The following is a 461,373-nucleotide window of genomic DNA, read 5'->3' as shown; positions in this document are numbered from 1 at the left end:
TACCTGGCAATCCCCCAGACGGGCCAAATGACCCGATCGGGCCAGATGTCGATAGGCAAAATGAAAATGGTCCTGGTCTGATTACGGGAAAGGTAATGAAAGCCAACCGACAGGGCGCTTCCAACCTTACCGTACGGGCCTTTGATAAAAACATTGGAAAAGAAGTGCCCCTTGGTAAACAGACACAAACCAGCCGCAGTGGTGAATATAAAATTGATTATGCCTTTGCGGAACTACCTCGTGGTAAGGAACATCCGGATATCAGTATAAAGGTACTGGATGAAAGAGGTAAGGTGATAGGGCAGTCTCCAGTAAAATACAACGCCCCTGCAGAGGTTAAGATTAACATGTTGCTCACTCCTGAGAGTCTTATTGAAGAAGATGAGTATTCGAAAGTAAAAATGGAACTGGAGAGCTACCTGAACGGGGCAAGCTTATCTGATTTAAAAGAGGATGGGGAACAGCAGGACGTCACTTACCTCGCTAATAAATCCGGCTGGGATGCCCGAATTGTTGCCATGGCATCATTGGCCGAGAAGTACCAAAAAGAAACCAACACCCCCGCACCCTTTTATTACGCCCTTTTCCGTGCCGGCTACCCAACAGACAGGAAAAAACTCAGCAAGTTAGGATCCAATGCGTTAGGCACGGTTTGGAAAGAAGCTGGTAAGCTAAACATAATCAATCAGGAATTGGAAACTCAGATCAAAAAGGGGCAGCAGGCCTTTACAAGCGCTGCTGTAACCCACCTGCTCCTACAGCCTTCCGAAAATGGCCTGTCCGGGCTCGATGATATGTTAAATTTGGCTGATCTGAGTCAGGAAGAGAAGGTTACTTTTATCCGACTTTATCTCAATGCCAACGGAGACTCTGAAAACCTATGGAAACAAGTAAGTAATGAAATGGGAGAGGATAGGGCCAAAAGGTTGCAGACCGATGGTAAGCTCGGTTACCTCACCATGGACAATGCCCCCCTAATCGGTGAGTTGCGTAACCGTGCCCTGGTCACTGATAATCCGGTGCAACTGATAGAAAACGGCCTGTACAAATCGGAGGCTTGGCAGGAAATTATCGCCGGGGAAGATATCGATGTGCCCGATACACTGGAAGGCGACTCCGAAAAAGAAAAGAAAATAGCCTATGCCAACCAAATGGCCAATCGCTTGAAAGTGAGTTACCCTACTGCTGTTCTTTCGCACCAGATTCAGCAAAATGAAATGCCCGTTTTGAATGAAGGGATTAAAGGGGAAGTTGTAAAATTTCTCCAGCAAAATCAATTGAATTTCCAGATAGGAGAGACTCCCCTGGCATCCTTTCTAAAAGAAAATGAAATTAGCTTAGATCCGCCGATTGAGCAGGAGCTAAAAAGCCTGGAGCGCGTTTACAAGATAACCCCTTCAGATGAGGCCATGAAAATCATGCTTAGTAGCGGTATCGACTCCGCCATGGCTGCCACCAAATTCGGCCAGGATGCCTATGTTGAGAAATTCAGCCAGGTTATGAGTACGGAATTGGCCGTAAAATCTTACCAGGTTGCCCAACAAGTGCACGCCACTACCCTCAACACTGCCGTGGCCTATCTGGCTTACAAACGAAACCCGGGTATTCGAACCATCGCCTCTGAACCCGTTCCCCCCTCAGACATACTCGCCTATCCAACGCTGGAAGGGCTTTTCGGTGAGATGGACTATTGCGAGTGCAGCCACTGCCGCTCCGTACTGAGCCCGGCTGCCTATATGGTCGATTTGCTTAATTTCATAGATAAAGCGGGCGAAGGTGATAAGAAGAATCCGCTCGACGCCTTGTTGGAACGCCGCCCTGATATAGAGCACCTGCAACTCACATGCGAAAATACCCATACCGTACTACCCTACATTGATTTAGTGAACGAGATACTCGAATTCTTTGCCGTGCATGCCAACCAGCCCGGTGTAGATATTGCTGATGGTGGTTTTAACCCCCTTGAAGGATTTAATGGATATAATATGGATGAGTACAGTGATACCTCTGAGCTTATCGCAAGTCCCACCTACGTACAGCGTGAGGCGTACACCATTCTTAAAGGAGAGGTGCACCCGGCACCATTTAACCAGCCATTGGAAGCCCTCAGGTTATTATTTAAGGAATTGGAAGTACCCCTAGGTCATGCTATTGAAAGCCTGCGTGTAGATAACGAGCTTTCTACCTGGCGGCCAGTTCACCTGGAGCGTTTGGGGCTTTCACCGGAGGAGCATCGGATACTTACAGCAAATGAAAAGACCGTTTCAGAGTTCTATGGTAAAGAGGCAGGGCTCGATCTGAATTCTGTTTTTGAGACTGATGATAAATTTGCCAGACATTTTTGCCAAAGTCTCAATATCAGTTACAAGGAACTTACAGAAATCGTTGAAACGAGGTTTATTAATCCTGCCGCTCAATTGCTTCCCGCCCTTGAACGCCTGTACGTAAGCATGTCAGAAGTAGTAGGTCTGATAGATGGAGAAATTAGTGATGATGAATTCAACAACATGCTACCGGCTGATCTGACCGTAGATCTATATGGTGGAAACGTAGCCTCTTGGATCAAAGAGCGTGGCGATACCATTAAAGGATTAATTCTTCTTACCGATACTGGAGCAGAAAATGAAGCCTGTAATTTTGAGAAGCTGCGACTGCTTTTTGCCAACGGCGATAAAATAACGCAGCTGGAATACCTGAAGTTTTACCGTTTCATAAAAGTATGGAAAAAGCTGGGATGGACTATTGACCAGACTGACAGAACCATGGCGGCTTTATGGCCCGCTTCCGATGAAGTAAGCACTATAGCCGAGCTGAACAGTGGTTTTGAGATCTTACTTACCAAACTGGCGCACCTTATTCAGGTTATGGACTTGCTCCGCCTCAGACCAAAAAAGGAGCTACAGCATGCGCTAGCCTTGTTTGCCAATATAGACACCCATGGGCATGGGGCGCTTTATAGAGACCTCTTCCTGAACAGTGCATTGAGTGAGCAGTCCGAAGTATTCGATTATGACCCCAACGGAAGGGTGCTTACCGATGATACCCAAACGTTGTTAGATCATGAAGAAGCCGTTCTCGGTGCAGTAAACATCACTTCTGAAAAACTTTACCTGTTGTTGGACAGGCTAATAAATGAACTCGCTGGGGTGGATGAAGTGGAGGAAGTGCCTCTGACACTTCCTGTGGTTAGCGAAATTTACCGCTATAATCTTCTTGCCCGTGAGCTGAAAATAAGCCTGGAAGAAGTGCTTATACTTCAAGACCTTAGCCAAACCGATCCGTTTGCTGACCTTACAGCCGTTAAACCGCCCATTATCCGATTTATTGAAGTAGCAAAGCAGCTCAAAGAACAAAAAGTTAAACTCACATCGCTTACCTATTTTCTGAGGCACGAAGACCTTAGTGGAGATGCCTCACCCACCGAGGCTGAAATACTCACCTTCGCACAAAAAATTACCACAGAGCTAAAGCGAATAGAGTCTGAAAACAGTGCTGGCAATGAAGCTTCTGCCGAATTAGCCAGGGAAAAGATGTCACTGCTTTACGACCCAGATACGATAAACCTCTTCTTCAGTATCATCAATCGGGAAATACTGTTTGATACCAACTACGACCATCACCAGGAAGCGCTGGAAACAGAAATATCCGAGGCCAGTGAACTTCTGACCTACAATAACTTCAGCAAAAAACTCTCCTACACGGGCATCATGACCGAAATGCAGCGGGACGAGCTAAAAACTGCGGGTGATGTTATTGCAGATGCCGCGGCAGGAATTGCCTTTAAAAATGCAATCGACATACTGTATGATGCCTCCCAAACAACGGCAACCCTATTTTTTACCGATAACCCTAATCTACAAGGTCCTTACACTGATTTTGTGACCGATGGCGATTACAGCAAACTAATAGGAGAAATATTACTTGCATTTAAAGAAGGTTTAAAACGCCTGGATTTGGTACAGCTCGTAGCCGACGCTCATGGGTCGGAAGCGGGAATAGTCTCTGCACTTTTGGAAGAAAACGTACTTAATTCAGAGACTAATAGTGCCGAACCCTCCATAGCGGACTTTCTTGCCCTTGAAAAAACCGGGATCAATGTTGTTTTCGGGTTGGATGATAGTAGTAGTACCACCACGATATGGCCCACACCCGAAGCTGGTGTCCCAGGTCAGGAGTTGCCAGGAAATGTCGAAAGCCTTTCCTTCTCCTTTTACGTGCTTCCCGGAGAGAGCGACTACTACAATCTTCGATTAGAAACCGATGCTGCAGCCAATGTGCAACTAATAGTAGATGACGAAGAAAAAGCCGGTACCCTCAATGGTTCTACCTGGGATAATGACGACCCTATATATCTGGAAGGTAATCAGTACCACCGTATAGAATTGACCGTAGAGAATTTCAGCAATACTGCCACCTTAAAATGGGCAGCGGAAAATATTACAGGCTCCTATCAGATCATCCCTGCCTCCGCTATATATCCTGCAGAAACACTCGATATTTTTGGTTCAGCCTACCTGCGCTTCCTTAAGTCCCTCGCCATTGTAGATATGCTCGAGCTCACTGCCACCGAGGTAAGTTACTTTGGGGATCACCTCACCATTGATGGGGAAGGGTTTTTGAATTCCGTTCCACTCTCGTTCGATAAGGGCCAGGCAGGTATTCACCGGCAGCTTTTCGAGAAGGTAGAGGTTTTATTGTATTACAAGATGCTAAAAGAAGCCTTTGAGGCCGAAGGCGATGATATGATCAGCATTCTGCTAGACCCGGAATCGGTGTTTACTACCGCCGACGGTGAGGATAGCTACCTGCTAATGAAAGTAACCGGATGGGATGAGGTAGAATTCACAACGCTACTTAACAGATTCGGCCTAAGCTGGCAGGAGCTTTCCGATCCTGTCAACCTCCTTAGAGTACACCAGGCTTATGAGCTCTCCCGTAAGACTGGATTAACTGCCTCAATTCTGATCGCCCTCGCCGGCAATGACCCCGACATGGCAGACGTGACCAGCATGGAAAATGCCATTCGTCTTAAATATGACAATGCCGGCTGGCTGAAGGTTATTCAACCCATTAACGATAAGCTTCGCAATATGCAGCGCGATGCGCTAGTAGCCTATGTGCTGCGTTTGCTTTCAAAAAACCCGAAGACCCAAACAGTAGACACAGCCGATAAGCTATTTGAGTACTTTCTGATAGATGTACAGATGGATGCCTGTATGAAAACCAGCCGAATTAAGCAAGCCCTTAGCTCCATCCAGCTCTTTATAAACCGTTGTTTGCTAAATCTGGAAGCCAATGTTTCACCCGATGCTATCAATAAAAAACAATGGGTGTGGATGAAGCGGTACCGGGTATGGGAGGCTAACCGCAAAGTATTCCTGTATCCGGAAAACTGGCTGGAACCAGAGCTCCGTGATAATAAGTCTCCTTTCTTCAAAGAACTTGAAAGCGAGCTGCTACAGTCCGAGATAAACGCAGACACCGCTCATGTTGCTTTGCTTCATTACCTCGAAAAACTCGACACCGTTGCCAAACTTGAAATTTGTGCGTACTACTTAGATGAAAAAGAAAGCGGAACCGAGGCCGATGACATCCTGCATGTGATCGGACGCAGCTCCGGTGCCAAGCGTGCATACTACTACCGCCGCCTGGAATACGGGTATTGGACCCCATGGGAGAAAATTGATGCTGACATCGAGGATAACCCCGTGTTGCCGGTGGTATGGAACGGCAGGTTATTTCTTTTTTGGCTGATGGTTATAACCCAGGGAGATGAAAATGCAGACGCGCCGTTAAGCTCTGGTAATCTTGATGAAGCAACTATCCAACCCAAAGAAATTAAGTATAACCTGGAAGTTACCTTGTGCTGGAGCGAATATTATCAAAACAAATGGCAACTCAAAAACACTTCTGATATTCAGGATCCGATGGTATTTACCGGGATCAGTAGGGGTTTTAAACGTACAGACTTCTTCAAAATGAGTTGTTCCCAGGGAAGCGATGAAGAACTATATGTAACGGTTAATTACAGGCATTGGAAACTATACAATAAACATAGCAATCCCGAAAAAAACGAATTGGCTGTAGCCGTTGTTCCACAAAAAACAAGAGCCATTGATACCCTAGGTCATCAGATTCAAATAACGTACAACACGCAGGCCAATCTGGACCGTTTTGATGTTCCTTCCTACACAGATAAGGATTCAGCTACATTGGAGGAAATACAAGCCGGAATTCTCGGGCTTCAGCACACCCTATACCGAAACTTTATCAACCCAAAAATTGTCCAACACAGTCAGGCCTTAAGTGAGCTATTCGAGGGGCCTTTTTTCATTCAGAACTACCGGCACGTTTTTTATGTCGTGCCGGAGAAATATTATGTTCCTATTCGGGTTGCCCCCGATTACGGGTGGGACCCCCCAATACTACTCTATCCCGGGCCATTGGAGCCAGAAGAGTTGCCTGAAATCGTTCCCACATTTCCTCCAATTTGGGAAACTAAACCTATACTGGATGATATACCGCTGGATAGGGATCCTGTTTTTGAAGTGGATACAGATCCTCTTACTCAACCGGAAATTTTGCCAGAGGGTTTTAAATTTCAAGAAGGATTCCATACCATCAAAAACGGAGTACTGAGTAAAAATGTCGTCACGTTTGGCAATGCCATTATTCTGCCTACAGGTAATGCGAACCGCATTATATCCACAGAGGAGACCATTAAAAATCTGTAAATTAATCAAGATGTACCGACCATGGCACTAATTGACAAATACAATAAAACATCCTTCCATCAAATGGAGCTGGAAAAGGAACTAAAAGTCCAGAATACATCCGAAATGAGGGTGCGGTATGATGTCTATACGCACTTTCATTCTTTCGTCAATGATTTCCTCAGCCAGCTCAATAAAAAATCACTGGATGGACTTCTTGATCCCAAATTTATTGACGAGCTGGATAAAAGAGCACCGGATCTTTTTTCAAACCTGTACAAGGCGGACGAAGTAGTACGTGAAAAACCAAAAAACGAGGTGGATGTAGATGCTGCGGGTGCTTATTCCGTTTACAATTGGGAGTTGTTCTTTCACGTTCCATTCACTATAGCCGTGCACCTCAGTAAAAGCCAGCGGTTTGAAGATGCACAGAACTGGTTTCACTACATTTTCGACCCCACCAACAATGACAAGACAGTAGCTCCACCGACTCGATTTTGGAATTTTAAGGCCTTCAGGGAAAAGACAGACGTACAGTTAATTGACGACATCCTAACCGCTCTTAGTGGAGAAGGGGACGATGCCTTGAAGGCACAGGTGGAAGCCAGTATCGCTGGGTGGCGAGAAAACCCTTTTCAGCCACATGCCATAGCCCGTACCCGCTTTGTGGCCTATCAGTTTAGCGTCATTATGAAGTATCTGGACAATCTCATCGCCTGGGGTGACAGCCTTTTCCGCCAGGATAGTATCGAGACCATCAACGAAGCCACGCAGCTTTATGTGCTTGCCGCTAATATTTTAGGAGATAAGCCCCAGGAAGTGCCTCGAAGAAGCAAACCAAAGCCCAAGACTTTTGGCGAACTACGTGGTAAAACCGATGCGTTTAGCAATGCCCTTGTCGAGCTCGAAAACCAGTTCCCCTTTAATGCCAACCAGCCATTGGCCAGTGACTCTGCAACTGAGCAGATTGATACCCTATTCGGAATAGGAAAAACCCTTTATTTCTGCATCCCGGAAAACGATAAACTGCTTGGCTATTGGGATACAGTGGCTGACCGCCTGTTCAAAATTAGGCATTGCATGAATATTCAGGGTATCGTGCGCCAGTTGCCGCTCTTCCAGCCGCCGATTGATCCTGGCATGCTGGTAAAAGCTGCAGCCGCCGGAATTGATTTAAGTAGCGTGATCAGTGGGCTCAATCAACCGGTATCGCCTGTTCGCTCCAGCCTCATCCTGCAAAAAGCCCTAGAATTGGCAGGAGAGGTCCGCTCCCTCGGTAACAGCCTGCTTTCAGCACTGGAAAAGCAGAATGGGGAAACCTTGGCCTTACTGCGTCAGAAGCACGAAATTTCAATGATGGAACTAAACCAGGATGTGCGCCTGCTACAATGGAAAGAGGCCGAATCCAATACCGATGCCCTGCTCAAGTCCCGTGAATCTGCCTTCCAAAGATATAGTTATTATCAGATGTTATTGGGTAGAAAGCCAGAGGATTTTTCCAATTGGGAAACCATAGCCCTCCAGCGCCAAAACCTGCTGGAAGGGACAACTATTGAAGAACGGGAATCAGCCTTTAATAGCATTTATCGCGAGATGGTTGGTAACTACAGTAGTAATATTGAAATGGAGGATTTTCCAGCTTCAGGTAGGGTCGGGGAAGGCAGGTTGCACCTGAATACCAATGAAGACGCTGAACTGAACAGTCACTTACCAAGGGCACGTGATTCCAGGCTGGCAGCCTCAGTAGCAGATACCCTAGCTGCAGTACTTACCTTTATTCCTGAATTTAACTTAAACCTGCACTATTGGGGTATTGGTACTCAGGCTGATATTGCAGGTGGTACCAAATTAGCCGATGCCAGTAAGATAGCAAGTAGTATTGCCCGTACCGTCGCAGGATGGGAACAGGATCAGGCGGGTATGGCTTCTAAAACTGCCTCCTACGAGCGTAGAGCAGAAGACTGGTCCCAGCAAAGCAACCAGGCAGCAAAAGAATTGGAGCATATTGGTAAGCAGATTATTTCCTCCCTCATTCGGGAGCAGATTACCAAAAAAGAGTACGAAAACCAAGCCAGGCAGCTTGAGCATAGCAGGGAAACGGATGATTTCATGAAGGGTAAATTCACCAATGAAGACCTTTACAAATGGATGCAGGGTGAACTGTCCCGGATTCATTATGACTGCTACAAGTTTGCCTTCGACACTGCCAAAAAGGCGGAACAGACCATGAAATGGGAACTTATGCGGCCTGAGACCGATGAGCGTACCTTCGTCAAATTCAACTATTGGGACGGTGGACGAAAAGGCTTGCTTGCTGGCGACAGCCTCTACCTCGATCTGAAGCGAATGGAACTGGCTTACCTGGAAAACAACAAGCGTGAATACGAGCTTACGAAGCACATTTCAATTCGCCAGGTAGCCCCCCTTTCCCTGTTGGAGCTAAAAGCTACTGGAGTATGTACCATAGAGCTACCAGAGTGGCTATATGACCTGGATTGCCCCGGCCATTATATGCGCCGGATTAAAAGTGTTGGCCTCTCCATACCTGCAATAGCCGGACCCTACACGAGCGTGAACTGCACGCTCTCCATTCAAAAAAGTAGCATTCGCAAATCCAGTCTGTTACAGGATAATGAATACGCCCGCCAGGAAGAGGACAACCGGTTTGCAGACTACTTCACCACCCTGCAGGCGATTGTCACTAGTAGTGCTCAGAATGACAGCGGACTGTTCGAAGTAAACCTTCGTGACGAGCGTTTTTTGCCTTTTGAAAATGCAGGTGCTATCAGCACATGGGGGCTTCAACTGCCATCTGAGCTGCGCCAATTCGATTACAATACCATTGCTGATGTCATTCTGCACATCCGCTATACAGCCCGCGAAGGTGGCGCACTGCTTGGTGAAGGTGCTACCTCCTACATTAAAGACGAACTGCTGGCTGAAGCAGGGACTCTAACGCAGCTCTTCAGTTTGAAGCACGATTTCCCTAACGACTGGCACCAAGCCGTCACCTCGGTAAATGATTTCACTACCAGTATCAGCCGGGATTATTTCCCATACATTGCACAGACCGGCGACTTGACCCTTTCTGAAGATTCTCCCTTCCACCTTTTCTTCCTGGATAAAGAAAAACAGGAACTGCAGCCGGTGGCTGGTGCGAATGTAACCGTGGGGGATGACGCCCTGAATGATGAAGGCAGAAATTTGACCCTCACCATTTCCGGCCTGGATACGGATGAAGATACTTACTTCCTGCTGGTAAATTATGCGGTGGAGTTTTAGTTTTTTTATCCTGAGCTTTACAATTGCTTTTGTTGTACCCATAAGCAATTGGGTTTAACTTTAGTAAACGAATAAAAAAAGGAGAACCTACCTGTTGGTAATATCCCAGTTTAGGGAATTAATGACAAGCTTATTTTTCCTTAAAGCAAGTACAGGCTAATCTGTTGTGAAACAGTATACGACCATTTACATTTGAACCTATGCCGTTAAACCAAATCGAAACACAAGTCCTACGCAAACACCTGATCGAATCGCTAAGCGGTGAAAAAGCACATATTACCTTTGATAGGGTGGTTGCCGATTTTCCGCTGGAGGCCATCAACAAAAAAGTGCCAGGCATTCCCCATTCTCCCTGGTTCCTGGTAGAGCACATGCGACGGGCGCAGCGCGACATCATTGATTTTATCAGCAGCCCCGACTACCGCGAGATGCGGTGGCCGGAGGATTATTGGCCGGTAGGAGATACGGACAAGTCTACCTGGAATCAATGCATTGATAGTTTTATCACAGACCGCAAGGAATTGATTCGAATAGTTGAAGACAATTCAATCAACCTTTTTGCCCCAATTGCCCATGCCCCCGATTACACGATTTTTCGGGAGATTATCATCATGGCCAATCATCATTCCTACCATACCGGTCAATTACTTTACCTTAAAAGAGTATTTAAAAGTGATCCTACCTAAGGAAAATCAAGCAAATTTCTACAACCGATCGTTACCTGCTTTATGGCTAAAATGGGTAACTTGGTTAGCACTTAACCATCGACTAATGGGGACCATCAAAAAACCAGGAGTACACATCGAAGAAAAAAATGCCTTTCCTTCTTCTGTAATACAAGTATCAAGTGCGGTTCCCGCTTTTATAGGGTATACGGCCAAAAGGCCAACTAACCAAGCCAGGCGAATTACCTCCTTTTCGGAATTCAATCAGTATTTTGGAGGCCCTGCTCCCTACCTGTTTCGGCTTCATGGGAAAGGGGATGATACCAACCTACCGGAACAGGCTCCCTCAGCTAAGGAAACGGTAGCAAATGAAGCGATCGGCGAAATCAATGGCTATAGCCTATCTAGAGTAGGATCGGCATACCGGCTCTACAATGCCATGCTGCTTTTTTACCAAAACGGGGGAGGTACCTGCTATATAGTTTCGGTAGGTGGATATGACGATGGGGAACCGATCCAGGCGGCCAGTCTTATGGCCGGTTTGCAAGCCCTGGAGCAAGAACCGGAACCCAGCCTGGTACTGGTTCCCGATGCCGTATCTCTGGATACAGCCGAGGCATTTTATAGCCTGTGCCGCAAGGTAATCGCCCATTGCGGGCAGATGAGGAGCCGGATGGCCATTTTGGATGTGTACCAGGGCTACAATGCCTTGCAAAATCCTGCGGGCGGGAAATCCGTTGTGGACCGGTTCCGGGAAAAAGTCGGCAGCGAATCACTCAGTTACGCCGCCGCCTATTATCCCTGGCTGGAAACAACGATTGTAAACGAATCGGATCTGTCCTTTCAAAATCTGACAGACGATAGCCTGGAGCTGATGGTAGAAATGATCCGAAACGAACTTTCCCTCGACGACCAACCTGAGACTGAACCTAAATGGGAAGCCAAAAGGAAGAAAATGCTCGCAGCCTTGGTGAAACAGCTTCTAGATTACGCGGCAGCTGCTGTGAAAGACGGGACTGATCATCCGGGAGATACGGAAAAACCTTCCCCTGCGGACATGCACCGCTCGCTTTTGACGGTTAGCCCTGCTTATAAAGACTTGCTCGAATATCTCCGAAAGAGCCTGAATCAATTGCCGCCGGCTGCAGCAATGGCAGGGTTGTATTCTTTGGTGGATTCCACGAGTGGGGTTTGGAAGGCCCCTGCCAATCTTTCAATAATTTCCGTCATTGCTCCATCTGTACCCATTTCCACAGAAGAGCAGGAATACCTGAATGCACCCTTGGATGGAAAAGCGGTCAATGCCATTCGCTCCTTTATTGGAAAAGGCGTGCTGGTGTGGGGCGCGCGCACATTGGATGGAAACAGCAACGAATGGCGATACATTCATGTGCGGCGGACAGTGATGGTGCTCGAACAATCGATGTTGCTGGCGGTCAAAGCCTATACCTTTGAACCCAATCAGAATGCCACCTGGACCACTGTCAAATCCATGCTGATAAATTACCTGACACAGCAGTGGAAAATGGGTGCTTTGGCCGGAGCGAGCCCAGCAGAGGCATTCTCCGTGCGGGTGGGGTTAGGGGAAACGATGACAGCTGAGGATATCCAGAGTGGTATAATGCGGGTAACCGCTTTAGTAGCCGTCAACAGACCGGCTGAATTTATTGAAATTTCTTTTGCGCAGCCCATGCAAAAAATATAAGAAACCGTGTATGATCCTTAAGTTAAGAGTGTAGCGGTTTTATTCCATTAGTGCTAAAAATGGTTCCTAAACAATCGTAAATTGAGAGAGAAAATTGAGAACAGACTGGAAATACCGCCTGATGCTAGCTTTTCAAATGGGAGTGCTATACACCCTTGGAATTTGGGCAATGGACTATTTGTCGGCAGATAACAAGGTGGATTCGCTGAACAGTTTACTGTTCAAGGGGCTGTTTTTCGGTATTACTTTTGGTCTGGTATTTCCTTACCTTTTTAATGCATTGGCCGGAAAAGTATTTACCAAAATGGGTGCAAACATTCATCCGGTGCTGGAGCCAACTGAAATAATTGAAAAGGAGGGACCCGCTACCTTATTTAAAGGGCTTGAAGGTGTGGGGGGAAAGCTGTTTTTGACCAATAAAAGAGTTATTTTTAAGTCTCACCAATTAAATATCCAACGGGGACAAACGGATATAGACTTCTCTTCGATCAGCGGGATCGAAAAGAGAATGGTGAACAAACGGGGAAATGCGCGTATCGTTATCCGTACGAAAACCGGTAAGGAATATCAATTGGTCGTTTATAAGCCAGAGCTGTGGAATACGGAAATAAACGAAAGAATAACCAGGTAGTAAAAAGCAGGTGGTTGGAATTTTAAGCATTTCTTAAGATTCATTTAATGGATACTTAAGCGAGTAATAGGGATATTTGGTAGATGAGAATTTTGATAGTTGAAGACGAGCAGGGAATTGCGGCTTTTCTTAAGCAAGGATTAGAGGAAGAGTCTTTTGCTGTAGATGTGGCCGATGGGGGCAAATCGGGCCTGAGGATGGCTTTGTCGGGAGAGTACGATATCCTTTTGTTGGACTGGATGCTCCCGGGATTAAGCGGTATTGAAATTTGCAGGCAGTTCAGAAAGGAATTCCCAATCACTCCTGTCATTTTTCTAACCGCTAAGGACACGCTTGACGAAACCTTATTTGGTTTGCAGTCTGGGGCAAATGATTACATAAAAAAGCCCTTTCATTTCGAAGAAATCCTGGAGCGAATCAAAGTGCAACTAAGACCAAAGATGGGGGAGCATTCCCTTTTTACCTTGGGGATAATTACGCTTAATACGGAAACCCATCAGGTATTTAAAGGAAACGAAGAAATTCATCTCACCCAGAAGGAATTTGCATTACTGGAATACCTTATCCGCAACAAAGGCAAGGTATGCCGAAGAAGCCGCATTATCGAAAGTGTATGGGATATACAGTTCGAATACAATACGGGTGTTATCGATGTGTATATCAATGCATTGCGAAAGAAACTTTCCTTATCCGATGATGAAAATTACATTCAGACCGTTCGTGGTGTGGGATACATTGCAAAAGAATTATGAGTCTTAGCTTCCAAAATAGAATAGCCTTCCATTATTTGGTGGCAACCGCCATTATCATGGCAGTTGCTTTTGGAACTATTTTCTTGATTGTCAAAGGTACGGTAATACAGAACCTGGACAATGATTTGTCCTATGAAGCCGAAAAGCATTTAAATGAGATAGAATTCGCTGAGGATAGCATTCAATTTATTAACAAGGAAGAATGGCAGGAGCGTGAGCATACAGAGACCCAGGTAAACCCGGTTTTTATTCAATTGAATAACAAACAAGGATTGGTTATGGATAGATCGCCCAACCTGAAGCAAGATTTTTTAATTTTTAAGGGGGCCACGGATGGTGGGCATTATAATGCCGAACTCACAGATAAACCGATAAGGCAAGTTCAATTGCCAATACAAGATAATGACGAAATTAGAGGATATATTATTGCGGCCATTTCCTCCGAATCTGCCTTTTCTGTCATTACAAGATTGAGAAATGTACTACTTGCTTCCTATTTCGTGATTTTGATAGGCTTATATTATGTATCCCGATTTTTGGCTGGGAGAAGTATGAGTCCTATTCAGGAAATGACACGTACCATTACCCATATCACTCAAAACAACCTGAATGAGAGAGTAACATTGCCTAAAAATCAGGATGAAATTTTCTTCCTTTCTTCCAGCTTCAATGATTTACTGAAGCGTATTGAAAAGGCCATTGAAAAGGAAAAGCAATTTACTTCGGATGCATCTCATGAACTCAGGACCCCCCTTGCCACCTTGCGGGGTACCCTGGAGGTGCTGATCAGGAAGCCAAGATCCCAACAGGAATACGAAGAAAAGATACTTTACAGTCTTGAAGAAATAGACCGAATGACGGCCACCTTGGAGCAACTCCTCATGTTGGCCCGCCTAGAAACTTCTGCAGGAAGCAAAAAGGATTCCTTTATCCCTATTTCAACGCTCCTGGAGGAATCAATAGCGCGGTTTAAAAACCTGATTAAAGAGAAAAAATTGAAAATAAATCTACGCATCAATCAATCCGAAAAGGCACTTTTGCCTCATTTCTACAGCAATATCATTGTGGACAATATCCTAAACAATGCCATTAAATATTCGAAAAATGGGGGGACGATAAGTATCGGTGTGGATATTGTCGGCGGACGAATTATCTGTAATGTTAAGGATGAAGGAATCGGAATTAAAGAGGAGGATTTAAACAATATTTACGACAGTTTCTATCGATCTGATGCTTTAAATCACAGGCAAATTCCGGGAAATGGCCTGGGACTGGCTATTGCAAAGAAATGTGCCAACGCCATTCAAGCTGAATTGAATGTCAGCAGCACCTTTGGTCAGGGTACCAATGTAATGATTACTTTTTAGCCAATCCAGAAATAGAAAATCCAATTGAGACCTAAAAGCCTACCTGCTATGTCGCCAAAAAGAGGCATAGTATGAGAAATCCAAGGGACAGTTAATCGGACCATTAAATCATTCATAAAAGTTACGGACATTGGGCTGCTTTTCTGCTTGCTATTGATGTCACCTGATCGACCGAAGGTCTTGGAATCACCGTATCTGCAGCAGAGGAAACCAATAATTTTGGCTTCTTTCCGGGCATATGACTAAAATACCTCCCGATCTTAAGCCAATCTTAAGAAAGTCTTGAGAAAGGCTTTAGGACTGTTCGGCTACATTTGAAGAGTAATACCAAATGCAGCCCATCAATGTTAGAGAAGATCATACAATACAGTATTCACCACAAACTGATCGTGCTTTTATTCTCAGCCGGAGTGATCGCTTTTGGAATTTATTCCCTCACTGAGATTCCCATTGGAGCTGTTCCAGATGTCACCAACAATCAGGTACAAATCATCACCACTTCGCGAAATTTGGCAACTGAAGACGTGGAGAAATTCCTTACCTATCCGGTAGAGTTGGAAATGGCCAACCTGCCTAATGTGAATGAAATAAGGTCCATTTCTAAATTTGGCCTCTCCGTGGTAACGGTAGTTTTTGATGATAAGATTGGTACGTACCTTCCAAGGCAACTTATCGCAGAAAAAATAAAGGCGGCCGAGGAAAAAATCCCTGCTGGATTTGGAAAACCATTCATGGGGCCCATCACCACTGGCCTGGGTGAGATTTATCAGTATGTCATCGAGGTGGATTCGGCAAATCGTGACCGGTATTCATTAGCGGATATGCGTACCATACAAGATTGGGTGGTCAGGCGTCGACTTTCCGGCATACCGGGAGTGGTAGAGGTAAATACCTGGGGCGGTCATCTCAAACAGTACGAAGTGGCGCTCAATCCAGAAAAACTCCGGAGTTTGAATATCTCTATTTCCCAGGCCTTTTCGGCATTGGAAAAAAACAATAGCGTGGCCGGGGGGGGCTACATCGAAAAAACCAACCAAACTTATTTTATCAGAGGGGAAGGCATGGTAGCCTCCCTGGAAGATATAGAAAACATTGTCGTTGAAAACCGAAAAGGCACGCCCGTTTTTATTAAAGATGTCGCTACCGTAGGTTTTGGACATGCCACCCGATTTGGTGCCATAACCGGCAATGGAGAAGGAGAAAAAGTATTGGGGCAAGTGATGATGCTCAAAGGAGCCAACTCAAAAGCTACCATAGAGGCCGTAAAGGAAAGAGTTGCCGAGATATCGGCTGCCCTACCTCAGGGTATCCATATCAATCCATTTTTGGAGCGAAGTGAACTCATCGGTAAAACTACCTTCACTATCGCCGAAAATCTGATTTTAGGATGTTTAATCGTGATTTTTGTCGTAGTGCTGCTGCTTGGCAATATACGATCCGGACTAGTGGTAGCATCTGTCATCCCCATGTGTTTGCTTTTTGCCTTATCCCTCATGTATATCTTCGGAGTGGATGCCAACCTGATGAGTCTGGGTGCCATTGACTTTGGAATTATCATAGATGGTGCGGTGATTATTGTAGAATTTATAGCCTACAAAATAACGGCTGAGAGATCCACATTGATGGCATTGCCCAAAGGAGAAAAACAAAATTACATAGATAAAATCACCCATTATGGTGCCAGCAAAATGATGCATTCTGCTGTATTTGGTCAGCTTATTATCATCATTGTGTTCATTCCCATTCTCTCGTTGGTAGGCGTGGAAGGTAAAATGTTCAGGCCAATGGCCCTGGTGTTTTCATTTGCCTTGATTGGAGCCATGATAATGTGCTTTACATACGTTCCCGTAATGGCTTCTTTGTTTATAAAGCCATCTGACCCTGACAAAAAAACAATTTCCTCCCGCCTCATCACTTTTTTGGAAAACAAGTACAGACCTACCATGGCCTGGGCCCTTCGGGAGAAAAAAATCGTTTTGAGCTTATCAGCCGCCTTGATGATTGTAGTTGGCATTCTCTTTAGTCGCATGGGAGGTGAATTTGTGCCTACACTGGACGAAGGTGATTTTGTTATCCAACCCGTACTTAAAACAGGCACTTCCTTAACCAACACGATAAAAGCCACTACCCGTATGGAAAAGATCCTTTTGCAATTTCCTGAGGTAAAGCAGGTAGTGAGTAGAATTGGAGCTGCAGAAGTACCTACAGACCCCATGTCCATGGAAGAGAGTGATGTCATTATCAAATTGATACCAAAAGGGGATTGGGTTTCAGCCGAAAGCAAGGATCAGTTGGCCAATAAATTCAAGGAAGCACTTTCAGCCAAAATCCCCGGAGTCGACTTTGAGTTTACCCAACCTATCGAAATGCGATTTAATGAATTGATCACCGGAGTGCGTGCCGATTTGGCCATTAAAATTTTTGGTGAGGACCTGGACATTCTTTACAACAAGGCCCTGGAAGTAGAAAAGGCCATTCAACATATAGAAGGAGCAGCCGATATCATCGTGGAGAAAGTGGCGGGTCTCCCACAAATGTCGGTGAATTATAACCGACAAATGATTGCGAAATATGGAATGAATGTGGATGAACTCAACAGCATCATCACCATGGGCTTTGCCGGGAAAGCTGCCGGAACCGTATTTGAAGGAGAAAAGCAATTTGATTTAGTGGTTCGGTTTGATCAGGAACACCACCGGGATTTGGAGGATATTGAAATGGCTACTATTCAACTTCCAAATGGAAATCAAGTACCCCTCAGCGAATTTGCCACCGTTAGCTATACCACCGGGCCGGCCAAAATATCGAGAGACGATACGAAACGAAGAATTGTGGTTGGGGTAAACGTACGGGGCCGGGATTTGGAATCGGTGGTGAAAGACGTGCAGCAGGTCATCAATAGCAAGATTGATTTACCTATTGGTTATACGGTGGAATATGGAGGTCAGTTTGAAAATCTGAGAACGGCCAGAGACCGCTTAATGGTGGCAGTACCCATAGCCCTTATTCTAATATTTATCCTACTCTATTTTGCCTTTAATTCTGTGAAAGAAGCCCTTATTATTTACAGTGCCATTCCCATGTCAGCAGTGGGTGGGGTGATCCTGTTGTACATTAGGGATATGCCATTCAGTATTTCAGCAGGGGTTGGCTTTATCGCCCTCTTTGGTATTGCGGTGCTGAACGGAATCGTCCTGATCGAAGAATTTAAAGAGCTCAAGGCGCACGGCATCAAAGACATTAACAAACGGATTTTGATGGGTACCAGGAACCGGTTACGACCTGTACTACTCACGGCATCGGCCGCAGCATTGGGTTTTTTACCCATGGCCATTTCCACTTCCGCCGGAGCAGAGGTGCAAAGGCCCTTAGCTACGGTCGTTGTGGGAGGACTAATTTCGGCGACGGCACTTACACTTGTGGTATTACCCGTTCTTTACGCACTCTTCGATAGAAAAGGGCATTTTCCAAAAGTTAAGGCATCGGCAAAGGGAGTTTTGCTAATGCTTCTAATTTCTCTTCCTGTTTTGGGATATGGTCAAAATCAAAAAATCTCCGCCAATCAGGCCGTGGAAATTGCTTTGGAAAATAATAAGGGCTTAAAGGCCTCTTTTCAACGAGTGGAGCAAAGCAAGCAATTGTTGGGAAGTGCGGTTGACATTGGTAAAACGGAGATTTATTATAACGAAGATGAGAATAATATCGCCCGCAATGATTTGGCACTCAATGTTTGGGGTATTAGTCAATCGCTAAAATTCCCAACTGTTTATGGTTCACAGCGGAAGGTGATAAAAGGAGAAATCCAATTAGCTACTGACCAATATGCCATGGATAGCTATCTGGTTACCAGGGAGGTACTGAAAGCTTACTATGAAATTGTCTACTGGCAGGAGATGCTTGCCAATTTCAGCTACCTGGATAGTTTGTATAGTTCGTTTGAGTATGCTGCAAACAGGAAGTTTGAGCAGGGCGAGTCCAATTACCTGGAGAAATTAACTGCTGAGACTAAAAGTAAGGAAATTTCTATCCAGCTAAGGCAGATCCAGGAAAGCCAGCAAAAAGCCCGAATAAGGTTAAATAAATGGCTTCAGTCCAACTCGGATTACACGGCAATCAATCAAGCGCTTACCCGATTGGAGTTAATGCCAATGGATACACTTTACCATCCAGCACTTCAATACTATTCAGATGCTTTAGAACTGGCCGATAGAAAAATTAACCTGGAAAAACAGCAACTGCTGCCTGATTTGAAAGCTTCTGTATTTCGGGGTACCAATAATGGAACCGGGATTCAAAGCTATTCAGGCTTTCAGCTAGGTCTTGGGATTCCACTATGGTTCGGAGCTCAAAAGTCAAAAATAAATGCGGCCAAAACCGGGGCTTCCATTTTAACATCTCAATCAGAAAACTATAAAATGCAGTTGACTTCTCAATATCAGTCATTGCGGTCAGACTTGAAAAAATACGAAGAGGGGATTAACTATTACCACATGTCAGGAAGAAAGCTTTCGGAAGAAACCCTTATCCATGCCACAAAGGCCTTTCAAAACGGTGAAATTGACTTTCTCCAGTACATCCAATTGCTGGAAAATGCGAAGACCATCGAAACAAACTATCTCAGCACCCTTTTTCAGTACAACATGACCGTACTGGAAGCAAACTACTTAATGAATTAATATGAACCCCGCATACTTAAAAACCAGAAGTAATTCCTCCATAAAAAGGTACGCCTTTGGCTTCTGGGTCATTGCCGCTACTATTGGACTGTCTTCTTGTTCCTCCGGTTCGGATCCGGATATCACCACGGATATTGCTCAGGAATCATCAGGTGTGGAAACCTATGAAGTGACGAAAACTCAATTTGAGTCTTCCCACATGGCCTTGGGAACCATGCAAATGGTGCCCTTTCATGAAGTGGTTAAGGCCAAAGGCATGATCGATGTACCCCCCGAAAACCGGGCCGCGGTAAGCAGCTACTTTGGCGGAACGGTGAAAGAAATCAATTTATTACCGGGCCAAAGCGTGAAAAAAGGGCAAGTGCTATTCGTTCTCGAAAATCCGGATTATGTACAAATCCAACAGGATTTTCTGGAAGCAAAGGGGCAATTGGCCTATCTCCAATCTGACTATGAGCGACAGAAAAACCTGGTTCAGGACAGTATCAGTTCTCAAAAGAAATTTCTTAAAGCTGAATCGGACTATACGGTCACGAGAGCCAGGGTAGCATCCTTAGGCAAGAAATTGGCGCTTATGAACATCGATCCCAGTACATTCACCATTGAAAACATCCGCACCAGCCTTTCTGTACGATCTCCTATAAGCGGGTATGTGACGGAAGTGGCCATTTCACAAGGCGCGTTCTTAACCCCATCCCAGATGGCGGTTTCCATTGTCAATACAGATCATGTTCATTTGGAATTGAACGTGTTTGAGAAGGACCTGGCAAAAATAAGTGTTGGACAACCCATTCGTTTCAGGATTCAGGAAGATAGTAGTAAAGAATACGAAGCGGCCATTTATTTAATCAGTAAAACCATTGACCCGGAAGAAAGAACGGTGGGGATTCATGGGCATTTAGTGGACGAAAAACTTGCGGAAAGATTTAATCCCGGTATGTATGTCGAAGCAGTTATTTATACTACCTCAGAAGAAAAATGGGCATTGCCCAAAGATGCGTTGGTTGAAATCGAGGGAAACTTTTATGTGTTAACACTTCAAAATAATTTGGAAACAGGCTATACGTTAATAAAAAGGGAAGTCAAAACAGGCCTCTCCAATAATACCCATGTTGAAATCTTAGATTCCCCGGGCCTGGATGAAACCACCAAATTCCTTCTTAACGGAACATTTAATCTTATTAAAGAATAGGGATGTGTAAAGGATATTTTCACTTAGGTAAATGACTATGAAAACCAGGAATTATTTAGTTGTATTGCTAATATTAGCTCGGGTATCAACAGTGAGTGCACAGGAATGGCAATTAGATCTTAAAGATGCCCAAAAATTAGCACTGGAAACTGACCGAAAGATCGTTTTGGTTTTTTCGGGTTCGGACTGGTGTGCACCTTGCATCAAGTTGGATAAGGAAATATGGCAATCGGCCGAATTTCAGACATATGCCAGGGAAAACTATGTCATGTTGCGCGCAGATTTTCCCCGGAAAAAAGCCAATCAATTATCAGAAGCACAGGCAATCAAGAATGGAAAATTAGCCGAAAAGTACAACCCTAATGGCTACTTCCCACTGGTGGTAATTTTGGATAATAAGGCTGAGGTATTGGGGGAAACGGGCTATAAAAAAATGAGTCCACAGGAGTATATCAGCCATTTAAACAGTTTTAATCCCTGAGCAATGGGTCGGTTATGTTTCATAATCATAGTGGTGTTTGGTGTACAGGTAACAAACGCCCAGCAGGTTTTTCATCGCACTACCCTATTAATGGGGAGTCGCTTTGACTTAACTGTAGTAGCAGCTAATGAGCAAGAAGCTGAGGTCTTCCTGGACACTGCTATTGCTGAAATTACCCGAATCGAACGGTTAATATCCTCCTGGGACCCTAAATCACAAACCTCGGCAATCAATGCAAACGCAGGAATTAAACCTATTAAAGTAAACAAAGAATTATTTGATTTAATAACCCGGTCCATTGCCATATCTGAACTCACGGATGGGGCTTTTGACATCAGTTACGCCTCAATGGATCGGGTTTGGAAGTTTGATGGAAGTATGACGCAAATGCCTACCGCCGAAGAGGTGAAAAAATCGGTAGAAATGGTTGGGTATGAAAAAATTATCCTTGATTCCGAAAAGCAAACTGTTTTTCTCAGTCAAAAGGGAATGAAAATAGGCTTTGGTGCTATTGGTAAAGGCTACGCAGCGGATAAAGCCAAACAACTATTGATGGGTAAAGGAGCGATTGCAGGGATTATTAATGCTTCCGGAGACATGAATACCTGGGGTAAACAGCCCGATGGTAGCGATTGGAAGGTAGCCATTACCAATCCGATGAACAAGAACATTGCCTTTGCTGAATTGCCACTCAAGCAGGGGGCAGTAGTCACTAGCGGGGATTACGAAAAGTTTGTGGAGTTTGACCAGGTGCGGTACGCCCATATCATCAATCCCCAAACCGGATATCCGGCCACCGGTATTATCAGTGTGACGGTTTTTGCACCCAGTGCTGAACTGGCAGATGCACTGGCCACTTCTGTTTTCGTCATGGGAAAAGATGTAGGCCTTGACCGGATTAATCAGTTGCCCAACGTAGCCTGCATCATCATAGACGATCAGGGGAATATTCACAAATCGGAACGTATTAGAATCAATGAAGAATAAAATCCTTTTTGTCGCCATGATATTGCTTGGCATGAATGCTTGCGTAGCAATAAAATCATATGAAAAAGTAAATATCAATGATCCGGACATGGAATTGGTTGATCGAAAGTCGAGAAAATTTGAAACCAGTTTTCAGGTTTATCGGGAGGGTGCAGCGGGTGCCAATGGAGGAAAATCTGGAGGTGGTTGTGGTTGTAATTGAACGGTTTTAAATCATGAAAATTGTTAGTTTCCTTCTTCTTTGGGCTCTTCCATTTTTGGTTTTGGCACAAAATAATAAAGACAGCACTTCTGTTTTTAAAAAACGCGTCCTGGAAAATGTAGAAATTGATATTCTTGCCAGCTATTACGAGCAGGATGGAAAAAATGCGGCAGTGACCGGGGGCATTGGTACGGAAGAGCTTAGTGACCTTGCTTCGGATATTTTTATTTCTATACCCCTGAATGATGATGATGTGTTGCGAATAAACGCCACTGTTTCTGCCTACACCTCGGCATCGTCCAGTAACCTGAATCCGTTTTCAGGGGCTTCCAGAGGTGAAGACGATGACGATGATCATGACGACGATGAGGACGATGATTATGAAGATAATGGAAACAATAGCGGTGAAAACACAGGTACCCCCTGGGCAGCTTCATCGGGTGCTTCAAGAAAAGACACCTGGGCAGCATTTAATGCCAGTTACACTCATTCATCGGAGGACAGAAATTCCATTTATTCAGCCAATTTAAATTTCGCTAATGAATACGATTACACCTCATTTGGTGCAGGAATAGGAGTTGTTCGGCTATTCAACCAAAAAAACACCGAATTAAGCCTGAATACCGCAGTTTATTTAGATACCTGGCGACCAGAATATCCAACGGAAATAAAAACATTTGTAAAGGAAAAGGGAGACTTAAATGCTGATTTTTTTGAAGGTGTAAGTATTTTAAGCCAGAATGGGACAGCAATAAATAAAAATGCCGCTGATGCATGGAGGCCTTTTAATACCACTTTGGTAGACAATGATAAACGAAATACCTATAGTTTTTCCTTAGGGTTTTCACAAATTCTGAGTAAGACTACCCAGCTTTCGGTTTTTACAGACATCACCTACCAGACCGGCTGGTTGTCCAATCCTATGCAACGTGTCTATTTTGCAGACAAGGATAATTTTTATATTGGAAACGCCGAGAGTATTCCGTTTTATACCGAGCCTAAAAACAAAGATGTTTTCCAACTGGCAGATGATATCGAGCGGCTTCCTGGCAGTCGTATTAAACTACCAATAGGAGTGAGGCTCAATCAGTATGTGACTGAATACCTGGTATTGCGAAGCTATTACCGCTATTACACGGATGATTGGGGTATTCACTCGCACACCGTTAATATGGAATTGGCCATAAAACTTGGGCAACACTTCACCTTCTACCCAAGTTATCGGTTTTACAACCAGACAGCAGCTACTTACTTTGCACCTTTTGAGGAACTAGTTTCCAGCAGTGCTTACTATACCTCTGATTTTGACCTTTCCACCTACCATGCCGATCAGATTGGGTTCAGTATGAAATACACAGACATTTTTACATCGGCTCATCTGTGGAGATTTGGTTTGAAAGGACTAACGATCGATTATAGTAATTATGCGCGCAATACGGGTTTAAAGGCAGGTATTTTGTCCTTTGGTGCCGGTTTTGTTTTTACCGATTAGGCGTTTACAATGGTTAGTTTGCAAATTTAGAAAAACGACTTTTTAAACTGGCAGCCGTCATGGCTTAAAAAAACATTTGTTGAATCAAAAAACTTTTTAAAAAACGGGTATCCCCTGTCATATAAAACTAACTTTTAGGCACTAATGGGTAAGAATGAAAAAACGGCAACTGGAAAACCTCCTTAAAGAACTTCACCAAGAAGCTTACCACTGGTCAAGACAGTGCTGCTCATTTGATGAGGATTTGGCCAAGGATGTGTTGCAACAGGTTTATTTGAAAATTCTCGAAGGGAAAGCCATCTATAAAGAAAAGTCCCAAATCAAAACCTGGCTGTTTTCTGTAATACGGTTTACTGCTTTGGAATGGAAAAAAAAGGCGAAAAACACCTATTCACTTGAAGCGGAATTTGATGTAGCAGAAACAGAGCAAGAAATCAATGCTGCTTCACATGAAGAATTGATAGAAAAGCTGCCAGAAAGACAAAAGGAGGTTTTACTATTGGTTTTCTATCACAATCTGACCTTGGAGAAAGCCGCCGAGATTATGGAAATCAGAATCGGTTCAGTTAGGACTCATTATGACAGAGGAAAAAGAAACCTCAAAGAGCTTATCTTAAAAAAGACACTGCATGAAAACAATAGATAATTCCGAAGACCAAGACTTTCAGGATTTCTTTAGCGAAATGAAAGCAAAGGATTCGGCAATTGCGGTTCCCCAATTTCCAAGAATCAGGAAATCTAAATCATGGGGTTTGATTCCAATAGGAATTGCGGCTTCCTTGGCTTTATTGGCTTGGTTTTACAGGGGGGATGGGTCCATCCAACCTTTGGATCACGACGTAATCATCATTACCCTGGAAGAAGGACAAAACAATGAGCTCCAATTCAAAATCGAATCCACTACCGAATTGGAATCTTGGGAATCCCCAACTTCTTCCCTATTGACGGATTTTTAACCAAAATTTAATTTACATGAAATCGAGCATGACGACTATGTCACACAGTGGGATGATTATGAAGCATGCGAGATTCTCCCGATTAAAGATCGGGACAGGCTATCTGACCGTTGAAAAAAAATTATAAACAGATGAAAAAGCTATTGATAATTGGGATAATACTATGTTCAGGTGCAGTCAATGCTCAGGATATATTTCAGGAAGCCCTGTATTCGTCCAACCTGGTATTGCAAAACAGTTTTGCCATTTCCCTTACGGACCAACAGTTAGAAAAAATCAAAAAGATACATAACCAAAGTTCCAAAGCATTCTTTAACGGCAAATTGGATCTGGATGTAGCTTCTGCAAAGTTAAAGAAAATGCTCAGCGAGACCAAACCCAACCCTGAGGCAGTTTCCAAGCAACTGGATATTGTATTAAGCTTGGAAAATTCATTGAAGAGAGAGAAGTTATCAACTTTGGTTGCCATTAAAAATGAACTCAACGAAACCCAGCAAAAAGAGCTTTCGGAACTGAAAGGTGTCAGTAATATTAAGGATTATGATTTTTCCAATAAGCCATTGACTATTGGGCCATTGGATATTGTGAATGGTACTGAAAGCAAATCAGCTGGTGATGCCAACAATAATTCAAAGGTAAAAATCAGACTTTCAGCAGATTCTGAAAACAGTCCGTTGGTGTTAATTTCAACAATTGACGGAATGGTTCAGGTTGAAGATATAGATAAAATAAGTTCAGAGGACATTTCAGGCTTGTCGGTCATAAAAGACAAATGGGTTATCGATAAATATGGTGAAAAAGCGAAAAACGGAGTGGTAATTATCACGTTGAAAAAGGACATTCAGGAGTAATTTGAGAAGTAGAACAAAAAAGACCTTTGGGATTTTTAAAATCCTGTAGTCTAAGATAGAAAACATCAGGTATTTCCTCTTTTGTTTTGAGTCAAGAATTGCTAATTTGTCAGCTATTCTATTCTCTAAAATAACCTTTCATGCATCGTACCTTTTGTTGCTGCCTTTCTGCCCTGGCTTTTTATGCCTGTTCGTCAGGCACTACCGATCAATCAGTCCAGGCTGAGAATCCCAAACCGAATATCGTATACATCCTGGCGGATGACCTGGGCTATGGAGATTTGGGATTTACCGGACAGGAGTACATAAAGACTCCTAATCTGGATAAACTGGCAGCGGAAGGAATGTTCTTTACCGCTCATTATTCCGGGTCTACCGTTTGTGCACCCGCTAGAAGCGCGCTGATTTCTGGCTTGCATACCGGTCATGCCCCAGTCCGAGGAAATTACGAAATCCAGCCAGAAGGACAGTATCCCTTACCGGATTCCGTTTTTACCGTTTTCGAATCCCTGAAAGCCAGCGGGTACACCACCGGGGCCTTTGGCAAGTGGGGGCTGGGGTATCCTGGCTCCGAAGGAGATCCAACCAACCAGGGGGTGGATGTTTTTTACGGATACAATTGTCAGCGTATGGGGCATAATTACTACCCTTACCACCTTTGGCACAATCAGGACTCGGTGGTTTTGGAAGAAAATGCCGGTGAAAATCTCAACTTATATGCTCCGAATCTGATCCACGAGCAAACTTTAAAATTTATTGAAGACAATCAGGAGAAACCTTTTTTTCTGTATGTACCCAGCATCATTCCCCATGCGGAACTGATCGCTCCGGAGGAGGAAATGGCGGAGCATATGGGGAGGTTTGAAGAAACACCTTACAAGGGGGTGGACGAAGGTCCTACGTATAAAATAGGAGGATATATGTCGCAGGAAAACCCCAGGGCAGCTTTTGTGGCCATGGTAGAACTGTTGGACAAGCAGGTCGGAGAGATCCTGGCTAAGCTGGACCAGCTAGGTCTGAGAGAAAATACGTTGGTGGTGTTTACTTCAGATAACGGACCGCACCTGGAAGGTGGAGCGGATCCTGACTTTTTCAATAGTAACGGCCCTTACCGGGGTTACAAGCGAGACCTGTACGAAGGCGGAATTCGGGTACCCATGATTGCCAATTGGCCAGGAAAAATCCAGCCCGGAAGGAGCGGTCATCCATCTGCTTTTTGGGATGTGTATGCCACCCTGGCTGAACTGTCTGGTTCGGAAGTACCCGAAAATACGGATGGGATTTCCTTCGTTCCGACCTTAATGGGAAATCTGGAACAGCAAGCCACGCATGAATACCTCTATTGGGAGTTTATCGAGCAGGGAGGCAAGCAAGCGGTTCGAAAGGGTGATTGGAAGGCTATTCGACTCAATTTGAATAAAGATCCAAACCCTCCCATTGAATTGTACAACCTGGCCGTAGATCCAGGAGAGCAAAACAACCTGGCCGATCAGCACCCCGAACGGGTGGCGGAATTAAAGGAATTGATGGAGTCCAGCCACCAACCCAATCCAATATTCAAATTATATGTTGATGAGATCAATAAATAGTCCCATAAGCTCTTAACCCCCAAACCATGGCGAAACCCTATTTTAAAATTCCGGTATATTTGGTTTTTTTCATTTCATTCCTTTTTTCATGCAATGAGGAAGCCCAAAATCCCCCCAACGTGTTGTTTATTCTGGTAGACGATTTGGGCTATGCGGATCTGGGATTTTCGGGATCCCCCTTTCACGAGACGCCTAATATCGACCAATTGGCCAGCCAAAGTTTTCAGTTTACGCATGGCTATTCCGGAAGTAGGGTATGCAGCCCGGCCAGGGCCACCATTATGACAGGACAATTTACGGCCAGTCATGGGATTACCGATTGGATCGGCGCCAAAACCGGTACCGATTGGCGCAGTCACCAGCGCCACGATCCCATGTTGCCTGCTGACTACCAGCACCAACTTTCTGCTGAAGCCACTTCCCTGGCAGAAGCCTTTAAGCAAAACGGGTACCGCACGTTTTTCGCTGGGAAATGGCATTTGGGAGATGAAGGGAGTTATCCGGAAGATCATGGCTTTGATGCGAATGTGGCAGGCTGGGACAAGGGATCCCCTGCAGGTGGTTTTTTTTCACCGTATAATAATCCTAAAATAACGGATGGACCCGATGGGGAAAACCTTACCATAAGGCTCGCCAACGAAGTGGCGGATTTTATGAATTCGAGTAAAGAGGAGCCATTTTTTGCTTTTTTATCTTTTTATGCCGTACACGCACCGGTGCAAACCAGCAAAGAAAGGTGGGAAAAGTACAGGGATAAAGCGGAATCCATGGGGATTCAGGAAACGGGATTTGAAATGGGCGAAAAATTACCCTACCGCACTGTTCAGGATAACCCTAACTACGCCGGCTTGGTAGCCTCTGTGGATGACGCGGTAGGTATTGTGCTGGAGAGACTCAGGACCCTTGGATTGGAAGAAAACACCATCGTGGTATTCACTTCGGATAATGGGGGAGTAGTGGCCGGAGATGCCTTTGCTACTACCAATTTGTTTGTTAAAGGAGGCAAGGGTCATCATTGGGAAGGGGGAATACGCGTTCCATACCTGATAAAAGTTCCGGGCAAAACGAAGGGGCAGTCATTGGATTTTCCGGTAGTAGGAGCCGATTTTTATCCTACTTTACTGGACCTGATTGGAGGTAAAGTGGATCCCACCCAGACCATCGAAGGGATGAGTTTAAAACCGTTGCTGGAGGGGGAAAGCTCACCCGAAAGACCGATTTTCTGGCACTATCCCCATTATGGCAACCAAGGTGGCGTACCCTCCGCAATGGTCAGGTTGGGAGATTGGAAGCTGATTCGTTATTTCGAAGACGGACAGGAGAAATTGTATAACATACCTCAAGATCCCTTTGAAGAGGAGGAGGTATCCGAACAAAATCCGCGTATCCATTCCCGTTTATCTGACTTGCTTACTAATTACCTGAAAGAGAAAGCGGTATCCCTTCCTGTGCCAGATCCGGAATTTGATCAGAAGCTTTATAACGAACGCCTCCAGGAGATGGAGCAGGTGCTGATGCCCCGCCTGGAAAAGCAACGTTTGGAATTCCTTAGCAAAGATTGGCAACCCAATCCGGATTGGTGGGGCAGCATGCCGCAGGATTAAAGTGGCCAAAACAACAGAATAAGCGGCACTCCCACAGCTACTACCAGCAGAGTAAGGGGAAGTCCGGGCTTCCAGTAATCCCCAAATCGGTAGCCTCCAGGCCCCAGCACCAGGGTATTGGACTGATGGCCGATGGGCGTAAGAAATGAGGAGGAGGCACCTATGGCGATGCTCATCAAAAACGGATCCGCCGAAAACTCCATACTTTCCGCAATTTGAAGGCCAATGGGTGCCATGAGGACTACCGTGGCGGCATTATTGATCACTGCAGAAAGTAGCATGGTAGTAAGCATAAGCACAATAAGCATGGTCCATGCAGGAAATGAATCAGAATAGATCAGCATGAGTTCCGTTACGGATGCTGCCGCTCCGCTCGTTTCAAAAGCCGTACCTACCGGGATCATCGCGCCCAGCAAGACGATGACGGGCCAGTCTATACTAGTATAAAAATCCTTTAAAGGAAGAATTTTGGTAAACACCATCAACATGGCTGCCAGCGTAAAAGCGATTTCAACTGGTAACCACCCAGCGACAACCAAAAGAATGGAAGAAATAAAAATGCCCAATGCCAACAGCGAGCGATTGGGTTTTCCGAGTTCCACGCTCCGTTGTGCCAGGGGAAGGCACTTCATTTCATTTAGAATGTCCGATAGCTGACTGCTTCGAAGCTGAAGGAGTAATATATCTCCGGCGCGAAAGACTTCATGGTCGATTCGCTTTATTAAGGTCCGGTCTCCACGGGATAAGGCCAGCAGGTTGACATCATAACGGGAACGCATATGAATGTTTGCGGCCGTTTGGCCCACCAAGGGGGAATTTTCCTGTATAATACCCTCCGTGATGCTGATTTCAGATTCATCCTCCACTGCGTTCGAAAAATCTTCGTGCCCCACCAATTTCAGTTCATGGTTGCTAATAAATTCGTCCAGATTTTCTGTATTGGATTCCAGGATCAGGATGTCGTTTTCTTTTAAAAACAAGTAAGGTCCCGGGGCATGGATTCGCTCCTTATCCCGAACAATGGCCAATACTTTCATTTCTTCCTCGTTTCCCAGGAGCAGCTGCCGGATATTTTTCCCGGTTAGATCTGAGTTGGGTTCAATTTTTACCTCTGTGATGTAATTTTCAATTTCAAACAGGGCTTCGTTTGGATCGTTTGATTTTCTTCTGGGGATCATCCGCCAACCTACCAGAGCCACAAACAGCACACCTACCAGGGCAATACCTGCACCGACCGGCGCAAAATCAAACATACCAAAAGGGGCATTGCCGGTTTGAGAGCGAAAGGTGGCTATGATAATATTGGGCGGTGTCCCGATAAGGGTGGTCAGCCCTCCCAACAGAGAGGCAAAGGCAAGGGGCATCAGTACCAGGGAAGGAGAAAGCTTGTTTTTGCGGGAAATCTGAATGGCCACGGGCATGAATAGGGCTAAAGCGCCTATGTTATTCATAAACCCAGAAGCCAGGGCAACGATCCCTGCCATGGCAGCAATTTGCAGGCTGGTATTTTTTCCCACCTTGTCCATCAGCCGCACGATCACATGAACTATGCCCGAATTTTCCAGGCTTTTACTCACAATTAGTACTGCTGCCACGGTAATTACCGCCGGGTGAGCAAATCCGGAAAATGCTTCATCAAATGGTGTCAGCCCTAAAATAGTGAGGGTAAGTAATGCCATTAAGGCGACCAGATCATACCTGATTTTTCCCCAGATAAAAAAAAGCAGGGATAGCCCCAGTATGGCAAAAACAGTGACTTCTTCCATAAAATAGGCTTACAAGGCGATGGGTGCTGCCAAACAGACATCGGGGATGTTAAATGCGTTTACCAACGGGACCGCATCTTTTCGTATTTCCCAGCACAACTGATTGACCATCTTTCGGATCGCTTTGGTTTTTACGCCTTCCATATACCCCTGCTCCAGGTACCAGCCTTTGTGGGTCTCCAACTGGTACAGGGCGTACAAATCACATAATTTCTTCAGAACGTCCTTGATTTTTGGATCAGAAGTTTGATCGGTTTTTTCTATAAATTTTTCCAAAATTACCCGTTCGATGTAGGCTTGTCCCATATTGACCAGGTGATGCTGGGACACGTTTACCGCATCAAAGGGATCCATTCCTTCATCCATTAGCCGCTTCAAGCGCTTTGCTCCGGAATCCAGAATGCTGTTTTCCCGGTATTCAAAAGCACTCAAATGAAATTCCGAATCCAACAGGTGATCTTCGTCTGTATTTCGAATGATCAGCGGGTTCTTTTCCGTAATGGATGTCTTCGTTTTGGAGGCTACGTAATTAATAATGGTAAACAGGTTCATGTTTTCAAATTGCTCCTTATAGGCACTTAAGCGGCTTTTGGCCACCAGTTGCATGAGTACCGTGTTGTCCCCTTCGAAGGTGGTATAGACATCCGTATCGTTTTTCAGGGCATCGATCCGGTTTTCGGATAAGAATCCCTTTCCCCCACAGGCTTCCCTGCATTCTTGTAAAGTGGCAGTGTTTTGCCAGGTTACATAAGATTTCATTCCAGCCGCCAGAGCTTCGATTTCCTGCATTTCTTCCTCCTGTCGTTGGAGAAAGCGATTGGTAACGTATTCCATAGCAAAATGGCAGGCATAGGTTTTTGCCAGCAAAGGGATCAGTCTCCGCTGGTGCATGCGGTAATTTAATATGGGGATCTCTTCCCCGCCCTCGGGACCAAATTGCCGTCGGCGGTCTCCGTAGCGGATGGCAATGGTCAATCCGGATTTGGATGCAGCAAGAGCCGACCGGGGAATGCCTATTCTTCCTCCCACCAAGGTACCCAGCATGGTAAAAAAGCGCTTGTTATCGCTGGCAATCGGGCTTTGAAATTGACCGTCTTCATCCACGGCGGAAAACCGATCCAACATATTTTCCCGGGGGACGACTACCTGATCGAAAGCGATCAATCCGTTGTCCACCCCGTTTAGACCCATTTTTCTCCCACAGTCGGTAATTTTAACTCCTGGTAAGGTATTTCCTTCCTCATCCCGTAAAGGAACCACAAACGTACTGACCCCATAATCTTTTCCATCAATCAAGAGCTTGGCAAAAACGGTTGCCATTTTACCATGCATGGCGGCGTTTCCGATGTATTCTTTCCGGGCATCCTGATGGGGTGTGTGAATGGTAAAGGTTTGGCTTTGGTGGTCATAGTTGGCGGTGGTTTCAATACCTTTTACATTGGATCCGTGATTGGTTTCGGTCATGGCAAAGCAACCGGGAAGTTCCAGCGTTCCTATGGCTTTTAGGTATTTGTCATGATGCTTTTTCGTACCCAGTGACAGGATGCTCATGCCCCAAAGGCCAAATTGCACTCCAAATTTGATTACCATGCTCAGATCCCGGTAGCTCAGCGTTTCCATGACGGTAAAATACGCCTCCATGTCGTCTTTACCTCCATACTCCTCCGGGTATCCAATGGCTCCGTAGCCCTTATCCGCCAGGAGTCTACACCAGGAGAGAACCTGATTGCGGTAGGTTTCCAGATTATCAGGTTGAATATAATCGAAATTATCGGTAGCCAGGAAGGTCTTGAGTGCATCAATCAGGGGTTTTCTCTGCCCATCGAGGATTTCCGTCAGGGCGCTGACATCAAAGTCTACCTGGGTTTCATAACGCGTCGAAATGTTGCTATGAGAAGATTTGAAGCTGAGTGCGGCAGATTTGCCCACGATTCCTAATTCTTTTTCAAGATCGGATAATTCCTTTTCGGCCTGCTCAATGGGAAAGGTGTAGGCAACTTCCGGAGCCGCTTTTCTCAATAATTCGATACCTAGTGAAGTCAGGTTAGGGTAGGTTTTGCTTTCTTCTATGGCAGAAGTGATGGTTTCCCACCAGAATTCCATTTCCTGCCGTTGAGGAGGAGATTCCGGACTGAGTTTTTCCCTCAAAAATTTCTTATCTTCTTCGCTGAGCCAGTCAGCCTGATTTAAAAACGTTATAAATGCCTGGTTTTCCTGATCCTGGATTAGGGTTTCGGACCATACCATGTAAAGGATTGGTAACAAAACCAGTCCTCCTGGTGTCGGTTGATTCGGGGATTGCTGCATGGCTGAAAATTTGGTTTTCTCTTATCAATTAAAAAGATAAGAAAAATAATCCAACCTATGCCTGCTTGCCTGTGAAACTTGAATTTTATTAGAAAAGCAAATGAATTAAAAAGCGGAAGGGGTTCCTTATTCTATTTTATCCCATTCCTCGGTATTATCTATATTCAAAGTATCCGAATTAAAGGTAGGATCCAAACCTTTTTTTCGTTGCTCCACGTAATCCCGCAAGGCATCCATTGCGGGCTTCCTCAATAGGAAAATGGCGATGATGTTTAACCAGGCCATCATACCCACCCCAATATCTCCCAAGGTCCAGGCCAGAGCTGCAGTTCGGATAGTACCGTAGAAAGTAGCAATCAAAATCAACGCCCTCAGTAAAAACAAGGGCCATTTGCGGTTTTCGTCTCCTTGAAGAAAACTCAAATTGGTCTCTGCAATGTAGTAATAAGCCATAATAGTGGTAAAGGCAAAAAACATCAGGGCAATGGCGACAAATCCCGGACCCATATTGGGAAAATGTTCACTGATAGCAAACTGCGTGAATTCAGGTCCTATGGGTACCCCAGGAAGGTTTTCGACGATAAATCCACCTTCCGGATTGATTACATTGTACTGGCCGGTAAAAAGAATCATAAATGCAGTAGCCGTACATATAAATAAGGTGTCAACATAAACCGAAAAAGCCTGCACCAAACCCTGCTTGACAGGGTGACTTACTTCAGCAGCAGCAGCGGCATGCGGAGCAGTTCCCTGACCGGCCTCGTTGCTGTAAATTCCCCTTTTGATTCCCCAGGAAATAGCCATTCCAAAAATACCTCCGAACGTTGACTCCATATTAAAAGCAGAAGTGACAATTAATTTGATCACCCCTGGAATCTCGCTAATATTTAAAATCATAATGATTACAGCCATTAGAATGTAGGCGGCTGCCATAAAGGGGACTACAATCTGAGCCACCTTACCAATTCTTTTTACGCCACCAAAAATAATCAAAGCCAGAAAAAAGCAAATCACCAAACCGGTAATCCAGGTGGGCACCTGAAAGGCATTTTCTACGCTGAGTGCGATGCTATTGCTTTGCACGCCGGGTAAGAAAAAAGCGGTACTCAGAATGGTAGCAAAAGCGAAAAGTACTGCATACCATCTGATTCCCAGTCCTTTTTGTATATAAAAAGCAGGCCCACCCCGATATTGGCCACCCTTGATCTCCTTAAACATCTGACCTAGCGTGGCTTCGATAAAAGCGGAAGCACTACCCAGGAAGGCGATGATCCACATCCAGAATATTGCTCCAGGTCCACCCATCGCGATGGCGGTAGCTACGCCCGCAATATTTCCGGTTCCCACCCGTCCGGAAATAGCGATGGCAAAAGCCTGAAATGAGGTCACCCCTTTATCAGAGGATTCCCCCCCAAACAGAAGTTTGATCATTTCCCGAAAATAGCGAATTTGAAGAAATCTGGTTGTGATGGAAAAATAAATCCCTGCGCCTAAACAAAGGACAATCAAGGCATTACTCCAAATAATATCATTGATGGCGTAAATAATAGATTCCATAGAACAGAAAAGGTTGGCTGCGGTCGATTGGTGTACTGACCACAAAGAAAACCAAAATATGTTTACATTTGCTTTTGACGTCAAAAATTATATGATTTTACCCAAGAAATCCTGATTTTTCCAAAAAAGTGTAGCATTTGAATCCGAATTTCTCTTAAGCTGGAAATGCGGTTGAAATGTTGACCGGAAACAACGTCGGATCTTCAGCCCTCATCCAGTTCTTGGTAGGTAGGGGAAACGATTGTATTCTGTAAATTCATTACATTTGTGCCAAAATGGACGTCGGGAGCCAAAAGAAACCGAACACCCCATGAAATCGAGCATGATGATTGCCGTCACATAGAAGATGATTATCCTCCATGCGAGATTCCATCTGACCAATAAAAAGAAAATAATAAACAGATGAAAGAATTAGGATTGATCAGTACCCTGAGCATTAATCGGTTTACCGACAACGGAGCCTATTTGCAATTAAGCGATGCAGGTGAAGTGCTGATTCCCAAACGCTACTTGAAAGGGGACGAAAAAGAAGGGGATGTATTGGAGGTTTTTGTGTATACCGATAGCGAGGATCGGCCTGTAGCTGTAACCGATCGCCCCGTAGCCCTGCTGGATGAGTTTGCATTGATGCAAGTAAAAGATGTAACGCCAATCGGAGCTTTTTTAGATTGGGGGCTCGAAAAGGACCTCTTTCTTCCCAATTCAGAAATGCGGCAACAAGTTGACAAGGGAGATAAGGTGTTGACCATCGTTTGTCTGGACCATCGAACCAACCGCTTGATAGGAGTAACTAAATACGAAGATTTTATACTATCTGACACCAGCATATTTCAGGAAGGGCAGGAAGTGCAAGCTTTGGTATTTGACCGGACGGACCTGGGATTTAAAGTATTGATAGCGGGTTTTTATGAAGGACTGGTGTACGAAAATGAAGTCTTTCAGGAATTGGAAATTGGACAAACCGTCACGGCCTTTATAAAAAAGATCCGGGAAGATAACAAAATGGACGTGCAATTGACCCCCATTGGCCGGCAAAAATACGAGGAAGGGGCCGATTTCATTCTTGCAAAAGTTAAAGAAACTGGTTTTTTGCCGCTTTCGGATAAATCCGACCCCGATAGCATCCGGGAACACCTGGGGATGAGTAAAAAGCAATTTAAGCAGTGCATCGGTCAACTCTATAAAAAGAAGAAGATTGTAATCAGGGAAGACGGGATTCATTTGCCCTGAAGGATTGGATGCCTAATTTTCGGCAATCATTCCGTTGATTCACCTATTTTCACAGAAAATCCGTTATTTTTACCCGTTGTCTGTGATATCCCATCTTGGTAAAACAGCATTAGAGTATAAGTTCTTTTTAAAGGATTCAAAATTAACGTTCATTTGAGTAACACATACTATGAATAAGAAAACTGAAAACTTTTTAGGTATAGATGTGGGGGGAACCCATGTAAAAGTTGGACTGGTCAACACGAAAGGTGAGATTCTTCATTTTGCCAAGGAGGCAACGGCTTCGCTTCGGAGTCACGAATCAGGTTTCAGTCTGGCTTTTGTGGAAGTGGTGGGTAATTACCTTCGCCAATTTCCTGAAGTCCGCCACGTAGGCATCGGCCTGCCCGGATTGGTGAGTAAAGATCGGACCACCACCCTGGAAATTCCTGCCATCTCCGAGTTAAATGGGTTTGATTTAAAAAATGCCCTGCTAAAAAAATACCCGGATATCATTTTTCACCTTGAGAATGACGCCAGTGCCGCAGCGGTGGGCGAGTTGCATTTTGGGACAGGCGATACTCCCCCAAACTACCTATTTATTACCCTGGGAACGGGTATAGGGAGTGCATTGATTATGGATGGAGCTGTTTTTAAAGGGGTCAGAGGAAATGCCATGGAAATGGGGCACATGCTATCCAGGGGGAATAGTCGCCTTGAACCACTGATAGGTCGAAATGGTATCCTGAAAATCGCCGCTAGATTTCTGGAAAAATTTCCGGAGGAATCAGGTAAACTGGCAACTCAGGAACTGGGAATGCACGTATTGGTGAGCGCTGCATCGGAAGGAAATCCAATTGCCTTAAAGACCTTTGCCGAAGTAGGAGAAATTCTGGGTGAGGCCATTGTGTCTACCATACGCATCCTGGACGTGAACGAAATATACTTTGGTGGAGGCATTTCTGCAGCCTTGTCCTACATCATGCCCTCTATGGATAAAACCGTTCACCAATACCTAAGTCCCTACTACCTGTCCGATATTAAGATGCAACGGGCCACCCTTGAAAACGACGCGGGGACGCTGGGGGCTGCTGCGCTTTGTTTTATGGATTAAGACGTGAGATGGTTACTTCACTTACCTTACTGATTGCATTAAGTCGAAAAAGAACCTTCAGCGGTTCTTTTTCTTGGTTTACTTCGCAATTATCGGAAGGTTCCAGAAAGTAAATAAAGAAACTCTGACTTTTATCGACCAGTTCCACCCGGTCGGGCCTGCCAAAGGTCTTAATAATTTCCTGGTTGTAACTGGCTAAAAAACTGTTTTTAATCGAACGCAATTCTTCCACATCCTGGAGACGAAGCCCAAGACAGCCGTTCCTGTCCTTTTTCCAATTAGACATATTCATGGTGCCGGTATCGAGTTTTCCGGTACAGGAGAGCATGGAAAACGACAAAAAGATAAAAAAAAGGCCGTTGAGAACTATATTTTTCATGTACAGGAGCGTGGAGAATCATATTTTGGAACCCAAATTTACTGGGAATGTTTGATTTTGCCCTGGGATCTGGGTAATAATTCCAATTCGATAGTTTTACTTGACAGCAACTGGCTGGTAAGGGCTGAGTTGGTAGGTTTTGCCTTGGTAATTCATTTTTACCGCCCGGTCTGATTCTGCATGTTTGATACCACCGTTTTCCAATTGGAACACAAAAAAGCAGTTTTGATCAAAGGAGACCTCTGCCTCACCGTCTCCATCCAAATCCATTGATTGTCCTTCTCCCCCTGCAATTTTTTCTCCAATATAAAAGTTTTCCCCAACCCTTGCAAAGGGAGTTTCAAACCCTCCCGTAGTCCATCGAAATCCTTCCTTTAGCCGATCCGCCTCCATTTCCCCAGCTCTTTTTGGATAAACCAGCAGGTCAACAGTAGCTTCGGGGGTTTCAAATCGGACGGGTTTGAGCCAACCGTAGGTACTTTGGATGGAAGCTGCAGTGGTATCAAGCTCCACTGATTCATTGAGACTGATAAAGTACTGTCGATCTCCCAGCGTACTATATCCGGTATGCGCCCGGTCTTCTGAGATTTGAGTTTGCAGGGACCTGCCATCGTTTTCCAGCAAGGGTACCGTAAGCCCAAAAGGAAGCTCTTGTGCACTTTTCAGCCGGGTTACCAATAAATCCGGTGTGAGTACAAAATCCTGGCTAAAAAAAGGTCCGCCCCTCCCGGTAACGTAGCTGTAATGGATGGTAAATTTTACCAACAAGGGATGGACAAAATGAACCTCAGCCTCTCCCTGGTAGTTGGCTGGCAGATCGGCAATACGCACCCAATGGCCTTTTTCCCTCCATTCAGGTCCAAAGGAGATTCCAGATTGAGGTCTGTAGTTATCTACCTTGTCTCCGCTTCCAGTTACCAGGTCAACGGTTTGCCCCCTTCTTAAATCATGCTCTCCATCAGCAGGGCCGAGGCGGCCATCCCAGCCTTTTTTGATCATCCTTACCGTACCCAACGGCGTCCAGCTCAAGCCATATTTTGGGACGCTAGCACCTCTTAAATTGACCATCACCTGAAAGCCTCCGGCATTGGCAAAAAAGGCACCAAACCGATCGTCCGTCTCAAAGGCATATCCTCCTGTTTCTGCCGGAGCAGGTACTTCAGGGATTTCTGATTGACGGGTGAGGTAGGCCTCGGCCAGGTGTTGTACGATCGCACCCGTATAATTTCCCCATTGGCTGGCGGGTTGGTAACCAATACGGTCGCCGGGTTCAAAATGATTTTTTGTAATGAAAAACGAACCCATCCAAGGAGTATCTGTTCGCTGCCATCTTAAAATGCTTTTAAAGGCCAGGTTAGCCGCCCGCCTGTATTGCCCTGCCAGTTTCTCATTTCCTTGCTTCCACGCATCTTCCGCCAATACCTCAAAAGCCAGTTGGTACAGCACATCATTAAAAATGTGGTTATCTGTCCTTCCATTGGGTGGAGCCTGCCCATCCGGAGCCTGCATGAAAAGACTGGTATGGGTGCCTCTTCTTACTGCAGAAAGCATCTCATCCGAAGACGGACCGTCGTATCCTTCCATAGCCAGGCCAATCAGGTTTCCCCTTCCGACGGCTTCTACTGCCAGGGACTGTGGATCGCTACTCCAATCCTGGTACAAGTTCCATTTGTCATTCACGATGCGAATCCGCTGACTGTATTGATTCCAGGCCTTTTCTATAAATTCGGTAGCATACTTTTTCTCACTCAATCCCTTTTTCGCCCGGCTCCAATCACCTTTCATGGCATAGGTGCGCCAATTGTTAATACGGCCATCAAAGTTCTGCATGACCGCTGCCAGAGGAGTTTCCATTCTCCTTTTCCACTCATCATATAGTTTCTCAGGAATATGATTTTTATAAAGATCCAATGCATGAGTAAGCGGACTGATAAAAAACTCCCCATGCTCATCTGGGATGGATTTTGTGCCTTTTGAAAAGTCCAGGGTGCTGTGCTCCATGGCTTTAATTCCAGCTTCCTTTAGCTCCATTCCCGTTCCTGCATCCAGCAAAACACCAACGGCAAAAGCGAAATAGGGGGTAGCGTACTGATGCTCCCGGTCCAGGTACGGATCAATGATGGCCCCCACTTCATTTTGTTGCCGGGCCATGACCTTGCAGGTACCCGCGATAACCTCCAGCATTTCTGCTTTATCCAGTTGACTTTCTTCCCACCCAGGTGTCGTCAGGTGAAAGGGAAGGTGGTGTGGTTTCGGTTTCTGTGCCAGGCTTTGATTAGTTACCTGAAAGCCAAGGAATGTAATTAAAATGAGCAGGATCCTTTTCTGATCTGGAAAACAGAGCGATGCTTGTAACATGGTTTTTGGGTTATTCTGATAATTCGTATGTAATCGTTTCTTCTTTTCCCTGATGGCTTACCTGAATACTAATCTTGTTTGAACCGATGGTCGGGTTTCCCAGAATTTTTGCATCCACGGCTGGCAATTCTTCCCGATGGGGAATAAGCAGTGTGATAAACCGCTCTCCATCGGATCCTCCGATCAATTCCTTTCTAAAGGAAAAAGCCGGGCGAGGTTCCTTTTTGGTGTAGACAAAGGATACCTGACCTTCCGCTTCTTCCAGTAGTAGCCCCTCCTGAGCCTGGGTTTGAAGGAATAGGTTATAGCCATCGGAGAATTGGGTAGATACCTTCAAATTTCCTTTATCCAGATTTACCGGCCCTGGAGCCAACTGGAAATTTAGGTCCAGTATTCCGCTAAAATCACCAATTGCCTCGTCAATTAGTATAAAAAAGGAATGATCAAAAAAGATCACCGCCCTCCGATGGGCGAGGCCTTCGTAGTTTTGGTTTTCAACAACGAGAAGATCGTGATCTACACCGGGTTGCCATAATAACAAGCGCGGTGCATAAGCGATGTTTTCACCGTTAAGGGTAAGGGTTTGATGCACTTTGCTTTGCCGGAACCAGGCCCTTCCTTCAGGATCACCACTGTAAATAAAGCTACCCGAGTCGGGAGTGAGGTTCCTTCCGCCAGCGTACAATTCAAACGTTCCGTTATCCGGTTGGCTGTGACCGCCGCCATTTGGCCCACATTTTAGTACCAAACAAATGGCTTGTGGGTCCCAGCTGCTGCGCATGGAATAAAGGCCGCTGTGGGGATAGGCAAAAGCGGTAGCAGCCGGTTTTTCTCCCTGTTGCCCTTCTGTGGCCACATACAAAAAGTCAGGCCGGTCAAATAATGCTGCCCATTCCGTTAAGTGCTCGTAATACTGACCGGGTTTGCCCGTCCAGGCATCACCAAATTGCGGAGCTGTACCGTCAGGAAAAGCAAGTTTCATAGACACCTCCGCCATCTTTTCTATCATCTGAAGGTATGAATCTGGGAAAAGGTGGCCTTTTCCATTCATTTCTGCCAGTTCATAGGTCCGCAAAAACCAGCGGATACTGCCCATATGATAGCCAAAGGCGAGTTCGCGCTGATGGCCGTCAGGGTAAACCTGATGGGTTATTTCGTTGCTAAACCTTGAAATAGCTTCCTCCATCCAGGCCTTGGACTCCTTAAATTCCGGAAATGTCATGGCAATGAAGGCCAGCCCTTCTGCTTCCATCAACGCCCAATTGCTGCCTTTACTGTACTTGGTCATGAGGAAATCGGCATGCTCTTGCACAGCGGCCAAAAAGCTCACTAAGGCTTCAGGGGTAAACGAAGGGGAGTCCAGAAAATACTGGAATAGGTTGGTCCATCGGTGGCCCCTGATTCCAGTCTCAATAGACCTCCAGGCATAGTGATGCGCGGCATCTCTTGGGTTTTTTTCTACCCAATCCATCATTTGCCGAACCCAGTCCCTGGCGTATTTTTCCTCACCCGTTTGCCAGTAAGCTTTTGCCATGGCATCCCAGAAAGTCATGCGGTTCAATTGCCATACCCATTCGTTGTCGCTGACGGGTCTGCTACCCCAATCAATGTCTTCCCCTACATAAAAGGGAGGATACGCGGGTTGGCCTACCATGATATGGGCCAGCGCATCATTTGCCATTTCCATTTCTCTTTCACTGGCAGGATTTTCCATTCGCATCAATTCCTGGCGGTCAACTGGGTGCTTTACAGTGGTCCTTTCCCGGTAATGGTGTAACATCTCGCGGGCAGCTACCAATGGATTCCCGGCATTTTGGGTAGATTCGGTTAAAAATCCCGCTTCGAAATCCATTAAGGCAAGCAGGTGTTGGTATTTTTTATGGAAAGCATCCGTGGTTTTTCCATATACAATGTCCTCTTTATTGTCCACGGATAAATTATATCCTATTGTTCCCTGGTTTCCTTCCAGACTACTGCTTCCTTTGCCGCCATTATTTCTAAAAATATTGCTTTTTACGTCAAAATCGTGAACTCCCTCCATCCAGTTATCCAAAAACAAACCATGCAGGTCATTTCCTTCCAGCAGGTTATTTTCCAGCAAGCCGGTTTTAGTTTCAGTGATATGTATTCCATGAAGTTTGTTTCTGGCGGATTCATTTCCAGCCAGGACAACGTTCTCGCCAAATAAAAGGTGTATGCCGCTTCCCCAAGGTGAGTTACTGAACCTTCCATCCGTAACTTTTACATTTGTCACACGCATCAGGTGAAGGTTATGGTGGAGGCCCTTTCCGGGAACCACATTGGATCCATTGTCACTGAAATCGCAATGAATAATCTGTACGTTTTCCGCTCCCCGGATGGAAACTCCATGTTTGGTGAAGTTTCTAACCGTGACATTTTCAAGGGTAATGTGTTTTATTTGACCGTCCTTATCGGCTGAAAATACCAGGCCTTCCCGACGCAAAGCCGATTGTCTTCCTCGTTGCCTCCGACCCTGGTTGGGATCGTTGCCGGGATCCACAGATGTGGCGCCTTCTATCAGCAAATTCCGGATAACCACATGTTGAATTTCCGGTACTTTGTTACCAATGGTAATCCCTGCTTTGTCCGCTCCCAAAATCAAAATGGTGCCTGCTCCCATGCCTTCCAAATGGGTTTCACCGGGTATGAGCAGGGAATGATCCAATCGGTAAATACCTTTCTCCAACATTACTTTTTTACCCGTACCAGCAGCTTTATCCAAAGCCTTCTGAATGGACTCTCCTGGTTTTACGATCAGATCGTCAGATTTAATGCTTCGGTCTGGGTTTTCCGCCACGCCGGTTCGCTGCCTAGCGCTTTCTAATGGAGGATTGGTTGAAACAGGTGTTTCCGACAGGGCAGGGGCCCGTTGGGATATCAGAAAATACCAGGAGGATGAAGGACGGGTTTGCTGGATTGCTTTCTCCGTATAAGGCAACTTGCCATTTTTAACCTGAGTATAATGATGGTATATGGATTCGTAAATATCCCTGAATTCACCTCTTCCTCTGGGAGAAATGGTTCCATAGGCCTGGACTTCTTCTCCCAACATGTACTTAGCGGTATATTCAAAGCCCAGCGCCAGTCTTTTGTCCGCAACCGCATAAAAATCCATACCCTGAGTCCAGGCTACCTGCGCAGCCTTGGCAAATTCACCCAGACCCAACTGAACATGGGGCCAATCTCTTGTGGATTCCTGAATTTGTCCATTGGGATAAATGTATTTGGTTATACCTCCATTGTTGGGCCCCCAGTAGAAACGTTCGGCAGCCCGTTGAAATATATCTGATCTATCGGTGAACACCCCAATGCAAAGCATGGTGTGAATCATGGAGGCGTCCCAATTGCCATTTGCTTCAGTAAAAAAATCACGGATATACGGATAATACACCGTCAACATCATCCTTTCTAAAGCCTTGATTTCATCATCCTCCCAGCCATCGTAGGTATATTTCAGTATTTCAGCAGCATTAAGAAAATGCTGTCCTGTCAATGCGGCGATCAACTTGGCATCATTGTCATCAAAATCCCATAATTTCTCAGACCAGGCGCTAATGATGGAAACGGCTTTTTCCGCATGTTGCCGGTTATCGGTAACATACCAAAGCAATGCCTGCCGGTAGGCCTCCATGGCACTGGCAGACAACTCACGGTGGCCCTGACCCTGCCTTCCGTAGGATCCCCTCACTACATGGGTAAAGGCTTGCGGTTCGAAATCCATGGAAGCCTCCTCCTGAAGCCGCTGGTAGGCAGCCACCCATAGTGAGTCACCTGATTTTATTTTGGCTTTCATGTACTCCAGATCGGCCTGGCTTTGAAGCATGCCCGGGTGGACAAATTGCCGGGGAAAAACCAGTGGGGGCTCCGGAGAGGTGGTCTGAGATACTAATGAATTGGAATAAGATAGCAATAAAAATAAAAGCGCAACGATTTTTATTTTCATTATTAGGATGGGTTTATTTTCTAACCAATTCACCAAATTAAGAAGTACAAACCGAAATTGCTAAAAATCGGTACTGCCTTGCAAGTTTTGGAATTATGAAATTCGGGAAGTGCGGTGGAAAATGAAGAGGCATCACCACATCTCATCGAATCATTTCCCTCAGTCCCCTTTTCCTTGAATTTCTAATATACCTCCAACATCAATTCTGCCTGGCCGACTTTCCCTTTTTCGGAAATGCCTTCTGCGATTACCCTGTATAAGGTGCTTCTGTCAGCCGTAAAAAAGTTGACCTTAGCGATGCCGTTTTCATTGGTCACGACATTTGGGTTCCAATAGATGGTGCTTCTAAAATCAGGGGTTTCCGATCTTGTATTTTCTCCGTATTTTGGAGAATAAAACTGCCTGGTTTTGCTGAAACCACCTACTCGTTGGATGATGATGTGATCGCCAGTTTCTGGGTCTTCCATTTCGGTTGGCCCTCTCTGGGTAAATAATGCGATTACTCCACCACTACCTCTTCCGCCATAAATCCCAACGTTACCGGGACTCTTTAGGATTTCGATTCTGCTAATGTCATATTGATTGATGCTCTGCAGCATGCTTTCATCCACAGGAACACCGTCCAACAAATACAGTGGTGTGCCTTGTCCCCGGATTACAGCACTGAATTGATTTGGTCCGGATCGAAATACCTGAAGACCGGCAACCCTTCCCTGTAATACCTCCAAGATATTCCCTGAAGGAGCTGTAGGAAGTTGATTGGCCTCAATGACCACGTCTGCATTCCGGTGCAGGGTAAACGGTCGGGAGATTTCTGCCCTGCCTTCCACAATTACCTCTTCCAGTAATAGTTCACCTAATTCCAAACTGTTGATATCAGTTTCAATTCCCTGAAACAAGGGCAAGCTTGGAGAAAAATAGTCTCGGTTTATAGCACCCGCACCCGATTTGGTGTACAAATTTTCCGTTTCTTGCAGTTGCGGAAAATACACTTCATCGTCAATACTTACATTTACATTGCCCGTTCTTCCTCGCGCATCGGTTCCCTGGATCAAAACATCAATAGAATCTTTGAAATGAAAGCCTTCAAAAACGAAATCTCCATTTTCATTTGTTTCGGTGGTAATAAATGTTTGGTATTTATCCTTCAAAAACAAAATAGCTTCTCCGTCTTGTATGGGGTCACCGTTGTCTTTTTGTAGGCTCCCTCTGATGCTGATGTCAAATTGAGGCGAATGGTCTATCGCTGGGAAATTATCTTCAAGTAGGTCTTTCCAGGCAAACCTCCTCCATCCCTGGGTCATCATCAGTAAGTCCAAGGCGGCATGCCGGTCTTTGTTTTCAGGGTTGAAATAATATCCTGGAGATTCAATATACCCTTTTAAATCAGAGGTCAATAGCAAGTAGGATTGGATTTGCAAGCCCTCCCTTTCCTTACTGGCCAACTGATCGTCAGTGACTGCCAGTGAAAAGGAGGTAGACACAGGATTACCTTGCTGGTCTCTGGCTTCGATTTCTAGCATGACCTGCTCCCTGCTTAAAAATTGTTGCTGATTGGACTTAATGGTCAGGTTTAATTGGTCTGCATGGTCTACAAATACCAAACGCTCAGCAAGGGGTTCACCCGTTGATTTTGCAAGTGTGAACCTAACGATGCCGGTTGGAAATGCCGATTTGGGAATTTCCGACAGGTATTTCTCATTTGGAATCAGATGAAATTCCTTGCTGTACAATAATTGGTCCCCGGCGATTCCTGTTAGCAATACGTTTTCACCCCCTGGTTGGTTGGTGAAGGTATTAATTTCTATCAATTCTCTCTTAGTTTCAAAACCCATCCCAAACCCTACGGTGGAAACGTCCGGCAGAGGATATTCTTGAGAGTAGCCGTTTTCAAAAGTAACTTTTGCAAAATAGGATCTGGAAGGGTCCGGGGTAATATCAAAATCACCCATTCCCCCGTGGGTTGAAACGATATCAGTCACTTTTAAACCAGTGTCATCGTAGATGCCGCCATTTACTTTAATTCCCCGACCATCAGATCCGGTTGCCTTGAAGGCCACTCTTCCATTAATACCATTTACCATTTCACCTCCTTCCGGGAAAACCTGAAAATCTGGATGGGAGTTGACCGGCGCTTCCGGGTCTTTATTTTTTGATTCCGGAGACCAGATGTAGATGGATTTTTTGAAAAACTGCTCCTCACCAAAATTTCTCATCCAGTTTGTGTAGGCGACCAAGGTGTATTCTCCTTCCTGAAGATCACCTGGAATCGACAAATCTCCATTAGTTCTTCCCTGGTCGGTTTCAAGTTTAAGTTTTTTTACAAGCTCATTTTTATCATTGATCAAGTCTACGTATAGGATTTTACTTTTATCGCTTGGCGTTAAATCGGAAGCATGGACCAGGTAAGCGCTAAGCCATATGACTTCTCCTGTCATGTAATAGGGCTTATCATGGTGAACATAGACCTTTTCAGGCGCATAATTGGTTCTCCAAACTGATAGGTTGGTTTCGATTTTTTCCAGCACAGGGTTTTCAATAAATATTAATGCTGAAAAACCCAAAAAAATTAAAGTGCAGGCAAGTATGGACTTAATATTTTTTGTTGTTATCATCGTTTTGATTTTATTATTATGGTCGTTGGATAATGGTAGCACCAATGTATACTGTAAAATAGGGTAAGGGGTTTTGCCTAAGTGCGTTACCAATTGAGCCCAGGAACACTTTTTATGATAAAATCAATAATAAAGACGAGGGAAGAGAGATTGTCCAGGTTTAATCTGGACAATCTCCTCTTTATTCAAACCAGATCATTCCATAGTATACTGCTGGATCTTCTTGAACATGTCGCCGAATATGCGGTCTCTGTTCAAGTAAGTCGCCACCCTGTATAAGTGCCGGGTATTGTCAAAACTGTAGGTCAACTGATCGGTGAGTAAGGGGCTGCTTCTGATTTCGGTATTGAACCAGCCGGGATTGATGACATAAGCTATCGCGGATATATCCCAAATCACCTTGGACCATCCAAATGGATCGCCTTTATTGTAATCATTGAAAATCTCGACCAAATAGTCGCCGATTTCACCTTTTCCCTTCAGGTAAGTTTCGATTTCAGCCACCGTTGTCGCAAGGTGGGAGGTTACGGGTTGGGTAGGAATTTGGATAAGGGGTACACCAGAATCAAAAAGTATTTGAGAAGCGATGGGATCCTGCATCAGGTTAAATTCTGTTGCTGTCTTCCAATTCAGTCCTTTTCCACCCAACCAAACCACCACAATTTTATGAATGATCTCTGGTTCTAAAAGAATGGCAGAAGCGACGTTGGTTGGAGCTCCCAAGGTAAGAACGTACAAGGGCCCTTCCGAATTCATTGCTTTGCTTATCAGATCTTTGGCAGCAGGGCTTTCAATCGGTTTATCCAGGCTCTCAAGGAATGCATCCGATCCACGGTAAACATAATTTTCCCGTTTCATGGCCAGTTTATCCAACAACCGTTCAATTTCCTCAAAGCTTTTTTCCATGCCATCCTTAGGGCTTACTGAACGATTATTGAGGTAAGGTGCCGCATAAATGGCTTTTACCTCCATTTGATCGGGTGAAAGCAAACCATAAACTACCGCAAATTGATCATCTATTTCGTTATACGTATCCGTATCAATGACTACTTGTACTTTTCCCTGAGGAGGTTCCAACTGGCTTAGTCTGAACTGGTCGGTTAGGCCGGGGTAATTTTGGGAAAACCCATCAAAAACTAAAAAAAATAGCACCAGTCCCAAAACAGCACTACTTTTTCGGATGGTTGGATGAAATGCAAGTCGTGTAAGGTTTTTTTTCATAATAATAATTGGTTTGATGAGACGGGGAATTGGATTCAAGGTAATTTTCTTCAACATGGAAAAGGTATAAACAACGTAACTATTTTCCAACTAATACCTTTATTGGTTAATTTATGTATTGACCGACGATAGTGGCTAAGAATTGTGCGCGCTTCGATAACTGTCGGTTATAGCGTAATATCATTTTATTTTAAATGCATATTTTATTATATTTCATTCCCAAATTACCGATATGATGAATCCTTTTCTTAGCATTTGCTTGTGTTTTATTCTATTACTGGTATCACCTGCTGTTTTCCCCCAATCGGACACCACCATTCTTAAATCCGTTCCCTATCATGCTCCCGCACCACCTCCGGAATGGGCCCTTTTGCAAAGGCAATTAATGGATGCCCTCTATCCGGCAGCGATGGAATTCGTAGAAAAATACACCAATCCCGATGGGACCTTGATATGGAGGGATGAATGGCCAGGAATGGATGGGTCGGATGATGGCTATGAAAGTTTTTACAATTTCCCTTTGTATTATGCGCTGGGAGGGCCTGTGGAAATGGACAAGCTTTCCAGAAAATTATGGGAAGGAGTAACCCGGCAATTCACCGAATATGGTCAGATCGTTGATGAATTTGACGCCGGCTACGATTGGATGCACCATGGAGAAGCCTACACCAACTTTTACTTTTTTGGTTTGGCGGATCCCACGGATAAAAAAATGAGAGAAAGAGCACTGAAGTTTGCCGCCATGTATTTTGATGATGGTACAAAGAACTCCAATTTTGACAGTAACCTGAAAATCATACGTTCACCACTAAATGGAAGCCTGGGTCCCAGAATGGACAATACTGCAGAAGATTGGGTTACCCACAGGCCTATCCTATCCAATTACCCCCTTCCTTATGAAGATATCCCCCATGTTACCTCAGGAAAAGACTGGAACAATGATGAGAAATTCGCTTATATCCTGGAAGCATTAAACGAACGAATGATGAAAGGGGACGTCCCCCTAAACCTGGCGGCTACCAGCTTGATGCTAAATGCCTTCATGTATACAGGAGATGAAAAATACAAAGAGTGGGTACTGGACTATGTCGCATCCTGGATGGAAAGGGTGGATGAAAACGGAGGCATCATTCCCGATAATGTAGGATTGTCCGGCAAGATCGGCGAACACATGAAGGGAAATTGGTGGGGAGGCTATTACGGCTGGAAATGGCCGCATGGGGTCCGGAATAAACTGGAGGCCACTACTATTGGAGCCTCCAATGCGTATCTCGTTTCAGGAGATGACCGCTACCTGGCATTGCCTAATTCTGTAATCGAAGCCATCAGTCGGGAGGCAAAGGTCGAAAATGGGAAGAAACTATTGCCCCATCGATATGACCACCGAGGCTGGTATGATTTCAGGCCACTGCAAGCCATGTACCCGACCCATATCTGGTACATGTCCCGGAAAAAGGAAGACTGGGAAAGGGTACAGGAGCTGTTGGATCCTGAAGAAATGAAGCAGCTCACTTACGTTAAAGGAAAAGGGGAGGACCGGAACACGGCCACCTGGATGGGGTATATAGACGGAAAAGTTCCCACTTATCCGGTAGATATCTTAAAGGCCACTTACCGTGAAATGCAAAATCGCCTTGAAAAAATCAGGAATGACACGTCTATTCCTGATCATCAGGACGTACACCACTGGTTGAATCTCAATCCGGTAATTCTGGAGGGGATCGTTCAAACCATGTTGGGAGCACCCAACCATATTTATCACGGGGGATTGCTGCATACCTCTGTTCGCTATTTTGACCCTGAAAGCGAACGGTCCGGTATTCCTTCTAATATGTCGGCTCTGGTGGAACAGATTACAGAAGCCGGGATTTCCCTTACCCTGGTAAACCTTCACCCTACCGAAACCAGGAAGGTGATCGTGCAGGGCGGCATGTTTGGCGAGCACCAAATCAAACGTGTGAATCAAATTGAAAAATATCCTTACCAGTTCGATACTGTAAACCATAAATTTTTCCAGGCAGAGATAAGCCCAGGATCAGTAGTGAAGCTTGAAATAGAAATGTCCCGCTTCAAAAACCCTCCCAGTTATGCTTTCCCCTGGCATGGTGAGGAGATTCCCATTAACGAAAAAGAATATGAATAATGATTGATCCGGGTTATCGGTTGAGTTTTGGTTTGATTGTAAACCTGTTACTCTTTTCTACTTCATCCGTGTGGTCTCAGGAAACCATTCAGGTGCAATACGCTACTGCCCGGGAAGGGAAGGTTTTTAAAATTTATCAGTTTTCCCCGGAAAACATGCCTCAGATTGATGGCAAAACCCTTGATTGGGAAAGTGTTCCGGCTTCATACACTTACAACACCTCTTACCTAAACGATACAGAAGATGGGCATGGGCAGCTTATTGACACCGCGGATATTGATGTGAAGGTAACTGTGGGATGGGTCAACGGTTTGAACCGGCTTTATTTTTTGTACGAGGCTTATGATGATTTTTGGGATTTCAAGCGGTTTAATCCCAAAGGATATCTAAATGATATTTTCGAGATTGTGGTAGATGGAGACATGTCCGGAGGGCCTTTTATTTATAACCCGCTACTTCCGGAAGCCAGAAAGTGGGGGAATCATCCGGCTCATATCCAAAACCATTTGAAATTCAGTGGGTACCATGCTCAAAATTACCATATTTTCACTCCACCGGTAAACGGAAGCTGGACGCTGATCTGGGGTTCCCAGCCATGGATTGCTTCTTTCCCTTATGCACATCGGGGGTACGATTTTGATTTCAAACAGGGGGAATCCGGTAAATTGACTCTGGAGTTTTGGATCACACCTTTTGACCATGCTCCCTTTGAAGGACCGGAGCTGGCGGTCGAATCGCAGCTATATGAAAACAAGGTGATTGGTTTGTCCTGGTCAGTTTTGGATTTTGACGGGGCGGAACGGGATGGGCATTACAATTTATCCCACGATACCCGAATGGTTGCGGATGCTTCGTATTTATGCGCATTTAGGCTCATGCCACTGGAAAAGGATCAATTGCCCGATCTCAAGGCTGACTGGACCTTTGAGTTGGTGAAAAATAAAGAAAGGACGGTCGCTTTCAAAGATGAATCCATAGGAGATATTGAAGAATGGTACTGGGATTTTGGAAATGGGGATTTTTCCAGGGAGCAACACCCTGTTTACCAATTTCCTGAATCTGGAGTTCATTATAATGTTACTTTGGAAGTATCCGGTGCGGTAGGAAAGGACAAGAAAACCCGTTTTTGGGAAGTGATGGTTCCCTGAAAGTAGCTGGTGCGTTAGATTTGGCAGTTAGAAGAAATCTACTGGGCCCATCGGTGCACACATGTAAAAACTTTTGCCTAAGTTTAACCTCATGAAGAAAATTGAAGGTAAAGAAGTAAAATGGGGTGTACTTGGTGTGGGAGATGTCTGTGAGAAGAAAAGCGCGCCTGCCATGCAAAAGGTTAAGGGCTCGCAACTAATTGCCGTCATGCGAAGAAACGAGGCCAAGGCCCAGGATTATGCCGAAAGGCATGGGGTATCCACCTGGTATGGGGATGCAGATGCCCTGATTCAGGATCCTGAGGTGAACGCTATCTACATCGCTACTCCTCCCAATGCCCATCTGGAGCTTACTAAAAAGGCAGCGGCAGCAGGAAAGCCGGTTTATGTGGAAAAACCCATGGCCAGGGATTACCAGGAATGCAAGGAAATGATCCGGGTATGCCAGGCGGCGGAAGTGCCACTTTTTGTTGCCTACTACAGGCGTACCTTGCCCAATTTTTTGAAGGTAAAAAGTCTGATTGAAACAGGAGAAATCGGTAAGGTTCGTTATGTAAACATTACTATTAACCAACCCAAGCACCCGGACATGAAGGAGGATATTGCGGCCAATTGGCGCATCGATCCGGAAGTAGCTGGTGGAGGGTATTTTTTTGATTTGGGTTCTCATCAGTTGGATTACCTGGATTTTTTGTTTGGGCCCATTGCCGAAGTAAATGCCATAGCTGGTAATCAGGCCGGCGAATATCCGGCAGAAGACATCGTATTGGCTAATTTTAGATTTGAAAGCGGAGTTTTAGGCAGCGGCAACTGGTGTTTTACCACAGGGGAATCGTCCAAAAAGGATGAAATAAAAATTATTGGAACCTCCGGCGAAATTAGTTTCCCTTGTTTTTGGGGTACTTGGGTTACCCTCCGTAAAGACGGTGAAAAAGAGCAGGAATTTACGTTTGACATGCCTGAAAATATTCAGTATTTTTTGATTCAATCAATTGTAGAAGAATTATTGGGAAAGGAAAATGCCAGCCCAAGTACGGGAGAGACTGCCGCGCGAACCAACTGGGTAATGGAAGAAATGACGAAGAATTATTACAAAAAATAAGCGTTAGAACAAGATGACTCATAACAGACCATTAGGATTTGGAATTATTGGCACGGGAGCGATTGCGGGAATGCATGCGGATGCCATTAATGCCTGTGAAGATAGTAAATTGATAGCTGTGTGCAGTTCCACTCCGGAACGTGCCAAAACGGCAGCAGCAAAATTCAATGTTCCGGCCGATGCGGATCGAAAGGCCTTTTTGTCGCGAAAAGATGTGGATGTGGTATGTATCTGTACTCATAGTGGCAATCACCTGGAGCCTGCCGTGGAGGCAGCCAAGGCCGGTAAACATATCTTGCTGGAAAAACCGATAGAAGTGAACCTGGAGCGGGCAGATGCCCTGATAAAAGCCTGCAAGGATTCAGGAGTTAAACTTGGTGTTATCTTTCAGAACCGACTTAAGCCGGGTTACCTTCGCTTAAAAGAGGCGGTCCAATCCGGGAAATTGGGAAAGTTATTGATGGGAACGGCAGCTATTAATTGGTACCGAGATCCTTCATATTACAGCAGCAGCGCCTGGAAAGGCACGAAAGAGGGCGATGGGGGAGCCGCTTTGATAAATCAGGGGGTGCATACTATTGATTTGTTGTTGGATATTATGGGAGATGCTAAAGCTGTATTTGGACAGGTTCGGACCATGGTTCATAATATTGAAGGTGAGGATACCGCAGCAGCCATTGTAAATTTTAAGAATGGGGCTCTTGGAACTATCACCGGGGGAACCTCCCTATATCCGGGTAATCCGGAACGGTTGGAAATTTATGGAGAAAAGGGAACCATTATTCTGGAAGGAGGAAAAATTGTGGTTTACGCTATCAAAGGGGAATCATCAGATGCAACTTCACCTACCGATGTGGGAGGTAGCGGGGCTTCCGACCCCATGGCTATAGACTTTAAATTGCATCAGGGACAGGTAAAAGACATGGTGGAGGCAATAAGAAGTGACCGTCCTCCTATGGTAACCGGAGAAGATGCCCGACGGTCGCTGGCATTAATTTTGGGAATTTACGACTCATCCGCGACAAACAAAAAATTGGAGTTGAAGTAAAAATACCTTTAAAAAGTGTAGCTTTAAAGCATGGGGATCTGAAGAAAAGAAAACCTTTATTAATTTTTTATGGGATCAAAAAAACAGCAACAGGTAGAGGGGGTTTTAGCTGCTTATGGATTATTAAACGGTGAGCCGGAGAAGGATTTTGATGCCATTTCTCAATTAGCTAGTGTATTATTTAGTACGCCCATATCCCTGCTTACCGTTTTAACGGAAAAGAAACAGTATTTCAAGTCCCGAATTGGAACTGACCGCACAGAAACTTCGGTTGAAGAGTCTTTTTGCCGGTTTTCCATGGAAAACCCAGATGAGGTAATGGTAGTAGCCGATACCAGGAAAGACCCCCGATTTAAAGATAATCCAATGGTCACCGGTGATCCAAAAATTGTTTTCTACGCAGGGGTTCCGATTTTCACACCCGAAGGGCATCCTGTAGGGGCACTTTGCGTCATCGATCATAAACCCAGAAGTATAGAGCCTGAAAAATTGGCTGCATTGAAATCACTGGGTACACAGGTCAAGCGAATACTGGAGCTAAGAAAAAGTAATCAAGACCTGGAATTAACCAGGGACAACCTGCAAAAGGAAACCCATCGGCTATCGAATATATTAGAGGCTACCCAAGTAGGAACCTGGGAGTGGAATATGGAGACCGATCAGGTAGTGATTAATGCCTGTTATGCCGAAATGGTGGGTTATTCCAAAGAAGAATTAAGCCCCTTCACCATGGAAACCTGGTATACCCTTGTTCATCCGGAGGATCGAAATGTTTCTGATAAAATTTTAGAGGAGTGTTTCAGCAAAAAGAGGGATTATTATAACATAGAATGCCGCTTGATTCACAAGGAAGGCCATTTGGTCTGGATCAATGATAGGGGGAAGGTGACCAAATGGTCAGAAGACGACAGACCTCTGATGATGTCAGGTACCCATACCGATATTACGGAGAGAAAGAACCGGGAAATTCAATTTCAATCCATCTCTGACAATATACCTGGGGTAGTATACCGCTACCGGAGGTATAGCGATGGTACTGATGCCTTGGAATTGGTCAGCAATGGGGCTTCCCGTTTGTGGGGGATTTCGCCTGAAATGGCGATGAAAGACAACCAGCTAATATGGGACCGTTACCACCGGGAGGATTACAAGGTCCATTTGGAAAAGATATATCAATCAGCTAAACATCTTAGTTTTTGGACGCATGAATGGCGATACCTGCATCCGGATGGCAGTACACGTTGGCATAAAGGCATGGGCAACCCAAGCAATTTAAAAGACGGCAGTATCGTCTGGGATGCAGTGATTCTGGATATTACGAAACAGAAAGAAGCAGAAATAGACCTTAAAAATACCTTTGAATCGCTTAATGAAAGGGTAAAAGAACAGCAATGCCTTTATCGGATTACTCAATTAACCAATTCCGTTTTTGACTGGGATTCACTTCTGGACCAGGCAGTGGAGATAATACCCACAGGCTGGAAGCATTCCGAAAGTGCCATAGCTACCATACATTATGGAAGTAGTGGTTTTTTTAGTTCGGGATTTTCTCCTTTTTCAACTTATTTGACTTCTTCCTACGGCACCATTGACGAAAAAAAACTTACCTTGAGAGTAGGGTATCCGATTGGTTTTCAACGTGATGAAAGGGATCTCTTTTTGAAAGAGGAAGTTAGGTTGTTGGATACGCTGGCAGCTCATTTGGGTGCTGCGATTGACCAATTAATCGCAGAAACAGCGATGAAGCTTTCTAATGAAAGGGTTAACACCTTGGTTCGAAATATTAACGGAATTTTTTGGGAAGCAGATTTCCAAACCAGTTCAATGAAATTTTTAAGTCCCCAGGTTAGTGCCATTCTAGGGTATACGGTAAAAGAATGGATGGAATCGGAAAACTTCTGGGAGGAACATATCCACGAGGACGACAAGGATCGGATTTTTACCCAAGCCAAAGATAAAATTAAGGCAGGAGAGGATTATACCCTTGAATACCGCATGCAAGCCAAAAATGGCAATTGGATATGGTTCAACGATTTGGTGCAAGTAGAAGAAGTCCAGGGTAGGGGAACCTACCTCAGAGGACTGATGGTGGACGTTACTGAGCGAAAAGTAGCCGAGGAGGCCCTGGAGAAAAGTGAAAAGCGGTTTAAGGCATTGGTACAAGCGGGCTCTGATTTAATTGCCATATTATCCAATGATTCGGAATATTTGTACGTAAGTCCTAATTACACGGTACATGTGGGGTACGAGGAAAATGAAATTTTGGGTACCAAAGCCATTGATAAATTTCATCCGGATGATCGGGAAAGGGTAATTGCCGAATTTGCCGGACTGGCTCAAAAAAAGCGGATAAAATGCAGTCCCTACCGGTTCAAAAGAAAAGATGGTTCCTGGTGTTGGCTACAAAGCGTGGCTACCGATCTGTCCGGCGATCCCGCAGTGGGCGGAATCGTGGTAAACAGTGTGGAAATAACGGAATTGATAGAGGCGCAGGAGCGATTAAAGAAAAGCGAAGCCCGATACAGGGGGTTTTACGAATCCCAGACCAATTACGTTCTTCGTACGGACATGGAAGGGAAATACACTTATGTCAATAAGAAATTTATTGAGGATTTTGGTTGGATTTACCCTGATGGCAAAATTATTGGACAAAGCAGCCTTCCTTCTATTTGTGAGTATGATCATCAAAAGGTTATTGAGGTGGTGGAAAAATGCCTTAATAACCCGGAAATTGTTTTCAAAATTGAAATCGATAAGCCTAGGCAGGGAGGTGGTACGGTCACCACACTTTGGGATTTTATTTGCATTGTTGATGGTGGTGGAATACCTCATGAAATTCAGTGCATGGGAATAGATATCAGTGATCGGATCGAATTCGAAAGAGAGCTGAAGAAAAACAATGAGCGGTACGAGTATGTAAATAGGGCAACCAAAGATGCTATTTACGAATGGGATGTAGTGGCTGACGAATTTCTATGGGGAGAGGGGTTTTATCGGATTTTTGGTTTTGATAAGGGGGAGCAAATAAGCAAAATTTCCGATTGGGGGGAATTTATGCACCCTGTGGATGCTGAGAAAAACAAAGATGAATGGGAGCAATTTTTAACTAACCCTGAAAAGAAGCGTTGGCACAAAAATTTTCGCTTCCGCCACAAAAGCGGCACGTATCTATTTACTGAAGAGATTGCCCACCTTATCCGGGACGAATCGGGAGAACCTTTGCGTATGATTGGTGTGTTGCGGGATATTTCCGAAGTAAAAAAAGCTTCTCTATTGCGGGAGTTGGAGCACGAGATTTCCGGGTTTTTTAAAAATGAAGTCAATCTAAACGAAACACTTTTCGGGGTCTTGGAATATTTATCCCATTATGGAGGATATGTGGGGGGCGAAATTTGGATGGTCGGGATCAAAGGCAAACAGCTCAACATGGTTCAGAGCTACTGGCGAAATGGTAAACTGGCTCGAATAGCTGGTAATACAGGTAGTTTCTCTTACGGAAGTGGGCTCCCTGGTAAGGTGTGGCAGGACGGGATCCCCCAGATTTTCGAGAATCTATCGGAATTTCCTTCTTTAAGCCGTAAAAAGCTGCTCACTTCAGGAAATTTAAAGGAAGCTGCTGGAATTCCACTCCTTCAAAAAGAACAGGTGGTGGGTGTGTTGTTACTCTTTGGGGAGAAACAGGGTAACGGAATTTTGACCGATAGTCATGTATTCCAACCCCTGGGGGCGTTTTTGGGGGCTGAGATTAGGCGGAAACAGCAGGAAGAAGAAATGATGTTGTTATTCGAAAGCGCACCGGAAATTCTGGCCATCACGGATCCCGATGGGTATTTCGTAAAGGTTAATCCTGCGTTTTGCCAGTTGTTAGGTTATTCATCCGAAGAGCTGGTTTCCAGGCCCTTTACGGATTTTATTCACACAGAAGACCTGGCAAAAACGAAACAAGAGTTCCCGAATATGTTTACGAGTGACCGGAAAGTTCGCAATTTTGTAAATCGATACCGAACCAAATCCGGAGCTGTTCGATGGATCTCCTGGAATTCTTCGGAAGTTTTTGGAGAAGAAGGACTGGTTTTTTCCTATGGGCATGATATTTCCGAAATGGTGAAGTTACAGGAGTTGTTGGACAACGCTACTCAGCTTTCCAGAGTTGGAAGCTGGGAGATCGATTTGAAGAAAGAGAAATTGTTTCTCTCCACCATCACCAGGGAAATATACGAATTGCCAAATGATCAATTTCCCAACTTAGAAGAAGCAATCAATTTTTATCGTCCGGATGTTCGGGAATTTTTAACAGAGACCATCAATGAAACCATCCAATCGGGCAATCCATGGGATGTCCAACTTCCATTAATTACCCATACTGGAAAAGAAAAATGGGTAAGAAGCATTGGTAAAGCGGAATTTGAAGAGGGTAAGTGCACGCGTTTGTTCGGATCCATTCAGGATATTCATGAGCAAAAAACCAATGAAATCCAACTTACCAAAAACAACCGCTTATTGGAAGTTATTTCCAAGGTGATTGGTAAATTTTTATTGGTGGAGAATTGGAGTCAGGTTTTGAGTGAAGTCTTTGAACTGACAGGAAAGACCATAAGTGTCGATCGGGTGTATTTTTTTCAACGTCACCCGCACCCCAATCATGGAAAGCCTGTAATCAGTCAAACAGCAGAATGGTCCAGGAAAGGAATACCTTCGCAACTTCATAACCCTGATCTTCAAAATATGGAGCTGGATGATTACCCTGAAATATATCAACGTCTCCAAAAGGGAGAACCTTACGCTAAGAATCGGAGGGATTTGCAAGCCGGTAAACTAAAAGATATCCTGGAGGCCCAGGGTATTGTCTCTACATTGGCCATGCCAGTCATAATAGATAATGAGTTTAATGGATTGTTGGGATTTGACGATTGCGAAAAAGATCGGAGTTGGTCTGAAAATGAATTGTCCTTTTTGCAAACCATCGCCGCCAATCTTTCCTCGGCTATTCAGCGAAGAAATAGTCAACTGGCACTTCAGCAGTCCTTTGAAGAAAAAAATGCCATTTTAGAAAGTATTGGGGAAGCTTTTTTTGCTTTAGACAACGATTGGAAAATCCGCTATTGGAACCAGCGGGCAGAACAGCTTATGGGTGTAAACCGATCTCAACTATTGGGACAGGTGTTGTTTGAAGTATTCCCAGACGCGAAAAAATATAAATTTCAGAGGCAATACATTAATGCCTTAGAAACCCAATCCCCCGTTCATTTTGAAGAATATTTTGACCCATTGAACACGTGGCTCGAAGTAAATGCTTATCCGTCAGACGAGGGCTTGAGTGTGTTTATCAAGGACATAACGAAAGAGAAAATAGCTTCTGAAAATGTCCGCCAATCAAACGAACGATTTGAAAAAATCGCCGAAGCTACCAACGATGCCATTTGGGATTTTGACGTAGAAAATAATCGGTTGTTTTGGGGCAGGGGATTTCAAACTTTATTCGGTTATGACCTGGAATCACTTACACCTACCTTGGATCTTTTGGTGAGTTTCATTCACCCGGATGATCGGGAAAAGGTGGCCAGTAAAATCCAGCAATTTTTAGAAAGTGAAACGCTTACCAACTGGTTTGAGGAATATCGGTTTTTGCAACAAAATGGGTTTTATGCTTTTGTGATGGACAGGGCTATATTTATTAGGAATCAGGAAGGCAAGGTAACCCGGGTGGTGGGTGCCATGACGGACATTACCTATAGAAAGGAATACGAAGAATCGTTAGAAGCCCTGAACCAGCAAATGTCCGTACATTCGAAAGAACTGGAGCGATCCAATCTGGAATTGGAACAATTTGCCTATGTGGCTTCTCATGACCTCCAGGAACCCTTGCGGATGGTCAGTAGTTTTATGGGGCTTTTGGAAAGGAAATACGGTCCCGACTTGGATGAAAAGGCACATCAATACATTCGTTTTGCCATTGATGGGGCGAAAAGAATGCGGCAAATCATTTTAGACCTGCTGGAGTTTTCACGAATTGGAAAACATGAGGATAGTTTGAAGCTTATTTCAATCAGCCAAATAGTGGATGAAGTTTGTGTGTTACAAAAAAGAATAATCAGGGAAGGGAATGCGAAAGTAATTTATGGAGAGCTGCCATCGGTGATTTCTTACCGGGCACCGCTGATGCAGGTATTTCAAAACCTGATCGGAAACGCCCTTAAATATAAACGGCCCGATAATCCGCCCCAAATAGAAATTCAAGCGGAAGCTGCAGGAGATTTCTGGAGATTTTTCATCAAGGACAATGGTATCGGGATTGATCCGATCTATCACGAAAAAATATTTATTATTTTCAACAGGCTTCACAACAATGAAGAATATACAGGAACCGGAATGGGGCTGGCAATTGTGAAAAAAATCATAGAAAATTTAGGGGGCACGATAGGCGTGGAGTCCGCTAAAGGGAACGGGAGTACCTTTTATTTTACCCTACCCCGGCCTTCAGGAGCTATTGAGACTAGTAGGCTTGAAAATGAGAAGAGGTGATGAGGAGAGGGATACTTGGGGGAAATCTTAACCGCCCGTTTTTTAATAGTGTCATTGCATTTATAGGCGCCATGTTAATTGTTTTTATTATAAGTTACCGGGTGTATGTGGTTGGGAAAAGCAATGAACTATTTCTGGTCAGGGAACAAACAAGAAATATAAAAGAGAAAATCGAGAACTCTTTAAACTACAGCGTAAGTTCTACGCGATTACTTGCATTTTTAGTTGAAAAAGACCTGGTAGTATCCGATTTTGAATCCCTGGCAGGACGAATTTTATCGGCAAATCAATCAATAGATGCGTTACAGTTAGTAGAAGGGGGGGTAATTGTAAAAACCTATCCGCTGGAAGGTAACGAAGCTGTTATCGGGTTGAGAATAACGGATAACGTTCATCACAGACGGGCCTCCGAAAAAGCAAAAGCCAGAAACAGCTTGTATTTTGAGGGACCTTTTGCGTTGAAACAGGGAGGCATGGGATTAGTGGGGAGATTACCGGTGTATAGGAACGATAAGTTTTGGGGATTTTCAGCAGTGGTAATCAAACTGGATAGCTGGATCGAAAGTTTGCAATTGGGACTGGAGAGTACCCAGGAGTTATACAGTATTCACCTGGCTAAAATAAATGATGACGGCGTTGAAACTTATTTTTCCTTTTCTGGAGACGAAATCCAGACAAATGGACTATATCAAACAGCCTACATCGAGGAAGGGGATTGGAAACTGTACGTGAGGTTGAATAACCCCAGGCACCTACAGGAGGCGGGCCTTTTTTTGGTTTTTGGACTGATTTTTTCAGGGCTTTTGGCGGGCTTTGTTTACCAGAAAACGGCAGAGCCCATTAAACTAAGACGATTGGTATCCAATAAGACGGACGATCTTGAGGTTCTTAATCAAAAACTAAAAAACCGGGCAGCTGACTTAAGCAGGTCCAATCAGGAACTCGAACAATTTGCTTATATAGCTTCTCATGATTTACAGGAACCCTTGCGCATGATTAGTAGTTTTCTCGCCTTACTGGAAAAAAAGTACGGACAGCAATTGGATGACAGGGCACGTAAATACATATTTTATGCCGTTGACGGATCCAACAGAATGCGGCAGATCATTTTGGGACTTTTGGAATTCAGTCGTGTAGGGAAAAATGGCGGTAAACAAGAAAAAGTGGATCTAACTCAAGTGATGGAAGGGGTTTGCCAGGTTTTCCGGAATCGGATTAGGGAACTAGACGCTACCGTTCAGGCTCTGGGCTTGCCAGTTGTGCATGGGTATCACTTCCCATTGATTCAGGTTTTTCAGAATCTCATGAGTAACGCCTTAAAGTACCATTCCGAAGAACGAAGGCCTGAAATTAGGGTAAGCGCTTATGAGGAAGGAGATTTTTGGAAAGTTTCCATACAGGATAACGGAATAGGCATAGCTCCCGAATATTTTGATAGAATATTCGATATTTTTATTAGGGTTCACCGTAAAGAGGAATATGAAGGAACGGGAATTGGACTGGCTACGGTAAAAAAAATAATCGAAAGATGGGGAGGCAGGGTAGGTGTGGAATCTCAGCTTGGGGTTGGTTCCACCTTTTATTTTACCATTCCAAAAAAGCTGGTTAATACGAATTAGGTGCCGAGATATACAGTAACAGGCATAAAAAAACCCTGAAGACCAGCTTCAGGGTTTGGTATAAGTAAGAATTTTATCCGATTTTACACTTGTGGTAATTCGAATCCTTCCCGGTAAGTCTTGGTGACAAATTGGTTAGCGGGTTCGAAATTAGTTACCCTCATGTTTTTCCCATCCCAAAGTAACTTAATACCTCTTCCTGGATAGTTATATCCGTCTCCGTCAGCTTGTGGTTCCCGGTAATCGTAGCTTCGAATAGCAAGATTTCCCATCAGTACGGATTCGGTCAATGGTCCGGCAATGGAAAATGGAGAACTAAGTTCCTTGTACTCCTTACTGCCATGTCCGGCAATGCAAGCATTTACCCATTGGGCGTAATGGCCTCCAATGCCACCTTCTACGCGTGGTAGGGTAGGGGCAACGTTTATGCTTTCGTTGATAGAGGTTGGTAATAATTTAGGATCAATCCCGTAGGTGGAACAAACCATTTTTCCTCGGGTGCCTTCAATGATTACTCCGTTTCCATTATCTCCTAATTGTTCGTTGGCTCCCAATTCCTCAGGTCTGCTGGGCTGAATACCTCCATCCATCCAATGAAATTCAAGATCTTTACCCGTTGGCATTTTAAACCTCAAGGTAATATGGGAAGAAGGAGGGCAACTTTTAGGGAAATAGCCTCGGGTAAATTCACCGGTGTATACCGACCCTACGCTGCATTCTGCCTCGGTGGGGTATCCCAGATCCAAGGTACGGAATGCTGGTTCCATAAGGTGGCAGGCCATGTCTCCTAACGCACCTGTTCCAAACTCCCACCATCCTCTCCAGTTGAAGGGATGCAGGTTTTCAACATATCCCATTTGCTCCGCCGGTCCCAGCCAAAGGTTCCAATCAAGATTTTTAGGCGCTTTTTTTCCAGATTCTCCGGGCCAGGGGACTCCCTGTGGCCAAACAGGCCTGTTTGTCCAAACGTGTACCTTCGAGGCCTCACCAATCAAACCTGCAGCATACCATTCCCTCATTTGCCTAACTCCGTCTCCCGAAGCTCCCTGGTTACCCATTTGTGTAACCAATTTGTACTTTTCGGCCGCTTCTGTAAGCATCCGTGCTTCCTGAATGGTATGAGTAAGCGGTTTTTGCACGTATACGTGCTTGCCCATTTTCATCGCTGTAAGCGCTTGCACGGCGTGGTTATGATCTGGAGTGGAAACGGAAACGGCATCAATAGAATCTCCCTCTTTATCCAACATGACTCTGAAATCATTGTAGAAGTTGGCTTTGGGGTAGGCTTCTATGCTCCTGGAAGCCCTTTCTGGATCCACATCACATAAGGCGACAATGTCTGCATTGCCACTTTCATAAAAACTACGAAGATCCCCGTGCCCTTTACCGCCTGCACCAATTCCGGCTATCCGAAGCTTGTCGCTGGGGGCTTTAAATCCGGGTCCTCCCAGGACATGCCGTGGGACAATATAAAATCCTGCAACCGCAGTGGTAGATGTTTTTAGGAAATTCCTTCGGGAATTACCCTCATTGGGCATATTGTTTTTTTTCATTAGTTATTTTTTGATTAAACGAATGGTCTAAAATAAAAATTATTTATGAAACATTTTAAGATTTGTTTTATTTATCCCCTGCGGAGGTTGATTTGTGGATAAACCGATAAGGGATCGGTATAAAAATGAATCCAAAGTTTTCCAAGGATTCCTATCCCTTTTTCATCTTAATCATGTTTCGGGCAACGTGGATGGTTTTGGCTTAGGTAATTGATAATCCATCTGAATTTCCGGATCATTTTGATAGCATACCGGAGATGCAGGCTCATTTACGGGAGGATTATTATCCGGTTTATCATCTTTTTCTCCGATCTTATTCTTCATTACTCCTCTGTTTTTTTAGCTAAAACGTTCATGATCGTTCGTATATTTTCCGCAATAGAGCCTGGTTTTTTTTCTACCACTGCCATGGCTAGTTCTCCTAAAGTACCGATCAAATCAAAAGCAATCTGGATGCTATTTAGAGAAGTTATCGTGGCCTTGATTTCCTGATTGATTCCTTGCAGCTGTTGCAGTGCTTCCCCAGCTTCTGGTTCCACAATCAAGGTTGAAAGTAATTTCATTTCCCTAGCCGTTTCCATGAGCTGGTTGGCCTTTATGCCCATTTCGACAAAAGTCGTCTGACTGATTAACTGCTGACTGATTTTCTCAAAACGGTAATCATTGAATTTTTTGGCTATTTCCAAAAAATCATCGGCCACCTGGCTCAAAAAAACACTATCCACTCTTTCTTTCATTCGTTTAATTGATCAAATTCATAATGTAAACTTCTCATTTCTTTTGATAATCTCATCACAGCGGATTTAAAACCATCTTGAGATGTATTTTGATAATTCGCAGATAGTTCGCTGTGGTTTACAGCCAATAACTTTAATAAACCAGCTATTGATTGTATTCGTATTCGTATTTTTTCCGAGTCCTCTAATAAGCGGTAGTATTTTTCTACAGCAAATTCTTTTTCTACAGGGCTAAGATTCTCATTTAGCGATAGTGTTTTGTAATGTGCGTACCAGCTTTCCTTTTGAATTTCCAGCAGTCCCAACAGGTTTTCCTTCAAAATGAAGGCCAATTTTTCACTGATCAGGTTCAGGTGGGGATCGGCCTCTTTCATATAATAAACGATTCGTTTCTTCCGGTACTGACCCGTACTCGCATTTACGGCTAACTCGGAAAGTTTTTGAAAGGCAGAAGCCTCTGCTTCACTCATGTCAATCAGCTTAGAGGATTGCAGCCCCTTCACCGGAGACGAGAGATCATACCTGGCCAGTTCGGGTGAAGCCAATGATTCAAGTCCATTCCAATAATTTTCCAATTCCAAAAATAAATCCTTAACCACAGTATCAGCTTCCTGGTAAACTGCACATTTGCATTCCAGATCCCGATCAATGGTGTTCGCTTGAATTTTCTGGAAATAACAATGATCCCTGCAGTGGCTGGCAAAACTGTAATCCAGTTCATGGAAATACTGGAGGCCCCGATTAGCTTCGGTAGATAACTGTTGAACAGGTTTTAAGTTGGTACAGGCCAGTAAAAAACCAGGCACTAGAAATATCACCGTTGGAATTTTTCTAACCATGGGCAAAGATACCAAAAAAACTGAGATTTTTGCAGCTAACAAGTCACACAACCCGAAGAAAAGCCTGTTGGATAAGGCTTTTTTGCTAAAAGAAATGGTTTTACCGGCCAATGGGGTCCTTTGCCGATCCGCTTTGAATGAAGCTGCTTAATAAGTAATGAACCCATGATGCCCTACCGAAACTGAACCTCCCACCCACCTAAGTTTTTGGAAATTGAGATGCTTTGCCGTTTACAATGGTCTGTTTATACAGCGTTTCGAAGGCCTAAAAATCGGGAATGGTTAAGATATGCAGGTAGACACTTCTAGTAAGGAATGATAGTTGTCAATTGATTCTGGAACGGCATGCCAGTTGGGCTTGGGTGTCAATTATAATAAGTTTCAGAAAGGTGAAAATACCAGCATTCTCTAGATTATCGGAGGCTTTTCACAGAGGTAGGTTTTTAGTACTTTGTCCCGGGTCGATACTTCTTGTATATGAAAACCAGCGTTTATCAACATGGTTTGCATTATCCAATCAAAAGTGGAAAATTCTTCCTTAAAATGGATAAGGGTATCTTCACGTAGGAAATTTCCACCCCTTTCCCCCTGCAAATCGATAAAATCCTGAATGGCTTTTTCAGGAAATTCATTTGGTATAACGACGTCGTGTAAGTAGAGTTTGCCAGCAGGTTTGAGTATCAGAAAAATTCGATCCAAAGCCTTTGCTTTCCAGAAATCGGGCAAATGATGCAGGGAAAGAGAGCTGATTACGCCATATATTGAATTATCCGGCAACTTATAATTCAGGTATCCTCCATGGATATAATCAATGTTGTGCAAATTTAGCAAGTTTGATTTGGCACGGGCAAAAGAAAGCATGGGAGGGGAAATATCTAATGCATACACCTTTTGGAAGCTTTTGGCAAAGTGTATCGAAAAATTACCGGTGCCGCAGCCAATATCTAAAATGGAAGCATTGGGATTAGGTAGAATCCAACTTTCAGCATAAGCAATTTCCTGCCGGATGTTCCGAAAGTCATCGTGTGAAGGGTCATAGATTTCTACTTCCTCTTGCGAAGCGTAGTCTTTTCCAGTTTGTTTGAATTCGTTATAAAGCCAGTCCATATTCGAGTATCGCTATTCTAAATTTCTAAAATAACTGGAATAGGATTAGGGCGCAAATAAAATTGCTTGATAAAATGCCGTCAAATGGATCAAAATCTGGTATTCTGTTTGAGAATACCGGTGAAATTAGTGATGTTTTTGAATCTGACTTCAGAAGGGATCCCGGCTAAGCTCTCTAACTTTTTTCCCGGATTCGGGGGTTTAGCTTAACCGGTTCGCTGGCTTTCGTTTTCCGCATCCGCATGTTCACGATTTCAACTGCCAATGAAAAGAATACAGCAAAATAAATGTAGCCTTTAGGGACTTCAAAATGCAATCCTTCTACCATTAACATGAACCCGATTAACATCAGAAAAGACAGGGCTAAAATCTGTAAAGTGGGATGTTTATTGATAAAATGACTGATAGAACCTGCAAAGGCCATCATTATGGCAATGGAAATAACTACGGCGATAATCATGATGATCACTTCGTCCACCAAACCGACGGCCGTAAGAATGCTGTCAAATGAAAAGATGATGTCCAGAAATATGATTTGAAAAATCACGCTTTTCATGCTTGTAGCGGACTTTGGTTTGATTTCCTGAGCATGTCCTTCCATTTTATGATGGATTTCCAGCGTTGATTTAAATAATAAAAAGAGCCCTCCTATTAATAGGATGAGATCCCTTCCACTCAGCTCAAATCCAACGATGGTCACCAAAGGTTGCGTGAATTTAATAATATAACTAATACCCAAAAGCAGTAAAATCCGAAAAACCAAAGCCAAAGCAAGACCTAACTTTCGCGCTTTCGGTTGCTGATGTTCCGGTAATTTGTTGGAGACAATAGAAATAAAAATAATGTTGTCTACTCCCAATACAATTTCAAGAAACGTAAGGGTAAGCAGGGCTATCCAGGTTTCGGTTTGAAGAAATAGCTCCATCTTTTTGGTTAGTTAATTTATGGGCAAATGTCACTAAAAAATTGATTGAAAGTTAGGGATAGGGGATAATTTTTTTTTAACAGGGTATTCTGAGAGATACCATGATATACCTATATTTAGTTAAAGGTAGGTTTGGACATGGAATTCGGTCTATTTTCGTTTCCGGGTAGGGGTGGATTTTATTTCCTAACTTGTATTCCATTAGCAAAATTGAAACAGTGACATGAATTTAGAAAAGAAAGATAAAAGTATTGCTATTCTGGGATTAGGAGGAGTAGGAGGCTTCTTGGGGGCGAAGTTACTTTCCGGAGATCGTCCGGCGGGTGTTGAAATTTCCTTTGTAGCCAGACGTAAAACGTTGGAATTTCTTCAGGAAAAAGGTCTTGAGTTTGAATCAGGCGAACAAAAGATTTCCATTCATCCCGACAGGATTCAGGAAAGTGGTAATACTTCTGTTCCCTTCGATGTGGTGATCCTGGCTACAAAAGCGCCGGGATTAGTGACTGCCGTTCAGGAAAATCAGGGGTTGTTTTCAGATAAAACGTTGGTTATCCCTTTACAGAATATGGTAGATGCAGCTAGCCGAATTCGTTCCTTTGTAAAGGGGGCGGAAGTATTGGACGCTTGTATTTACCTAATTTCAAATGTTGTCCGTCCCGGAAGGGTTAAACATCTGGGAGGCCCAGGAAAAATCGTAGCTGGACTACCTTTGCAGAATGATTACCAGTGGTTTTTTTCTTTACTGGAAGATTCCGGTGTTCCGGTCAAATTGACTCCCGACATTCAGCTTCACTTATGGAGGAAATTTTTGTTTATTTCAAGTTTGGGTTGCCTTAGTGCTGCTTTTGGGGTGAGTTTTGGGCAGGTGAAGTCCTCACCGCAACTGATTGCAGAATGGAGAAAGTTAATGCAGGAATTGGTAGCATTGGCCCGGGCAGACGGGGTAGGACTTACCGATGAAGACTTGGAAGTCACCCTCTCCTTGCTTTCAAATTTTCCTTACGGTTCGAAATCCTCCTTTCAACTCGATGTGGAACAGGGTAATGAGGGTGAAAAAGCAATCCTGTTGGATGAAGTCATTGAAAAATCGTGGCAAGTCGGACTGAGAGCAGTAAACTACCAAAGCGTCGGAGAACTCATTGAGGCAAAGATACAGGAGTACGGTAAATAAGGGAGGATACGATATGCTGTCAGGATCAAGAACCTGGTTGAATATACCGGACAATCGGTGGAAGAGGCAATGGTTTACCTGCAACGCATTAAATGCAAAAAGTCACCTACCTTGAGGTGACTTTTTGTTTTAACATCCAATCAAGGAATGTTTATCAGGGTTTTGAAATTTCAAAATTAACCTGTTTCCCTTTGATGGTGTTTGTATTCATTACTTTGATTACATGCGTCACATCTTTTTTTGGAATATCTACAAAAGAAAAACTATCGTAGATGTCGATTTCGCCGATGCTTCCTCCGGATACTCCGGTTTCTCCAGCAATGGCCCCTACAATGTCGTTGGGACGAATTCGGTCCTTTTTTCCTAGATTCAGGAATAGACGGGCCATATTTGGCTCTCTCTCCTTTTTGCCTTTTCTTCCGCCTCTTTCGCTTCCACGGTGACTTTTGGCTCCTCGGTCACGATCCGAACGATCTCTTCTTGGGCGTTTGTCATCCCTTCCGAAGGCCCGGTCTTTATCCGGAGTAAAATTCATTTCCTTAAACTTATCCAGTGCTTCGCCCAAATGTAATTTTACAAGCCCCATAGCAACCTGTTCCAGGGAAAGACCTTCCGCCAATAAATTACCAATTACTTCTTCAAAAACCTGATCGTCTCCGGTTTTAGCTAGTTGTCGGTGTATATCTTTGATAAGTTTCTCTTTTTTCATTTGGACCAGTTGATCCACTGAAGGAGGAGCCGCTTTATCAATCGAGGTTTTGATAAATCTTTCCAGATCATTTATTTTTCCTGCATCCCTTCTTCCGGAAACAAAACTAATGGCCGTTCCGGATTTTCCGGCCCTTCCAGTACGTCCGATTCGGTGAACGTAATTTTCTTCATCCAAAGGCAGGTCAAAATTAAAAACCGCTTCCACATTCTCCACATCAATACCCCTGGCGGCAACATCTGTGGCAACCAACACGGAACAATGACCTTTTCTGAACTTGTTCATTACTTTGGTACGCTGGGCCTGGGATAGGTCACCGTGCAACGCTTCCGCAGGAACGCCCTTCGCAGTTAGTTCTTCCGTAACTTCGTCAGTAACCCTTTTGGTATTGCAAAAAATAACACTGAGTTTGTATTGGTGAAGGTTTATGAGCCTGCTAATAAGGTCCGTTTTTAAACCTGAGCGCACTTCATAATAAACTTGTGTGATGTTTTCTACGGTTAGCTCTTTCCGGAGTACTTTGATGATTTCCGGGTCTGTCTGGTACTTTCTGGTGAGTTCCAAAATCGGTTTCGGCATGGTAGCTGAGAAAAACACCGTTTGCCTCTCGTTAGGCATGGAACTCAATATAGTTTCTATATCTTCGCGGAATCCCATATCCAGCATTTCATCGGCTTCGTCCAGAACAATCACTTCTACCTGACTTAGGTCTAATGTTCTTCTGTTCATATGATCCATGATTCTGCCAGGGGTACCTACCACAATCTGAACGCCTCTTTTCAGACTTCTGATTTGTCGGTCTATGGCCTCTCCACCGTAAATACAGGTAGAAGAAATATTCTTCTTGTACTTGGTGAGTTTGACGATTTCTCCCTCAACCTGCACTGCCAGTTCCCGGGTAGGGCAGAGGATCAATGCTTGAGGCTTGCTTTTGGTAGTGTCTATTCGGTCAATAATAGGAATACCAAAGGCCGCGGTTTTACCGGTTCCCGTTTGGGCTTGACCGATGACATCGGTACCTTGCAATAATAAGGGAATGGTTTGTGTTTGAATAGGGGAAGGTTGGGTATAGCCCATGTCTTCCACTGCCCTCAGGATTTCTTCCGAAACCCCAAGGTCTGAAAATGTTACTTCGTTTTCCATGAAATGTTCCTTACTTCTCAAAGCCACGGTATTCCTAAATATCCCAGTGTCGATCAACAATAAGGAACCCCACGGCGTAGGAGAAAAATATTAAATTATAATAAGTTGCAAAGGTAAGTAAAAAAAATCACTAAGCAATGAAATAAGGAAGGGATATAAAATAATTAGTAATTTAGCTTGTTTTACGCTAAATTATATTTTGATTAAGACAAAAAAAAGGGCCAAAAAGCCCTTTTTTATTTGGTACGCTATTTTTGATTTACCGGTTCTCCATGGGAACGTAGGCCCGTTCTGTCGAGCCCACATACACCTGTCGGGGCCTCCCGATAGGTTCGTTGTTTTCACGCATCTCTTTCCATTGCGCAACCCATCCAGGAAGGCGTCCCAGTGCAAACATCACTGTAAACATATCTGTGGGGATCCCCAGGGCACGGTAAATAATACCAGAGTAGAAATCCACATTCGGATACAATTTCCGTTCTACAAAATACGGGTCATTCAAAGCAGCGGTTTCCAACTCCTTCGCAATGTCCAGCACTGCGTCGTCGATACCTAATTTGTCAAGGACATCATCGGCGGCTTTTTTGATAATTTTGGCTCGAGGGTCGAAGTTTTTATATACCCGGTGACCGAATCCCATCAGTCGGAAGGGGTCATTTTTATCTTTCGCCTTCTCCAGGTATTTTTTGGAATCTCCTCCGTCATTTTTGATCGCCTCCAGCATTTCTATCACAGATTGGTTGGCACCACCATGCAGAGGGCCCCAAAGGGCATTGATACCGGCTGAAATGGACGCATAGATACTGGCTTGTGAGGACCCCACTATTCGTACGGTTGAGGTGGAGCAGTTTTGCTCATGATCGGCATGAAGGATAAGTAATTTGTCCAGCGCTCTGGAAATAACGGGATCTACCTCGTACTTCTCAGAAGGCAGGGCAAACATCATTTTCATAAAATTGCCACAGTAATCCAGGTTATTGTCCGGATAATTTACCGGATGCCCCATTTTGTTTTTGTAGGCCCATGCAGCGAAAGTAGGCATTTTGGCCATAAGCCGGACAATACTGAGTTGGATCTCCTCGTCCGTGTTATTCGGGTCGAGCGAATTGGGATAAAAAGCAGTGAGCGAGCAAATGAGGGATGAAAGCACTCCCATAGGGTGGGCCACGGAAGGAAACCCATCCAATATTTTCTTTATGTCCTCATGTACCAGCGTATGCTTGGTGATCCTATGAGAAAAAGTTTTGTACTGACTGGTAGTGGGTAATTCTCCGTTGATGAGCAGGTAGGAAACCTCTAAAAAATTAGAGTTTTCTGCCAGATCTTCTATGTTATATCCTCTGTACCTAAGAATTCCTTCTTCCCCATCCAAAAAAGTAATGGCACTTTTCGTGGACCCTGTATTTTTATATCCTGGGTCTATCGTGATCAGACCAGATTGCCCACGGAGTTTGGCAATATCAATGGCCTGTTCGTTTTCAGTACCTTCGGTGACTGGTAGATCATATTCTTTTCCGTTAAAGGATAGTTTAGCAATTTCGGACATATTAATTTAATTAAATGTATTATAAAACTCCAAATTGGATCAATTCAAAATAAAATTTGGGACTAATGTAGTGAAATTTGATCAAATTTCACTTATAATATTATTTGAAAACCACTCCATATAGACAGAATAGATAGATTTTTATTCTGTAAAAAGAAGAAATAACGCACTCCTATTCAGAAAAACAAGATATTGGTTTTTTTTAAATACGGATAAGGCTTCCTAATACCAAATTTAATTAAACTCGCACAATTAGTAGTAACGGATGATAAAAAAAAGCCCTGGAAGGGCTTTTTTATTAACAAAAGTGCTCAAATACCTCGACCAAATGATCACCAATCATCTGGGCAGTTCTTCCTTCAATATGGTGCCGCTCTACGAAATGCACCAATTCACCATCCTTGAACAAAGCCATAGCCGGAGAAGATGGAGGGTAGGGGAGTACTTTTTCCCTGAATTTGGCTACCGCGTCCGAATCATTTCCTGCAAAAACCGTCGCCAAAACCGTTGGCTTTTTTTCCGATTTATCCAAAGCATATCGAACCCCCGGTCTGGCAGCTCCTGCTGCACATCCACAGACGGAATTAACGACTACAAAAGTGGTCCCTGTATGGTCTTTTAGATGGTTTTCCACATCCTCTGAAGATCTGAATTCTTTAAATCCTACATCAGTTAGCTCGGCTCTCATGGGAGCTATCAATTCCTCTGGATACATATTTTTTTCGTTTGTTAAATTATAATTTTATAAAAACCCAAGTTCTAATTTAGCTACTTCCGACATCATGTCCTGGGAATAGGGAGGATCAAAGGTCAATTCCACCTCTACATTATTGACTCCCTCGATTTCCGATACCCTCGACTTTACTTCCGAAGGGATGGATTCTGCTGCCGGACAATTTGGAGAAGTAAGCGTCATCAGGATGTATACGTTGTTGACGGGATAGACCGTTATTTCGTAGATCAATCCCAATTCGTAAACATCTACCGGTATTTCCGGATCATACACCTCTTTGATGGCATTCACCACCCTCCGCTTATTCTCTTCCTGTTCGTCGGTTATTTGTTCTGACTTTTCCATACTTTCTAGGCGTCAATTTTAGATTGGTAGGCAAGGGCAAATAATTTCATTTGCTTGATCATCGCAGCAAGCCCATTGGATCTCTGAGAACCAATTATGTTGCCCATGCCAATTTGTTCAATAAAGTATAAATCTGCGTCCAGAATTTCCTTGGCCTTTCTCCCCGAGAGTACCCGAATCAACAGGCTGATTAAACCTTTTGTAATATCGGTGTTCGAATCTGCGAGAAAATGGACCTGACCATCACGAAGATCGGTAGTCAACCATACTTTCGACTGACAGCCTTTGATGATGTTCTCCTCTGTCTTTTCTTCCTCAGGAAATGGAGGTAACTTGTCACCCAGCTCCATGATGTAGAAAATTGTGGATTCCTTATCTTCCCCTAGGATTTCAAACTCTCCAATTATTTCTTTTTGTACAGCGTCTATCGATGGCATTTAATTTTTTCTTTTCGCTATTCGTGTCAGGCTTTCGTGAAACCTGTCAATTTCTTCAATGGTATTGTAAACAGCAAAAGAAGCCCTAACAGTTCCTTCTATTCCAAACCGATTCATAAGAGGTTGGGTACAGTGATGACCTGTCCTTACTGCAATCCCGGAAGCATCCAACATCATACCCACATCAAAGGCGTGCATGTGATTGATCGTAAAGCTCAACACACTTACTTTATCACTGGCCGTTCCCACGGGTATAAAACCTTTAATTGCTGAACAGGACTCGAATGCATGGTTTAATAATTTGGTTTCCTGTTTTCGAATGGCATCTTTTCCCAACTCATTGATAAAAGACAAGGCCGCATTAAATGCGATAACGTCGGCTATGTTTGGTGTTCCAGCTTCAAATTTGTAGGGGATGTCGTTGTAAGTAGTTTTGGCAAAAGTGACTTCACGGATCATTTCTCCACCTCCCTGATAGGGGGGCATCGATTCCAAAAGTTCGCGTTTTCCGTACAAGACACCTACACCAGTAGGACCATACATTTTATGTGCGGAGAAAGTAAAAAAATCACAATCCAATTCCTGGACATCCACATCCAGGTGGGCGGCACTTTGTGCACCGTCTACCAAAAATCGAGCACCCTGTTCGTGCGCTAGATCAATCATTGTTTTGACGGGATTAATCGTTCCCAAAGCATTGGAAGCATGGACGACAGCCACTAATTTGGTCTTATCCGATAGTAAATTCTTGTAGGCCTGCAGGTCCAGTTCGCCACTATCGGATACAGGTATTATTTTCAAATGGGCATTGTTTTCTTCACAAAGCATCTGCCATGGAACGATGTTGGAATGATGTTCCATGGTGGAAATAATCACCTCATCTCCTGCTTTAATATACTTCTTCCCAAAGGTAGCCGCTACTAAATTAATACTATCGGTAGTACCCTTCGTGAAAATCACCTCCTCCGCTGAAGGGGCATTAATGAAGGATTTCAGTGAATTTCTTGTATTTTCAAAAAGCTCCGTTGCACGGGATGCTAGCGTATGAGCTCCTCTGTGAATATTCGAATTATCATTTTCATAGTAGCTTTTCAGTGCATCGATTACCTGAATGGGCTTTTGGGTGGTAGCAGCATTGTCAAAATAGGCAAGGGGTTTCCCATTGACCAACTGGTCAAGCACAGGAAACTTCTTGCGAATCAGAGATAGATCCAATTTTTTTCCTTTTTGATCAGTAATTCCCACCAAGTCTTGCATGTACTACTTTTTCACAATATTCCTTAAATCCTTCATCTTTTAACTGATCCAGAACTTCTCCGGCAAATGCATGCAAAAGAAATGCTTTGGCAGCATCTTTGCCTATGCCTCTGGCCCTTAAGTAAAACAATGCCTCTTCATCCAACTGCCCAGTGGTGCATCCATGAGAGCATTTAACATCATCCGCCCAGATTTCAAGCTGGGGCTTGGTATTGATCGTTGCATCTTCCGATAAAAGAATGTTGTTGTTTTGCTGGAAGGCATTCGTTTTTTGCGCATCCTGCCGCACGAAAATTTTACCATTGAAAACCCCTCTGGACTGATCAGCTAGAATGCCTTTATACAATTCATTTGATTCTGAATGCGGTTTGGTATGGTCCACGTTGGTGTGATTATCCACATGGGTCTTTCCATTCAGCAGGTACAAACCATACATATTTCCTTCACATTTACTGGCTTTCAAATCCAAACTAAGATTATTCCGTATCATCCCGCCTTCCAAACTCAATACGATGGAGGTAAAGCTGGCATCCTGATGGATTTCCGAGCGGGTATTGCTGACTACCAGGTCGTTTTTGTGGCCGTTTTGAAGTTTGTAGTTTCGGACATGGGCATTTTGACCTACCATCCATTCAGTGACAGAATTAACAAAAACCGGATCTTCTCCAAGATAGATAGTTTGTTCAATCAGCGTGAGCTGAGCGTTTTTACCCACATGAATAAAAACCCTGGGGTGAATGCACGAGCCTTTTTGATCCGGCTTCACGAAATTAACCAACATTAGGGGCTTCTCTATGATTTTGCCCTCTGGAATGTCTATACGAAGCCCGTCAAGGAAAAGTAGGGAATTTAAGGCTGTAAATGGATCGGATTCGTTTTTTTCGACAGCCCCAATTTGCGCCGCTTTTTCTTCCTTAAGTTCTTTCAGCGACTCGACTTGGAAAACCTGTGGATCTATTTTTGAAAGACGCTCGTCAAAAATACCATTGTTGCAAACCAGGGTATATCCCTCCTCTAACTGGAAAAGATTTTCCCGCGCATGTACTTCATGTTGAAGGTCGCTTATCGATGAAGGAGTACCTAAATGCGTAATTTGATCAGAAATCCGCTTACTGATCGCCGTGTATTTGTATTCCTCATTTTTAAGCGTGGGCATACCAGAATCCGCCAGTATATCCTTCGCTGATTTTTTAAGGTTGGAATATAGAGTCAAATCCTGCATCCCTTCTGTTACTGAGAGGAACGCGTCTGCTAATTTATGATCTTTCTTAATTGATACCGTCATTTGTAAATGAAACCGTGCAAATTTCTTTAAACTGTTGTTCCTGAGACCTCTTCTTTGATCCAATCATACCCCTTATCCTCAAGTTCCAGAGCCAGGTCTTTTGAACCGGATTTTACGATTCTGCCGTCAAAGAGAACGTGGACATAATCAGGTACAATGTAATCGAGTAGCCGCTGGTAGTGGGTGACTACTATGGTCCCATTCTCTTTGGTTTTTAGTTGATTTACCCCATTAGCTACCACTTTAAGGGCATCGATATCCAGTCCGGAGTCTGTTTCATCTAGTATGGCCAAGGTGGGTTCAAGCACAGCCATTTGAAAAATTTCATTTTTCTTTTTTTCACCACCAGAAAAACCTTCGTTAAGGGCTCTGCTAAGTAGCTTTTGGTCAATTTCCACCAACTTCATTTTTTCTTTCATTAACGAAAGAAACTTAACAGCATCCAAAGGCTCTTGTCCCCGGTATTCACGGACCTGATTTACGGCAGTCCTTAGAAAGTTGGTTGAACTAACACCTGGAATTTCTACCGGATATTGGAAAGCCAGAAACACGCCTTCCCTTGCCCTGTCTTCAGGACTGAGTTCCAACAGGTTTTTTCCTTTAAAATAAACTTCGCCTTCGGTAACTTCGTACTCTTCCCGTCCTGCCAGTACCGAAGCCAATGTCGATTTCCCGGAACCGTTCGGACCCATGATAGCATGTACCTCTCCTGGTTTAATTTCCAAACTGATTCCCTTTAATATAGGAGTGCCTTCGATTGAGGCATGTAAATTTTTTATTGATAACATGTGTATTAATTTTTATCCTACGCTTCCTTCTAATGTCAACGCCAATAGTTTCTGTGCTTCTACAGCAAATTCCATAGGTAATTGGTTCAAAACTTCCTTGGCATACCCATTGACAATTAGCGCCACGGCATCCTCTGAATTGATGCCCCGCTGATTACAATAGAAAATCTGATCTTCACCGATCTTGGACGTAGTCGCTTCGTGTTCGACCTTAGCACTGGAATTGTGAATGTCTATATATGGAAAGGTGTGGGCACCACATCTATCTCCCATCAACAGCGAATCGCATTGGGAAAAGTTTCTGGCATTGGTCGCCCGCTTCATCACTTGCACCTGGCCCCGATAGGAATTCTGTGATTTCCCCGCGGAGATACCCTTCGACACAATTCTGGAACGGGTGTTTTTTCCAATGTGGATCATTTTAGTCCCGGTATCTGCCTGCTGGTAATTATTAGTTACAGCTACGGAATAAAACTCTCCGACTGAGTTATCCCCTTTTAAAATACAGGAAGGATACTTCCAGGTTACAGCCGATCCGGTCTCTACCTGTGTCCATGATATTTTCGAATGGTTACCGGCACAAATACCTCTTTTGGTTACAAAATTATAGATTCCGCCTTTGCCATTTTTGTCTCCAGGATACCAATTCTGCACAGTAGAATATTTTACCTGGGCGTTTTCTGCCGCATAGATTTCTACTACCGCAGCATGTAATTGATTTTCATCTCGCTGTGGTGCGGTACATCCTTCCAGGTAAGAAACGTACGATTTATCTTCAGCGATGATCAGGGTACGCTCAAATTGTCCAGTATTAGCTGCATTGATTCTGAAATAAGTGGACAGCTCCATGGGGCATCGCACTCCTTTGGGTATGTAACAGAAAGATCCGTCCGAGAAAACAGCCGAATTCAAGGCAGCAAAATAATTATCTGTAGAAGGTACAACAGAACCCAGGTATTTCTTGACCAAATCAGGATGTTCTTTGACTGCTTCACTGAAAGAACAAAAAATCACGCCTAATTTAGATAACGTGTCTTTAAATGTGGTTCCAACAGACACTGAATCCAGTACTGCATCGACGGCAATTCCTTGCAACCTCTTTTGCTCATTTAAAGAAATCCCCAACCGATCGTAAATCTTAAGCAATTCAGGATCTACCTCGTTTATATTACTGGGCTTTGATTTTTGTTTGGGGGCAGAATAGTACCTTAAGGCCTGGTAATCAATTTTGGGATAGCTAACATTGGGCCAGGAGGGTTCCTCCATCGTTTCCCAATGCCTGAAGGCTTTCAACCGCCAATCCAGTAACCATTTTGGTTCTTCTTTTTTGGAAGATATCCACCGAATAGTGTCTTCAGTCAAACCGATAGGAGCCTCGTCAGCTTCATAATCTACCGACCAACCGTGTTCATATTCTTTAGAGGTGAATTCTTCTAAAATCTCATTGTCCTTGCTCATAAAAAGAGTTATTTAGACTAATTATATTTTGATGCACAAATATATAACATTAATCTATTTTTTATTGTTCGAAGGGGATTCTAATTAAGTAAAAAAAATAGTAATTTGTATACTATGTGTATGAAAATCAGAGGGTTAAAAATATAATATTTCTAAACAAAAGAATGTATATCTGTTAAAAAAGCCATATTCGATATTGAAAAACCCTTATAAAAAATTTATTTAGATTTAATCTTAATAATTAACTAATCTATTATTTTTTAGCTTCCAATAATTGGATAGGGCGATTAATACTTTCCTCCAAAACGATTAATGTTTCAGTGCGGTCAATTCCTTCTACCTTCTGGATTTTGTTCAATACATCTCGAAGGTGATTGGTATCTTTACAAATGATTTTCGCAAAGATGCTGTAGTTCCCGGTGGTGTAGTAAGCGTTGATTACTTCAGCAATCTCCTTCAGTCGTTCGATTACATTGTCATACAGAGAGCTTTTTTCCAGGTAAATCCCCAAAAATGCGGAAATGTCATATCCCAATTTAGAAAAATCAATGTTCAGTGTTGCACTTTTCACGATGCCCAGATCTTCCAGTTTCCGCATGCGCACGTGCACAGTTCCGGATGAAACAAAGACTTTTTTTGCTATTTCGGTGTAGGGAGTTTTGGCATCCTCGTTTAATAATGAAATGATTTTTAGGTCGATATTGTCAATATCTAAAATTTTATCCATTTTCGACTTCGTTCATTGTTGATTTTAAAATAAAGATCAGTCTAAATTATTAAATTGTCAAAGATTTTCCCAACTTTTTTGTTTTTTTGCACAATTTTAGAAAAGAGTAGGGGTTACGCTTTTTGCACTTTTTTTTACGTGTAAGAAGACCTTTTGGAGGAGTCCCGGATAATCAGTTCGGATCTAAGGGTTATGGTATTGGTTTTTTGAAGGATTTCCTGCTGCTCGTCTCCCAGGTGATTAATCAGGTTTTTCATAGCGACCTCCCCCATATGGTAGCTTGGGTAATTGATTGTGCTAAGGTTAGGTTCGACCATTCGGGAAATCAGATCATTATTAAACCCTACGATAGCAATGTCTTTTGGAACCTGAATGCCTCTTTTTTTTAGGGCCATCAGGCAGCTTGCAGCACTGGTATCATTAGATACCAGCAACCCGTCCGGTCTGGGGTTTAGTTTTAGTATTTTTTTGACGATGCGCTCTCCTAAATCTTCATCCAGTTCATTACTGATGACATTTTCAGCATTAAAAACAAACCCATGATCCATCAATGCGTATTTGTATCCTTTTAGTCGGTCAGCATATACATTGATTTGAAGGTTCCCCAGGACATGTACAATTCGTTTACATCCTTCTTTGATCAAATGAGCAGTAGCATCGTAAATCGCCTGTGTGTTATTGATTACCACTCCTGTACAATGATTGTTTTCAGGAACCCGATCAAAAAATAAAACGGGGATTTCTTTATTAAAGAAAGACTGAAAATGTTCAATATTATCGGTAGTGCCGGCTTTGGATACCAAAAGGCCATCTACACGGCTGTTGTACATGATATTGGTATTCGAAATCTCCTTTTCCAGCGACTCCATGGATTGACTGATGACCAGGTTGTATCCGGATTGACTGGCAATTTTTTCCATGCCGGCAAGGACCGAAGACTGAAATGGGCTGTTGAGTTTGGGCACAATTACACCAATGCTTTTAGACCGCCGCTTCCTAAGACTTGAGGCAAAAATGTTAGACTGATAACCCAGTAATTTGGCTGCATCCAATATCTTTTTACGGGTGTTTACATGAACCCTCGGGTGGTTGCTCAAGGCTCTGCTGACGGTGGTCGGGGACAAACCCACGTTTGCCGCTATATCGTAGATGGTAATTTCTTTTTTCATTAATTTATCTTACCCCAATTGATTGCTAATAATAAATAAAATTATAGATGGATGCAACCGATTTCAAAGCAATTAATGTTTTGAAATCATTCCATAGCCCTTATTTACTTTTAATAAGTAGAATAATATTGAATGATTTGGTTATTTTAATAATCTATTTCCTGTTTTGGAAGGCGAATTGGCCAGATGACTTTACATTTATTTGGAAAATTGTTGCTATCATCCATTTTTTCATGACTTAAATTGTTTTATCAGACCAGGGGTGACCTCTTCAAATTTATATGAAATCGGTTGTATTGAAATAAATATATTGATATGTTTACGATTATTGGAATATGAAAAGTAGATTAGCAGTAACGCATGATTAAAATTAAACCACTCTTTGTTCTTTTCCTAGGTTTTTCGTTGCCAATTTTCGGGCTGGCCCAAAAATTGGCTACAGTGGAGATAGCCTTGCCGGCAATTTCTAACTATGCCTATCCCGTCTCATTGCATTTGAATTCCATTACCCACCTTCCCGATTCGGCACTTACCTTAATAGAGGTTTCCAACGGAGAGCGCATGGAAATTCCTTTTCAGATGGACCCAATGAAAGAGCGAACGCTGCATTGGCTAGTTACTCCGCAAGGAGAAATGGGTATCAGCCGTACCTACGAACTTCATCACAGGAAAGCAGAAAAAAACACTGGAACTCTCGGATTGCAGCAAACCGAAAAAGCATTGGTCATCCACAAAAACAAACAAGATCTCTGGCAGTACAATTTTGGAGTGGCTTACCCCCCGGAAGGGGTTGATTCCGCTTATGCCAGAAGCGGCTTTGTACACCCCATGTGGTCTCCCGGTGGAAAATCGTTGACGCGCATCCAACCGCCGGATCATTACCATCATTATGGATTATGGAATCCTTGGACAAGAGCGGAATATAAAGGTGAAACCATTGATTTCTGGAACCTGGCAGAAAGACAGGGCACTGTCCGTTTCGCCAATTTTGTTACCAAAAGTGAGGGGCCTGTTTTTGCAGGATACCGCGTTCTTCACGAACACCTCGTTTTGCAAAACCGCGATATCCCGGAAGTGGCGATGACCGAGGTTCAGGGTACACGAATTTACGCCTCAGATGAAGACGAATCCTATTACATTGCAGACATTAGCATATTGCTTAATCCAGCCGGTAAGGATCCGGTGACCTTGAAAGAATACAGGTATGGAAGCCTGGGATGGAGGGCTACCGAAAAATGGAATCGAGATAACAGCGAGGTGATTACCTCCGAAGGATTGAATAGAAAGGCAGCGGATGGAAGCCTGGCCAGATGGTGTATTGTGCAGGGTGAGTTGGATACTGATTATGCATCCGTGGTGATGATGTCTTCGCCCACCAATTACAATCACCCGGAACCATTACGGATTTGGCCGGAGGATATTTCCGATAGGGGAGACATGTATGCCAATTTTGCACCCACCAAAAACATGGATTGGCATCTGGAATCCGGTAAAAGTTATGTCTTAAACTACCGCTTTTTGGTTTCGTCCAAAAAAATATCACCGGAGGCTGCCGAGGCTGCCTGGAAGCAATTTGCAAGCAGTCCAAAAATGACTATAATTAAAGAATGAAGTTATACAGAATGAATTACATTGCTTCGAAAACTTAAAAAAGGGAGGATTCAGAGGCAACCACAACTCCCTGGGATAGCCGTTAATATTTTCCCGATTATGGGCAATATAATACTTGTACAAAAGTAACAGGATAAAAACCAAATAGAATAACCAAAAAAGCATGCTTCCATGAAAAAAGAGAACAAATCAAATCTTTCTAGAAGGAATTTTATGAAATCCAGTACCAAAGGTGCTCTGGCGGCTTCCTTTGCTGTAACCGGATTTCCAACCATCGTACCGGCTTCGGTTTTGGGCAAAAACGCGCCCAGCAATAAGATCAATATCGGACAAGTAGGTTTTGGGCGTATAGCCATGACCCATGATTTGCCGGAAACAATGAAAAACGACATTGCCAGAGTGGTGGCGGTGGCGGATGTGGATCGAGACCGGGCGACTCAGGGAAAAACCTGGATAGAAAAACAGTATGCAGATAAAACCGGCAGCAGCAATTACGTGGATGTACAGGTTTTCGATGATTACAAAGAAATGATCCGTCACAAGGACGTGGATGCGGTGATCATTAGTACACCCGACCACTGGCATGCCCAACCTGCCATGGAAGCAGCATTGGCCGGAAAGGATATTTACCTTCAAAAACCGACCTCCCTTACTATAGAGGAAGGCAGAATGATGAGTGACACCATTCACCGAACAGGAGCTATTTTCCAGATAGGTAGTCAGCAGCGGTCAATGAATCCCTGGCCACAATTTAAAAGGGCCTGTGAACTGGTTCGAAACGGTCGTATTGGCAAGGTAGAGCGGATATTAATTGGGTTGCCGGGTGATCCAGCTGGGGGAAATCCTCAGGAAATGCCGGTTCCTGATAACCTGAATTATGATATGTGGCTGGGATCTACGCCTTGGGTCCCTTATACCCTGGATAGGGTGCATTCACAGTCCGATATCCGGTCAAGACCAGGCTGGCTTCGTTGCGAACAGTTTGGTGCGGGAATGATTACGGGCTGGGGCGCCCATCACCTGGACATTGCACACTGGGCCATGGGTAAAGAATATTCAGGACCTATTGAACTGGAAGCTACCGCCAATTTTCCAACGGAAGGCCTCTGGACGGTTCACGGAGACTTTAAGGTTGAAGCCAAATACGATAACGACGTGATTATGGAAGTCAGCGGTGATTATCCAAACGGAGTAAGGTTTGAAGGTACCGATGGTTGGATTTTCGTAGCTCGGGGCAATGTGGGCGTAACGGACAGTGATCCGGTTCCCGGAAATAAGCCCAGTGAGGCCTTTAAGGCAAGCGATCAGAAAATTCTTACTTCGGTAATCGGACCGGACGAAATTCACCTGTATGAAAGTGAAGAACACCATAAAAACTGGCTGGATTGTATCGTGTCCAGGGAACAAACCATTGCCCCGGTAGAGGTTGCCCACCGGTCTTGCAGTGCCTGTCTGCTTTCCCATATAGCTATGAAGTTGCCAAGGAAACTTTACTGGGATCCCATGAGAGAGCGATTCAAAAATGATGACGAGGCAAATGCCATGCTTTCCCGTCCAAACAGGTTTCCTTATGGAACCCAATACGTTTTGTAACGACGATATACCGAAAGTAATTAAATCACACGTATGTCTTTAATTCAAAGTTGGCGCTGGTTTGGGCCGAATGATCCTGTCACATTGCAGGAAATTCGCCAGGCCGGCGCTTCTGATGTGGTATCGGCTTTGCACCATATTCCGCATGGAGAAGTCTGGCCCCTGGAAGAAATTCTGGAAAGAAAAAGAATAATTGAAGAAGCCGGTCTGGTCTGGACTGTAGTTGAATCCGTTCCCGTACACGAATCTATTAAAACCAAGGCTGAAGACTGTGAACACTACCTGGAGAGCTACCGTAAGACCCTCGGTAATCTCGGAAAAGCAGGAATACACCTGGTTTGTTACAATTTTATGCCGGTCCTGGACTGGACCCGAACCGATCTCGCTTTGGACATGTCCTCGGGAGCTAAAGCCTTGTATTTTGATTGGGCGGATCTAGCTGCTTTTGATCTGCACGAGCTAAAGCGCGAGGGTGCAGCAAAAGCGTACCCCTTCCCAATAGTGGAAAAGGCGAAACAGCGCTGGGCTGGAATGGCTCCGGATAGAAAGCAAGAATTGTCAGATATCATTCTTATGGGGGTGCCTACAGAAAAAAGCATGACGTTAGAAGGGCTATCCAGCAGCATCGCCCGGTACCAATCCATTGGGAAAAACGGTTTACGGGAAAACCTTGTTTACTTTTTACGGAGTATCCAAAAGACCTGTGAAAGCAATGGCATTACCATGACCATTCATCCGGACGATCCTCCATACCCTATTTTGGGATTGCCTCGGATTGTCTCTGGGTTGGAAGACCTTATTTTCATCACGGATGCTGTAAAGGAGTCCTTTAATGGTATTTGTCTTTGTACTGGCTCTTTGGGGGCTGGTAAAGAAAATGATTTACCCAATATTGTCAGTGCCGTAGCCGATCGCATCCAATTTGTTCACCTCCGGAATGTAAAAAAAGACGAATGGGGTAATTTCCATGAGTCCGATCACCTGGAGGGCGATGTGGATATGTTTGAGGTGATGAAACGTTTGGTAACAATCAACAAAGGCAGAGCCATGCCCATTCCCTTTCGTCCCGATCACGGGCATCAAATGCTGGACGACTTACAAAAACAAACCATACCGGGTTACTCTGCCATTGGCCGGCTAAAGGGTCTGGCAGAATTGAGAGGGCTGGAAGTAGCTCTGGAAAAGTACCTCTAGTAGTACCCCATTCCTGATAATACGGAATTGAAATGATTTACAGTGTAAAAATAACGATAATCACAGCTTTTCTTTTTGTGTTAAGCACGGTTCTTCTGGCAGCTCAAGTTATCGTAATGCCCGAAAAAGGCTTTTGCGCCCATCGAGGAGCCATGGCCACCCATCCTGAAAATACCATCCCCGCTTTTTTGGAAGCCATACGAGTGGGTGCCCATATGATAGAGCTGGACGTGCAGTATAGTAAGGACTCCGCAATGGTTCTCATGCACGATGCCACCGTGGACCGCACCACCAACGGATCGGGAGCGGTAGAAGAATTGACGTTATCAGAACTGAGAAATCTGGATGCAGGTAGTTGGAAAGGTAGTCAGTTTGCAGGCACCCAAATTCCTTTATTGGAGGAAGCACTGGAGGTCATGCCCCGGAATATCTGGCTAAACATCCACTTAAGAGGGGGGAAATCTCTGGGAAGTCGTGTCGCGAGGCTACTTAAAGAAAAGGGTAGGGGGCATCAGGCATTCCTTGCGGTGCAGGATGAAGCGCGTCTTGGTGCACAAACAGCATCCGAATCCGTATTGATTTGCAATATGGAACGGCAATCAGGAGGCGCAGACTATGTGGCTGGCACGGTGAATATGGGAGCAGATTTTATTCAACTCCGGGGAGAAGTCCGGCCGGTATTTAGGAAATATGCACGGACCCTACACGAAAAGGGTATCAGGGTAAATTATTTCGGAACCGATGATCCGGCTATTTTGGAAAAACTACTCGACTGGGGTATTGACTTTCCGCTGGTAAATGACATTGCTGCTTCCATGGAATTGGCAAGTAACTATGGTCTCAAACCAATAAAACCAGTCTTTTGAACCTTTGCTGAAGAATTTCGGCGGCGGAGCAATTGTATTACTTCAACCTGCCAAAAATACAGTAGCGTACCGGTAGTCCCCAATATTTTAGTTGTGAGCAATTTCAGACATCGTACTATTTTAAAGAGGGTGGACTGACGTTTTTAATTGAAATTGCTGCTGTGGCGGAATAAACTCAATGCGCCTTCTTTTTTGGAGAGATTTTTGTGTGGATATCTGTTAACAAACAGGTATAATTATGAAAAGACTTACTGGCATTTTGAAATACACGTTGGCTGCACTTTTTTTCTCGATGGTTCAAATTCGTTATGTGTTGGCCCAGGCTGGCGAGGAGTCGGTGGAAGAATATCCCTTAAATCCTTCTCCACTACGAGTGGTTTTATATATCCTCCTTTCCTTTATAGTGATTGCGGTGGTGTTTAAGTTACTTTACAAACCAAAGAAAAAGCCTAATCCTTAATTGGAAATAAACACATTCCGGGAATGAAAGAAGATACCGCAATTGCCTATTAAAAATAAGGCAGGGGTTAAATTTTGTACCTGAAATTTGGTATCCTGGTTTTGTACCAAAACACGGTTTGCTAATTATTATGAGGGAGATGACCCTGCCTTTTATAACGAATCATTCGATTTGGGTGACTAATAGCCGCTTGAAAGTGCTATTGCAGAGGCAGTGTAGGTAGTTAGTGCCCAAGTGCTTAAATCCGTAAAACCCTTGTATTGAAATGACTCTGGATTTTAATGGTAGCACAGAAGAAGAGCTATTTTTTGGGAGTTCATTTTTTGATTGGTAAAAAACTTCTAAATTGGTACACTTTGTAACCAATGACCCAAACCAAAATAACCGATAAATCGCTCTGCGCTGCGCTCTACCGTAAGGATTTGAAAGCGTTTGATACCATTTACGAAAGGTATTGGAAACGACTTTATGTGTATGCTTATAAGATTTTTGAAGACCAGCTGGTTTGTGAAGATTTGGTGCAGGAAGTTTTTGTGGACCTTTGGGGCCGAGCAGCTGAAAAAAGAATTGAGCACTTGGAAGCCTATTTGTTCCGGGCTGTCAAATTTCAGGTTTTGAAGGTGATTCGAAATTTAAAAAAGACCACAGATCTGGAAGCTGTTTTTGCTCATTTGCCCGAACAGTTGATGGCAGATCATTTATTGGAATTTGAAGAGGTAGACCGGATTTTAAAGGAAAGTATTCTGGCTTTACCTGATAAATGTAAGGAAGTGTTCCAGTTGAGTAGGGAAGCCGACATGTCTAACCTGGAAATATCCCGTCAAATGAACATTTCTGTACGTACGGTAGAGGCTCATTTATACAAAGCATTGAAATCGATCAAAAAAAATATTAGCCAAATTTATTTTGGTATACTGGGATTTTTTGTGGATTTCATTTCTATTTTGTTTTGATAAAATAAAGTTTTATAATATAATATTTTTTTGATTCTTTGATCTCCCCTTTTTTTTATTTATTATTATAACCTATTCGGAATTTTTTTTCAGGTTAGGCTAAGTAGTAGGGTTTTTATTAGGTACTGTCTTACAGATACCGACAAAAAATGAATAAACGAGCGTTTTTGCATTTGCTTCAAAAGAAGGATACTGGCCGTTTAACCAGCCGGGAAAAAGCCTTGTTGCTACAGGTTTTGGATCAACTTCAACGCCGGGAGTTGACCTGGGACTTGGAGAAAGAGGAAGCAGAGGAGATCAAGCAGAGCGTCAAAAGAAAAATTGATGACCGGATCCAAGTTCCGGAAAGAGTATCTGCTTTTTCCTTTCCTTTGCGATTGGTAGCTTCGTTAGTGCTGATTCTATGTTTAGGTTTTTTAGTTTATAAAGTTCAGTTAACTCCTAATGAAATGGTGTGGGAGGAGCGAGTCACCAATGAACGCCAAAAGGCAACAATAACACTACCGGACGGTAGCCTTGTATTTTTGAATACCAATACCAGCCTTCGGTTTCCCAAAAAATTTGAGGGTGGAAAGCGAGTAGTTGAGTTGAATGGAGAGGCATTTTTTGACGTGTTAAGAGATAGTTCTTCTGTTTTTGAGGTGCACAGTCATGGAGTCCGAACGAAGGTACTGGGTACCAGTTTCAATGTAAAGGCTCATCGGGAATCCGCTGTTAAGGTGGCTGTAAAACAGGGAAAGGTAGGTGTATATCAGCAGGGGGTGGAAGAAGAAGACTTTGTGGAACTACAGCCTAACCAGATGGCGACCGTTTATCCGGATAGTTTGGGAATCCAAGTGGAGAAGGTTGAGCCGGATGCATATCTGGCTTGGAAGGCTCAATCAGTTTCCTTTGATCTGGACACTTTTGACGAGATTATTCCCCGATTGGCTGCGATTTACAATTATTCGATCGAAATAGAGGGAGAGGGAATGGATGGTTGTCTGATAAAAGCGACCTATTCAAATGGCAACTTATATGCGGTGTTGCACGGATTGAAAAACCTGGCCGATTTCGAAATACAGCAAACGGGGGAACGAAAACTAACCCTGTATTTTAAAAGATGTATTCAATAATTAACGATGCCTATGAAAATGAGCCAACGAAAAAATTTACCCGGAAAATAAAGAATCCGGAACTGCTACAACAGTCCCGGATCTGATTTGGTGGCATGCCACCTATGTTTAACAATAAACGTTTAAAATTATGAAAAATAATTTACTAAGGCTAGTTGTGCTTTATTCCAAACAAACCCTAAAGTACTTTTTGCTTCAATTACTTGTGATACAAGTGATTATGGCAGAGCCTGGATCCGGCCAGAGCATGGAGGATTACCAGGTAAGTTTGCAGGCTAAAAACCAGAACCTGGTAACGGTTCTGGCAGAACTGGAGCGGCAGACCGATTTTGTTTTTGCCTACAACCAGGAGGTAGCCAGGGACAAAACCCGGATTACGCTGGCACTCAGCTCCGATTTAAAAACCGTTCTCAAACGAATCACCGAACAAGTCAATTACGATTTCAAGCGGGTCAACGAACAGATTTACGTGGTAAAGAGTGAGGTTGGACTGGTTTCTACGGAGTCACTCCGAAGGCGGGTTGATAACAGAAAGTGGCTGGATGTAGAAATATCCGGAACGGTAACTGATCAAAATGGCGACCCCATTCCGGGTGCAACGATTTCCATTTTGGGTACATCTGTGGGAACCGTTACCGACCTGGATGGAAATTACAGGTTAAATGTCCCTGATGGAGCTACAGTAGTGTTTTCTTTTATTGGTTACCAATCGAAACGCATTGAAATTGGCGATCAAAGTATACTAAATGTAATTTTGATGCCGGATGTAACCTCGCTCGAGGAAATTGTGGTGGTTGGTTACGGAACCCAGGAGAAAAAGGACATCACCGGGTCGGTTGCCTCGGTGAAAAGCGATGACTTCAACAAAGGTATTATGAACTCCCCTGGACAGCTTTTGCAGGGTAAGGTGGCTGGTGTCGATGTCACTTCTTCAAGCGGCGCCCCCGGCAGTGGGCAGCGGATCGTCATACGCGGACAGGGTAGCATCCGGCAGGGTACCGGCCCCTTGTTTGTGGTTGACGGCTTTCCCCTGGGACTTGCGGGTACCGGCGGTGCAGACAGTCCGCTGAACTTTCTGAACCCTGATGACATCGAGTCAATCGACGTGTTGAAAGACGCTTCTGCAACTGCCATATATGGTGCCCGTGGCGCCAATGGTGTCGTCATTATCACCACCAAGAAAGGCTCGGCAGGTGTCTCAAAAGTTTCGGTGAATAGCAATTTCGGTGTATCCAACATGGCAAGAGAGATACCCGTTTTTTCTGCAGACGAGTTTCGTCAGCAGGTCAATGCTGTGGAAGGTATATTGGAAGATAGGGGTGGCGATACCTACTGGCAGGATGAACTGACCCGGACTGCGTTTACCAACGACCATAACATGGTTTTTCAGGGAGGAAGTGAGAATTTCAATTACAGGGCATCGCTAGGGTATCTCGACCAGCAGGGTATTGTCCTCAATACCGGGTTCAAGAGATATAGCGGAAGGATCGGTGCCACACAAAAATTATGGGACGGTCGGTTAAGTATCGATTTCAATCTTGGTTCAAGCATTGAAAAAGGTGAAAATGCACCTCAAGGTCGCCTGGTTTCTGAAATGCTGGAATTCAACCCCACCTATCCGGCTCGCGACGCCAACGGCGATCCGGTTAGATATCCCGACTTGATGAATCCACTATATACCGCAAAATTGTATACGAACTTCAGAGAAACGAAGCGCACGCTTTTAAGTATTTCACCTTCCCTCGAAATAATGGAAGGGCTGGTATACAAGGTAAATTTAGGATATGACACCCGATCAAGTGCTTCTGATAATCAAAACATGCCGAACATGGACCCCTTTGAAGAAGGGCGTTTGGAGCAGGGGTTCTCAGACGGTGAAAACACACTGATCGAAAATTATTTGACGTACAATTTTGGCATCGGAACCGACCATGGGTTTACCGTTATGGCCGGACATTCCTACCAGAGGATTTACAACAGGTCCAGATTCTGGAGCGTGGATCTTTTCAGTGACAATGGCATAGAACCCCGCTATAATCCAGGTCTTGGGCAGCGGTTGAACCTGGTGGATAACCCGCCAGGTGGATCGGCCAATATCAATGAGCTGCAGTCGTTTTTCGGAAGAGCCAATTACGATTTCCGTGACAAATACATGGTTACGGCAACAATTCGTGCAGATGGGTCCTCCAAATTCGGAGCGAACAATAAGTACGGTACATTCCCTTCATTTGCAGCCGGTTGGCGATTGTCCGAGGAGGCGTTTTTGCAGTCGTCGCCGTTCAGCGAGTTGAAACTCCGGGTAGGTTGGGGTCAGACCGGTAATCAGGAAATTCCCAACAAGATCACGAAGGCGTCCTACACTACGCGGATATCCAACCAGGACAGCTATCCGCTGGGTGGGCAGGAGCCGCCCTACACTGCCGGAACCGCCTTCGTTCGACTGGCAAATCCTGACCTGCAGTGGGAGGTTTCTACGCAAACGAACGTGGGCGTTGATTTTGAGTTGTTCGAGGGCGCACTCTCGGGAACAGTGGATTATTTCAACAAAGTCTCCAACAATATCCTGCTAGAAGTAAAGCCGCCGGACCCCATTCAGCCTGCCACAGACTACTGGACCAATGTCGAGGATATGCGGATAATCAACAAGGGTCTGGAGATTGCATTGAATTATCATAATCGCACTGAGGGTGGATTAACTTACAGCATTGGGGGTAACGCTACGTTCATCAACAATGAGGTGCAGGACTCGCCCTTTACGATTGTAACAACAGGTAGTGCGGAGGGATCGGGACTTACCGGTGCCACGATCAACGGTTTGATCAATGGTCATCCGATCGGTACGTTTTACATGCAAAGGTTTCTTGGTATAGGCTCGGACGGCTTATCGATATTTGAAGATTCTGAAGACGGCGGACGAATGGTTGTAGGCAGCGCCTTGCCGGATATGACGTACAATTTCTTCCTGAATTTCAATTACAAGAATTTTGACCTCGGTATGAATTTCAACGGGGTATCGGGTAATATGATCTACAACAACACAGCGATGAACAAATTCTATAAGGCGAAATTGGCTAACTCTCTGAATACGACCGATAAAGCCGTGGAGTTTCCCGAGGAGAGCACCATCAATTCTTCCTCCGTTTCTACACGGTATCTGGAAAATGGTTCCTTCTTTCGCCTGAACAATATGACGCTGGGGTACAACTTCAATACGGATGCCCTAGGTATCGCAAGTTGGGCGAAAGAATTGCGCTTATCGTTGACTGGACAGAATCTATTCCTCATCACCGAGTACACGGGGTTTGATCCGGAGGTGAACCAGGATCGCTCGGTGGGTGGGATTCAGTCGGCCGGGATCGACCTGAACGGTTATCCACGGGCCAGGACATTTGTTATGTCGCTCAACGTATCTTTTTAATTAACTAAAAGTGAATAGTACCATGAAAAATACTATAAAACTAATCATATTAGCAATTGCGGTGTTAATTGGCAGTTGCACGGACCTTCAGGAACAGATCCTGGATGAATCTCTTAGTGGTGGCGGGCAGGAAAGTGATCTCGTGCGGGGAGTTGTAGCGCCGGCCTATGGTATGTTGCCGGAGTTCTACAGGCACACAAGGTATTTTGCCGTGCAGGAAATAACCACCGATGAAGCGATCCTGCCGTACCGTGGTGGTAGGGACTGGGGCGACAACGGCATCTACCTCGAATTGCACCAGCATACCTGGGGTCCTGTACACAGCAATATACAGCAATGCTGGGATTACCTCACCGTGATGATATCCAGGACGGTTACGGCAATCAACATTCTGACGCCACTGGTGGACTCCGACCCGGAAGCCAGGGTTTTCCTGGCGGAGGTAAGAGGCCTCAGGGCATTTTACAACATGATCGTCCTCGATCTTTGGGGCATCACATTCAAGAAGGATGATGCGGGAGAACTCTCTGAAATTCTCCGTGGAAACGACGCAGTAGAATACATCCGGAATGAATTTGAAGCGGTTTTACCTGACCTGAGAACAGATGTTGGCCCCGGAAGACTCACCAAGGGCGGTGCGTATGGCTTGTTGGCCAGACTACATCTGAATGCTGCGGTGTGGCGCGATCCCTATGCTGCCAGCTTTAATTTCACCGATGCTGATATGAATAAGGTTATTGATTACAGTAACATGGTCATTAACGATGGTCAATACAGCCTGTCCCCAGAGTTCTTCGCCAATTTTAATAATGACAATCATGACAATCCGGAGCTGGTATTTGCTGTTGATCAGCGACCCGACCTGAATGGGCACAACCGGATGTCATATTTCTCTATGTCGGACAATTTTTACGGTAATCCGCTGTTCCCGAGAGGCAATGGTACAGATGGGCCGGGCATCACGCCGGACTGGTACCAGTCCTGGGAGCAGGCCTACGGCGATACGGATCCTGCCGACGCTGATGCCCGGTTCTATTGGGAAAGAATGGTCATCCCGGCTGATTCTGCTATCGCCGCGGAGGATTTTGAGGTCAATCGTGGTATCTATCGGGGATTACAATATGGCTTGCAAAATACAGGAAGAAGGTTGCCGTTCATCCAGACAGCTGATGGTCGGTACAAGATAGGACCGTTGCGAGATTGGCGTCGTGCGGAAGAAAACGCTTTTGTGGATTTTACCGAGGAGATTAACTTCACTGCGGAGGGCAGCGACTACAACACCGGTTTCAGGGTTGAAAAATATCAGTGGAGCAAGTCCTCAGATGACGGCAGGAACAAAGGAGAAGCTGACCTGGTGATCGTAAGGCTGGCCGATTGCTACATGATGCGCGCCGAAGCCAAACTGCGTATGGGTGATACGGGAGGAGCCCTGTCGGATGTTAATCTGGTGCGTGCTTCCAGAACCGCCAGGCCTGCAGTTACGCCGCCACCCCTCGCGTCGATGAACCTGGATCTCCTCTTCCGCGAGCGTGGCTTTGAATTTTACTGGGAGCATCAGCGGCGTACGGATATGATCCGTTTCGGTAAGTACGAAGATACCTGGACCGAGAAAACGGACAGCGACGTACAAAAGCGGATATTCCCGATTCCGCAGTCTGCAATCGACGGTGCTTCAGCGGCTGAAGGATACCTGGTGCAGAACCCAGGCTACTAAGAAGACAACATCCCACGGGATGGACGATTAAAAAGAGGGCAGACGGATTACCGTCTGCCTTTTTGTATTCCTTGTAAGCAAGGATATCCGGCAGCTGGAGAGATCGCTGCGCCGGCTGACCGAAACTCAGGCAATACGAAGCCAAATGCGTTACTGACAAGGGCAGGATATGAAGAAAGGCTTAGTATGTTCCGTGAACATTACGAGAGTGAACCCTTTATGAAAGACTGTCGGGGAAAGTTAGATCCACCAGAGAAATGCTGTCCACAATGCGGAATCATATCTCCCTTGCTGAGCAATTCTTATCTTGGCAGGTTTAACCAATATATAAAGAGATTGAATTGGTCGCAAGTCAGAATACCCCCCGTTTGACAGGTCTGGACAGAGGGATACCGCCTGTACCCACAATTCTGTGAATGGGATAAAGATAGAAAATTAAATTTTATATCTTTATCCGAATCGATTGACTATACCGATTAACTTCGGACAGGCAAAATAAATCAATTATTTCTTGTGATGGTAATTATAGGGATTCTTGCGTAGGAAAGGCAGATATCAAAAATCAAATACCTGGAAAATATGGCAGAAAACAGACGCTCATTTTTGACTAAGATCGGTTGGCTGACAGGCGGTTTGATCACGCCTGTAAATACGATTCGGGCCAGGGCTCCTTTCAAATTGGCAAATGACCTGGTCTATTTCACCAATGGGTTTAAAGTAATGGAAGTTACCAAGAATGAAGCGATCATTTGGACCAGATTATGCGCAAGTGAAAAACCCAATCCCCTCGTCCACCTGAAAAATAAACACAAAACTCAGAATAACGAATACCCCATTGATTTTAATGAACAAATGCCAGTTGAGGAAATGGATGGAGGAGTGACCGGCTCTACGGGATGGGTACGGGCAATGGTGGAAAACCAGAGAGATAAGCATGTATCAGACTGGCAGAGGGCAAGTTCCGATGGGGATTTTACTGTCAGTTTTCCCTTTACAGGTTTGAAATCCGCTACCGAATACAAGGTGCAGTTGGAAGGTAAAACGGAAAAAGGTAAAATCACGGCCCACCAATCCGGATCCTTTAGGACTGCAGGTAGTGAAGAAAGGCCTTCGGAACTTCTGCTCACCACTTCCACCTGCCAGTATTTTTGGAATTACGACGATAAAAACAGGGGCTTTAAAACCTATGATGCCATGCGTCAATTAAAACCCGATTTTTTTATTCATACAGGAGATTATGTGTATTACGACCGTATGGGTCCCATGGTGGATAACCTGGAAAAGGCCCGGCACAAATGGCATGCCATGGATGGCTGGCCTTCGTTGAAGGAATTTTACCAGCAAGTGCCCATTTACATGCTGAAGGATGACCATGATCTTTAAAGGATGATGTTTATCCGGATACCAGTCCATTGGGCGAGTTTACTTTGGAGCAGGGACTGAAAGTATGGCGTGAAAATGTTCCGTTAAAAGATAAACCCTATCGGACGATCAGGTGGGGAAAGGACCTGCAAATTTGGCTGGTGGAAGGACGTGAGTTTCGGAGCCCCAGGGATATGGAGGCCGGCGGAGATAGGACAATTTGGGGGGATGAACAGAAGCAGTGGTTTGTAGATACCGTGGATTCCTCAGATGCTACTTTTAAGATTTTATTTTCTCCTACGCCTGTGGTAGGACCCGACAGGGAAAATAAGAAGGATAACCACGCCAATCAGCTATTTGCTGAGGAAGGTAACTGGTTAAGACAATACCTATCTGAAAAAAAAGGGGTCTTCGTCGTTAATGGAGACCGGCATTGGCAGTACTATTCTGTAGATCAGGAAACTGGTTTAAGGGAGTTCGGTGCGGGTCCGGTGTCAGACGCTCAATCGGGGGGCTGGTCCCAAGATGACAAACGTCCCGAACACCAATTTTTGAGGGTAAATGGAGGTTTCCTCGGCATCAAAGTATTCAGACACAAAGAAATCCCAAAAATTGTATTTAGTCATTACGATGTAGACGGAACAATTATGAACAAGGAGGAATTCAACCTGTAAAGGAGGAGTTATACTTACCTCGGCGAATAGCCCTGAAAAGAAAAAATAGTACATGAAGAAAAAGGTAATAATGTATACCCAACATGACGTAGGAAATGGGTTTCGAAGAGACAAACATCGGTTTAAAATGAAGATTGCATGCTTGCTTACCCTGTTTTTTGGATTTTTAATGCAATGTTTGGCCCAGGATTTTGGTGAACGGGGACATCCGATGAATAAAAACACCGGTAATTTGGAAATTCTTAAATATTGGGGTACCACTCCCGATGCTGACCAGGAGCTTTATGAATCAGCCTATCAAATTTTATCTGCCCATAAGGATGTTTCCTATACTGATTTAATGAAAAACTATTCCTTTAACAACCTTATCGAGCAACAGGAACGTAAAATCATGGCAGGACCCATGTTGGGTCAAATTTCCGCTAGCGGAGCCGTGGTATGGGTTAGGACATTGCGGCCTTCAAAAATTGAGGTAATGATAGAAAAGGGCAATGAAACATCGGTTTATGGTCCAGTTTACTCAAAAAATGAAACGGATTTATCTGCTGTAATAGAAATTAATGATTTAGCCTCATCTTCAAGCTACTCCTACCAGGTTATCGTTAATGACCAAGCTATTCTTCCTAAAACAGAGCAAATTATCCGCACCTTACCGGAATCGGATGAAGCCGAAGAAGTTAAAGTTGCCTTTGGTTCCTGCCCCCACCGCTGGGGTTTGGGAAATCACAGGCTATTGGAACAGATCAGGAAAAGAGGAAATCATGCCATGTTATTGTTGGGTGATATTGCCGTGCAGGATCGAAATGACCATCTGGGTTTGCATAGAGCCGATTACCTGCTCAGGGATTTTTTGCCGGCATGGAAAGATTTTGCCTCAAAAATTCCGGTATATGCCTCTTGGGATGATCATGATTATTTTGATAATGATAAAGCAGGAATACCTGAGGGATATTCTGGCAAAGACCGGGATGGAGTCAGGAACGTATTTATACATGCCTGGGTAAATTCTTTCTATGGAGAGGAATCCAATAGCCGGGGGATATTTACCCGGGAAAGAATTGGTCCTTTTGATATTATCATGACGGATAACCGGTTTTACAGGACAGGTCAAAAAGGATCATTTTTGGGTAAAAGTCAGATGGACTGGTTGAAGGAGCAATTATTGGACTGTAAGGGACCTTTTATCATCTTATCCTGTGGCACCATGTGGAGCGATTATGTGTCCGGAGGTAAAGATTCATGGGGAGTAAACGATCCGGATGGAAGAGAGGAGATTTTTAGTTTTATTGAAGACAATGAAATCAGTGGTGTGCTTCTGATATCCGGCGACCGACACGGCGCCCGCGGATTTACCATTCCCAGAAAATCTGATTTCGGATTTTTTGAATTTGAGGCGGCAAGTTTGGGGGCAAGAGTTGGCCCTCCTGCAAATGATCCTTCCTGGGACACTCAGCTATATGGCATAGATGGGAAATTCGCATTCGGTGAGTTTACGTACCTTCCCTCGGGAGATGACCCAACCGTTATTTTCAGACTAGTAGGGCAGGATGGTAACCACCTTTTTGAAAAAACCATCAAAAAAAGTGAATTGACACCATGATCAGTATATTGTTATTTGAATGAAAATGCTTTAATAATTTGCTTTTTAAGTTAAAATAGGGAACTTCAAGCGAATAAACCCAAATATCATTGCATGCAAATTGTTCCTAAGTTAAATTCACTACCTCAGGAAACCAGTGCTGAAGAACTTTGGCTTGGGCTGAAATCCGGAGATAAGCACGCTTTTGAACAACTGTATAGAAAGTATGTCAAGGTACTTTTTCAACTAGGTACCTCCATAACGGGGGATGCGGAATTCGTGGAGGATTGCATTCAGGAGCTTTTTATTGACCTGTGGAAGTATAAGAATAATATTAAACCTACAGACAATGTAAGGCTGTATCTGTTCAGGTCGCTCTCTAATAGAATAAACAAAGAGAAAAAGAAGGCGTTCAAATGGAATGAAAAACAGAGGCAAGCAGCAGCAAATTTTCCCAGTCGGCTTGAGAGCATAGAAGTAAAAATTGTAAATGCGCAACGGGAAGAGGCGGTGCAAAAGAAGTTGGCAAATAGCCTAAAAGAACTACCCATTCGGCAAAATGAAGTTATTCAGTATTTGTTTTTTGAAAACCTTTCCTACGAGGAGACTGCCAAGTTGATGGGTATCAACCTTCGGTCGGTATACACATTGGCTTGGAAAGCGCTCTCTACACTTAGAAAGGCCATTATATCAGTAGCGGCTTACTTGACCACCCTACCTCTTTGGTGAATTGGACGTTTGAATTATTTTTTCTCATAGGCTGATCCCTGGTTGCCACAAAAAATTAAATCAATCTATTATTCAACAGCTTTAATCTGTTTCAGGTTTGATCTGTATTTTTCGGTTTATTTCCCGATACCCCCCTTTGCAAGGATACAAACTTTTCCTAGGAAGTATCGCATATGGATGGTGTTAAGGATTTCCTTTCAGATTAATTGTAGTTTAACTCAACGGAAAAAAAAAATGAATTTTTATGCTTTTCGAAGGATAACTTTTGGAAGTTTTGGGCTTAAGATAAGTGAAAGGTTTCTTTTATGAGTAAGACCGAATACACAGTTGAAGATTTTATGCTGGACCCAGAATTTAAAAAATGGGTCTTCGCACCCGACGAGGAAACCAAAGCCTACTGGGAAGTTTTTTTGGAAAAACACCCGGAAAAATATGAAAACATGAAGTTGGCCCGGAAGGCCCTTATAAATCTATCTAGAAACGTTGGTGAAATTAGCGAAGCGCGCATAGAGGGCATATGGACCGAAATAGATACGTTCATTAATGATCCAGAGGAAGAGCAGGCGGAAAGAAGGATCGTCTCTATAAGTTCGGAAAGTACCCTTAGGCGTTTTTCAGATAGAAAAACATCTAGAGGCTATCAGTCCAGCCATCAGTTTTATCGGGTGGCCGGCATACTTGTTTTCGCATTTTCACTGGGGATTTTATGCAATTTTCTACTTAAATATCCTGAAGAAGAATATGTTGAAGTCCCACTGGTTTATGAAGAGCATTCAGTCCCCCCGGGAGTTAAGTCAACGCTTAGGTTACAGGATGGCTCCAGGGTGATACTCAATTCGGGAAGTACGTTGCGGTATGTTAGGAACTTTGGTGCTGACAGGCGGGAGCTGTTTTTAAAAGGTGAGGCTTTTTTTGATGTGGCCAAAGATAGCTTGAGACCCTTTATTGTAAAGACGGGAGCAGTTTCTACAAAAGCCATAGGCACCACCTTTAATATCACCGCATATGACGATGAGCCACTAGATGTGGCCTTGCTCACTGGAAAGGTAAACGTGGTGTTGGGTTTTGCGAAACCGCAGGAAATTATCCTAAAGCCAGGAGAGGGATTGAATGTAAGCATAGGTGGGCAGGTGCATAGTAAGCACCGGATAAAGGAGGAAAAGGTACTGGCATGGACAAGAAAGACCATTCTTTTTGAACAGACCCCTATCTGGGAAGCTATCAGGGTGTTGGAAAACTGGTACGGGGTCAAAATAGAAGTACTCAATCGTCCCGAGAGAGGCGTGCTCCTATCAGGAAAATTTGTAGATCAGACACTCGAAGGCGTCCTGGAAGGATTGAGTTATTCTGCCCGGTTTAGATTCAAGTTGGATGAGGACCGGGTCACTTTAAAATTTGACATATCATCTTAAAGTTCAAACTGCCTATGTAAAAAGTCTTTTCCAAATAAAAAGAGCCACGGATGTTGCTGCATCCGTGGCATGATACCCGATCACAGAGAAGGCAATCCCTGAGTCGGAAAATGTTTGCTTAACCAATTGGCATCGCCTAAACAAACCAATCAAAGATATGAAAAAATCCATACTTAAGCATGTTACACACATGACCAAATTATTCTCCATTGCGTTTCTATTCCAGTGCCTTACCATGAGTTTTCTCATGGCATGGAATGGAAATGCCCAAGTCAAAAATATTGAAGAGGTAACAGTGTCCATTCTCCTGGAAGATGTGAAAATTGACCATATTTTTCGGGAACTTGAAAAAAACACTGGATACAATTTTGTGTTTACCAACAAAGAGCTTAGGGATATTCCTAACGTAGGAGTTAGGTCGTACAACAGCTCGCTATATGATGTGTTGTTGAGTTTGGCGAACCAAACCAACCTTACTTTTAAGCAGGTAGACTATAATATTCATGTAAAGAAAACAAAGAAAATTGCGGCTATATCAAAAGAAGTGTATGCAGCTGACATTACTATTTCAGGTACAGTTACAGATAATAATGGTGAGCCACTTCCTGGGGCTAGTATTACTGTCAGGGGGACCAGCACTGGGACTGTAACAGACCTTGACGGTAATTTTTCAATTGATGTTCCGGAAGGGTCCGTACTGGTATTTTCCTACATTGGATATACCTCCCAATCCGTCGAGATTACCACACAAAGCACGATTAATATTTCCCTTGCAGAGGATCAATCTTCTCTAGATGAAGTTGTTGTTTTAGGATATGGTTCCGTTCAAAAAACCGATTTAACAGGTTCTGTTTCTACGGTAGACGCCAAGGAACTTGCTAATTTACCAGCTCCAAGAGTGGATCAATTGCTTCAAGGCAGAGCTGCTGGAGTTAATGTAACATCTGTAAGTGGTAGTCCGGGAGCAAGGGCTTCTATCAGGATCAGGGGAGGAAATTCCGTTCAGGGAGATAATGAGCCACTTTATGTTATTGATGGATTTATTGCCGGGACAGACTTTAATTTGAACAATATAAATGTAAATGATATTGAATCTATTGATATCCTGAAGGATGGGTCAGCGATATCTTTATACGGCACCAGAGGGGCCAATGGAGTAATTCTTATTTCTACTAAAAGTGGTAAAGGGGTTTCTGGAGGGAAGCCTTCGGTATCCCTAAATGCCTATACGGGTTTTCAGAATCTAGCAAGGAAAATTGATTTTTTGGATGGACCCGAACGTGCTGCATATGGTTTTGAATACGCAGAGTTTAGTGGAGAGGCTAACCCTTTTGTAGATGAAAGTTTAATAGGAAATACTGATTGGCAGGAACAGATTACAAGAACCGCTCCTATTAACAACCTGGATTTATCTGTGAGGGGTAGTACGGAACGCGTAAATTACTATATTTCAGGTAATTATATGAATCAACGCGGAATAATAAGGGAGTCCGGAATTGAAAGGTATAGTTTTAGAGCAAACCTTGATTTCAAGCTTACGGAGAACCTTACTTTGGGAACAAGGATTAATACATCTTTCGTGAAAAATGATAACGATTTGGTGAGTCTTTGGGAGGCCAGGAGAGCGTTGACTACTTTTCCGGTTTTCAAGGAAGATGGAACCCTGTGGGACGAAGATTACGTGCAAGGAGGACCGTTCGATAATCCGGAAGCTTTGCTTAGGATGCAGCACAATCAGACCCTTACTAATAATTTACTCGGAAATTTTTACATCGAATACAAGCCTATTGAATCAATCACCATTCGGTCGACCATCGGTCCACAATTAAACTGGCGAAAGCAAAATGTCTTTGAATCGGGCAGTTTACCTTCAAGGGCAGCAGCTCAAAGGGGGGGATTCGGAAGAATTTCTAATAGTTTTAACAATCAGATCCTACAGGAAAATACTATTACATTTGATAAAGAACTTGCTCCCAATCACAAAATCAATGTATTAGGAGGGTTTACCTGGCAAACCTCCCGTACAGAGGGATTTACAGCTCAAACGGATGGATTACCCAATGATGGTGTTTCTTTTGATATTTTACAGCTTGGGAACCCTGAAACCTTCAGGATTTCTTCCAATTTTAATGATCCTTTCCAGATCGTTTCCTGGATAGGAAGAACCAATTATTCCATTTCCGATAAGTATCTTTTCACACTGGCTGGTAGAGTGGACGGCTCATCGAGGTTTTCGGGAGCTAACAATCAATATGCCTTTTTCCCATCAGGGGCCTTTGCGTGGCGCATTGGAGATGAAGAATTTATCAGAAATCTTAATGTTTTCGACGAACTGAAATTACGGACTAGTTTTGGGAAGTCTGGAAGTCAGGCAATTGATTCATACAGTACCCTTGCAGTCTTAAACCCCGGAACAGTGATTTTTAACAACACTCAGGGTATCGGAGTTAGGCGGGACAGACCTGCAAACCCAGACCTAAGGTGGGAAACCACTTCTCAATTCGATATTGGATTGGAGGCTGGTTTTTTTAATAACCGTTTACGGTTAGAGTTAGATTATTATTACAAGAAGACTGTTGATTTACTTTTAAATAGAGAAATTCCCAGACAAACAGGATTTAGCCAAAGACTTGAAAATATCGGGTCATTGCAAAACCAGGGAATTGAATTGATGATCAGGTCTGTTAACATTGACAAAAATGACTTCAAGTGGTCTACTCATCTAACGTTATCTGGAAACAGAAGTCGGGTTTTGGATATAGGAGGTGTGGATGAGATTAATATACATTTTCTTGATCAGGGAGGACAGGCTGCAAAACTGGTGGTGGGAGAACCAGTAGGGGTTTTTACCGGCTTGGAGTACCTGGGTACCTGGCAGAGTCAGGAAGAGCTGGACCAGTTTAGGTACAGTGGCTTGCGGGCCGTGGTTGGTGGACCTCGGTTCAAAGATACAAACGGTGACGGAATGATTAGCTTTAATGATGATTTTGAAATAATAGGCAACCCGGAACCTTTACTCTTCGGCGGAATCAACAACAGCATACAATGGAAGGATTTTACATTAGATATTTTCTTTCAGGGGACTTTTGGAAACGATGTGTACAATGAATTTGCTCAGCGTGGATTTTTTGGTAGAAGTGACCAAAATATTTATGGATTGGCAAGAGATAGGTGGACGGAATCCAATCCACACCCTTACATTCCAAGAGCAGGTGGTACCGTTAGTATTTCCGATATACCATCCAATAGTGAATTGGTAGAAGATGGTTCACATCTTCGGTTAAGAAATGTGATGCTAAATTACAATGTACCGTTGAGGAATAATAAGTTAATCAATAGCCTAAGTGTGTATGCAAGTGGTGCCAATTTATTCCTTATTTCTAATTTCAGAGGTTACGATCCGGAAGCTTCGAGAATTGGTCCTCAATCTGGCAATACTTATGGCAGCGTGGTAAGGGGAGTTATCCGTGCCGAATATCCAAACGCCAGAACCTTAACCTTTGGAATAAATGCAAACTTCTAAAATTCTATCAAACATGAAAATATTCAAATTCAACATAATTGGCATATTCGTTATATTGGGTATTACACTGGGTTGCGAAAGCTACCTGGAGGAGGAAGTTCGTGGTATTATTGACCCAAGTACGTTTTACCAATCTGATGAAGAGGCAGTATTAGCAGTCAACGGCATTTATCTGAATTTAAGACAAAATGGATTCTACGGCAATTGGCAAGGTATCCATACCTTCACTCAGTTAGGAGCAGATGTATTGGAGTCCAGCCGGCAATTTGGGGGTAATGAACCCATGCAGAATTATACCCTGACCCAAAGTAATTATTCAAATGCCCGGCAATTATGGCAGTTGATTTATAGGATGATCGGAGATGCCAATTCAGTAATTACCAATATTGAGAACAGCCCAAATATTAGTGCTGCTGTCAAGGATCAATCCATAGGCGAAGCGTTATATCTAAGAAGTTATGGGTACTATCATCTGAGTAATTTATGGGGTGATGTACCCTATTATGATGAAGAAATTCCCATTGCGGATGCGGCAAGCCTGGGGAGAACCCCGGTCAATGAAATCAGAAGTAACCTCATCAGCGATTTGACAAGAATAGAAACAGAAAATTTGCTACCGGAAACATACGGGGAAAGTGATTTGGGTAGACCTACCGTATGGGCGGCAAAAATCTTGCTTGCGAAGATTTATCTCTGGCAGGAGGATTGGGTAAATGCGAGAGAAGAATGTTTGGAAATAATCAATAATTCACCTCACCAATTACTGCCAAATTACGGAGACGTTTTTGATGTGAATAATCCATTTAACGATGAGATAATATGGGCAATTGATTTTCAAAAAGATGTGCCTGGTAATGCACAGGACCGTACAGATGGTTTTAATCCCCGATTGAGAGATGAACCCAGAAACCCGGCAGATAGGGGGCCTCTTTCCGAAGCTTTGGCAGCTAGAAATGAGGAATTTAATGGTTACGGTTTAACGGTCCCAATATTAAGTTTTATCAACGAATTTCCTGTTAATGACTTAAGGAGACCCCACAACATTTTAGGTGAATATCTGGGCTATGAGTTAACATTTCAATACATGGCAAAATTCACCAATTTTGATTTTGTAAATTCTCCAAGAGGCAATCATGGAGAAGCTACTTTGGTGTTCAGGTTGGCTGATGTTTACCTCATGCTTGCAGAGGCAGAAAATGAATTGAATGGACCCGACAATGCCTATCAATATATCAATGCGGTAAGGGAAAGGGCATATGATCCTGTTCAACCTTACAATGGTTTAAGTCAGGCTGAATTGAGAAGTGCTATTCAGACGGAACGAAAATGGGAACTGGCAGGCGAAGGTCATAGGAGATATGATTTAATTCGTTGGGGGATTTTACTGGAAACCGTAAAAAATGCGGAATTCCGAACTTATGACCCAGGTAGTAATATTCAACCCCATCACATCAGGCTGCCTATCCCGGAAGAGGAAATCGTCCTAAATCCAGCACTTCTGGATTCAGACCCAACCAATAATGGTTATGGCAATTAGGAAAATCCTAACAGCAAGCAAGCATTTGATGTGTAGCTGTCTTATTTTGATAGCTATTCCCATAATAACTTATGGAAAAGAGACAAAGCCCAATATCATCCTAATCAACGTAGATGATCTGGGATGGAAAGACCTGGGATTTATGGGCAGTGCCTACTATGAAACACCAAATTTGGATAAATTGGCAGGACAGGGCATGGTATTTTACCATGCCTATGCCGCTGCTGCCAATTGTGCTCCCAGCCGGGCCTGCATGATGAGTGGTAGGAACACGCCCGGCCATGGCGTCTACACCGTAGACAATTCGGAACGGGGAAATGCGAAGACCCGAAAAATCATCCCAACGCCCAATCGTGATTTTCTGCCCGACTCGATGTATACCCTGGCAAAAATGCTCAAGGACAATGGATATATTAATGGGACTTTCGGCAAGTGGCATATCAACGAAGACCCACTGGAGCAGGGCTTCCACGTAAACGTGGGGGGAAGTCATCGGGGCAACCCCGGGAGTGGAGGATATTTCAGTCCCTACAAGATTGATTTTATCGAAAACGGACCGGAAGGGGAATACCTGACCGACAGATTAACCAATGAAGCCATTGCCTTTGTAAAGGAAAATAAGGAAAACCCCTTTTTCCTTTACCTTCCGTTTTATTCGGTTCATACACCGATAATGGGTAAAGAAGAGTTGATTGAAAAATTTGATAAGAAGTCCGGAGGCCATGGACAAGATCGGGCAGATTACGCTGCAATGGTCGCATCGGTAGATGAAAATGTCGGTAAATTGTTGGACGTACTGGATTCGTTAGAACTAACAGAAAATACGTTTTTGATATTTACTTCCGATAATGGGGGGATCCGTGATATCTCTTACCAAACCCCACTGAGGGCTGGAAAAGGATCCTATTATGAGGGTGGAATTCGAGTGCCTTTGGTTATCCGCTGGCCGGGCAGGATCCACGCTGGAAGTACGACGGATTTTCCGGTTACGAACATGGACTTTTATCCAACTATTAAAAGCATTATTAATGCAGACACACCGGGCGCTGAACAGCTGGAAGGCTTGGACCTTAGTCCCCTTTTTGGTAAAGAATCAATGGAGGAAAGACCTCTCTTCTGGCATTTCCCCGTATACCTTCAGGCCTACAATCCCAAAGAAGATGGTGGTAAAGATCCTTTGTTCCGAACCCGTCCCGGATCCGTGGTTCGAAAAGGAAAATGGAAACTCCATCATTATTTTGAAGAGAATGATTACGAGCTCTATAATCTGGAGGAAGATCCGGGAGAAACAAATAACCTGGCAGAAAATCAAACCGAAATAAGGAATCAACTTATCGAATTACTTTCTAGTTGGAGAGAAGGTGTCAATGCTCCCGTTCCAAGCAGTAAGAATCCTCTTTATGACAGACAATTTGAAATGAACCTGATAAATGAAAAACTTAATGAATAAGCTGTTTTCAATAATGCTGTTGGTAGTTTTTGGCATTTTGATGCCTGAATTTGCCTTTGGAAAAAGGCCTGTAGATAAAAAGCCTAATATTATTTTTATCCTTACCGATGATTTGGGATATGGTGACCTGGGTGTATTGTACCAAAACCAACGCAAAGCCGAAGGGAAACCTTATCACAGTACGCCAAATCTTGATAAAATGGCCAACGAGGGAATGATCCTGACCCGACATTATGTTCCCGCTCCGGTTTGTGCTCCTTCCAGGGCAACTTTGCTCCTGGGCTTGCACCAGGGCCACGCCGAGGTCAGGAACAATCAATTTGATAAAGCGCTACCTGCCAACCATAACCTGGCAACAGTTTTAAAAGAGGCAGGCTATGCTACGGTGTTGATTGGTAAGTACGGCCTTCAGGGCCTGGAAGGCGCCAGCCCTTCGACCTGGGATGCCTATCCCACGAAAAGAGGATTTGATTATTTCTTCGGTTATGTTCGTCATCGGGACGGCCACAACCACTATCCTGCCCATGATGTGGCAAATAGAGGTCCGATGGAATTATACGATGGTGATGACGAGATCTCCGCTAGTTTAGCAGGCAGTTATACCACCGATTTATTTACAGCCAGAGCAAAAAAATACATTCAAGACCATAAAAATGGCAAGCCCGATCAACCTTTTTTTATGTATCTTGCCTACGATACTCCCCACGCGGGACTGGAAATCCCGACCATGCCCTATCCCGCAGGGGGAGGCATTAGCGGCGGTGTGAAGTACATTGGTGAAAAAGGAAATTTTATTAACACCGCTCAGGGAGAGGTGAACAGCTTTATACATCCTGAATATCGTAATGAAGAATGGCCGGAAGTCCAGCAGCGCTTTGCCAGCATGGTTCGGCGAATTGATAACGCAGTGGGTGACCTGATTCATCTGTTGCAGGACTTGGGAATTGATGAGGAGACCCTGATAGTATTTACCTCAGATAATGGCCCACATCACGAGTCTTACGGTTATGGAGAATATGATCCTATTTTTTTTGAAAGTTTTGCAAATCTGGATGGAACCAAACGTGATACCTGGGAGGGAGGTATCCGTGTGCCGACTCTGGTAAGGTGGCCAGGAAAAATAAAGGCAGGAGTAAAAAACGATTCCCCCTCAGGTTTTCATGATTGGTTACCGACATTTGCAGAAATTAGTGGTTTGCCCGCCCCGGCCAACACCGACGGTAGGTCACTTTGGTCCATTCTTTCCGGCAATGCAAATGAACATCAGGGTAGGGTGTACATCGAATACCAGGTCAACAATAACACAAAAAGTTATGACGCTTTTCATGAAGCCAAAAGGGGGAAAAAGAGGGGAGAAATGCAGGTGCTGTATCTGAACGGGTATAAAGGTATCCGGTACAATATTTTATCGCATCAGGATGATTTCAGCATTTTTGATACCAAAAATGACCCGGGAGAAAGTAGGGACCTTGCCGGTACAAATGGGGAATTTGTAAAGCTTCAGCAGGAAATGAAAAACACCGTACTGCGCTGGAGAAGACCCAATACCTCTGCTGAACGCCCCTACGACAACGAATCTGTACCCGCCATCGAACCCGAAAGGAAATTGACAAAAGGCATTAAAGTTTCCAAATACCAAATAGATTCCCCTTGGGTACCCTTTATCAGTACTTCGTTGGATTCTCCTTATGAAACACTGATTGTACCTAAGATTAAAGCACTTCCTGCAGAAAAAGGGTTTCCTGTTTTGGTATATGAGGGATTTATCAAAGCGGAAACAACGGGCGAATATGAAATCAGTTTTAATACCAATAGTGGCTTGGTGATGCACATCCATGAGGCCCTATTAATAGATGATGATAAACCAACTATCGCCAAGGGAAAGGGTACCTCTAAGGTGTTGTTGGAAAAAGGCTTTCACCCTATTAAATTGGTTACCAAAAATTCAGATAACGGTGAAAACCCAAAATTAGAGCTAAAATGGACTGGTCCGGGCTTTCAAAACACAGACTTGGTTGTTTATCACTAAAAGAAAAGGCATCAAAAATAATTTTTTGATAAAAAAATCCTCTAAATTAGTTTTGCTTCTAATATCGAAACATTCTAAAATAACCACCACAGTATGAATATTGCTCCTTGTTTCAGAAACAAAGGTCTACTCTCAATCTCATTAGTTCTCCTTCTTTTTCTCTCGGCTACCTTAACCTTCGGCCAATCAGAAAAGCCCAATATCATCTATATCCTGTCCGATGATCAGTCCTGGACCGATTACGGATTTATGGGGCATCCGCATATCGAGACCCCAAACATCGATCAACTGGCCGAAGATGGTCTGACCTTTACCAGAGGCTATGTAACGGCTCCGCTGTGTAGCCCTTCCCTTGCATCCATCATTACGGGTTTGTACCCCTACCAACATGGAATAACGGGGAATGATCCCGAATTCACCTTCGAAAAACCACGGTACCAGACCGATTGGCAGACGGCACGCTCACGTCTATACAAGGACTACCTGGACGAATTCCAAAAACATCCTACGGTACCACAGCTTTTAAAGAAATTGGGATACGTGTCTTTTCAGTCGGGGAAATGGTGGGGTGGCCACTGGAAAGAAGGGGGATTTACCGATGGTATGACACACGGTGACCCCACACGGGGAGGGAGACATGGAGACGAAGGCCTGAAAATAGGAAGGGAAGGGATGGATCCCATCTTTGACTTTATGGACAAGGCGATTGCCGATAAGGATCCGTTTTTCGTCTGGTATGCACCCTTTCTGCCTCATTCCCCACATACTCCTCCAGATTCGCTTTTGAACAAATACCTTCCGAAAGCTCCTACTAAATCCATTGCAGCCTATTGGGCCATGTGTGAATGGCTGGATATAACCGTAGGTCAACTTCTCGACAAGGTGGAAAAGGAGGGATTGACCGAAAATACCCTGGTGGTGTTCGTTACCGATAATGGCTGGATACAGGATCCGGACCGGCCCAATCGCTATGCTCCCGGCTCCAAACAAGATCCTCAGGATATGGGCATTCGAACGCCCATTATTTATAAATGGCCCGGAAAAATTACTCCCCGAATGGATACGGAGCACCTGACGAGTAGCATTGATATGGCGGTTACAACCTTGGAAGCAGTGGGATTGGAACCCCTTCCGGAAATGCAGGGAATAAATGTGTTGGACAGGAAAGCCCTAGCAAACCGAAAGAAGATCTATAGCATGGATTTCTCCCACGACATGGTGGCGGTGGACCAGCCGGAGAAAACCCTTGAAAGCCGCATGGTGATCAGCGGTTCCTGGAAGCTGATTGCCCCCGGTCCGGCCAACCCCAATAACGAGGAAATGCAGCTTTATGATATTTTGAAAGATCCCATGGAGACAAACAACCTCGCAAATGAATATCCTAAGGTGGTTAAAAAGCTGGTAGCAAGCCTGGATAGCTGGTGGCCTGGGGAGGGGAATTCCAATTAGAAACTACGATTCATAGTTAAAATCAAATAGAAGGCGGGAATTTCTTTCCTGCCTTTTTTACTATTATTGAGGCTTGAATATAGTCCTTGGTTATAGAAACCAAACCCACTATCAACCGAAGTGGTCTAGAAGAAACTTTTTCGGCCAGCTTGCTTTTCGATGTACTGCCTGACAGGTGCTTTTAATAAAGGCTTTATGCATCTATTATTCTTTTATTTACATGAATTAGCCTCCTTTTTAGCCCCCTACGGGTCGAAAAAAAACCTGTTTTATCGTAAATCTCCTATTTTTTTCATGATGAAAAGGGAAAAATGCAGGATGAATTTCATTTTTCTAACTAATAGCGAAGGGATAGAAACCAAATTCTGCCCACTGGTTAGGTATATTCCCCACTAATAGAATAAAATTTCAATTTCATAATAAATTTCGTATTTTAGTAGTAGTAAATATAGAAAAAATCGTTTTTCTATAACATATTACCTAAACCAACATGTTAAAAATTGCACATTTCTCGTTTATTTTTCTACTAATCAGTGGTACTGTTTATTCTCAGACTACGCTTAGGGGAAAAGTGCGGGATAAATCTTCTAAGGAGACCCTTCCCGGCGCATACATTTTTGTCACTACCACAGAAGGGGATACATTGAGTACGACGTTCACCAACGAAAACGGGCGCTTTACAATCGACAAACCATCACAAAGCACGCTGGAAATTAAGATCAGTTTTGTCGGCTATGAGGATCTGAGTGAACTTGTTGAGAATAAAAATCGAAGGAATTTGGGGACTTTTGAATTGGTCGAAGAAGGAAGCTTGCTGGAAACGTATGAGCTGGAAGCTCAGACGATGGCTGGCCAAATGAAAGGAGACACGGTATCCATGAATGCGGCTGCTTATCAGACGAGAGGCCAAGCCAGCGCTGGGGAATTGATTCGGAAAATGCCCGGAGTTGTCATGCAGGGAGGCACCGTACAAGTTCAAGGAGAAACGGTGGGTCGTGTTTTAGTAGATGGGGAGCCCTTTTTCGGGGATGATCCAGCCATGGCCCTGCAAAATTTGCCAGTTGAAGTTATCGACCGGATTGAATTTTTGGACCAACTGAGTGATCAGGCCCAATTGACCGGTTTTGATGATGGTGAGACCATCAAAACCATCAATATCATCACTAAAAAAGAAAAACGAGGGGGGGAATTCGGGCGAATATTTGGCGGATACGGAACGGACGACAATTACCTTGTCGGCGGAAGCGTTAATTTTTTCAGTGAAGCCCAACGCATAACCGCCCTTGGCTTAAGCAACAACATCAACCAGCAGAATTTTTCTGCAGATGACCTTTCCGGTGCCTTTGGCGGAAGTGATAACCGGCGTGGAGGAAGAGGGAGAAGAGGCAATCCGCTTACCCTCAGAGAAAGACCAGGGATTACACATACCAATGCCATCGGACTGAACTTTACCGATAAATTTGATGAGGGAAGGGCAAAAATTACAGGAAGTTATTTTTTCAATGAAAGTAAAAATTTCCTGAACCGTAATTCCTCCCGCGAATACATCCTTCCCAGCGACAGTTTGCAACTTTACGACGAAATCCGAAATAGTGAAAACAATAGCCAAAACCACCGTTTGGATCTTCGGTTGGATTATGATATGTCAGAAAGGCATGCCATCATTTGGAGACCCCGGGTAAGATATGAAAAAGGAACCTCTTTCAATTTGCTATCTGCTCAGAATCTCTTTAATCCCACAACCCCGATAAATGAAACCGAGAATACGACATCCGGAAGCAATGAATCTTCTCGGTTTTTAAGTGATTTTACTTATAGGTATAAATTTAACAAAGAAGGAAGAACGCTTTCCGCCAAATTTGATACCCGTATGGAAGATAGCAATAGTGATTCAAGGTTGGTGTCTGTCAACAGAGATTTTCAAACAGGGCTTAGAGACAGCCTGATTCAAAATTCGTTGGGAAGTTCAAATTCATTTAATTACGAATTTGAGGTCGAATATACAGAACCCATAGCGGATCATTCCCAGATTAGGTTGGAATATGAAGTGGGAAACGATTTGGGCAATACACTGCAGGAAGTTTCTCAGCGTGAAATGGAATCCACACAATTTGTTCTTGATTCAACCTTATCCAATGAGTTTGAGAATACCTACCTGCAACACGAGGTGGGCCTGGGTTATAGATACAACAAAAACAAAATCAGGATATTTTCCTCCTTTGATTACCAGGTTTCGATTTTGGACAGTGACCGTTTGTTCCCGGGGTTTGAAAACACCAACCGTACCTTCCGAAATTTTGTACCAAGGATGGTATTTATTTACGATCCCAACGAAAACACCAATATCCGATTTTATTATCGTGGTGATACCGATGCTCCTTCTGTTCGCCAGCTTCAGGATGTAATCGACAACAGCAATCCTATTCAAATCTCTACCGGTAACCCGGATTTGGATCAGGAATACGAACACCGCATGTCTTTAAGAATTCGAAAATTAAATCCAGAGACCAACAAGTCCTTTTTCATGTACATGGGAGGCCGCGTGACAAGCAATTACCTTGGAAATGCTACCTACATCGCCGGCAGGGACACCTTGCTCCAAGGGGACGTGTTGTTACGCCAAGGAGGCCAGTTGAACCGTCCGGAAAATCTGGATCAGTATTGGGATTTGCGAAGCTATTTTTCTTTCGGTTTTCCACTCAACTTTATGCAAAGTAACCTGGATCTGAGTGCCAGGGCAGGGATAACCAATCGGCCTGGTCTGATTAACGACCAAACCAATTACAACCGAAACATGTATGTGGGGCCCGGTATCGGGATTAGCAGTAATTTGGGAGAACACCTGGATTTTAACCTGTCTACCCGGGGCAATTACAATATTGTACGCAGCAGTTTGCAGGAAAACCTCAATAATAATTACTACACCCAAAGCACCCGCCTGGATTTATACTGGAATTTTGCCGGGGGCTTCTTTGTCAGTACCAATGTAAACAACCAATGGTACCAGGGCCTGGGTGAGGATTTTGACCAGTCGGTTTGGTTAATGAATGCTGATCTGGGATACAGGTTTCCGCCATCAGAAAATTTTGAGTTGAAAATGACCGTATTTGATTTATTGAATCAAAACACAAGCATAGACCGGAATGTGACCGATGTGTATATTGAAGATGAGCGAACACAGGTGGTGCAACAGTTTTTTATGCTTACCCTTACCTACAATATCCGTAGTTTTGGTTCCTCAGGATCAATGCCTCAGGGCATGGGGAACTAAGGAGCGGTAAAAATACAAGTTGTTCTTCGCTGCTTCGGAAAAGGATTTGGTATATTTACCTTATGTAGTTCTTCAGATTGTAATAACAAGATTGTTATCAATAACCAACGAAAATAATTTTCATTAGTAAACCCTTCAAGTTATGAACATTACACTGTCACAAGCCGAAAAAGTAATTGAAGCAGCGAAAAAGAAAGCAGCTGCAATGGATACAAAAATGGATATCTGTGTCGTCGATACGGGTGCAAACCTGACGGCTTTTGCACGAATGGACGGTGCCTGGTTGGGCTCGGTGGATATCAGTATCAAAAAGGCAAAAACAGCCGTATTCTTTACCATGGATACCGATCAGCTCAGCCCATTGGTTCAGCCCGGAGCTCCGCTATACAACATCGAACACTCCAACCAGGGACTGATTACATTTCCGGGTGGCGTGGTTTTGAAAAATGCAGAGGGGACCATAGTTGGTGCAATTGGCGTTTCCGGGAGTACGGTTGAGGATGACCATAAAGTGGCACAGGCTGGAGCCGAAGCGATGTAATTATATGTTACATTGCCCCTTCACAAACGAATCAGAATTACCTTCAGTAGGAAACCGTGTTCAGGTCCTGCTGAAGGTATTTTTTGTTTTGTGTTTAAATTAAATTTTTATACTGATTTTTTTCCATTTTATAGGAATTGTTTGAATTAACCCTTTATTTTTGTTTGATAATAGCCCGTTTCAATTAACTTCTTTAACCTACCTATTCGGGTATTCATCTCCTGGGAAAAGAAGGTATACGGAAGCGGGATTGGAAGAATCATTCCATAAATTCTTTTTTGAATGATTAACGGCTTTCCCCTAAGAATTAGTGAGGAAATCACGGAATAATACAACCTAACTAAATAAATAATGAACCCATGAAATTTAATTCTATCAAAAGCAAGCTGGCAATGGTTGGCCTTTTGGCGGGATCTGTTATGCATTTCGGCTATTCGGCGGGAGAAATATCTGATCCAAAGCTTGCCAATACCAGCCTCGACGCTCCTCCGTCAGTCGTCTTAGTCAAAGATGCTATTTTCATTACTATCACCGGTACTGTCACCGATCAGGATGGGATTCCCATTCCCGGAGCCACAGTGGTTGTGGAGGGGACAACTACTGGAACCGTGACGGACATTCAGGGAACGTTTTCCATTGAGGCTGATCAGGGAGATGTACTCCGGATTTCGTTTATCGGTTATCAGGCCGCAAGGCTAACCGTTGGAAATCAGACGGAGCTTTCTGTTGTGCTTCAGGAAGACCAGACCTCCCTGGACGAAGTGGTGGTCGTAGGATACGGTACACAGCGGAAAAGTGATCTTACAGGTGCAATATCTTCGGTGACCAGTAAAGAATTACAGGAAACGCCCGCTGGGAATTTTCTGGAACAGTCTCAGGGAAGATTGGCAGGTGTAGACATCGTTAGGGCCAATGGCTCTCCCGGAGCTCCTGTGCAGATCCGAATCAGGGGAAATCGTTCCATCAATGCATCCAACGAACCTCTTTACGTGATCGATGGTATACCCACCACTGCCAATATCAGCGATTTTAACCCCAATGACATTGAGTCCATGGAAGTGCTTAAGGATGCCAGTGCAGTAGCTATTTATGGCTCCAGAGGAGCCAACGGTGTCGTTTTGATCACTACCAAAAGAGGCAAGACTGGGAAAGCGGTCATCAGCTACGATGGATATTATGGCGTCAAGCAACCCATACAAGACCTGAACTTGATGAATGGGCAGGAATTTGCAGCCTATTCCAGGATAGCCAGGGGACATGCAGGCGATGACCCCAGCTTTGACAGTAATTTTCTGGCGCCTATAGAGATCGAAAACCTGCAGGCAGGAAGGTTTACCGACTGGCTGGATCTGGCCATTCAATCGGGAAGCCAGCAAGATCATCAGGTATCGGTAAGCGGAGGAACGGAAAAGATCAGTTACTACGTTTCAGGATCATTTTTTAATGAGGAAGGATACATTCCGGGTACCGATTTTGAACGAACGTCGGTCAGGGTTAATTTGGAGTCCCGGTTGACGGATAAACTTCGATTGGGATTGAGCGGTACGGTCAGTGTCAGCGAGAGAAATCAAATGTCAAATGCACCTTATAATGGTTCCCTGGGCTATTCCCCGTTAGTAGGACCAACTGATGAAGAGGGTAATTTTCTGGCTTTTCCCAATCCCAGGGAGGGACTGCTGGCTAATCCTTTGCTGAATTACCAGCCTTATCAATATGTGGACGAGACCCGCCGGCATCGGATATTTGCCAATATTTTTGCTGAATACCAGTTTAATGATCATTTCAAACTGCGGGTAAACTACGGGCCGGACTTTAACATGGCCAGAAGAGGCACTTATACCGGTCTCCTGCAAGGAAATATCAATAGAGGCTCTATTGGAAATGACCTGGATTTTGCCTATACGCAGGAAAATATCCTTTCGTATGACAGGACCTTTGGGAAGCATGCCCTGAATTTGGTAGGGCTCTTTTCCGTCCAAGCCAGTCGATTTGAAGGATCATCCTTATCTGGACAAGATATACCTATCGAGAAATCATTGTATTATGATTTGGGTAGCTCCTCCACCATTACCGGTATAGGTAGTTCATTGGGTGAATGGGGATTGATATCCTATATGGGACGGGCCAATTACCGTTTTGATGACAAATTCCTATTTACCCTTACCGGCCGTGCAGACGGTTCTTCGCGTCTGGCAGAAGGAAATAAATGGGCTTTTTTCCCGGCTTTTTCAGCGGGATATGTGCTTACAGAAGAGGAATTTTTGCAAGGAAGTCGGGTTTCTTTCCTCAAACTCCGCGCTGGATATGGAGAAGTGGGTAATACCGCTATAGCCCCATTTCAGACCTTAGGTGGATTGGAACGAACAACCTATGTTTTTGGATCTAATTCCGGATTTGGGTATGGCAACAACCTTATTCCCAATCCTGATTTGAGATGGGAAATTTCGAAGACAACCAATATCGGTGTGGATTACGGATTTTTTGACGACCGGATTAATGGTTCACTGGAGTACTATGTCACTAATACGAGCGATTTGCTCCTAAATCGTCTTTTGCCCATTACTTCCGGCTACAATTCTGTTCTTCAAAACATTGGAAGCACCCGAAATTCGGGCTGGGAACTTTCCACCAATGCCAATTTGCTCAATCGTCCCTCTGGTTTCAGGTGGGATGTAAGTATGAATGTTTTTTCCAACAGGGAACAAATTATAGAATTGTTTGACGGGCAGAGTGATGATGTGGGCAACCAGTGGTTTATTGGCGAGCCTATAAATGTCTTTTATAGTTTTGATCAGGCTGGCATCTGGCAGTCCGATGAGGCCGATCTGGCAGCTGACTTTGGCCAGCAACCGGGAGATATCCGCATCAATGATGTGAATGGTAGAGATGCGGACGGAGAGTTAACCAAACAACCGGATGGAAATATAAACGCAGATGACCGAAAAGTCCTGGGATCTACCGTGCCCAACTGGTCCGGTGGATTGACCAACAGGATTTCCTTTAAAGGCTTTGATCTTTCAGTGCTGGTCCATGCCAGAATGGGGCAAATGTTGCGAAGTGATTACCACAACCTCGGAGGCAACAACTGGCAGGGTCGGTATAATTCTATCAACTATAATTATTGGACACCCAATAATCCCAGCAATACGATTCCATTGCCAAATGCAGGGGATGCTCCCTTATATTCGGATGCAGTGCGGTATTTTGATGGCTCCTACATTAAGATCCGCAATATTGCGCTCGGATACAATTTCAATCCAAATTGGATCAGCAAATTGGGGATGAGTTCTGCCCGCCTTTACTCTACGGTAAACAATGCGTTTATTTTTTCACCCTACACCACCGTAGATCCGGAAACATCCAATGGCATTGTAGGAGGAGGAAGTCCCCTTACGACGGCTACCTATATTTTTGGTTTGAATCTGAAATTTTAAATTGCTCCTGAGATGAAAAATTTATCAATAATATTTGGACTAACGCTTTTACTTGGTTTAAACGCGTGCGAGGAGATCCTGATCGAGGATCCGGTAAGTCTGGCTACTGCAGATGGATATTATATCACACCTGGAGGCATAGAAGATGGACTGAAAGCTTCCTACACCACCCTGAGGAGTTTTTATGGGCAACAAAATGGCTTTTTTCTGACCGTCACCGGAACGGATATTTTCACCAATGGCTTTGGTGGCATTGCCAATAACCCGCATATCAACAATTACTCACCTAATTTTCTGGGTACCAGTGGGACAGTCACTGACATATGGAATAACCTTTATGTAGGCATAAACCAATGCAATACAGTGGTGAATAAAGTCCAGGAGGTTACCGGGATATCCAGCCAACGGAAGGCGGAAATTGAAGCGGAAGCGCGTTTCCTGAGGGCTCTTTATTATTTCCATCTGGTTCAGCAATGGGGGGATGTGCATTTTTCCCTGGAAGAAACCGCTGGGGTACAAACTGAAGCTAATAGAACGCCGGTTAGTACTATTTACGACACTGGTATTTTACCGGACCTGGAATTTGCTGTGGCTAACCTGCCGGTTACAGCATCCGAACCGGGAAGAGTCTACAAAGCGGCAGCCGAAGGCCTTCTGGCCAGGGTGCAGCTGACCCTGGGCAACTGGGAAGAAGCAGAAAGATTGGCATCCAATGTAATCGATAACTATAATTTTGAGTTGGTAAAGCCCTACATCGACCTTTGGGATATTAACAACGAGGACAATAGTGAATTTGTATGGACCGTCCAGTTTACCGACGACCCCTTGCTCAATGGACCCGGGAATTCCGGGCACCTTTATTTTATTTTTGATTACACCTTTAATCCTGCCATGGTACGGGATACAGAAAACGGAAGGCCATTCCAGCGATTTTTGCCTACTAATTATTTGTTCAGTCTTTATGACCGGGATATGGACGCACGATGGGATGGTTCGTTTAAGACCGTTTGGTATGCGAATATACCCGGGGAAATCAATGGACACCAGGTAAACCCGGGGGACACGGCGATCCATATTGTCATGGAGCCGGTTCCGGACGAGGTAAAACAGGCCGCTCCGTATTGGATCATCGATTACAAGGGCAACTGGATAGGAAATGTGAATGCCTACCAGGAAATAGGTACCAATCAGCGCAGAAATTACCCATCGCTACGCAAATTTCTGGATCCTCTTCGGCCCAGCATTAACGAAACCGCCGGAAGAAGGGATTTTCCGGTAATCCGGTTGGCGGAAATGTACCTGATTGCCGGTGAGGCAGCCTGGCGGCAGAATGACAATGCCGGTGCAGCAGCATATATCAATGTTTTGCGTACACGAGCAGCGATGGAAGGGATGGAAGAAGAGATGCAGGTGTCTCCGGGAGACATTGACCTGGATTTTATTCTGGAAGAAAGGGCCAGGGAATTGATCGGCGAGAAACACCGCTGGTATGATCTGAAGCGTACCGGAACCTTGTTGGAGCGGGTACGGCAACACAACCTGGACGCCGCCCCCAATATCAAGGAAATGCATTTGGTAAGGCCAATCCCTCAGACCCAAATCGACAGGGTAAGTAATCCGGGTGAGTTTCAGCAAAATCCCGGGTATTGATAGTTATTGGTAACTTATTGGCCCTCAGTTAAGAGACTGGGGGCCTTTTTACAATATAGGAGAACGGCTTATTCCAGACTGGCGTAACACCCTGGAGTCAATCTTTCGCCATTATTTTAATGAATGCCATGGTAAGAAATACAGCTTATTTGATCCTTTTCGCGTCCTTTTGTTCCTCAATAAGCTGTCAAACTCAGAATAGCAATGAGGTTGACGAAAGACCCAATATAGTTATAATAATGGCGGATGATTTAGGCTATTCGGATATTGGATGCTATGGTTCCGAAATAGCGACGCCTAACCTGGATCGCTTGGCGAAAAGTGGCTTGATGTTCCAGCGGTTTTACAATGCCGCCAGATGCTGCCCTACCAGAGCCTCCCTGCTGACAGGTCTGTATCCGCATGAGACTGGAATGGGAGGGATGGTCAGTTCGGTGTCAAGTGATCCGGAACCCGGGCCTTATCAGGGATTTCTGAATAAGGAATCCGTTACGATTGCGGAAGTCCTCGGGGAAGCTGGATATGCTACCTATATGTCAGGAAAATGGCATGTTGGTGAGAAAAAGGAGCATTGGCCCCGAAAACGGGGGTTTGACAGGTATTTTGGATTGATCAGTGGCGGCAGCAGCTATTTTGAGCTGGACAAGGGCGCTGAACGTCTGCGCCAAATGGCACTGGACGACGACCCCTGGGAGCCTCCTAAACATGACTTTTACATGACGGATGCCTTTTCAGATCATGCTGTCCAATTTGTTAGGGAGCATGGGGAAAGTAAAGCTGGGAAGCCCTTTCTACTTTATCTCGCCTATACGGCACCCCACTGGCCCCTTCACGCCTTACAGGAAGATATTCGAAAGTACGAAGGCCGTTATGCCATCGGCTGGGATTCTTTACGGGAGGAGCGGTACGAAAGACAACTTCGCCTGGGGTTATTGGACCCTGATTTCCGTCTCACGCCAAGAGAAGAGGGGGTGTCTTCCTGGGAAGCAGCGGCAGATAAAGCCGACTGGGCAAAACGAATGACAGTTCATGCCGCCATGGTAGACCGGATGGACCAGGGAATCGGCAAGCTGGTCCGGGAGTTAAAAGAGAATGGAATGTATGAGAACACGCTAATCGTTTTCCTATCCGATAACGGGGCCTCTCCGGAAAGTATCGCCGGAAGGAACATGCATGACCCTAATTCCGAAATAGGCTACCCTGGTTCATATGTTGCCTTTAAAAAACCCTGGGCAATAGCTTCCAATACTCCTTTCAGAAGATACAAAAGATGGTTGGAAGAAGGGGGGATGGCCACCCCGATGATTGCCCATTGGCCCAATGGGATTACGCAAAAAGGAATCACCAAAGAAACGGGTCATGTGGTGGATATCATGGCCACCTGTTTGGAATTAGCCAATACATCGTATCCTGAACGCTATCAGGGAAACCAACTAAAACCGCTGCGTGGGAAAAGTCTTGTACCTGTTTTTAGAGGGGAGCGAATGGAGCAAAACCGGGAATTGTATTGGGAGCATTTTGGGCATCAGGCCATGCGAAAAGGAAAGTGGAAAATCATTTCCAAAGCTCCCGATTTTGAATGGGAATTATTTGACCTTGAAGAGGACCCCACCGAACTCAGTGAAAAAGGCGCAGAAAACCCAGAAATCGTTGAGGAGATGGTCAATAAATATGTCAAATGGGCAAAACAGGTTGGGGTCAGATAGAAAAAAATGCCGCTATGTGTCTATCCTTTAACCTAAGATAAAAAGTAAAGGGGAAAAGAGGGGTAATTAACAAGTTTAAGAGCTGATTTATTATCCAACAATAATTTAAGGCTGTTATAAAACGAATCCCTAAATGAGCTAAAAAGCATTCTGGTCACAGGATTTTTATTTAAATTTAATCGTCGACATCAGCAAGCCAGGCAAAAGGCCTAATCAGGAGAGATTTGGACTGAATTAAAGGTTCATCGGAGAAAATACCTTAAATCGGTCGGTAATTGGTTAATTTTATGATCCAGTTTGCTCAGGATGTCCAATGCACCCAAATTAAACCAAATGATCCATGCAAAAAGCTAATAGAAGGGGATTTTTTAAGAAAACAGGGATAGGCCTTCTTTCCCTGATGGCCATTCCAAAGATCGTTGCCCATCCCATCAATAAACTGTTGGATCTGGTTTCAAGGTCCAATACCGGAGTTTATTTTACCAATGGATTTAAAATTGCTGAGGTAGGAAAAGAGTCCGCCATGCTCTGGACCCGATTATGTGGGCAGGAATTTCCCCAGCCGGTTCGCCATCGACGGGAGGAAAAAGTATTTCGCCATCCAATCGATTTTGATGAAGAGCAACCGGTATCGGAAATGGACGGAGCGGTTTCCGGAGCGGCTGGCCTGGTTAGAGTGACGATAAACGAGGGAAATGGCCAATCGGTATGGACCTCCGAATGGAAGGAGGCCGTGGCGGAAAATGATTTTACCGTCAAAATTCCGGTGAAAGGCCTCCAGCCTGGTTCGGAATATTCCGTTCATTGGGAGGCGAAACCAGTAGATGGAGGATCGATCCGGAAAGTGGAGGGGGCCTTTGCCACTGCGCCTTCGGAACAGGATCCGGTACCACTGGTGTTGACTACCTCTACCTGCCAGTATTTCTGGAGTTTCGATGATGAGCGTAGGGGCTTTCAGACGTATGACAGCATGCGAAGGCTGCACCCGGATTTTTTCATTCACACCGGCGATTACATCTATTATGATAAACCCGGACCGCTGGCAAAAAACCTGGAAAAAGCCCGGCATAAATGGCATGCCATGGATGGCTGGCTTTCTTTACGGGATTTCTACAAGGAAGTACCCATCTATATGGTCAAGGACGATCACGACCTGCTCAAGGACGACATGTACCGGGGCAAGGGTCCTTATGGAGATTTAACGTTTGACGATGGGTTAAAGCTTTGGTACGAAAACGTTCCCATAAAAGGAAAACCTTATCGAACCGTTCGCTGGGGCAAAGATCTGCAGGTATGGTTGGTCGAAGGAAGGGAGTACCGTTCTGAAAATACCATGGAAGATGGTCCAGGGAAGACCATCTGGGGAGCCGAGCAGAAACAGTGGTTTCAGGAAACGGTAAAAGCTTCGGATGCGACCTTTAAAATACTATTTACCGCTACCCCCGTGGTAGGGCCTGACCGGGAAAGGAAAAGTGACAATCATGCCAATACTAGTTTCCAACATGAGGGAGAATGGTTACGCAACTTTCTGTCGAGTCAACGCAACATGTACGTGGTCAACGGGGACAGGCACTGGCAATACGTTTCTCAGGATAGGGAAACCGGGCTGATGGAATTTGGATCCGGGCCGGTTAGCGACTACCATTCCCAGGGCTGGAAAGAAGGAGATGTACGTCCTGAGCATCGGTTTTTGCGGCTCAAAGGAGGATTTTTAAGCATTGGCGTAGATCGCGATCCCGGAAAACCCCAAATTCTATTTGAGCATCGCGATGTATTGGGTAAGGTAGTGCATGAGGAGCGATTTGAGGGGTAATTACAGGGAATTCTAAAATCCCGGAGGAAGTTTTACCTAAGGCTGGAAAATATGGTAAATTTTTGCTTTATTTAATCTTGTTAGTAATGGTAAGGATTAAGTGAGAAAGCATTCCCAACGTAAAGAATCCGAAATTGTACTCCTGATCCGGCAGGGAGATCAGTCCGCTTTTGAAGAACTGTATCAGAGGTACGTGGATAAAATGTTGGGTTTTGCAGATGCTTTTATGGGCAATCCGGATGAAGCCGAGGAAGCAGTTCAGGTCATATTTGTTAACATTTGGGAGAAAAGGCATCAATTGAATCCGGAAAAGAATATTGCTTCCTACCTTTTTAGGTCAGTAAAGAATCAAATTCTAAATCGCTTGCGTGACAGAAAACGACACTGTGACCTTTCAGAGGTTCCAGCAGAATCTCAAATGGATCAGCAAGATACCTTGCAAAGGATATGCTTTCAGGAAAGTAGGATGCAGGCCATGGACAGGATCGGTGAAATGCCGGAAGTCCAACAGCGGGTGTTCATGCTCAGCAGGGTGGAGGGATTATCCAATAAGGAAATTGCCTTGAAATTAAAACTTTCCATCAGGACCATAGAGCATCATCTTTATTTAGGAAGAAAGTTTTTTAATAGTAAAGATTTGGATAAATCGATTCTTTATATTGTAATAGGTAATATAATTTTGTTTTAATTCCTTGGTAGGTACTTTTTTATTTTGAATGCCGACACTTTTCTGAAATTTCGTTAAGTGTAAATCTAAATACCGGTGTATTCTTATTAAAGGACGATTACATTGGATAAATCTATCATCAGGCGATTCCTAAGCGGGCAGGCAAGTGCTTCCGAAATAGAGCAGGTACAAAACTGGCTGGATAGACCTGGCCCAGACCATCACCTGGAAGAAATACTAAAAGAAGCCTGGAACCAAAAGGGAAATGTCCCGAGAGATAATGAGCGCAATGAGCGGCTCCTGGCTCAAATCAATTCCAGTATTCAAAAAAACACTCAGCGCACCTTTCAGAATGAATCTTTTTTCAACCGGGCCCTGATTCGATCGGCAGCTACCTGGATTTTACTGATTGGGCTGGCATTTTTAGGCTTTCAGGTGATGAATGAAAACCAAAGCAAGCCTGGCGAAGAGAGTAGAACCGTCCGTTGGGTAGAAAGAAGGGTTTTGCCGGGTCAGAAATTGGTGTTGGAGCTTCCTGACGATAGTAAAGTTTGGGTAAATGCACATTCAAAAATCCGCTTTCCGGAAAAATTTGATCGGGCCTCCAGGGAAGTGTTTCTGGAAGGGGAGGCTTTCTTTGAAGTGAGCTATGATGCAAACCGCCCTTTCAGGGTTCATTCAGGTGCATTGACCACTGAAGTTTTGGGTACAAAATTTAATATTAAGTCGGAAGAGAAAAAAACGGATGTAGCCCTTCTGGAAGGTAGGGTCAGGGTTAAAATCAACAAGGAGAAAGAAGAGATGCTGGTATTGGACCCTGGCCAGCTTGCAGCCTACCGCCAGGAAAATCCGGAAAAGCTGCATCTTGCCACATTTGAAAGCCAAGATCCCTTTCTATGGAAGGACGGCCTGATTCATTTCAGGAATGAAAATTTTAAAAACATAATGGAATCTCTTGAAAATTGGTACGGGATATCCATTGAGACCCGGGGTAATCTGGATCTTAACCGGACCGTTTCGGGCACCTTTGCCAATGATAACCTGGAAAACATGCTAATAGGTCTGGGCTTTACCCTGGATTTTACCCACTCACTAGAAAATAATGTTGTCACCATTTATCCCCTGTAGCCTATGAAAAAAAATGCAGGATAAACCTTTCCATCACCAAATGACCTGGTTTACCCTGCTTGCTTTTATGTGTATCAACAATAAAAACATGCAAAACTATGAAAAGAAACATACTTTACCTAATCAAGATGGTATCACGTCAACTCCTTTATGGAATGATGCTTCAGGTGCTTTTTTTGACCACCTTACTGGCCAATGACACCAAAGCTCAAATCAAACCGATTGATGAAACATTCATCAGCCTATCCAAATCGGTTTTGCCCCTTAATGCGATCATCAGTGAATTGGAGGAAAAAACGCAGTTTCACGTGATTTTCGCGGATGATCTCCTGGATGCTTCCCAATCCATAGAATTGGCGCCGGGAATCCAGTCGGTGTATGAAATCCTCTCCAACATCTCCAAAATTACCCGGCTTAAGTTCAAACAGGTGAACAACACCATTTATGTCGGAGCACTCCAAAATAAACCCGCATCTGATAAAGCGGTTGATGAGCTGGAAGATCCGGTTACCGGAGTGGTGCGGGATGAAAGTGGAGAGCCCATTCCTGGTGCTACCGTAGTAATAGAAGGGATGTCTACCGGAACCGTCACCGATATAGACGGGACCTTTCAACTTGATGTACCGGAGGGAGGGGTGATTTTAATCTCTTTTATCGGCTACGAATCGCAGCGGGTGGAACCCGGTAACCAAACCAGTTTAGAAATTACCCTCAGGGAAGATCAGACCTCGCTGGATGAGGTCGTCGTGGTTGGATACGGGGTCCAGGAAAAATTGTCGGTAACCAATTCCCTGGCGGCCGTTTCCGGAGAAGTTTTGGAAAAAAGGCCTGTGGCGGATTTTCAACAGTCGCTACAGGGGTTTGCACCCGGTGTGACCGTGGTGGATCAGGGAGGAAGACCCGGAAACAATGATATCAATATCCGGATCCGAGGTATCACCACACTAGGTAACAATAATCCGCTGATCATAGTAGATGGTATTGAGCAGCGAATTAATGACATCAATCCCAATGATATCGAATCGGTTACGGTCTTGAAAGATGCCTCTTCGGCCGCTATCTATGGCTCTAGGGCGGCTAATGGAGTAATCCTGGTGACCACACGAAGAGGAAAGAAAGGAGAAATCAGTGTAGGATATGACGGCTATTACGCTTTGCAGGACGTAACCAACCGGCCTGAGCACATGGACGTAGAAAGTTATCTTCGACTGGAAAACGTAGCCCATGCCAATGCGGGTCGTTCGATACCGTATACAGAGGAAGCGATTCAGGAATATGTAGCCAATAGTCCAAGTCCGGAATATCCGCTTCCCTATCCTTACTGGAGAAGAGATGAATTGGGCATGCTAAAGGTAGCACCCCAGCAAAATCATACGCTGTCAGTCAGTGGAGGCGGAGAGGCGTTTAGTGGTCGTTTTAGCGTTCGCCACCAAAGCATTGAAGGCGTTGCACCCAATTTTAGCGACCAACTCAACGAATTTAGGATTAACCTGGATCTTAAAGCCTCGGAAAAAATCCGCTTTTCAGGGGATTTGAACTACCGTACCAAGGAATCCTTGCAGCCTGCGGGCTTGTCAGCCTCTGGTGACGGAGAGTCTCGGGTGTTTCAATACATGCTGCACGCCAGTAAATTTTCCTGGCCCAGGTACGAAACCGGAGAGTACGGGTTGGGACCTCAGGTCAATAACCCACTCATTTTTGCCGAACTAACGGGGGATAGCCGTACGATCAATGATTATATTACCGGAAGCGTAAAGTTCGACTACGACATTTTACCGGGGCTTACCTTCTCTACCCAATACGCGATGCGAAATGACCATTCCCAGATAAAAACCTTTTCTAACAGGTACTTTAACCGGGATCCCATCAATGGCAGGGTAGCGCAGCGGCAAGTCAACCGGCTTACGGAATTCAGACGGTATTTGACGGAATATACGTTGAATAGTCTTCTTACTTACAATAAAGAGATTGGGGAGCATGGATTTACCGGACTGCTTGGCTATTCAACCATTGATAATCAATCAAACCAGATGAGTGGCTTTCGGCAGGAATTTTACAACAATGATGTCCAATCCCTTAGTCAGGGCTCAAACGAAAACCGGGATGCCGATGGGTTTGATGCGGAGTGGGGATTGAGATCTTACTTTGCGCGCCTGAATTATAACTATAACGACAGGTATTTTTTGGAGCTCAATGGTCGATATGACGGATCTTCGAGGTTTAGCGAAGACAATCGATACAGTTTCTTTCCTTCCTTTTCCGCTGGTTGGAGGTTGTCGGAAGAAGGCTTTTGGTTGGGCCTTAAGGAGACCATTAATGAGTTTAAATTACGGGGTTCCAGAGGTGCGACAGGAAATCAGGCTGTCGGCTTATATACCTATTTTGAGACGCTAAGTGCGATCAATTACTCTTTTAATGACTCTCCGGTTCAGGGCTTCGCCCAGTCTAACCTGGCCAATCAAGACCTTACTTGGGAAACTACCTATCAGACCAATATCGGTTTTGACATGGGATTATTCGATGACCGGGTTTCATTGACATTTGACTATTACAATAAACTTACAGATGGTATTTTATTGCAACTACCCATTCCGGCCTTGATCGGTTTGGGAGCTCCGGTTCAAAATGCCGGCAAGGTAAAAAATGAAGGGTATGAGATCGGTTTGAATTATCGCGGAGGCCAGAAACTAACCTATGATTTAGGATTTAATTTTAGTGACAATACCAATGAAGTAATCGATTTGGTTAATTCGGGGCCGTATATTTCCGGAGGTACCACCGCTCCCCGTTTTATTATCGAAGAGGGATTGCCGATCAATTCTCATTGGGGGTACCTTACCGACGGCGTGTTCCAGACGCAGGAAGAAGCCGATAATTACCCAAATCTGCGGCCTAATACAGCACCTGGAGATGTGAAATACCTGGACGTGAATGAGGATGGCATCGTCAATGAGGAAGACCACCAATACCTTGGATTGTCCTTTCCCAGATTTGATTTTGGCTTCAATGGAACCTTTACCTACGGGAATTTTGACTTTTTTCTTCAGTTTCAAGGAGCAGCTGGGCATAAGACCCGGTTGGATGGTGCGTTTCAACAGATTGCAACTTATGAAACGTTTACTCATGCCATTTATACGGACAACTATTGGACACCGGAAAATCCGAACGCAGAATTTCCCCGTCCGATTAAAGGAGATCCGAGAAATTTTCAAACATCGGATACCCAGCTAATTGATGCTTCCTATTTGCGACTGAAAAATATCGTCCTGGGGTATAACCTTCCCTCCCAAATTATTGATAAGCTCTCGGTAGAGCGAATCAGGCTATTTTTGGGAGCAACGAATGTATTGACATTTTCCGAGCTGAACCGATGGGATCTGGATCCGGAAATACCCTCTGGAAGAGGGCAATATTACCCGCAGGTAAGCATGTATTCATTAGGTGCTAATGTACGATTTTAAAAGAGGGAAAAAGATGAAAAAGTTACAATATAAAGTTCTATGGGTTGCGCTCTCAATAGTAGGGGTGATGGGCTGTCAGCCTGACTTGTTGGAAACCATTCCCAACGATCGGATTTCGAAAGAAATATTTTGGCAGACCCTTGAAGATGCCGAGTTTGCGGCCAATGCCGTATATCCATCTCTGGACGGTACAAGTATATTCTCCTACGATGGGCTTAGTGACCATTTATTAACCAATCACCCATTTAATGCTAACGTGGAATTGCAGCGTGGTTTTGGAACCATCGCATCGGGCAGGTATTTTAATGAGTGGCAAGACGCCTACCAGACAATAAGAAGAGCCAATGACTTCATGGATAATATAGATCAGGTGGAGGAATCGGATCAGGAGGCTATCAATCGATTAAAAGGCGAGGTAATGACCCTGCGTGCCTATCAGTATATCAAATTAGCCATGCTTTTCGGGGACGTGCCCTTACTTACTTCCGGGATTGATATCGAAGCTGGAAGAACGGTGACCCGAGATCCCGTAAGTGAAATATGGGATTTTATATCGTCTGATTTAAGTCAGGCAGCCGAATGGCTACCCTACCAAAATGGTAGCAGGATAGGTAAAGGTGCAGCGCTGGGGTTAAAAGCCCGGGCCATGTTGTATGCGGGCAGGTTTGCTGAAGCGGCAGCTGCCGCCAAAACCATTATCGATAGCCAGGAATATGCTTTGTATCCGGATTATTTTGAACTATTTCAATATGAGGGAGAAAATAGCCAGGAAGTACTATTGGCACGGGAGTTCGCCGCCGATGTGAATTCACATAATATTTACGCAACGGCTGCGCCTTGGAGTCAGATTCCAGGTAGTACCGGAAGCCTTTACGTTCCTACTCAAGCAGTGATTGACCTTTATCCCATGGCCAATGGTTTACCCATTTCTGATCCCGAAAGTGGCTACGATCAGCTAAACCCGTTCGAAAATCGGGATCCCAGGTTATACCATTCCGTTTTCCTATCGGAGCGAACCCCACTTCCGGATGGTGGCACCTATGGCTCTACACCCGGGACAGATGGATCAGATGCGGTGCAAATCACCGTGTACTCCACTGCCACCGGATACAATATCCGAAAGTATGTGGATGAAGAAGATTACACAAACCCCTCTAATTCGGGTTTAAATATCATTCTGCTCCGGTATGCTGAAGTATTGCTTACCTATGCAGAGGCGAAAATAGAGCTTGGAGAAATTGACCAATCTGTATATGATGCAATGAATCAGGTTCGGCAAAGAGAAAGCGTCGATTTGCCTCCTATCACGCCTGAAATTGCTGATTCAGCAAGCGAGTTAAGAGAACTGGTTCGAACAGAACGTTCTGTGGAACTGGCATTTGAAGGATTTCGCTTGTTTGATATCCGGAGGTGGGAATTGGCAGAGCAGGTGATGCCAGGCGTGCCCATGGGCCGGTATTACGAGGAGGAGGGGGACTGGGTTCAAATCCGGCTAGATGGGTTTGACCGTTCCTTCGATCCGGGTCGCGATTACCTCTGGCCTATTCCCCAGCGGGAGCGGGAATTGAATACCAATTTGACACAAAATGCAGGTTATTGATTTTAAAAATCCCTCCGGATTGTTTCGGGGGGATTTTTTGCGTTTCCTATCACTAAATAATAGATCTATGATTAAAAAGCAGTTACTACTTGGATGGATGTTGATCGGCTGTATTGCCGGCTACGCACAGTCCAGCGAAAAACCCAACATTCTGTTTATCATTTCCGATGACCTGACCACTACCGCCGTTTCTTCTTATGAAAACAGTGCGGGATATACGCCAAATATTGACCGGCTAGCCAGCGAGGGTACTCGCTTTACCCGGGCGTATTGTCAATACCCGGTTTGCGGACCCTCACGCGCCTCTATGATGTCGGGATACTATCCGCATGCGACTGGCACCTTCGGTTACGTCAGCGGACGGGAGAATATAGGTCCGGATAAAAAGATGTGGCCCCAACTCTTTAAAGAAAACGGCTGGCATACCGCCCGGGTAAGCAAGATCTTTCATATGGGAGTTCCCATAGATATCGAGAAGGGATCTAACGGCACCGATGACGAAGCCTCCTGGAACGAGAGGTACAATAGCCAGGGACCGGAATGGACCGCAGAAGGAGAGGCGGAGTTGGTTCAAAACAATCCCTATGGCTTATTACCCAGAAAGGGTGGAAATGTCATGACCATCGTTAAGGCCGACGGAGACGACCTGGTTCATTCAGATGGGAAAACGGCACAAAAAGCCTCCGAGCTGATTCGGGAATTCAAAGACGAGCCCTTTTTTCTGGCAGTAGGTCTGGTGCGTCCACACGTACCCTTCGTAGCACCAAAAAACTATTTTGAACGGTATCCTTACGAACAGACAGTATTGCCGCCCAAAGTGCTGGGAGACTGGGATGATATTCCCGAGAGTGGGATTAATTACGTGACCACCTTGAATGCAAAAATGACTGAGGAGCAACAGAAAAAGGCCATCGCTGCCTATTATGCTTCCGTTACCTATATGGATGCACAAGTAGGGAAAATTTTACAAACGCTGGAGGACGAGGGCCTGGAGGATAATACAATCGTCATCTTTACTTCCGATCATGGATTTCACCTGGGAGAACATGATTTCTGGATGAAAGTCAGTTTAAAAGAAGAGTCTTCCAGGGTTCCTTTGATCGTCAAGGTTCCCGGGAAAGAAGCACAGGTTAGTCATTCCTTTGTCGAACTGATAGACTTGTATCCTACCATAGCCGAACTTGCGGACCTTGAACCCGAGGACCAAATTCAGGGTATCAGTTTCGCACCAACCCTGGATGATCCAACTTATCAGATCAGGGATTTTGCCTTCTCGGTCAATACCTGGAGGGGCACGCATACCTTTCTGATCCGGAACGAAAAATGGGCTTTTATTCAATATGGTGAAGATGGGAAAGAGGGTATGGAACTGTTCGATATGGAACAGGATCCCAAGCAGTACACGAATCTGGCTCAGCTTCCCGCCTACCAGAAAACGGTGGAGCGCATGCAGGATATCCTCCGCCAAAAACTGCTGGAGATCCGGGATAACGACCTGCCTAAAAAAGGTTAAATAGGAAATGAAGTAGGCTTTGTTAAATAGTAGAATACTAGTAATTTATGGTGAGTTCATTCAATAGTATTTTTGTCAGATCATGATCGCTAAAAAACTGCAATGACAAGCCGAAAAAAACCACTACCTAACCTGAATTAAAATGAGATGTTAGGAATTTATAAACCAAAAAAAATGATATTTAGCGTGCTTTTCGGCCTGATGTTACCCTTGGTAATGCTGCCTGGCCGGATAGCATGTGCGTTTCCGGAAAGTTTTGGGGCCACCACTGACCCGCCACCAAACATACTGATCATCACGGTAGACAACGTTGGGTACGGAGATCTCAAACCCTTTAACGATGCTTCTTCCATAATCACCCCAAATCTGAATCTGTTTGCAAGTCAGGGAGCACTTTTGACCAATTTTTACACGGCTTCTCCCACCTGTACAGCTTCACGGGCAGCATTGCTTACCGGAAGAATTCCCCAACGGAACAAGCTATCCGAGCAGTTGGTAGGTCTTGAAGGCAATTACGGTATTGGCCTTTCACACTCGGAAATCATTTTACCTCAACTGGTGAAAAAAAGTCCGCACGGCTATGCAACGGCTGCTTTTGGAAAATGGAACATTGGCTTTGCCCCCGGATCCAGGCCTACTGAACGAGGGTTTGATGAATTTCTGGGCATTGCCTCCGGAAATGCCGATCATTTTACCCATGTGTATGCGGGTCGCAAAGACCTGTACCACAATACTACTGCCATCAACCGGCATGGGGAATACAGCACCGATTTGTTTGCCAATGCTGCTATTGATTTTATAAAGGCAAAAACCTCCAATGAGATTCCATGGATGGTTTACCTGCCTTTTGATGCGCCCCACCATCCCGGAGACCGAAACGTAGCTCCGGGTGAACCGAATAACTGGAAAGCCCCTGACTATGCCTTTGAACCATACGGTCTAAGTCCCGGTGTAAAGGATCCTAAGAAACGATTCAATGCCGTGGTTACGGCCATTGATCTTGCGATAGGAAGGGTGATGGAAACGTTGGATGAACTGGGTATTGCTGATCATACTTTTGTTTTTTTATATTCCGACAATGGCGCATTTTATCCTTACCTGGATATTCAGTCCAACGCTCCTCTTAGAGGTGCTGGGGTTACGCTTTGGGAAGGGGGAATTCGGGTGCCTGCCATCGCAAGATGGCCAGGTAAAATCAAAGCCAATTCCACCATCACCACCCGCCTCTGGTCTCCGGACCTTTTTGTGGGGGTGGCAGAACTTGCAGGAGCGGAACTTCCTCAGGATAGGTTTATTGATGGCAAAAACCCAATTCCGGTACTTACAGGCCAGACCATTCATTCTCCCCATGCTACTTTGTTTTTTAAATACCAATCCCATGCGGCGTTAATTTGGGGGGATTATAAAATTTTAAGGGAGAAGCCCGAAGATCCGTGGATGTTGTTTAACCTCAGAGAAGATCAGGCCGAAACGACGGATTTAGCTGGATCGCATCCTGATTTCGTTCGAAAAATGGAGGAACCCTATCGGCTGACAGAAGCAGAAATTAACCGCTATTTGGAAAGAGAGCAAAAGAAACGTAATTTTCAACGCTAAAAAGGATAAGCATTTGATGAGAAAAATCACCCAAAACCTAAAATACCTATTCCTGACAATTTTCCTCCCCATGGCGATTTCCTGCCAAAAGGAGAGCAGGGAGCAAACCAATACCGCCATGCCCAATGTGGTTTTACTTTTGGGGGACGACCATGGCTGGGATGAAACAGGATATAATGGTCATCCCTATCTACATACTCCTGTGCTGGACGAAATGGCTGCAACAGGCCTTCGAATGGACCGCTTCTATTCCGCCTCACCGGTCTGTTCGCCTACCCGGGGAAGCATTATAACGGGAAGGCATCCCAATCGATACGGAACGTTTACTCCCGGTCACTCCATCCGGCCTGAGGAAATCAGCATTGCTACTCTGATGCGGGATGCTGGCTATGCCACAGCTCATTATGGGAAATGGCATCTTGGTCCGGTAAAATCAGCTTCTCCTACCAATCCCGCAGCCTTTGGTTTTGAAGAATACCTTTCCCACGACAATTTCTTTGAAATGAACCCACCACTATCTCATAACGGTGCGGAACCAGTGATCTTTGAAGGCGAAAGTTCAGAAATTCTGGTACAGGAAGCCAAACAATTTATGAATCAGGCCTTGGAACAAGGCGAGCCCTTTTTTGTGGTCATTTGGTACGGATCTCCACACGAACCTTACAGTGGTTTGCCCGAGGACCTGGCCCTGTACGATGACCTTCCGGAAGATTTTGGAGACCGAATGGTAAAGTTGACCTCCAACGAAACCGGTTCCAGAGTGGAACGTCTGCAGCGGGAAGTCCTACAAGAGCGCTTTGCCGAGATTACCGCCATGGACCGCTCCATCGGTCAGTTGAGGGAGTACCTGGACGAAAAGGGGCAGCGAAACAACACGCTTCTTTGGTATTTTGGGGATAACGGTACCCCGCAGGAGGCCAATGCCACCGTGCCGTTTCGCGGGCAAAAGGGGGACATCTACGAAGGGGGCATTCGTGTACCTGCCGTTCTGGAATGGCCGGACAGAATATCCCGGCCCATGGTCTCCGGTGTTTCCATGGTGTCAAGTGATGTGTTGCCCACCTTGTGCAGTTTGACGGGAATACCGCTCCCGGATCGGCCAATTGATGGGTTGGATATCAGCCCGGTTTTTGATGGCAAAATGGATAAACGACCGGAGCCCATCGCCTTTTGGAATGCAAGGGCTCGTAATGGAGGTGAAGGACTCGAGGAATACATTGACCCCGAATTGCAAAAAGGAACCACTCCTCTGGTCAAACTGATGAACGGTATTGCAACGCGAAATTTCCAGAATTACCGCCATCCCGATATACAGGAGCAGGATTTTGCCGGTGCCAGAGCACTTCTGGACTATCCCTACAAGTTGGTCATCCACGGTGGAACAGGGGAGGAAGCAAAAAGGGAGCTTTTCGACCTTTCATCCGACCCGGCGGAAGAAACGAATTTGTACGAACAGGCAGCGGAACGGGCGGAGCAGATGGAAGCGGAGTTGCGTAGTTGGCAACAATCCGTATTGGAAAGTCTTACCGGAGCGGATTATTGAGTGAAATCCAGGCTTAGCGCTCCTTCTTCTTTGCTCAAAAATACTTCCCTGCTTTCCCCGTCTACGGTGATCTGGTACCGGCCATAAAACGCCGGTAACTTCCACTCCCCATCCGAATTCAAGGAGTGGTCAGCCTCTGTCCACCAGGTATCAAAGATGAGCTCCTGATAGGCCTGTAGGGCAAGTTTGGGTTGCCAGTCTCGCGTGTATAGCGAAGAAGCCGGGATCCAGTTAACGCCTTCCCAGAAGCCCCACATCAAGATGCCTTCCACAGCAGGGTGGGCAAAGCAGATGCGGTAATAATCCACCAGTTCCCGGGCATTCTGTATCTCTTCTTCCGGTGTCATCTTCAGTCTGGTATCATTATAAAACTTGGAACGCTGGCCTGGCATATTAAATTCCGTGATCCGAATGGGCAAGCCAAATTGGGTCAGGGAGTCCAAACTGGCTTTCAATGCCAGCCGGTCGAATGTGCTGCCATGCAGGTGCCCTTGCACTCCGATGCCTGCAAGGGGTACTCCCTGTGACAACAGGCCCCGAATTTGGGCCATATAGTCCTCCAGCCGATTACCAGTCAGGATATCGTAATCGTTCAGGTACAGTTTCGCATTGGGATCGCCTTCCAGTACCCATTTGACCATTTTGGCGGTGATATCGGGTCCTAGTCGCTCTTCGTAATAGTTTCCATGAATCATTTCATTGTTCAGGTCGTATTCCACAAAACGGCCTTTGTAGCGCCGGGCAATGGAAATAGCCCTGTCCCGTATGGTACTTTCCAGTTCGGCATCGCTCAGTTCTTTTACCCAGGGCTGCACAAACTTTTCGATACCCCAGAATAAATTATGACCTCGTAGAGGGATGTTGTTTGCTTCGGTCCATTGCAGGATACCTTCTACGGTTTGGTGGTTTACCTTTCCTTTTTCCGGCTCCATATTCGCCCATTTGAGCGCATTTTCGGTGACGGCGCTGTTAAAGTTTTCCAAAAAATAGGCCTTGTACTTCTCAAGGTCATCCGGCTCCATATTTCCAGATCCCAGTCCGTTTGCAATGGCGGCTCCAAACCAAAACTCATGGGAAAGTTGCTTCACCGAGACTTCGGCTCCCGGACTGCCTTTGATAAGCAATTGGCCTTTTCGGTGTTGTTCAATGGCCTGATCCAGCCCATCGGATTGTGCCAGTGCTTGGTGACCAAGGCAGATGAGGAAAAGCAGTACGAAAGGTATTCGATACATGGTAGGATGGGTTTATAGGTTTGAATTCAAGATGAATCTACGAATTTTATTAAAAAGGTAAAAGGGTATACCTGGCAGGTCTGAAAGGTCTTTCTCCAACCAAACTCGGTCATGTCTCCAGGAATCCCGTCACCAAAGCTTTTAGCGATTTCTTTAACTCTTACACGAAGACTTTTAACAAACGGTTTAATAGGCGAGGTAGTCTTTTAGTAGAACGCTTCAAAAGAACTCCCATTCTTGACGAACAACAATGGCAAGAAGCCTTTCTTTACATCCATTTGAACCCAATCAAACACGGTTTTGTAAACCAGTTTACGTCCTGGAAATGGTCTGGTTGGCATGCTTACCAAAATTCCGAAAAGCCATCTATCCTGAATACAGATTATTACCTAAACTTCTTTGAGGGTGTGGAGCATATGAAAAATATAATGGAAATAAAAAAAGAATGGTTAATGAATAGAGACCTAGAGTAAGAAACTAAACCTGCCAGGTTTCCAAAACCAGGCAGGTTTAGTTGTACTCAATCTGCCAGCGGATCGGGGCGTATTTGAAAATGGTATACTTTACTGGTCGTGCCTTTTCCGCCTTCCATATGGAAAGGAGCGCGGGTGCTGATGGTAGCCCAGATTCCCCTGCCTTTCCAGCCTGCATCGGGATCATCGATTCGCCCATCCATCCATTTGGTATAAAACCCCATGGGATAGGGAACCCGAAGAACGATCCACTCCCCGTCTTTTAATACCAGCAAGCCTTCCGACTCGTTTCCGGTATTTATGGGTATGTTTTCTCCCAGGCCCAAGGTGTTAAATTGATCAACCCAGGTATAGTAGCTGGATTCGGCGCTTCCCGGATAGTCCACACCCTTCATTTGGGGCAGGGGTTCCGGGTAAAAGGTCCAGCCTTCCGGACAATGCTGTCCCGTTGCATCAGGGCCATTCAAGGGGCCTTCGCATTTGCTTCGGTCAAAACTGGCCATATGACCGCTTGCCAGAGCCACCCAGGCTACTCCGTTCCGGTCAATGTCCATTCCACGGGGAGACCAGCCCTCTAACGGTTCTCCCGATTCATCCAGAGGTAATTCATAATATTCGGTCAGAGCAGTCTCGGCAGGATTATCCCCTGGAACAATACGAACCACGGCGCCGGGATAACCTAGCGACGAACCCCATACCGATCCATCTGCAGCAGGTGCTACGGCATACAGTCCGTTGGTGATGCGCTTGTCTTTTTCCGGATTTACCGGTTCATTGGGTTCCACATAGGAATCTCTTTTACCGTTGCCATTGGTGTCAAGTATCAGGGGAGTCCATCCCTGAGAAGCGATTTCATCGCCGGTTTCAAGGTATTTTCTGGTGTCCAGCCAACCCACTACCTGGCCCCCACCACTGGTCCAAAGGGTGTTGTTTTCGTCCTCAGCAAACATCAGGTGATGGGTGCTGAATCCCGTGCTGATATGTTTATATTCCTTGGTTTCTGGATCGTATACGCCAAGATGTCTGCTGGACCTGTTAAGCGGAAAGACGCTGGCAGAAGGATGGTCTGAATTCTCTTTAAACACTTCCGGATTGTCAAACGGACGAACGGCTGCCGTAATCCAGACGCGTCCTTCCTCATCCAACATGGGATTGTGTACATTGGCTTTGCTGTTCCAAATGGCCTCCTCTCCCCAATAAGGAGATGCAACAGGCATTTCCGGACCGGAGGCAACAGGGGTGTTTGGATCCCTCACGGTCAGGGGTACTTTGGATGTGGTATGCTTGACCGGGTCCAGCACCGGAAGGTAATCAGCACTTGCTTCCAATGCTCCATAAATCAGCCCGTTGGCATTTACAGTTGGATTTCTTCGGTCAGTGGAAACCAGGTCGTGCAGGTAGGCTTTGGGGTCTGCCCAATCCCATTGGGTGATGACTACATTTCTTTCTATCCCCTCGGGCCTTTCAGGCATTTCAGGAGTTTCTCCAGCTGCAATTCTGTCTGTCCAGTCGGCAAACATTTTTAAAAAGCCTTCCTTGCCCAATTGGTGAAGCGAAGATGTCATGCTACCACCTGCCTGACCGGATTGCAACCTTCGCTCCCAGGCTGCCTCGGAGCTTTCTATTTCTCTGAATGAAGGGTGAAACTCCCGTGTTCCTTTACTTCCCAACTGATGACAGGCAAGGCAATTGCCATTTTTTATATTTCGAAGGTATTGGGCCTGGTTTTTAATACTGGGTGCTATTCCGTTTCCATCTACACCTGTTCCCGGGAAATGACTTTTATCGGGAACTTCCAATAGGGAAAACCAGTACCCGGCAGGGTAATATTCGGCAGCTTCCTCGGGATTGGCCGCTTCAACAGCCTTTAGGTTCCGATTTTGCCCGGGAGATGCCTTTTCCTTTGGAGAATCCACCAATCCGTATCCCCGTACCCATATATCGTATTCCGCATCGGGTAATTCTGGAATTAAATAACGACCCTCCTCATTAGTGACGACAATTTTGGCATAGCGGGTAGGAAGGTCATGGGTTTCGGCAATGACCCAAACCCCGGCTTCGGGGCCATCGGGTCCGGTAACAGTACCGGAAATCGCATTAGAGGCTACATCTGAGTCCGAAGAACAGGCTGTATTTAACAACAGGAATGGTAATAAAATGGCCGTAATTAATAGAAAAGAAGTGGTCGGTTTACAGGAGGATATCGGTTGCAGAGAAGTCATGGTTAGTTGGGGTTTTAGTAGCGATTTGACTGAATCAATTTAATTAAAAATGGGAAAAATACCAACAATCAACTATTTATCAATCCGTTAAGGACAGGAAATACACCTGTTTCGCCCATTTTTACCGGGCGAAATGTAAGGTGACCTAAGGTATTTAGATGCATGGTATTTGAATAGCTGCCTGTTTTAAAATATCTTGCTGCTGAAACACCAAACCAAGCAAGATATGCCCAATCCGTGGACAGGTAAAGGAAATCCGTACACCCGGCAAGAAGTCAGGGAACGGTTAAAGAAAACAATCGCTGATAGCGAGGCCATAATCGCTGCCGGTGCAGGGACAGGTATTAGCGCCAAATTTATTGAAAAAGGCGGGGCAGATCTGATTATCATTTACAACTCGGGCAGGTTTCGCATGTCCGGTCATGGGTCCACTGCTGGCCTGATGGCCTATGGAGATGCCAATGCGGTAGCCATGGAAATCGGTGAATTTGAGGTCTTGCCCGTGGTGGAAGAGGTGCCGGTAATCTGCGGCGTTCACGGATCGGATCCCCGAAGGAGAATCTGGCATCACTTACTCAAAGTGAAGGACATGGGCTTCTCGGGAATCAATAATTTCCCGACCCATTGTATCGTGGATGGAAATTTCCGTCAGATATTGGAGGAGACCGGAATGAGTTTTGACAAAGAGGTCGAAATGGTGCGTATAGCTGACAAGATGGACCTGTTTTCCATTGTTTACGTGGCCAAACCCGAGGAGGCAATCAAAATGGCCGAGGCCGGAGCGGATGCCATCATTGCTCATGTGGGCACCACCGTTGGGGGTTCCGTAGGGGTTACCGGTGCTTCCTGTACCATGGAGGAAGCGATTGACAAGACCCGTGAAATAATGGATGCCTGCCAATCCATTAATCCGGACCTGTTTGTCCTGACCCATGGTGGCCCGATCAATACACCTGAGGACGTGCGGCAGGTGCTGGATGCCACGGAGGTGCACGGTTTTGTGGGTGCCTCTTCCCTGGAGCGTATGGGCGTGGAACAATCCCTGCTGGATCTTACCCGTTCCTTCAAGCAGTTAACGCTGAAAAAATAGGATCTTTCGTTTTTTAGCTATGACGAAATGGAAAGAGTTGATTCAAGCCGACCTGAGCCAGCTTGGGATAGGTGAGGGGGACCATGTCCTGGTTCATGCCTCTTTGAATTCATTAGGAAGGTTTTCGGACAGGGCCAAAATAGTCGTTTCGGCCCTTTTGGATCAGCTGGGTCCCGGGGGAACCTTGTTGATGCCTGCATTATCCTATCAAACGGTTACTCCGGAAAATCCCATTTTTGATCTGGCGAAAACACCCACCTGTGTCGGTGGCTTACCGGAGTTTTTCCGCACCTTTCCAGGCGTACAAAGAAGCATGCACCCTACGCACTCGGTTTGTGCGATCGGAAAATTAAGCGACTATTTTCTCTCCGAGCATGTGCTGGATGAAACACCCTGCGGCCCGCATTCTCCTTTTGCCAAGCTTCCTAAAGTGCATGGAAAAATCCTGTTCCTGGGCTGCGGGTCCCGGCCCAATACCTCCATGCATGGCGTGGAAGAAGGGATCAAGCCACCTTACCTATTGGGTGCGAGGGTTAATTACACATTAAAAGATCAGACAGGGAGGAAAATGTCGAAATCGTATTTTAGGCATGATTTTACCGGATTTGAACAGCGTTACGAGCGGATGGAAGGGCTGTTGGGATCTGATTTATGCCAAAAAGGCAAGGTGTTGCAGGCAGCATCGGTACTGATGGATGCCCGGGGCCTTTGGGAAAAAGGGACCCTCCAATTGAAGAAGGATCCCTATTTTTTTGTAGACCGAAAGGAGTCTTAGTGCCTTCCAACGCCGCAGCCGCAGCCGCTGTGCATGTACGTTTGGATGCTCTCGTGCCAGGGAAAGGCTTCCTGAAACAGGCGATTTTCCCAGTAAAAGGGCGGCCGCTCCCGGTTACGGTGGCCGATCTCGTTCATGTTTTCCGTTTCATACAAACGTCCGTTGATCATGGTATGGGTAATGCTTTCCGAGTTTCGGATAGCTTCCAGCGGATTTTTTTCCAAAATGATTAAATCGGCCAGTTTACCGGGCTTGAGTGATCCAAGGTCCGCATCCATACCGATATACCGGGCGCCGTTGATGGTGGCCGCTTTTAGGGCTTCGTGGTTGGACATGCCCCCCTGCGCCAGGCTCCACAATTCCCAGTGAGCACCCAGGCCTTGCAGTTGTCCGTGGCCCCCCAGATTTACGGTGACGCCTTTATTCGCCAGATCGGTGACCTGCCGGGAAGTGAGGATGTGGCTGTTTTCGTAGGTTTCCTCTGGGACCATGGTTCGGTGGCGGGACCGCGCATCGATCATTCCCCGGGGACTGAAACGCAGTAATTTTTCGTTTTCCCAAACGTTTGCTTTCTGGTACCAGTAATTCTCTGCGTTGATGCCGCCGTAGTTGACAATCAGCGTAGGGGTGTAGCCTACCTCCGTTTGGCCCCAGAGCTCCAACACGTCTTTGTATACCGGTGCGATGGGGATGTTGTGTTCGATGCCGGTGTGCCCATCCTGAATCATGGAAAGGTTGTGAAAAAAGGTGGATCCACCCTCCGGCACCACGTTTACCCCGAGTTCCCGGGCAGCTTGCAATACCTGCTGCCGCTGGTCCCTTCGGGGCTGGTTATAGGATTTTACAGCCGTGGCACCGAAAGCCTTTGTGCGGTGTACCGAAAATCGGGCATCTTCGAGCTTATTGATGACCGCTTTGAAATCGCCATCCGCCCCATAGAGAATAAAGCCGGTGCTGAAAATCCGGGGCCCTACCAGTGCCCCGCTTTGCACCATTTCGGAAAGTGTAAAGACCGTTTCGGTATTTGCCGAAGGGTCGTGGGCGGTGGTCACGCCATAGGCCAGGTTGGCGTACAATTGCCAGTTTTGCTGCACCGTAAGCCCATCCCGAAAAGCACCGATATGGGCGTGTGCATCCACGATGCCCGGCATAATGGTTTTCCCAGCCATATCGTAAACCAATGCCCCATCGGGGATGGAAACGGAAGCAGAGGCACCTACCGACTTGATGGTGGATCCTTCGACGATGACCGTGCCGTTGTCGATTACTTCATCTCCTTCCATCGTAATCAGGGTGGCACCGGTAAAGGCAATGATTCCTTCCGGCCGATCTACCGCAGCCTCCAATCCGATTTTTAGGGGTTCGTTTTCAGTCTTTTCCTCTTCCGGATCTGATTGGCCCAGAAAATCAAAGTTTTCTTCCAGGCGTTTGCTGTGATAGGCATCTCCCAGCGTCCAAAAGATGGTTTCACTGTCCGGGGACCAGTGCAGGTTCAGGCCAGCATCTTCGGACAGTTGGGCCACGGGCAGGGATTTGGTTTTATCATCCAGATTGACCGTTTGTCCATTGAGTATAAGCGGTGCCAGGTAGGCTTTGTGCAAGTGGATAAAGGCCACCCATTGGTTGTCCGGGCTGGGCACCAGGCGGTTGGCGTATTTGGATTCGATATGCGTGCGCTCGTCCTGTCCGTTAAGGTCTACGGATTTCAGGCTTTTGGTCAGATTTCCGAAGAACTTTCCGCCGGTCTGAAAAAACACCCGATTACCATCTTTGGTAAATACCGGGAAATCCCCATCGTCCACCAGCTTTTTGGTCTCCCGGGATTGCCGATCCATCAGGTAGATGCCGGGATTTTTGGTAAAGGTGCGGCCTTGATCCAGGTTGCCCGATTCCTTCCGGTAAAGGATCCGGGTCCCATCCGGAGAATAAGAGGGGTTTCGATAGATTCCTTTTTCCTGGCTGAGGGTTGAAACCGTATTATTGTTCAAATTCACTTCTTTAATGGCTCCTTTATTCAGGTCATTCCAGGTTACAAAAAGGAGTCTGTCCCCCGTCGGAGAAAAGGCAGGTTCTGCTTCAAAGTCCGTACCCTCCGTAATTCTTGTGGGTTTTCCGTTTGGCAAATCTTTGATCCAGAGGTAACCCAGGGCCCGGAACACCAGCTGTTGACCATCGGGTGAAGTGACCGCATCCCGAATCATACGCGAAGTAAATGTATCCCTGGCAATGGAATGGCTGAAATGAACCCTTTCGGCTACGGGAATATCCACTTCTGCCGTAAAAGGAATGATGCTTTGATCCAGGTTTTCGGTGTCGATTTTCTGGATTTTACCTTTGGCCCAGATAAGTATCTGCCGGTTGTCCGGCATCCAGGCGAATCCGGGGTATACCCCAAAAATAGCCCAGGCGGTTTGTTGATCTTTGTTTAACTGATCGTATACCGGCCACTCTTCTCCGGTTTCCAGGTCGTGAATGTAGAGAACCGATTTGGTTCTGACTCTTTTTACGAAGGCAAGTTTCTTTCCATCGGGTGACACTTGGGGCCTGGCAGCACCTCCCGGTCCACCAGTAATCGTTTCCGTTTCGCCTGTTTCAAAATCGTAGCGTTTGATGACATAAATCTGTCCGTTCGGGTCCCGGTTGTATTCAAAGCCTCCTCCTGGGGCCATGTCTTCGCTAAAATAAAGGTAGCTGCCATCGGGGGATACAGTCGGTTCGTTGACGTCTTGCTGGTCATTTTTCCTTTCGGTCAGCTGAAGGCCTTCTCCTCCCGAAATATGGTATTGCCACATTTCACCAGCACCCAGGGATCGGCCGGAGGTAAAGTGCTTTCTGGCTACCAGGAAATTGCCCGTGGGCATCCATACGGCATTATTGAGCAGGCGGAAGGATTCTTTCGTCACCTGCCGGGCCTCGGTTCCATCTTTGCGCATCACCCAGATATTATCTCCTCCTCCGGCATCGGAAGTAAAGGAAATCCAGTCCCCATCCGGGCTAAATCGGGGTTGTACCTCAAAAGGCAATCCCGATCTCAATACGGTAGCCTCGCCTCCTTCGACTGGCAGGGAATAAATATCTCCCAGCATGTCAAATACGATGGTTTTTCCGTCAGGGCTGACATCCAGGTTCATCCAGGTCCCCTCATCGGTAGTAAAGGTGACGTTTTCAAAATCCCAATCTCCTTCAGGATCAGCTACGTTCCAGTCGGTTTCTTCCTGGGCGAGGATAGGGAAGGAAATGAATAAGAGTATAACTGTTGTTTTGAATAGTCTAGCACTCATGAAATTCCGGATTATTGATTTGGAGGGTAAAGATAAGGAGAATTGCCAGCTTTCAGGTAAATGCCCTATTGAATAAACTGTGGTATATAAGGTACAGTATAGCCAATAAATCAATACTATAACCTCTTCAATAGGAATGCGGCTTTAGCCCATTCCAAAAAATAGCTCCAAAATCCCCGGCTTTAGCCAAAATTGAGGGAATGTAAAGGCATACGATTTTTAATTGGGTTCGGGAATCAAAAATTTTAAATGATTTATTGGATTTGATTTGCCGTGGAAGCAAGTAGTACATCATAGGGTAAAATATTCTGGAAAGTAGGGGGAGTTTTTGGTGAAATCTGGATTTGAGGCATCCAAGGAGAAATGATTTGGCTAAAGCCAATAATGCTGACATACCCCATATTGCCTACAGCTAAAGCAGTAGGCAATTGATAAAAAATTTATATTACAGGAGTATTTATCGGAAACCTTTTTGAGATTCAATTACGAAAAGAAGGCCTATATATTTTTTCCAATAAATAGGCCTTACCTTACAATTTAGATTGTTTTATATTATTGGATAAGTGCCTAATTCAATAAATAATTGACAGAGCAGAAACACTTTTTAAATATCCTGATAAAGGCCGAGTAGAAGATGACGTGATATCTCTTGGGGATGGACACTGGTATCTGCTGGAATATCATCACAAAATTATTTAAAAGGTTGATAGTGAAATTGTTATTGTCACGGATAATTTAACAATTATCGGAAACCTGCCAGGAAACCGAAAAGGAATAAGCATTACCAGGGTAATTTTGAACCCAATGTTAGATCCTGCTGAATTTGTGTATAGGGAATGATCGATGTTTTTTGTTGCAATGACCTCCATTCCTGCTTTCAGTTAAATCCCTTCAGGAGAGCTGTTCTGTCATTCTTTCCGATTTTTTATAGAAAAAAAGCAAGCCTAACTTATTTTTTAAAACTATTGCATGTCTAGTTTAATAATTATTCCTTATATTCTAGATTTAAATAGGTCTGGTGGAGAATTGATCAGTAGGAGAATTTAAAGATAATAGCCTTTCAATTTGAATGACTTTAAATGTATGAGTAGTTGATATGGAAATCACTTTAAAAATGGAAGAAATGCCAAAGGTAAATTAATATAGGATGGAGCTTATTAAAGAGAGTTTACATTATCTGCGTCACTTGACTGGGTTATATGGATTCAGGAATTGGAAGTATTTCGTATTTTTAGTGCCATTTTTTCTCTCCTTTTCTTGTCAGGAAAGGAGTACTGGACAGGGTAGTCAGGTCATTGAGTATTCAGTAGATACAGTTTACATTGATTCAAAAGATCGAATCTTGGATTTGAGAGGAAATTTGATGCATTTAACCTTGGATGATGAAAGAAAGTCGTTTTTTCTTTTGAACCATTTTGATCTTTCTATTGACGAAATAGACCTTGATCGGCATGTGTTGGTCAAGACCTATCCATTGGAGCCTGAAGGACCAAATGGTATAGGTGATTATATTTATAGTCTTCAATCGATGAATGACAGCTTATTTTTCACTAAATCAATTATCGGCTCCTCATTGTTCGATAAAGATGGCCACATAATTGAAAGAATGGTATGGGAAGATCCAAGGGATTCAAACGGTTTGAAATTGACTCAATTCTATAGAGGAAAAGAGCTGGTGTCCGGTACCGATGATTTGAATGTATTTGGGCTAAATTTTGACTCTAAAAATGGAAAAGTATTTTTGGATGTCCTCTCAGTTAGGGAAAACCAAGTAAAACGTTTTGATGTAGATTCTGAAAACTCTTATCATGATTTCATACTCAAGTGGGATGATAATGTAGCACCTCCCGAAGTTCACCTCAGTTCGGACAAGAATTACGTTCGAATAAGCCACGAATTTTCAAATGAAATAATTCTGTTTAATCCGGAAGGAGATTTTGTGAAAATAGTTTAATACGAGCCCCAAAAGACACCTAAACAGGCTAAAACCCCTAAAGGTCCAGAGATCAAGTCCAGGGGTCGCGCAGGAAAAAAAATCAGCGTATTTTGGAGCAAGTCCGGTTTGAATCGCCGGTGTGGGATAGTGTAAAAAAGCGCTATTTGCGTTTGTCTGCCAGAAGAACATTCACAGATACCTACATTGATGATAGTTTTCTCCGGGAAATAAAAGAGGAAATGGTATTTTTGTCAATTTTTGATGCTGAGTTTAATCTGATTTCAGAGATTGAAATTGATGAGTTGAATAATGAACGAGTAAAGTATTTTGCCAAAGACGGAAAGCTTTGGATATGTCAGAATTTTTCGGATGAACTTGGATTTCTTGTCTTTGATCTGTGAGACTGATGGTTCTGAGGATAAAAAATACGCTAAAAAAAACAAAGCAAAAAAAGAATAAGGTTACCCGCGATAATACTATTCCAACTCATCTCTCATTTTTTTCTGAATCGCTAAAGGATCTTCCTTCAAGCTAAGTGTCCCACAATATTTATAGGCATCAAATTTCTTTTTGCGCTTAATTTTAGAAAGTGCTTTTTCAACCTCCTTTTTGTCAGAACCCTTTTTTATGATTGTAACCATATTTTTACTAGTTACAATTAAACGATTTTTTGGTAAATTTTATTCAAAATTTAGTTTTATGAAAAAGGAAAGAAACTGAATATCCAGACAGAGAAATCAAGGTGGTTAAATTTTTTTATCGCGACGATTTAGAATATTTTATTAATTAACCTTTTCCATATGCACGATCAAATGAGGTGAATCGTCAGGTATCCGGAATGATAGCCGTTTGGTGGAATGATGGATGGTTTCTTCCTTAAGTTGAAAACCGGTTGATGGATTGAACCATGAAATTTTCCAACGACCCTCAGGCAATTCCAGGTCCATGGTTGCATTTGCTTTCCCATCCAGCAATTGAATCGCCAGAACATCCAGCCCATTACTGAGTACGTTGGCAGCCATCCCATCGGGTAAGGAGGAAAGGAGCTCGGGATGGGGGGATAATTCCCAAAAGGGCAGGCCGGAAGCAAATTTCCCCAGGCGCAACATGGCCGCATGCTGGTAGTCCACTACGGAAGCCGGGGTTTCGGCTGCCGGCCGGTGAAAGCGGGTGCTGGCGGTCCCATTGATAAATCGACTCCAAATGACGATGTCTCCGCCATTTTCATCCCGAGGAAAATTGACTTAAATCGTACCTGCCGTCAGCTTCCTGTTTCCATGGCTGCAGCACGCGCTTCACGGTACCGTCATGCACGTGGTTCATGGGGTCATAGGGCAGCCAACGGACCAATCCCATGATGAGCGGGCTATTGATTTCATCGATCAAATTGCCCATCCTTTCCAATTGTTGCTCCATCTGGACGGTTCCGGGACGACTGATAGGTGCCCAGCTGTGGAATCCAGCCGCTCCGATTAAAAATACCGGCGTAATTCCCCAGGAAAAGTAATTTGGATTTTTAGCATGGGTCTGAATTTGGTTTTGGGCAGGGAGGGAGGTAAAAGCCATGCCGCATATTCCAAGCAATAAGAAACGTCTCATTTGAGTAGGGAATAAGTTTTCAGAAAGGTAAAATCAATTTTAAAATATATAAATTCCGGCAGCAATAAAATCCATTTATCGCATTACCTTATTTCTTCATCAACAATTTGGATGAACCTCGGTTAGGTAGTCAATGGAAAAAAGGAAAAAAAAGGTGTTGGCCATTGCTGGTGCGACGGGGTATATCGGTCGCTGGTTTATGGAGCGGTTTAAGGACAAGTATCGCATTATTGGTTTGAGCAGGAGGGAAGTGCAGCACAACCCCCATCAGGAAATCGAATGGCGGCAGGTGGAGTTGTATTCGATTAGTTCTACGCAAAAAGCCCTGGAGGGGGTCGACTATGCCCTGTATCTGGTTCATTCCATGAATGCGTCCACCCGATTGAATCAGGGGAGTTTTGAGGATACGGATCTTTTGCTGGCCGATAATTTTGCCCGGGCAGCATCGGCCAATGGGGTTGAACAAGTGGTCTATCTGGGAGGCATTCTGCCAAAAAACGAACCGGAAAATACCTGGTCCCGGCACCTTCGCAGTCGGCTGGAAGTGGAAAAAACACTGGCTTCCGGCACTGCTGCCCTCACGGCCCTCCGGGCGAGCATCATTGTAGGGCCGGGTGGATCATCCTTTCAAATGATCAAAAATCTGGTCAAAAAATTACCGGTAATGATCTGCCCTAAATGGACGGAATCCAAAACCCAACCCATCTCCCTGAAGGATACCCTGACCATCATTGATGGCTACCTGGGAAATCCGAATGTATTTGGAAAGGCCATCGAAATTGGTTCTCCGGAAATCATGTCCTACCAGGAGATGATGCTCAAAACCGCTGCGGTGATGGGCAAAAAGCGGTATATTTTTTCCGTTCCGTTTTTTTCCCCAGGCCTATCCAAGCTTTGGGTGGGCTATTTTGGCGAGAGTCCGGCGCAGTTGGTGTCGCCGCTGGTGGAAAGTCTCAGACACACCATGACCGTTTCGGAACAATTGGCCTTTCGGGAATTCCCCATCGTGTACCATTCGTATGAGGAGTCGGTGAAAATCGCATTGCGTTCCGGAAAGGAACCGCTTTTGCCAACATTTATTCCCCTGGGTCGTCGGAAAAACACCGTTAGAAGCATACAGCGGCTTTCCAATACCTTTGGCAAAAGTGCCTATTGGGCCGCCAATCGTTATAAAGTTTGGCTGCCAACGTTTTTCAAATCGATTATCAAAGCCCGGGAAAACCGGGAAGGAGTGGTCTGTTTTTATCTTTTTTTTATCACCGTTCCCATGTTGCAACTAAGCTGGATCAAAGACCGAAGTGAAAAAAAGCGGCAATTGTTTTACATCAGTGGAGGCTGGTTGGTCGGCCGATCAGACTACGGTTGGTTGGAATTCCGGGAAGTGCTGGGAGGTAAATACATCATCACCGCTATTCATGAATTTGTTCCCAAAATACCCTGGTACCTGTATGTCAATACCCAGGCCCGCCTGCACCTCTGGGTGATGAACCGCTACGGTCTGTACTTACAAAAACTGGGACGGCGTCCCGCCCCTTTACGTTGAAGTGGTTGTCATTTGCTAGCTTGGGCTTTACTCAATCGTTGCATGTGATTTTTTCTGATGCGTTTTCCCCTGATATGATTGGTTGATCTCGTATGAGATCCGATACCAGGAAAGGGAAGCCGAGTTGGTTCCGGTCGTTTTCACATGCTGTCATCAACGACACCAAAAAGCATGTGTAAAAAAAATCCCCGGGATAATTTCCGGGGATGATTGGTGGTTTTTATTCGTTGTAAAAAGGAGGTTATGCTTTCAATTTCGGTTCCCAGCCTTTTTCGTATTCTCTCTTCCAGAGGGCGCTAGCCTTTCTGCTATTTTTGATATGCCCATTGGAAGGATCGCACTCCAGTACTTCTCCGGTACGTGAAGCAATATTTGCGAGGTGGCAGAGCAACACGCTTTTTGCCCCTTCATCTATAGGGCTGTGTTGTTCCTGGTTTCCTCGTATGGCCTCAAAGAAATTGACCACATGAAGGGTGGACATGTCTCCACCGCCTCCAAGGGCCGTACCTGCTTCTTCTCCACCCGATTCATTGGTTTTAACCACTTTACCACTTCTGTCAAATTGCTTGTATCCTCCACGGTCTACATATACCGAGCCATCGGTACCGTAGATGATGGTTCCCCGGCCCGGACCGTAGGTATTGTGCCCATTTCGGCTTTTGCCATCCCATTGAATGGTTCGGTTATCGGAAAATTTGAATACAGCGTCCATGGTATCGTACATTTCCCAACCATCGTTGGGCCAGTGGTACTTTCCGGAATCTACCATGACTTTTTCAGGAAAATCTACATTTAAAGCCCATCGCGCCACATCCAGTTCATGTGTGGCATTGTTTCCGGATTCTGCAGTACCATAATCCCATCCATACCAGTGCCAGTTGTAATTCCAGGTATCATCGGTATAGTCTCTTCTGGGAGCAGGTCCTTGGAAAAGTTCCCAGTCCAACCCTTGAGGAGGTGCTGCTTTTTTCTGGTTAGGCACTTCGCCTCTGGCGGAATTATAGAAGGCCGTCGCTTTGTACACATCACCTATGGCTCCATCATGGATGGCCTTGATAATTTCAATGCTTTCGGGGGCAGAACGTTGCTGGTTTCCCATTTGTACCACCTTTCCATATTCTTTCTGGTAGGCGACCAGCAATTCCCCTTCATAAGGGTTGTGGCTACAGGGTTTTTCCACGTAGACATGCTTGCCAGCCTCCAGGGCCAGCCAGGTTCCAGGAGCATGCCAGTGATCCGGAGTGGCATTGATCAACGCATCCACTTCCTTGTCTTCCAATACCTTCAGAATGCTATTTTCCAGTTTGGGCTGGTAATCAATGTGTTTTTCAAAGTTTTTGGCAGCTCTTTCTCTCTGGGATTGCATGACGTCACAAAGGTACATCAAATTTACATTACTGGATTTTAATCCAATCGGATTGTAAAACGCCCCTAATCTTCGGCCCAATCCGGCGATGGCGATGTTTAATCGATCGTTTGCACCCAGAATTTTCCCATAACTTTTGGCAGAAAATCCTACCGCTCCCAATGCAGAAATGCCCATGGTGGTCATGGCAGATTTTTTCAGAAATTCCCTTCTGCCAGCTTGCTCTTTACTCATAATTATTATCGGGTTAGTTTATGTTATGACTTAATTTTTTTCTGTTTTTTATTTATCAAAAATACTCCTTGCGATTCCTAATTCCAAACCACGGATTTCGGCCAGTCCTTTTAGCCTTCCAATAGCGGAATAACCAGGATTTGTTACTTTGCCCAAATCATCCAACATCTGGTGACCGTGATCGGGCCGCATGGGTAAGGATTTGCCGCGCTTTTGCTGGAGTTCGATAAGTGCTTCTACGACATCAGCCATGGGAACGTCTCCTTCCAGGTGGTTGGCCTCGTGGAAATTTCCCTCCTGATCCCGCTGTGTGCTTCTCAGGTGGATAAAATGAATGTGATCGCCATATGTACGAACCATGGCCGCCAAGTCGTTGTCTGCCCTTACGCCAAGAGAACCCGTGCAAAAGGTGAATCCATTGTATGCACTGTTGTTTCCCTGAAGGATCCGGTCATAATCGCTGGCTGTACTGACGACCCGCGGCAGGCCAAAGATAGGAAAGGGAGGGTCATCCGGATGGATGCACAGGTATACCTTGTTTTCCTCGGCTACCGGAATGATTGCTTCCAAAAACAGGTTTAGATTTTCCCCCAATTTTTCTGCTCCGATCCCTTTATAGGTATCCAGCGCTTGTTGAAAGTCAGCTACTGTGTAACCTCCCTCTGCTCCTGGCAAGCCGGCAATAATGGTGTCGACCAGTTTATCTTTTCCTTCATCCGAAAGGGCATCCACATAAGTCTTGGCCTTTTTCAATATTTCCTGAGGATAATCTTTTTCAGCACCGGGCCGTTTCAGCAGGTACACATCAAAGGCGGCAATGGCTTTCATTTCAAAGCGCAGGGCTTTGGCACCATTGGGAAGGGTATAGGCAAGATTGGTACGGGTCCAGTCCAGGATCGGCATGAAATTGTAACAAACGGTATGTATTCCTTCTGCCCCCAGGTTGCGGATGCTTTCCTGATAATTTTTGATATGTTGCTGGTAATTTCCCGATCTGGTTTTGATGTTTTCGTGTACCGGAACACTTTCTACTACCGACCAGGTAAGTCCGGCTTGTTCGATTAACTTTTTTCGTTCCCGAATGGCTTCCCTGGACCATACTTCTCCATTAGGGATCTGGTGCAGGGCAGTTACAATGCCGGTAGCACCGGCTTGCCGGATGTCGGCAAGGCTTACTGGATCATTGGGACCATACCAGCGCATGGTCTGTTCCATAAGAATAGGGTTATTATTTTTGCTCATACGCCTGAAAATGCACTGAAGCCTCCATCTACCTCAATTATAGTTCCTGTTACAAATTTTGATGCTTCGCTGCTCAGCCATTGGACTGCGCCAAAAAGTTCTTCTGGTTTTCCAAATCTTGCCATGGGTGTATGGTTTACAATTAAATTGCCTCTTTCAGTAAGGCTACCATCCTCCTTCGTCAATAGGCGCTCGTTTTGTGCTGTCAAAAAGAAACCCGGAGCGACTGCATTGACACGGATGCCTTCCCCGTATTTTTTTGCAAATTCTACGGACATCCATTTGGTCATGTTGTCAATAGCCGCTTTGGCGGAAGCATAGCCCATCACCCGGGTCATGGGGCGGCTGGCCGCCATGGAAGAAATATTGATGATGGAAGCTTTTTTGGTTTTTATCAGTAAGGGTAGAAATACCTTGGTGGGCAAGAAGGTACCCATGTAATTCAGGTCCATGATGTTTTTAACCGCCTCCGAGGAAAGGTCCGTAAAAAACTGATCGGGCATTACGGTAGCTCCGGGCATGTTGCCTCCTGCAGCATTGATAAGGCCATCAATCTGGTCAAATGATTCTTCCAACTCTTTCTTGACTGTCGTGATTTCATCTTCCTTGGTTACATCGGCAACGGCCGGGAAAGCAAAACCTCCCTCGTCCTTAATTTCCTGTACCAGGTCTTCTACCTTTTTAGTGTTTCTCCCCAAAATGATCATTTGTGCGCCTTCCTCGGCCAAATGTTTGGCCATGGCTTTCCCCAGTACGCCCGTACCACCACTAATGATAATGACTTTGTTTTTTACTGAAAATAATTGAGACATAAATAAAAACGTTTATTTCGTATTGATTAAAGTGAAACTCCCCTTTTCCAGGGGATAAAATCGTCTTGGTTGAGTATATCAGCTTTGGCTTTGATTTTGCCACTGGCCACCTGGATGATGTGTTCCAATAGTTCGTCCCCCATTTCTTCGATGGTTTTTTCACCGGAAATAATACCGCCAGTATTCACATCAATGATATCAGGCATTTTCTCGGCCAGTTTGTGGTTGGAGGATACTTTAATTACTGGAGTTATCGGGTTGCCGGTAGGAGTGCCCAGACCGGTGGTGAATAGGATGATATTGGCGCCGGAGCCCGCCATGGCGGTGGTACTTTCCACGTCATTTCCCGGGGAACATAATAAACTCAAGCCAGGCTTCGTGGCAAGTTCGGTATAATCCAGGATATCCACAATAGGGGATGTGCCGCCTTTTTTAGCGGCTCCAGCTGATTTAATGGCATCGGTAATCAGCCCATCTTTAATATTTCCGGGGCTTGGGTTCATGTCGAAACCCGAACCCACGGCTTCGGCAGAAGCAGCATAAGCCCGCATAAGCCGAACAAATTTATCTGCATTGGCATCCGTGGTGCAGCGGTTGATTAGCTCTTGTTCCACGCCGCAAAGTTCCGGGAATTCCGACAAAATGGTTTTTCCTCCCAAGGCTGCAAGCATATCGGAAACCTGGCCAAGGCTGGGGTTGGCAGAAATACCTGAAAACCCGTCCGAACCGCCACATTCCAGGCCAATGGTTAACTGGCTCAACGGGGCTGCTTTCCGCTGCTGCTGATCCGCCTCCGTTAGGGCCAAAAAGGTAGCTTGGATAGCCTTATTCAGCATGTTGTTTTCAGTTCCCTCTTCTTGCTGCTCCAGGATGATCACCGGCTTTTTATAGTCGGGGTCGATTTGAGCCAGTTTTTCTCGTAAAATGGCCGGTTGGGCATTTTGACAACCCAGGCTTAAAATGGTAGCTCCGGCTACATTGGGGTTGTTAATGTAGCCAGCAATCAGCGCGCACAGGGCCTCCGAGTCCTGCCGGGTACCTCCGCAACCTCCGTTATGGGTCAAAAATTTGATCCCGTCTATATTTTTAAATAGCTTTTCTTCCCCCGCTTGTTCCAGGGTTTCCACACCCACTTGTTGTAAACTATCCTTGTCTCCCTGCAGGTACCGCTGCTTCAACTCTCTGACAAGGTATTTGTAGGGGTTGGGCTTGGCAAATCCCAATTCCTCCACAAAGGCCTGCTTCATGATATCCACGTTGCGGTTTTCGCAAAATACCAGGGGCACTACCAGCCAGTAATTAGCTGTTCCGACTTGCCCATCCGGTCGGTGAAACCCATCAAACGTCCGGTTTTTCCATCGATCGACTTCCGGAGGATTCCAGGAGAAGGATTTCCTTTTTCCGGTAAAAGGCGCAGTTTGATGAACGATATTCTCCGTAGTGATTACCTCTCCCTTTTTCAGAGACCTCATGGTTTTTCCCACGATGATGCCGTACATATAAATGGTAGCACCTTCCTCCATTGTTTCCATGGTAAATTTATGTTTGGCAGGAACACTACTAAACAAATTGATTTCCAGGCCTTCAAAAAGTACCTTTTCACCCGCTTTGAGATCGGTTAACGCCACCAAAACATTATCCTTAGGATGAATTCGTAAAACTCTATGTAACATTTCAAATATTTGATTATCTTGAGCAATCGATTGCACAATTTAGAAATAAATTGAAAGAAAAGAGCCGAAGGGCTTCTTTTTTTTTAAATCACCATTAATTTTGACGATTTAAGATCCGCTATAAAAAAAACGAATGCGCAAACGAATACTCACATTAGGAGAGGTAATGATGCGGCTTTCCACGCCCGGGCACGAACGGTTTATTCAGGCAGGCAACTATGATGCAGAGGTTGGTGGCTCGGAAGCCAATGTAGGGGTTTCGCTGGCCTACTGGGAACAGGATGTTGCACTTATAAGCGCCTTGCCCTCCAATGATCTGGGTAGAGCCGCCCTCCGTTACCTCAAAACAGGAGGAATAGATACCTCATTTATCCACATCGGAGATGGAAGGATGGGCTTGTATTTTTTGGAGAATGGTGCCATGCAGCGATCTTCAAAAATCATTTACGATCGGTTTGATTCTGTTTTTTCCCATTATGACGGGAATGACCTGGATTGGGAGCAGGTGTTTAAAGGTGTGGATTGGTTTCACTGGTCAGGAATTACCCCAGCCCTATCCGCTTCTGCCGCCTCTCTCTGCCTTCGGATGTTGAAAGAGGCGAAAAGATACGGAGTAACAGTAAGTGGAGATATTAATTACCGAAGAAATTTATGGCGATACGGCAAGCAACCGCTGGATATCCTGCCGGAGTTGATTTCCTACAGCCAGGTTATTATTGCGGGATTATCGGATTTTGCCAATTGCATGGACATTCACGAAAGAGATTTTGTGACGGCCTGTGAAAAAGCAAAAGCACAAAGTCCTTCCATCCAAATGGTATCCACGACGGAGCGGGATTCGGTTTCCGCTTCGCATAACCGGTTGGGCGGGATATTATGGAATGGAGAAAAGCTAATTAGATCCAGGGTATACGACATGCCAGCCATTGTGGACCGCATCGGTGGAGGGGATGCGTTTATGGCCGGATTAATTTATGGATTGTTACATAAAACCGAGCAGGAAGCCCTGGAGTTTGCGGTGGCAGCATCTGTTTTAAAGCATTCTGTACCTGGAGATGCGAATTTTGTTACTGTGGATGAAGTAAATCAGTTGGTTTCCGGAGAAAATATTGGCAGATTGCTTCGGTGATTTGCAAAAGAGAGTATAATTAAATGAGTCAATTACTATTAACCAAAATAATACCACCATACACATGTTGAAAGCTACACGGATTAGACCCCTTAATTTTCTGGGCCTGCTGTTCATAGCGGCTATTTTGATCGGTTGTTCAAAACCCGGAGGTGTCCGCATATTGAAGTTGGGACACGGACTGGATACCAGCCACCCGGTTCATGAAGCCATGCTCTTCCTTGCAGAAAAGGCTGCGGAAAAATCGGGAGGAAAAATGATTGTACAAGTGTACCCCAACCAACAATTGGGTACCGAAAGGGAATTGGTAGAATTGCTGCAGATCGGAAGCCTGGCCATGACTAAAGTATCCACCGCAGCCATGGAGGGTTTTGCACCCAAAATTAAGATTCTAGGCCAGCCTTATCTTTTCAGAGACGACGCCCACCAAGCCAGGGTGTTGGAAGGTCCCATTGGCGAAGAGTTGTTGGCCGCTGGTGAAAAGTATTGGCTGAAGGGCCTTTGCTTTTATGATGCGGGAAAGAGGAGTTTTTATACCATTAATACCCCGGTGGAAGTGCCAAGTGATATTGAAGGGCTCAAGATCCGCGTGATGGAAAGTCCTACAGCCGTAAATATGGTGCAAAGTTTTGGCGGATCCCCTACGCCGGTTTCCTTCGGTGAATTGTACACGGCCCTGCAGCAGGGAATTGTGGATGGAGCAGAAAATAACCCTCCCAGTTTGGTTACCTCGCGGCACTATGAAGTGTGTAAATATTATTCACTGAACGAACATACAGCTATTCCGGATATGATGATTGTGAGTACCAAGGTTTGGGATATTTTATCTGAGGAAGAAAGAACTTGGCTGCAGGAAGCGGCTGACGAGTCTGCGGTTTACCAATTTAAACTTTGGGAAGAATCCGTGGCGGAATCCATGCGTATTTTGGAAGAAGCTGGCGTTCATGTAACGTATCCGGATAAGGAACCTTTTAGAAAAGAGGCAGAAAAAGTGTACGAATTGATGAAAACAGAGGACCCTGAAATGTATTCACTGGTCCAGGAAATCAGAAATTATTAAGTTATGCGCGCTTTAAAATTACGATTGGATAAGGTAATCGGTATCATGCTGATGATCATCATGGCGACCATGGTGCTTAATGTAAGTTGGCAGGTTTTTTCCCGCTACGTACTTCAGGCTCCCAGTTCGTTTACGGATGAGCTCTCCAGATACCTGCTGGTATGGTTGGGCATGTTGGGAGCTGCTTATGTAGCCGGTCAGGACAATCACCTGGCCATAGATATACTACCGGCGAAACTCAGAGGAGAGGCCAAAAGGAGATTACTGGCCGTGATCAGTATTGTCATTGTGCTTTTCGTTGTTCCCGTGATGATTATGGGAGGAATCAATCTGGTTTATATTACCTATACGCTGGAACAAAAGTCAGCTACCTTGCAATTGCCGCTGGCTTATGTCTATCTGATGATCCCCTTTAGCGGTTTTCTGGTACTTTTTTATCAGCTGGTAAATTTGAAATCATTGTTATTCAAACAAGACTCCCAAAATTAAATCGAAATGGAAGAATATTTAAGCATACTCATTCTGGTAAGCAGTTTTATCATTCTGATGGGCATCGGAGTGCCAGTGGCATGGGCCCTGGGGTTTTCCAGTTTTCTGACCCTCACCGTTACCATTGCCACGGTTCCCTCAGCGACCACGATCGCCCAACGAATGGGAGTGGGGCTGGATAGTTTTGCCTTATTAGCCATCCCGTTTTTTATTCTGGCAGGAGAAATTATGAACAAAGGCGGAATTGCCAACAGGCTAATTGATCTGGCAAAAGCCATGACCGGTAGGTTACCGGGAGGCTTGCTTTATGTAAATGTAATTGCAGCCATGCTATTCGGTGCCATAGCGGGTTCAGCAGCCGCTGCCGCTTCAGCTATTGGCGGGATTCTGGGACCTCGCATGGAAAAGGAAGGCTATCCGAGAGAATTGGGGGCTTCTGTCAATATTACATCCTCTACGACGGGATTGATCATTCCTCCCTCCAATGTACTCATTGTCTATTCATTGGCGAGTGGAGGGGTTTCCATAGCCGCGCTTTTTGTGGCCGGATATATCCCCGGTTTGCTGATAGGATTGTTTCTCATGATTACAGCAGCTATTTTTATTAAGAAGCACAACCTCAAGGCAGGAGAGGTGACTACCTTAAAAGAACTTGGCACCAAGTTTTTGGCTGCGTTTCCAAGTTTGATGTTATTGGTGGTGGTTATTGGTGGTATTGTGGTAGGTGTATTTACGGCTACCGAGGCCTCGGCAATCGCAGTAATTTATACCCTTGTATTGTCCTTTATTTACGGAGAAATCAAGGTAAAAGACCTACCCGGAGTTTTGTTGAAATCTTCGGAAACTACTGCCATCGTAATGTTACTAATCGCAACCTCTATGAGCATGTCTTGGGCCATGTCCAGCGAAAACATACCGCAATCTATAAGTTCAACCTTGCTGGCACTTAGCGATAACAAATTCGTTATATTGATTATGATTAACCTGATTCTATTATTTGTGGGAACCTTTATGGACATGACGCCGGCGGTGTTGATTTTTACGCCTATTTTTCTTCCGGCAGTGGTGACCTTGGGTATTGACCCGGTCCATTTTGGAATCATCATGGTGCTGAATTTATGTATCGGAATTTGTACCCCGCCGGTGGGTTCGGTATTGTTTATCGGCGTCGGAGTGGCCAAAACCACCATTGCCAAGGTGTTTTTTCCCTTACTGCCGTTTTTCCTGGCCATGATCCTGGGATTGATCGTAATTACCTTAATTCCGGAGTTGACTCTTTGGCTACCGGGTTTGTTCGGATTATAAATTGACCTCTTTCAACAAAAAACCGCTGTAAATACCCATTTCAGCGGTTTTTTTATTTCCGTAATTTTGTAGCACAAAATAAGTACCTAAATGGCTTTTTTCGTCTGCTTTTTTTTGTAGGAAAGTACACGAAGAAGACCGCCCCATCGCCATCCTGAGTAACCGAATCCGCTACAAATAAAGATAATTCTATGCAACTACTCCTGGTTCTACCTGTGCTTCAATTAATTTTTCAGGAGTTATCGGCAAATGCCGCATGCGCTTGCCGGTAGCATTAAAAATAGCATTTGCTACAGATGCTGCCACACTGGTAATCCCCAATTCCCCAATACCTTTTACGCCCATCTCGTTGGCAATTTTATCTTCTTCTGGAAGGAAAATCACCTCAATGTTAGCCATGTCCAGGTTTACCGGTACGTGGTAATCGGCAAGGGAACGCGTAATAAAGTTACCGAAATTTGGTTCTACTCTTGTCTGCTCGGACAAAACCATTCCTACTCCCATCGTCAATCCGCCAATAATCTGACCATAAGCAGTTTTTGGGTTGAGTATGTTTCCGGCGGAAGCTACATTTACCATTCTTTTAATCCGATACATTCCCGTATGTTTATCCACCCAGACTTCTGAAAAGTTAGCGCCAAATGAAAATACCGAGTGTTTCTTAAATGCTTCTGAGGGGGCCGCGGAGCCCTCAGCTTCATATTTTTTCAATTTATTCTGTTTTAGAAGCTCGGCGACCGGAATATCTTGATCTTTACCAATATTTTTGTTCTGTTTTAATGTATCAATGGCGTTTTGGCAGGCAGCTCTTGCGCCATTGCAATATGAAGCCGCTCCCCACGAACCTCCTGAACCAGGTGTGATGGGAAACCTTGAATCTCCCAATTCCACCGTTACCTGCGCTACCGGAACCCCGAGGTATTCGGAAGCAGTTTGGGCGATTATGGTATAACTTCCTGTTCCAATATCTGTAGCATCCATCTGAACGGTGGCATACACTTTTTCATTCTCTAGCTCCAAAATTACTTTTGATGATGATTCCTGATAGGGTGAATTCCTTGAAGCTGCACTTACACCGTAGCCTATGAGCCAGTTTCCTTCTTGTTTGCTGCGGGGCTGCATCGAGCGGTTTTCCCAGCCGAATTTATCGGCTCCAATGCGCAGGCATTCTATGAGAAGTCTTGATGAAAAGGGCTTATCTGCCCCAAGATCGATTTGCGTATCATTTTTAATTCGAAAATCTACCGGATCCATTTTCAATTTCCAGGCCATTTCGTCCATAGCAGATTCCAATGCAAAGCTTCCCGTTGCTTCTCCCGGTGCCCGCATGGCGAATGGGGTTTGAAAATTCATGGGTATTAAACGGTAGGTAATTTGGTTGTTAGGGACCTGGTATAGCATCTTGGAAATCATTCCGCAAGGTTCCTGGTACTCCTGGTAAGTAGACGTATGAGATAACGTATCGTGGGATAGGGCCGTAAGCGAACCATCCATTTTGGCACCGAGCTGCATTCGCTGTTCGTTTTGTTGCCTCATACCGGTATTGGTGAACATTTGTTGTCTGGTTACGGTCATCTGAACAGGACGTCCCAGCAGTTTTGAAGCCATAATCGCTAAGATAACATGACGTTCTGTATTTAATTTTGAGCCAAAGCCTCCACCGACAAAAGGAGTGATCACTCTTACATCTTTTTTTGGAATTTGAAATGTATCCGCTATGGCTATGGTCGATTCATTAACCATCTGTTGGCTCGAATAGGCGGTTACCTTTCCATTCTCCCAGGATGCAATGATGGCATGTAACTCCATCGGATGATGGTGTTCGATAGGGGTGATATAAGTGGCATCCAGGGTTTCATCGGCTTCGGCTAATCCTGCTTCCATATCTCCCCGTAAATAATCGGAATTCCCTTTGGGTTTATAAGCTTTAGATTTGGATTCATCAAATCGTATCGTTGGATCTGGATCTTCTTTATACTCAAATTTCACCAACCTGGCCGCATATTGTGCCTGCTCAAAGGTTTCAGCAACCACTACACCTACATATTCCCCATAATAATTCACTTTTGCACTCTGCAGTACCGGGGCGATAGTGGTGGTGGCCAGTAGGGGCATCTCCTCCTCCAAATGATTTAATTTTTCAGCATTTTTATAGGTGATTACAGCCAATACACCATCTAAGCCTTCTGCCTCGGAACTATCAATTGCGATAATTTCTCCTTTAGCAATGGTACTATTAATCCCTTGGGCAAACGCTTTGTTTTCGACGGGAAATTCTGTTGCATACTTCGCCATGCCCCTTACTTTCAATCTACCCTCAACCCTGTTAATAGATGCTCCTACTCCGGATGCTTTCAATGTGTTCATCATTTGATTTATTCTTATGAGATTGGCTTATGCTTTTCTTTCGTATGCCTGGGTAAGTGCGCTGATAATGGATTTTTTCCCCATTTCAACCTTATATTTGTTGCCTTCCAAAGGTCTTGCCTCCTTCATTGCAAGCTCGGCTGCAGCTTCAAAATTTGCCTGATCGGGGGTTTTGCCAGACAGGTAATTTTCAACCTGAATCAACTTCCAGGGTTTATGGGAAACTCCGCCCATGGCAAGTCCAGCTTTAGTGATCCTGCCTCCTTGAATTTCCAAACCTGCAGCTACCGAAACCAACGCGAAGGCATAACTGGAACGCTCCCGGACTTTCAAATAATAATAGTGCTTCGAAAATATGGGTTGGGGTAAATGGATGGCAGTGATCAATTCTCCCGGCATCAGGTTGGTATCTTTTTCAGGTCGGTCACCCGGCAAACGGTGAAAATCAATAAATTCAATCATTCTTGGGGAACCATCGGATTGCCGAACTTCTACTGTTGCTCCAATGGCTGCCAATGCCACACACATATCGGAGGGGTGAACGGCCACACAGGCTTCGCTCCACCCAAAAATGGCATGTAAGGCATTCATACCATTTTTGGCTCCGCAGCCTGTGCCCGGAGCTCGTTTGTTACAAGGCATGGAGGTTTCATAGAAATAGGGACAACGGGTGCGCTGAAGCAGGTTTCCACCATTGGTGGCCATATTTCGAAGTTGTCCCGTGGCCGCCGAAAGCATCGCCATGGAAAGCAACGGAAAATGCGTTCGGACTTCACGATGATTGGCTGTTTCAGAATTGCTGAGCATTCCTCCCAGGGTTAATCCCCCTTTTTCATTCGAAGAGACCTTTTTATATCCCAGACTGGCAACGTTTATTAATTCATCGGGACGCTCCACATCCTCTTTCATCAAATCTATTAAATTGGTTCCTCCTCCCAAGTAGTGGGCATTTGCATTGGAACTTGCAGCTTGCAGGGCTTCTTCTGTATTCTTTGCCCCCGTGTATGTGAATGGTCTCATAATAAATAATTAATAATTCCTGACATTTACAGTGGTTTAGGATTAGATTTAAGAATTCTTCGCCTTTTCCATCTGTTCTTTCGTGGCAAATTTCCAGCTAGGCATATCGTCATCACCGGAATGGACCTCTTTAAATGCCTGAACAATGTTATTATAGGCTCCACAGCGACAAATATTACCAGACATTCGCTCCCTGATTTCTTCTTCAGAAAGTTGTAAATTGGTATCTATTTTCCTCAAGTCTTCCGTGACGTAACTGGCCTCACCATTTTTTGCTTCATCCAGAAGCGCTACCGAAGAGCAAATTTGCCCTGAAGTACAATAGCCGCACTGAAAGCCATCGTGTTTCAAAAAAGCTTGCTGCATTGCATGAAGTTCATTACCATCTACCAAACCTTCAACTGTAATGATTTCTTTGTCTTCGCATGTCGCTGCCAGGGTGAGGCAGGAGAGTTTGCGTTTTCCATCTACCAATACCGTACAGGCACCACACTGCCCGTGGTCACAACCTTTTTTAGTTCCGGTAAGCGCCAGGTGTTCACGTAAAGCATCAAGTAGGGTTGTCCGGGAGTCCAGCGTCAATGGTTTGGACATTTCATTTACCCGTAGATTAACATTCACTTCATTTAGCATTATCTTTGGGTGATAGTGAAGGTCTTTTGTAGTATTTGCAAACAATGGCGAAGTAGCATAAGAAGCATATACACTTAAACTGGCAGAAGAAACTTGTTTTAAAAATTTTCTGCGCGAAGCGCTGTTGTCTAAACCGACCTGATCAAAAATTTTCTTTTCATCGTCTGTCAAATTATCTGAATCTGTATTGTTTTTCCATTTTTCCAGCTCATCCATACGTTTTGTTGTTGTGGTTTAAGAAAAATTAATCTTCAAATCTTAATGTTTTAACCAACAACCAAGCCAACACCAATGCAGGATTTAAATGGTTGGGAGCAGAAAGGTTTTCTATTAAATACCGAAAATCCCCTTGCGTATTGAAAAAAAGCAGAAAAATCTACCTGATTTTATTTTGATTCATTCTTATCCCAGTCGATCTTTCTCACTTACTCAGATGTTAGCAAGCAGCCTAGTGAGATAAATGTTACAAAACCAGCAGAAAAAACCACAGTTTTCTGAGGGTTTGATTACTGATCGCATGTAATTCGACCAAGGAGCTCAGGGAAGGTATTGGACCCAGCTATGAGTTAGTGAAAGTTGATTCATTTGCTGTGGTCTACTTGGGAGAAATAAACTCCGCCTTATTTGATCGGGGCCTGGGCCAAAAGTGAAGGAATAAATAAAGGAGAGTATGGAGGAGATATTCGGATAGATCCTGCACCCAGATGGAACCGCAGCAATAATATGATCCTTGTACCAGGTATATCGGCAAATGGGACCCGACAGCTGTTTGTGATCTATGTTAATACTAATGAAGGAAAATAAAATAAAAAAAGCCCGGAAATCATTCCAGGCTTTTTTTATTTTATTTGGGTTAATTTTATTCCTCGGTGCTGCTGTGGTTTCCATCTACGGTAGTAAGTGGCGGCACGTTATTTTCAAAACCTGAATAGCCTTTGTTTTGATTAATGATGCCTTGTGTATTGGTATTAATGGCATCGGCCGGGATAGGCCACAAAACATGGTATGGGCTATAGGTATAGGTGTCACCATGTCGGGTGAAGACCCCCTTGTTGTAGAAGTCCGTAAACTCCATGATACGGTCGTAGAGGAAATTCTCCTCTGAGAAGTTGTCGATGGAATACGTCTTCCCATTGTAGGCCTGTATCCCGGTATTGGCAAAGATATAGGCCATACGGGTCAACTCCGTTTTTCGGGGCTCCTCGTAGTACAGCTCTCTTGCCCTTTCGTCCAGAATAGTCCCAATGTTCATGTCTTCAGGACCGTAAGGAGCCGCTCCGGCACGGGTTCTTACCGCATTTACATCTGCCGCTGCATTGGCCAGGTCACCTTTCCATACGTAGGCCTCAGCTCGAAGAAGGTAGGTTTCCGCAAGACGGAATATGTACCAATCGCTGTGGCCACCTGAAGGCCTGATGTTTTGAGGATCTGGTACATAAAGTTTGTAGTGTGGCCAGGAAAACCAGCTACGGATGGTGTCTACCACCAGCACGGTTCCCTCCTCGTTTCTAAACTGAAGGGGCTCCCCGTAGTACTCATCCGTTCCTTTCAGAGCTGGGTTATTGTAGACCAAGTCGGTCATGTCCATCCAATTTCCGGGAGCATGTCTCAGATCGTTTTCGTCGTCCCAAATCATACTTTGGTGGTACCAGGTGCCTCTCAGACGACCGATACCCCTACCGTACTTGGTGACGTGATCTATTTCTATGCCCGGCTGATCAATTGTGCCACGGTTTCCATTGGGAGTATTGATATTGGTGATCCAGAAGGGTACTGCCTGACGCATGGAAGACATGCCGCCGGAATTTCCTTCAGTATCCACCCGGTCCATTACCATTAGTATTGCTTCGGTGTTTGATCCGAGCGATTTGTTTTCAGCACGGTGTAGGTCCCAAATGATGTTTCGTTCAGGATCATTGGCGACCGAACCGAATCTTTCTGTCATTAACGCATGAGTACCGCCATCTATCAACCTGTTGGCAGAAGCAATGGCGTCATCAAATTCTCCTAATGCCAGGTTGACTTTAGTCAATAAGTGCTGTATGGCTCCCCTTGGTACCTGTCCACGGTCCATCACTTCTGGTACCCAGGGTTCGGCCCACTCCAGGTCTTCTTTCATCTTCCGGAGTATGACTTCCCGGTCTGTGGAATAGAAATTCAACCTTGGCTCTAGTATTTCCTCCAGAATCAACGGCACATCGCCAAATTGATTGGTTAGTCGGTAATACCGCATTGCCCGGTGAAAATAGGCCGTACCCAAAATGTGATTACGTTCTTCCTCGGATTCGTAATCGGTAGGATCATCAATTCGGGAGATCACGGTATTGGCATATTTGATACCCTTAAATCCTTCATACCAGTACCAGCCAATTTTATTGGTATTGGTACTATTCAAGTTGGCATCGGGTGTTATCAACAAGTTCATATCCTGTGCCGGCCCGGATTTATCGGTAGTTCCTTCTATCGCCACTTCTGTGAATATATGCTCCGTAAGAATCGGAGATCCATCACCGGTAAACTCGTGACGCAAGTTTCGTTCGCAGGCAACTAAGGCCCCCCAAAGTCCGCTGGCGGAGTTGAAGGTGTTTTCTGGTGCGTAAAATGAAAGTGGTTTTGGTTCCAGCCAGGCTTCATCACATCCTGTCGTGGTTAGCATCATACCCGTAGCCAGGAGCCCCAGGTAAAACGATGATCTTTTTATATTTATTTTCATGATTATTTCTTTTAAATAGTCAACCATTAAAGCGTCAAATCAAGTCCCAGCGTAAAAATCCGTGGGGTGGGGCCTCCGGACTCTGGGTCCCAGAAGTTCATCTCCGGAGCGTAAAATCCTACATTCCGAACATTCATATACAGCCTTAAATTTTCAATTTTTGCTCTTTCCAGAATGGTTTGGGGAACAGTATAAGCCATGGAAATATTTTCCAGTCTTACGAAAGACCTGCTTTGGTAAACATTGAATCCACCGGCTCCTCCTTCACTGGAATACAACCTCGCCCACTCATTGCTTGGATTTTCCGCTGTCCAATAAGGAAGGATATAGGAATTGGATCGATCTAAAAAGCCTTGCCGGTTCTTTCGTTGGTTGAATGTTCCGATATGTCCCAAATAGGCATACATCATAAAGGACACATCGAAGTTTTTCCAAATCTTGAATTCGTTTCTCATACTCCATCGGGACCGTGGCTCACTGAAACCCAGGAATTGCCGATCCGCATTGGTGTACAGTCCGTCGTCATTGACATCTTCGATTTTAAAATCGCCTGGCTTTACCCCGTAATCCGCGGCCTCATCTGCCTCAGGCGTTTGCCAAATCCCATCTGTTTTATAATTCCATACGGCGTCAATAGCGCGGTCTATAAACCAACGGTTGCCAATATCATCTAATTCTTCACCATTTTCATCCAGGTCACCATACAGACTAACTATACGGTTTCGATTCATTTGAAAGTTAAGATTAGCCCTCCAGGTTACATTCGAGCGGTTGACCAAAAGGCTGTTTAAGCTGACCTCAACACCACGGTTTCTAACTTCACCCAGGTTGTCATACACGAAGTTGAAGCCCAGAATATCCGGAAGGCTTCTTTCCACCAGAAGATCGGTGGTAGACATGTCATATACTTCTATGGTACCATCCAAAATGCTATTAAACAAAGAGAAATCCAGTCCCAGGTTGGTAGAAGTGGTTTTCTCCCAACGCAGGTTGGAGTTTTGCATGGTGTTTACATACAACTGGCTCACAAAATACAACTCTCCGCTGGGTCTTTGGTAGAAATACTTACCGGTTTGCAAATCAGAAAGGGCGGCATAGCGACCGATGTCCCTGTTTCCGTTCACACCCCAGGAAGCCCTCAATTTACCGTAATCCAACCAGGGGATGTTTACGAAGTCTTCATCTGTGAATAACCAACCGAAAGCAGCAGAGGTAAAAGTAGCCCTTGGATTACTTTGACCAAAAGCCGAATAACCGTCTCGGCGAACTGAAAGAGTAGTGATATACTTGTCAGAATAAGAGTAAATAAGTCTTCCCATCAAGGCATCCGCCGTATGGGTCTGGTCGTTGCTTGAAATAATGGGGTTGATCCCTGCGCCAATATTATGATAGCCCAACCGATCATGCGGCTCAAATCCAACGTTTTGCATGCTATTGTCCCAGCTTTGGAATTTTTCTGCATTTGCCAGCAAGGTTACGTCAAAATTATGAACCTCATTGATGTTTTTATTCCAGCTTAGAATGTTATCCACCTGCCAGAAATACACTTTTCGCTGCTGTCGGCTTGCCCTTCCACCCATGTTTTCAAAATCCTGATGGGCAGCCATTTCATGGTTGAACCGTTCGTAAAACTCATACCTTGGCGTGAAATTGGTCCGGAAATTGATTCCGAAAGGAAGCTCAATAGATGCAAAAAGGGTAGAATTGATCGTTGTTTCTCTTTGTAAGCGATCGGTATAATTGGGCGTGTAATAGGGATGGCGACCACCGCTCACTTCCTCATTGGGTCGGAATCTCAGGCTGACACCATCTTCCAGAAACGGTTCTGCCCAGGGAGAGAGGTTGACCATGTTTCCCCAACTTACAGGGATCTGGCTTTCGTCTCTGTCTGCAAATTGAGTGTTCATACCGACTGTCAACCAATCGTTGACTGTGCCTTCGATATTGAACCTGCTACGGACGGTAGTGAATTTGTCGCCAACGACCAGTCCTTCATTGTCCAGGTAGCCCATGGACCAGTAATATTGAAAATCTTCGTTTCTTCCGGACAGGGAAACGGTATGATCTTGCCGAAGGCCATTCTGAAACATCATGTTGTACCAGTTGACGCTTTCATTGGCTTTGTAATTGGCAATCTCCAAAGGTTGCATGTTTAACCGCTGCAACCAAACTGTTTCCGGATCTCCATCTGACCCGTCGTAATTTAGCCATGTTTCCAGGGGAACGTCAGATGGAAGGGTATTTGGATTGGAAAACCGATACGGCTCGAATCCTCCGGCATTGATACTTTCCATCACGTCCTCTCTCCAGGACAAAAAGCCCTGGGGGCCATAAACCGGCTCGTTTTTGGCCATAGTCGCCACACCCCAGTTGGTATTTACTTTAATCTGTGGCTTGCCCAATGCTCCTTTTTTGGTGTTGACCAGCACTACACCGTTGGCCGCTTTCGCGCCAAATACAGCGGCAGAGCTGGCGTCTTTCAGCACATCGATGCTTGCAATATCATTGGGGTTGATATCGGAAAGCTGGCCATAATAGATGGCTCCATCCAAAACGATAAGAGGGCTGGATCCTGCGTTTAGGGACGTTCTTCCCCTTACCTCCAGGCTACCACCACCTTTCGCAGAAGTGTTTAGTCCTACATTCAAGCCGGCGATGTTTCCCCGTAGCACGTCTTGTACGGAATTTGGATTTTCATTTTCCAGCCGGGTAGCGGTTACCGAAGAAACGGCTCCCGTCAAGTCTCTTTTTCTGGCGGTACCATAGCCAATGACCACGACCTCTTCTAAAGATGCGGTGTCCATAAGTAAGGTAACGTTGATTTCGGATCGATTGCCTACCGGTATGGTTTGCGATACAAATCCCACATAAGAAAAGGTCAATTCTGCATCTTCGGGTACCGAAATGGAATAACTTCCATCAATATCAGTTACCGTACCCGTGCCGGTACCGGCAATGAAAACGGTTACACCCGGAATGCTTTCACCAGATTCATCCGTAACTGTACCGGAAACCGTAACGTCTTCAGCTTCTCCGGTTGCCTCCACAATGGACAGGCCTGTGGGATTCAGCATGTTGGGCTTGTCCACCGTTGCGTTTGCAAATCCGGTTGAAACCAACCACAGGCTGATCCAAAAGAAATAGCCCATCCGGCTAGCTCCTTTTAAATCATACGCTAGTAAGATTTTTTTCATTTTATTTGGGTTTTAATTAGTTAATGCATGGAAAGCACATTACTTCCATATACCGGTGGCGAATTAGATTTTCTTATCACCAATACGGCTCTAACATAGGTATATTTAAAATAACATGCAATCGGTTTCATACGTATAAAGATTTAATATTTGGAAAAATTATATTTTTAAAAATTAGTAAATTCATCTATGGCCATATAAAATTTTATTATTTTCATAATAAAATTTTAGGTTTTAACCCGAATGAATCCTTTTTTCATGAAATTCAAAATATGGTATGGATTTTTGTGGTTTTCATTTTTTTAAATAAATAGTATACTATAGCATTAAATCAGTTTTGGAGTTCAAAATAAATTTATTCGTATTTAAAATTGTTCAATAATACCCATATAAATAAAATAAATAATAAAATATAGAAATAATAGTATATTAATAGTCAAATTTTTTACCGTATTGCCCCGGTAATCAGAAACCTTTTCTGTGAGACGTCATTAACTATTTGTACAAATAATTCGCCAGCCATTGAATTTTCTGGATTAATAAGTAAATTGAAAGAAAACATGTGAATTGGTGGAAAATGTAATGAGATCCTATGGCGAGGTTAAAAGGGAGATTTTGGCCTTAAAACTTCTCTTAATTGTTATTTTCGGGGGGCAGGTGCTGTTTTCTTGTGAAACAAAGGAAAGGGCAAGTTTGCCGGATCGGGTTGACTTTAACTACCATATCAAACCCATCCTTGTGCAGAAATGCTATCTCTGCCATGGCCCCGACCCTGGTAGCAGAGAAGCCGGTTTACGATTGGACCTGGCAGACGGTGCAACCAAGCTTCTGGAAAGTGGAGTGACTGCCATCGTGCCAGGGTCGCTATCCAAAAGTGCTTTATACCATCGGATCACGGATTCCGACCCCGAACTAAAAATGCCCCCGCCCGCATCCAACCTTGAATTGAGCGACTTGGAAATTGGCATGATAAAAAAATGGATAAATCAAGGTGCGGAATACCAACCCCACTGGGCATTTTTACCTCCAAAAATTTCCCAAGACAATCTTGAGGCACCCATGGCGACGCAGATAGACGTTTTTCTGCAGGATAGGATGAAGGAAAACGGGCTGGCCCAAGGCAAATTGGCAGATAAGTACCAGTTAATTCGACGATTGTCATATGTACTAACCGGCTTGCCTCCAGGACAAGAAGCAATTAGCAGGTACCTGGCAGACGATCGACCCGAAGCTTATAAATCCCTGGTAGATAATTACCTGAACGACCCGGCTTTTGGAGAAAAATGGGCAAGCCATTGGTTGGATGTTGTGCGGTATGCGGAAACCAAGGGACATGAGTTTGATTATGAAATCCAGGGTGCCTGGCGGTTTAGAGATTACATGATCCGAGCCTTGAATGCGGACATTCCCTACGATCAATTGGTCCGGGAACAGCTTTCAGGAGACCTGTTGACAGCCCCCCGGCTAAACCCGGAAACCGGGCAAAATGAATCCATTCTGGGTACGCTTTTTCTAACCATGACAGAGGGAACCCATAGTCCCGTGGATACCAAAAAAGATGAGGCAGACCGTATTGATAACATGGCCGATGTGATTGGAAAAAGTTTTCAGGGGCTTACCATTGGCTGTGCCAAATGCCACGACCATAAATTTGATCCCATACCTACCTCTGATTACTATGCATTATATGGTGTGTTGGGTAGTACCCGTTTCAGTCCCATCCCCGTAGGGAATTTCAAAGAAAAGCACGCCGCATTGCAGGAGGTGCACCAACTCAAGCAGCAACTCAGGGAAATGGTAGGTTCTACCTGGGAAAAACCAACTTCCGATTCGGTGCCGGTATTACTGGTAAGTCAAACTCAATCGAAAAATACGATCCAGCAGGGTAATTCTGGAAGGGTACTGGGAGATTTCAGGGGACCGAATTTCCAGGGATGGAAAACAGACGGGGAAGCTTTTGGGGTTGGCACAACCTTGGGAGAGCCTATATTGGACCGCCAAACAGGCGAGCTTACCGGCCTCAAAAAGGGTATGGCTTCCAGCAGAATTTTAGGAAAGGGAATTTACGGAGCGCTTAGGTCACCTGATTTTAAGATTGATCATGCGTACCTGGGTGTTCGTGCCCGTGGAAAAGGCGGTAGTATCCGCATAATCATGGACAATTTTCAATTGATCAGTTACCCCATTTATGGAGGTTTGGACCAGAAGGTAAATGACGACGAATGGCAAAATTATGTTTTTGATGTGGGAGACTGGGTGGGGCATAATGTGTATATTGAATTCCTTCCCGGTTCCTTTGTGCGGCATACCTACCGTCAGGAACCGGACGCCTATATTGAAGTAGCCTATGCTACTGCTTTTGACGGCGAGTGGTTTTATCCTGAAGAAGGGTCCCGGTATTCCCCGGTGAGCTCCCTTTCGCAAGCAGTAAACCGCTATAACGAGGGAAACAGTAGCGCTGCCGATGTCGGCTTTCTCAACCAACAACTAAATGCAGGTAAACTTAAACATCATTTTCCGGAAAGTAGGAAAACGCTCCTGGGAATGGATCTGCTAATGGCAACGATCAGGGATACGGTATTTATACAGGGAGTCTCGGAAGGATTTGCGCGGGAAAGCCCGATTTTTATCCGAGGAAATCATATGGAACCGGACCAGCAGCCTGTTCCCAGGGGTTTTATCTCAGAAATCCTGGACTGGCAACCATCCATTCAAGGTCCAGGGAGCGGCAGGAGGGAAGTGGTGGAAGCAATCCTGCATCCGGACAATCCACTGACGACCCGGGTGATGGTCAACCGGCTTTGGTACCATGTTTTTGGAAAAGGTCTGGTAGAAACCGTGGATAATTTTGGGTTGCAAGGAAAACTTCCCAGTCATCCGGAACTGCTGGATTACCTGGCTGTCAAATTCAGGGAGGAAGGCTGGTCACTAAAAACCATGATTAAGGCCATGGTCATGACAGAGGCTTTTCAGAGAAGTACCACTGTCGTCAATGGAAACATAGATCCTGAAAACACCTATTTAACCCACTATCCCATTCGGAGAATGGAAGCAGAAGCCATCCGAGACGCCATGCTGTTTGCTTCCGGGGAATTAGACAATACTCTTTTTGGAGAACCTGTTCCGGTGCATCTGACGGATTTTATGCAAGGTCGGGGAAGGCCCGGGCAGTCAGGACCGCTGGATGGAAATGGAAGGCGGTCCATTTACCTGGAGGTTCGTAGAAATTTTCTGGACCGGATGATGACCACATTTGATCGGCCCACACCCTTTAATACATTCGGTAAACGTGATGTGACAAATGTGCCGGCACAGTCTCTTTTTCTGATGAACGATCCCTTCGTTGCCGAACAGGCAAGCTTAATGGCAAGGCGGATTCTTTCGGATGAGGAGCAAACTACCGAGGACCGGATCAGGGACGCTTACTTTCGGGCTTTTTCAAGACCACCCTCACCTTCTGAAATTACAGACGCGAAAAAATTCCTGGCGTCGGTCCCAACCCGTAAAGGAGCAACCGGTGAATCTGATTCTGATGCCATCACCATCCAGGCATGGAAAGAATATTGCCACGCCTTATTTAACATGAAATCATTTATTTATTTATTGTAGTATCATGCATCATCACAAACCCCTATTGAATCAGCGGCTCAGCCGCCGGGAAATGTTGAATATTACTCGGTGTGGATTTGGTTCCCTTGCCTTTATGGGCATGTTGGGTTCTTCGTGCAAATCCCGGGACAAGCAATCCATGGATTTTCTTTCTCAGTTGGCCACCACGCCTCACTACGTGCCAAAGGCCAAAAATGTCATCTTTTTGTATATGGATGGAGGGGTTTCTCAGGTAGATTCCTTTGACCCCAAGCCCCGGTTGGCCAAAGAAAACGGAATGGATCCCACTTTTAAAATCGATGCTACTCAATTTAATGATAACGGTAAGATCCTGCAGAGCCCCTGGGCTTTCAAGCGGTATGGGGAATCGGGGATGGCTGTAAGTGAGCTTTTTCCGCACATCGCTTCCTGTGTGGATGATTTAGCGCTGATTCGATCTATGGTTTCCAATTTCCCGGAACATACAAATGCTAATTATTTCTTGCACACCGGAAGCGGCCTTCAGGGCAGACCAAGCATGGGGGCCTGGATCAATTATGGATTGGGGACTGAAAACAGCAATTTACCGGGGTACGTGGTTCTGGACGGTGGATTGGTTCCTCCGGGAGGAGTAGATAATTTCAAAAATGGATTTTTACCTGCGGATTACCAGGCTTCCATAATGAAAACAGGGGAAACGCCCGTTGCCAATATTCAACCCGATAGCAGCATGGCTGCTTTCCAAAAGGATAAATTGGAGTTTATCCAAAAAATGGATGAAAAGGACCGGGAAAAATCGGATGAGGTGGAAGCGGCAATCAAGAATTACGAGTTGGCATACCGCATGCAATCCTCTGTACCGGAACTCAGCGAGTTTGCGTCCGAAACCAAAGCCACCCAAAAGCTTTACGGTTTGTTTGACGAAGACCCCAATACCCGGAGTTATGGGGCACAATGTCTGATGGCACGCAGGCTGGTAGAAAGAGGCGTACGATTTGTGGAACTAACCTGTCCGTATCAGAAGGGGATTGACCGCTGGGACCAACATCATGGGCTAAAGGATGGGCATGAGCGGAATGCCCATGCGGTGGACAGGCCCATTGCCGGGCTCTTAAAGGATTTGAAATCCAGGGGATTGCTGGAAGAGACGTTGGTGGTTTGGTCGGGAGAATTTGGCAGAACCCCCTTTGCTCAAGGTAAAGACGGACGGGATCACAATCCATCTGCTTTCAGTATGTGGATGGCTGGCGCTGGCATCAAAGGGGGGGCCATTTATGGCAAAACCGATGAGTATGGATACCGGGTGGAAGAAAATCCGGTCAGTATTCACGATCTACACGCGACCATACTTCATTTATTAGGAGTAGACCACAAGCAACTGACCTATCATTTTGGAGGAAGGGATTTTCGGTTGACCGATGTGCACGGGAATGTGGTTCGGGAAGTGTTGATTTAGAGTACGTGTTTTCTTTAAATTTTCGCTTTAACCAAGCGGTCCTTATTTATACTCCCCGCTATAAAAACAATGAGGATTGAGGCCACGAACATGATCAAGCTGTAAATAACTACCGGTATAGCCATGGCTGAATTTTGCAACAAGGTAGCAGCGATCATGATGCCTAAGGTACCGTTTTGAATGCCGGATTCGATGCTGATGGCCAATTGTTGCGGGGCTGGAAGTGCCAATAGACGAGCCAAAAGTAGGGATAATCCAAAAGTTAGTATATTCAGAAGCAATGCCACCGGTCCTGCCTCGGCAAAGAAGCTCAGAATTTGGTCCTTTTCATTCAATATAGCTCCTCCCACGACCAAAACAAAAAATAAGATGGAAGCGATGCGAACCGGGCGGTCTGCCCTATGGGCCGCCAAAGGAAAGCGATTTTTAAGCCACATGCCCATGGCCACAGGGACCAACGTTACCCCAGTAATGCGAAGTACGGTGGGGACAAAGGGAAGGGAAACACTCCCTTCCTCCCCAAAATAAGCAATGGAAAAATTGACCAATAGGGGAATGGTGAAAATGGTTATTACAGAACTCATAGCGGTCAGGCTAATGGACAAAGCTGTATCTCCTTTACTCAGGTGAGTGATCATGTTGGAGGTGGGTCCGCCGGGGCAGCAAGCTATGATCATGATCCCCACCGCCATCGTTCCTTCCAGACCGAAACTCAAGATCAAAAAAAAACCGAGTGCCGGTAATAGTACCAACTGACAAAACAATCCCAACACCATGGCCTTGGGATATCTAAAAATGTTTTTAAAGTCGCTAAGGTTTAAGCTCAGCCCCATCCCCAGCATGATAAATGCTAGGGCTAAGGGTAAAAAAGCGCTGGTTATCAGATTGCTTTCCATTTGGGTTTATTTAAAAGTATACTCCTTCCCAAGCTAATCAGGCCATGGGAAATAGAAATTGCTGTCTTAAAAAATAGAAGAACGATCCTTTATAAAGGAAGTGGCCCTTGATGAAAATCGACATGACGTGTAATCTGGATTCAATCAAACAACCTCATTTTCTTCCCGCCTTTTTCAGAAAGTTGTAATGAGATTTTAGGGCTGAAGCGAAGCTTTTGTTTTCATGATAGGGCAAACCAAACTCCAAAGAGGTATTTTTTACTATTCCCGAGATTTGAGGGTAATGAATGTGACAAATTTTTGGAAAAAGGTGGTGCTCCACTTGAAGATTCAAACCACCGCATAAAAACGTGGTCAACCGACTTTTTCTCGCAAAATTAGCTGTGGTTTTCATTTGATGCTCTGCCCAGGCTTCTTCTATATTTTCATTTTCTTCAGGATCGGGAAGTGACGTTTGCTCTACCAGATGTGCCAATTGGAAAACCAGTCCTATTACCAAGCCCATGGCAAGATTAAGTGCCAAAAAGCCAATGAGGAATTGCCACCAGGTAATGCTCATTACCAACAATGGAATGATGATGAAGAGGCTGTAATACATCAGTTTGTAAGAAAAAAGCTTGAAGTATTCTATCCGAGGATGGTTGTTTTCATGTTGGCCGATTTTTTTCTGGAAAAACTTTTTATAGTCTTTCTTAAAAAACCAGGACACAGATGCCAGAGAATACAAGAAAAAGGCATAGATGTGTTGATAGCGATGGATGGGGCGATGTGTTTCCCTTGCAGACACCCTTACCACACCAGGAGCAATCTCCAGGTCACCATCATGGCCCACTATATTGGTGTAGGTATGATGGATTTTGTTGTGGGTGATTTTCCAAATATAAACGTTGGCACCGATGACGTTAAAAAGGAAGCCCAGGGTCTTATTGACCCATGGCTTGGATGAATAGGAACCGTGAAGGGCATCATGGCAAATATTGAATCCAATAAATGCCATGTTCATTCCTAAAGCAATGGCTAAAAGAAGGGAAACCCAGGTAGGAAACACTTCCAGTAAAATGGTGAAGTATAAAACGACAAATGAAACCAGATAGGTAATGGTTTTAAGTACCATGGATCTATTGGCACGCTTGGATAGGCCGTTGTTTATGAAGTACTGTTCAACTCGTTCTTTTACGGTAGTAAAAAAACCGGAACGATTTTTATCAACGAATTTAAGTGATGATGACATACTAATGATTTTAGTCCTTTTTAAAGGATTTTAGTTATTATATAATTAAAACAAAATGGTATTCATAATAATTTAAAAAACTGTAATAGATGAAAAAACATCCTTTTTTGATGTAACCTCTAGTTGTCCTAATTTATAGAACAAGTCATTAGTCTTATTAACGAGGAAGAATAGATTCATGAAGGAATAGTGTTTTTTTTGGCTGCCACAAGCATCGCATCGGCAATCTCCCTGCTTTAAAATTGGAGGGAATAGGACTTTGAGGCCATAATTTGCTTTGAGAAGTTATTCCGGCCAGTAGTAAAGGGATTGGATGTGGGAAGTTTGTTTTTCCGCCAGCACATTTAGATCAATATCCAGCAGGCTTTTATTGACTGTAAGCACCTGATTTTTCATGGTATCGGGAAGTTTTTCGTAGCCATAGAAGGCGCCCAGTATCGCTCCGAGTATTGCTGCAGTGGTATCGTTATCCCTTCCATAATTTACCAGGAAGGTCAAACTGTCCTCAAAGTCAAAATCGGAAACCAGCATGGCAGTTAGCACCTGTAGGTGAATTTCTCCGGCGTGAAAGGGCATGTCTTGTAGGTGCTGGTCAAGTAAGGGAAAGGCTAACTTCATGGCGTTCTCCCTGGAAGAAGACCCACCGGAGAAGTCCTTTTCCAAGGATGTGCCGGTATTCACTGCTCCAGCTATGGAGAGTGCCGTTTGCAGGGCCCGGTAACTGCTTCGTCCGACCAGGCGACTTGTAAAAAAAGATTCCGGGTCTACCGAGCGAAGCACATCCAGTAATTTCGTTTTATCTCCTTTTGCGGTCATGGCGGCAGCAGTCATGGCTGCTGAAAGGGCACTGATGTCCTTGGCATACCCGATATCGTACAAACTTAAGCGGTAGGCCTGTTCATAGGCTTTTTCAGGTTGCCCTGGATACCGGAGACCGATGGCCGGGGAATAGAGCAGCCCTGCGCATACCATTTCTCCACCATAAAACTTCCCAAGTGCTTGCTGGTAGGCCATGAGGTCATTTTCCCTTACCGATAAGGAAACCTTGTACCATTCCTGCAACCAAAATACCCGTAGATTGGCGTATTCCAATGCTTCCATTTCTTCGGGTTTCAGGGATTTGAAATCTTCAAAGTACTTTTCGTATTCACGAATAATATGTAGGGAAAATTCCCGCGGATTCAGTTCGAGGTCATCCTGATTTTCAAGATACTCGAATACCAATTTTTTCCATCGGGTATCGTCTGTGGTACCGCCTGCAGGTAAATTCACCTTCCAAATGCCTTCGGGAGACACTTCCCGTACCATGGAATCCAGGTTATCTACCCAGCCGTACTCCATTTGGATTGCCTCCCTGCTCCACATTTCCGTAGGCGCACCCATCGCATCACCAATGGCACTGCCCACCAGCATTCCCTTTACTTTATCTGCCAGTTCTTCCCGGCTAAGGGGCAAGACATCTTTTTCCGACCCCACTTTTTTTTCTTGTGGATCGGATGCACAAGCCTGAATCAACACCATCAAAATTAGACAAAAAGTTCGATTAAAATTGTTCATGAAAGATAAGTTGGATGGCGTGTTTTGCTAATTTTTCTTTTTCTACCAGAGATAAATCCAGTGGCAATTGGGCCAGTCCAAAAAGCCTGCGGAGAATTTCAACGCCGGTGAAGGCGGCCAGTAAAGATTTTTCTAAGGGATATTGTTGGACGATATGATTAATACCGTTTTTGGGTACCCGTGCCATTTTCAGATGTGCCAACATGACTCCAAGATCAAACTCAGGATCCCCTAAATAGGCAAACTCCGTGTCAATGACTTTCAATCCTTTGGGGCTGGAGAGCCAGCTTCCGGGATAAAAATCTCCGTGGATCAGGTGTTTACCAGGAGAAAGGTACCTTTCTCCCAGAGAGCCGATTTTGTCTATTAGGGTCCTGTCCGTTTTTACTATTTGGGATAATTCCTGCAAGCCCGGTTGGACACCATCCAGATCAAATCCATTTTCTTCCTTAAATGGAAGTTCAAAAATATGCTGGTGGTTCAAGATTCGCATGGCCATGTTATCGGGGAAGTCCGGTTTTGGCAAACCGTGCAGCTCCTTTAAATAATGAAGCAATTCTTCAGCCAACTCCTCTGTAAACAGGGTAGAATTCTTATAAAGCCCCAGAAAGTCTGTCCCCTGTTCAATAAACTCCATGGCCAGAATCCAGTGATCCCGGTCAAATCCCAGTACTATTGGAGCGTAATTTGCCAATTTCTGGTTACTGGCCAGGCACTGGTAATACCTGAATTCAATCCCGGTTCGCTCAGGCGGTGCAGGGACCTGGGGGTATTTGGCGACGAAAGGCCTTGATTGTTTCAATATCAGGGTCCGTTTATCGGTCCTTACGGCCAGTGTAACGTTCATGTTTCCTTCACCGGCTTTTCCACTACTAAGTATTGTTTCGTCCGGATGGATCAAACCCTTTTTACGTAAATGGTCAATTTGATATTGGTCTATTGGTTCGCTTAACAGCATGGATGGCGTTCGTAGGTTTCGAATGTTGCTTACTATTTCAAAAATAGGAACCATATTTGATTCGCACCCATTCATTCTGAAATAAAATCCCTGACAGCTATTCATTCCTAGCCTTAACTGTTCTATTTTTGGGCCATGAGTATTACGAAAAAGGATTTTACCCCGCTTTTGAAAGAATTGGCCAGAGAACTGGACGGAGAATTGCATTTTGACAGTTTGATGAGAACCTTATACGCCACGGATGCCTCCGTGTACCGTTCCTTACCCCTGGCAGTTGCTTTGCCCAAAAATACCGATGACCTAAAAAAATTGATTCGCTTTGCTACGGATCAGGGAACTTCTCTGATTCCACGCACGGCAGGTACCTCACTGGCAGGTCAGTGCGTAGGAGAAGGGATCGTAGTAGATGTTTCCAAATACATGAATCAAGCAATCGAATTCAATAAAAATGAGGGTTGGATTCGTGTACAGCCCGGCGTGGTACGGAACGAATTGAATAATTACCTCAAAGAACACGGGTATTTTTTTAGTCCCATTACCAGCACGGCTACCCGGGCCATGATAGGGGGAATGGTGGGAAACAATAGCTGCGGGACTACTTCTATCGTTTATGGAAGCACCCGTGAACACGTACTGGAACTAAAGGTTTTACTCAGTGATGGCAGCGAGGCGGTTTTCAAATCCCTGACGCCTTCAGATTTTGAACTAAAGTGCAAACAGGATAACATGGAGGGGGCCTTGTACCGGCATATTCGTGAGGAACTTGAGAAACCTGAGATCCAGAAAAATATACGGGAGCACTTTCCGAAGGCCAGTATTCATCGTAGAAATACAGGGTATGCAGTGGATTACCTGCTGGAAACCCAGCTTTTTTCGGACTCCCCTAATCCTTTTGATTTTTGTAAGTTGCTTTGCGGCTCCGAGGGTACCCTGGCCATAACCACCGAAATCAAGATCCACCTGGATCGGTTGCCAGAACCGTTTGATATTGTCGTGGCTGCCCATTTTGAAAGCATCCACGAGAGCATGAAAGCCGCACAGGTGGCGATGAAACAAAGCCCAACGGCGGTGGAGTTGATGGACAAAATCATTCTGGACTGTACCAAAGAAAACGTGGAACAAAGCAGAAATCGCGATTTTGTCGAAGGCGACCCCAAAGCCATACTTATGGTGGAATTCAGGGGAAGAGATATCGAAGAAGCCAGGGCAAAAGGACTTGTGTTTGTGGATGCGTTAAAACAAGCAGGTTTGGGATATGCCTTTCCGGTAATAGGTCCGGATCGGACAGACAGTGCCTGGCAACTTAGAAGTGCTGGATTGGGTTTGCTTGCTAATATTCCAGGAGACAAAAAAGCGGTTGCCTGTATCGAAGACACGGCGGTGGCTATCGAAGACCTGGCAGATTACATCGATGAGTTTGCAGAGATCATTAAGGAATTTGGGCAGGAGCCGGTTTATTATGCCCATGCGGGTGCCGGTGAGATTCATCTTCGGCCCATACTCGACCTTAAAAAGGCCAAAGATGTGGAAGAATTTTACCAGATAAGTGAAGCAAGCGCCAAACTGGTAAAAAAATACAGGGGATCCCTGAGCGGTGAACATGGTGACGGAAGGGTTAGGGCTGCATTTATTCCCATGATGGTAGGACAAGAGAATTACGACCTGTTTAAAAGAGTAAAGGCAACCTGGGACCCCAAGGGGATTTTTAATCCTGGAAAGATAGTGGACGCACCGCCCATGAATACTTCCCTGCGCTACGAACCGGAAATGAAAACACCGGACTTCCCTACTAAGTTTGATTTTAGTAACGTGGGAGGTATTTTGCGTATGGCAGAAAAATGCAACGGTTCGGGGGATTGCCGGAAATTACCGAATTCCGGTGGAGGCACCATGTGCCCCAGTTACCAGGCCACCCGGTATGAAAAGGACACCACCCGGGGCCGTGCCAATACCTTACGCGAATTTTTGACCAACAGCCAAAAGGAAAACCCCTTTGATCACCCGGAAATTAAAGAAGTTATGGACCTTTGTCTTTCCTGCAAGGGCTGTACTTCGGAATGTCCTTCAAATGTGGATATGTCCACCTTAAAAGCGGAATTTCAATACCAATACCAAAAAGCAAACGGAGTGCCCTTGCGGTCCAGGGCTTTTGCCTATATCAATAAATTGAATGGCCTGGGAAGCAGCATACCGGGAATTTCAAATTTTTTCCTCACCAACGCCTTTTTCGGAGGAGGATTGAAAAAATTTCTTGGAGTGGCTTCCGAGCGCAACCTGCCTACCATCAGCAAGCAGTCGCTAAGAAATTGGTACAAAATGGAGTACAGCAAGCTATCCGGTAAGCCTATTTTCAAATCGTTGTATTTTTTCTGTGATGAGTTTACCAATCATAACGATACAGCTACCGGAATTAAGGCCATTACCCTATTACGACGATTGGGCTATGAGGTGAAACTGGTAGATCACGCAGAAAGTGGGAGGGGAGCCATTTCCAAAGGCTTGCTGGATTACGCCCAGAAAATGGCCGAGAAGAATGTTTCGCTTTTCTCTGACCTGGTAAATGCCGATAGTCCTCTGATCGGTTTGGAACCTTCAGCTATTTTAAGTTTCCGGGATGAATATCCTCGCTTGGTAACTAAAGGTCTTCGGGAAAAAGCCAAATCTCTTAAATTTCACTGTGAAATGGTGGATGAATTTTTGGCCAAGGAAATCATTGCTGGAAATATTAGTCCGGAAGATTTTACCTCGGAACCTAAATATGTCCACCTGCACGGGCATTGCCATCAAAAGGCACTTTCATCGGTCAATTATTCCAAAAAGATACTAGAACTTCCTACAAATTATAAGGTAAACGTCATCCCGTCCGGCTGTTGCGGCATGGCAGGGTCTTTTGGGTATGAAAAAGAGCATTATAAGCTGAGCATGCAGATAGGCGAAATGGTTTTGTTTCCGGCAGTCCGGGATTCAAACGAAGATACCCTGATCGCTGCCCCGGGTACCAGTTGCCGGCATCAAATTGCAGATGGCACGGGAAGAAAGGCCCTGCATCCGGTGGAAATTTTATTTGAAGCATTGAAGCGATAATTTTCGCTGATTTAAAGGTAGGAACTAATAGGTTTGGTTAATCTATATATACCAATTCCACTGTTTGACTTTTGGAGGGGCGGAATCATTGGTTGAAGTAATATTTCAGAAATTTTTCTTTTTCAGGAAGGGGATTTTATGCGTCATAATTCGACGGGTAATCATCCTAAAGTCGAAAAGCAAGTTCAAATTAAAAGTGATTTTCTTTATTATCTTATTCAAGCACCTGTAAAAAATATTATTTTACGAATATTTTAAAGTCGGATTTTTGTATTATACTTCCTTAAAAAAGCTACTTATTGTCTTGTTGTTTCATATTCACAAATTGAGACATTTCCTTTTTGCTTAGGGATATTTAAATCGACTCATTTGTAAACGAGTGCCCACTTTCATTTTTAGTCTGAGAGCAATCACTTTTTGAAAACGCTATTAATTACAGTCCAAATGAAAAGAATTTTATTGGTATTTTTTCTACTGGCAGCGAATTTACAATTCGTCTTTGCTCAAGTTGGGATTGGTACAGAAAGTCCTCATACCTCTGCCGCTTTGGAAATACAATCTACCGATAAGGGGTTGCTTATTCCGCGGTTAGTCGAAGCTCAACGAAATAAATTACCGAATCCGGCGACAGGTTTATTGATTTTTCAAACGGATAAGGAATCCGGATTCTATTATTTTGATGGGATATCCTGGATATTATTAAAAGCAGGGGAAAATGTAAATCCCGATTGGGAGGCCAGCGCCGGTGCGGCTGCCATTTTAAACAAGCCTGATTTGGCTGCTGTTGCCCTTTCCGGACAATTTGAAGATTTGGAAAATGTTCCGAACTATTTGACTTTGGAAGACACGGCATCCATGTTATTGCCCTACGTAACCCTACCCAAAATAGCATCTCTACTTAATGATAAGGCGGCACTTGATGATTTAACTGAAGAAGCGGCCAGAGCATTTTTGGCGGAGGAAACCCTTTCCACTTCCATTACGGCCGAAACCGAGCGGGCTGAAGCTGCAGAAGCTGGGATTGTCGCCGACCTGGCCACGGAGTCGAGTGAAAGACAAGCCGCAGATACTGCACTGGAAACAGCTATTGCGACAGAAACCTCCCGTGCGGAAGGAGCAGAAGCAATTATTATTGCCGATCTAACCACCGAAACGGCGGCACGAGCATCCGGAGATGCCACCTTGGAATCCGCGCTGACCACCGAAACGACCGAAAGAATGGCAAATGATGCCAGTCTGGAAACCGTCATTGCGACTGAAACCGCCCGTGCTCAGGCTGCCGAAGCAGAAAAAGAGGATCTGTCCAATAAAAGCACCGACATTACCACGGACGGAGAATCAGATATCAAATACACCAGTGCCAAAGCGGTAAAGGATTACGTGGATGCCTCGGCTTCTGGTAACCAGACGGCGCTGAATGAAGAAATTAACCGGGCGACTGCTGCGGAAGGGGTACTGGAGGCAGCCATAGCAACAGAAACAATCCGTGCAGAAGGAGCAGAGAACCAATTGTCTTCTGACCTGGCCAGTGAAAGCAGCGCAAGGCAGGCGGCCGATACCAATTTAGACTTGGCCATTACGGCCGAAACCGACCGGGCTGAAGCTGCAGAAGCCGGGATTGTCGCCGACCTGGCCACGGAGTCGAGCGAAAGACAAGCCGCAGATACTGCACTGGAAACAGCTATTGCGACAGAAACCTCCCGTGCTGAAGGAGCAGAAGCAACTATTATTGCCGATCTGACTACCGAAACAGCGGCACGAGCATCCGGAGATGCCACCTTGGAAACCGCGCTGACCAGCGAAACGACCGAAAGAAAATCCGCAGATATCACGCTTGCAACCGTCCTGGACACGGAAACGGCCGAAAGAATGGCAAATGATGCCAGTCTGGAAACCGCCATTGCCAGCGAAACAGCTCGTGCCCAGGCTGCAGAATCCGAAAAAGAAGACCTCGCCAATAAGTCCACCGACATTACCACGGACGGAGAATCGGATATCAAATACACCAGTGCCAAAGCGGTAAAGGATTACGTGGATGCCGCGGCCTCGGGCAATCAGACGGCGCTGAATGAAGAAATTAACCGGGCGCTGGCTGCGGAAGGCGTACTGGAGGCAGCCATAGCAACAGAAACAATCCGTGCGGAAGGAGTAGAGAACCAATTGTCTTCTGACCTGGCTGCTGAAAGCAGCGCCAACCAGGCGGCCGATACCAATTTAGACCTGGCCATTACGGCCGAAACCGACCGGGCTGAAGCTGCAGAAGCCGGGATTGTCGCCGACCTGGCCACGGAGTCGAGCGAAAGACAAGCCGCAGATACTGCACTGGAAACAGCTATTGCGACAGAAACAAGCCGTGCGGAAGGAGCAGAAGCGACTATTATTGCCGATCTGACCAGCGAAACGGCGGCACGAGCATCCGGAGATGCCACTTTGGAAACCGGTCTGACCAGCGAAACGACCGAAAGAAAATCCGCAGATATCACGCTTGCAACCGCACTGGATACGGAAACAGCCGAAAGAATCGCCAATGACGCTACTTTGGAAACGGCCATTGCCACTGAAACCGCTCGTGCCCAGGCCGTGGAAGCCGAAAAGGAAGACCTTTCCAATAAAAGCACCGACATTACCACGGACGGAGGATCGGATATCAAATATACCAGTGCCAAAGCGGTAAAGGATTACGTGGATGCTTCGGCTTCTGGTAACCAGACCGCGCTGAATGAAGAAATTAACCGGGCGACTGCTGCGGAAGGCGTACTGGAGGCAGCCATAGCAACAGAAACAATCCGTGCAGAAGGAGCAGAGAACCAATTGTCTGCTGACCTCGCTACTGAAAGCAGCGCAAGGCAGGCGGCCGATACCAATTTAGACTTGGCCATTACGGCCGAAACCGACCGGGCTGAAGCTGCGGAAGCTGGGATTGTCGCCAACCTGGCCACGGAGTCAAGCGAAAGACAAGCCGCAGATACTGCACTGGAAACAGCTATTGCGACAGAAACAAGCCGTGCGGAAGGAGCAGAAGCAACTATTATTGCCGATCTGACTACCGAAACGGCCGAAAGAAAATCTGCAGATATCACGCTTGCAACCGTCCTGGATACGGAAACGGCCGAAAGAATGGCAAATGATGCCAGTCTGGAAACCGCCATTGCCAGCGAAACAGCTCGTGCCCAAGCTGCAGAATCCGAAAAAGAAGACCTCGCCAATAAGTCCACCGATATTATCACCGATGGGGAATCGGATATCAAATACACCAGCGCTAAAGCGGTAAAGGATTATGTGGATGCTTCGGCTTCTGGTAACCAGACCGCACTGAATGAAGAAATTAACCGGGCGCTGGCTGCGGAAGGCGTACTGGAGGCAGTCATAGCAACAGAAACAAACCGTGCGGAAGGAGCAGAGAGCCAGTTGACCGCTGACCTGGTCAGTGAAAGCAGCGCAAGGCAGGCGGCTGATACCAATTTAGACCTGGCCATTACCGCCGAAACCGACCGTGCTGAAGCTGCAGAAGCCGGGATTGTCGCCGACCTGGCCACGGAGTCGAGCGAAAGACAAGCCGCAGATACCGCGCTGGAAACCGCTATTTTGACAGAAACAAGCCGTGCAGAAGGAGCAGAAGCAACGATTATTGCCGATCTGACCACCGAAACGGCTGCACGAGCATCCGGAGATGCCACCTTGGAAACCGCGCTGACCACCGAAACGACCGAAAGAAAATCTGCAGATACCACGCTTGCAACCGCACTGGATACGGAAACAGCCGAAAGAATCGCCAATGATGCTACTTTGGAAACGGCCATTGGCACAGAAACCGCCCGTGCTCAGGCTGCCGAAGCAGAAAAAGAAGACCTCGCCAATAAGTCCACCGACATTACCACGGACGGAGAATCAGATATCAAATACACCAGTGCCAAAGCGGTAAAGGATTACGTGGATGCCGCGGCCTCGGGCAATCAGACGGCGCTGAATGAAGAAATTAACCGGGCGCTGGCTGCAGAAGGCGTACTGGATGCAGCCATCGAAACGGAAACAACCCGGGCCAAGGGAGCAGAGAATCAGTTGTCTGCTGACCTCGCTACTGAAAGCAGCGCAAGGCAGGCGGCCGATACCAATTTAGACCTGGCCATTACGGCCGAAACTGACCGGGCTGAAGCTGCAGAAGCAGGGATTGTCGCCGACCTGGCCACGGAGTCAAGCGAAAGACAAGCCGCAGATACTGCACTGGAAACAGCTATTGCGACAGAAACAAGCCGTGCGGAAGGAGCAGAAGCAACTATTATTGCCGCGCTGACCACCGAAACGGCGGCACGAGCATCCGGAGATGCCACTTTGGAAACCGGTCTGACCAGCGAAACGACCGAAAGAAAATCCGCAGATATCACGCTTGCAACCGCACTGGATACGGAAACAGCCGAAAGAATTGCCAATGATGCTACTTTGGAAACGGCCATTGGCACAGAAACCGCCCGTGCTAAGGCTGCCGAAGCAGAAAAAGAAGACCTTTCCAATAAAAGCACCGACATTACCACGGACGGAGAATCGGATATCAAATACACCAGTGCCAAAGCAGTAAAGGATTATGTGGATGCATCGGCTTCTGGTAACCAGACCGCACTGAATGAAGAAATTAACCGGGCGCTGGCTGCAGAAGGCGTACTGGATGCAGCCATCGAAACGGAAACAACCCGGGCCAAGGGAGCAGAGAATCAGTTGTCTGCTGACCTCGCTACTGAAAGCAGCGCAAGGCAGGCGGCCGATACCAATTTAGACCTGGCCATTACGGCCGAAACTGACCGGGCTGAAGCTGCAGAAGCAGGGATTGTCGCCGACCTGGCCACGGAGTCGAGCGAAAGACAAGCCGCAGATACTGCACTGGAAACAGCTATTGCGACAGAAACAATCCGTGCGGAAGGAGCAGAAGCAACTATTATTGCCGATCTGACCACCGAAACGGCGGCACGAGCAACCGGAGATGCCACCTTGGAAACCGCGCTGACCACCGAAACGACCGAAAGAATGGCAAATGATGCCAGTCTGGAAACCGTCATTGCGACTGAAACCGCCCGTGCTCAGGCTGCCGAAGCAGAAAAAGAGGATCTGTCCAATAAAAGTACAGACATTACCACGGACGGAGAATCGGATATCAAATACACCAGTGCCAAAGCAGTAAAGGATTATGTGGATGCATCGGCTTCTGGTAACCAGACCGCACTGAATGAAGAAATTAACCGGGCGCTGGCTGCAGAAGGCGTACTGGATGCAGCCATAGCAACAGAAACAATCCGTGCAGAAGGAGCAGAGAGCCAGTTGACCGCTGACCTGGCCAGTGAAAGCAGCGCAAGGCAGGCGGCCGATACCAATTTAGACCTGGCCATTACCGCCGAAACCGACCGGGCTGAAGCTGCAGAAGCAGGGATTGTCGCCGACCTGGCCACGGAGTCGAGCGAAAGACAAGCCGCAGATACTGCACTGGAAACAGCTATTGCGACAGAAACAAGCCGTGCGGAAGGAGCAGAAGCAACTATTATTGCCGATCTAACCACCGAAACGGCGGCACGAGCATCCGGAGATGCCACTTTGGAAACCGCGCTGACCAGCGAAACGACCGAAAGAAAATTTGCAGATATCACGCTTGCAACCGCACTGGATACGGAAACAGCCGAAAGAATCGCCAATGATGCTACTTTGGAAACGGCCATTGGCACAGAAACCGCCCGTGCTCAGGCTGCCGAAGCAGAAAAAGAAGACCTCGCCAACAAGTCCACCGACATTACCACGGACGGAGAATCGGATATCAAATACACCAGTGCCAAAGCAGTAAAGGATTACGTGGATGCATCGGCTTCTGGTAACCAGACGGCACTGAATGAAGAAATTAACCGGGCGACTGCTGCGGAAGGCGTACTGGAGGCAGCTATAGCAACAGAAACAATCCGTGCAGAAGGAGCAGAGAATCAGTTGTCCGCTGACCTGGCCAGTGAAAGCAGCGCAAGGCAGGCGGCCGATACCAATTTAGACCTGGCCATTACCGCCGAAGCTGACCGGGCTGAAGCTGCAGAAGCAGGGATTGTCGCCGACCTGGCCACGGAGTCGAGCGAAAGACAAGCCGCAGATACTGCACTGGAAACAGCTATTGCGACAGAAACAAGCCGTGCGGAAGGAGCAGAAGCAACTATTATTGCCGATCTGACCAGCGAAACGACCGAAAGAACCGCCAATGATGCTACTTTGGAAACGGCCATTGGCACAGAAACCGCCCGTGCTCAGGCTGCCGAAGCCGAAAAGGAAAACCTCGCCAATAAGTCCACTGACATTACAACGGACGGAGAATCAGATATCAAATACACCAGTGCCAAAGCGGTAAAGGATTATGTCAATTTGCAACTGAATCCAGTTCTTATTAAAACAGCAGCCATCATAGGAGGAGCAGGATTAAATGCAGATGGCAGTTATTCAGCAAGTAGTAGTGCCAACTATATTGCAGGTGTTTCCTCGCTTTCACAGGCCGATCAAGTGTTGGATGTCATCATTAAAGAGAATAAGGATCTTATAAATTTAAAAGCACCTTTGGCCTCACCTGCGCTGTCGGGTACGCCTACTGCTCCAACCGCAGAAGCAGGGACAAACACTACTCAAATAGCAACAACAGAGTTTGTTACTGCGGCAAATGCAATTAATGCAAGTGGTATTTCTGGTTTAGAGACAGTGATATATGATGGTATAGCGGCTCAGACGCTATCTATAGGTGATTTTGTTGAGGGTGGTGTTGTGTTTTGGGTAGACCCATCAGATAATACGAAGGGCCTGGTATGTGCCGTTGAAGATCAAAGTACTGGTATACAATGGTATAATGGAAGTAATATAACCACAGGAGCAACTGGAACAGAAATAGGAACGGGAGCGGGTAACACCATTGCGATTATAGCTGCTCAAGGGGCCACAGAAATAAATTATGCGGCAGGTTTGGCAAGAGCATATAATGGAGGAGGCTTTACTGACTGGTTTCTTCCCTCAAAAGAGGAAATATTCGAGATGGTTCAAAATAGGGGAATTATTAATGCTACAGCAGGGGCAAATGGAGGTAGCAATTTTAGTGATGGCTCTACCTCCTATTGGAGTTCTACGGAGAGTGGTTCAAACGCTTGGGCAGTGTTTTTCGGCAATGCCCATCAGTCGGTTTTTGGTAAGGCTGATGCGAGAAGGGTTCGTGCTGTGCGTGCTATCAGCAAATCTGCCACAAGTTCTTTGACTGCAATTACGGCGGAACAAGCAGCACAAAATACAGCAATCGATTTAAAAGCAAACATTGCTTCCCCAACCTTCACAGGAACACCAACCTTGCCAACAGGAACCATTGCTGTAACACAAACAGCTGGAAATAATACGACAGCAGTTGCCACAACCGAGTTTGTCACAACCGCAATTACACGTGTTGACGCAGCAGGTTTAGTGAGCATCACAGAAGGCGAAAACACAGGCTATCGAAGAGCAGATGCCGATGCCGCTAATTATGGGGATATTGGTTTGGGTGCCGTGGATTTGAGTCTTTCTGATGGTCCACATTCAGAATATGGAGCTACTGGATATGCTTCCGTAGCAATGGGAGAATATACAATCTCATCAGAATACGGTTCCACCGCAATGGGAGCAAGTACAACCGCATCAGCATTCGGTTCCACCGCAATGGGTCGTGATACAAACGCATCAGGATATACTTCCACAGCGATGGGTCGTAGTACAATTGCATCAGGATATTCTTCCACCGCGATGGGAGTAAGTACAACCGCATCAGCACCTGTTTCCGTAGCGATGGGTTATTTTACAACCGCTTCTGATTATGGTTCTTTAGTTTTAGGGCAGTATAACAATACAGGAAGTGTTGCAACAAGTGCTACTGCTTTTTCTACTTCTGCCCCTGCCCTTGTTATTGGTAATGGTACAAGTTCAACTGATAAAAACGATGCCTTTGTAGTCGATTTTTCTGGGAATGTAACCGCTAGCGGAACCCTAACTGCAGGAGATGTGACCTATACCGGTACAGATGGCACAACCGGGCAAATATTAACAACTGATGGTTCTGGAAATACTTCATGGGTTGCCCCTGCAGCAGCCATAAGAGAAGTCGCTGATGAGTTTAGTGCAACAACATCCCAAACAAGTTTCACCTTAACACAAGCTCCTTCTGTTAACAGTAAAGTCAAAATGTATGTGAATGGTATTCGAATCAGCAATACTGCTTATTCAATTTCGGGGTCTACATTAACTTATATGGCGGCAAATAATGGGAATTATGCGCTGACAACAGGAGATAGGATACAATGTGATTATTATTATTAATTACGGCTCGCATGAAAAAAATAGTCCTTTTGTTTTCGATTTTCAGCTTGATTTCCGGGGCGGGGGCACAAACCCTCAACCCCGAATTTGGTGATTTCAATCCCCTTATAAAGAATACTTTTGAGGATAGTTTTGAAATTACTCCTCCAACAAGTGATAGCGAAGGAGGATTTTCCTTTACCAGCAGTAATGCTTTGGTAGCCACTGTTTCCGGTTCAACTGTCCAAATCGTAAATCCGGGAGAAACCACGATCACTGCCACACAAGCTGCTGCCGGTGATTTTTTCAGTTCATCTATCAGTACCACCTTGACAGTAGCTCATATTTTGGTTACAAATTCCTTTGGAGCGATTATTGATTCAGGAAACAGCTATGTCAATGCCAATGGCAGGAAAGGGGGCTCCGGAGGTTTGACGTTTTTCGGAGAGAAAAAGCGGATTCGGTTTAATGACGGGTTAAGCATGGAAACGGCTTCTACCAGCGCCTACCAAATAAAACAGGATTATCCGGAATCGGAAGACGGTTATTATTGGATCGCTCATCCTACTATAAATGCCGGGGAGCCTTTTCGGATTTATGCGGACATGACCACCGATGGCGGAGGCTGGACACTAATCATGTGCAATGTTAGTAATTCAGGCTGGACCTTTAGTAATGCGATTCTACGCAATCAAAATTCACCGTCCTTGTCCGCCAATTATTCCATAGTTGCCTGGGCAGATGCCATAAAAAAGAGTGCCGGTGGATTTCAGTTTATGATGGAAGCCAGAGCCAGAAACAGGTGGGGTGGTATTTTTACGGCCAATCAGGAATATACCTTTGTAAAAACAAATAATTCCCAAACTGATATTACCAGGGACATCTCCTTTGATACTTACCCCTATAATTTAGGCAACTCAGATTCAGTACAACCGAGGATGCCCTGGAGGTCTGCCTATAGTAATGCATTCCTGACAACTGATAATGGTTCAGGGAATTGGTGGGGGACATTGATTACAAGCCATTCAGGATGGGGCCCATCACCCTGGATCAGTTCACTACATCCCAATCCAGGCCCAATTTATTATTGGGTAAGGTAAACTTTAAAAAATGGTTATGGATATTTTAGTAACTCGAAGGATACAATGAAAAATTTTTTAGTGTTGATATTGATTCTTTCTTTCTTTAGGGCCAAGGCACAGGAATTGACCCTGGCTGGAAATGCAATTCTGAGTATCAAAGAGGCTGGAATGACAGTAAGTACTCCAAGTATACAGCTCAGAGACAAAAGCCGGTTAATCCATCCGGCAGGTATCCAGCTAAGGGGTTCAACTTATATCCAATTATCAAGTCCTGAGGCAAGAATAATTACCAATGAGTTATCTCCCGGAAGTGCTTATGAAATGGAGGTAGGGATTAACAGCAAGACCATTGTCCACTTGACGGCCCATCAGGAAGGTTCGGCTTATGCCCTCGGGATGCAATCCCTGCCTTCAGGCTCATCCTTACCCTTTACCTGGTCCATTGATCCGATTTTTGTAGGTAAAAAACCCGAAACCAATCTTTTTTTTGGTTGGGAAGAGGCCATTGAACCAAAGCCATTTGTATTGAAAGCTTTAATGAGTAAATCGGAAGGGGATTGGCAAATGCTGCCTGTACCTGTTACTGGTACCAGTGTAGTTTACGAAAAGTATAGTGAATGGTCGGAAAGCAATCAATTCACCATTAAAACGAATACTAAAGACAGTGATTTCGATGAGGTTCCCGATGTGCAGGAACTGTTAGAAATCACTAATTGGAACAATACCGGGAATTATTTAGACTCCGACGGAGACGGGGTACCGGACTATATTGAAATGCTTGATCAAACAAATCCCCATGATGAAATCGATTTTGTGGATAGTAATAGTGATGGCATTTCGGATTACATTTACAACCGATCCCTTATTTCAATACTGGAAAATCTGGAAAAAACTGTTTCATGGGGAGATACCAGCTGGTCACTTGATTTACCAGATAGTGTTTTGGCGATGACAGGAAATGGTAGACTGGAGCAGATTCCAGTCCATTGGAAGCTTCAAATGGTTGATATTTTTAGGAATGGATCTTATAAGGTTAATGGACAAATTGATTTAGCAAATGGTATTTTCAATCCCTTTGAGATTGTTCCTGAGTTGTCGGTAGAAGTGCTTCCCAAAGCAGGCCCGGAAGATATACTTTTGAGTAGTATGGAATTCACTGTTGTTAAAGATTCATATAGTTTTGAAGTGGGGGATTTTTCTGTTGTAGACGGTTTTGATGATATGCATTGGATAAAATTGCTGGATGAGGGCTATGATAATCTTTTGTTTGAAATCAAAGGAAGCACATTGTTTTGGAAAAGCGATTCAAGGGCGGAGGGGAGAACAAAATTTACCATTATCGTCAGGGTTAAGGATAGAGATGGGAATGTGCTGGATAAATTTTTCGAAATTACCAGGCACCGGCCTGATATAAATGATATTCTGGTAAATAATACGTTTAGCCCTAACGGGGATGGGATCAACGATACCTGGGGTGTACCAGAGTTAAGGTTCTTTTCGGGGGTAAGGATTCAGGTTTTTGAACGAAGTGGTAGAAGGGTGTTTTATACCGAAAATCCTGATGAAAGATGGGATGGAACCTGGAATGGAAAAACCCTTTCTGTTGGTACCTATTTCTGGACCATCGAAATCCGAGAATTTGACACCATTCGAAGCGGGATTCTAAACCTATTGAAAGACTAAAAGCCCAAGGATTTAATCTTTTTATATTTTTTTACAATAATAAGATACCGGTCTCGACCAGAAATCGGGAGGCGTCCGCATGCTTACCCCCCCCAACAGCTTTCTGGGCATACCACAGGTTGATGGTTTTGTTATTACTGACTGCCAAAGGCAGGCTCGATTTCATGTTGATTCATAAAAAAAATATCTCTGGACAACCCATAAAATGGCCGTTGAGAGCCGCATCAGTTGCCATTTTAATGGATTTACACAAAACTGCTCCAACGATTTTTATTTTTATTGGAATTCTAGTTAAGGTATTGTCAATTCTCTGTATAATTGACAAAATCTTTGTTTTTTTCTGGGTACGAATGGAAATCGGGCTTCTTTTTATAATTATTTTACTGTCAGTAGGGGTATTCAATAGTTTACTTTTAATGGTCAAGGACATTTCCGTGCGATCGAACGATCGGTTTTTGGACAGTTCTTTATTTCTTTACAATTTTTTTCTGATGGTCTATTTTTTATGGATAGAAGCCGGATACATTTTGGACATGCCCTCCATGCTGAGGGTAATGAGCCCTTTATTGTATTTGTGTGCCCCCTTGTTTTATGTTTATGTCCGAAATTCCCTGGAAAAAACCCGTGATTGGAGGAGAAGTGATTGGTTGCATTTTATTCCGGTAGTGATCCATTATCTGGACTTGATTCCCTATTTTTTGGAGCCCTCAACGTTCAAACTTGAAAATGCCGCATTGGCTGTTGCGGACCCCCTTCAAATAGATAGTATAGCCAGCGGGTGGATACCCATTCGCTTCCATTATGTCTTTCGAATTTTACTTCAGACGGGTTATTACAGTTACCTCCTGTATTGGATTTACAGCTTAAAACCCCGATTTTTTCAAGATGCATTTAAGCCGAACTCCGTAAATTGGCTGGCAGTGGTAATGGTCTGTATGGGTTGGGTGGTGATTTTTCAGTTTTCCTTTTTGGTGGTGGAGCTATTGAGTGTTTTCCGATTAGCCACTTCTGAAGGTTTTGATTCCCTTTTGCGAAAACTCTCATTAGTAGGCCTTTTTTTCTTAAACGTTTACATTAATTTCAAGCCCAACCATCAATTTAATTCCATTAAAATGGGCAAAATCCCGGCGTACAGGCAAGTCGATTCCCTTTTGGTACCAGTGGATGGAGCTGTTATTGGAGAAAAAGTGGACATTTCCTCAAATGGAAATCAAGTCTCTCCCATAAAAAAGCAAATTATCAATTTATTGGAGAATGAAAAGGTGTATTTGGAGGGTGGGCTAGATCTGGCTCAATTTTCTAAACTTTTAGGAATTCAAAAAAATCAGGTGTCCCATGTAATCAATGGTGAATTTGGGAAAAGGTTCAACGAATTACTTAACCAATACCGGATCAATCACGCCATCCACCTCATTCAACAGGGCTACCTGGATAATTATACCTTGGCCGCTTTGGCCGAACAATCGGGATTTAATTCACGGATTACCTTTTTTAATGCTTTCAAAAAGGAAATGGGCACAAGTCCCAGCGAATTTTGGAAAGGGTTTCAGGAGAATATACACTAAATAGATAGAATTTATCCAATTCCGGTATAAAAAATGATAATGACCTGTGAACTTGGAATTCATACAACTTTAATATATAAAAAAGGCCTGCCAATATTACCGGCCGGCCTTTTTTATGGTTATTTCTTACTTTAAGCCTTCAAAGTAAACGCAGGCAATTTCATGATTTCACCGCCTTTCATGGCGGATTCATGGGCTAAAATTCCCACACAAGTGATATTTGCTGATTGGCGCGCATCTGGATAAGGTGCCCTTCCTTCATTTAAAGCGGTAAGAAACTCATGAACCAAATGGGGATGGGAGCCTCCATGACCTGCACCCTGAATAAAGGAAAGATGCTGGTTTTCATCCGAATCATACACCCCTTGCTGGGTAAATCCGGCAATTTCCTCAGGTAAAAGATGGCCATAGTCCGGTATTTTTACCCTGGAAGGCTCTTCACCGGTGTGCACCACACTGTCTTCATGTTCGATCAGGGTCCATTCAAAAGATTTTTCAGAACCGTAGGCATCAAAACTTTCCCGGTATTGCCGGGCAGTATTGAAAAGGGAGCGGGTTACCTCTGCCGATAAATCCGAGTCTTTCAGCTTAATATGGCAGGTTTCGATGGCAAAAGGAGAACCATATTTTTCAATCAGGTTTTCGTCTATCCTTCCGGAGCCAAAACAGGAAACATATTCCGCTTGTCCTTTCGGCAATGCCAGTACCGGACCTACGCAGTGGGTGGCATAGTGCATGGGAGGCAACCCTTCCCAATACCCCGGCCAGCCAGCCATTTCCTGTTGATGGCTGGCACGAAGAAATTGCAGTTTGCCCATTTCTCCTTTTTCATACATGTCTTTGACAAAGAGAAATTCCCGGCTGTAAATCACCGTCTCCATCATCATGTAGGTAAGTCCGGACTTCTCGGTCTCTTCCACAATTTGACGGCATTCATCAACTGTGGTAGCCATGGGAACGGTACAGGCTACGTGCTTGCCGGCACGCAATGCCTTGAGGGACTGTTCGGCATGAGCCTGAATTGGAGTGTTGATATGGACCGCGTCTATATCCGGGTCTTTTAGCAGTTCATCGTAGTCGGTATAGCGCTTTTCGATGGCAAACGCATCTCCGATTTCGTTGAGTTTTTCTTTGTTTCTCTGACAGATGGCATACATATTTGCCATGGGGTGCTTTTGGTAGATGGGAATAAATTCCGCCCCAAACCCCAGACCGATGATGGCAATGTTCAGTTTTTTGTTAGACATAGTAAGGGTAATTTTTTATGATGCAATTGGTTAAATTCAGGTACTGGCCCAGTCCGTTAGAAAGCGGAAACCATCGGATGCCAGGGCATCCTGACTGGCTGCCAGGGGTTTCCAGATACAGACGGCACCGGCCAATTCCTTGATTTCCGGAGTGAAGCTTTCGATCGTGATGGTGCCTTTATAATTGACTTTTTCCAATCCCCGTTTATAGTCTTCCCAGCGCGTTTGTCCGGTACCGGGGGTTCCCCGGTAATTTTCGGAAACCTGAACGTGAATCAGTTTATCTCCTGCCTGCAAAATGGCCTTTTCTATATTAGGTTCCTCAATGTTCATATGAAATCCATCCAGAAGTACCTTGGCTGCCGGGTGGTTGATATCGGAAATCAGGCGCATGAGTTCTTCCGTGGTATTAATCAGGTCGGTCTCAAAGCGATTTAAAGCCTCCAGTGCAATTTCCTGCCCGGATTTTTCAGCCATTTTACACACTTTATGAAGGTTGGTGACGGCCCGGTCCCATTCTATTTTTTTTTGTTCGGCTGATACCAATCGGGCTTTACCCACTGCGGAATACATGGGGCCTGCGACAAACTTGGCCCCCAGTTCCACGCTGATATCCAGGCATTTCTGGATGTAACCAAAACTTGTCTGGTGATAGGAAGGATCCTCATGGGTCAAATCTCTGCTGGGGCCAAATGCTCCGCAAATGATCGGGCTTAAACCATGATCTTCCAGTGCTTTTTTGACTGTTTTACTGTCAATTAAGTTCGGGTCTTCTACCGGTATTTCTACCGCATCGTACCCCATTTTTTTGATTTTTGGAAAAAGAGAAATCGTTTCCGTGCTGAATGGAGAGGTCCACAGCCAGGTAGTGACTCCCAATTTTATATCTAACGCCATTATTTAATATTTAATGAAAAAACTATTCGACGATCATGATTCCATTCATGATTCTCCAGTGCCCCGGTACCGTACATAGGTAGGGATATTCTCCAGGTTCACTTGGAGCAGTGAAGACCAGACTTTCACTGGTTTCCGGATTGACTAAAGGTGTGGAAGCCAAAACTTCGGGAATTTGTGGAACAAAATTCATGGTAACTCCATTTGGATCTCGAGCCAGTTCATCCGCGGCTTTGCCGATGGTTTCCAGACTGCCTGCTTTACCAATCAGCATGTTGTGCTGCATGAAATCGTCATTGGTAAAATCAATAGTGACCTGTTGCCCTGCTTTAACGGTGAAAGTGGGTTTGTCAAATTTCATCTCATGCTGGATCACCCCCATTTTTATAGTCACGGCACCGTCCGAGGTCTGATTTTGGTTTTCAACCGTATTTTCGGGAGTACTTTCATTAGTACTGTAGGTCGGCGCTTTTAGGTTGAGGTGAGAGCTACGGCTATTCATCCTTCCTCTGAAGTAAAATCGATCCGGGTAGGGACCCACTTGATTGGAGCCCATATTGTCGTGACCAATACGAACCCTATTTGGATCTAACTCCTGAGTAAACAATCCCGGAGCCTTGGCTGTACCGACCTGTCGGTCATCGATACTTAAAACCATGCTTCCATCTGCTGACAGACTTGCTTTCAGTACAAACTGTTCAGAAGGAAGGCCGGTTCCGGAGGAGGCCTGATAGGTCTCACCATTCTGGCGTACCAGCCAGTTTATTCGGTTATTCTGAATATACAAACTGTAGCCGTTGTTGCTGTTTCCCTGAGCTACGATAATTCCCTCCAGCGGTTCGTCCGCTTTACTCAGGGTAGCCTGAAGTTGTATTTCCTTTCCTGATACCTCTGGAGGGTAGGGAATACCTGCCCTGCGATCCAGGTTGTATTGTTCGGATACCAGACTTTTAGATACACGTTCCCGCAGAGACAACAGGGAATCCGGCTTATTTAGGTCCAGCATGCTGTCCGAAAGCTTTACAAAAGATTGCGGATGGGAAAGAACCGAAGCGAATATCGCCTGCGGCAGGTAAGGATCTTCGCTATTATCATCGGCATCAGTGGACGCTACCAATAAATTAGATGCCTCTTCGGAACTTGGCATATCGGCCAGTGTCAAAAAGGCCGTTTTACGCGTGTTCAAATCTTTATCTTCCAGCACATTGGTAGCCAATATTGCTTCCAGACTGACCACATTTCGCGGCAGTACCTGCAAGGCATTTTTCCTAACCCCTGCAGCAGGGTGATTCAAAGCCCTGGCGACAACCTGGTTGACCGATTGGTTGGAACCATCCAATGCCCCAAGTCCGTGAAGGGCCCACAGTGCATGAACTGCCGGACTATTGAGTCCTATTTCATCTACAGACTGGTTGTCTACCAGTTTTAAAAGCTCGGGAATCAGGTCTGTATTTTGATTTTCTACAATCAGGCGTTGGGCGGTCAGGCGCCAGAACATATTGTCGCTTTTCAATCCGTCAATCAGATCACTATTGCTGTCTGGATCGATGTCCATGACCGTGTAATCATCTGAACCCTTGTAGACCATACGGTAAATTCTACCGTGTTTGGCATCCCTCAGCGGATTAATATAGGCATTGCCTTCGCCATTTTCGAAACCCTTGGGTGTAGGATTGTGCTGGATGATAAAATTATACCAATCAGCTATCCACAGGGCACCATCAGGACCTACTTCTGCATGAACCGGTGAAAACCACTCGTCCGAACTGGCCAGAATATTAAAGCCATTTTTTTCGCTGAATCCGGAACCGTCTTTTTCGATGATGGCATTGTGCAATACCCTTCCGGTAGGTTCCGCGACAAAAGCTACCCGGTTCCAGTATGATTTAGGGAAATTCCGGGCCGTATAAAAATGGTGACCGGCAGCTGCTGTATAACCGCCATGCCAGTCGACCTGCCGGAGGAAAGGAGTGAGGTGCGGCATGTCGTAATGACTGTCTATTCCGTGGACGGCATTTACGGAACCCCCATTTACAGGTCTTCTGACATACTCCCTGGGCATCGCCAGGTAAGCACTGTGTTGCCCGTTGGCAGTAGAAATAAAAACATTGAATTCTTCGCTGAAGCCAAGGCCCCAGGTGTTGTTACTCGTATTTCCAAGAAACTCAAAATCCGTTCCGTCGGGGTCAAAATGGTATACTCCCTGACTAAACGAAAAAGGCTTGTTATCAATTTTGCCTTGGAAGCCAGAATAACCCAAGACACCCCAAATTTTATTGTCAAACCCGTACCTCAGGTTTGAGGGGCCGGCATGGGTGTCGCTTTTTCCCCAACCGGTAATGACGGTTTCTTTCAAATCCGCCTTTCCGTCTCCATCCGTATCTTTCAGAAAAACAAAATCTGGTGCCATGGAAATCATTATTCCACCATTTACGGCAACCAGACTTGTAGGGATGTTTAAGCCATCTGCAAAAACAGTGACCTTGTCTGCGCGACCATCTCCGTCGGTATCCTCCAGCATCTTGATTTTATCATTGCCACCATCTTTCCGCACTTCATTCGGGTAATCGGTGGTCTCAATGACAAAAAGCCTGCCTTTTTCGTCCCAGCACATGGCCATGGGATTGATAATATCGGGTTCGGAAGCAAAAAGTTGTAATTCGAACCCGACCGGAACCTGTACCAATTTCATGGATTCCTCGGGGGAAAGCGGGAGCTGGTACCTGGGTGCAGGGTCTCTGTTTTCGTAGTTGGGAATTTCCGCATCTTCAAATACGGGCTGAGGTATGTCGTATTCCGCAACCTGAGCGGCCACTTCGTCGCCTATAGCCCAAAGTACGCCATTGGCTACCAATTCCTGAAATTCCGGTTGATCCCAGGTTCTTTCATCGTGACCATAGGCCGTGTAAAATATGCGGCCCTCTCCTTGCGATCGTACCCAGGTATAGGGTTCACGGTGCTCGCCATCTACCCGTTCCATAAGCACTGTCATGTCCTCGTTAAGGTTGGAATGAACGTAGGTTTCATCCCAGGTTTCAAATTCTTCAATTCCGCTCATTACCGGATGCGAAGCATCTACTATCGAGGCAGTAAAATCTCCGGTACCGTGGGAGGAAAATTGTCCGCCTACGGTTTGTACAAACCAATCCGAATTGCGAAAACAAAAAGAAGCACTATGGATTGGTATAAGGGCTTTTCCACCTTCTACATAGTCTTTGAGCGCTTTTTCCTGATCAGAAGTAATCTCATCATGATTTGCATAAATCATCAAGCCGTCGTATAGCCGGAGTTTTTCCGGATTCAGGTCATTGGGGTCTGCAGTATAGGTGAGGTTTATCCCCTTCTGAAATAAATGCCTGGCTAAAGTGGGCATCAGCTTCTCAGAATTGTGATGGGTGCTTTCGTGTCCCAAAAATAGGATTTCGGCTCGTCTGGGGCCATCAGAAAGGCTAATTTCTGTTGATTGATTTCCACAGCCCATCCAAAAGAGTGCAGCAATGGCGATTAACCCGTAGTATTTCATTTTGATTTTCGTTTGGGTACTATTGTCTTGTGTTTTCAATATACTAATTTGGGGTATTTATAAGTGTATTTCTTACTGTTTTTTACCCAATACCTACTGTTTTTTGTCATTTTTTTATAAATTTAGCCTTATTAATAGCATAAAGTTGTTACTCGGTGAAAAAACCCTTTCAAAAATCCCGTATTCCGGAGCAAAATGCTTTTGTGGTCAAAGAACTTGTGGCTCCATTTTTTGACAAAAACTGGCATTTCCATCCGGAATACCAACTGTTTTGGGTTAAGAAGGGCAGGGGTACTCGTTTTGTGGGTGACGACATGAGGGCATTTAAAGAAAACGACCTGGTGTTTACCGGACCCAATTTACCTCATCTATGGCGAAATGACCTGGAATATTTTGAAAAGGGCAGCTCCTTGGAGACACAGGGAATTGTGGTCTACTTTCCGGAAAATTTTATTGGGGAAGAACTATTGGCAAAAGAGGAATTTGAGGAATTGAAAATCCTTTTAGAAAAAGCTGCCATGGGCATGGAAATAGGGGGAAAGACCAACGAGGTAATCAGACCCTTACTCGAAGGCCTGGTTAAAAAAAGAGGCCTGGAGCGCATTATTGGCCTGTTGGAAATATTGCAACGATTGGCGCGGTCCACGGAAATTTCCCCAATAGTAAAATCTGGGTATATGAATACAAATAAGGAATCAGAAAAAGACCGGATGAGTAAAGTCTATGCTTTTGTAATGGATCATTTTCAGCGGCCCGTTAAGCTGGAAGAGGTAGCGGACCTCATCAATATGAGCAGCAGTTCCTTATCAAGGTACTTCAAATCAAGAATGAATAAGTCGTTTTCGGATTTCTTATCCGAAGTGAGAATTGGCCATGCCTGCAAATTATTGCAAAGGGAAAATATGAACATCAGTGAAATTAGTTACGAGTGTGGTTTTCACACCTTATCTAATTTCAACAAGCAATTCAAAGAAAAAATGAAGATGACTCCGCTGGCTTACAAAAAGGATTTTATCCATCGTTTTGATTAAAACTTTAAGACCCGCATTGCCATCCCCAACGCATTTTTCTGGTTTTTTTATTTAGGCATCGAAAAAGTATTAAATTTAGGATCAGGTATACCAAAACCAGATAACCATGATGCTGATTTCAACTGTTTTGCACGCTTTTATTTTCCTACAGGTAGGTGCCATCTACCCTGATTTTGGAACCCTGTTGCATCCTAAAGCACTAAAATCATTAGCTTCCAGTGAAGTACCTGTATCCGTCCGGGAAGAATTGCAGGCAGCAGTTGCGGACATTAGGGAAGACGAACCTGATCCGCTCGTTGAAATACATTACGAAGGATTACTCGACAATAACCCTTCCCGTATTGAAACGGTTCGCCATTTGGAAGACATGGATAAGCTGGCCCTTTTTTATTGGCACCATGCCTTCTTTAAAGATGCCCATAGCCTGAAAAAGATGATGGATTTTAGCCAGGGCTGGGCAGCCATGTTCCAACCTACCGGCAACCCGATTAACGAGAATAAATTGCTTCCTGTAGTTTATGCCTATTCCTATTTGAAACCCTATATGGAAAGCCGGCAGCAATTCATTATGGAAGACTGGTTGAGAAAAATCGCTACAGCTGAAATCGGGAATGACCGGGTTCCTTTAAATAACTGGGAAACCAAGCGCATCAATCTGGTGGGGACTATAGGTTTGTTGTTGGAAGATGACAAGCTTGTTTCCTGGGCAGAGGAAAAAGCGGCCTACTATGTGGAGCATGCCCTTTTTTCAGACGGTAGCAGTGCAGATATACGCCAGCGGGATGCCCTCAGTTATCATGTTAGCGGGTTAAAACCCCTTCTCCAATTTTTAATTACCTTAGAGCAGGAAGCTGGTCGTGGAAAGGACTTTTTCTACAAGGAAACAGCTGATGGTGCCTCTGTGGCGCGTTCGCTGGATTATGTGCTGCCTTATGCCAGGGGGGAGAAAGTTTACCGGCAATGGGAAAATTCAAAAGTAAAACTGGATCAGGAAAGGGCCGCGGCAGGATTGGAAAAATACCAACCCGGTGTGGCTTATGAACCTGAAAAGGCATACGAAACCATGACACTGGCAGGTTATTTTGACGATAAATACCGTATGGAACAATGTAGTTTGCCCTTGTGTCAAATAGCTGCTGTATTGGATCAAGACTTGTGAAAACCGGATTTATTGTCACTGCTGGAAATATGTCGTTATCAAAAGTAGAAATCATCTGGCCAGTACATCATACAACAATGCAGTGGGGTGCAATCTTGGTAACCTCTGGTAACCCGAGGCAGGAGTCGCGACCCGGGGTGTAAATGAGTTGGTTTTCATCCGGCATCAGGGGATTGGGAAGCATGAGTAACCTGAGTTTGATTCTTTATGTCGTTAATTTCACCAGGCAGTACACGGAAGATGAGATTTGTTTTGATTCATATTCGCCTTGCGTTAACAGCGAATTGCCAATTTGCTTTGGAAAGGAATAGCATCCGTAATTCGTACAATTTTGTAATCCAATAGGTTAGATGGGGATTTATCCTATATCAAAGAAGCAGCAAGGAAAGGTACAATTCCGCTGCCATCCCGCTAAGCAATACTGCCAGGTAAAGGCCCCCGAGTATCCAGAATTTGATCAGGGTTTTGAACCAGTGGTGCCGGTATATTTTCAGAAAGGAGAGATAGGCGTAGGTTGTTACCAATACAAATGCTCCGAGGATTAACCAGCTGCTTTGGATTCCTCCAAAAAAAGTCAAAAGAATTACTATGCCGTAAATGGCATATGCAAAAGCATGCAGGTGAAAGCCAAGAATCAGGTTTTCAATGTAAAAGACCGATCTGTTTGCATACAAGAGATGTATAAAAAAAGCAAAAACAGGAAGTAAAAAGAGCATCATCAGGGGCAGATTTTTTGCCACCTGGATCAGGAATAAATTGGAATGGGCTACCAGATCCCGCTTTTTTTGTACCGGTAGTCCAATATCAAATGCATAAGAGCTGCTGTCCAAAGCCCGTCCAAACTCTTCTGCGCTTATTTCCGGGTCAATGGATAAAAAACGGAGTGCTTTCCAGGAATGATTTGGCGTGTTGGTGCCGCGGTTTGCAGGAGATACATTTGAAAAATTTTCCGACTGGATTTCATCTACTTTTCTCAGGGCTTTTTTGATAGCGGCGCTGTCAACCGGCACTGGTTCACCGCTTTCCTTATCGATTATTTCCTGGTATGTGGCCATATTGGTAGGTTGTCCTGCATTCAATATCCTGTCAAAAAAGTCTTTTGGGATTAGAAAGCCCATCATGAAAAAATAAAACAGGGAAAATACCAGGTAAAGCCTTATTGGGTGGGTATATTTCTTGCGCTGGCCTTCATTAAAGGATTGTGTCAGTTTGCCAGGTTTGAAAAAAAAGGCAGTCAGGGTCTGCAAGAACCTACCGTCAAAGCTAAAAAGACTGGTGAGCAATTCCTCTATAAAAACGCCAACCGGAACTTTTTGATCTTTGTTTTCCTGCCCGCAATTGGGACAAAAATTTTCCAATTCTGGCAAACTTCTGCCACAATTTAAGCAATGGTCTAGTTTCCGCTCTTTTTTCACTGGGTTTTCAGATGGGTAATAAAAACTAGAAACAAAAATACTTCAGATTCGCTGACTTTTAGCTATCCAGATTTAATTTTTATTTAGTCGTAATGGGCCGGGTGAGCCTTCCAAAGAGCGCTAAACGCTGTCCGGAAATGTTGCCAGGTCCACATTCATCCAGTGAGGAAAGCAGGGCAGGATGCCGGTAGTAATTGTAGGCCAGGTAAAGGGCGTTGATCCGATTGGGTGTAAAGCAATGGGATTTTACGGGATTATCGATCAGAAATAGGTAGGCTTGAAGGAGCGAACCGGAACCATCCTTAGCGACGTGATCGTACAAACTATTGTCTCCAAGTCTCCTAAGAAATTCTGCGTGTGCAGTAAGGTGTTCGATAAAGGTCATGGTGTAATGGGTGCCGCTTCCGTCGGTCGGCAGGTGATCGCCATCAATCGGGTCATCTCCCCGACGGATTTCTTCAGGAATGGCTCCCTGGGGTAAAATACCCCAAAGATCTACTTTTCCATCCATTTTCCATTCATCTGTAGTAAGTAATCGGCCGATCTGGTACTGGTTATGCGAGTCAAAAGCTTCTTTAGGGCTTAATGTTTGCTTCTTTGGGCTTAATTCCTCCAGCTTCCAGTCGGGATGGTCCATCAGGTACCAGGCGATAAGCGCTGAAGAAAAAGAACCGGCCACCCCCCAATTATTCTTTCTCCAACGACTTGCCCAAGCCACTTTGGGATACATGATATCCCGTAACCAAACCTGGTAGCTGAGCTTGTCTTTTTGCGACCATCCTGACCAGGACTCCAGCAGGTCTGCTGCATAAATGTACGGAGTGCCGCCGCGTGCTAAATTTAAAATACCCTGGGCGCCCCAGTGAAAGGCGCGTTTGGCATCATTTCGGTACCCATAGGTATCCGTAAGGTCCAGAATCAGTGAGCGTGATTTTTGGGCATATTTTTCTTTTCCAGTAAGGTGGAAAGCAAGGGCTGTTCCGTAGACGAGTTTGGCCCCGGTCGAACTTAGTTGAATAGGACTCGTGGAACTTCGATCGTACACGATTACTTCTTTCGAGAGCTCTTTCCATTCTGAAGAAACTGCCATCAAGCTGTCTATAAAGTGCAGGAATTCCTGGTAATTTTTTTTGTAGGGTTCTGCCCCTTGAAGGGCTTTGGTTTTGATTTCGGCCAGTTCCGCTGCAGAAACAAGTACTCCCATTGTCTGGTCTACTCCAGTCTGTGAATTGGCTTTTTCAGTGAGGAGAAATACCAAAAGGAGTCCAAGAAACAATTGAGCCGTGAGGAATTTCATAGGTTTATAATTTTCTTTTTTACCGGCCAGATGTCTGCTTGTCGACAGACAGGGAATCTCGCATGCCTAATAATCATCCCACAATTTCACTTTCTCGTCATTCTCGTTTTTACGGGTTGAAAATGCATTTCGTTGATCGATTTTTTTTCACTGGGTTAACTTAAACCTTAACGAAGGTTTTGTTTACATACATGTACCAAAGTAAGGAGTAAAGTATTGCAAACCCCCCGATAATGGTCCACATCGGATACCAGCTTTCGCTGTATTGTTCCAGACCAAAAACCAAATCATCTGCAATGGCAGGAAAATCGATGACATGGGAAAGTACATAGGCCGTGATGGCATTCATACCAATTACTTTTAAGGGAAAGGTCCAGGCCGTTTTGCCTTTGACATCAATAATCCAATAAAACGCAGCTAGCAGCAGGTAGCATACTCCGGACGAAGCGAGGACAAAGGAACTACTCCAGATTTTTTTCACGATGGGATGCCAAATACCCCAAATTAGCCCCAGGCTGAGGGCGATCAAACCCGCAGCTACCAGATAGAGGACCACTTTCTTACGCGGCATGTCGGATTTGATCCACTCCCCAGCAAACAAGCCGGATAGGGTGGTAGCCGTAAATCCCAAACCGGAAAGCAACCAGGTATATTGCAGTCCATCGTCAAAAGGGCCAAATACCAGCCGGTCCACATAAAGGGCAAAGTTTTGGTCGGGCATGAGTGTGCTTCTTCCTACTCCCGGGACCTGGGGAAGCGTGAGCAGCAGGGCATAGGAAAGCAAGCAAAAAACGAATAAAAGGTATCGGCCATTGCGACTCAAATGAATAAATGCCAGGCAAGAAAAGACGTAGCCGACGGCGATAGCCTGTAGGGTATTGCTAAAGACCTTGAACTGACCGGCATCAAGTGCCAGTAAGTTTCCTTGTACAATCCAGCCCAATATAAAAAGAATAATGAATCGTTTGATCAGTTTTCCATAGAGTTGCCCTTTGCTATTTTGCTCCTGCATGCGCTGGGAAAGGGAAAAAGGAATCACCGCCCCGACCACAAAAAGGAATAACGGCATGATGATATCGTAAAAGGTGGAGCCAAACCATTCCGGGTGCTCAAATTGCCTAGCCAGAAATCCCGTAAATGCAGTATCTGCTCCCTGATGAAGGGATGCAAAAAAGCGATCGGCAAAAATAATCAGTAACATGTCAAATCCTCTTAAGGCATCAATCGAGAGGATACGGGGGGGGCGCTGGGGGATATCATTCATTTAAAGGTTGGATTATTCGGTTAATTTTTCAACTGCTAATTCTGGTAAAAATAGAATAAATAGTTTAACCCCGCCATTCATTATCGTTGTTTTTCGTAAAACCCAATTCTTTTGCCCGGTGTAATTAGAGGGTTTAAAAAAAAAGGATAGTCTGTATTTATTAATATGGCCCTGAATTTTTCTTTTAGATAAGGAAATAGTCAATGTTTAGCAAAGCAACTTCAATCGGAAATCACCTCCACGCACTCCACCCAGTGTTTTGCCTTCTTACCTGTAAAATGAGCAATCTGGTGACGGCAGCTAAATCCGGAGGCCACCAGTTCGCTGTCCGCAGGAGCTTTCCTGATTTCTGGAAACAACACTTCTTCACCGATTTTTTCGGATAGGGCATAGTGCTCTTTCTCGTAGCCAAAGGAACCCGCCATCCCGCAGCAACCCGAAGGAATTTCCGTGCAGGAATGGGGATCTTTCAGGGTGTTTTTCATGGCTTGGGTCCCATACAGGGCTTTTTGATGGCAATGCCCATGGAGTCGAAGATTCGCGCCCTTGCTGCGTAATTTTACGTTCAGGTTTCCCTTTTCCATTTCCCGGGCGAGAAAAACATCAATCATCAGCACGTTTTCTTTCAATTTTGCTGCTACTTCTTTTTCATCCAGTAAATCGGGAAAATCATCGTTTAAGGCTGAGGCACAACTGGGTTCGCAGACAAGCACTGGAAGGCCCTGGTTGATATAGGAAAGCAACTTCTCCACGGTAGAAAGCCCTTCTTTTTTTGCCTCTCTCAGAAAACCATGCGAAATTTTGGGTCGTTGACAACAGCCTACATTCGCAAGAACCACTTCGTATCCGCATTCGTTGAGCAATTTCAATGCTGCCTTGCCAATGGACGGTTCGTGGTAGTTTAGGTAGGTATCGGCAAACAGAGCTACTTTTTTACCGGTTTTTGGTTGATTCTTTCCGTTTTTTCCAAACCATTTGTAAAAAGGTTGAGTCGCATAGGAAGGAAGCGTGCGTCGGCTATCAAATCCCGCCATTTTTTCCAGGCTTTTCCGGAACAAGGGGGAAGATTGGAGTAAATTAACCGGTTTGGCGAGGATCCCCGAAAATTGTTTGGCCATCATGGCTGCATCCCGGATCATTTTATCTCGTAGGCCGGCTCCATTGGCATCGTAATACCATTGCATCACATCGCTTTTCATTTTGGCCATGTCCACGTTACTGGGACATTCGGATTTGCAGGCCTTGCAACTGAGGCACAGGCTCAGGGTTTCCTGTAGTCGTTCACTGCTTAGTCCTTTATCGTCCAGTTGACCCGACATGGCCATGCGTAGGGCATTGGCCCGGCCACGGGTGCTATGCTCTTCGTCCCGGGTAGCTTTGAAACTGGGACACATGGTACCTCCTAGTAATTTACGACATTCCCCCACACCAGTGCACATGTGGACGGATTCCTGAAAGCTCTGTTCGGATCGGTAGTGAAAGACCGAATCCAGGTCCTGGTCTTTGTAATGGCTACCATAACGCAAGTTTTTGGACATGGATTCCGCCTCGACGATCTTACCAGGGTTCATGCGATTTTCAGGATCAAAAAGTCGCTTGACTTGGATCATGGCCTGGTATAATTCCTTACCGAAAAAACGCTCGTTAAACGGACTGCGTACCAAGCCGTCTCCATGCTCTCCACTCCAGGATCCTCCGTATTCCATTACCAGATTGAAGGTGTCTTCTGCAATGGCTTCCAACCGCTCAATATCCGTTTGCTGCCGCAGGTCCAGGATCGGCCGGACATGGATGACTCCCACACTTACGTGGGCGTACATAGCCACCTCGGTTTGGTGTTTTTTACAAATTTGCAGGGTTCGGTCAATGTATTCTCGCAGGTATTGGGTAGGAATTCCGGCATCTTCTATGAAAGGCAGAGGCTTTTTCTTACCCTTGATACCTAGCATCAGACCAAGTCCTTTTTTTCGCACCACCCATACATCCTCGTACTCCGGGCCCTGCGGGAATAAGGGAAAGGCATAACCCATGCCCTTTTCCTGCAATTCCTTGATCATTTGTGTCGGCCTGTCCATCACATCTGCCAGACTTTCCCCGTAAAATTCTACGATCAGAATGGCGGCGGGGTCTCCCTGAATAAAATGACAATGCCTTTTGGTGGTGAGGTTTTCACGGCTTAGATCCACCACAATTTTATCCAGGATTTCGACTGCAGAAGGGCTGTAGGGAAGGATGCTCGTAACCGCCCCAACAGCATCCAATAATTCATCAAAATGCAGCACGCAAACGGACTTAAACTGAGGTAAAGGTTCGAGATTCAGTTTTAATTCCAGGGTAGTGGCTAAGGTACCTTCGCTTCCGGTGATCAGTTTTGCCAGGTTCCAATCGGAAGTATGGATGAATTCGTCCAGGTTGTAGCCCCCCACACGGCGCATGACTTTGGGGAATTTCTGTTCGATCCGTTCCCGGTTTTTGTTGATAACTTCTTTAAAGTTTCGGTAAATTTTTCCCTCCCTGGAATCCTGATTGGCGATCTCCTGGTATGTTTTTGGGTCGGTATTTTTCAAATGCAAACGCGTTCCGTCCGCCAGCAGCACGGTGGCTTCCAATACATGGTCCACCGTCTTGCCGTATAGGATACTTTTGGTTCCGGAGGAATTGTTGCCTACCATCCCTCCGACATTCGCCCGGCTGGAAGTGGCTGGATCTACGGCAAAATGAAGACCCAAGGGGGCGAGTTCCTCGTTCAAAACATCCCGCACCTTTCCAGGCTGAACACGAACCCATCTTTCTTTGGTGTTGACTTCCAGCGTTTGGTCCATGTATTTGGAGAAGTCCAGAACGATCGATTTTCCGACCGTTTGCCCGGCCAGACTGGTGCCTCCCCCGCGGGGTAAAATGGTAACTTGATTCTTATTCGCCCATTCAAGGGCCTTTTTCACATCGTTTTCGTCTTTTGGTAAAACTACGGCTACCGGAAAAATCTGATAAATGCTGGCATCAGTGGCATAGATGCCTAGTGAATAGGGATCTGTCAGTACTTCTCCTTTGATACCAGCAAGCAGATTGGATATAGTGCCCGCGGCGGTTGAGGGATTCGTTTGCATGGGTGATTATTGTCAATTTGTTCAAAGATATTATTTTTTGTGGTTTGATAACAAGTGCGCCTTTTTTTATCTAATTGGCTGCTGTTTTTGATATAAAAATTGTTTGAACTTGAAAAGACAAATTGTATTTTACGCTTGATTTCGAAAAAAGACAGGTCAGTAGGCCGAAATAACGTAGCTTTAAATTATGGATAGCAAAAACAATAATCGGCGAACATTTCTTAAATCCACTGGTACAGCAGTAATTGGCAGTACGGTGTTGCCTATGGGATTTTCCATTCGCCAGGGTTTCGCCGCCAGAAGGGAACCTTTGAAAGTAGGACTTATCGGTTGCGGTGGAAGAGGTACCGGAGCAGCCGCCCAAGCCCTTAAAGCAGACAAGGATGCCGAACTTACCTGCATGGCAGATATTTTTTCAGATTACCTGGAAGAGTCCTATCAGTCATTGAAAAAAATAAATCCGGAACAAGTAAAGGTTTCCGATGCTCAGAAATTCGTAGGTTTTGATGCGTACCAAAAAGTTTTGGATGCGGGTGTAGATGTAGTGATCCTTACTACCCCGCCTGCTTTCCGACCGGCACATTTCAAAGCTGCTGTGGATGCAGGCAAGCATGTGTTTTGTGAAAAACCAGTGGCGGTAGATGCTCCTGGTGTACGCAGTGTATTGGCCTCCGCCAAGAAAGCGAAAGAAAAAGGGCTATCTGTGGTATCGGGCTTTACCTTTCGTTATGACTTTCCGAAACGAGCCTTATTTAGCCGAATTTTAGCTGGGGAAATAGGTGATGTGACCACCGTATTTACCGCCCGAAATGGTGGTGGTTTGTGGTATAAGCCCCGGCAGGATAACTGGACCGAAATGGAGTACCAGTTGAGAAATTGGTACTATTACGATTGGCTATCAGGGGATTATATCGTAGAGATGATGGTTCACAGTCTGGATATGATGTCCTGGGCCCTGGGTGACAGGTTGCCTATACAGGCTACCGGAACCGGAGGAAGGCAATCCAGGACGGAATCTCAGTGGGGTAATATTTACGACCACTTTGCCATCGAATACGAATACGAAAACAACATCAAAGGAGTGCATTTCAGCAGGCAACAGAAAGGTTGTTCCAATACCAATAAAGTAGATATTGCTGGTACGGAAGGTTTTGCAACCGTGGACATAGGTAAAAGAATCCATGCCACTATGGGCCCCGAACGTTGGGATTACAAGGGCGAATCCAACAATCCCTACGAGACCCAACACGAAGAGCTTTTTGCCTCCATCCGGGCTGGCCAACCCATGAACGAAGGCGAGCTGATGGCCAATAGCACCATGCTTGCCATTTTAGGCCGAATGGTGGGCTACAGTGGGCAAACCATTACCTGGGAGCAGGCAATGAATAGCGAACATAAATTGGGGCCAGCCGCGGATGATTACCGTTGGGATCTGGTGGTTGAGGTGCCGCCTATTGCTGTTCCGGGAATTACTAAAGTGGTGTAGCATCTGATGAGGCTTAATATTAATTTTATGAATAAAAGAAAAAGAATACCTTTATTTTTATTTTTCCTGCTGCTTTTTTCCGCACAACTGAAGGCCCAGGATTTATTGTTTGAGTTTGGAAAGGAGCAAGATCTGAATGCCTTGATTCATGGAAAGAACACCAATGAGAAAGGCATTCGCTGGATTGATGTCAATACGGGCGCGGATACCTGGAGGTTTGAAGGAGATGAATTGGTTTGTGAAGGCCTGCCCATAGGAGTTATCCGGTCTGAAAATCAATACGAAAATTTCATTATGCATGTGGAATGGAAGCATATGGAGGCCGGAGGGAATTCCGGAACCTTTGTCTGGTCTGGAGCCGTGCCTGGAGAAAACCGCCTTCCTGATGGAGTGGAGGTACAAATGTTGGAATTGGACTGGGTTAACCAAAATAAAAGGCCAGACGGAGAGTTACCGCCCATAGCCTATGTGCATGGAGAGTTATTTGGAGTGGGGGGAGTAGAAACTGTTCCCGACAACCCACGGGGAACCCGGAGTAAATCCATCGAAAACCGTTGTTTGGGCAAAGGAGAGTGGAACACCTACGTCGTAGTTTGTGTAGATGGTGTCATCAAACTATCTGTAAACGGGAAGTTTGTAAACGGCATCAGCCAGTCGACGCAGAAAAAAGGGTATATCTGCCTGGAATCGGAGGGGGCTCCGATTCATTTCCGCAACCTGACAGTCACCCCACTTCCTCCTGGAGTTACTTCTCCGGAGCAAATAGCTCCGTTATTACCCAATCCTTAATTCCGATAACTATGGTGAACGATCTATCCCGGATTCATGAACTCCTATCTGATTTGTTTGAGTGGCCGCAATCGGAAAAAGAATGGGAAAAGTACCGGCTCTCGGAGGAACAAATTGCTTTTTTCAAAGAAAATGGCTACCTCTCCCATATCAAATTATTGGATTCCTGGCAAATTGACCAGCTAAATGATGAGTTGGAAGCGTTGATCGACCCCGATCACCCCGGGAATGAATTGTTTTACGAGTTCAAATCCAATGAGTCAGAGGACCCCAATACGGTTTTGTTTCATTCGTTAGGTCACTGGCGTATTAAGGAAGGATTTCACGATATTTTGTGGAATCCAGCATTTTTAATGGCTGCCAGTCAGCTTTTGGATGATAAATCCGTGCGTTTTTGGCACGATCAATTGTTCTGTAAACCAGCCAAACATGGGGGAGTGGTGGCCTGGCATCAGGACTATTCCTATTGGACCCGCTCAGTGCCCATGCAGCACCTTACGTGTTGGGTAGGCTTAGACGATGCAGACATTCAAAACGGATGCATTTACTATGTTCCAGGAAGCCACCGCTGGGGTTTGCTGGACAAGCCGGAGTTGGCCGGGGATATGGAGGGCCTGATGGATTACCTTACCGACGCACAGAAAAAAGAATTTCGGCCTGTTCCTATAGAAATGGAAAAAGGATACGGTACATTTCATCATCCTCTAATGGTCCACGGATCCTACCAAAACAAGTCCGAAAGGTCTCGAAGGGCTTTCGTTTTAAATGTATTCGCGGATGGAACTCAATCCAATACTGATCAGGAACTTTTGGCTGGAGTGCCGGTGTTTCGGCCGGGGGAAAAGCTAGAAGGTCAGTTTTTTCCACTTTTACTGGACAGGGAAAAAATTTATCCAAAGGCCTGAAAAGTAGCATGCGACATATCCGAAAGAAAAGATTTCTTGCCTGGCCACGGTTAGAGCAATTTCTTATTATTTTATTTTCTTGGGTCGGTTTTTTCGGTTGTACAGAGCCCGGAATGGATCAGGAGGCCTGGGAGTTGCCGGATGGCTATTTTGTAGAAGAGGCAACAGAACCCGGTTTGGTCCGGTACCCCATGTTTGCTGTATTTGACGATCAGGGAAGGCTGTTTGTGATGGAGTCCAGCGGACAAACTGAAGGCACCGAAGCCATTATGGAAAAGCCTGATTTTAGCATTCTCCTTTTGACGGACAGTGATCAGGATGGGGTATTTGACCAGAAAACTATTTATGTTGATTCCATTCCATTCCCCATGGGTGGTGCCTATGTAAATGGAAGTTTGATCGTCACGGCCTCTCCGAATCTGGTGAAATTTACCGATACGGATGGAGACGGTATGGCGGACGAAAAAGAAATTTTACTCTCTGGATGGACCCTTAACCATAATGCAGCTATTCTGAGCGGGCCTTTTTTAGGACCAGATGGTTGGTTGTACATGGCCGATGCCAGAAGGGGATTTGATATTTTAAGCAAGGAATTTGTGCATTTCGAGGGAAAGGGAGCTCGAATCTGGCGATGCCTGCCAAATGGGACCCAATTGCAGGCTTTTGCCGGGGGAGGTTTTGACAATGCGATTGAGTTAGCTTTTACACCATCAGGGGAAGTGCTGGGAACCATGACCTATTTCACCGATCCCAGAGGTGGGTACAGGGATGCCCTGATGCATTGGGTAGAAAACGGCGTTTATCCGAAACCCCATCCGGTGATCGAGGAAGACGGGTTGGTGCAAACGGGGGAGTTGATGCCGGTTATGCACCGCATGGCCAGGGTTTCTCCTTCCGGCCTGATGCGTCATAACGGTTCGGATTGGGGCGGCGAATTTGAAGGTGATTTATTTCATGCCGAATTTAATACCGGAAGGGTAATTCATACTAAGTTAAGTCCCGAAGGTGCTTCATTTCAAGCTGAAAGTCAGCCGTTTTTCCAAAGTAAAATACCTGACTTCCATCCGACAGATGTATTGCAGGAGCCGAATGGTAACCTGTTGCTGGTCAACACTGGAGGCTGGTTTATAGCAGGCTGCCCGTTGAGCCGTACTGCCAAACCGGATGTTCCGGGAGGAATCTATCGAATTCGAAAAAATGAAAAAAAGGGAAAAGTAGCGGATCCTTGGGGAAATACCATCCCCTGGGAAGAATTGTCAGTGGGACAATTAGCAAAACTGTTGGAAGATCCGCGGACTGAAGTGGCTCAAAAAGCTGGCAATTACATGCTAAAGCAACCGCTTCTAGCCATTCCTTTTTTGCAAACCCTTATGCGCGAGCACCCGGATGAGCAAGTGAGAGTGAAGTCCGTATTTTTGCTCTTCCGGACCCAAAATCCCAGAGCATGGAACCAACTATATGTTGGGTTGGATGACCCAAGTGACGTTGTAAAAACCGCTACCGCACGTGTCTTGGGCATGGCTGAGGTGATTACTGCCCGTGACCGGCTTATTCAGTTGTTGGACACCAACCCGGCCCTTCCGGTGGCCAAACAAGTGGCTACGGCACTGGGACAAATAGGAGATCCAAAGGCGACCAAGCCCCTTTTAAGGGCACTGGAAAGTTATCCGTATGACAGGTATTTTGAACATACCGCTATTTTTGCGCTCATCGAAATGAAAAATGAGGACCTTCTGCTGGAGGAGTTGGCGGCATCGGGCTTCAACAAAGCGATCTTAATTGCCTTGGATCAAAAAGGCAAGGATTTGCTTACGGAAGAAATGATTGCTCCTTACCTTATATCTCAAGATAGTACGGAAATGAATACCGCTGCTTGGATTTTAAAAAAACATCCGTATTGGTCCCGGTCCTTTATTACCTTTCTGGATGCATTTTCTGTAGAAAACAGCAAAGAGGAACAAGTACTGCGGGAATTATGGCCCTCCTTTATTGATCAGGAGTCGGTGCAGGTACCTATTGCCGAAAAGCTGAGTTCTTATTCGGGACAAAGTAAATTAATTCTATCCATGCTTGCCTCCTTTCCACCTAAGAAAATAGGGCCTTCGCTTAACTCAAGTCTGCGTCAGTATTTAAAGGAAAAAGATAATCAAGCCAAAGAGGCAGCATTACAAGTGGCTATCCAGTTGGGAACGAATGAATTTACCCAGGAATTGGAGGATATTGCCGGGGAGGATACCGAAAAAGTGGCTGTCAGGTTAATGGCCTACCAGGGCTTAGTAGGGCAGGGAGAAAAAGTTTCGGAGCAGGAATTCCAATGGATTACCCTGCAACTTTTGAATAAAGATCGTTATTCATTTCATTCTTCAGTACTCCGCATTGTCAAAAACCTGCCGTTGGATCATAATAGAATGGATTGGATCCTTGATCGGATATTTCCTGAGCTTTCTGTTGAATTGATTCCTTCTGTTTTGCAAATATTCGAAGGAGTGAGGCAACCGGCAGTATTGAACAAATTAGAACAACAACTATTTCAACGAAAGGAGGTTTGGGATAACCTTTCCATCGGGCTTGTAAACAAGATTTTTCCAGACGGAAATCCTGCCCTTTTGGATAGCTTGGAGGGGTCTCAGGATTTACGGTTGCGAAAACTAGAATCCGTTGAAAATAGTTTGGTACAGGGAGATGTATCCAGGGGGCGAGAGCTATTCTTCGGTAAAGGAACCTGTGGGACCTGCCATGCCGTTGCTGGTGATGGCGGTGATTTCGGACCTGATCTGACCAATATTGGAGAGATTCGTTCCAGGCATGACATTTTGGAGGCCATTCTTTACCCGGCTTCAAGTTTCGCCAGGGAATACGAAACGGTTTCGATAAGGACTTCCTCCCAGCAGATTACTGGGATTATCAAAACTCTGGAAGAAGGCAGGTACGAAATAGCCCTTGGACCGGGGGTTACCCAATTTGTAAACGAACAGGATGTAGTGGAACTAATCCCCACAACCCAATCCCTGATGCCTGCTGGTTTGGAAAACACTATGAACACTCAGGAATTGAGTGATTTGATGCTTTATTTGCAATCCTTACCCGATGGCATGTATACCCGTACTATGAATGAATAATACTATGAAAATCTTTAGAAAACCCTTTTTATCGCCCATTCGCTTATTCCTTACAGGCATTTCAATTTTTGTAGTCCTCCATGGCTTTGGCCAAGATCTACCTAGCCCAACGGAATGGCAGCAGGGTACGAAGATTCCGTTGTTTGATGGAGAAAATCTGGATGCCTGGTATACCTTCATACAGGACAGGGGGCGAGACCAGGATCCGCTTCAGGTTTTTCAGGTGGTGGACGGTATCCTACAAATCAGCGGAGAGGAGTGGGGATGCATTACTACAAAGAACCCTTACGATAATTTCATTCTGAAATCCACCTTTCGCTGGACAGGTGAAACATATGGGGACAGAAAAGAAAAAGCCAGGGATAGTGGTATATTGATTCATTCGCAGGGGCAAGATGGAGGTCATAATGGGATTTGGATGCACGGGATAGAAGTGCAGATCATTGAAGGTGGAACGGGAGATTTCATCGTTGTTGGGGATGGCTCTACTTCCTTTGGGATCAGTTCACCGGTAGTATACAAGGAACCGGGTAATGCCATGGTATTTGATCCCAGTGGAAGCTGGGAACGGATCAATGGGGGTAGGATAAATTGGTACGGCAGGTCCCCAAAATGGTCCGATACCATAGATTTTCGGGGCAAGCAGGATGTAGAAGCGGAAGTGGGGAAATGGAACGAGCTGGAGATACAGGCCTGGGAAGGGTATGTGGCCGTTTACCTTAATGGTAAATTGGTAAACTTCGCCAAAAACGTCCGCCCGGAATATGGGAGAATTCAGGTTCAGTCGGAGGGGGCTACGATTGAGTTTAAGGAGATATCGTTATATCCCTTGCTAAAGAAATAGCCAAAAGGGTCCCTTCTTCATCGAATATTTTTTTAACTTGAAATCAATTAAATTGACAAAACGACAAAAAGTTTCCAAAAGCACTTATAAACAAAATAGACATGACCCAAAAACCAGTAAAAATTTTAGTAGTCGGTTGCGGCAATATGGGCGCTTCTCATGCATTGGCTTATCATCAACTGGAAGGATTTGAGATTGTTGGACTAGTATCAGGAGGAAAGACCAAGGAAGCCCTGAATGAAAAACTTGGTGGAGGCTATCCTCTTTTTGATGATTTTTACACTGCTATGGATACGACCAAACCCGATGCGGTCAGTATCAATACTTACCCGGATACACACGAGACGTTCGCTGTAGAGGCTTTCGGTAGAGGTTGTCATGTTTTTGTAGAAAAGCCCCTGGCAGATACCGTAGAGGGGGCTAGGAGAGTGGTCAATGCTGCCAAAAAGAGTCATAAAAAATTGGTGGTTGGGTACATATTGAGGCACCACCCTTCCTGGATAAAATTTATTGCCATGAGTCAGGAATTGGGTAAGCCACTGGTGATGCGCATGAATTTAAATCAGCAGAGCGAAGGCAAAATGTGGACCCTACATCGGAATTTAATGAAGAGTTTAAGTCCCATCGTTGATTGTGGGGTACATTATATTGACGTTATGTGTCAAATGACGCGCTCTAAGCCAGCCCAGGTGTATGCAATTGGAGCAAAGTTGACCGACGAAATACCCGATGGGAATTACAACTACGGCAACCTTCAAATTCGCTTTGAAGACGGTTCTGTGGGGTGGTATGAGGCTGGTTGGGGTCCGATGGTCAGCGAAACAGCCTTTTTCATCAAGGACGTGTTTGGTCCAAACGGATCGGTTTCCATCGTGGCCCGAGAGGCCGGAGGATCTGGTAAATCGGACAGCATCGAAGCACATACCAAAACGGAATCCTTGCTCTATCACCGGGCAGCATTGGATGCCGGTGAAAAATTCGCTCATGAGGATGAATGGATTGACCTGAGGGATGAACCCGATCACAATGCCCTCTGTAAACGGGAGCAGGAGTATTTCCTGAAAGCCATCCATCAGGATACAGATCTTAGTGATCATATGGAAGACGCTGTGAATAGTCTGCGAATTGCCTTTGCTTGCGACGAGTCGGTCAGGACAGGGAAAGTAGTGAATTTATAATTTTCAGGAAAAGGTGTTTCTTTTCTATTAAAAAAATACGATTAAAAGTTAACGCATGACACCAAATTTTGATCCCCAAGACTACACCGTGGGCATCATTGGCCTGGGGCTGATGGGGAGTAGTATTGCCGCTTGTATGCTGATGGCCGGTCATCCGGTGATTGGGGTGGAATTGATGCCGGATGCACTGGAAGCAGGCAAGAAAAGGGTCAAAGACCATTTTAAACTGGCGGTAGAAAAAGGACTAATCCAGGGTAAACCAGAAGATTACCTGAAAAAATTCACTGCATCTGCTGAATTAAAAGACTTAAAAGCAACGAAACTAGTCATTGAATCTATCAAGGAAGATAAGGGCCTGAAAGGAGAGGTGTTTCAAACACTGGATGGAATTGTCTCAAAAAATACGTTGATCACCACCAACACTTCCGCCATCCCTATTTCCGATTTGCAGCAATTTGTTAGTTATCCGGAACGTTTTTTTGGCCTGCACTGGATGGAACCCGCCTATACTACACGGTTTCTCGAAGTTATTTGCGGCAAAGACAGCGATTTGGAGAAAGCGCAGTTTCTTTATGATCTAGGTGAACTTTGGCAAAAAGAAACCGTTCTCGTCAAAAAAGACCTTCCAGGGTTTATTGCAAACCGACTTATGTATGCCATGTACCGGGAGGCAATGCATTTGGTGGATAAGGATTATGCCTCGGTGGAAGACGTAGACCGTGCCTGTAGAAATGTTGCTGGCTATTTTTTGCCCATGATGGGAGTATTCCGATGGATGGATTTCACCGGAATCGCTTCCTACAGGGAGGTGATGAAAGACTTGTTTCCTACCCTAAATAACGACCTGGCCCCGGGAAGGGTTATCAATGACATTGTAGATGCTGGAGGAAAGGGCGTCTCAAACGGTCGCGGATTTTATTCCTATACCGAGGAGGAAATAGAAATCTGGAAGGAGCTTTACAGTGAGTTTTCCTACGAAATCAGGGAGCTCACCCAAAAATACCCGGCAGACATTATCCAGCGGAAACTGGAAGAAAAGAAGGCTAAGAAAGCAGCTGAACAGGAAAACAATACGCCTTCTTAAAAGGTTCTGCGGGTTAGTGTAAAGCAGGGGCAATGGGAAGACGCTTTATGACTTCGCCCTCGAACTCCATCATTTCATGCAAGCGGTCGTAGACCGTTTTCTCGTCAAAGTACTGCAACGCCAGTTCAACAAAAATGTTTCCATGTTTTGCCTCTGAGGTCCATAGCATTTTGTAGAATTTTTTTAATTCTTCGTCGGTTTGGGCTTCCGAGACCATGCGGAACCGTTCGCATCCCCTGCATTCCACGATCGACCCCAAAAGCATCCGGGACAGAAACCTGCTTTCGGCAGTTCCGCCATGTGTAAGTGGTGTCAATTGCTTGATGTAAGGGTCCTCCTTCATTTCTTTATTCAGCGGAACGTCTTTTTTTTGCATGATCTCGAAAACCTGTTGAAAATGCTCCAACTCCTCGATGGCCGTTTCAATCATGTCCGGAATGATTTTTACCCGATCCGGATATTTGGCTATTAAGGAAGTTGCCATGGCGGATGCCTTCCTTTCGCAATCGGCATGGTCTTGCAAAAAGGAATTAAAATCAGCCATTACAGCAGCCAGCCATGCTTCAGAGGAGGGGACTTTCAGGTCAATGGAATATTTCATCTGTTTATATTTTTTTTTCAGCGGTCAGATGGAATCTCGCATGCTTGATAATCATCCCTCTGTGTGTCGATCTCGTCATGCTCGATTTCATGTAAATAAATTTTCATAATTTGGCTCTATGATTTTGGTGCTTTCAGAGGGAGCCCATACCTTTGACTCAACGTTCCAAAGTTATGCAAACATTCGTAGCACTTCTGATATTTACCCTTAGCTATGGACTTTTGTTTTTGTCCATGTATCCAGTTAAAAGGTCTGAAAAATTCAATCAATTCACTAGTTCGGCTAAGAATGTCATTTACAGGAAATACGATCTGACTTGGCCTTATTTTATTTCCTTTCTGGGAGGATATTTGCTGGCTTCCGCTATGGTTTACCTGATTCAGGATTCTCTCTGAAATCAGTTTTCCCATAGTTTTTCTTCCGCCTTAAGCGCAGGCTGAAAATCTATGGCCAGGTCATCCATTTTGTTTTTGATAGCGTCGAGACAAAGGTTACCAATACTACCTTCATGGGTATGTATGACACGTGTACCCGGGGAGAAGCGCTTGTTTTCGATATCCATACCTACTTTTTTGTAAGCATCCCGAAACGGCATGCCCCCGAGTACCAGGCGGTTTACTTCTTCTACGCTAAACAGGTAGGCAAACTTTTCATCATCCAGGAGGTCTTGCTGAACGGATATATTCTCCAACATCAACTGGCTGATTTTGAGGCAATCGGTCATCTGCTCAAAAGCAGGAAAGATGGTTTCTTTTAACAATTGCAAATCCCGGTGATAGCCTGTGCCCAGGTTGGTTAATAGCATCAGGATGCTCTGAGGATAACTTTGGATTTGATTGGTTTTGGCACGTACCAGCTCAAATACATCCGGATTCTTTTTATGAGGCATGATGCTCGATCCAGTGGTTAACTCATCCGGGAATCGGATGAAGCCAAAATGCTGGTTCATATACTGGATGGAATCTGTGGCCAGCCGGTTAAGGGTTCCAGCCGTTGCGGCCAGGGCAAAGGAAAGGGATTTCTCGGTTTTTCCCCTGCTATTTTGCGCATTGATTACGTTGTAATGCATGTCTGCAAAGCCTAGCAATTCCGTAGTCATGGACCTGTTTAAGGGAAAGGAGGAGCCGTAGCCAGCAGCAGATCCGAGTGGATTTCGGTTGACCAGGGCGTAAGCAGCCTGCCAGAGGTGCATGTCCTCAGCCAAACTCTCAGCCAGCGAACCGAACCAAAGTCCAAAAGAAGAGGGCATGGCCAGTTGTGTATGTGTGTAGCCGGGCATCAGGTCAGTTTTATGCTTTTCAGCAAGTTGGAGCAAGAGGTTAAACAATTTTCCCACCTCTTCAAGGGTCTGACGAATGGCTTGCCTGTAGTACAGCTTCAGATCCACTAAAACCTGATCGTTTCGGGATCGTCCACTGTGTAGCTTTTTGCCGACATCTCCGTATCGCTCGGTGAGTAAAAATTCTACCTGGCTGTGCACGTCTTCCACTCCCGGAGATATGGAAAATATTCCCTGCTGGATCTCGTCACGGATTTCTTTCAGGCCTTTTTTAAGCAATTGAAGCTCTTCTGAAGTCAATAAATCAATGGATTCCAGCATGATGGCATGTGCCATGGAGCCACTTACATCAAATGGGGCGAGAATCAGGTCAAACTCCGGATCCCGACCGATGGTGAAACTTTCTACTTCTTTTTTGCTCGTTTTGTCTTTTTGCCAAAGTTTCATTTTTTGTTGTCGGTTAGTTTCGAAAAATAGGTCTCCAGTAATGCAATGTACAGCGAAATGCCCTCTTTTATTTCGGTTACATAAATGAATTCATCCGGGGTATGGGATCGGGCTGAATCACCTGGGCCAATTTTAACGGATGGGTAGGGAATCAGCGCCTGATCGGAGAGGGTTGGGCTGCCGAAGGTTTCCAGTCCCATGGATTTTGCCACCGTTAACATCGGATGGGCTGCGTCAATGCGAGAGGAATTTAAGCGCATGGAGCGGGGACGAAGTTCGGCTTTTAAAGATTGCCGTAGCTCATCCAGGGCTTCCTGCAAGGTGTAAGCATCGGTGACGCGTACATCCAAGGTATAAGTACAGAGATCGGGTACCACATTGTGCTGGGAACCGGCCTGTATCAGCGTAGCCGAAACCTTACTGGTACCCAGAAAAGCAGAAACATTTTTAAAACGGAAAGACCGAATGGCGTTCAAATCATCCAATGCTTCGTAAATAGCATTCAGCCCCTCCTCCCTGGCTGCATGTCCGGCTTTGCCTTTCACCAGCGCATCGATTACCATCAAGCCTTTTTCTGCTACGGCCATTTTTAATCGGGTCGGCTCGCCTACTACAGCAACGCTCAATTCAGGGAGTTCCGGAATAAGGGACTCGATTCCACCTTTTCCGCTGATCTCTTCCTCTGCTGAGGCCACCAACAGCAGGTTTACTGGTAAAGGTTGGTTTCTGAAATGCATAAAGGCCGCTATTAAGGCCACCAAGGATCCTCCAGCGTCGTTAGACCCCAGACCAAATAGTTTTCCGTCTTTTTCTATCGGTTCGAAGGGGTCCAGCGTATATCCCTGATTGGGTTTTACCGTATCGTGGTGGGAGTTAAGCATGACCGTTGGTCGGGCAGGATCATAACCATCTGCATAAGCCCAAATATTATTTCCCTTTTGATGTATGGAGACACCCTTTTTTTCGAGAAAGGCGCGGATTATCGCCGCTGTTTGATTTTCGGATCGGCTAAGGGAAGGAGTCCGGATCAGGTCCTTAAGTAATTCCAGGGCTTCTGTATGCAGTTGGTTGAGGGATTCCAAAGTGGGTTAGGGGTTAGATCAGTACAAACCATATTTTTGGGATTCTATAATGGTACCGGCATTTTTTCCTTTAGAGGCTAAAAGCAGGTTTTCCGGTAAGCCAAGCCAAACATGATTAACCCCCTTATTAAGTGCTTTGAAAGCATTTTCCAATTTGGGTATCATGCCGGAATGGATGATCTCATCCCGGATAAGTTCCTTATAGATATCATCATTTATCAGTGGAATGAGTGAAGCTTCATTGTTAGCATCCATTAATACACCGGTTTTATCAAAGCAAAAATAAAGGTTTACTTTGTGTTTTTTTGCCAGGGCGGTTGCGATTTCCGAGGCAATGGTATCCGCATTTGTATTCAAAAGTTGCCCCTTTCCGTCATGTGTGATGGCACTGAAAACCGGCGCAATGGCCTGTTGTAACAGCGATTCCAACAATTCGGTATGAACCTGTTCTACGTCCCCGACGAACCCATAATCCACCTCCTTCTCGGGTCTTTTGTGGGATCGGATGGCATTTCCGTCTGCCCCTGTCAGACCGATTGCCATCTGACCGTAGGTATAGAGCTGCGCTACGAGATTCTTATTGATCAGGCCGGCATAGACCATGGTGACCAGATCCAGGGTTTCTTTGTCTGTGATTCTTCTTCCCAGATGCATTTTGGGTTGGATTCCGAGGGATTTACCAATGCGGCTTGCCATAACACCTCCCCCGTGAACCAGTACCTTTTTTCCGGGGAATTTTGAAAATAACTTAAGAAATTGGGTGGATTTTTCAGGATGATCGATTACGTTTCCACCGATTTTGATAACGCTGATGTCCATGGAAAGGAGGTTTTAAAGCAAGCTGTCAATAACTGCCTGTGCTGCAAAAATTCGGTTTTTGGCTTGATTTTGCACCAGACTACGGTTTCCATCCAAAATTTCATCACTTAGTTCCAGGTTTCGTCTCACCGGTAAGCAATGCATGACTTTTGCCTTTGAATTTGACCCCAACTTGTTTTCGTTCAATAACCAATTTTCATCTACTTTGAGAATTTTCCCATAAAGATTGAAAGCACTCCAGTTTTTGACATAAACGAAATCAGCATCTTCCAACGCCTTTTTTTGATTGTATTCTATAGTGGCGCCTTTTGTAAATTGTTCGTCCAACTCGTAACCTACCGGATGCGTGATGGTCAGGTCGTGCCCGCAGCCCACAGCCCATTCTGAAAAAGAATTAGCCACTGCATGAGGAATGGATTTGATATGTGGGGCCCAGGTGAGAACCACCTTTGGTTTTCGTTTTTCCGGAAAATGTTCTTTTATCGTCACCATATCTGCCAGACTTTGCAAGGGATGCCGCACAGCGCTCTCCAGACTGATAACAGGAATACCCGAATACCGAATAAATTGGTTGAGTATAAAATCCTGGCTGTCTTCCTCTTTGTTTGTAAGAGAAGGGAATGCCCGAATAGCAAGAAAATCAAAGTAATTGCCCAAGACAGCAGCCGCATCCTTAATGTGTTCTACCTTGTTTTTATTCATCAGTACGCCGTCCTGCATTTCCAGGGCCCAGGTATCCTTATCCATATTTAACACAAAACTTTCCACTCCCAGATTGGAAGCAGCCAGCTGAGTACTTACCCGGGTCCTCAAACTGGGATTTAAAAAAATCAAGCCTAATCGCTTGCCTTTCCCTTTATCCTGTGCTTGCAATGGAGCTGATTTATAGGTCAGGGCTTTTTCGATAAGGGATGTTGCCAGAGAACTGCTTTCAAATTGAGTGAAATTTTTCATGGTTTTATTAAATGTGCTTTTGGTTCGATTACTTTTTTCAAACTATCCAGAAAATGCCTCAATTCTGCTTTTTGTATTCCTAAAGGAGGAAGGAGGCGGATGGTTTCTTTTGTGGCAGCACTGCCGGTAAATATGCGGTGTGTTTGGACCAGTTCGGTACGGTAAGGGGCTGCTATTTCCTTTAGATCAAAACCGATCATCAAGCCTTTACCTCTCAGTGCAGCGATTGCAGAAAATTCGCTGGTCAGGGCATTTAACAGGAAATCGCCCTGTACTGCCGCATTTTCCATTAAATTTTCCTTTTCCAGAATTTCCAACACAGCCAATCCTGCCGCACATGCCAAATGATTTCCCCCAAAAGTGGTTCCAAGCAGGCCAAAATTAGCCTTAAATTTAGGATGGATCAAAACCCCACCGATCGGAAACCCGTTTCCCATACCCTTGGCTACTGTGATTAAATCCGGCTCCAGGCCCACGGTCCATTGATGAGCAAAAAACTTGCCGGTTCTCCCGTAACCAGCTTGCACTTCATCAACTATTAAAATGGCATCGTATTTTCGAGCCAATGCCGACAAGCCTCGCAGAAAATCGGGATCAGCGATCCGTATTCCATTCACACCTTGAATGCTCTCAATGATTATAGCAGCGATTTCATTGGTATTTAATGTGTTTTCTACTGCATCCAGATCATCCATTTCTTCAAAAAAAACTTGGTGACCGGCGTTAAAGGGAGCAACAATTTTTGGATTGTCCGTAACGGCTACCGCACCGGATGTCCTTCCATGAAAAGCACCTTTAAAAGCAATGACTCCTGGTTTACCGGTATGAAAGGAAGCTAATTTCAGTGCATTTTCATTGGCTTCTGCTCCGGAATTGCACAAAAAGAGGTGGTAATCGGGGTACCCGGAAAGGTTACCCAATTTTTCCGCTAATTCTGCTTGCAAGGGGATCTTAACCGAATTGGAATAAAATGCTATTTTTTCCAGTTGCTTCTGCAATCGAGCTACGAAATGGGGATGACTATGGCCTACTGATATTACGGCATGACCTCCATACAAGTCAAGGTACTTTTTTCCTTCGTCATCCCAAATATAGGCTCCCTGTGCCTTTACAGGGGTCACTTGCATCAAAGGATATACATCAAATAGCTTCATTCGTTGAAGTTTTGGTTTTCTAAACTATAGCAATATTGTTTTTATTAAAAAGCACTGCTTTTTAATCGCAGCCCGGTTTTTTCATCCAGCCCAAATGCCAGGTTCATATTTTGTACCGCTTGTCCGGAAGCCCCTTTTAATAAATTGTCAGTAATCGAATAAATCGCCAGTTGGCCGGCTTCTTTTTTTAGGTGAACAATGCATTTATTGGTATTGACCACTTGTTTTAGGTCAATATCCTCATGGCTGACATGGGTAAAGGCAGCCTCTTTATAAAAATCCAGGTATACTTTCCGGGCCTCCTCCAGGCTCCCAGAAAATGGGAAATAGGCCGTTACCCATATTCCCCGGCAAAAGTTACCTCGATTAGGTACAAATAGAATCGGCCCTTTGAAAGTAGGATCCAGCTGTCCGAAGGTCTGGTTGATTTCCTTTAAGTGCTGGTGGGAAAACAACTTGTACACCGAAGCGTTCTGGTTTCGCTGACTAAAGTGAGTAGTTGTGGATAATTTTTTGCCCGCTCCTGTGCTTCCGGTGATTCCATTGACGTGCAGGGATTCGGTGCACCATCCTTTCTTTACAGCAGGGGCAAGCGCTAATTGAATTCCTGTAGCAAAACAACCTGGATTGGCAATTTTCATTGCTTTTTTTATTCGGGCAGCATTCACTTCCGGCAAACCGTAAACGAATCCTTCGGACTCGTCTCGGAAATCCGTACTTAAATCTATGATAACTGTTTTTGATCCGAAATGGTGGGCTTTCAGAAAGGGTCGGGCTTCTCCATGCGGGAGACAAAGAAAGACCAGGTCCAGTCCATCGGTGGCAATCTGATCCGTAAATACCAGGTCTGCATCCCCAATTAAATCCGGATGGACGGCTTCCAGTGGTTTGCCATTCTGACTATTGCTGTGGATCCATTGAATGGCTACATTAGGGTGGTTTATCAGCAATCGGATCAATTCCCCTCCGGTATATCCAGCAGCACCGACGATTCCTGTTTTAATGGTTGTCATGATTATTCGGCTGGTTTACATTATGAAAAATGGCTGTTTGATTGCCTAATATTCGGGTAAAACCTTTGACATCCTCTGCGGTGTACCCTTTGTTCATCTCTCCGTAACTTCCAAATTTGGAAGACATGAGGTCATGTTCGGAGCGGATACCGATCATATTAAATCGATAAGGGTTCAATTGGATTTTTACTTCCCCACTAACGTAGGTTTGGGTGTCGGCCATAAAGGCCTCCAGGTTTCGCATAACCGGGTCCAGGTAGTGACCTTCGTGCAGGTGATTGCCGTAAAATTCCGCCATTTGGTTTTTCCAATAAGTCTGCCATTTGGTGAGGGTGTGCTTTTCCAGCAATTGGTGTGCCTTTATAATAAGGAGCGGAGCGGCCGCTTCGAAGCCTACCCTTCCTTTGATACCAATTATGGTATCCCCAACATGTATATCTCTTCCTATACCGAAAGGCCCGGCTATTTCCTGGATTTTTAATATGGCAGCTACCGGATGATCAAATGATTCTCCATTTACCTGATTGATTTCTCCCTTTTCAAATCCAATGGTAAGGGTCTCCGCTTCGGTTTTGCTTACCTGGGTAGGGTAGGCATCTTCGGGTAAGGCCTGATCAGAGGTCAGGGTTTCTTTTCCTCCCACGGAAGTTCCCCAAATGCCCTTATTGATGGAATAAGCTGCCTTTTCAAAATTCATGTGCACATCGTGCTTTTTGAGATAGTTGATCTCTTCCTCCCTGCTCAGTTTGAGGTCCCTGATGGGAGTAATGATTTCCGCCTGCGGAAGGATGGTTTGAAAAATCATGTCAAACCTAACCTGGTCATTTCCTGCTCCGGTACTTCCATGGGCCACGGCAGTAGCTCCGATACCTTTAGCATATTCTGCAAGGGCCTTGGCCTGTAAGATTCTTTCAGCACTTACTGACAGCGGATAGGTTTGGTTTTTAAGAACGTTGCCAAAAATTAAATATTTAAGGACTTCTTCATAATAGGTGCTGGTGACATCGAGGACTTTAAAAGAGGCAACACCCAGTTTTTTTGCTCTGGCTTCTATATTCTCCAATTCCGCCTGCTCAAATCCGCCGGTGTTGACCAAAACAGCGTGAACTTCAAATCCTTTTTCTTTGCTCAGATGGATGGCACAAAAAGTGGTGTCCAAACCGCCACTGTATGCTAAAACTACTTTTTTCATATTTAAGGTTATCGTTATAAAGACTTGCTTCCGGCGAGTCTTTACTTAAGATGATTGATTAACTTTTTCTTTTACCTTGGCAAGGGCATTTCTTTTTCCTCTGGCAATATTAAGAAACATGGCTCGTTTGATTTTGATCAAACGCTCAAAAAGGCTGAGATTCTTCTTAAATTCTGCAGAAAGTTTCTTCTGCTCCGCTTTTTTTACATTTTTGGGCTCGTAAAGCATCGCCGTACACAAGCAGTTTGAGCGGTTCTTGCTCATCAGAATGGGATAATTCACACAGCTTTGACATCCTTTCCAGAAATCATCATCGGTGGTGAGGTCGGAGTAGCTGACCGGATAGTAGCCTAGTTCGGAGTTTATTTTCATGACGGCAGCGCCTGTGGTAAGCCCGAAGATCTTTGCATCCGGGAATTTTTTGCGGCTGAGTTTGAATACTTCCCGTTTAATTTCCCGGGCCAAGCCGTGTTTCCGGAACTCTGGAGACACGATCAGGCCCGAATTGGCAACGAATTTCCCGTGGCCCCAAGCCTCTATATAACAAAAACCCGCCCATTGTCCGGTTTTAGATAGTGCGATTACCGCCTTCCCCTCCCTCATTTTGGTTTGGATGTATTCCGGTGACCTTTTGGCTATTCCTGTCCCCCGGGCCTGAGCGGAGCGTTCCATTTCTTCGGTAATGGTCTCTGCGTAGTGGCAATGTTCTTCTGCCGCTGGTTTTATGATGAATTTCTGGTTAGACATGTTGTCATTGTTTTGGGCTTACCGGCTATTCCCATCTGATTTGCTTTTTGACAGTCAGCCCTAGGAAGGTAATTGAGATGAATAATTGAATGCGTTCGATTTGGAAGTATCCACATAGGATACGATATAAAGTATACAGGGACTATGCCCTGAACACATTCCTGAAAGTTTTGAGGGAAAACAATATCGGATACCCAAAAAGATTATCATGGGCAAGGTAAATCAGGGAGGATATGTGCGTCTCTTTTATCATTGGAAAACCATACAAATATTTATTTATTTGATCAAAAATACAAATTTTAGGAGCAGATTGTATATTCGGTCATTTTGACAATGATAATGCGCTTAATTTTGTATTTTGAATACGCATTAATCTCGATTATTTAAAGACACAAATGTTATTTTTCACATTCATTTTTCACTATATAAAGAAAGTAGGTTAATATTATAGGAAGTTTTTTTTATTTTTAATTAGAAATTGACTTTAGCCTGTTTTTTGTTGCATGGTATAACCGAACCAAACAACAAAAATAAAATGGCAAAATGTTTTGCACTAATGGGTTGGAGTTTACCCGTAATAGAAAGTATGCGAAAACTCAACAAACCGTATGTAGTTGTTTCCTACCCGGATTTTGAGGGGTATGCCAAAGAAAACGACATTCCGTTTGTATCCTACCAATTTAACGAATGGAGTGATTCTTCCAATTCACTCGATTTGAAAGAAAAGTTGGATGCCTTCGGTGCAGACGTAGCTGTTCCGCTTTTTGAAGAGACGGTTGAATGGGCTGGTGCTTTGAACTCTTTGTATAGAGATGATCCCCGTGTATTGAACAGGGCTTTTTTGTTTCGAAACAAAGCCATGATGAAAAGAAAAGCCTTAATTGGAGGCCTTCGGGTTGGACTTTTTGAGGAGGTTTATAATAAAGAAGGTGTAAAAAACTTTATGAATCGACTTAACCAGGCCAATCTTCAGATAGATGGAGAAGAAGATAGCTGGGTTCACATCAAGCCTTTTGCTTCTGCCGGAACGGTGGGACACCGCTTGCTACGATCTCAAGCCGATGTGGATGCCAAATGTCAGGACGATGATTTTCCTTGTTTGGCTGAAAGTCACCTTCCCGGAAAAGAATTTTCATGTGAGGCTTTTATTCATGGAGGAAAGATACGTTTCATGAATATCACCGAATACGTAAAATTGGGTTATTCCAACTTTATTCCGGAAGGAAACTACCTTCATACCAAAAGGGATAAGATATTAAAGGAAATGCAAAAGCTCGTCGATCTATTCGGGATCCAATACGGAATGATTCACCCGGAGTGGTTTTTGACGGAAAACGACGAACTGAGCTTTGGAGAGGTTGCCTGTAGAATTCCAGGAGGACATATTTTGGAACTTTGCGGGCAGGCTTACGGGTTTGATGCATTGGGCGCATTCGTGTTATGCCATGATCCGGATCTCAGCGAGGAGGAACTCAAACAAATTTTACCTCCCTTGGATGCCCGACCAAAAACATTCTATGGAAATGTGATGATTTATCCTCATAAAAATCAAATTTCCAAACTTATAATTCCCGAAGAATTGAAAGAAGAATCGTACTTTCTGGATCATAATCTGGTACCTCCACTCAGCAGTCAAAAAATTAGTGATCGTGAAGGTTTTGGAAATCATTTCGGAACAGTTAATTTTAAGGGAGATGATCCCGACAGAATGACTGAGTTATTGCTACATTATGAGAATGTAGATTTTTATCATTAGAAACATATTTTATAAATCAGAATTTATGCAAGAAGGAGTGATCTCAGAAAGTAACCTGGCATCTTTTGAAGAGTTGTTTGAGAATTATGTGTCGGCGACCCCGCTGACAAAGAGAGAGAAGGCCCAAAAAATCATGGGCCAGTTGGATACCTGGTGCAACAAGCTGGAAGGCATACGAGAGGTGTATGATAAGGTGCCTGACCTGACCAAGGCAGGAATCTTCAAGGACAGCCCATGGGAACACCCTGGTAAATTGGTACCTCAACTGGTTAACGGGACCTACAAAAGTGGCCATCCAAATTCCACCATTGAGCTCCTAAGTGAGCTGAGAATGCTGGCAATATTGGAAGGCAATATTGCTGGTTCAGCGGCCCAAAAGGAAGAAGCCGATAATTACCTGCAGGAAGTTTTGGTTTACAATTTGGAATTTGTTTTTAATGAACCTCAGGAAGAAACCAGACTGGTGATGAGTGAGCATGAGCTAAGTAAAGTTCATGCCCTCTTCCAGTTTATCCTGGAAAAAATCGAGTTATCCAAGGTCAAATCCAAATTGGTCGAAGAGTTGACGCTTATTTGTGAACAAAGACCGGTAGTAACCGAAAAGCAACGAAGAATCATCGCGCTGGTAAAGGAGAAAATTGAGTTAAATCCAGACAATCCTGCAGACATGGAGTTGTTGGCCTTTCAGCGAGCTATTTACAAGCCGTCACCGGCCTCAGATGGCAAAGACCATGCGTCTTACGGAGAACTGCTCCAGACCATGACAATCGAATCGCTGGAAAAAGAGGCCAAAGCGATGGGAGACAGCATGCTTCAGTTTGGACTTGTCAGTACCTTTCAGGCTACTTTGTTGTTGCACCTGGTGAATAAAGAATATCACGAACTGATTCCTGTTTGCCTGGGTTTGAATCCTACGGGTGTTGCCCGATTTAATGAATTCAAAGATTTTGTCTGTTATTTGATTATTCAGGTAATCCACCCTTTTAATGCACAGTGCATCTTTGGGTTGGCTAAGATGCTTGAAAATGGAATCATTTCCAGGGAAGCCGTAAGGTCGGGACTTTATAATCTGTGTAAAATCAGCATCCATCCGGAAGTAACTAAACGCATTCTGAAGTCAACCCGGACACCTCACGAAAAAGTAAGCCCCAAGCAATACCTTATTGGAGCTTTGCTAAGGATATTGGGTCAACCTCTGGGCGTGGGTCAGGGAAATAACCCTACCTGTCAGAGTGCCCGTGGTATCAGCATGTGGAGCCAGCATGCTCCGGCAAAGCTGATTCACATGGTCCAAACAGCTGCGGTACATAATGACCTGAGTTTTCGATTTGAAGGACAGGAGATTAGCTATTCGACAACTATCGACGGACTGGTGCAAAACCTGGACCATCACCTGGACGCTGTTTCTGTCACTTTGGTTCCCATGCTTGACAGGGTGTACAATGAGATGATGCGAAGAGCATCTGGAAGAGGGGAAGACCCTCATAAATGGGCGAATCCGGGATTGTACGGACAATGGGTTCAAATTGGCTTTGCCTCTGCTTACGATTATCTCTCCAATGCCATCGTAGATTTTGATGGTTTTATTAGGGTATTCTATGCCATGTGTCACCCTCGGTATAACGGGGGGCACCGACTGGTATACCCCAATCCGGTGGGTATTTTTATCACTTCCGCCAAAGGCGAAATGCTTGGATTTCATGCTATCTCGCTACTGCGAGTTGACGAAGATCCGTCGGGAAAAGTTCGGGCTTATTTTCTAAATCCTAACAACGAGGGCCGTCAGGACTGGGGACAGGGGATAAAACCTTCTGTCTATGGAAACGGAGAGATTCATGGGGAATCATCGTTGCCCCTTTACCAGTTTGCAGCAAGGGTTTATGCTTTTCACTATAATAACTTGGAGGCTTCCTCCAAAATGGATAAAATACCTCAGGCTGAAGTAGAAAAAGTTAAAAAAATTGCCAAAGATAGCTGGGGGAAATCGTATACTTGGCTGGAAATTAAAAAACAATGGTAAAACATTCTTCTAGAATTGAATTAAAACAAAGTGCGTATAAAAGCAATGTTAATTTTATTAGAAAGAAAATAGGTGAAAAACCCATTCTCTCTTCCGTGGTCAAAGCTAATGCCTATGGTCACGGAATTGAGTCTTTTGTGCCCATGGCAGAAAAATGTGGTATCAATCACTTTTGTGTAGCTTCTTCCTTTGAGGCTGAGCAGGTGTTGAGCGTATGCAAACCCGAAAGTCAAATCCTGATAATGGGAATAATTTACGAAGAAGATCTGGAATGGGCGGTCGCTCACGACATTGCCTTCTTCGTGTACTATTTTGATCGCCTGCCAAAAGCACTGGAAGCTGCCAAAAAAGTGGGAAAGAAAGCCAAAATACACCTTGAAGTGGAAACTGGGGCGAATAGGACGGGTATGAACGCCAAGGAGTTTCCCAAATCAATAGCCTACTTGAAAAAAAATGAGGATTGGCTAGTGTTTGAAGGGTTATGTACCCATTTCGGCGGGGCCGAAAGTTTCAGCAACCAGTTTAAAATCGATCGGCAGCACAAAAAGTACAAAGAGTTTCTCCGGCAATGCAAGGAGAAAAAATTTATGCCACAGCTCCGGCATATAGCCTGTTCCGCTGCCGCTCTGGCCATGAAGGATACAGTGTATGATCTGGTACGAATAGGAGTGGCGCAGTATGGATTCTGGCCCAGTCCCGATATTTATTTTTCTCACCTACACGAAACCAACAAAAAATCCGATACTTCCCTGAAGCGGATTTTTAGCTGGAAAACAGATGTCATGGATATTCGGGAAGTAGATAAGGGGGAGTTTATTGGATATGGTACTGCTTTTCAGGCTACGCAGAAAATGACAATAGCGGTATTGCCTTTGGGGTATTCTAATGGCTATCCACGCGCCCTTTCCAATAGGGGACAGGTCCTTATCCGGGGTAAAAAAGCACCCATTGTAGGTTTGATCAACATGAACCTGTTTATGGTAGACATCAGTCATATACCCGGAGTGCAAGTGGGGGAGGAAGTGGTATTGATAGGAAGACAAAATAACAACGTGATCAATGTTTCCAGTTTTACCAATGTCACCCAACTGCTGAATAATGAGATGTTAAGCCGCTTACCAGCTGCCATACCTCGGACCGTGGTCCGATAGGCTATCCGGGCACTTATTTTGAGAGCTATTTCAAAAAGTCAGTGGTAATAATTTGTTTGGGAATACCTGGTCCAACAAAGGATACTTCCAATGCCTCTCCGGCGATGTCATCAAAATAATATACTTCCAGAGGAAAAATGCCAGCTTCCAGGTCAAGACTGGCATTTTTTTCCCTGGTGGAGTGTGAGCCATCATTGTCAATAACCTTCTCTCCATTCAAAAATAGCAAACTACCATCATCCGATTCTAGAAAAAAGGTGTAGGTGCCGGATTTAGGAATGACCAGGTTGGCGGTGTAGTGCAGGGCAAAATGGTCCGCTCTATGGGGGATTTCATCCAGGCTGATCTCTGAACTTTTTCCGGAGGTGATGACACTTAGGTTGTCAAAGTCAGGAACCTGGGTAAAGGTTCCTTCCACATACTTCCAATTGACCTTTCCTTCTTCATTCGAAATTCTGTATTGCTGAATTTCCTGTCTGCTGCTTTGGTTTTCTAACCAGGTCACGGCTGTTACCAGGCTATTTTCAGAAATAGGGAAAGGGCCTTCGTATTTTTTTCCATTGTCAGTGGAGGGAGGCGTGCCGTCCAGTGTGTACCAAATTTCTGCCCTGGGTGAATCTGCGCTGATTTCCAGGATTAGTTCTTTTTGCTTATAAAACCCGCTTGCCGGAGAGATAACCGGCATGGGCACGAAAGTACCGGATTTTGCCTTCGGATCGAATGCCTCCAATATCGGCCTGCCCACCCCGGCATCAGGTGGTTTGATTCCCAAGGCATATGCCAAAGTAGGGGCGACGTCGTACTGGTAACAGGGTTTGGCCACCACCCTTCCTTTTTGCACTCCTTTTCCGAACAAGATGATCGGGATTTCAAGTTCTTCCAGACTATTTCCGCCATGGCCTTTACCAATGCCCCCATGATCCCCCGTGATCAGAATCAAGGTTTCCTCCATTAATCCCGCATCTTTCAGTTTTTCAACAAAATTCCCTATTAAACTATCGTAATGGGATATGGATTGGAAATAGGATTTGGAATCGTGTCCGTCCTGATGGCCGTAGTGATCTATCTCATCGATATCGATAAATAGAAAATCCGGCCTTTCTTCGAAAAAAGCATTTACGGCATTTGTAAAGACTTCATCTCCGGTATCTCCGTGAAAAACCTTATCCACTCCTTCCAAATCATACAGGCGCGCGAGCCCTCCCCATTCGTAAAAAAAATGCATGTTGGATTCGGGAAGCTGATCGTTTATCCAATTGAAGAGACTGGGATAGACACCCTTTTCTGTGGCAATCACCGGCGGCCAACGCTGATTATCCAATTCCCAATCGTTGTCATAGACGCCGTGTTGTAGCGGGTCCGCTCCGGTAAGCATGGAGGTCCAGTTAGGGGAGCTATTGGTAGGCAAAACTGCCCGGGCAAAAGGGGCAATGGCTCCTTCTGCTACCATTTGATTTAGATGGGGCGTTTCGGCTTTTTGAAAACCCCGGGATCCAAAGGCATCGAGTCCGATTAATATGGCATGCTTGACTTTTCTTTCCGGAATTTCCTGATTGCAACCAAGACAACAAAGAAGAATAAAAAAGATTCCAAACTGGAAACGTATCCGGTAAAGATTGCTGGATTTCATGGTTTTACTTGATCAGGGAAAATAATTTTTCCGGTTCATCGGTGGTAATGAAGTCAACCTTCTTTTCCAACAGCCAACGCATGTCTTCCTCTTGGTTTACGGTCCACACATTTACAGTCAGTCCCAGGTCATGCGCTTCCTTTATCCATTGTGGGTTTTCTTTAACGATCTTGATGTTGTAGTCAAAACCAAAAAAACCGTCATCTTTTAGTTCCTGAGGTGTTTTGTTTCCCGTTAGGTAAGCTACATTCGCTTCAGGATCCAATTCCAAAACCTTCAGACCTATATCGTAATCAAAGGTGATGTAGTCAACCCACATTTCTGCTTTCAGCTTTTTAACCAACTCCACGGATTTAGATGCCAATTCCTGTCCTCTGGCTTTGGATATTTGGGAAGGTTTGATTTCAAATATTAATTTGGTGCCGAGTTGCATCATCCCCTTTTTAATGTACGCTTCAGCCGTTGGAAGTTTCTCCCCGTTAGGAAGTGGCTTTTGCAAGAGTTCTGCATAGGTAGTTTCTTCAATGGCCATTCCCTCATGGTCCGCATCGTGGTTAGCCACCAATATTCCGTCTTTAGTCATCCAGACGTCAAATTCAGAACCTTCGCAACCCATTTCCACTGCTTGTTGTAGGGAGGCCAGTGAATTTTGGGGGTGCGCGGCAGCTTTCCAGGCCCCCCTGTGCGCAATGACTTTATTGGTATGGAATTCCATATTTTGGGCTTGGATAGGCAGTAAACATACTGCGGTCAAAAGAAAGATAAGTAGTATTTTTTGTACCATGGGAGTATAAAAATAGTTTTCATGCAAGTTTTCATGCAATATTCTAAAAGAAAAGGAAATCAGCAATGTTTCATTGTGAAGAAACCATTAAATAGTGATGATAAGTGATGCATTCGTAAATGCAACTCTATTTGGGCCTAAGATTTTATTCCCAAATTCCTTCCGGTACAATTTCAAGTACATGGCCGAAAGGATCTTCAAAATAGAAACTTTGTCTGCCAGAACCCCAATCCTGCTCATGGGTGATGTTTATTCCTTTTCCAGTTACCAGTTCAAGGGTAGCCAGGTAATCGTCCTGCTTTACCTCAAAGGCAATATGTTGTTTCCCGTGCGCGTAGTGGGAAGGCAGGGTGGTTTCTTTTTGAGTGGTTTCCGCAAGAAAACATAACAAAACGCTATCCCCGCACCGAAAAAACACGTGTCTGCCTTCGGCTTTAGAAATGAGCGGCATCTCAAGCAATCCCTGGTAAAATGCCAAGGCCTTGTCCAGATCATCGATATACAGGCAGGTTTCTTTGATTCGGGTATAGGGAATCATTGTGCTATTTTGCAGATCACTGGTTATTTTCCAAATAAAACGACTGCAAGATGTACTGCAGTTGTTCGTATTCAATCAGAAAGGCATCGTGCCCATAGACCGATTTGATTTCCCTGTAGGTTCCTTTGGCTACATGGCGGGAAATGTATCGGGATTCTTCACAGGTAAACAACACATCTGTATCTACCCCTATGGATAAGACCCTGCATTGAATGCAGGCCAGAGCGTTGGAAGTACCTCCTCGTCCCCGCCCTAAATCGTGGCTATCCATAGCCTTGGATAAAATCCAGTAGGAGAGGGCGTTAAAGCGATTGGCTAGTTTTTGTCCCTGGTAACGAAGGTAACTGCTGATTTTGAAATTGTCCCTTTTTTCTTCGGTTTCACTTTGGCTTTGAATGAATGTTTCTGGGTGCCGGTAACTTAGCATGCCAATGGCTCTGGCGGTTTCAAGCCCTTTTTTCCCGGCAGCATGATGCTCTCTTCCCCAGGTTTCATCGGATTCGATCGCCATGCGTTGGGTCTCGTTAAAGCCAATAATCCAGGGCGATGCTTTGGCATTGGACGCGATAATAATGGCATTATCCAGTCGGTTTTCGAGGGAAAAAGCCCACTCTAAAGCAACCTGACCACCTAAAGAACCTCCAATCACCGTATTTATTTTTTCCAGACCGAGGTGGATACGTAAGCGGTCCAGAGAAGCTGCAATGTCTCTGGTAGTAAGGTTTGGGAAATCATAATAATAAGGTTTCCCTGTCTCTGGTCGGTTGCTTAACGGGTTCGTGGATCCATAACAGGATCCCAGGTAGTTTGCGCAAATGATGAAATAGTTTGCAGGATCGTAAAATTTATCCTCTCCCACAAGCCCAGCCCACCAATCCTGGGGGTTTGCATCCCCTGTAAGTGCATGCAGGATCCAGATCACATTGTCCTTTTTTGCATTGAGTTGTCCCTGGGTGGTAAAACTCAACTGAAATTCAGGCAATACTTCTCCGGATTCCAATGGGAGGGCTTCCTTGCAGTAGAAAATGTCTCGGGTCATTTCAATAGACAAATGCGGCGATTGAAGGTTCATTTAATGTAATTATAGTTTATCAAAGGCGGTGGTAAGATCTGCTTTCAGGTCATCCACATGTTCTATTCCACAGGATATTCGCAGCATGGTAGGCGTAACACCTGCTGCTAGCTGGGCTTCATCCGAAAGTTGCTGGTGAGTAGTTGCCGCTGGTTGAATGATCAGGGTTTTGGCATCCCCAACGTTGGCCAGGTGGGAAATTAATTCCAGGTTGTTAATAAACTCGGAAGCGGATTCTTTTTCTCCTTTCAACTCAAAACTTAAGACACCTCCATAGCCATTTGGCAGGTACTTTTTAGCCTGCTCGTGATAGGGACTTGACGGCAAGCCGGGGTAATTCACTTTTTTTACTTTGGGATGATTTTCAAGCCATTTCGCCAATTCAAGCGCATTATCTACCGTTCGCTGTACTCTCAGAGATAAGGTTTCCAACCCTTGTAGCAGCAAGAAGGAATTGAACGGACTTATGGCAGGACCAAAATCACGAAGGCCTTCCACCCTTGCCCGGATAGCAAAAGCCACGTTAGGCATGCCGAGCGGATTGTTGTCTCCAAACGTTTCCCAGAAATTTAATCCGTGATATCCTTCTGAAGGCTCGGAGAATTGAGGGAATTTACCATTGCCCCAGTTATAATTCCCGCCATCTACGATGATGCCTCCAATGGAAGTTCCGTGTCCACCTATCCATTTTGTGGCAGAGGAGGTCACTATGTTTGCACCGTGTTTGATGGGTTGGCATAAATAGCCTCCCGCACCGAAGGTATTGTCCACAACTAAAGGGATATTGTACTTTTTGGCGACCTTGGCGACAGCTTCAAAATCAGGGACATTGAATTCTGGATTACCAATGGTTTCCACGTAGATTGCTTTCGTCTTCTCGTCAATTTTCGCCTCCAGGTCAGCCGCTTTGTCCGAAGCTGCAAAACGGGCCTCTATGCCGATTCGCTTAAAGGAAACTTTGAACTGGTTGTAGGTACCTCCGTATAAGAAAGGAGAGGTTACAAAATTGTCACCAACGGTCAGGAAGTTATTTAAAGCCAGGAACTGGGCGGCTTGTCCGGAAGCAGTGGCCACTGCAGCAACCCCACCTTCCAATGCGGCCATTCTTTTTTCAAACACATCAGTAGTCGGATTCATAATCCGGGTGTAGATATTTCCGAATTCCTTTAACGCGAACAAATTAGCTCCGTGTTCGGCAGAATTGAATACGTATGAAGTGGTTTGGTAAATGGGGACTGCCCTAGAATTGGTGGTAGGATCGGCTTCCTGGCCGGCATGGATTTGCAATGTTTCGAAACGATACGCTTTTGACATGATTGTTGTGTTTTAGGTTTATTCTTTATAATGTACAGATTAATATGAAATGCTTAAAAGAACAGAAGCAGCAAATTAAAAAAGCATGCAGCAACTCATGGTGAAGTCACACACAGGAGAGTAAAAATGTTTAAGAAATTCAGCGGAAATTTTACCCTTTGATAGAATCAGAAATGAATTCATCTTTACAGAATTTATATTCCCAGACGGAACCATTCGCATCTGGCAGGAATTGGCACCTTGGATTTTCCAGGTTGCCAGAGGGTCTTCGAGCCTGTCTCTTACCTCTTCTCTATAAATCCCTTATACTTTTAAAAAGCTAAAGGATGGCACAAAATAAGCGGACAATGGCATATTTTCCAATTGATTTAGCGTATTTTTTTCTTTATTTGAAACAATAACCCAGATATTCAGTGAGATAAACAAATGAGACACGTAAGATGGATTGGTTTGTTAATTCTGATAGGTATTGCGTTAGGGGCAAATGTTATTGGTCAGACGTTAAGTAAAGTAAGCCTGGAAGGACAGAATAGCTGGATTATTCCTCATTCGGCGGAACTGGTCCCCATTTCCCAAAGCAGCCCCAGGGGATTTCGAATCTCCTATGAAAAATTATCCCTTGAAAAATCCTCTTGGGAAAATTGTAATTGTTTTTACCTCTGGGGGGGAGAATTGGGCTTTACCGACTTTAACAATTCCAGGGTTTTGGGAAATGCCTTTTTATTATCCGGATTTTTTGAGCCCATACTTTGGCAAAACCATCCCTGGCGTGTTGGCCTTCGGACCAAGCTTGGAATTAGCTACCTCAGTAACGTATACGACCCCGACACCAATCCTGAGAATACCTTTTTTAGCAGCAACATTAGTTTTTTATTATCAGTAGCTCCCAAACTTTCTTATAATCTGTCGGATACCTGGGAGCTTTTTCTATCCGGGCATTATAATCACATATCCAATGGTGGCCAAAAGCAGCCCAATCGGGGAATGAATTTCCCGGGCATCGGAATCGGGGCATCGTATTGGCTATCAAAATCCGAATTTCCGTTCTTTGAAAAACCTCCGCTTAGCCACCATTTTTCCGTCATTCTGGAAACCATTAGTACCATGAGGGACAATCCTGAGGGTAAGGGTAGGGTACCGGCGATGGGCGCATCCGTGGATGTCGTACATAGCCTAAGCCGGCTTAATAGCCTGGGAGCCGGGGCAGAATTATTCTGGGATCAATCCCTGAAATCAGCTTACGGGAATCAGCGACTAATACCAGCTGTTTTTCTATCCCACCACCTAATTTTTGGTAGGGTTGATTTTAATCAACGTATGGGATTTTACCTGGTCGAATCTAAAAAAATAGGACAAAAACGCCGGTTTTTTCAGCGGTATGGTTTGACCTATCGGTTTCCGACAGGGTTTCTGCTGGGAGCAGACTTAAAAGCACATGGTCATGTCGCAGAAAACATCGGATTACGATTGGGGTGGGTGTTTTAATTGTTTATTAAACCAAACAAAAGGTTTTCTTGCCGTAAACGGTGTTTGAAATTTGATTCAAAAGGTATCTTTAATACCTTTCTTCCGTTACAGATAAGAAAACTACTGGGATTTCCCATTAACTTTAACAATTCATTTCTATTCATACGCTATTTTATGAGAATCAATTTAAGCAATTCTTTTTGGACACTACTTACAGGAATCTGTTTTGGTATCATTTTCACTTCATCCGGGGGACCCCAACTTACCTCTGACAAAGATAGCCTCAAAACGCCAGAAAATTGGTTCCTGTTGGACCCTATCGAAGATGGATATTTGGGGACAGGAGCAACCAAGGCGCACGAACAGCTTTTACAAAAAAAATCTGCAAAACGAACCGTCGTTGTGGCGGTAATCGATTCAGGCATTGACATTTTACATGAGGACCTGAAAGATAAAATCTGGACTAATCCTGGAGAGATTCCAGAAAATGGAATAGACGACGATGGGAACGGCTATGTAGATGATGTTCATGGATGGAATTTTATTGGAGGAGCGGATGGTTCACATGTGGATGAAGATTCACACGAATTGACTCGGGAGTACATCCGGCTTAAAGCCATCTATGAAGATATGGCAGCGGAAGACGTAAAGAGAAGAAACAGGGAGGAGTATGCCTATTGGCAGCGTGTGAGCGAGAATTTCGAAGAAAGCAAGAAAGAAGCTCAAATGAATTACAACATGTATTCCAATATGTTGGATGGGTTTACCAAAATGGCCGAATTGGTAAAGGAAGAATTTGAAGTAGCCGATTTTAAGTTGACCGATCTAAAGGAAATGGAATCGGAAGAGGAAGAGGTGAAAAATGCGCTGGATATGCTTTCTCAGTTATTTTCTATGGTCAATTTGCAAGATCCAGGCGTCAACGAGATTTTAGATGTCTTAGGAGGAGCGGTTGAGCATTTCGAAGTGCAGGCAAATTATGCCTACAATACCGATTTTAACCCCCGGGACATAGTGGGAGATGATCCGAAAGATTATAAAGAGAAATATTACGGAAACAACGATCCTACAGGTCCGGATCCTACCCACGGGACGCATGTAGCGGGAATCATCGCTGCCAAAAGAGGAAACGATCTGGGAATAGATGGTATCGCTGAACACGTATTGATCATGCCGGTGCGGGCTGTGCCCAATGGGGATGAGCGAGATAAGGACGTAGCAAATGCGATCCGGTATGCCGTGGATAACGGGGCACATATTATTAATATGAGCTTTGGAAAGTCGTATTCTCCTGGGAAAAGATACGTGGACAAAGCAGTGAAATACGCAAGAAGAAAAGGAGTATTGTTAATCCATGCCGCTGGAAACAGTTCCAAAGAAGTCAATCCGGACAACAACTTCCCCAACCGATATTATGACCGACGCGGAGAATCTGATTCCTGGCTTGAAGTAGGGGCTTCCTCTGCCATTGATACGGAAAATCTACCGGCACAATTTTCCAATTTTAGTAAGAAAGCGGTAGATTTATTTGCACCTGGGGTGGATATCTACTCCACAGTTCCCGGATCCGAGTACGACACCAATAGCGGCACCAGTATGGCTGCCCCTACTGTTGCCGGAGTAGCTGCCATGATTTGGGCCTATTTTCCCGATTTGAAGCCAAAGGAGATGAGACAAGTATTGATCAATTCGGTTTACAAACCAACTACCGAAAGTGTACAATTACCCGGAAAGGATGAAATGGTTGGATTCGATTCCCTTAGTTATACCGGAGGTGTTGTGAATGCGTATGAAGCCCTGAAACTGGCGGCTTCGCTAAGCAAATACGAATAATAACTTGTGATCGCTGCATGAAGTATCCCGTCTACCTGGACTACAATGCGACGACCCCCTGTCATCCTGCAGTTTTGGAAGAAATGCTGCCCTTTTTCTCGGAGCATTTTGGTAATCCTTCCAGCGGTCAGCATCCCTTTGGCTGGGTTGCAGAAGAGGCAGTGGAAGTGGCAAGGGAACGGGTGGCTGGACTGATCGGCGCAGCCCCAAAGGAAATTATCTTTACCAGCGGTGCCACCGAAGCAATCAATTTGGCATTAAGGGGAGCGGTTGTTGGCCTGAAATCAAAAGGTAATCACCTGATTACCATAGAAACCGAACATAAGGCGGTCTTGGATACCGTGCAGGTGCTGGAAAAACAGGGCTTTGAAGTCACCTATCTTCCTGTACAAACGGATGGGGCAGTATCGTTGGACTTGCTAAAAAAATCCATAAGAGCTCAAACGGTATTGGTGGCAGTCATGCTGGCCAATAATGAAACCGGTTACCTGCATCCCCTTAAAGAAATGGCCGCTATAGCCAGGGATCAGGGAGTACTATTTTTTACCGATGCTGTACAGGCAGTTGGGAAAGTACCGGTAAATGTGAAAGCGTTGGACATAGACATGCTGGCACTTTCCGGGCATAAAATGTACGGCCCCAAAGGAGTAGGAGCCCTTTACCTAAGAAAATCAAAGCCGGGAATTACCCTGGAATCCCAAATTACAGGAGGAGGACAGGAAACGGGAAGACGTAGCGGAACGCTAAATGTACCGGGAATCGTGGGATTGGGAAAAGCGGCTGAAATAGCTGGACAGGAATATATGTCCGACGGTTTAAGGCTAGGTGAACTCAGGGATAAATTGGAAAAGAAATTGCTTGCCATCCCAGGAGCCCGGCTAAATGGTACACCAGAATCCCGGCTTCCCCACGTTAGCAACATTTCATTTAGTGGTGTGCCAGGCAAGCAATTTTTGATTCGCATTAATAAACACTTGGCGGTAAGTTCTGGATCCGCTTGTAGTAGCATTTCCGACAAACCCTCCCATGTGCTTCGGGCCATGGGTTTGGATTCCGAAACAGCCATTGCTACCTTGAGACTATCATTGGGAAAATCCACATCAGAGAAGGAAGTGGACTTTGCGAGTGATTTTATAAAGAAAACCCATCAAAAATTAAAAAATGGATCCCTTTAGGGGGATTAAACGCGCATACCATGAGTGACAATAAATTTTCTCACCTGGATAAAAAAACAGGCCTTCCGGCAATGGTAGATGTGGGAGAAAAAGCCCAGACGCAGCGTCTGGCAATTGCCTCCTGCCGGGTAGTTTTGGGCAAGGAGATCCTGCAGCAACTAACAGAAGGTACTGAATTGATGACCAAAAAAGGCCCCGTATTCCAAACAGCCATTATTGCAGGAACCATGGGTGCAAAAAGAACCGCTGAATTAATACCGCTGTGTCATCCTTTGGGTATGGACGATTGCAAAGTGACCGTTGATGTACTTAACGAATCAGAGGTTATCGTTCGTTGCAGTACCAAGGTAACGGGTAAAACGGGAGTTGAAATGGAGGCCCTGACGGGTGTTTCGGTGGCGGCACTGACTATTTATGACATGTGCAAAGCAATGTCTAATGACATAGTTATTCAAGATATAAAATTGGAAGAAAAAAAAGGAGGAAAACGTGACTTCAAGCGGTAAACACCAAAAGCATGCCTCACTGGCACGCCCCTGCTATGGGGATTACGGAAGAGTCGAATTAGGTTTTTTGGGTACTTCCTGTGCTCAGATTCAGGAACTTGTCGGGAAGCTTATCCGGAACCTCTGTCCCGACTTGGGTCTGGTCTATGTGGATGCAGATCACAAAGAAGGAGACCAGTTGAAGGAGGGCAAGGGCGAACCGGATAGTTTGATGCAAACACCGGGCGTGATCGAGTACCGGGATAAAATCGTTTTCCAGCGGCTGGATAGGCGGCTGGAGGATACCACCGTATTTGAACAAAGGGAATGGTTTAACCGGCAGGACTTGATCCTGATCAATGCCAACCATTTCAAGGCACTCAACCAGGTACTGGTCATTGATCCGGAGAAACCCATGGATAAGAAGCTGCATAAGCTAACCACTGTAAGCCTCATCCTGATGAAGGAGGGCGTTAATGAAATACCCGATGCAGTCAAAGAGCACCTTGGAGAATGGCAATCCATTCCAGTTTTGCCATTCGAAGAAGTAGCTAAAATCACTGATTTTGTTTCGGAATTCTTAATTTCCCATATTCCCAGGGTCAATGGGCTGGTATTGGTCGGGGGTAAAAGTACCCGGATGGGACAGGACAAGTCCGATTTGGCTTATCACGGGCAAAGCCAGAAAGACCACATGCTGGAATTAATCAAACCTTATTGTCAGGAAGCTTATCTTTCCTGTAATCCTGCTCAAGCCAAAGAACTGGCGAATAATTATCCAGTTATTTCGGATAAAATTCTGGACATGGGGCCTTTTGGGGGCTTGGTGTCGGCATTTATGGAACAGCCGGAATCGGCTTGGTTGACGGTGGCTTGTGATTTGCCTTTTCTTACAAAAAATACGTTGTCCTATTTGCTTTCACACCGAAATCCCTCCAAACTGGCAACGGCATTTCTGGACCCCAAAGGAGAATTTCCTGAACCGCTGATTACCCTGTGGGAACCTAGGGCGTATCCGGTTTTGCTTCGTTTTTTAAGTCAGGGATATAGTTGTCCCCGAAAGGTCCTGATCAATTCATCCATTGAATTGTTGCATGCTCCCAATACCGGAGAATTCAGAAATATTAATTACCCAGAAGCGCACCGTGCTGCTCTGGGTGCGCTGGGAACAACCAAAAACTAAACTGCGGTACCGGGTTTATGAATACTATTTGCGGTATATTTGCTTTATGATAGATTTTGAGAGGACGGGCAGGCTGGTAGTGACCTGCTACGATCGAAATGCCCCATTTCTAGAAGCGGAATTGATTGAATTGGGTTTTGCTCCTTCTGGGGTGTTTCGGACCCATGTGGAATTGACCGGAAGCCTGAACGATTGCATTTTCCTCAACATGCATTTGCGGACGGCTAGCCACGTTCTATATGAAATACAATCTTTTAATTTGGATCATGTACAGCATCTGTATAAAGTCATAAAAGAACTTCCCTGGGAAGATTTCATTGATACGGACGGCTATTTTTCGGTCATCAGTAATGTCAAACACGAGTCTGTAGACAATCCCCTTTTTGTAAATGTAAAAATTAAGGATGCCATTGCTGACCGTTTTCGGGAGAAATTTGGGGTAAGACCCGATTCCGGTTCCAGTTTAAATGAAGCCGTGTTTCAATTTTTCTGGAAAGGGGAGGAGGCTAGTTTGTACATCAATACCAGCGGCGATACGCTGATCAAACATGGTTACCGGAAAATACCAGGAGCAGCCCCTATGATGGAGTCCCTGGTGTCCGCATGCCTGCTGGCTTCGAACTGGGACAGAAAAAGTCCGTTTGTCAACCCCATGTGCGGTTCTGGGACTGTAGCCATCGAAGCGGCATTGATGGCCACTGATCGCTATCCAGGGCTATATAGAGATGACTATGCCCTGATGTATATCAAGGGGTATGATGCGGGTGTTTATTACGCACTGAAGGAAAAACTGCAAGCAAAGATCAAACCGGCTGAAAATCTTATCCTGCTGGCATCTGATATAAGTGAGCGGGCTATTAGTGCCAGTAAGGAAAATGCACGGTTTGCCGGAGTGGAAGATTTGATTCAGTTTGAGGTTTGTGATTTCCGGGAAACCACGCTTCCCGACACCGAAAATGGTATCCTTTTTTTGAATCCCGAATACGGTGAGCGGTTGGGAGAAAAAGAAAGCCTGGAAGAAACCTATCGTGAAATCGGTGATTTTATGAAACAACGATGTCCGGGATATACCGGCCTTATTTTTACCGGCAATTTGGATTTGGGTAAGAAAATCGGTTTAAAACCGAAGCGGAGGATCCCCTTTTACAACGGTACGATTGACTGCCGCTTGCTGGTTTTTGAATTGTACCGGGGAAGCAGGGTGCCCGGAAAAGAATAATTTTTAGTGACCTGTCCGATCTGTGGTAAAAAAGTCACCTTTTTGGAGTTCTTTTTCGAGGCAGGGGTTTACGGCAAACTTATAAATTGAGGAATCTGCAAATTGGTATTTTTTTCCGTTTTCTAGTCATTTTCTAATTCAGACCCTATTCGCTCTAGGGTTTTTATTAATTGCTGAATAGCCGCTTCGTATTGTTGATCCAATTTTTCAAAATTTGAAGTTGATTTATTCGAAATTTCGTACTGAATGGCAGGTAACATCCAGGAAGCATAGCCACTATATGGATCCGTGGAGGCATACAATGACTTGTACCAATCACCGAAGGGCATGCCTTCCTTTAGCAGAAAGCTTTTTTCCAGGCGTAAAAGTTCGCCATTAACCCTGGAGATCACACCGGAACTCAGTGACTCTTTTTCGAGCCCGTCCTTAATCTTAATTTCCGTCTCTTTACCGACGGCATCCAGTTTTTCCAGGGCTTGTTTTGTAGCTGTAAAACCTTCAAAATCAGTAGCATATTCAGCAATACTCGAATTTGCATTGGCCATATGCATGGTGAGATCTGTCGCGTATCGGCTTACATCATAGGGAATCAGCGTGGCATTAGCCAATCTTAGTGCCATGATACCTGACCATTGGGCAATGGTTCCCCCCATTTGGAAACTGGGATCGGAAAAATGCTCATAAAAATAAAAATCATCGTAGTTGGTATGGTATAGCGTGGGCCCACCTGCGCCGCCGCTAAGGGAAGGAATGCCCGTATGCATGTAAAAGGCGATATGATCCGACCCTCCGCCCAGATTCCCAAGGCTAGGCTCTTCGCGGTTTCCTTTCCATACCTCGTAAACGGATTTGGATGAGTCCGGGTAGCTTATCTTTTTAGCTGCGTTTACCATAACTTTTTTAAGGCTTGGTGCAGCAGCGCCACCGATGTTTCTTCCGGAAACACCGGCATCAAAATTCAAGTAGGCAACCGCCTTCGCTCCCAACTCATCTTTCATTTGTTCTACCCATTCAGTAGATCCGATTACTCCGTGTTCCTCGCCGTCCCAGTGGGCAATGAGGATGGAGCGCTTAGGACCCTTACCCTCGCGGGCGAGTTGACCAAGGGCCTCGCTAAGGGTCAACAACATGGAAGTACCACTATTTGGATCGGTGGCTCCAAATGCCCAGGCATCGTAATGGCAACCTAAAATAATCCATTCATCGGGGTAAGTACTGCCATTCAGGGTACCTACTACATTAAAGATGGGTACTAAACCAATGGGTTGATCCACCATCAGCCTTACGGTAAGTTGGGGTCCGCCTTCCAGTCGATAGGTGAAGGGTAATCCACCTTGCCAGCCCGCAGGAACAGGTTTTCCATTCATTTGGCCCAATATTTTCGCTGCCTCTCCATAGGGGATGGGCGTCACTGGAATGGTATGTAACTGAGTATCTTCAGGATCGAGCCTGTTAATTTTTGTTTTTCCTTCTACAGGAAGTGCAGGCTCAAAAGGGGTCAGCGGGTCGCCGGTAAAGCTTTCTGTCAGCAGAGAGCCCCTTTGAATAGCACTTTCGTTGTAATAAGGGCCGTCTGGATACACCAGGCCTTTGGCAAAACCGCTATCTTCCGGATCGGTGTAAAGGATGAGGCCTGCAGCCCCATATTGTTCGGCAAATTTAGCCTTATAGCCCCTGAAGTTCTGACCATAGCGGGCGATGACTAGTTTACCCTTCATATCGATTCCCATGGCGGCCAATTTCTCAAAATCGGCTTTGGTTCCGTAGTTGGTATAAACTACCTCTGCAGTTACATCACCGGATCCGGAAAAGGCGTTCCAGCCTTTTTTGAGTTGCGGATGTCGGGAAAAGGTATCTGCTTCCAGGATGTATTCCTGTTGATTCAGCGGGCGGCGTTCCGGAGTAACAATTTCTACCGAAGAGCGGCCAGGGTCACTGGGTAGGTAAACATCATATGGATACAATTTGGTTTGCCAGCCTGCGGCTTCCATTACTTCGACCAGATAGTCTCTGACATCTTCGTTTGCCTTGGTCCCGGCAATATGTGGGTGTCGGGTAATGGTGGCCAAATGGGTTTTGAAACTAGAAAAATTGACGGATTCCAGGAAAAGAGCCTCCAATTCATTCTGGGCGTTGCTTTCAGTAGATGAAAATCCATCGAGGCGTTCCACTTGCGGAAATCCCAATCCTGTGCTTAAAAAAAAGGCAACAATAACTCCTGTTCTCTTCATGACTAATTGAGAATTTGGTCCACAGATACAATTCGTTCGCTTAGTTTCTGGCGAATTCGCTTGGTTCGGAGGTACCGGCCCAACTCATAGGCATCGTAATTTTCATCGTTTGGGTCAAAGCTGCTTACTCGCACCCTGCCTCGGGAATGGATAAACTGATTATCCCCAATCCACATACCCACATGAACCACCCTTTCCCTTGAGTCTTCCATAGCGGGAACCCCAAAAAACAATAAATCGCCGACTTCTAAATTCTCCCAATTTTTCTCGCTATCGATCAGTTCCCCTTCCAGGATTTGCTGCGAAGCGTCCCTGGGAATCACCATACCATTGAGAAAGTAGATGGTTTTGGTAAAACCGCTGCAATCCATTCCTTTGGGAGAGGTACCTCCCCAGAGGTATGGGGAACCCATCATCAATTTTGCAGTTTGAACCAAAGAGGTGTCATCCGTACTACGACTGTTTATCCATTCGTCATACGGAACGGCCACCTCAGCGGCAATAAATCCCTTTCTTCCATCTGGTAGTGCTACCTTATAGCCCTGCGGAGAACGATTTTCTATTTCCAATACATTGCCAGCCGTGATATCACTGACGATCTCACCCTGATTTTCGTCCGTATAAATGTTGCTGATCATTTCGGTGACTACCACCTTTTCCTTGCCCATCCATTCATCCATTGTTTGTTGGTCGATTCGGACAATGGCCGCTTCATCTACCCAGGAAATGTAGTCGTCAGGGGTTTGAACCAGGTACCAGGAACCTGATTCCTTTAATACATTCAAGGGAGTGCCCATCAAGGCTTGCGTGGCCAGTTCTGCCGAATGCTTTGGTTCGCTGCGAATATTTGCCACCGAATTGGTGACGAGAGCCAGGGTTTTTTCTCCCAGACCGGGTTCGGGAAGTAGGATAACGCTGTCTTTAACAGTTATGTTATCATCGGTGAGTTTTTGTATCAGGGCCTGGTGGGCGTCTGGCAAATTGGTTTCGCCCGTTAGAATTCCCTTGTCCCAATGAATATCAAAAAGCGCAATTCGTTTATCCGGAGCAAAATCCGCTCTGGTGGAGTCGATGATTGATTGAACCCTTTCCTCTTGCATCGGCGCCTGGCAAGAAAGCAGTATAAATACAAGGAATATGGAAAGTAAAAACGAATTTTTCATAAAATTACCTTAATAAATTAATCAAATGTAATTAAAAAGGAGGAATTAGTGAAAAAATGGTATCAATTCTCCGGTTTCATTTCCCGATCTAAAAATTCCTGGTATAACCGGATATGCCGGTTGGTCATAGGGATTTTATATCCATCGATGAATACCTGGTGAATTTGGGTTTTAGGTTCGAAGGGGTCTCCATCGGCAAGAAACAATGTGGCATTTTTTCCCACTTCCAGGGATCCTAATTTGTCAGCTACATTAAATAGCTCCGCAGGGTGGAGCGTGATTGCCTTCAGCGCTTCTTCCGTTCCCATACCATAAGCAGCGGCAAAACCTGCATGAAATGGAAGATTTCGTACATTTTCAGTTTCCTGCGTTCGAATGGCCACTTTTACACCTGCTTTTTGCAAGATGGAAGCATTTGTGTAAGGCGAGTCGTAGGAATCGGATTGCCTGGAAGGTAATGCCAGCACAGGGCCTGTAATTACGGATATATTTGCTTCGACTAGCTCTTCGGCCACTTTCCATCCTTCAGCGACTCCTGTAAAGACCACATCGATTTCCTTGTCTTTCACCCATTCAAGGGCATTTGAGATATCGTTGGCAGCATTCACTTCGATAAACAGGGGGAGTTCTCCTTTCAATACTTTTGCTAAATGAGCCATTTCCGGGTAATAGTCTACTTCCCCTCCCTTTTCCTGAATTTGGAGGTAGGTGGTAGCTTTTTCCCAAATAGCATCGATTTCTTTCAAACCTTTTTCTGCTTCTTTTTGGATGGTTTCGGCAGAGCGGCTATCATAGCTACCTGCTTTTGCAGCCGAGGGAAAATTCATTAATACGGCACGAAAACCAGCATCCATCTGATCGGGTGTGTAACCATTCAACTGGATCAATGCGGCCGTTCCCGGAAAATAACCACCCCGAGGTTGGGTAAGCACCGTGGTAACGCCACTTACCCGGGTGACGGGTATTGCCACGGCATTGGGATTGACCGCCGTCAGGGCTTGCATTTGTGGAGTTACTTTCCCCAGTTCCATGTAATCCTGCGTCTCTGGAAGGGAGTTGACTTCCACTAGTCCAAGACTGGTACCACCATCAATAAATCCGGGATAAAGCCGTTTGTCGGTACAATCGATGACCCTGTGATTTTCTTCGGGTAGGTCTTTACCGATGGCAGCTATTTTTCCATTCTGAATCAACAGATCTGTATTTTCAAGGATTCCGTCAGTGATCGTAAAAATCCGGGCATTTTGCAATAAAAAATCTCCTTTGAAAGGTTTGATTACGTCACCGTCAATTTGTGCATAAAGCTGCAAATTGAGAAACAGCAGGGAGATCAACAGTATTGGTAACTTATTCATCGGGGTTGAATTAGCAGGGTAGACTAATGATTGTGTTCGAAAAGGTTACGGCCAAATCCGGTAAAAAAGAAATCCACATTGCTCATGCAATTGACATGATCTGCATGGAGAAACATGGGCTCCAGCGTTTCTTCCGGATCTACTTTTAATCGCTGGTCGGTTTTATCCTCTTTTCGGTCAAAATACTTTATTCCATCCACCCAGGTCATTTCAGGGATGGCATAAATAGAAAGCGGGTGCTTGTCAAACAGTACCAGGTCCCCCTGTTTACCTTCTTCAATAGAACCTACCCATTGATCAATTCCAAGTTGGCGGGCAGGATTGATGGTAATCAATGCCAGGGCCTCCTCATCGGATAGTCCTCCGTACCGTTGGGTTTTGGCGGCTTCATGGTACAAATGCCGGATCAATTCAGCAGAATCTGAATTGATGGAAGTAATCACACCATTTTTGGTTAAAATAGCAGCATTGTAGGCGGTGGAATAATACACTTCGAACTTGTAAGCCCACCAATCGGAAAAAACCGAGGCTCCCATGGTGTTATTGGCAAGTTCGGGAGCAACCTTAAATCCCTCATTTACATGGGAAAATACGATCTTATCGACACCGTAGTCTTTGCAGACCTGTATCAGCATGTAGATTTCATCTGCCCGGTAGGAATGACAATGAATGATAATTTCCCCTTCCAGTATATCCAATAGCGTCTCTAGCCTGGAACTGAAAGTCGGTGGCACTTGCCGGTTATTTTTCTGATTTTTTGCCTTATTCCACGCTTCCCAGGTTTGCTTGTATTGAATCGCTTCTTCGAATCCATTTCGGATCACAGCTTCTACTCCCATTCGGGATCGGGGTTGTAGGTTTTTTCCTCGTCCATGCACCCGTGTTGGGTTTTCTCCCAGTGCAAACTTTATGGTGCGGGGTGCCTCTTTCATCACCAGGTCATCCGGATTAAAGGTGCCGTATCGGTGTTTTAGTGTGATATTTTGTCCGCCAATGGCATTGGCAGAACCGTGCATCGCATGCGAAATGGTCGTTCCTCCTGCCAATGCCCTGTAAATACCGATATCAAAAGGATCTATCACATCCCCCATTTTCACTTCAGCGGTAATCGGGCTGCTGGCCTCGTTGATAGCTTCCAGGGCTACATGAGAATGCGCATCAATGATTCCCGGCATAAGGAATTTTCCACGGGCGTCAATTACAACGATATCGTTGGGTACCCTAAGTTGACTTCCGATCTTGTGTATAATCCCATTTCTGACCCAAACATCAGTATTTTCTTTTACTCCGTCTGTAATCGTGAGGACATGAGCATTTTGGATGAAAACATCTCCCTTTTTAATGTCCTGAGCCTGATTTGTAAAATTAATTAGGGTCAGGATGATTACTGGAAATAGTATTTTTCTATTCATTGCTTTTTTCCGGTTTATCCCTTTTGACAGCCTTTACTGGGAAATTGCCATACCCAACTATTTTCATATCGCCGGAGAATTTTTCTCCCGACAGATTTCCACTGACCTCTACCTCCATGGTATTGTTTTTCACGGATACGGTAAATGAAAACTGCATATTTTCCGTGGTAATTATGACATTTTCAATAGCAGTCGTTTTCATTCCTTGTCCCTGCGGATCTTCGAAAGTAATCGTCCCAGTCCATTTACCTTCCTTTTGTTTGATTTTCCAGGTGCCTGATGATTTTCCGTCCTCGGTTTCAGCCTCATAATCCCAGGTAGTCTCCTCCTCGGATAATTTCTCAGGCTTCTCTGAATAGTCAAAGAGATAGCCGTCACTGACCACCATATGAATGTTAGCATTTTCTGAAAAAAGCGTGTCGGTCATAATCAGGAGGTTGGCCATTTTCCCCTCGGAAATGGTACCGGTCCTATCCGATATCCCGAGTAATTTAGCTGGGTTTACCGTCAATGCTGCCAATGCGCCTTCTTTAGAAAGGCCATTTTCAATCATTAATTGTAAATTTTTAAAAAAATCTCCTCTCGGTAAATGTTTGGTCGTGAGCGCAAAAGGAATGCCTGCCGCTTCATATTTTCCCGCCAGCGCCAAAGACTTTTGATACGCTTCCTTGGCTCTTTGTATCCGGGATTCGAAATCTTTACTTTTCTCACCGTCAGGAACCTCCGTGGAAGGATCCTCAGGAAGGTTGAGTGTTAGGACAGCGCCTATTTGCTTTTCCTTCAGCAAGGGAATGAGGTGATCTCCTTCATTGATTCCTGTAAGTATTATTCGAAAATAATTTTCATCCTGCATTTTGAGTGCTCTCTGGATATCCAATTCACCCGAAATTTCCAAAAGAACAGGAGTTTGCCCCTTAATAACGGGAATTAATGCCTCTAAAACGGGGTTTTTTTCCAGTCTCCTGATGTTCCGGTCTGCAGCATACATTTCTTGGTGTTGTTGATAAAGCCGGGCATTTTGGATAAGGTCTCTCCAGGTTGCCATCACCCCCAGATTGGTATTGGGATACACGCCACCTGCTGTACTAAACTTAAAGTAAATGGATTGGTTTTCGGTGATCAAGTTGTTTTTACCCTCCTGTCCATAGATCAGCAGAGCGGAGGTTCCGGGAAGCATTCCTTTTCCCAGAGGTAATTTTTGCGCCAGGGTAAATCCTAGTTTACGCCACTCTTTATCATGCGGGTTGGTTTGCTGATAATAATCCGTCACGTTAAAATGAGGGTGGATACCGGCAATTTCTGGCATGGGATTAGAGGGGTCAAAATTATCGGGTTTTTCAGGTATGGTGGGTTCCACCACGCCTGTCTTATTGGCCATATCGATAAAACCGCCATATACAAATAAGGAATCCCCTTTAATCTCCTGAGCGTCAGCCGGTATCAAAAGGTCTTTACCGAAAGCCCTGATGATGCCATCTTCAAACAATACGTGCTGGCTTTGGAGGATTTCTCCTGGGGATGGAATCAAGGTGGTATTGGTAATCACGTAACTGCTCCCCAGCCTTCTCTCGCCGTTCCTGTCACTTTGACTGAAAAGCGGTTGGGATACAAGGATAAGAAGGAATAACCAGGAAACTGTACTTGGATTTAATAGGTCTTTAAAATTCATTTTGTGTTAGTAACAATCTCGGCAAAAAACAAAATAAATCAGAAAGAAACAAAATTGAATTTTTTTTTTACCAGCCTTTCATTTCTATACGGGAATGGCTAAAAAATTCTAAATAGCGCAGTTAAAAGAAATGATTTGCCCTTTTTTAAAAAATATGACTTAAATGAGGTTGATTTTAGTAACTTTGAAGTTTGTTAATAATACAGAATAATAAAAAAACGCTGGTCACAAATAAAAATTAATTCTATCCCAGACTAATCCATTTCCAAATGAAGAAAAGTTCGCTTTTTAAAGAATTGTTTGTCAATATAAAAACGACAGGTGCAGTAACATTTAGCTCCAAATCATTAGTCAATAAAATGTTGTCATTTGCTGATTTTAATGGAGCAAAGGTAATTGTTGAGCTAGGTGGGGGAGACGGAAGCATAACTCGTGGGATTGTGGAACGCATGGATTCAGATTCGGTTTTGTACGTTTTTGAAATCAGTGAGCATTTTTGTAGGAATTTAAGCCGGCAGTTTGCCTCAAAAAATGTAAAAATCATTTGTGATTCTGCCGAAAATTTGGATAAGCATTTAAATGGACAGCCAGTAGATTTGATTTTATCCTCTTTGCCTTTTAGCCTTATTCCCAAAGAATCGAGAACTGCCATTTATGAGAAGAGCCGATTGATTCTAAAACCAAGTGGATTTTTTATTCAAATTTGTTATTCTTACCTTCTGCGTTTTCAATTTGCTTCCTACTTTAGCAATATCAAAACAGCCTTTACCCTTAAAAATTTCCCTCCGGCATTTATTATCATCTGCAATACCTGACAGCCGGATAAGTTCCGTTAATTTTTTATATTGCCTTTAATGAAACCAGATCTTCCAAAAGGCAGGGGCACGGGTAGCCGGCCTGATAATTTGTTTAAAAAAAGCAGGTTTGTCAGGGAACATCCGGAAGGGATAGACGCCGTAGAAACCGAGCAAAGCACAGTCACGGAATACCTAATGGTAAGCAGCAAAACTGCGATCAGCACTAATGATAGTCCGGACATTACCCTAAGTTCATCCGTAAACCCTTACCAAGGATGCGAACATGGCTGCATTTATTGTTATGCCAGAAACAGCCACACTTATTGGGGCTATGATTCAGGACTGGGATTTGAGAGTAAGATTTTGGTTAAAAAGGATATTGTATCCGTGCTAAGGAAGGAATTTGAAAAAAAGAAATACCAACCTCAGCCGATCATGTTATCCGGAAACACGGATTGTTATCAGCCAGCCGAAAGGAAATTTAAACTCACGGCTAAGATTCTTGAGCTGTGCCTTGAATTTAGCCATCCGGTAAGTGTCATCACCAAGAATGGATTGATCGAAAGGGATCAGAAGCTGCTTAAATCACTGGCCGAAAAAAGGTTGGTTCATGTTTATTTTTCCATTAACCACCTGGATCCGAGATTGAAGCAGATTTTGGAGCCCCGAACGGCGACTGCCCGAAAGAAAATCGAACTTATACGCAAGTTTTCTGAACAAGGTATCCCTTGTGGCATTATGGTTGCCCCATTAATTCCTGGAATTAACACGGAGGCCATGCCAGAGATCATCAGGGAAGCAGCCGCCGCAGGTGCCAGAAAAGCAGGGTATACGGTAGTTCGGCTAAACGGGCAGCTAAAAGAGTTGTTTCTGGAATGGATGGAAACACATTTTCCGGAGCGAAAAAATAAAGTCATGCACCAGATCGAATCATTGCACGCTGGTCACAGTAATGATACCGAATGGGGAAGGAGAATCAAAGGGGACGGCGTTTTGGCACAAACTATAGCCGGTCTGTTTCGGGCTTCTGTCAGAAAGTATATGTCAAATGGCGAAAAAATGCCTGAATTTGATTTAGAAATATTTAAAGGAAATGGTCAACTGAAACTATTTTAAAATGGATTACCTGGAAGAAGGCATATTGGTACTGGCCACCATGGAAATGGCCCAAAGAAAGAAAGGGAGCTATTTTAACCCCACGGATGTGTTGCGTTGGATCTATCCAAGAGACTGGCAGTTATTTCTGGAGGAAGAAAAATGCGCCCTGACTTGGCTTCAGAAAGAAGGATTGTTGGACATCTTAGTCAATGGAGAGCCAATTGGGGCAAACTTTTCATTGACGGATCCTGTTACCATAAGATTAAAATAGTCTACAGTTATGAGCAACCTTCCAAAAACTTCCCTAAACGTACCCAATCAAAAGGCCGTAGCTACATTTGGAACCGGCTGTTTTTGGTGTACGGAGGCCGTTTTTCAAAAACTTAAGGGAGTGGAAACCGTACAGTCTGGATTTTCAGGAGGGCACGTGGAAAATCCGTCTTATCAGGACGTTGTATCTGGAACGACGGGTCATGCAGAGGTGGTCCATGTGATATTCGATCCTGAAATCATCTCTTTTTCCGAGTTGCTGGAGGTGTTTTGGTCTAGCCATGATCCAACCACCCTAAATCGTCAGGGGGCGGATGTGGGCCCTCAATACCGATCCGTTATTTTTTATCATTCAGAAAGCCAGCAAAAGGAGGCGCTTAAACTCAAGCAATCTTTGAATGAATCTGGGGCATTTAATAACCCAATTGTAACCGAAATTACCCCTTTTTACAACTTCTACCCCGCAGAGGAGTACCATAAGAATTATTATGAATCAAATGGTAATCAACCTTATTGCCAATTTGTGATTCGACCAAAAGTTGAAAAATTTAAAAAGGGATTTGCAGGAAAGTTAAAGTTGGATAGCTGATTTTTTACTTTTTAACCGCTTGAACAGGGCCCCAGCCCGGTAAAAAGTAGTAAGTTTGTACAAATTTTACTGCCATTACTTTTATGAAGCGAACCAAAGCTCAGGAATCCAGATCTGCAATCGAGCGTTTGTACATTACCATGCGTCACCTTTTCATGCGGGGAAATTACAAGCCTACGGGAGTTTCGGGTGAGTCTTTGGTACAGGCGCTGCTCACCTTAAGTCCTGAAATTTATGGTTTGGTCAATGACCCGGAAAAGTTGGAGTTGGATGGCTTATTGTACGTAATGGAGCGATTACCCAGAGGAATCGAAGAGTGTCGGTACATTCGGCTTATCAGTAGGGAAGGGTACGCGGATTCCGGATTTTCCGTTTTGGTTCCAGCCAAAAGAAAGCGAAATTGCTACCGGGTAGATGAGGAACAAATGTATGTGGAAATGACCCGGGGTAAGAGTGACATATACGATATTCTGACCCACCTTACTTTTCTATTTATCGAGTCTGAGAAAATCAGGAAAAATAGCAGTGACCCAAAAGGCAGAATTAACTTAAACTGGAAGAAACTTCAACAAGTAGTACGCCAGGAAGAAAATGGAGAGGAGTTCAATGAAGAGGCGGCTTGTTCCTATTTAACCCATCTTACGGGAAGGACTTTTGAAGAGACCAAATCTGCCGTACAGAAATTCAAGACTTCACAGAATAGTAATAGCCTCTTTGCTATCATTTACCACATGGGAAGATTGTCAATGGAGGAGGCATTAGAGGGGAATGACCGGGAAGTTTCCTTTTCTGCAACCCTTCGAGAACGGGTGGGGCACCATGTGTATGGTGAAAGCTGGGCCAATACGATCAAAGAGGTACTGGACGAAGAAAACCTGCTAGAGCGCCCATTGCACGTAATCAGTGCCAATCTACACAGCGTGGTCAATACCATCTACGGACACCAGGCCCTTGGGCTGGAAAGTTACGAAGAGATTGAGGAAATGGCATTGAAAATAAGCCTTCAATCCAAAGGCCATAGGGAAAAGGAAATGCTGGAGTACGCCAGGAATCACGGCTTGACTGCTGTTCCAGATACTTCAGGTACCAATATCGGAGTACAAATAATCGATACCGGAAAGATGGAGTCCGGTACGCTTTTACCGGGTTTGCCTTTGCCTAAAGAAAGCAAAAAAAGGCCGGTTCTGGTGGTCATGGATTACGCCTTTGGTGAACAAGCCTACGAGTGCTTTGATGAGTTACTGAAGCCTTATGAAAGTGGCCAGCAAAAAATGCCACTAAATATCATTTCAAATTCAATCATGGGGAAAGCGGGAATTCTGGAAGGTAAAAAAGGAGATATTATGATTCCTAATTCCCATGTTTTTGAAGGCACTGCGGATAATTATCCGTTTAAAAATGAATTGGATCCAGAAGATTTTGAAGGGTACGGTTTAGGTGTATACGAGGGGCCAATGATCACCGTCTTGGGCACCTCACTGCAAAACCGGGATGTGCTAAGTTATTTTATGGACTCCTCCTGGCAGGCCATTGGGTTGGAAATGGAGGGGGCCCACTACCAAAAAGCGATTCAATCTGCCAGCAAGATTCGAAACAGTATTCGCAAAAGTGTAAAAGTAATGTATGCCTATTATGCATCAGACAATCCCCTGGAAACCGGAAGCACACTGGCCTCCGGTGCTTTGGGCAAAGACGGTGTTCGCCCTACCTACCTGATTACCTATAAAATTTTGGAGAAGATAGGGAAAGCCTGGTAGCCATTTTCTAAGAATTATCCTTTTCTTTTTGCTCTTTAAGTCCTTCTTTGATCACAGAAGCATCCCAGGCATGGTCATTCAGACTAAATCGACGATGTAATTCGGAACTTAACAGTTCTTCCTGCATGGAAATAGTGCGCCGAATGGTTGAAATATAGGCTTTTTTATCATCTTTCACCTTAATTAACTCTTTGAGTGCCTCCTCGTCGTAATTAATGAAATTTTGGGCCAGGCGCTGTACGGTGAAGGCTCGGAAACCTAATTTTATCAATACATCCCTACCCATTCGAACAGCGCTTTCTAGATGTTGCCTGTAAATATGCTGGACATCCATCTCCATCATCTCGAAAGCATCTGCCCGGTTTTGGGCACGCATCATCAGTTCGAGATGGGGAAAGTGTTTTCGGAGTAAGCCTATCAATCGGATATTGGTATCCGGATCTTCTATCGCGGAAATAAAAATGATGGCATTTTTTGCTCCGGCCATTTCAAGTAAATCCACCCTCGTGGCATCTCCATAGTACACCTCAAATCCCATTTTTCTCAATAAATCCACCCGATCTGAATCGAAGTCCAAAATGGTGGCCTGCACCCCATTGGCCCGTAGAAAACGACCGACAGTACTGCCATAATGGGAGAATCCTGCTAAAATTACCTTGTTGTTTTCATGAATTGAATCCTGTTCTCTTGATTCTCGTTCCCGGGTACCTACCCTGGGAAGTATCCATTTTTCATTGATCAGCAATAGGATAGGAGTGCATGCCATGCTTAGTGCGGTGATGGCCATCAAAAACTCCGTAGTTGAGGCATCGAGTATGGACAACTGTGAGGCGAACGAAAAGGTAACAAAAGCGAATTCACCCACCTGGCTCAAACCGAGGGAAAAGATCAGATTTTGATCCGTACCTAATTTGTTATACTTCCCGATTCCAAAAAGCAGGGTACTTTTTAACAACAATAGGGATAAGGTTGCTGCTACTAAAACCAGGAAATTTTCACCAATTAAACCAAAATTAATGGACGCCCCTACGGCAATAAAGAATAATCCCAGTAACAACCCTTTGAAGGGTTCGAGATCGCTTTCCAATTCATGTTTAAACTCGGAATTTGCCAGTACCACGCCCCCAAGAAAGGCACCTAATGCCGGGCTGAGACCTACCATTTCCATCAAAAATGCAATGCCAACAATAATGAGTAACGCAGAGCCGACAAACAGTTCGCGAAGCCTGGTTTTTGCCACGAGTCGCAATAAAGGAACAAGCAGGTACCGGCCGGAGACGACGATAAAAATTACGGCTCCAAAAACGAATGAAGTTTGTACAAGTGCGGAAAATTGGGAGATAGGACTATGGAGTGCTGCTTCTGGAACCATTTCTGAATCCATAGCCAGCAGCGGGAGCAAGGCAAGAATGGGGATCACCGCTATGTCCTGCATCAGCAATACAGCAAAGGAGTTTTTCCCAGCAGCACTGTTTAAAAGATTTTTTTCTCCCAGGGATTGTAACACGATCGCGGTGGAAGAAAGGGCCAGCGAGCAACTGATAGCTAGTGCCTGCTTCCATGGCAAACCCAGTACTTTTAAAACCAATAGGAGTAGAAGAGTAGTAAGGACAACTTGAGATAACCCCACCTTGCCGATCATGCTTCGCATGCTCCATAGTTTTGCAGGTTCTAGCTCTAATCCGATAAGAAAAAGCATCATGACCACCCCAAACTCTGCAAAATGAAGGATATCTTCACCCTCTTCCCCTATAAACCCCAGCACAAAGGGGCCAATGATCATACCTGCAAGCAGATAGCCCAGTACCGAACCCATCCCCAATTTTTTAGCTATTGGCACACAAACGATAGCCGCTGACAAGTAGATCATTGCCTGGTATAGAAATCCATTCTCCATATTTTTAAGGATTAAAATGGTTGAGCTTTGGTAACAGGTTTACCTTTGAATGATCCCCGGTTTGGGACAGGGAATCAAGTAGCGATTTTAACAACAATGCCTCTTGCTTGATTTTCTGGGGCTCAATCTCGTGGGTCCCTCCGATATGAAATGGTGGCAGGTACTTCATACCACACAGGGCTGCAGTTTGACGAAAAGGAAGCAAAAAATCGGCTAGATCGTGCCCGTGTTTTCCATTGGTCGTATACGCTGCATCAGTTCCTCCGGTACTAATGGCACTAAAGACCAACTTCCCCTTAAGATAATTCCCTCTGGGCCCATAGGCCCAATTGAATTCCAAAACCAAATCTATCCATTGTTTCAATAATGCTGGGGCAGAATACCAGTAGACCGGGTGCATCCAAATAAGCAGGTCTGCCAACAGCAGAAATTCTTGTTCTGGTTGGACCTTCACATTAAAATCCGGGTACAGTTCATACAAATCACGAATAGTCACATTAGGCATCTCTTGGATCTCGTTTACCATGCCTTTGATTATTCTGGAATGCTCAAATTTGGGGTGGGCCATAACGACCAGAATATTTTTCATAATATCAAGTTGGTTTGCAATAGTGGGATAGATAAGGAAATTACCACCAGTATATGAATAAAAGAGTTTTATTAAATGTTTCCAATAGGTAGGGGAGAAAATAAAAAATCGATTAATATTTTTTTTTAATCGTTAAGTACTATAAAAGAAATATCCGATTAAAACTTTATTTTTCTATACGCAAATACTCATTTTTTACCTTGTAAATTTTTATTCAATCACTTGGATTTAAAGTAAATTTCTTTCAAATTTGAAAAGGTAGTGTTAAATTTTGACAGTATACGGAGCGACGAAATTTAGTCACTATTCGATGTAGAAAGGTAGCTATTCTACCAATTGAGTCTTTGGCTTGTCGGGTGAATCCGAATATATGTCAAATGGCGTTCTCAAGGTAAATCGCAGCGGGCGTTTTTAGGCTCAGAAATACAATATCTTTTCGATGCGTGAAATTTAGCAGGAGTACCTATGATTTTTGAAGTTTTTCAGATTCTAAGCGAGCAGGTAAATCACTACTTTCAGGAAATGGGGTTGGAAGACTCTCAATTGATTATAGATAACATCGCCCTGGCAGAGGGATCTTCGGAAGCAGCAGATGCCATGCGGGATAAAATGGTACTTACCCTGGTAAATCTCCACGAGGAAGGAACCATGAAGAATTTTCAAAATCATCAGTTGAGGGAGGATCAGGTTCAATACCGGAATCGGGTTATCCACCTGCATTTATTTTTATTGTTTTCAGCCAACCGCAATATGTACAGCAAATCCCTTAAAGATTTATCAACCGTAATTTCTTTTTTTCAAGGAAAAAAATTGTTTACGCAGGGGAATACTGTCTTTGACCGGGAACTAGACTCCATGCAGCAGGTGGCAAATTTTCGGTTTACCATGGAGTTATACACGCCTACTTTCGAGGAGTTGAATTTTATCTGGGGAACTCTCGGGGGGAAACAATTTCCATCCGCCTTGTACCAGCTAAACTTACTTCCCTTGGAAAGGGATATGAGCCAGTCCGAGGGGCCATTGATTCAGAGTGTTCGTTCCGACCTAAAAAACCAATCCTGATTATGTTGGCCGCGGATTATAAAACCCTGTTTTCTGTTGATATCCTTCACGATTTCCATTTAAATAATGGGGAGGAGCGGTTTGAAACCATGGCAGACGCTGATAAAGAAAGAACTCTGGATAACTATCGTTGGGAGTCCTTTTTGAAAATTAATCCAACGATTGAAACCCGGAGAAAATTTGAGCGCTTTCAATTCCTTTTAAAAAATAGTCCCAGTAAACTTAGAATCTTGGTAAGAGTTAGCGAGGATGCGCCTCAGGAAAGTTTTATTCCGATTGAGCAGGAGTTGACACTAGCTTTTACGGTTGAATACAAGGATCCGCATTTTGAAAATTACACCGACATGCCCTTTCTTGTTGGGAATAAAATGCTGTTTTCCAACTTTCAACCAGAAGAACCAGAGAATATGAGTTTCCATCCGATTTCCCTGGAAAATGATGCCGAATACTTTTCTGAAGATTGGCTGATAACAGATGAAAATTTTCATCTATTGTTGGAAAAATACGCACGTTTGGATCCTGGAATTTCCCCAGTAGGTTTGATTTTAATACGAATGCAGGGAGAATCGGGGATGCGAAACGTGATAAATATCAATCAATCTATTAAAATAAATCCTACCGTTTTTAAAATTCACTTTAATAACCGAAGCACCTATTGGAGGTTTTTGCATGCCTCCAGTGGAACGGAAATAGAAACCAACCAACCCAAACCGCTTACAAAAAATGGCTTTGTCGAACTTGATCCGGAAGCCGATTTCGACGTGGATGCGGGATCAATTAGTCAATTTAGGTTCCCCAATCCGGGGAGTAAACGTATTAGTTCAGATGGAAACAATTATTATTCAGAGATCACAATTTAACAGGATGAATCATGGCAGCAAATTACAGAACCCCGGGTGTCTACATTGAAGAAATTTCTAAATTTCCTCCATCCGTAGCACAGGTAGAAACCGCCATACCGGCATTTATCGGATACACCGAAAAAGCCCGTGAAAAAGAAGCAGATACTACCGAAACCCTTTCGAACCAACCTAAGAGAATTGTATCCTTATTGGAATACGAGACTTTTTTTGGTGGACCGGAACCCGAAACGGAAATTAAAGTTCAGGTAACCGAAGAATTAGGAGAGAAAAACATATTGGTTGAGCAACCCGATCCGGAAGATAAGTCTCCTTTTTTAATGTTTTATTCCTTGCAGGCTTATTTTGCCAATGGTGGTGGTCCCTGTTACATTATCTCAGTAGGGGTTTATGCAGATGCCGATCCAATAACTCCTGTAACATTGGCTGCTTTAAACGTGGGTTTGCAGGAATTGGAAAAAGAGGATGAACCTACGCTGATTCTTTTTCCGGATGCTACTTCTCTGCCGGATGCCAGTGAGTTTTATTCTTTGTATAATAACGCCCTGGCTTTATGCCGAAAGATGCGAGATCGTTTTACTATTTTGGATACCTATACCAATAATATGGAAACGGAAATTTCGCTAGAAACCGGAATCAGAGAAATGATTACCTCGGATCTGGAACAAAAAAAATATGGAGCGGCCTATTTCCCTTATCTGGAAACCATTTTAAATTACGAATACGATCCAGAGCAAATCGAAATAACGCACATCATAGCGGATGCGTCCCCTGTTTCAGATATACTGGAGGAGGTAGATGATATTTTACTGGAAGCGGAAGTAATTATGTCAGATTTGCCTGCGGATGTTACGGCATTTTCTGATGCCAATACAGTCATTCAGGCAGGAACGGACGAAAATGCGGTCACCTCGAAATCAACGGTAATCGATCCATTACAGGGAATAGTGGATGGGTTGAATGCCTTTGCCGGCCTGATGACTGAAGTAGTCGAGAATACCAATAACGTGGCAGCACTCGCACAGGAAGTGGACGCAACCTTAGCTACGGTTGCTACCGAGGCTTCTAATGCATTGAATGATGAGCTAGAGGATGCTGCAAATTTACCTTCTTTGATCCAGGGTCTCCAGGGTCATTTGGATATTCTCAATGATGATGTCAATGGGGCAGCTGTTAAGCAAGCTTCTACTGACGCTCAAACAACCCTTACTGCAACCGACTTTAACGCCCTTTTGCAAGGGATTCTGGATTTAATTGATCCCACCATTCTGGATGCTTTATTGGATATTGAAGAACTGGATATGGTTTCTGAAGGAGAACTGGAAGGCGTTTCTCTGAGCGAAGTTGAGGCCATCGATAGTGCCACTTACAATATCATCAAGGCTGAAATCAATAAGCTGAAAGTCATATTACCCCCGTCTTCATTAGTAGCAGGGGTGTATGCACGGGTAGATTCAAATATTGGCGTTTGGAAAGCCCCGGCAAATGTTTCTTTAAATTATGTGGTAAAACCAAGCGTTAAAATCACCAATGACATGCAGGACAGGCTGAATGTGGATACCATTGCTGGTAAATCCATTAATGCCATCCGCTCTTTTACCGGAAAAGGCACCCTTGTTTGGGGAGCGCGAACGCTGGCAGGTAACGATAATGAATGGCGCTATGTGTCGGTCAGAAGGTTTTTCAATATGGTAGAAGAATCGACAAAAAAGGCCACCGAACAATTTGTGTTCGAACCAAACGATGCCAATACCTGGGTGAAAGTGCGTGCCATGATCGAAAACTTCCTGATCCAGCAATGGCGAGCAGGCGCATTGGCAGGTGCAAAACCAGAGCATGCGTTTTATGTACGTATTGGTCTGGGGCAGACTATGACTGCCATGGATGTATTGGAAGGAAAGATGATTGTGGAAATCGGTATGGCAGTAGTAAGGCCCGCCGAATTTATAATCCTGAAATTTTCTCACAAAATGCAGGAATCCTGATTACGAAATTTTCACCCTAAAATGTAACAAACCATGAGTTATCCATTATCTAAGTTTCACTTCCAGGTAGAATGGGCTGGAACGAATATAGGATTTACAGAAGTTTCTGGCCTGGACGTAGAAACGGAGGTCATCGAATACCGGCACGGGGCAAGTCCCGAATACAGTAAGACCAAAATGCCAGGGATGCAGAAATTTAGCAACATTACCCTCAAAAGAGGGACGTTTGCCAGTGATAATGAGTTTTATGCCTGGTGGAATTCGGTACAACTTAATCAAATAGAAAGGAGAGACATTACCATATCGCTATTGAATGAGGAACACGAGCCCGTGGTGGTCTGGAAAGTAAAAAATGCCTGGCCTACCAAAGTGCAATCGACAGATTTAAAAGCAGATGGCAATGAGGTGGCGATCGAAAGCATGGAGTTAGTTCATGAGGGTCTGAGCATTCAAAACGAATAGGTATGGCTTATGATTACCCGCCAGTAGGTTTTCATTTTTCTGTCAGTTTTACCGGACTGGAAGAAGATGTTGAAACTCAATTTCAGTCCGTTTCCGGACTATCCGTAGATATGGAGACAGAGGAATTTGCTGAAGGGGGTGAAAACAGGTTCAAGCATAAGTTTCCGGTAAAAACCAAATACCCGAACCTGGTTTTGAAAAGAGGAATGGCGGTAGAATCAGAGCTGATCCAATGGTGCAGAGATGCCATGGAGGGTTTTGAATTCGCACCCAAAGATCTCACCATTCGCCTTTTGAATGAAAAGCACGAGCCTTTGCGGACCTGGAATGTAGTCCATGCCTTCCCGGTCAAATGGGCAATAGATGATTTTAATGCGCAGGAAAGCAAACTGGTCATAGAAACCCTCGAATTTTCATACCACTATTTTAAAATTTTAGATTGATGCCCATAGAAATTAAAGAATTGCACATTAAAATCAATGTGGATGATTCGGGAAAAACGACGAAAGGAAAAAGTACCGGAAAGGATGAACTGGTAGCCATATGCGTGGAGCAGGTTATGGAATTGCTCAAACTTCAAAAAGAAAGGTAAAAGCATGAGTGAAGGAAAGCTGGAAAAATTGAAATTAATCGCATACAGCGACCCGGAATTTAATGAAAAGGTGGCTGATGGGGAATTCTCTACCCTATTAAACCCAGAGAAATACCTGTACCAATACAAGATAGATCAAAACGAAGATCAGGCGCCTGGGACCAGTGCAGCGCCTACCCGCTTTAATAAAAAACTTCCGGAGGAACTTGATCTGGATTTCCTGTTTGACCGCACGGGCATTGTGCCCGGTAAGGAAGCGCTGGAAGATGGGGTAATCGACGATATCGAACACTTTAAAAAAGTGATTTTGGATTATAATGGGGAAGAACATAAACCCAATTATGTCATGATTTCCTGGGGCAGTTTATTGTTCAAAGGTTGCCTCACAGAAATGTCGCTAGAGTTTAAGTTGTTTCGCTCGGATGGGACCCCATTACGAGCCCTGGCAAAAGCCAAATTCAAGGGGTTCGTTGAGGACAACCTTCGGGCAGCAAAAGAGAATAACAGTTCTCCGGATCTGACCCATTACCGCGTAGTAAAAGCAGGGGAAAACCTTCCCCTTATGGCGCAAAGAATTTATGGAGACCCTGGATACTACCTGGAGGTAGCCAGGGCGAATAAGCTGGTAAATTTCAGGAACTTAAAACCCGGACAGACGCTCTATTTCCCACCCCTTCAAAAACAATGATATGCCTAACAACGATGTAATCCAAACTGGGAGAAGTTCAGATTTGGTTACCCTGGAACTGCTCGTTCAGGGACAGTCCGTTCCGGGTACGGTACAAATTCAATCAGTATCTATCCAACGAGAAATCAACCGGATTCCCTATGCCAGGCTCACTCTAATTGACGGTGATGTCGCCAGACGGGATTTTCCTCTCAGCAATGAAGAAACCTTCTTACCAGGCAATGAAGTAGAAATTTTATGCGGATATCATAACGACAATTCTCGGGTTTTTAAAGGAGTTATTACCAACCACAAATTGCGGATCAGGGATGGGAGGCAACAGTTGGTAATGGATTGCCGGGACAAAGCTTACAAAATGACGCAGGGTAGAAAATCAGGATACTATTATGATCAGGCTGATAGTGACCTGATGGAAGTGCTTATTCAAAGAAACGAGTTGGAAGCTGAGGTGGAATCCACCCATTACACGCATCCGGAATTGATCCAATACCAATGTTCGGATTGGGACTTTTTGGTCACACGTGCTCAGGCCAATGGTAGGGTGGTACAGGTAGAGGATGGGAAAGTAAAGGTAAACAGGCCTGACGTAGGCCAAAGACCGTTGGAGACGGCTACTTTTGGAGCCAATATTTTGGAGTTTGATGCCGAAATGGATGGTAGGAATCAATTTTCAACAGTAGCATCTTATGGCTGGAACACAACGGATCAAGGAATGGTGAAAATTGAAGGTGCTGATCCTGGAGTAAGTTTAAATGGGAATATCAGTGCTGAAAACCTATCGGAAAGGATGGGAGCCGGGCCGTTGGAATTAAGAAATGGAGGCCGGGTTTCGGAGACAAGTCTTCAGGATTGGGCCGATGCAAATTGGTTGATCCGGCAATTGGCAAAAATACGCGGAAGGGTGAAATTTCAGGGAATTCCTCAGGTGCTACCGGGAAAGCTGATTGAGCTGAGTGGGGTGGGTGACCGGTTTTCCGGTACGGCCTATGTGTCTGGTGTACAGCATCAGATTTCCGCAGGCAACTGGACCGTGGATGTTCAATTTGGTTTGGATCCGGAGTGGTTTTCAGAAGCTAATCCTATCCACACGCAACCGGCATCGGGCTTGTATGCCGCTGTCAAAGGGCTCCAGATAGGAAAGGTTTCCCAGCTAGAGGATGATCCTGATGGGGAAGAGCGAATTATGGTAACCTTACCGGTCATCAATGAGGAAGAACAGGGAATCTGGTGCAGGCTGGCTTGTCTGGATGCCGGGCAGGAAAGGGGGTTCGTATTTCGTCCCGAAATAGACGATGAAGTTATCGTTGGATTTATCAACGAAGACCCCAATCAGGCGGTTGTATTGGGATCCTTGTTTAGTAGCAGCAATGCTAGTCCCTTTCCAGGTACCAACGACAACCACAAAAAGGGATACGTATCCCGGGCTGGAATAAAAATCACAATTGATGACGAGTTGGGGGCTTTGAGTCTGGAAATGCCCTCCGGAAAAACACTCCTTCTGGACGATGACGGTGACCAGGTGACACTGAAAGATGACCATGGAAATACCGTAGTAATGGACAGCGGGGGAATGGTTTTCGAAAGTTCCGGTGACATTACAATCAAAAGTTCTGGTGACCTTTCCTTGGAAGGTTCAAATGTGAAAATAATGGCTCAGGCTGAGTTTTCTGCTGAAGGATCAGCCGGTTCCACCTTGTCCAGCAGTGCTACCACTACTGTTAAAGGCGCTTTAATTCAAATAAACTAGATGTGATATGGGAATGCCTGCTGCAAGAATTACAGACATGCATGTTTGCCCGATGGTCAACCCGGGAGGAGTGCCTCACGTAGGTGGCCCGATCATGCCACCCGGGGAGCCAACCGTTCTAATAGGAGGGCTGCCGGCCGCAAAAGTTGGCGACATGGCTACCTGCTCGGGTCCTCCTGATACCATCGTTGCTGGCTCCTCTACGGTTTTTATTGGAGGAATGCCTGCGGCGAGGATGGGTGACAGCACCACACACGGCGGTTCGATCGTAGCCGGACTGCCAACGGTATTAATTGGCTAACAGAAATGGCTATGGAAGAAGAAATGGGATTTTTGGGAAGGGGATGGCGTTTTCCTCCTTCATTCGATGAGAAGACCGAATCTGTGAATATGTCCTCAGGTACAAGAGATATTCAGGAAAGTCTGTGGATTTTACTATCCACCCGGTTGGGAGAACGAATCATGCAGCCCAAATATGGTTGTCAGTTGGATGAACTACAATTCGGCACGCTGAATAGAACCACGATTACCTATGTTTCAGAATTGATTCGTACCGCCATTTTGTACCACGAACCCAGGATAGAAGTAGAAAAAATTACGATTAAAGAAGATGAAAATACAGAAGGAAAGCTAATTATTGATTTGACCTACCATGTAAGAGGGACCAACTCCAGAATGAATCTCGTTTACCCCTATTACCTGAATGAAGGAAGTGGTCGTTTATAACTATGCAGCCGGAAAACCTGAACATATTGAAAATTTTGTGGCGAAAAGGTACTTCCCAGGAAGACAGGATGCATGCTGCCCTGAATCCTGAAAATTTGGATCTTATGGGGCTGGATGTGGAAGACTGGGTGTTTTTTGCGCATAATTTTGCCCGATTTATTCCTTTTTTATCTTCCTCAGGTTCCACTTCAGCCATCCAAAACTGGCAGGTATTTTTTTCGGATCTTGTTGAACTTGAAGAGATGCCCTCAAAAGGAACAGAGGCATATGTAAACCTGGAAAGAAGTCTTCGGGAAAAACTCGCCCATTTTTCAAATTCAGGTGACCTTGCCCCACAACTTGGTCTTTTGATAGCTTTTCTCAAGCTATTGGGTTATTCCCGAGAGCGTTTAAACGGAATAACTGAGCGGCATTTGGATTTTTATTACCGTTCTGTTTTGAACATACCTAAAAATCCGGCCCGACCTGACGAGGCCTTTCTGGTGCTTGAAATGGCAAAAAACCTGCCGGTTCACCTACCGGAAGGGACTTTATTTGACGGTGGAAAAGACGAATTGGGAATAGCGCGGCATTACCGTTCTTTAAGGGATTTCTTTCCGAATCTTGCCGAGGTCGCGGTTTTGAAAAACAGGTACGTAGACGATTCCGGTAAGCAAATCCGGATTAGCCAGATTGCGGATTCTTTGGATGGCAATGGTAGTTCGTTTTCCTCAGAAAATCAAGGCTGGTGGCCGTTTGGACATTCAGGAAATAGTCAGGAGTCGCCTGCTCTTCAATCCGCAACTTTTGGATTTGGGGTTTCGGCAGCGACACTTTGGTCTGCGAACACCGCCGATCGGTATTTTAAGTTTGAATTTGAGTTCAAACAAAACCTTTCCTTTTCCGGCGATCCATCCGATATAGTGGATTTGTTTTCCTGCCATTGTACTACCGAAAAGGGATGGGTGGTGCTTTCTCCTTCCAACCACCCCGAAATGGGAATGAGCTGCTCGGTTTCAGGAAAAAAAATAAGCATTGTTCTGCATCTTGATAAGGAACAACCGTCACTATTGGGCCAACAAGAAAAAATACACGGTTCGGTAACTGGTAGCGGAGCACCTTTGGTTTGGTTTGACTTGAAATGTACCACTAAAAAGGCATACCATTGGATCAAAGGTCTGAGTGAAACCCCTCTGAAAAATATCAGGATTAATGCAAAATACAAAGGCATACGCCAGGCGGTTTTGGAATCTGATTTGGGAATACTTAACCCGGATAAACCGTTTCAGCCTTTTGGAAGCATACCAAAAAAAGGAAGCAGTTTTTATATAAAGTACCCAGATTGGGAAAGAAAGAAGCCGTCCAAGGTGCAGTTAATCGGAAAGTGGTCGAATACCCCGATTGGATTTAAAGAATGGTATTTTGGATATCGCGATTTAGGAGGAGACTATTTAAGTAAGGATAGTTTTCTGGCCCAGCATTTCACCCCCGTAGTGAACTTGAGCCAGCCGATCAAGTTTTTGTTATGGGAGTCCGGCGGGTTAAAGACACCATTGTTGAAAAGTCAGATTAAAGTGAATACCGACCCTTCCAATCTGATTGTCGAAGATAATAATCACTTCAAGGCTACCATTTCAATTGCAGATAATCAGGATTGGACGGATTATCAGGTTGGTCTCCCTCTGTTTGTCGGAGATTCGGGCGATTTTACTTTTGAAGCAGCTATTTCACCCAAGGCGGGAAAAACCAATATTTCTGCGGGTGGTGGTATTAAAGTTACGATCTTGCAATCCTTCCTGCATGATCTTTTCCCCAGACTATATGCATTGGCAATGTCCAGCGACCAACCCGAAACACCCATCCCGAATGAACCCTATACACCCTTGTTGGAGAGCTTGGAGATAAGTTTTGAAACCGACGAAACGTACGATCTGAATTCGGGGAATAACGGGGATTTGGAACTGCTTTATCGGGATGATTTCGGCCATTTTGACCAGGCAAACGATACAAAATCGGTAGATTTTCAGTCCGCAGAGGAAAATTATTTGCTCGCCTATCCAGGAGAGGGAGGAGAATTATTTATTGGAATCAAAAAATTGTTAAAAGACCAGCAATTGTCCCTGCTTTTTCAGGTTTTGGAAGGTAGTGAAAATCCCTCGAATGCTAGTTTTACCCAGGAAACCGCACTAAAATGGTCGGTATTGGCCGGTAATAGTTGGAAATTGCTGACAAAGGAACACCTGGTTTCCAATCAAACGGAAAACTTTTTACGATCTGGTATTCTTGTTTTGAACCTGCCAAAGGAAGCCTTTGAAGCACACAGCCGAATGCAGGATGATTTGCTGTGGATTCGTGTACGGTCTTCCAAGGCTTTTGACGCTAGCAGCCGGATGTTGAGCGTGTATGCACAGGCAGTGAAAACCCGATTTGAGGATAGGAGAAATGAGCTAGGCCATTTGCAGGACGGCCTACCGGCAGGAAGCATCAGCAAAATGGTAGAACGAAAGGCTGGTGTGAAAACGGTGTTTCAGCCCTTCAATTCCTATGGAGGAAAAGCACCTGAAACTGATGCGGCATTCCATACCCGGGTAAGTGAACGGTTACGACATAAAAACAGAGCCGTATCATTATGGGATTTCGAGCATTTGGTACTGGAGGAATTTCCGGAGGTGTATAAAGTGAAATGCCTGAACCATACCTGTCCCACGTCCTTTTTATCTCCCGGGAAAGTTTTGGTTATTGTGGTTCCAGATACGGTAAATAAGAATTTATTCGATGTGTTTAAACCGGCTTTGAGCAGCGCTAAACTGGAACAAATTGAATCCTTTTTGTCAGAAAAAATTTCACCTCAGGTGGAACTGAAGGTGATCAACCCTTTATACGAGGAAATAAAAATCAAAGTTCAGGTTCAATTTAAGGAAGGTTTGGATGCCGCTTTTTATCGAAATCAAATGGAACAGGATCTCATTCTTTTCTTATCTCCCTGGACGTCTGGTGATAAACAAGCTATTGATTTTAGCAGCTTCATCAACAAAAGCGGGTTGATTTATTTTATCGAAAAACTAGACTATGTTGACTTTATTCAACAACCTATTTTATTTAAAAATGAGATAGAAGTAAAAGACAATGTATTTCCCAAGAGCCCAAAACATATTCTGGTATCTGCAGGGTCACACGATATTTCCTTGTATGAAAACACCTAAAAAACGTTCATGACAACAGCTATACCATATAGCCCTTTATCCAAAAGCATTCGCAGTAATGATGACCTGGACTTTCTATTTTTAAGAGAGCAAGGCATTTTATACATACAGGAATTGAGTCGTAGTATTTGGACGGATTACAATACCCACGATCCGGGAATTACCGTACTGGAAGTTTTGTGCTATGCCATAACCGATTTAGGTTACCGGCTATCATTACCTGTGCAGGACTTGCTCTTCGAAGGGGATAAAAGAAATTACCTTAATGACCATTTTCATCTGGGACCTGAGATATTACCCTGCAAGGCACTTACCGAACTGGATTACAGGATGCTATTCATCGACCTGCAAGGAGTCAAAAATTGCTGGTTGGAGTCCTATACTAAAACGGTGTATGCCGATTGTAAAAATTTCAAGCTATCCTATGATTCGGGTATATGGGAGGGATTGCCTCAAAAATACCACCGTTCCTTTGAGCTGAAGGGACTGCATCGCATCATTGTAGATACTGAGCCAGAAGTGACTATTGAATCCATTAGAAAACAGGTCTTCCGATTGTATCACGCCAACAGAAATCTGTGTGAAGATTTAGTGGAGGTAGTGGGGGTGATTACCCAGCCGATACAGGTGTGTGCCATTATTGATATTGCTCCGGAAGCAAACGAAGAGCAGGTTTCGGCTATCATACAATGGAAAATTGAACAGTATTTTTCTCCGGATTTGCAGTTCTATTCTTTCCAGGAAATGACTGCAAAAGGATATTCCATGGATCAGATGTTTGAAGGGCCATCCTTGAATCATGGCTTTCTGGATCCCGAAGAAGTAAGGCAAGCTTCGCTAAGAACGGAAGTGCGTCAGTCAGATATTATCCAATTAGTCATGGAGGTGGAGGGCGTGAATTCCATTCGGGACATTCGCATCAACAATTGTGAGGATGGAAGTGTGCAGGGTAGCTGGGTCTTGCAGATTGATCCGGGCAAAAAGCCGGGACTTTGTGATAAAAGCAAGTTTAATTTTTATAAGGGCCTGCTCCCTGTAAACGTGAATGAGCGTGAAGTGAATGCTTACAAAAATAGATTACGAAGGGAAAAATACGATGCGCAATACCAGGGAAATGCCAAAGAGCCTTCCATGCCGAAACCGGAACACTATCCTTTGGGAGAATACATCAGTATCCGGAATGATTTCCCCGAGGTTTATGGAGTAGGCCCGGTAGGATTGCCGGAGTCAATTGAAGAAGAAAGGAAGGTTCAGACCGAGCAGTTCAAGGCCTACTTAACCTTTTTCGATCAGATTTTAGGTAGCTATTTTAAGCATTTGTCCCAGGTCAAATCGTTATTATCCGTATTTACTACTTCCGAAAGAACGTATTTTTCGCAGGCGATTACAGATATCGGTGATGAAGCAGGTTTTTTGAATAAGGAATATACACACACCTCCTTCCAGGAGGGACTTTTTTCCGAATTTGATGAGTCCAATTCCCGTAATCAAAAAATAAAAGATCACTTGCTGGCCAGGTTTGCAGAAAAATTCAGTGAGTATGCCTTTATCATGAAAAAAATTTACGGGGAAGGAGCGGATCAACAGGTTCTGGATACCAAATCCTATTTTTTGAAAGAATATGGTAAATTCAGCGTGGAAAGGGCTACTGCCATGAATTATTACCGTCAGCCCCTGAGCTTCTTATGGGATAGTAATAATACCTCGGGAGTAGAGGAAAGAGTTGCTTTATTGGCAGGAATTCGGAATTTCATGCGTAAAAGCCTGGCTCGGTCCTTCGTCGAGATTTACCCGCTTACCAATTCGGCTGGTGATGCGGTATTTCGATGGCGTGTATATGATCAAAACCGCAGCATTTTGCTGAACGGAACAGAGGATTACCCGAGCCGTACAGCGGCCCACCGAGAAATTTACCTGGCCATCCAATTAGTGAAGGCGTTTCCCAGGGAGACGTTGATTCAATATTTTGAGCAATTGGAGGACATTCCGGATCAGGCATTTACATTGGGCTGTTTCCGAATTACAATATCTCCTTCAGGTAGGTTTTCCTTTAGTATTATCAATCCCTCCGTTCAAGATACTCAGGCGTCAGATTATATTATCGCCAGTCAATACCGGTACTACTCCTTTCAAAATATGCTACCTTCATTGCTCTTTTTCATAGATTTTATAGATCAGCAATTTGACGATGAGGGGATTTTCCTGGTAGAAAACACTTTGTTGCGACCGGATTTTAATCCGGAGGCATCGGTAGAGAAGACGTTTTTGCCCTTTTGCAAAGATGACTGCCAACAAGGCAACTGCCTTGACCCTTACTCATTTAGAGTCACCATTGTCCTTCCAGGCAATACCTTTCGATTTGCCGACAGGGATTTTAGGGATTTTCTGGAAAATCTAATTCGGGAGGAATTACCCGCCCACATTCTTGCGAAAATTTGCTGGATCGGAAAGTCTCAAACCGGCAACCTGGAACAGGAAGATCAGTTGGCCCAATTTGAGGAATCCTACAAGGAATTTCTAAAAGGGTTGAGTCAGGGAAGTTACACTTCCCACCGACAGTTTATTGAAACAATAACTGAATTACGCTCCATTTATCCCACAGGCACGCTTTATAACTGTGAAATGGAAGATGAAAGCAATGCTCTTAGGGATACCATAATATTAGGAAGATCGAATTTAGGAACCATCTAATCATATAGGCCATGTCAAACAAACTGAGTTCCGTTATTTACAATTACAGACGTTACAAGGCTGACCAGGTACTCACCCACACGCAGCTAAACGAATCCATTTCCTACTTTGAAGACCAGGATCGGCTGACGCGATTGGCGCTTCATGGCGTCGGAATCGTTCATGGGTTTAAAGTTTCCCTTGATGAGGGGGGAGAAGTGCCGCAGGTGACCATCGATCAGGGAGTGGGAATTACAACAGACGGTGATCTGCTTTTGCTTCACGAAGAGGTACCGGAATCCGAACCTCTGGAAAACACCATTGGCATCGAGGGACTAAGTTACTCCCATTTTCGTGAATTTTCCGATGAAAATGCCAACTATACTCCTTATTTTTTTCCTGGAGGTGAACAAATGCCCCTGTGGGAACTTTGTCAGGAAGGCGACGAAGAAGCACAACTGCTGGAAGAATTACCAGGATGGAAAGACAAAGTTTTTCTTCTTTACTTGGAGTGTTACCCCAAACCGCAGGACATATGTGGGGATATCAACTGCGACAATCAGGGTATTGAACAAGTAAGCCGCTTGAGAATTCTGTTGATGGATGAAGGGCAAGCGGAAAGTCTAATTAGTCATGACCCTATCTTTTTGCGAAAGCGAAAAGTAGGTGAGGCCCTGAATGCATTATCTTCACTCCAACTGCTAAAAGTAGTCCACCAAAAAGAGAATTCGCTTTCTATGCTGCAGATGGACCGATTGTACAGAGAAGCCATTTTTGAAGGAAATACCCTGGCTGATCTTCAGGCTGGTTTGCATCTTATTAGCTCAGAATTCGGCTTTTTACTGCAGCAAGACGCCTCTCTTGCAGGCCTAATTAGTCAATTGGATGAATTGCTTCTTCTGCATTTTAGCATAGAGGAAGAGGAAAGTTATCAATACCAACAGTATCGTTACCTTCTCATGAAGGATTTGATCGGGACTTTTAACAAGTTATTGAAGGCCCTGGTGGAGTTCGACAGCTGGCCGAATCCAGATGTAAATGCTTTTCCAAAGCACCTGCTTCTTGGTAAAATAGAAGACCAGGCCTTCGGACATGATTTTTATCCCTCACCAGCCTTGTCCGATGCGGAACTTCAGCAGAATAAAATCATTTCCCTAATAAGAAAAATTTTCCACTTGCTAGATTCTTTTGATCTTAATGTGAGCGGTGGGTTGCGGATCATTCCAAGTGGACTGAATCATGCAGATGGCAGTTTTCCTTCCATTCCTTTTTATTATCAGCCTAATCCGGAACTTGCCTTCCATTGGCAATGGCCAGCGGCACCCGTAAGTTTTCATTACGATATGGGAAGCAATCCCTTACTCATGGAGTATAACGGGCTTGACCGGTACCTGATTGGAGGACATTTGGAAACAGATGCGGAAAGTACGTTTCAATCCATTCAATCCATGGTGAAACAGTTCGGTCTGGATTTTAAGGTATATCATTTTGATCTCACGGTCAATTCTTCGGATTTCAGCGCATTTCTGGATAAGCATCCCTCGCTCCGTTCAATTGGCGGAGTACCGAAATCGGGAACGTATGTCCTATTAAGCAATGAAAATCAGGTATTTGGGGATTTGGCTTTGGACTACCGGGTCGTGGCTGCTTCCGGAGAAACGAATTTTGGCCATATCCGAGTGGCGGCTTGTAGTTATCCATGGATCAGTAGTTTAAAATATTTGAACAACCTTTCCCGGAGTCTGAAAGGAAGCCCCCGCCGATCCGGCATACAACCAGAAAATTACCGATTGGTGGTGAGAGATTACGTTATCAATGGACATCCGATGATCAGCGGTCCGGTTACCTTGACTATTCCGCTGGAAGCCGTAGCGAGACGCAGAATGCATGCCATCACCGAAACGCTAAACGAACGCTTTCCAGATGGTTTGGTTTTTGATTTTGACGAAGTGCTTAAAAGACTGGTGATTAGCCGGCCATTTGACGATGAATTCAGGATTGGTTTCGTAGATATAACCTTAAATATCAACAGTCCGCTGTACACCTATACCCAGGATGGCATGGAAAAAGCAGACCAGACCTTCAGATTGGATGCCATTCGTTGTGAAGAGGTCAGAAAATACCGATCCTCCACCTACCTTCAACTGCAGGAAGAATTTGCTCCCGTAAACAAAGATGACGATTATGGGGAATATAAAGGAAAGTGGCGGGAGTGGTACTGGTTGATTGAACAGTTGAAAACGGATGCACGGTTTACCGGTAGTAATAAGCCCAGAATACCCCAAACCTTCGACGATTTGCCTGCCTCACTGCAACGTATCATCACTCAGATTCGGAATGTCCTGGAGCAATCGGAAATCAGCCATCAACTTTACCTGACGGGAGACTGGGTGACGGGTAGTTGGGCTAGTATAGAAATGATTAATGACTATCGAAACACCAGTAATACCAGTGATTTGATATTCCGTTTTCTGAACTTGCGCTCTAAATTGCATGAAAAGGAACAGGCTACAAAAGCTTCCTTATTCATCGTTTTGACCCGAGAAGCAGATAGGGCCAGTATGGAAACATTGATGGAGGATTGGACAGATGTAGCCGACATATACATCGAGGGGCCTAGGACAGGAGGTAGAAGAAGGGTAATTGATGGCATTGCAGAAAAAATCCGGCTATGAAAAGGGACCAAACGTACAAATTCCGGATGACGCTTGGTCCCTCATGGGCTTCTTTCCTAGTTCTACAGACTTTAATCTCTAATCTAGTAACGCAACGACTCAAAAGTGATGTAAACAACACAAAAGAACGCGCAATTTCCAGATATTTTGACTTTACGACTGCTTCCTATTCCATACTTAATTGCCAGTAAAATATGCTTTGTCTTGCGACTATGCAGGAATAAAAATACAGAAAAATAGTTACGAATCAAATCAATTATGCGTAAAAATGGCAACCATATTATTCAAAAAATTACCCTGGACATTTTTACCAATTCGAAGGAAACAGGCAACCTCATGGAAAGAGAGGCGTCAACTTTTTTTTATCAGAAAATTTTACCTCATCTGGAGGCTTATTTTGATGAATTGGAAGCACAGTTGGGCAAACAAACGATGGAGATACCCCGGCTTTCCTTAGATCTGCAGTTCGAAACGGATGATTTTTTCAGTGAGGCGAATTTTGAGAGGCCCATTCGCATGGCAATGAATGAGATTATCGGTGAATTGCCCGAATTACGTTCTTCCGTTGAAAGTTTTGCCTACAGGTATCAAGAAAATGGGGAAGCAACCTCCCCGGGAAATATAAATGAACCGTTTCCCAAAGAAAAAATAGAGAAAGGTCCACAGCTGAGGCAAAAAGATGAGCGGTTTTTTGAGGCTTGGCTGCATTTCCTTCAAACTGGATTATTACCCTGGTGGTTGGAAAGCCAGCTGGCAAAAGAAAGGTTTCAGCTGGTATTCCTGGTTTCTGAACTAAAAAACATTAGGAAGTGGAAATCCTTCTTATATATCCTGCAATTCCCTCAGGTACGGCATCGACTGATTTCACAATATTCCGTTTCGGAGCTTAGTGCTGTTCTTTGGGAAGTTCTGAAAGACTGCGGGACCCTGGAAAAACCGACAATTGAAGGAATTTTAGAAAGATTCCCGTCGAAGGAACGGAATCTACCGGTAGGAATCTTGATTGCCTTGGCTTTTGATCACCTAAAAATGACGGAGGAGACAAAAAAAATGACCCAGTGGTTTGGTGATAATCTCTCTCAGGAAAGTAAAAGCCGATTGAAAAATGCCATTCTCCCCTTGATTTCAACGGAAGATAAACGGGTTTGGGGTACATTTTTCGAAAAAGTGGTATTTGGGGGGCATGATCCAGAATTTGTACCCGAAAAGCAGCCATTTAGGCAGATAGAGCTCGACGAAATAGAAAAACAAGTGAATTTTCAGGAAGAGGGGCATTATGTGGATTGTGCCGGGTTGATTTTGATTCACCCGTTTCTGAAAGCCTTTTTTGCCGATTGCGGGTTTTTGGATGAAAAGGGGAAACTACTTGAAAAGGAGTTGGCCGTTCTTTCACTTTATTACCTGGCTAACAGGGAGGAAAACCCATTTGATTTTGAGCTGCTTTTCGAAAAATACCTTTGTGGAATTCCCTTGCAAATACCGATTGCACGGGAAATTAAGTTGCCGGACATCATCAAAGAAAAGACGGAGAAGTTATTAGGTTCTTTACTAGAACACTGGGAAAAACTAAAAAGCACGGGAAAGGATACCGTCCGAAACGAATTTATTAATCGCAGGGGTAAATTGGTCATCCAATCATCGGCTGATCATCTTAATGTGGAGCGAAAGCCTCAGGATATATTATTGGAAAGCTTGCCATGGAATTTATCCCTGGTAAAGCTTCCCTGGCATTCAAAATTAATATTGGTAGAATGGTAATTTATTAAAGTCATGAAAAAGGCAGTTTATAGAAAATCTTCGGTGGGGGTCATGAATCCGTTTTTTCATCACAGGAAGGATAATCCGTTTTTCAGTTCAGGCAATATGGGTTCCGAACAAATAATAGCTTCAAAAGAGGAAGAATCATCAGAAAATTTACTGCAAAAGCAGCCGGAAGAACAGGAAACGGAGGATAACCTTCAGATGACTCAATCCGATGAAGAGCAAGTTCAGATGATCGAATCTGACGAAGAACAAGTGATGAGCCAGACCGAGGAAGAGGTTCAGATGCAGGAAGAAGAAGAATCGCTTCAAACCAAGGCAGACCAAAAAGCTTCCGATGCTAGCAGGCAGCGGAATGCGGAAAAAATCGAACCGCTGCTTCGTCTGGAAAAGGGCCGGGGCAGACTTCTTGAAGCCGATACGCGGGAATCAATGGAGCGAGCTTTTCGGGCTGATTTTGGCGCCGTCAGAGTGCATACCAATGCATCCTCCCAGTTGATGAATAAAATAATGCATGCGCATGCTTTCACTTATGGAAATGATATTTTCTTCAATGAAAACAACTACCAGCCTGAAACCAAAGCGGGAAAGCATCTCCTGGCACATGAACTCACCCATACCATCCAGCAAAAGGGGCTGAAATCTAAAAACCTTCAGGGTCATTGGCGTAAAAGCGAACGGTACCAGGCGATAGATAAGGGAACCATTCGGGCGGCTATCCATTTACGTTTTGACGGAGCGGTTTGGAACAAAAGCAGCAATATGGGAATGAATACCACTGGCCTCGCTACCGCCGCTAAAAGTCAAATCGAAAACAGTTTTAAGGGTAGCATTGAAAAGGAGGTCATGGGTATTACGATTCAGTACCAGGTTACTACTACCGCTTCCATTCGGGCAATTTCAAAATTAACCGATTTGCAGCTTGGAAAGGAACATTTACTAGTGGTTTTGGATGATTCCCACCCAAAGGTGAAGGGGCTATATGGCAAAGGCCCATTTTATGGAACCATCGTCTATTTGAACGAAAAGTATATTGTCGATATAATATCCGGTGCGGATGTGAATACCATTCCGCATGAAGTTGGGCACACGGCCGGATTAAAACACCTGATAGAAAAAGGCGAAGAAAAATCTCTTTTAGGCGTGCTGATAAAAGATTTGCATCATCAGTCCAATCCGGATAATATCATGTGGAGAGGGGGGGGACACCCTGGCTATACCAGTGCTGAGGCTGATTCCAAACTGGTTAAAACCAATGAGGAGCAATTAGATAATATCTATCAAAATATCGAAAACAAAAAAGTCAACCAATTGGATCTTTTTAGCCTGGTGGATTTATATAGCCTGGAGAAATAGTTCTTAATTAGTACTGCCATGAAAGTATTTCAACGGACATCAGGCAAGCCCAATCACGCTCCCGCAGCGGAGCAGAGTGGTGATTTCTTCCAGGCAAAACTTCAGGTGGGGCAGCCCGGGGACAAATACGAGCAAGAGGCAGATGCCATGGCAGATCAAGTAGTTCAGAGATCTTCTGAATCCCAACTGGAGGAAAAAACTGACTCCTTGCAAACACAGGAGAAAACAGCGAATGAGGTCCAAAAAAAGGCGCACCCGGCAGTTGACATACAACCACTGCCCCTTGCGGCCAATGTGACGCCAGTATTCCGCTCAGAAGCGGACGAAGAACCTGCTCCGGAAGATGAAATGCTTCAAAAACAGGAAGAAGAGGTGTATTGGGATGCCCTGCCCGGGGAGCATGCTTTCCCTGGAGAGCAGGGTGCAGGGATGGTTCAAAGGAAGGAAGATGCCGATTCGGAAATCAATACCCATCTAGAATCACAGATTTCCCAAAAATCCGGAGGATCGGCCATGGATCCAACGACACGGAAAGGCATGGAAAGCGGTTTTGGGGCGGATTTTAGCCAGGTAAATGTCCATACCGATGCGCAGGCGGTTCAAATGAGCCAAGACCTGGGTGCACAGGCCTTTACGCATGGAAGGGATATTTATTTTAACGAAGGTAAATACAATCCTTCAAGTCAATCCGGGCAACACTTGCTAGCTCATGAGTTGACGCACACGATTCAGCAGGGGGCAAGCAGTTCGGTTCAACCGAAGATGATTCAAAAGGAAGGGGATGAAGAACTGGATCCCCCGGAAATGCAGCCTGAAACCGGCGTTCTTGACGATGGAGCCAAAACGATTACTTTTGATGCCATTCCAGTACCTGGATTTAAATTATTGGATCATCGGGGATCCTTGTACACCAGTAAAGCACCGCTAAAAAGAAAAAATAATTATACCAGAGGGAAAACAAATCAAAGAGATGGGGTTTGGAAGACTGAGATTGATCCTACTTCTATTAAAAATCAATTAATTGATTTGTATGAAAACCATCACCATACGCTACCTACCGCGGAAACAACGCATGTTTTTAAAGCAGCAATTTCAGGGAGAAGTGTCAATCCAACTTATATAGGGAACATTGACACGGTGTCTCAGGAATTAACTACTCCGGTTTGGGGAAAGAATAAGGCTTTCAGAAATTTTGATGTAGACCATATCGTCGAACTTCAATTAGCAAACTGGAATACGGAAACCTGGCCGAATACGCTTCCGAATATGGAATTGCTGGATTCCTCAAAAAATAGTTCCAGTGGATCTACGATAAGGGGGCAGATTACCGATAAGTTAACTAGTTTCATAGAGCGACATGGTAGTGAATTTCCAGGCGGGGATGGTTACTTTAAGAATAATTACACGCTGGTTTTTACACAGGCAGAAAGTTTGGATGGAGGAGATAATGAAATTACAGAAAACGAGTTTTGGACCAAAAGGCAAATAGAAACAGCTGAACACCTGGATGCTATAGAAGTGGGCAACCTTTCTGACATTGGAAATGAAGGAGAGGTGCGAATTTTTCCTAATGAGTCTGGAGGTTTAGGTAAACGATTCGTTTGGACAGGTGAAGAGAGTAGTGTGGGTAGTGATGAACGAAATTGGTTGGGCAATCCATTTAGGATCGTAAATAAACATTTTAATACTCTGGGAGATGGGGTGGAAAATACCCCTAATTTGGGTTCCATTTCTGTAAATATTCCCTCCTCTGACAATATCTGGGACCCATGGCCGGAAGACAAGATTTTTGAGGTTACCAGATATCCGGGTTCTAAATACGCCGGTTATGTTACAAAGCAATCCATTAAATCAAGTTTATATGGTCTACGGATAAAAAAAGCAAGTCCTGTAGAAATCATCGAATTGGAACTCATGCCCAATGGGATAGAGGCGTATGGCCATATTATGCCGAATATTCCTATTTTTGAAGGTAGCCCCATAGAATTTTTTATATCCAATGGTGAAATTAGGGTTTCCAAAACTTTTCCTTTCGACCAAATAAACGTTCCTTCTCCATTTGAAATCACAGGTAGCTCACTTACTATTTTTGCAAGTTCTGAAAATGGGCTCGGGCTAACAGGACAAACCGATTTTGCCATAAACCAGGTAGGAGAGGGGCATATCAGCGCAACTGCTTCCACAACCGGCGGTTTCGCGCTGGAGGGTGCTTTTAATTTTGATTCAGAACTGTTTGATCCGGCAGAAATCAACGTGGAATACAAAGAAAACACCTGGACCATCGGCGGCGAGATTGGTATTCCGGAAGGCAAAGTCCGGGGAGTAAAAAGTGCTACCATTACTGCTTCTTACAGTGAAAACAACTTTTCGGCCTCCGGAGAGGCCGAACTGGACATCCCCGGTATCGAGCGTGGAAGCATGGATATACAGTACGGGGAAGCGGGGTTTTCTATTGGAGGAAATTTTGACCTGAGCAGTGATATACCGGGAATAACCGGAGGAAACGTCGAAGCAAGAGTATCTAAACCGGCGGGCGCCGAAACCTATGAGGTCTTTGTTTCAGGTACCGCCCAACCCGATATTCCAGGAATAACCACTTCCTTAGCCGTAACTTACGAAAACGGCGCGCTTACCATTGAAGGCTCGGCTTCCTATAGCCGGGGAATGTTAAGTGGTACCGTTGAAGTGGGGGCTACCAACCGTCCCATTGGAGAGGACGGGCAACCTGCGGGTGAACCTGACGAAAGCATGCGGGTATATGGTGGAGGGGAACTAACCTTGCAGCTAACTCCCTGGTTGGCAGCCACCGCCGGTGTACGCTTGTTACCTAACGGGGAAATTGAGGTGAATGCCAGACTGGCCTCCGAAAGCTATGAAGTTTTTCGAAGAAGGGAATTTAATAGAAACCTCTTTCGGGTACCTACCATCGAAATTCCCTTGTTTGCGATCCCACTAGGGCCAAGAAGTATTGGACTGGTAGCCCAAATTGGCGGTGGACTGGATTTCACTGCTGGTTTTGGTCCGGGTGAATTGCGAAACCTGTCAGCAGAAATCACCTATAATCCTGAGCGGGAAGAGGAAACCACCGTTGCTGGTCATGGAGAGTTTGCCATTCCAGCAGATGCGGGACTTACACTTAGAGGAGATTTGGGGCTGGGTGTGAGTATTGCCATAGCCAGCTTGTCCGGAGGAATCGAACTTACCGGTACCCTTGGTCTGGAAGGCGAGGCCCTGGCAGAAGTAGATGTCAATTGGAGCCCGCAGACGGGGCTGGCCTTGGATGCCAGTGGAAGGATTACGGTCAATCCGAAATTTATTTTCGAAATCAATGCCTTTGCCCGGGCCAGTCTGGGAATCGGATTTCTGTCTATTTCGGAAACCTGGAGGCACAATCTGGCAGCCTATGAGTGGGGGCCCGGAATCCAATTTGGGATTGTATTTCCGGTACATTATCGGGAAGGAGAGCCTTTTGACATGTCCTTTGACGATATTGAAGTCATCTACCCAGATCTGGACGTAGTCGATATGGCAAAAGGCCTGGCTTTGGATATTAAAGACGATTTATTTGCTTAAATTGGGGGGATGGATAAGGAAAAAGCCATAGCACTGAACAATGAGGGGGCCAGCCATTTTTTAAACAAGGAATTTGATAAGGCCTTGGAATGCTACAAACAGGCCTATGAATTAGATTCAAAAAATTCCTCGATATTGAATAACCTGGGACTTTATTACCATCAGGAAAAAGACTTTCAAAAAGCCCTTGAATTTTTTGAAAGTGCCCAAAGCATAGAAAAGAAGCCTCACTTTCTGGTCAATGGCGGTCATTCGCTCGCCATGATGGGCATGTACGAGGATGCGGCTATGCGTTATAAACAAGCCTTAAAACTAGACCCTGATCACAAAAGTGCCCGTGTCAGCCTGGCTCACCTGGCCACACACACCGGAGATTTAAAAAAGGCCATTGTCATTTGGAAGGAATTGATGGAAGTAGTGCCAGACAATACGTATGCCATCGAACTGGCCAAGGTGTATATGCAAATAAAGGACTGGGAAAAAGCCTTGAAAAACCTGCACAGAATTGAAGTCTCAGATGGGGATGCGCTGGCTTGGCGAATGATCGGGCAATGCGAATACCAACTTAAAAACTTCGGTATGGCCCAAAAAGCCTTTAAAATGGCCTTGGCAGAGAACCCGGATGAAGTGGAAAGCAGGCAGCATCTCGCTATTAACTACCTGGCCATGGGAGACTGGGAAGAAGGGATCAGGCAGTTGGAGATGATACTTCGAATGGATCCCGAAAATCATCAGATAATGACCGAACTGGCGGTTGTATACTTAGGCAAAGGAAACATGGATAAGGCGACCACCTGGCTGGAAAAAGCCCTGGCTATCAAGCCTGATTTTCCTAAAGCTTTGCGTTACAAGCAGATGTTGGATTCAAACCAATGAAAGGCGTACTGTCTGTGTATTTTTAATAAACCGGATTTTCGTATGAGGGAATTACTGGAATTTTTGCAATTGGTGATAAAAAGTCGCCTGGATCACGATATGGGTAAGACCAAAACCCTGCTTAAACCACAAATGGAGCTTTCATTTGATCCAAACCAATTTCTTGGGAAAACCATCAAAGAATTGGGGATCAAAGACCAGGATCTGCTTTTACTTGCTCTGGCCCTTGCTCCCTATCTGGACCCGGGCTTTCTAAGTAGGACCATTCATTCTTATTTTCCTGAAGGAGCAGATTTCCCAGAATTTGGGGGATATAAAAGTAAACACCATCGGGGTATTATACCTACTGGAGAAACTTTGCTGTATTTGCTGGCAGGAAAAGATCCCCTGACCCGTAAGAAATACCTTTCCATTTTTCAGGAATCCCCTCTTTTTATCCATCATCATGTGAGCCTTGGAAATACGGCTGCTGAAGAACCTTTTTATGCCGGTCCCTTAATGCTGGAAGGGGAGTTTGCCGATCAGCTTTTGCTCGAAAAGGTAAGAGATCCGAAACCCAGCACGGGATTTCCTGCCGAACGCATTCAGACGGATCTGGATTGGGAAGACCTGGTTTTGTCCGAAAAAACCTTGATCCAAATCAAGGGACTGGAGGATTGGCTAAGTTATAACGAGCAATTGATGGAAAGTTGGAGCCTGAAGAAAAGGGTCAAACCAGGTTATCGAGTTATGTTTTTTGGTCCTCCAGGAACGGGCAAAACCCTGACTGCCGGTCTTCTGGGAAAATTTACCGGAAAAGAAGTGTACCGTATCGACCTTTCGTTAATGGTTTCCAAATACATAGGGGAAACCGAAAAAAACCTATCGCGCTTGTTCGAGAAAGCCTCCGGGAAAAACTGGATTCTATTTTTTGATGAAGCAGATGCGTTATTTGGAAAGAGGACCAACGTTCGGGATGCCCACGATAAATACGCCAATCAGGAAGTTGCTTATTTACTTCAGCGCATAGAGCAGCATGCAGGAATGGTCATTTTAGCCTCCAATTTTAAAAGTAACCTGGATACCGCCTTTACCCGAAGATTTCAATCCATTATCGATTTTGAAGCTCCAGGTGCCAGGGAGCGAGCTACGCTATGGAAAAAAAACCTACCTTCCTCCATCGCTTTAGAGAAATCCCTGCAAATAGAAGATCTGGCGAAAAAATATCCTTTAACGGGAGCAAATATTGTCAACATTGTTCAACAAGTTGGATTAAAAACATTGGCTGCAGGAAATCCTTATATTAAGGAAGATATATTGATGCAGTGCATTCGGAATGAAATACAAAAAGAAGGTAAAATTCATTAAGATTTATTCCGGAATAAGCCTATATTGTTTTAAAATAGGTAGATCATATTATGAAAGAAAAAATCATTGTAGTCCAGCGACTACTAGCAGAAAAAGGACTTTATCAGGGTGAAATTGATGGTATTCTGGGGCCTGAAACCCTGGCAGCTATACATAAGATTGAGGGAATGAATCCCCAGCTTCCCAATACCAGAAAAATTGCAGCCATCATTCAATTGGGAGCCAATGAAAAAGGCATAGAGGCAGGAGCTGTTGATGGCCTGTGGGGGACCCAAACCCAGTTTGCTTTTGAAGAACTGGTTTTTTTATATCAACACGGCCGAAGAAGATCCGCATGGAGACCTGAGGAAATCGTACCAGCCAATCGTTGGCCCAGGCAAAACAGCCCGGAGTTTCATGAGTTCTACGGTAGACGTGGCGAAAATCTGATTACCATTGACGCGCCCTACGAACTTAAAATTGCATGGGATCTCCGATTAAGAGCCCGCAAAATTACTTGTCATCGTAAAGTGGCAGAAAGTCTGACGAAGGTTTTGGAGAATGTGCGAAACACATACGGCGAAAATGATATCAATTCCCTTCGACTGAATTACTTTGGAGGTTCTTATAACAACCGTTTGATGCGGGGGGGAACCCAGTGGTCGACACACTCCTGGGGAATCGCGGTCGATTTTGATCCCGACAGAAATAGACTGAGATGGGGTAGGGACCATGCTGCATTTGCTCACCCGATTTACAATGAATGGTGGCGTTGTTGGGAAGAAGAGGGCTGGGTAAGTCTGGGAAGGCGTAGGAATTTTGACTGGATGCATATACAGGCAGCGGAATTGTAAGAAGCCGCCTATTAATGGACACTGGGATGATCAAATCACCAGCCTATACCGTAATCTTCTCCGTGGTTACTGGCTCCTCCCCAAAAGGTTCCGTGTTTCCAGTCCATCCAAATGGCATTGATAGGTCCTGAGGTCCTTTCCCTGAAATCAATGGCATATCCCATTTGCCGGAGATCCTTCCTTACCCAGGGGGGCGTTTCGGAGGATAGGGTCATGGCCCCCGGCTTGATTTCATGGTTGCCAAAAGCAGCCTGCATTTGGTAACTGTTCATATTGGCAGCTTCGGTGGCTTCCTGAACGTTCATGCCAAATTCCACGATGTTGAGGAAAAACTGAAGTAGGTTTTGATCTTGCGTATCTCCTCCCTGTACCGCAAAAGCAAGCATTGGCTTGCCTTCTTTTAGTGCCAGTGAAGGAGTGAGCGTGACCCGGGGCCTTTTACCGGGCGCTACCACGTTAAAGGGGTTTACTTCTTTGTCCAATACAAAACTTTGCATGCGCTGACTGAGTCCGATACCTGTTTTCCCAGCAATAACGGCCGGAATCCACCCTCCACTGGGAGTAACGGAAACCACCCAGCCTTCCTTATCTGTTGCTACAATGGAGGTTGTTCCAGCTGTGAAATCCTCCAGAAAACTATCGCTCACTTCGCCATCAGCATCTTCACTATAGCGAAAATAATTTTTACTATAATTTTCCAATTGGTCGGCATAGGGATTGTTCTCTCCCTGATAGGGATAAGGGTTTCCCGGATTGGTCCAGGGATTGTTCATTTCGGTAATCAATTGGGACCGCTCTTTGGCATATTCTTTGGAAAGAAGTCCTTCCATCGGGCTTTTTGGAGCAAAGTCAGGATCCCCATAGTAAAAATCCCGGTCAGCAAAGGCAAGGTTCATTGCCTGATACAAGGTGTGGATGTAGCGGGATGAATTGTAGCCCATACCCTTTAGGTCAAAATTTTCAAGTATGTTCAGACTTTGGAGCAATGCCGGCCCCTGAGTCCATTCCTTCAGTTTGTAAACGTCGATTCCTTTGTAGGAGGTTTGCAGAGGTTTTTCAATTTTTACGCTCCAATTGGCCAAATCATCCAAGGTAATCAGCCCTCCTTGTTCCTTTACACCTCTCACCAGTTCGGCTGCGATATCCCCGGTATAGAACCGATCGTATGCAGCTTGTAATGCTTCTTCTCTTGATTTCCCTTGTTGCAAAGCTTCGCTTTCAGTAGCGACCAATTTTTCAAGAGTAGCTAGCAAATCAGGTTGCGAAAATACTTCACCCGGGTAAGGGGCTTCCCGTTCCTCACCCAGGTGGGGCAAGAATACTTCCCTGGAATAAGGCCATTGTTTGATCATTTCTTTATCGTTTTCAATGGCATTAGCCGTCTGTGCCTCTATGGGGTAGCCGCGGGCCATTTCAATGGCAGGTTCCAAAACCTCTTTCAGGCTTAATTTCCCATACCGGGAAAGCATCGTGATCAGGCCTCCCGGAGTGCCGGGAGTAACCGCTGCCTGTGTTCCGAAGCTTGGAGGGAATTTAAGTCCCTGATCTTTAAAAAATGCCGCTGTAGCACCGGTGGGGGCCACTCCCAACGCATTGATTCCCACTACTTCTTTCGTGTGGGGATTGTATATCAATGCCTGAGTTTCACCACCCCAGCTTAACACATCCCACATGGTGCAGGTAGCTGCCAGCATGGCACAAGCAGCATCTACTGCATTTCCTCCCTTTTGAAAGATCATCGCCCCTGCAGTAGCTCCTAATGGTTTTCCGGTAATGGCCATCCAATGCTTCCCGTGCAATACTGGTTTTTGAGTTCCTTGCCCCAAAACTGGCTGAAAACTTATCGCCCAAAAAAGGATAATGTAAAATAAATACAGTAATAGACGGTTAATTTTTTGTATTACCATTTGGAAGTCCTAATTTTATTGAATAAAGAAATTTATGCAATTAATTTTTATGGATGAAGCTTTTCTTTATGTAATGGCAATTTTTTATATAATCGCCGGCTTCATGCATTTTGTGAAGTCGAGGTTGTATATCAGTATCATACCGCCCTACATTCCGGCTCCTAGACTTGTAAACAGAATGGCAGGAGTAGCGGAAGTGGTATTGGGATTGGGCTTGATTTTCGAATCTACCCGTTCAACAGCTGCCTACGGAATCATCCTGTTATTGATTGCGGTATTTCCGGCCAATCTGTACATGTATCAAAAGAAGAACAAAGGACTTCCGAAATGGTTGTTATTGCTTCGGCTACCGATGCAACTAGTATTGATAGGCTGGGCCTATTTGTACACTTAAAATTTAGAAAATTTGACCTTTAGTGAATTTAATTTTGTTTCCGAGCTCCAGGAAGGTTTGGACGCCATGGGTTTTGAAAAACCAACACCCATACAGGAGCAAGCCATTCCCTTGATCCTTCAGGGGAAGGATCTAATAGCAACAGCTCAAACCGGAACAGGGAAAACGGCTGCATTTATTTTACCTGTCCTGAACCAAATCAGTCAAAGCCAAAAAAAAGGGGTAAAGGTATTGATTATTGCGCCTACCCGAGAGTTGGCCATTCAAATAGACCAACAAATTCAGGGGCTGGCTTATTTTTTGGGCATTAGCTCCATTCCTATTTATGGGGGAGGCGACGGTAATACCTGGGAGCAACAACGAAAGGCCCTGGAATTGGGTGCGGAAATTGTGGTGGCCACACCTGGACGGTTAATTGCCCTGCTGGCAGGAGGAAAAGTAAAATTCGACGCCCTGGAACATTTAATTCTTGACGAAGCGGACCGGATGTTGGATATGGGGTTTTCGGAAGACATCCTCACCATTATTCAACATTTGCCCAAGAAAAGACAGACGTTATTGTTTTCTGCTACCATGCCGTCAAAAATCCGGAAATTCTCGCAGCAAATACTCCAGGACCCAGAGCAGATTTCCATCGCCCTCGGGAAAACGGCAAAAGGCGTGAGCCAATATGTTTATCATGTTTATGATAATCAAAAAGAGGAATTGGTTCGACAGATCCTGAGGTCTCAGGACTTACAGGCAGTTATCATTTTCTGTTCCACCAAAGATAAGGTTAAGTCCTTGTTCAAAACCCTTCGTAAAGAATTTCAGGTGGAGGCGTTTCATGCCGACCTGGATCAGTCGGAGCGGGAGCAGATCATGTCTTCTTTCAAAAACAAATCCCTAAAAATTCTGGTAGCAACGGATATTCTTTCCCGGGGAATAGATGTGGAAGATATCGAAATGGTCATTAATTTTGATACACCGAATGATCCGGAAGATTATGTTCACCGGGTCGGAAGGACAGCCAGGGCTGAAAAGAAAGGAAAAGCAGTCACCTTTGTTAATGAAAAAGACAGGTACAAATACAGGGACATAGAAAACCTGATTGGCTTGGAAATTGAGGTAGTTCCTAACCCGGAAGACATCGGACAGGGGCCGGATCTAAAAAGTGCCCCATCCCGAAAATCTGGTGGTGGAGGAAAACCGAAGGGTGGAGGAAAACCAAAAGGTTATCCCAAAAAATCCAAACGGAAATTCAGGGATAACCCTTCTCAGGCAGTGGGAAATGCTTCGTCTGAAGGCGAAAGAAAGGAACCCGAAAACCCTTCCCCGCAAGACGGAAAATTTCGAAAGCGGAAGAATATTAAAGGTGAATAAAGCGATTACCTAAATCTAAATACAAATACCCATGAACGACAAAAGCATCTACATCATAGGAGCTGGAATTTCAGGATTGGTAGCCGCTATTGAGCTTGAAAAAGCGGGTTACTATCCGGTCATTCTGGAAGCAGAAGATCGGATAGGCGGCAGGATCAAAACAGATGAAGTCGACGGTTATTTGCTGGATCAGGGTTTTCAGGTGTTACTCACAGCCTATCCCGAAATTCACCGTTACCTGGATTTGGATAAGCTGGAGTTAAAAAAGTTTAAACCTGGGGCCGTCATCTTTAGACCTGATGCTACGTTTGCTATCCATGACCCGCTACGGAATCCGCTCAAGGGTTTTTCGATGGCATTTTCCAACATCGGGAGCCTTTGGGATAAAGTGAAATTATTCACTTTGATCAAGAATCTAAAAGAGAAGCAAATAGATACCATTTTTACCTCCCCCCAAACTACTACACTTGAATATTTAAACAAATTAGGATTCTCAAAAAAAATCATTGAGAACTTCTTTGCTCCCTTTTTCAAAGGAATTTTTCTGGAAACCTCCCTGGCTACTTCGTCAAGGATGTTTGAATTTGTGTTTAAAATGTTTGCAGAAGGCCATGCCGCTGTTCCCGCCAAGGGAATGGGACAGGTTGCCCAGCAACTGTTTGAAAATCTGGAACATACCCAAATTCGATTTAATACAACAGTGGCTGGGTTAAAGAAGAATCAGATCGAATTAGCAGATGGAAATACCATTACTGCCGATGATATTATCCTTGCCACCACACATAATAAATTGACAGGACAAGGTGAAGCTGAGTTTCATCAGGTAACCAATCTGTATTTCACCTTGCAGCATTCCTTTATTGGCAAAGCCATGATTGGCCTGGTTACAGATGAAAAGTTCTTGATTAATAACCTGACCTTCATGACGGATGTTAGTCCGCACTACGCCAGTGATGGACGAGCCTTGTTATCCGTTTCTGTCGTCAAAAATGTGGAGGAGCTTGAAAATCTGGAAGAACTGATCGCATTGGAGTTGCAAGTGCTTTCCGGAATTAAGGCCAGCTATTTCAAGCATGTAAAAACCTATACTATTTCCAAGGCTTTGCCGCAAATCAAAGATTTAAAAAACTGGATGCCGTATCAGCATACCAAATTGTATGACCACGTTCACCTGGCTGGGGATTACATGCTGAATGGCTCCATTAATGCTGCCATGACTTCAGGTAGGTTAGCAGCAGAGGCAGTTATAGCCGGAGATTAATAGTTGCGGCGAGCTGACTGAAAAAGGGTAAGGTAGCCATGACCGACCGCTACTGGTAACCTGGTAGTTCTTTAAAACTTGAAACGATGCATAATACCCGCTTATTTCACTGTTCATGATTTGACCAGGCGTATTTAATTCAAATAGGTAATTAGATTCTGGCCTGAAAGGTATACAGATCGAAGTACCTTCCTTGCGATGCAATCAGTTCTTCGTGTTTGCCTCTTTCCACAATTTTACCTTTTTCAACAACCAAAATCTGATCTGCTTGCCGAATGGTGCTTAGGCGGTGCGCAATGACAAAGGTGGTTCTCCCTCTCATCAAACGCTTTAGACTAGATTGGATGTAGTTTTCACTTTCGGCATCCAGATTACTGGTAGCTTCGTCCAGAATTAAAATTCTAGGGTCAGCTAATATAGCGCGTGCAATGGCCAAACGCTGCCGTTGCCCACCTGAAAGCTTGACGCCCCGTTCCCCGATGATGGTGTCCAGACCTTTTTCAAATTGATCGGTAAATTGATTGACATAGGCAGAGGTGACCGCTTCCTGAAAGGCTTCCTCTGAGGCTTCAGGTCGTGGAAAACGGATGTTTTCCCGAATCGTACCTTCAAACAAAAAGTCATCCTGCAGCACCACACCTAACTGGCTACGGTATGAATTCAAATCTACCTTGCTGAGGTCCTGGCCGTCCACTGTTACAAGGCCTTCGGTGGGTACAAGAAAAGAAGCCAGTAATCCCGAAATGGTCGTTTTTCCGGAACCGGAACTTCCGACCAACGCGGTAACCGATCCGGGTGCGGCTTCAAAATCAATTCCCCTAATTACTTCGTTTCCAGGTTCATAACCAAAATGCACATCCCGAAATACAACTTTCCCCTCAATCTTCGGTAATTGAATGTTTCGATTGATGGGATCGGCCTCCAAAGGCAAATTCATCAGTTCTTCTGTACGGTCCAATCCGGCAAAAGCTTCGGTAAGCTGGCTGCCAATATTGCTCATTTGGAGAATCGGCGCTATCATAAATCCAAGGAGTAGGGTAAATGCCAGAAAATCTCCGAATGTAAGTTGTTCTTCCATGATCATGTAGCCCCCGATGCCCATAATTCCGGCAGATGCCAGTCCCAAAAGAAATGTAGCCGAACTGGTAACCACGCTGGTGGCGGTAAGGCTACTTTTGACATTCAAAAAAAGGCGATGTGCCCCCGCCTCAAAAATGGCTGTCTCCTGCTTTTCGGCATTAAAGCCTTTGATGACACGGATGCCTCCCAGGGTTTCGGTCAATCTTCCCGTTACCTCCGCGTTTATTTTCCCCCGCTCCCTAAAAATAGGGCGAATCTTACCAAAAGCTTTAAGAGAGATGACGCCAAAAATAATAACCGGGAGGAGTACGTATAGCGTCATTTTTGGACTAATGTAAATCAGTAATACCAGGCTGATCACAGAGGTTAAAATCCCACCAACCATCTGGGCCAGACCGGTGCCAACCAGATTTCGAACTCCTTCTACATCGGTCATAACCCGGGAGACGAGTTCGCCGGTTTTTGCATTGTCAAAAAAGCGAATGGGAAGGCGGATGATATGCGCCTGCACCTGGGTGCGCAATTTGGCAATCAAATTCTGAGCCTCAACACTCAGTATCTGCGTAAGTCCGTACGAGGTGACTGCCTGAAGGGTCACGGCGATCGTAACCGCCAAAATCAACCACTTTAACAGGTCAAAATTATTTGAAGGAATCACCTCATCTACCAGGTATTTACTGGCATAGGGCAACACCAGCCCAGATAGTCTGCTGATAACGATTAGTACTAAGCCTATAAAAACGAACTTTCTTCGCGGCCAAATAATGGTTTTGAATACGTTTTTTAAACTGACATTACCTGCGGGTTTTTTCATAGGTTGATTTCCAATTGATCCGAAATTTACTGATTTATCAGGTCTTATTGTTAGGGCGATTGATTTATTTGGTTATTCTTGTTGTTTTCGTTTCAAATATAGAGTGGATTAGGAAGATCAATTTTTGAGTATTCAAAATTGGTTAAATGGGTAATTGTTTAATCTTTCGTGTCCCTTAGCAGTTCAGCAAATAGACGGTTACCAATGCTTCCCATAAAATAATCATTCAATATGAATCAATTATACCGTGTTTTATCAAATTTTTAATTCCAGCTATTGCAAATTTATTTTTTATCAATACTTTTCCTGAAATTTAGCTATTAAATATGGAAAAAGTCCTTAATGGGATGGGTGCTATTGTAGGACCGGAAGGAGTCACTTTCCGGGTATGGGCTCCAAACGCGAACAAAGTTTGCCTCATGGGATCCTTTAACGACTGGGATGACACTTCGCTTTTGCTTAACCAGGAAGGGGATGGTTATTGGGCCGTCCATGTGAAGAACGCACAAGAGGGAGACGAATATAAATTCATTATAACCAATGGGGAGAAAGTATTTTACCGAAATGATCCCTATGCCAAAAAAATGAACCACAGCAATGGAAATGGGATCATCATCGATCTGTATAAAGATTGGGAAGATCATGAATTCCATACTTGCTCATTTAATGAGCTGGTAATTAATGAAATGCATGTAGGAACTTTTAACAGAAATGGTGTAGAAAATGGACAAGTTGGCAATCTTTATACGGCGGTAGAAAAATTGGATTATTTGAAAGACCTGGGAATTAATGCCATTGAACTCATGCCTCTTATGGAGTTTCCTGGAGACAACTCCTGGGGCTATAATCCTTCACAACCTTTTGCTGTTGAAACCTCCTATGGTGGGCCGGAAGGACTTAAACATTTTATATTTGAAGCGCATATCAGAGGAATCGCTGTAATTATGGATGTCGTTTACAATCATTTTGGACCATCGGAAACAGATTTGTGGCAATTTGATGGGTGGGAAGAAAACGGCTTGGGTGGAATATATTTTTATAATGATTATAGGGCGAAAACTCCCTGGGGTGAAAACAGGCCTGACTATGGAAGGAAAGAAGTTCGGGTTTTCCTTAGAGACAATGCCATGATGTGGTTGGAAGCTTACCAATGTGACGGACTGCGTCTTGATGCTACGGCCATCATCAGGCTGATAAACGGATATGAAAATACAGAGAACGTTTTACTCGAGGAAGGTTTTAATTTCTTAAGGGATCTAAATACTGAACTAAGAGAAAAATTTCCTCAGAAGATTCTCATTGCAGAAGATCTAAAGGCAGATCCGGTCGTAACGGCTCCTCTCAATTCAAATGGTCTTGGATTTCACAGTCAGTGGGGGGTAGGATTTGTGCACTCCCTCAGAAATGTATTGACCGAAAGGAGCGATGAGCAAAGAAACCTTCAATCAGTGGTGGATTCCGTATTTGAAACATTTAATAATGATGTATTTCAGAGGATCATATTTACGGAATCACATGATCAAGTTGCCAATGGTGCTTCCAGGTTACCGGAGGAAATTCAGGCAGGGGAGGCAGATGGTGAATTTGCCAAGAAAAAATCTACCTTGGGTGCTATTACCCTGTTCACAGCTCCGGGAATACCCATGATTTTTCAAGGTCAGGAATTTTTATCCTTTGGCAAATTTGATGATGTTACGCCCCTTGACTGGGAAATGATAAAAAATTTTAATGGCATAAACAAAATGTATCGAGACCTGATACGCCTTAGAAAAGCCGAAAATGGCAGGTCCAAGGGGCTTACCGGTTCTGGTACAAAAATCCTTCATTATAACGAAGACAACCTGGTCCTCGTTTATGCCCGGGTTCATTCAGCTATACCAGATCAACCTGTAATTTCTATTTTAAACTTTTCCCACGAATTGATTCGAGGTTATCGCATTGCCATGGAGGCGTCTGGCGATTGGCAAGTGATTTTTAACAGTGGTTGGAAAGGCTACGATGAGGATTTTTCGGAAGTCGATTTAGTAGTAGTGAAGGAACAGGAAGGTTTTGACAGCAAACCATTCTCGATTCTGGTCGATATCCCCTCGTATGGTGGAATTATTCTGGCCAGGTAAAAATTGACCTCAATAAGATAGAAGACGGTTCTCTAAGTTTATTTTTTGATGTAATCCCTAATGGTAGTACCTGCAATTTTGATATTATTGTAGATGGTATATTCTTGATACTCCAAGCTACTTTTGTCTTTTTATTAAAAGCCTGAAGCTGCATCCATTCCTCTGGGATCTGCGGCGCCTTCAAGTTTACCGTCTTCTCTTACCAAAATGGCATCCACCCGTCCAATTCCACCTCGTTCGCTGAGTTCATGTCCTTTGGTTTGTAATAACTCCAGAATTTCCTTTCCTTCAAACCCCTTTTCATAGGATATTACATCGGGTTTCCATTGACTATGAAATCTTTTTTCATTAACTGCTTCCTGCATGTTCATGTCAAATTCAATTACATTGACGATGGCCTGAAAGACAGATGTAGGAATGGTCGATCCTCCGGGGGTGCCTACTACCATAAACAATTCCCCATTTTTTTCCAGAATAGTAGGAGTCATGGAACTCAGCATTCGCTTTTCAGGCTCTATTTTATTGGCTTCACCACCCAGGACGCCGAACATATTGGGGAATCCAGGTTTGATGGAAAAATCATCCATTTCGTTATTGAGGATAAATCCCGCCCCGTCTACCAAGACCTTAGAACCCATGCCGCCGTTCAAAGTAGTGGTACAAGAAACGGCGTTACCTTGTTCATCCACGATGGAAAAATGGGTGGTCTCCTCACTCATGGACAAAATGTTTCCTTCCATGATTAGATCTGAGGGAGTGGCAGATTCAGAATCAAAGTTGGTAAATCGTTGAGAAAGGTAGTCTTTGTCCAACAACTCAGCTACAGGTACCGGGAAAAAATCCGCATCGCCCATATAGGCTGCCCGGTCTGCAAATATTCTCCTTTCCATTTCAGTTTTCAAATGAAGGTAGTCTGCATAGGCATCCTTTTGATTGGAAATGGGATAGTCTTCCAGGATACCCAACATCTGGAGAAGTATCAGCCCACCGCTACTAGGAGGCCCCATGGTGATGATGGTTGCCTCTTTGTAATCACCTACCAATGGCTTCCTCCAAGTGCTTTCGTATTTTTCCAAGTCTTCCAGACTGATGATTCCCCCCCCTCTTTCCATTTCAGCTACAATAAAATCTGCCACTGAACCAGAGTAAAATCCTGCCCTTCCTTGATCCCGAATGAGTTTCAGAGTAGTGGCCAGTTGGGCTTGGACAAAAAGGTTACCGGCTTTCCATTCCTTTCCGGTAAAATGGACGGGATCAACCGAGGAATATTTTTTTAGATTTTCAGATGCTCGGGTAAAATAGGCGGCCTCATTTTCTGTCAATTCGAACCCTTCTTCGGCCAATTTTATGGCAGGATTTATCAACCGGCTCCATTCCATGGAACCCAATTTTTCATGCGCTTTCACCATTCCATCCACGGTTCCGGGTACGCCAGAGGCAAGGTGTCCGTTTTGACTTTTTTCGGGTAGCGCATCCCCGTTTTCATCCAGGTACATATCCCTTCCTGCTGCCAGGGGAGCTTTCTCACGGTAATCCAGGGAATGATAGGCCCCGTTATCCTCACGAATAACCATAAATCCTCCACCTCCAATATTCCCTGCCTGAGGGTATACTACCGCCAACGCCATATGGACTGCAATAGCAGCATCAATGGCGTTGCCTCCTTGTTGCAAAATATCCTTTCCTACTTCTGATGCCAGGGGGTGCGCAGAAACTACCATCGCATTGGAAGACAACAGTCCGACGGCTTTTTCTTTAGGTTGGCAGGAAATACCAAAGCCAAGGATAATTACGAATAGCCAGGTTGCCGATTTTACAAATTTCATTTTCATAGTAATTAGTTAGTGGTTTGATCTGTTATAGGTAAAAATCTGCACTGAATGCAGAAAATAAGAAATAGAAAAGGTCTTTTGGGTGAATTTCGATACCAAATTATTAAAAACTTCCGAAAAATCGGAAAATTCAACAAATAATTTCACCAGCAATTCTAGTGATGAATTTTCTTTAAAAAAGAATGTAAATCATCTTCAAGCTCGAAGAGTTTTTTAAGCAGTTCCTGGTAATAAACCGGAAAAAGGCCGGGGATATCCGCCTCAATTTTTTCAATATGTTCATTAATCCCGGTAGCTCCTAAAAATCCAAAAACAGGTTTGGTCTTGTGAAATTTTTGTTTGATCGCCGTTGTTTCTCCTAAATCGTACAAAGGCATCAGGTTTTTTAAATCCTGAATATTCAGATCAATGACCAATTCAATTATTTCGTATATCAGTTCGAGGTCCTGATCAAAATAATGATAGATCATGTCCGGTTTGATCTGTTTGTACATATAATCAGGCTATTGACAGTAAGGAAAAGGAGATAAATAAATATAAAACTGGTAATCTACCACTAGATAAACGAAATATTAGTACTCAATAGATGTATTGACGGGGTAAAAGATTAATAAATTTAAAAAAAAAATCATGGTTGGCATTAAGGCGACGATTAAAATTTTCAGGGAAGCAATGAATTCAAGTGTTCAAAAACACTAATTTTGTATTTGCTTTGGAACTATTTTGTAGATCAGAAGTTTTAACAAGAGCAGCGTTCAAATCGTTATTCAATGAATAGAAATAAATGGATATTCCTCATTTTTGGATTAATTTTTATGATTATCATGGTTTTGATTGGGATAGACATGTCTTCAAAAACCACCTTTCCAGGTTCGAAGGGAAATTTGAAAGAAAGAATCGAAAATAATCAGCCGTGAATTTTTGAAAATGGGATTTTTATTACCTTTTGAGTTATGCATCAATTAAAAATTTCACGCTTAGTTCAGTCATTGGTTGCTGCCGAAAAGGACCATGAAATAGATTTTCAAGTTCCGGTGAAACCAGCGCTTCTTGAGGGGAAAGGGGAGGAACTACTAAAAGAAGCTTATCGGGGACTCCAGGGTCGGGGAGAATCCCCTGTTTTACGTCAATTAAAAGTGCCCGTCAAAGTAGGTCAGCATTTATTGATATACGATGATACCAACCACTTTAATCGGTATCGCCAGAACACCTTAAAATCGGAACTGTACCGTGTATTTCAATTCTCCTGGCATTCCGGCTACCTTCGCATGTGTCGTTCCCACGAACGGGAATGCCTACTTTCTGGTTTGCAGGAAAGGGTTTGGACTGGGCCACCACTTGCATCCAACTGTTTTGGAACAGGAGAGGAACCCGGGATCCTGACTGGAAACGGATCACCCGGTTGGAAACTAACTGCCTACAACGATTTGCAATACGATTTGATATCCCGGTTGCAGGGTTATCGGCTAATCCGCATTCCTGCCTACGAAAACCTAATGATAGGCGGTCGTCTTCAACGAATAGATAAGCTACTGCTTCAACCTAATGAGGCTGCCTTGCAGGCAATCGGTACCTGGTTGATTAGAAAAATGAACTGATCAGGGGAACAGACCAAACAATTCACGGTCGATCCTGCTCACTATTTCTGAAAAATGATCCCAGTTTTCTGCAAAATTCAAGGTGTTGACGTCGACTACCAGTAGTTTTCCATGCTTGTACCCTCCAATCCATTTTTCGTAATGATCATTGAGGCTTTTCAGGTAAGCTATCTGTATGCTTCTTTCGTAATTTCGCCCCCTTTTTTCAATTTGATCTACCAATTTAGGAATGTCCGCTTTCAAATAAATCAATAAATCCGGTGGACTAATAAATTTTTCCATAGACTGATACAACTCCAGGTAATTTTTATAATCTCTATTGGAAATCAGTTCGGTCTCGTGCAGGTTGGCGGCAAAAATATGTGCATCTTCATAGATAGTCCTATCCTGAATGGTAGAAAGCGGGCTTTCTTGTATTCTTTTGACCTGATTGAATCGGCTGTGCAGGAAATAGACCTGCAAGTGGAAAGCCCATTTACGCATGTCTTCATAAAAATCTACCAGATAAGGGTTATCTTCCACGGACTCAAATTCGGCTTTCCAGCCATAATGTCCCGACAATTTTTTTACCAAAGTAGTTTTTCCACTTCCAATATTTCCTGATATAGCGATATGCATTTTTAAGTTTTAATTCAATAATGGTGCGAAATTACCCTTTATTTCAAATTTATTTTTAATTTTAAAACAGCCTTTTTAGAAAATTTGCTAATCATATCATAACTCAACATACCCTCAATGAATACTTCCCGACAAATGGTCTATTTTACCTGTTAACAAGTAAACGTATTATGAATCAACCAACCGAAGGAAAAGAAAATGAATTAAAAAAGACCCTGGGCCCCTTTATGCTATGGGGATTGGGAGTGGGTTATGTGATATCAGGGAATTATTTTGGATGGAACATAGGATTGGCGGAAGGGGGTACCTGGGGAGCAGCCATTGCCATTTTTTTTATCATTCTCATGTATATCACTTTCACCTTTAGTTATACCGAAATGGCCTGTGCAATTCCCCGGGCAGGCGGGGCCTTTTCCTATGCGGAGCGGGGACTGGGCAAGCAACTGGGCTTTTTAGCCGGGATGTCCCAAAATATTGAATTCATCTTTGCGCCTCCAGCCATTGCATCTGCGATTGGGGCCTACTTTGGGATATTTTTTCCGGAATGGGATGTGCTATGGATTGGTATTGGAGCCTATCTAATCTTTACCTTATTGAACGTTGTCGGTCTGCAGATTGCGGCAACTTTTGAATTATTTATTACCGTCGTGGCCGTCCTGGGACTTTTGTTTTTTGCAGGAGTTACCCTCCCGGAGTTCGATGCAGCCAATCTCAACGTCAAGGGATTTCATAAGGGATACATGGGTATCGTAGCAGCCATTCCCTTTGCGATCTGGTTTTTTCTGGCCATAGAGGGGGTAGCCAACGTGGCCGAAGAAACCATCAATCCACAAAAGAATATTTTGAGAGGGTTCGGTTCCGCACTTTTGACTTTAGTGATTCTTTGCGTTCTTACCTTCGCCTCGGCCGTTGGCGTGGGAGGCTGGGAAGCCATCGTATATCCGGATGAGACCGGAATCGCTTCTGATTCGCCCCTACCCCTGGCAATGGAAATGGTCGTTGGATCCGATCATTCCTACTATCATTTGTTATCTTTTATTGCGCTATTTGGCCTGGTGGCTTCATTTAACGGAATCATTCTGGCCGCCGGAAGAACTACCTTTGAATTTGGCAGGGTAGGATATGCTCCAAAAATCATTGGAAAAGTCAATAAAAAATTCAAAACCCCCGGAAATGCCCTTCTTTTCAATATGATTATTGGAATCATTGCGTTGCTTACAGGAAAGACGGGTGAGATCATTACCATTGCCGTCTTTGGGGCTTTGGGCCTTTATATCTTATCAATGATTGCCTTTTTCTATTTGCGCAAGAAGGAACCTGATCTAGAACGACCTTTCAAGGTCCCCGTGTATCCCTTATTCCCTATGGTGGCATTAGTCATCGCCAGTATTTCCATGCTGGCGATGATTCTCTATAATTTTATGCTGGCCCTGCTGTTTTTTGCTATGTTAATTGGTTCTTACGTGTTTTTTAGAATCTTTATTTACAAACCCTAACTTGACATGATCCCCACAAAAGAAGAAGTCATCCGCGAATTAAAAAAACGGTCCTGCGAAAAGGTAAAATTGGCCATCGTTGATATAGATGGCGTGTTGAGAGGCAAGTTAGTTTCTTTGGATAAATTCATTTCCATATTGGATGGAGGCATGGGGTTTTGTGCCGTCGTTTTTGGCTGGGACATGGAGGATAAGTCGTATGATAACGTGTCTGTAACCGGCTGGCATACTGGCTATCCTGATTTTAAGGCGAGTATTGACTTATCCACGCAGCGTAATATTCCCTGGGAAAAAGACTTACCTTTCTTTTTAGCCGATTTCCACCAGGATAATGAGCATGGAGGATTGGTTTGCCCCCGTTCCCTTTTACGAAAAATAAAGCAAAAATCACTGGATGCCGGGTACAAGCCACTTTTTGCTCAGGAATTTGAATGGTTTAATTTTGAAGTGACGCCTGATGAATTTGCACAGGGAAACGGGTCTTTACCCAAAGCCATGACACCTGGAATGTTTGGGTATTCTCATCTTAGAGCATCTTTGAAGAGTGATTTCTTTCATGATCTCTTTGACCTATGTGGCCGTTTTGGAATTCCACTGGAGGGCCTGCACACCGAGACAGGTCCGGGGGTATATGAAGCGGCCATACAATATAGTGAAGTACTCCTGGCAGCTGACAGGGCTACGTTATTCAAGACCAGCGTCAAAGAGATTGCTTATAAACATGGTCTTATGGCTACATTCATGGCCAAGTGGACCGAAACCTTGCCCGGTAACGGTGGACATGTACACCAAAGTATTTGGGATCCCAGCCTCGAAAAAAACTTATTTTATGATCCAAATGATACTTGGAGTATGAGTGATCTGATGCGGCAGTATATTGCCGGGCAGTTATATTGTCTGCCCCACATGCTTCCCTTATTTGCTCCCACCATCAACAGCTACAAAAGATTGGTGGAAGGTGCCTGGGCTCCGACGACGCTGACTTGGGCCCGGGATAACCGGACCACGGCGCTACGGGTGCTATCCGGGGGGATAAAGTCTACGCGGCTGGAAACCCGGGTCATTGGCTCGGATGTAAACCCCTACCTGGCCATGGCCGCCTGTCTGGCTGCCGGTCTTTATGGCATCGAACATCAATTGGATCTTGATAGACCCGCTACGGTTGGGAATGGCTATAAGGACTATTCCAATGGCTCTATTCCCACCTCTCTCCAGGAAGCAACTGTAGCTATGAAAAATTCGGAAGTGGCGCATTCCCTTTTTGGAAGCGATTTTGTGCAACATTTTTGCAAGACCAGGGAATGGGAATGCAGGGAATTTGCCTCAAAGGTAACGGACTGGGAGCGAAAAAGGTATTTTGAAATTATTTAACGGTAAAGTGTCCTACAAAAACGAATAGTTAAAATTATTTATGAATTTTCAACAAAAGTATACGTTCAGTTTTCCAACCGTCATCCGTTTTGGGGCCGGAGTTGTTGCCGAATTAGGCGACTATTTAAAAAGTCAACATCTTAGTAAGCCCCTGCTGGTGACAGATCCCCTGGTAAGGGAGTTGGATTTTTTCACCAAAATTATCTCCCGGTTGGAGCAGGCAGGAATATCCGTAGAAGTATTTTCGGAGGTTCATAAAAATCCGGTAAAGTCCGATGTTCTAAAAGGTAAAAAAAGCTACCAGGAAACCGATCGCGACAGCATCATCGGCATAGGGGGAGGAGTAGGGCTGGATGTGGCCCGGGCCATTGCCCTAAGTATCAACCACCACCGGGATTTGTTTGATTACGATGATTTGATCGGAGGAGACCAATACGTAACCGAACCCATACCTCATTTTGTGACCATCCCTACGACGGCTGGTACAGGGAGTGAAGTGGGTAGAAGTGCGATTATTTCTGAGGATGAGAGCAAGAAGAAGCGCATTCTTTTTGCCCCTTCACTCATGGCAAAAATTGTTTTTGCGGATCCCGAATTGACTATGGACTTACCGGCTTTCGTAACCGCTGCTACCGGAATGGATGCGTTAACTCATAATATGGAGGCCTATTTATCGAAAAACTGGCATCCCATGTGCAGCGGTATTGCTTTAGAAGGTATTCAATTAATCGGTAAGTCCCTGGAAAAAGCTACACTTCGCCCGGATATAGAATCCCGAAGCAACATGCTTATGGCTTCCATGATGGGGGCGGTTGCTTTTCAGAAAGGCCTGGGAGTGGTACATAGCCTTGCCCACCCGCTTTCAAGCTTATTGGATACCCATCATGGATTGGCAAATGCTGTCAATTTACCTCAGGGGTTGGCATTTAATTATGGAGGCTCTGAAGAAAAATTTGATCAAATGGCCCTGATGCTCGGCCTTAATAAAGGGGAAGGTTCTCAACTTCCTGTATACATAGCTAACTTAAATGCCAGGTTGGGCCTTCCGGCGAACCTTACCTCCATTGGTGTGCTGCCTTCTCATATCGCTACCTTGTCTGATTTAGCCTTTGCCGATTTTTGCCATCCCAATAATCCCAAGCCTGTTAGTCAGTACGATTTTGAAATCATGTATACCAACGCGTTGTAAGTCATGGTCAAAATTGGAATCAGTGCTTGCTTTATGTACCCCGATCCGTCGCGGGTGGTTTTTGGACCAAAAAATCTAGCCTACGTAGAGGGCGATATGTTTAGCTATGTCTCTCAGGAGGGGATTTTGCCTGTGCTTATTCCGGATTTGCCGTTTGAAAAATTAACGGGGATTCTGGAAGAACTGGATGGCTTTGTTTTTCAAGGAGGTACTGATCTGGCTCCCCAAACCTACGGCGAAGAACCTGTTGTTTCAGGCAAGTGGCTGGGAGATCCCTATCGGGATGCGTACGAATTGAAATTAATGGATTATGCCATCCAAAACAAAAAGCCGGTTCTGGGTATTTGCAGAGGCTTCCAATTGTTGAACGTCTATTGTGGGGGTACGCTTTATCAGGATATTACCCATCAGGTACCGGGTTCAATTGTGCATAGGGATGCGACTTTATATGATCAATTGACCCACAGAATCAAAATGGAACCCGGGAAAACCCTGGAAAAAATTTACCCTGAGAAGGCAACGGATACTGTAAATTCGGTGCACCATCAGGGGATAAAAGTCCTGGGCAAAGGTCTGGAAGTGTTGGCAAGTTGCCAGGAAGATGGCATGGTAGAAGCCGTTCAGGTTAGCGGGGCTCCAGACCTGAATGTCATAGCGGTTCAGTGGCACCCGGAATTCTCTGTGGGGAAAAAGCCACCTCATTTAGATCCGCTTCGATTGTATGCGTATTTTGTAGAAAAAGTAAAAAATCAACAGTAAATATGGATATTATAAACCCAGCCACCGAAAAAGTGATTCAATCGCTTAACACAGATGATCAAAATTCGGTAACCAAGAAGATACAAAAGCTTAAAGCAGGACAACAGGCCTGGAAAAAGGTTCCAGTAGAAGAAAGGATAAAAATACTTCTTAGCTTTGGAGACCTGGTTAAGGAAAATCTGGAAATGCTTGCTGAAGTCCTTACCTCAGAAACCGGAAAGCCGATGGAGCAGTCCAGAAATGAGATAACGGGAGCACATAACCGGATCGTCCATATTAAAGAAAATGGATTGCGCTGGCTGAGCAGGGAAACCATCTCGTCAAAAGGAGCGGTTACCGAGGAGATCGATTACGAACCATTAGGAGTTATCGCCAACATTTCTGCCTGGAATTTCCCCTACAATGTGGGGTACAACGTCTTCCTGTATGCCTTGCTAGCTGGAAATGCCGTTGCATATAAACCGTCAGAATTTTCCAGCTTAACAGGACTGAAATTCAGGGAACTGTTATGGAAAGCGGGCGTTCCTAAGGATGTTTTCGAATGTTTTGTAGGGGGTGCTGCAGTGGGAGAGATGCTTCTGGAAGCCGATTTGGACGGGTATTTTTTTACAGGATCGCATCGGACGGGCAAATACATCGCCCAAAAGGTTGCCTCCAAACTGGTACCGGTTCAATTGGAATTAGGAGGGAAAGATCCGCTTTACGTGATGGATGACATAGCAGATGTGGAACAAGCGGCTGTGAATGCAGCAGAAGGAGCTTTTTACAACAACGGTCAAAGCTGTTGTGCGGTGGAGCGTATCTATGTTCATGAAAAGATTTACGATGATTTTGTCCAGGCTTTTGTTTTAGAAGTTGCCTCCTACAAGATGGGTGATCCGCTGCAGAAAGGAACCTATATTGGGCCGGTAACCAGAAAGGAGCAGCTCGAGGTTTTCCAAGATCAGGTACAAGATGCCATCGCATTGGGGGCAAACCTTCAGACAGGTGGCAAGCGAAAAGAGGGTAAGGGGTACTACTGGGAGCCTACGGTGTTGACAAAGGTAAATCACCAAATGAAGCTGATGCAAGAAGAATCTTTCGGTCCAATTATCGGGATCCAATCAGTGAAAAACGATGCGGAAGCGGTTTCCCTGATGAACGATACAACTTATGGATTAACGGCAGCCGTTTTTTCAACCGATAAGGAGCGCGCTATGAACGTGTTGGACCAACTGTCTACGGGGACAGTTTACTGGAATTGTTGTGACCGGGTAAGTCCAAACCTTCCCTGGACGGGACGAAAGAATTCCGGTTTGGGGGTTACGCTGTCCTATCAGGGGATTCGGGCTTTCACCCAACCAAAGGCTTACCATCTGAAACCCTGATACCTGGGGAAACCCAGCGGCCTACTTTATAGAATTATTAAATTTTATTCATTTTGTTTATAATAAAGTAAACGAGATATTTTTTTGATAAAATTTAATTTTTACATTTTTGAAAAAGGTTTAGAAAATATTATGAAATGTGTTTATATTTAAAAATAGTGAGATAAGACAGACTTATTGGCAAATTTATTGGATAAGATTATGTGTTCTACGTAAATTTCCTCGGTAAATGCTAATACGATTCTCGTTATCCTATTGAACCTACATTTATTTTCGGAATTATTCAATTCCCCTCTATTTAATTCCATACCAATTCTAAATTACCGATTATTATGAAAAAATTGCTACTTTGTTTGGAGGGTCGATTTTTCAGTTCCTGTGCGGGACTGGGAATGCTGATCCTGGTATTGCTATTGGGCAATACCGAAGTACTCCGTGCCCAGTCGCGTACAGTCCGTGGGCAAGTAACCGAAAGTTCGAGTGGAGAACCGATTTTAGGAGCTTCTATCTTATTAAAAGGTACCACCAGAGGAACCGTCACCAATCTGGATGGAAACTATGAGCTCGAGGTACCGTCAGATGAGGCGGTGTTGGTATTTTCCTATATCGGTTTTCAATCGCAGGAAATTACTGTTGGAAATCAATCCACCTTGAATGTGGCGTTGGAATACTCATCAGAGGAATTGAGTGAAGTGGTGGTAACTGCCCTGGGTGTTGAAAGAGAAACCAAGGCCCTGGGATATTCGGTTCAGGCGGTAGATGGAGACAAGTTTACCGAAGCCCGGGAGACAAATGTGATAAACTCCCTCAGTGGTAGAGTGGCGGGTGTACAGATTACCAATTCTTCCAGTGGGGTAGGTGGATCCTCCCGGGTAACCATTCGTGGTGAATCTTCGCTGAATATTAATGCAAATCAACCCTTATTCGTCGTAGATGGCGTTCCCATTAGCAATAATATCGTGGGTTCATCTGGTTCTGGTAATCAGCCTGTAGATTATGGTAATCCGGCAGGGGAAATCAATCCCGACGACATTGCTTCCATGACCATACTAAAAGGGCCAGCTGCTGCGGCATTGTATGGTTCAAGAGCAGCGAACGGAGCCATTCTTATTACCACCAAATCCGGAAAAAATGTGCGCGGATTGGGAGTAAGTATTAATTCCAATACCACCTTTGATACCCCATTGAAGATGCCCGATTGGCAGGATAAATACGGACAGGGTAATAACGGATTGTTTGCTTTTGTGAATGGAGCAGGTGCAGGCATTGCAGACGGGGTGGATGAAAGCTGGGGTCCCGAAATGGATCAAGGCAACTTAATTCCCCAATTTGATTCTCCCAGGGATGTTCCTGGTTTTCGTGGAGGGGATCTGAATGCCCCCGCAGGCAGTACCATAACGCCAACCCCCTGGGTATCCCAGCCCAACAACATCGATGATTTTTTCCAGACTGGAGTGACATTATCCAATAACATTGCCATTGCTTCCGGAAACGAAAAATCCAATTTTCGGTTTTCATGGACTAATTTGGATCAAAAAGGCACCGTTCCCAATACGGATTTGAAAAGAAACACACTGGCATTCAACGGGATGAGTCAAATAACCGACAGGTTAAGCATCACCACCGCCATCAATTACCAAAACTCAGTAAGCGGCAATCGGCCAAATATCAGCTATGGTACGGAAAGTCTTATGTACCTATGGATTTGGTATGGTCGGCAAATCAATACTGGAAACCTGAGAGATTACTGGATGCCAGGCTTGGAAGGAAGGCAGCAATTCAACTATAATTACAATTATCATGATAATCCGTATTTTAATGTTTATGAAAACACCAATGGGCAGTCTAAAGACCGGGTTTTTGGAAATGTAATGGCCAATTATAAGATTACGGACAAATTAAATTTGATGGTTCGTACCGGCCTTGATCTTTACAATGACCTTCGGGATAGAAAAAGAGCCTTTAGTACCCAACGTTTTCCGCTTGGAAGTTATAGAGAAGATGCGGTTTATTTTAGCGAACGAAACACCGATTTCCTGCTCACCTATTCTGAGACGGAAAATGTAAAATGGTCCTACACCCTGTCGTTAGGAGGAAACCAAATGGTGCAGGAGAACCGGTATACCCAAACCGTGGCTCCGCAACTGTTAATACCAGAAATCTATAATTTCACTAATACAGCAGTAAACCTGCAGGTGGACCACATGGTATCGGAAAAAAGAATCAATTCCTTCTATGGGTTCGGTCAGATTGGCTATAATAATATATTATTTCTCGATATTACCGGCAGAAATGATTGGTCCAGTACCTTACCAGTAGGTAACAATAGCTACTTTTATCCCTCGGTTACGATGAGTGCCATCATTTCGGATATGGTGACGTTGCCGGATGCTTTTTCTTTTGTTAAGGTAAGAGCTGCCTATGCAGAAGTAGGTAATGATACCAATCCCTACAGTCTGACGAATGTGTTTAACCCGGCCACTGCCTGGGGTTCGATTCAAAGTAAAACCGAGTCCAGCAGACTTGCCAATGCGGATTTGAAGCCTGAAAGAACGTCTTCTATGGAGTTTGGCACTGATATCAGGCTTTTAAAGGGGCGAATAGGCTTGGACTTCACCTATTACGATAACCGTACAAGAAATCAAATCATTCCCATAGAACTGGATATCTCTACGGGTTATGCGAGCCGTATTATCAATGCCGGAGAAATTCAAAACAATGGAATTGAATTGGTATTGTCGGGTAGCCCTGTCCAAAATGTAAACGGGCTTAACTGGAATGTGATGGCTAATTTCACCAGAAATCGCAGTAAAGTCCTGGAATTGACGGATGATTTAACTTCCTACTCCATGGTAGGCAGAAATGGAGCGACCATACAGGCTCGAATCGGTGAAAGAATGGGCAATATCTACGGAAGGGGATTTGCTCGTGTGGAAGATGCTAACAGCCCTTATTTTGGACAAATCATACACAATACAACAGGAACACCCATAACCTCTCCTGACCTTGTACTTCAAGGAAATTATAACCCTGATTGGATGCTGGGAATTCAGAACAATTTTAATTACAAGAGATTCACATTTGGATTCCTTTTCGACATTCGTCAGGGGGGTATTGTGGTATCCAGAACGAAAACCATCGGTAGTACCTCCGGTCAGCTAGAGGAAACATTGCTCGGAAGGGAAAATGGCTACGACCTGGAAGTCGCAGGAAATGGGATCATCAGCCCCGGTGTGATTCAGACCGGAGAAGGTAATTTTGTTCCCAATGATATTAAAATTAGTTCCAGAGACTGGCACAACAGATACTACGAAAGAAGTAATGTAGAAGCCGCCAAATATGACGCCTCGTTTACAAAATTGCGTGAGGTGACGCTGGGTTATACCATTCCGGGAGCATCTATGGGGAAATTACCTTTTCAGGAGGCCCGATTTTCATTGGTAGCAAGAAACGTGGCTTTATGGACTGAAAATCCCCATTTTGATCCTGAAACAATGGCTATGAGTGGTGGTACGCTGATTCCTGGAGTGGAAGATATGGCATTACCTTCATCTAGAAGCATAGGTTTTAACCTTAACCTTAAGTTTTAACTACTAAACGGAAACGAATCATGAAATCGAGCATGACCGAAACATCACACAGTGTGATGATTATCAACCATGCAAGATTCCATGTGGCCTTTGAAAAGCAAATTATAAAAAAATGAAAGTTATAAAAAAACAACTAGTGAGTGCCCTGACCTTACTTTTAATAGTAGGATTGGTCAGTAGCTGCGACAAAGATTTCGAGGAGGTAAATTCTAATCCCAATAGTCCGGAAACCGTTTCATCTTCCCTTTTATTACCGAATATTATCCGAAATGCGGCTAATGAGATCGTTGGAAAAGGGTGGGGTATAGGCAATGTGGTCATGCAGTACACTTCAAAGATTCAGTTTACCAATGAAGATCGGTACAATTGGGGTCCGGAGGGAGATCCTTACAGCGTGTTTTACAATACGCTTCGGGATGTGAATAATATGGTGTTGATCTCTGGCGAGGCGGGAGAGAACAATTACGTGGGTGTAGCCCTGGTGATGAAATCCCTAATGTACGCATTCATGACGGATGCCTATGGAGACTTGCCTTATACCGAAGCTATTGGGGCCAAAGATGGAATAAATTACCCCAAATTTGATCGTCAGGATATAATCTATGATGGAATATTGCGTGATCTGGAACAAGCTAATCAGCTGCTGGGAAGTAGTTCTGAAGGGCTGGAGGGCGATATTCTTTTTCAGGGAGATATCCTTAAGTGGAAAAAATTAGCAAATTCACTTCGGCTTAGAGCATTAATGCGCATTTCGGACAGGGAAAATCCATCCTCAGGCATGCAGGCAATTGTGAGTAACCCTCAGCAATTCCCCGTTTTTGAGGGAAATGAGGATAATGCAGCCCTTCAGTATTTGCAGGATGTGCCTAATCAACATTATCTGTTCACGACTCGGTCCGGATCCTTTGATGAGTATCGTCTTAGCACTACTATCGAAGGTTATTTGAAAGATATGGAAGATCCCCGTTTGTTTGCGTACTATCAACCAACCAACGACAGTGGGGCTGGAATAATAGGAGCACCCGAAGACTATGCGGGCGTTCCTAACGGACTAGCCGATGAAAATGCCTATGGCTACTCTCCTTCCGGAGATCCCAACAAAGGGGGGTCTAATTTTATTTCGAGGGTAGGCTTGTTATTTTCTTGTCTGGCTTGTTCTGAATATGCTTCGCCGGTAGGTTTTCAAACCGTTCTAATGAGCTATTCGGAACTCCAATTTCTACTGGCAGAAGCCAGGGAGAGAGGGTTCATTTCTGTTGGTGATGCAGGTACATATTACGAAAATGGTATTCAGGCATCATTTGATTACTATGAAGACCGTCTACGGGTGGCTAATTTGGGAGAAATAGCAGATGCTGTCCAACCTGCTCCCGCGTATTATTCACAGGGAACCGTGGCTTACACGGGTAGTCAAGAGGAAAAGCTGGAGAAAATTGGTACCCAGAAATGGATTGCGTTGTTCTTCAATGGCCTTGAAGGATGGTTTGACTGGAGAAGAACGGGCATTCCGGAAATCGAGCCAGGACCCGCTGCTTATATAGAAACGGTTCCAGTACGATTTATGTATCCAACCGGTGTACAAGCGCTAAACAAGGAAAATTACGAACAAGCGGTGAGTGTTCAAGGTCAGGATAGAATCACCACGCGAGTTTGGTGGGATGTGGAATAAACAGATGCATACCAGGCAGGAAATATACCTGCCTGGTATTTTTTGTTTAAAGGCACCGATTGAATTAATTTACTAGTGGGATTTCCGTTGGTAATTTTTCGATGGTTATCAAAAAATAGACGGGTTTTTATTTTCTTCTGAATAGACGAAGGGAATATTGAAAAGTTAGCGTATTTATTTATGAATGAAAATAGAAGGGAATTTCTAAAAAAAGCGGCACTTTTTTCTGGTGGAGCAGGCCTTTGGGGGGCTTTACCATCCTCCATCCGCAAAGCCATGGCAATCAATCCTGATCCGGGAACTACCTTTATGGATGCGGAGCATGTGGTAATTTTAATGCAGGAAAACCGCTCCTTTGACCATTGTTTTGGAAAATTGAAGGGTGTTCGGGGGTTTAATGATCCTCGGGCTATCCGGCTCCCAAACAAGGATTTAGTTTGGTTGCAGCGGGATAACAAAGGGCAGACTTTTACTCCTTTCCGTTTAAATATCAAAGATACGAAGGCAACATGGATGAGTGCGATTCCTCATTCCTGGGAAAATCAAGTGGATGCCCGAAATAACGGGAAGTACGATGGCTGGATCGAGGCAAAACGTCCCGGGAGAAAGGAGTTTAGTCAGGTACCGATGACTATGGGTTATTACGATCGGGAGGACATTCCCTTTTATTACGCCTTTGCCGATGCGTTTACCGTTTGCGACCAACACTTTTGCGCTGCGCTGACCGGAACTACTACCAACCGAAATTACCTCTGGGCGGGTAAAACGGTAGGTAATCCAGGTGAGAAGCCATTGGTAAGAAATGGGGAACATACCTATGGTAAAGAAGTGGATTGGAAAACCTTTCCCGACCGTCTTCAGGAACAGGAAGTGGATTGGAGGGTATATCAAAACGAAGTGAGTGTTAATACCCTTCTGGAAGGGGAAGATGAATCCTGGTTGGCTAATTTTACCGATAATAACCTGGAGTGGTTTAAGCAGTTTGCTGTTCGGTTTACTCCTGGGCATTATGCCTTCCTGAAGCACCACCATAAGAATCTCCCAATTGAAATTACCAAACTGGAAAAAGAAATTGCCCAAGCGCCTATTGAAAGTAAAAAAGAACTTTCAGGTAAGCTGGAAGCTAAAAAGACGGACCTGGAGTTTATAGAAAAGACGCTAGCGGAATTTAATCCCGAAACCTTTTCCAGGCTTAGCGAAAATGAAAAGGAATTGCATAAAAGGGCTTTCACGACAAATATAGCCGACCCAGATTATCACCAAACAGAGACGTTAGCGTATAATGAGGGAAATGAAAAAAGGTCCACAAAAATTCCAAAAGGGGATATTTTTCACGAGTTCCGGAAAGACGTCGACTCGGGAAATTTGCCGACAGTTTCCTGGCTGGTGGCACCGCAAAAATTTTCAGACCATCCCAGTGCGCCTTGGTATGGGGCTTGGTATGTATCAGAAGCTTTGGAGATTTTGACTAAAAACCCCGAGGTTTGGAAGAAAACCATCTTTATTCTTAATTACGATGAAAACGATGGGTATTTTGATCATATTCCTCCCTTTGTACCACCCAAACCGGGTGATTCCACGACAGGGCTAATGTCCAAAGGCCTAGATGCCCAAACTGAGTACGTTACCCTGGAGCAGGAACTGAAATACCCAGGTATGAAGCCTGAAAATGCCAGGGAGAGCCCTGTGGGCCTGGGATATCGCGTACCTTTGATTGTTGCTTCCCCATGGAGCAGGGGAGGATGGGTGAATTCGGAGGTTTGTGACATATCTTCTACCATTCAATTTTTGGAAAAATTCCTCTCCCAGAAAACCGGAAAAACCATTCGCGAGGAAAATATCAGTAGTTGGAGAAGGACCATTAGTGGGGATCTTACTTCTGTATTCAGACCTTACAATGGAGAGGATATGGAATTGCCCGATTTTGTAGATTTTGAAAATCATGTAAAAACCATTCATAGTGCCGGATTCAAAGAAATCCCGAATAATTTCAAGGCTCTTGAACCTGAAGAAATCCGACAGGCCAATGACGATTCGCGGGAGTCACCCTGGATTCCTCGTCAGGAGCCGGGCACCAAGCCCTCCAATGCCCTTGCTTATGAACTCTACGCGGAAGGAAACCTGGATCAAGAGGAAGGTGTTGTCAGGATTCGATTTGAAGCCTCGAATAGGCAATTCGGTAAAAAGTCCCTTGGAGCCCCTTTCGTTGTTTATGTTCCTGGAGCGTATGTATCTGTTGAATCGGGGGAAGCTGAAACCTGCCGAACCTGGTCCTTTGCTGTCAAACCGGGAGATGAATTGAATTATGAATGGCCCTTGGAAAATTTTCCAGAGGATGAATATCAATTGTTAGTCTACGGGCCCAACGGTTTTTTCCGGGAGTTTAGCGGCCGAAAAAATTCCCCTGTCTTACATATACAATCAGAATACCTACTGGAAGACTCTGTTTCCGGTTCGGGTCTTGTTAAGTTGGTTTTGGAAAACAGAGAGAAGCAAAGCGTAGCACTGTCGGTTTCTGATAATGCTTATCATCAGGGTAAAAAATTCATTACCCTCAAGGCGGGACAGAAAAAATCCGTTCGTATTCCTACGCGCTCTAGTCAGGGCTGGTATGACTTTTCGGTACAGGTAAAAGGTAATCCCACTTTCATTAAAAGGTATTGTGGGCGGCTAGAATTTGGTAAACACAGTTCCTCTGATCCTTTGATGGGCGGAGAATTGCAGCTGGGTCTTTCTTAAACTATTAAAAAAATACAGGCAGTCCTGGAAACGCGTTGGCTGCCTGTGTTTTTTTTTAACCTTTTCATTCATTCCACTTTGCGTAATCTACCGTAAATGGCCATTTTTATTTCCTAAATGAAGGAATAGTCGTAATTTTTTCTTTTTTTTCTGAAATTAATTTTGATTTCTTTAATTTCAGCAGCCGATTTATTCTTAGATGGATCCGCTGGATGGTCAAAAAATGGAACATGAAGCCAATTTTAAGCTAATTTTTCTGGAGGGTATTGCGTCTTCACGCGATAAAAGAATAGAAGATAGCGTTAGTTATTGATTCAGATTCATGATGGTGATTGTTCAGGAGCGATTGGTTCGGTTGATATAAAGTAGTCAGGAATAATTCAGGTATAATTTACACCCAATAACCTACGATGATATGATTCGGTTTTTAAGCTGTGATTGGGGAACCAGTTCATTCAGGCTTCGATTGGTGCGTGTGGAAGATAGACAAATTCTCGGAGAATATTTTTCCGATGTGGGCGTCAAACAGGCATTCTATAGCTATAAGGAAAGTGGATCCGGCACAGAACGAGAGCAATTTTACTTGGATTTGCTTAGAGAGGGTGTAAAGGCGCTGGAAAGAAAGCTGAACGTGGATCTTACCGAAACGATGATCCTATGCTCTGGAATGGCTTCTTCCACGATAGGAATAAGGGAGTTACCATATGCGACGCTTCCCTTCCCTGTAAATGGATCTACCATGGAGATGCATTTCTATAGATCTGGAGAAGTAATGGATCATCCGATTTTTTTGCTTTCGGGTGTCAAAAGTACCCGGGATGTGATGCGGGGTGAGGAAACCCAACTTATAGGGGTTATTCGTCAACTGCCATCCTTTTCTGGACAGGGCGTTTTCATCTTTCCGGGAACCCATTCCAAACATATTTATGTGTCGTCAGGTGAAATTACTGATTTTAAAACCTACATGACCGGAGAAGTTTTTCAGCTTCTTTCGCAAAACAGCTTGCTTTCAGACAGCATCAGCGTAGGAGAGTTAGCAGGCTCAGAACTGGGATTTGCCTTTGCTAAAGGGGTGGAGGAAGGAGCCAGGAACAATTTACTGGGTACACTTTTTCAGGTTCGGGCAAACGAATTATTTGGAAAACTATCAAAAGCTGAAAATTTTCATTATTTGAGCGGTTTGTTGATTGGCAACGAACTTAGTAATTTGTCAACTAATGGAGACTTTCCCATTTATTTATGCGCCGAAGGGGCCTTACATTTAACCTATTCCAGGGCCATGGAAATTTTGACTCTAAACGCAAAAATTCTCACAAAGGAGGAAGTTAGGCAGGCTGTAGTATACGGACAACTGGAAATATTTAATTATACCAATAATCATGAAAAAAGCATTTTCTTGGGAAGCTTTTGAGAAAGCCCCCATTGTATCCATATTCAGAAACCTTAAAAGTGAGGATTTGATTCGGGTGGCCTCCTGTTTTCAGGAAGCAGGAATCAGCACCATGGAAATTACGATGAACTCGGATAATTCCAAAAGGGACATCGCACATTTGGTGGAGGAATTTGGAGACGTGTTGAATATTGGGGCGGGTACAGTTTGTGATTTGAACGGTATGCATGAAGCCCTGGAGGCTGGCGCCCAGTTTATAGTAACTCCCATTTCGGATACTGATGTGATTAATTATTGTGTTGCCCAGAAAATCCCTGTCTTTCCCGGGGCATTTACTCCCACCGAAATTTTCAAGACCTGGCAAATGGGTGCAACGATGGTCAAGGTATTTCCAGCGGGGTCCATGGGACCTGCTTATATCAAAGATGTCCTGGCCCCATTGAACGATATTTCCCTAATGCCTACGGGAGGAGTTAATGCGGGTAACATTGCTGCCTATTTTGAAGCAGGCGCGAAGGCTGTTGGTGTGGGCAGTGCATTGGTTCCAAAAGAATTTCTTAAAAATAGAGACTGGAAGGGTCTTACCAATCACCTACATGCTTTTTTAGGGGCCTATAGGAAGTTTGCCGATAGGCAGAATACTGATAGCAGCCTTTGATTGAATCTAAACCTATAATCAACACCCAAAATCCCCATGGACCAAACCATTTATTTATTTATAATCACCTCTTTATCAATCGTACTTTTATTGGTGTTGGTAATGAAACTGAAAGTTCATGCCTTCATTTCTTTACTTCTTGCCAGTTGTTTTGTGGGATTGGCTGCCGGGATGCCTTTTATGGAATTGATTGCCAGCCTTCAGAAGGGGATGGGGGATATTCTGGGGTTTATTACCATTGTCGTGGGATTAGGCGCTATTTTAGGAAAATTGCTTGAGGTATCTGGAGGAGCGCAGACCATGGCGCATTTCCTCATAAAAGGTTTTGGCGAAAAACGGACCTCCTGGGCGTTGATGCTTACGGGGTTTATCGTATCTATTCCCGTATTTTTAGATGTTGGTTTTATTATTTTAATACCTCTGGTCTACGCCCTGGCCCATAAAGCCAAAAAATCCCTGCTTCATTTTGCGATTCCCTTGCTAGCAGGAATGGCAGTGACACATGCTTTCATTCCGCCAACACCAGGTCCCGTTGCGGTGGCGGAAATCATTCAAGCTCCTTTGGGCTGGATGATCGTTTTCGGGGTATTGGTCGGGCTTCCTTGTGCTATTTTAGCCGGTCCGGTCTTTGGTGGATTTATTTCAAAGCGGATTTTTGTACCGGTTCCTGCCCATATTGAATTCAATGACGAAGAAGAAAGTAAAGCCAGCAGGAATGATTTTTTTATGATCGCATTCATCATCATTTTGCCTTTATTTTTAATTCTGATTGCCACGAGTTCTGACATGTTTGTGGACATGGGCTATATCAATGGAGATAACTTTTTGATCCGTTTTGCTCAATTTCTAGGTCACCCCTTCATCGCACTAACCATCGCCACTTTGGTAGCCTCCTATTTTCTGGGATTCAGAAAGGGTTTTAAAGCCAGGCAGCTTTTGGAGTTTTCTGACAAAGCCCTTGCACCTGCGGGACTGATCATCGTCATTACAGGTGCGGGAGGAATGTTTAAAGAAATTTTGGTCCAGAGCGGAGCTGGAGAGGCCTTAGCGGAAGTATTTATTGCCTATAATGTGGCACCAATTGTAATGGCTTATTTGATTGCAGTAGTCATTCGGATTATTCAGGGTTCGGCTACGGTAGCCATGGTGACAGCGGCAGGGATGATAGCCCCGGTTCTGATTGGACTGGACTATTCCGATCCGCACAAGGCCCTGATTGGTATTGCCATTGCGGCCGGTTCCTGCATCTTGTCCCATGTGAATGATAGCGGCTTTTGGCTGGTAAAAAAATACCTGGACATTTCCGAAAAGGAAACCTTACAAACCTGGACTGTCCTGGAAACCATTATTTCCCTTACCGGCTTTTTTTTGGTTTTGATCTTATCTTTGTTTATCTGATCAATTGAATTTAAATTTTAGTAACTTATGGAAAGTGTAACATGAAATCGAGCAGGACGGAGCCGTCACACAATAGGATGACTATCAATCATGCGAGATTCCATCTGACCGCTGAAAAAAAAATATAAACAGATGAAAATATACAGAACAGAGAAAGGAATCGTCCTGGAAAAAGGGCAGGACCTATACCTGGTGAAAGACCAGGATTGGGATGAATTTATCAACGATGATAAACTGTTCCGGAAAATCACCGATTTGGTTCAGGATTTAGCACCGGATGAGCAGGCGCATGATTGGCTGGCAAATGCCTTACTTCCTCCTATAGCCAACCAGGAAGTATGGGCCAGCGGTGTGACCTATTACCGGAGTAAGCTGGGTCGGCAGGAAGAATCCAAGGATAGTGGCGGAGGAACATTCTATGAAATGGTATATCAGGCGGAAAGGCCTGAGTTGTTTATGAAGGCTACCGGGCCCAGAGTAATGGGACATATGCAGCAGGTTCGCATCAGGAAAGATTCTAATTGGAATGTGCCCGAACCCGAACTCACGCTTTTGATTTCCAGTTCAGGAAAAATTCTGGGCTATACCATAGGGAATGATATGAGTTCCAGAAGCATAGAAGGAGAGAATCCTTTGTACCTTCCACAAGCCAAAGTTTACGACGGTTCTACGGCTTTAGGCCCCTGCATTCTCGTTAGCGAAGAAAAATTACCACTGGATACAGCCATAAAGCTGGAGATCATCCGGGATAGCAACCTGGTTTTTAGTGATTTCATAACGATTGATCAGATTAAGCGGAAGTTTATTCAACTGGTGGAATTTCTCTATCGGGAATATACCTTTCCCGCAGGTGCTTTTTTAATGACTGGAACAGGCATCGTACCGGATCATACCTTTACCCTACAATCAGGTGATAAAATCAAAATTCATATTGACGGTATCGGCACACTTATCAATTCAGTAGCGTAGCAGAAACTACCAGATATTTTTCTGAAAGTAAGGTAACCATTTGCTACAGCGCAGGTTAAACCGTTCGGTCGGAACTTCGGGTCTCGCTGCAGGGTAGGTGTACAAAATTTTAAATCGTTTGTCCACGACCAAGTCAATTATTTTACCTAATTTTGAATCCCATAAGAATATAAACAAAATTTCATCCACGCGTTCTTATGGGTTTTTCTACAAAACACATCTTTATTACTGGAGGGGTAACCTCTTCATTGGGCAAGGGCATAATTGCAGCCTCGCTTGCTAAGCTTTTGCAGTCCAGAGGCATATCAGTAACCATCCAAAAATTCGATCCTTATTTGAATATCGATCCCGGAACTTTGAATCCCTACGAACACGGAGAGTGTTACGTAACAGAAGATGGTGCGGAGACCGATTTGGATTTGGGGCATTACGAGCGGTTCTTGAATACGCCTACCTCTCAGGACAATAACGTTACTACCGGTAAAATATACAACAACGTCATTACCAAAGAACGAAAAGGAGAGTTTCTGGGTAAGACGGTGCAGGTAGTTCCGCACATTACCGATGAGATCAAAAATAATTTTTACAAATTAGGTAAGGATGGAAAGTACGATGTGATTATCACCGAAATTGGAGGTTGTGTCGGTGATATTGAATCCTTACCTTTTATAGAAGCTGTACGGCAGGCCAGGTGGGATTTGGGTCCTAATAATATTTTGGTGATTCACTTGACGCTGATTCCGTATCTATCTGCAGCAAAAGAGTTGAAAACCAAACCTACCCAACATTCTGTGAAGCAACTGTTGGAGGCTGGTGTTCAGCCTGATATCCTGGTTTGCAGGACGGACCGTCATCTGCCCCTGGATGTAAAAAAGAAAATTGCGCTTTTCTGCAATGTGCAACTAAATTGTGTGATTGAGGCTATGGATGCCGATTCTATTTACGATGTTCCTCTTTTAATGAAAAAAGAACGTCTGGACGAAAGGGTAATGAGTAAACTCAAAATTTCTTCCAAGACTAATACGGAATTGGAACAATGGAAGGATTTTTTGGGCAAATTGAAAAACCCAACCATGGAGGTAGATATTGCCTTGATCGGCAAATACGTGTCCTTACCGGATGCCTACAAGTCCATCATCGAGTCCTTTATCCATGCCGGGACTTTACTTGAATGCAAAGTCAACCTTCATCTGATATCCTCGGAGGAAATCAATATGGATAATGTTGAGAAGAAATTACAGGATATGGACGGCGTTCTGGTAGCCCCGGGTTTTGGCGTTCGTGGTTTGGAAGGGAAATTGGAAGCAGCTAAATTTGCCCGGGAAAATGAGATTCCTTACTTCGGAATTTGCCTGGGTATGCAAATAGCTGTTATCGAATTTGCCAGAAATGTGATGGGACTGGCGGATGCTTCATCCACTGAAATAAACGCCGACTGTAAAGATCCGGTAATATTTTTAATGGCGGAACAAAAAGACATCACCCAAATGGGGGGAACCATGCGGTTGGGAGCTTACCCTTGCGAATTGGTAAAAGGCACCAAGGCCTTTACAGCTTACGGAAAGCAAAAAATCACTGAACGGCACCGTCATCGGTACGAATTTAATAACAAGTACCTAAAGGACTTTGAAAATCATGGTATGTTGGCTTCAGGAAAAAACCCGGACAAGGGACTGGTAGAGATTATTGAATTGAAAGATCATCCCTGGTTCGTAGGTACCCAGTTTCACCCTGAGTATAAAAGTACGGTACTGAATCCGCACCCTTTATTTGTCCGGTTTATAAAAGCAGTAGGAGAAAAAAAGCAATCGAAATCTTAAAATAATTGCATTGAAAAAGACAGGTTTAAGAAACCTGTTTCGTAAACAATAAAAACATGGATAAAAATCAAGCGACGGGACTTATCCTTTTCGCAGCCGTAATTTTGGTTTATTCGCTCTTTTTTGCTAGCGGACCCGAACCGGTTATCGAACCTCAAACTGACAACACCACCCAGTTGCAATCCCAATCACCGGATATAGAAGAAACGGAAGTGGATAGTATAGCATCTGGAGATAGCCTGCAAAATATAGCGGCTCGTCAAAAATACGGAGACTTTTCAAGTCTGGTCAATGGTGAGGAGCGTTTTTATACCTTGGAAAATGATGGTCTTATTATAACCTTTTCGAACAAAGGGGGAGAAATTCAGCGGGTTGAGGTAAAGGATTTTCAAACCTATGATCAGCAAGCCCTTATTTTATTTGATCAGGAATTTGGTGATCTGGAATACGAAATAAATGCACCGCAGGGAAAAATCGGGTTAAATGACCTGTACTTTGATGTCAGTGAATCGACTTCTGGTACCGCTGAGGATCAAGCAAAGCAACTTGTTTTTACGGCCAATGTCGGCACAGGAACATTAAAGAGGATCTATACCCTTCCGGGGTCTGGCTATCAGTTGGGCCACGTATTGGAGGGGACCGGTCTGGGTTCCCTTGTTTCCGATGAGACCGTTACCGTCAACTGGAGGAGTGAACTGCAAAAGTTGGAAGAAGACATGGAGGAATCCCGTAGGAAAACCTATATGAATTTCTATACTACTGATGAAACTTATGATTACCTCACAACGGGAGACTCCGAAGATGCGCAACAGGTCGGGGAACCCTTAAAATGGGTGGCTTTTAAGCAGCGGTTTTTTACTTCCGGTATCATCGCATCCAACCAGTTTAATGGAGGCAATTTAGCTCAGGAGACTCCTCTGGACGCTTCATCGGTAAAACGCATGTACGCGACCTTAACCCTACCTATGAATGAGGAAGTAAGTTATTACTTTGGCCCCAATAACTACAAAATACTGAAACAAGTGACCCCCGAATTTGACAAAAATGTAGATATGGGCTACGTGTTTGTCAGTTGGGTAAACAAATACATTATCGTAAACTTGTTTCACTGGCTGGAAAACTTTTTTGATAATTACGGGGTAATTATCATTCTGATAGTTTTCATTATCAAGCTATTTCTGCTACCCTTGACCTACAAATCCTATATAGGTATGGCTAAAATGAGGGTCATTAAGCCAGAAATAGATGAATTGAAGGAGAAGTACGGTGAGGATCAGACAAAAATGCAGCAGGAGCAAATGAAATTGTTCGGGCAATTGGGTGTAAGTCCGATTTCAGGTTGTTTGCCCATGGTGCTGCAAATGCCTTTTCTATTGGCCATGTTCTTTTTCTTTCCCAATTCCATAGAGTTGCGGCAGGAATCTTTTCTTTGGGCCCACGATTTGTCTACTTATGATTCGATAATGAATTTACCTTTTACGATTCCATTCTATGGATCCCACGTCAGTTTGTTTACCTTGTTGATGACCCTTTCGCAAATTGCCTACACCCACTTTAACAACCAACTGACAACGGCTCAGGGGCCAATGAAAAACATTGGTTATATCATGCCAGTTGTTTTCATGTTTGTATTAAACTCCTTTCCTGCGGCGCTAAGTTTTTATTACTTTGTTTCCAATATGGTAACTTTTGGTCAGCAGGCTTTGATCAAGCAATTTGTTGATGACAGTAAGATCAGACAAAAAGTCGAAGAAAGTAAGGCAAAAAATGCCAATAAGAAAAAGTCCAAATTTCAAACCAGAATCGAACAGGCAATGAAGGCAGCTGAAAATAAAAAGAGCGAGCCAGCCAAGAAAAAGGGTAAGCAGAAATAATTATTGTTGGGCTGAGAAATTGAAAGGCATGGAAACTTCCATGCCTTTTTCTGCTTCTATACGGCTATTACAGGTTCGGTATTGGGTCTTATATAGCTTCAAGTAGTTGATTTACAGATGTCTAAAAGTTTTCCACCGGGTAATGTGGAAAAGTACCTGACCATAGTTCCGATTAAAATGATATATTTGTGAAGCTATCAGGAACCGAAAAATCAAAAATCAATGATTGAACTCAAGTACTTTGGTCATTCGACCTTCTTGATGAGAGTAAATGGAAAGCAGATTCTTTTTGATCCGTTTATCACACCCAACTCGCTGGCCAAGGATGTAGCTATTGAGAAAATAAATCCTGATTATATACTTGTAACTCATGGTCATGAAGATCATGTAGCCGATGTGGAGAGGATAGCCAGGAAAAGTGGTGCCATGCTGGTTTCCAATTTTGAAATTGTATCCTGGTTTCAGGGAAAAGACCTTGAAAATGTTCACCCCATGAATCATGGGGGAACTAAAGCTTTTGACTTTGGAAAGGTAAAATATGTAAATGCCATTCACAGCAGCACTCTTCCGGACGGGTCAAGTGGGGGAAACCCGGGTGGATTTGTAATATCATCGGATGAGGGCGTGTTCTATTACGCTGGAGATACGGCGTTGACATACGATATGAAATTAATCGGTGAATCTTTTGCTATCGATTTTGCCGTATTGCCTATAGGGGATAACTTTACGATGGATATTGGTGATGCCATCAAAGCAGCGGATTTTGTAGGTACTGAAAAGATTGTAGGCATGCACTACGATACCTTTCCTTACATCACCATCAATAAAGAAGAAGTAAAGCAATTGGCAAAAGAAGCCGGCAAAGAATTGTTTTTACTTCAAATAGGAGAAAGTATTACGCTTTAAGAAATAATGGGAAAAGTAATCGCTATTGCCAATCAAAAAGGGGGGGTGGGTAAGACTACCACGGCCATGAATCTGGCAGCCAGTCTGGCTGTTTTGGAGTATAAGACACTTGTGATCGACGCAGACCCCCAAGCCAATACCACTTCAGGTCTGGGGTATGACCCCAAAGAAATCGATACCAGCATCTATGAGTGCATGGTAAACGAGAATGAAATTGAGGAGATTATTATTTCTACGGAAATAGAGAATCTGGATTTAGTACCTTCTCATATCGACCTGGTGGGGGCAGAAGTGGAAATGGTTAATCTGGAAAACCGTGAAGAGAAAATGCGGGGAGTAATCCAGGGACTAAGGGATAAATACGAGTTTATAATTATCGACTGTTCACCTTCACTTGGATTAATAACCATCAATGCCCTGACAGCTGCCAATTCGGTGATAATTCCCGTACAATGCGAGTATTTTGCACTGGAAGGTTTAGGGAAACTCCTGAACACCATAAAGATTATTCAGACCAGACTCAACCAGGAGCTTGAAATTGAGGGTATTTTATTGACCATGTACGATGTCAGACTGAGGCTATCCAATCAGGTAGTCGATGAAGTGAAAATGCATTTCAAAGACATGACCTTCGAAACCATTATCCCCAGAAACGTGAAATTAAGTGAGTCACCAAGTTTTGGGATGCCCGTGGTTGCTTTTGATGCTACAGGAAAAGGTGCGGTGGCCTACTTAAATCTGGCCAATGAAATTGCCACTAAAAATGGTATGGCCAAGGTAAATTGATTAGTTAAAACAAATGGCAGTTAGTAAAACAAATAAGAAAAGAGGAGCTTTGGGGAAAGGATTGGGCGCTTTGTTGCAGGATTCTCCCCAAAAAGGGAAGACTGAAGGAGAAGTAAGCCACCCAATTGCAGGTATTTTTGAAATAGGGCTGGAAGAAATTCAGGTAAACCCTTTTCAGCCAAGGACCCATTTTGATAAAACCTCGCTTGAAGAATTAGCGGAATCCATTAAGGTCCAAGGGATTATTCAGCCTATTACCGTCAGAAAATTAGCCGATAAAGAATACCAGCTTATATCTGGTGAGAGAAGGTATCAGGCTTCCAAGATTGCCGGGCTGGATAAAATCCCTGCCTACGTTCGACTTGCCAACGATCAGCAAATGCTGGAAATGGCGCTGATTGAAAACATTCAGCGAGAAAACCTGAATGCACTTGAAATCGCCCATTCGTATCAGCGGTTATTATCGGAATGTGACTTGAAGCAGGAGCAATTGGGAGATCGCGTCGGTAAAAACCGAACCACTGTCAATAATTACCTGAGACTACTGAAGCTGCCTCCGGATATTCAGGCAGGCATCCGCGATCAAAAAATCAGCATGGGGCATGCCAGGGCCTTGATCAATATAGAGGATGTAGACAAGCAATTGGCTATTTTCAAACGAATGGTGACCGAAGATTTAAGCGTTAGGAAGGTAGAAGCGCTCGTGAAGGAACTCAGCGAAGGTCGGGAAAAAAAGGAAATGCCTGAGACACCTGGACTGGATCCGGTTAAGAAGTATGAAATCAACAAACTTCAACAAAAACTGGCTTCCCATTTTGGAACCAAAGTGTCCCTAAAAGCAGATAAAAAAGATAAAGGAGAAATCAAGATTCCTTTTCATTCTACAAACGATCTGAACAGAATATTAGAAATCCTTGATTTGATCTGAGTGAAATGTTTGATACGTCTGTTAAATGGCAGTTGCCTGGTTAAATTCGTTTTTGCCAGCGCTATCTTACTTTTGGCAAGTATGCAGGTATCTACTTTGGCTGAGGCGCAAATAATAAGTGAAATAGAGACTGCTGATGAGGATACCATTGTGTTGGCAGCCCCCGATAGTGTTAAAAATCCTAAAAAAGCAGTACTTCTATCCCTGTTTTTACCCGGAGCAGGCCAGGTGTATAATGAAAAAGTCTGGAAATTACCTTTACTTTACGGCGGAGTGGCCACGGCAGTTTATTTTCTGGAGTTTAACAACAGAAGGTATCAGGAGTTTTTGATCGCTTTGGAAATCGTGAGGGAAGGAGTGGAGCCAAGTCCTTTTCCTAATTTAAATGAAGACGGCATCATTAGAAATGTCAATTATTGGCGGAGAAACCGGGATGCCATGTACATGGTTTTTGGAGCAATTTATGCTCTGGGTGCGGTGGATGCATTTGTGGATGCGCACCTTTCCAGTTTTGATATCAGTGATGACCTGAGTATAAAAATAGAACCTACCCAGCAGCCTATCATGGCGTATAGTCATGTAGTGGGTATCGCATTTAAAATAAGATTCTAACATGAATATTCTGATCCTGGGATATGGCAAAATGGGTAAAATCATCACCCAAATAGCTGAACAAAGAGGCCATCACATCGTGGCAAAAATAAATATTGAAAATGTTTCGGATTTAGATTCCCTGGATACGGACAAAATAGACGTGGCCATAGAATTCAGCCAACCGGAATCCGCCGTTGGAAACATTACCTGGTGCATGGAGCATCAAGTTCCGGTGGTCGTGGGAACTACGGGATGGATGGATCAAAAAGGGGAAGTCGAAAGTAGCTGTAAACGCAATAATGGGTCCCTATTTTATGCTTCCAATTTCAGCATTGGAGTTAACTTGTTTTTTAAAGTGAATGCCTTTTTAGCCACTTTAATGAGCGGCCAGGAAGGCTATCAGGCATCTATCGAAGAGATTCACCATACTGAAAAGAAGGATGCTCCCAGTGGGACGGCCATTACCCTGGCTGAAAGCTTACTTGAAAACAACCAACATTACCGGGAGTGGAAATTGAAAGCGGCCGATTCGATTCCAAACGAGGTGCTTCCCATTATTTCCAAAAGGATTGATCCTGCTCCGGGAACGCACACCGTGACGTACGCTTCGGATATCGACACCATTTCGATTCGACACAAAGCACATAGTAGAAAAGGATTTGCGCTGGGTGCCGTGCTGGTAGCCGAATGGCTTCCTGGCAAAAAAGGTGTCTTATCAATGAATGATTTTTTAAAGTTTTAACATTAGTAAAAAATGAGTCAAGAAAGAAAGAAAAAATCAGCCGCAAGGGAATGGGTTGATGCCTTATTATTTGCAGTCATTGCAGCCAGCCTGATCCGTTGGTTACTTCTGGAGCCTTTTACAATCCCCACAGCCTCAATGGAAAAATCCCTTTTGGTGGGAGACTTTCTCTTTGTTAGTAAAATGCATTACGGTACCCGGGTGCCCAAAACCATTCTTCAGGTACCCCTTACCCACCAGAAAATTTGGGGAACCGAAATACCTTCCTATTCCGAAGCCATCCAGTTACCTTATTATCGTTTGCCGGGATTTACCTCCATTAAGCGAAACGATGTAGTGGTGTTTAATTATCCGGAAGAATTCCACTATCCAGTTGACCTAAAGACGAATTACATCAAACGAGGGGTTGGAATTCCAGGAGACGTAATTGAAATCAGAGAAGCAAAATTGTTCGTAAACGGAGAAGCGGCTGCCATGCCTGAAGAAATGCAATTTTCTTACGATCTTACTACAAATCGCCCCTTAAATGCTGATTTCTTTGATCGGTATGGCATCAATCCGGATAGCTATTATCCCTTTTCGGATAATTCGGGTTATTTTATTTTTGCAACCGAAGAAATGGTACGTGAATTGGAAAAATCGCCTGCAATTGCTTCGGTAAGAAAACGGGTTAGCAAACCCGGACAAGGGGACCCGAATATTTTTCCGGACGGTGCTTATTATGGATGGAACAAGGATAATTTTGGCCCACTTGAAGTGCCGGCAAAAGGAAAGACGATCCAACTTACCGAAGACAACGTGCGAAGGTATGGGTATACCATCGAAAAATTTGAAGGCAATGAAGACCTGCGCATGGAAGGGAATGACCTATTTATTAAAGGAGAGAAGCAAGAAAACTATACCTTTAAACAAAATTATTATTTTATGATGGGAGATAACCGGCACGATTCCCTGGACTCCCGGTTTTGGGGTTTTGTACCGGAAGACCACGTGGTAGGGAAAGCCTGGTTTTTATGGCTTTCGTTGGAAAAACACAAGTCTATGTTCAACAAAATCAGATGGAATCGCTTTTTCAAATCCATCGACTAAATTGGAAAAAATCTAAAAAATAGCATCGGTTTCTCGCCGGTGCTATTTTTTTTACCATTTTATAGATGTCAAACCTGATTTTTCCAGGTAAGCATTTGCCTGACTGAAATGCTTGCACCCCAGAAACCCCCTGTGCGCAGATAGGGGGCTTGGATGAGGAGCATGGAGTTTTAAATGCCGGTCATCTGAAATAATTTGTGCTTTTTTTTGTGCATAGGCCCCCCAAAGTAGAAAGACAATATTTTCTTTCCTATTAGCCAGGGTTTCCACTACTTTATCGGTAAACATTTCCCAACCTTTATTTTGATGGCTCCCGGCCTTGTGGGCTTCTACAGTCAGGGTCGCATTGAGCAATAAGACCCCTTGTTTTGCCCATTTTTCCAAGTTGCCATGCGAAGGAAAGGGCAGACCCAGATCACTTTTTAGCTCTTTAAATATGTTCAACAGGGAAGGAGGAAAAGGGATTCCCTCCTGCACGGAAAAAGAAAGACCGTGGGCCTGTCCAGGCCCATGATACGGGTCTTGTCCCAAAATAACTACTTTGGTTTGATCCACCGGGCAAAACTCGAAGGCATTAAAAATGTGAGACCCTTTCGGATAGATGGTTTTGGTTTGGTATTCCTGTTTAATAAAATTGGCGAGGGATTCGAAGTAAGGCTTCGAAAACTCATCCTGCAACAATTCTTTCCAACTATTTTCTATTTTGACGTCCATTAATAAAATTTCTATTGGTATATTTGTTAAGACAATTCAAATTTCGAATAAGTTTTTGTAATACAAAACAGAATGGTAACTGCGATTACAGAAGGAATAAAAGTAAGCGTGGAAGCGACTTATCAGAAGGAGTTTTCTAATCCCGGTCAGCATCATCATGTCTTTACCTATAAAGTGACCATCGAAAATCACAGCGCATTTACCATTCAATTATTAAAAAGGAAATGGGAAATTTTTGATGCCGCTGCTTCTTTAAAAATAGTAGAAGGGGATGGTGTAGTAGGGCAGCAGCCGGTCTTGGAACCGGGGTCGTGCCATGCTTATATGTCCGGATGTAACCTGAAATCCGGAATGGGCAAAATGAGGGGGAAATACACCATGGAGAAATTACTGGATGGTAAATTAGTGACCGTGGTCATTCCTGAATTTCAATTAATAGCCACCATTTTCGACAATTGATCCAACAAGATGTTTTTCCAGGCATGGGAATACTTCATTTATTTTTTAGAAAAGGAGGACGAACATAGCTTGCATTCTCCGTTTTATTTTAACACCTATCTGGAATTAAAAAGCTACCTAAAGAAAAATAAACGCGGGATAGAAAGTCTGGAGAAGCAGCGAAAATTCTTTTTAAGGCAAAATACCAAAATAATTAGTGATGACTTAGGGGCGGGATCCCGCTGGGATTCCAGCTCTGGAAGAAAAGTCTCAACGATAATGAAACGCGTCGGCACCCCACTCAAATTTTCCCTGGTTTACCAGTTCCTTTGTAAGCAAACCCCGGCTAATACCGTCCTGGATTTAGGGACTTCGCTTGGAATCAATACTGCTTATTTGAGCAATGGTGCCAAGGGAATACTTTATTCCTTTGAGGGAGACCCTGCACAAATGAAGTTAGCCAAAAAACACCTGGATAGCCATTACAATGTTCGTTTGGTTTCCGGAAACCTGGATGATTCACTGGGTGAAATTGTGCGGCAAGTGGATAGCATCGATTTTGTGCTAATGGATGCGAATCATCGGTATGCTCCAACCATCGCCTATTTTGAAGCCATTTCTCCTAAATTACACGATTCCAGCATCGTAGTCATTGCGGATATTCACTGGTCTAAGGAAATGAAATATGCCTGGAACCAATTAAAAAAATCACCTCGCGTGACTGGTAGCATGGATTTCTTTGAATGTGGGGTATTATTTTTCCGTCCGAATCCTGAAAAGACTCATTTGGTCATGGCTATTTAAAACGGATTTTTTCTCACCTTGAATTTTGAGGTTTGATCTCAAGTAATATATTTGTTGATAGGCTTTTAAGATTGCGTTTTTGCCATACCTAGATTGTTGATTGGTCTGATAATTGATGTAAGGGTTAATTACCTTAAAAAGGATTGTTTTGCGAAATGCAATCCTGATCAGGCACAGGGGTAAGTTAATGAAAACCAGGTGTTGAAAAAGCTAATAACAATTGAATTTTCCATAAGCTATGACAAAGGAAGAGCAGCCTGAAGAGAATCCATCCGGAACGGAAAAGGGTAAAAATATTCTGATCATTGTTTTGATCATATTGGTCATTTTAAGTGGTTGGCGATTGTTTACCGATCATCAGGAGAAATCGCAAAAGAATGAGGAGATCTTAATCTTAACGGAAGAAAACAGTGATTTAAATATCAGGCTGGATTCCATGACCTTCCAATTAGATTTACGGATTCGAGAAATTGAAGAACTGGGTGGAAATGTAGATTCGCTAATTAGGATTAAGGATCAATTAATACAAGAAAGAAGAGTAGAAACCAACAGGTCGGCGGCAGAAATTGCAGCTTTAAATAAGCGGATCGATGCTTACTCAGGATTGCTCAAAGAGAAAGATAACGATATAATCAGACTTAGAGCGCAAAATCAGGAACTATTTTCAGAAAATGAGGAATTAAAATCCAGCAAGGCAGAAGTAGAAGAGGAGGTGGTCAAACTTAATATAAAGACCGATGAATTGGAAGAAAAAGTGACGATTGCGTCCAGGTTAAAGGCAGAAAACATTATCGTAGCTGCGGTGAATTCCAGAGGCAGGGAAAGAATAGACGAATTTCGTAATCGGCAACTTTCAAAATTAAAAGTTTCATTTTCGATTGCCGAGAACAAAGTGGCTCCCGAGGGACTTCGGGATGTATTCATTCAAGTGTTAACGCCAAACGATCAGGTCATTTTTGATATTGCCAAGGGCTCCGGGACTTTTGAGTTAGAAGGAAAGGAAGTTTTTTACACGTCAAAGCAAGATTTTATTTTTAACAACAGCCAACAGCAGCTCACCTATTATTACGAAAAGGGCAGCGATTACCCCAAGGGCTTGTACACCGTAAAGGTTTTTTCAGAGGGTGCGGAAATTGGAAGTAGCACGTTCGAGGTAAAATAAACAAAGTAATTTTTGTTTTTTGCAGGTTAAGCCTTAATTTTGCAAACTGTTTTACAACAACAAATAAAAATTTAAAAGAATGTTCCAAAAAAATTATGAAACGGTATTCATACTTACTCCCGTTTTGTCTGAAGTTCAGATGAAGGATACCGTAGACAAGTACGTAGGCTTGTTAAAAGAATTGGGAGCAGATGTAATCAATGTAGAGAATTGGGGGCTAAAAAAATTAGCTTATCCCATTCAGAAAAAAACCACGGGTTTTTACGTGCTGGTTGAGTACAAGGCAGATCCTACCGCGATCAAGAAGTTTGAACTGAATTTCAGAAGAGATGAAACTGCTTTAAGGTTTCTGACTACTGTTATGGACAAACATGGTATTAAGTATGCGGAAAGAAGGAGAAAGGGTGAATTCAACAAAAAAACTGAAGCTAAGGAGGAGCCAGCGAAATGACATTAAAAAACGAACCCATCAATAGAGAACAGACCAGGAAAAAATATTGTAGATTCAAGAAGCTTGGTATCAAGTACATTGACTACAAAGATCCTAACTTCTTGTTAAAATTCGTGAACGAGCAAGGTAAGATTCTTCCCAGAAGACTTACAGGTAACTCTGCAAAATACCAGCGAAAGGTGGCTCAGGCCATTAAAAAAGCCAGGCATTTGGCGTTGTTGCCTTACGTAGCAGACGGATTGAAATAATTCTTCTGTATCCTTCACCTACTAAAATTATTACACGAAATGGAAGTTATCTTAAAAACGGATATAAAAGGACTTGGGTATAAAAATGATCTGGTGGATGTTAAACCAGGTTATGGACGTAATTACCTGATCCCACAAGGTTTTGCGGTTTTGGCTACTTCTTCCAATAAGAAAATATTGGAAGAAAACATCAAGCAAGCAGCGCACAAAGCCGAAAAAATTAAAACGGAAGCTGAGGCCGTTGCCAGCAAACTGGAAGGTATTACTTTGGAGATCAAAGCAAAGATTGGAGACTCGGGTAAAATATTTGGAAAGGTTACCACCCTTCAACTATCGGATGCTCTTGCAGACAAAGGCATTGAAATTGACAGGAAAAAAATATCCATCAATCAGCCGGTGTCGACGTCTGGAGAATATGAAGCAGAAGTAGATCTTCACCGTGAAGTAAAAACCAATGTTAAATTTGTTGTAATTGCGGAATAATTCCCCATTACATCCTTGAATACTGAAAAAGCCAGTTCATACTGGCTTTTTTTTTGCACTCAATTTTCCCCATTGGGAAGAAGTTTCCTCAATACGCCCCAGGTATTCTTTTTTTGGTTTCTTCGAGAAGTATTCCAGTCTCGCTTTACTTCTTCCTACGCATTGGTTAATTTGCTTTTATTATAAGAAAAGCATGAAAAATTTCAGAACGGAATTTCGAATCAACCCTTGCCAGCTAAAGGTATCGCATCCTAATAATGTGCTGACCATTGGATCTTGTTTTTCAGAAACAATAGGAAATCGGTTAGAACAGTTCAAATTTCAAGCGTCGGTCAATCCCTTTGGAGTGGTTTACAATCCCATTTCCATCTTTGATAACCTTTTGATGACCCTTAGCGATCAGGCATTTGACCCCGATTTATGCATCCAACATCATGCAAAATTCGTTCATTTTCATTGCCATTCCCGTTTAAACGCCTTTTCTAAAGAAGAGTTGATGAGCTTGCTATCCCAAAAACAAAGAGAAACTTTCAGGCACCTTCAAACCGCCAGCCACCTCTTTATTACTTTTGGTTCCGCATTTGCCTATCGCCATAGGAAGTCCGGGCGTTTAGTGGCCAATTGTCATAAAATTCCCCAAAGGGAATTTAAAAAGGAACTACTTGAACTTGAGCAAATGAGTGGTAGTTTTGAGATATTTAATAAGTCCCTGAAACGGGTAAATCCGTACATTCAAATTGTTCTTACGTTGAGTCCTGTTCGGCATATAAAAGACGGGATTCCAGAAAATCAACTTAGTAAAAGTATGCTCCGGGTTTTATGTGATCAATTAACCCATAGCCATTCTAATATAGGCTATTTTCCTGCATACGAACTCATGATGGATGACTTGCGAGATTACCGATTCTACAAAGACGATCTTATTCACCCAAATGCCATGGCTGAAGATTATATTTGGGAAAAATTCCAGGATTCCTTTTTCGATGTCGATACCCGAAAATTGACGAAGGAAATCGATCAGGTGCACAAAAGTCTTAGCCATAGGCCCTTCGAACCGCTATCTCCTCAACACGGAAAGTTTCTGAAAGCCTTGTTGGATAAAGTTGATAGTTTGCCTGGAAGCCTTGACTTTGCTGCTGAAAAAAATGCCATAATGGATCAACTCCGTCAAATTGAGGCCTATTATAATGCATCATCTACCCTAGAAAATGAAAACCAATAGACTAAGTCAAAGTAAAAGCTTGTACCTAAAGCAGCACGCTACCAATCCTGTAGACTGGTTCCCCTGGGGAGAAGAAGCTTTGGAAAAAGCCCAAAACGAAGATAAACCCATTCTTGTAAGTATAGGATATGCGGCATGCCATTGGTGCCATGTCATGGAAAAAGAGTGCTTTGAAGATATGGAAGTAGCGGAGCTAATGAATTCCCATTTTGTGGCTATCAAAATTGATAGGGAGGAGCGTCCAGATCTGGATAACCTGTACATGGACGCTATTCAGGCAATGGGTATACAAGGAGGCTGGCCACTAAACGTTTTTTTGATGCCGGATCAGCAACCTTTTTATGGGGGGACCTATTTTCCAAAACCTCAGTGGATGAAAGTGCTTTCCGGAATAGCAAACGCGTATTCGGATCAGCACGAAGAGTTGGCAAAAAGTGCCAGGGGATTTGGTAAGAGTTTACGGCTATCACTGGTAGAAAAGTACGGATTAAAGGCGCGAAAATCTTCTTTTCAGGTTCAGGATATACGGCTATTAGGTGAAAAATTAATCGATGGGTTTGATCCGGTTTGGGGTGGAATGAAACGAGTACCAAAATTCCCCATGCCCTCCATTTGGGCATTTTTACTTGATTTAGCTATTCTTGACCGACAGCATGACTTGGGTGAAAAGGTCTGTTTTACCCTGAAAAAAATTGGAATGGGAGGGATATATGACCAGGTTGGAGGTGGATTTTGCCGGTATAGTGTGGATGGGGAATGGTTTGCGCCTCATTTTGAAAAAATGCTTTACGACAATGGCCAGCTACTCGCCCTGTATGCCAAGGCCTTCCAGTACACCGATGATGCATTTTTTAAGGAGAAAGTCGAGGAAACCATACAGTGGCTGCTGCGGGAAATGAAAAGCCCGGAAAACGGCTTCTATGCTGCTTTGGATGCGGACAGCGAGGGAAAGGAAGGAAAGTATTATATCTGGAAAGCGGCTGAACTCCAACAGCTTCTCGGGGATGATTACGGCTGGTTTGCAAAGTTATATGCCATTAAATCGGAGGGAAACTGGGAATCCGGCGAAAACATATTATTCCAAAAGGAGCATTACGAAAAGATTGCCGACTCATTGAAAATGTCAAAATCGGATTTTATTGAAAAGCTCTATAAGGCAAAGCAGATCGTATCTAACCAGAGAAACGAGCGGGTAAGACCAGGTTTAGATGATAAAGTTATTAGCGGATGGAACGGATGGGTAATTCAAGGATTATGCCAGGCATACCATGCCTTTCATCAGGAATCTTATCGGGACCAGGCCCTTTCTACTGGTAATTTTCTCTGGACTGAAATGGTTAAAGGAAATGAATTATTTCGGAATTATAAAGAAGGAGAAGTTTACACCTCGGGTTTTTTGGAAGATTATGCAGCAGTAATTCAGGCTTTCATATCGTTATATACGCTTTCTTTCGATACCAAATGGCTGGAGCGAGCGGATCTGTTGATGACAAGGGTGATGGATCGGTTTCTAGACAAATCCGATAGCTTATTCTTTTTTAATGATCCAAAAAACGAAAAATTAATTGCCGATAAAAAAGAGATTTTTGACAATGTAATACCTGCGTCCAATTCCATAATGGCCAGAAATTTACACCGTTTGGGGATCTATTTGTATAAAGACGAATACCTCGATCTGGCAGAAAATATGGTGCAACTGGTTCAGGAATTGCTTTTGAAGGAGCCCTCTTTTTTAGCAAACTGGGCTAACTTATACTTAGAAAAAACCTTGCCAACGGCTGAAATTGCCATTTTAGGTCCAGATGCAGAAAGCAGGGGCCTGGATTTTCAAAAGCACTATTATCCCAACACGGTACTAGCAGCTGGTACAGGAAAGGAGCTTCTACCGTTGTTGAAAGACAAACCGGCAGGTAATAACCAGTATTTTGTATGTTTTAATAAAACCTGTAATCAACCAGTTGGTAGTTTGGAAGAAGCCGTGCTTCAGTTACCCCATTTGTCCTGATTAGAAAACGAATTTATATTGGAGGATCTTTTTGAGCATACCTACCCGGCAGCCACATCCAAGCCCATGTACGCCGACGTCATTTTACCTGTACCCATTCCAAAATGGTTTACGTATCGGGTAGAAGCTGAATTTCAGGAGCAAATCGGTATTGGTTATCGGGTGATGGTCCCATTCGGTAATAGAAAAATCCTTACCGGCATCGTGGCGAAGGTTCACCCGAAAGCACCGGAAATCTATCAGGCAAAAGCGATTCTGGATGTTTTGGATGATTTCCCAGTGGTCAACGCCTTGCAAATCAAGTTTTGGAATTGGATGGCTGGCTATTATTGCTGCCATATAGGAGAGGTGATGAACGCAGCCCTTCCCAGCGGACTAAAATTATCTACCGAAAGCAGGGTTCACCTGCATCCAAATTTTGATCCGGAAGCCCCAGGTTTTCCCATGGACGGTCGGGAACTACTGGTTCTAGAAACACTTGCCAAACATGATGAAATGAGGGTGGAGCAGTTTGAGCAAATTCTACCTGGAAAAACAATTCATAAGATCATCAAAAGCCTGCTTTCAAAGGGAGCAGTGCTTCTCTATGAATCTGTCAAAGAAAAATACAGTCCTAAAACGGAGCACCGTATTCGGCTGGCAAAAAAATTTCTTACCGAAGAAAATCAGCTACAGGATCTTTTTTTAGAACTCAAGGGGAAACAAAAGCAGGAGCAGGTATTGCTCCAATACCTTCAGCTCATTCCGGTTTTTCAAAAGCCGGAGTTGAATGATGCCGGTCTTCTTAAAAATGTGTTGACGGATGCAGGCTGCTCGCAGAGTTCCATCGATACCTTGATAAAAAAAGAGGTATTGGAATCCTTTCGGGTAACGATCAGCAGGTTTGAAGAACAAACTGTTGGAAATGATTCGATCACACTTTCCCCACTTCAGCAGGAGGCTGTGCAGGAAATTCACGGGCAATTTGAAGACAAAAATACGCTATTACTTCACGGGATTACCGGGTCTGGCAAAACGGAAATCTACATTGAGTTGATCAAGGAAGTGTTGGACAGCGGATCGCAGGTATTATTATTGCTACCGGAAATTGCCCTGACCACCCATCTGGTATTTCGGTTGCAAAAGGTATTTGGAAACAAAATGGGCGTTTACCATTCAAAATACTCGGATAATGAGCGGGTAGAGGTTTGGCAGGGAGTGCTTAAGGGTCGGTTTAATTTTGTTATTGGCGTCCGGTCCTCCTTATTTTTACCTTTTGACAGTTTAGGTTTGGTCATCATAGATGAAGAGCACGAACCTTCCTATAAGCAATTTGATCCGGCGCCCCGGTTTCAGGCCAGAGATGCAGCCATCATGCTTGCCTGGATGCATCAGGCCAAAACCATTTTAGGTTCGGCTACTCCCGCTTTCGAATCTTTCTTTAACGCGCAAAACGGGAAATACGGGTATGTGAAATTAGACAAAAGGTACGGAAATGCAGAACTCCCTCACTTCCATTTGGCAGATATACTCAAGGATAAAAAGAAAAACCTGCTGAAACTTGATTTTACCCGAATTCTAAGAGAAAAAATACAAGATGCCTTGAACAGGCAGGAACAAGTGTTAATTTTTCAGAATAGGAGAGGCTATGCGCCTTATATCTCTTGTGAGGATTGTGGGTGGATTCCACAATGTGAGCATTGCGATGTAAGTCTCACCTACCATCAGTATCAGGAAGAATTGAGATGCCATTATTGTGGGTTTAAAGAAAAGCCTCCCAAGGCTTGCCCGGCTTGTGGAAGTCATAAATTGACCACGGTAGGAGTAGGAACGGAACGAATTGAAGAAAACCTGTCCCTGCTATTTCCTGAGGCACGAATTGCGAGAATGGATCTGGATACCACCAGAAGCAAATATGGCTACCAACGTATTTTGGAGGACTTCGGTGCTGGAAATGTGGATATTCTGGTTGGAACCCAAATGATCACCAAAGGCCTGGACTTCGACAGGGTTTCCCTGGTGGGGGTCGTTGATGCGGACCGTATCCTTTATTTCCCGGATTTCAGATCGGGGGAACGGGCTTTTCAACAAATTACCCAGGTGGCTGGACGGGCAGGAAGAAGGGAAAAAACAGGTGATGTGGTTATTCAGACCAGGAGGCCTGATCAACTGATTTTCAGTCAGATAATGAGCGGAAATTATACCGATTTCTACCAACAGGAGATCCGTGAGCGCAAGCAGTTTTATTATCCTCCGTTTATAAAAAATATTAAGGTAACGACTAAACACAAAGATTATAAAACGGCGGAGAATGCTTCCCTTCACCTAAAAAACCTGGTTACGACTATTGAAGCCAAAAAAATTGTACTGGGCCCGGAAAAATCCCTGATTGGAAAAATAAAAAACCTGTACCTCTTTGAAATTTGGATCAAACTAGAAAAGTCGGTTTCGGTGCAGGAATACTTCAAAAAAGAATTGATGGAAAAAATTATGGAGTTGCAGGCGGAGAAAAAATTCCGTTCGGTTCGTTTTTTGGTAGATGTGGATCCTTTTTAAGAGCATAAATTCAATTACATAATAATTGGTTATTCATTGGCATTCCAGATGTCATGGGTTGTTTTCCAGCTTCCGTCGGGCTGTCTTTCCAGGATATTCAGGTATTTGGAGGTGGAATAGGTCGTGTCTCCGGTTGTTTTGGAGACGAGGGTAACCTTTGCAAAGCCCCTGCCGAAAGCCAAATCTCCATCTACCCGAACCGCTTCATATCCGCTTTCCAAGCCTGTTCTATAGGCATCAAAAATTCCCTGATAATAAGCTTCTACAGCTTCCAGTCCTATTTCTTTGGGACTATTTGGTGCCATGAGAACTGCGTTTGTGGTGAAATGAACCGCAATAGCAGCCGCATCGCCTGCATTAAATGCATCAGCCCTCGCGTGACTCATGGCTGTTATTTCCATGATATCCTGTTCCTCCGAATGATTTAATTCTGGTTTACAGCTCATCATGCTAATCAACAGGATAGTAATAAGGATTACTGGTAATTTCATATGTTTATCTTTTGCTTTTCAAAGGCCACATAGCCTGTCCCGATATTAAATCGGTAGAATCTCGCATGGTTGATAATCATCCCAGTGTGTGACGGGTACGTCATGCTCGATTTCATGGTTTAAATAAGAATAGTTTGAATCAAAGGTAGAATTTTTTTTTTAACCATCAGAAGTAAGCAATTAAATGGATATGCCTTATTTTTATTGGAAAATATCGCGAAAATAAGCATGAAAAATCGATTTAATTTTGTTAAATTAATCCATTGAAAAATAATTTATATGACGGCTTATTTTGAGACAATAGAATTTAAAGCCTTGGATGGGTTTATTTGCGATTTAAAGCATTTTAAATCAAATAAAGCTACAAAAGGACCGGTCATGCTGGTGCACGGTGCGGGCGTAAGTAGTAATATTTTTAATCCTCCCTCTAAAAATAATATCATTTACCAATTAGCTGCAGAGGGATACGACGTTTGGTTAGAAAATTGGCGAGGGAGTATTCACCTGGAGCCTAACGAGTGGAACCTGGATCAGGTAGCCCGAAATGATCATCCAGCGGCGGTAAAAAAAGTGAGTGAACTCACAGGATCAAAAGAGATAAAAGCCATTATACACTGCCAGGGCAGTACCAGTTTTATGATGTCTGCGGTAATGGGGCTGATTCCGGAAGTAAAATTGATTATCAGCAATGCGGTATCGCTTCATCCCATCGTGCCTGCTTTTTCGAAATTTAAGTTAAACCTTTTGGTTCCTATTGTCAGTAGGTTCTTCAATTATTTCGATCCGCAATGGGGCCTTACGGCTCCCGATTTTAAATCTAAATTAATTTTGGCCTTTGTGAAAGCCACTCATTGGGAAAATGACTCTACGGTAGGTAAAATGGTTAGCTTCACCTACGGTTCCGGTTTTCCAGCCCTCTGGGAATTGGAAAATCTGGACGAAAAAACCAAGGAATGGATTCAGTATGAATTTGCCCATGTTCCTCTTTCCTTTTTCAGACACATGCAAAAATGTGTGCGGCACGGGGCGTTGACACCGGATAATGATGAAGCAGTTGATTACGTATCAGATCCTCCTAAAACGGCTGCAAGAATGGTTTTATTTGGAGGAAAAAAGAACAAATGTTTTTTGTCAGAAAGCCAGGAAAAAACATTTCGGTTTCTCGAAAGTACGAAGCCCGGATTCCATAAGTTGTATCTTTTGGAAGGCTACAGTCATTTGGATGTATTTTTCGGGAAAAATGCACACATCGATGTGTTTCCAAAAATGATAAACGAGTTAGAACTTGGTTAATATCCACGTATGCCCCCCAAGAGAATCAAACGATACACCGGAAGGTATGCCCTTGTAGATGGGATACCGTACCAAATGCCGGTAAGCTCTTCCCGATCTCCGGCATTAATGGCTGGTTTTTCCTGCGATTGGGAAAAAGCCAACGAGTTGTTACCGGGTAATGAAATACACGCCCTGAAACTGCCGAATGGTAGAGCAGCACTGTTAATTACAGTCATCAATTACCTGAACACCAGCATTGGAAAGTACATTGAATACAGCATCGCTATCGCTTGTACGCATGGATCCCAACCAGCTCCCCGCTTTTTGAATTCCCTTTTGCTGGGGCATTACGGAACCGGCCAGTATATTCTGGATTTACCGGTGAGCAGCGAAATTTCCGTAAAGGGGGGCAAGGGCATCTGGGGCATGCCAAAACACCAGGCCAACCTGGATTTTTTAGAAACCCCAGAACATGTGAGCAGCCAATATGAAAAGGATGGGCAGTTTGCTTTTAGAATTGAAATTGATAAGCCCCAATCGCCATCCATAAAAATGAAATTGGGGGCAACGAATTATTGCCGGTTTCGCAACATGCTCATGGCTTCCTACATTTATTTTGAATCCAAAGCGGGGATCAACCTATTCGGAAAAGCAAAGGGTAAGCTATTCATTGGCGATCATCCCCGGGTGGCCTCCTTGCGGCATATTGACCTAAATCCTGATCCCTTTTTCACCACCTTTATGCCTGAAACCAATGGCATTCTGGATGACCATTTCCAATGCTGGTTTATGACCTATGAAGATCCTCCGGAAAGCATGCCGGAAGGATTGGAATCAGTCTATCCACTTGGTTTCAGTGAGGAATGGTTGCCAGCGCCATCCATTAGCAATTATGAAAAGTTCCGAATTTGAATTTAGCTATTTTATAAAACCATGAATCCTGTAAAAAAAACACTCCTCGACCTGAATAATGCCTATATTTTCTTCTGTGCATCCATGTATTTGGGGATGTTTTGGTCCTTGCATTTCTTTTGGTTTCCCAATTATCCCAAAACATTAAACCTGGAAAATTACTACGATGCCATCATCCCGCAGACGGATTTGGCAACGAAATTTTTTTTCATCACTATTCCCATTATGGCTGCTGCTTTGGTGATCATGCTGATCACCGAATGGAACACAGGCCTACGTTGGGTTCCCATCGCCTGGATACCCGGACTTTTGGCTCCTGTAATTGTTCAGCAAGCCTATATCGAGGACATCAACAATCAATTTAAGGCCGGAGTAAGCGACGAAGCCACCCTCCAGGTTCTGCTTCAGGAATGGATGTGGCTAAACGACATCCGCTGGATCATATTGACCCTCATGTGGGGTATTACCATGTATTTCTTTATCGCAAAAGCAAAACCAAAACATCAACTGAAAAGTCATGAATAAAGATAAAATTTTCGGCATTTCAAGCCGATACATTGAGCTTTTGGTGGTTTTAATAGGCTTTATCACCCTTTTTTCCGGATTGATTCAGTTGGTGAAACCTACCTTTATTCTGGGGTTTGTTGGCAAAACCGGAAGCAGTCCGGATGCCGCCCATTTCTTTGCCATCGTCGGGATGTTTATGGCCCTTTTTGGTGGGATGGTGTTGCATGCTGTTTACAGTTCTGTTAGTAATAAACAAATAATTTTCTGGTCCGCGCTTCAAAAATTTGGAGCTTTTATCGCAGTGGCAATTGGCGTTTTTAAAGGATTATTCTCTGCGCTGGCATTAGGAGTAGCCATTTTTGATTTGTTTTCAGGAATTGTTTTTTTACTCTACCTAAAGTTACTCGGTTCAAAAAACGACGAATTATAATTTCTTGTCTTACTAAACTATATCAAACAGGCCCCTAAGATAGAACAATGCTAATAAAGGAAAGCCATAACGAAACGGATGCAAAAAAGTCACTGATTTTGGCTGGCGGCGGCATTAGGGTTGCTTATCAAGTGGGTGTATTAAAGGCTTTAGAAGAAGAAGCCATGGAATTTAATCACGTGGACGGTACTTCTGGAGGTATTTTTAATGCGGCCATGCTCGCATCAGGTCAGCAGGTGGCTGACCTAAGAAATAACTGGATCCAGTTAGATCTGACCCATTTTATTTCTGCGGTTCCATTAAAGGATTATTTGACTCCCTGGAAACTGAAAGGGATGGGAGATACGGATGCCATTCGAACCAAGGTACTTCCCCATTTTAAGGTTCGAATTGATCAGATAAGAAAAAAGGAACTTCCAATCACGTTCTCTTTATGCAATTTTTCGAAAAAAACGGTACAAGCCATTCCTTCGAAGGACCTTCATGAAAATCATTTGCTGGCCGGAATTTCCTTACCTATTGTGATGCCTGCATTAAAAGTAGCTGACGAATGGTTTATAGATGCTGTTTGGATCAAAGATGCACACCTGATGGAAGCAGTCAGAAGGGGGGCGGAAGAAATTTGGGTGGTTTGGGGAATTGGAAACCATCCCGACTATTTTGCAGGTGCACTGAATCAATACGTACATTCCATCGAAATGAGCGCTAATGGAGCCTTATGGGAAGAATTTGAACAAATAAAATGGGTAAATAAAGATATCAAACGAGGCGAATCCCCATTCGGACAACAGCAGGCGATTAAAGTTCACCTTATACGCCCGCCACTTCCGCTTCCTCTGGACCCGGATTTATTTTTTAAGAAAATCACTTCCAGGGACCTGATAAATATGGGATACCAGGATGCGAAAAAATACCTGTCGGATATCCCTGAAAATGGAGCCTTGTTGAATGAAACCCTGACCAGCACACCGGGTATTGGGGATCACCTGGGTTTTCGGCTTCAATTTTCTGCCGAATTGACATGGAAAGAAAATATCAGCCACGTATCGCTGTATGTATTTTTACGCTACGCTGATTTGGAGGAAAAAGGGCAAATGGATGTTTTTACCAGCCTTTTTTTGGGGCATTTAAATCAAGAATACAGCGGGTTCCAGGGTCGGTTTCAGCGAAAAAAGAACGAATCCGGACTTTCTGTTTATGAAATAGAAACGAGTATAATTATCGAAAACAGGGTATATCTATTAGTCGCCCGCTTCAATGGCAATAGTCCCTGGCATTGGATGTTGGGTATGGATTTCAAGGAGCTGGAGCTGGTTTTGTATCCCAAACTGGACGCTGATCCGGAAATCGTCATGGAAGGTACCCTCTTTCAGTCCTTTGCATCGAGAATAAAGGGATTTTGGTGGGCATTGGCAAAGAAGCGCAACGGGAGTAACGGAGGAATAGGATTTAAATTAAAAATGATAAAAAAAATGTTGTACAATGAAGTTTGAAAGAAAACCGATGGTCAATTGGTACGATCCCAAACAATTGGCATTCACAGGGGTCAAAGCTGTACTTTCATCCGTCTTCGGGAATTTTGCTGACAGGAGAGAACTGCAGGCAGCTCTGGATCAGGAGATTTACCCCTACGATTATTCGCAGAAACAGGAATTCTGGCTGGATTTTATATCGGATTTGGGAGATGGGTTTAATCCTACCTATACTTTAGCGGAGTTATTGGCCAGAGAATCGCTTACCCTGAGAGGCAAATCCTTGAAAAGAGGGGAGGTGCTGGTAATGGGAGGAGATGAGGTGTACCCAACTCCTGAACCTATCGAATATACCAACCGACTTCGGGGGCCCTACCAGGCAGCCTTTCCAAAAAATGAGGAAGATCAGAACAGGCCGGATGTCTTTGCCGTTCCGGGAAACCACGACTGGTACGATGGATTGACTAATTTTCTTCGATTATTTACACAAAAACGCTCCCTCGGCAACTGGAAGACAAAACAAAGCAGGAGCTATTTTGCGCTCAAATTGCCCCATGATTATTGGTTGATCGCGGTAGATGTGCAACTGAATGCGGATATTGATTACCCGCAAATCTGTTATTTCAGGGAGATTGCAGGAAAACAATTTACCAGCCAAAGTAAAATTATTTTGTGTACATCGGAACCCTCTTGGGTTTACAAATCCTTTGATGAAAAAAACGAGTCTTTTGATCGTTTGCAGTTTTTCATCGACAAAGTGCTTTTTGGAAAAGGGGAGAAGGAATACGAAGAAAAAAACAAATCCCTGCAAATAATAGCGATCCTTACAGGTGACCTGCACCATTATGCGCGATATGAAACGGTACAAGGGAAAGAAAACCCTTGTCAATTAATTACCGCAGGGGGAGGAGGGGCCTTTATGCACCCTACGCATACCTTGAAACCGGAAATAGAAAGCTTGAAGGGACAGCCCTCGGAATTGAAAAAAGTGTTTCCCTCACATAAGGCCTCTGTTAAACTTAGTTTTCTCAACTTGATTTTCCCCTATTTCAGCCTCACCATGCTTTTTTTCTTTGGCATTTACCATACGTTTACTTCCTGGATACTTCAATCGAATGTCGATGGGCCTGATTCAATAATGGAGAAATTGGCAAACTTAAACGTATTAGATGGGGAATTACAGGAATTTTTTCACGTCATTATTTCCGGGATCAGTCACCATCCAGCAGCGTTGTTTTTAAATTTCCTGCTGTTTGTTGGGATCCTTCTTTTCACAGATAACAAATCAGGAAGAAAAAACCTGAATTACATTGCGGGGGCCATACACGGGGCACTGCACCTGGTGAATTTTTATTTTCTCTTCTGGCTATTTTCCTTCACCAACCTGGGTTCTTTGGGTATGGCAGTGGATAATCCCGATCAGGTTTTCCTATTCATGGCAGAAATGATCCTTGTAGGGGGCATAATTAGTGGAATTTTATTTGGTATTTACCTGACGTTTAGTGTCCTGGTATTAAAAAACCATATTACTGAAGCGTCCTCTTCTTATCGCTGGGAGGGCTACAAAAATTTCTTGCGCCTCTGCATTACGAAGGAAGGAGTAACTATTTTTCCAATTGGCGTAAAAAATGTGGTGCGCGACTGGAAAAATACGGGTACCGAAGAAAATCCCCGATTCGAAGGAGGGCCAGTATCTTATGAATTGATTGAAGATCCAATAGTTATAAAAAATGAAAAGATTAGCTAAACCATTAACCGCTATCAAACCCACTTATGACTACGTGGTCATCGGCTCAGGATATGGGGGCAGCATAGCCGCATCCCGAATGGCAAGAAGTGGCCAATCGGTTTGCTTGTTTGAAAAGGGCAAAGAGTTTTTACCGGGGGAATTTCCTGATACACTGAGGAAGGCATCGGGCGAAATGAATTTTATCGGAGGTAAATCAGTCAATCTGGAAAAAAACGGGTTGTATGAATTTACCATGGGTAATGGCATCAATGTCTTCAAAGGCTGTGGTCTGGGAGGCACCTCCCTGGTCAACGCCAATGTTTCCATTGAACCTGAATCAAGAGTAATGGAGGACAAATCCTGGCCCCTTGCTATTCGGGAGGATATGGAGTCATTTAAGCGGGGAGTTTCCCGGGCCTGGGAAATGTTAAAGCCAAATCCCTATCCCGAAAAGGAAAACGGCTATCCATTGCTGAAAAAGACAGAGGCGATGAGAAAATCGGCGGCGCACATGGCGGCCCCATTTCGCCTCCTCGATATCAATGTAAATTTTAAAGATCAAATCAACCATGTCGGCGTACACCAACCCAAATGTACGAATTGCGGGGATTGTGTAACCGGCTGTAATATTGGAGCAAAGAACACCACTGCCATGAATTACCTCCCCGATGCCTGCTCTCACGGTGCGGAAATTTTTACGGAAATAAATGTTCGGTACATTAAAAGGGTTAACGGGTACTGGCAGGTGTATTACCATCCCATAGGCATCGGTAGGGACTTATTTGATGCTCCACTGTTATTTGTACAGGCCAAAAGCGTAATCCTTGGTGCTGGTTCTTTAGGATCCACCGAAATTCTGTTGCGGTCTGCTAAACTAGGATTGAAGGTATCCAAAAAATTAGGTCATAGGTTTACGGGTAATGGAGATGTTTTGGGCTTTGGATATAACAACGATGTACGGATCAATGGCATCGGACTTGGAAAAAAGGGAACGAACGAAATTGCCAATGTTGGTCCCTGCATTACCAGCGTCATTGACCTGCGGGAGCGGGCGAAGCTGGAAGATGGGATGACTCTTGAAGAAGGAACCATTCCCGGTCCCATCCGAAGTCTCATTCCAAAAGCCCTTTTTGCTTTTTCCCGTTTGGTAGGTAGGGATTCTGATAGGGGATTTGTAGATTATTTTAAAGAAAAATGGCGCGAAATCCGTAGCCTAATTTTGGGACCCTTTCATGGTGCGATGGCAAGAAGTCAGGTGTATCTGGTAATGACACATGATGATGGCAACGGAGCTTTAAAGATGAATGAAGAAGGCAAACTGACCATCAACTGGGAGGGGGTAGGAAAGCAAGAGATTTTTAAAAAGGTAAATGGTGAAATGTACCAGGCCACAGAGGCGCTTGGGGGTACAAAGATACCCAATCCTACCTGGAACCAATTGATGAACTACGATCTGGTAACCGTACATCCTTTAGGAGGCTGTGGCATGGCAGATAGCGCTGAATTAGGAGTAGTGGATCATAAGGGACAGGTATTTGAAGGGGACACGGGGAATGCACTACATGAGGGATTGTACGTCATGGATGGAGCGGTCATACCCAGACCGGTAGGAACCAACCCCTTGTTGACCATTAGTGCCCTGGCAGAACGCGCCTGTGAGCTAATCGCCGAAGAAAAAAAATACTCGCTGTCCTATGGATTTGAGGAAATAAACCGAGAATCCCCCAGCGAAAGCCCTTCAGGTACGGGTGTTCAGTTTACGGAAACGATGAAAGGCTTTATCGGTTGGGGTGAATCGGCTGATTTTGATTCAGGTTTTAAAAAAGGCCAGGCCGAGAATACTTCATTTGAATTTACACTCACAATTCAAACAGAGGATATTGATGATTTTGTGACTAACGAGAACCACCCCGGAAGAATGTTGGGATCCATGAGTATCCCTTCACTATTCGAAGAAGCTTTGACCGCCTATCAAGGGGAGTTTAACCTGTTTATTCAGGAAGATGCTGGCAGCAAGCGAAAAAAGATGAGGTACACAGCCATGCTGTTAAGTCCAGATGGAAGCCACTATTTTTTCGAAGGGTTTAAAGACATTGAAAATGACTATGTGGTGGATGCCTGGAAAGATACCACCACGCTTTTCATTGCTCTATACGAGGGTACAGGCCCTGAGGGAAAACTTCTGGGCAAAGGCAAGCTGGTAATTAAGGTGGCCGATTTGTTACGGCAATTAAGAACAGTTAAGGCCATTCATCCCAAATCAAGGGAAGAAGGGATCAAGGCCATTGCCAGTTTTGGAAAATTCTTTGCTGGAAATGTCTTTGAAACGTATTCGAGGATAAAATAGACGGAACCGGCGTCATTCAGGGCGATGGAAATTCATCCGTAATCCCGGATTTACTTTCCCATTTCTCTGCAAACCAGCTTTTGGCTCGGGTGAGGAAATCACGATTATGGTACGAATGGTGCTGTGTGTATAATTGTTCGAGAAAGGTTTTCAAAAGATCAACCTGGTAGTCAGAAAGGCGGTGCTTCTGGTTAGGATTGGCCATGTCTTGCTGAAAATCCTGTGAGCTCCTAAAAAAAATCCAATCATCAATAACGACATTTTGAAGGGAATTCAGCGAATCTGGTAGTATTATTTCCGGATAACTAATTTCTTCTAAAGACATATTAAATTGAAACAACGTATCGGGTTGATTTTGATCAACTATCCAAAAAGAAGTTGTATTTGATGGTAAAGTGCGAACGGTATCGTTATTATTTAAGGTGGTGATACTAGATTCACTGATAATCCAGGATTCCCAGGTGTCTGGCATATATTTAATTGGGAATATTAGCTGTAGCAAACTATCCCGCTTGCTATTTTGAGGCCAAAATTCTTCATAAACTACCTCATCTTCACGATAGGAAATATTTTTGATTTTAGCACGTTCTTTTTCCTTGCTCTTCCATGCTTCGATGGAAAGGGTATCCAAAAGGAATTCCCCGATGGGTATATCCTTTTGGTAAAGAGCCAATGCTCCGGCACTAAACTGAGAGGGGAGGAGTAGCGAATCCTGAAGCGCCCAGATTGAGGAAGTTTCCGAATCTTTATGAAAGGAATCCTGCGCTTGTTTTTTCAGGGCAATCCATTCCGATTGATCAATGATGGAGTCCCTGCTGATCCGGTACCAAAAGGTGGAATAATAGTGGTAAGGTAATTCCTCAGATTCAAATTCGAATTCCTGCATTTTACGAACCATCCCCAATAAGGTGTTCCATTTATTGGTGGCCAGATTTCGATTATTATACCGATCTTCACTTGCATTTCTAAGTGAATCAATGACGAGTAGCTCATTTTCAATGGTATTTTCAAAATGAGAAGCCTCCTCATAACTGATGTAGTAATCATTGATGATATCCTGGGTCAACTGAATGATCTCGTCATGGTGGAAGACGACTCGTTTGATCTCTTTTCCGGTAAGTAAGGAAAATAGCCGTCTCAGCGTTTCTCCTCCATGGATTTCGGCCTGTTCTATGATTCCAGCATTGCGGGCATTGGTTGTCAATTTTTGAACCGCATAGCTTTTTACCTTCTTACTATCATTGAAATCGACCTTTCCATTGTAGGTTAAAATATCAAAACCTGGAATACCTTTTTCAGGAATGAACCAGGGGTTTATATCGGCATTAAGTATTTGTGGAGCAAATCCAAAAAAATGAAGCTCGCTCAACTCCTCATCAAAGTGATACATGCTTTCACTCATTCCTTTAAAATCAAAACCGGCTTTTACGGTTCCCCGGCCAATCATCGCTAATTTTTTCTTAGCCTCCCTTCGTGATAAGGAAGCCAGTCTGTTTTCAAAAAAAGAGGTTACAAACGCGTCAACATTCCACCAGCTATTTAAGGGATTTTCATACCATGCCAATAGAATTTGCCGGATTTCCCGATCATTTAGTTGGTCCACGGAGGAATTTGCTTCGCCTTGGAATTGCAGGAAAAGGAAGGCCAACACTTCCTCATAAAGTTGCAATTGACTGGTTTGCTCCCATTCTCCCAAAAAATACAGTTTTTCTAAAATGTTCTTTCGCCCTACCTGATCAAGTAGTAATTTTCTCCGTTTTCGTTTATTCAGATCACCTGGTTCGATTCCTAATTCAATCCGGTTATCCGGTGAAAGGTCGTGAAAACTCCGAAGATTATCTAATTCAAGCCGTATTTCATCATACGTGAGTGCTGCCTGCTCCCGGATTTCTGGTTCTTGCAGTAAATCCATCTGAGCTTCATCAATAGAAGCGACTACTTCCCCATAATATTCAGCGGTAATCAATTCACCCATTTCCCGTACCTCCGATATAATGTTTGCCGTCGATTCGATACCCGGTTTTCCGCCGAAAATATTCATGGGATTCCACCAATAAACCAATCCTACCACCAGGATAACCAGCAGAATCTCCAGAACAAAGCGGACACTATTAAATAGCTGACGTATCATGGTTCCAATAAATTATCAGGACTGTTTACCTGCCGGATTACCAATGAATCATTTTCAAATTGAATGTAAATCTCCTCAAAGGCAAAGCTTTTCAATACGGTATGGATGAGCTTACGGGCATGGTTTTGACTGGATTCGACCAATCCCATATAGGGAAGGTGGTCCCGTATATCCATTTCAGCCATCCTGAAAAATGTTTCCTGATCCTCCAAACTTATGCTGTTCAAAAATCGGTTAGGGTTTGAAACTAGCGTGTCGGCAATAAAACTATCCGGAGGATAAGAAAAGTTGATCACTTCAATAGGAGGCAGGTTTAAGTTTATTTTTTTTCCTTCTATGCGGATGTCATCTTCCTTTATTCGGTTTAAATCGATTCCTGTTTTAATGGTTGCCCGGGAATAGGCCATAAATGATGCCTCATTTACGGGGATAAATAGTATGTTTTTGGTCTTTTTCCCGAAAACTACCTTATCTATGACAAACTCGGACACAACCAAATCGCTGGCTTGTTGTATTTTGCCAATTACCAATCCTCTTTCATCCTTTTGGCAGGAGCATAAGATCCAACAGAAACTCACTCCAATCCATCCATGGCGCAAAATGTTTTTTAAGCCATCCATGTCTGTTCCTTTTTAAATTTATCATAATGGGCTTTCATTTTTATATGGTATTTGTTGACCTTATACCCACTACCATTATAACCATAAGCAAAAGACTCCCAATCGTAATTTCCCTGGTTTTCCTCGGAAATATAATCCAGCAATGTCTTTCCCCGGACTTTCTTCGTTTTAATGAATTCCAGAAAATCTAGAAAATGAAAATATTCCGACTCGTGTTGGCGCGCCTCAAATTCTTCTACGTTTTTGTATTTTCTTCCTTTAAGGTGGTGCTCCATGTTTTCACCCAGGATCTGAAAGAGCCCCCAGGAAGTGGCGTAAACCGCAGCTTTGGGGTCAATTCTTTTGGCCTGCTCCAAGCGCTCGTATTCCCTTGCACCTCCCAGATAATGATCTCGGGTCCATTTTTCATAAATCAAGTGTTCTTTTCCTGCTTGCAGGGCTTTGGGATCCTTCCCGAATTTTTCCAGCCAATGCCAAAATTTGTGCCCTTCGAAAAGAATTTTAGCTCTACCGTCGGCTAAATGTCCCCTGCCGGCAGATTCAACCGCTATGACCGCTTTGATCACCGGTAGACTGATTCTTACCTGCTCCTTTTGTTCTAATTCCTCCAACGCCAGCCGTATGTCCATGTCGCTCAATATCTTGCTATCCGTATTATCCTTAATTTGAACAAATTCCTCTTGAATCTGTAAATTTTCAGGAGGCATGTCAAAGGAGGTGGAAAGGGAAACCCGCTGATCTTCTAGTGGGCTTGTATTTTCAGATTCAAGATTCCTGGCAACAAATGCCGAGTCATCCAAGGCAAAGGCATTTTCATCGATATCCAGGGTGCTTTGGGGTTGGGATAGTGACCATTTTCCGGATTGAGAAGAGGTTACACTTTGCTCAGTGTCACTCTGGCTTTGCTTTTCACCGGTGCCCTTTGGAGTCCAGCGGTTCTGCAGGTATTTCAAAGACTTATCTCCAAAATAAAAAGCAATCATCATTAAAAATGCGGTTTCAAAAAATTCGAACTGCTGACTAAGTAACGCAGCATCCACTCCCGAGTATTGCGTTCCGAAACTAACGATTAACAGTGCCATGCCCCCCATCAGCAACGTAAAAGCGATCATTCCCCTGACCGTTCCAGGAGGCAGTCCAAATGTTTGGCTTCGATAGGGATTGTGGTCCGGAGTAGCCATTTCTGCCATTTTCACCGGGAAGCCCTGACTATGCCTGTCTTTGGCGTCGTATATACGCTGCCAATCCTGATCTGTCAGGCCGTAATTTATATTGTAGTGGTAGACTGACCACATGAAATAAATTAAAAACAAGGCAATCCAGATGACAGAGGTGGCCAATCCTACCGCCTGAAACAGATTGTTATATTCTATATAGACAAAAAATGCGCCCAGGATTCCAAAGGTTACCAAAAGGGTGGATAAAATAACCGTGCCCTTGAAAAAAAAGGTATGGTATGGGTTGAAATTGGGATTACGGTCTTTGGTTTTTGGACTGAAATACCTTGCCAATAGCGCATACATGAAGACAAGTGCAATGACCACTACCAGTCCCGATGCAATGCCATAGTTGGTGGATTCCATTCCAGGAACAATGAAAACCAATACTGCAATCATTATTAGAAAAATCGATCCTAAATGTAGCAATACATACTTTCTTTCGGAAGATTCCTTTTTTTTCTCCTTTGTAGTTTCCGGGTTGTTATCAGCAGTTTCCATATGTGTAAGGACTATAAGTGGTGGTTTTCGTTAGATGTTAACAGCATCTTGCATGCTTTTTTGCCTGATTCCTGCTCTTTCCATCCAATCCTCGTTAAATATTTTAATTTCGAGGTTTTCTTGAGAAGAAATTTTAGGATAAACAGTCTTGTAAAACCGTTCGAATGCCCGTTGGGAATGGGTAACCATTTTTTCACTGGAACCGGTATTCACACCATCGGCAAGGAGTATGCATCCCCTGGTATCCTGGTGACTATTTCCTATATGAAGGTACACCAGGTCATAATTGGGAATGTTGTTGATTTCTATATGATAGTCAAACCAGGGAAACCGGCTTCGGTACCTTTTGGTTAAATCGGTTAGGGTTGGGTTGACGGATAAAGGATACCTCCCTTCAGGTATTCGGGTGCCAGCAGGCACCTTCTCGTCCCGGTGAGTGTCTTCCAGGGTGTAACAAAAAAACTGCTTTCCCAGGTATAATAGACCCAGGCTGGTGTTGCCGTCATCAAGGTATCTTAAAAGTGTTAGGTAGGAACCGCCCAGGAGTTCCCACGTTTCCGGATAATTTTCTGGCAAATTTTTAAGAACAGCTTCCTTTTCACTTCGTTTTTCCAATGGGTAGGAAGTATCCACATGCTCTTTATTTTGCTCTGGAGGGAGAGGAGGGGTAATAGCCGGATCTTTTTTAAAAAGGTTTTTAAGAGATTCCAGTCCTTTTTCGGAAAAATAAATGATATAGCCAATAAAGCCTACGAGCCAAAGCCAAACAGTTTCGATCAGTTCAGGATTAGCGAGGAATACTACGATAACCAGGATGGCCAAAGCTACCAGTAGAAGTCCAAAAATCCTGCTCATACCGACTTAGATTAAGTGATAATAACGTCTTTACATTTCCATCCAAAATTTAATTATTAAAAAAAGAAGATCAAAGAAATTTTTATCCTTATTTGGCTAAAATTCAAATGAAAGATCCCTATGATTAAAAACCATGGAATTGGTCCACCTAAATTTGATGAACTTATTTAGAAATAATATGAATTAGAGATGGGAGAATTATAAATGATTAAAAATCAGGTAAAAACCGAGCGTAGATCGTATTTTTAATTTACAATTCCTGGTATTTATCCTATAACTCCCTTGAAATTACTTCAATGGTAGTATAAATACCTGCAGTTATTCTTTATTTTGTTGATTACGGGTAATTTTTTTTGAATTACCAAACAAAATGTAGTAAATTCAGACAATAACAATACAAATAACAAAATGGCTAACTACAAACTTCAAATCAACGGCACTAACTACGAAGTAGATGTGGAGGAAGACACCCCTTTATTGTGGGTGCTCCGTGACAACCTGGGCCTGGTAGGTACCAAATACTCCTGTGGAGTGGCACAATGCGGTGCCTGCACGGTTCACGTCAATGGCGATGCAGTAAGATCTTGTGTTTTACCCGTTTCGGCAGTAAAAGAAGATAAAATTACTACTATTGAAGGCCTTTCCGAAAATGGGGATCATCCGGTACAGCAAGCCTGGGAGGAAGTAGACGTGGCTCAATGTGGCTATTGCCAGGCGGGACAGATCATGACGGCAGCGGCTTTACTAAAGAAAAATCCCAGTCCAAGTGATGAAGAAATCATTACCGGTATGAACGCTAACATCTGTAGGTGCGGAACCTATCATCGAATCAAAGAAGCAGTAAAATTGGCATCAGCTAAAACCAAATAATCATGAATAAAGGATTAAAAACAAACAGAAGAGATTTCTTGAAAATTGCCGCCACCGCCGGAGGAGGACTTCTGATCGGTTTTAACTGGTCCAGCTGTGATTCTCCCAAGATGAAGGTGGTCAGTGAGGAAGAAATCATGAATAGTGCACTGGGCTTCAATAGTTACTTGTCTATTTCTCCAACCGACCATGTGGTCATTTACTCCCCGAATCCCGAACTAGGTCAAAATATCAAAACCTCGTTTCCGATGATTGTGGCAGAAGAGTTGGATGTGGATTGGTCTAAAGTAAGAGTAAAACAGGCTTTTTTGGATACCGAAAAATACGACCGGCAGGTGACCGGAGGATCAGGTGCCATGCCTCATTCCTGGGAAAGGTTGAGAAAGGCAGGAGCAACTGCCAGGCAAATGCTTTTACAGGCAGCGGCTAATAGGCTTGGAGTGCCTGTAGCAGACCTTCGCACCGAAAATGGACACGTTATCCATGGCTCAGAAAAATTGACTTATGGTGATTTGGCCAATGATGCTGCTCTTGTTCCGGTGCCAGAGGAAGTTACACTTAAGAATAGAAAAGATTTCAAAATCATCGGCACCCCGATTAAAAACGTGGATAATCGTGCGATGTTTACTGGCCAACCCTTGTATGGGCTGGATTTTTACAGGGAAGGAATGGTGCATGCCATGATTCAACGTCCACCCTTTGGTATGAAGATAAAGTCAGTCGATGCCGCCGCCGCCAAAGAAGTGAAGGGGGTAAAGGATGTAGTTACCTTTAAGGACAATGTCGCTATAATCGGTGAATCCACCTGGCCCCTGATGAAAGCAAAAAAGCGGTTGAAAATTCAGTATGAACCCATTGACGGGCAACTGGAATCCTCTGAGTTTCACAACCGTATTTTCGATGAAATGCTGAATACGGGCAAGGGCGAGGTTAAAAGAGAGGATGGAAACGTCAACGCCGCTTTTCGTTCTGCTGCCAAAGTGATCAAAAGTGAATACCAATGTCCCTTTCTTTCACACAGTCCCATGGAGCCGATGAACTTTTTCGCTCATGTGAAGGCAGATGGCGTGGAACTGATCGGTCCCACCCAGACTCCGGACAGGGCCAGGAACGCTGCTGCAGAAATTTGTGGATTTTCACCAGATAAAGTAACGGTAGAAATGACGCGTCTGGGAGGCGGTTTTGGTAGAAGATTGCGGGCGGACTTTGTGGAAGAGGCCGTTGAATTATCAAAAATGCTAAAAGCCCCGGTAAAATTAACCTGGTCCAGGGAAGATGACCTCACGGGAGGTGCCTACAGACCAGCTGTAAAATACCGTTTTGAGGCTGCGTTGGATAGCGATAATAACCTGATCGGTTACAAGTTGAGAGGAGTAGGGATCAATGCTGGAAACTGTACTCGAGAGAACAATTTCCCATCGGGTTCGGTAGATAACCTTCTGGTTGAGTCGTTGGAATACAAGTCTCCCATCACCACCAATGCCTGGAGGGCACCTATCACCAACTTCCTGGCTTTTGCAGAGCAGTCCTTTTTGGATGAAGTTGCCGAGGCAGCCGGAAAGGATCCGGTGGCACTGAGGTTGGAATTATTAGACCGGGCCAAAAAGAATCCCGTCGGTGAAATCCACTACGATGTAGATCGCATGCGGACCGTTGTAGAAACAGCGGCCGAAAAATCCGGCTGGGGAAAGAAATCAGGAGTTTCTCAGGGTTTTAGCGTTTATTTTTCCCATAGATCCTATGTCGCCCAGGTGGCGGAAGCCCGTATGGTAAACGGAGCCCCCAAACTTGATAAAATTTACGCTGTAACCGACTGCGGTATCGTCGTAAACCCGACTGGAGCAGATCAGCAGGTAAGGGGAGGAATGGTTGATGGTATGGGCCATGCCATGTATACAAACATGACCTTTACAGATGGAATTGCTGATCAGAAAAACTTCGACACCTATCGTTTAATTAAAATGAATGAGATTCCAGAAATCGAAACTCATTTTATAGACAATGGCATTGATCCTACGGGATTGGGAGAGCCTGCGCTACCGCCAACAGGAGGGGCGATAGCCAATGCTATTTACAAGGCCTCCGGTAAAAGGGTTAGAAACCAGCCTTTTATGGAACAAGAGGAAATGAAAAATGTAAATTTAGGCGATCCAGCCTAATGAGTATTTAACCGGATAATTATTTTAAAAAAGGCAGCCAGAAATGGCTGCCTTTTTTTTATTCTGCTTTTTTTAGATTATTGAACGGGCAATCCCGATCGATTGGAATCACCGACTTCCAATACGCCGGTTACAACGTATTCGCTGGCCCCTCGCCAGGGAATGGGGTTTAAATATTCCTTATACCTCAACTCTACAAATTTTCCGCCAGATCTTTCCAGAATCATCGCTATGGAATCCCCTTTTGCACTAAAACGAAATTCGTTACTTTGTAGCGCACCTGGGTTTGGGCTTTGAAAGCCATCCTGTACCAGGCGACCTTCCCAGGTTTTAAACAGAAATCCTTTTTTTTCGAAATAGTTAAGATTTCCTGCTTTTACCCCCTCTGCAAACACAAAATAATACCGCCACCAAAACACACCTGCCAAGAGAATAACCAGTAAAATAGCTACCGGACCAATAAATTTTTTCATAGCATTGAAATTGAAGTTATAGCTGTTAAATATAAGAATAATTCCCATTTTTTGTATATTCAGGCTTGAATGGAAAAACCCTGAAACTATGAGCATTATTTGGATTGTACTTATTATCGTCGTAGTGGTCGGAATTTTTGTTGTGTCACTATACAACAAGCTGGTTGCCTATAAAAATAACCGGGAAAATGCGTTTGCCGATATCGACGTGCAGTTAAAACAACGCCACGACCTGATTCCACAGTTAGTAAGCAGTGTGAAAGGCTACATGGAGCACGAGGCAGGAGTACTAACCCGGGTCACCGAGGCCAGATCTCGTGCCATGAAAGCGTCTACTATTGACGGAAAAATTGCAGCCGAACAGGAACTAGGGGCTGCTTTGCAAGGATTGCAGATTCAAGTGGAAGCATACCCGGATCTTAAAGCAAATACTAATTTCCTGCAACTACAAAATGAAATTTCCGATGTGGAAAACAAACTGGCAGCAGCCAGAAGGTATTTCAACTCGGCAACCAAAGAATACAACGTGGCCGTTCAGAGTTTTCCATCTAATGTGATCGCCGGAATGTTTGGATTTCATACCGAGCAAATGTTTGATGTGGGTACCACCGAAAGAGAACGGTTGGACCAGGCTCCTGAAATTAAATTTTAGCAGGTAGATGGTAGCCTATATTGGGATTCAAACGCAAATCAGAAGAAATAATTTTCGTTCCGTATTGTTGTTGCTGGGGTTCCCATTGCTCATATTGGCCGCTGTTTATGCCTTCCTTTACTTCACCATGCCACCGGATGCTGCTGCCGAATCTATTAATGACAATTTTCTAAGCACGATACCTGGAGTGCTCATTGCAGTGGCTATTTGGTTTGTGATTGCCTATTTTTTTCATACGAAAATGATCAGCGGGGCTGCGGGATCTAAGCCTTTGGAAAGGAAGGAAAACATGCGTGTCTATAACCTGGTAGAGAATCTGTGCATCAGTAAAGGTATGAGAATGCCTAAAATTCGGATTATTGAGGATCAGGCGCTGAATGCCTTTGCCAGCGGAATCAATGAAAAAACCTATACGGTGACACTCACCCGAGGGATTATCGACGAACTCAACGACGAAGAATTGGAAGGCGTGATTGCTCACGAATTGATGCACATTCGGAACAAAGACGTGAGGCTGTTGATTATCTCCATTATTTTTGTTGGCATTTTTTCGTTTATCGCGCAGATATTGTTCCGAAGCATGTTATTTGGAGGCGGCCGAAGGAGAGGGAAAAATGATAACCGGGCCATGATTATTGCCCTGGTGATTGCCTTTGTAGCCTTTCTACTGTCCATGCTATTTCGGTTTGCCATATCTAGAAAACGGGAATACATGGCAGACAGCGGTGCTGCAGAGATGACCAAAAAGCCATGGGCTTTGGCAGCAGCCCTGCGCAAAATAGCAGGAAACTTCCGGGTGCAAACAGTAAAAAGTGATGATGTGGCGGAGTTGTTTATTGAAAATAAACCTGATAAATCTTCTGGAATGATATCCGCCATTACGGGCTTATTTGCTACCCATCCGCCCATCGAAAAGCGAATAAAGATTCTGGAAGAATTTTAGTTTTATTGAATGATTGAAACCACAAATTGATTCTTCTTAAGAAAGCCTGATAATTATGGATTTTATTGATTATTACAAAGTTCTGGAAATTAGTAAAACTGCAAGCCAGGAAGACATAAAAAAGGCCTACCGAAAGCTGGCCAGAAAATACCATCCTGATTTAAACCCAAGTGATGCGGATGCCCAAAAGAAATTCCAGGCGGTGAATGAAGCCAATGAAGTACTAAGTGATCCTGAGAAAAGGAAAAAATACGATCAGTACGGCAAAGACTGGAAGCATGCCGATTCGTTTCAAGGCAGACCTCAAGGAGGTTCTGCTGGATTTCAGGGTAGGCGGTACCAGGCAGAGGATTTTGAACAAGCATTTGGAGAAGGTGGATTTTCTGATTTTTTTGAGTCCCTATTTGGAGGTGGAGGAGCTAGAAGAGAATCTAAGATCAGATTTAAAGGGCAAGACGTCAGTGCTACCTTGGAATTACCCTTGCAAGAAGTTTTGCACACACACAAAAGAACACTCGCCTTAAATAACAAGAAAATTAGGCTGACCATTCACGCTGGGGTAGAAGATGGGCAGACCATCCGAATAAAAGGGCATGGAGGAGAAGGGGTCAATGGAGGGCCAAAGGGCGACCTTTATTTGACGTTTAAAATTCTACCAGATCCGATTTATACCCGAGAGGGAAAAGATTTGTACAAAACCGAAAAACTGGACCTGTACACTGCTGTGTTGGGAGGAGAGATCGTGACTGAAACCTTATCTGGAAAAGTAAAATTGAAGGTACCTGAAGGTACTCAAAACGGAACCAAGGTTAAGCTGAAGGGGAAAGGTTTCCCCCTTTATAAAAACGAAAGTATTTTGGGTGATTTATATTTAACCTATCAGGTGAAGATACCCAAAAACCTTTCCGAAGAGGAAAAGAAATTGTTTACGCAATTAGCAAACCTGAATAAATCATGAATAAACCCGATGAATCCCTTATATCCCTGAATAAATTTTGTACCTCTTGTGGAATTGAGATTTCCTTCGTACAAGCTTTATCTGAACAGGGACTTTGTGAGCTGGTGGAAAGAGAGGCAACCACCTATATATTGCTGGACGAGATTGCCCGGTTAGAGCGCTTTTCCCGATTGCATTACGAAATGGAAATAAATTTGGAAGGCCTTCATGCAATTAGTCACCTACAGAAAAAGATTGAGGACCTGGAAGAACAGGTAAAAGACTTGAGAAGAAAACTACAAAGACACGAAAGTTCTAATCTGTTGTAGGTCGTACCAGGCTCGAACTGGTGACCTCTGCCCTGTCAAGGCAGCGCTCTGAACCAACTGAGCTAACGACCTGGGTTCTGCCTGCAATTATACAGGAATTCATTTAATAATTCAACACATACCTTTCAAATTAATTGTTTTCAGTTTTATCCACGACTTATGTCACGTATGCCCAGAATGAACCCGAAATTCCTGCTTCTCCTAATGATGATCGCTACACTTGGTAGCGGAACGGTCCAGGCACAACAGCTATCGGCCTCCGTCACAAAGACCGATATCACCCCGAAAGACAGCCAGTGGCTATTGGGATATGGACCAAGAAAATCAACCGGCATTAACGATTCCATTTTTCATAGAATTATCCTTCTAAACGATGGCAAGGAAACATTTTGTTTGATTTCATCCGATATATGCCTGGTATCCCCTGCCGAATATGACCGGGTGGCACAGGAAATTCAAAATCGTTTTGGTATTCCGATGTTGAATATCTGGTGGACGGTAACTCACACCCACTCTGCGCCGGAAGTGGGTCCTCCAGGATTACCGGAAGCATTTATGGGAGATCGGTATACCCATGAATGGGATAGGGAATATACCCAGATGGTTACGGATAAAATGCTGGCGGCCATAGAAGAAGGGTTAAAAAACATGGAACCTGCACAAATGGGTTGGGGCTGGGGGTTTTCACAGGCCAACCTTAACCGCAGGGCCATCGATGAAAACGGAAAAGCATCGCTGGGATTGAATCCGGATGGACCTGTAGATCGAAAAATTGGCCTCATCCGCATTGATAAGGCCAATGGGGATCCCCTGGCACTGGTGGCCAATTATCCCATCCATGGGACCGTGTTGGGGCAGGAGCATACAAACATTAGCGGAGATGCCCCTGGTATTGTGGCTAGCTATGTAGAGGAGGAAATTGGTGTACCCATGCTTTTTATAAATGGAGCTGCAGGCAATCTGGCTCCAATATATAGCGTATATCCCAATCCCCGTGCCGGTCACCTCAGCCAGTTTAAGGTATTGCTGGGAGACAAAATCCTGGACGCTTACAGCAAAATTCAAACGCTAACAAGCGATATTGACCTTCAAACCGCCACATTAACTGTAACTACTCCCCGAAAGGACGACCTCGGCTGGCCGGATGACCTGGGTGCTTATACCCAAAATGACGCGCAGGGGAAACCCCAGATTTTGTTACCCATCCGTTTTTTGAAAATCAATCAATCCCTGGCCTTATGGAGTGCTCCATTGGAACTCTTTTGTGAATTGTCTAACGAAGTACGTCAGCATTCTCCTTTTCCCTATACGTTTTATTATGGGTATAGCAATGGTTGGCTGGGTTATTTGCCCACGGCAGAGGCCTATGCTCATGGTGGATACGAAGTAGAAAGGGTAAATGCATTTACTCCGAGAGCCGGTGAAGACCTGGTCTCCGCTGTTTCTTCTTTTTTAATGGGATGGTTGTCCGAATAAAATGAATAGCTTATTACTATTATGAGAAACGTACTATTTCACCTACCGGCATACCTGTACCTACTGATGATAGTGTGCGCTTGCCAAAATGAAAATTCTTCTGTGGACCTTCCCGCTGGTTTCGAATTAGACGAGCGGTTTCAGATGGAATTAATTGCCTCGGAGCCATTGGTTGCAGACCCTGTTGACATGTGCATCGATGGAAAGGGACGTATGTTTGTGGTAGAAATGCACGGCTACCCCCTGGATTTAAGTGGCAGTGGAAAGGTAAAACTTTTGGCAGATACCGATGGGGATGGAATCATGGATCAGCATACGGTGTTTGCCGATAGTCTAATATTGCCTACGGGCATCATGGCTTGGAAAAAGGGGATTTTGGTGACCGATCCACCACATGTGCTTTACCTGGAGGATACGGATGGTGATGGAAAAGCAGACAAGCGGAAGGTAATTTTAACAGGATTTGCCCGCTCCAATCCCCAGCATAATGTAAACAGTCCCCGGTATGGTTTGGACAACTGGATTTACCTGGGGCATGAACCGGCGGTCACTACGGTGATGTTTACGGAAGAACTGGGTGATAAAGGCAGTGAAATCCACTTTCCATTTCTCCCGGAGGGACCACAACTTCCCGTTAATGCAGGTGGCAGAAGCATTCGATTCAAGCCGGATGGATCCGGGTTGGAACGGTTGGCAAGCCGGACGCAATTTGGCCATGCCACGGATAAATGGGGAGAACGATTTCTGATCAATAACAATAACCATTTGATTCACGAAGTGCTTCCGGCCAGGTATTTGGGTAAAAACCCTTTTTTCCCGATTAGCAATGTCACCCAATCCGTATCCGATCATGGTAATGCCGCGGAGGTGTATCCCATCACGGATAATCCCGAACATCAGCTCTTGACGGATATCGGCGTAATGACTTCAGCCTGTGGAATCACACCATATTTGGGAGGAGCATTCCCCGAACCATTTGATCAGGTGGTCTTTACGGCAGAACCGGTTAGTAATCTGGTACATGCAGACATTTTGCGGGACAAGGGAGCCACCTTTACTGGCAGCCAATTATACACACGAAATGAATTTCTTCGATCCCGGGATGCCTGGTTCAGGCCGGTCAATATGTATCTGGGGCCGGATGGAGCTTTATACTTGCTGGACTATCACCGAAAAATCATCGAACATCCGGAATGGATGGCGGATGAAGTAACCCAATCCGGAGCGCTTTATGAGGGAACGGATAAAGGAAGAATCTACCGAATAAGTCCGAAGGGTGCGGAAAAGGCCAGCTCGGCCCAGTCCATCGATTTAGAGCAGTTTACGGATCAAGCTTTAATCGAAAAATTATCGGATTCCAACCATTGGTGGCGATCCAATGCGCAACGAATTTTGGTGGAGCGCAATCCGAATCCCCTTCCCGGGGAATTGGTGGAACTTGCTGGAAATGCAAGCCAGCCACTGGGCCGCCTTCATGCCTTATGGACCTTACATGGTTTGGGTAAACTGCATGCAGAACAGGTGAAAGAGGCATTTCAAGATCCAGAGGCAGGGGTCCGGAAAAATGCCTTGAAATTGGCGGAGTTTTTTCCGGAGAAACTGGTAGCCTGGAATTTAGAGTTGAGGGCCATGGTGGATGATCCAGACCCCAAGGTCCGGTTTCAGTTGGTAAATACATTGAGCACAATTTCAGAAGAATGGGCATTTGCTACTCGTATGGCCGTACTGAAAAAGGATATGGACGATGAATGGGTGCAGATAGCAGTGTTGGCCGCGCCTTTAGGGAACCAGGAGAATATACTGGAAGAACTGATCAGCGGGTATCGTGCCGATCAGTCCGGATACAATGAGATGATTGAAAAAGCAGCCCGAATGCAGGCGGCACGGGATGGCTTTGGAGAAGTACAGAAAGTAATATCACCTTTAGTGCAGCCGACTAGTTCCATTATAGGATGGGAGCCTTTTTTTATAAAAGGGATGGCTTCCGGATTGCAAAATTCGCTGCCCACAGGCAGCCGTTGGGAAAACCTTCAGAAAGAAATAATCCTCAACTTACCATTGATTTCCTCCATACCACTAAAAAATGCATTTATTGATTTGGTAACCTTAGGACCGATACCTGAAATGTCAGCGCAAAAACAAATAGTCAATCAGGCATTTGAAATTACGCTAAACACTTCCGCTAAGGAGGAAGAAAGGCTGGTTTGGTTGCGGATTATGGGACTTTTTATGCCTGAAAAAGCATCCGAAGAATTAAAGGTATTGATTCAACCACAAGAGCCGGTCAGGTTACAGCAGGAAGTACTTTCCTATTTAAGCAAAGCAGCCGAAGGGGGATATGCTGACTTTTTAATGGAGCGGTGGAATGGGCTTAGTCCCGAGGTAAGGAATGCTGCTGTTGGATCTCTTTTAAATAGTCAATCTCGCATCCATGCGCTACTTGACGGGTTGGAGCAGGGAACCGTTTTGCCCAGCCATATTCCCTGGGGCAATACGGTTTTTTTGATGAACCAAAAAGACCCAGCCATCCGGGATAAGGCCAGGGCATTATTGGTGCCTTCTGAAAGCGAAAGAGAAGATGTGATTCGTTCTTTCCAAGCCTCTCTTGAGCTGGAAGGCGTCCCTGAAAAGGGGCTGTTAGTTTACGAAAATAATTGTTCCATTTGTCATCAAATGACTGAGGAGAGGGGAGAATTGTATGGCCCCGACCTGGCATCCCTTCGAAACCGACGCTATGAAAGTATACTAAAGGACATCCTTGATCCCAACCTTTCTATAGCTGATGGGTACGATCTTTGGCAAATTGACCTTACCAATGGAGAAACCGTTCAGGGTATCATTTCCCATGAAACAACAACAGCCATTGAGGTAGTACAGGCCGGTGGTTTAACCCGGACAATTTCCCGGTCAGAGATTTCCAGCATGCAAGCCCTGGCTGTGTCGGGGATGGCCCAGGGATTAGAAAATCAAATCAGTGTGGAAGAGATGGCTGATTTACTTGCTTTTATTAAGCGAGGATTGTAGCGAACCACCCCGGTTTTCAGCGAGACCAAAATAGCTCAAGCGCGTAAAAACCCACCTAAACCAGGTTCTAATAATAATAGTATAAATAATAGAATATCAGCAGGTTAATATTTTAATTTTAAACGTAATTTTAGTTTATTAAATCAAGGTCTACTAAATTAAATTTGAGTCAAAAAAAGTGGTTTAAGAAAAACGATTTCCGGCAAATCGGTCCCACCGAGATTCTATGACCATTTTTTATAGACAAAAGGACTTTGAAAAAGTTAATCGATCGTCTCTTGTATTAACCAGAAAAAAACAAAATAAACCACTCAGTAATAATGTAAATTTAAAGTTATTATAATCATATTTAAAGCTATAAAATTACTTTCACCTTAATTCAATAACAATAATAATTTTCATTTATCCATTGGTTGTCCAAATAAAATTCCCTACATTTAATAGGGAAAACTCAAAATACACATTATTAACTATTATTTCAAATAATAGTTTTATAGTACATTGAATCAGGTTATTCTCCTAATTTAGTATCCGTTAAGCATTGGATGGAGGTTGAATTACAATTAGTTTCTCGTTCAGCTAAAAATGAATCAAGCAAAAAATAATTCAGAATTATTCATCCTCATTGCCGAAGGAAATAAAAATGCCTTTGATGAATTTTTTGAGCTTTTTTATACAAAACTGGTAAACTTCTCAAAATTTATTTTAGAGGATAAAGGCATGGCTGAAGACGTTGTTTCAGAGGTATTAACCAATTTATTAATTGATAAAGAACGTGTTTTCAGAATGAAAAATTTTGAAGCGTATCTTTATACTGCTGTCAAGAATAAATCCCTCACAAAGATTAATAAACACAGGAAGGAATTAAAGATTGAGTGTGGTGATGAGGATAATAATCATTTTATTTATTCCATTACCCCCCATCAATTGTTGGAAGAACAGGAATTAAATCATCTAATTCAATCACTCGTAAATAATCTGCCAAAAAAAAGAAAAATGGTGTTTCAATTGATTAAAGATGATGAATTGACCTACCGACAGGTAGGCGAGATTATGGAAATTTCAGAACGGACCGTGGAAGTGCATCTAAAGCTTGCCATCAGGAGCTTCAGAGAAGAAATTAACCGTTATTTTGATAGGAAGATGGACGGTAAAAAGCTTTCTAAAATATCCTAGCGTATAATATTCATGAATTTTTTTCCACCCCATGAACGCCAGGAACAACCGTGAAATCCAATAAATCAGGTTATTTTCTTCATTGTTGCTTTTAAAACATAAATTATTTCGAAATTTATTGATTCTAGTTTGATTGTCGGCTTATTGTTACGGTCCCTGCCTCCCCTTCAAAAATATATTTTTATTTGGTTAAATATTACGGGTTTTCTGATTTTCATTGGTCTTATCAATACAATGACTGTTTTAATTCTTTTTATAAATCAAAATTTGAATCCTCAAAAGGAGGTAAATGTGATTGATAATAGGTAAAGGGAACGAATTTCAACTATTTAGGGCTGATTTTGTTTCTAATCGATTTGAATTGAAATTGGCAATTAATTATTCGGCTATGTTTAAACGTATTTATGGTTTTGGTTTGATTATCACATCTCTGACCTTTCAGGCATGTGATAACCAAGAGACCACCATGATTGGAAATTCCTCTAACAAACTGCCAGATGAGGTTAGTTATAACTTTCATGTCAGGCCAATTTTATCGGACAACTGTTTTGCCTGTCACGGACCTGATGCCAATAAGAGGGAAGCAAGTTTAAGACTGGATATCGAAGAAGAAGCCTTTAGGTCTCTGGAAAAAACACCAGACGTCTTTGCCCTTGTTCCAGGAAATCCCCATGCTTCTGAAGTATATAACCGGGTGGTCTCAGATGATCCATCAGTAAAAATGCCTCCTCCTGATTCCAATTTAAAGCTTACAGATTTTGAGATCAGTATGATCAAAAAATGGATCAGCCAAGGGGCGGAATATGAACCGCATTGGTCTTTTTTACCTCCTGAGAAAGTTAAAATCCCTAAAGTAGATCACCATGATTGGGTCAAAAACGAGATCGATTATTTTATTCTTAAAAAGCTGGAGGAGAAAGGTTTTAAACCCAATGAAGAAGCGGATAAGGAAAGCTTATTGAAAAGGCTGAGTTTTGATTTGACAGGCTTGCCTCCAAGTCTGGAAATGATGGATGACTTTTTGGAAGACCCTAGTGAGGACGCCTATTCGAATTGGGTAGACCGAATGCTTTCAAGCCAGGCTTATGGGGAAAAAATGGCGGTTTATTGGATGGATATCGCAAGGTTTGCTGATTCCCATGGCTTTCAGGACGACAGTTATAGAAGCCAATGGCCGTGGAGAGACTGGGTGATTCATGCCTTTAATGAAAACATGCCCTATGATCAGTTCATTACCTGGCAACTGGCAGGTGACTTACTTCCCGATCCAACAAAAGAACAGTTATTGGCTACCGGATTTAACCGAAACCATAAGATTACCGAAGAAGGAGGAATAGTGGATGAAGAATATAGGGTCATGTACGTTACTGATAGAACCAATACTTTCGGAAAGGCACTGATCGGAATCACCATGGAATGTGCAGGCTGCCACGATCATAAGTATGATCCGGTTTCCCAAAAGGAATACTACCAGCTGTATTCATTTTTTAATAATATTAGGGAGAAAGGTATTGAGTCCGTCGTTGGAGGACCCGAGACCTATGCCAAACGGCCATTCATGGAGATTACAGATGAAGATGTTGATTCTATACTGGCATTCATAAACAAACCAGACACCACCCAATTGATCGTGTCCATCATGGGGGAATTAGATTCTGCCCGTACGTCCTATGTGCTGGAGCGAGGATCTTATGAAGCGCATGGGGAAGCGGTGAAACCAAGCATGCCCGAATCGATATTAGCTTTTAATCCGGAATTTGAACGAAACAGATTAGGGCTGGCCAAATGGTTATTTGATAAAAAAAATCCCTTAACCGCCAGGGTATTTGTCAATCAAATTTGGCAGGAAATTTTTGGAAAGGGCATTGTAGCCACACCCGGTGATTTTGGCATGCAGGGAGAACTTCCCAGTCATCCAGAGTTATTGGATTGGTTGGCATTGGATTTTATGGAAAACGGTTGGGACATTAAGCGTCTGGTCAGGCAGATGGTAACTTCCGCTACCTATAAACAATCTGCCGTAATTAGTGATGAAAAAAAAGAACAGGATCCTGAAAATATTTTTCTTAGCCGTGCACCACGATACAGGTTAAAGGCAGAATTTGTTCGTGATTTGATTTTGTCAAGCAGCGGTCTATTGGATGCTACCCTGGGAGGACCTAGTGTAAAACCCTATCAGCCTTCCGGGCTGTGGGAGGGAGCCACATCCGGCAGGGGCATCTTGTCAGTGTACAAACAGGATCATGGTAAGGACCTTTACCGAAGAGGGCTTTACAATTTTATCAAGCGGACAGTACCTCCGCCCGCCATGACCCTTTTTGATGCCAGCAACCGCGACCAATGTGAAGTGGAGAGGTTGATTACCAATACACCATTACAGGCATTGGTAATGTTAAATGATCCCACCATGTTGGAGGCATCCAGAGTACTGGCCGGGAAATTACTAAAGGAAAAAATGACGGCAGAACAGCGCATACAGAAAGCCTTTCGGATGATTGTTTGCAGGTTCCCGGAACAGCGGGAAGTGGATGTATTGATTAAATACCATAGCGGACAATTGAAAACCATGGCAAATGAAAATGCGAAAGCTTTGTTAAATGTGGGAGAATATCCCTTGGAAGACGATTTAGACCCCGTGGAATGGGCCTCGCTAATGCAGGTTATTTCCACCATTTATAATTTAGAAGAGACCATTTCCAAAACTTGATATGGATAAAAATATTATTGAGCACCACCTGAATTTGAACCGGAGAAAATTCTTGTCTACAATGAGTTTGGGGCTGGGGAGTGTAGCGTTGGGATCATTATTGATGCCTGACCTTTTTAAAGGTAATGGTCAAATGGAAGGAGAACTGGCTGCAGCCATACCTGATTTTGCGCCTAAGGCAAAAAGGGTAATTTATCTTTTTCAAAACGGAGCTCCCTCACAATTGGAATCCTTTGATTACAAACCGAAATTAAATGAAATGGTCGGTCAGGATTTGCCGGAATCGATAAGGGGTGGTCAGCGGCTAACGGGCATGACTGCCAATCAGGCCTCCTTTCCTTTGGTAGGGTCATTTTCAGGATTTAATCAGTATGGGGAATCCGGAGCTTGGATCAGTGATTTGTTTCCCTATACCTCAAAAATTGTCGATGATATCTGTATTGTGAGGTCCTTGCATACCGAAGCCATCAACCACGATCCCGCCCTAACTTTTTTTCAAACAGGAGCACAGCAGGGGAACCGACCCAGTATGGGTGCCTGGCTGAGTTACGGCCTGGGCAGCGAAAACAAAAACCTTCCCGCTTTTACCGTTTTGCTTTCCCGGGGAATTGGGAACGGCCAGGGTGTTTATTCTAAATTGTGGACCAATGGATTTTTGGATTCGGTACATCAGGGCGTACAGTTCAGCAGCGGAGAAGACCCGGTATTGTACCTTCGTGACCCAAATGGAATGAGCAGGGTGGAACGGCGAAAAATATTGGATAACCTGGCTGAGCTAAATCATATGTCCTATGAAAAGTTTGGAGACCCGGAAATAAGTGCTAAGATCCAGCAATATGAAATGGCCTACAGAATGCAAACTACCGTTCCGGACATTATGGACCTTTCCAAGGAACCGGATAGCGTAATCAAGCTCTACGGGCCGGATTGTCTGGTGCCCGGAACTTATGCTGCCAATTGCCTATTGGCAAGAAAGCTTTCTGAAAGTGGGGTTAGATTTGTACAACTTTACCACCAGGGATGGGATCAGCACGGCAACCTGCCCTATGAAATTACCCGACAGGCCAAGGATGTAGACCAGGCTTCTGCAGCATTGGTAACAGACCTTAAGCAGCGGGGTCTGCTGGACGAAACCTTGGTCATATGGGGTGGAGAATTTGGTCGGACCAACTACAGTCAGGGAAAACTGACCAAAGATAACTATGGCAGGGATCACCATCCCCGGTGCTTTAGCATTTGGATGGCTGGCGGCGGTATAAAACCTGGAACCGTATATGGAGAAACGGACGAATTGGGATACAATGTTATTAAAAATCCCGTACATGTTCATGACTTTCAGGCAACGGTCCTCCATCAACTCGGACTCGATCACGAAAAGCTAATTTACAAGCATTTGGGTAGAAGGTTTAGGCTTACTGATGTATCTGGAAAAGTCGTCAAAGACATATTGGTATAACTGGCCATGGCAAACATCCCTAACGATATGAAAAACAAGTACCGGATTATTGCAGAAAGGCTGCTGTTTGGTTTGAATATCCTACTGCTTTATTTTTTATTGCTGGAAAAGTTTATTGAAATTCCCTATTGGCTACAACCTTTCGGAAGATTGCACCCCATGATACTCCATTTTCCGATTGCCTTGCTACTCTTATCGCTGGGGTTGGAATTTTTCAGATTCCGAAAAGAATTCAGTAAAGAAAAGTTTTACCAGGATTTCCTTACGTATTTATTGCTTTTTTCTGTGTTAACGGCCGCTTTGGCTGCTGTGATGGGTTTATTTCTATCACTGGAAGAAGGATATGATGGCGCCGTTTTAACCTGGCATAAGTGGTTGGGCGCTGGGATCGTGTTCTTTGCCAGTGTACTATATTTTGCCAGAGATAAGGCCTGGTATCAGGAAAAAATAGCTAAAATATCGGCCTCTTCTCTGATTGTAATCACGCTGATGGCAGGCCACTACGGTGCATCCCTGACACATGGGGAAGACTTCATCTACATGCCCATTATTGCAGGGCGGGAAGTGGTGGTTCCTATTGAGGAAGCCATTGTATTTGATCACCTGGTAATGCCTGTATTAGAAAAGAAATGTAATTCTTGCCATAATCAGAGTAAAGCCAAGGGGGAATTGATCATGACAGATAAAGTTTCTTTATTAAAAGGAGGAAAAACGGGAAAACTATTCGATAATGAATCTCTGGAGGAGAGTTTAATGCTACACAGGCTTTCCCTGCCAATGGAAGATGAGGAACACATGCCACCCTCAGGAAAACCCCAGCTTTCACAGGAAGAAAAATTGCTTCTGGAACTATGGGTTAAAAATAAATATGATTTTGAAATGAAGGTATTGGCCTTACCTGCCGGAGATTCCCTTCGGCTTGTTTCAACGAATGTGTTAAACCCTTCGGGAAAAGGAAAGACGTATGAATTTGATATGCCTGATGAAAAAACCCTGGAAACGCTCAATAACGAATACCGGGTAATCAGACCTTTAAGTAAAGAATCACCTGCCCTGGATGTAACCATTTATAATCCAAAATCTTACACGAGTCAATCACTACTGGAGCTGGAACCCATAAAAGAACAAATTGTATCACTCAGTCTTAATAGAATTCCGGTAGAAGATGAGGACCTGACCATTGTCAATCAATTTACCAATCTGGAAAGATTAAATTTAAATTTTACCAATATTACCGGAAATGGGCTTCAGACTTTGACTGCTTTGAAAAATATCGAACACCTGGCCATTTCAGGTACGTCAGTGGCATTAAATGATTTAAAACCCTACCTGAATAGCTTAAAACGCCTTCAAACCATATCTATTTGGAATACGGAAATCGACGTGGACGATCTGGAACTTCTCAGAGATGAATTTAAAAATATTCAAATAGTTGCCGGTAGAGAAGGGCTTGACGATGAAAAGATCAAATTAAATGTTCCCATACTTAAAAATCAAACCAATATCTTTAGGGATTCTATCGCTTTGAATATAGGCCATCCAATAGAAGACGTCACCGTAAGGTATACCTTGGATGGAACTGAGCCTGATAGCCTTACTTCACCCGTCTTTGAGAAGGGAAAAGTGTGGTTAGACCGTACCACATTGGTCAATGCAAAAGCATTTAAAGAAGGTTGGTTTGGAAGCATCAATACTACCTTTTCTGTTTATAAAAATAAATACCCGCCTGATTCTGTCAATTTGTTGTCCCGCTTAAACAGGGTTCATCCTGCAAATGGCCACGCTACCTTTTTTGATGGGGACTTTGGCGGTTTCAATGCCAATAGTCCGGCCTGGGCCAACAACTGGGCCGGTTTTTCCAACGAGGATATGGAATTGTTTTTGAGTTACAATCAGGAGATTGAAGTAGCTTCTGTTTCTTTCAATGTTTTGGTGGAGCCAGAAACGATTATATTTCCGCCCTCCCAAATTGAGATTTGGGGTGGGAAAAGTAAAGATGATTTGAAATTGATGGGTCGAATGACTCCTGCATTGCCTACGGAAGAGCGTAAACCTTATATTCAATTAATATCTACAACAATTAACCCGACCAAAGTAAATTGTCTGCTGGTCATCGGTAGGACCGTGAAAGAAATTCCTTCATGGCATCGGAACAAAGGGCGTGGAGCATTATTGTTGGTTGATGAAATGTTTATTAATTGAGTAGGGGGTGATTTTCTGATACCAGAATCTTCGTCAACAGATCCTGGTGATATATTCTGCGGGATCCAACTATTTTGAAGGGGAAACCTATAATGCAAATCGGTGATAGACACTTCATTTTTTCGCTTTTGTTAGTCACCTACGGTAAGTGTGCCTAATTTTCATTGGCTTTTTTTTCCGGCTTTAGAGACATTCTAACCCATTTTTAACCCGGATTTTGTTGTCGGATTCGAAATATCCTGGACCGCAATTTTCCAAGAAAAAAAATTGTAATCCTAAATAAATAGGTTTAAACTCCTCAAACGAAAACTTTTTGTTTGGCTAATATTTTAAAACTCCAATTTCTATCATTTATAAAATGAATTTAACCAATATAAATACTATAAATAATTAGAAAAAAAGATTTTTTTTCTTTTGTGCTTACGGGTATTAGCTGCCTTCCTGGTTATACTGTCATAAAGCGCATTCATGGGGAATTTTCAGCAGGATATTGACCATTTGATTTTACTGTACCTTAAAGGAGAGGCTACTCAAGAGCAAATTGCTGCCTTGAAATATTGGATCGCTGCTTCTGAAGAGAATAGATTGATATTTAAATCTGTTCAAAAAATATGGGAGAGTGAAACTTTCTCGGATGCCAATAAACTTAAAGCCAGGAGAGACGAAATATGGTTAGCGGCAAGTCGAAAAAAAGCTCCCCTTCAAAGGAGGGAATCCCTTACAAAATCAGCATTGTGGGCCGCGGTTCTCACCTTTTTTCTAATTTTTTCTGCCATCGCCTTTTATTATAGGGCAAGTGATGAACCTCCATTGGTAAAAACTATAACCTGGCTGAAAAAGGAAAATCCAGCCGGTCAGCGTTCTACCCATTTACTGCCTGATGGTACAAAAGTTTGGTTAAATGCGATGAGTAGCCTGGAATATCCTGAAGTTTTTTCAGATAGTATAAGAAGGGTAAAAATTACCGGGGAGGCATATTTTGATGTAGCCAGCAATCCTATTCAACCATTTATTGCTGAAGTGATGGGTATACATGTGGAAGCTTTGGGTACTGCATTTAATGTAAAAAACTTTTCTGATGAATCTACACGAGCCGTTTCACTATTGGAAGGCAAGGTTAGGGTATCTGGTTTTGACAACGACCGAAATTATATTTTAGACCCCGGCTATGAAATTTTAATGGAAAAAAACGCTGTCGATTTTCATGTTCAAACAATAGATTTTGATGCTTCCTTTGGTTGGAAAGAAGGCATTCTAATGTTTAATGGGGATGATTTTGTCACTTTTAAACGATCTATTGAAAGATGGTTTGGTGTGACGATGAAGGTGACCGGCGATCCTCCCACCGACTGGAATATCAGAGCTAAATATTACAATGAAAGCCTAAAAAATATCCTGCGCGATATCAGTTTTAATAAAAACCTTGATTTTGAGATGGTTAATAAAGACTTGATTTTAAAATTTTAAGCATACTTAGATTTAACGAAAATTATAAAAAGTAAAAATGATGATACATGAACACAAACCGAGATTAGCCTTAATAACCATTTAATTTATTCACTAAACCCAATATAACATGAAAAAAAGATACAAAGGCTTCTTTAGCAAGTCTACAACTTCCTCCCTTTTTGGAATCGTTTTCCAGCTATTGCTGGTCAATTTTACCATCGCTCATGGAGCAGATGCGCAAAAAGCAATTAAAATTCAGAAAGTATTTATCGAGTCTGCCTACTCAGATGCTACTTTAAAAGAAGTTTTTGAAGACATTGAATCCAAAACCGACTTTGTTTTTACGTTTGATATTAAGGATGATTTTTTGGATGAAAAGTTTAGCAAACCTCCGAGGAAGGAAAGTATAGAAGCGATTCTCAGAGAGATTTCCAGTCAATCAAGATTAGCTTTCCGGCAAACCAATAATAACATTAGTGTAAAGGAATCCAACCGTAAAGCTGAATTAAATGAAGCGGTGGCGGCATCTGCTCAAATTGAGATAACCGGTAAAATTACTTCTTTTGGAGACAAGCAAGGACTTCCGGGTGTAACGATACTGGTAAAAGGTACCAACCTTGGGACGGTTACAGACATTGACGGCAATTATTCTCTTGTCGCTCCCGATGAAAATGGAACATTGATTTTTTCTTTCTTAGGTTACGAAACCCGGGAAGAACCGATTAACGGTAGAAGTATCATTAATATCGAACTGTCTGAAGATGCTAAAGGACTAGAGGAGTTTGTTGTTATCGGTTATGGCATTCAAAAAGAGCGTGAGGTTACAGGGTCAATTGCAAGTGTTGAAGCCGACCAATTGGAAGATCAGCCGGTAGGTCAATTCGTGCAGAAGTTACAAGGAAGAATGGCTGGTGTCCAGATCAGCCAGGCCTCCGGAACGCCGGGAGGAGGAATGGCCGTAAGGATAAGAGGAGCAGCCTCAATCAATGCAGGAAATAATCCCTTGTATGTTGTCGATGGTTTTCCTATCGTTGGGGACATCAATACTATCAATCCCAACGAAATTGAAAGTTTTTCAGTTTTAAAAGGAGCCTCTGCCTCTGCACTATATGGATCCAGAGCTGCCAATGGTGTAGTTTTAATTACTACAAAAAGGGCAAAGCCCGGCCAAACATCTGTTCAATTAAGTGTTATCCAGGGAATGACACAGGTTCCGCAAAGGGGGAGGGCAGATTTAATGAATGCCCGGGAGTTTCTGGAGGACAGGAGAGCCATTTATGAGGATAAAATCCGCTATGAAGGTTTTACAGGTGGAATACCTGAATTGTATCAGAATCCCGAGGCCTATAACGGGCCCGATACAGATTGGTACGATGAGCTATTACAATCCGGTAAACAGAACAGTTATAATGTTTCTTTTCTGGCCAATAAGGATAATTTTAGTTCTGCTACCACGCTTGGTTTTTTTGACGAAAAAGGTGTAGTAATTAATACCGGTTTTCAGCGTTTTTCGCTGCGGACAAACAACGAATACAAAATAAACAATAACATTAGGGTTGGATTAAATTTAGCACCGACCCACCAGTTAAGCCGGAACCAGGCTACGGATGGATTTTACAGCATTCTTTATTCCGCCATCATTACACCTCCTATTTTTTCTCCGGATGACGTAGATGAGAATGGCAACCAAAAAGTAAGTTTTACCGGGCCCGGTCTATTTACCTTCCCAAACTGGAAAAAAACCATGTTGGAAACCTATGACCGGTCGGCTACCAATCGCTTATTGTCCAATGCCTATTTTGAAGCAGACATCCACAATGATTTCTTCTTCAAAAGTTCTGTTTCAGTGGATTTGGGAAATGCGAAAAGACGGGTATTTAATCCATCCACTGCAGGAGGCATTTTCTCTCCTCCACCCAAGCTTGCCACTGGCTCATACAGTACCTATGATTATAGCTCCTGGTTAACAGAAAACACCCTAAACTACACCAAAAATATAGGTAGTCATTTCATTGATGCACTGGTAGGTTATTCTGCCCAAAAATATCATCAGGAAAACAATGTATTGACAGGGACTAGCTATCCGGATGATGAGGTATCCTGGATAGATGCCGCAGCAATCAGGTACGGCAGCAGCAATATGTCCGAGTGGTCGTTACTTTCCATGTTTAGCAGGGTGAATTACAATTACATGGGCAAATACCTGCTTTCAGTTTCTGTAAGGAGAGACGGTTCCTCCCGATTTGGTTCCGAAAACAGGTGGGGTACATTTCCATCCGTTTCTGCCGGGTGGATCATTTCTGACGAATCCTTTATGGCTGATTTTTCAGAGCTTAGCTATTTGAAAATCAGGGGAGAGTATGGGCATGCGGGTAATTTTAATATTGGTAATTATAGCCAGTTTGGGAATATATCCTCGACCAATTATGTCTTTGGAGGAGCTTTAGCACAGGGCAGGAGTCCCGTATCCATTGGTAATCCATTTCTCACCTGGGAAACCACAGTGGGAATTGATTTAGGGGTTGATGTAGGTCTTTTCGATGATAAAATTTCTTTGGTTTTCGATTATTACGATAAGCGAACAACCAATATGCTCTACCAGGTCGATATTCCCTACGGCACGGGTTACCCAAATATCCAGGATAATATTGGTGAATTCCATTTCTGGGGCTACGAATTTGGGGTTAATGCAAGAGTACTGGAGAGCAGTGAGTTCAGATGGAATGCAGATTTTAACATTTCGTTTAACAGGAACAAAGTGATTCAGTTGGGGACCAATAATACGCCACTTGGTGGATTAGGGAATTATTCTTCTACCATTTGGAAAACAGAAGTAGGAAAGCCGATCGGTCAGTTTTACGGCTATATCTTTGATGGTATCTATAAGACGCAGGAGGAATTTGATTCCCAACCTAAGCACGTAACGTCCGCAGTAGGAACGATCAGGTACAAGGATATCAATGGAGATGGTGTAATCAATGTGGATGACAAGACCTACATTGGCAATCCCAATCCTAAATTCTTTTATGGGTTCAACAACAACTTTTATTACAAAAACTTCGATATGAACGTGGTCATTGCCGGTTCTTATGGGGGTAAAATGTATTACTCCTTGGCGGAATGGTCAGAAACGCTCGAGGGAATATTTAATGTAGAACGATACATGAAATACAGGTGGAGATCCTTGGAAGAGCCAGGTGATGGCATCATTGGCCGTTCCTTGTCAGGTACAACAGAGTTTCCCCGTAATGTTCAGGACAGGCTAGCCCTGGATGCTTCCCATTTGACATTTAAAAATATTACCCTTGGCTATACGCTTCCCGAGTTCAGTAAAAGCGTCAGCTCGGCAAGAATATTCCTAAGTCTGCAAAATGCACTTGTTATTACACCTTACAAAGGTCCAAACCCTGAATCAAGTTGGCGGGGTCTAAATGGACTTCAGGAAGGTGTGGACATTAGTCCTTACCCTATTCCTAGAACGTATGCCTTAGGAGTAAATTTAAACTTTTAACCAAAACCAACGACATCATGAAAAAGATAGCAACAATACTTGCCATACTGATAATGAGCTCCTGTTCAGAAGATTTTCTGAACCTGGTGCCGGAGAGTTCTATTACCTCAGGAAATTTCTACAAAACAGAAGATCATTTTAATCAGGCCCTGGTGGGTGCCTATGCTTCAATAAGAGGAGCGAAAGGGTCCATTGCTGCCTGGACAATGGGAGAAATGAGATCGGATAACACCCACCTGGAATTCAATATTACCAACCGGGGGCCTGGCTATATAGAAAGAGAATACACGGATTTTTTCATGGACGACGTAAACAGTGGTCTGGTAGCAAACAAATACAATTCCGATTATATTGGAATTGCGCGAACCAACGAGATTTTAGATCAGGTTGAAGAAGCTCCTTTGAGTCAGGAAAAAATCGATCAAATTTATGGCGAAGCCAGCTTTTTGAGGGCCTTGTTGTATTTTGATCTGGTGAGGTATTTTGGGGGAGTGCCACTGTATTTAACAGCAGTAAAGGGGGCAGGCGATGCCTACCTTCCAAGAGCATCTGTAAACGAAGTTTATCAGGCAATAATTCAGGATTTAGAAAATGCCATCAACCGCCTTGATCCGGTTTCTTTCCCGCAAAATGGCAGGGCAAATGAAGGTGCAGCCAGAATGGTGCTTGCAGATGTTTACCTGACTATTAAAGACTATCCGAAAGCAGAATCAGAGCTCTCAAAGGTGATCCAAATGGGATATTCTTTGTTAGACAATTATGGGGACGTGTTCGAATTGAGTAACAAGAATAGTACCGAATCCATTTTTGAAATTCAATATCAACAAGGAAATCAAGGACAAAATAGTGATTTCCTCTATCCGTTTATACCACTTTCTGCAGATGTAAGTCTAATTACCGGCATCAGCTCTCAAAACCTTCAGGGTGGCGGCTGGAATACGCCCACTTTCGAAATGATAGCGGCCTATGAGGATGGAGACGAAAGATTGCCTGCTTCCATCGGAATTGTAGAAGGTACAGGTCAAATCGGTAACATGTTTATCGACGAATTAAAATCTCCTGTAAATTATGTACCAACTCCGGGAAAAAGAACCTATCCATTTATAAAGAAATACCTGAATCCCCATGCATTGGAACGCAATACGGATGACAATTTTCCGATTTATCGCTTTTCAGAGGCTTTATTATCTATGGCTGAGGCACTCAATGAACAAGGTAGATCAGCAGATGCATTGCCCTTTCTAAATGAGGTAAGAGAAAGAGCAGATTTAGACCCGGTTACCGAAACCAACCAGCAGCTGCTCAGGGAAATTATCGAACGTGAAACCAGGGTGGAACTGGCCTTTGAAAACAAAAGATGGTGCGATCTGCTGCGGACAGATAGGGCTATCGAAGTTATGAATGCCAATGGGGTATACCTTAAGGAATTTTATGCCGGAGAATCCTATTTACCAGCAATGAGTTATAATGTTACAACCGAACGGCTTTTGTTTCCTATACCACTTAGGGAGATAAGAATTGGTAACTTGGAACAGAATCCTGGCTATTGATACCCGATAAGAGGTAATCCATAAAAAGATAAGCCAAATATTTAAAAGGAACAGCAGGCAATTTGAAAGCTGCTTGCTTAACAAATATACCTTTAAAAAAAGTTAATTTTGAAGTGCCTGCTGTTCTTGTTATATTAACAATAATGCTCTCAATCTGTAATTAGGTGATTTTACATGCCCATATAATAGAGCGAAGAGTAGTAATGCCAATGAGAATGATTAAGTTATTAAGTGCTGTTCGTACTGTATTATTCATGGTGTTCTCCCTGTACTTTGCAGGTTGTACTTCAGATGAAGGTGAAATAGGGATTTCAGAAAAGTTTCCTGATAAAGTCAGCTATAATTTCCATATCAGGCCCATTCTTTCTGACAACTGCTTTGCCTGTCATGGACCGGATTCCGATGCAAGGGAAGCCGGATTACGGTTAGATATCGAAAGTGAAGCATTCAAAGCCCTTGCGGAAAATCAAGGGGCTTTTGCCCTGGTTCCCGGCAAACCGCATCAGTCTGAAGTCTATTTGCGTGTAAACTCGAGCGATGAAAGTCAGGTGATGCCTCCTCCGGAGTCCAACCTCAATTTGACAAACAGGGAAATAGAGCTTATCAAAACCTGGATAGAAGATGGGGCGGTTTATGAAAAACACTGGTCTTTTCAAGCTCCTCAATACATAGCAGCCCCTGAAGTAGAAGACAAAAACTGGCCTGTTAACGAAATTGATCATTTTATTTTAAAGCAACAGGAAGATGTCGGATTGCATCCTAATCAGCCGGCTTCAAAAGAAAGTATGCTCAAGAGATTAAGTTTTGATCTGACCGGATTGCCACCAAATCTGGATTTGATGGATCGGTTTAATGAAAATGATAATGCTGACGCTTTTGAAGAGATGGTTGATTACCTGCTGTCTCAGCCCTCCTTTGGAGAACGAATGGCTGTTTATTGGATGGACATATCCAGATATGCCGACTCTTATGGCTATCAATTGGATAACTTCCGGACACAGTGGCCCTGGCGGGATTGGGTAATCCATGCCTTTAATAAAAATTTGTCTTTTGAGGATTTTATAACCTGGCAACTGGCTGGCGATCTTTTGGAGAACCCCACTAAAGAGCAGATTTTAGCCACGGGGTTTAATAGAAACCATAAAATCACGGAGGAAGGTGCGGTGGATGAAGAAGAGTATAGGATCACCTATGTGACAGACAGGACCAATACCATCGGCAAAGCACTCATAGGCATTACCTTTGAATGTGCGGCATGTCACGACCACAAGTTCGATCCCATCTCCCAAAAGGATTATTATGAGATGTTTTCATTTTTTAATAATATCGATGAGTTGAGGACTTCTACTGCACCAATAGATCCATTGGTAGGCACTCCGGAGTCCTATGCAAAGAAACCTTACATTGAGATTACCGATGAAGATGCCGAAGGTATTCTTTCTTTTGTCAACAAACAGGATACCGCCAAACTGATTGTTTCGGTAATGGGTGAGCTGGATACCCTGAGAAACAATTATGTGTTGGAAAGAGGCGTTTTTAACGCATACGGAACTGAAGTATTTCCTGAAACGCCTGAGTCAATTCTAAATTTTGATCCAAACTATCCAAAAAACAGGCTTGGATTGGCCAAATGGTTGTTTGATGAGCGCAACCCTCTGACTGCGAGGGTTTTTGTGAATAAAATCTGGAAGGAATTTTTTGGAAGAGGAATAGTCAATACAACCAGTGATTTTGGTATGCAGGGAGAATTGCCCAGCCATCCGGAATTGTTGGACTGGCTGGCCATCGATTTCATGGAAAATGGATGGGACATCAAACGGCTTATCAAACAAATGGTAATGTCTGCCACCTACCGGCAGTCGGTGGCCATCGTTGAAAAAGAAAGGCAGAAAGATCCTGAAAACAGGTATTTCACCAGGGCCTCACGCCACCATTTGAAGGCAGAATTTATTCGTAACATGGTCCTTGCGAGCAGCGGACTACTGGTACCGGAAATAGGTGGGCGGAGTGTAAAACCTTATCAACCCGACGGATTGTGGGAGGCAGCGACCGCAGGGGGCTCTACCCTGGCTGAGTATACCCAGGACCATGGAGATAATCTGTACCGGAGAGGCCTGTATACATTTGTGAAAAGGACAGTGCCACCACCCTCCATGCTCATCTTTGACGCCAGTAACAGAGATCAGTGTGAGACAGAGCGTTCCTTTACGAATACCCCTTTACAGGCTTTGGTCATGCTTAATGACCCAACCGTCCTTGAGGCCTCAAGGGTACTGGCAGCCCGTTTGGTCAATGAAAACTCCACCCAAACTGAAAAAATTACTAGGGCTTTTCGCTTAATTCTATGCAGGAAACCGAAACCAAAAGAAGTAGAACTGCTGGAAAACTATCTTAGGGATAAGCTGGAAAGCATCACAGCGGAGGACGCTGAAGCATTGGCTTCAATAGGCGAATATCCGGTGGACGAAAATGCGGATAAAGTAGCCGTAGCAGCCTTAATGCAGGTAATCTCCACCATGTATAACATGGAAGAGGCCATCACCAGATCTTAGATTTATGGAAAAAGAACTTTTGGAATACGGATTGAACAGAAACAGGAGAAGGTTTTTATCCAAATTGAGCCTTGGAATCGGAAGCGTGGCTTTAGGTTCCCTGCTAATGCCGGATCTTTTTAACCGGTCACGATCACCTGAAGACCTGGAATCAGGCGTTACCGGTTTACCAGATTTCGCACCTAAAGCAAAGCGCGTCATCTATCTTTTCCAAAATGGAGCACCCTCTCAATTGGAGTCTTTTGACTACAAACCTAAGCTTAGGGAAATGCAGGGGCAGGATTTACCCGCTTCAATCAGGGATGGACAAAGACTGACAGGTTTTACGGCAAATCAGGCTTCCCTACCTTTGGTAGGGTCTTTCGTGGACTTCAAACAGTATGGCGAATCAAGGGCCTGGGTAAGTGATCTTTTTCCAAAAACAGCAAAAATCGTCGATGATATCTGTATCATCAAATCCATGCATACAGAAGCGATCAACCATGATCCGGCACTAACTTTCTTTCAAACCGGAGCCCAACAAGGAAACAGACCCAGCATGGGATCCTGGTTGAGCTATGGCCTGGGAAGTGAAAATCAAAATCTCCCTTCCTTTACCGTTCTGATTTCCAGGGGAGAAGGCAATAGCCAGGGAGTATATTCCAAGCTCTGGTCCAACGGCTTTCTGGATTCCATTCATCAGGGCGTTCAGTTCAGTAGTGGAGAAGATCCGGTTTTATACCTCAATGATCCCAAAGGTTTAAACCGGTTTGACAGGCGACAGATGCTGGATAAGCTGGCCCAATTAAACCAGTGGTCTTATGAGGAAATTCATGATCCGGAGATCAATACAAAAATTCAGCAATATGAGATGGCTTACCGCATGCAAACCACGGTGCCTGATGTGTTGGATATTTCCAAAGAACCTCAAAGCATTATTGATCTTTACGGGGAAGATTGTAAAAAGCCCGGAACCTTTGCTGCGAACTGCCTGCTGGCAAGAAAACTTTCTGAGGAAGGGGTCCGCTTTGTGCAATTGTACCACCAGGGCTGGGACCAGCATGTCAATTTGCCCAAGGAAATAACGGGTCAGGCCATGGATGTAGATCAGGCTTCCGCAGCTTTGGTTACAGATCTCAAACAAAGAGGTTTGCTTGACGAAACCCTAGTGGTATGGGGTGGAGAATTCGGGCGTACCAACTTCAGCCAGGGCGAATTGACCAAAGACAACTACGGGCGTGACCACCACCCCAGGTGCTTTAGCATCTGGATGGCAGGCGGCGGTATAAAGCCGGGAATTGTTTATGGAGAAACAGATGAATTTGGCTACAATATCACCAAAAATCCGGTGCATGTGCATGACTTTCAGGCCACCCTTTTGCATCAGTTGGGACTGGACCATGAAAAATTAATCTACAAACACCTGGGCAGAAGATTCCGTCTCACCGATGTGGCTGGGAAGGTCGTAAAGGATATTATTGCCTGATGTTGAAGTGATACTGCCAAATAATAGAACTATTGCCATTTAAGCGGACTGAAAAAAATACTCGTCAAAACCGTTACCGGTTAACGGAACGTGTCTAGAAATCAGACCGTTACCGAAATCCCCCTTTCTCAAAGGGGGCAAGGGGGATTTAGGACGAAAATCGCATCAAAATCGTAAGCGTATAGATGGGATGGGCACGAAAAAATCCCCTGCGCCCCCTTAAAAAGGGGGATTTGCAGAAATGCATGATTGAAGCTGAATAGGTGCCATTTAAACGGACTGGAAAAATACTCGTCAATACCGTTATCGGTTGACGGAACGTGTCTAGAAATCCGACCGATACCGAAATCCCTCCTTTAAGGGGGATTTGCTTTCAATTTCCTTGCAATTGAATTGGAGAAGGTTAGTGCTTCCCACAACGAACGGCAGCTGGCTGGAATTTACGTACCTAGAAATCCGACAGTAAACGAAATCCCCCTTTCTCAAAGGGGGCAAGGGGGATTTTTTCAAGGATTTTAATTTGAACTAAAACTATTTTCCGGTTATTAACCTTAAAATTCCTTCAGAAAATGATTGGAATGGGTTCTTATTCCATTGACAGCCCGGATTTAATATCGTTTGGATTCAGTCCTCTCTTTTTATCTCAAAAAATTGTCTTGGGAACACCGTTTTCAACTTCCCATTTATCAATAAACACACCTATTTCCTGGAGAATAGAAGGCATGGATTTCTTGACATCTCCATCCAAAAACCTTAGAAAACATAAGCCCATTTTTTCCAAAACCAATTGCCTTTTAAGATCTTCAAGAACCGATTCATCATGGAAGTGGCTATCTCCATCAATTTCGATGACTAATTGTAATCTCTTGCAGTAAAAATCGACAATGTAATCTCCTAATGGCTTTTGCCTGTTAAATGCGTAGCCTCGAAATTGACGTGCCCGTAGTTTTTGCCAAAGTAAAACCTCGGATAGCGTTGAATGAGATCGTAATTCTCTTGAAAATTCTTTCAAATTCTTGTTGTAGGGAATAAATCGCATGGAAGAAGTTAAAAATTATGCATTAAATTTCAATGTTTTCCTAAAAAAAACATTTCTTAAGGAGGGGATTTTTTTGAGGGTTACCACTATTCAATATACTGAAATATTGATAGTTACGTAGGTTAATCCCCCTTTCCCCCTTATTAAGGGGGATTTGTTTTCGATTTCCTTACAGTTGAATTGGAGAAGGTTAGTGCTGCCCACAATGAACGGCAGCTGGCTGGAATTTACATACCTGGAAATCCGACCGCTACCGAAATCCCCCTTTCTCAAAGGGGGCAAGGGGGATTTAGGACGAAAATCGCATCAAAATCGTAAGCGTATAGATGGGATGGGCACGAAAAAATCCCCCTGCGCCCCCTTAAAAAGGGGGATTTGCTGAAATGCATGATTGAAGCTGTATAGGTGCCATTTAGCCGGACTGAAAAAACTACTCGTTAAAACCGTTACCGGTAAACCGAACGTACCTAGAAATCCGACAGTAAACGAAATCCCCCTTTTTTAAAGGGGGCAAGGGGGATTTGTCCTCAATCCGTATGTTTTTATTCATTTTTAGCGAATAAATTTCGGCTTTACCCATTTTTTAACTTAACTAGTAAGCCATTTATTGATGCATCCTATTAGGTTTTTTTTTGACCCTATGAACATAAAATTAAGCCCAAACCACAGCCTTTTCGTTGGCCTGTTATTTTGGACATTTGCAGGCAATGCAGCTTCTGCCTTAGCCCAGGCAACCGATTGGAGAAATATTGAAAATGGCCTGGTCATTCCAGACAAAAGCTATAGTGACCAGCCCTATATTGTAAAAACGGATGACGGAGCCTGGTTATGCGTGATGACTACCGGTGCCGGGCATGAGGGCGCCAGTGGACAGCATATCATCAGCCAGCGGAGTTTTGACCGGGGCCTTACCTGGGAAGGAATGGTAGAAATAGAGCCTGCAGATGGCCCTGAGGCTTCCTATGCTGTGCTTTTGAAAGCTCCTTCAGGCCGGTTATTTGTATTCTACAACCACAATACCGACAATCTCAGGGAAGTGAAAGGGGAGGATCCTCCCTATAAAGACGGAATTGTACGGCGAGTGGATAGTCAGGGCTATTTCGTCTTCAAGTATTCCGACGATCATGGCAAATCCTGGTCGGAAGACAGGTATACCATTCCTGTACGTGAATTCGAAATAGACCGAAACAATCCCTATCAGGGAGATATCCGCTTTTTCTGGAACGTTGGAAGAGCCTTTTCCCATAAAGGGACTGCCTTTGTTCCGCTGACCAAAGTAGGCGGCTTTGGGAACGGGTTTTTCACCTCCAATGAAGGGGTATTGCTAAAGAGTGAGGATTTGTTTACGGTAAAAGATCCCGCTGAGGCAGCATGGCAAACCCTGCCTGAGGGGGATATTGGCCTTAGAACGCCAGAAAATGGCGGTCCGATTGCTGCCGAACATAGCTATTCGGTCTTAAGTGACGGTTCATTTTTTGTGGTTTACCGTTCGCTGGACGGGCATCCGGTGTATAGTTACAGCCGGGATCAGGGCAAAACCTGGGATCCTCCGCAGTACATGCGGTATGCAGATGGGCGCTTGATGAAGCATCCCAGGGCAGCCAATTTTGCCTGGAAATGCCAAAATGGAAAGTTTTTGTATTGGTTTCACAATCATGGGGGTAGATTTATCAGAGAACATCCCAATCCGGGAGCTATTGGCTATAATGACAGAAATCCCGTGTGGATAGCAGGAGGGAAGGAAGTAGACGGTGACGCTGGGAAAATCATACAATGGAGTCAACCCGAAATCCTGCTTTATGATGATGATCCCTTGATTAGAATAAGTTATCCTGACCTGATAGAGGAGGAGCGAAACTATTATATGACCGAAACCCAGAAAGACATTGCCCGTCTGCATCAGATTGATACCAGCTTTCTGAACAAACTTTGGCATCAATTCGACGCTGTCTCCCCGGTGAAGGATGGCCTAAAAATAGATTGGCCGGGAGAAGGTTCAACGTTACCTGCGGAGCTGCCTGCACCAGCTATGCCTTCTTTTCGGATCAGAGATGCCAACACAGCCGATTACAGGGGCAGAAACACTACGAATGGTTTTACCATTGAAATGGGCTTTGTGCTTCATGAACTCAGGGAAGGACAGGTGTTGGCAGATACCAGAGATGCTTCCGGCAAAGGCTGGTGGATAAGCATTTCGGAAAATGAAACGGTGGAATTTCAAATGAATGATGGCCAGACAGGTGCGGTTTGGAACGCTGATCCCGGATTATTGAAGGCCGGTAAGCGCCATCAGGTAAGTATCATTTTGGACGGAGGGCCGAAGATCATCGCATTTGTCGTAGACGGGCACTTCAATGATGGGGGAGAGGACAGGCAATTTGGCTGGGGCAGATTCAGTCCCTATTTCCAGTCCGCCGCCGGTTCATCTACCTTACGAATAGGCCCTGCCCTCAATGGAGAAGTGCACTATTTACGATTTTTCGATCGGGCGCTAATGGTCACCGAAGCCCTGGCCAATCAGGGCTTAAGTGAGTAGAGGTATCAAGAGGGCTTCGCCTAATTTCCGTTGTATCTGAAAGCCTATGAATCGTGAGGGCTCACGTTTTGGATTGGAAATTTTCAGTAATTTGCAAGAAATCCTACTAAAACATAAAAACGAGGTTAAATTATCGTTTGGTTAGACGGTGAGAAAAGTGCACCCTTTTCCTATCTCCTGTTTGGCATCAAGCGTTTCGATGCCCCAATAAATTTAAAATTATTACCATTATGAAAAATAGAATCCTGATCGTTTTTTTCAGTTTATACTGCTCCATTACACATGCACAGACCCACTATTTCCCCGGTAAAACTTGGCAGGTAAAGTCACCCGCTGAAATGGATCTGAATAAAACGCTATTAGACAGTGCTGTGAATTTTGCGGTAGGTAGTGAGAATAAAGTGGAGAGAGATTTGCGAATTGCCAATCTAAAGGCATATGAAAGAGAGCCGGAGTATAAAATGCTTGGACCGATGAAAGAACGTGGTGGCCCGGCAGGTATAATTCTAAAAAATGGCTATATCGTCGCGCAATGGGGAGATATACATCGGGTAGATATGACGTTTAGTGTTACAAAAAGTTTCCTTTCTACAACAGCGGGATTGGCTATAGACCAGGGACTAATACAAAGTGTATATGACAGTGTGAAAAATTACGTTTGGAACGGCTATTTTGAAGGGCGACACAATTCAAAAATCACATGGGACAACTTACTAGATCAGTCCTCGGACTGGAGTGGAACACTCTTCGGATTAAAAGATTGGGCAGACCGGCCGCCGAGGGAAGGTAGTATTGATGATTGGAAAAACAGAAAACTAAATAATCCGGGTACTGTATTCGAATACAATGATGTTCGCGTTAACCTACTTGCTTATTCATTACTACAGGTTTGGAGACAACCATTGCCGGTTGTGCTCAAAGAAAAAATTATGGATCCTATCGGTGCTTCTACTACCTGGCGGTGGTATGGATACGAAAACTCGTTTGTTAATGTTGATGGCTTGATGATGCAATCGGTAAGTGGCGGTGGTCATTCAGGAGGCGGGATTTTTATAAGTGCCATGGACATGGCCCGATTTGGTCTTTTATTCTCCCGAAAAGGTAAATGGAATAACCAACAACTCTTATCTGAAAAATGGGTCCAGGCCGCTCATCAGCCTTCAACTTCCAATGAGGACTACGGGTATATGTGGTGGATTAATACCCGTAAGCGTTGGAAAGAAGTTTCATCAGAGATCTACTTCGCTGCTGGTTTTGGCGGAAATTACATCGTGATTGATGATGAACATGACCTGGTAGTAGTTACACGATGGATGGAGGATAGTGCCATGGGCGATTTTATGAATTTGGTTGTGAAATCAGTAACCCAAGCACCCCAACGTCAAAATTAAATTGGTAAAGAGAATTTCCTATTAACTAAGTTGTTCTGAAAGATGGTGTTGTAGGCTACGCCGTATTGTGGTGACGATCAGCTCTTCCATTTATGTAGTCAAATGGGGATCGGCGTAGACTACCCATAGGTAACGGTACAGGTTTTCACTGCTGGAACGGTCCTTTTTTTACTGAAATTCACCATTTTGGGCACACAAAATGCCTATGGAAACATGTGCCCGGCTTTGGACCTGGCGCCCAATTATAAAAAATTATGATTAGATCATTAGTATTCCTGTTAATATTAAGTCTTTCAACCATTTCCTATGCTCAGGAGAATACGAACGTGCTTTTTATAGCCATTGACGATTTAAATGACTGGATTGGCGTATTAAATGGGCATCCTCAAACCAGAACGCCAAACATAGACGCATTGGCTAAAAGCGGCATGCTCTTCACCAACGCACACTGTCAGGCTCCCATATGCGGCCCTTCCAGGGCTTCTGTGATGAGTGGACTTTATCCAACAACCTCAGGTAATTATTTACAGATGCGGGATACTAATATTAAAAAATCAAATGCAGCCTCAGGTAAGGCTATTCTTCTTCCCGATTATTTTGAAAAGTATGGGTATAAAACCATGGGTGTTGGAAAAATTTATCATAACGGAGACGGCGCGCAGACTTTTGATGAATATGGTGGTACATTTGAAATGTATGGCCCCAGGCCTCCCAAACGCATTAACTATAATCCGGAATGGTACGGAAAACCCAAAGGCACCTCGACAGATTGGGGCGCCTATCCCTCAGAAGACCGTTTGATGCCTGATTATAAGTCTGCTCAATGGGCAGTTGAGAAACTTAACCAAAATCATGACAAGCCTTTTTTTCTTGCAGTCGGATTTGTAAGGCCACATGTTCCCTGGCATGTCCCTCAAAAATGGTTTGATAAATTTCCTGTAAAAGACATTCAAACCCCGGCTTATCTACCTGATGACTTTGATGATATACCCGCTTTTGCCCGGCGGGTAACGGAGGTACCCATGATGCCGACAACCGATTTTCTCATGGAATCGAATCAATGGAAAGATGTGGTTCAGGCATATCTTGCCTGCATAAATTTTGTAGACCATCAGGTTGGGAAAGTGCTGAAAGCGCTAAAGGAGAGTGATTACGCGAATAATACGATTGTAGTTGTGTGGTCAGATCACGGCTATCATTTGGGAGAAAAAAATCGATTTGCCAAACAAGCACTTTGGGAAAGATCTACCAGGACAGTATTGATTATCAAGGAATTAAATGCTGTCAAGGGAAGAGAGTCAAACAAACCCGTTCAACTTCTGGATATTTATCCAACTTTATTGGAACTCAGTGGATTGCCGGCAAATAAACAAAACGAAGGACATTCCTTAGTGCCGCTTTTAGAAAATGATAAAGCAGCGAATTGGCCTTATGCCGCTATTTCATCTTTTGGCAGAAATAATACCGCCATAACCGGAGAAAATTTTAGACTGATTCAATATGAGGACAAGTCCATTGAGCTTTACGATAGTAGAAAAGACCCAAATGAATGGAAAAATTTAGCGCAAGTTGAAGGATTCGAGCAGGAAATAAACCGACTTAGGGGATTTATTCCCAAAGAACAAGCTGATCTATCCAAATATTCAATATTTAATTTAAACGATTACTGGAGAAAAATCATTAAGTCCAATAACTGAAACCAGGAGTAATCATTTCCAAAAGCCATCTAATCAGGATGGCATCAATCCGGAAGGCTAAATACAAACACCGCCCCTTCCGGGTGGGGTTTTAGTTTTGAGCCGCCTACAGAGATGGCCAGGTATTGCTTGCCATTCACCGCGTATACACTGGGCGTAGCATGCCCCTCAGCAGGTAGCTGGTGTTCCCAGAGTACTTTTCCATTGTCTTTGTCAAAGGCCCGGATTTTGGCATCAGCAGTGGCAGCAATAAATAATAGCCCTCCGGCTGTTACCACCGGACCACCATAATTTTCTGTACCGGTAATCGGAATGCCCCGTCGGGTCAGCGCTTCGTATTCTCCCAGCAGCACTTTCCATAACCAAAGCCGTTGGCAAACATTTGAAAAGTGGAAAATGTTTACAATTAACGAAACCTTTTGTATCTTTAAGCTGTATTTTAATTATTCAATTTAATGAATGATAAAGCGATTTGAAACAAGGCTTTTGGAAGAAGCGTTTGAATTTGTCCAGAAACAGGACCTGAAAGTAAGAAATGAAAAGTTATACATTAAATGAAGCAGAAGACCTTCTCATCGGGAAAAAAGGAACAAAAGAAAGAGAAGAGTATGAATTTGAATTAAAGCTTGAACTCATAGGTGATATGATTAAAACCGCCCGAAAAAAGAGAAAATTGACTCAAGCGCAATTAGGCGAATTGGTAGGAGTTAAAAAAGCACAAATTTCACGACTTGAGAATAATACTGGAAATGTGACCTTTGAAACCGTGATGCGGATTTTTAATGCGTTAGGTGCGAAATTGAATTTAAACCTACAGCTGTAAAAGAACGTTTTCTGATCATGTACACGGCCCCGCCAGATTCCTCTGATGGGGAGCGCTTCACACAATTTATCCCGAAGATCGGGACCATCGGTCGTAGGGGTCCGTAACTACGCAGCAACCCGGCTCTTCCCTTAATCGGTTCGTCGCTGCAAATCATTTCTTTCCGCTCCGCCCCAGTTCGCCGGATCGTAGATTGCACCCGCCTAAATCACATATAATCAAGATTGAATCAATCCGGAAGGCTAAATACGAACACAGCCCCCTCAGGGTGGAGCTTTAGTTTTGAGCCTCCTACAGAGATGGCCAGGTATTGTTTGCCATTCACCGCATATACACTGGGGGTAGCATGTCCCTCAGCAGGCAGCTGGTATTCCCAGAGTACTTTTCCATTGTCTTTGTCAAAGGCCCGGATTTTGGCATCAGCAGTGGCAGCAATAAATAATAGCCCTCCGGCGGTTACGACCGGACCCCCATAATTCTCTGTACCGGTAACCGGAATGCCCCGTTGGGTCAGCGCTTCGTATTCGCCCAGTGGCACTTTCCATTTGATGGTGCCGGTATTTAGATCGACCGCATTGAGTGTTCCCCAGGGCGGCTTGATGGCGGGATATCCTTCTTCATCGTTCCAGCGCTGGAAACCGCGGAAGACGTAAGGTGGCGCTTGCTTATCCCGCTCGATTTCTGTGCTAGCAGCCGGTTCTTCATCAAATAGGAAGGTAATGATGGCTTCCCGACGCGCTTGCGAAACCTGATCAAAGGCGGGCATACGTCCTTCTCCCTTTTTCATTACCTGCATTACCGTTTCCCTGCCTAATCGGCTGGAGACGGCTTCAAGGGAAGGAAAGCCGCCGTCAGGATTGCCTTTACGATCCGTACCGTGACAGGAGGCGCAATGGATCAGGTATTGTTTTTCGCCGGCAGGCAAGGGGCTGCCATCGGCCTTTTTTGTGGGTACCAGCTGGTAAAACCAGGGGATCTCATTTACATTCACATACATGATTCCATCGGGATCTGCCGCCGCGCCACCCCATTCCATGCCGCCATCGTATCCGGGAAACATGATCGTTTGGTCGGTACCGGGGGGAGGGTAGGCCCCATAATTTCCCGATTGACGGAATACTTCCTTGCTCATTTGCTGCGCTCGGGGAGAAATGGTCGAAAAGTCATCCGCCGTATATTTCTGCCGCATCAATGGCGGCGGTTTGGTTGGAAAAGGTTGTGTGGGCCAGGTTTGAATTTCGTCGATTTTAGTGGCTGCTTGTGGACGTTCTTCAATCGGCCAAAGCGGTTCTCCGGTAAGCCGGTCAAACACAAACAAAAGCCCCATTTTTGTGCCTACAGCCACAATATCCACCTTTTTCCCCTCGTGTGTTACCGTCAGCAAAGTCGGTGGCTGAGGAATGTCCAGATCCCAAAGATCGTGGTGCACGAGTTGCTGGTGCCAAAGCCGCTTTCCCGTATTCGCATCGAGGGCAATGAGTGAGTTGGCAAATAAATTTTCTCCATACCGCCCGCCGCCATAAAAATCCGGACCGGCCGTCTCGGTGGATACATAGACTATGCCGCGGGGTATATCGATCGCCAGACCCGACCAGTCAGATGCCCCTCCGGTCTTTTCCAAATAGTTTTCCGGCCAAGTATCGGATCCAAATTCACCTGGCCTGGGCAAGCTGTGAAAAATCCACTTTCGCTTTCCGGTACGCAGGTCAAAGGCACGCACCGCTCCGGGGACATCTTCTCCTACATTGGCTCCAATGATAAATAGGTCCTTGTAAATCTGCCCCGGGGTATTGAGCGTTACATTCGGTTTGCCCGGGATGTCCATTCCTTCACCCAGGTGAATGGATCCATTTTCGCCAAAAGAAGCAATGGGTTCGCCCGTTTTGGCATTCAATGCAAAAAGCCGGTTTCCTTTCATGGTGAGTATGCGCCCAATCTCCCCGTCATGCCAATACATCAGGCCCCGTTGATCCCCATCGGAAAGGGACTCATGGATGTCGGAAGGATCAAATGTCCAGTATTCCTTCCCTGTACCCCCATCCAGAGCAACCACCCGGCTGTGAGGGGTAGCCGTGTACAGGCAACCGTCCACAATCAGGTTATTCGTTTGGTAATTGGCTGAATCACCGGTCTTATAGGTCCAGGCCAGTTCCAATTGAGCCACATTGTCTTTGTTTATCTGATCCAGGGTGGAGTACTGATTGCTGGTGGGGTGACCCAGGTAGGTTGCCCAGTCAGCCCCGGCACCTTCCGGTTTGGTTTGTGTACAGGCAGTCCCCCAATAAGCCAGGAAACAAACGAGGATGAGGTGGTATATCGAAAAATAGTGATCGTTTTCCATGGCTGGCCGGATGAGTATAGGGTGCATATATTATTAATCTGAGTTCGGCCTAATTTAATAATAAAACTGTTATTCCGGGAATTAACTTTTTATAAAGCGCAGACATTGGGATGTCGATAGGTTTTTAGGAATATATATTTGGTCGTATTGTCAGGATTTAATATCAGCTAGAAGGGAAAATAAACATCTCATTTTTTAATGGATAATTGTGAGTCAAAGTTAATTTTTGTTATTATCGGCATATTTGTATTGTACTTTTGGCTTGATCCAAAAGTACCAAAAGATCAAGACAAAAAAATCCTTCCCCCCACAAACCTCCCGCGCACCCCGGTTTTTTGTCGGGCCGGCGCACTTTGGGTATTTAAAATATAGTTCTTCTTATTTTTCAAATTTTCACCAAGTAATACCTTAAAGAAATCAGTTTTAAATTCGTCATTGGTAAACAGGCAAATCCCTCCGCGACGGAGGGCAGAGCCTGTCCCGACCAGAGTCGGGAGGGATTTTTTCGATAACATATTAAATATCCATTCGTTAATGGTTACTTATTTTGAAATCTTTACCGATGCCGGGCTCTACTGTCAAAGCGAAAATTAACTTTTTAAAAAACGCAGAATTCGGGATGAGGATGTATTTTTTTTAACTCGTTAAATTCTAATCATTTAAATATTTATCTAAGTAGCCCTTACAGATACGCTCCGGTTCAGATCGCTTCGCAAGGCTCGCAATGACGACCGGAACCGTCACTGCGAGAATTAACTTTTTTTAAACGCAGAAATCGGGATGACGATGTGGGTTTTTATCATGTTGATTTTCGGCGATTTAACAAACACGTCATCGGTAGGGTGCGTTATTGAATAACAAAAGCTATCGAAAACATCCCATGCACCCGTGGCAGTCTGAACGGATACGTATACGTCCGGTGTATTCCATTGTCATTCTTCAATTTCCTGGCGTAATCGCTTTGATTCAGATTGCTTCGCTGCGCTCGCAATGACGACCGGAACTGTCACTGCAAGGGTGCGTTTTTGAATAAAAAAACCAATAGACAACATCCCTTACACCCGTGGCAGTCTGAACGGATAGGTTTACGTCCGGTGTATTCCATTGTCGTTTTTCAATTTCCTAGCGTAATCGCTTCGATTCAGATCGCTTCGCTACGCTCGCGATGACGACCAGAACCGTCACTGCGAGGGTGCGTTTTAGAATAACAAAAGCTATTGAAAACATTCCATGCACCCGCGGCAGTCTGAGCGGATGCGTATACGTCCGGTGTATTCCAATGTCATTCTTCAATTTCCTGGCGTAATCGCTTCGATTCAGATTGCTTCGCTATCGATGACGTAGAAAACGTCGTCGGTAGTCCATGTTTTACACCCAGATCGATTTCACCTGATCCGCAATCAAAAATCAGCCGGAGAAAGACGCCATTCTTTTGGTCAAATGACTACTCAATCCCCATATAAGGTTTTGGAAACAGATTCGTATTTATCCCCCGCATTCCAAAGCGGTTGATTGGGATCATTGGCAATGTTTTCCGCTGCAAGAATAAAGGATTTCCAATACTTGAGGGCATAGTCCAGGTCAAAATTATCTACCTGATCGGTAACCTGATGGTAATGGGCGGCCACATCCTGATCGAAAGCAGTAAACCCCAGACTGAAGGTAGGAGCGGGAATCCCTTTTTTGGCAAAATTCACATTGTCTGAGCGATCGTAAAGCCCTTGTTCGGGTGCCGGGTCGGAAAGAGCTTTTAGACCAAATGCTTCCGCAGCTTCCGAAATATGATGATCGGCCGAAGTTCTTCCCAATCCAATTACCGTTACCATACTGGTATCATTGTAGCCGGCATTGTCAATATTGAGGTTAAAGATGATATTTGACAAGTCCAATGGTGGATTATCGGCAAAATACCCCGATCCCAGCAAACCTTTTTCCTCGGCCGTCCAGGCGCACAGGAGCACAGATCTTTTGGGCGGATGCTCGCCAAAGTAATCAGCCGCCTGTATCAAAGCAGCCGTTCCCACTGCATTGTCTCTGGCTCCATTATAAATGGAATCTCCTGCTGCATTAGGGGTGCCTACTCCCAAATGGTCATAATGGGCAGATAACATGACATACTCCTCTTTTAGTTTTTCATCTGTTCCCGGTATAAAGGCCACCACATTTTTTCCGGTGATCTTTTTGTTGATTTTACCGGTGACCTGAATTTTCATGGTAGTAGCCCCTGAATTCATGGCATTGATTATTTCGCTGCTCAGGTCCTTCATCCACAAATAGGGAAAAGCCTTGTCGGTATCCGGATTGGTGTCCAGCCCCATTTGAGGTTTATTCAGGTAATTAACCAAAAGACTCCAGGGAGTGGTGGGCACATTGTACATTTCGATCAATCCCAGTGCCCCTTTTTCTTGCGCTAGTGCTGTTTTTTCTCTTCCCGCTGCAAAAAGTTCGGCCGGAGATAGTCTGCCAGGAGCACCCACCCGGACTACTACCCATTTACCGGTAACGTCCTTTCCTTCATAATCCTCTTCCAGCCCATAGCCGGCTACCACCAGTTCAAATTCACCGGAAATGTCCCGGCCTCCCAGCACCAGGAGCTCATCACCATGGTTTAATGTATCCTGATTCCAATGGATTTCTCCAATTTCCGGAGGGCTGGAGTACATAAATGGAACATGCTGGTAATACCCGTTTAAGCCCTCTACAGGCCGGGCACCGTATTTCTCAAATTGATTGGCAATATAAAGTGCTGCAATATCTATTTCAGGCCTCGCTGGGTCCCTGCCCATCAGTTCATCGGCTGCCAAAAATTTGAAATGGGAAAGGGCTTCGGCTTCCTCTAGAATTGCATCTATGTTTTCTTTTTGAGCGGTTGCCTGGAAAAAAGAAAACATCATTAAACAAGCGAAGCCAATTGAAACTAGTTTGATGTTCATTTCTTATTTTTTTGATTTAAATATAGGTATTTATTTTAGGGTAATCAGGGGAAAAATTCCCTCGGTTCCCAACCCAAATTTTGGCTCATTTCCTGAAAATGAGTCGGTGCGGGAGCCTGAATAGTAATATTTTCGTCGGATTCAGGGTGATTAAAGGTCAGTTTCCAGGCATGGAGCAGCATGAAGCTCATCTGGAAGTGACGATCGAAAAACTTATTTTGTTTATTATCCCCGTGCGTTTTGTCTCCAATAATGTAATGGCGTATATGCGCAAAATGCCTTCTGATCTGATGCATTCTACCGGTATGCGGATAGATTTTCACCAGGGAATACCTGCTGCTGGCGTACCTGTTGGAGGAAGCGTAAGGGATCTCGGTTTGGGCCAGGCTCCAATATTCTGTCAGTGCTTCCTGTAGTTCAAACTCCATATCCTTTGCGAGGGGCTGGTCAATGAGTGCATGAGCATGTGGCATGTAACCACGAACGATAGCCAGGTATTCTTTTTTAATAGAAGTACCAGCAAATTCGGGTTGTATGCGGGAAGCGGCCGGAGCGTTTTTAGCAAATAGCAATACGCCGGAGGTAGGTCGGTCAATTCGGTGCAACGGATAGACTTTATACCCTACCTGACTGCTCAGTAGTTCAACGGCAAATAAGGCATCCGGGCTTCGTTCCAGAGGCGTTTTGTGTACCAATACGCCTACAGGCTTGTTTATCGCCAGGTAATTGGTATCCTCAAAAAGAAGGGGTAGTTGCCTCATATCAGGCAATGACTCCGGAACCAATGGCCTCATTTTCTTCGTACCAGGCCACAAATTGGCCGGAGGCAATCCCGCGCTGGGCATTTTCAAAAATGACATACAAGCCATCCTCCTTCATCCGCAGCATGGCTTTGGATAAGGGTTGCCGGTAGCGAATCCTCGCAAGGTATTCGGCTGTTTCACCCACTTTCAATGCCTTATCGGGACGTATCCAATGGATATCAGCAGTTGGTACAAACAGTCCATGTCGCAATAATCCCGGGTGTTCTTCGCCCATACCGGTATAGATAATATTTTCCCGGGTGTCTGTGCTGATGACAAACAGGGGTTTTCCAGTGCCTCCTATGTTCAACCCCTTTCGCTGTCCTATCGTGAAATAGTGGGCCCCATTATGTTCACCAACGATTTCCCCATCGCTTTCCTTGTATTGTTGGGGGAGGCAAATATCTTCCAGGATTTCCTGATCATAGTCGGCGGGATCCATCCCGGCTGGAACGCGGTTGGCTTGGTATAACAGGGATGATTCCGGCACGGCTATCACCTTTCCTTTTTTTGGCTTTAGTTGTTGTTGCAGAAAATCAGGAAGTCTTACTTTGCCAATAAAACACAAACCCTGGCTATCTTTCTTATCCGCAGTCACCAGGTCCAGCGAGGCAGCAATTTTCCGGACCTCGGATTTTTGAAGGTGACCGATTGGGAAAAGGGCTTTGGATAATTGCTCCTGGTTTAGTTGGCATAAGAAATAGCTTTGATCCTTATTGGCATCGGCACCTGCCAACAAACGGTAAACCCGCTTACCATCAATTTCTTCCTCGCCTTTTTGACAATAATGACCGGTGGCCACAAAGTCTGCCTTTAGTTTCAAAGCTGTTTTTAGAAATGTATCAAATTTTATTTCCCGGTTACAGAGAATATCCGGATTTGGTGTTCTGCCTGCCTGGTATTCGGCAAACATGTAATCGACTATCCGTTCTTTATAATCCTCGCTCAGGTCAATAGCCTGAAAAGGAATTCCAAGTTTTTGGGCTACCAGCATGGCATCGGTGCTGTCTTCTTCCCAGGGGCATTCGTTGGATAAAGTAACGGATTCATCGTGCCAGTTTTTCATAAACAAGCCAATAACTTCGTATCCCTGATCCACTAACAAACTGGCCGCGACCGAACTATCCACACCACCGGAAAGCCCTACGACCACTCTTTTTTTGATTTGATGCATCTTCTACCTTTTCCGAGCCTAAAATTTCAATTATAACAACAAAACCGGAACCTATGGTTCAGAAGGCAAAATTAGTCATTAAATTGATTCGATCCGGGTGAATTTTGCTAATTTCGTATATGATTATAGTTCTTTACGGCGTCACCGGCTGTGGCAAATCCACCATTGGAGCGTTACTTTCTGCTCAACTTGATGTTCCTTTTTACGATGGGGATCAATTTCATCCGAAAGCCAACAAGGAGAAAATGAATGCTGGAATTCCCCTGACCGACGAGGATCGCATTCCCTGGTTGAATAATATTGCGAGGAATATGATTTCCTGGGAAAAGGAGGGGGGGGCGGTTTTGGCTTGTTCGGCGCTGAATGAAAAATACCGGAGAATTTTAAAGGTGGTACCACAAATTCAATGGGTTTTGCTACAAGCCAATAAAAGCCTGATTAAGTCCAGGTTGGCCGGCAGGGTGGGGCATTTTATGAATCCTGCTTTACTGGATTCTCAGATGGATACCTTGGAAATTCCCGATTATGGCTGGAAAGTATCTGTGAAGATGGCGCCGGAAAAAGTGGTGGAAGAAATAACGAAAAAATTGAGTGCAATGGAAAAAAAATCTGAAATAGGCATCATTGGAATGGGAGTCATGGGAAAAAACCTGGCCCTCAACCTCGCAGATCAACAAACCAGCCTGTCGATTTATAACAGGCACGTCCCGGGCAAAGAGGAAAAAATAGCGGAAAAAGTTCTTGAAGCCAATCCGGAATTGAGTCAGGTTCGTGCGTTTGATCAGCTAAAGTCATTTATGGAAAGTCTTCAATCCCCCAAAAAGGTATTGATGATGATTCCGGCCGGAGAGGTGGTAGATCAGCAAATCAATGAGTTGCTACCTTACCTGGAGCAGGGGGACTTGCTTGTGGATGGAGGCAACTCCTACTATAAAGATACCATTTCCAGAAGCCGCTATTTAAAAGAAAAAGACCTATTGTTTTTGGGAATGGGTGTTTCGGGTGGAGAGGAAGGAGCCAGATTCGGACCTTCCCTGATGCCTGGAGGGGATAAACAGGGCTTCCTGCAAATGGCCCCTTTTTTGGAGAAAATAGCCGCTAAGGATTTCAAGGGCAAGGCCTGTATGACTTATGTAGGACCGGAGGGCTCCGGGCATTTTGTCAAAATGGTGCATAATAGCATTGAATACGGGGAAATGCAGGTAATAACCGAGGTTTACTACCTTATGCGGCATTACCTGGAGATGCCCATAGAGGAGATAGCCGAAAATTTTGAAGCCTGGATGGATAGTGATTTGTCCAGCTACCTGCTGGAAATAACCATTGATATTTTGCGGAAAAAAGAAAACGGAGAAATTATATTGGATAAAATTCTGGACCAGGCCGCCCAGAAAGGAACCGGTGGATGGTCCGTGGCTACGGCTCTGGAATACGGCGTACCCTATGGCGTATTGACTGAAGCCGTAATGGCCAGGAACCTGTCAGCCAGGAAGCCGTTTCGAATGATTGCTGCCGGATTGTATAATCCGGAAAAAATTTCAGGTATTGAAGAAAAGGAAGCTTTTCTGGATAGGCTTCAGGCTTCCTACCAGGCAGCAAGAATTATCAACCACGATGCGGGCTTCTCCCTAATGTTGGAGGTATCCGAAAAAAACAACTGGAACTTGAATTTCTCCGAGATTGCCCGCGTGTGGACCAATGGCTGCATCATTCGCTCCAGGCTGATGGAAGAGCTGGTGGATCTATTCAAGGAAAATAATCGCATTTTGCTTAATTATGAAGCCGTTACGGCATTAAAAGGCTACCAAAATGACCTTTCCTATGTGGTGGGACAGGCACTGCAACATGGTTTTTCCGTGCCGTTACTATCCAGCGCTATTAATTATTTCCTGGGAGCCATAACGGCAAATTCTTCTGCCAACCTGATTCAGGCACAGCGGGATTATTTTGGAGCCCATACCTATCAGCGGATTGATGGTGATTCGGAGAAGTATTTTCACACGGAATGGAAGCCGAAATAATCCCTTTCAATTGTAGTTAAAACCATGTATGTCTATTACTCAAAAAATAAAAGAAGAGTTTTTTAACCCGGAAATATCCTTTCAGGCCAGTAAAAGCAGTGGACCAGGTGGGCAACATGTAAACAAGGTGAATACCAAAATTATATTATTGTTCAATATACCCCAATCCAATTTGCTGCTGGACCATGAAAAGGCCATTTTGCTTCGAAAATTGACTAAAAAGTTGGATAAGGAGGGTAATTTAGTCATCACCTCCCAGGATTCCCGTTCTCAAATTCAAAATAAGAAAAAAGCCATAAAAAAATTCTATGGCCTATTGAAAAAAGCGTTTCATAAGAAGAAACCTAGAATTGCTACCAAACCAGGTAGAGCAGCCAAAGAAAAAAGACTGAAAGCCAAAAAGATCCAATCCGAAAAGAAACAGCTTCGGGGAAAGGATTGGTAGATTCAGAAAAGAACTTAAAACTGATTTAAATAGACTGACTAATAGTCAGAAAAATAATCCTTCTTATAAGGTTCCTGTATCATCGCAACTTTTCACCTCAGGCGTCCAGCAATTGGTTCCAACCGTAAGTATCCGGGTTCATTCCTTTTCGAACGGCCGAGAGTTTATTTTTTAGCCGATACATTCCGGCATCCGGCTCAAGGTAAGTAGCATGGGATTTACCTTTGTAGCTGATAGTTTCGATCGGAGAAATAACGGCGGCAGTTCCTGCGCCAAATGCTTCCACACGCTCCCCGTTTTCAATCCGTTCAACGATCTCTTCAATGGCCACTTGTCTTTCTTCTACTGTAAACCCCTCTTCGCTAGCCAATTTCAGCAAGGAATCACGGGTAATGCCATCCAATATGCTATCGCTAAGGGCGGGTGTGACCAGTGTGTTGCCATTCAGAATAAATAGAATATTCATGGTTCCCGATTCCTCAATATACTTTTTTTCTTTGGCATCTAGCCAGATAATCTGGTCGAATCCTTCTTTTTTGGCATTGATTTGAGGAAGTAATGAGGCACCATAATTACCTCCGTTTTTTGCTGCACCGGCGCCTCCTCTGGCAGATCGGATGTAGTCGGTCTCTACTTTTACTTTGAGTGGCTTGTTATAGTAGGCTCGCATAGGAGACAATACCACCATAAATAAGTATTCCTGCGAAGCATCCACCCCCAATTTATTTTCAGTAGCGATGACAAACGGACGGATGTAAAGGGAATAGTCTGGATCATCGATTACCCAATCCGATTCCATTTTTAACAGCTCCAAAATTCCATCCATAAAAAGAGTACGAGGCAAAGGCGGCATGGCCATTCTTTCCAGAGAGCGGTTCATTCGTTTCCAATGGCTTTCCATACGGAATATATTTATTTTGCCGTCCGTCATCCGAAAGGCCTTGAGTCCTTCAAATACTGTTTGCCCGTAGTGAAAACACATGGCCAATGGAGATAAGGAAATGGACTGTACCGGAGCAATGCGGTATTCCGTCCACTCACCCTTTTGGTAAGCAGCCAGGAGCATTCGATCGGTAGATTGAACCCCAAAAGTGAAGTTTTCAAAATCAAAGTCGGGTTTTCGGGTTTCAGTTTCGTTCATGATATGTCTTAATAATTGGTTAATTTTCTAGTGTTATTGCTTGATGAATATGGGCCAAATGGTGGTTTCCATGCCAATGATACAGCAAGGCATTGCTTTGCAGGGATATAGATTTGTCTCGCTCCGGATGAAAAAACCTTCTATTCCACTGCCCTTCGGTCATATTCAGCATAAGGTAACCCCATCGTTCATGGACACCTGTCAGTATATTAACGGATCCATCCAATCCAAGTTTACTATCGGCAAGATCTGCCCAAAGATTCTCTTTGTAGGGTTTAATAACTGGATTTTCTTCCGTCAAAGCCAACTTAAAACGCATGTAGGCGTTCATGTGGCTATCCGCAAGGTGATGCACCACTTGCCGGATGGTCCAACCCCCAGGACGATACTTTCTTTCAAGCATTTCATCCGATAAATTGCACAGCACCTCTTTCAGATTCTCCGGAAGACGTTTAATAGCCAGGATCGCTTGATCCACCGTTTCTGCGGTAACCAATTCCGGGAGCTGAAACCTCCCAATAGGGTATTTTAGAACTTCCAAATTCATTGATACTATTTCAGGAGGGAATGGATAACCCTAATACGAAAAATCCATATGAGATGACAAAGAAACGAAGGAATAATCATTGGTTACAGATACAATTTATTTAATTTTGAAGGGTACAGTTAAAGCAAGAATAAATGACATTGTATCAGGAGTTGGCGACTAATTTTGAGGGACTTATTAAGAAAGGCAGTCTGAAAGTAGGGGATAAGATGCCTTCCATTCGCACCGTAAGCAAGGAATATGGGGTGAGCAAAAATACGGTTATTCAAGCCTACCTGGTATTGGAAAGCAGATCTTGCATTGTTTCCCGGCCGCAGGCGGGGTTTTTTGTCTGCGAAAAAGCAGATCAACGACTGCCGGTACCCGACGCGAGCATGCCCCAAAATCATCCTGCCGATCCCGCAGACGATGGGTTGATTGGAAAGGTTTTCCGTAATTTTGTCAACAAGGAAATCACTCAGCTATCCCTGAGTGTACCGGACGAGAGCTTTTTTCCTGTGGCCAGATTAAATAAATGCCTGCAGAAAGCAACGCAAACTTTGTCTTCCGGGGGAACTGGGTATGATGACATCCAAGGTAACCTTCGTTTACGGAAAAACATTGCCAAGTGGTCCTTTACCTGGTCGGGTAATTTAGGAACACAGGACCTGGTCAGCACTTCGGGAGCCATGCATGCTATTTCCCTTGCCTTTATGGCATTGACAAGGCCCGGCACGCGGATAGCCGTAGAAAGCCCGGTGTATTTCGGGATTCTGCAACTGGCAAAAAACATGGGACTTCGGGTGGTCGAACTCCCCACCCATCCCGTGTTTGGAGTAAGTCCCGAAGATATAAAAGCGGCTATCGGGAAAATAGACATTTGTTTGTTGGTCAGTAATTTCAATAATCCTCTTGGAAGTTGCATGCCGGAAGAAAATAAACGGGAAATTGTAGAGGTTCTTGCCCGGCATGGAATTCCATTAATAGAAGATGATCTGTACGGAGACGTGTATTTTGGAGCAAACCGGCCCAAGCCCTGTAAAGCCTTTGATCAGGAAGGGATGGTACTGTGGTGTGGTTCTGTTTCTAAAACGCTGGCTCCGGGCTACCGGGTAGGCTGGATGGCTCCCGGCAAATACATGAAAGACATCTTAAAGTTAAAACTCTTCCACTCCGTTTCCGGCACGGCGCTAACTCAGGAGGCCATTGGCCTTTTTTTGGAAAACGATCGCTACGAGCGGCATTTGCGATTGCTGCGAAAGACCTTGCATGCCAATTCCCTTCATTTTATCCGTACCATCGCGGATCATTTTCCGGCCGATACCAAGGTAAGCCGGCCCCAAGGGGGATTCGTATTGTGGGTGGAACTGGCAAAAGGCGTAGATACTGGAAAACTGTTTGACCCCGCATTATCCCAGGGAATTAGCTTCGCGCCAGGAAGGATGTTTACGCTTCAAAACCAATTTCACCACTGCCTGCGTCTAAATTATGGCCTACCTTGGTCGGACAAGCTGGAGCGGCAATTGATGGTATTGGGGCAGCTTTTAAAAGGCTGAATTCGATAATTAGAATTCCTTTTCACCAAATTCGCTTTTAATAAAACGGGATTTATCACGGGAAGGATTGAGGGTGTAGCTAAGATTCAGTAGCACCATATCCACTTCCAGCACGTAATTCGTGGTGGTATAAAATTCGTTTTCCCTCCAGGTGCTGATCCGTTGCTCATTGGTACGAAGAAGGCCCATGTCCATGTTGAGCCATTGCAGACTGGCATTGAGCCGGTCGTTCATAAACGTCTTTGTAAGCACCAGGTTGGGGGATAAAAAATCCGAATCTTCTCCCTGGGCAGTAATTCGGTCAGAAAGGTAGTTGACCGACCATTGGGCACTAAAGGTAGAGGAGAAGTCAAAACTGGTATTGGCATTTATGGAATAGACCCAAGCGGCATTATTAATCGGCCGGTCATCAAAGCTTCCCCTGATCCGGTAACGGTAAAGATTTCCCCCTGCAAACACCTTCCATTTCTTGCTGGGATTTAGTTCCAGGCCCACTTCCATTCCTATGGACCTCCCGCTTCCTACGTTAGAATAGATCCGGTTCAATATGGTGTCGTTATAAACGGTATTTACCCGGTTGACCAGGTTTTTTACATGCCGGTAATAGGCCGTACCATAGACGCTGTTTTCCCCAAGGTCTCTTACCAATCCGGTTTCTACCAGGTCAATAAATTCAGGTAGTAAGGTGGGATCTCCCTGTTCCAGGGTTTCGGAATGCTCACGTTCAGGAAAAGGATTCATTTTGAAAGTGGTTGTTCGTTCCACCCTTCGGCTGTATGCCCCCTTCAGCCGAGTATCTTCTCCCAACTTATATTGTATGCTGGCAGAAGGATAGGGTAGCAAAAAATCGTACGTATAAAGGCTGTCTACGGTGTTGGATTTGTCCTGAAGCAGCAGTTCACGGTCCATGTATTCCATCCGTACACCGATGGAATAGTCCCATTTGCTTTTTTGTCCGGTTAGTTGTCCGTATCCGGAATGGATGACCCGGGTCAATTCCACATTGGAGGAAAATTCAGGTACCAATTCAAATTCGCCCGTTTCATTATTCCTTCGTTCGTAAACAAAATCTCCCTGATGATCCAGGTTTCTAAACTGATAGCCTGTTTCTATGATTCCCCAGGGAGTTGGTTTGGATTCGTAGTCTACCTGCCAGCGAATCCCGTGCAAGGGATTGTCATTGGTATTGTATTCGTCCTGATATATCCGATCGGTATTCGGAAAACCCAGGTTGCGGTTGGTGGTCGGACCTCCCAACATGGTGTATTCGTACAGAAAAGAACTGGAGATACTGGACTCATTATCAAATGTATGGGTATAATCGAAGCTTCCCAAAGCAAAATCACTTCGCCGGATTCGCAGGTTTTCGTTGAAATATTGCATGGAATACAGCCTTTCGCCTCCGATTTCAGCATGATTATCATAGTAAAGGATATCTGCTGTCCGGTCTTTGCCCCTGATCCCTCCGTAAAAACCCAGACTGAATTCATTGTTGGCATCAGGGGTGTAGGCTACTGTAAAGCGACCAGAATAGGCTTCCTCATCGAAACCCCTTTCACCCTCTGATGGAAAGCGGGTGGTTGTGTCTCCCCTTATGGTATATACATCTCCTATTCTCCGGCCATTGATGTCATTTCTCAGGTAACTGGCACCCAGGGAAATGTCCCAATCGCCTTTCCGGTGATTAAGCGTAAAATCAGCTCCATACCGTTGCGGTTTTTTCCTATTGTCGTAATCCTGTATGCTGGGGGCTCCAATTCGGGTATTGAGCTGTACAAAAGTCCCGTCGGTGGCACCTTTCTCCGTGGTGATATTGATAATCCCGGCCTTTCCTTCCGGATCGTACCTAGCTGAGGGAGCTGTCACGACTTCAATGTTTTTGATGGCATTGGCAGGCAATTGGCCCAGGATGACTGAAGGATCGGATTGCACGGGTTTGCCGTTTAGCATGATCACAAAACCGGTCGATCCTCTTACGGATAATTCCCCCGCTGCGTTGATGCTTACGGAAGGAAGGTTTCGAATCAGATCGATGGCCGTGCCGCCCTGCCCCGACCTAAATTCCGACGACTCGAATACTTGCCGGTCTAATTGGTGCATGGTAGTAAAACGAGTTCCTGAGACCTCAACCATCTCCAGCAATTGCTCGTTTGGGGATAAGGTGATGGTTCCCAGATCCAGCGACTGCCCCGGGCTAAGTGCCAGTTCCTCCATCACATAGGGGTCATATCCCATAAACTGGATGAGTAGGTAATAGGCGCCGGGTTTGACTTTAGTTAGTTCAAATTTCCCATCCGGCTCTGTGACGGTTCCTGCCACCAGGCTGGAATCTGACCTGTCGTACAAACCGACACTTCCGTATTCAATGGGGCTGTTTTCGTTGGCATCCTTGAGCCTTCCCAAGATAGAAATTTGTGCAAAAATGGGAAAACAAAGGATCAGTTGTAAAAAGCAGGTAAATAAAAATTTTGTCAATAAGGAATTCATGTCACAAAGTACGTTCCGAATACCTGCATTCTTACGGTAGATTATTGACAATAATGGTAGATTTTACAGTTTTGCACGGTATTCAGTGGGAGTCAGGGTAGTTTGAGATTTAAAAAATTTGATGAAATTAGAGGCATCTGAAAAGTTCAATTGATAGGCAATCTCAGCTACCGGGTATCCGGTATGGCTGAGTAGGTTTTTGGATTCGATAAGCATCCGCTCACGGATCATTTCAATGGCATTTCCCCCAGTGGCAGTTTGGCAAAGTTGATTTAGCTTTCGGATACTAATATGCATGGCATTGGCGTAGGCCTCCGCTGTTTTCATGTGCAGGTAGTTTTCCTGCACCAGTTTTTTAAACCGCACAAATTCATCCAATACATTCGGGTGAATGGCTGCCTGCTGAAGGGGAAGTTGAATCGTTTTATAGATAAGCGTATTTAAATGAGCGGATAAAAGGTCCTGCGAAGCATTATTTTTAAAGTCGAGGTAAAATACTTCGGCTAATCGAAGTAAGGAAGAATCTCCCTCCGGAAGCTTAAACGTTTCCTGTAAGCTATAAAGATGGGCCAATGCCCTGGGGTAGCTGCTCAGGGCTTCTTCCCTAAATAGGATCACGTATCCTTCCGGGATTTTTGAAAAATCCCAGCAATGTACCTGGCCCAGATTCAGGTAAAATCCCATGGGAGGCTGCACCTCATAAGCCAGGTCTCCCACGGTATGTTGACCGGCTCCTTTAGATAGGTAGATCAGCTCGTGGTATCCTTCGTGTCGGTGAGGTTTGGTGGGTTTGATTACCGGCTTCATTTTGGAAACCTTCAAAATCAAGCCTTTTTCGATTTTGTTTTTACTACCAATGATTTTTGGTTCGCCTTCCATTAATAATGTCTAATAAGCTATAAAGTCCTAAGTTAATAGTAGCCACTGGACTTTAAAACTAAGCATTTTATCTGAAATTTTTCTACAATGGGTTAATGAGAAAAAAAATGCACTTGTTTCACCCGAGCAACAAGAGCTGATTCGATGTCATTCCACTCGCTTTGAAGCTCAATCTTCGTACCCGGACTTGATGACCGTAGAGATCATTTTGAACTGCTCATTGGCATTGAAATGATGGAAGGAATGGGCTGGAATAACGATCCCTTCACCCAAAACCAGTGTATAAACCTCCTTATCAATCAGGATTTCGGCGGTCCCGTCTATTATCTGAACATAGATATCAAACGGTAGTGATTTTTCTTCCATCTCTTCCCCGGCATCCAGACAGGAAACCGTTATATTTCCGGTAATCTTTTTTAATATGGTTTTGCTTATCACGGAACGAGGTAAGTATTCGATAATTCCCGCAATTAAATGGGATGTTGATTTTTCTAATTCTTTGTCATCTTTTTCAGCATCACCTTTATTAGAACCTATCATTATCCAATGGTTTAAAATTCTTTATAAAGGTTTAATTATTATTAATGTAAAGCATTATACATTGCAAAAATTAGTTTATATATTTTCAAGGTTTGTCTCCCTTCTCCTCTTCAGAGCTTTAAAATAAGAGGGGGTAAGGCCCGTTATTTTTTTAAATTGGTTGGAAAGATGCGCAGAGCTGCTGTAATTTAATAGGTGAGCAATTTGGGAAAGATTGAGCTCATCGTACAGTAAGAGTTCTTTTACCCGTTCTATTTTGTGAATAATAATGTATTGCTGAATGGTAATTCCAGTGATTTCTGAGAAAATATTGGACAGGTAAATGTAATCATAGCCAAGCTTCTCGCTGATATAGTCGGAATAGTTAATTTTAGGGATTTCATCAGTGTAATGGACCATTTCTACAATCACACTTTTGATCTTATTGATCAAGATGCTCCTTTTGTCATCTAACAGTTCCAGACCCGATTTTTTCAGATTTGTTTGCAACAGGTCATGTTGGTCTGGGGTGAGTCGCTTTAAAAGTTCTACCTCACCCAATTGAATGGTTGTATATGGAATATTTAGTTTTTCTAATTCCTGCCTTACCATCAGCTTGCAGCGAAGGCTGACCATGAATTTTATATGAATTTTCGGAAGGTTCGTCACAACTTTAATGTACTAATTTTTATTCGATTTCGCTAACCTCAGAAGTTAAAAGGGTTTTCCTGGAATTTAATTCTGAATGATTACACTTTCTGGGTAAATCCGAATCAGTTGGCAATTCAGACAAAGATTGCATTAACCCTTTTCGAATAATTTACATTATAATAGATTAAAATTATATAAGTCACAGATTTTTTCCTTACGAAGGAGTGAAATTAGGCTGTTTAAAAACAAACACGCCTTTGATAACCTGATTCTTGGTGAGATAATTAATTTTTATAAATATCACCAATATTTATGTAATTTATTCATTTCTGATTTTTTTACATTTGTTACTACATTTTAACAAAATACAGCTAAAAATGAAGAGTGAATTTTATCAGCCAGTTGGAAATAAGACCAATGGTGTTGCGCCAAATACTTCCGATGAGGTTGAATTAAAGAAAGCTGATTTTGAAAAGATTTCTACGGAAAATCAGCGTTTATTGGCTGAAATCCTGGAATTGCAGTATACAAACAAGGAATATAAATCAGTCATTTACCATATATCTCATGATTTAAATTGGCCTTTAAACAATATTATTTCCCTAATCAATTTGATGATGGATACGCAGGATCCAGAGGAAATGGTCACCCTTTCCAAACCTGTATTAAAGTCAATAAATAATTTTAAAGCTTCCATGAATGAAATTTTGAAGCTAAACGGAAGGGAAGACAAACCGGATATCAAGGGTCAGGTAACTATCAAAACCGTATTAACCGAAGTTCTGGAAAGTATCAATGGGCAATTTTTAGATTCCGGGGCTGTTTTATCTCGTTCCTTTCAGGTAAGCCATCTGAATTTTCCGAAAAAGAAATTAAGAAGTATACTTTTTAACCTTATTTCCAACGCCATTAAATACAAATCTCCCGAGCGAATCTCTAAGATCCATGTCAGTTCCTATAGAAAAGGTGATTATGTCGTGTTGTCCGTCATGGACAATGGCAAGGGCATACAACCGCAGAAAATGGATCAACTTTTTACCAAATTCGGTACGCTTCATGACCGATCCCATACGGGTGAAAGTCTGGGTATCGGGCTTTTTCTAATAAAAAAACTGGTAGAAGAAGCCGGTGGAAAAATTGAAGCCGAAAGTGAATGGGATAAGGGCTCTGTTTTTAATGTTTACCTAAGACAGGAAAGTAGCTTGCCCAATTAATAAGTTGATTATGTACATGAAATGCTGTATTTCAATCCGGTAGGGTTTGACTTGAGAAAGGCTTTTAAGGGGCTTTCCGGGTTTCAAGATTCATCAACGTTATTTTTTTCAAATTATAAATTACTTTTTGGTTTTTAAATGACTCATCGAATTTTATATCGGTAGTCTGAATAGGAAGGATTGCGATTGGAATAAGGAACGAAAAATGGAACAAAAAATCCGAGCCAAAATGAGCCCGGATTTGCACTGATTTTTTACCGAACCGGTTAGGAAGCCAAATAAATCTTTAAAATCGTTTTTGTCCGCTAAACTCCATGACTTCGCCCTTGCCAAAACCATAACATTGGGCAGGCCTAATAAAGTGGCTTTCATGGATCGGTTCTTAAGATAGGTTCTAAAAAGTTGCTTACATCCTTTGGCTGCAATCGGGTCAATTTGAAGATTCCTGGCTCTCTTCATTTCCTTTTTCCACCTTTTCTTCTACTTCCTGTTTATCTTTCTGATCGGTTTTTGGCACTTCTTCCGTTTCTGATGAATCCGGCTCAAAGGTTAGTTCGAGCCACATTGGAAAATGGTCTGAACCTATCGGCTCCAGTTTTTCTATGCGAACCAATCCGAAATCATTGGAATAAAAAACATGGTCTAAGGGATAGCGCAGTAAGGGCAAAAATACACTGTAGGTATTGAAAAAGCCCCGGCCCTCCCTAGGGTCTACCAACCGGCTGTACCGCCTAAACAAGGTGGATGTTTTAGACCAGCCCACGTCGTTTAAATCACCGGCAACCAGCACCGGTCGGGGATTTTCTTTGATTTTTTTCCCGATTATCAATAGCTCCGTATCCCTTTCGTAGGTATCAGATCCGGGCTTGGGAGGTTCCGGATGAACGCCAAAAAAATCAAATTGATCCCCATTGGGGAGCTGTATTTCCGCAAAAATAGAAGGAATGTTATTTTCAACCAAATAATTAACCTTACCGTTATGAAGGGGAAACTTGGATAACAAGACCATTCCATAGGTATTGTTTAAAGGTTCTTTTATAGTGTGGCGGTATTCTTGGTCCAGATCGATAAGAGCTTTGGTCCAGAGCAGGTTCGGCTCGGTTAATAGTATCAAATCAGGATTTCTGGTGGCGATCAGATTTTTTAATTTATCGTAATCCTGGTTTTCCATTAGCACATTGCTGAGCAAAAGGGTAAATTTTTGATATGTACCTCCTGTCGTTGCCCTTTTGGCAGTAGGTTCGACCAGGGGGGTAAAGCTGATGATTTTAGAGAGTTGGTGTACCAATGAGGCAAGCAATAAAATTATAAAAACAGCCCGAAGCCACCGGCTTTCTGTTCTAAGAAAATAAAAAGCTAAGGCCAATGCCAACAGGCAGAGCACCGCAATCTGAATCCGTGGGAAATCAAAAATGCGGATCCACCAGGTGCCGGTATGAATTATAGGCAAGGCCGAGGCCAGAATGACTAAAAAGCCAAAAATGAGTACAACGTATTTCATTGAATTGCTGGATTGGAGACTGATTTATTTAGATTCAACCGCAATTTCCTTACCAGATTTGGCTGGTGGCAATCCCTGATTCAAAAGAGACTATTCCAATTCTTTGATAACGATGTTTTTGAATACAACCCCCTGACCTTCAGCTTGCAGTCCAATATATCCTTCTGTTAAGGGCTTGCCATCCACTTTTAGTTCCGGGTCGTATCTATTGGCCACACCACCACCTATTTGAGGTAGCGTGTATTCCAGCACCTGGACCCCGTTAACCTTATGTATAACCAGCGAATCACCGTAAACGATCAGTTCAGCTTGCACCCATTCATCCCAGGGAAATGTAGGAGAGGAAGAGTTGATGCAATGCCTGGGATCCATTTCACCCTGATAAAAGACTTCCGTACCCGGAGAGCACATATTGCCTGTGGGCCTGGGGTTTCCATCTCCTGCATCGGCAAGCATCTGGTACTCGACAGAAATGGGCCAGTCCTGCTCTTTCAGAATACTTTCCGGGGATTGAGAATGAAACATTACCCCACTGTTTCGATAGGTGTACTCCGGAGCATCCTCCATCCACTGATCCGTAAATCGATAATCGAACTTAAGATGGAAAGAGGAAAACGGTTTTTCATAGAAAAGGTGGCCATAGCGTTCGTCGAAACTGGAGTAGTTATCGTAATTCACCTGAATTTCACCATCTACCACCCGAAAGGTATTGGCATAGTTTTCCCCGGATTCGTGGTGATGAAATTTAGGAATCCATCCTTCCAAATTTTCACCATTGAATAAGACTTGCCAATCTTCCGATTTTTTGGTCTTTCCTCCTTTGCTGGAAGTACAGCCCTGATAGTGCAAAAAAAGTAACAAGCAACCAGAGGTCAGGATGGTTTTTAGCAGGGTATGGAAAATGATCTTCATGATAGTTAGTTGAATTTTATTTCGATTTCTCAGAACTTATTCTGGGCGATTTGACGGGTTGAAGGGGAGGGAAGTCTATTTTTCCGTTTTTTCGTCGTAAAAAAGCGGAGGACAAGCCTATTTTTCCCGAGTTGATTTGATTTTTCAGATAGGCGCTTGCAGCCAGGATCTGCTCTTCTGAATGTTTCAAATTCCACATAGAGATTGCCTCAGTCCACGAATTCAAAGATTCCTTGCGAAAATTTCCGGGAATGAAATACCCTGCTTCGACCGCAGGTTTTAGCAGGGGGCTTAGTGGTGCGTCCGGATCATTCAGGATATTCTTTAAGGCATTTTTGATAAGTTTGTTTCCTGAATTTCCCATTAGCAGAATCAAAATGGCACCTTGTTCCCTGCAAGAAATTTCCAAGGTGTGGACCAGGTGCTCATCCAATAAGTTCCCTGCCGCCTTTAAAGGAATCAGGTCTCCAATGCCGGTATTCAGCAACATGTTTAAAGGCTCCCGCATATCGATGCAGTTGACCACCACTGCGAGGGGATCGTCTTTGATAAAGTCCATCAATTTTTTGTTCTGAAACCTTCTGGATACAAGGTTGCCGTCCACATACCGCTTATTTCCTTCCTCCAGGTAATGAATCACCTGAGTAGGCGTTTTAAGTTCGTTTCGGTCAATTATTTCCTTTTTGTCTACCAATACTTCGTTTGAAGGTGAATAACTGTCCCTCAGCCCGGTGATGGTGAAATCAATGGCGTTTTCTTTGGCAAAGGTATTTTTATAATCATTGAAAATTTCCAGCACATCCGGTTCTATATAGGAAGAAAAGGAAGCATCAATAACCACCTTTGCACCTTTTGGAAGGTTCCAGAGCGTACGTTTTATGGCGGGTTTGTTCAAAAATGAAACCTCGTTGGAGAGTTCCAGGCGAATTGTTTTCCTTTTGTTTCCAGGGTTGGTTTCTTCCACGTAGAAAGGGTTATAGAAATTACCTCTCAGTAGGAAAAACACACTGGATGCAGAACCAATCAAAACTCCCACCAGCACGTCCGTCAATAAAATGGCAATGACGGTTACCGCAAAGGGAATAAATTGAGACCATCCCTTTCGAAACATTTGCGTAATGATGGAATAGGAAGTCAGTTTGTATCCGACCAAAAGCAAGATAGCAGCAAGCGAAGCCAGCGGAATCAGGTTAATGACGCTACTCAAAAACAATACACTGATAGTTAGTAAAAAACCGTGTATAATGGTCGACAATTTGGTTTCAGCACCTGCCTCAATATTTACGGAACTTCTCACAATCACCGAAGTAATCGGAATACCGCCAATTAAACCTGCGACACTGTTTCCGATTCCCTGAGCCACTAGTTCCTGATTTGGTGGACTTCTTCTCTTATGGGGATCCAGATTGTCTGTCGCTTCCAGATTTAATAACGATGCGATGGATCCGACAATGGCAATGGTGAATGCATAGGTCCAAACCTGAAAACTGCCAATGGCCGAAAAATCTGGAAAGGTAAGAAAAGAAGCGATATTGCTTATTTTAGGTATGCTTACTAAATGGACCCCGTCGAGATATAAGGCCGGTACGAAGTACCTGAAAAGCTGATTGAGTAACACGCCCATAATTACCACAAATAGGGAAGGAGGCAGTAGCTTGAATTTTTTAAGGGGTGTTTTATCCCAAAATATCATCACCAGTAACGAAATCGCCGAAAGCACCAAGGCTCCAGGTGCGAAAGAAGCCATAATCATGCTGATTTTTTCCTGAACTCCGATGAAAAAATCCTGTGAATAGTCCAAAATCCGACTATTATCCAGTTCTACTCCCAAGGCATAGGGCAATTGAGAAATAACCAGTATAAGACCTATGGCTGCCAATAGGCCCTTAATAATGCTGGTTGGCATGTAATCGGCAATCATGCCGGACTTAAGAAACCCCAGGATTACCTGGATGAGGCCTCCAATAAATAAAGCCAGCAAGAATACCTCAAACGTTTCCAGGATATTGATTGCGGTTAACACCACGGCAGAAAGGCTGGCTGCAGGACCTGAAACACTCGTGTGAGACTTACTCAAGATCCCTATGATCAAACCTCCAATCATTCCGGATATTAGTCCGGAAATCAACGGAGCACCACTTGCCAGAGCTATGCCCAGGCATAAAGGCAGTGCCACCAGGAATACTACTATTCCTGCTGGGATGTCTTTTCCGGGACGCTTAAAAAGAGAGCGGCCAATATCCACTATGCGCTGCTTTTCTATCAAGGGTTTGAAAGATTGGTTTTTAGTCAAAATGGAAAAATTTGGATGGTTAGAATTTCCATAAGCAAACATAATCTTTATTTCTTGAAAATTCGTCAACCTTATTCAATGATTGACAACCTTTGGTCGGTAACCTCTTGTAGTCCTACTTACATCAACTAAAGGTTACAAAAATCCAACCACAGAAATGAAGAATTCCCTATCTTTACGCAGGCTTACACTTAAACCGGCTACTCTATTTATGATTCGTACCTTATCTTCTACCGCTTTTTTTCTTTTTATCTTGTTGTTTTTCACTGGCAGTCCGGTTTATTCTCAGAATAACCCGTTTGTATTTGGCGACCCGCTGCCAGATGCCCCTGAGCTGGCTTACCGAGGCAACTTTCAGGTAGGGGTTCAGACACTGGAATTACTTCACAAAAATCAGCCGGACATCCTGAACTATAAAGAAAATGAAACTCCTGAATACGACAGGCCGCTGACGGTGGAAGTATGGTATCCGGCAGCAAAAAGCCCGGATGCCCAGAGGGTAACCTACCAGGATTATTTAGGAAGCCCTAACGATCCGGATCGTCCGCTAGAAGCCTTTTCTTTTTCTGGCCGGGCCATTCGAAATGCAACTCCCAACGACAGCGAGGGGCCATTTCCGCTCATTATTGTTTCACATGGATACCCGGGATCCCGTTTCCTGATGACCTATCTGACCGAAAACCTGGCTTCCAAGGGCTACGTTGTGGTGGCGATTGACCACACCGAATCCACGCATGCAGATGCGGGGAAATTTGCCAGCACCCTCTATCACCGAGCACTGGATGATTTCTTTGTACTGAATGAAATGGCCCGGTTGAATGAATCTGGTTCAGACCATTTTTTGTCCGGGATGGTAGATGCTGCAAACACCGCATTAATAGGCTATTCCATGGGGGGCTATGGCGTGTTGAATGCTGGAGGAGCAGGCTATTCGCCGGGTTTCGTAGAGGCTTTTTCTCAAATGACCGGTGGAAGTGAAAAATTAGCCGAACGTAGCCTTGCTGATCCTGCCTATAGCGGTACGGTAGATTCAAGGGTAAAAGCCATTGTAGCGTTTGCACCCTGGGGCATGCAGCGAGGAGTTTGGGACGCAGAAGGACTTGAAAACCTCCGGATTCCTACCTTCCTTATTGCTGGGAGTGAGGACGACATTTCTGGTTATGAAGAGGGCGTCAAAGCCATTTACGAAGGAGCGGTTAATACAAACAGATATTTGCTGACCTATCTAAATGCCCGCCATAACGTAGCACCCAACCCGCCCGTATCTCCCGACCTGGATCAGGCCGATTACATGCATTACAGCGAGCCGGTTTGGAAGGAACGAAGAATCAATAATATCAATCAGCACTTTGTGACCGCCTTTTTAGGCATCCACCTGAAAGGGCTGGATTACGAATCATTTCTTGATTTATCCGCGAATTCACTGGAAGAAACCTGGAAAGGTTTTGTCCCCAGAACTTCCATTGGCTTGGAATTAAGGCATGCTAAGCCCTGATATAAGCGGTGAGATAGCTGGGCTTGCGTCGTTAATTTCCGACCATTAGTTTATTTTGGGAATCATTACTACCTGTTTCTATTACTTTTAACTGAAGGACATCCTGGTTCCTTTCCTCCAGGTCAATTGCGACATGAACCAGGTGTTTTCCTTGTGGAAGCTGGCAGGAAGCTTCCCTATTTTCAAAGATGAGCAATTCATCACTCACCCAAGCCATTAAGCCCTTCGCTGAATTAACCTGCAGGGAAAGTTTCCCTTCGAGGAGTATTTCCACCTCAAACTGTACCAGACCCATTTTCCTACCGTCGGCCGTTGTAAAAGACGGAATTTCGTTAACGGGCAAGCCTCCGGCCACCATGCTGTAAAGAGGCAGGCTGCCCTTTTTAATAGGAGGGAAGCTCGATGTACCTACTTTATCTTTGGAGGGAAGCTTGTTTATTTCCTGGGAGTCTGTAACTGCCAGCCAGTTTCGGACGAATTTTTCATTGGTCACCCGGAAATCTCCCGAACTTCCCAATTTGGCCAGGTAACCTACCAGATTAATAAATTCATCCTTTTCCAGGCTTGCTGTCAGGCCAGGAGGCATCAGCGAACCGGGGACATTTTCCCGACTAGCTACCTGGCTTTTGGGAAGGGAAGTTTCCATGCCCGACATGTCACGCATGATTAACTCCTCAGAACCATCACTTATCAGATAGCCCATTATCACCGTTCCATCCGTCTTATTCACTCGTTGGAGTTCGTAGCCTTCCTTGACCGATTCGGATGGATCCAGCAGGGATTGAATGATGTTATCTATGGGTGAGCTGGTGCCGAGCGAACTCAAATCCGGCCCCAGTCGGCCGCCTGCTCCACCCAGTGCATGGCAGTTTTGGCACATAAGCGATTTTCTGCGGTAAATACTTTCTCCAATGATGGGGTCTGCTTTTGTCTTTACCTCCTGGGCCAGGGCATAAACCTGGTTAGCATCCAATTGTTGGGGCATGCGCTCAGGAGGTAACACCCCACCAGATGCTTCCAGCGCGGAAAGGAGTTCCTTAGCTACTGGACTATTTCGCCGGTGCCAGGGAATGTAGCGCTGCATGACCTTTCTACCCTCTAGGGCCATGGGGTCAGGAATTTTCGTTTCTTTGAGCTTTTCTGTAAGTGCCATTGTTCCCCGCTCGGTTCTCATAAAGGCACCGAATAATTCTCCTGCTGCTGCTTCCGGAATATTCTGATTCCATAGATCCATCGCAAAGGGAAGTGCTACCTCAGGCTTTGCTGCCGCAAGCTCGATAAGTGCCAGCACTTGGGTTTTTGGCTTATCGGTGCTGGTGGCTAAGGCATAAAGTGCTTGCTCACTGGGCTCGTCTCCCATTTGTGCCAATGCCTGTAGTGCTGCTTTACGCAGGGGCTGACTCCCCTGGTTTATCAAACGTAATACATTCTCTCGTAATTCAACCTTTTTCCATGTGCCCGCCAGGAGTAAGGCTTTGCTAACCACCTCTTCCTCTTTTGAATCAAGCAAGAGCTCAAGGCCCTGCCCTCCATTTGACGGCGAAAGATCTCGTTGCTGTGATGCCTGAACCAAGGCATCTAATGCCTGTAGTTTCTCTGACTTTTCCGTGTCTGGTAAGAGTACGTTGGCAAAAATGATGGCCAATTCCCTTTCAGAACCGTACCTGGCTAGGGTTTGAATTACTTGCGCCCTGGATGATTCAGGGATTTGATCTTTCTCGTATAATTTGCCTAACAGGGCAATGGCTTTGGGATCACTGACCGTTTGCAAAGCAAAAACGGTTTTAGAAATATCTCCAAAGTAGTCCGGATTTTGCAAAACCATTGGCAGCCAATTCTTGCTCAATGCTTTAACGGTATTCCATAGAGCAAATTCCAGATTGGTATCCATTTCCTGATCCAGGACATTGAGCGCAAGGGCTGCTGACCCAGCTTCGTTTACATTTTGCAGACCAACCACGGCTTCCAGCCTGACTGAGGGATGGTTATCTGTAATAGCTTGACTTAGGTATTGCATGTGATCAGGTACATGAACTCTCCATTGGTTTAATATCCTAATTGCCGCTGCCCGGGCTCCGGGGTCCCTGGCCTGTAGTACTTTTTTGAGTAGGGGAAGGGAGGGGCTGCCCATGACCTGGTGAACCCAAAGTCCTTCCAATAAATGATGTTCGTAATCAGGATCGGCAGGGGACAGGTTTTCCAGCCATTTTTCCAGTTCAGGAATGACCGCTGATTCGGATTTTGATTTAAGTAATAGCTTTGCCTGTAGTCTTGTTCCACTTTCTTGAGCCTTCAGGACTTCTAAAAGTGCTGGAATCTTCATTTGATCCAAGTGTGGTTTTGCTACCAAGGGGCTGTTCTTTTTGGTAATCCTCCATATCCTGCCATGCTGCTGATCTCTTCTTGGATCGTGAAAGTCCACCTCTCCGTGTTGGATGATGGGATTGTACCAATCGGCTACATAAATGGCCCCGTCCGGACCCTGCAAAATGTCCACGGGTCGGAAACCAATATGGTCGGTCCACAAAATATCTTCCTCCTGCGTGGAAATAAATCCGCTGCCCCGCTCTTCCAGCTTAAACCGGTTGATGCGATTGGCACGGAAATCATTGGTAATAAGGCTTCCCTGCCAGTCCGCTGGCAAATGACTGCCGGAAACAATATCCAAGCCACTGTGTTTCGGTTGACCTGGATTTAAGCCTCTTAAAATACGGTCAGCTCCGGGAGCGGTAACGAATGTTGCTCCCTGAAAAGCATGGTTAATACCTTCCGTACCTGCTCCGTCGGTAAGAAATGCCCTTCCCCATTTATCAAATTGCAATCCCCAGGGATTGATCAGGCCCCGGGAAAAGACTTCCAGTTGCCGGGTCTTGGTATTGTACTGCCAAACACCGCCACCTTCCAGCCGGCGGATCCCCCAGGGAGTTTCTACATGGCTGTAGATGTAAATCGATTGATTGAAGTACATCAGTCCATCAGGTCCCCAGCGGAAGGTGTGGATGAGATGATGGGTATCTCCGGTACCAAATCCGGTCAGGATGGTTTGGGATTCGTCGGCCTTTCCATCACCGTCCGTATCTTTTAAATGCAATATCTCCGTGGAATTGGCCACATAGACCCCGCCGTCTCCGGGAAGAATTCCCGTAGGAGTAAACAGCCCTTCTGCAAAAACCGTCGATATATCGGCTTTTCCATCTCCATTACTGTCCTCCAAAACCAGGATTTTGTCATTGGCTGTTTCCCCTGGTTTTAAGTGCGGATAGACGGTGCTGCTGACTACCCAAAGCCTTCCTTTTTCGTCCCAGTTCATTTGAATGGGCTTGACCACCATGGGGTCGGAAGCAAAGAGATTCACCTCAAAACCATCGGCTACCTGGAACATGTCCATTTGTATCTTGGGGTCCGGGGAGGGGATATCCCGCAAGGCATTCTGGGCCAGGAGGTCTTTTCCACCGCATAGCAGCAGAAGGGTAATAAACAATCTTTTAACGACCTTCTTCGGCTTAATACCGGAACAATCGTATATGGGAAGCATCGGATAACTATTTTTCATCGGGAATGATTGTCATTTTTATTGAAAAATCCGCTTTTTCAGGGCAAGGGCTCTAAGGTGAAATGAAGCTCTTTCGGATTTTTGGTCCGGTTGATTTTTCCATCCAACCAAAAAACCAGGGCATCAAGGGATTCCAGTCCAGCCTTATGCCGGCCTTGTTCGTAGGAGCGGAAACCCAGGATATAGGTCCTGTTTTGTGGCCGGTATTGTTGAAAATATATTTTGTCTTTTTCGCGTATCCTATCGAGCAATTGTTTTCCAGCCTGGGAAAGATCTATAAAAAGCCCCTCGTTCCAGGTACGGTGGTCGGATACCGCAAGCAGCTGCCCATCCATAAAAAGCTGATAATAGCCTTTTTTCAAGCCTTGGATACGGATTTCCGGACCTTTAAAGGAATCCTGAGAGACAAGTTGAGGTAGGCCATTATTAGTTTGAATAAATTCCAATTTGCCCGAATCGGGGTCAGCACTCAACAGTTTCCCAGTGTTGGGGGAATTAAGTGAATTTTGCCTGATGTCTATCAGGATTTCAGTAGGTTCTACGACCGGCAGGCCCATTTTTTCTACCAGGGTTTGGGCAAATAACAGATAGCCCTCCGAGCTCAGGTGAACCCCATTGGGCTCCCACAGATCAGCTTGGTTTTGTTTTTCAAAGGCTTCATAGGCATCCAGGTAGGTCAGGTTTCTGGTCGTTGCAAGATCTGCCATGCTTTGGTTGTATGTTTTCAGGTTGCCAGCATACTGTTTCGATAACTCCGACTCTTCAGCCATGTATTGGGGAATGGTAGAAATCAACAGGACTTTGGTACCCATGGCTTCCAATGAATCCAGCAACCGATTTAATCCCTGTTCAAACTTACCAAGCCCATCTGAGCCACTTTGAGCTTCAATACCTCCATAGGCCAAAAATGCCCAATCTGCCCGAGTGGCTTTTATTTGGCTGATCAAAAGATCAAAGGGACCCGGAGGATTGGTGTAATAACTTCTGGCATCTCCAAAAACGGTATCCCCGGACCAGCCCAGATTTCGAAAGGAAAGGTGCTTTTCCGGATGATTGGTGGTAATCAGGTATTCCAAAAATCCATAGTGTTGCTCGTTCTCCATTAGCGCATTGCCCAGGTAAATCACCCTGTCTCCATCTTTGGGGTCGAAGGTTGGTTGAGCAAATAGGGAGGAACTATAAGATAGGAGCAGGAATAGAAAAATAGTAATTCGGCACATGGGTTTAAATAAGGTATTGGCCTGAAGCCATTGAATTTGGCCTACAATATAAAAAGGAAGCATCATTTTTAATTAGAAATTATCAATTATTCCATTGATGGTTCCTTTTTCCAGCCACGGTTATTTGATAAATGCCCATGGACTATTTCGATACCCTGAAACATTTTCATCTGGTAAATCCATCAATCGGAGCTGTAGTGAAAGGGGGAAAAATAGATGATAGCAGTCCTCAGGCAATATTTTTAAAAAAAGCATCTAGATCCAACTGATATCCTTCGATCACCGCGGATTTTACTACATCACCTGCCGTAAAAAGCCGGGAGGGATGAAATTTCCCATTTATCAGGGAATAAATCAATACTGTTTGTTCAATGGGGTGAATAACCCAGTATTCCTTAACACCAGATTCCTCGTAAACTTCGTATTTGTTTACCAGTTCTTTTCGATTGTTACCAGGAGAAAGGATCTCTACGATCAAATCCGGGGCGCCAACACATCCGGCATCGTCCAGTTTGAGCGGATCGCAAATGACACAAATATCGGGTTGGACTACCGTATATATCGCTTCATTTTTTTTGGAATGCCTGGGCAATCGCACATCAAAGGGCGCAGCATAGGTCTCACAAGGCTTGTTTTTGAGGTAATTGAAAAAAGCATTGAAAAGGTGTCCGGATACCTTTTGATGGAGCCTGTTGGGGCCGGGGGACATTTTAAAAATCCGGCCTTTAATCAATTCTACCATTTCATCCAGATCCCATTTGAGGTAATCTGCATAAGAATGGTTTTGATAGTCAAAATCGGGTTCTTCTGCTTTTGGCATGATAGCTTTTCTTTTAGATTATTAAAATAAGAAAATAGTATTATTTTTTAGAAATATTTTGAATAAAAGAAATACCTTGGAAAACAATACCCATCCATTAGATACAATAGGTGTTTCAGGGATTTCATGATTCCGGAAAATCCGAGCTAAACGGATCTTTAAAATCAATCATACAGGAATTAAAATATTCATTTCCTTTTAACCGATCTATTTTTTGACCTTCATAATAAATTCACCATGCATTTTAGGATTTATCTTAGCTCAACTCACCATTTAATAAAACGGACAGCAAATGTGTTTTTCAGCCGAAGCAAGTTTTGGAGCAGGTATTGTTTTGGGAACAATTGGGATAGCCACCATAAAGAAAACCCAAAATCCCCGATACTTGCCCTTTTCAGTTATTCCATTACTGTTTGCTCTTCAACAGTTTTCTGAGGGGATGCTTTGGATTGGATTGGGAGAAACCGAACATTCGAAATGGAGGTTTTTGCCAACTTTGATTTTTTTGGGATTTTCTCAGCTATTGTGGCCATTTTGGGTTCCCCTTTCAATTTTATTTCTTGAAGAAAACCCCATGCGGCGAAAGATACTTTCCGTCCTTTTGCTTATGGGAATATCTGTTTCCGGTTATTTTTTATATTGTATGATTGCCTTTGATTTTTCTGCTGAAATTCGGTCTGGACACATTAAATATACACTGGATTTTCCAGTATTTTTGGAAAAATGGAGTGGTGTATTTTATTTTCTCCCCATTGCAGCAAGCCCCTTTATAGCAGGGAGAAAGGGGGTAAGGTTTCTGGGGTTTGCAGTACTTGTATCCTTTATGGTCACTATTATTTTCTTTTCAGATCATTTAGTTTCCATTTGGTGTTTTTTTGCAGCTTTGTTAAGTATTATGGTTTTTGGAATTATTTCGAGAATCCATAAGCAAACAATTTCCTCCAATTGCTTGCACCATGAAAATTAAGAATTGAAACCATAACCTTAACCAGTAAAATGAGGAATTGTACTTAAAATTAATTTTCAACAGGGTCCCTAAAGTTGATTTTTTCTACGGTAATATCTTTCATTTTCGCATTTACCTCAAAGTTTTTAATGACCTCTATTACGTCATAAGAGATAGAAACCGATTTTGTGCAATCAATTACTACCTTTGATCCGGGAGGTATTTTGTCCAACTCCTTGATTACACTAGCTTTATTAAAAAAGGAAACTTCTTCGGCTAGAATTAAATGATAAACCTTAACCCCCTTTTCATCTGAGACCTCTTCTTTCATATGGTGAGAATTACGGTAGCTATGATACAGCGTAAAAAAACCGCCAACGATCATACCTGCTGCTATTCCTTGTAACAGGTCTGTTAGCAATATGGCCACTACTGTGACTATAAAAGGAACAAACTGCTCTCTTCCCAGTGAATACATTTGCTTAAATAAGGAAGGTTTCGCCAATTTATAGCCAACTAAAAATAATATGGCTGCCAAGCTGGCCAAAGGAATCATGTTTAGAACATTGGCAATAGTAATGGCACTGATTAGCAGAAAGAAGCCATGTATAATGGCTGACATTTTTGTCCTTCCCCCAAATGCAATATTGGTAGAACTTCTGACAATGACCTGTGTAATGGGTAATCCCCCAACCAAACCTGAAATGGTATTGCCCAGACCTTGTGCTTTTAGCTCTCTGTTGGTTGGAGTAACTCTTTTTTGCGGGTCCAATTTATCTGTGGCTTCTACGCATAAAAGCGTTTCCAAACTGGCTACCACTGCTATGATAACCCCTATTCTCCATATTTCCGGCATGGCCAATGCAGAAAAATCAGGGAATGTAAATTGACCAAAAAAATCGCTAGCATTTTCAGGGACAGGGATATTGACTACCTGAGTGCTATTTAAAGAAAAATTCAAAATATCGGTTTGGTAAAGATAGTACATCAATATGCCAACCAATACCACCACAACAGGTCCCTGTAATAATTGAAATATTTTATGTTTTTTAGATAACACCATTTCCCAGAGAATCAGAATGGCCATTGATATCACCGTGATCAACAATGCGCCTGGTGTGATATTTTGAAATGCAGCAATAATCTCAGTAAAAGTATTTTCACCATCGATCTGAGAAAATGCAAAATCTCCCAATACATCTTTATCCCATCCCAATGCATGAGGAATTTGTTTCAAAATTATCAACAAACCAATCCCCGTCAACATCCCCTTAATGACCGATGTTGGAAAGAAATAGGCAATAAAACCTGCTTTGGCAAATCCCAATATAAGTTGTATGATCCCTCCGATGACTACAGAAACCAGGAAAAATTCCCAATTCCCTCCCAATTCTTCGATGGCAGAAAAAACGATGACAGCCAGCCCCGCTGCGGGGCCACTCACTCCCAAGGGAGAACCACTGGCTATTCCAACTACTATCCCTCCGATAATTCCTGCGATAATTCCTGAAAAAAGTGGGGCTCCGGAGGCCAGTGCTATGCCCAGACATAAGGGTAGGGCTACAAAAAAAACAACGATACTGGCCGGTAAATCACGGTTTAAGTCCTTAAACATTTCAGCTTTTTTGGGTTATTTAAATTAGTCAATTTGGTATAAACGACAATTTAAAAATAACAAATTGATTCGAAACCAAAAAAAAACTGCTTTTTGAATGTTTAAATAGACTGATTGAAATTACCATTCCTTTTCGTTAATACCGGTCGGAAGAATCGTCAGAATAAGGTCCGGGGCATTTCAGGTAATTTGCGCTGGAATGATTTTGATAGGCAAAACCTGGTTCTCCTGCTTTAGGCATGGGACGCTACATTTCTTTCGTATAAATTTGTAAAAATCTTGCCTATCTTTGAAATCGTTTACGATTTAGTTTGAAGTATACCTATCCATTTAAATGACTGTACTCCCACCTGCAAAGCCAGCTAATTTTTCCCGGGTCACCATGACCGAGTTAATGATTCCATCCTATGCCAATTTTGGAGGAAAAATACATGGAGGTATTTTGCTTTCTCTGATGGACAAAGTAGCCTATGCTGCCGCTAGTAAGCATTCCGGCGCCTATTGTGTCACGGTTTCGGTAGATACGGTTGATTTTCTCCAGCCAGTAGAAGTAGGGGAGTTGGTTTCCTTAAAGGCGTCTGTAAACCATGTGGGCAATAGTTCGATGATTATCGGGATCAAGGTCATTTCCGAGAATGTAAAAACCGGCGTTGTAAAACATACCAATACCTGCTATTTTACCATGGTCGCAAAAGGGGAGGACGATAAGCCTACTCCGGTGCCTCCCTTGCTACTCGAAACCCGAACAGATGTCCGTAGATTTGTCGAAGCCATCAAAAGAAAGAGTTATAAAAAAGAGTACGATGCCATGTTGCACAAAATCAAACAAACATGGGATCAGGAAGCCATTTCTTCCCTGTTAGAAGGTCAGCGATGTGAAGTGGCCCCTGAATTGAAAAAATGACTTACCGCTCTTTGCCAAAAACCAGAAAATGCTGGATATTTAAAAACTGGCCATTCTTCACCAATTCAAACCCATTTGCGGAGAGTTCTTTGGTAACCTGCTTCACTGTCATTTTATGCAAGGGCTTGATGGCAACGGTCGGATCCTCTCCCCGGTACTCTATCAGTACCAGTTTGCCATCTTGTTTTAGTGCTTTTCTCATGTTTTGAAGCATTTCCTGAGGAAAGGCCAATTCGTGGTACACATCTACCATCAGGATCAAATCCAGGCTGTTATCCGCTAGGTTCGGAGATTTCTCTGTTCCGTAGACGGGAATAACCTGATTCATATTGAGCTTGTCGGCCTTATTTTGAAGGTAGTCAATGGCTTCTTTCTGGATTTCCACCGCATACACTTTCCCCTCCGGTACCCTTTCTGCGATTCGGAAGGTATAAAAACCCGATCCGGCACCAATGTCTGCTACTACACTAGTGGCTGTCAATGGTAAGTTTTCGATGGCGAGTTCGGTGTTTTCTTCTTCCGACCTTCCTGGCCTTTCCAGCCAAGCCATGCCATGAAAGCCCATGATTTGGGATATTTCACGGCCCATGTACCATTTTCCCGATCCATCCCTGCTGGGAGCGTCATAGGTATACGTGGAATCCTGCCCCAATGCAGGAAGGCCGGTAGCAAATAGTTGCAACGACAGAAAGGCAATGAAAGTGCTTGTTCGAACCATAATGTAAAAACGTAATGAATCCAATTTTGTTTATGACTGAAAAAAGGGATAAGTCTTCTTTTGACGATTATTCAATATTACTAAATCACAGTCAATCGCCATAATTCTTCTGGTAAACCTGGTTCAAATCAGATCCGTCATGCAAATGGGTACCAAGTCAGTCAAAAAATGGTTATATTTAGGACAAACAAGATGGATTATGTACGGCAAAACGATGATAGGTAGTCTTCTAATAGCGCTATTGCTTTCAGTTCCACTGAAGGCACAGACTATAGAGGATGGCAAGGCCATTATCCAACTGGTAGCACAGTATGCAGATGCCAGGGATCGGATAGATACGGTGTTGCTAAAGGATATTATTACCGAGGACATGGATCAACTGGTTTCTACCGGAGAATGGAGGCATGGAAAGGTTGCCGCAATCAAGGGAATGGCTGGTAGTTCCAGAGCAAATCCAGGAGACCGAATCCTGAAAGTAGAAAGGGTTCGGTATATGGATGAAAATGTGGGATTGGCGGATGCCCGCTACATTATTAAAAATGAGGATGGCTCCGAACGGAAAATGTGGAGTACCTTTGTCGCAGTGAAAAAAGGGAATCATTGGAAAATTGCAGCCATTCGGAATATGTTGCCCTCTGAAAATTAAAAAACCAGCATCCTTTCTTTGTAAAAGAGGAATGCTGGTTTAGCTGCTGACTATTGATTAGAATCAGCCTTTTACTTCTTTGACGACTGCGAGAGCCTTCACGGCGGTTTCCTGAATTTTGGAATAGTTTTTTTCCTGCAGCAAGGTCTTACTTACTAGTTTACTTCCCATGCCTACAGCACAAACGCCTGCATCAAACCAAGCTTTGATGTTTTCCTTATCCAGGGAAACACCTCCGGTAGGCATAAACAATAAATTGGGAAACAATGATTTGATGGCTCCCATAAACCCGGGACCCAGCATATCTCCTGGGAACAGTTTGATCATTTTGGCACCCATGTTTTCTGCCTTAATGATCTCGGAAGGAGTCATGCAGCCGGGAATCCACAGCATTTCGTGCTTATCGGCTACTTCAGCCACTTCCTCTACCAGCCCCGGACAAATGATGAAATCAGCTCCGGCCGCAATGTAAGTAGAAGCCATTTCCTTGTTTTTTATCGTTCCAATTCCCAAAAGGAGGTCTTTCATTTCACTGTCCCGCAGTGCAACCATTTTCTTGAAATTGGAAAGGGCCGCTTCTCCGCGATTGGTGTATTCTACCATACGGATACCTGCTTTATACAAGGCTTTTAACACCTCCAGGCTCACCGTTTCATCTTTATCGAAATACAAGGGAAGGAGCGCTTGCTCCGGTATTTTCTTTAAAATTGAGTCTTTTTTGTTCATAAGGATATGGATAGATTAGCTCCGAATACGTTTAAAATTGCAATTGTATAGGTGCTATTATTAAATCTTAACTTTAATCACCATTTTTTTTATTTCCCCGTCACCAATGAGCGGGGAGTGCACATCTTCGGGAAAAAGGATGACAAACTGACCCGGCTCCATGCCAAAGTACATTTCCGGTGCATCTGCATAGAAAGAAACGTCCTTTTCAGGGTTGTAGTCTCCTTTTACCTGCTTGCAATTTTCCCTGGGTTTCCAGCCAATGGATTCTTTTCCGCTTATACAGACCTGAATGTCAATGTGCTTATCATGGCATTCAAATTTTTCATTGGCTTCTTCCGTTGATTTGCCAGGTTTGGTGAAAACAGCTGCTACCAACCTGTCTCCATCTATCTCGTACTTTCCATCTGCCATCGTGGACAGGTTCTGGTCGGAAAGGTAGGCAAAGGCCTTTTCAAATAAAGGATGTAGGGCCTGGTACTTTTTACTATTGGCAAGGGTGTCGAGTATCATGATAGGATTGAATATTATCGTTGAACCCTTCCACTGGCATCTCCACCCATCAATACCTTGACTTCGGCAAGCGTAGCGTGGTTCATATCACCAGGAATGGTATGCTTTAGAGCAGATGCGGCCACAGCAAATTCACAGGCATCTTTCATAGCCATTTTTTCTACCAGGCCATAAATAAAGCCACTTGCGAAAGAATCTCCGCCTCCTACGCGGTCCACAATCCGTACATCGTATTTTTTGGAATGATAAAATTCATTACCATCATATACCAACGCACTCCAACCATTGTCAGATGCACTGTAACTTTCCCTAAGGGTGGAGGCGATGTATTTAAAGCCGAATTTTTCTTTCATTTGCTTGAACACGTCTTTGTATCCTTCCAAATTCAGTTCACCTTTGGTAACATCCGTTTCATTGCTTTTAAATCCAAGTGTAGTCTCGGCATCTTCTTCATTGCCGATACAAACGTCCACATACTGGCAAAGCCTTGTCATTACTTCTTTGGCTTTTTCCTTGCTCCACAGTTTCTTGCGGTAGTTCAGGTCGATGCTGGTAGTTACACCTTTTGCTTTTGCAGCTTTCAGGGCTGCTTCGGTCAAGGCTGCTGCCTTGTCGCTAAGGGCAGGGGTGATTCCTGTGGTATGAAACCAAACAGCACCTTCAAAAATTTTATCAAAGTCGAAATCCGATATCTCTGCTTCGGCGATGGATGCATCGGCCCGGTCATATACTACTTGAGAAGCCCGCATGGAGGCACCGGTTTCCAAAAAATAAATTCCTAGCCTTTTTCCACCTTTGGCAATGAAATGGGTATCTACCCCGTACCTTCTCAAATGATTGATGGCAGACTGGCCGATAGGATTGTCAGGGACTTTGGTTACGAATGTTCCTTCCAGACCATAATTGCAAAGTGCTCCCGCTACATTGGCTTCTCCTCCTCCATAGGTAATATCAAAAGTATCTGACTGCACAAAACGCTTGAAGTCAGGTGTGGACAGGCGAAGCATCACTTCTCCAAGGGTTACGACTTTTTTGGACATGATAATTTTATGAGTTTAATGATGAATTGAACAAATGCGTTGAAAATTTTTGACGGGCTTTTCGAAAGCAAAGATGCTACAAATGCCCTTTTCAAGACAAGACTACTGCTTTATTTTCGAAAAACCAAATATAATGCCTAGCCGGAAAAGTATTTGATTCGCTATCAGTGGGATCAATTGACTTACTCCTTATCGTTGGCAGAACCACGGTACTCTCGTTGCAATCCCTGAAGAAAATTTCGCATGATTTGGTCCTTGCAAAGACGGTATTGCTTTTGTTCCGGTTTTCTAAAAAAAGCACTTAGCTCGTGCTTACTGATAGGGCGGCCAGCAAGGTTCAGTAAATGTATCATACCTTCATCTTTTAGATCAAGGGCAATTTTCAGTTTTCGAAGGATCAGATTATTGGTAAGCCGGCTTTCGGGCAGGGGTGAGGGACCTTCTTTCTTTCCCCTTTTGTGAATAATCAGTCCGTTTAAAAAAGCGGCTAATTTAAAATCGCTCAGGGGGTTAAAGGCTTCGTCATCGTCTTTTTTAAGCCAATCGCTGACCTCAGCACGGGATGCTTCCAAGCCTCCAAGCCCAAAAATCCCGATCATCTGATCGTCACCAAAATCAAAAGTATACCGTAAGCTTCGTAAAATATCGTTGTTTTGCATGGGCCATAAAGGTAAGAAATTAGGGTAAATGAATCGCAAAGCCAGTCATCAATTAGTAATTTTGCCTGAATGCACATGTTAAATTATCCTTTACCGGGTTCATTACTTTTATTTACAATTAAAAACAAAACAAATTTTATATTTTCACGAGATGAAGCAAAATACTTTTACCATCATTACCGGTGCCAGTATGGGCATCGGAAAGGCCTTTGCCTTTGAATGTGCAGAGAAAGGCAGAAATTTGCTTCTGGTAGCTCTTCCGGACTCCAAACTCGAACAAGTCCAACGGGAACTCGAAAGCTCCTTTTCTGTGACCGTATTGATCTTTCCAGTGGATTTAACAGCAATTGGCAGCGTGAAAAGCCTGTTTCAATTTTGCCTGGATAAAAAACTGTCCGTTCAAATGCTGATTAATAACGCCGGAATGGGGGTAGGAGGTCGCTTTGAAAACATTGCTTTGGAAAAATACCTTCAAATTATGGATCTTAACAATAAGGCGATGGTACTCATGTGTCATTATTTTTTACCCTTATTGCAAAAGGAATCCCAGGCGTATATTTTGAACATGAGCAGCATGGAGGCGACCCTTCCCTTGCCCTACAAGGCCGTTTATACTGGCTCTAAAAATTTTGTCTATGCCTTTTCCCTGGCGTTAAGAGAAGAACAAAAAAACGGGCCTGTTTCTGTTACCGTGGTTTGCCCTGGTCCGGTATCGACCAATCCCGATTCGCTGATGCGTGCGAATGCGCATGGTAACCGGGCAAAATGGGTAATGGCTAGTCCCGAAAAAGTGGCTAAATCAGGTCTGGAAGGGCTTTTAAAAGGAAAGGCGGTCATCGTTCCCGGCAGGGTGAATCAAGTCCTTGTTCGAATGATGAAACTCGTGCCCACCTCCCTTAAAATGAACCTGTTGGAACGGCTCTTCCGGGTATATAGCACGCATTGATGTTACCCGTCAAAATACGTATCAATACCGCACATTTCTTTGCTCAACTCCCATAACCGTGAGGCGTCTTCGCTCGAATTAGCTTTTTTAGATTGGTTTTTTTGCTTGCACTTATCCCAGTAAGCACCTGAAATTCCACCTACTTCTTTAGAAATAGCCAGGTAAACCGAGGTTTCTGCCCCTCTTTCGGGAGACTTGCCGGTAAGCCTGCGTATTTTCCAGGCGAGTCCATGCAGACTCAGCGTATGCTTAAGTCCGATATCGGTTTTTACCAATCCCGGCTGAACCGCATAGGAGCTCAGCTTTCTCTCCGTTTTTCTCCGTTCGAATTCCCGGGTAAACAAGACATTTGCCAGCTTTGACTGGGCATAGGCACGTAGGCCATGGTAGTTTTGCCTGAGGTTTACATCATCGAAGTGAATTTTCCCATGAAAATGAGAATCCGAACTTACCGTGATAATACGGGGATCTTCAGACTGTATCAGCAAGGGCAGAAGCTGCTGCGTCAACAGAAAAGGTGCCAGGTGGTTAATGGCCCACTGCCGCTCAATGCCGTCTTCTGTTAGCGCGAACGTAGAAAACCAGCCTCCGGCATTATTAATCAGCACATCCAGTTTGGAATAGGAGTTTTTGAGACCTGCAGCCATTTTACGGATTTCTCTTTGCGAACTTAAATCAGCCAGCGCATAATCCAGATCTGCATCGGGCAATTCTTCCCGAATGGCATCCATCGTACGCATTGCTTTTTCCTTGCTACGGCTGGAGACAATTACCCGCGCACCATTTTTGCAAAGCGCTTTTGCTGTAGCTAATCCAATTCCAGTATTGGCTCCTGTTACCAGGCAGGTTTTATTCTTCATGTTGCGATTTCAACTTTTTCTTTTCCTCCAAGATATGCGGGTACAGATCGTACGTTGGGTAAAATTCGGTAGAAAATGCCCCCCAAACGCTTTTTTCAACGGCTATATTTAGATTTCGCAATTCACTGGCAGGTATTTTAACGGTAACTACCTGACCAATGCCCATCATCACAAACCATTGGATTACCCTGGCAGATGGAGGGGGAAATTGTTCTAAAAAGCCATTGTTGTTCCGGATTTCCCGAAGTTCCTCAATGTTCTTGTCCTGGTGATGTTTCATAAAAATCGTAATCATCAGGCTGTCAGAGGCCGCATCATTTTCGGGGGTTTGTCCCGGTGACTGCCCGGTCGCAATCAGGAAAAACAAGATAACTAATAGCGCTTTCATGGGTAAGAATACTGTGAGTTAGGAATTTAATTTTTCTTTCCGTCAAAAGAGGGTATTCTAGTTTTATCAGGTAATAGCGTCTTTTTGTGACTCTGAATTGAAAGGCGCATGAATTTCATTAAAAACACCCATTCAAAGCGATTCCTTTGTAATGGTTTACCCATCAAGACGTCTATAAACCTTTTCGGACTTTATAAAGTTAGTGATTTTTTCTTTCTATGGGAAGGGTTCAATTTGAGGGTTACTTTTGGCAAGGCAAAAGCCGGCGACATCCGTACCACCCTTTTCATACAAATGGTTTTCCAGCTGGTGCTGTGGACAATTACCTGGCTGAAGAATGGCAGGTAAATTCCGAGATAACCATTGGGGCATTCCAGACTCCGAGGTTGAATTTTATGGCCGGTGCAGAACAATCATTCCTGGATGAATTGGCAGAGGAAATGAGGACAGATCCGATAGCCTTTTGGTTGGAATTGCTCGAAAGAGCTAATACGAATCCGGTGGCCGAAAATAACGATTATGAACCCAAGCGCTATGCCGGAGTGGACGGTATCGGCAATGCTTTTTTTGCAGAATTGACGTTCCAGATGGAAGTGGCTGGAACGAATACATACTGGTGCAGTGACTTGCGCGATACAATATGTTCCTGGGTTTGGGATTTTTAACCTAAATCACCTGAGTTAAAACCGGACATTGGGAACTTAAATAGAACTGGGTATGTATTACCCTGATACCGTCATAAGCATCTCTAAACTTGGTTGCAGGTTGTTTTTGGATGAAAGATTGGTAGCTGATAATTCGATTACCAGATCCAATAATTGGCCGGCCTTATATCTAAACGTATTCTTCAACGAATTTTCAAGCTGGTATGACTTTAAAAAATAACATCGCAAATGGCAGAACGGCTATATAACTATACCAAAAATTATTGTGAGGAGAACATTTGGCACCTGTGTCAGCATCCTGATCTAAAATCATTGAAAAAAAAGGTTTTGATTATTTCCAATGAGACTCGGAACTGCTCTTTCTGGCATCAAAAATCCATGTTGGAGACCGATCCGGTATGCTGGGATTATCATGTGGTACTTTTGGTTTTTGATCAGGGGATGTGGTCTATTTATGATTTGGACTCCAGCCTGGAATTGCCGGTTCCACTAGATAGTTACCTAAACCTCACTTTTGGGCCAGCGAACGAAAATTCGGAAAATGCGCCCTATTTCAAATCATTCTCCAGTGCTTTTTTTACTAATGCCTTTTCTTCGGACAGGAGTCATATGAAGGATGAAGCTGGAAATTGGATATTTTCACCTCCTTCATGGCCAAAAATTGAACAAGAGCATTCCCTTGGCTTATTTATGAAGGAAATTACTGATTTCAGCCTATCAAGCCCTCAAAAAATCATTAGCATGGAAGAATTAAAAACTACTTTTCTGCCTGTTTAATTTGTTGATGGTTGGGCCGTACTTGATTTCGGTAAAATTGACGTTCAATTCAAAATGCTAAGCTTATCTTTAAAAAATTTTAATATCTCCTGTAATACCACTTCTGTATCTTTGGATTTGATATCACTTCCTAGGAAATGGGTTTTTGGGGTTTGGAGTGGAGTCAATTGATTTAGAGAATCCGGGATGGAAAATAGTTGATGGATTTCAGGATACCTATTTATTTCCACATGTTGGTCCTTATCCAAAATATTCTCATAATAGTAAAGGGTTAGAACAGGGCATTGTATCTGTTTAAACAATTCTTCTTTCATAGTAGTGCTGACTAAAACCTGAAGATCTACCAATGCCTTTGAGGTGTACACTGTATCCCAATATTGGGTTGCTAAGGTTGATTCATGGGCAATCTTCCGGTAATCCCCAATGAAAAGCTGCGTTATTTCGTACCCCCAGGGCGAATTCAATAAGAATGCCGCTTTCATATTGTCTTCGATATTTGGCGAAAGATTGATTAGGGCATATACCGATTCAGGAAAGGTCTGGGCCAACTTCAATGCAAGGGTACCACCGGTGGAAGTACTTATGATGATCACTTTCTTTCCAATGGTTTTACCAATTTTTAAGGCCTCTAAAGCCGATTCCCAGGCGGAAGTTGGGGAAAAATTTTCTAAAGAAGCGGGGGGTATCAAACCATGACCTGCCATTCGGAAAAGGAAAATATTTGCGCCCAGTGAATCTGCAACTTGCACATTTACGGGATACCCATCGCGGTAAGATCCGGCAAATCCATGCAGGTAAACGATACTGTATGGAGTCACCTTTGCGGTATCATGATGCCAAATAATCCTCGCCTCGTTATCTTTCCTCAAGGGTTCCCGATTTTCCTGAGACCGAATCAGGTTTTCCAATTCGGTTAAATCCGTGGGTAGTTCCGGTAATTCATTAGAATAGACTGGAATTGGTATTCGAGGCCCGGAAAAATAGGTAACCAATAGGATAAGTAATACCAGAATGATTGTCCAATATCTTTTCTTCATCAGATCATCTAGTATTATTGAAGGATTGATTTATTAATTAAATTTACTGAAGTTTCGGTAACATCCAATTATAAATTCGTGCTCAATGATATCGCCAAAAATTATTTTATAAGCAATCATCTAAATAATCGTCACATCGACACGATTGGATTACGCTTGTAAGTAAGGGAGAAAATTCAGCCCCCTTTTTATTTTGAAAACCTTAATTCTTCAGCGGCTTACTAAGGTCTGCTTCCAGTATGCGGCTGGCTTCTTCAAAGTCGATGTAACGGGATAAATCTTGAAGGGAAATAACGTTATATTGACGGTTGGATAAAAAATTCAAGTATTTTGAAAAGAGGGCCGGAGAAGTAGTTACCCAGGGATGTTCCTGGTCAGGAACCCCATGAATCGTCAAAATAACTACTTTTCCATCTTTCGCTTTTTCCAAAGCATCCAAAATCATTTCTTCATTCGTATCATCTGTAGCCCAGCTGGGTAGGAGGTAGGGATGATCTGCTAAAGGGTCGTAAGTCCTGCTGCCTCCTGCACGGGCAATCTGATAGTTCTTCTCGTCCAGCACGGCTAACACCGTTTCACTCATGCTGTAACCGGGATAAGCAAAACTGATCGGTTTTCTCATATTCAGGGAATCCATTTTTTCTTCAATGTATTCGATTTGTTGCCGGATTTCTTCCTTCGGAAGTTTTCCTACCCCTGCATGGCTATGGGTATGGTTGGCTACTTCAAAACCCATCCGGTCCAATTCCTGCATTTGGCGCCAGTTCATGTATATGCTGCTGTCCCCATAGTTTGGTGGAAACTCACAGACAAAAAAGGTAGCTCCGAAGCCTTTTTCCTTCAATAGCGGCGCCACATGGGAATAATGGCTGGCTGGGGCGTCATCAAAAGTTAAAACTACCGTTTTATCAGGTATGGGTTGTTTAAGTATTTGTGCGGTCAGCGAACTAATTTCAGCGAAAATGATAAAAACAAGTATTATATAACTCGAATTGGTCTGGATTTTACACATATATAATAAGTCGTGGTTTCGGACTGTAGGTGGTTTTGATGCCCCGGGAAAATTTCCCGGGGCTAATTATTATTTGCAAAATAATACCCGATCCCAAATGCCATCGTGTTGGGATTCGCCATTGGTAAGTTTGAGTTCAGCCGATAGGCGAACTTCATAAGAGCACTTAGGCAGAGCCTCCACGCTACCTGTGTAAGCAGATGTCCCGTGGGATTCTTCCCCCGGGGTGGTTTCTACTACGGGTGCGAAACTGTGGGGACCACCGGGACCAGTCATATTTAAACTGACGGCTCCTAGGTTTGGATTTGCGGCGGTATATTTTGCTGTTAGGGTATTGGTAATGGTACTGCAGCCTCCGGATGTAGCCAATTCATCCAGATCTATTGAAGCGACGCCCAGTTCATTGCTATTTGTAGTCGGCAACCAGGACCCACGCTGAGGAACGTTGAGGTATTTGGTGTTGAATATAGCCAGTGGCCGGGATACACCTGCAACCACTTCAGTGCTCGGGTTTCCTGCTTCCCTTTTGATCATCCTCAGGCTAAAATACCTGTTTTGTTGTAAGGGATTGACCGAAGTGGTACTATTACCCGGGATCAAACCTCCCATGTCAACAGGGGTACCAGCAATGGTCGAGGAAATCAATTTGATTAACGGGCCATTATTATTCAATACAAGGTTGAAGCCCATCGGTAGGGAACCACTTTGTGGAACCACGATCCAATTGCCATTAAAGCTTACCGGAATTTGGCTACCGACCGCATTTATCGCGATATCTTCATACTCAAAGCCGGGCGTTAGCTTCCATCCATATCCGATGACCGTATTTGCAATTTGGGTGGGAATCACATCCGTCCAGGCCCCTGGCGATATAGGTACCGGGTCTCCGGGGCTTGTCAATTCAGTATATTGAAACTTGTATTCCATAGGCGCTCCGTTAAGTTTTTCCGTGAGAGCACCTACCAACGCCAGATTCTGATAAAAAGCCAGATCATTCCAGCTAGAGATTGGTTTTCCGACCGTCTTGCCAGAGGCCGGATTTATGTTTACGATTGAGTTGTATCGCCTTAACTCTCCGATAGCAAAAAAGTATCCTATCGGTCCGGTGCCATTTCCTCCATCGGGTTGGTCTCTGAGGCAAAGCCTCACGCAAAAGCAGTTACCCACATTCTCGCGATCAGCCTGTCTGGCGCGACTGGGTAGTTCTTCGAAAAAAATGGATCCACCAAAGGCAAATTTGAAAAAAATATCAGGTCCGTTTCCCCACGGGAACAGGGGAGTTTCCACGTTGACCACGGGAGAAAGAAATGTCTTCTTAAAATCCTTGGACCTATAATAAATGCAGAAGCGGCCATTTTCATCCGTAATGGCAGAACCCAGCTGGTCATCCGAAATAACATCATCATCCATCGCAATTACTTCAATGCCCGCAAGGGCTTGCTGCGATTCACAATGGCTTACCAGCCCACAAATCAACCAAATGTCAAGGATAGAAAGAATCTGACACCATATCCTATTGGAAATACGGTAATTCCAATTCGCTTGCAGCCCGTTGTTAGTTTCCCGCCACTTTGGTTGAAGTACATTCAAAGAAGCCAGGAATGGCTGGAAATTTTTTGGTTTTTCAGTGTTCTTTTGACCATAATCAGGAACCTCAGCGTAGAAAACAGCAAATTCCACCGCTTCTCCCTTATATTTGGCTTTATCACCATTTATTTCAAAAGTATAATTTCCCGATTCGTCTGTTTTAGACTCGGCCAATAAGTCCTTTTCTTTGGACTTTATACCTTTTTCATCGATAATCTGAAAGGTCTCTTTGGCTTGCGCTGCTACCAATACAGTAGCTTCGTTTACGTCGGCTCTCGATCTGTAAAGCCTGACAGTAGTATTCGACAGGGGCATAAAATGATCATCACATTGAACCCCAGTTAGGTTACCTTTAAGTGTGTAAATCATTGTTTTTGAATTTTGGAAGTTGGAAATCACTTAATGTTTAAAAAAGTTACTTATTTTGTTATATAAAAACAAAAAAAATTATAAAAAATTGATCCGGAAACAATATCCAAAATCCTTATGGAATGCATTCTCCATTTTTCTCCCTCCCCGGGTTTTAATGTTGCCCTTACCCGAGGAGGGATTTTCTTACTCAGTAAAATTTTGAACTAACGGGCAAACAACCGTAAATTTTTCATGGCCCAAGGTTGAATTCGCGCATCCTTAACTACTAATCGAACCTGAGTTACCGCTGAGTTATCTTCCCAACGCACCGTATTTACGCCCTTTTCTCCTTTAATTGAAGCCACTTCTCTCCATTCATTCCCCTCGGTAGATACTTCCACGGCATAGTTGCCCGGAAACTGTTCCTCTCCCGCATCAAACTGGATTTCAGCCAGATTTTGAGGAGTCGGGAGAACAATCTGAAACCACATGCCTGGCTTTTGAGTTTCGTCGGTTTTCCAGCCCTTAAAGCCAAAAGCATAACCGGGATCTCGGGTAGAACCCACTCCCTGCAAGGCGGTACTGCTGGCATTTACCCGCCAATTGTCTTGCGGAAAAAGCTGCTTGGGTACTTCCGCCACCAACGCATCGTGGGAATAGTTGCTATCCCGATCTTGGGTAGCTTCCCTTATTTGTGCTACGTATTCCGGGCTGATAAAGCTTCCCTGATTGCCAAAATCATTCCGGATGTAAGATACCACAGAGGCGATCCAATCGTCGGTATTTTCTCCCATGGCAATCATGACTCCTTCGTATTCCTTTCCATCAATAGTACCGGTAAGTCCGTGCAACAGGGTTTTTACGGCATACTCCGGATGACCTTGAATTCGAGCCGACCCCGAAAATCCAGGGGCGAGGAGTTCTCCACCAGCTCCTCCGGTAGGCGTTCCGAGCCCTTTTACACCATGACAGGTAGCACAATAACTATCAAAAATGGATTTTCCTTCATCAAAGAGGACCCTTTCTGCAGCGGTATATTGTGTGGCCGCCCTTTCCCGGGCAGCGGCTATTTTATCCAAAGTCTGCTGTGCTACTGTTTGAACTCCCTTTACCTGGTTATTGGCCAGTGCTGTTTGCATCTGGTTTTCCACATCCCCGAAATTGAGTACGTATGCACTTAATAATGCCTGAATGGCTACTTGAGGATCTGACTCATCCATCATTTCCTTATAATCGGCCTCCAAACCTTTATCACCGTATTTGTAGAGCGTTTCTCCGGCACGTAGGGCTTGAATCTGCAATTTTGGATTGTCACTCTGCATCCATTCACGTACCAAATCAGCCTTCAGTGACCCCAGTCCCTCCAAGGTCCACAGGGCATGAATGCGAGCCAATTCATTCTCATGGTTCCGGGCCATAGCTTCCAATTCGGGTACAACCGACCGGTCTTGTCGTAGGATAAGCAGTTGCTGGGCCTTATCCCGCCACCAGCCGTTGGGGTGGGTCAGGTGCTGCACCAGTTCACTGGCAGATTCCTCAAACATACGTGGTTTTTCGGTACTCCGTGAGTGGTCTTCGTGTGTTAGCCTCCAGATGCGTCCGTTGCCCACAATGTCGTCCATTTGGTACTGTTGAATTTTTGTTCGCAGGTAACTGCCTTCCTGGGTCCAGTTACCTTCCTGAATAATGCCACGATACATGTCTACGATGTACAGGGTGCCGTCTGGAGCGGTAGCCATGTCCACGGGCCGGAATAAGGGATCGGTAGATTGAATAAATTCGGTCGCCTGATCACGGTAGGGGTTTTGAATGTAGGTTAATCCTTCCGACTTGTCGGACCGAACCTGTCGTACGATACGGGCTACGGGTTCTCCGTAGAAATATTGGTTAACCAGCTCTTCAGGTAGACGGTCTCCACGGAATACGTCATTTCCTGCGGCTCCGGTTACATTGTTAAGCGAACCATCGGGATTTGCCTCCCGCATTCCGGGTTCGAAATCCGCCAATCCGACCAGGCTAAATGGCTCACGGAAGCCTTCCTGAAACTGTCCTTCCACCCTAAAGTTTCCATAAACAATAGGAAAGTTAAAGTTTTGAGGCACCCCACCGGCCCCATCTTGAAACCAAACCTGTCCATAATTGTCCTGTGTCACACCCCATTGCCCGTAAGGATTGCCGGTGGATTCCTGAATAACTCCTTCCGACGTCCATCGGATTCGGCGGGAATTGTAGGTACTGTACATCCAATTGTCCATGGCCCAGGTCAGGAAGCTGGTTTGGTGTTCTACGTTTCCGGATCGGCCGAGACCGGTGGCAAATAGTTCTTTTTTGTCGGCTTTTCCGTCATTATCGGTGTCTGTGAATTTGTACACATGATCCTCGTTTGATTCCATGGACAAGATGGTATTAGGCCCAAAAGGAACTACAAAGCGCGGAAATACCAGGCTATCCAAAAAGACAACGCCCGTTTCGTAGATGCCATCCCCATCGGTATCCTCCCAACGAGAAATACGGCCTGCAGGCATCAATTCCCCTGTGGCATCAATATCCTGCATGTAGGTTCGAAGCTCTAGCACGTACATCCTTCCATTGCCATCAAACTGGATGGCTGCAGGCTCCTGTATATGCGGTTCGGCCAGAATCGGCTCTAAATGATAGCCCGGTTGCAGCCGAAATGTCTTTTGTTCCTCAACGGCCGATAAGGGGACTACCGGTGCAGTCGGTGTCAGGTCAATGCCTTTCCATCGGGCCGATTCCATATCCACACCCTCAGGGATTTCTATTCGTGGGTAGGGAGCTTCTTTTCTTTTCGGGTCCAGGCGCTCTTCGGGAGAAATATCAAAAACGGGTTTCTGCAGTTCCTGTTGCTGGCATGCGGCAGTTATAAAAATCAGGAATATATAGTTCAGGTATTTGCTAATCATCTATGAATAATGGTTTTGTTCTCGTTCACTTTTGAGCGGTTCGTTTCCTGGTTCGCAAGCTGGAAACGAAAAGCAAGTACCAAAGTAGGGCATTTTTGCAAAAAACTGCTTACCGAAAAAATAATTTTTTCTGATTTTTCTATCATCCTTGTGTATAATTACTAATTTGAAATGAAAACCAATTTAATTATGGAAATAGACTTGCCCCTGACAGGATATGTAGTTCCTGTTATTTTTATGCTTATGGGAACGGCCTGTGGGTCCGATTCTGATCATTATACAATGGAGGATTATACTTCTGTCCCTAAAATGGACGTACACGTGCATCTGGAAACCGATCGCAATCTCTTTGTAGAAAAAGCCACATCGGATGGGTTTCGGCTGATCAATGTAGCCCTGGAGTATACGGATGGATGGAATGATGTGTACCGGAAATTTTCCTATGGCCTGCAGCAGGAAAAAGCCCATCCGGAAACGGTAGCCAATGTGACGGCTTTTGCGGTATCAGATTGGGATAGTCCGGATTGGGAGGAAAAGGTGATCCACTGGTTGGACAGCTGCTTTGAAAAGGGAGCCCTTGGGGTCAAAGTTTGGAAAAACATAGGGATGGTATCGCGGGATACGGCTGGAAACCTGATACAGATCGACGATGCCCGTTTTGACGCTATATTTGATCATATTAGCAAACAGGGTAAGACCTTGATGGGGCATTTGGCAGAGCCCAAAAATTGCTGGCTTCCATTAGAGGAAATGACTACTAACAACGACCGGAACTATTATGGAAATCATCCCGAATACCACATGTACCTGCAGCCCGAAATGCCCAGCCATGAAGAGTTGATACAGCGTAGGGACAACATGCTGGAAAAACATCCCGACCTGAAATTTGTCGGCGCACATATGGGTAGTTTGGAATACGATGTGGACGAGTTGGCACGAACCCTCGATCGCTTCCCCAACATGGCGGTGGATCTGGCAGCGCGTATGGGGCAGGTGTTTTACCAAACGGCAGAAGACAGGGTTAAGGTGCGGGAGTTTTTTATCCGCTATCAGGACCGATTACTATACGCAACCGACCTCTCTGATAACGGAAGCCGCAGCGAGGAGGAATTGCATGCAGCCATGGATGCGGCCTGGAAGCGGGATTGGGAATTTTTTGTTACCGATAATGAAATGAACAGTGACCTTATAAACGAACCGTTTCAAGGTTTACAATTGCCCAAAGATGTGGTAGACAAGGTGTTTTATAAAAATGCAGTGCATTGGTTTGGAATAGAAGAATAAACTGAGGAAGTGCAAGTCTGGAGAAGTTTTAACTTCTCCCTACTCTTTCAGAGAGTGCAAACAGATTACGATTATTCAAAGCCAATTAAAAATGATACATTCAATATGATAAAATACCTATTCATAATTCCCTTTCTTTTTAACTTGATGGCATGTGTACAGCAGGAGCAATGGTATTCCATGGAGGATTATCCCGATGTAAAGAAATTGGATGTCCATATTCACTTGAATACCGATCGTTCATTTTTTGCGGAGAAAGCGAAAGAAGATAACTTCCGTCTTATCAATGTTTCCCTGGAAAAGGATGATGGCTGGAATGATGTATATGGTAAATTCCGGTACGGCTTGATCCAACATAAAAAGTTTCCGAAAACGGTGGAAATGGTAACGGCTTTTGCCGTTGCTGACTGGGAGGACGAAAACTGGGAATCTAAGGTCATCACATGGTTGGATAGTTGCTTCGATCAGGGAGCTCTGGGGGTAAAGGTTTGGAAAAACATTGGAATGGTATCTAGAGATACAGCCGGAAACCTGATCCAGATTGACGATGCCCGATTTGATCCTATTTTTCGATTTATTCAGGAGCAGGACAAAACGCTGATGGGACATTTGGGGGAACCGAAAAACTGTTGGCTTCCCCTGGACTCCATGACCACCAATAACAACCGCCGATATTTTGAAAGCCACCCTGAATATTACATGTACTTGCATCCCGAAATGCCCTCTCACGAAGAATTGATGGAGGCACGCGATAACATGTTGGCAAAGCATTCTGACTTACGTTTTGTGGGGGCGCACCTGGGCAGCCTGGAATACGATGTGGATGTATTGGCCCGAACCCTGGACCGCTTCCCCAATATGTCAGTGGATTTGGCCGCCCGCATGGGAAATTTATTTTACCAGACGGCAAGTGACCGGGAAAAGGTGCGGGATTTTCTAATACGCTATCAGGACCGCATCCTGTATGGGACAGACCTGGGTGACGATGGGCAGCGTTCCAGGGAGGAATTGTCCGATTACATGGAGGCTACCTGGAAGCGAGATTGGGAGTATTTTGTGACCAATAATGAGATGCAGAGCGAACTGATCGATCGACCATTCAGGGGCTTACAATTGCCAAAAGAAGTGGTGGACAAGGTGTTTTATCATAATGCAGTGAAGTGGTTTGGGATGGAGGAATAGGTAATTATCAGGCCAATTCTTACTTCTTTTTCAATTCTGTAAGAACAGGGCGTATTTAACTTCTTGATCTGGGCATTTTTCGGCTCTTTTTTTCGTCCGATCCCGGATTTTGGGTAAATTAAAAAATACTGAAAATTTAAAACCCTAAATGGATTTTTACAATGTTATACCAGGCGTTTACATTTCTTCTTTTATTGACAGTTACCTTAATAGGGAAAAAGGAACCGATTAACGGGGATTCTTTTCAACACCATTTCATTTCTACTTCTTTACCCGGCAACGAACAATGGGGGTATGGAGTTTCTCTGTTGGAAGACCTTGATAGGGATGGAGATCTGGATTTTGTAACCGCCGTCAAGTTGGATAGTATTTACTGGTTTGAGAATAAGAGTTCGGAGGAATGGGTGAGGCACACGGTAGGAAAAATCAATACCGTACAATTGGGATCTGCGGTAAAAGATGTAGACAACGATGGTTGGCCGGATATTATAATTGGAGGGGATTGGTATCAAAATCCTAAGAACCCCAGAGACGCTCCTTTTAAAAGGTTTAAATACGATGGACGAATAGAAAATGAAATACATGATATAGTTCTAGCAGATATTGACGGGGACGGGCAGGAAGAAATAGTAGTATCGGGGGATAAGGAAGGTTGTTTTTGGTATAAAATCCCCCCGCAACCCTCACAGGATACAGATTGGGAAAGACATACCATTACGATGGATGTGGTGAAAGAAAAGGATGCCATCCATTCGGGAATTTGGCCAGCCGGCATTGATGATCTTGACAACGATGGGGATTTGGATATAGTACTGCCCGACAGATGGCTGGAAAACAGTAACCATGGAAAAGAATGGGTCAAACACAGTCTTCCATTTGGTAAAAGGGGACCCTGGGGCTTATCCTCACGAAGTTGGATTTTTGATATGGATAAGGATGGTGATAACGACATTGTGATAGCGGATAGCGATCAGACCGGTTGCCGGATCGCCTGGCTTGAAAATGATGGCAATGATTCCCCTTCCTTTAAGGCTCATTATCTGCCTCAGGAAGCTCCTGGGACAAGGGGCTCTTTTCATTCGCTTGCCCTTGCGGATTTCGATGGAGATGGTGATGTGGATATTTTTACTGTCGAACAGGAAGATCCTACTATTTTCCCTTCCGGAGCGGGGCCCCGCTGGTATATATGGGAAAATATGGATGGAGAAGGAGGTAAATTTGAGGAGCGGGTAATATTTGACGAAAAGCTGGGAGGACACGATGCAAGAGTTGGTGATTTGGATGGCGATGGTGATCTGGACATTGTATCCAAAATCTGGAAGCGCTGGCCTGAAAACGCCAATGGGGGTAAAGAACATATCTCCTGGCTGGAGAACCTAACGAAGTAAAAAAACAGAAATCCCATATCTGTTCCATTTCTGCCTCCAAAAGGAGTTTATGTTAAAGAAATCAATAGATCCCGCAATAATAACCTATAAAATTATTTTACCCCTATTATGCCCGTAATTGTCATTAATGCCCGAAAAGCTACCATCGGTCCGGGACTGATGGTCAACCGGATTCTACCTTTTCGTTTGCGCCGCATGGTGGGGCCGTTTATTTTTATGGACCATGCGGGCCCGGTCCGGCTAAGTACCGAAAAAGGTCCGGCCATGGACGTGTTACCCCATCCGCACATTGGCTTATCCACTGTAACCTATTTGTTTAAAGGAAACGTCACCCACCGGGACAGTCTGGGCGTAAAGCAGGTCATCGAACCCGGGGAAGTCAACTGGATGACAGCTGGAAAGGGGATTTCTCATAGTGAACGCTTTGAGGATCCGGCAGTACTGGCCGGTGGGCAACTCGAAATGATTCAGACATGGGTGGCCTTGCCAGAAAAAGACGAGGAATCTGATCCTACTTTTTTTAATTACCAAAAAGATCGCCTGCCCGTTTTCGAGGAAAAAGGGCTATGGATGCGGCAGATAGCAGGGGAGGCCTACGGTTTGAAGAGCAATGTGCCCACTCATTCTCCCTTGTTCTATTTACATGTGGAACTTAATCGGGGACACAGGTTGAACGTGCCGGAGGGATACGAAGAACGTGGCTTGTATATCGCTAAGGGGAGCCTGGAAATGCGCAGTCAGGTGTATGAAACGGGGCAGTTACTGGTTTTCGGGAAAAACGAGCAGGCAACTGTAAATGCGCTGGTGGATTGTACAATTATGCTGCTGGGAGGAGAACCGGTGGGTGAGCGCTTTATCTGGTGGAATTTTGTAAGTAGCCGAAAGGACCGGATCGAACAGGCTAAGGAAGACTGGAAACAAGGGAGAATCGTATTGCCTCCGGATGATCAGGATACGTTTATTCCGCTTCCGGAAGACAAATTCCGGCGGAAGGATCCACCTCCAGAAACACTTTCCTAATTTCAAATTTCAAGAAATTCTTATCCAGAACCATAAATACCGAACAGAAAAGTGAACTGGAAGCGCCCCCAAGAAAGCATTTCGTTAAGGATGGCAAACCTAATAGAACGGCAAAAAAATTAAAAAAGGGAAAATCAATCGAAGACTCCTTTTATCTTCTGGACCAAATCATTATTAAAAATGATGGCTCCGTGGCATTTGTAGGGGATGATCGGCTTGAAACGGTAAGAAGTTCGACAAACAGTTCCAACGGAACAAGCAGCGTTTCGTATCATTACACCTATGGCAATATCGTGATAGCTGAATTTGATCCCAACGGCGGACGTAAATGGACAAAGAAAATAGTAAAAAACCAAAAATCCAGTAACGACTCCGGATTCTATTTTTCTTATTCCGTCTCCATGATCAATAACAACCTGTACTTTATTTTTAACGATAACGTAAAAAATCTTGGCTACAATGGAAAAGGAAAGGTAGAACGATTTACACCCAAAAGCTATAAGGAGCATATGATGACCTTTGCCAAGCTCGATGGCGAGGGAACCCTTAGCCGCAGCTCCCTATCCATGAACCGTAACCGAAACCTCATGACCATCACCCCGGTCAATACCCAGACAGATGATCACGAAATGGTGGTATACGGTCAGCATAAAAAGAGATACCGACTGGCAAGGCTGGAATTTGACCCCAAAATGTTGGCGGTGGAGTAAAAAAAGCGTAGGTAATAGTCTAAATAATCTGCAATAATTAGTAAGGGGAAAGGAACTCGTCAAAATCGGGCTCCTTTCCTTGTTTTCGATTAAATCCAAACTAGTTTACGAATTCGTAACCTACCAAAAATTGAATAATTCCAGGCCAGGTTTCTTTGTCAATCGTGAACGGATCCTTTTAATGCATTGAACGGAACCACTCCCCCTAAATTTGCAGTATGGAAAGATTTTCTGATTGGTTTTTTTATTCGTCTCCGATTTTACTTGAAACCATGGCTGCCAGTTTCCACTGCCCTTTCACCTTGCGAAGGTTGCGTACTTCGTAGGTTTTGTATTCCTCATTGCCTGATTTCATGTTCTGCACATAGACTACAAATGCCTGTTTGCCGGTAACGGAAATGTCAAAATCGGAGGTCTCTAAGGTTGCCTGAATCGGATTGGAATTGCTTTCCATATCTGCTTTCATACTGCTGCTAATTTTATCCCAATTGTTTTCTCGCATACCCATATTTGTTACCAAAAACGATACTTCCCTGCTGGAATCCCAATGGGAAGCCCAGTCCTCGTAATCCCGATTCATATAGGCTGTTGTTTCTGCGAAGAGGGCAGCTTTGATTGCTGCTTCTTCTGAAGATTGGGCATACAGCACGCTTCCTATCAAAAATAGGGCAATGGTGAACGTAGTTTTCATTTGATTTTGGGTTTTAACGTTAACGTTTATTTCATTATAACTGCCAAAAGCAATTATTTCAATATTTGATCGTATAATAAATAAATTATTTATTTTGTAATTAATACACAATACGAAATAAATAAAAGAAATCTAATGCGAACGACCGGTAATACTTTCCGTAGTAGTGGATTTTCTTTCCCAATGGAAGACGAACTTTCCATGGTTCCTAACCTTTTTCTAAATCCATATAATTGAAAAACTAACTTTTTCCGCTTTCGAAAATACAACGATTATTTGGCTGCTTAACCTATACAGTTTAAGCTTTGGTCTATCATGGGAAATTCAACAAACATTGTGTAGGTAGTTGTTAGTTCTTACGCATATACAAACCATTTACTATTCAAAAAAATGATTTTATATTTTTGGTTAGTAAAACGGGTAATCATATCTTAATATCTTTAAACAAAGATAGTATCTATTTTATGAATTAATGCAGCCCTTAAGTGTATGAAAACTGAGAAAAAATTATGGATTGTGTTTGCTCTTGTAGTAGGCATTTCATTTGCCGTATTAGGATATTACGGATACGAAATTTACCAACAGGCTCCCCCTATACCTGAAACCGTAGTTAATGAAGATGGGACTGTTCTTTTTACCGGCCAGGATATTCGGGACGGCCAAAATGCCTGGCAGTCCATGGGGGGCCAGGAAGTGGGGTCAATTTGGGGACATGGCGCCTACCTTGCTCCGGATTGGACGGCAGATTGGCTACACCGCGAGGCCTTATTTTTTCTAAATGGAATGGCTAGTGAAGAAGGTTTTACAGACTATGAAAGCGCTCCGGCAGAAACTCAGGCGGCCTTAAGAGTTAGGCTTCAGCAGGAGATTCGGGAAAACACCTTTGATCCCGGAACCAAAACGCTAACCATTTCTGCTACCCGATACGAAGCTTTTCAGACTCTGAGTGACTATTACAAGGGTTTGTTTATGGGTGGGGAAGAATTGGAAGAACTAAGGAATTACTATTCTATACCGGAAAATGCCATCCGGGATCCACAGCGTATGGAGGATATGAATGCTTTTTTCTTTTGGGCAAGCTGGGCCTGTGTAACTGAAAGACCTGGCGACGACATCAGCTATACCCATAATTGGCCATCCGATGAATTGATTGGAAATAAGGCTACAGGAGACCTGTTGCTTTGGACAGGATTTAGTGTGATCATGTTGCTTTTCGGAACCGGAGTATTGGTGTTTTACCATGCCAAAAATAAGGAAGAGGAGGTGGATGCCCCCCAAGAGGATCCTTTGATGCAGCAGAACATAACCCCCTCGATGAGAGCCGTGGAAAAATATTTCTGGATAGTGAACCTCCTTATATTGGTACAGGTGATGATGGGTGTGATTACAGCCCACTACGGAGTGGAGGGCAATTTGCTCTATGGTTTTCCTTTGGCGGAAATCTTGCCTTATGCCGTCTCCAGAACCTGGCACGTGCAGTTAGCCATCTACTGGATTGCCACAGCCTGGTTAGCTACCGGCTTGTTTATCGGACCCTCCCTGACAGGTAAAGATCCCAAATTTCAAAAGATAGGGGTCAATGTTTTGTTTGTAGCTCTCTTGGTAATCGTAGTAGGTTCCATGGCCGGTCAATGGATGGGAATCATGCAGAAGATGGGTTATACGGAAAATTTCTGGTTTGGCCATCAGGGATACGAGTATGTAGGCCTGGGCAGGTTTTGGCAGGCATTCCTTTTAATAGGATTGTTTATTTGGTTGGCGCTGATGATCCGACCCATGATACCGGTATTTAAAAGTAAAAGCAACGAAAAGCATCTGCTTACCATGTTTTTAATCTCCTGCGCAGCCATAGCTTTGTTCTTTGCTGCCGGATTGATGTGGGGAAGACAGACCAACCTGGCCATTGCGGAATATTGGAGATGGTGGGTAGTCCACCTTTGGGTAGAAGGTTTCTTTGAGGTTTTTGCCACAGTGGTGGCTGCCTTTTTATTTACCAGAATGGGGCTATTGCAAATAAGGTCGGCAAGTACCGCAGTCATTTTTGCCACCGTCATCTTCCTTGCTGGGGGAATATTGGGTACGTTTCACCATTTGTATTTCACTGGCACGCCCAAAGCAGTGATGGCTTTGGGGGCTACCTTTAGTGCATTGGAAGTGGTTCCGCTGGTGCTGATCGGTTTTGAAGCCTTTCACAATTACCGTTTGAGTAAATCCACTGAATGGCTCAAAGATTACAAATGGCCGATTTACTGCCTGATTTCCGTCTCCTTCTGGAATTTCCTGGGAGCCGGTATATTTGGTTTCCTGATCAATCCACCCATCGCCTTGTATTACATGCAAGGGCTGAACACTACCGCATTGCACGGGCATACTGCCTTATTTGGTGTATATGGAATGTTGGGGATAGGCTTGATACTCTTTGTTTTGAGAAGCCTTTACAGGAATCAGAAATGGAATAACAAATTGATTGGGTTCTCCTTCTGGTCCATCAATATCGGATTGATGCTAATGGCATTGTTAAGTGTGCTGCCGGTAGGTTTACTGCAAACCGTGGCCAGTGTAAACGAGGGAATGTGGTATGCCCGTTCGGCCGAATTCCTTCAGCAGCCGCTTATGAACACGCTGCGGTGGCTGCGGGTTATAGGTGATACTATTTTTGCCATTGGGATTATAGCGTTGTTTGTGTTTGTTATTAACCTGTTTTATGATAAGAAAAAGATGAAAGCTACTGAAAGTGATTTGATTAAATAGGAGTTATTTGTAATGGAGATTGCTTTCTCTTTGGGATTAATAAAAAGAGTGTATGCAACTATTTGAGAATAACGTAACAGCAGAATTGATAACGTTGCAGATAAAGGATATTATTATCTTTTATTTGCAGCGTTATTTTTTTACTTTAGCCTTTGAAAAGACTGATAGGGGTCAGTTTTACTGCTGCCTTTAATCGGTAACATTTTTAGTGTTTTAAATATGACAATCTGTATGACCAAGCCCTTAAAGCGCCATTCCTCTCTAATTCCCTTTTCTCAGGACCACCATTTTGGTTTACTGTTGTCCTGGAAGATTTGTCAAGGAATAAGAAAAGATGTAGACACCAAACGGATTGTGGATTATTTGGATTATTTTGTCCAGCATCACCTCGAACCACATTTCCAACTAGAAGAGAAGTTGCTATTTAGCTTTCTGGCCAAAAATGACCTTCTCCGAAAAGAGGCAGAGGAACAACATGCTTCCATTCGATCTAGTTACGAACAAATCTTTGAAAAAAGGGGTGACAAGGATCGTCTTACTCGTTTTGCAGATGAGTTGAAGGCACATATCCGTTTTGAAGAGCGTAAGCTCTTTCAGTACATGCAGGTAGAATTGGTGGAAGAAGATCTGGAAATATTGAAAGAAAATGTAGAGGATATGCATCAAAAAGTACAGGAAGAATGGGAAGACCCATTTTGGGAAGGATAAAAACGAAACAAAAAGCGGGTATTTATGGCAGTGATATTTTTGATTCTGGGTAAAGATGATTTCTTGCTTTCATTAATCTGGCGGTAATTCTGTTAGCGGGTGTTTTTACCGGATCTGTAACTCATCATTTTTGTTTCAAAAATTCCTGTAAATCCTTATTGGCTCCATAGAGAACCAAAATATCGGATTCTTCAAGGTTTTGATCGGGGGTAGCAATACCTTGAATCTTAAATTCTGTTCGGCTTTTGCCCAGTACGCTTTTTACTTCCGTTTTTTTCATGATTGTAAGGACGAGCAAATTGTACTTAACCCTGAACCCGACTTCCCGAATGGTGGTACCCACGACTTCTTTGGGTACATTGGCTTCAATGATGCTGAAATCATCGCTTAACTCAAAAGAATCGACCACATTATTTAGACAAAGCTTCTTTGCCCAGCGTTCGGCGGTTTCTTCTTCCGGGTGCACGATTTCGTCTACGCCTATAGCTACCAATACCTTTTCGTGAAGCGGATTGATGGCCCGGCTAATCAGGCGTTTCACTTGCATGTTTTTGAACAAAGCGGTGGTCATGATATTGGATCCCTGGTCTTCACCAATAGCTACGATGACCACGTCTGTATCATCCAAAGGCAAACCAGAAACCGCAACATCTTCCGTGGCGTCCATGCAGATGGTATGCGATATTTTTTCCTTGTACAAATCGACTTTCTCCATTCTGTTGTCAATTCCGATCACCTCATTGCCTTTCGCGGTGAGTTTTTGAGATAGAGAAGCACCAAAATAGCCTAGTCCTACGATGATAAATTTCATGTGTTTATAACTGTCTTTTAGTGGTCACATGGAATCTCGCATGGCTTATAATCATCTCAGTGTGTGACGGGTACGTCATGCTCGATTTCATCTGTTTATATTTTTTTTTCAGCGGTCAGATGGAATCTCGCATGCTTGATAATCATCCCACTGTGTGTCGATCTCGTCATGCTCGATTTCATATGTTTATAATTGTCTTTAAGCGGCCATATGGAATCGTGCATGCTTTATAATCATCCCTCTGTGTGTCGCCTCCATCATGCTCGATTTAATGGATTAATCCTTTAGTTAATTGTTATTTCCTCTGTCGGATACTGATAGTGTTTCCGTTTTACCTTTTTGAAAAGGGCGATGATAATGGTCAACATGCTTACCCTGCCGACAAACATGATGACAATAAATATTACCTTACTTTCATTTGCCAGGTCTGCAGTTATCCCCAGGCTCAACCCTACTGTGCTGTATGCAGAAAAGCATTCAAATCCGATGTCCATTAAGTTTTTATCGTTTTCGAACATGGAAACCAGCATGATTCCTGAACCGATGACGATGATCGAAAGCGAAATAGTTGCAAATGACCGCTGAACCGATATGCGTGCAATCTCTCTCCCGAAAATCTCAATTCTTTCTTTTCCCTTTGCCAAACTTAGAATATTCAGCGTTGCAATGGCAAAAGTACTGGTCTTAATTCCTCCCCCGGTTGAAGCTGGCGATGCGCCAATCCACATGAGCAAAAAGACCATCATGGTGGTTGGGAACAGCATGGAAGCGGTATTGATTGAATTGAAACCAGCCGTACGGGGAGTGGTGGCTCCAAAAAGTGCTGTTACTACTTTTCCAATTCCCTGATGTTCCGATAGGGTATTATTGAATTCTAAAATATAGAACGCCACAAATGCAATTGCGGTGATGGAAAAGGTGGTAATTAAGGTAATGCGGCTGTTTAAATTCAATATCCAGGGCCGGTATCCTACCTTGTTTCTGTCAGAAGAAAGCAGTTTCCTCAAGCGATATTTTAAATAGTTGACGATATTGGCTACAATAGAAAACCCCAGTCCCCCCATTACGAAGGTTAGAATCACGGTTACCTGGAGAAAGTAGTTGAATTTAAAATCACTTTCATACAAACTGTTGGACAGGGTCGAAAATCCCGCATTGCAAAAAGCGGAAATCGCGTGAAATACCGAGAAAAATATCCGGTCATATTGGGACTGAAAGTTCAATGGTTCCAGGCTGCTATAAATGAACAGACCCGAGACCAGTTCGATTCCAAAGGTGATTAAAATTATGTATTTAAGGGTAGAAAAGACATCTCCAATCGTTTTAGAACTGGTGATATCGGTCAAAGCGAGTTGGTTTTCATAGGTGGAACCGCCTTTGAAAAAGTAGCTAAAGTAACTGGCAAAGGTCAAAATACCCAATCCACCAATTTGGATGAGAAACATGATAATTATTTGCCCGAACTCGGTGAAGTAACTGCCTGTATCCACTACGATTAGTCCGGTCACACAAACGGCACTGGTGGAAGTAAATAATGCATCGACAAAAGTAATCCCTTCATAAGTTGCATTGGGAAGCATCAGTAAAAAAGTCCCTAATAAAATGATAAGCAAAAAGCTCACGACGAAAAGTTGTGCCGGATTTAATACCGTTCGGGTGTAGTTTAACCTTACTTCCGAAAATTCTCTAATGAAGGTAGAAAGTACCGCAATTCGAACCCAAATGGGGTTTTCAAGCAACAAATCGGTTTCAAACGGCACACCAACAAAAAGAAACAGGTAAAAAACCCATATGGTGAAGCAAACGGATAAAATATCAAATACAAAGACTTTTCTTTTAATAAGCTTATAATTCTCGAGGTAGCGTACCACGGTGGAGATTACCCCAATCCCCAGGACGACAAAGTAAAACCCGTCCAAAAATTGCTGGGCATCGTTGTTTTGGGCATACCCGAAGTCAGAAATAATAGCAATTATTCCAAGAACGCTAATCCATAAGGCTATCTTATAGAGTATTTTTAAGTTCATTTGTAAAAGATTCCCATTTTGTCCTAACTATTGGTAAGGTTGGAGGCAAAGCTAAAAAAATTACTTGCCGTTGGATTATTTTTGGAAAAAAATATGTTCAGTTTTTTTAAATTTTTTTCTCAAGAAATTAACTTTGGTAATTGCATTTTTCGGTCAGAAAACTACCTGAAGAAGTTCAACTCCATAGAAATTTTTCTCTTTCCTGAAATAATACTGATTTGGAAATCAAAGTAGGTCAAAGGCATAGCTATTCGAACACAGGTAGACTTCGCCAATCAGAAGCTAAAAAATCTGGGCAATGCCGAGCTGGATAGTAACAATCCCCTCACAGCGATGCCGGCAATAATGGGAACCTTTGTGAAGGGCACGGAACACTACCTGGAGTATTTTCGAAAAATTGCCTTTAAGGAGGCTGCGAGCAAGAGAGGATTTTACTGTGACGATTCCCTCAAAAGAACTATTCGGGGAGGGGTGACTGGGGACATGCTTGAGTCCATGATGCGCCAATTTGGAATAGGCATGTCAACCATCGAAACCGGAAGATTTGTGAAAAGCAAGGGCTTTTCGATGTTGGTGGAAATTATCGAATAAAAAGGGGAGGACCAAAGCAAAAAAATCCGGTGCATCAACCACCGGATTTTTTTGCCTTATATCCTTCCTGCTTCAGGTACTCCAGGATTTTGTCCCGGTGATCCCCCTGAATCAGGATCTCACCCTCTTTGGTATTTCCGCCTACGCCGCACTTGGTCTTTAAGGTCTTTCCCAGTGCTTTCAAATCCTCCTCTTGCCCTACAAATCCAGTTACCAGGGTCACCTGTTTGCCGCCTCTGGATTTTTTATCCAGCATGATGCGCAGGTTTTGCTGAGGTGGGGGCAGCGTGTCCTCAGGAGAGCTATTTTCTTCCTCATAATCAAATGAATCCGAAGTAGAATACACCACTCCGTCTCTTTTTTTCCAATCGTTATCTTTCTTTCTACCCATAGAAACGAATTACTTTTTAAATTTCATGGTCCAGACCGGTCTTTTGGCGCTGTTGACCACATCCTCGGCAATGCTTCCGCTTAGTAGGTGCATAAAGCCCGTTCTACCATGCGTTGCCATGGCAATGATATCGGCATCCACCTCATCGGCAAACTCAATAATGCCTTCTTCTTCGGTATCGCCGTTATAAATATCTATTTGGACATTTTTAAGGCCGTTGGCTTTAATAAATCCTTTGATTTTTTCCATGGAACTCTTAGACTTTTCAAAAGAGTTAGGAGTATTCACTTTTACCAATCTGATTTCAGCCTCCAGCAGTTCCTGCAGGTCTTTCAGATTTTTCATTACTTTTTTGCTGTCCTCTCCAAAGTCACTGGCAAAAACAATCTTCTTGAGTTGATCGGCTTTAACCGGAGCTTTTACCGTAATGACCGGACATTTGGAGAGCCGGACCACCTTTTCTGTATTGGAACCAATAAGCAGTTCTTCCAGTCCACTGGAACCTTTGGATCCCATGATCACCAGGTCTGCCTTGATTTCTGTAATCTCACTGGATATTCCAGCGTAGGGATTCCCATAAGATATGGTGGTGCTGAAGTCATACGGCTTCACGGCATGGGCCTCTTCCAGTTCTTTAAATTGCTTTTTTCTCTTTTCTACCAAATCCACCATGTAGATTTTGTCTATGAAATTTTCTTCCATGTTTACCTCCCCCATGGTATTGAAATGCTGGGTAGTAGGAATCTCGATCACATGAACCAATTTCAGTTTACAGGACGCTTTGGCTGCAATATCCTGAGCCAATTGGAAGGCATTTTCTGCTTCTTCAGAAAAATCAAAGGGTACTAAGATGCTTTTCATAGGTATTTTGCCGAATTAATAGTTTACGTGCAGTTAAACTACAAAAATCTATAGAAATTAAATAAGGAATTTAGCATTTGTTTAAAAAATCATCCAGCCCAGCCCAAAAAGCAGTACGCATAAAAATGTCCCCAAAGCCATAACTTTGAGGTAGGGGTCCAGCTTTTCGGGCGCATTAAATTTTTTCACGGCCCAGCCTGTTTGGAGTACCATAGGTGCGGCCAGCCAATACAACAGTGCCCCATAGGCTTGTTCCTGTAATATAAAAACCAAAAGTAGGATCAGGGCAACACTTAACAAGGTCCAGTGGTAGGCAGCAGCGGACCTTTTACCAATTCTCACTGGAATCGATTTTTTACCGGCGCTTTTGTCCGATTCTATGTCCCGGATGTTATTAATATTCAACACTGCTGTACTCAAGAGACCTACCGCAGAAGCAGGAAGCCATAGTGAAGCATCAAATGTAAGGGCATGCAGGTAATAGGTACCCATAACGCCAATCCATCCAAAGAATATAAACACGGCAAGATCCCCCAGGCCGGCGTACCCGTAAGGTTTATTACCCGAAGTATAGGTAATGGCAGCCAATATAGCTAACAGGCCGAGCCCCAGAAAGCCTAAGAACAAAGCGGTATCGTTCACAGCCACGGCAAGTAGCCACAACCCACTTATCAGGGAAAGGATAGAAAAAAGAATCATGGCTTTCTTCATGGAAGCGGCACTGATCGCTCCGGATTGAACGGCTCGTAACGGGCCTTTCCTGTTTTCGTTATCCGCCCCGTGGATGCTATCACCATAGTCATTGGCCAAATTTGATAAGACTTGTAACAAAGTGGTGGTAAGGGCGGCTAATGCAAAGACAATCCAACGAAACTCAGCATTTTTGAATGCGATTAAAGACCCCATGATGATGCTGGAAAGCGCCAGAGGCAAGGTTCTCAGCCTAAAGGCTTGTATCCAGGCTTTATTGGTGGAAATGACTGCCAATGCGAAAAAACGGGTATAGCGTTAAATAATAAATAAAAACAAGCCTTCCGCAGAACCGGAAGGCATTTCTTGAATTTCAGTAAACGGTATGTGGGTCTACTTTAGGATTTGATCAATTTAATAATTTCATCGTCCATTGGTTTTACAGAGGACGGAAAGAACTTGACCAATTCACCCTTTTCATTTACAAAATATTTGCAGAAGTTCCAGGAAGGTTCGGTATTATTCCAGCCGTTTAAGTTTTTGTCCGACAACCAACGGTAAAGAGGGTGTTTGTCTACACCTTTTACAGATATTTTTTCAAACATTGGAAAGGTCACCCCGTAATTTTCAGTGCAGAAGGTTTTAATATCTTCATTCGTTCCAGGTTCCTGACCGCCAAAGTTATTTGCCGGGAAAGCTAATATGGTCAGTTGTTCCTTGTAGGCATCATACAATTCCTGTAATTCGGCGTACTGAGGCGTGTAACCACATTTAGAAGCCACGTTTACGATCAACAGCTTTTGTCCTTTAAATTTGGAAAAATCGACGGGGTTTCCATCAATATCATTCAGGGTAAACTCGTAAAAATCAGCGGCTTTATCCATAGGCAATAGATTTTCACCCTTGATAGGGGATGTTTTTTCAGAAGCGAAATTAAAATGTTTTGACTGAGGCGTTTGAATAACAAACAATCCACTGATGATTAGATAAATTAGCGTGTTCATAGTTACATTTTTTGGGGTACGTCTATTCCCAATAACTTCATGCCGGACCTAATTGTTTTGGCCACCTGTTCAGAAAGGGCTACCCTAAAGGCCTGGACTTCAGCTTTGGTTTCACTAAATATAGGAAGTTCTGCATAAAAGCGGTTATATTCCTTTGCTAAATCGAACAAATACTGAGCAATTACTGCCGGCGATAGTTCTTCGGCGGCTATGGCTACCTTATTTTTATACTCGGCTAGTTGAAAAATCAATATCCGTTCCGTATCCTGAAGATCGGAGTAGCTTTCAAAACGATTACCAGAAATATCCAGTTCGATTTGGGCCGCTTTTCGCAGAATTGCAGCGATCCGGGCATGGGTATATTGTATAAAAGGACCGGTATTACCTTGAAATTCAATGGATTCTTTAGGGTTGAACAACATGCGTTTTTTTGGATCCACTTTCAACAGGAAATATTTCAACGCCCCTAATCCTAGCATTTGGTACAATGCTTCTGCTTCTTCCTGAGTGAAACCTTCTATTTTACCCAATTCCTGGGTATGATCCCTGGCAGTGTCCACCATTTCCTGGATCAGGTCGTCTGCATCCACCACCGTCCCTTCCCTGGATTTCATTTTACCGGAAGGCAGGTCTACCATGCCGTATGAGAGGTGGTAGAGCCCCTCCCCATAGGGTCTCCCCAACATGCGCATAATGGAAAACAGCACCTCAAAATGATAGTCTTGCTCGTTTCCTACCACATAAACGGATTTTTCAATTCCGTGATCCTTGTACTTTAAATCTGCGGTGCCCATATCCTGGGTCATGTATACCGAGGTACCATCCGCCCTTAATACCAGCTTTTCGTCCAGCCCAACACTGCTAAGGTCTGCCCATACCGAACCGTTTTCCTTTTTGAAAAACACGCCTTTTTCCAGTCCTTCTTTTACGATGTCCTTACCTAACAAATACGTATCCGACTCGTAATAAAATTGGTCAAAAGTGACACCCAGACTACGGTAAGTCTCATCAAAACCCTGGTATACCCAGTTGTTGAGTTTTTTCCAAAGTTCTACGGTATGCGGATCACCAGCTTCCCACTTGACAAGCATCTCCTGAGCGGCTTTCATCCAGGGAGCTTCTTTTTTGGCCTCTTCTTCTGTCATTCCCCCTGCTATCAGTTTCTTAATTTGCTTTTTGTATTCCTGATCGAAAAGTACGTAATACTTTCCCACCAGGTGGTCGCCTTTCAAACCGGAGCTTTCGGGACTGGCATTTTCCCCCAATTTTTCATATGCTACCATGGATTTGCAAATGTGGATGCCCCGGTCATTTACCAGATTGGCTTTTATTACTTCATAACCATAAGCTTCCAGAATGTTCGCTACAGAAAAACCCAGAAAATTGTTTCGCAGGTGGCCCAGGTGAAGGGGTTTGTTGGTGTTCGGGGAACTGAACTCCACCATCACCTTCTTACCCTTTGCCGGGTAGGTTCCTGAGTCTTCCAGTTTGCAAAGTTGAAGAAATACCTCCGTCCAATAGGAAGCAGAAAGGGATAGGTTTAGAAAGCCTTTTACTACATTAAAGCTGGCCACTTCGGGGATCTTTTCCTGCAGGTAGACGCCAATTTTTTCACCAGTTGCTTCCGGTGCGCTTTTGGTAATTTTCAAAAAAGGAAACAAGACAAAGGTGTAGTCTCCGGTGAACTCTTTTCGGGTAGCTTGTAGTGAAATGCTCTCAGGGTCCAGTGAATGGTCAAATAACTCCTGAAATGCGGTAGAAATACATTTTGTAAGTTGCTGCTGTATATCCATAAATTGGGAAGGCCTCGGTTTTCTTGAGGCGCAAATATAGGGGTTTCGCTCCAAATTCGGTAAGGGCCATTTGGTTTATCTTGGTGGGCACATTGAAACTGGCAACCAAATTCTGTCAAAGCCTTTTGATTCTTTGAAAAATACCTACCGAAAAAGCAGCGATGATGAAGAATGACATCCTTAATATGACCTTTAAAAAAATATATTACCGATCATAGAAAATACCTGTAATAGGTGAATTTATTTACATGTTGGGGTTGATTATCCACAATATGAATTGGAAGCTGCTTTCAAAAAATTTTGAGAACATGAATTCTTTTTCTTCTTACCATTGGTTAGAATGGAGATAAAGGCCGTTTTTGTAGTATTTATACCTTGTAAGTTTATTTGGCACGGCAGTTGAACAAGGATAATTGAAAATAATATAAAAATAGTATTGTTTTCAACCAACTATTATTTAACACCATAAACTAAAGTAAACATGAAAAAGTTAATGTTATCCCTTGCCGTTGTGAGCTTATTGGCTATCACCGGGATCAATGCCCAAACGCTTCAAAACGAAGGAACTGATTTGGTTCAGGAAACAACAAAAATTGATCCGGAAACCCTTCCTGAAAAAGTGAAGGAAACCATCCAGAACGATGAGACTGTAAAAGACCTGACCATCAGCGAAGCTCATCAGGTGATGAAAGATGGGGAAGTCGTTTACAAGATCAAATTTGCTGGTACCAACCCTGGTGAAGAGTTGACAAAGAAGTATGATGCCATGGGTAAAGAATTAGAAGACGAGAAGAAAGAAGAACCAGCTAAATAAGGTATTTAACCCGTTTTTTAGACAACTAACCAACTTAAGGCAATGGTCACAGACCATTGCCTTTTTTGATGCAATAGACCCTTAATTCTTAGCTGAAATTTTCAAAAAACTGGAAATCATGGTGAGCACAAGAACAGCCTGAGGCGAAGCATCCACATAATTGGATAGAGCAAAACACCGCGAGGAATATGAAGTTAATCTACGTTTTTCAGGAATGTGGGCTATAAGGGATTTAAAGTATCTTTTTGTAATATAAATTCATTTTAAAATTACTTGGCATGAGTATTGAATAAGTATAATTTAAAATAATATATAAAAAATATTGTTTTCAACCAACTATTATTTAACACCATAAACTAAAGTAAACATGAAAAAGTTAATGTTATCCCTTGCCGTAGTAAGTCTTTTTGCTATCACCGGGATCAATGCCCAAACGCTTCCAAATGAAGCTACCGATTTTACTCAGGAAACTACCAAAATTGATCCGGAAACCCTTCCTGAAAAAGTGAAGGAAACCATCCAGAACGATGAGACTGTAAAAGACCTAACCATCAGCGAAGCTCATCAGGTGATGGAAGAGGCGGAAGTCTATTACATGATCAAATTTGAAAGCACCAACCCAGGCGAAGAGCTGACAAAGAAGTATGATGCCATGGGTAAAGAGGTAAAAGAGGAGAAGGCAGAAGAGCCCGTGAAATAAGACATCTAACCTGTTTTTTGAAACAAAAACCAACAATGAGGCAATGGTCACTGACCGTTGCCTTTTTTGTGCCCAAAATAATTACCGATAGAATTTGATGGATTCGACAGCGTCGGTATTTTAAAAGTTATCAAGAAAATATGAAATAGTCATGGCTCAATAAAAAGGTAAATTTAGTTGCCTCAGCGCCTTAAATTTCTGAATGGAAGCCTGTTATTGGTTTCTGAATATGCGGTATTGGTCGATGATTTCCTGATTACTAAGTCCCTGGTGGACCAGCAATTGGTTTTTAAATCTTAATGGATCGGATTTTTTATCTAGTTTGATCGGATTTTGGCCGGGAAAGGCCATGTTTTGCATGCTGTTTTTGTCTCGAAGAATCCATCCCTGGTAGGAGGGGAGCTTGTCCGGCTCGCCCATTATCACCACTCCCGGGGCTTGTGGATTTCCTTCTGTTACGTTGATCCAGGGACCTGCCTTTATCGCTAATTCCTGTGGAATAACGGCTCCTTTTTCATCGTAAAAGCTCGTATTTTCGGTTAGTCGTATGCGAGGTGAAAAGCCCCCATACCCCTTTGGATCTTCTGATCCTCCCAGACGAATACCTTTAATTAAGGGTTTTAATTGAATATCAAAGGATAATTTGTAGGTGTTGGAAGACACGCGCTGGTACAAAATGGTAACCGTTTCTTCCAGTAGGTTTTTTTTGACTGCACCCGTGCCCCGCCAGATAACTTTAGCCTGTAGCGTAGCGGATCCGTTGGGATTAATTTTCGTTTTTACGTTTTTTACCTCCCAGCGAATTCCCTCACAGATCCAAGGATCTGCTGCCCGCTGATCATTGACCCATAGCTGGTGCCAGGTCCAGAAAATACCCCTGTGATGAGGGTGGTCCTCCGGAAAATCTTCGGTAATGATCTCCCCGTTGGTGTTGTATAAGGGATGTATGTAGTTGGCGCGGGTGTAATCCCCATTCAGGCTTTTTTCAGCTGCCTGGTAAAAATACCTGGGTTTACCGTCTTCGGTAAGTAGCCAGCCTTCTTCCTTCTCTTCAAAAACCAGCTGTTGGGCCAATAGCAGGCCGGGGCTTGCCAACAGGCAAAGCAAAACAATAATCGGTTTTGAAATAATGGCGTAACAAGCAGGCATAATCGGTTTAGGGATAGGTTTGAAATAAAAATAGCGGATTCTCTGGGATTTACCTAGTGGTTTTAAAACCAAAAAAGCGGAAAAAAATGAATTTTTCCGCTTTTTTGCTGAGGTGTAAACCGCTTATTTTCTCGCAATAGCTTTTTTTGCTGCTTTGACGATATTTTCGGCATTCAATCCGTATTTTTCCAACAGTTCTTCCGGTTTTCCTGATTCGCCAAAGGAATCGTCCACACCAATAAATTCCTGAGGAACTGGCTGATTTCGAACCAACGTCTGAGCAATGATGTCACCCAATCCACCATTGAACTGGTGTTCTTCGGCAGTGACTGCACAGCCTGTTTTGGCTACCGAAGCCAGTACGGCTGCGGTATCCAGTGGCTTAATGGTGTGTATATTAATAAGTTCTACGGAAATACCTTCTTCCCTGAGTATGGCTTCTGCCACTACGGCTTCCCAAACCAGGTGGCCGGTAGCGAAAATCGTTACGTCCGTTCCTTCGATCATTTTCCAGGCTTTTCCGATTTCAAAAGGCTGATCCGCAGGTGTGAAAATTGGCCATTTGGGCCTTCCAAAGCGTAAGTAAACCGGGCCTTCGTGGTCGGCAATGGCGATGGTAGCTGCCTTGGTCTGGTTATAATCGCAAGGATTGATGACCGTCATGTTGGGCAACATCTTCATCATGCCCACGTCTTCCAGTATCTGATGCGTAGCACCGTCTTCCCCAAGGGTAAGACCGGCATGAGAGGCGCATATTTTTACGTTTTTCTCCGAATAGGCAATAGACTGTCGGATTTGGTCATAGACCCTTCCCGTGGAAAAGTTGGCAAAGGTCCCGGTATACGGAATTTTACCGCCGATAGTCAGTCCGGCCGCCAAGCCCATCATGTTGGCCTCAGAGATGCCGACCTGAAAAAAGCGATCCGGAAATTCCTTTTGAAAGGCGCCCATTTTAAGTGATCCGATCAGATCGGCGCACAAGCCTACTACGTTTTTATTTTTTTTTCCTACTTCCAGAAATCCATCTCCAAAACCGGAACGGGTATCTTTTTTTTCAGTGTAAGTATATTTGGTATCGAGTATTTTTTCCATTATTCAAATTTGTTTTAGATCAAAGCCGCGGAGGATCAATAATCGCCCAGTGTTTCTTCCAATTGCCCCAGGGCGTTTTCTAATTGCTCGTCATTTGGAGCTACTCCATGCCATTTGTGGGTGCCGACCATAAAGTCAACGCCATAACCCATATCGGTATGTAGCAAGTTGAGCACTGGTTTTCCATTTCCCAGCAGGGATTTAGCCTTTTCCAGGGATTTGATGACCTGAGTGATCTCGTTTCCATTTTCGGTAACGATCACTTCCCAGCCAAATGCTTCCCACTTGGCTTTCAGGTCAAGCAGGTTCATAATTTCCTTGGTTGGTCCGTCGATTTGCTGACCATTGACATCAATAGATGCGATGAGGTTGTCTACCTTGTGGTGAGGAGCACACATGGCGGCCTCCCAGATTTGTCCTTCTTGCTGCTCACCATCTCCCATTAGGGCATAGACCAGCCGGTCATCGCCGTTGATTTTTTTGGCCAGGGCCGCACCAATTGCAACGGATAAGCCTTGGCCCAGGGAGCCGGAAGCCACGCGAATTCCGGGAAGTCCCTCTTCTGTAGCCGGGTGACCCTGTAGCCTGCTATTGATCTTTCGGAACGTTTTTAATTCCTCCGTATCAAAATAGCCGCTTCTGGAAAGCACACTGTACCATACCGGCGAGATGTGTCCATTGGACAGAAAAAATAAGTCTTCACCTTTCCCGTCCGGATTAAAAGATGAATCGTGTTTCATTTGATCAAAATAAAGAGCTACAAAAAATTCGGTACATCCCAGCGAGGCACCCGGGTGACCGGATTGGCAGGCGTGCACCATGCGTAAAATATCTCTCCTAACCTGAGAGCATACAGCGTTTAATTGTTCGGTTGAGTGTTTTTCCATTGATTTGGAATTAGTTAAGTATTTGATTGGTGTGTTCCTTGGTTTTTACTTTTGAGATGACCTCCTTGATGATACCTTCTTCATCGATCACAAAAGTTGTTCGGGCGGTGCCCATGTATTTTCTGCCATACATGTTTTTTTCCACCCAGGTACCATACGCTTCATGAACGCTCTTGTCCTCATCGGCAATCAGTGGAAAGGGAAGTTCGTGCTTTTCAATAAAGTTTTTATGCGATTTCACTGAATCGGAACTGATACCCAATACTACATAACCGGCATCTTGAAGCGCTTGGTAATTGTCCCGTAGGTTACAGGCCTGGGTCGTACATCCCGGAGTATTGTCTTTAGGATAAAAATACAATACCACTTTTTTGCCTTTAAAATCGGAAAGCCTGATGGGGTTTCCATCCTGGTCTCTGGATTCAAAATCCGGCGCTTTTTGGCCTACTTCTAATGACATAATACCTTATTTTTAGGTTGGTTATTTGATTGCAAGTTCCAAATATCGGAATAAATTAAATTTTTCCCTTATAAATGGCCTCGTTATTTGCCTGGTCCCGGACTTTTAAAAGAACGACTCCTTCCAGTACCTTTCCATCAGGCTCGTCCGACCAGATCAGGGATTGCTTGTGTTCATATCGCATTTGGATCCATTCCCCGTCGACCCAGGCATTGAAATCCTGAATACCGGACAAATCATCCCGAATAACAAAGCGCAAACCCCTGCTGCTAACACGGATGGGCCGGATAGAAGGAGCGAGGGAATCGGTGGCCAGCACAAACCTTCCGAAATTCCGGGTATGGAAACCAATCCGGTTACCCTCCCATGCGCCACCTTCAAAACGCTTGTAGCCATTCTCATACAATCGGTACATATGGGTCTGGTTTTTATTACCTTGAAAGCCCGGGAAATGGGCATTTACTTCCATGGAATGCCATAAATACGTGTAGGGGTCGTTAATGGCGACTCCGGGAAAGCCTTCGTACTCGAAAGCTTGTAAGCGAAGGTAGAGGTCATCCAGCAGGGTTTCTTTTTCAAAAAAAATACTTACCTGTCCGTCGTTATAATGGATTTCTTTTCCAGCGGGAATAATGGCATTTACCTCAGGGATAAGCATCTCGGAACAAAGGTCCACGGAGTCCGGAACTCCAAGGCGCATGTCCCAAAGATAGGTGCGCTTGTTGGTGCCCTGATAGGCATAAGGGATTTCCATGCTGTACCCGTGTACGTAAAATTTCGCCAGACTTCCCTGATCACTGATAGGAGTATTGATGACTAACTGGTTTTCAACGTAATCCATGGATTGCCTGCCAGAAGTGCCATTGTAGCTTCCCAAAAGTTTGGGGGCATCTTCTCCCAGAAAGTTGAGGACCAGATCTGTTTCGTTTTGATAGGCATCTTCCAGCCGGACCCTGATGTCTTTGGATTCCCCAGGCAAGGCTGAAATGGCCCCGCTGTACGCAGAATCGGGCTCGTAAAATTCAAATTTATTGGCGGGCAACTTATACAAGCGGGTGTAGCGATTGCGGTAGGTGTGAAGCAGAATATGTCGCCCCAGTAAAAAATCAACCCCATTGACCTCGGAACGGAACCGTCGCTGCTCCTCCTCATAAATTTCGAAAATAGGAAAGCCGTTTCGATTGTACATTTCATCCAATTGGTCGTAAGCCCAAATCTCGATCCCTACCTTCCCGGATATGCGAATGGTCCGGGGAACCCGAAAAGCTCCGCTGCTATAAATCAGGGAAAATTCCTGTCGCTGAAACTCCCCGTTTACCCGGCTATCCCCGTCCAGGGGGGTGATGGCCACCCGCCGCACGATGGGAGAGGTGCTGTCCTTTATTTCTGTAAAGCCCGCATGCAGCGGGTCAATGGCCCGGTCCAGCGAATCCCGGATCTCAAAATGCAAATGCGGACCTCCCGAGCTGCCAGTATTTCCGGAATAGGCGATGACATCTCCCTGCTTGACGGCAAGAAGTCCGGGTTCCGGAAAATACTCATAATCATTTTGTTCGGCCTCGTACATCTTGGCCTGCATGGCACTGGCAATGGGCTCTTCCAGCTCCCGGAGGTGGGCGTACACGGTAGAACTTCCGTTGGGATGCTTGATGTACACCACGTTTCCATATCCAAAGGAGGAGATTTTGATGCGCGACACGTACCCGTCCGCGGCGGCATACACCGGCAAGCCCTGACGGCCTTCGGTTTTGATGTCCAAACCGGTATGGAAGTGATTGGGCCGGATCTCACTCATGTTGCCGGCAAGGAAATTTTGTTTGCCGGGTTTGATGGGAAAAAGGTAGTAGTTTTTTGCCGTTTGCGAAAGCAAGGCAATACCGGAAAATAACAGTAAAAGAAAAAGTAGGGGTTTATTTAACTTCAAAGTCTAGTAATTTTTCTTGCTCCACATAAGCCTCCAACCGATCCCCAATGGCTACTTTTCCGACACCGGCGGGGGTACCGGTAAAAATCAGATCTCCTGTTTTAAGCGTAAAAAACTGCGATACATAAGCCAAAATCACATCAAAAGGAAAAATCAACAGGGAAGTATTGCCGGTTTGCCGGCGTTCTCCATTCACATCCAGGTGAAAATTAATATCGGCTACATTGGGGAAATTGGCAATCGGTCTAAATTCTCCTACAGGAGCCGAGCCGTTAAAGGCCTTGGCAATTTCCCAAGGCAGGCCTTTTTCCTTGCATTTTCGCTGCAGGTCCCGGGCGGTAAAATCAATGCCAATACCGATTTCATCGTAATAGGTATGTGCAAACTTTTTGTTAATGTACTTGCCTTCTTTTTTGATTTTCAATACCAATTCCACTTCGTGGTGAATGTCCTCCGAAAACTCCGGATGGTAAAAAGGGGCGTTGTGTTTTAGCAACGCCGTATCCGGTTTGAGAAAAACCACCGGTTCGGTAGGCTTTTCATTTTGGAGTTCTTCTATATGTGCGGCGTAGTTACGGCCGATGGCGATTATTTTCATGGGTAGCACGTGTATCGGGTGCAAAGAAAGGCATATTCGCCCGATTTCAAAAGCGGGATTACGTGATTGGTTGTATTTGAAAAAAAAGTGGGTAGGGGATAGGCTACTGGCTTAAAATCGATTAGAGGTGCAGGCCCAAAAAAATGCAGATTTTTAGAGAATTCGTTTTGTTAAATTGGGGAATATTGGTTTATATTTGCATCGTTGTTTGCCAGTAGGGCGAAGAATTTGAAAATAAGTCAAGCCAATTAGAGAGTTGGGTGAGTGGCTTAAACCAGCAGTTTGCTAAACTGTCGTACGCTTAACAGCGTACCGGGGGTTCGAATCCCCCACTCTCTACGAATAACCCCATTTAAAGCTGAAACAAGGCTTTTTATGGGGTTTTTTATTTTTAGCGTTTAGGAAAAATAATTGCCACACGGTCCATGACTGCCCAAGCTGATATCAAACTGAGGGTAGAAAAAAGGACCATTTTGACCCATCTTTTTAATCAATTTCAGGGCAATTCGATAATTCTGCTGTTTTCCATTTAGGCAATGCTTCTGCCCTCTCAATTATATTTATATTTTTGCTACCTCCTAAAATCAAGACAAAATGAAAAATATTGTTTCAAGTATCGTATTGATAGGGCTGGTAATGTCTGTTCAAACGGGGTACAGCCAAAAGAAAAAGAATAAAAATAGGGAAGAAAACATCCCTGTAACAACTGATAATTCAAGCCAAAGGGATTCATCTTTTAAAGAATACTCAAACGTAATTACTTCATTGGCAATTTCTGACGAAGGTATTTTTACAGTCCATAAGGTCGAATCGGAATATTATTATGAAATTCCCTTCGCTCAGTTTGGGAATGATATGCTCTGGGTAACCCGGATTTCAAAAATACCCGATGGTTTCGGTGGTGGTTATGTGAATGCCGGTTCAAAAACAAATGAGCAAGTGGTCCAATGGTCCAGAGTGAATAACGCCATTTTACTTCGCTCCATTTCCTATTCCAATGTCGCCAATGACAGTTTGCCCATTCACCATTCCATCATAGCCAATAACAACCATCCGATTATAGAGTCTTTCAAAATTGAAGCTTTTAATCCAGATTCTTCAGCGGTAGTCATTTCGGTAAACAATCTATTTTTAGCCGATAATAGGGCAATCAGTGGCGTTTCTGAAAGCATGCGTCAACAATACAAGGTAAAGGCCCTGGAAAAAAACAGGAGTTTTATTAATAGGATGGCAAGTTATCCGGAGAATGTTGAAGTTAGGCATGAAATGACCTATTCTGCATCTGAGCCACCTTCGAATAGTAAGACGGGTACCATTTCTTTGGAGGTGAGTCAATCCATGTATTTACTACCGGAAACACCTATGCAGCCCAGATTGTATGATAAAAGAGTAGGTTGGTTTACCCTCAGTCAGGTGGATTATGGGTCGGATGCCCTTAAGGCGGACAAAAAGACCTATATAAGGCGTTGGAGATTGGAACCAAAGGATCCTGAAGCTTATGCCAGAGGTGAATTAGTGGAACCGGTAAAACCGATCATATACTACCTTGATCCCGCTACACCCGACCGATGGAAGCCCTTTTTTATACAGGGCGTTGAAGATTGGCAAGCAGCCTTTGAAGTAGCCGGTTTTAAGAATGCCATCATTGCAAAAGAGGCGCCTACGCCAGAAGAAGATCCCAACTGGAGCCCGGAGGATGCACGCTTTTCAACGATACGTTACATTGCAACGACTACAAGAAACGCAATGGGTCCTAGTGTGAGTGATCCTCGTTCTGGTGAAATTATTGAAAGTGACATTGTATGGTACCACAATCACATTCGTTCTTACAGAAATCGATACCTACTTGAAACGGGAGCAGCTAACCCGCTTGCGAGAACATTGAATACACCCGAGGCAGAAATAGGCGAAATGATGAGAATGGTGATCGCTCATGAAGTGGGACACGCCCTTGGCCTGCCGCATAATATGAAAGCGAGCTATTCCTATCCAACTGACTCTTTACGCTCGGCAACATTCACGCAAAAATGGGGATTGGCAGCTTCTATTATGGACTATACCCGGTATAATTATGTTGCACAACCTGGGGATGAGGGTGTGCGCTGGGTGCGAATGCTCGGACCTTATGATAAATATGCAATTAACTGGGGATACAGGGTAATCAGTGGTGTGGAGTCAGCAGAGGATGAAAAAGTTACGCTGAATAAATGGATAAGTGATAAGGCGGGCGACGCGCGCTATCTTTTCGGTAGCTATAACGCATATGATCCAAGTTCACAGACTGAATCGGTAGGAAACGATCCAATTAAAGCCAGTAGCTATGGACTTTCTAACCTCAAAATTGTAGCAAAAAATCTAAAAGAATGGACGAGCACTCCTGGTGAGGCCTATGACGATCTTGACGAACTATACGGAGAACTGTTAAGTGTTTGGTCTCGATATGCCGGACATGTGAATATGCTAATAGGTGGCATTTATCAGGAATACAAAACCACCGATCAGTCGGGTGTTGTCTATTCGCATATAGAAAAAAACCAGCAGCAAGAGGCCCTGAAATTCATTAATAAAAATGTATTTGTGACGCCCGACTGGCTTTTACAGGATGACATATTGCAAAACATTGAAGCTTCGGGTGCATTGGCCAAAGTCAGAAGCCTACAATCGGGACAGTTAAGCAGTCTGCTGCAAGAGGGCAAAATGAAGAGAATGATTGAAAATGAAGCATTAAATGGAAATGAGGCGT

Annotated in this window: 331 protein-coding genes, 2 tRNA genes, 1 pseudogene and 1 riboswitch (2 of these 335 cut by a window edge); of the genes and pseudogenes, 204 read left to right on the top strand and 130 right to left on the bottom strand. The window is 44.2% G+C overall.

What is annotated here, in order from left to right:
- The 18 genes from GKS34_RS04985 to GKS34_RS04900 form a co-directional block, all read left to right on the top strand.
- A protein-coding gene (locus GKS34_RS04985; protein ID WP_163383674.1) for a neuraminidase-like domain-containing protein crosses the window boundary here: on the top strand, positions 1-6,734 show its 3' portion. It extends 619 nt beyond the left edge of the window; only the last 6,734 of its 7,353 coding nucleotides appear in the window; its start codon lies beyond the left edge, outside the window; its stop codon occupies positions 6,732-6,734.
- A 21-nt stretch (positions 6,735-6,755) separates the two neighbouring features.
- Entirely contained in the window at positions 6,756-9,995 is a 3,240-nt protein-coding gene (locus tag GKS34_RS04980; protein ID WP_163383673.1) for a Tc toxin subunit A-related protein, read from the top strand.
- 200 nt (positions 9,996-10,195) lie between these two features.
- Positions 10,196-10,681, top strand: a complete 486-nt coding sequence (locus GKS34_RS04975) for a DinB family protein (RefSeq protein WP_163383672.1) — start codon at positions 10,196-10,198, stop codon at positions 10,679-10,681.
- An 85-nt stretch (positions 10,682-10,766) separates the two neighbouring features.
- On the top strand, positions 10,767-12,365 hold the full coding sequence (locus GKS34_RS04970; RefSeq protein WP_163383671.1) for a phage tail sheath family protein: 1,599 nt from the start codon (positions 10,767-10,769) through the stop codon (positions 12,363-12,365).
- 94 nt (positions 12,366-12,459) lie between these two features.
- A complete protein-coding gene (locus GKS34_RS04965; protein WP_163383670.1) occupies positions 12,460-12,996 on the top strand; it encodes a GRAM domain-containing protein in 537 nt (178 codons plus the stop codon).
- Between the two features lie 83 nt (positions 12,997-13,079).
- A complete protein-coding gene (locus GKS34_RS04960) occupies positions 13,080-13,748 on the top strand; it encodes a response regulator transcription factor (protein WP_163383669.1) in 669 nt (222 codons plus the stop codon).
- Complete coding sequence (locus GKS34_RS04955) at positions 13,745-15,115, top strand: sensor histidine kinase (protein WP_163383668.1); 1,371 nt, start codon at positions 13,745-13,747, stop codon at positions 15,113-15,115. The genes GKS34_RS04960 and GKS34_RS04955 overlap by 4 nt, the downstream gene beginning before the upstream one ends.
- A gap of 344 nt (positions 15,116-15,459) precedes the next feature.
- Positions 15,460-19,791, top strand: a complete 4,332-nt coding sequence (locus GKS34_RS04950; protein WP_163383667.1) for a CusA/CzcA family heavy metal efflux RND transporter — start codon at positions 15,460-15,462, stop codon at positions 19,789-19,791.
- Position 19,792: 1 nt separating this feature from the next.
- Positions 19,793-20,983: an efflux RND transporter periplasmic adaptor subunit gene (locus GKS34_RS04945; RefSeq protein WP_240459197.1), complete on the top strand. Its 1,191-nt coding sequence runs from the start codon at positions 19,793-19,795 to the stop codon at positions 20,981-20,983.
- Between the two features lie 37 nt (positions 20,984-21,020).
- Entirely contained in the window at positions 21,021-21,464 is a 444-nt protein-coding gene (locus GKS34_RS04940) for a thioredoxin family protein (protein WP_163383666.1), read from the top strand.
- A gap of 3 nt (positions 21,465-21,467) precedes the next feature.
- A complete protein-coding gene (locus GKS34_RS04935; RefSeq protein WP_163383665.1) occupies positions 21,468-22,451 on the top strand; it encodes an FAD:protein FMN transferase in 984 nt (327 codons plus the stop codon).
- A complete protein-coding gene (locus GKS34_RS04930; RefSeq protein ID WP_163383664.1) occupies positions 22,441-22,653 on the top strand; it encodes a DUF4266 domain-containing protein in 213 nt (70 codons plus the stop codon). Before GKS34_RS04935 ends, GKS34_RS04930 begins: the two co-directional genes overlap by 11 nt.
- A 13-nt stretch (positions 22,654-22,666) precedes the next feature.
- Positions 22,667-24,145: a DUF3570 domain-containing protein gene (locus GKS34_RS04925; RefSeq protein WP_163383663.1), complete on the top strand. Its 1,479-nt coding sequence runs from the start codon at positions 22,667-22,669 to the stop codon at positions 24,143-24,145.
- Positions 24,146-24,299: 154 nt separating this feature from the next.
- Entirely contained in the window at positions 24,300-24,791 is a 492-nt protein-coding gene (locus GKS34_RS04920; protein WP_163383662.1) for an RNA polymerase sigma factor, read from the top strand.
- Complete coding sequence (locus GKS34_RS04915) at positions 24,775-25,101, top strand: hypothetical protein (protein WP_163383661.1); 327 nt, start codon at positions 24,775-24,777, stop codon at positions 25,099-25,101. The genes GKS34_RS04920 and GKS34_RS04915 overlap by 17 nt, the downstream gene beginning before the upstream one ends.
- Before the next feature lie 131 nt (positions 25,102-25,232).
- Entirely contained in the window at positions 25,233-25,952 is a 720-nt protein-coding gene (locus GKS34_RS04910) for a Spy/CpxP family protein refolding chaperone (protein ID WP_163383660.1), read from the top strand.
- A gap of 140 nt (positions 25,953-26,092) precedes the next feature.
- On the top strand, positions 26,093-27,541 hold the full coding sequence (locus tag GKS34_RS04905) for an arylsulfatase (RefSeq protein WP_163383659.1): 1,449 nt from the start codon (positions 26,093-26,095) through the stop codon (positions 27,539-27,541).
- A gap of 26 nt (positions 27,542-27,567) precedes the next feature.
- On the top strand, positions 27,568-29,145 hold the full coding sequence (locus tag GKS34_RS04900) for a sulfatase (RefSeq protein WP_163383658.1): 1,578 nt from the start codon (positions 27,568-27,570) through the stop codon (positions 29,143-29,145).
- Here GKS34_RS04900 and GKS34_RS04895 read toward each other — a convergent pair.
- From GKS34_RS04895 to GKS34_RS04885, 3 genes are all read right to left on the bottom strand, one after another.
- A complete protein-coding gene (locus GKS34_RS04895; protein ID WP_163383657.1) occupies positions 29,142-30,911 on the bottom strand; it encodes an SLC13 family permease in 1,770 nt (589 codons plus the stop codon). The two genes, GKS34_RS04900 and GKS34_RS04895, sit on opposite strands and share 4 nt — an antisense overlap.
- Positions 30,912-30,920: 9 nt before the next feature.
- The gene (locus tag GKS34_RS04890; RefSeq protein ID WP_163383656.1) at positions 30,921-33,218 is read right to left on the bottom strand and encodes an acyl-CoA dehydrogenase family protein; all 2,298 of its coding nucleotides are present in this window, start codon (positions 33,216-33,218) and stop codon (positions 30,921-30,923) included.
- Positions 33,219-33,344: 126 nt separating this feature from the next.
- A complete protein-coding gene (locus GKS34_RS04885) occupies positions 33,345-34,775 on the bottom strand; it encodes an alanine/glycine:cation symporter family protein (protein WP_163383655.1) in 1,431 nt (476 codons plus the stop codon).
- 402 nt (positions 34,776-35,177) lie between these two features.
- Here GKS34_RS04885 and GKS34_RS04880 point away from each other — a divergent pair, with 402 nt between their 5' ends.
- Both GKS34_RS04880 and GKS34_RS04875 read left to right on the top strand, forming a co-directional pair.
- The gene (locus tag GKS34_RS04880; protein ID WP_163383654.1) at positions 35,178-36,005 is read left to right on the top strand and encodes a CvfB family protein; all 828 of its coding nucleotides are present in this window, start codon (positions 35,178-35,180) and stop codon (positions 36,003-36,005) included.
- A 169-nt stretch (positions 36,006-36,174) separates the two neighbouring features.
- Entirely contained in the window at positions 36,175-37,098 is a 924-nt protein-coding gene (locus tag GKS34_RS04875) for an ROK family protein (RefSeq protein WP_163383653.1), read from the top strand.
- Here GKS34_RS04875 and GKS34_RS04870 read toward each other — a convergent pair.
- The 5 genes from GKS34_RS04870 to GKS34_RS04850 all read right to left on the bottom strand — a co-directional run bounded on the left by GKS34_RS04870 (position 37,088) and on the right by GKS34_RS04850 (position 47,635).
- Entirely contained in the window at positions 37,088-37,477 is a 390-nt protein-coding gene (locus GKS34_RS04870) for a hypothetical protein (RefSeq protein ID WP_163383652.1), read from the bottom strand. The two genes, GKS34_RS04875 and GKS34_RS04870, sit on opposite strands and share 11 nt — an antisense overlap.
- Positions 37,478-37,573: 96 nt before the next feature.
- Positions 37,574-39,835, bottom strand: a complete 2,262-nt coding sequence (locus tag GKS34_RS04865; protein ID WP_163383651.1) for a hypothetical protein — start codon at positions 39,833-39,835, stop codon at positions 37,574-37,576.
- Positions 39,836-39,845: 10 nt separating this feature from the next.
- Positions 39,846-43,799 carry a heparinase II/III family protein gene (locus GKS34_RS04860; protein WP_163383650.1) on the bottom strand — a complete coding sequence of 1,318 codons (3,954 nt, stop codon included), beginning with the start codon at positions 43,797-43,799 and terminating at the stop codon, positions 39,846-39,848.
- 182 nt (positions 43,800-43,981) lie between these two features.
- Positions 43,982-46,414 (bottom strand): TonB-dependent receptor plug domain-containing protein, encoded by a 2,433-nt coding sequence (locus GKS34_RS04855; protein WP_163383649.1) that lies wholly within the window; start codon positions 46,412-46,414, stop codon positions 43,982-43,984.
- A 195-nt stretch (positions 46,415-46,609) separates the two neighbouring features.
- The gene (locus GKS34_RS04850; RefSeq protein WP_163383648.1) at positions 46,610-47,635 is read right to left on the bottom strand and encodes a nucleoside hydrolase; all 1,026 of its coding nucleotides are present in this window, start codon (positions 47,633-47,635) and stop codon (positions 46,610-46,612) included.
- Between the two features lie 232 nt (positions 47,636-47,867).
- Between GKS34_RS04850 and GKS34_RS04845 the strand changes: the two genes are divergently transcribed.
- The 6 genes from GKS34_RS04845 (at position 47,868) to GKS34_RS04820 (ending at position 61,217) form a co-directional block, all read left to right on the top strand.
- Positions 47,868-49,778, top strand: a complete 1,911-nt coding sequence (locus GKS34_RS04845) for a DUF8034 domain-containing protein (protein WP_163383647.1) — start codon at positions 47,868-47,870, stop codon at positions 49,776-49,778.
- Positions 49,778-50,926 (top strand): PKD domain-containing protein, encoded by a 1,149-nt coding sequence (locus GKS34_RS04840; protein ID WP_240459196.1) that lies wholly within the window; start codon positions 49,778-49,780, stop codon positions 50,924-50,926. The genes GKS34_RS04845 and GKS34_RS04840 overlap by 1 nt, the downstream gene beginning before the upstream one ends.
- A 91-nt stretch (positions 50,927-51,017) precedes the next feature.
- Positions 51,018-52,028, top strand: coding sequence for a Gfo/Idh/MocA family protein (locus GKS34_RS04835; RefSeq protein ID WP_163383646.1), 1,011 nt, complete (start codon positions 51,018-51,020; stop codon positions 52,026-52,028).
- A gap of 13 nt (positions 52,029-52,041) precedes the next feature.
- Positions 52,042-53,076 carry a Gfo/Idh/MocA family protein gene (locus GKS34_RS04830; RefSeq protein ID WP_163383645.1) on the top strand — a complete coding sequence of 345 codons (1,035 nt, stop codon included), beginning with the start codon at positions 52,042-52,044 and terminating at the stop codon, positions 53,074-53,076.
- 69 nt (positions 53,077-53,145) lie between these two features.
- The gene (locus GKS34_RS04825) at positions 53,146-59,598 is read left to right on the top strand and encodes a PAS domain-containing protein (RefSeq protein ID WP_163383644.1); all 6,453 of its coding nucleotides are present in this window, start codon (positions 53,146-53,148) and stop codon (positions 59,596-59,598) included.
- Positions 59,598-61,217: a sensor histidine kinase gene (locus GKS34_RS04820; RefSeq protein ID WP_163383643.1), complete on the top strand. Its 1,620-nt coding sequence runs from the start codon at positions 59,598-59,600 to the stop codon at positions 61,215-61,217. The genes GKS34_RS04825 and GKS34_RS04820 overlap by 1 nt, the downstream gene beginning before the upstream one ends.
- Before the next feature lie 83 nt (positions 61,218-61,300).
- Here GKS34_RS04820 and GKS34_RS04815 read toward each other — a convergent pair whose 3' ends face one another.
- From GKS34_RS04815 to GKS34_RS04800, 4 genes are all read right to left on the bottom strand, one after another.
- On the bottom strand, positions 61,301-62,770 hold the full coding sequence (locus tag GKS34_RS04815) for a Gfo/Idh/MocA family protein (RefSeq protein ID WP_163383642.1): 1,470 nt from the start codon (positions 62,768-62,770) through the stop codon (positions 61,301-61,303).
- Positions 62,771-62,941: 171 nt separating this feature from the next.
- Positions 62,942-63,094, bottom strand: a complete 153-nt coding sequence (locus GKS34_RS04810; protein ID WP_163383641.1) for a hypothetical protein — start codon at positions 63,092-63,094, stop codon at positions 62,942-62,944.
- A complete protein-coding gene (locus GKS34_RS04805) occupies positions 63,094-63,507 on the bottom strand; it encodes a hypothetical protein (protein WP_163383640.1) in 414 nt (137 codons plus the stop codon). The genes GKS34_RS04810 and GKS34_RS04805 overlap by 1 nt, the downstream gene beginning before the upstream one ends.
- On the bottom strand, positions 63,504-64,325 hold the full coding sequence (locus GKS34_RS04800; RefSeq protein WP_163383639.1) for a hypothetical protein: 822 nt from the start codon (positions 64,323-64,325) through the stop codon (positions 63,504-63,506). The genes GKS34_RS04805 and GKS34_RS04800 overlap by 4 nt, the downstream gene beginning before the upstream one ends.
- A gap of 19 nt (positions 64,326-64,344) precedes the next feature.
- Here GKS34_RS04800 and GKS34_RS04795 point away from each other — a divergent pair, with 19 nt between their 5' ends.
- Positions 64,345-64,497 (top strand): hypothetical protein, encoded by a 153-nt coding sequence (locus tag GKS34_RS04795; RefSeq protein ID WP_163383638.1) that lies wholly within the window; start codon positions 64,345-64,347, stop codon positions 64,495-64,497.
- A gap of 257 nt (positions 64,498-64,754) precedes the next feature.
- Here GKS34_RS04795 and GKS34_RS04790 read toward each other — a convergent pair whose 3' ends face one another.
- Together GKS34_RS04790 and GKS34_RS04785 are read right to left on the bottom strand one after the other, a co-directional pair.
- Complete coding sequence (locus tag GKS34_RS04790) at positions 64,755-65,453, bottom strand: class I SAM-dependent methyltransferase (RefSeq protein WP_163383637.1); 699 nt, start codon at positions 65,451-65,453, stop codon at positions 64,755-64,757.
- Positions 65,454-65,628: 175 nt separating this feature from the next.
- Positions 65,629-66,378, bottom strand: a complete 750-nt coding sequence (locus GKS34_RS04785; protein WP_163383636.1) for a TerC family protein — start codon at positions 66,376-66,378, stop codon at positions 65,629-65,631.
- Between the two features lie 223 nt (positions 66,379-66,601).
- Between GKS34_RS04785 and GKS34_RS04780 the strand changes: the two genes are divergently transcribed.
- On the top strand, positions 66,602-67,549 hold the full coding sequence (locus GKS34_RS04780) for a ketopantoate reductase family protein (RefSeq protein ID WP_163383635.1): 948 nt from the start codon (positions 66,602-66,604) through the stop codon (positions 67,547-67,549).
- Between the two features lie 154 nt (positions 67,550-67,703).
- Here GKS34_RS04780 and GKS34_RS04775 read toward each other — a convergent pair whose 3' ends face one another.
- From GKS34_RS04775 to GKS34_RS04725, 11 genes are all read right to left on the bottom strand, one after another.
- On the bottom strand, positions 67,704-69,401 hold the full coding sequence (locus GKS34_RS04775) for a DEAD/DEAH box helicase (RefSeq protein WP_163383634.1): 1,698 nt from the start codon (positions 69,399-69,401) through the stop codon (positions 67,704-67,706).
- A 259-nt stretch (positions 69,402-69,660) separates the two neighbouring features.
- Positions 69,661-70,947: a citrate synthase gene (locus GKS34_RS04770; RefSeq protein WP_163383633.1), complete on the bottom strand. Its 1,287-nt coding sequence runs from the start codon at positions 70,945-70,947 to the stop codon at positions 69,661-69,663.
- Between the two features lie 298 nt (positions 70,948-71,245).
- A complete protein-coding gene (locus GKS34_RS04765) occupies positions 71,246-71,662 on the bottom strand; it encodes a BrxA/BrxB family bacilliredoxin (RefSeq protein WP_163383632.1) in 417 nt (138 codons plus the stop codon).
- Between the two features lie 27 nt (positions 71,663-71,689).
- Entirely contained in the window at positions 71,690-72,025 is a 336-nt protein-coding gene (locus GKS34_RS04760; protein WP_163383631.1) for a DUF59 domain-containing protein, read from the bottom strand.
- A 5-nt stretch (positions 72,026-72,030) separates the two neighbouring features.
- The gene (locus GKS34_RS04755) at positions 72,031-72,462 is read right to left on the bottom strand and encodes a SufE family protein (protein ID WP_163383630.1); all 432 of its coding nucleotides are present in this window, start codon (positions 72,460-72,462) and stop codon (positions 72,031-72,033) included.
- Positions 72,463-73,719, bottom strand: coding sequence for an aminotransferase class V-fold PLP-dependent enzyme (locus GKS34_RS04750; RefSeq protein ID WP_163383629.1), 1,257 nt, complete (start codon positions 73,717-73,719; stop codon positions 72,463-72,465). It abuts the gene before it with no gap.
- Complete coding sequence (gene sufD, locus GKS34_RS04745; RefSeq protein WP_163383628.1) at positions 73,694-75,004, bottom strand: Fe-S cluster assembly protein SufD; 1,311 nt, start codon at positions 75,002-75,004, stop codon at positions 73,694-73,696. Before sufD ends, GKS34_RS04750 begins: the two co-directional genes overlap by 26 nt.
- Before the next feature lie 26 nt (positions 75,005-75,030).
- Positions 75,031-75,792, bottom strand: a complete 762-nt coding sequence (gene sufC, locus GKS34_RS04740) for a Fe-S cluster assembly ATPase SufC (protein WP_163383627.1) — start codon at positions 75,790-75,792, stop codon at positions 75,031-75,033.
- 12 nt (positions 75,793-75,804) lie between these two features.
- On the bottom strand, positions 75,805-77,250 hold the full coding sequence (gene sufB / locus GKS34_RS04735; RefSeq protein ID WP_163383626.1) for a Fe-S cluster assembly protein SufB: 1,446 nt from the start codon (positions 77,248-77,250) through the stop codon (positions 75,805-75,807).
- Positions 77,251-77,503: 253 nt separating this feature from the next.
- Positions 77,504-77,977 carry an Lrp/AsnC ligand binding domain-containing protein gene (locus tag GKS34_RS04730; protein WP_163383625.1) on the bottom strand — a complete coding sequence of 158 codons (474 nt, stop codon included), beginning with the start codon at positions 77,975-77,977 and terminating at the stop codon, positions 77,504-77,506.
- Positions 77,978-78,111: 134 nt separating this feature from the next.
- Positions 78,112-79,146, bottom strand: coding sequence for a LacI family DNA-binding transcriptional regulator (locus tag GKS34_RS04725; RefSeq protein ID WP_163383624.1), 1,035 nt, complete (start codon positions 79,144-79,146; stop codon positions 78,112-78,114).
- Positions 79,147-79,506: 360 nt separating this feature from the next.
- Between GKS34_RS04725 and GKS34_RS04720 the strand changes: the two genes are divergently transcribed.
- From GKS34_RS04720 to GKS34_RS04570, 32 genes are all read left to right on the top strand, one after another.
- Entirely contained in the window at positions 79,507-80,757 is a 1,251-nt protein-coding gene (locus GKS34_RS04720) for a DUF6807 domain-containing protein (protein ID WP_163383623.1), read from the top strand.
- A 171-nt stretch (positions 80,758-80,928) separates the two neighbouring features.
- Entirely contained in the window at positions 80,929-82,350 is a 1,422-nt protein-coding gene (locus GKS34_RS04715; protein WP_163383622.1) for a Gfo/Idh/MocA family protein, read from the top strand.
- Positions 82,351-82,383: 33 nt separating this feature from the next.
- Positions 82,384-83,544, top strand: coding sequence for a mannonate dehydratase (gene uxuA, locus GKS34_RS04710; RefSeq protein WP_163383621.1), 1,161 nt, complete (start codon positions 82,384-82,386; stop codon positions 83,542-83,544).
- A gap of 32 nt (positions 83,545-83,576) precedes the next feature.
- Positions 83,577-84,410, top strand: coding sequence for a glycerophosphodiester phosphodiesterase (locus GKS34_RS04705; RefSeq protein WP_205602020.1), 834 nt, complete (start codon positions 83,577-83,579; stop codon positions 84,408-84,410).
- A 238-nt stretch (positions 84,411-84,648) separates the two neighbouring features.
- Positions 84,649-84,870, top strand: coding sequence for a hypothetical protein (locus GKS34_RS04700; protein WP_163383620.1), 222 nt, complete (start codon positions 84,649-84,651; stop codon positions 84,868-84,870).
- Between the two features lie 365 nt (positions 84,871-85,235).
- Complete coding sequence (locus GKS34_RS04695; protein WP_163383619.1) at positions 85,236-85,823, top strand: RNA polymerase sigma-70 factor; 588 nt, start codon at positions 85,236-85,238, stop codon at positions 85,821-85,823.
- Between the two features lie 149 nt (positions 85,824-85,972).
- On the top strand, positions 85,973-86,938 hold the full coding sequence (locus GKS34_RS04690) for a FecR family protein (protein WP_163383618.1): 966 nt from the start codon (positions 85,973-85,975) through the stop codon (positions 86,936-86,938).
- Between the two features lie 130 nt (positions 86,939-87,068).
- Entirely contained in the window at positions 87,069-90,356 is a 3,288-nt protein-coding gene (locus GKS34_RS04685) for a SusC/RagA family TonB-linked outer membrane protein (protein WP_163383617.1), read from the top strand.
- Between the two features lie 22 nt (positions 90,357-90,378).
- The gene (locus GKS34_RS04680; protein WP_163383616.1) at positions 90,379-92,070 is read left to right on the top strand and encodes a RagB/SusD family nutrient uptake outer membrane protein; all 1,692 of its coding nucleotides are present in this window, start codon (positions 90,379-90,381) and stop codon (positions 92,068-92,070) included.
- Between the two features lie 579 nt (positions 92,071-92,649).
- Entirely contained in the window at positions 92,650-93,453 is an 804-nt protein-coding gene (locus GKS34_RS23390) for an alkaline phosphatase D family protein (protein ID WP_240459195.1), read from the top strand.
- Positions 93,454-93,482: 29 nt separating this feature from the next.
- Positions 93,483-94,106, top strand: coding sequence for an alkaline phosphatase D family protein (locus GKS34_RS23385; RefSeq protein WP_240459194.1), 624 nt, complete (start codon positions 93,483-93,485; stop codon positions 94,104-94,106).
- Between the two features lie 52 nt (positions 94,107-94,158).
- Complete coding sequence (locus tag GKS34_RS04670) at positions 94,159-95,706, top strand: alkaline phosphatase D family protein (protein WP_163383615.1); 1,548 nt, start codon at positions 94,159-94,161, stop codon at positions 95,704-95,706.
- A gap of 93 nt (positions 95,707-95,799) precedes the next feature.
- A complete protein-coding gene (locus tag GKS34_RS04665) occupies positions 95,800-96,414 on the top strand; it encodes an RNA polymerase sigma factor (RefSeq protein ID WP_163383614.1) in 615 nt (204 codons plus the stop codon).
- A 305-nt stretch (positions 96,415-96,719) separates the two neighbouring features.
- A complete protein-coding gene (locus tag GKS34_RS04660; RefSeq protein WP_163383613.1) occupies positions 96,720-97,826 on the top strand; it encodes a FecR family protein in 1,107 nt (368 codons plus the stop codon).
- 157 nt (positions 97,827-97,983) lie between these two features.
- A complete protein-coding gene (locus GKS34_RS04655; RefSeq protein WP_163383612.1) occupies positions 97,984-101,349 on the top strand; it encodes a SusC/RagA family TonB-linked outer membrane protein in 3,366 nt (1,121 codons plus the stop codon).
- Between the two features lie 13 nt (positions 101,350-101,362).
- On the top strand, positions 101,363-102,886 hold the full coding sequence (locus GKS34_RS04650) for a RagB/SusD family nutrient uptake outer membrane protein (RefSeq protein ID WP_163383611.1): 1,524 nt from the start codon (positions 101,363-101,365) through the stop codon (positions 102,884-102,886).
- On the top strand, positions 102,876-104,336 hold the full coding sequence (locus tag GKS34_RS04645) for a sulfatase (protein ID WP_240459193.1): 1,461 nt from the start codon (positions 102,876-102,878) through the stop codon (positions 104,334-104,336). Before GKS34_RS04650 ends, GKS34_RS04645 begins: the two co-directional genes overlap by 11 nt.
- Entirely contained in the window at positions 104,329-106,365 is a 2,037-nt protein-coding gene (locus tag GKS34_RS04640) for a sulfatase-like hydrolase/transferase (RefSeq protein WP_240459192.1), read from the top strand. The genes GKS34_RS04645 and GKS34_RS04640 overlap by 8 nt, the downstream gene beginning before the upstream one ends.
- A 93-nt stretch (positions 106,366-106,458) precedes the next feature.
- Positions 106,459-107,814, top strand: a complete 1,356-nt coding sequence (locus tag GKS34_RS04635; RefSeq protein WP_163383609.1) for a sulfatase family protein — start codon at positions 106,459-106,461, stop codon at positions 107,812-107,814.
- A gap of 490 nt (positions 107,815-108,304) precedes the next feature.
- Positions 108,305-111,085 (top strand): outer membrane beta-barrel protein, encoded by a 2,781-nt coding sequence (locus tag GKS34_RS04630; RefSeq protein ID WP_163383608.1) that lies wholly within the window; start codon positions 108,305-108,307, stop codon positions 111,083-111,085.
- 142 nt (positions 111,086-111,227) lie between these two features.
- On the top strand, positions 111,228-111,626 hold the full coding sequence (locus GKS34_RS04625; RefSeq protein WP_163383607.1) for a GlcG/HbpS family heme-binding protein: 399 nt from the start codon (positions 111,228-111,230) through the stop codon (positions 111,624-111,626).
- A gap of 359 nt (positions 111,627-111,985) precedes the next feature.
- A complete protein-coding gene (locus tag GKS34_RS04620; protein WP_163383606.1) occupies positions 111,986-115,060 on the top strand; it encodes a SusC/RagA family TonB-linked outer membrane protein in 3,075 nt (1,024 codons plus the stop codon).
- Positions 115,061-115,072: 12 nt separating this feature from the next.
- On the top strand, positions 115,073-116,710 hold the full coding sequence (locus GKS34_RS04615; protein ID WP_163383605.1) for a RagB/SusD family nutrient uptake outer membrane protein: 1,638 nt from the start codon (positions 115,073-115,075) through the stop codon (positions 116,708-116,710).
- Between the two features lie 119 nt (positions 116,711-116,829).
- Positions 116,830-118,416, top strand: coding sequence for an arylsulfatase (locus tag GKS34_RS04610; protein ID WP_438834451.1), 1,587 nt, complete (start codon positions 116,830-116,832; stop codon positions 118,414-118,416).
- A 340-nt stretch (positions 118,417-118,756) separates the two neighbouring features.
- A complete protein-coding gene (locus GKS34_RS04605; protein WP_163383604.1) occupies positions 118,757-120,229 on the top strand; it encodes an alkaline phosphatase D family protein in 1,473 nt (490 codons plus the stop codon).
- Between the two features lie 100 nt (positions 120,230-120,329).
- On the top strand, positions 120,330-120,917 hold the full coding sequence (locus tag GKS34_RS04600) for an RNA polymerase sigma factor (protein WP_163383603.1): 588 nt from the start codon (positions 120,330-120,332) through the stop codon (positions 120,915-120,917).
- Between the two features lie 102 nt (positions 120,918-121,019).
- Entirely contained in the window at positions 121,020-122,024 is a 1,005-nt protein-coding gene (locus GKS34_RS04595; protein WP_163383602.1) for a FecR family protein, read from the top strand.
- Between the two features lie 98 nt (positions 122,025-122,122).
- Entirely contained in the window at positions 122,123-125,485 is a 3,363-nt protein-coding gene (locus GKS34_RS04590; RefSeq protein WP_163383601.1) for a SusC/RagA family TonB-linked outer membrane protein, read from the top strand.
- 13 nt (positions 125,486-125,498) lie between these two features.
- Positions 125,499-127,085: a RagB/SusD family nutrient uptake outer membrane protein gene (locus tag GKS34_RS04585; protein ID WP_163383600.1), complete on the top strand. Its 1,587-nt coding sequence runs from the start codon at positions 125,499-125,501 to the stop codon at positions 127,083-127,085.
- Positions 127,086-127,152: 67 nt separating this feature from the next.
- Positions 127,153-128,598: a sulfatase gene (locus GKS34_RS04580; protein ID WP_163383599.1), complete on the top strand. Its 1,446-nt coding sequence runs from the start codon at positions 127,153-127,155 to the stop codon at positions 128,596-128,598.
- A gap of 174 nt (positions 128,599-128,772) precedes the next feature.
- The gene (locus tag GKS34_RS04575) at positions 128,773-130,194 is read left to right on the top strand and encodes a sulfatase-like hydrolase/transferase (protein WP_163383598.1); all 1,422 of its coding nucleotides are present in this window, start codon (positions 128,773-128,775) and stop codon (positions 130,192-130,194) included.
- Between the two features lie 16 nt (positions 130,195-130,210).
- The gene (locus tag GKS34_RS04570; protein WP_205602019.1) at positions 130,211-131,737 is read left to right on the top strand and encodes a sulfatase family protein; all 1,527 of its coding nucleotides are present in this window, start codon (positions 130,211-130,213) and stop codon (positions 131,735-131,737) included.
- Here GKS34_RS04570 and GKS34_RS04565 read toward each other — a convergent pair.
- The gene (locus GKS34_RS04565) at positions 131,731-132,969 is read right to left on the bottom strand and encodes an endo-1,4-beta-xylanase (RefSeq protein WP_163383597.1); all 1,239 of its coding nucleotides are present in this window, start codon (positions 132,967-132,969) and stop codon (positions 131,731-131,733) included. The two genes, GKS34_RS04570 and GKS34_RS04565, sit on opposite strands and share 7 nt — an antisense overlap.
- Positions 132,970-133,489: 520 nt before the next feature.
- Positions 133,490-135,664 carry a carboxypeptidase-like regulatory domain-containing protein gene (locus GKS34_RS04560; protein WP_163383596.1) on the bottom strand — a complete coding sequence of 725 codons (2,175 nt, stop codon included), beginning with the start codon at positions 135,662-135,664 and terminating at the stop codon, positions 133,490-133,492.
- 226 nt (positions 135,665-135,890) lie between these two features.
- Here GKS34_RS04560 and GKS34_RS04555 point away from each other — a divergent pair, with 226 nt between their 5' ends.
- Positions 135,891-136,754, top strand: a complete 864-nt coding sequence (locus GKS34_RS04555) for a phosphoenolpyruvate hydrolase family protein (RefSeq protein WP_163383595.1) — start codon at positions 135,891-135,893, stop codon at positions 136,752-136,754.
- A 19-nt stretch (positions 136,755-136,773) separates the two neighbouring features.
- The gene (locus GKS34_RS04550) at positions 136,774-137,529 is read left to right on the top strand and encodes an AAC(3) family N-acetyltransferase (protein WP_163383594.1); all 756 of its coding nucleotides are present in this window, start codon (positions 136,774-136,776) and stop codon (positions 137,527-137,529) included.
- Here the strand turns inward: GKS34_RS04550 and GKS34_RS04545 are convergent.
- A complete protein-coding gene (locus tag GKS34_RS04545) occupies positions 137,526-140,810 on the bottom strand; it encodes an amidohydrolase family protein (protein WP_163383593.1) in 3,285 nt (1,094 codons plus the stop codon). The genes GKS34_RS04550 and GKS34_RS04545 overlap by 4 nt on opposite strands.
- Before the next feature lie 1,147 nt (positions 140,811-141,957).
- On the opposite strand from GKS34_RS04545, the gene GKS34_RS04540 reads away from it, so the two are divergent.
- On the top strand, positions 141,958-142,764 hold the full coding sequence (locus tag GKS34_RS04540) for a DUF4221 family protein (protein WP_163383592.1): 807 nt from the start codon (positions 141,958-141,960) through the stop codon (positions 142,762-142,764).
- Positions 142,765-142,856: 92 nt separating this feature from the next.
- Positions 142,857-143,147, top strand: a complete 291-nt coding sequence (locus GKS34_RS23565; protein WP_163383591.1) for a DUF4221 family protein — start codon at positions 142,857-142,859, stop codon at positions 143,145-143,147.
- 75 nt (positions 143,148-143,222) lie between these two features.
- On the opposite strand, the gene GKS34_RS04530 is transcribed toward GKS34_RS23565, so the two are convergent.
- From GKS34_RS04530 to GKS34_RS04520, 3 genes are all read right to left on the bottom strand, one after another.
- Positions 143,223-143,387, bottom strand: a complete 165-nt coding sequence (locus GKS34_RS04530; protein WP_163383590.1) for a hypothetical protein — start codon at positions 143,385-143,387, stop codon at positions 143,223-143,225.
- A 141-nt stretch (positions 143,388-143,528) separates the two neighbouring features.
- Positions 143,529-143,876: a hypothetical protein gene (locus tag GKS34_RS04525; protein ID WP_163383589.1), complete on the bottom strand. Its 348-nt coding sequence runs from the start codon at positions 143,874-143,876 to the stop codon at positions 143,529-143,531.
- A gap of 94 nt (positions 143,877-143,970) precedes the next feature.
- Positions 143,971-144,345, bottom strand: coding sequence for a hypothetical protein (locus GKS34_RS04520; RefSeq protein ID WP_163383588.1), 375 nt, complete (start codon positions 144,343-144,345; stop codon positions 143,971-143,973).
- Positions 144,346-144,478: 133 nt separating this feature from the next.
- Here GKS34_RS04520 and GKS34_RS04515 point away from each other — a divergent pair, with 133 nt between their 5' ends.
- The gene (locus tag GKS34_RS04515; RefSeq protein WP_163383587.1) at positions 144,479-145,888 is read left to right on the top strand and encodes an NAD-dependent epimerase/dehydratase family protein; all 1,410 of its coding nucleotides are present in this window, start codon (positions 144,479-144,481) and stop codon (positions 145,886-145,888) included.
- Positions 145,889-146,129: 241 nt separating this feature from the next.
- On the opposite strand, the gene GKS34_RS04510 is transcribed toward GKS34_RS04515, so the two are convergent.
- The 4 genes from GKS34_RS04510 to GKS34_RS04495 are packed head-to-tail and all read right to left on the bottom strand — an operon-like array spanning position 146,130 to position 151,215.
- Positions 146,130-147,488, bottom strand: coding sequence for a Gfo/Idh/MocA family protein (locus GKS34_RS04510; RefSeq protein ID WP_163383586.1), 1,359 nt, complete (start codon positions 147,486-147,488; stop codon positions 146,130-146,132).
- 48 nt (positions 147,489-147,536) lie between these two features.
- Positions 147,537-148,703, bottom strand: coding sequence for a mannonate dehydratase (gene uxuA, locus GKS34_RS04505; protein ID WP_163383585.1), 1,167 nt, complete (start codon positions 148,701-148,703; stop codon positions 147,537-147,539).
- Positions 148,704-148,726: 23 nt separating this feature from the next.
- Positions 148,727-149,542, bottom strand: a complete 816-nt coding sequence (locus tag GKS34_RS04500) for an SDR family oxidoreductase (protein ID WP_163383584.1) — start codon at positions 149,540-149,542, stop codon at positions 148,727-148,729.
- A 26-nt stretch (positions 149,543-149,568) separates the two neighbouring features.
- Positions 149,569-151,215, bottom strand: a complete 1,647-nt coding sequence (locus GKS34_RS04495; RefSeq protein ID WP_163383583.1) for a UxaA family hydrolase — start codon at positions 151,213-151,215, stop codon at positions 149,569-149,571.
- A 133-nt stretch (positions 151,216-151,348) separates the two neighbouring features.
- Here GKS34_RS04495 and GKS34_RS04490 point away from each other — a divergent pair, with 133 nt between their 5' ends.
- From GKS34_RS04490 to GKS34_RS04475, 4 genes are all read left to right on the top strand, one after another.
- Positions 151,349-152,344 (top strand): sugar kinase, encoded by a 996-nt coding sequence (locus GKS34_RS04490; RefSeq protein ID WP_163383582.1) that lies wholly within the window; start codon positions 151,349-151,351, stop codon positions 152,342-152,344.
- Positions 152,345-152,408: 64 nt separating this feature from the next.
- Positions 152,409-153,404 carry a TRAP transporter substrate-binding protein gene (locus tag GKS34_RS04485; RefSeq protein WP_163383581.1) on the top strand — a complete coding sequence of 332 codons (996 nt, stop codon included), beginning with the start codon at positions 152,409-152,411 and terminating at the stop codon, positions 153,402-153,404.
- A gap of 3 nt (positions 153,405-153,407) precedes the next feature.
- The gene (locus GKS34_RS04480) at positions 153,408-153,893 is read left to right on the top strand and encodes a TRAP transporter small permease (protein ID WP_163383580.1); all 486 of its coding nucleotides are present in this window, start codon (positions 153,408-153,410) and stop codon (positions 153,891-153,893) included.
- Between the two features lie 6 nt (positions 153,894-153,899).
- Positions 153,900-155,198: a TRAP transporter large permease gene (locus tag GKS34_RS04475; RefSeq protein ID WP_163383579.1), complete on the top strand. Its 1,299-nt coding sequence runs from the start codon at positions 153,900-153,902 to the stop codon at positions 155,196-155,198.
- A 189-nt stretch (positions 155,199-155,387) separates the two neighbouring features.
- Here the strand turns inward: GKS34_RS04475 and GKS34_RS04470 are convergent, their stop codons facing one another.
- The 5 genes from GKS34_RS04470 to GKS34_RS04450 form a co-directional block, all read right to left on the bottom strand.
- Complete coding sequence (locus GKS34_RS04470; RefSeq protein ID WP_205602018.1) at positions 155,388-157,568, bottom strand: xanthine dehydrogenase family protein molybdopterin-binding subunit; 2,181 nt, start codon at positions 157,566-157,568, stop codon at positions 155,388-155,390.
- Positions 157,569-157,592: 24 nt separating this feature from the next.
- The gene (locus GKS34_RS04465; protein WP_163383578.1) at positions 157,593-158,585 is read right to left on the bottom strand and encodes an FAD binding domain-containing protein; all 993 of its coding nucleotides are present in this window, start codon (positions 158,583-158,585) and stop codon (positions 157,593-157,595) included.
- Between the two features lie 48 nt (positions 158,586-158,633).
- A complete protein-coding gene (locus GKS34_RS04460; protein WP_163383577.1) occupies positions 158,634-159,434 on the bottom strand; it encodes a 2Fe-2S iron-sulfur cluster-binding protein in 801 nt (266 codons plus the stop codon).
- Between the two features lie 643 nt (positions 159,435-160,077).
- Positions 160,078-161,931: a RagB/SusD family nutrient uptake outer membrane protein gene (locus GKS34_RS04455; RefSeq protein WP_163383576.1), complete on the bottom strand. Its 1,854-nt coding sequence runs from the start codon at positions 161,929-161,931 to the stop codon at positions 160,078-160,080.
- 26 nt (positions 161,932-161,957) lie between these two features.
- On the bottom strand, positions 161,958-165,125 hold the full coding sequence (locus tag GKS34_RS04450) for a SusC/RagA family TonB-linked outer membrane protein (RefSeq protein ID WP_240459190.1): 3,168 nt from the start codon (positions 165,123-165,125) through the stop codon (positions 161,958-161,960).
- Positions 165,126-165,695: 570 nt separating this feature from the next.
- Between GKS34_RS04450 and GKS34_RS04445 the strand changes: the two genes are divergently transcribed.
- Positions 165,696-168,734 carry a PSD1 and planctomycete cytochrome C domain-containing protein gene (locus tag GKS34_RS04445; RefSeq protein WP_240459189.1) on the top strand — a complete coding sequence of 1,013 codons (3,039 nt, stop codon included), beginning with the start codon at positions 165,696-165,698 and terminating at the stop codon, positions 168,732-168,734.
- A 4-nt stretch (positions 168,735-168,738) separates the two neighbouring features.
- The gene (locus GKS34_RS04440) at positions 168,739-170,169 is read left to right on the top strand and encodes a DUF1501 domain-containing protein (RefSeq protein ID WP_205602017.1); all 1,431 of its coding nucleotides are present in this window, start codon (positions 168,739-168,741) and stop codon (positions 170,167-170,169) included.
- A 14-nt stretch (positions 170,170-170,183) separates the two neighbouring features.
- On the opposite strand, the gene GKS34_RS04435 is transcribed toward GKS34_RS04440, so the two are convergent.
- The 4 genes from GKS34_RS04435 to GKS34_RS04420 all read right to left on the bottom strand — a co-directional run bounded on the left by GKS34_RS04435 (position 170,184) and on the right by GKS34_RS04420 (position 174,865).
- The gene (locus GKS34_RS04435) at positions 170,184-171,065 is read right to left on the bottom strand and encodes a bile acid:sodium symporter family protein (protein ID WP_163383575.1); all 882 of its coding nucleotides are present in this window, start codon (positions 171,063-171,065) and stop codon (positions 170,184-170,186) included.
- A 154-nt stretch (positions 171,066-171,219) separates the two neighbouring features.
- Positions 171,220-172,296: a fatty acid desaturase family protein gene (locus tag GKS34_RS04430; RefSeq protein ID WP_163383574.1), complete on the bottom strand. Its 1,077-nt coding sequence runs from the start codon at positions 172,294-172,296 to the stop codon at positions 171,220-171,222.
- A gap of 285 nt (positions 172,297-172,581) precedes the next feature.
- Entirely contained in the window at positions 172,582-173,853 is a 1,272-nt protein-coding gene (locus GKS34_RS04425; protein ID WP_163383573.1) for an ADP-ribosylglycohydrolase family protein, read from the bottom strand.
- A complete protein-coding gene (locus GKS34_RS04420; protein WP_240459188.1) occupies positions 173,840-174,865 on the bottom strand; it encodes a phosphotransferase in 1,026 nt (341 codons plus the stop codon). Before GKS34_RS04420 ends, GKS34_RS04425 begins: the two co-directional genes overlap by 14 nt.
- 81 nt (positions 174,866-174,946) lie before the next feature.
- Between GKS34_RS04420 and GKS34_RS04415 the strand changes: the two genes are divergently transcribed.
- The 4 genes from GKS34_RS04415 (at position 174,947) to GKS34_RS04400 (ending at position 188,976) form a co-directional block, all read left to right on the top strand.
- Entirely contained in the window at positions 174,947-177,895 is a 2,949-nt protein-coding gene (locus GKS34_RS04415; RefSeq protein ID WP_163383572.1) for an FAD-binding and (Fe-S)-binding domain-containing protein, read from the top strand.
- 444 nt (positions 177,896-178,339) lie between these two features.
- A complete protein-coding gene (locus tag GKS34_RS04410; protein WP_163383571.1) occupies positions 178,340-186,232 on the top strand; it encodes a phage tail-like protein in 7,893 nt (2,630 codons plus the stop codon).
- An 11-nt stretch (positions 186,233-186,243) separates the two neighbouring features.
- Complete coding sequence (locus GKS34_RS04405; protein WP_163383570.1) at positions 186,244-187,311, top strand: fibrinogen-like YCDxxxxGGGW domain-containing protein; 1,068 nt, start codon at positions 186,244-186,246, stop codon at positions 187,309-187,311.
- A gap of 45 nt (positions 187,312-187,356) precedes the next feature.
- Entirely contained in the window at positions 187,357-188,976 is a 1,620-nt protein-coding gene (locus tag GKS34_RS04400; RefSeq protein WP_163383569.1) for a T9SS type B sorting domain-containing protein, read from the top strand.
- Between the two features lie 31 nt (positions 188,977-189,007).
- Here GKS34_RS04400 and GKS34_RS23560 read toward each other — a convergent pair whose 3' ends face one another.
- On the bottom strand, positions 189,008-189,142 hold the full coding sequence (locus GKS34_RS23560) for a hypothetical protein (protein WP_262888546.1): 135 nt from the start codon (positions 189,140-189,142) through the stop codon (positions 189,008-189,010).
- Positions 189,143-189,392: 250 nt separating this feature from the next.
- Between GKS34_RS23560 and GKS34_RS04395 the strand changes: the two genes are divergently transcribed.
- Positions 189,393-190,541: a helix-turn-helix domain-containing protein gene (locus GKS34_RS04395; RefSeq protein ID WP_163383568.1), complete on the top strand. Its 1,149-nt coding sequence runs from the start codon at positions 189,393-189,395 to the stop codon at positions 190,539-190,541.
- A 131-nt stretch (positions 190,542-190,672) separates the two neighbouring features.
- Here the strand turns inward: GKS34_RS04395 and GKS34_RS04390 are convergent, their stop codons facing one another.
- The 3 genes from GKS34_RS04390 to GKS34_RS04380 are packed head-to-tail and all read right to left on the bottom strand — an operon-like array spanning position 190,673 to position 196,208.
- Entirely contained in the window at positions 190,673-191,788 is a 1,116-nt protein-coding gene (locus GKS34_RS04390; RefSeq protein ID WP_163383567.1) for a Gfo/Idh/MocA family protein, read from the bottom strand.
- 36 nt (positions 191,789-191,824) lie between these two features.
- Positions 191,825-192,685: a sugar phosphate isomerase/epimerase family protein gene (locus GKS34_RS04385; RefSeq protein WP_163383566.1), complete on the bottom strand. Its 861-nt coding sequence runs from the start codon at positions 192,683-192,685 to the stop codon at positions 191,825-191,827.
- A gap of 22 nt (positions 192,686-192,707) precedes the next feature.
- Entirely contained in the window at positions 192,708-196,208 is a 3,501-nt protein-coding gene (locus GKS34_RS04380; RefSeq protein ID WP_163383565.1) for a PVC-type heme-binding CxxCH protein, read from the bottom strand.
- 155 nt (positions 196,209-196,363) lie between these two features.
- Here GKS34_RS04380 and GKS34_RS04375 point away from each other — a divergent pair, with 155 nt between their 5' ends.
- Positions 196,364-197,239 carry an AraC family transcriptional regulator gene (locus tag GKS34_RS04375; protein ID WP_163383564.1) on the top strand — a complete coding sequence of 292 codons (876 nt, stop codon included), beginning with the start codon at positions 196,364-196,366 and terminating at the stop codon, positions 197,237-197,239.
- A gap of 106 nt (positions 197,240-197,345) precedes the next feature.
- Complete coding sequence (locus GKS34_RS04370) at positions 197,346-198,398, top strand: alginate lyase family protein (protein WP_163383563.1); 1,053 nt, start codon at positions 197,346-197,348, stop codon at positions 198,396-198,398.
- 368 nt (positions 198,399-198,766) lie between these two features.
- Here GKS34_RS04370 and GKS34_RS04365 read toward each other — a convergent pair whose 3' ends face one another.
- From GKS34_RS04365 to GKS34_RS04350, 4 genes are all read right to left on the bottom strand, one after another.
- Positions 198,767-199,765, bottom strand: a complete 999-nt coding sequence (locus GKS34_RS04365) for a DUF3667 domain-containing protein (protein ID WP_205602016.1) — start codon at positions 199,763-199,765, stop codon at positions 198,767-198,769.
- A 127-nt stretch (positions 199,766-199,892) separates the two neighbouring features.
- Positions 199,893-201,110, bottom strand: coding sequence for an alginate lyase family protein (locus tag GKS34_RS04360; protein WP_163383561.1), 1,218 nt, complete (start codon positions 201,108-201,110; stop codon positions 199,893-199,895).
- Between the two features lie 160 nt (positions 201,111-201,270).
- Positions 201,271-202,374, bottom strand: coding sequence for an acyltransferase family protein (locus GKS34_RS04355; protein ID WP_163383560.1), 1,104 nt, complete (start codon positions 202,372-202,374; stop codon positions 201,271-201,273).
- 221 nt (positions 202,375-202,595) lie between these two features.
- Complete coding sequence (locus GKS34_RS04350) at positions 202,596-205,481, bottom strand: FAD-binding and (Fe-S)-binding domain-containing protein (RefSeq protein WP_163383559.1); 2,886 nt, start codon at positions 205,479-205,481, stop codon at positions 202,596-202,598.
- Between the two features lie 187 nt (positions 205,482-205,668).
- Here GKS34_RS04350 and GKS34_RS04345 point away from each other — a divergent pair, with 187 nt between their 5' ends.
- From GKS34_RS04345 to GKS34_RS04315, 7 genes are all read left to right on the top strand, one after another.
- Positions 205,669-206,967 (top strand): Gfo/Idh/MocA family protein, encoded by a 1,299-nt coding sequence (locus tag GKS34_RS04345; RefSeq protein ID WP_163383558.1) that lies wholly within the window; start codon positions 205,669-205,671, stop codon positions 206,965-206,967.
- Between the two features lie 27 nt (positions 206,968-206,994).
- A complete protein-coding gene (locus GKS34_RS04340; protein WP_163383557.1) occupies positions 206,995-207,756 on the top strand; it encodes a 3-keto-disaccharide hydrolase in 762 nt (253 codons plus the stop codon).
- Positions 207,757-207,767: 11 nt separating this feature from the next.
- A complete protein-coding gene (locus GKS34_RS04335; RefSeq protein ID WP_163383556.1) occupies positions 207,768-208,661 on the top strand; it encodes a phytanoyl-CoA dioxygenase family protein in 894 nt (297 codons plus the stop codon).
- 8 nt (positions 208,662-208,669) lie between these two features.
- Entirely contained in the window at positions 208,670-211,780 is a 3,111-nt protein-coding gene (locus GKS34_RS04330; protein ID WP_163383555.1) for a PVC-type heme-binding CxxCH protein, read from the top strand.
- Positions 211,781-211,784: 4 nt separating this feature from the next.
- Positions 211,785-212,624: a 3-keto-disaccharide hydrolase gene (locus tag GKS34_RS04325; protein WP_163383554.1), complete on the top strand. Its 840-nt coding sequence runs from the start codon at positions 211,785-211,787 to the stop codon at positions 212,622-212,624.
- A gap of 101 nt (positions 212,625-212,725) precedes the next feature.
- Positions 212,726-213,802 carry a Gfo/Idh/MocA family protein gene (locus GKS34_RS04320; protein ID WP_163383553.1) on the top strand — a complete coding sequence of 359 codons (1,077 nt, stop codon included), beginning with the start codon at positions 212,726-212,728 and terminating at the stop codon, positions 213,800-213,802.
- A gap of 55 nt (positions 213,803-213,857) precedes the next feature.
- Positions 213,858-214,886: a 3-hydroxyacyl-CoA dehydrogenase family protein gene (locus GKS34_RS04315; RefSeq protein WP_163383552.1), complete on the top strand. Its 1,029-nt coding sequence runs from the start codon at positions 213,858-213,860 to the stop codon at positions 214,884-214,886.
- 13 nt (positions 214,887-214,899) lie between these two features.
- Here GKS34_RS04315 and GKS34_RS04310 read toward each other — a convergent pair whose 3' ends face one another.
- Positions 214,900-215,487, bottom strand: a complete 588-nt coding sequence (locus tag GKS34_RS04310; protein WP_163383551.1) for a MiaE family protein — start codon at positions 215,485-215,487, stop codon at positions 214,900-214,902.
- A gap of 173 nt (positions 215,488-215,660) precedes the next feature.
- Between GKS34_RS04310 and GKS34_RS04305 the strand changes: the two genes are divergently transcribed.
- Positions 215,661-215,882 (top strand): hypothetical protein, encoded by a 222-nt coding sequence (locus tag GKS34_RS04305; RefSeq protein ID WP_163383550.1) that lies wholly within the window; start codon positions 215,661-215,663, stop codon positions 215,880-215,882.
- Positions 215,883-215,884: 2 nt separating this feature from the next.
- Here GKS34_RS04305 and argH read toward each other — a convergent pair whose 3' ends face one another.
- From argH to GKS34_RS04265, 8 genes are read right to left on the bottom strand one after another with little or no spacing between them, the layout of a single operon-like run.
- Positions 215,885-217,213, bottom strand: coding sequence for an argininosuccinate lyase (gene argH, locus GKS34_RS04300; protein WP_163383549.1), 1,329 nt, complete (start codon positions 217,211-217,213; stop codon positions 215,885-215,887).
- On the bottom strand, positions 217,210-218,295 hold the full coding sequence (locus GKS34_RS04295; protein ID WP_163383548.1) for a M20 family metallo-hydrolase: 1,086 nt from the start codon (positions 218,293-218,295) through the stop codon (positions 217,210-217,212). Before GKS34_RS04295 ends, argH begins: the two co-directional genes overlap by 4 nt.
- Positions 218,296-218,313: 18 nt before the next feature.
- Positions 218,314-219,114: an acetylglutamate kinase gene (gene argB, locus GKS34_RS04290; protein ID WP_163383547.1), complete on the bottom strand. Its 801-nt coding sequence runs from the start codon at positions 219,112-219,114 to the stop codon at positions 218,314-218,316.
- Between the two features lie 12 nt (positions 219,115-219,126).
- On the bottom strand, positions 219,127-220,068 hold the full coding sequence (locus GKS34_RS04285) for a Rossmann-fold NAD(P)-binding domain-containing protein (RefSeq protein WP_163383546.1): 942 nt from the start codon (positions 220,066-220,068) through the stop codon (positions 219,127-219,129).
- Complete coding sequence (locus GKS34_RS04280) at positions 220,065-221,222, bottom strand: aspartate aminotransferase family protein (protein WP_163383545.1); 1,158 nt, start codon at positions 221,220-221,222, stop codon at positions 220,065-220,067. Before GKS34_RS04280 ends, GKS34_RS04285 begins: the two co-directional genes overlap by 4 nt.
- A gap of 44 nt (positions 221,223-221,266) precedes the next feature.
- Positions 221,267-222,235, bottom strand: a complete 969-nt coding sequence (gene argC / locus GKS34_RS04275; RefSeq protein ID WP_163383544.1) for an N-acetyl-gamma-glutamyl-phosphate reductase — start codon at positions 222,233-222,235, stop codon at positions 221,267-221,269.
- A complete protein-coding gene (gene argG / locus GKS34_RS04270) occupies positions 222,222-223,427 on the bottom strand; it encodes an argininosuccinate synthase (protein ID WP_163383543.1) in 1,206 nt (401 codons plus the stop codon). The genes argC and argG overlap by 14 nt, the downstream gene beginning before the upstream one ends.
- Before the next feature lie 45 nt (positions 223,428-223,472).
- Positions 223,473-224,174: a GNAT family N-acetyltransferase gene (locus GKS34_RS04265; RefSeq protein ID WP_163383542.1), complete on the bottom strand. Its 702-nt coding sequence runs from the start codon at positions 224,172-224,174 to the stop codon at positions 223,473-223,475.
- A gap of 535 nt (positions 224,175-224,709) precedes the next feature.
- On the opposite strand from GKS34_RS04265, the gene GKS34_RS04260 reads away from it, so the two are divergent.
- From GKS34_RS04260 to alr, 3 genes are read left to right on the top strand one after another with little or no spacing between them, the layout of a single operon-like run.
- Positions 224,710-225,930: an ATP-grasp domain-containing protein gene (locus tag GKS34_RS04260; protein WP_163383541.1), complete on the top strand. Its 1,221-nt coding sequence runs from the start codon at positions 224,710-224,712 to the stop codon at positions 225,928-225,930.
- Positions 225,931-225,955: 25 nt separating this feature from the next.
- Entirely contained in the window at positions 225,956-227,950 is a 1,995-nt protein-coding gene (locus tag GKS34_RS04255) for a hypothetical protein (RefSeq protein ID WP_163383540.1), read from the top strand.
- Positions 227,944-229,101 (top strand): alanine racemase, encoded by a 1,158-nt coding sequence (alr, locus tag GKS34_RS04250; RefSeq protein WP_163383539.1) that lies wholly within the window; start codon positions 227,944-227,946, stop codon positions 229,099-229,101. The genes GKS34_RS04255 and alr overlap by 7 nt, the downstream gene beginning before the upstream one ends.
- A 25-nt stretch (positions 229,102-229,126) precedes the next feature.
- On the opposite strand, the gene GKS34_RS04245 is transcribed toward alr, so the two are convergent.
- The 5 genes from GKS34_RS04245 to GKS34_RS04225 all read right to left on the bottom strand — a co-directional run bounded on the left by GKS34_RS04245 (position 229,127) and on the right by GKS34_RS04225 (position 234,439).
- Positions 229,127-230,731, bottom strand: coding sequence for an alkaline phosphatase family protein (locus GKS34_RS04245; protein ID WP_163383538.1), 1,605 nt, complete (start codon positions 230,729-230,731; stop codon positions 229,127-229,129).
- Positions 230,732-230,735: 4 nt separating this feature from the next.
- Positions 230,736-231,446, bottom strand: a complete 711-nt coding sequence (locus tag GKS34_RS04240; protein ID WP_240459187.1) for a glycerophosphodiester phosphodiesterase — start codon at positions 231,444-231,446, stop codon at positions 230,736-230,738.
- Positions 231,447-231,660: 214 nt separating this feature from the next.
- The gene (locus tag GKS34_RS04235) at positions 231,661-232,050 is read right to left on the bottom strand and encodes a VOC family protein (protein WP_163383740.1); all 390 of its coding nucleotides are present in this window, start codon (positions 232,048-232,050) and stop codon (positions 231,661-231,663) included.
- Positions 232,051-232,069: 19 nt separating this feature from the next.
- Entirely contained in the window at positions 232,070-233,125 is a 1,056-nt protein-coding gene (locus tag GKS34_RS04230) for a homoserine O-acetyltransferase family protein (protein WP_163383536.1), read from the bottom strand.
- A 9-nt stretch (positions 233,126-233,134) separates the two neighbouring features.
- Positions 233,135-234,439 carry an O-acetylhomoserine aminocarboxypropyltransferase/cysteine synthase family protein gene (locus tag GKS34_RS04225; RefSeq protein WP_163383535.1) on the bottom strand — a complete coding sequence of 435 codons (1,305 nt, stop codon included), beginning with the start codon at positions 234,437-234,439 and terminating at the stop codon, positions 233,135-233,137.
- Between the two features lie 191 nt (positions 234,440-234,630).
- A riboswitch (SAM riboswitch) is annotated at positions 234,631-234,740 on the bottom strand.
- A 125-nt stretch (positions 234,741-234,865) separates the two neighbouring features.
- On the opposite strand from GKS34_RS04225, the gene GKS34_RS04220 reads away from it, so the two are divergent.
- The 6 genes from GKS34_RS04220 (at position 234,866) to GKS34_RS04195 (ending at position 241,801) form a co-directional block, all read left to right on the top strand.
- Complete coding sequence (locus tag GKS34_RS04220) at positions 234,866-235,924, top strand: acyloxyacyl hydrolase (protein WP_163383534.1); 1,059 nt, start codon at positions 234,866-234,868, stop codon at positions 235,922-235,924.
- A gap of 156 nt (positions 235,925-236,080) precedes the next feature.
- A complete protein-coding gene (locus GKS34_RS04215; protein WP_163383533.1) occupies positions 236,081-237,739 on the top strand; it encodes a S8 family peptidase in 1,659 nt (552 codons plus the stop codon).
- A 17-nt stretch (positions 237,740-237,756) separates the two neighbouring features.
- Positions 237,757-238,914 carry a cysteine desulfurase family protein gene (locus GKS34_RS04210; RefSeq protein ID WP_163383532.1) on the top strand — a complete coding sequence of 386 codons (1,158 nt, stop codon included), beginning with the start codon at positions 237,757-237,759 and terminating at the stop codon, positions 238,912-238,914.
- Between the two features lie 20 nt (positions 238,915-238,934).
- A complete protein-coding gene (moaC, locus tag GKS34_RS04205; protein WP_163383531.1) occupies positions 238,935-239,420 on the top strand; it encodes a cyclic pyranopterin monophosphate synthase MoaC in 486 nt (161 codons plus the stop codon).
- Positions 239,404-240,582, top strand: coding sequence for an NTP transferase domain-containing protein (locus tag GKS34_RS04200; RefSeq protein ID WP_163383530.1), 1,179 nt, complete (start codon positions 239,404-239,406; stop codon positions 240,580-240,582). The genes moaC and GKS34_RS04200 overlap by 17 nt, the downstream gene beginning before the upstream one ends.
- A gap of 46 nt (positions 240,583-240,628) precedes the next feature.
- Entirely contained in the window at positions 240,629-241,801 is a 1,173-nt protein-coding gene (locus GKS34_RS04195) for a THUMP domain-containing class I SAM-dependent RNA methyltransferase (RefSeq protein WP_163383529.1), read from the top strand.
- Between the two features lie 122 nt (positions 241,802-241,923).
- Here the strand turns inward: GKS34_RS04195 and GKS34_RS04190 are convergent, their stop codons facing one another.
- The 5 genes from GKS34_RS04190 to GKS34_RS04170 all read right to left on the bottom strand — a co-directional run bounded on the left by GKS34_RS04190 (position 241,924) and on the right by GKS34_RS04170 (position 249,631).
- Complete coding sequence (locus GKS34_RS04190; RefSeq protein WP_163383528.1) at positions 241,924-244,032, bottom strand: M28 family peptidase; 2,109 nt, start codon at positions 244,030-244,032, stop codon at positions 241,924-241,926.
- A 2-nt stretch (positions 244,033-244,034) separates the two neighbouring features.
- The gene (locus GKS34_RS04185) at positions 244,035-245,195 is read right to left on the bottom strand and encodes a C40 family peptidase (RefSeq protein WP_163383527.1); all 1,161 of its coding nucleotides are present in this window, start codon (positions 245,193-245,195) and stop codon (positions 244,035-244,037) included.
- A gap of 62 nt (positions 245,196-245,257) precedes the next feature.
- Positions 245,258-246,550 carry an amidohydrolase family protein gene (locus GKS34_RS04180; RefSeq protein WP_163383526.1) on the bottom strand — a complete coding sequence of 431 codons (1,293 nt, stop codon included), beginning with the start codon at positions 246,548-246,550 and terminating at the stop codon, positions 245,258-245,260.
- Between the two features lie 23 nt (positions 246,551-246,573).
- Positions 246,574-247,962 carry an amidohydrolase family protein gene (locus GKS34_RS04175; protein ID WP_163383525.1) on the bottom strand — a complete coding sequence of 463 codons (1,389 nt, stop codon included), beginning with the start codon at positions 247,960-247,962 and terminating at the stop codon, positions 246,574-246,576.
- Positions 247,955-249,631 (bottom strand): amidohydrolase family protein, encoded by a 1,677-nt coding sequence (locus GKS34_RS04170; protein ID WP_163383524.1) that lies wholly within the window; start codon positions 249,629-249,631, stop codon positions 247,955-247,957. The genes GKS34_RS04175 and GKS34_RS04170 overlap by 8 nt, the downstream gene beginning before the upstream one ends.
- A 269-nt stretch (positions 249,632-249,900) precedes the next feature.
- Here GKS34_RS04170 and GKS34_RS04165 point away from each other — a divergent pair, with 269 nt between their 5' ends.
- The 5 genes from GKS34_RS04165 to GKS34_RS04145 all read left to right on the top strand — a co-directional run bounded on the left by GKS34_RS04165 (position 249,901) and on the right by GKS34_RS04145 (position 254,142).
- Positions 249,901-250,446 carry a class I SAM-dependent methyltransferase gene (locus GKS34_RS04165; RefSeq protein ID WP_163383523.1) on the top strand — a complete coding sequence of 182 codons (546 nt, stop codon included), beginning with the start codon at positions 249,901-249,903 and terminating at the stop codon, positions 250,444-250,446.
- Positions 250,447-250,485: 39 nt separating this feature from the next.
- Entirely contained in the window at positions 250,486-251,544 is a 1,059-nt protein-coding gene (locus GKS34_RS04160; protein ID WP_163383522.1) for a PA0069 family radical SAM protein, read from the top strand.
- Between the two features lies 1 nt (position 251,545).
- Positions 251,546-251,797, top strand: coding sequence for a hypothetical protein (locus GKS34_RS04155; protein ID WP_163383521.1), 252 nt, complete (start codon positions 251,546-251,548; stop codon positions 251,795-251,797).
- A 9-nt stretch (positions 251,798-251,806) separates the two neighbouring features.
- Positions 251,807-252,385 (top strand): peptide-methionine (S)-S-oxide reductase MsrA, encoded by a 579-nt coding sequence (gene msrA / locus GKS34_RS04150; RefSeq protein WP_163383520.1) that lies wholly within the window; start codon positions 251,807-251,809, stop codon positions 252,383-252,385.
- A gap of 83 nt (positions 252,386-252,468) precedes the next feature.
- Positions 252,469-254,142, top strand: coding sequence for a DUF6909 family protein (locus GKS34_RS04145; protein WP_163383519.1), 1,674 nt, complete (start codon positions 252,469-252,471; stop codon positions 254,140-254,142).
- A 7-nt stretch (positions 254,143-254,149) separates the two neighbouring features.
- On the opposite strand, the gene GKS34_RS04140 is transcribed toward GKS34_RS04145, so the two are convergent.
- Together GKS34_RS04140 and GKS34_RS04135 are read right to left on the bottom strand one after the other, a co-directional pair.
- Positions 254,150-256,039 carry a monovalent cation:proton antiporter-2 (CPA2) family protein gene (locus GKS34_RS04140; protein ID WP_163383518.1) on the bottom strand — a complete coding sequence of 630 codons (1,890 nt, stop codon included), beginning with the start codon at positions 256,037-256,039 and terminating at the stop codon, positions 254,150-254,152.
- Between the two features lie 4 nt (positions 256,040-256,043).
- The gene (locus tag GKS34_RS04135; protein ID WP_163383517.1) at positions 256,044-256,628 is read right to left on the bottom strand and encodes an NAD(P)H-dependent oxidoreductase; all 585 of its coding nucleotides are present in this window, start codon (positions 256,626-256,628) and stop codon (positions 256,044-256,046) included.
- A 465-nt stretch (positions 256,629-257,093) separates the two neighbouring features.
- On the opposite strand from GKS34_RS04135, the gene GKS34_RS04130 reads away from it, so the two are divergent.
- The 19 genes from GKS34_RS04130 to GKS34_RS04040 all read left to right on the top strand — a co-directional run bounded on the left by GKS34_RS04130 (position 257,094) and on the right by GKS34_RS04040 (position 283,023).
- On the top strand, positions 257,094-257,690 hold the full coding sequence (locus tag GKS34_RS04130; protein ID WP_163383516.1) for a Pvc16 family protein: 597 nt from the start codon (positions 257,094-257,096) through the stop codon (positions 257,688-257,690).
- Positions 257,691-257,692: 2 nt separating this feature from the next.
- Positions 257,693-258,550, top strand: coding sequence for a hypothetical protein (locus GKS34_RS04125; protein WP_163383515.1), 858 nt, complete (start codon positions 257,693-257,695; stop codon positions 258,548-258,550).
- An 11-nt stretch (positions 258,551-258,561) separates the two neighbouring features.
- Positions 258,562-260,535 carry a phage tail sheath family protein gene (locus tag GKS34_RS04120; protein ID WP_163383514.1) on the top strand — a complete coding sequence of 658 codons (1,974 nt, stop codon included), beginning with the start codon at positions 258,562-258,564 and terminating at the stop codon, positions 260,533-260,535.
- A 33-nt stretch (positions 260,536-260,568) separates the two neighbouring features.
- Positions 260,569-260,997 carry a phage tail protein gene (locus GKS34_RS04115; RefSeq protein WP_162339770.1) on the top strand — a complete coding sequence of 143 codons (429 nt, stop codon included), beginning with the start codon at positions 260,569-260,571 and terminating at the stop codon, positions 260,995-260,997.
- 2 nt (positions 260,998-260,999) lie between these two features.
- Positions 261,000-261,440 carry a phage tail protein gene (locus GKS34_RS04110; protein WP_163383513.1) on the top strand — a complete coding sequence of 147 codons (441 nt, stop codon included), beginning with the start codon at positions 261,000-261,002 and terminating at the stop codon, positions 261,438-261,440.
- A complete protein-coding gene (locus GKS34_RS04105) occupies positions 261,440-261,589 on the top strand; it encodes a DUF5908 family protein (RefSeq protein ID WP_163383512.1) in 150 nt (49 codons plus the stop codon). The genes GKS34_RS04110 and GKS34_RS04105 overlap by 1 nt, the downstream gene beginning before the upstream one ends.
- A 4-nt stretch (positions 261,590-261,593) precedes the next feature.
- Positions 261,594-262,277 carry a CIS tube protein gene (locus GKS34_RS04100; RefSeq protein ID WP_163383511.1) on the top strand — a complete coding sequence of 228 codons (684 nt, stop codon included), beginning with the start codon at positions 261,594-261,596 and terminating at the stop codon, positions 262,275-262,277.
- A gap of 1 nt (position 262,278) precedes the next feature.
- Entirely contained in the window at positions 262,279-264,024 is a 1,746-nt protein-coding gene (gene vgrG, locus GKS34_RS04095) for a type VI secretion system tip protein VgrG (RefSeq protein ID WP_163383510.1), read from the top strand.
- Between the two features lie 7 nt (positions 264,025-264,031).
- Positions 264,032-264,325, top strand: a complete 294-nt coding sequence (locus GKS34_RS04090; protein WP_163383509.1) for a PAAR domain-containing protein — start codon at positions 264,032-264,034, stop codon at positions 264,323-264,325.
- A 5-nt stretch (positions 264,326-264,330) separates the two neighbouring features.
- Complete coding sequence (locus tag GKS34_RS04085) at positions 264,331-264,750, top strand: GPW/gp25 family protein (protein WP_317167955.1); 420 nt, start codon at positions 264,331-264,333, stop codon at positions 264,748-264,750.
- Between the two features lie 2 nt (positions 264,751-264,752).
- Positions 264,753-267,932 carry a baseplate J/gp47 family protein gene (locus GKS34_RS04080; protein ID WP_205602015.1) on the top strand — a complete coding sequence of 1,060 codons (3,180 nt, stop codon included), beginning with the start codon at positions 264,753-264,755 and terminating at the stop codon, positions 267,930-267,932.
- Between the two features lie 9 nt (positions 267,933-267,941).
- Positions 267,942-270,623: a baseplate wedge protein gene (locus GKS34_RS04075; protein ID WP_163383506.1), complete on the top strand. Its 2,682-nt coding sequence runs from the start codon at positions 267,942-267,944 to the stop codon at positions 270,621-270,623.
- 11 nt (positions 270,624-270,634) lie between these two features.
- Positions 270,635-273,277 carry a hypothetical protein gene (locus GKS34_RS04070; RefSeq protein WP_163383505.1) on the top strand — a complete coding sequence of 881 codons (2,643 nt, stop codon included), beginning with the start codon at positions 270,635-270,637 and terminating at the stop codon, positions 273,275-273,277.
- 258 nt (positions 273,278-273,535) lie between these two features.
- On the top strand, positions 273,536-275,035 hold the full coding sequence (locus GKS34_RS04065; protein ID WP_163383504.1) for a contractile injection system tape measure protein: 1,500 nt from the start codon (positions 273,536-273,538) through the stop codon (positions 275,033-275,035).
- A gap of 12 nt (positions 275,036-275,047) precedes the next feature.
- Entirely contained in the window at positions 275,048-276,394 is a 1,347-nt protein-coding gene (locus GKS34_RS04060; RefSeq protein ID WP_163383503.1) for an eCIS core domain-containing protein, read from the top strand.
- Positions 276,395-276,412: 18 nt separating this feature from the next.
- On the top strand, positions 276,413-279,967 hold the full coding sequence (locus GKS34_RS04055) for an eCIS core domain-containing protein (protein WP_163383502.1): 3,555 nt from the start codon (positions 276,413-276,415) through the stop codon (positions 279,965-279,967).
- Positions 279,968-279,976: 9 nt separating this feature from the next.
- The gene (locus GKS34_RS04050) at positions 279,977-280,843 is read left to right on the top strand and encodes a tetratricopeptide repeat protein (protein ID WP_163383501.1); all 867 of its coding nucleotides are present in this window, start codon (positions 279,977-279,979) and stop codon (positions 280,841-280,843) included.
- A 42-nt stretch (positions 280,844-280,885) separates the two neighbouring features.
- Positions 280,886-282,190, top strand: a complete 1,305-nt coding sequence (locus GKS34_RS04045) for an ATP-binding protein (protein WP_163383500.1) — start codon at positions 280,886-280,888, stop codon at positions 282,188-282,190.
- 50 nt (positions 282,191-282,240) lie between these two features.
- The gene (locus GKS34_RS04040) at positions 282,241-283,023 is read left to right on the top strand and encodes a M15 family peptidase (protein ID WP_163383499.1); all 783 of its coding nucleotides are present in this window, start codon (positions 282,241-282,243) and stop codon (positions 283,021-283,023) included.
- A 35-nt stretch (positions 283,024-283,058) separates the two neighbouring features.
- Here GKS34_RS04040 and GKS34_RS04035 read toward each other — a convergent pair whose 3' ends face one another.
- Positions 283,059-284,930 (bottom strand): gamma-glutamyltransferase family protein, encoded by a 1,872-nt coding sequence (locus GKS34_RS04035; protein ID WP_163383498.1) that lies wholly within the window; start codon positions 284,928-284,930, stop codon positions 283,059-283,061.
- Between the two features lie 34 nt (positions 284,931-284,964).
- Here GKS34_RS04035 and GKS34_RS04030 point away from each other — a divergent pair, with 34 nt between their 5' ends.
- The 3 genes from GKS34_RS04030 to GKS34_RS04020 are packed head-to-tail and all read left to right on the top strand — an operon-like array spanning position 284,965 to position 287,947.
- Positions 284,965-285,324, top strand: coding sequence for a DoxX family protein (locus GKS34_RS04030; protein ID WP_317167954.1), 360 nt, complete (start codon positions 284,965-284,967; stop codon positions 285,322-285,324).
- A 12-nt stretch (positions 285,325-285,336) separates the two neighbouring features.
- Positions 285,337-286,686, top strand: coding sequence for a DEAD/DEAH box helicase (locus GKS34_RS04025; protein WP_205602014.1), 1,350 nt, complete (start codon positions 285,337-285,339; stop codon positions 286,684-286,686).
- 31 nt (positions 286,687-286,717) lie between these two features.
- Complete coding sequence (locus GKS34_RS04020; RefSeq protein ID WP_163383497.1) at positions 286,718-287,947, top strand: protoporphyrinogen/coproporphyrinogen oxidase; 1,230 nt, start codon at positions 286,718-286,720, stop codon at positions 287,945-287,947.
- A 151-nt stretch (positions 287,948-288,098) separates the two neighbouring features.
- On the opposite strand, the gene GKS34_RS04015 is transcribed toward GKS34_RS04020, so the two are convergent.
- Positions 288,099-289,841 carry an ABC transporter ATP-binding protein gene (locus GKS34_RS04015; protein WP_163383496.1) on the bottom strand — a complete coding sequence of 581 codons (1,743 nt, stop codon included), beginning with the start codon at positions 289,839-289,841 and terminating at the stop codon, positions 288,099-288,101.
- Positions 289,842-290,167: 326 nt separating this feature from the next.
- Between GKS34_RS04015 and GKS34_RS04010 the strand changes: the two genes are divergently transcribed.
- On the top strand, positions 290,168-291,958 hold the full coding sequence (locus GKS34_RS04010) for an alpha-amylase family glycosyl hydrolase (protein WP_240459186.1): 1,791 nt from the start codon (positions 290,168-290,170) through the stop codon (positions 291,956-291,958).
- 134 nt (positions 291,959-292,092) lie between these two features.
- Here GKS34_RS04010 and ggt read toward each other — a convergent pair whose 3' ends face one another.
- Together ggt and GKS34_RS04000 are read right to left on the bottom strand one after the other, a co-directional pair.
- Positions 292,093-293,784: a gamma-glutamyltransferase gene (gene ggt / locus GKS34_RS04005; protein WP_163383495.1), complete on the bottom strand. Its 1,692-nt coding sequence runs from the start codon at positions 293,782-293,784 to the stop codon at positions 292,093-292,095.
- A 161-nt stretch (positions 293,785-293,945) separates the two neighbouring features.
- The gene (locus GKS34_RS04000) at positions 293,946-294,284 is read right to left on the bottom strand and encodes an Hpt domain-containing protein (RefSeq protein ID WP_163383494.1); all 339 of its coding nucleotides are present in this window, start codon (positions 294,282-294,284) and stop codon (positions 293,946-293,948) included.
- A 459-nt stretch (positions 294,285-294,743) separates the two neighbouring features.
- On the opposite strand from GKS34_RS04000, the gene GKS34_RS03995 reads away from it, so the two are divergent.
- Positions 294,744-295,388, top strand: a complete 645-nt coding sequence (locus tag GKS34_RS03995; protein ID WP_163383493.1) for a DUF7255 family protein — start codon at positions 294,744-294,746, stop codon at positions 295,386-295,388.
- Here GKS34_RS03995 and GKS34_RS03990 read toward each other — a convergent pair whose 3' ends face one another.
- Entirely contained in the window at positions 295,389-296,006 is a 618-nt protein-coding gene (locus GKS34_RS03990) for a deoxynucleoside kinase (RefSeq protein WP_163383492.1), read from the bottom strand.
- Positions 296,007-296,176: 170 nt separating this feature from the next.
- On the opposite strand from GKS34_RS03990, the gene eat reads away from it, so the two are divergent.
- The 20 genes from eat to lepB all read left to right on the top strand — a co-directional run bounded on the left by eat (position 296,177) and on the right by lepB (position 323,340).
- Positions 296,177-297,502: an ethanolamine permease gene (gene eat, locus GKS34_RS03985; RefSeq protein WP_163383491.1), complete on the top strand. Its 1,326-nt coding sequence runs from the start codon at positions 296,177-296,179 to the stop codon at positions 297,500-297,502.
- Between the two features lie 6 nt (positions 297,503-297,508).
- Positions 297,509-298,873: a glutamine synthetase family protein gene (locus GKS34_RS03980; RefSeq protein ID WP_163383490.1), complete on the top strand. Its 1,365-nt coding sequence runs from the start codon at positions 297,509-297,511 to the stop codon at positions 298,871-298,873.
- 40 nt (positions 298,874-298,913) lie between these two features.
- Positions 298,914-300,062, top strand: a complete 1,149-nt coding sequence (locus tag GKS34_RS03975) for an iron-containing alcohol dehydrogenase (protein ID WP_163383489.1) — start codon at positions 298,914-298,916, stop codon at positions 300,060-300,062.
- Positions 300,063-300,065: 3 nt separating this feature from the next.
- Positions 300,066-300,821: a gamma-glutamyl-gamma-aminobutyrate hydrolase family protein gene (locus GKS34_RS03970; RefSeq protein ID WP_163383488.1), complete on the top strand. Its 756-nt coding sequence runs from the start codon at positions 300,066-300,068 to the stop codon at positions 300,819-300,821.
- A gap of 2 nt (positions 300,822-300,823) precedes the next feature.
- Positions 300,824-302,188: an aldehyde dehydrogenase family protein gene (locus GKS34_RS03965; protein WP_163383487.1), complete on the top strand. Its 1,365-nt coding sequence runs from the start codon at positions 300,824-300,826 to the stop codon at positions 302,186-302,188.
- 332 nt (positions 302,189-302,520) lie between these two features.
- Positions 302,521-305,778, top strand: a complete 3,258-nt coding sequence (locus GKS34_RS03960; RefSeq protein WP_163383486.1) for a SusC/RagA family TonB-linked outer membrane protein — start codon at positions 302,521-302,523, stop codon at positions 305,776-305,778.
- Positions 305,779-305,890: 112 nt separating this feature from the next.
- On the top strand, positions 305,891-307,447 hold the full coding sequence (locus GKS34_RS03955; RefSeq protein WP_163383485.1) for a SusD/RagB family nutrient-binding outer membrane lipoprotein: 1,557 nt from the start codon (positions 305,891-305,893) through the stop codon (positions 307,445-307,447).
- Between the two features lie 180 nt (positions 307,448-307,627).
- A complete protein-coding gene (locus GKS34_RS03950; protein ID WP_163383484.1) occupies positions 307,628-310,186 on the top strand; it encodes a phosphocholine-specific phospholipase C in 2,559 nt (852 codons plus the stop codon).
- 415 nt (positions 310,187-310,601) lie between these two features.
- Positions 310,602-311,597 carry a 2-dehydro-3-deoxygalactonokinase gene (locus tag GKS34_RS03945; protein ID WP_163383483.1) on the top strand — a complete coding sequence of 332 codons (996 nt, stop codon included), beginning with the start codon at positions 310,602-310,604 and terminating at the stop codon, positions 311,595-311,597.
- Positions 311,566-312,234 carry a bifunctional 4-hydroxy-2-oxoglutarate aldolase/2-dehydro-3-deoxy-phosphogluconate aldolase gene (locus GKS34_RS03940; protein ID WP_163383482.1) on the top strand — a complete coding sequence of 223 codons (669 nt, stop codon included), beginning with the start codon at positions 311,566-311,568 and terminating at the stop codon, positions 312,232-312,234. Before GKS34_RS03945 ends, GKS34_RS03940 begins: the two co-directional genes overlap by 32 nt.
- Before the next feature lie 36 nt (positions 312,235-312,270).
- The gene (locus GKS34_RS03935; RefSeq protein WP_163383481.1) at positions 312,271-313,632 is read left to right on the top strand and encodes a GntP family permease; all 1,362 of its coding nucleotides are present in this window, start codon (positions 312,271-312,273) and stop codon (positions 313,630-313,632) included.
- A gap of 132 nt (positions 313,633-313,764) precedes the next feature.
- Positions 313,765-314,601, top strand: a complete 837-nt coding sequence (locus GKS34_RS03930; protein WP_163383480.1) for a fumarylacetoacetate hydrolase family protein — start codon at positions 313,765-313,767, stop codon at positions 314,599-314,601.
- A gap of 197 nt (positions 314,602-314,798) precedes the next feature.
- Entirely contained in the window at positions 314,799-316,421 is a 1,623-nt protein-coding gene (gene pyrG / locus GKS34_RS03925) for a CTP synthase (RefSeq protein WP_163383479.1), read from the top strand.
- Positions 316,422-316,477: 56 nt separating this feature from the next.
- Positions 316,478-318,295: a membrane protein insertase YidC gene (gene yidC / locus GKS34_RS03920; RefSeq protein WP_163383478.1), complete on the top strand. Its 1,818-nt coding sequence runs from the start codon at positions 316,478-316,480 to the stop codon at positions 318,293-318,295.
- A gap of 222 nt (positions 318,296-318,517) precedes the next feature.
- Complete coding sequence (locus GKS34_RS03915) at positions 318,518-319,201, top strand: metal-dependent hydrolase (RefSeq protein WP_163383477.1); 684 nt, start codon at positions 318,518-318,520, stop codon at positions 319,199-319,201.
- 6 nt (positions 319,202-319,207) lie between these two features.
- Entirely contained in the window at positions 319,208-319,987 is a 780-nt protein-coding gene (locus GKS34_RS03910) for a ParA family protein (RefSeq protein WP_163383476.1), read from the top strand.
- Positions 319,988-320,000: 13 nt separating this feature from the next.
- The gene (locus GKS34_RS03905) at positions 320,001-320,915 is read left to right on the top strand and encodes a ParB/RepB/Spo0J family partition protein (RefSeq protein WP_163383475.1); all 915 of its coding nucleotides are present in this window, start codon (positions 320,001-320,003) and stop codon (positions 320,913-320,915) included.
- An 81-nt stretch (positions 320,916-320,996) separates the two neighbouring features.
- The gene (locus GKS34_RS03900; RefSeq protein ID WP_163383474.1) at positions 320,997-321,527 is read left to right on the top strand and encodes a DUF5683 domain-containing protein; all 531 of its coding nucleotides are present in this window, start codon (positions 320,997-320,999) and stop codon (positions 321,525-321,527) included.
- 1 nt (position 321,528) lies between these two features.
- On the top strand, positions 321,529-322,251 hold the full coding sequence (dapB, locus tag GKS34_RS03895) for a 4-hydroxy-tetrahydrodipicolinate reductase (protein ID WP_163383473.1): 723 nt from the start codon (positions 321,529-321,531) through the stop codon (positions 322,249-322,251).
- A 12-nt stretch (positions 322,252-322,263) separates the two neighbouring features.
- Positions 322,264-323,340, top strand: coding sequence for a signal peptidase I (lepB, locus tag GKS34_RS03890; protein WP_163383472.1), 1,077 nt, complete (start codon positions 322,264-322,266; stop codon positions 323,338-323,340).
- A 51-nt stretch (positions 323,341-323,391) separates the two neighbouring features.
- On the opposite strand, the gene ung is transcribed toward lepB, so the two are convergent.
- Positions 323,392-324,054: a uracil-DNA glycosylase gene (ung, locus tag GKS34_RS03885; protein WP_163383471.1), complete on the bottom strand. Its 663-nt coding sequence runs from the start codon at positions 324,052-324,054 to the stop codon at positions 323,392-323,394.
- Between the two features lie 72 nt (positions 324,055-324,126).
- On the opposite strand from ung, the gene apaG reads away from it, so the two are divergent.
- The 9 genes from apaG to priA all read left to right on the top strand — a co-directional run bounded on the left by apaG (position 324,127) and on the right by priA (position 333,402).
- Positions 324,127-324,513 carry a Co2+/Mg2+ efflux facilitator ApaG/CorD gene (gene apaG, locus GKS34_RS03880; protein WP_163383470.1) on the top strand — a complete coding sequence of 129 codons (387 nt, stop codon included), beginning with the start codon at positions 324,127-324,129 and terminating at the stop codon, positions 324,511-324,513.
- Between the two features lie 9 nt (positions 324,514-324,522).
- Positions 324,523-325,296, top strand: a complete 774-nt coding sequence (locus tag GKS34_RS03875; RefSeq protein WP_163383469.1) for an O-methyltransferase — start codon at positions 324,523-324,525, stop codon at positions 325,294-325,296.
- Between the two features lie 238 nt (positions 325,297-325,534).
- The gene (locus GKS34_RS03870) at positions 325,535-326,458 is read left to right on the top strand and encodes a DUF8428 domain-containing protein (RefSeq protein WP_163383468.1); all 924 of its coding nucleotides are present in this window, start codon (positions 325,535-325,537) and stop codon (positions 326,456-326,458) included.
- Positions 326,459-326,537: 79 nt separating this feature from the next.
- Positions 326,538-326,909: a 30S ribosomal protein S6 gene (gene rpsF / locus GKS34_RS03865; protein ID WP_163383467.1), complete on the top strand. Its 372-nt coding sequence runs from the start codon at positions 326,538-326,540 to the stop codon at positions 326,907-326,909.
- A complete protein-coding gene (rpsR, locus tag GKS34_RS03860; protein WP_092169188.1) occupies positions 326,906-327,157 on the top strand; it encodes a 30S ribosomal protein S18 in 252 nt (83 codons plus the stop codon). Before rpsF ends, rpsR begins: the two co-directional genes overlap by 4 nt.
- Positions 327,158-327,196: 39 nt before the next feature.
- Positions 327,197-327,640: a 50S ribosomal protein L9 gene (rplI, locus tag GKS34_RS03855; protein ID WP_163383466.1), complete on the top strand. Its 444-nt coding sequence runs from the start codon at positions 327,197-327,199 to the stop codon at positions 327,638-327,640.
- A 193-nt stretch (positions 327,641-327,833) separates the two neighbouring features.
- Entirely contained in the window at positions 327,834-328,862 is a 1,029-nt protein-coding gene (locus tag GKS34_RS03850) for a GSCFA domain-containing protein (protein WP_163383465.1), read from the top strand.
- Entirely contained in the window at positions 328,849-330,867 is a 2,019-nt protein-coding gene (locus GKS34_RS03845) for a thioredoxin domain-containing protein (RefSeq protein ID WP_163383464.1), read from the top strand. Before GKS34_RS03850 ends, GKS34_RS03845 begins: the two co-directional genes overlap by 14 nt.
- An 18-nt stretch (positions 330,868-330,885) precedes the next feature.
- Positions 330,886-333,402 carry a replication restart helicase PriA gene (priA, locus tag GKS34_RS03840; RefSeq protein WP_435380172.1) on the top strand — a complete coding sequence of 839 codons (2,517 nt, stop codon included), beginning with the start codon at positions 330,886-330,888 and terminating at the stop codon, positions 333,400-333,402.
- A gap of 29 nt (positions 333,403-333,431) precedes the next feature.
- Here priA and GKS34_RS03835 read toward each other — a convergent pair whose 3' ends face one another.
- Positions 333,432-333,893, bottom strand: a complete 462-nt coding sequence (locus GKS34_RS03835; RefSeq protein ID WP_163383463.1) for a YybH family protein — start codon at positions 333,891-333,893, stop codon at positions 333,432-333,434.
- A 279-nt stretch (positions 333,894-334,172) separates the two neighbouring features.
- Here GKS34_RS03835 and GKS34_RS03830 point away from each other — a divergent pair, with 279 nt between their 5' ends.
- From GKS34_RS03830 to GKS34_RS03800, 7 genes are read left to right on the top strand one after another with little or no spacing between them, the layout of a single operon-like run.
- On the top strand, positions 334,173-335,186 hold the full coding sequence (locus GKS34_RS03830) for a lipase family protein (RefSeq protein ID WP_163383462.1): 1,014 nt from the start codon (positions 334,173-334,175) through the stop codon (positions 335,184-335,186).
- 9 nt (positions 335,187-335,195) lie between these two features.
- On the top strand, positions 335,196-336,080 hold the full coding sequence (locus tag GKS34_RS03825) for an acetoacetate decarboxylase family protein (RefSeq protein WP_163383461.1): 885 nt from the start codon (positions 335,196-335,198) through the stop codon (positions 336,078-336,080).
- A 21-nt stretch (positions 336,081-336,101) separates the two neighbouring features.
- Entirely contained in the window at positions 336,102-336,605 is a 504-nt protein-coding gene (locus tag GKS34_RS03820; protein ID WP_163383460.1) for a hypothetical protein, read from the top strand.
- Complete coding sequence (locus GKS34_RS03815; protein WP_163383459.1) at positions 336,598-337,017, top strand: patatin; 420 nt, start codon at positions 336,598-336,600, stop codon at positions 337,015-337,017. Before GKS34_RS03820 ends, GKS34_RS03815 begins: the two co-directional genes overlap by 8 nt.
- A gap of 47 nt (positions 337,018-337,064) precedes the next feature.
- On the top strand, positions 337,065-338,510 hold the full coding sequence (locus GKS34_RS03810) for a patatin-like phospholipase family protein (RefSeq protein WP_163383458.1): 1,446 nt from the start codon (positions 337,065-337,067) through the stop codon (positions 338,508-338,510).
- On the top strand, positions 338,500-340,236 hold the full coding sequence (locus tag GKS34_RS03805) for a metallophosphoesterase (RefSeq protein ID WP_163383457.1): 1,737 nt from the start codon (positions 338,500-338,502) through the stop codon (positions 340,234-340,236). The genes GKS34_RS03810 and GKS34_RS03805 overlap by 11 nt, the downstream gene beginning before the upstream one ends.
- Complete coding sequence (locus GKS34_RS03800) at positions 340,220-342,565, top strand: GMC family oxidoreductase N-terminal domain-containing protein (RefSeq protein ID WP_163383456.1); 2,346 nt, start codon at positions 340,220-340,222, stop codon at positions 342,563-342,565. Before GKS34_RS03805 ends, GKS34_RS03800 begins: the two co-directional genes overlap by 17 nt.
- Positions 342,566-342,581: 16 nt before the next feature.
- On the opposite strand, the gene GKS34_RS03795 is transcribed toward GKS34_RS03800, so the two are convergent.
- The 4 genes from GKS34_RS03795 to GKS34_RS03780 all read right to left on the bottom strand — a co-directional run bounded on the left by GKS34_RS03795 (position 342,582) and on the right by GKS34_RS03780 (position 347,889).
- Positions 342,582-344,696, bottom strand: a complete 2,115-nt coding sequence (locus GKS34_RS03795; RefSeq protein WP_163383455.1) for a DUF4230 domain-containing protein — start codon at positions 344,694-344,696, stop codon at positions 342,582-342,584.
- Positions 344,693-345,316 (bottom strand): DUF4230 domain-containing protein, encoded by a 624-nt coding sequence (locus tag GKS34_RS03790; protein ID WP_163383454.1) that lies wholly within the window; start codon positions 345,314-345,316, stop codon positions 344,693-344,695. The genes GKS34_RS03795 and GKS34_RS03790 overlap by 4 nt, the downstream gene beginning before the upstream one ends.
- Positions 345,304-346,932: an N-acetylmuramidase family protein gene (locus tag GKS34_RS03785; RefSeq protein WP_240459184.1), complete on the bottom strand. Its 1,629-nt coding sequence runs from the start codon at positions 346,930-346,932 to the stop codon at positions 345,304-345,306. The genes GKS34_RS03790 and GKS34_RS03785 overlap by 13 nt, the downstream gene beginning before the upstream one ends.
- 132 nt (positions 346,933-347,064) lie before the next feature.
- Positions 347,065-347,889 carry a DUF5675 family protein gene (locus GKS34_RS03780; protein ID WP_163383452.1) on the bottom strand — a complete coding sequence of 275 codons (825 nt, stop codon included), beginning with the start codon at positions 347,887-347,889 and terminating at the stop codon, positions 347,065-347,067.
- Between the two features lie 408 nt (positions 347,890-348,297).
- On the opposite strand from GKS34_RS03780, the gene GKS34_RS03775 reads away from it, so the two are divergent.
- Entirely contained in the window at positions 348,298-348,759 is a 462-nt protein-coding gene (locus GKS34_RS03775; protein WP_163383451.1) for a (2Fe-2S)-binding protein, read from the top strand.
- A 2-nt stretch (positions 348,760-348,761) separates the two neighbouring features.
- Positions 348,762-350,918 carry a xanthine dehydrogenase family protein molybdopterin-binding subunit gene (locus GKS34_RS03770; RefSeq protein WP_163383450.1) on the top strand — a complete coding sequence of 719 codons (2,157 nt, stop codon included), beginning with the start codon at positions 348,762-348,764 and terminating at the stop codon, positions 350,916-350,918.
- A gap of 77 nt (positions 350,919-350,995) precedes the next feature.
- Here GKS34_RS03770 and GKS34_RS03765 read toward each other — a convergent pair whose 3' ends face one another.
- On the bottom strand, positions 350,996-351,391 hold the full coding sequence (locus tag GKS34_RS03765; RefSeq protein ID WP_163383449.1) for a hypothetical protein: 396 nt from the start codon (positions 351,389-351,391) through the stop codon (positions 350,996-350,998).
- 88 nt (positions 351,392-351,479) lie between these two features.
- Between GKS34_RS03765 and GKS34_RS03760 the strand changes: the two genes are divergently transcribed.
- Genes GKS34_RS03760 through GKS34_RS03745 form a run of 4 tightly spaced genes read left to right on the top strand, consistent with a single transcriptional unit; the run spans position 351,480 to position 354,252 of the window.
- Positions 351,480-352,043: a LemA family protein gene (locus GKS34_RS03760; RefSeq protein WP_163383448.1), complete on the top strand. Its 564-nt coding sequence runs from the start codon at positions 351,480-351,482 to the stop codon at positions 352,041-352,043.
- Between the two features lie 7 nt (positions 352,044-352,050).
- On the top strand, positions 352,051-352,986 hold the full coding sequence (locus GKS34_RS03755) for a M48 family metallopeptidase (protein ID WP_163383447.1): 936 nt from the start codon (positions 352,051-352,053) through the stop codon (positions 352,984-352,986).
- A gap of 55 nt (positions 352,987-353,041) precedes the next feature.
- Positions 353,042-353,944: a DnaJ C-terminal domain-containing protein gene (locus tag GKS34_RS03750; protein ID WP_163383446.1), complete on the top strand. Its 903-nt coding sequence runs from the start codon at positions 353,042-353,044 to the stop codon at positions 353,942-353,944.
- Positions 353,941-354,252 carry a chaperone modulator CbpM gene (locus GKS34_RS03745; RefSeq protein ID WP_163383445.1) on the top strand — a complete coding sequence of 104 codons (312 nt, stop codon included), beginning with the start codon at positions 353,941-353,943 and terminating at the stop codon, positions 354,250-354,252. The genes GKS34_RS03750 and GKS34_RS03745 overlap by 4 nt, the downstream gene beginning before the upstream one ends.
- Here GKS34_RS03745 and GKS34_RS03740 read toward each other — a convergent pair.
- Positions 354,250-354,324 (bottom strand) — tRNA-Val (locus GKS34_RS03740). The two genes, GKS34_RS03745 and GKS34_RS03740, sit on opposite strands and share 3 nt — an antisense overlap.
- Before the next feature lie 87 nt (positions 354,325-354,411).
- On the opposite strand from GKS34_RS03740, the gene GKS34_RS03735 reads away from it, so the two are divergent.
- The 11 genes from GKS34_RS03735 (at position 354,412) to GKS34_RS03685 (ending at position 376,820) form a co-directional block, all read left to right on the top strand.
- Positions 354,412-355,728, top strand: a complete 1,317-nt coding sequence (locus GKS34_RS03735) for a neutral/alkaline non-lysosomal ceramidase N-terminal domain-containing protein (RefSeq protein WP_163383444.1) — start codon at positions 354,412-354,414, stop codon at positions 355,726-355,728.
- 21 nt (positions 355,729-355,749) lie between these two features.
- On the top strand, positions 355,750-358,752 hold the full coding sequence (locus GKS34_RS03730; RefSeq protein ID WP_163383443.1) for a PVC-type heme-binding CxxCH protein: 3,003 nt from the start codon (positions 355,750-355,752) through the stop codon (positions 358,750-358,752).
- 585 nt (positions 358,753-359,337) lie between these two features.
- Positions 359,338-359,928, top strand: a complete 591-nt coding sequence (locus GKS34_RS03725) for a sigma-70 family RNA polymerase sigma factor (RefSeq protein ID WP_163383442.1) — start codon at positions 359,338-359,340, stop codon at positions 359,926-359,928.
- A gap of 388 nt (positions 359,929-360,316) precedes the next feature.
- Positions 360,317-362,635: a PSD1 and planctomycete cytochrome C domain-containing protein gene (locus tag GKS34_RS03720; protein WP_163383441.1), complete on the top strand. Its 2,319-nt coding sequence runs from the start codon at positions 360,317-360,319 to the stop codon at positions 362,633-362,635.
- 1 nt (position 362,636) lies between these two features.
- Entirely contained in the window at positions 362,637-364,091 is a 1,455-nt protein-coding gene (locus GKS34_RS03715) for a DUF1501 domain-containing protein (RefSeq protein ID WP_163383440.1), read from the top strand.
- Positions 364,092-364,118: 27 nt separating this feature from the next.
- The gene (locus tag GKS34_RS03710) at positions 364,119-366,293 is read left to right on the top strand and encodes a DUF2231 domain-containing protein (protein ID WP_163383439.1); all 2,175 of its coding nucleotides are present in this window, start codon (positions 364,119-364,121) and stop codon (positions 366,291-366,293) included.
- 468 nt (positions 366,294-366,761) lie between these two features.
- Complete coding sequence (locus GKS34_RS03705; RefSeq protein ID WP_163383438.1) at positions 366,762-367,760, top strand: FecR family protein; 999 nt, start codon at positions 366,762-366,764, stop codon at positions 367,758-367,760.
- Between the two features lie 109 nt (positions 367,761-367,869).
- The gene (locus tag GKS34_RS03700; protein ID WP_163383437.1) at positions 367,870-371,253 is read left to right on the top strand and encodes a SusC/RagA family TonB-linked outer membrane protein; all 3,384 of its coding nucleotides are present in this window, start codon (positions 367,870-367,872) and stop codon (positions 371,251-371,253) included.
- A gap of 17 nt (positions 371,254-371,270) precedes the next feature.
- Positions 371,271-372,803, top strand: coding sequence for a RagB/SusD family nutrient uptake outer membrane protein (locus GKS34_RS03695; RefSeq protein ID WP_163383436.1), 1,533 nt, complete (start codon positions 371,271-371,273; stop codon positions 372,801-372,803).
- Positions 372,804-373,018: 215 nt separating this feature from the next.
- Positions 373,019-375,355: a PSD1 and planctomycete cytochrome C domain-containing protein gene (locus GKS34_RS03690; protein WP_435380173.1), complete on the top strand. Its 2,337-nt coding sequence runs from the start codon at positions 373,019-373,021 to the stop codon at positions 375,353-375,355.
- A gap of 4 nt (positions 375,356-375,359) precedes the next feature.
- Positions 375,360-376,820: a DUF1501 domain-containing protein gene (locus GKS34_RS03685; RefSeq protein ID WP_163383435.1), complete on the top strand. Its 1,461-nt coding sequence runs from the start codon at positions 375,360-375,362 to the stop codon at positions 376,818-376,820.
- 643 nt (positions 376,821-377,463) lie between these two features.
- Here GKS34_RS03685 and GKS34_RS03680 read toward each other — a convergent pair.
- Positions 377,464-377,859, bottom strand: a complete 396-nt coding sequence (locus GKS34_RS03680) for an endonuclease domain-containing protein (RefSeq protein ID WP_163383434.1) — start codon at positions 377,857-377,859, stop codon at positions 377,464-377,466.
- A gap of 640 nt (positions 377,860-378,499) precedes the next feature.
- Here GKS34_RS03680 and GKS34_RS03675 point away from each other — a divergent pair.
- The 3 genes from GKS34_RS03675 (at position 378,500) to GKS34_RS03665 (ending at position 383,483) form a co-directional block, all read left to right on the top strand.
- On the top strand, positions 378,500-380,395 hold the full coding sequence (locus tag GKS34_RS03675) for an exo-alpha-sialidase (RefSeq protein ID WP_240459183.1): 1,896 nt from the start codon (positions 378,500-378,502) through the stop codon (positions 380,393-380,395).
- A gap of 230 nt (positions 380,396-380,625) precedes the next feature.
- On the top strand, positions 380,626-381,786 hold the full coding sequence (locus GKS34_RS03670; protein ID WP_163383432.1) for a serine hydrolase domain-containing protein: 1,161 nt from the start codon (positions 380,626-380,628) through the stop codon (positions 381,784-381,786).
- 254 nt (positions 381,787-382,040) lie between these two features.
- Positions 382,041-383,483, top strand: coding sequence for a sulfatase (locus GKS34_RS03665; protein WP_163383431.1), 1,443 nt, complete (start codon positions 382,041-382,043; stop codon positions 383,481-383,483).
- Positions 383,484-383,527: 44 nt separating this feature from the next.
- Here the strand turns inward: GKS34_RS03665 and GKS34_RS23380 are convergent, their stop codons facing one another.
- Positions 383,528-383,881, bottom strand: coding sequence for a hypothetical protein (locus tag GKS34_RS23380; RefSeq protein WP_438834475.1), 354 nt, complete (start codon positions 383,879-383,881; stop codon positions 383,528-383,530).
- Between the two features lie 137 nt (positions 383,882-384,018).
- Here GKS34_RS23380 and GKS34_RS03655 point away from each other — a divergent pair, with 137 nt between their 5' ends.
- Entirely contained in the window at positions 384,019-384,306 is a 288-nt protein-coding gene (locus tag GKS34_RS03655; protein ID WP_163383430.1) for a helix-turn-helix domain-containing protein, read from the top strand.
- A gap of 229 nt (positions 384,307-384,535) precedes the next feature.
- On the opposite strand, the gene GKS34_RS03650 is transcribed toward GKS34_RS03655, so the two are convergent.
- From GKS34_RS03650 to mnmA, 4 genes are all read right to left on the bottom strand, one after another.
- Positions 384,536-386,674 (bottom strand): outer membrane protein assembly factor BamB family protein, encoded by a 2,139-nt coding sequence (locus GKS34_RS03650; RefSeq protein WP_205602013.1) that lies wholly within the window; start codon positions 386,672-386,674, stop codon positions 384,536-384,538.
- Between the two features lie 1,421 nt (positions 386,675-388,095).
- A complete protein-coding gene (locus tag GKS34_RS03645; RefSeq protein ID WP_163383429.1) occupies positions 388,096-389,580 on the bottom strand; it encodes a M28 family peptidase in 1,485 nt (494 codons plus the stop codon).
- Between the two features lie 44 nt (positions 389,581-389,624).
- On the bottom strand, positions 389,625-390,341 hold the full coding sequence (locus GKS34_RS03640; protein ID WP_163383428.1) for a pseudouridine synthase: 717 nt from the start codon (positions 390,339-390,341) through the stop codon (positions 389,625-389,627).
- 1 nt (position 390,342) lies between these two features.
- Positions 390,343-391,557 carry a tRNA 2-thiouridine(34) synthase MnmA gene (gene mnmA / locus GKS34_RS03635; protein WP_163383427.1) on the bottom strand — a complete coding sequence of 405 codons (1,215 nt, stop codon included), beginning with the start codon at positions 391,555-391,557 and terminating at the stop codon, positions 390,343-390,345.
- 119 nt (positions 391,558-391,676) lie between these two features.
- On the opposite strand from mnmA, the gene gnd reads away from it, so the two are divergent.
- Positions 391,677-393,578, top strand: a complete 1,902-nt coding sequence (gnd, locus tag GKS34_RS03630; RefSeq protein WP_163383426.1) for an NADP-dependent phosphogluconate dehydrogenase — start codon at positions 391,677-391,679, stop codon at positions 393,576-393,578.
- A 28-nt stretch (positions 393,579-393,606) separates the two neighbouring features.
- Complete coding sequence (gene arfB / locus GKS34_RS03625) at positions 393,607-394,023, top strand: alternative ribosome rescue aminoacyl-tRNA hydrolase ArfB (RefSeq protein ID WP_163383425.1); 417 nt, start codon at positions 393,607-393,609, stop codon at positions 394,021-394,023.
- A 97-nt stretch (positions 394,024-394,120) separates the two neighbouring features.
- On the opposite strand, the gene GKS34_RS03620 is transcribed toward arfB, so the two are convergent.
- Positions 394,121-395,164, bottom strand: coding sequence for a branched-chain amino acid aminotransferase (locus tag GKS34_RS03620; RefSeq protein WP_240459182.1), 1,044 nt, complete (start codon positions 395,162-395,164; stop codon positions 394,121-394,123).
- 19 nt (positions 395,165-395,183) lie between these two features.
- Complete coding sequence (locus GKS34_RS03615) at positions 395,184-395,711, bottom strand: YfiT family bacillithiol transferase (RefSeq protein WP_163383424.1); 528 nt, start codon at positions 395,709-395,711, stop codon at positions 395,184-395,186.
- Positions 395,712-395,845: 134 nt separating this feature from the next.
- Between GKS34_RS03615 and GKS34_RS03610 the strand changes: the two genes are divergently transcribed.
- Entirely contained in the window at positions 395,846-397,246 is a 1,401-nt protein-coding gene (locus tag GKS34_RS03610; protein ID WP_163383423.1) for an aminotransferase-like domain-containing protein, read from the top strand.
- 9 nt (positions 397,247-397,255) lie between these two features.
- On the opposite strand, the gene GKS34_RS03605 is transcribed toward GKS34_RS03610, so the two are convergent.
- From GKS34_RS03605 to GKS34_RS03590, 4 genes are all read right to left on the bottom strand, one after another.
- Entirely contained in the window at positions 397,256-399,784 is a 2,529-nt protein-coding gene (locus tag GKS34_RS03605) for a TonB-dependent receptor (protein ID WP_240459181.1), read from the bottom strand.
- Between the two features lie 12 nt (positions 399,785-399,796).
- Positions 399,797-400,612 carry a helix-turn-helix domain-containing protein gene (locus tag GKS34_RS03600; protein ID WP_163383422.1) on the bottom strand — a complete coding sequence of 272 codons (816 nt, stop codon included), beginning with the start codon at positions 400,610-400,612 and terminating at the stop codon, positions 399,797-399,799.
- Between the two features lie 168 nt (positions 400,613-400,780).
- Positions 400,781-401,152 (bottom strand): cupin domain-containing protein, encoded by a 372-nt coding sequence (locus tag GKS34_RS03595; protein ID WP_163383421.1) that lies wholly within the window; start codon positions 401,150-401,152, stop codon positions 400,781-400,783.
- A 75-nt stretch (positions 401,153-401,227) separates the two neighbouring features.
- Positions 401,228-401,767 (bottom strand): helix-turn-helix domain-containing protein, encoded by a 540-nt coding sequence (locus tag GKS34_RS03590; protein WP_163383730.1) that lies wholly within the window; start codon positions 401,765-401,767, stop codon positions 401,228-401,230.
- A gap of 392 nt (positions 401,768-402,159) precedes the next feature.
- Here GKS34_RS03590 and GKS34_RS03585 point away from each other — a divergent pair, with 392 nt between their 5' ends.
- Positions 402,160-402,996 carry a sensor histidine kinase gene (locus GKS34_RS03585; RefSeq protein WP_163383420.1) on the top strand — a complete coding sequence of 279 codons (837 nt, stop codon included), beginning with the start codon at positions 402,160-402,162 and terminating at the stop codon, positions 402,994-402,996.
- Between the two features lie 430 nt (positions 402,997-403,426).
- Here GKS34_RS03585 and GKS34_RS03580 read toward each other — a convergent pair whose 3' ends face one another.
- The 3 genes from GKS34_RS03580 to GKS34_RS03570 form a co-directional block, all read right to left on the bottom strand.
- Positions 403,427-404,497, bottom strand: a complete 1,071-nt coding sequence (locus GKS34_RS03580; RefSeq protein WP_163383419.1) for an endonuclease/exonuclease/phosphatase family protein — start codon at positions 404,495-404,497, stop codon at positions 403,427-403,429.
- 90 nt (positions 404,498-404,587) lie between these two features.
- Positions 404,588-405,409, bottom strand: a complete 822-nt coding sequence (locus GKS34_RS03575) for a 3-keto-disaccharide hydrolase (protein WP_163383418.1) — start codon at positions 405,407-405,409, stop codon at positions 404,588-404,590.
- Between the two features lie 16 nt (positions 405,410-405,425).
- Positions 405,426-407,702, bottom strand: a complete 2,277-nt coding sequence (locus GKS34_RS03570) for a bifunctional SulP family inorganic anion transporter/carbonic anhydrase (RefSeq protein WP_240459180.1) — start codon at positions 407,700-407,702, stop codon at positions 405,426-405,428.
- Positions 407,703-407,913: 211 nt separating this feature from the next.
- On the opposite strand from GKS34_RS03570, the gene GKS34_RS03565 reads away from it, so the two are divergent.
- Positions 407,914-409,197 (top strand): alpha/beta hydrolase family protein, encoded by a 1,284-nt coding sequence (locus GKS34_RS03565; protein ID WP_163383728.1) that lies wholly within the window; start codon positions 407,914-407,916, stop codon positions 409,195-409,197.
- A 31-nt stretch (positions 409,198-409,228) separates the two neighbouring features.
- On the opposite strand, the gene GKS34_RS03560 is transcribed toward GKS34_RS03565, so the two are convergent.
- The 3 genes from GKS34_RS03560 to GKS34_RS03550 form a co-directional block, all read right to left on the bottom strand.
- Entirely contained in the window at positions 409,229-412,750 is a 3,522-nt protein-coding gene (locus GKS34_RS03560; RefSeq protein WP_163383417.1) for a PVC-type heme-binding CxxCH protein, read from the bottom strand.
- A gap of 38 nt (positions 412,751-412,788) precedes the next feature.
- Positions 412,789-414,036, bottom strand: a complete 1,248-nt coding sequence (locus tag GKS34_RS03555; RefSeq protein ID WP_163383416.1) for a GDSL-type esterase/lipase family protein — start codon at positions 414,034-414,036, stop codon at positions 412,789-412,791.
- A gap of 163 nt (positions 414,037-414,199) precedes the next feature.
- Positions 414,200-414,790: a Uma2 family endonuclease gene (locus GKS34_RS03550; RefSeq protein ID WP_163383415.1), complete on the bottom strand. Its 591-nt coding sequence runs from the start codon at positions 414,788-414,790 to the stop codon at positions 414,200-414,202.
- 292 nt (positions 414,791-415,082) lie between these two features.
- Between GKS34_RS03550 and GKS34_RS23715 the strand changes: the two genes are divergently transcribed.
- The gene (locus tag GKS34_RS23715; RefSeq protein ID WP_290228711.1) at positions 415,083-415,757 is read left to right on the top strand and encodes a DUF6629 family protein; all 675 of its coding nucleotides are present in this window, start codon (positions 415,083-415,085) and stop codon (positions 415,755-415,757) included.
- 49 nt (positions 415,758-415,806) lie between these two features.
- On the opposite strand, the gene GKS34_RS03545 is transcribed toward GKS34_RS23715, so the two are convergent.
- Positions 415,807-417,351, bottom strand: coding sequence for a SulP family inorganic anion transporter (locus tag GKS34_RS03545; protein ID WP_163383414.1), 1,545 nt, complete (start codon positions 417,349-417,351; stop codon positions 415,807-415,809).
- Positions 417,352-417,685: 334 nt separating this feature from the next.
- On the opposite strand from GKS34_RS03545, the gene GKS34_RS03540 reads away from it, so the two are divergent.
- Positions 417,686-418,255, top strand: coding sequence for an acyl-CoA thioesterase (locus tag GKS34_RS03540; protein ID WP_235940989.1), 570 nt, complete (start codon positions 417,686-417,688; stop codon positions 418,253-418,255).
- A gap of 1 nt (position 418,256) precedes the next feature.
- Here GKS34_RS03540 and GKS34_RS03535 read toward each other — a convergent pair whose 3' ends face one another.
- Positions 418,257-418,973: a class I SAM-dependent methyltransferase gene (locus GKS34_RS03535; protein ID WP_163383413.1), complete on the bottom strand. Its 717-nt coding sequence runs from the start codon at positions 418,971-418,973 to the stop codon at positions 418,257-418,259.
- Positions 418,974-419,172: 199 nt separating this feature from the next.
- Here GKS34_RS03535 and GKS34_RS03530 point away from each other — a divergent pair, with 199 nt between their 5' ends.
- A complete protein-coding gene (locus GKS34_RS03530) occupies positions 419,173-419,619 on the top strand; it encodes a DUF4440 domain-containing protein (RefSeq protein ID WP_163383412.1) in 447 nt (148 codons plus the stop codon).
- Positions 419,620-419,682: 63 nt separating this feature from the next.
- Here the strand turns inward: GKS34_RS03530 and GKS34_RS03525 are convergent, their stop codons facing one another.
- The 4 genes from GKS34_RS03525 to GKS34_RS03510 form a co-directional block, all read right to left on the bottom strand.
- Complete coding sequence (locus GKS34_RS03525) at positions 419,683-420,345, bottom strand: bifunctional 4-hydroxy-2-oxoglutarate aldolase/2-dehydro-3-deoxy-phosphogluconate aldolase (RefSeq protein WP_163383411.1); 663 nt, start codon at positions 420,343-420,345, stop codon at positions 419,683-419,685.
- A 60-nt stretch (positions 420,346-420,405) separates the two neighbouring features.
- A complete protein-coding gene (locus GKS34_RS03520) occupies positions 420,406-420,858 on the bottom strand; it encodes a NanQ anomerase/TabA/YiaL family protein (RefSeq protein ID WP_163383410.1) in 453 nt (150 codons plus the stop codon).
- 14 nt (positions 420,859-420,872) lie between these two features.
- Complete coding sequence (locus GKS34_RS03515) at positions 420,873-421,898, bottom strand: sugar kinase (protein WP_163383409.1); 1,026 nt, start codon at positions 421,896-421,898, stop codon at positions 420,873-420,875.
- A 182-nt stretch (positions 421,899-422,080) separates the two neighbouring features.
- Positions 422,081-422,557: a YehS family protein gene (locus GKS34_RS03510; protein ID WP_163383408.1), complete on the bottom strand. Its 477-nt coding sequence runs from the start codon at positions 422,555-422,557 to the stop codon at positions 422,081-422,083.
- 151 nt (positions 422,558-422,708) lie between these two features.
- Between GKS34_RS03510 and GKS34_RS03505 the strand changes: the two genes are divergently transcribed.
- On the top strand, positions 422,709-423,503 hold the full coding sequence (locus GKS34_RS03505) for an SDR family NAD(P)-dependent oxidoreductase (protein ID WP_163383407.1): 795 nt from the start codon (positions 422,709-422,711) through the stop codon (positions 423,501-423,503).
- A gap of 2 nt (positions 423,504-423,505) precedes the next feature.
- On the opposite strand, the gene GKS34_RS03500 is transcribed toward GKS34_RS03505, so the two are convergent.
- Both GKS34_RS03500 and GKS34_RS03495 read right to left on the bottom strand, forming a co-directional pair.
- Positions 423,506-424,363 carry an SDR family oxidoreductase gene (locus GKS34_RS03500; protein ID WP_163383406.1) on the bottom strand — a complete coding sequence of 286 codons (858 nt, stop codon included), beginning with the start codon at positions 424,361-424,363 and terminating at the stop codon, positions 423,506-423,508.
- Positions 424,353-424,751, bottom strand: a complete 399-nt coding sequence (locus GKS34_RS03495) for a hypothetical protein (protein ID WP_240459178.1) — start codon at positions 424,749-424,751, stop codon at positions 424,353-424,355. Before GKS34_RS03495 ends, GKS34_RS03500 begins: the two co-directional genes overlap by 11 nt.
- A gap of 272 nt (positions 424,752-425,023) precedes the next feature.
- On the opposite strand from GKS34_RS03495, the pseudogene GKS34_RS03490 reads away from it, so the two are divergent.
- Together GKS34_RS03490 and GKS34_RS03485 are read left to right on the top strand one after the other, a co-directional pair.
- A pseudogene (locus tag GKS34_RS03490) lies at positions 425,024-425,296 on the top strand (xanthine dehydrogenase family protein molybdopterin-binding subunit); the annotation flags it as partial.
- A gap of 348 nt (positions 425,297-425,644) precedes the next feature.
- Positions 425,645-426,193, top strand: coding sequence for a protein N-terminal glutamine amidohydrolase (locus GKS34_RS03485; RefSeq protein ID WP_163383405.1), 549 nt, complete (start codon positions 425,645-425,647; stop codon positions 426,191-426,193).
- A 44-nt stretch (positions 426,194-426,237) separates the two neighbouring features.
- Here the strand turns inward: GKS34_RS03485 and GKS34_RS03480 are convergent, their stop codons facing one another.
- The 4 genes from GKS34_RS03480 to GKS34_RS03465 form a co-directional block, all read right to left on the bottom strand.
- On the bottom strand, positions 426,238-427,230 hold the full coding sequence (locus tag GKS34_RS03480; protein WP_163383404.1) for an alpha/beta hydrolase: 993 nt from the start codon (positions 427,228-427,230) through the stop codon (positions 426,238-426,240).
- A 202-nt stretch (positions 427,231-427,432) separates the two neighbouring features.
- On the bottom strand, positions 427,433-428,242 hold the full coding sequence (locus GKS34_RS03475; RefSeq protein ID WP_163383403.1) for a polysaccharide deacetylase family protein: 810 nt from the start codon (positions 428,240-428,242) through the stop codon (positions 427,433-427,435).
- Positions 428,243-428,311: 69 nt separating this feature from the next.
- The gene (locus tag GKS34_RS03470; protein ID WP_163383402.1) at positions 428,312-430,198 is read right to left on the bottom strand and encodes a transthyretin-like family protein; all 1,887 of its coding nucleotides are present in this window, start codon (positions 430,196-430,198) and stop codon (positions 428,312-428,314) included.
- A gap of 206 nt (positions 430,199-430,404) precedes the next feature.
- Positions 430,405-433,104 (bottom strand): DUF7133 domain-containing protein, encoded by a 2,700-nt coding sequence (locus GKS34_RS03465; protein ID WP_163383401.1) that lies wholly within the window; start codon positions 433,102-433,104, stop codon positions 430,405-430,407.
- A gap of 171 nt (positions 433,105-433,275) precedes the next feature.
- Between GKS34_RS03465 and GKS34_RS03460 the strand changes: the two genes are divergently transcribed.
- The 5 genes from GKS34_RS03460 to GKS34_RS03440 all read left to right on the top strand — a co-directional run bounded on the left by GKS34_RS03460 (position 433,276) and on the right by GKS34_RS03440 (position 438,688).
- Positions 433,276-434,388 (top strand): amidohydrolase family protein, encoded by a 1,113-nt coding sequence (locus GKS34_RS03460; protein WP_240459177.1) that lies wholly within the window; start codon positions 433,276-433,278, stop codon positions 434,386-434,388.
- Between the two features lie 105 nt (positions 434,389-434,493).
- Positions 434,494-435,570: an amidohydrolase family protein gene (locus tag GKS34_RS03455; RefSeq protein WP_163383400.1), complete on the top strand. Its 1,077-nt coding sequence runs from the start codon at positions 434,494-434,496 to the stop codon at positions 435,568-435,570.
- 161 nt (positions 435,571-435,731) lie between these two features.
- The gene (locus tag GKS34_RS03450; RefSeq protein WP_163383399.1) at positions 435,732-436,958 is read left to right on the top strand and encodes an FG-GAP repeat domain-containing protein; all 1,227 of its coding nucleotides are present in this window, start codon (positions 435,732-435,734) and stop codon (positions 436,956-436,958) included.
- Positions 436,959-437,066: 108 nt separating this feature from the next.
- Positions 437,067-437,978, top strand: coding sequence for a pirin family protein (locus tag GKS34_RS03445; protein WP_163383398.1), 912 nt, complete (start codon positions 437,067-437,069; stop codon positions 437,976-437,978).
- A gap of 191 nt (positions 437,979-438,169) precedes the next feature.
- On the top strand, positions 438,170-438,688 hold the full coding sequence (locus GKS34_RS03440; protein WP_163383397.1) for a hypothetical protein: 519 nt from the start codon (positions 438,170-438,172) through the stop codon (positions 438,686-438,688).
- A gap of 244 nt (positions 438,689-438,932) precedes the next feature.
- Here GKS34_RS03440 and GKS34_RS03435 read toward each other — a convergent pair whose 3' ends face one another.
- Positions 438,933-439,379, bottom strand: a complete 447-nt coding sequence (locus tag GKS34_RS03435; protein WP_163383396.1) for a nuclear transport factor 2 family protein — start codon at positions 439,377-439,379, stop codon at positions 438,933-438,935.
- A gap of 489 nt (positions 439,380-439,868) precedes the next feature.
- Between GKS34_RS03435 and GKS34_RS03430 the strand changes: the two genes are divergently transcribed.
- Positions 439,869-442,130 carry a nitric-oxide reductase large subunit gene (locus GKS34_RS03430; protein WP_163383395.1) on the top strand — a complete coding sequence of 754 codons (2,262 nt, stop codon included), beginning with the start codon at positions 439,869-439,871 and terminating at the stop codon, positions 442,128-442,130.
- A gap of 231 nt (positions 442,131-442,361) precedes the next feature.
- Entirely contained in the window at positions 442,362-442,838 is a 477-nt protein-coding gene (locus GKS34_RS03425) for a hemerythrin domain-containing protein (RefSeq protein WP_163383394.1), read from the top strand.
- 124 nt (positions 442,839-442,962) lie between these two features.
- Here GKS34_RS03425 and GKS34_RS03420 read toward each other — a convergent pair whose 3' ends face one another.
- Together GKS34_RS03420 and GKS34_RS03415 are read right to left on the bottom strand one after the other, a co-directional pair.
- Complete coding sequence (locus GKS34_RS03420; protein WP_163383393.1) at positions 442,963-443,649, bottom strand: potassium channel family protein; 687 nt, start codon at positions 443,647-443,649, stop codon at positions 442,963-442,965.
- A 284-nt stretch (positions 443,650-443,933) separates the two neighbouring features.
- Complete coding sequence (locus tag GKS34_RS03415; RefSeq protein WP_163383392.1) at positions 443,934-445,676, bottom strand: TrkH family potassium uptake protein; 1,743 nt, start codon at positions 445,674-445,676, stop codon at positions 443,934-443,936.
- Between the two features lie 333 nt (positions 445,677-446,009).
- Here GKS34_RS03415 and GKS34_RS03410 point away from each other — a divergent pair, with 333 nt between their 5' ends.
- A complete protein-coding gene (locus GKS34_RS03410) occupies positions 446,010-446,267 on the top strand; it encodes a hypothetical protein (RefSeq protein ID WP_163383391.1) in 258 nt (85 codons plus the stop codon).
- Between the two features lie 34 nt (positions 446,268-446,301).
- On the opposite strand, the gene GKS34_RS03405 is transcribed toward GKS34_RS03410, so the two are convergent.
- The 5 genes from GKS34_RS03405 to argS all read right to left on the bottom strand — a co-directional run bounded on the left by GKS34_RS03405 (position 446,302) and on the right by argS (position 451,006).
- Positions 446,302-446,658: a translation initiation factor gene (locus GKS34_RS03405; protein ID WP_163383390.1), complete on the bottom strand. Its 357-nt coding sequence runs from the start codon at positions 446,656-446,658 to the stop codon at positions 446,302-446,304.
- 9 nt (positions 446,659-446,667) lie between these two features.
- Entirely contained in the window at positions 446,668-447,519 is an 852-nt protein-coding gene (locus GKS34_RS03400; protein ID WP_163383389.1) for a universal stress protein, read from the bottom strand.
- An 81-nt stretch (positions 447,520-447,600) separates the two neighbouring features.
- A complete protein-coding gene (locus tag GKS34_RS03395) occupies positions 447,601-448,506 on the bottom strand; it encodes a 1,4-dihydroxy-2-naphthoate polyprenyltransferase (protein ID WP_163383388.1) in 906 nt (301 codons plus the stop codon).
- Between the two features lie 101 nt (positions 448,507-448,607).
- Complete coding sequence (locus GKS34_RS03390) at positions 448,608-449,213, bottom strand: glutathione peroxidase (protein ID WP_240459176.1); 606 nt, start codon at positions 449,211-449,213, stop codon at positions 448,608-448,610.
- A 2-nt stretch (positions 449,214-449,215) separates the two neighbouring features.
- On the bottom strand, positions 449,216-451,006 hold the full coding sequence (gene argS / locus GKS34_RS03385) for an arginine--tRNA ligase (protein WP_163383387.1): 1,791 nt from the start codon (positions 451,004-451,006) through the stop codon (positions 449,216-449,218).
- A gap of 481 nt (positions 451,007-451,487) precedes the next feature.
- On the opposite strand from argS, the gene GKS34_RS03380 reads away from it, so the two are divergent.
- Together GKS34_RS03380 and GKS34_RS03375 are read left to right on the top strand one after the other, a co-directional pair.
- Complete coding sequence (locus tag GKS34_RS03380; protein ID WP_163383386.1) at positions 451,488-451,820, top strand: hypothetical protein; 333 nt, start codon at positions 451,488-451,490, stop codon at positions 451,818-451,820.
- Positions 451,821-452,187: 367 nt separating this feature from the next.
- Positions 452,188-452,520 (top strand): hypothetical protein, encoded by a 333-nt coding sequence (locus tag GKS34_RS03375; protein ID WP_163383385.1) that lies wholly within the window; start codon positions 452,188-452,190, stop codon positions 452,518-452,520.
- A 213-nt stretch (positions 452,521-452,733) separates the two neighbouring features.
- On the opposite strand, the gene GKS34_RS03370 is transcribed toward GKS34_RS03375, so the two are convergent.
- The 6 genes from GKS34_RS03370 to GKS34_RS03345 all read right to left on the bottom strand — a co-directional run bounded on the left by GKS34_RS03370 (position 452,734) and on the right by GKS34_RS03345 (position 458,630).
- Positions 452,734-453,669 carry a DUF6807 family protein gene (locus tag GKS34_RS03370; protein WP_163383384.1) on the bottom strand — a complete coding sequence of 312 codons (936 nt, stop codon included), beginning with the start codon at positions 453,667-453,669 and terminating at the stop codon, positions 452,734-452,736.
- A 123-nt stretch (positions 453,670-453,792) separates the two neighbouring features.
- The gene (locus GKS34_RS03365) at positions 453,793-454,761 is read right to left on the bottom strand and encodes a transketolase family protein (protein ID WP_163383383.1); all 969 of its coding nucleotides are present in this window, start codon (positions 454,759-454,761) and stop codon (positions 453,793-453,795) included.
- 35 nt (positions 454,762-454,796) lie between these two features.
- On the bottom strand, positions 454,797-455,648 hold the full coding sequence (locus tag GKS34_RS03360; RefSeq protein WP_163383382.1) for a transketolase: 852 nt from the start codon (positions 455,646-455,648) through the stop codon (positions 454,797-454,799).
- Positions 455,649-455,658: 10 nt separating this feature from the next.
- Entirely contained in the window at positions 455,659-456,108 is a 450-nt protein-coding gene (gene bcp / locus GKS34_RS03355) for a thioredoxin-dependent thiol peroxidase (protein WP_163383381.1), read from the bottom strand.
- 55 nt (positions 456,109-456,163) lie between these two features.
- Complete coding sequence (locus GKS34_RS03350) at positions 456,164-458,032, bottom strand: M23 family metallopeptidase (protein WP_240459175.1); 1,869 nt, start codon at positions 458,030-458,032, stop codon at positions 456,164-456,166.
- A complete protein-coding gene (locus GKS34_RS03345) occupies positions 458,019-458,630 on the bottom strand; it encodes a fumarylacetoacetate hydrolase family protein (RefSeq protein ID WP_163383380.1) in 612 nt (203 codons plus the stop codon). Before GKS34_RS03345 ends, GKS34_RS03350 begins: the two co-directional genes overlap by 14 nt.
- Positions 458,631-458,880: 250 nt before the next feature.
- Here GKS34_RS03345 and GKS34_RS03340 point away from each other — a divergent pair.
- Together GKS34_RS03340 and GKS34_RS03335 are read left to right on the top strand one after the other, a co-directional pair.
- Positions 458,881-458,969, top strand: a tRNA-Ser gene (locus tag GKS34_RS03340).
- Between the two features lie 255 nt (positions 458,970-459,224).
- Positions 459,225-461,373: the 5' portion of a zinc-dependent metalloprotease gene (locus GKS34_RS03335; protein WP_163383379.1), read on the top strand. The gene runs 296 nt beyond the window's last position; only the first 2,149 of its 2,445 coding nucleotides appear in the window; the start codon lies at positions 459,225-459,227; its stop codon lies off the right edge, out of view.

It is taken from the genome of Cyclobacterium jeungdonense, from assembly GCF_010994275.1.
GTDB classification, from domain to species: Bacteria; Bacteroidota; Bacteroidia; order Cytophagales; family Cyclobacteriaceae; genus Cyclobacterium; species Cyclobacterium jeungdonense.
The sequence above is the reverse complement of the archived record's forward strand: the minus strand, read 5'-3'. Positions and strand labels throughout refer to the sequence as shown.

Excerpts from the sequence above, each read along its gene's own strand:
- alr (WP_163383539.1), top strand. The coding sequence starts at position 227,944 with ATGGTAAAACATTCTTCTAGAATTGAATTAAAACAAAGTGCGTATAAA.
- GKS34_RS04070 (WP_163383505.1), top strand. The coding sequence starts at position 270,635 with ATGTCAAACAAACTGAGTTCCGTTATTTACAATTACAGACGTTACAAG.
- ggt (WP_163383495.1), bottom strand. The coding sequence starts at position 293,784 with ATGAAATTTGTAAAATCGGCAACCTGGCTATTCGTAATTATCCTTGGC.
- GKS34_RS04280 (WP_163383545.1), bottom strand. The coding sequence starts at position 221,222 with ATGAAGCTATTTGATGTATATCCTTTGATGCAAGTGACCCCTGTAAAG.
- GKS34_RS03990 (WP_163383492.1), bottom strand. The coding sequence starts at position 296,006 with ATGCATATCGCTATATCAGGAAATATTGGAAGTGGAAAAACTACTTTG.
- ung (WP_163383471.1), bottom strand. The coding sequence starts at position 324,054 with ATGGACGTCAAAATAGAAAATAGTTGGAAAGAATTGTTGCAGGATGAG.
- GKS34_RS04880 (WP_163383654.1), top strand. The coding sequence starts at position 35,178 with ATGAAAGAATTAGGATTGATCAGTACCCTGAGCATTAATCGGTTTACC.
- GKS34_RS04285 (WP_163383546.1), bottom strand. The coding sequence starts at position 220,068 with ATGAAAAATTTCACTCAATTTGAAAGCAGTTCTCTGGCAACATCCCTT.
- GKS34_RS04955 (WP_163383668.1), top strand. The coding sequence starts at position 13,745 with ATGAGTCTTAGCTTCCAAAATAGAATAGCCTTCCATTATTTGGTGGCA.
- GKS34_RS03380 (WP_163383386.1), top strand. The coding sequence starts at position 451,488 with ATGAAAAAGTTAATGTTATCCCTTGCCGTTGTGAGCTTATTGGCTATC.
- GKS34_RS04705 (WP_205602020.1), top strand. The coding sequence starts at position 83,577 with ATGATTTACAGTGTAAAAATAACGATAATCACAGCTTTTCTTTTTGTG.
- GKS34_RS03955 (WP_163383485.1), top strand. The coding sequence starts at position 305,891 with ATGAAAGTTATAAAAAAACAACTAGTGAGTGCCCTGACCTTACTTTTA.
- argB (WP_163383547.1), bottom strand. The coding sequence starts at position 219,114 with ATGGACATCAGCGTTATCAAAATCGGTGGAAACGTAATCGATCATCCT.
- GKS34_RS04215 (WP_163383533.1), top strand. The coding sequence starts at position 236,081 with ATGAGAATCAATTTAAGCAATTCTTTTTGGACACTACTTACAGGAATC.
- GKS34_RS04395 (WP_163383568.1), top strand. The coding sequence starts at position 189,393 with ATGGTCAAGGACATTTCCGTGCGATCGAACGATCGGTTTTTGGACAGT.
- GKS34_RS03995 (WP_163383493.1), top strand. The coding sequence starts at position 294,744 with ATGCATCAATTAAAAATTTCACGCTTAGTTCAGTCATTGGTTGCTGCC.
- GKS34_RS04605 (WP_163383604.1), top strand. The coding sequence starts at position 118,757 with ATGCAAAAAGCTAATAGAAGGGGATTTTTTAAGAAAACAGGGATAGGC.
- GKS34_RS04340 (WP_163383557.1), top strand. The coding sequence starts at position 206,995 with ATGAATAAAAGAAAAAGAATACCTTTATTTTTATTTTTCCTGCTGCTT.
- uxuA (WP_163383585.1), bottom strand. The coding sequence starts at position 148,703 with ATGGAACAGACCATGCGCTGGTATGGTCCCAATGATCCAGTAAGCCTT.
- GKS34_RS04130 (WP_163383516.1), top strand. The coding sequence starts at position 257,094 with ATGATTTTTGAAGTTTTTCAGATTCTAAGCGAGCAGGTAAATCACTAC.
- GKS34_RS04785 (WP_163383636.1), bottom strand. The coding sequence starts at position 66,378 with ATGGAGCTATTTCTTCAAACCGAAACCTGGATAGCCCTGCTTACCCTT.
- GKS34_RS04570 (WP_205602019.1), top strand. The coding sequence starts at position 130,211 with ATGAGAAAAATCACCCAAAACCTAAAATACCTATTCCTGACAATTTTC.
- GKS34_RS04690 (WP_163383618.1), top strand. The coding sequence starts at position 85,973 with ATGAATAAACGAGCGTTTTTGCATTTGCTTCAAAAGAAGGATACTGGC.
- GKS34_RS03910 (WP_163383476.1), top strand. The coding sequence starts at position 319,208 with ATGGGAAAAGTAATCGCTATTGCCAATCAAAAAGGGGGGGTGGGTAAG.
- GKS34_RS04405 (WP_163383570.1), top strand. The coding sequence starts at position 186,244 with ATGAAAAAAATAGTCCTTTTGTTTTCGATTTTCAGCTTGATTTCCGGG.
- GKS34_RS03345 (WP_163383380.1), bottom strand. The coding sequence starts at position 458,630 with ATGAAAATAATCGCCATCGGCCGTAACTACGCCGCACATATAGAAGAA.
- GKS34_RS04935 (WP_163383665.1), top strand. The coding sequence starts at position 21,468 with ATGGGTCGGTTATGTTTCATAATCATAGTGGTGTTTGGTGTACAGGTA.
- GKS34_RS03560 (WP_163383417.1), bottom strand. The coding sequence starts at position 412,750 with ATGAAAAATAGTTATCCGATGCTTCCCATATACGATTGTTCCGGTATT.
- GKS34_RS03515 (WP_163383409.1), bottom strand. The coding sequence starts at position 421,898 with ATGTCCAAAAAAGTCGTAACCCTTGGAGAAGTGATGCTTCGCCTGTCC.
- GKS34_RS03595 (WP_163383421.1), bottom strand. The coding sequence starts at position 401,152 with ATGATAGGTTCTAATAAAGGTGATGCTGAAAAAGATGACAAAGAATTA.
- GKS34_RS04115 (WP_162339770.1), top strand. The coding sequence starts at position 260,569 with ATGAGTTATCCATTATCTAAGTTTCACTTCCAGGTAGAATGGGCTGGA.
- GKS34_RS04610 (WP_438834451.1), top strand. The coding sequence starts at position 116,830 with ATGAATGCCATGGTAAGAAATACAGCTTATTTGATCCTTTTCGCGTCC.
- GKS34_RS04420 (WP_240459188.1), bottom strand. The coding sequence starts at position 174,865 with ATGGTTCCTATTTTTGAAATAGTAAGCAACATTCGAAACCTACGAACG.
- GKS34_RS04920 (WP_163383662.1), top strand. The coding sequence starts at position 24,300 with ATGAAAAAACGGCAACTGGAAAACCTCCTTAAAGAACTTCACCAAGAA.
- GKS34_RS04510 (WP_163383586.1), bottom strand. The coding sequence starts at position 147,488 with ATGAGTAAAGAGCAAGCTGGCAGAAGGGAATTTCTGAAAAAATCTGCC.
- GKS34_RS03400 (WP_163383389.1), bottom strand. The coding sequence starts at position 447,519 with ATGAAAAGCATCTTAGTACCCTTTGATTTTTCTGAAGAAGCAGAAAAT.
- GKS34_RS03775 (WP_163383451.1), top strand. The coding sequence starts at position 348,298 with ATGGCTAACTACAAACTTCAAATCAACGGCACTAACTACGAAGTAGAT.
- GKS34_RS04575 (WP_163383598.1), top strand. The coding sequence starts at position 128,773 with ATGATATTTAGCGTGCTTTTCGGCCTGATGTTACCCTTGGTAATGCTG.
- GKS34_RS04805 (WP_163383640.1), bottom strand. The coding sequence starts at position 63,507 with ATGAAAGAAAGAGTGGATAGTGTTTTTTTGAGCCAGGTGGCCGATGAT.
- GKS34_RS04330 (WP_163383555.1), top strand. The coding sequence starts at position 208,670 with ATGCGACATATCCGAAAGAAAAGATTTCTTGCCTGGCCACGGTTAGAG.
- GKS34_RS04190 (WP_163383528.1), bottom strand. The coding sequence starts at position 244,032 with ATGAAGAGAACAGGAGTTATTGTTGCCTTTTTTTTAAGCACAGGATTG.
- GKS34_RS04825 (WP_163383644.1), top strand. The coding sequence starts at position 53,146 with ATGGGATCAAAAAAACAGCAACAGGTAGAGGGGGTTTTAGCTGCTTAT.
- GKS34_RS04760 (WP_163383631.1), bottom strand. The coding sequence starts at position 72,025 with ATGGAAAAGTCAGAACAAATAACCGACGAACAGGAAGAGAATAAGCGG.
- GKS34_RS04700 (WP_163383620.1), top strand. The coding sequence starts at position 84,649 with ATGAAAAGACTTACTGGCATTTTGAAATACACGTTGGCTGCACTTTTT.
- GKS34_RS03580 (WP_163383419.1), bottom strand. The coding sequence starts at position 404,497 with ATGAAATACGTTGTACTCATTTTTGGCTTTTTAGTCATTCTGGCCTCG.
- GKS34_RS03520 (WP_163383410.1), bottom strand. The coding sequence starts at position 420,858 with ATGATACTCGACACCCTTGCCAATAGTAAAAAGTACCAGGCCCTACAT.
- GKS34_RS03735 (WP_163383444.1), top strand. The coding sequence starts at position 354,412 with ATGTCACGTATGCCCAGAATGAACCCGAAATTCCTGCTTCTCCTAATG.
- GKS34_RS03475 (WP_163383403.1), bottom strand. The coding sequence starts at position 428,242 with ATGTGTAAAATCCAGACCAATTCGAGTTATATAATACTTGTTTTTATC.
- GKS34_RS03650 (WP_205602013.1), bottom strand. The coding sequence starts at position 386,674 with ATGCACCCTATACTCATCCGGCCAGCCATGGAAAACGATCACTATTTT.
- GKS34_RS04885 (WP_163383655.1), bottom strand. The coding sequence starts at position 34,775 with ATGGAATCTATTATTTACGCCATCAATGATATTATTTGGAGTAATGCC.
- GKS34_RS04855 (WP_163383649.1), bottom strand. The coding sequence starts at position 46,414 with ATGATAACAACAAAAAATATTAAGTCCATACTTGCCTGCACTTTAATT.
- GKS34_RS04545 (WP_163383593.1), bottom strand. The coding sequence starts at position 140,810 with ATGAGTGCTAGACTATTCAAAACAACAGTTATACTCTTATTCATTTCC.
- GKS34_RS03420 (WP_163383393.1), bottom strand. The coding sequence starts at position 443,649 with ATGAAATTTATCATCGTAGGACTAGGCTATTTTGGTGCTTCTCTATCT.
- GKS34_RS04175 (WP_163383525.1), bottom strand. The coding sequence starts at position 247,962 with ATGAATAGAAAAATACTATTTCCAGTAATCATCCTGACCCTAATTAAT.
- GKS34_RS03665 (WP_163383431.1), top strand. The coding sequence starts at position 382,041 with ATGATTAGATCATTAGTATTCCTGTTAATATTAAGTCTTTCAACCATT.
- GKS34_RS03575 (WP_163383418.1), bottom strand. The coding sequence starts at position 405,409 with ATGAAGATCATTTTCCATACCCTGCTAAAAACCATCCTGACCTCTGGT.
- GKS34_RS03810 (WP_163383458.1), top strand. The coding sequence starts at position 337,065 with ATGCTAATAAAGGAAAGCCATAACGAAACGGATGCAAAAAAGTCACTG.
- GKS34_RS04945 (WP_240459197.1), top strand. The coding sequence starts at position 19,793 with ATGAACCCCGCATACTTAAAAACCAGAAGTAATTCCTCCATAAAAAGG.
- mnmA (WP_163383427.1), bottom strand. The coding sequence starts at position 391,557 with ATGCATCAAATCAAAAAAAGAGTGGTCGTAGGGCTTTCCGGTGGTGTG.
- GKS34_RS04550 (WP_163383594.1), top strand. The coding sequence starts at position 136,774 with ATGACGAAATGGAAAGAGTTGATTCAAGCCGACCTGAGCCAGCTTGGG.
- GKS34_RS04870 (WP_163383652.1), bottom strand. The coding sequence starts at position 37,477 with ATGAAAAATATAGTTCTCAACGGCCTTTTTTTTATCTTTTTGTCGTTT.
- GKS34_RS03980 (WP_163383490.1), top strand. The coding sequence starts at position 297,509 with ATGATCCCCACAAAAGAAGAAGTCATCCGCGAATTAAAAAAACGGTCC.
- GKS34_RS04060 (WP_163383503.1), top strand. The coding sequence starts at position 275,048 with ATGAAAAAGGCAGTTTATAGAAAATCTTCGGTGGGGGTCATGAATCCG.
- GKS34_RS04530 (WP_163383590.1), bottom strand. The coding sequence starts at position 143,387 with ATGGTTACAATCATAAAAAAGGGTTCTGACAAAAAGGAGGTTGAAAAA.
- GKS34_RS04310 (WP_163383551.1), bottom strand. The coding sequence starts at position 215,487 with ATGAAATATTCCATTGACCTGAAAGTCCCCTCCTCTGAAGCATGGCTG.
- argC (WP_163383544.1), bottom strand. The coding sequence starts at position 222,235 with ATGACAACCATTAAAACAGGAATCGTCGGTGCTGCTGGATATACCGGA.
- GKS34_RS04950 (WP_163383667.1), top strand. The coding sequence starts at position 15,460 with ATGTTAGAGAAGATCATACAATACAGTATTCACCACAAACTGATCGTG.
- GKS34_RS04390 (WP_163383567.1), bottom strand. The coding sequence starts at position 191,788 with ATGTCTAACAAAAAACTGAACATTGCCATCATCGGTCTGGGGTTTGGG.
- GKS34_RS03450 (WP_163383399.1), top strand. The coding sequence starts at position 435,732 with ATGTTATACCAGGCGTTTACATTTCTTCTTTTATTGACAGTTACCTTA.
- GKS34_RS04410 (WP_163383571.1), top strand. The coding sequence starts at position 178,340 with ATGAAAAGAATTTTATTGGTATTTTTTCTACTGGCAGCGAATTTACAA.
- GKS34_RS04265 (WP_163383542.1), bottom strand. The coding sequence starts at position 224,174 with ATGTCTAACCAGAAATTCATCATAAAACCAGCGGCAGAAGAACATTGC.
- GKS34_RS03500 (WP_163383406.1), bottom strand. The coding sequence starts at position 424,363 with ATGAAGAATAAAACCTGCCTGGTAACAGGAGCCAATACTGGAATTGGA.
- GKS34_RS03585 (WP_163383420.1), top strand. The coding sequence starts at position 402,160 with ATGAAGAGTGAATTTTATCAGCCAGTTGGAAATAAGACCAATGGTGTT.
- GKS34_RS04415 (WP_163383572.1), top strand. The coding sequence starts at position 174,947 with ATGAGTATTACGAAAAAGGATTTTACCCCGCTTTTGAAAGAATTGGCC.
- GKS34_RS03510 (WP_163383408.1), bottom strand. The coding sequence starts at position 422,557 with ATGCAAAACAACGATATTTTACGAAGCTTACGGTATACTTTTGATTTT.
- GKS34_RS03505 (WP_163383407.1), top strand. The coding sequence starts at position 422,709 with ATGAAGCAAAATACTTTTACCATCATTACCGGTGCCAGTATGGGCATC.
- GKS34_RS03750 (WP_163383446.1), top strand. The coding sequence starts at position 353,042 with ATGGATTTTATTGATTATTACAAAGTTCTGGAAATTAGTAAAACTGCA.
- GKS34_RS04055 (WP_163383502.1), top strand. The coding sequence starts at position 276,413 with ATGAAAGTATTTCAACGGACATCAGGCAAGCCCAATCACGCTCCCGCA.
- GKS34_RS04845 (WP_163383647.1), top strand. The coding sequence starts at position 47,868 with ATGATGAATCCTTTTCTTAGCATTTGCTTGTGTTTTATTCTATTACTG.
- GKS34_RS04460 (WP_163383577.1), bottom strand. The coding sequence starts at position 159,434 with ATGGATGAGCTGGAAAAATGGAAAAACAATACAGATTCAGATAATTTG.
- GKS34_RS04320 (WP_163383553.1), top strand. The coding sequence starts at position 212,726 with ATGACCCAAAAACCAGTAAAAATTTTAGTAGTCGGTTGCGGCAATATG.
- sufD (WP_163383628.1), bottom strand. The coding sequence starts at position 75,004 with ATGACGGTATCAATTAAGAAAGATCATAAATTAGCAGACGCGTTCCTC.
- GKS34_RS04325 (WP_163383554.1), top strand. The coding sequence starts at position 211,785 with ATGAAAATCTTTAGAAAACCCTTTTTATCGCCCATTCGCTTATTCCTT.
- GKS34_RS04495 (WP_163383583.1), bottom strand. The coding sequence starts at position 151,215 with ATGTTACATAGAGTTTTACGAATTCATCCTAAGGATAATGTTTTGGTG.
- GKS34_RS04010 (WP_240459186.1), top strand. The coding sequence starts at position 290,168 with ATGGAAAAAGTCCTTAATGGGATGGGTGCTATTGTAGGACCGGAAGGA.
- GKS34_RS04090 (WP_163383509.1), top strand. The coding sequence starts at position 264,032 with ATGGGAATGCCTGCTGCAAGAATTACAGACATGCATGTTTGCCCGATG.
- GKS34_RS04890 (WP_163383656.1), bottom strand. The coding sequence starts at position 33,218 with ATGCAGCAATCCCCGAATCAACCGACACCAGGAGGACTGGTTTTGTTA.
- GKS34_RS04590 (WP_163383601.1), top strand. The coding sequence starts at position 122,123 with ATGAAAAGAAACATACTTTACCTAATCAAGATGGTATCACGTCAACTC.
- lepB (WP_163383472.1), top strand. The coding sequence starts at position 322,264 with ATGAGTCAAGAAAGAAAGAAAAAATCAGCCGCAAGGGAATGGGTTGAT.
- GKS34_RS03930 (WP_163383480.1), top strand. The coding sequence starts at position 313,765 with ATGAAAATATACAGAACAGAGAAAGGAATCGTCCTGGAAAAAGGGCAG.
- GKS34_RS03945 (WP_163383483.1), top strand. The coding sequence starts at position 310,602 with ATGATTCGGTTTTTAAGCTGTGATTGGGGAACCAGTTCATTCAGGCTT.
- GKS34_RS03565 (WP_163383728.1), top strand. The coding sequence starts at position 407,914 with ATGATTCGTACCTTATCTTCTACCGCTTTTTTTCTTTTTATCTTGTTG.
- GKS34_RS04105 (WP_163383512.1), top strand. The coding sequence starts at position 261,440 with ATGCCCATAGAAATTAAAGAATTGCACATTAAAATCAATGTGGATGAT.
- GKS34_RS04485 (WP_163383581.1), top strand. The coding sequence starts at position 152,409 with ATGTTGAAAGCTACACGGATTAGACCCCTTAATTTTCTGGGCCTGCTG.
- argH (WP_163383549.1), bottom strand. The coding sequence starts at position 217,213 with ATGAAACTTTGGCAAAAAGACAAAACGAGCAAAAAAGAAGTAGAAAGT.
- GKS34_RS04975 (WP_163383672.1), top strand. The coding sequence starts at position 10,196 with ATGCCGTTAAACCAAATCGAAACACAAGTCCTACGCAAACACCTGATC.
- GKS34_RS04755 (WP_163383630.1), bottom strand. The coding sequence starts at position 72,462 with ATGCCATCGATAGACGCTGTACAAAAAGAAATAATTGGAGAGTTTGAA.
- GKS34_RS04145 (WP_163383519.1), top strand. The coding sequence starts at position 252,469 with ATGAAGCGAACCAAAGCTCAGGAATCCAGATCTGCAATCGAGCGTTTG.
- GKS34_RS04185 (WP_163383527.1), bottom strand. The coding sequence starts at position 245,195 with ATGAAAAATTCGTTTTTACTTTCCATATTCCTTGTATTTATACTGCTT.
- GKS34_RS04520 (WP_163383588.1), bottom strand. The coding sequence starts at position 144,345 with ATGAGACGTTTCTTATTGCTTGGAATATGCGGCATGGCTTTTACCTCC.
- GKS34_RS03915 (WP_163383477.1), top strand. The coding sequence starts at position 318,518 with ATGATTGAACTCAAGTACTTTGGTCATTCGACCTTCTTGATGAGAGTA.
- rpsF (WP_163383467.1), top strand. The coding sequence starts at position 326,538 with ATGTTCCAAAAAAATTATGAAACGGTATTCATACTTACTCCCGTTTTG.
- GKS34_RS04680 (WP_163383616.1), top strand. The coding sequence starts at position 90,379 with ATGAAAAATACTATAAAACTAATCATATTAGCAATTGCGGTGTTAATT.
- GKS34_RS04435 (WP_163383575.1), bottom strand. The coding sequence starts at position 171,065 with ATGGAAAGCAATCTGATAACCAGCGCTTTTTTACCCTTAGCCCTAGCA.
- GKS34_RS04895 (WP_163383657.1), bottom strand. The coding sequence starts at position 30,911 with ATGGAAGAAGTCACTGTTTTTGCCATACTGGGGCTATCCCTGCTTTTT.
- GKS34_RS03710 (WP_163383439.1), top strand. The coding sequence starts at position 364,119 with ATGAAAAACAAGTACCGGATTATTGCAGAAAGGCTGCTGTTTGGTTTG.
- GKS34_RS23715 (WP_290228711.1), top strand. The coding sequence starts at position 415,083 with ATGTGTTTTTCAGCCGAAGCAAGTTTTGGAGCAGGTATTGTTTTGGGA.
- GKS34_RS03905 (WP_163383475.1), top strand. The coding sequence starts at position 320,001 with ATGGCAGTTAGTAAAACAAATAAGAAAAGAGGAGCTTTGGGGAAAGGA.
- GKS34_RS04905 (WP_163383659.1), top strand. The coding sequence starts at position 26,093 with ATGCATCGTACCTTTTGTTGCTGCCTTTCTGCCCTGGCTTTTTATGCC.
- GKS34_RS03640 (WP_163383428.1), bottom strand. The coding sequence starts at position 390,341 with ATGAGGCAACTACCCCTTCTTTTTGAGGATACCAATTACCTGGCGATA.
- GKS34_RS04910 (WP_163383660.1), top strand. The coding sequence starts at position 25,233 with ATGAAAAAGCTATTGATAATTGGGATAATACTATGTTCAGGTGCAGTC.
- uxuA (WP_163383621.1), top strand. The coding sequence starts at position 82,384 with ATGTCTTTAATTCAAAGTTGGCGCTGGTTTGGGCCGAATGATCCTGTC.
- GKS34_RS03835 (WP_163383463.1), bottom strand. The coding sequence starts at position 333,893 with ATGAAATTACCAGTAATCCTTATTACTATCCTGTTGATTAGCATGATG.
- GKS34_RS04875 (WP_163383653.1), top strand. The coding sequence starts at position 36,175 with ATGAATAAGAAAACTGAAAACTTTTTAGGTATAGATGTGGGGGGAACC.
- GKS34_RS04180 (WP_163383526.1), bottom strand. The coding sequence starts at position 246,550 with ATGAATAAGTTACCAATACTGTTGATCTCCCTGCTGTTTCTCAATTTG.
- GKS34_RS04930 (WP_163383664.1), top strand. The coding sequence starts at position 22,441 with ATGAAGAATAAAATCCTTTTTGTCGCCATGATATTGCTTGGCATGAAT.
- bcp (WP_163383381.1), bottom strand. The coding sequence starts at position 456,108 with ATGTCATTAGAAGTAGGCCAAAAAGCGCCGGATTTTGAATCCAGAGAC.
- GKS34_RS04940 (WP_163383666.1), top strand. The coding sequence starts at position 21,021 with ATGAAAACCAGGAATTATTTAGTTGTATTGCTAATATTAGCTCGGGTA.
- GKS34_RS04645 (WP_240459193.1), top strand. The coding sequence starts at position 102,876 with ATGGCAATTAGGAAAATCCTAACAGCAAGCAAGCATTTGATGTGTAGC.
- GKS34_RS03850 (WP_163383465.1), top strand. The coding sequence starts at position 327,834 with ATGAAAAATTTCAGAACGGAATTTCGAATCAACCCTTGCCAGCTAAAG.
- GKS34_RS04770 (WP_163383633.1), bottom strand. The coding sequence starts at position 70,947 with ATGTCCGAAATTGCTAAACTATCCTTTAACGGAAAAGAATATGATCTA.
- GKS34_RS03675 (WP_240459183.1), top strand. The coding sequence starts at position 378,500 with ATGAACATAAAATTAAGCCCAAACCACAGCCTTTTCGTTGGCCTGTTA.
- GKS34_RS03530 (WP_163383412.1), top strand. The coding sequence starts at position 419,173 with ATGTACGGCAAAACGATGATAGGTAGTCTTCTAATAGCGCTATTGCTT.
- GKS34_RS04430 (WP_163383574.1), bottom strand. The coding sequence starts at position 172,296 with ATGTCATCATCACTTAAATTCGTTGATAAAAATCGTTCCGGTTTTTTT.
- GKS34_RS04555 (WP_163383595.1), top strand. The coding sequence starts at position 135,891 with ATGCCCAATCCGTGGACAGGTAAAGGAAATCCGTACACCCGGCAAGAA.
- argS (WP_163383387.1), bottom strand. The coding sequence starts at position 451,006 with ATGGATATACAGCAGCAACTTACAAAATGTATTTCTACCGCATTTCAG.
- GKS34_RS04030 (WP_317167954.1), top strand. The coding sequence starts at position 284,965 with ATGCAATTAATTTTTATGGATGAAGCTTTTCTTTATGTAATGGCAATT.
- GKS34_RS04900 (WP_163383658.1), top strand. The coding sequence starts at position 27,568 with ATGGCGAAACCCTATTTTAAAATTCCGGTATATTTGGTTTTTTTCATT.
- GKS34_RS03795 (WP_163383455.1), bottom strand. The coding sequence starts at position 344,696 with ATGATACGTCAGCTATTTAATAGTGTCCGCTTTGTTCTGGAGATTCTG.
- GKS34_RS03535 (WP_163383413.1), bottom strand. The coding sequence starts at position 418,973 with ATGGTTCGAACAAGCACTTTCATTGCCTTTCTGTCGTTGCAACTATTT.
- GKS34_RS04345 (WP_163383558.1), top strand. The coding sequence starts at position 205,669 with ATGGATAGCAAAAACAATAATCGGCGAACATTTCTTAAATCCACTGGT.
- pyrG (WP_163383479.1), top strand. The coding sequence starts at position 314,799 with ATGGGTTTTTCTACAAAACACATCTTTATTACTGGAGGGGTAACCTCT.
- GKS34_RS03785 (WP_240459184.1), bottom strand. The coding sequence starts at position 346,932 with ATGATTGCAGTATTGGTTTTCATTGTTCCTGGAATGGAATCCACCAAC.
- GKS34_RS03975 (WP_163383489.1), top strand. The coding sequence starts at position 298,914 with ATGAATTTTCAACAAAAGTATACGTTCAGTTTTCCAACCGTCATCCGT.
- rpsR (WP_092169188.1), top strand. The coding sequence starts at position 326,906 with ATGACATTAAAAAACGAACCCATCAATAGAGAACAGACCAGGAAAAAA.
- GKS34_RS04665 (WP_163383614.1), top strand. The coding sequence starts at position 95,800 with ATGCAAATTGTTCCTAAGTTAAATTCACTACCTCAGGAAACCAGTGCT.
- GKS34_RS03725 (WP_163383442.1), top strand. The coding sequence starts at position 359,338 with ATGAATCAAGCAAAAAATAATTCAGAATTATTCATCCTCATTGCCGAA.
- GKS34_RS04425 (WP_163383573.1), bottom strand. The coding sequence starts at position 173,853 with ATGAACAATTTTAATCGAACTTTTTGTCTAATTTTGATGGTGTTGATT.
- GKS34_RS03790 (WP_163383454.1), bottom strand. The coding sequence starts at position 345,316 with ATGGATGGCTTAAAAAACATTTTGCGCCATGGATGGATTGGAGTGAGT.
- GKS34_RS03765 (WP_163383449.1), bottom strand. The coding sequence starts at position 351,391 with ATGAAAAAATTTATTGGTCCGGTAGCTATTTTACTGGTTATTCTCTTG.
- GKS34_RS03940 (WP_163383482.1), top strand. The coding sequence starts at position 311,566 with ATGAAAAAAGCATTTTCTTGGGAAGCTTTTGAGAAAGCCCCCATTGTA.
- GKS34_RS04580 (WP_163383599.1), top strand. The coding sequence starts at position 127,153 with ATGATTAAAAAGCAGTTACTACTTGGATGGATGTTGATCGGCTGTATT.
- GKS34_RS03435 (WP_163383396.1), bottom strand. The coding sequence starts at position 439,379 with ATGAAAACTACGTTCACCATTGCCCTATTTTTGATAGGAAGCGTGCTG.
- GKS34_RS04625 (WP_163383607.1), top strand. The coding sequence starts at position 111,228 with ATGAACATTACACTGTCACAAGCCGAAAAAGTAATTGAAGCAGCGAAA.
- GKS34_RS04790 (WP_163383637.1), bottom strand. The coding sequence starts at position 65,453 with ATGGACTGGCTTTATAACGAATTCAAACAAACTGGAAAAGACTACGCT.
- GKS34_RS03700 (WP_163383437.1), top strand. The coding sequence starts at position 367,870 with ATGAAAAAAAGATACAAAGGCTTCTTTAGCAAGTCTACAACTTCCTCC.
- GKS34_RS03745 (WP_163383445.1), top strand. The coding sequence starts at position 353,941 with ATGAATAAACCCGATGAATCCCTTATATCCCTGAATAAATTTTGTACC.
- GKS34_RS03480 (WP_163383404.1), bottom strand. The coding sequence starts at position 427,230 with ATGAAGAAAAGATATTGGACAATCATTCTGGTATTACTTATCCTATTG.
- GKS34_RS03615 (WP_163383424.1), bottom strand. The coding sequence starts at position 395,711 with ATGAATTTGGAAGTTCTAAAATACCCTATTGGGAGGTTTCAGCTCCCG.
- GKS34_RS03705 (WP_163383438.1), top strand. The coding sequence starts at position 366,762 with ATGGGGAATTTTCAGCAGGATATTGACCATTTGATTTTACTGTACCTT.
- GKS34_RS04695 (WP_163383619.1), top strand. The coding sequence starts at position 85,236 with ATGACCCAAACCAAAATAACCGATAAATCGCTCTGCGCTGCGCTCTAC.
- GKS34_RS03670 (WP_163383432.1), top strand. The coding sequence starts at position 380,626 with ATGAAAAATAGAATCCTGATCGTTTTTTTCAGTTTATACTGCTCCATT.
- GKS34_RS03485 (WP_163383405.1), top strand. The coding sequence starts at position 425,645 with ATGGCAGAACGGCTATATAACTATACCAAAAATTATTGTGAGGAGAAC.
- GKS34_RS04335 (WP_163383556.1), top strand. The coding sequence starts at position 207,768 with ATGGTGAACGATCTATCCCGGATTCATGAACTCCTATCTGATTTGTTT.
- GKS34_RS04560 (WP_163383596.1), bottom strand. The coding sequence starts at position 135,664 with ATGACTTCTCTGCAACCGATATCCTCCTGTAAACCGACCACTTCTTTT.
- GKS34_RS04750 (WP_163383629.1), bottom strand. The coding sequence starts at position 73,719 with ATGCAAGACTTGGTGGGAATTACTGATCAAAAAGGAAAAAAATTGGAT.
- GKS34_RS03825 (WP_163383461.1), top strand. The coding sequence starts at position 335,196 with ATGCCCCCCAAGAGAATCAAACGATACACCGGAAGGTATGCCCTTGTA.
- GKS34_RS03455 (WP_163383400.1), top strand. The coding sequence starts at position 434,494 with ATGATAAAATACCTATTCATAATTCCCTTTCTTTTTAACTTGATGGCA.
- GKS34_RS03820 (WP_163383460.1), top strand. The coding sequence starts at position 336,102 with ATGAATCCTGTAAAAAAAACACTCCTCGACCTGAATAATGCCTATATT.
- GKS34_RS03685 (WP_163383435.1), top strand. The coding sequence starts at position 375,360 with ATGGAAAAAGAACTTTTGGAATACGGATTGAACAGAAACAGGAGAAGG.
- GKS34_RS04620 (WP_163383606.1), top strand. The coding sequence starts at position 111,986 with ATGAAATTTAATTCTATCAAAAGCAAGCTGGCAATGGTTGGCCTTTTG.
- GKS34_RS04440 (WP_205602017.1), top strand. The coding sequence starts at position 168,739 with ATGCATCATCACAAACCCCTATTGAATCAGCGGCTCAGCCGCCGGGAA.
- GKS34_RS04230 (WP_163383536.1), bottom strand. The coding sequence starts at position 233,125 with ATGAACCTTCAATCGCCGCATTTGTCTATTGAAATGACCCGAGACATT.
- GKS34_RS04660 (WP_163383613.1), top strand. The coding sequence starts at position 96,720 with ATGAGTAAGACCGAATACACAGTTGAAGATTTTATGCTGGACCCAGAA.
- GKS34_RS03875 (WP_163383469.1), top strand. The coding sequence starts at position 324,523 with ATGTTTTTCCAGGCATGGGAATACTTCATTTATTTTTTAGAAAAGGAG.
- GKS34_RS04810 (WP_163383641.1), bottom strand. The coding sequence starts at position 63,094 with ATGAAGAATAAGATCGGAGAAAAAGATGATAAACCGGATAATAATCCT.
- GKS34_RS04615 (WP_163383605.1), top strand. The coding sequence starts at position 115,073 with ATGAAAAATTTATCAATAATATTTGGACTAACGCTTTTACTTGGTTTA.
- GKS34_RS04315 (WP_163383552.1), top strand. The coding sequence starts at position 213,858 with ATGACACCAAATTTTGATCCCCAAGACTACACCGTGGGCATCATTGGC.
- GKS34_RS04015 (WP_163383496.1), bottom strand. The coding sequence starts at position 289,841 with ATGAAAAAACCCGCAGGTAATGTCAGTTTAAAAAACGTATTCAAAACC.
- apaG (WP_163383470.1), top strand. The coding sequence starts at position 324,127 with ATGGTAACTGCGATTACAGAAGGAATAAAAGTAAGCGTGGAAGCGACT.
- GKS34_RS03760 (WP_163383448.1), top strand. The coding sequence starts at position 351,480 with ATGAGCATTATTTGGATTGTACTTATTATCGTCGTAGTGGTCGGAATT.
- GKS34_RS03770 (WP_163383450.1), top strand. The coding sequence starts at position 348,762 with ATGAATAAAGGATTAAAAACAAACAGAAGAGATTTCTTGAAAATTGCC.
- GKS34_RS04960 (WP_163383669.1), top strand. The coding sequence starts at position 13,080 with ATGAGAATTTTGATAGTTGAAGACGAGCAGGGAATTGCGGCTTTTCTT.
- GKS34_RS04730 (WP_163383625.1), bottom strand. The coding sequence starts at position 77,977 with ATGGATAAAATTTTAGATATTGACAATATCGACCTAAAAATCATTTCA.
- GKS34_RS03695 (WP_163383436.1), top strand. The coding sequence starts at position 371,271 with ATGAAAAAGATAGCAACAATACTTGCCATACTGATAATGAGCTCCTGT.
- GKS34_RS04160 (WP_163383522.1), top strand. The coding sequence starts at position 250,486 with ATGAAACCAGATCTTCCAAAAGGCAGGGGCACGGGTAGCCGGCCTGAT.
- GKS34_RS03470 (WP_163383402.1), bottom strand. The coding sequence starts at position 430,198 with ATGATTTACACACTTAAAGGTAACCTAACTGGGGTTCAATGTGATGAT.
- GKS34_RS04195 (WP_163383529.1), top strand. The coding sequence starts at position 240,629 with ATGATAGATTTTGAGAGGACGGGCAGGCTGGTAGTGACCTGCTACGAT.
- GKS34_RS04970 (WP_163383671.1), top strand. The coding sequence starts at position 10,767 with ATGGGGACCATCAAAAAACCAGGAGTACACATCGAAGAAAAAAATGCC.
- GKS34_RS04360 (WP_163383561.1), bottom strand. The coding sequence starts at position 201,110 with ATGAAATTCCTCACGGCTCAATTGTTTCTTGGACTCCTTTTGGTATTT.
- GKS34_RS04515 (WP_163383587.1), top strand. The coding sequence starts at position 144,479 with ATGGAAAAAAGGAAAAAAAAGGTGTTGGCCATTGCTGGTGCGACGGGG.
- GKS34_RS04480 (WP_163383580.1), top strand. The coding sequence starts at position 153,408 with ATGCGCGCTTTAAAATTACGATTGGATAAGGTAATCGGTATCATGCTG.
- GKS34_RS04640 (WP_240459192.1), top strand. The coding sequence starts at position 104,329 with ATGAATAAGCTGTTTTCAATAATGCTGTTGGTAGTTTTTGGCATTTTG.
- GKS34_RS03430 (WP_163383395.1), top strand. The coding sequence starts at position 439,869 with ATGAAAACTGAGAAAAAATTATGGATTGTGTTTGCTCTTGTAGTAGGC.
- GKS34_RS04370 (WP_163383563.1), top strand. The coding sequence starts at position 197,346 with ATGATGCTGATTTCAACTGTTTTGCACGCTTTTATTTTCCTACAGGTA.
- GKS34_RS04725 (WP_163383624.1), bottom strand. The coding sequence starts at position 79,146 with ATGAAAAAAGAAATTACCATCTACGATATAGCGGCAAACGTGGGTTTG.
- GKS34_RS04125 (WP_163383515.1), top strand. The coding sequence starts at position 257,693 with ATGTTGGCCGCGGATTATAAAACCCTGTTTTCTGTTGATATCCTTCAC.
- GKS34_RS04490 (WP_163383582.1), top strand. The coding sequence starts at position 151,349 with ATGCGCAAACGAATACTCACATTAGGAGAGGTAATGATGCGGCTTTCC.
- GKS34_RS03445 (WP_163383398.1), top strand. The coding sequence starts at position 437,067 with ATGCCCGTAATTGTCATTAATGCCCGAAAAGCTACCATCGGTCCGGGA.
- eat (WP_163383491.1), top strand. The coding sequence starts at position 296,177 with ATGAATCAACCAACCGAAGGAAAAGAAAATGAATTAAAAAAGACCCTG.
- GKS34_RS04840 (WP_240459196.1), top strand. The coding sequence starts at position 49,778 with ATGATTGATCCGGGTTATCGGTTGAGTTTTGGTTTGATTGTAAACCTG.
- GKS34_RS03360 (WP_163383382.1), bottom strand. The coding sequence starts at position 455,648 with ATGGAAAAACACTCAACCGAACAATTAAACGCTGTATGCTCTCAGGTT.
- GKS34_RS04355 (WP_163383560.1), bottom strand. The coding sequence starts at position 202,374 with ATGAATGATATCCCCCAGCGCCCCCCCCGTATCCTCTCGATTGATGCC.
- GKS34_RS04225 (WP_163383535.1), bottom strand. The coding sequence starts at position 234,439 with ATGTCAAAAGCGTATCGTTTCGAAACATTGCAAATCCATGCCGGCCAG.
- GKS34_RS03525 (WP_163383411.1), bottom strand. The coding sequence starts at position 420,345 with ATGAACAAAAAAGACTCAATTTTAAAGAAAATACCGGAGCAAGCGCTC.
- GKS34_RS04925 (WP_163383663.1), top strand. The coding sequence starts at position 22,667 with ATGAAAATTGTTAGTTTCCTTCTTCTTTGGGCTCTTCCATTTTTGGTT.
- GKS34_RS04135 (WP_163383517.1), bottom strand. The coding sequence starts at position 256,628 with ATGAAAAATATTCTGGTCGTTATGGCCCACCCCAAATTTGAGCATTCC.
- GKS34_RS04385 (WP_163383566.1), bottom strand. The coding sequence starts at position 192,685 with ATGGCGTTAGATATAAAATTGGGAGTCACTACCTGGCTGTGGACCTCT.
- GKS34_RS04455 (WP_163383576.1), bottom strand. The coding sequence starts at position 161,931 with ATGAAAATAAATATAAAAAGATCATCGTTTTACCTGGGGCTCCTGGCT.
- GKS34_RS03550 (WP_163383415.1), bottom strand. The coding sequence starts at position 414,790 with ATGCCAAAAGCAGAAGAACCCGATTTTGACTATCAAAACCATTCTTAT.
- GKS34_RS03845 (WP_163383464.1), top strand. The coding sequence starts at position 328,849 with ATGAAAACCAATAGACTAAGTCAAAGTAAAAGCTTGTACCTAAAGCAG.
- GKS34_RS03545 (WP_163383414.1), bottom strand. The coding sequence starts at position 417,351 with ATGTTTAAGGACTTAAACCGTGATTTACCGGCCAGTATCGTTGTTTTT.
- GKS34_RS03590 (WP_163383730.1), bottom strand. The coding sequence starts at position 401,767 with ATGGTCAGCCTTCGCTGCAAGCTGATGGTAAGGCAGGAATTAGAAAAA.
- GKS34_RS04715 (WP_163383622.1), top strand. The coding sequence starts at position 80,929 with ATGAAAAAAGAGAACAAATCAAATCTTTCTAGAAGGAATTTTATGAAA.
- GKS34_RS04050 (WP_163383501.1), top strand. The coding sequence starts at position 279,977 with ATGGATAAGGAAAAAGCCATAGCACTGAACAATGAGGGGGCCAGCCAT.
- GKS34_RS04765 (WP_163383632.1), bottom strand. The coding sequence starts at position 71,662 with ATGTATCCAGAGGAATTGATAGCTCCCATGAGAGCCGAGCTAACTGAT.
- GKS34_RS03645 (WP_163383429.1), bottom strand. The coding sequence starts at position 389,580 with ATGAACATCAAACTAGTTTCAATTGGCTTCGCTTGTTTAATGATGTTT.
- GKS34_RS03620 (WP_240459182.1), bottom strand. The coding sequence starts at position 395,164 with ATGAACGAAACTGAAACCCGAAAACCCGACTTTGATTTTGAAAACTTC.
- GKS34_RS03900 (WP_163383474.1), top strand. The coding sequence starts at position 320,997 with ATGCAGGTATCTACTTTGGCTGAGGCGCAAATAATAAGTGAAATAGAG.
- GKS34_RS04255 (WP_163383540.1), top strand. The coding sequence starts at position 225,956 with ATGCAAGAAGGAGTGATCTCAGAAAGTAACCTGGCATCTTTTGAAGAG.
- GKS34_RS03780 (WP_163383452.1), bottom strand. The coding sequence starts at position 347,889 with ATGAGCAGGATTTTTGGACTTCTACTGGTAGCTTTGGCCATCCTGGTT.
- GKS34_RS04850 (WP_163383648.1), bottom strand. The coding sequence starts at position 47,635 with ATGAAAAAAAACCTTACACGACTTGCATTTCATCCAACCATCCGAAAA.
- GKS34_RS04585 (WP_163383600.1), top strand. The coding sequence starts at position 125,499 with ATGAAAAAGTTACAATATAAAGTTCTATGGGTTGCGCTCTCAATAGTA.
- GKS34_RS04165 (WP_163383523.1), top strand. The coding sequence starts at position 249,901 with ATGAAGAAAAGTTCGCTTTTTAAAGAATTGTTTGTCAATATAAAAACG.
- GKS34_RS03680 (WP_163383434.1), bottom strand. The coding sequence starts at position 377,859 with ATGCGATTTATTCCCTACAACAAGAATTTGAAAGAATTTTCAAGAGAA.
- arfB (WP_163383425.1), top strand. The coding sequence starts at position 393,607 with ATGTCTATTACTCAAAAAATAAAAGAAGAGTTTTTTAACCCGGAAATA.
- GKS34_RS23390 (WP_240459195.1), top strand. The coding sequence starts at position 92,650 with ATGGCAGAAAACAGACGCTCATTTTTGACTAAGATCGGTTGGCTGACA.
- GKS34_RS04780 (WP_163383635.1), top strand. The coding sequence starts at position 66,602 with ATGAATTTAGAAAAGAAAGATAAAAGTATTGCTATTCTGGGATTAGGA.
- gnd (WP_163383426.1), top strand. The coding sequence starts at position 391,677 with ATGATTATAGTTCTTTACGGCGTCACCGGCTGTGGCAAATCCACCATT.
- GKS34_RS04100 (WP_163383511.1), top strand. The coding sequence starts at position 261,594 with ATGAGTGAAGGAAAGCTGGAAAAATTGAAATTAATCGCATACAGCGAC.
- GKS34_RS23560 (WP_262888546.1), bottom strand. The coding sequence starts at position 189,142 with ATGAAATCGAGCCTGCCTTTGGCAGTCAGTAATAACAAAACCATCAAC.
- GKS34_RS04670 (WP_163383615.1), top strand. The coding sequence starts at position 94,159 with ATGAAGAAAAAGGTAATAATGTATACCCAACATGACGTAGGAAATGGG.
- GKS34_RS04865 (WP_163383651.1), bottom strand. The coding sequence starts at position 39,835 with ATGTTACAAGCATCGCTCTGTTTTCCAGATCAGAAAAGGATCCTGCTC.
- GKS34_RS04720 (WP_163383623.1), top strand. The coding sequence starts at position 79,507 with ATGATTAAAATTAAACCACTCTTTGTTCTTTTCCTAGGTTTTTCGTTG.
- GKS34_RS04380 (WP_163383565.1), bottom strand. The coding sequence starts at position 196,208 with ATGAAATACTACGGGTTAATCGCCATTGCTGCACTCTTTTGGATGGGC.
- yidC (WP_163383478.1), top strand. The coding sequence starts at position 316,478 with ATGGATAAAAATCAAGCGACGGGACTTATCCTTTTCGCAGCCGTAATT.
- GKS34_RS03800 (WP_163383456.1), top strand. The coding sequence starts at position 340,220 with ATGAAAAGATTAGCTAAACCATTAACCGCTATCAAACCCACTTATGAC.
- GKS34_RS03375 (WP_163383385.1), top strand. The coding sequence starts at position 452,188 with ATGAAAAAGTTAATGTTATCCCTTGCCGTAGTAAGTCTTTTTGCTATC.
- GKS34_RS03460 (WP_240459177.1), top strand. The coding sequence starts at position 433,276 with ATGAAAACCAATTTAATTATGGAAATAGACTTGCCCCTGACAGGATAT.
- GKS34_RS04220 (WP_163383534.1), top strand. The coding sequence starts at position 234,866 with ATGAGACACGTAAGATGGATTGGTTTGTTAATTCTGATAGGTATTGCG.
- GKS34_RS04110 (WP_163383513.1), top strand. The coding sequence starts at position 261,000 with ATGGCTTATGATTACCCGCCAGTAGGTTTTCATTTTTCTGTCAGTTTT.
- GKS34_RS04475 (WP_163383579.1), top strand. The coding sequence starts at position 153,900 with ATGGAAGAATATTTAAGCATACTCATTCTGGTAAGCAGTTTTATCATT.
- GKS34_RS04035 (WP_163383498.1), bottom strand. The coding sequence starts at position 284,930 with ATGGTAATACAAAAAATTAACCGTCTATTACTGTATTTATTTTACATT.
- GKS34_RS04350 (WP_163383559.1), bottom strand. The coding sequence starts at position 205,481 with ATGCAAACGAATCCCTCAACCGCCGCGGGCACTATATCCAATCTGCTT.
- vgrG (WP_163383510.1), top strand. The coding sequence starts at position 262,279 with ATGCCTAACAACGATGTAATCCAAACTGGGAGAAGTTCAGATTTGGTT.
- GKS34_RS04240 (WP_240459187.1), bottom strand. The coding sequence starts at position 231,446 with ATGGAATTCCATACCAATAAAGTCATTGCGCACAGGGGGGCCTGGAAA.
- GKS34_RS04155 (WP_163383521.1), top strand. The coding sequence starts at position 251,546 with ATGGATTACCTGGAAGAAGGCATATTGGTACTGGCCACCATGGAAATG.
- GKS34_RS04500 (WP_163383584.1), bottom strand. The coding sequence starts at position 149,542 with ATGTCTCAATTATTTTCAGTAAAAAACAAAGTCATTATCATTAGTGGT.
- GKS34_RS04170 (WP_163383524.1), bottom strand. The coding sequence starts at position 249,631 with ATGAATTTTAAAGACCTATTAAATCCAAGTACAGTTTCCTGGTTATTC.
- GKS34_RS04140 (WP_163383518.1), bottom strand. The coding sequence starts at position 256,039 with ATGGAGAATGGATTTCTATACCAGGCAATGATCTACTTGTCAGCGGCT.
- GKS34_RS04450 (WP_240459190.1), bottom strand. The coding sequence starts at position 165,125 with ATGAAAAAAATCTTACTAGCGTATGATTTAAAAGGAGCTAGCCGGATG.
- sufB (WP_163383626.1), bottom strand. The coding sequence starts at position 77,250 with ATGAGCAAGGACAATGAGATTTTAGAAGAATTCACCTCTAAAGAATAT.
- rplI (WP_163383466.1), top strand. The coding sequence starts at position 327,197 with ATGGAAGTTATCTTAAAAACGGATATAAAAGGACTTGGGTATAAAAAT.
- sufC (WP_163383627.1), bottom strand. The coding sequence starts at position 75,792 with ATGTTATCAATAAAAAATTTACATGCCTCAATCGAAGGCACTCCTATA.
- GKS34_RS03410 (WP_163383391.1), top strand. The coding sequence starts at position 446,010 with ATGCCGGCAATAATGGGAACCTTTGTGAAGGGCACGGAACACTACCTG.
- GKS34_RS03690 (WP_435380173.1), top strand. The coding sequence starts at position 373,019 with ATGATTAAGTTATTAAGTGCTGTTCGTACTGTATTATTCATGGTGTTC.
- GKS34_RS03655 (WP_163383430.1), top strand. The coding sequence starts at position 384,019 with ATGAAAAGTTATACATTAAATGAAGCAGAAGACCTTCTCATCGGGAAA.
- GKS34_RS03950 (WP_163383484.1), top strand. The coding sequence starts at position 307,628 with ATGAATGAAAATAGAAGGGAATTTCTAAAAAAAGCGGCACTTTTTTCT.
- GKS34_RS03425 (WP_163383394.1), top strand. The coding sequence starts at position 442,362 with ATGACCAAGCCCTTAAAGCGCCATTCCTCTCTAATTCCCTTTTCTCAG.
- GKS34_RS04685 (WP_163383617.1), top strand. The coding sequence starts at position 87,069 with ATGAAAAATAATTTACTAAGGCTAGTTGTGCTTTATTCCAAACAAACC.
- GKS34_RS03805 (WP_163383457.1), top strand. The coding sequence starts at position 338,500 with ATGAAGTTTGAAAGAAAACCGATGGTCAATTGGTACGATCCCAAACAA.
- GKS34_RS04045 (WP_163383500.1), top strand. The coding sequence starts at position 280,886 with ATGAGGGAATTACTGGAATTTTTGCAATTGGTGATAAAAAGTCGCCTG.
- GKS34_RS04630 (WP_163383608.1), top strand. The coding sequence starts at position 108,305 with ATGTTAAAAATTGCACATTTCTCGTTTATTTTTCTACTAATCAGTGGT.
- GKS34_RS03610 (WP_163383423.1), top strand. The coding sequence starts at position 395,846 with ATGACATTGTATCAGGAGTTGGCGACTAATTTTGAGGGACTTATTAAG.
- GKS34_RS03405 (WP_163383390.1), bottom strand. The coding sequence starts at position 446,658 with ATGGGTAGAAAGAAAGATAACGATTGGAAAAAAAGAGACGGAGTGGTG.
- GKS34_RS03730 (WP_163383443.1), top strand. The coding sequence starts at position 355,750 with ATGAGAAACGTACTATTTCACCTACCGGCATACCTGTACCTACTGATG.
- dapB (WP_163383473.1), top strand. The coding sequence starts at position 321,529 with ATGAATATTCTGATCCTGGGATATGGCAAAATGGGTAAAATCATCACC.
- GKS34_RS04040 (WP_163383499.1), top strand. The coding sequence starts at position 282,241 with ATGAAAGAAAAAATCATTGTAGTCCAGCGACTACTAGCAGAAAAAGGA.
- GKS34_RS03540 (WP_235940989.1), top strand. The coding sequence starts at position 417,686 with ATGACTGTACTCCCACCTGCAAAGCCAGCTAATTTTTCCCGGGTCACC.
- GKS34_RS04820 (WP_163383643.1), top strand. The coding sequence starts at position 59,598 with ATGAGGAGAGGGATACTTGGGGGAAATCTTAACCGCCCGTTTTTTAAT.
- GKS34_RS04075 (WP_163383506.1), top strand. The coding sequence starts at position 267,942 with ATGACAACAGCTATACCATATAGCCCTTTATCCAAAAGCATTCGCAGT.
- GKS34_RS04020 (WP_163383497.1), top strand. The coding sequence starts at position 286,718 with ATGAACGACAAAAGCATCTACATCATAGGAGCTGGAATTTCAGGATTG.
- GKS34_RS04305 (WP_163383550.1), top strand. The coding sequence starts at position 215,661 with ATGCAAACATTCGTAGCACTTCTGATATTTACCCTTAGCTATGGACTT.
- GKS34_RS04400 (WP_163383569.1), top strand. The coding sequence starts at position 187,357 with ATGAAAAATTTTTTAGTGTTGATATTGATTCTTTCTTTCTTTAGGGCC.
- GKS34_RS03720 (WP_163383441.1), top strand. The coding sequence starts at position 360,317 with ATGTTTAAACGTATTTATGGTTTTGGTTTGATTATCACATCTCTGACC.
- GKS34_RS04245 (WP_163383538.1), bottom strand. The coding sequence starts at position 230,731 with ATGAAATCCAGCAATCTTTACCGGATACGTTTCCAGTTTGGAATCTTT.
- GKS34_RS04980 (WP_163383673.1), top strand. The coding sequence starts at position 6,756 with ATGGCACTAATTGACAAATACAATAAAACATCCTTCCATCAAATGGAG.
- GKS34_RS04795 (WP_163383638.1), top strand. The coding sequence starts at position 64,345 with ATGGGCAAAGATACCAAAAAAACTGAGATTTTTGCAGCTAACAAGTCA.
- GKS34_RS03370 (WP_163383384.1), bottom strand. The coding sequence starts at position 453,669 with ATGCCTGCTTGTTACGCCATTATTTCAAAACCGATTATTGTTTTGCTT.
- GKS34_RS04565 (WP_163383597.1), bottom strand. The coding sequence starts at position 132,969 with ATGTATCGAATACCTTTCGTACTGCTTTTCCTCATCTGCCTTGGTCAC.
- GKS34_RS04065 (WP_163383504.1), top strand. The coding sequence starts at position 273,536 with ATGCGTAAAAATGGCAACCATATTATTCAAAAAATTACCCTGGACATT.
- GKS34_RS03465 (WP_163383401.1), bottom strand. The coding sequence starts at position 433,104 with ATGATTAGCAAATACCTGAACTATATATTCCTGATTTTTATAACTGCC.
- GKS34_RS03755 (WP_163383447.1), top strand. The coding sequence starts at position 352,051 with ATGGTAGCCTATATTGGGATTCAAACGCAAATCAGAAGAAATAATTTT.
- GKS34_RS04000 (WP_163383494.1), bottom strand. The coding sequence starts at position 294,284 with ATGTACAAACAGATCAAACCGGACATGATCTATCATTATTTTGATCAG.
- GKS34_RS03390 (WP_240459176.1), bottom strand. The coding sequence starts at position 449,213 with ATGAACACGCTAATTTATCTAATCATCAGTGGATTGTTTGTTATTCAA.
- GKS34_RS03965 (WP_163383487.1), top strand. The coding sequence starts at position 300,824 with ATGGATATTATAAACCCAGCCACCGAAAAAGTGATTCAATCGCTTAAC.
- GKS34_RS03415 (WP_163383392.1), bottom strand. The coding sequence starts at position 445,676 with ATGAACTTAAAAATACTCTATAAGATAGCCTTATGGATTAGCGTTCTT.
- GKS34_RS03830 (WP_163383462.1), top strand. The coding sequence starts at position 334,173 with ATGACGGCTTATTTTGAGACAATAGAATTTAAAGCCTTGGATGGGTTT.
- GKS34_RS04830 (WP_163383645.1), top strand. The coding sequence starts at position 52,042 with ATGACTCATAACAGACCATTAGGATTTGGAATTATTGGCACGGGAGCG.
- GKS34_RS04260 (WP_163383541.1), top strand. The coding sequence starts at position 224,710 with ATGGCAAAATGTTTTGCACTAATGGGTTGGAGTTTACCCGTAATAGAA.
- GKS34_RS04860 (WP_163383650.1), bottom strand. The coding sequence starts at position 43,799 with ATGAAAATAAAAATCGTTGCGCTTTTATTTTTATTGCTATCTTATTCC.
- GKS34_RS03715 (WP_163383440.1), top strand. The coding sequence starts at position 362,637 with ATGGATAAAAATATTATTGAGCACCACCTGAATTTGAACCGGAGAAAA.
- GKS34_RS04540 (WP_163383592.1), top strand. The coding sequence starts at position 141,958 with ATGGAGCTTATTAAAGAGAGTTTACATTATCTGCGTCACTTGACTGGG.
- GKS34_RS04775 (WP_163383634.1), bottom strand. The coding sequence starts at position 69,401 with ATGGAAAACGAAGTAACATTTTCAGACCTTGGGGTTTCGGAAGAAATC.
- GKS34_RS04210 (WP_163383532.1), top strand. The coding sequence starts at position 237,757 with ATGAAGTATCCCGTCTACCTGGACTACAATGCGACGACCCCCTGTCAT.
- GKS34_RS03970 (WP_163383488.1), top strand. The coding sequence starts at position 300,066 with ATGGTCAAAATTGGAATCAGTGCTTGCTTTATGTACCCCGATCCGTCG.
- moaC (WP_163383531.1), top strand. The coding sequence starts at position 238,935 with ATGAGTGACAATAAATTTTCTCACCTGGATAAAAAAACAGGCCTTCCG.
- GKS34_RS04650 (WP_163383611.1), top strand. The coding sequence starts at position 101,363 with ATGAAAATATTCAAATTCAACATAATTGGCATATTCGTTATATTGGGT.
- GKS34_RS04085 (WP_317167955.1), top strand. The coding sequence starts at position 264,331 with ATGGCTATGGAAGAAGAAATGGGATTTTTGGGAAGGGGATGGCGTTTT.
- GKS34_RS04465 (WP_163383578.1), bottom strand. The coding sequence starts at position 158,585 with ATGAGACCATTCACATACACGGGGGCAAAGAATACAGAAGAAGCCCTG.
- GKS34_RS04835 (WP_163383646.1), top strand. The coding sequence starts at position 51,018 with ATGAAGAAAATTGAAGGTAAAGAAGTAAAATGGGGTGTACTTGGTGTG.
- GKS34_RS04080 (WP_205602015.1), top strand. The coding sequence starts at position 264,753 with ATGCAGCCGGAAAACCTGAACATATTGAAAATTTTGTGGCGAAAAGGT.
- GKS34_RS03365 (WP_163383383.1), bottom strand. The coding sequence starts at position 454,761 with ATGGAAAAAATACTCGATACCAAATATACTTACACTGAAAAAAAAGAT.
- argG (WP_163383543.1), bottom strand. The coding sequence starts at position 223,427 with ATGAAAAAAGTAGTTTTAGCATACAGTGGCGGTTTGGACACCACTTTT.
- GKS34_RS04120 (WP_163383514.1), top strand. The coding sequence starts at position 258,562 with ATGGCAGCAAATTACAGAACCCCGGGTGTCTACATTGAAGAAATTTCT.
- GKS34_RS03870 (WP_163383468.1), top strand. The coding sequence starts at position 325,535 with ATGACAAAGGAAGAGCAGCCTGAAGAGAATCCATCCGGAACGGAAAAG.
- msrA (WP_163383520.1), top strand. The coding sequence starts at position 251,807 with ATGAGCAACCTTCCAAAAACTTCCCTAAACGTACCCAATCAAAAGGCC.
- GKS34_RS04915 (WP_163383661.1), top strand. The coding sequence starts at position 24,775 with ATGAAAACAATAGATAATTCCGAAGACCAAGACTTTCAGGATTTCTTT.
- GKS34_RS03960 (WP_163383486.1), top strand. The coding sequence starts at position 302,521 with ATGAAAAAATTGCTACTTTGTTTGGAGGGTCGATTTTTCAGTTCCTGT.
- GKS34_RS03815 (WP_163383459.1), top strand. The coding sequence starts at position 336,598 with ATGAATAAAGATAAAATTTTCGGCATTTCAAGCCGATACATTGAGCTT.
- GKS34_RS03495 (WP_240459178.1), bottom strand. The coding sequence starts at position 424,751 with ATGAAAGCGCTATTAGTTATCTTGTTTTTCCTGATTGCGACCGGGCAG.
- GKS34_RS03600 (WP_163383422.1), bottom strand. The coding sequence starts at position 400,612 with ATGGAAGGCGAACCAAAAATCATTGGTAGTAAAAACAAAATCGAAAAA.
- GKS34_RS03935 (WP_163383481.1), top strand. The coding sequence starts at position 312,271 with ATGGACCAAACCATTTATTTATTTATAATCACCTCTTTATCAATCGTA.
- GKS34_RS04470 (WP_205602018.1), bottom strand. The coding sequence starts at position 157,568 with ATGATGAACACATTGAAAGCATCCGGAGTAGGAGCATCTATTAACAGG.
- GKS34_RS04815 (WP_163383642.1), bottom strand. The coding sequence starts at position 62,770 with ATGAAAAAAAACAATATGCCCAATGAGGGTAATTCCCGAAGGAATTTC.
- GKS34_RS03555 (WP_163383416.1), bottom strand. The coding sequence starts at position 414,036 with ATGATGCTTCCTTTTTATATTGTAGGCCAAATTCAATGGCTTCAGGCC.
- GKS34_RS04655 (WP_163383612.1), top strand. The coding sequence starts at position 97,984 with ATGAAAAAATCCATACTTAAGCATGTTACACACATGACCAAATTATTC.
- GKS34_RS04635 (WP_163383609.1), top strand. The coding sequence starts at position 106,459 with ATGAATATTGCTCCTTGTTTCAGAAACAAAGGTCTACTCTCAATCTCA.